Source organism: Rhodopseudomonas sp. BAL398 (assembly GCF_033001325.1).
Lineage (GTDB): Bacteria > Pseudomonadota > Alphaproteobacteria > Rhizobiales > Xanthobacteraceae > JARJEH01.
On the sequence record NZ_CP133111.1, the window covers coordinates 344,872 to 795,563 of the forward strand.

430 protein-coding genes, 7 tRNA genes, 1 other RNA gene, 5 pseudogenes and 1 riboswitch (1 of these 444 running past the window's edge) are annotated in these 450,692 nt (G+C 64.3%); of the genes and pseudogenes, 294 read left to right on the forward strand and 149 right to left on the reverse strand.

Annotation, left to right across the window (positions count from 1 at the left end):
- The first annotated feature begins 45 nt into the window (after positions 1 to 45).
- The 4 genes from RBJ75_RS01525 to torA all read left to right on the forward strand — a co-directional run bounded on the left by RBJ75_RS01525 (position 46) and on the right by torA (position 6,035).
- Positions 46 to 699, forward strand: a complete 654-nt coding sequence (locus RBJ75_RS01525) for a glutathione S-transferase family protein (protein ID WP_044416466.1) — start codon at positions 46 to 48, stop codon at positions 697 to 699.
- Between the two features lie 568 nt (positions 700 to 1,267).
- A complete protein-coding gene (locus RBJ75_RS01530) occupies positions 1,268 to 2,893 on the forward strand; it encodes a c-type cytochrome (protein ID WP_044416464.1) in 1,626 nt (541 codons plus the stop codon).
- The gene (locus RBJ75_RS01535) at positions 2,890 to 3,555 is read left to right on the forward strand and encodes a molecular chaperone (protein ID WP_052629032.1); all 666 of its coding nucleotides are present in this window, start codon (positions 2,890 to 2,892) and stop codon (positions 3,553 to 3,555) included. Before RBJ75_RS01530 ends, RBJ75_RS01535 begins: the two co-directional genes overlap by 4 nt.
- An 11-nt stretch (positions 3,556 to 3,566) precedes the next feature.
- Positions 3,567 to 6,035 (forward strand): trimethylamine-N-oxide reductase TorA, encoded by a 2,469-nt coding sequence (torA, locus tag RBJ75_RS01540; RefSeq protein ID WP_044416470.1) that lies wholly within the window; start codon positions 3,567 to 3,569, stop codon positions 6,033 to 6,035.
- Positions 6,036 to 6,835: 800 nt separating this feature from the next.
- On the opposite strand, the gene RBJ75_RS01545 is transcribed toward torA, so the two are convergent.
- Together RBJ75_RS01545 and RBJ75_RS01550 are read right to left on the reverse strand one after the other, a co-directional pair.
- A complete protein-coding gene (locus RBJ75_RS01545) occupies positions 6,836 to 7,042 on the reverse strand; it encodes a hypothetical protein (protein ID WP_044416462.1) in 207 nt (68 codons plus the stop codon).
- Positions 7,043 to 7,098: 56 nt separating this feature from the next.
- Positions 7,099 to 7,425, reverse strand: coding sequence for a GIY-YIG nuclease family protein (locus RBJ75_RS01550; RefSeq protein ID WP_044416460.1), 327 nt, complete (start codon positions 7,423 to 7,425; stop codon positions 7,099 to 7,101).
- Between the two features lie 128 nt (positions 7,426 to 7,553).
- Between RBJ75_RS01550 and RBJ75_RS01555 the strand changes: the two genes are divergently transcribed.
- The 4 genes from RBJ75_RS01555 (at position 7,554) to RBJ75_RS01570 (ending at position 9,486) form a co-directional block, all read left to right on the forward strand.
- Positions 7,554 to 7,913 carry a hypothetical protein gene (locus RBJ75_RS01555; RefSeq protein ID WP_044416458.1) on the forward strand — a complete coding sequence of 120 codons (360 nt, stop codon included), beginning with the start codon at positions 7,554 to 7,556 and terminating at the stop codon, positions 7,911 to 7,913.
- A 125-nt stretch (positions 7,914 to 8,038) separates the two neighbouring features.
- Positions 8,039 to 8,968, forward strand: coding sequence for an SMP-30/gluconolactonase/LRE family protein (locus RBJ75_RS01560; RefSeq protein ID WP_044416456.1), 930 nt, complete (start codon positions 8,039 to 8,041; stop codon positions 8,966 to 8,968).
- Between the two features lie 32 nt (positions 8,969 to 9,000).
- Positions 9,001 to 9,174 carry a hypothetical protein gene (locus tag RBJ75_RS01565; RefSeq protein WP_160297971.1) on the forward strand — a complete coding sequence of 58 codons (174 nt, stop codon included), beginning with the start codon at positions 9,001 to 9,003 and terminating at the stop codon, positions 9,172 to 9,174.
- A gap of 27 nt (positions 9,175 to 9,201) precedes the next feature.
- Positions 9,202 to 9,486, forward strand: a complete 285-nt coding sequence (locus tag RBJ75_RS01570) for a hypothetical protein (protein WP_044416454.1) — start codon at positions 9,202 to 9,204, stop codon at positions 9,484 to 9,486.
- A 102-nt stretch (positions 9,487 to 9,588) separates the two neighbouring features.
- Here RBJ75_RS01570 and RBJ75_RS01575 read toward each other — a convergent pair whose 3' ends face one another.
- A complete protein-coding gene (locus RBJ75_RS01575) occupies positions 9,589 to 10,152 on the reverse strand; it encodes a TetR/AcrR family transcriptional regulator (RefSeq protein ID WP_044416452.1) in 564 nt (187 codons plus the stop codon).
- 121 nt (positions 10,153 to 10,273) lie between these two features.
- Here RBJ75_RS01575 and RBJ75_RS01580 point away from each other — a divergent pair, with 121 nt between their 5' ends.
- Positions 10,274 to 11,491, forward strand: coding sequence for an MFS transporter (locus RBJ75_RS01580; protein WP_080901206.1), 1,218 nt, complete (start codon positions 10,274 to 10,276; stop codon positions 11,489 to 11,491).
- A gap of 200 nt (positions 11,492 to 11,691) precedes the next feature.
- Here the strand turns inward: RBJ75_RS01580 and RBJ75_RS01585 are convergent, their stop codons facing one another.
- Both RBJ75_RS01585 and RBJ75_RS01590 read right to left on the reverse strand, forming a co-directional pair.
- On the reverse strand, positions 11,692 to 12,534 hold the full coding sequence (locus RBJ75_RS01585) for an AAA family ATPase (protein ID WP_276156956.1): 843 nt from the start codon (positions 12,532 to 12,534) through the stop codon (positions 11,692 to 11,694).
- 108 nt (positions 12,535 to 12,642) lie between these two features.
- Positions 12,643 to 12,897, reverse strand: coding sequence for a GlsB/YeaQ/YmgE family stress response membrane protein (locus RBJ75_RS01590; protein WP_044415857.1), 255 nt, complete (start codon positions 12,895 to 12,897; stop codon positions 12,643 to 12,645).
- Between the two features lie 172 nt (positions 12,898 to 13,069).
- Here RBJ75_RS01590 and RBJ75_RS01595 point away from each other — a divergent pair, with 172 nt between their 5' ends.
- The 3 genes from RBJ75_RS01595 (at position 13,070) to sseA (ending at position 15,847) form a co-directional block, all read left to right on the forward strand.
- The gene (locus RBJ75_RS01595) at positions 13,070 to 14,245 is read left to right on the forward strand and encodes a vWA domain-containing protein (RefSeq protein WP_044415855.1); all 1,176 of its coding nucleotides are present in this window, start codon (positions 13,070 to 13,072) and stop codon (positions 14,243 to 14,245) included.
- Between the two features lie 202 nt (positions 14,246 to 14,447).
- Positions 14,448 to 14,873, forward strand: a complete 426-nt coding sequence (locus RBJ75_RS01600; RefSeq protein ID WP_044415853.1) for a rhodanese-like domain-containing protein — start codon at positions 14,448 to 14,450, stop codon at positions 14,871 to 14,873.
- Positions 14,874 to 14,989: 116 nt separating this feature from the next.
- A complete protein-coding gene (gene sseA, locus RBJ75_RS01605) occupies positions 14,990 to 15,847 on the forward strand; it encodes a 3-mercaptopyruvate sulfurtransferase (RefSeq protein WP_044415852.1) in 858 nt (285 codons plus the stop codon).
- A 7-nt stretch (positions 15,848 to 15,854) separates the two neighbouring features.
- Here the strand turns inward: sseA and RBJ75_RS01610 are convergent, their stop codons facing one another.
- Entirely contained in the window at positions 15,855 to 16,832 is a 978-nt protein-coding gene (locus RBJ75_RS01610; protein WP_160297965.1) for a hypothetical protein, read from the reverse strand.
- Between the two features lie 497 nt (positions 16,833 to 17,329).
- On the opposite strand from RBJ75_RS01610, the gene RBJ75_RS01615 reads away from it, so the two are divergent.
- Complete coding sequence (locus tag RBJ75_RS01615) at positions 17,330 to 18,445, forward strand: L,D-transpeptidase (protein WP_044415848.1); 1,116 nt, start codon at positions 17,330 to 17,332, stop codon at positions 18,443 to 18,445.
- Between the two features lie 188 nt (positions 18,446 to 18,633).
- Here the strand turns inward: RBJ75_RS01615 and RBJ75_RS01620 are convergent, their stop codons facing one another.
- Positions 18,634 to 18,846: a hypothetical protein gene (locus tag RBJ75_RS01620; RefSeq protein ID WP_044415847.1), complete on the reverse strand. Its 213-nt coding sequence runs from the start codon at positions 18,844 to 18,846 to the stop codon at positions 18,634 to 18,636.
- A gap of 229 nt (positions 18,847 to 19,075) precedes the next feature.
- On the opposite strand from RBJ75_RS01620, the gene ettA reads away from it, so the two are divergent.
- Positions 19,076 to 20,725 carry an energy-dependent translational throttle protein EttA gene (ettA, locus tag RBJ75_RS01625; protein WP_044415845.1) on the forward strand — a complete coding sequence of 550 codons (1,650 nt, stop codon included), beginning with the start codon at positions 19,076 to 19,078 and terminating at the stop codon, positions 20,723 to 20,725.
- 10 nt (positions 20,726 to 20,735) lie between these two features.
- Here ettA and RBJ75_RS01630 read toward each other — a convergent pair whose 3' ends face one another.
- From RBJ75_RS01630 to RBJ75_RS01645, 4 genes are all read right to left on the reverse strand, one after another.
- Positions 20,736 to 21,137: a type II toxin-antitoxin system VapC family toxin gene (locus RBJ75_RS01630; protein ID WP_044415843.1), complete on the reverse strand. Its 402-nt coding sequence runs from the start codon at positions 21,135 to 21,137 to the stop codon at positions 20,736 to 20,738.
- Positions 21,134 to 21,391 carry an AbrB/MazE/SpoVT family DNA-binding domain-containing protein gene (locus RBJ75_RS01635; protein WP_044415841.1) on the reverse strand — a complete coding sequence of 86 codons (258 nt, stop codon included), beginning with the start codon at positions 21,389 to 21,391 and terminating at the stop codon, positions 21,134 to 21,136. Before RBJ75_RS01635 ends, RBJ75_RS01630 begins: the two co-directional genes overlap by 4 nt.
- A 76-nt stretch (positions 21,392 to 21,467) precedes the next feature.
- On the reverse strand, positions 21,468 to 21,731 hold the full coding sequence (locus tag RBJ75_RS01640) for a BrnA antitoxin family protein (RefSeq protein WP_044415840.1): 264 nt from the start codon (positions 21,729 to 21,731) through the stop codon (positions 21,468 to 21,470).
- Positions 21,712 to 22,017, reverse strand: coding sequence for a BrnT family toxin (locus RBJ75_RS01645; protein WP_044415838.1), 306 nt, complete (start codon positions 22,015 to 22,017; stop codon positions 21,712 to 21,714). The genes RBJ75_RS01640 and RBJ75_RS01645 overlap by 20 nt, the downstream gene beginning before the upstream one ends.
- Positions 22,018 to 22,221: 204 nt before the next feature.
- Here RBJ75_RS01645 and tam point away from each other — a divergent pair, with 204 nt between their 5' ends.
- The 4 genes from tam (at position 22,222) to RBJ75_RS01665 (ending at position 25,204) form a co-directional block, all read left to right on the forward strand.
- Complete coding sequence (gene tam / locus RBJ75_RS01650; protein ID WP_044415836.1) at positions 22,222 to 22,992, forward strand: trans-aconitate 2-methyltransferase; 771 nt, start codon at positions 22,222 to 22,224, stop codon at positions 22,990 to 22,992.
- A 63-nt stretch (positions 22,993 to 23,055) separates the two neighbouring features.
- A complete protein-coding gene (locus RBJ75_RS01655; RefSeq protein WP_044415834.1) occupies positions 23,056 to 23,256 on the forward strand; it encodes a hypothetical protein in 201 nt (66 codons plus the stop codon).
- A 122-nt stretch (positions 23,257 to 23,378) separates the two neighbouring features.
- Entirely contained in the window at positions 23,379 to 23,966 is a 588-nt protein-coding gene (locus RBJ75_RS01660) for a TIGR00645 family protein (RefSeq protein WP_044415832.1), read from the forward strand.
- Between the two features lie 20 nt (positions 23,967 to 23,986).
- Positions 23,987 to 25,204: a lytic murein transglycosylase gene (locus RBJ75_RS01665; protein ID WP_044415830.1), complete on the forward strand. Its 1,218-nt coding sequence runs from the start codon at positions 23,987 to 23,989 to the stop codon at positions 25,202 to 25,204.
- Positions 25,205 to 25,293: 89 nt separating this feature from the next.
- On the opposite strand, the gene RBJ75_RS01670 is transcribed toward RBJ75_RS01665, so the two are convergent.
- From RBJ75_RS01670 to RBJ75_RS01680, 3 genes are all read right to left on the reverse strand, one after another.
- Positions 25,294 to 25,593 (reverse strand): hypothetical protein, encoded by a 300-nt coding sequence (locus RBJ75_RS01670; RefSeq protein ID WP_044415829.1) that lies wholly within the window; start codon positions 25,591 to 25,593, stop codon positions 25,294 to 25,296.
- Positions 25,594 to 25,770: 177 nt separating this feature from the next.
- The gene (locus RBJ75_RS01675) at positions 25,771 to 26,070 is read right to left on the reverse strand and encodes a hypothetical protein (RefSeq protein WP_276156490.1); all 300 of its coding nucleotides are present in this window, start codon (positions 26,068 to 26,070) and stop codon (positions 25,771 to 25,773) included.
- Positions 26,071 to 26,074: 4 nt separating this feature from the next.
- The gene (locus RBJ75_RS01680; protein WP_152647644.1) at positions 26,075 to 26,314 is read right to left on the reverse strand and encodes a hypothetical protein; all 240 of its coding nucleotides are present in this window, start codon (positions 26,312 to 26,314) and stop codon (positions 26,075 to 26,077) included.
- 82 nt (positions 26,315 to 26,396) lie between these two features.
- On the opposite strand from RBJ75_RS01680, the gene RBJ75_RS01685 reads away from it, so the two are divergent.
- Positions 26,397 to 26,741 carry a bacterioferritin-associated ferredoxin gene (locus RBJ75_RS01685; protein WP_080900935.1) on the forward strand — a complete coding sequence of 115 codons (345 nt, stop codon included), beginning with the start codon at positions 26,397 to 26,399 and terminating at the stop codon, positions 26,739 to 26,741.
- 176 nt (positions 26,742 to 26,917) lie between these two features.
- Complete coding sequence (gene bfr, locus RBJ75_RS01690; RefSeq protein ID WP_044408002.1) at positions 26,918 to 27,400, forward strand: bacterioferritin; 483 nt, start codon at positions 26,918 to 26,920, stop codon at positions 27,398 to 27,400.
- Positions 27,401 to 27,514: 114 nt separating this feature from the next.
- Here bfr and RBJ75_RS01695 read toward each other — a convergent pair whose 3' ends face one another.
- The 5 genes from RBJ75_RS01695 to RBJ75_RS01715 all read right to left on the reverse strand — a co-directional run bounded on the left by RBJ75_RS01695 (position 27,515) and on the right by RBJ75_RS01715 (position 31,653).
- On the reverse strand, positions 27,515 to 29,218 hold the full coding sequence (locus RBJ75_RS01695; protein WP_044408004.1) for a methyl-accepting chemotaxis protein: 1,704 nt from the start codon (positions 29,216 to 29,218) through the stop codon (positions 27,515 to 27,517).
- Positions 29,219 to 29,522: 304 nt separating this feature from the next.
- Positions 29,523 to 30,128: an MSMEG_1061 family FMN-dependent PPOX-type flavoprotein gene (locus RBJ75_RS01700; RefSeq protein WP_044408007.1), complete on the reverse strand. Its 606-nt coding sequence runs from the start codon at positions 30,126 to 30,128 to the stop codon at positions 29,523 to 29,525.
- A gap of 68 nt (positions 30,129 to 30,196) precedes the next feature.
- Complete coding sequence (locus tag RBJ75_RS01705; RefSeq protein ID WP_044408010.1) at positions 30,197 to 30,637, reverse strand: DoxX family protein; 441 nt, start codon at positions 30,635 to 30,637, stop codon at positions 30,197 to 30,199.
- Between the two features lie 15 nt (positions 30,638 to 30,652).
- Positions 30,653 to 30,898, reverse strand: a complete 246-nt coding sequence (locus RBJ75_RS01710; RefSeq protein ID WP_044408016.1) for a DUF2188 domain-containing protein — start codon at positions 30,896 to 30,898, stop codon at positions 30,653 to 30,655.
- Positions 30,899 to 31,023: 125 nt separating this feature from the next.
- Complete coding sequence (locus RBJ75_RS01715; protein WP_276156907.1) at positions 31,024 to 31,653, reverse strand: SOUL family heme-binding protein; 630 nt, start codon at positions 31,651 to 31,653, stop codon at positions 31,024 to 31,026.
- A 229-nt stretch (positions 31,654 to 31,882) separates the two neighbouring features.
- Between RBJ75_RS01715 and RBJ75_RS01720 the strand changes: the two genes are divergently transcribed.
- Entirely contained in the window at positions 31,883 to 32,149 is a 267-nt protein-coding gene (locus tag RBJ75_RS01720) for a DUF2277 domain-containing protein (RefSeq protein ID WP_044414518.1), read from the forward strand.
- Positions 32,150 to 32,171: 22 nt separating this feature from the next.
- On the opposite strand, the gene RBJ75_RS01725 is transcribed toward RBJ75_RS01720, so the two are convergent.
- The 5 genes from RBJ75_RS01725 to RBJ75_RS01745 form a co-directional block, all read right to left on the reverse strand.
- Positions 32,172 to 32,801 (reverse strand): collagen-like protein, encoded by a 630-nt coding sequence (locus RBJ75_RS01725; protein WP_080901128.1) that lies wholly within the window; start codon positions 32,799 to 32,801, stop codon positions 32,172 to 32,174.
- A 90-nt stretch (positions 32,802 to 32,891) separates the two neighbouring features.
- Positions 32,892 to 33,065, reverse strand: coding sequence for a hypothetical protein (locus RBJ75_RS01730; RefSeq protein ID WP_160297950.1), 174 nt, complete (start codon positions 33,063 to 33,065; stop codon positions 32,892 to 32,894).
- A 169-nt stretch (positions 33,066 to 33,234) separates the two neighbouring features.
- Positions 33,235 to 34,218: a hypothetical protein gene (locus RBJ75_RS01735; protein ID WP_411194490.1), complete on the reverse strand. Its 984-nt coding sequence runs from the start codon at positions 34,216 to 34,218 to the stop codon at positions 33,235 to 33,237.
- Between the two features lie 150 nt (positions 34,219 to 34,368).
- On the reverse strand, positions 34,369 to 34,749 hold the full coding sequence (locus RBJ75_RS01740) for a RidA family protein (RefSeq protein ID WP_044414516.1): 381 nt from the start codon (positions 34,747 to 34,749) through the stop codon (positions 34,369 to 34,371).
- 143 nt (positions 34,750 to 34,892) lie between these two features.
- Complete coding sequence (locus tag RBJ75_RS01745) at positions 34,893 to 35,093, reverse strand: hypothetical protein (RefSeq protein ID WP_044414515.1); 201 nt, start codon at positions 35,091 to 35,093, stop codon at positions 34,893 to 34,895.
- A gap of 257 nt (positions 35,094 to 35,350) precedes the next feature.
- Between RBJ75_RS01745 and RBJ75_RS01750 the strand changes: the two genes are divergently transcribed.
- Positions 35,351 to 36,760: a GGDEF domain-containing protein gene (locus tag RBJ75_RS01750; protein WP_044414522.1), complete on the forward strand. Its 1,410-nt coding sequence runs from the start codon at positions 35,351 to 35,353 to the stop codon at positions 36,758 to 36,760.
- A 94-nt stretch (positions 36,761 to 36,854) separates the two neighbouring features.
- Positions 36,855 to 38,147 carry a flavin-dependent oxidoreductase gene (locus tag RBJ75_RS01755; protein ID WP_044414514.1) on the forward strand — a complete coding sequence of 431 codons (1,293 nt, stop codon included), beginning with the start codon at positions 36,855 to 36,857 and terminating at the stop codon, positions 38,145 to 38,147.
- A gap of 136 nt (positions 38,148 to 38,283) precedes the next feature.
- Here RBJ75_RS01755 and RBJ75_RS01760 read toward each other — a convergent pair whose 3' ends face one another.
- The gene (locus RBJ75_RS01760; protein ID WP_052628994.1) at positions 38,284 to 38,772 is read right to left on the reverse strand and encodes a YegJ family protein; all 489 of its coding nucleotides are present in this window, start codon (positions 38,770 to 38,772) and stop codon (positions 38,284 to 38,286) included.
- Between RBJ75_RS01760 and RBJ75_RS01765 the strand changes: the two genes are divergently transcribed.
- Entirely contained in the window at positions 38,759 to 38,989 is a 231-nt protein-coding gene (locus tag RBJ75_RS01765) for a DUF6429 family protein (RefSeq protein WP_044414513.1), read from the forward strand. The two genes, RBJ75_RS01760 and RBJ75_RS01765, sit on opposite strands and share 14 nt — an antisense overlap.
- Before the next feature lie 10 nt (positions 38,990 to 38,999).
- On the opposite strand, the gene RBJ75_RS01770 is transcribed toward RBJ75_RS01765, so the two are convergent.
- Together RBJ75_RS01770 and RBJ75_RS01775 are read right to left on the reverse strand one after the other, a co-directional pair.
- A complete protein-coding gene (locus RBJ75_RS01770) occupies positions 39,000 to 39,428 on the reverse strand; it encodes a cupin domain-containing protein (protein ID WP_044414512.1) in 429 nt (142 codons plus the stop codon).
- A gap of 211 nt (positions 39,429 to 39,639) precedes the next feature.
- Positions 39,640 to 40,230: a hypothetical protein gene (locus tag RBJ75_RS01775; protein ID WP_234707465.1), complete on the reverse strand. Its 591-nt coding sequence runs from the start codon at positions 40,228 to 40,230 to the stop codon at positions 39,640 to 39,642.
- A gap of 197 nt (positions 40,231 to 40,427) precedes the next feature.
- Here RBJ75_RS01775 and RBJ75_RS01780 point away from each other — a divergent pair, with 197 nt between their 5' ends.
- The 3 genes from RBJ75_RS01780 (at position 40,428) to RBJ75_RS01790 (ending at position 42,329) form a co-directional block, all read left to right on the forward strand.
- Positions 40,428 to 40,925: a DUF2380 domain-containing protein gene (locus RBJ75_RS01780; RefSeq protein ID WP_080901127.1), complete on the forward strand. Its 498-nt coding sequence runs from the start codon at positions 40,428 to 40,430 to the stop codon at positions 40,923 to 40,925.
- Between the two features lie 226 nt (positions 40,926 to 41,151).
- Complete coding sequence (locus tag RBJ75_RS01785; protein WP_044414510.1) at positions 41,152 to 41,664, forward strand: hypothetical protein; 513 nt, start codon at positions 41,152 to 41,154, stop codon at positions 41,662 to 41,664.
- A 125-nt stretch (positions 41,665 to 41,789) separates the two neighbouring features.
- Positions 41,790 to 42,329 carry an REP-associated tyrosine transposase gene (locus RBJ75_RS01790; RefSeq protein ID WP_044414509.1) on the forward strand — a complete coding sequence of 180 codons (540 nt, stop codon included), beginning with the start codon at positions 41,790 to 41,792 and terminating at the stop codon, positions 42,327 to 42,329.
- Positions 42,330 to 42,595: 266 nt separating this feature from the next.
- Here RBJ75_RS01790 and RBJ75_RS01795 read toward each other — a convergent pair.
- Positions 42,596 to 42,775, reverse strand: a pseudogene (locus tag RBJ75_RS01795) (phosphomethylpyrimidine synthase ThiC); the annotation flags it as partial.
- A 112-nt stretch (positions 42,776 to 42,887) separates the two neighbouring features.
- Positions 42,888 to 43,466, reverse strand: a complete 579-nt coding sequence (locus tag RBJ75_RS01800; protein ID WP_234707498.1) for a lytic transglycosylase domain-containing protein — start codon at positions 43,464 to 43,466, stop codon at positions 42,888 to 42,890.
- Between the two features lie 19 nt (positions 43,467 to 43,485).
- Between RBJ75_RS01800 and RBJ75_RS01805 the strand changes: the two genes are divergently transcribed.
- On the forward strand, positions 43,486 to 44,319 hold the full coding sequence (locus RBJ75_RS01805; protein ID WP_317529047.1) for a PRC-barrel domain-containing protein: 834 nt from the start codon (positions 43,486 to 43,488) through the stop codon (positions 44,317 to 44,319).
- A gap of 98 nt (positions 44,320 to 44,417) precedes the next feature.
- Here RBJ75_RS01805 and RBJ75_RS01810 read toward each other — a convergent pair whose 3' ends face one another.
- Positions 44,418 to 45,962, reverse strand: a complete 1,545-nt coding sequence (locus RBJ75_RS01810; RefSeq protein WP_044415716.1) for a DUF4403 family protein — start codon at positions 45,960 to 45,962, stop codon at positions 44,418 to 44,420.
- A gap of 193 nt (positions 45,963 to 46,155) precedes the next feature.
- Entirely contained in the window at positions 46,156 to 46,881 is a 726-nt protein-coding gene (locus RBJ75_RS01815; RefSeq protein ID WP_044415715.1) for a L,D-transpeptidase, read from the reverse strand.
- 257 nt (positions 46,882 to 47,138) lie between these two features.
- Here RBJ75_RS01815 and RBJ75_RS01820 point away from each other — a divergent pair, with 257 nt between their 5' ends.
- Entirely contained in the window at positions 47,139 to 48,587 is a 1,449-nt protein-coding gene (locus RBJ75_RS01820; RefSeq protein ID WP_044415713.1) for a tryptophanase, read from the forward strand.
- Between the two features lie 57 nt (positions 48,588 to 48,644).
- Here RBJ75_RS01820 and RBJ75_RS01825 read toward each other — a convergent pair whose 3' ends face one another.
- Both RBJ75_RS01825 and RBJ75_RS01830 read right to left on the reverse strand, forming a co-directional pair.
- Positions 48,645 to 49,451 (reverse strand): arsenite methyltransferase, encoded by an 807-nt coding sequence (locus tag RBJ75_RS01825; RefSeq protein WP_044415711.1) that lies wholly within the window; start codon positions 49,449 to 49,451, stop codon positions 48,645 to 48,647.
- 112 nt (positions 49,452 to 49,563) lie between these two features.
- The gene (locus RBJ75_RS01830; protein ID WP_044415709.1) at positions 49,564 to 49,881 is read right to left on the reverse strand and encodes an ArsR/SmtB family transcription factor; all 318 of its coding nucleotides are present in this window, start codon (positions 49,879 to 49,881) and stop codon (positions 49,564 to 49,566) included.
- 109 nt (positions 49,882 to 49,990) lie between these two features.
- On the opposite strand from RBJ75_RS01830, the gene RBJ75_RS01835 reads away from it, so the two are divergent.
- The 4 genes from RBJ75_RS01835 (at position 49,991) to arsB (ending at position 52,485) form a co-directional block, all read left to right on the forward strand.
- Complete coding sequence (locus tag RBJ75_RS01835; RefSeq protein ID WP_044415707.1) at positions 49,991 to 50,362, forward strand: ArsR/SmtB family transcription factor; 372 nt, start codon at positions 49,991 to 49,993, stop codon at positions 50,360 to 50,362.
- On the forward strand, positions 50,343 to 50,870 hold the full coding sequence (locus RBJ75_RS01840; protein ID WP_044415705.1) for an arsenate reductase ArsC: 528 nt from the start codon (positions 50,343 to 50,345) through the stop codon (positions 50,868 to 50,870). The genes RBJ75_RS01835 and RBJ75_RS01840 overlap by 20 nt, the downstream gene beginning before the upstream one ends.
- 8 nt (positions 50,871 to 50,878) lie before the next feature.
- The gene (gene arsC / locus RBJ75_RS01845) at positions 50,879 to 51,307 is read left to right on the forward strand and encodes an arsenate reductase (glutaredoxin) (protein ID WP_044415703.1); all 429 of its coding nucleotides are present in this window, start codon (positions 50,879 to 50,881) and stop codon (positions 51,305 to 51,307) included.
- A 125-nt stretch (positions 51,308 to 51,432) separates the two neighbouring features.
- Positions 51,433 to 52,485, forward strand: coding sequence for an ACR3 family arsenite efflux transporter (gene arsB / locus RBJ75_RS01850; protein WP_044415730.1), 1,053 nt, complete (start codon positions 51,433 to 51,435; stop codon positions 52,483 to 52,485).
- A 230-nt stretch (positions 52,486 to 52,715) separates the two neighbouring features.
- Here arsB and RBJ75_RS01855 read toward each other — a convergent pair whose 3' ends face one another.
- Positions 52,716 to 53,354, reverse strand: coding sequence for an HAD-IA family hydrolase (locus tag RBJ75_RS01855; protein WP_044415701.1), 639 nt, complete (start codon positions 53,352 to 53,354; stop codon positions 52,716 to 52,718).
- Positions 53,355 to 53,411: 57 nt separating this feature from the next.
- Complete coding sequence (locus RBJ75_RS01860; RefSeq protein ID WP_044415699.1) at positions 53,412 to 53,654, reverse strand: hypothetical protein; 243 nt, start codon at positions 53,652 to 53,654, stop codon at positions 53,412 to 53,414.
- A gap of 443 nt (positions 53,655 to 54,097) precedes the next feature.
- Here RBJ75_RS01860 and RBJ75_RS01865 point away from each other — a divergent pair, with 443 nt between their 5' ends.
- On the forward strand, positions 54,098 to 55,312 hold the full coding sequence (locus RBJ75_RS01865; RefSeq protein WP_044415695.1) for an extensin family protein: 1,215 nt from the start codon (positions 54,098 to 54,100) through the stop codon (positions 55,310 to 55,312).
- On the opposite strand, the gene RBJ75_RS01870 is transcribed toward RBJ75_RS01865, so the two are convergent.
- A complete protein-coding gene (locus RBJ75_RS01870) occupies positions 55,273 to 55,956 on the reverse strand; it encodes a TetR/AcrR family transcriptional regulator (protein WP_044415693.1) in 684 nt (227 codons plus the stop codon). The genes RBJ75_RS01865 and RBJ75_RS01870 overlap by 40 nt on opposite strands.
- A gap of 181 nt (positions 55,957 to 56,137) precedes the next feature.
- Between RBJ75_RS01870 and RBJ75_RS01875 the strand changes: the two genes are divergently transcribed.
- The 3 genes from RBJ75_RS01875 to RBJ75_RS01885 all read left to right on the forward strand — a co-directional run bounded on the left by RBJ75_RS01875 (position 56,138) and on the right by RBJ75_RS01885 (position 61,124).
- Positions 56,138 to 57,382: an HlyD family secretion protein gene (locus tag RBJ75_RS01875; protein WP_044415691.1), complete on the forward strand. Its 1,245-nt coding sequence runs from the start codon at positions 56,138 to 56,140 to the stop codon at positions 57,380 to 57,382.
- Positions 57,382 to 58,989: a DHA2 family efflux MFS transporter permease subunit gene (locus RBJ75_RS01880; RefSeq protein ID WP_080901171.1), complete on the forward strand. Its 1,608-nt coding sequence runs from the start codon at positions 57,382 to 57,384 to the stop codon at positions 58,987 to 58,989. Before RBJ75_RS01875 ends, RBJ75_RS01880 begins: the two co-directional genes overlap by 1 nt.
- 296 nt (positions 58,990 to 59,285) lie before the next feature.
- On the forward strand, positions 59,286 to 61,124 hold the full coding sequence (locus tag RBJ75_RS01885; protein ID WP_044415687.1) for an ABC transporter ATP-binding protein: 1,839 nt from the start codon (positions 59,286 to 59,288) through the stop codon (positions 61,122 to 61,124).
- Positions 61,125 to 61,190: 66 nt separating this feature from the next.
- Here the strand turns inward: RBJ75_RS01885 and rnpB are convergent.
- Positions 61,191 to 61,646: RNase P RNA component class A (rnpB, locus tag RBJ75_RS01890), an RNA gene on the reverse strand.
- 59 nt (positions 61,647 to 61,705) lie between these two features.
- Entirely contained in the window at positions 61,706 to 62,572 is an 867-nt protein-coding gene (locus tag RBJ75_RS01895) for an N-acetylmuramoyl-L-alanine amidase (protein ID WP_080901170.1), read from the reverse strand.
- A gap of 544 nt (positions 62,573 to 63,116) precedes the next feature.
- Between RBJ75_RS01895 and rsmH the strand changes: the two genes are divergently transcribed.
- From rsmH to murG, 9 genes are all read left to right on the forward strand, one after another.
- Positions 63,117 to 64,109 carry a 16S rRNA (cytosine(1402)-N(4))-methyltransferase RsmH gene (gene rsmH, locus RBJ75_RS01900; RefSeq protein WP_044415728.1) on the forward strand — a complete coding sequence of 331 codons (993 nt, stop codon included), beginning with the start codon at positions 63,117 to 63,119 and terminating at the stop codon, positions 64,107 to 64,109.
- A gap of 2 nt (positions 64,110 to 64,111) precedes the next feature.
- On the forward strand, positions 64,112 to 64,492 hold the full coding sequence (locus RBJ75_RS01905) for a hypothetical protein (protein ID WP_044415683.1): 381 nt from the start codon (positions 64,112 to 64,114) through the stop codon (positions 64,490 to 64,492).
- A complete protein-coding gene (locus RBJ75_RS01910) occupies positions 64,489 to 66,243 on the forward strand; it encodes a peptidoglycan D,D-transpeptidase FtsI family protein (protein WP_044415681.1) in 1,755 nt (584 codons plus the stop codon). Before RBJ75_RS01905 ends, RBJ75_RS01910 begins: the two co-directional genes overlap by 4 nt.
- A gap of 100 nt (positions 66,244 to 66,343) precedes the next feature.
- On the forward strand, positions 66,344 to 67,834 hold the full coding sequence (locus tag RBJ75_RS01915) for a UDP-N-acetylmuramoyl-L-alanyl-D-glutamate--2,6-diaminopimelate ligase (protein WP_044415679.1): 1,491 nt from the start codon (positions 66,344 to 66,346) through the stop codon (positions 67,832 to 67,834).
- Positions 67,831 to 69,270, forward strand: coding sequence for a UDP-N-acetylmuramoylalanyl-D-glutamyl-2,6-diaminopimelate--D-alanyl-D-alanine ligase (locus RBJ75_RS01920; protein ID WP_044415726.1), 1,440 nt, complete (start codon positions 67,831 to 67,833; stop codon positions 69,268 to 69,270). The genes RBJ75_RS01915 and RBJ75_RS01920 overlap by 4 nt, the downstream gene beginning before the upstream one ends.
- A gap of 10 nt (positions 69,271 to 69,280) precedes the next feature.
- Positions 69,281 to 70,366, forward strand: a complete 1,086-nt coding sequence (gene mraY / locus RBJ75_RS01925) for a phospho-N-acetylmuramoyl-pentapeptide-transferase (protein WP_044415678.1) — start codon at positions 69,281 to 69,283, stop codon at positions 70,364 to 70,366.
- Between the two features lie 191 nt (positions 70,367 to 70,557).
- Positions 70,558 to 71,958 (forward strand): UDP-N-acetylmuramoyl-L-alanine--D-glutamate ligase, encoded by a 1,401-nt coding sequence (murD, locus tag RBJ75_RS01930; RefSeq protein ID WP_044415675.1) that lies wholly within the window; start codon positions 70,558 to 70,560, stop codon positions 71,956 to 71,958.
- 376 nt (positions 71,959 to 72,334) lie between these two features.
- A complete protein-coding gene (ftsW, locus tag RBJ75_RS01935) occupies positions 72,335 to 73,492 on the forward strand; it encodes a putative lipid II flippase FtsW (protein WP_044415674.1) in 1,158 nt (385 codons plus the stop codon).
- Between the two features lie 4 nt (positions 73,493 to 73,496).
- Positions 73,497 to 74,597 carry an undecaprenyldiphospho-muramoylpentapeptide beta-N-acetylglucosaminyltransferase gene (gene murG, locus RBJ75_RS01940; RefSeq protein ID WP_044415724.1) on the forward strand — a complete coding sequence of 367 codons (1,101 nt, stop codon included), beginning with the start codon at positions 73,497 to 73,499 and terminating at the stop codon, positions 74,595 to 74,597.
- A gap of 40 nt (positions 74,598 to 74,637) precedes the next feature.
- On the opposite strand, the gene RBJ75_RS01945 is transcribed toward murG, so the two are convergent.
- Entirely contained in the window at positions 74,638 to 75,543 is a 906-nt protein-coding gene (locus RBJ75_RS01945; protein ID WP_044415672.1) for a LysR family transcriptional regulator, read from the reverse strand.
- 111 nt (positions 75,544 to 75,654) lie between these two features.
- Between RBJ75_RS01945 and RBJ75_RS01950 the strand changes: the two genes are divergently transcribed.
- The 12 genes and pseudogenes from RBJ75_RS01950 to recN all read left to right on the forward strand — a co-directional run bounded on the left by RBJ75_RS01950 (position 75,655) and on the right by recN (position 90,329).
- On the forward strand, positions 75,655 to 76,827 hold the full coding sequence (locus RBJ75_RS01950; RefSeq protein WP_044415722.1) for an MFS transporter: 1,173 nt from the start codon (positions 75,655 to 75,657) through the stop codon (positions 76,825 to 76,827).
- Positions 76,828 to 77,050: 223 nt separating this feature from the next.
- Positions 77,051 to 77,995, forward strand: a complete 945-nt coding sequence (locus RBJ75_RS01955) for a phosphotransferase (RefSeq protein ID WP_210165465.1) — start codon at positions 77,051 to 77,053, stop codon at positions 77,993 to 77,995.
- A gap of 172 nt (positions 77,996 to 78,167) precedes the next feature.
- The gene (gene murC, locus RBJ75_RS01960) at positions 78,168 to 79,571 is read left to right on the forward strand and encodes a UDP-N-acetylmuramate--L-alanine ligase (RefSeq protein ID WP_276156397.1); all 1,404 of its coding nucleotides are present in this window, start codon (positions 78,168 to 78,170) and stop codon (positions 79,569 to 79,571) included.
- Positions 79,572 to 79,575: 4 nt separating this feature from the next.
- Positions 79,576 to 80,523 (forward strand): UDP-N-acetylmuramate dehydrogenase, encoded by a 948-nt coding sequence (gene murB, locus RBJ75_RS01965; protein WP_044411342.1) that lies wholly within the window; start codon positions 79,576 to 79,578, stop codon positions 80,521 to 80,523.
- A 24-nt stretch (positions 80,524 to 80,547) separates the two neighbouring features.
- Positions 80,548 to 81,537 (forward strand): D-alanine--D-alanine ligase, encoded by a 990-nt coding sequence (locus RBJ75_RS01970; protein WP_044411339.1) that lies wholly within the window; start codon positions 80,548 to 80,550, stop codon positions 81,535 to 81,537.
- Between the two features lie 86 nt (positions 81,538 to 81,623).
- A pseudogene (locus RBJ75_RS01975) lies at positions 81,624 to 81,877 on the forward strand (D-alanine--D-alanine ligase); the annotation flags it as partial.
- Entirely contained in the window at positions 81,844 to 82,836 is a 993-nt protein-coding gene (locus RBJ75_RS01980) for a cell division protein FtsQ/DivIB (protein ID WP_044411338.1), read from the forward strand. The pseudogene RBJ75_RS01975 and the gene RBJ75_RS01980, both read left to right, overlap by 34 nt.
- Entirely contained in the window at positions 82,833 to 84,155 is a 1,323-nt protein-coding gene (gene ftsA, locus RBJ75_RS01985) for a cell division protein FtsA (RefSeq protein WP_044411337.1), read from the forward strand. The genes RBJ75_RS01980 and ftsA overlap by 4 nt, the downstream gene beginning before the upstream one ends.
- 93 nt (positions 84,156 to 84,248) lie before the next feature.
- A complete protein-coding gene (gene ftsZ / locus RBJ75_RS01990; protein ID WP_044411335.1) occupies positions 84,249 to 86,012 on the forward strand; it encodes a cell division protein FtsZ in 1,764 nt (587 codons plus the stop codon).
- Between the two features lie 353 nt (positions 86,013 to 86,365).
- A complete protein-coding gene (lpxC, locus tag RBJ75_RS01995; protein ID WP_044411334.1) occupies positions 86,366 to 87,325 on the forward strand; it encodes a UDP-3-O-acyl-N-acetylglucosamine deacetylase in 960 nt (319 codons plus the stop codon).
- A gap of 244 nt (positions 87,326 to 87,569) precedes the next feature.
- Positions 87,570 to 88,478, forward strand: a complete 909-nt coding sequence (locus tag RBJ75_RS02000; RefSeq protein WP_044411332.1) for an outer membrane protein assembly factor BamD — start codon at positions 87,570 to 87,572, stop codon at positions 88,476 to 88,478.
- Positions 88,479 to 88,643: 165 nt separating this feature from the next.
- Entirely contained in the window at positions 88,644 to 90,329 is a 1,686-nt protein-coding gene (recN, locus tag RBJ75_RS02005; protein WP_044411330.1) for a DNA repair protein RecN, read from the forward strand.
- Between the two features lie 238 nt (positions 90,330 to 90,567).
- On the opposite strand, the gene RBJ75_RS02010 is transcribed toward recN, so the two are convergent.
- Positions 90,568 to 90,855, reverse strand: coding sequence for a GIY-YIG nuclease family protein (locus RBJ75_RS02010; protein ID WP_044405716.1), 288 nt, complete (start codon positions 90,853 to 90,855; stop codon positions 90,568 to 90,570).
- Between the two features lie 82 nt (positions 90,856 to 90,937).
- On the opposite strand from RBJ75_RS02010, the gene ligA reads away from it, so the two are divergent.
- Entirely contained in the window at positions 90,938 to 93,091 is a 2,154-nt protein-coding gene (gene ligA, locus RBJ75_RS02015; RefSeq protein WP_044405714.1) for an NAD-dependent DNA ligase LigA, read from the forward strand.
- Positions 93,092 to 93,251: 160 nt separating this feature from the next.
- On the opposite strand, the gene RBJ75_RS02020 is transcribed toward ligA, so the two are convergent.
- A complete protein-coding gene (locus RBJ75_RS02020) occupies positions 93,252 to 94,532 on the reverse strand; it encodes a multidrug effflux MFS transporter (RefSeq protein WP_044405712.1) in 1,281 nt (426 codons plus the stop codon).
- A 345-nt stretch (positions 94,533 to 94,877) separates the two neighbouring features.
- Entirely contained in the window at positions 94,878 to 96,707 is a 1,830-nt protein-coding gene (locus tag RBJ75_RS02025; protein ID WP_276156854.1) for an aminopeptidase P family protein, read from the reverse strand.
- A gap of 193 nt (positions 96,708 to 96,900) precedes the next feature.
- Here RBJ75_RS02025 and RBJ75_RS02030 point away from each other — a divergent pair, with 193 nt between their 5' ends.
- Entirely contained in the window at positions 96,901 to 97,098 is a 198-nt protein-coding gene (locus RBJ75_RS02030) for a hypothetical protein (RefSeq protein WP_080901215.1), read from the forward strand.
- Positions 97,099 to 97,110: 12 nt separating this feature from the next.
- Here the strand turns inward: RBJ75_RS02030 and RBJ75_RS02035 are convergent, their stop codons facing one another.
- The 3 genes from RBJ75_RS02035 to RBJ75_RS02045 all read right to left on the reverse strand — a co-directional run bounded on the left by RBJ75_RS02035 (position 97,111) and on the right by RBJ75_RS02045 (position 100,317).
- Positions 97,111 to 97,998, reverse strand: coding sequence for a 50S ribosomal protein L11 methyltransferase (locus tag RBJ75_RS02035; RefSeq protein ID WP_317528614.1), 888 nt, complete (start codon positions 97,996 to 97,998; stop codon positions 97,111 to 97,113).
- Between the two features lie 134 nt (positions 97,999 to 98,132).
- Positions 98,133 to 98,288 carry a hypothetical protein gene (locus RBJ75_RS02040; protein ID WP_160297957.1) on the reverse strand — a complete coding sequence of 52 codons (156 nt, stop codon included), beginning with the start codon at positions 98,286 to 98,288 and terminating at the stop codon, positions 98,133 to 98,135.
- Positions 98,289 to 98,706: 418 nt separating this feature from the next.
- Entirely contained in the window at positions 98,707 to 100,317 is a 1,611-nt protein-coding gene (locus RBJ75_RS02045; protein WP_044415254.1) for a phytoene desaturase family protein, read from the reverse strand.
- Between the two features lie 243 nt (positions 100,318 to 100,560).
- Between RBJ75_RS02045 and RBJ75_RS02050 the strand changes: the two genes are divergently transcribed.
- Positions 100,561 to 102,840: a spermidine synthase gene (locus tag RBJ75_RS02050; protein ID WP_044415256.1), complete on the forward strand. Its 2,280-nt coding sequence runs from the start codon at positions 100,561 to 100,563 to the stop codon at positions 102,838 to 102,840.
- Positions 102,841 to 103,052: 212 nt separating this feature from the next.
- Here the strand turns inward: RBJ75_RS02050 and RBJ75_RS02055 are convergent, their stop codons facing one another.
- Positions 103,053 to 103,841, reverse strand: a complete 789-nt coding sequence (locus tag RBJ75_RS02055; protein ID WP_044412931.1) for a L,D-transpeptidase — start codon at positions 103,839 to 103,841, stop codon at positions 103,053 to 103,055.
- Positions 103,842 to 104,084: 243 nt separating this feature from the next.
- Here RBJ75_RS02055 and RBJ75_RS02060 point away from each other — a divergent pair, with 243 nt between their 5' ends.
- Positions 104,085 to 104,423: a hypothetical protein gene (locus RBJ75_RS02060; protein ID WP_044412934.1), complete on the forward strand. Its 339-nt coding sequence runs from the start codon at positions 104,085 to 104,087 to the stop codon at positions 104,421 to 104,423.
- Between the two features lie 107 nt (positions 104,424 to 104,530).
- Here the strand turns inward: RBJ75_RS02060 and RBJ75_RS02065 are convergent, their stop codons facing one another.
- The 4 genes from RBJ75_RS02065 to RBJ75_RS02080 all read right to left on the reverse strand — a co-directional run bounded on the left by RBJ75_RS02065 (position 104,531) and on the right by RBJ75_RS02080 (position 109,702).
- Positions 104,531 to 105,292, reverse strand: a complete 762-nt coding sequence (locus RBJ75_RS02065) for an ABC transporter permease (protein ID WP_044412936.1) — start codon at positions 105,290 to 105,292, stop codon at positions 104,531 to 104,533.
- A complete protein-coding gene (locus RBJ75_RS02070; protein WP_044412939.1) occupies positions 105,289 to 106,215 on the reverse strand; it encodes an ABC transporter ATP-binding protein in 927 nt (308 codons plus the stop codon). The genes RBJ75_RS02065 and RBJ75_RS02070 overlap by 4 nt, the downstream gene beginning before the upstream one ends.
- A gap of 345 nt (positions 106,216 to 106,560) precedes the next feature.
- Complete coding sequence (locus tag RBJ75_RS02075) at positions 106,561 to 106,842, reverse strand: type II toxin-antitoxin system HicB family antitoxin (protein WP_276156924.1); 282 nt, start codon at positions 106,840 to 106,842, stop codon at positions 106,561 to 106,563.
- Between the two features lie 244 nt (positions 106,843 to 107,086).
- Positions 107,087 to 109,702, reverse strand: a complete 2,616-nt coding sequence (locus tag RBJ75_RS02080; protein ID WP_317528618.1) for an ATP-dependent helicase — start codon at positions 109,700 to 109,702, stop codon at positions 107,087 to 107,089.
- A gap of 299 nt (positions 109,703 to 110,001) precedes the next feature.
- On the opposite strand from RBJ75_RS02080, the gene RBJ75_RS02085 reads away from it, so the two are divergent.
- Positions 110,002 to 110,175 (forward strand): DUF1328 domain-containing protein, encoded by a 174-nt coding sequence (locus tag RBJ75_RS02085; RefSeq protein WP_044406121.1) that lies wholly within the window; start codon positions 110,002 to 110,004, stop codon positions 110,173 to 110,175.
- Here RBJ75_RS02085 and RBJ75_RS02090 read toward each other — a convergent pair.
- The gene (locus RBJ75_RS02090; protein ID WP_044406124.1) at positions 110,172 to 110,702 is read right to left on the reverse strand and encodes a thioesterase family protein; all 531 of its coding nucleotides are present in this window, start codon (positions 110,700 to 110,702) and stop codon (positions 110,172 to 110,174) included. The genes RBJ75_RS02085 and RBJ75_RS02090 overlap by 4 nt on opposite strands.
- An 85-nt stretch (positions 110,703 to 110,787) precedes the next feature.
- Between RBJ75_RS02090 and RBJ75_RS02095 the strand changes: the two genes are divergently transcribed.
- Entirely contained in the window at positions 110,788 to 112,206 is a 1,419-nt protein-coding gene (locus RBJ75_RS02095) for an FAD-binding oxidoreductase (RefSeq protein ID WP_044406127.1), read from the forward strand.
- A 136-nt stretch (positions 112,207 to 112,342) separates the two neighbouring features.
- Positions 112,343 to 116,233: an AsmA family protein gene (locus RBJ75_RS02100; RefSeq protein ID WP_044406130.1), complete on the forward strand. Its 3,891-nt coding sequence runs from the start codon at positions 112,343 to 112,345 to the stop codon at positions 116,231 to 116,233.
- Between the two features lie 289 nt (positions 116,234 to 116,522).
- Here RBJ75_RS02100 and RBJ75_RS02105 read toward each other — a convergent pair whose 3' ends face one another.
- The 4 genes from RBJ75_RS02105 to RBJ75_RS02120 are packed head-to-tail and all read right to left on the reverse strand — an operon-like array spanning position 116,523 to position 120,760.
- Positions 116,523 to 117,638: an acetoin dehydrogenase dihydrolipoyllysine-residue acetyltransferase subunit gene (locus RBJ75_RS02105; protein WP_044406133.1), complete on the reverse strand. Its 1,116-nt coding sequence runs from the start codon at positions 117,636 to 117,638 to the stop codon at positions 116,523 to 116,525.
- Between the two features lie 11 nt (positions 117,639 to 117,649).
- Positions 117,650 to 118,669 (reverse strand): alpha-ketoacid dehydrogenase subunit beta, encoded by a 1,020-nt coding sequence (locus RBJ75_RS02110; RefSeq protein ID WP_044406136.1) that lies wholly within the window; start codon positions 118,667 to 118,669, stop codon positions 117,650 to 117,652.
- 29 nt (positions 118,670 to 118,698) lie between these two features.
- On the reverse strand, positions 118,699 to 119,694 hold the full coding sequence (locus RBJ75_RS02115; RefSeq protein ID WP_044406138.1) for a thiamine pyrophosphate-dependent dehydrogenase E1 component subunit alpha: 996 nt from the start codon (positions 119,692 to 119,694) through the stop codon (positions 118,699 to 118,701).
- A gap of 22 nt (positions 119,695 to 119,716) precedes the next feature.
- Positions 119,717 to 120,760, reverse strand: a complete 1,044-nt coding sequence (locus RBJ75_RS02120; protein WP_080900876.1) for an ATP-NAD kinase family protein — start codon at positions 120,758 to 120,760, stop codon at positions 119,717 to 119,719.
- Positions 120,761 to 121,041: 281 nt separating this feature from the next.
- Here RBJ75_RS02120 and RBJ75_RS02125 point away from each other — a divergent pair, with 281 nt between their 5' ends.
- On the forward strand, positions 121,042 to 123,156 hold the full coding sequence (locus tag RBJ75_RS02125; RefSeq protein ID WP_080900877.1) for a sigma-54-dependent Fis family transcriptional regulator: 2,115 nt from the start codon (positions 121,042 to 121,044) through the stop codon (positions 123,154 to 123,156).
- A 279-nt stretch (positions 123,157 to 123,435) separates the two neighbouring features.
- On the opposite strand, the gene RBJ75_RS02130 is transcribed toward RBJ75_RS02125, so the two are convergent.
- The 4 genes from RBJ75_RS02130 to RBJ75_RS02145 form a co-directional block, all read right to left on the reverse strand.
- The gene (locus tag RBJ75_RS02130; protein WP_044406144.1) at positions 123,436 to 123,714 is read right to left on the reverse strand and encodes a ribbon-helix-helix domain-containing protein; all 279 of its coding nucleotides are present in this window, start codon (positions 123,712 to 123,714) and stop codon (positions 123,436 to 123,438) included.
- Complete coding sequence (locus RBJ75_RS02135; protein WP_044406161.1) at positions 123,711 to 123,899, reverse strand: DUF4169 family protein; 189 nt, start codon at positions 123,897 to 123,899, stop codon at positions 123,711 to 123,713. Before RBJ75_RS02135 ends, RBJ75_RS02130 begins: the two co-directional genes overlap by 4 nt.
- Before the next feature lie 264 nt (positions 123,900 to 124,163).
- On the reverse strand, positions 124,164 to 125,582 hold the full coding sequence (gene fumC / locus RBJ75_RS02140) for a class II fumarate hydratase (protein WP_044406147.1): 1,419 nt from the start codon (positions 125,580 to 125,582) through the stop codon (positions 124,164 to 124,166).
- Positions 125,583 to 125,680: 98 nt separating this feature from the next.
- Positions 125,681 to 126,184: an SspB family protein gene (locus RBJ75_RS02145; RefSeq protein WP_044406149.1), complete on the reverse strand. Its 504-nt coding sequence runs from the start codon at positions 126,182 to 126,184 to the stop codon at positions 125,681 to 125,683.
- 267 nt (positions 126,185 to 126,451) lie between these two features.
- Between RBJ75_RS02145 and RBJ75_RS02150 the strand changes: the two genes are divergently transcribed.
- The 12 genes from RBJ75_RS02150 (at position 126,452) to RBJ75_RS02205 (ending at position 136,290) form a co-directional block, all read left to right on the forward strand.
- Positions 126,452 to 127,048: a chromate transporter gene (locus RBJ75_RS02150; protein WP_044406152.1), complete on the forward strand. Its 597-nt coding sequence runs from the start codon at positions 126,452 to 126,454 to the stop codon at positions 127,046 to 127,048.
- Positions 127,045 to 127,578 carry a chromate transporter gene (locus RBJ75_RS02155; RefSeq protein WP_276156205.1) on the forward strand — a complete coding sequence of 178 codons (534 nt, stop codon included), beginning with the start codon at positions 127,045 to 127,047 and terminating at the stop codon, positions 127,576 to 127,578. Before RBJ75_RS02150 ends, RBJ75_RS02155 begins: the two co-directional genes overlap by 4 nt.
- Positions 127,579 to 127,889: 311 nt before the next feature.
- A complete protein-coding gene (locus RBJ75_RS02160) occupies positions 127,890 to 128,867 on the forward strand; it encodes a tripartite tricarboxylate transporter substrate-binding protein (RefSeq protein WP_276156204.1) in 978 nt (325 codons plus the stop codon).
- Between the two features lie 151 nt (positions 128,868 to 129,018).
- Entirely contained in the window at positions 129,019 to 129,813 is a 795-nt protein-coding gene (locus tag RBJ75_RS02165) for a thymidylate synthase (protein WP_044411319.1), read from the forward strand.
- 3 nt (positions 129,814 to 129,816) lie between these two features.
- Complete coding sequence (locus tag RBJ75_RS02170) at positions 129,817 to 130,230, forward strand: hypothetical protein (protein WP_044411318.1); 414 nt, start codon at positions 129,817 to 129,819, stop codon at positions 130,228 to 130,230.
- The gene (locus RBJ75_RS02175) at positions 130,209 to 130,580 is read left to right on the forward strand and encodes a hypothetical protein (protein WP_152647718.1); all 372 of its coding nucleotides are present in this window, start codon (positions 130,209 to 130,211) and stop codon (positions 130,578 to 130,580) included. The genes RBJ75_RS02170 and RBJ75_RS02175 overlap by 22 nt, the downstream gene beginning before the upstream one ends.
- Positions 130,577 to 131,092 carry a dihydrofolate reductase gene (locus RBJ75_RS02180; protein ID WP_044411314.1) on the forward strand — a complete coding sequence of 172 codons (516 nt, stop codon included), beginning with the start codon at positions 130,577 to 130,579 and terminating at the stop codon, positions 131,090 to 131,092. The genes RBJ75_RS02175 and RBJ75_RS02180 overlap by 4 nt, the downstream gene beginning before the upstream one ends.
- Before the next feature lie 154 nt (positions 131,093 to 131,246).
- On the forward strand, positions 131,247 to 132,398 hold the full coding sequence (hflK, locus tag RBJ75_RS02185) for an FtsH protease activity modulator HflK (protein ID WP_044411312.1): 1,152 nt from the start codon (positions 131,247 to 131,249) through the stop codon (positions 132,396 to 132,398).
- A complete protein-coding gene (gene hflC, locus RBJ75_RS02190) occupies positions 132,395 to 133,396 on the forward strand; it encodes a protease modulator HflC (RefSeq protein ID WP_044411311.1) in 1,002 nt (333 codons plus the stop codon). The genes hflK and hflC overlap by 4 nt, the downstream gene beginning before the upstream one ends.
- A gap of 174 nt (positions 133,397 to 133,570) precedes the next feature.
- A complete protein-coding gene (locus RBJ75_RS02195; RefSeq protein ID WP_044411309.1) occupies positions 133,571 to 133,771 on the forward strand; it encodes a DUF2065 domain-containing protein in 201 nt (66 codons plus the stop codon).
- Between the two features lie 369 nt (positions 133,772 to 134,140).
- Positions 134,141 to 135,631, forward strand: a complete 1,491-nt coding sequence (locus RBJ75_RS02200) for a Do family serine endopeptidase (protein ID WP_044411306.1) — start codon at positions 134,141 to 134,143, stop codon at positions 135,629 to 135,631.
- Positions 135,632 to 135,636: 5 nt separating this feature from the next.
- Positions 135,637 to 136,290, forward strand: coding sequence for a class I SAM-dependent methyltransferase (locus RBJ75_RS02205; RefSeq protein WP_044411303.1), 654 nt, complete (start codon positions 135,637 to 135,639; stop codon positions 136,288 to 136,290).
- Here RBJ75_RS02205 and RBJ75_RS02210 read toward each other — a convergent pair.
- Both RBJ75_RS02210 and RBJ75_RS02215 read right to left on the reverse strand, forming a co-directional pair.
- Positions 136,280 to 136,750 carry a GNAT family N-acetyltransferase gene (locus RBJ75_RS02210; RefSeq protein WP_276156202.1) on the reverse strand — a complete coding sequence of 157 codons (471 nt, stop codon included), beginning with the start codon at positions 136,748 to 136,750 and terminating at the stop codon, positions 136,280 to 136,282. The genes RBJ75_RS02205 and RBJ75_RS02210 overlap by 11 nt on opposite strands.
- Before the next feature lie 78 nt (positions 136,751 to 136,828).
- Positions 136,829 to 137,983 carry a bis-aminopropyl spermidine synthase family protein gene (locus RBJ75_RS02215; RefSeq protein WP_044415794.1) on the reverse strand — a complete coding sequence of 385 codons (1,155 nt, stop codon included), beginning with the start codon at positions 137,981 to 137,983 and terminating at the stop codon, positions 136,829 to 136,831.
- A gap of 105 nt (positions 137,984 to 138,088) precedes the next feature.
- On the opposite strand from RBJ75_RS02215, the gene RBJ75_RS02220 reads away from it, so the two are divergent.
- The 13 genes from RBJ75_RS02220 to RBJ75_RS02280 all read left to right on the forward strand — a co-directional run bounded on the left by RBJ75_RS02220 (position 138,089) and on the right by RBJ75_RS02280 (position 152,895).
- Positions 138,089 to 138,439 (forward strand): S-adenosylmethionine decarboxylase, encoded by a 351-nt coding sequence (locus tag RBJ75_RS02220; RefSeq protein WP_044415796.1) that lies wholly within the window; start codon positions 138,089 to 138,091, stop codon positions 138,437 to 138,439.
- Between the two features lie 170 nt (positions 138,440 to 138,609).
- Positions 138,610 to 138,792, forward strand: coding sequence for a hypothetical protein (locus tag RBJ75_RS02225; protein ID WP_044415798.1), 183 nt, complete (start codon positions 138,610 to 138,612; stop codon positions 138,790 to 138,792).
- A 224-nt stretch (positions 138,793 to 139,016) separates the two neighbouring features.
- Entirely contained in the window at positions 139,017 to 139,868 is an 852-nt protein-coding gene (locus RBJ75_RS02230) for a fatty acid desaturase family protein (RefSeq protein ID WP_160297963.1), read from the forward strand.
- Positions 139,869 to 139,909: 41 nt separating this feature from the next.
- On the forward strand, positions 139,910 to 141,664 hold the full coding sequence (gene asnB, locus RBJ75_RS02235) for an asparagine synthase (glutamine-hydrolyzing) (protein ID WP_044415802.1): 1,755 nt from the start codon (positions 139,910 to 139,912) through the stop codon (positions 141,662 to 141,664).
- Positions 141,661 to 142,302, forward strand: a complete 642-nt coding sequence (locus tag RBJ75_RS02240) for an HAD family hydrolase (RefSeq protein ID WP_044415804.1) — start codon at positions 141,661 to 141,663, stop codon at positions 142,300 to 142,302. The genes asnB and RBJ75_RS02240 overlap by 4 nt, the downstream gene beginning before the upstream one ends.
- The gene (locus RBJ75_RS02245; protein WP_080901174.1) at positions 142,299 to 143,366 is read left to right on the forward strand and encodes a Gfo/Idh/MocA family protein; all 1,068 of its coding nucleotides are present in this window, start codon (positions 142,299 to 142,301) and stop codon (positions 143,364 to 143,366) included. Before RBJ75_RS02240 ends, RBJ75_RS02245 begins: the two co-directional genes overlap by 4 nt.
- Positions 143,363 to 144,247 carry an ROK family protein gene (locus RBJ75_RS02250; RefSeq protein WP_044415807.1) on the forward strand — a complete coding sequence of 295 codons (885 nt, stop codon included), beginning with the start codon at positions 143,363 to 143,365 and terminating at the stop codon, positions 144,245 to 144,247. The genes RBJ75_RS02245 and RBJ75_RS02250 overlap by 4 nt, the downstream gene beginning before the upstream one ends.
- A complete protein-coding gene (locus RBJ75_RS02255) occupies positions 144,237 to 145,454 on the forward strand; it encodes a DegT/DnrJ/EryC1/StrS family aminotransferase (RefSeq protein WP_044415809.1) in 1,218 nt (405 codons plus the stop codon). Before RBJ75_RS02250 ends, RBJ75_RS02255 begins: the two co-directional genes overlap by 11 nt.
- On the forward strand, positions 145,451 to 146,809 hold the full coding sequence (locus RBJ75_RS02260) for an AMP-binding protein (RefSeq protein WP_044415811.1): 1,359 nt from the start codon (positions 145,451 to 145,453) through the stop codon (positions 146,807 to 146,809). Before RBJ75_RS02255 ends, RBJ75_RS02260 begins: the two co-directional genes overlap by 4 nt.
- On the forward strand, positions 146,806 to 147,813 hold the full coding sequence (locus tag RBJ75_RS02265) for a PIG-L family deacetylase (protein WP_044415813.1): 1,008 nt from the start codon (positions 146,806 to 146,808) through the stop codon (positions 147,811 to 147,813). The genes RBJ75_RS02260 and RBJ75_RS02265 overlap by 4 nt, the downstream gene beginning before the upstream one ends.
- Complete coding sequence (locus tag RBJ75_RS02270; protein WP_044415815.1) at positions 147,810 to 148,961, forward strand: radical SAM protein; 1,152 nt, start codon at positions 147,810 to 147,812, stop codon at positions 148,959 to 148,961. The genes RBJ75_RS02265 and RBJ75_RS02270 overlap by 4 nt, the downstream gene beginning before the upstream one ends.
- Before the next feature lie 842 nt (positions 148,962 to 149,803).
- The gene (locus RBJ75_RS02275) at positions 149,804 to 150,124 is read left to right on the forward strand and encodes an acyl carrier protein (protein ID WP_160297964.1); all 321 of its coding nucleotides are present in this window, start codon (positions 149,804 to 149,806) and stop codon (positions 150,122 to 150,124) included.
- Positions 150,121 to 152,895, forward strand: coding sequence for a B12-binding domain-containing radical SAM protein (locus tag RBJ75_RS02280; RefSeq protein WP_276156200.1), 2,775 nt, complete (start codon positions 150,121 to 150,123; stop codon positions 152,893 to 152,895). The genes RBJ75_RS02275 and RBJ75_RS02280 overlap by 4 nt, the downstream gene beginning before the upstream one ends.
- On the opposite strand, the gene RBJ75_RS02285 is transcribed toward RBJ75_RS02280, so the two are convergent.
- On the reverse strand, positions 152,881 to 154,281 hold the full coding sequence (locus RBJ75_RS02285) for a pyridoxal phosphate-dependent aminotransferase (RefSeq protein ID WP_160297983.1): 1,401 nt from the start codon (positions 154,279 to 154,281) through the stop codon (positions 152,881 to 152,883). The two genes, RBJ75_RS02280 and RBJ75_RS02285, sit on opposite strands and share 15 nt — an antisense overlap.
- A gap of 113 nt (positions 154,282 to 154,394) precedes the next feature.
- Here RBJ75_RS02285 and RBJ75_RS02290 point away from each other — a divergent pair, with 113 nt between their 5' ends.
- On the forward strand, positions 154,395 to 156,209 hold the full coding sequence (locus RBJ75_RS02290; protein ID WP_276156199.1) for a hypothetical protein: 1,815 nt from the start codon (positions 154,395 to 154,397) through the stop codon (positions 156,207 to 156,209).
- A complete protein-coding gene (locus RBJ75_RS02295) occupies positions 156,206 to 157,453 on the forward strand; it encodes an alanine racemase (RefSeq protein ID WP_044418860.1) in 1,248 nt (415 codons plus the stop codon). Before RBJ75_RS02290 ends, RBJ75_RS02295 begins: the two co-directional genes overlap by 4 nt.
- A 234-nt stretch (positions 157,454 to 157,687) precedes the next feature.
- Here RBJ75_RS02295 and RBJ75_RS02300 read toward each other — a convergent pair whose 3' ends face one another.
- Positions 157,688 to 158,455, reverse strand: coding sequence for a hypothetical protein (locus RBJ75_RS02300; protein WP_152647736.1), 768 nt, complete (start codon positions 158,453 to 158,455; stop codon positions 157,688 to 157,690).
- A gap of 234 nt (positions 158,456 to 158,689) precedes the next feature.
- On the opposite strand from RBJ75_RS02300, the gene RBJ75_RS02305 reads away from it, so the two are divergent.
- The 19 genes from RBJ75_RS02305 to RBJ75_RS02390 all read left to right on the forward strand — a co-directional run bounded on the left by RBJ75_RS02305 (position 158,690) and on the right by RBJ75_RS02390 (position 179,110).
- A complete protein-coding gene (locus RBJ75_RS02305; protein WP_080901049.1) occupies positions 158,690 to 160,678 on the forward strand; it encodes a glycoside hydrolase family 9 protein in 1,989 nt (662 codons plus the stop codon).
- Between the two features lie 275 nt (positions 160,679 to 160,953).
- Entirely contained in the window at positions 160,954 to 164,817 is a 3,864-nt protein-coding gene (locus tag RBJ75_RS02310; RefSeq protein ID WP_152647735.1) for an AAA family ATPase, read from the forward strand.
- 417 nt (positions 164,818 to 165,234) lie between these two features.
- Complete coding sequence (locus RBJ75_RS02315; protein WP_276156448.1) at positions 165,235 to 166,500, forward strand: site-specific integrase; 1,266 nt, start codon at positions 165,235 to 165,237, stop codon at positions 166,498 to 166,500.
- 215 nt (positions 166,501 to 166,715) lie between these two features.
- Positions 166,716 to 166,910: a hypothetical protein gene (locus tag RBJ75_RS02320; protein ID WP_044416122.1), complete on the forward strand. Its 195-nt coding sequence runs from the start codon at positions 166,716 to 166,718 to the stop codon at positions 166,908 to 166,910.
- Positions 166,907 to 167,137 carry a hypothetical protein gene (locus RBJ75_RS02325; RefSeq protein WP_044416120.1) on the forward strand — a complete coding sequence of 77 codons (231 nt, stop codon included), beginning with the start codon at positions 166,907 to 166,909 and terminating at the stop codon, positions 167,135 to 167,137. Before RBJ75_RS02320 ends, RBJ75_RS02325 begins: the two co-directional genes overlap by 4 nt.
- 93 nt (positions 167,138 to 167,230) lie before the next feature.
- Complete coding sequence (locus RBJ75_RS02330) at positions 167,231 to 169,675, forward strand: phage/plasmid primase, P4 family (protein ID WP_052629023.1); 2,445 nt, start codon at positions 167,231 to 167,233, stop codon at positions 169,673 to 169,675.
- On the forward strand, positions 169,672 to 170,031 hold the full coding sequence (locus RBJ75_RS02335) for a hypothetical protein (RefSeq protein ID WP_044416118.1): 360 nt from the start codon (positions 169,672 to 169,674) through the stop codon (positions 170,029 to 170,031). Before RBJ75_RS02330 ends, RBJ75_RS02335 begins: the two co-directional genes overlap by 4 nt.
- A gap of 384 nt (positions 170,032 to 170,415) precedes the next feature.
- Positions 170,416 to 171,057: a hypothetical protein gene (locus tag RBJ75_RS02340; protein ID WP_044416116.1), complete on the forward strand. Its 642-nt coding sequence runs from the start codon at positions 170,416 to 170,418 to the stop codon at positions 171,055 to 171,057.
- Between the two features lie 7 nt (positions 171,058 to 171,064).
- Positions 171,065 to 171,817, forward strand: coding sequence for a terminase large subunit domain-containing protein (locus RBJ75_RS02345; RefSeq protein ID WP_160297969.1), 753 nt, complete (start codon positions 171,065 to 171,067; stop codon positions 171,815 to 171,817).
- A complete protein-coding gene (locus tag RBJ75_RS02350; protein ID WP_044416126.1) occupies positions 171,814 to 172,485 on the forward strand; it encodes a hypothetical protein in 672 nt (223 codons plus the stop codon). Before RBJ75_RS02345 ends, RBJ75_RS02350 begins: the two co-directional genes overlap by 4 nt.
- A gap of 512 nt (positions 172,486 to 172,997) precedes the next feature.
- Positions 172,998 to 173,189, forward strand: a complete 192-nt coding sequence (locus tag RBJ75_RS29455; RefSeq protein WP_080901188.1) for a helix-turn-helix domain-containing protein — start codon at positions 172,998 to 173,000, stop codon at positions 173,187 to 173,189.
- Positions 173,190 to 173,432: 243 nt separating this feature from the next.
- A complete protein-coding gene (locus RBJ75_RS02355; protein ID WP_044416110.1) occupies positions 173,433 to 174,500 on the forward strand; it encodes a hypothetical protein in 1,068 nt (355 codons plus the stop codon).
- Positions 174,501 to 174,515: 15 nt separating this feature from the next.
- Positions 174,516 to 174,680: a hypothetical protein gene (locus RBJ75_RS02360; protein WP_160297968.1), complete on the forward strand. Its 165-nt coding sequence runs from the start codon at positions 174,516 to 174,518 to the stop codon at positions 174,678 to 174,680.
- Positions 174,681 to 174,740: 60 nt separating this feature from the next.
- Positions 174,741 to 175,052 (forward strand): hypothetical protein, encoded by a 312-nt coding sequence (locus RBJ75_RS02365; protein WP_044416108.1) that lies wholly within the window; start codon positions 174,741 to 174,743, stop codon positions 175,050 to 175,052.
- Between the two features lie 26 nt (positions 175,053 to 175,078).
- Positions 175,079 to 177,499 carry a phage tail length tape measure family protein gene (locus tag RBJ75_RS02370; protein ID WP_044416106.1) on the forward strand — a complete coding sequence of 807 codons (2,421 nt, stop codon included), beginning with the start codon at positions 175,079 to 175,081 and terminating at the stop codon, positions 177,497 to 177,499.
- Between the two features lie 42 nt (positions 177,500 to 177,541).
- The gene (locus tag RBJ75_RS02375; RefSeq protein ID WP_152647838.1) at positions 177,542 to 177,778 is read left to right on the forward strand and encodes a hypothetical protein; all 237 of its coding nucleotides are present in this window, start codon (positions 177,542 to 177,544) and stop codon (positions 177,776 to 177,778) included.
- Between the two features lie 10 nt (positions 177,779 to 177,788).
- The gene (locus tag RBJ75_RS02380; protein ID WP_044416102.1) at positions 177,789 to 178,052 is read left to right on the forward strand and encodes a cold-shock protein; all 264 of its coding nucleotides are present in this window, start codon (positions 177,789 to 177,791) and stop codon (positions 178,050 to 178,052) included.
- 37 nt (positions 178,053 to 178,089) lie between these two features.
- Entirely contained in the window at positions 178,090 to 178,293 is a 204-nt protein-coding gene (locus RBJ75_RS02385; RefSeq protein ID WP_152647837.1) for a hypothetical protein, read from the forward strand.
- A gap of 16 nt (positions 178,294 to 178,309) precedes the next feature.
- Positions 178,310 to 179,110, forward strand: a complete 801-nt coding sequence (locus RBJ75_RS02390) for a hypothetical protein (RefSeq protein WP_044416100.1) — start codon at positions 178,310 to 178,312, stop codon at positions 179,108 to 179,110.
- A gap of 154 nt (positions 179,111 to 179,264) precedes the next feature.
- On the opposite strand, the gene RBJ75_RS02395 is transcribed toward RBJ75_RS02390, so the two are convergent.
- Complete coding sequence (locus tag RBJ75_RS02395; RefSeq protein ID WP_044416098.1) at positions 179,265 to 179,546, reverse strand: hypothetical protein; 282 nt, start codon at positions 179,544 to 179,546, stop codon at positions 179,265 to 179,267.
- A gap of 745 nt (positions 179,547 to 180,291) precedes the next feature.
- A pseudogene (locus tag RBJ75_RS02400) lies at positions 180,292 to 180,543 on the reverse strand (hypothetical protein); the annotation flags it as partial.
- 198 nt (positions 180,544 to 180,741) lie between these two features.
- Between RBJ75_RS02400 and RBJ75_RS02405 the strand changes: the two are divergent.
- Complete coding sequence (locus RBJ75_RS02405) at positions 180,742 to 180,900, forward strand: hypothetical protein (protein WP_160297967.1); 159 nt, start codon at positions 180,742 to 180,744, stop codon at positions 180,898 to 180,900.
- A gap of 153 nt (positions 180,901 to 181,053) precedes the next feature.
- Here the strand turns inward: RBJ75_RS02405 and RBJ75_RS02410 are convergent.
- Positions 181,054 to 181,127, reverse strand: a tRNA-Gln gene (locus RBJ75_RS02410).
- A 305-nt stretch (positions 181,128 to 181,432) separates the two neighbouring features.
- Between RBJ75_RS02410 and RBJ75_RS02415 the strand changes: the two genes are divergently transcribed.
- From RBJ75_RS02415 to RBJ75_RS02440, 6 genes are all read left to right on the forward strand, one after another.
- On the forward strand, positions 181,433 to 181,675 hold the full coding sequence (locus tag RBJ75_RS02415; protein ID WP_044419033.1) for a hypothetical protein: 243 nt from the start codon (positions 181,433 to 181,435) through the stop codon (positions 181,673 to 181,675).
- Between the two features lie 251 nt (positions 181,676 to 181,926).
- Complete coding sequence (locus RBJ75_RS02420) at positions 181,927 to 184,296, forward strand: TonB-dependent receptor (RefSeq protein WP_276156671.1); 2,370 nt, start codon at positions 181,927 to 181,929, stop codon at positions 184,294 to 184,296.
- Positions 184,297 to 184,308: 12 nt separating this feature from the next.
- Complete coding sequence (locus tag RBJ75_RS02425; protein WP_044416621.1) at positions 184,309 to 184,998, forward strand: Fe2+-dependent dioxygenase; 690 nt, start codon at positions 184,309 to 184,311, stop codon at positions 184,996 to 184,998.
- Positions 184,995 to 185,873 (forward strand): tonB-system energizer ExbB, encoded by an 879-nt coding sequence (gene exbB / locus RBJ75_RS02430; protein ID WP_044416623.1) that lies wholly within the window; start codon positions 184,995 to 184,997, stop codon positions 185,871 to 185,873. Before RBJ75_RS02425 ends, exbB begins: the two co-directional genes overlap by 4 nt.
- Before the next feature lie 3 nt (positions 185,874 to 185,876).
- Positions 185,877 to 186,332: a TonB system transport protein ExbD gene (gene exbD, locus RBJ75_RS02435; protein WP_044416625.1), complete on the forward strand. Its 456-nt coding sequence runs from the start codon at positions 185,877 to 185,879 to the stop codon at positions 186,330 to 186,332.
- An 84-nt stretch (positions 186,333 to 186,416) separates the two neighbouring features.
- The gene (locus tag RBJ75_RS02440; protein WP_044416631.1) at positions 186,417 to 187,214 is read left to right on the forward strand and encodes a TonB family protein; all 798 of its coding nucleotides are present in this window, start codon (positions 186,417 to 186,419) and stop codon (positions 187,212 to 187,214) included.
- A 70-nt stretch (positions 187,215 to 187,284) separates the two neighbouring features.
- Here the strand turns inward: RBJ75_RS02440 and RBJ75_RS02445 are convergent, their stop codons facing one another.
- The 3 genes from RBJ75_RS02445 to RBJ75_RS02455 form a co-directional block, all read right to left on the reverse strand.
- On the reverse strand, positions 187,285 to 188,031 hold the full coding sequence (locus RBJ75_RS02445; protein WP_044416627.1) for an SDR family NAD(P)-dependent oxidoreductase: 747 nt from the start codon (positions 188,029 to 188,031) through the stop codon (positions 187,285 to 187,287).
- Positions 188,032 to 188,302: 271 nt separating this feature from the next.
- Positions 188,303 to 189,037, reverse strand: coding sequence for an SDR family oxidoreductase (locus RBJ75_RS02450; RefSeq protein ID WP_044416629.1), 735 nt, complete (start codon positions 189,035 to 189,037; stop codon positions 188,303 to 188,305).
- A 197-nt stretch (positions 189,038 to 189,234) separates the two neighbouring features.
- A complete protein-coding gene (locus RBJ75_RS02455; protein WP_044414696.1) occupies positions 189,235 to 191,043 on the reverse strand; it encodes an IlvD/Edd family dehydratase in 1,809 nt (602 codons plus the stop codon).
- A gap of 224 nt (positions 191,044 to 191,267) precedes the next feature.
- Here RBJ75_RS02455 and RBJ75_RS02460 point away from each other — a divergent pair, with 224 nt between their 5' ends.
- The 10 genes from RBJ75_RS02460 to RBJ75_RS02505 all read left to right on the forward strand — a co-directional run bounded on the left by RBJ75_RS02460 (position 191,268) and on the right by RBJ75_RS02505 (position 204,380).
- Complete coding sequence (locus RBJ75_RS02460) at positions 191,268 to 192,332, forward strand: ABC transporter ATP-binding protein (protein ID WP_044414698.1); 1,065 nt, start codon at positions 191,268 to 191,270, stop codon at positions 192,330 to 192,332.
- Positions 192,333 to 192,390: 58 nt separating this feature from the next.
- Entirely contained in the window at positions 192,391 to 193,716 is a 1,326-nt protein-coding gene (locus RBJ75_RS02465; RefSeq protein WP_044414700.1) for an ABC transporter substrate-binding protein, read from the forward strand.
- Between the two features lie 404 nt (positions 193,717 to 194,120).
- Positions 194,121 to 195,077, forward strand: coding sequence for a carbohydrate ABC transporter permease (locus tag RBJ75_RS02470; protein ID WP_044414701.1), 957 nt, complete (start codon positions 194,121 to 194,123; stop codon positions 195,075 to 195,077).
- On the forward strand, positions 195,070 to 195,981 hold the full coding sequence (locus tag RBJ75_RS02475) for a carbohydrate ABC transporter permease (protein WP_044414703.1): 912 nt from the start codon (positions 195,070 to 195,072) through the stop codon (positions 195,979 to 195,981). Before RBJ75_RS02470 ends, RBJ75_RS02475 begins: the two co-directional genes overlap by 8 nt.
- Before the next feature lie 268 nt (positions 195,982 to 196,249).
- Positions 196,250 to 197,236, forward strand: coding sequence for a D-erythronate dehydrogenase (denD, locus tag RBJ75_RS02480; RefSeq protein WP_044414704.1), 987 nt, complete (start codon positions 196,250 to 196,252; stop codon positions 197,234 to 197,236).
- 282 nt (positions 197,237 to 197,518) lie between these two features.
- On the forward strand, positions 197,519 to 198,688 hold the full coding sequence (locus RBJ75_RS02485; protein ID WP_044414706.1) for an acetyl-CoA acetyltransferase: 1,170 nt from the start codon (positions 197,519 to 197,521) through the stop codon (positions 198,686 to 198,688).
- A 161-nt stretch (positions 198,689 to 198,849) separates the two neighbouring features.
- Complete coding sequence (locus RBJ75_RS02490; RefSeq protein WP_044414707.1) at positions 198,850 to 200,379, forward strand: class I adenylate-forming enzyme family protein; 1,530 nt, start codon at positions 198,850 to 198,852, stop codon at positions 200,377 to 200,379.
- Between the two features lie 409 nt (positions 200,380 to 200,788).
- A complete protein-coding gene (locus RBJ75_RS02495; protein WP_044414709.1) occupies positions 200,789 to 201,925 on the forward strand; it encodes a thiolase family protein in 1,137 nt (378 codons plus the stop codon).
- Complete coding sequence (locus tag RBJ75_RS02500) at positions 201,922 to 202,290, forward strand: Zn-ribbon domain-containing OB-fold protein (RefSeq protein WP_044414711.1); 369 nt, start codon at positions 201,922 to 201,924, stop codon at positions 202,288 to 202,290. Before RBJ75_RS02495 ends, RBJ75_RS02500 begins: the two co-directional genes overlap by 4 nt.
- Positions 202,287 to 204,380, forward strand: a complete 2,094-nt coding sequence (locus RBJ75_RS02505) for an acetate--CoA ligase family protein (RefSeq protein WP_044414713.1) — start codon at positions 202,287 to 202,289, stop codon at positions 204,378 to 204,380. The genes RBJ75_RS02500 and RBJ75_RS02505 overlap by 4 nt, the downstream gene beginning before the upstream one ends.
- Positions 204,381 to 205,218: 838 nt before the next feature.
- Here RBJ75_RS02505 and RBJ75_RS02510 read toward each other — a convergent pair.
- A complete protein-coding gene (locus RBJ75_RS02510) occupies positions 205,219 to 205,440 on the reverse strand; it encodes an acetyl-CoA carboxylase biotin carboxyl carrier protein subunit (RefSeq protein ID WP_044415024.1) in 222 nt (73 codons plus the stop codon).
- A gap of 252 nt (positions 205,441 to 205,692) precedes the next feature.
- Here RBJ75_RS02510 and RBJ75_RS02515 point away from each other — a divergent pair, with 252 nt between their 5' ends.
- Positions 205,693 to 206,658, forward strand: coding sequence for an IclR family transcriptional regulator (locus RBJ75_RS02515; protein ID WP_276156296.1), 966 nt, complete (start codon positions 205,693 to 205,695; stop codon positions 206,656 to 206,658).
- Positions 206,588 to 208,144: an acyl-CoA carboxylase subunit beta gene (locus RBJ75_RS02520; RefSeq protein ID WP_044418787.1), complete on the forward strand. Its 1,557-nt coding sequence runs from the start codon at positions 206,588 to 206,590 to the stop codon at positions 208,142 to 208,144. Before RBJ75_RS02515 ends, RBJ75_RS02520 begins: the two co-directional genes overlap by 71 nt.
- A 706-nt stretch (positions 208,145 to 208,850) precedes the next feature.
- Here RBJ75_RS02520 and RBJ75_RS02525 read toward each other — a convergent pair.
- From RBJ75_RS02525 to RBJ75_RS02535, 3 genes are all read right to left on the reverse strand, one after another.
- Complete coding sequence (locus RBJ75_RS02525; protein ID WP_044417238.1) at positions 208,851 to 210,614, reverse strand: phospholipase D-like domain-containing protein; 1,764 nt, start codon at positions 210,612 to 210,614, stop codon at positions 208,851 to 208,853.
- A gap of 277 nt (positions 210,615 to 210,891) precedes the next feature.
- Entirely contained in the window at positions 210,892 to 212,175 is a 1,284-nt protein-coding gene (locus tag RBJ75_RS02530) for an MFS transporter (RefSeq protein WP_044413004.1), read from the reverse strand.
- 243 nt (positions 212,176 to 212,418) lie between these two features.
- Entirely contained in the window at positions 212,419 to 213,189 is a 771-nt protein-coding gene (locus tag RBJ75_RS02535; protein WP_044413007.1) for an enoyl-CoA hydratase, read from the reverse strand.
- A 184-nt stretch (positions 213,190 to 213,373) separates the two neighbouring features.
- On the opposite strand from RBJ75_RS02535, the gene RBJ75_RS02540 reads away from it, so the two are divergent.
- The 8 genes from RBJ75_RS02540 to RBJ75_RS02575 all read left to right on the forward strand — a co-directional run bounded on the left by RBJ75_RS02540 (position 213,374) and on the right by RBJ75_RS02575 (position 221,401).
- Positions 213,374 to 214,036: a TetR/AcrR family transcriptional regulator gene (locus RBJ75_RS02540; RefSeq protein ID WP_044413010.1), complete on the forward strand. Its 663-nt coding sequence runs from the start codon at positions 213,374 to 213,376 to the stop codon at positions 214,034 to 214,036.
- 160 nt (positions 214,037 to 214,196) lie between these two features.
- Entirely contained in the window at positions 214,197 to 215,693 is a 1,497-nt protein-coding gene (locus tag RBJ75_RS02545) for a CoA-acylating methylmalonate-semialdehyde dehydrogenase (RefSeq protein ID WP_044413013.1), read from the forward strand.
- A 37-nt stretch (positions 215,694 to 215,730) separates the two neighbouring features.
- Positions 215,731 to 215,958 (forward strand): hypothetical protein, encoded by a 228-nt coding sequence (locus RBJ75_RS02550; protein WP_044413016.1) that lies wholly within the window; start codon positions 215,731 to 215,733, stop codon positions 215,956 to 215,958.
- Positions 215,955 to 216,383 (forward strand): type II toxin-antitoxin system VapC family toxin, encoded by a 429-nt coding sequence (locus RBJ75_RS02555; RefSeq protein ID WP_044413019.1) that lies wholly within the window; start codon positions 215,955 to 215,957, stop codon positions 216,381 to 216,383. The genes RBJ75_RS02550 and RBJ75_RS02555 overlap by 4 nt, the downstream gene beginning before the upstream one ends.
- Positions 216,380 to 217,528, forward strand: coding sequence for an isobutyryl-CoA dehydrogenase (locus tag RBJ75_RS02560; protein ID WP_044413022.1), 1,149 nt, complete (start codon positions 216,380 to 216,382; stop codon positions 217,526 to 217,528). The genes RBJ75_RS02555 and RBJ75_RS02560 overlap by 4 nt, the downstream gene beginning before the upstream one ends.
- The gene (locus RBJ75_RS02565) at positions 217,525 to 218,598 is read left to right on the forward strand and encodes an enoyl-CoA hydratase/isomerase family protein (RefSeq protein ID WP_276156298.1); all 1,074 of its coding nucleotides are present in this window, start codon (positions 217,525 to 217,527) and stop codon (positions 218,596 to 218,598) included. Before RBJ75_RS02560 ends, RBJ75_RS02565 begins: the two co-directional genes overlap by 4 nt.
- 29 nt (positions 218,599 to 218,627) lie before the next feature.
- Positions 218,628 to 219,521, forward strand: coding sequence for a 3-hydroxyisobutyrate dehydrogenase (mmsB, locus tag RBJ75_RS02570; RefSeq protein ID WP_044406989.1), 894 nt, complete (start codon positions 218,628 to 218,630; stop codon positions 219,519 to 219,521).
- 146 nt (positions 219,522 to 219,667) lie between these two features.
- Positions 219,668 to 221,401 carry an AMP-binding protein gene (locus RBJ75_RS02575; RefSeq protein ID WP_044406986.1) on the forward strand — a complete coding sequence of 578 codons (1,734 nt, stop codon included), beginning with the start codon at positions 219,668 to 219,670 and terminating at the stop codon, positions 221,399 to 221,401.
- A 1,356-nt stretch (positions 221,402 to 222,757) separates the two neighbouring features.
- Here the strand turns inward: RBJ75_RS02575 and RBJ75_RS02580 are convergent.
- From RBJ75_RS02580 to RBJ75_RS02600, 5 genes and pseudogenes are all read right to left on the reverse strand, one after another.
- On the reverse strand, positions 222,758 to 223,333 hold the full coding sequence (locus RBJ75_RS02580) for an Hpt domain-containing protein (protein WP_044418824.1): 576 nt from the start codon (positions 223,331 to 223,333) through the stop codon (positions 222,758 to 222,760).
- 19 nt (positions 223,334 to 223,352) lie between these two features.
- Positions 223,353 to 223,898 carry a response regulator gene (locus RBJ75_RS02585; RefSeq protein ID WP_044418822.1) on the reverse strand — a complete coding sequence of 182 codons (546 nt, stop codon included), beginning with the start codon at positions 223,896 to 223,898 and terminating at the stop codon, positions 223,353 to 223,355.
- A gap of 904 nt (positions 223,899 to 224,802) precedes the next feature.
- Positions 224,803 to 224,937, reverse strand: a pseudogene (locus RBJ75_RS02590) (IS1595 family transposase); the annotation flags it as partial.
- Between the two features lie 608 nt (positions 224,938 to 225,545).
- On the reverse strand, positions 225,546 to 226,325 hold the full coding sequence (locus tag RBJ75_RS02595; protein WP_044414989.1) for an NAD kinase: 780 nt from the start codon (positions 226,323 to 226,325) through the stop codon (positions 225,546 to 225,548).
- 241 nt (positions 226,326 to 226,566) lie between these two features.
- Positions 226,567 to 227,118 carry a tetratricopeptide repeat protein gene (locus RBJ75_RS02600; protein ID WP_276156417.1) on the reverse strand — a complete coding sequence of 184 codons (552 nt, stop codon included), beginning with the start codon at positions 227,116 to 227,118 and terminating at the stop codon, positions 226,567 to 226,569.
- Between the two features lie 11 nt (positions 227,119 to 227,129).
- On the opposite strand from RBJ75_RS02600, the gene RBJ75_RS02605 reads away from it, so the two are divergent.
- From RBJ75_RS02605 to RBJ75_RS02625, 5 genes are all read left to right on the forward strand, one after another.
- Positions 227,130 to 227,327 carry a hypothetical protein gene (locus RBJ75_RS02605; protein ID WP_044410694.1) on the forward strand — a complete coding sequence of 66 codons (198 nt, stop codon included), beginning with the start codon at positions 227,130 to 227,132 and terminating at the stop codon, positions 227,325 to 227,327.
- Between the two features lie 70 nt (positions 227,328 to 227,397).
- The gene (locus RBJ75_RS02610) at positions 227,398 to 227,691 is read left to right on the forward strand and encodes a hypothetical protein (protein ID WP_044410697.1); all 294 of its coding nucleotides are present in this window, start codon (positions 227,398 to 227,400) and stop codon (positions 227,689 to 227,691) included.
- Between the two features lie 183 nt (positions 227,692 to 227,874).
- Positions 227,875 to 228,279 carry a hypothetical protein gene (locus RBJ75_RS02615; protein WP_044410727.1) on the forward strand — a complete coding sequence of 135 codons (405 nt, stop codon included), beginning with the start codon at positions 227,875 to 227,877 and terminating at the stop codon, positions 228,277 to 228,279.
- Between the two features lie 168 nt (positions 228,280 to 228,447).
- Positions 228,448 to 229,164 (forward strand): outer membrane protein, encoded by a 717-nt coding sequence (locus tag RBJ75_RS02620; protein WP_044410700.1) that lies wholly within the window; start codon positions 228,448 to 228,450, stop codon positions 229,162 to 229,164.
- A gap of 349 nt (positions 229,165 to 229,513) precedes the next feature.
- Positions 229,514 to 229,759, forward strand: coding sequence for a DUF2171 domain-containing protein (locus RBJ75_RS02625; RefSeq protein ID WP_044410703.1), 246 nt, complete (start codon positions 229,514 to 229,516; stop codon positions 229,757 to 229,759).
- Positions 229,760 to 229,874: 115 nt separating this feature from the next.
- On the opposite strand, the gene RBJ75_RS02630 is transcribed toward RBJ75_RS02625, so the two are convergent.
- Positions 229,875 to 229,949, reverse strand: a tRNA-Thr gene (locus tag RBJ75_RS02630).
- A gap of 236 nt (positions 229,950 to 230,185) precedes the next feature.
- Here RBJ75_RS02630 and RBJ75_RS02635 point away from each other — a divergent pair.
- Both RBJ75_RS02635 and RBJ75_RS02640 read left to right on the forward strand, forming a co-directional pair.
- Positions 230,186 to 230,665 (forward strand): hypothetical protein, encoded by a 480-nt coding sequence (locus RBJ75_RS02635; RefSeq protein WP_152647706.1) that lies wholly within the window; start codon positions 230,186 to 230,188, stop codon positions 230,663 to 230,665.
- A 33-nt stretch (positions 230,666 to 230,698) separates the two neighbouring features.
- Positions 230,699 to 231,334: a hypothetical protein gene (locus RBJ75_RS02640; protein ID WP_044410709.1), complete on the forward strand. Its 636-nt coding sequence runs from the start codon at positions 230,699 to 230,701 to the stop codon at positions 231,332 to 231,334.
- A 73-nt stretch (positions 231,335 to 231,407) separates the two neighbouring features.
- On the opposite strand, the gene rlmB is transcribed toward RBJ75_RS02640, so the two are convergent.
- Positions 231,408 to 232,226, reverse strand: coding sequence for a 23S rRNA (guanosine(2251)-2'-O)-methyltransferase RlmB (gene rlmB, locus RBJ75_RS02645; protein WP_044410711.1), 819 nt, complete (start codon positions 232,224 to 232,226; stop codon positions 231,408 to 231,410).
- Between the two features lie 206 nt (positions 232,227 to 232,432).
- On the opposite strand from rlmB, the gene RBJ75_RS02650 reads away from it, so the two are divergent.
- Positions 232,433 to 232,518 (forward strand) — tRNA-Tyr (locus RBJ75_RS02650).
- 105 nt (positions 232,519 to 232,623) lie between these two features.
- Here RBJ75_RS02650 and RBJ75_RS02655 read toward each other — a convergent pair.
- Positions 232,624 to 234,540: a sigma 54-interacting transcriptional regulator gene (locus RBJ75_RS02655; protein WP_044410714.1), complete on the reverse strand. Its 1,917-nt coding sequence runs from the start codon at positions 234,538 to 234,540 to the stop codon at positions 232,624 to 232,626.
- A 163-nt stretch (positions 234,541 to 234,703) separates the two neighbouring features.
- Here RBJ75_RS02655 and RBJ75_RS02660 point away from each other — a divergent pair, with 163 nt between their 5' ends.
- The 4 genes from RBJ75_RS02660 to cynS all read left to right on the forward strand — a co-directional run bounded on the left by RBJ75_RS02660 (position 234,704) and on the right by cynS (position 238,430).
- The gene (locus RBJ75_RS02660; RefSeq protein WP_044410717.1) at positions 234,704 to 236,089 is read left to right on the forward strand and encodes a CmpA/NrtA family ABC transporter substrate-binding protein; all 1,386 of its coding nucleotides are present in this window, start codon (positions 234,704 to 234,706) and stop codon (positions 236,087 to 236,089) included.
- Between the two features lie 85 nt (positions 236,090 to 236,174).
- Positions 236,175 to 237,014, forward strand: coding sequence for a nitrate ABC transporter permease (gene ntrB / locus RBJ75_RS02665; RefSeq protein ID WP_044410720.1), 840 nt, complete (start codon positions 236,175 to 236,177; stop codon positions 237,012 to 237,014).
- A 5-nt stretch (positions 237,015 to 237,019) separates the two neighbouring features.
- Entirely contained in the window at positions 237,020 to 237,913 is an 894-nt protein-coding gene (locus tag RBJ75_RS02670; protein ID WP_044410730.1) for an ABC transporter ATP-binding protein, read from the forward strand.
- Between the two features lie 28 nt (positions 237,914 to 237,941).
- On the forward strand, positions 237,942 to 238,430 hold the full coding sequence (cynS, locus tag RBJ75_RS02675; protein ID WP_276156462.1) for a cyanase: 489 nt from the start codon (positions 237,942 to 237,944) through the stop codon (positions 238,428 to 238,430).
- 16 nt (positions 238,431 to 238,446) lie between these two features.
- On the opposite strand, the gene RBJ75_RS02680 is transcribed toward cynS, so the two are convergent.
- On the reverse strand, positions 238,447 to 238,635 hold the full coding sequence (locus RBJ75_RS02680) for a hypothetical protein (RefSeq protein WP_152647769.1): 189 nt from the start codon (positions 238,633 to 238,635) through the stop codon (positions 238,447 to 238,449).
- A gap of 107 nt (positions 238,636 to 238,742) precedes the next feature.
- Here RBJ75_RS02680 and RBJ75_RS02685 point away from each other — a divergent pair, with 107 nt between their 5' ends.
- The 3 genes from RBJ75_RS02685 (at position 238,743) to RBJ75_RS02695 (ending at position 242,476) form a co-directional block, all read left to right on the forward strand.
- Positions 238,743 to 240,770, forward strand: a complete 2,028-nt coding sequence (locus RBJ75_RS02685; RefSeq protein WP_160297947.1) for a VTT domain-containing protein — start codon at positions 238,743 to 238,745, stop codon at positions 240,768 to 240,770.
- 20 nt (positions 240,771 to 240,790) lie between these two features.
- The gene (locus RBJ75_RS02690) at positions 240,791 to 241,471 is read left to right on the forward strand and encodes an endonuclease/exonuclease/phosphatase family protein (RefSeq protein WP_234707448.1); all 681 of its coding nucleotides are present in this window, start codon (positions 240,791 to 240,793) and stop codon (positions 241,469 to 241,471) included.
- A gap of 69 nt (positions 241,472 to 241,540) precedes the next feature.
- Positions 241,541 to 242,476, forward strand: a complete 936-nt coding sequence (locus RBJ75_RS02695; protein ID WP_044414052.1) for a cation diffusion facilitator family transporter — start codon at positions 241,541 to 241,543, stop codon at positions 242,474 to 242,476.
- A 9-nt stretch (positions 242,477 to 242,485) separates the two neighbouring features.
- Here the strand turns inward: RBJ75_RS02695 and RBJ75_RS02700 are convergent, their stop codons facing one another.
- Positions 242,486 to 244,285, reverse strand: a complete 1,800-nt coding sequence (locus RBJ75_RS02700) for an SLC13 family permease (RefSeq protein ID WP_044414051.1) — start codon at positions 244,283 to 244,285, stop codon at positions 242,486 to 242,488.
- Positions 244,286 to 244,760: 475 nt separating this feature from the next.
- Here RBJ75_RS02700 and RBJ75_RS02705 point away from each other — a divergent pair, with 475 nt between their 5' ends.
- From RBJ75_RS02705 to RBJ75_RS02725, 5 genes are all read left to right on the forward strand, one after another.
- Positions 244,761 to 245,297: an iron transporter gene (locus RBJ75_RS02705; RefSeq protein ID WP_044414049.1), complete on the forward strand. Its 537-nt coding sequence runs from the start codon at positions 244,761 to 244,763 to the stop codon at positions 245,295 to 245,297.
- A gap of 130 nt (positions 245,298 to 245,427) precedes the next feature.
- A complete protein-coding gene (locus RBJ75_RS02710) occupies positions 245,428 to 245,772 on the forward strand; it encodes a cupredoxin domain-containing protein (RefSeq protein ID WP_044414047.1) in 345 nt (114 codons plus the stop codon).
- Between the two features lie 16 nt (positions 245,773 to 245,788).
- Positions 245,789 to 246,628 carry an FTR1 family protein gene (locus tag RBJ75_RS02715; protein ID WP_044414044.1) on the forward strand — a complete coding sequence of 280 codons (840 nt, stop codon included), beginning with the start codon at positions 245,789 to 245,791 and terminating at the stop codon, positions 246,626 to 246,628.
- Positions 246,625 to 248,046: a 4Fe-4S binding protein gene (locus RBJ75_RS02720; protein WP_276156463.1), complete on the forward strand. Its 1,422-nt coding sequence runs from the start codon at positions 246,625 to 246,627 to the stop codon at positions 248,044 to 248,046. Before RBJ75_RS02715 ends, RBJ75_RS02720 begins: the two co-directional genes overlap by 4 nt.
- A gap of 462 nt (positions 248,047 to 248,508) precedes the next feature.
- The gene (locus RBJ75_RS02725; protein ID WP_234707397.1) at positions 248,509 to 249,639 is read left to right on the forward strand and encodes a carbohydrate porin; all 1,131 of its coding nucleotides are present in this window, start codon (positions 248,509 to 248,511) and stop codon (positions 249,637 to 249,639) included.
- A 370-nt stretch (positions 249,640 to 250,009) separates the two neighbouring features.
- Here the strand turns inward: RBJ75_RS02725 and RBJ75_RS02730 are convergent, their stop codons facing one another.
- The 5 genes from RBJ75_RS02730 to RBJ75_RS02750 form a co-directional block, all read right to left on the reverse strand.
- Positions 250,010 to 250,858 (reverse strand): transglutaminase-like domain-containing protein, encoded by an 849-nt coding sequence (locus RBJ75_RS02730; protein ID WP_044410593.1) that lies wholly within the window; start codon positions 250,856 to 250,858, stop codon positions 250,010 to 250,012.
- A gap of 135 nt (positions 250,859 to 250,993) precedes the next feature.
- Positions 250,994 to 253,165, reverse strand: a complete 2,172-nt coding sequence (glgX, locus tag RBJ75_RS02735) for a glycogen debranching protein GlgX (RefSeq protein ID WP_080901010.1) — start codon at positions 253,163 to 253,165, stop codon at positions 250,994 to 250,996.
- Positions 253,166 to 253,179: 14 nt separating this feature from the next.
- Positions 253,180 to 255,291, reverse strand: a complete 2,112-nt coding sequence (locus RBJ75_RS02740; RefSeq protein ID WP_044410544.1) for a catalase — start codon at positions 255,289 to 255,291, stop codon at positions 253,180 to 253,182.
- Positions 255,292 to 255,450: 159 nt separating this feature from the next.
- Positions 255,451 to 256,011 (reverse strand): DUF4142 domain-containing protein, encoded by a 561-nt coding sequence (locus tag RBJ75_RS02745; RefSeq protein ID WP_044410547.1) that lies wholly within the window; start codon positions 256,009 to 256,011, stop codon positions 255,451 to 255,453.
- Positions 256,012 to 256,022: 11 nt separating this feature from the next.
- A complete protein-coding gene (locus tag RBJ75_RS02750; protein ID WP_044410550.1) occupies positions 256,023 to 256,532 on the reverse strand; it encodes a ferritin-like domain-containing protein in 510 nt (169 codons plus the stop codon).
- Between the two features lie 279 nt (positions 256,533 to 256,811).
- Between RBJ75_RS02750 and RBJ75_RS02755 the strand changes: the two genes are divergently transcribed.
- The 22 genes from RBJ75_RS02755 to RBJ75_RS02860 all read left to right on the forward strand — a co-directional run bounded on the left by RBJ75_RS02755 (position 256,812) and on the right by RBJ75_RS02860 (position 272,763).
- Positions 256,812 to 256,885: transfer RNA gene (locus tag RBJ75_RS02755), tRNA-Gly, on the forward strand.
- A gap of 347 nt (positions 256,886 to 257,232) precedes the next feature.
- On the forward strand, positions 257,233 to 258,414 hold the full coding sequence (locus RBJ75_RS02760) for a phage portal protein (RefSeq protein ID WP_044410553.1): 1,182 nt from the start codon (positions 257,233 to 257,235) through the stop codon (positions 258,412 to 258,414).
- Positions 258,411 to 259,103: a tail assembly protein gene (locus RBJ75_RS02765; protein ID WP_044410556.1), complete on the forward strand. Its 693-nt coding sequence runs from the start codon at positions 258,411 to 258,413 to the stop codon at positions 259,101 to 259,103. The genes RBJ75_RS02760 and RBJ75_RS02765 overlap by 4 nt, the downstream gene beginning before the upstream one ends.
- Positions 259,100 to 259,432 carry a gene transfer agent family protein gene (locus RBJ75_RS02770; RefSeq protein WP_044410559.1) on the forward strand — a complete coding sequence of 111 codons (333 nt, stop codon included), beginning with the start codon at positions 259,100 to 259,102 and terminating at the stop codon, positions 259,430 to 259,432. Before RBJ75_RS02765 ends, RBJ75_RS02770 begins: the two co-directional genes overlap by 4 nt.
- Positions 259,419 to 259,919, forward strand: coding sequence for an HK97 family phage prohead protease (locus tag RBJ75_RS02775; protein WP_044410562.1), 501 nt, complete (start codon positions 259,419 to 259,421; stop codon positions 259,917 to 259,919). Before RBJ75_RS02770 ends, RBJ75_RS02775 begins: the two co-directional genes overlap by 14 nt.
- Positions 259,919 to 261,070 carry a phage major capsid protein gene (locus RBJ75_RS02780; protein ID WP_044410565.1) on the forward strand — a complete coding sequence of 384 codons (1,152 nt, stop codon included), beginning with the start codon at positions 259,919 to 259,921 and terminating at the stop codon, positions 261,068 to 261,070. Before RBJ75_RS02775 ends, RBJ75_RS02780 begins: the two co-directional genes overlap by 1 nt.
- Before the next feature lie 61 nt (positions 261,071 to 261,131).
- The gene (locus RBJ75_RS02785; protein ID WP_234707398.1) at positions 261,132 to 261,494 is read left to right on the forward strand and encodes a hypothetical protein; all 363 of its coding nucleotides are present in this window, start codon (positions 261,132 to 261,134) and stop codon (positions 261,492 to 261,494) included.
- Between the two features lie 4 nt (positions 261,495 to 261,498).
- The gene (locus RBJ75_RS02790; RefSeq protein ID WP_044410571.1) at positions 261,499 to 262,071 is read left to right on the forward strand and encodes a hypothetical protein; all 573 of its coding nucleotides are present in this window, start codon (positions 261,499 to 261,501) and stop codon (positions 262,069 to 262,071) included.
- A 95-nt stretch (positions 262,072 to 262,166) separates the two neighbouring features.
- Positions 262,167 to 262,850 (forward strand): hypothetical protein, encoded by a 684-nt coding sequence (locus RBJ75_RS02795; RefSeq protein ID WP_160297934.1) that lies wholly within the window; start codon positions 262,167 to 262,169, stop codon positions 262,848 to 262,850.
- Between the two features lie 16 nt (positions 262,851 to 262,866).
- Positions 262,867 to 263,151, forward strand: a complete 285-nt coding sequence (locus tag RBJ75_RS02800) for a head-tail connector protein (protein WP_052628914.1) — start codon at positions 262,867 to 262,869, stop codon at positions 263,149 to 263,151.
- Positions 263,148 to 263,564 carry a DUF3168 domain-containing protein gene (locus RBJ75_RS02805; RefSeq protein ID WP_044410578.1) on the forward strand — a complete coding sequence of 139 codons (417 nt, stop codon included), beginning with the start codon at positions 263,148 to 263,150 and terminating at the stop codon, positions 263,562 to 263,564. The genes RBJ75_RS02800 and RBJ75_RS02805 overlap by 4 nt, the downstream gene beginning before the upstream one ends.
- Positions 263,564 to 263,881: a phage head closure protein gene (locus RBJ75_RS02810; protein ID WP_044410580.1), complete on the forward strand. Its 318-nt coding sequence runs from the start codon at positions 263,564 to 263,566 to the stop codon at positions 263,879 to 263,881. Before RBJ75_RS02805 ends, RBJ75_RS02810 begins: the two co-directional genes overlap by 1 nt.
- A gap of 17 nt (positions 263,882 to 263,898) precedes the next feature.
- The gene (locus RBJ75_RS02815; RefSeq protein WP_276156464.1) at positions 263,899 to 264,279 is read left to right on the forward strand and encodes a phage terminase small subunit P27 family; all 381 of its coding nucleotides are present in this window, start codon (positions 263,899 to 263,901) and stop codon (positions 264,277 to 264,279) included.
- On the forward strand, positions 264,248 to 265,849 hold the full coding sequence (locus tag RBJ75_RS02820; RefSeq protein ID WP_044410585.1) for a terminase large subunit: 1,602 nt from the start codon (positions 264,248 to 264,250) through the stop codon (positions 265,847 to 265,849). Before RBJ75_RS02815 ends, RBJ75_RS02820 begins: the two co-directional genes overlap by 32 nt.
- Positions 265,850 to 265,851: 2 nt before the next feature.
- On the forward strand, positions 265,852 to 266,238 hold the full coding sequence (locus tag RBJ75_RS02825; protein WP_044410588.1) for an HK97-gp10 family putative phage morphogenesis protein: 387 nt from the start codon (positions 265,852 to 265,854) through the stop codon (positions 266,236 to 266,238).
- Entirely contained in the window at positions 266,231 to 266,584 is a 354-nt protein-coding gene (locus tag RBJ75_RS02830) for a GTA-gp10 family protein (protein ID WP_044410591.1), read from the forward strand. Before RBJ75_RS02825 ends, RBJ75_RS02830 begins: the two co-directional genes overlap by 8 nt.
- Positions 266,565 to 268,871, forward strand: a complete 2,307-nt coding sequence (locus tag RBJ75_RS02835) for a hypothetical protein (protein ID WP_276156465.1) — start codon at positions 266,565 to 266,567, stop codon at positions 268,869 to 268,871. Before RBJ75_RS02830 ends, RBJ75_RS02835 begins: the two co-directional genes overlap by 20 nt.
- Before the next feature lie 88 nt (positions 268,872 to 268,959).
- The gene (locus tag RBJ75_RS02840) at positions 268,960 to 269,997 is read left to right on the forward strand and encodes a hypothetical protein (protein WP_044417512.1); all 1,038 of its coding nucleotides are present in this window, start codon (positions 268,960 to 268,962) and stop codon (positions 269,995 to 269,997) included.
- A 133-nt stretch (positions 269,998 to 270,130) separates the two neighbouring features.
- On the forward strand, positions 270,131 to 270,580 hold the full coding sequence (locus RBJ75_RS02845) for a hypothetical protein (protein ID WP_044417510.1): 450 nt from the start codon (positions 270,131 to 270,133) through the stop codon (positions 270,578 to 270,580).
- 161 nt (positions 270,581 to 270,741) lie between these two features.
- On the forward strand, positions 270,742 to 270,906 hold the full coding sequence (locus RBJ75_RS02850; RefSeq protein WP_160297978.1) for a hypothetical protein: 165 nt from the start codon (positions 270,742 to 270,744) through the stop codon (positions 270,904 to 270,906).
- A gap of 91 nt (positions 270,907 to 270,997) precedes the next feature.
- Positions 270,998 to 271,750, forward strand: coding sequence for a hypothetical protein (locus RBJ75_RS02855; protein ID WP_044417508.1), 753 nt, complete (start codon positions 270,998 to 271,000; stop codon positions 271,748 to 271,750).
- Between the two features lie 122 nt (positions 271,751 to 271,872).
- Entirely contained in the window at positions 271,873 to 272,763 is an 891-nt protein-coding gene (locus RBJ75_RS02860; RefSeq protein WP_152647881.1) for a hypothetical protein, read from the forward strand.
- Positions 272,764 to 272,873: 110 nt separating this feature from the next.
- On the opposite strand, the gene RBJ75_RS02865 is transcribed toward RBJ75_RS02860, so the two are convergent.
- Both RBJ75_RS02865 and RBJ75_RS02870 read right to left on the reverse strand, forming a co-directional pair.
- Positions 272,874 to 274,592, reverse strand: coding sequence for a DUF6538 domain-containing protein (locus RBJ75_RS02865; RefSeq protein ID WP_044417506.1), 1,719 nt, complete (start codon positions 274,590 to 274,592; stop codon positions 272,874 to 272,876).
- Positions 274,593 to 274,846: 254 nt separating this feature from the next.
- On the reverse strand, positions 274,847 to 276,631 hold the full coding sequence (locus RBJ75_RS02870) for a chloride channel protein (protein WP_276156466.1): 1,785 nt from the start codon (positions 276,629 to 276,631) through the stop codon (positions 274,847 to 274,849).
- A gap of 262 nt (positions 276,632 to 276,893) precedes the next feature.
- Positions 276,894 to 277,107, forward strand: a riboswitch (cobalamin riboswitch).
- Between the two features lie 138 nt (positions 277,108 to 277,245).
- Here RBJ75_RS02870 and RBJ75_RS02875 point away from each other — a divergent pair.
- Genes RBJ75_RS02875 through RBJ75_RS02895 form a run of 5 tightly spaced genes read left to right on the forward strand, consistent with a single transcriptional unit; the run spans position 277,246 to position 280,775 of the window.
- Positions 277,246 to 278,034, forward strand: coding sequence for a DUF4198 domain-containing protein (locus tag RBJ75_RS02875; RefSeq protein ID WP_044406685.1), 789 nt, complete (start codon positions 277,246 to 277,248; stop codon positions 278,032 to 278,034).
- A gap of 16 nt (positions 278,035 to 278,050) precedes the next feature.
- Positions 278,051 to 278,677 carry a cobalt transporter CbiM gene (cbiM, locus tag RBJ75_RS02880; protein WP_044406682.1) on the forward strand — a complete coding sequence of 209 codons (627 nt, stop codon included), beginning with the start codon at positions 278,051 to 278,053 and terminating at the stop codon, positions 278,675 to 278,677.
- 4 nt (positions 278,678 to 278,681) lie between these two features.
- Positions 278,682 to 279,299, forward strand: a complete 618-nt coding sequence (locus tag RBJ75_RS02885) for a cobalt ABC transporter permease (RefSeq protein ID WP_234707324.1) — start codon at positions 278,682 to 278,684, stop codon at positions 279,297 to 279,299.
- Complete coding sequence (gene cbiQ / locus RBJ75_RS02890; RefSeq protein ID WP_044406679.1) at positions 279,299 to 280,093, forward strand: cobalt ECF transporter T component CbiQ; 795 nt, start codon at positions 279,299 to 279,301, stop codon at positions 280,091 to 280,093. Before RBJ75_RS02885 ends, cbiQ begins: the two co-directional genes overlap by 1 nt.
- A complete protein-coding gene (locus RBJ75_RS02895) occupies positions 280,080 to 280,775 on the forward strand; it encodes an energy-coupling factor ABC transporter ATP-binding protein (RefSeq protein WP_044406676.1) in 696 nt (231 codons plus the stop codon). Before cbiQ ends, RBJ75_RS02895 begins: the two co-directional genes overlap by 14 nt.
- Positions 280,776 to 280,796: 21 nt before the next feature.
- On the opposite strand, the gene RBJ75_RS02900 is transcribed toward RBJ75_RS02895, so the two are convergent.
- Positions 280,797 to 281,462 carry a TetR/AcrR family transcriptional regulator gene (locus RBJ75_RS02900; RefSeq protein WP_044406673.1) on the reverse strand — a complete coding sequence of 222 codons (666 nt, stop codon included), beginning with the start codon at positions 281,460 to 281,462 and terminating at the stop codon, positions 280,797 to 280,799.
- 223 nt (positions 281,463 to 281,685) lie between these two features.
- Here RBJ75_RS02900 and RBJ75_RS02905 point away from each other — a divergent pair, with 223 nt between their 5' ends.
- The 3 genes from RBJ75_RS02905 to RBJ75_RS02915 all read left to right on the forward strand — a co-directional run bounded on the left by RBJ75_RS02905 (position 281,686) and on the right by RBJ75_RS02915 (position 285,141).
- Complete coding sequence (locus tag RBJ75_RS02905) at positions 281,686 to 282,924, forward strand: acyl-CoA dehydrogenase family protein (protein ID WP_044406671.1); 1,239 nt, start codon at positions 281,686 to 281,688, stop codon at positions 282,922 to 282,924.
- Positions 282,925 to 283,085: 161 nt separating this feature from the next.
- Positions 283,086 to 284,144, forward strand: a complete 1,059-nt coding sequence (locus RBJ75_RS02910) for a phosphotransferase family protein (RefSeq protein WP_044406690.1) — start codon at positions 283,086 to 283,088, stop codon at positions 284,142 to 284,144.
- Between the two features lie 79 nt (positions 284,145 to 284,223).
- On the forward strand, positions 284,224 to 285,141 hold the full coding sequence (locus tag RBJ75_RS02915) for a DMT family transporter (RefSeq protein WP_044406668.1): 918 nt from the start codon (positions 284,224 to 284,226) through the stop codon (positions 285,139 to 285,141).
- A 22-nt stretch (positions 285,142 to 285,163) separates the two neighbouring features.
- Here RBJ75_RS02915 and RBJ75_RS02920 read toward each other — a convergent pair whose 3' ends face one another.
- Positions 285,164 to 285,949: an SDR family NAD(P)-dependent oxidoreductase gene (locus RBJ75_RS02920; RefSeq protein ID WP_044406665.1), complete on the reverse strand. Its 786-nt coding sequence runs from the start codon at positions 285,947 to 285,949 to the stop codon at positions 285,164 to 285,166.
- 164 nt (positions 285,950 to 286,113) lie between these two features.
- Between RBJ75_RS02920 and RBJ75_RS02925 the strand changes: the two genes are divergently transcribed.
- The gene (locus RBJ75_RS02925; protein ID WP_044406662.1) at positions 286,114 to 286,869 is read left to right on the forward strand and encodes a histidine phosphatase family protein; all 756 of its coding nucleotides are present in this window, start codon (positions 286,114 to 286,116) and stop codon (positions 286,867 to 286,869) included.
- 51 nt (positions 286,870 to 286,920) lie between these two features.
- Positions 286,921 to 287,688, forward strand: coding sequence for an SDR family NAD(P)-dependent oxidoreductase (locus RBJ75_RS02930; RefSeq protein WP_044406659.1), 768 nt, complete (start codon positions 286,921 to 286,923; stop codon positions 287,686 to 287,688).
- A 139-nt stretch (positions 287,689 to 287,827) separates the two neighbouring features.
- On the opposite strand, the gene RBJ75_RS02935 is transcribed toward RBJ75_RS02930, so the two are convergent.
- On the reverse strand, positions 287,828 to 289,072 hold the full coding sequence (locus tag RBJ75_RS02935; RefSeq protein ID WP_411194491.1) for a serine hydrolase domain-containing protein: 1,245 nt from the start codon (positions 289,070 to 289,072) through the stop codon (positions 287,828 to 287,830).
- A gap of 162 nt (positions 289,073 to 289,234) precedes the next feature.
- Between RBJ75_RS02935 and tuf (RBJ75_RS02940) the strand changes: the two genes are divergently transcribed.
- Complete coding sequence (gene tuf, locus RBJ75_RS02940) at positions 289,235 to 290,425, forward strand: elongation factor Tu (RefSeq protein WP_317528646.1); 1,191 nt, start codon at positions 289,235 to 289,237, stop codon at positions 290,423 to 290,425.
- Complete coding sequence (locus tag RBJ75_RS02945; protein WP_234707540.1) at positions 290,422 to 290,802, forward strand: hypothetical protein; 381 nt, start codon at positions 290,422 to 290,424, stop codon at positions 290,800 to 290,802. The genes tuf (RBJ75_RS02940) and RBJ75_RS02945 overlap by 4 nt, the downstream gene beginning before the upstream one ends.
- Positions 290,803 to 290,849: 47 nt before the next feature.
- Here the strand turns inward: RBJ75_RS02945 and RBJ75_RS02950 are convergent, their stop codons facing one another.
- The gene (locus tag RBJ75_RS02950; RefSeq protein WP_276156766.1) at positions 290,850 to 292,808 is read right to left on the reverse strand and encodes a methyl-accepting chemotaxis protein; all 1,959 of its coding nucleotides are present in this window, start codon (positions 292,806 to 292,808) and stop codon (positions 290,850 to 290,852) included.
- Positions 292,809 to 293,072: 264 nt separating this feature from the next.
- Between RBJ75_RS02950 and RBJ75_RS02955 the strand changes: the two genes are divergently transcribed.
- The 6 genes from RBJ75_RS02955 to RBJ75_RS02980 all read left to right on the forward strand — a co-directional run bounded on the left by RBJ75_RS02955 (position 293,073) and on the right by RBJ75_RS02980 (position 296,695).
- Positions 293,073 to 293,148 (forward strand) — tRNA-Trp (locus RBJ75_RS02955).
- Positions 293,149 to 293,443: 295 nt separating this feature from the next.
- Positions 293,444 to 293,635 carry a preprotein translocase subunit SecE gene (secE, locus tag RBJ75_RS02960; protein WP_044417220.1) on the forward strand — a complete coding sequence of 64 codons (192 nt, stop codon included), beginning with the start codon at positions 293,444 to 293,446 and terminating at the stop codon, positions 293,633 to 293,635.
- 24 nt (positions 293,636 to 293,659) lie between these two features.
- On the forward strand, positions 293,660 to 294,190 hold the full coding sequence (gene nusG, locus RBJ75_RS02965; RefSeq protein ID WP_044417218.1) for a transcription termination/antitermination protein NusG: 531 nt from the start codon (positions 293,660 to 293,662) through the stop codon (positions 294,188 to 294,190).
- Positions 294,191 to 294,386: 196 nt separating this feature from the next.
- Positions 294,387 to 294,815, forward strand: a complete 429-nt coding sequence (gene rplK / locus RBJ75_RS02970; protein ID WP_044417217.1) for a 50S ribosomal protein L11 — start codon at positions 294,387 to 294,389, stop codon at positions 294,813 to 294,815.
- A gap of 5 nt (positions 294,816 to 294,820) precedes the next feature.
- Positions 294,821 to 295,513: a 50S ribosomal protein L1 gene (rplA, locus tag RBJ75_RS02975; protein WP_044417215.1), complete on the forward strand. Its 693-nt coding sequence runs from the start codon at positions 294,821 to 294,823 to the stop codon at positions 295,511 to 295,513.
- 234 nt (positions 295,514 to 295,747) lie between these two features.
- Positions 295,748 to 296,695 (forward strand): 2-hydroxyacid dehydrogenase, encoded by a 948-nt coding sequence (locus RBJ75_RS02980; RefSeq protein ID WP_044417214.1) that lies wholly within the window; start codon positions 295,748 to 295,750, stop codon positions 296,693 to 296,695.
- A 237-nt stretch (positions 296,696 to 296,932) separates the two neighbouring features.
- Here the strand turns inward: RBJ75_RS02980 and RBJ75_RS02985 are convergent, their stop codons facing one another.
- Entirely contained in the window at positions 296,933 to 297,970 is a 1,038-nt protein-coding gene (locus RBJ75_RS02985) for an adenosine deaminase (RefSeq protein ID WP_044413409.1), read from the reverse strand.
- Positions 297,971 to 298,352: 382 nt separating this feature from the next.
- Here RBJ75_RS02985 and RBJ75_RS02990 point away from each other — a divergent pair, with 382 nt between their 5' ends.
- The 5 genes from RBJ75_RS02990 to RBJ75_RS03010 all read left to right on the forward strand — a co-directional run bounded on the left by RBJ75_RS02990 (position 298,353) and on the right by RBJ75_RS03010 (position 302,391).
- Complete coding sequence (locus tag RBJ75_RS02990) at positions 298,353 to 298,817, forward strand: (2Fe-2S)-binding protein (protein WP_044413406.1); 465 nt, start codon at positions 298,353 to 298,355, stop codon at positions 298,815 to 298,817.
- A 3-nt stretch (positions 298,818 to 298,820) separates the two neighbouring features.
- On the forward strand, positions 298,821 to 301,022 hold the full coding sequence (locus RBJ75_RS02995; protein WP_044413404.1) for a xanthine dehydrogenase family protein molybdopterin-binding subunit: 2,202 nt from the start codon (positions 298,821 to 298,823) through the stop codon (positions 301,020 to 301,022).
- Entirely contained in the window at positions 301,019 to 301,666 is a 648-nt protein-coding gene (locus RBJ75_RS03000) for a hypothetical protein (RefSeq protein WP_044413402.1), read from the forward strand. Before RBJ75_RS02995 ends, RBJ75_RS03000 begins: the two co-directional genes overlap by 4 nt.
- 87 nt (positions 301,667 to 301,753) lie before the next feature.
- Positions 301,754 to 302,011, forward strand: coding sequence for a type II toxin-antitoxin system Phd/YefM family antitoxin (locus tag RBJ75_RS03005; RefSeq protein WP_044413399.1), 258 nt, complete (start codon positions 301,754 to 301,756; stop codon positions 302,009 to 302,011).
- The gene (locus tag RBJ75_RS03010; protein ID WP_044413396.1) at positions 302,008 to 302,391 is read left to right on the forward strand and encodes a type II toxin-antitoxin system VapC family toxin; all 384 of its coding nucleotides are present in this window, start codon (positions 302,008 to 302,010) and stop codon (positions 302,389 to 302,391) included. The genes RBJ75_RS03005 and RBJ75_RS03010 overlap by 4 nt, the downstream gene beginning before the upstream one ends.
- A 115-nt stretch (positions 302,392 to 302,506) precedes the next feature.
- On the opposite strand, the gene RBJ75_RS03015 is transcribed toward RBJ75_RS03010, so the two are convergent.
- Both RBJ75_RS03015 and RBJ75_RS03020 read right to left on the reverse strand, forming a co-directional pair.
- Positions 302,507 to 303,412, reverse strand: coding sequence for a hypothetical protein (locus RBJ75_RS03015; protein ID WP_052628966.1), 906 nt, complete (start codon positions 303,410 to 303,412; stop codon positions 302,507 to 302,509).
- A gap of 246 nt (positions 303,413 to 303,658) precedes the next feature.
- Positions 303,659 to 305,110, reverse strand: a complete 1,452-nt coding sequence (locus RBJ75_RS03020) for an ArnT family glycosyltransferase (protein ID WP_044413416.1) — start codon at positions 305,108 to 305,110, stop codon at positions 303,659 to 303,661.
- A 632-nt stretch (positions 305,111 to 305,742) separates the two neighbouring features.
- On the opposite strand from RBJ75_RS03020, the gene rplJ reads away from it, so the two are divergent.
- From rplJ to RBJ75_RS03050, 6 genes and pseudogenes are all read left to right on the forward strand, one after another.
- On the forward strand, positions 305,743 to 306,261 hold the full coding sequence (gene rplJ / locus RBJ75_RS03025) for a 50S ribosomal protein L10 (RefSeq protein ID WP_044413394.1): 519 nt from the start codon (positions 305,743 to 305,745) through the stop codon (positions 306,259 to 306,261).
- A 53-nt stretch (positions 306,262 to 306,314) separates the two neighbouring features.
- The gene (gene rplL / locus RBJ75_RS03030; RefSeq protein ID WP_044413391.1) at positions 306,315 to 306,686 is read left to right on the forward strand and encodes a 50S ribosomal protein L7/L12; all 372 of its coding nucleotides are present in this window, start codon (positions 306,315 to 306,317) and stop codon (positions 306,684 to 306,686) included.
- Positions 306,687 to 307,201: 515 nt separating this feature from the next.
- Complete coding sequence (gene rpoB, locus RBJ75_RS03035; RefSeq protein WP_044413388.1) at positions 307,202 to 311,323, forward strand: DNA-directed RNA polymerase subunit beta; 4,122 nt, start codon at positions 307,202 to 307,204, stop codon at positions 311,321 to 311,323.
- Positions 311,324 to 311,475: 152 nt separating this feature from the next.
- A pseudogene (rpoC, locus tag RBJ75_RS03040) lies at positions 311,476 to 315,672 on the forward strand (DNA-directed RNA polymerase subunit beta'); the annotation flags it as partial.
- 356 nt (positions 315,673 to 316,028) lie between these two features.
- The gene (locus tag RBJ75_RS03045; RefSeq protein ID WP_044413385.1) at positions 316,029 to 318,089 is read left to right on the forward strand and encodes an FAD-dependent oxidoreductase; all 2,061 of its coding nucleotides are present in this window, start codon (positions 316,029 to 316,031) and stop codon (positions 318,087 to 318,089) included.
- A 112-nt stretch (positions 318,090 to 318,201) separates the two neighbouring features.
- The gene (locus RBJ75_RS03050; protein WP_044413382.1) at positions 318,202 to 320,298 is read left to right on the forward strand and encodes an ABC transporter ATP-binding protein; all 2,097 of its coding nucleotides are present in this window, start codon (positions 318,202 to 318,204) and stop codon (positions 320,296 to 320,298) included.
- 12 nt (positions 320,299 to 320,310) lie between these two features.
- Here RBJ75_RS03050 and RBJ75_RS03055 read toward each other — a convergent pair whose 3' ends face one another.
- Positions 320,311 to 321,519: an FAD-dependent oxidoreductase gene (locus tag RBJ75_RS03055; protein ID WP_044413379.1), complete on the reverse strand. Its 1,209-nt coding sequence runs from the start codon at positions 321,517 to 321,519 to the stop codon at positions 320,311 to 320,313.
- A gap of 195 nt (positions 321,520 to 321,714) precedes the next feature.
- Here RBJ75_RS03055 and RBJ75_RS03060 point away from each other — a divergent pair, with 195 nt between their 5' ends.
- The 33 genes from RBJ75_RS03060 (at position 321,715) to RBJ75_RS03220 (ending at position 343,753) form a co-directional block, all read left to right on the forward strand.
- Positions 321,715 to 322,854, forward strand: coding sequence for a GNAT family N-acetyltransferase (locus tag RBJ75_RS03060; protein ID WP_044413376.1), 1,140 nt, complete (start codon positions 321,715 to 321,717; stop codon positions 322,852 to 322,854).
- Between the two features lie 700 nt (positions 322,855 to 323,554).
- Entirely contained in the window at positions 323,555 to 323,926 is a 372-nt protein-coding gene (gene rpsL, locus RBJ75_RS03065; RefSeq protein WP_011441182.1) for a 30S ribosomal protein S12, read from the forward strand.
- Between the two features lie 13 nt (positions 323,927 to 323,939).
- Positions 323,940 to 324,410, forward strand: a complete 471-nt coding sequence (rpsG, locus tag RBJ75_RS03070; protein ID WP_044413373.1) for a 30S ribosomal protein S7 — start codon at positions 323,940 to 323,942, stop codon at positions 324,408 to 324,410.
- Positions 324,411 to 324,440: 30 nt separating this feature from the next.
- The gene (fusA, locus tag RBJ75_RS03075; protein WP_044413371.1) at positions 324,441 to 326,513 is read left to right on the forward strand and encodes an elongation factor G; all 2,073 of its coding nucleotides are present in this window, start codon (positions 324,441 to 324,443) and stop codon (positions 326,511 to 326,513) included.
- A 40-nt stretch (positions 326,514 to 326,553) separates the two neighbouring features.
- Positions 326,554 to 327,744: an elongation factor Tu gene (gene tuf, locus RBJ75_RS03080; RefSeq protein ID WP_317528646.1), complete on the forward strand. Its 1,191-nt coding sequence runs from the start codon at positions 326,554 to 326,556 to the stop codon at positions 327,742 to 327,744.
- Positions 327,745 to 327,823: 79 nt separating this feature from the next.
- Complete coding sequence (rpsJ, locus tag RBJ75_RS03085) at positions 327,824 to 328,132, forward strand: 30S ribosomal protein S10 (RefSeq protein ID WP_013166261.1); 309 nt, start codon at positions 327,824 to 327,826, stop codon at positions 328,130 to 328,132.
- A gap of 52 nt (positions 328,133 to 328,184) precedes the next feature.
- A complete protein-coding gene (rplC, locus tag RBJ75_RS03090; RefSeq protein WP_044411712.1) occupies positions 328,185 to 328,934 on the forward strand; it encodes a 50S ribosomal protein L3 in 750 nt (249 codons plus the stop codon).
- Position 328,935: 1 nt separating this feature from the next.
- Positions 328,936 to 329,556 (forward strand): 50S ribosomal protein L4, encoded by a 621-nt coding sequence (rplD, locus tag RBJ75_RS03095; protein WP_044411709.1) that lies wholly within the window; start codon positions 328,936 to 328,938, stop codon positions 329,554 to 329,556.
- The gene (locus tag RBJ75_RS03100) at positions 329,553 to 329,852 is read left to right on the forward strand and encodes a 50S ribosomal protein L23 (protein ID WP_044411706.1); all 300 of its coding nucleotides are present in this window, start codon (positions 329,553 to 329,555) and stop codon (positions 329,850 to 329,852) included. Before rplD ends, RBJ75_RS03100 begins: the two co-directional genes overlap by 4 nt.
- A 13-nt stretch (positions 329,853 to 329,865) precedes the next feature.
- Positions 329,866 to 330,702 (forward strand): 50S ribosomal protein L2, encoded by an 837-nt coding sequence (gene rplB, locus RBJ75_RS03105; RefSeq protein ID WP_044411702.1) that lies wholly within the window; start codon positions 329,866 to 329,868, stop codon positions 330,700 to 330,702.
- 12 nt (positions 330,703 to 330,714) lie between these two features.
- Positions 330,715 to 330,993, forward strand: coding sequence for a 30S ribosomal protein S19 (gene rpsS / locus RBJ75_RS03110; RefSeq protein WP_044411699.1), 279 nt, complete (start codon positions 330,715 to 330,717; stop codon positions 330,991 to 330,993).
- Between the two features lie 10 nt (positions 330,994 to 331,003).
- Positions 331,004 to 331,390 carry a 50S ribosomal protein L22 gene (rplV, locus tag RBJ75_RS03115; protein ID WP_044411696.1) on the forward strand — a complete coding sequence of 129 codons (387 nt, stop codon included), beginning with the start codon at positions 331,004 to 331,006 and terminating at the stop codon, positions 331,388 to 331,390.
- A gap of 23 nt (positions 331,391 to 331,413) precedes the next feature.
- Positions 331,414 to 332,112 carry a 30S ribosomal protein S3 gene (gene rpsC, locus RBJ75_RS03120; protein WP_044411693.1) on the forward strand — a complete coding sequence of 233 codons (699 nt, stop codon included), beginning with the start codon at positions 331,414 to 331,416 and terminating at the stop codon, positions 332,110 to 332,112.
- An 80-nt stretch (positions 332,113 to 332,192) separates the two neighbouring features.
- Positions 332,193 to 332,606 (forward strand): 50S ribosomal protein L16, encoded by a 414-nt coding sequence (gene rplP / locus RBJ75_RS03125; protein WP_044411690.1) that lies wholly within the window; start codon positions 332,193 to 332,195, stop codon positions 332,604 to 332,606.
- Between the two features lie 10 nt (positions 332,607 to 332,616).
- A complete protein-coding gene (gene rpmC, locus RBJ75_RS03130) occupies positions 332,617 to 332,826 on the forward strand; it encodes a 50S ribosomal protein L29 (RefSeq protein WP_044411722.1) in 210 nt (69 codons plus the stop codon).
- 10 nt (positions 332,827 to 332,836) lie between these two features.
- Positions 332,837 to 333,085 (forward strand): 30S ribosomal protein S17, encoded by a 249-nt coding sequence (rpsQ, locus tag RBJ75_RS03135; RefSeq protein WP_044411687.1) that lies wholly within the window; start codon positions 332,837 to 332,839, stop codon positions 333,083 to 333,085.
- A 62-nt stretch (positions 333,086 to 333,147) separates the two neighbouring features.
- Positions 333,148 to 333,516: a 50S ribosomal protein L14 gene (rplN, locus tag RBJ75_RS03140; RefSeq protein ID WP_011158785.1), complete on the forward strand. Its 369-nt coding sequence runs from the start codon at positions 333,148 to 333,150 to the stop codon at positions 333,514 to 333,516.
- Positions 333,516 to 333,830 carry a 50S ribosomal protein L24 gene (gene rplX / locus RBJ75_RS03145; RefSeq protein ID WP_044411669.1) on the forward strand — a complete coding sequence of 105 codons (315 nt, stop codon included), beginning with the start codon at positions 333,516 to 333,518 and terminating at the stop codon, positions 333,828 to 333,830. The genes rplN and rplX overlap by 1 nt, the downstream gene beginning before the upstream one ends.
- Positions 333,823 to 334,380 (forward strand): 50S ribosomal protein L5, encoded by a 558-nt coding sequence (rplE, locus tag RBJ75_RS03150; RefSeq protein ID WP_044411667.1) that lies wholly within the window; start codon positions 333,823 to 333,825, stop codon positions 334,378 to 334,380. The genes rplX and rplE overlap by 8 nt, the downstream gene beginning before the upstream one ends.
- Before the next feature lie 59 nt (positions 334,381 to 334,439).
- Positions 334,440 to 334,745 (forward strand): 30S ribosomal protein S14, encoded by a 306-nt coding sequence (gene rpsN / locus RBJ75_RS03155; protein ID WP_044411665.1) that lies wholly within the window; start codon positions 334,440 to 334,442, stop codon positions 334,743 to 334,745.
- A gap of 10 nt (positions 334,746 to 334,755) precedes the next feature.
- Positions 334,756 to 335,154 (forward strand): 30S ribosomal protein S8, encoded by a 399-nt coding sequence (rpsH, locus tag RBJ75_RS03160; protein ID WP_044411664.1) that lies wholly within the window; start codon positions 334,756 to 334,758, stop codon positions 335,152 to 335,154.
- Between the two features lie 13 nt (positions 335,155 to 335,167).
- Positions 335,168 to 335,701, forward strand: a complete 534-nt coding sequence (gene rplF, locus RBJ75_RS03165; RefSeq protein ID WP_044411663.1) for a 50S ribosomal protein L6 — start codon at positions 335,168 to 335,170, stop codon at positions 335,699 to 335,701.
- Between the two features lie 11 nt (positions 335,702 to 335,712).
- Complete coding sequence (rplR, locus tag RBJ75_RS03170) at positions 335,713 to 336,075, forward strand: 50S ribosomal protein L18 (protein WP_044411661.1); 363 nt, start codon at positions 335,713 to 335,715, stop codon at positions 336,073 to 336,075.
- A 77-nt stretch (positions 336,076 to 336,152) separates the two neighbouring features.
- Positions 336,153 to 336,725, forward strand: a complete 573-nt coding sequence (gene rpsE / locus RBJ75_RS03175; protein ID WP_044411658.1) for a 30S ribosomal protein S5 — start codon at positions 336,153 to 336,155, stop codon at positions 336,723 to 336,725.
- Between the two features lie 58 nt (positions 336,726 to 336,783).
- Positions 336,784 to 336,978: a 50S ribosomal protein L30 gene (rpmD, locus tag RBJ75_RS03180; RefSeq protein WP_044411655.1), complete on the forward strand. Its 195-nt coding sequence runs from the start codon at positions 336,784 to 336,786 to the stop codon at positions 336,976 to 336,978.
- 12 nt (positions 336,979 to 336,990) lie between these two features.
- Complete coding sequence (rplO, locus tag RBJ75_RS03185) at positions 336,991 to 337,479, forward strand: 50S ribosomal protein L15 (protein WP_044411652.1); 489 nt, start codon at positions 336,991 to 336,993, stop codon at positions 337,477 to 337,479.
- 149 nt (positions 337,480 to 337,628) lie between these two features.
- Positions 337,629 to 338,960, forward strand: coding sequence for a preprotein translocase subunit SecY (secY, locus tag RBJ75_RS03190; RefSeq protein WP_044411649.1), 1,332 nt, complete (start codon positions 337,629 to 337,631; stop codon positions 338,958 to 338,960).
- Complete coding sequence (locus RBJ75_RS03195) at positions 338,957 to 340,009, forward strand: adenylate kinase (protein ID WP_317528656.1); 1,053 nt, start codon at positions 338,957 to 338,959, stop codon at positions 340,007 to 340,009. The genes secY and RBJ75_RS03195 overlap by 4 nt, the downstream gene beginning before the upstream one ends.
- A 183-nt stretch (positions 340,010 to 340,192) precedes the next feature.
- Positions 340,193 to 340,561, forward strand: coding sequence for a 30S ribosomal protein S13 (gene rpsM / locus RBJ75_RS03200; protein WP_044416646.1), 369 nt, complete (start codon positions 340,193 to 340,195; stop codon positions 340,559 to 340,561).
- 132 nt (positions 340,562 to 340,693) lie between these two features.
- Positions 340,694 to 341,083 (forward strand): 30S ribosomal protein S11, encoded by a 390-nt coding sequence (rpsK, locus tag RBJ75_RS03205; RefSeq protein WP_044416648.1) that lies wholly within the window; start codon positions 340,694 to 340,696, stop codon positions 341,081 to 341,083.
- 95 nt (positions 341,084 to 341,178) lie between these two features.
- Complete coding sequence (locus RBJ75_RS03210; protein WP_276156536.1) at positions 341,179 to 342,210, forward strand: DNA-directed RNA polymerase subunit alpha; 1,032 nt, start codon at positions 341,179 to 341,181, stop codon at positions 342,208 to 342,210.
- 197 nt (positions 342,211 to 342,407) lie between these two features.
- Positions 342,408 to 342,821 (forward strand): 50S ribosomal protein L17, encoded by a 414-nt coding sequence (gene rplQ / locus RBJ75_RS03215; RefSeq protein WP_044419013.1) that lies wholly within the window; start codon positions 342,408 to 342,410, stop codon positions 342,819 to 342,821.
- A 137-nt stretch (positions 342,822 to 342,958) separates the two neighbouring features.
- Positions 342,959 to 343,753: an SDR family NAD(P)-dependent oxidoreductase gene (locus RBJ75_RS03220; protein WP_044419015.1), complete on the forward strand. Its 795-nt coding sequence runs from the start codon at positions 342,959 to 342,961 to the stop codon at positions 343,751 to 343,753.
- Between the two features lie 85 nt (positions 343,754 to 343,838).
- Here RBJ75_RS03220 and RBJ75_RS03225 read toward each other — a convergent pair whose 3' ends face one another.
- Positions 343,839 to 344,855, reverse strand: a complete 1,017-nt coding sequence (locus RBJ75_RS03225; protein WP_044419017.1) for a zinc-binding alcohol dehydrogenase family protein — start codon at positions 344,853 to 344,855, stop codon at positions 343,839 to 343,841.
- A 234-nt stretch (positions 344,856 to 345,089) separates the two neighbouring features.
- Between RBJ75_RS03225 and RBJ75_RS03230 the strand changes: the two genes are divergently transcribed.
- The 5 genes from RBJ75_RS03230 to RBJ75_RS03250 all read left to right on the forward strand — a co-directional run bounded on the left by RBJ75_RS03230 (position 345,090) and on the right by RBJ75_RS03250 (position 351,129).
- Positions 345,090 to 346,484 carry a DegQ family serine endoprotease gene (locus tag RBJ75_RS03230; RefSeq protein WP_044419019.1) on the forward strand — a complete coding sequence of 465 codons (1,395 nt, stop codon included), beginning with the start codon at positions 345,090 to 345,092 and terminating at the stop codon, positions 346,482 to 346,484.
- 238 nt (positions 346,485 to 346,722) lie between these two features.
- Positions 346,723 to 348,045: a replication-associated recombination protein A gene (locus RBJ75_RS03235; RefSeq protein WP_044410117.1), complete on the forward strand. Its 1,323-nt coding sequence runs from the start codon at positions 346,723 to 346,725 to the stop codon at positions 348,043 to 348,045.
- 286 nt (positions 348,046 to 348,331) lie between these two features.
- Positions 348,332 to 350,002, forward strand: coding sequence for a hydroxylamine reductase (gene hcp, locus RBJ75_RS03240; protein WP_044410120.1), 1,671 nt, complete (start codon positions 348,332 to 348,334; stop codon positions 350,000 to 350,002).
- A gap of 102 nt (positions 350,003 to 350,104) precedes the next feature.
- Positions 350,105 to 350,704, forward strand: coding sequence for a hypothetical protein (locus RBJ75_RS03245; RefSeq protein WP_234707391.1), 600 nt, complete (start codon positions 350,105 to 350,107; stop codon positions 350,702 to 350,704).
- A gap of 5 nt (positions 350,705 to 350,709) precedes the next feature.
- Positions 350,710 to 351,129, forward strand: a complete 420-nt coding sequence (locus RBJ75_RS03250; protein WP_044410125.1) for a secondary thiamine-phosphate synthase enzyme YjbQ — start codon at positions 350,710 to 350,712, stop codon at positions 351,127 to 351,129.
- A 233-nt stretch (positions 351,130 to 351,362) separates the two neighbouring features.
- On the opposite strand, the gene RBJ75_RS03255 is transcribed toward RBJ75_RS03250, so the two are convergent.
- Positions 351,363 to 351,986 carry a TetR/AcrR family transcriptional regulator gene (locus tag RBJ75_RS03255; RefSeq protein WP_044410127.1) on the reverse strand — a complete coding sequence of 208 codons (624 nt, stop codon included), beginning with the start codon at positions 351,984 to 351,986 and terminating at the stop codon, positions 351,363 to 351,365.
- Positions 351,987 to 352,060: 74 nt separating this feature from the next.
- Here RBJ75_RS03255 and bdcA point away from each other — a divergent pair, with 74 nt between their 5' ends.
- The 11 genes from bdcA (at position 352,061) to RBJ75_RS03310 (ending at position 364,677) form a co-directional block, all read left to right on the forward strand.
- Entirely contained in the window at positions 352,061 to 352,774 is a 714-nt protein-coding gene (gene bdcA, locus RBJ75_RS03260; RefSeq protein ID WP_044410130.1) for an SDR family oxidoreductase, read from the forward strand.
- Between the two features lie 273 nt (positions 352,775 to 353,047).
- Positions 353,048 to 353,656, forward strand: a complete 609-nt coding sequence (locus RBJ75_RS03265; protein WP_044410138.1) for a TetR/AcrR family transcriptional regulator — start codon at positions 353,048 to 353,050, stop codon at positions 353,654 to 353,656.
- Positions 353,657 to 353,726: 70 nt separating this feature from the next.
- Positions 353,727 to 354,587, forward strand: a complete 861-nt coding sequence (locus tag RBJ75_RS03270; RefSeq protein WP_044410133.1) for a DMT family transporter — start codon at positions 353,727 to 353,729, stop codon at positions 354,585 to 354,587.
- A gap of 289 nt (positions 354,588 to 354,876) precedes the next feature.
- Positions 354,877 to 356,013, forward strand: a complete 1,137-nt coding sequence (locus tag RBJ75_RS03275; protein ID WP_044410136.1) for an FkbM family methyltransferase — start codon at positions 354,877 to 354,879, stop codon at positions 356,011 to 356,013.
- 1,668 nt (positions 356,014 to 357,681) lie between these two features.
- Complete coding sequence (locus RBJ75_RS03280; protein WP_152647692.1) at positions 357,682 to 357,879, forward strand: hypothetical protein; 198 nt, start codon at positions 357,682 to 357,684, stop codon at positions 357,877 to 357,879.
- A gap of 748 nt (positions 357,880 to 358,627) precedes the next feature.
- The gene (locus tag RBJ75_RS03285; protein WP_080901222.1) at positions 358,628 to 360,160 is read left to right on the forward strand and encodes an RluA family pseudouridine synthase; all 1,533 of its coding nucleotides are present in this window, start codon (positions 358,628 to 358,630) and stop codon (positions 360,158 to 360,160) included.
- A gap of 232 nt (positions 360,161 to 360,392) precedes the next feature.
- The gene (locus RBJ75_RS03290; RefSeq protein WP_052628809.1) at positions 360,393 to 360,692 is read left to right on the forward strand and encodes a hypothetical protein; all 300 of its coding nucleotides are present in this window, start codon (positions 360,393 to 360,395) and stop codon (positions 360,690 to 360,692) included.
- 31 nt (positions 360,693 to 360,723) lie between these two features.
- Positions 360,724 to 361,509, forward strand: coding sequence for an ATP12 family chaperone protein (locus tag RBJ75_RS03295; RefSeq protein WP_044405702.1), 786 nt, complete (start codon positions 360,724 to 360,726; stop codon positions 361,507 to 361,509).
- 58 nt (positions 361,510 to 361,567) lie between these two features.
- Positions 361,568 to 363,325 (forward strand): flagellar hook-length control protein FliK, encoded by a 1,758-nt coding sequence (locus tag RBJ75_RS03300; protein ID WP_044405704.1) that lies wholly within the window; start codon positions 361,568 to 361,570, stop codon positions 363,323 to 363,325.
- The gene (locus tag RBJ75_RS03305; RefSeq protein ID WP_044405706.1) at positions 363,322 to 363,588 is read left to right on the forward strand and encodes an EscU/YscU/HrcU family type III secretion system export apparatus switch protein; all 267 of its coding nucleotides are present in this window, start codon (positions 363,322 to 363,324) and stop codon (positions 363,586 to 363,588) included. Before RBJ75_RS03300 ends, RBJ75_RS03305 begins: the two co-directional genes overlap by 4 nt.
- 273 nt (positions 363,589 to 363,861) lie before the next feature.
- Complete coding sequence (locus tag RBJ75_RS03310) at positions 363,862 to 364,677, forward strand: penicillin-binding transpeptidase domain-containing protein (RefSeq protein ID WP_276156282.1); 816 nt, start codon at positions 363,862 to 363,864, stop codon at positions 364,675 to 364,677.
- Positions 364,678 to 364,735: 58 nt separating this feature from the next.
- On the opposite strand, the gene RBJ75_RS03315 is transcribed toward RBJ75_RS03310, so the two are convergent.
- Positions 364,736 to 365,149, reverse strand: a complete 414-nt coding sequence (locus RBJ75_RS03315) for a DUF4260 domain-containing protein (RefSeq protein ID WP_044417385.1) — start codon at positions 365,147 to 365,149, stop codon at positions 364,736 to 364,738.
- Between the two features lie 296 nt (positions 365,150 to 365,445).
- Here RBJ75_RS03315 and RBJ75_RS03320 point away from each other — a divergent pair, with 296 nt between their 5' ends.
- Both RBJ75_RS03320 and RBJ75_RS03325 read left to right on the forward strand, forming a co-directional pair.
- A complete protein-coding gene (locus RBJ75_RS03320) occupies positions 365,446 to 366,978 on the forward strand; it encodes an acyl-CoA carboxylase subunit beta (RefSeq protein ID WP_044417387.1) in 1,533 nt (510 codons plus the stop codon).
- A gap of 43 nt (positions 366,979 to 367,021) precedes the next feature.
- A complete protein-coding gene (locus RBJ75_RS03325; RefSeq protein ID WP_080901234.1) occupies positions 367,022 to 367,765 on the forward strand; it encodes a helix-turn-helix domain-containing protein in 744 nt (247 codons plus the stop codon).
- 376 nt (positions 367,766 to 368,141) lie between these two features.
- On the opposite strand, the gene RBJ75_RS03330 is transcribed toward RBJ75_RS03325, so the two are convergent.
- The 5 genes from RBJ75_RS03330 to RBJ75_RS03350 form a co-directional block, all read right to left on the reverse strand.
- Entirely contained in the window at positions 368,142 to 369,176 is a 1,035-nt protein-coding gene (locus tag RBJ75_RS03330; protein ID WP_276156421.1) for an IS110 family transposase, read from the reverse strand.
- A gap of 168 nt (positions 369,177 to 369,344) precedes the next feature.
- A complete protein-coding gene (locus RBJ75_RS03335) occupies positions 369,345 to 369,647 on the reverse strand; it encodes a HigA family addiction module antitoxin (protein WP_044417285.1) in 303 nt (100 codons plus the stop codon).
- Positions 369,648 to 369,665: 18 nt separating this feature from the next.
- Positions 369,666 to 369,950, reverse strand: a complete 285-nt coding sequence (locus RBJ75_RS03340; RefSeq protein ID WP_044417287.1) for a type II toxin-antitoxin system RelE/ParE family toxin — start codon at positions 369,948 to 369,950, stop codon at positions 369,666 to 369,668.
- Between the two features lie 121 nt (positions 369,951 to 370,071).
- Entirely contained in the window at positions 370,072 to 371,304 is a 1,233-nt protein-coding gene (locus tag RBJ75_RS03345) for a glycerophosphodiester phosphodiesterase family protein (RefSeq protein ID WP_044417289.1), read from the reverse strand.
- A 96-nt stretch (positions 371,305 to 371,400) separates the two neighbouring features.
- Complete coding sequence (locus RBJ75_RS03350) at positions 371,401 to 372,261, reverse strand: SDR family NAD(P)-dependent oxidoreductase (RefSeq protein ID WP_201776336.1); 861 nt, start codon at positions 372,259 to 372,261, stop codon at positions 371,401 to 371,403.
- Positions 372,262 to 372,527: 266 nt separating this feature from the next.
- Here RBJ75_RS03350 and RBJ75_RS03355 point away from each other — a divergent pair, with 266 nt between their 5' ends.
- Together RBJ75_RS03355 and RBJ75_RS03360 are read left to right on the forward strand one after the other, a co-directional pair.
- Positions 372,528 to 373,097 carry a hypothetical protein gene (locus tag RBJ75_RS03355; RefSeq protein WP_234707524.1) on the forward strand — a complete coding sequence of 190 codons (570 nt, stop codon included), beginning with the start codon at positions 372,528 to 372,530 and terminating at the stop codon, positions 373,095 to 373,097.
- Positions 373,098 to 373,193: 96 nt separating this feature from the next.
- Positions 373,194 to 374,003 (forward strand): DUF1295 domain-containing protein, encoded by an 810-nt coding sequence (locus RBJ75_RS03360; RefSeq protein WP_276156551.1) that lies wholly within the window; start codon positions 373,194 to 373,196, stop codon positions 374,001 to 374,003.
- A 79-nt stretch (positions 374,004 to 374,082) separates the two neighbouring features.
- Here RBJ75_RS03360 and RBJ75_RS03365 read toward each other — a convergent pair whose 3' ends face one another.
- The gene (locus RBJ75_RS03365; RefSeq protein ID WP_044417447.1) at positions 374,083 to 374,376 is read right to left on the reverse strand and encodes a GCG_CRPN prefix-to-repeats domain-containing protein; all 294 of its coding nucleotides are present in this window, start codon (positions 374,374 to 374,376) and stop codon (positions 374,083 to 374,085) included.
- 340 nt (positions 374,377 to 374,716) lie between these two features.
- Positions 374,717 to 375,136 carry a hypothetical protein gene (locus RBJ75_RS03370; protein WP_052629049.1) on the reverse strand — a complete coding sequence of 140 codons (420 nt, stop codon included), beginning with the start codon at positions 375,134 to 375,136 and terminating at the stop codon, positions 374,717 to 374,719.
- Between the two features lie 294 nt (positions 375,137 to 375,430).
- Between RBJ75_RS03370 and RBJ75_RS03375 the strand changes: the two genes are divergently transcribed.
- From RBJ75_RS03375 to RBJ75_RS03405, 7 genes are all read left to right on the forward strand, one after another.
- Complete coding sequence (locus RBJ75_RS03375; protein WP_044417446.1) at positions 375,431 to 378,919, forward strand: indolepyruvate ferredoxin oxidoreductase family protein; 3,489 nt, start codon at positions 375,431 to 375,433, stop codon at positions 378,917 to 378,919.
- A gap of 244 nt (positions 378,920 to 379,163) precedes the next feature.
- Entirely contained in the window at positions 379,164 to 380,312 is a 1,149-nt protein-coding gene (locus RBJ75_RS03380) for a thiolase domain-containing protein (RefSeq protein WP_044417445.1), read from the forward strand.
- Complete coding sequence (locus tag RBJ75_RS03385; RefSeq protein ID WP_044417444.1) at positions 380,312 to 380,707, forward strand: Zn-ribbon domain-containing OB-fold protein; 396 nt, start codon at positions 380,312 to 380,314, stop codon at positions 380,705 to 380,707. The genes RBJ75_RS03380 and RBJ75_RS03385 overlap by 1 nt, the downstream gene beginning before the upstream one ends.
- Before the next feature lie 174 nt (positions 380,708 to 380,881).
- Positions 380,882 to 381,742 (forward strand): MaoC family dehydratase, encoded by an 861-nt coding sequence (locus tag RBJ75_RS03390; RefSeq protein ID WP_276156552.1) that lies wholly within the window; start codon positions 380,882 to 380,884, stop codon positions 381,740 to 381,742.
- A gap of 161 nt (positions 381,743 to 381,903) precedes the next feature.
- The gene (locus RBJ75_RS03395) at positions 381,904 to 382,782 is read left to right on the forward strand and encodes an SDR family oxidoreductase (protein WP_044410337.1); all 879 of its coding nucleotides are present in this window, start codon (positions 381,904 to 381,906) and stop codon (positions 382,780 to 382,782) included.
- Positions 382,783 to 382,862: 80 nt separating this feature from the next.
- Complete coding sequence (locus RBJ75_RS03400; protein ID WP_044410302.1) at positions 382,863 to 383,813, forward strand: dihydrodipicolinate synthase family protein; 951 nt, start codon at positions 382,863 to 382,865, stop codon at positions 383,811 to 383,813.
- Positions 383,814 to 383,946: 133 nt separating this feature from the next.
- Positions 383,947 to 384,750: an NUDIX hydrolase gene (locus RBJ75_RS03405; protein WP_044410305.1), complete on the forward strand. Its 804-nt coding sequence runs from the start codon at positions 383,947 to 383,949 to the stop codon at positions 384,748 to 384,750.
- An 8-nt stretch (positions 384,751 to 384,758) separates the two neighbouring features.
- Here RBJ75_RS03405 and RBJ75_RS03410 read toward each other — a convergent pair whose 3' ends face one another.
- Complete coding sequence (locus tag RBJ75_RS03410; RefSeq protein WP_044410308.1) at positions 384,759 to 385,220, reverse strand: SRPBCC family protein; 462 nt, start codon at positions 385,218 to 385,220, stop codon at positions 384,759 to 384,761.
- A 260-nt stretch (positions 385,221 to 385,480) separates the two neighbouring features.
- Here RBJ75_RS03410 and RBJ75_RS03415 point away from each other — a divergent pair, with 260 nt between their 5' ends.
- Complete coding sequence (locus tag RBJ75_RS03415) at positions 385,481 to 386,218, forward strand: Spy/CpxP family protein refolding chaperone (RefSeq protein ID WP_044410310.1); 738 nt, start codon at positions 385,481 to 385,483, stop codon at positions 386,216 to 386,218.
- A gap of 58 nt (positions 386,219 to 386,276) precedes the next feature.
- Here RBJ75_RS03415 and RBJ75_RS03420 read toward each other — a convergent pair whose 3' ends face one another.
- Both RBJ75_RS03420 and RBJ75_RS03425 read right to left on the reverse strand, forming a co-directional pair.
- Positions 386,277 to 387,362, reverse strand: coding sequence for an ATP-binding protein (locus RBJ75_RS03420; RefSeq protein WP_044410311.1), 1,086 nt, complete (start codon positions 387,360 to 387,362; stop codon positions 386,277 to 386,279).
- A complete protein-coding gene (locus tag RBJ75_RS03425; RefSeq protein ID WP_044410313.1) occupies positions 387,359 to 388,045 on the reverse strand; it encodes a response regulator in 687 nt (228 codons plus the stop codon). Before RBJ75_RS03425 ends, RBJ75_RS03420 begins: the two co-directional genes overlap by 4 nt.
- Positions 388,046 to 388,252: 207 nt before the next feature.
- On the opposite strand from RBJ75_RS03425, the gene RBJ75_RS03430 reads away from it, so the two are divergent.
- The 3 genes from RBJ75_RS03430 (at position 388,253) to RBJ75_RS03440 (ending at position 390,225) form a co-directional block, all read left to right on the forward strand.
- Positions 388,253 to 388,723 carry a DUF2147 domain-containing protein gene (locus RBJ75_RS03430; protein WP_080901003.1) on the forward strand — a complete coding sequence of 157 codons (471 nt, stop codon included), beginning with the start codon at positions 388,253 to 388,255 and terminating at the stop codon, positions 388,721 to 388,723.
- A 193-nt stretch (positions 388,724 to 388,916) separates the two neighbouring features.
- Positions 388,917 to 389,585 carry an SH3 domain-containing protein gene (locus RBJ75_RS03435; RefSeq protein ID WP_080901004.1) on the forward strand — a complete coding sequence of 223 codons (669 nt, stop codon included), beginning with the start codon at positions 388,917 to 388,919 and terminating at the stop codon, positions 389,583 to 389,585.
- A gap of 142 nt (positions 389,586 to 389,727) precedes the next feature.
- Complete coding sequence (locus tag RBJ75_RS03440; protein WP_044410342.1) at positions 389,728 to 390,225, forward strand: GNAT family N-acetyltransferase; 498 nt, start codon at positions 389,728 to 389,730, stop codon at positions 390,223 to 390,225.
- 108 nt (positions 390,226 to 390,333) lie between these two features.
- On the opposite strand, the gene RBJ75_RS03445 is transcribed toward RBJ75_RS03440, so the two are convergent.
- Positions 390,334 to 390,891 (reverse strand): cytochrome b, encoded by a 558-nt coding sequence (locus RBJ75_RS03445; protein ID WP_044410318.1) that lies wholly within the window; start codon positions 390,889 to 390,891, stop codon positions 390,334 to 390,336.
- A 301-nt stretch (positions 390,892 to 391,192) separates the two neighbouring features.
- Between RBJ75_RS03445 and RBJ75_RS03450 the strand changes: the two genes are divergently transcribed.
- Both RBJ75_RS03450 and RBJ75_RS03455 read left to right on the forward strand, forming a co-directional pair.
- Positions 391,193 to 392,356 carry an efflux RND transporter periplasmic adaptor subunit gene (locus RBJ75_RS03450; RefSeq protein WP_044410321.1) on the forward strand — a complete coding sequence of 388 codons (1,164 nt, stop codon included), beginning with the start codon at positions 391,193 to 391,195 and terminating at the stop codon, positions 392,354 to 392,356.
- A gap of 17 nt (positions 392,357 to 392,373) precedes the next feature.
- Positions 392,374 to 395,505, forward strand: coding sequence for an efflux RND transporter permease subunit (locus RBJ75_RS03455; RefSeq protein WP_044410324.1), 3,132 nt, complete (start codon positions 392,374 to 392,376; stop codon positions 395,503 to 395,505).
- Positions 395,506 to 395,605: 100 nt separating this feature from the next.
- On the opposite strand, the gene RBJ75_RS03460 is transcribed toward RBJ75_RS03455, so the two are convergent.
- The 18 genes from RBJ75_RS03460 to RBJ75_RS03545 all read right to left on the reverse strand — a co-directional run bounded on the left by RBJ75_RS03460 (position 395,606) and on the right by RBJ75_RS03545 (position 408,138).
- Entirely contained in the window at positions 395,606 to 396,103 is a 498-nt protein-coding gene (locus RBJ75_RS03460) for a hypothetical protein (RefSeq protein WP_044410327.1), read from the reverse strand.
- 4 nt (positions 396,104 to 396,107) lie between these two features.
- On the reverse strand, positions 396,108 to 396,782 hold the full coding sequence (locus RBJ75_RS03465; RefSeq protein ID WP_052628907.1) for a TetR/AcrR family transcriptional regulator: 675 nt from the start codon (positions 396,780 to 396,782) through the stop codon (positions 396,108 to 396,110).
- A 286-nt stretch (positions 396,783 to 397,068) separates the two neighbouring features.
- On the reverse strand, positions 397,069 to 397,554 hold the full coding sequence (locus tag RBJ75_RS03470) for a hypothetical protein (RefSeq protein ID WP_044410330.1): 486 nt from the start codon (positions 397,552 to 397,554) through the stop codon (positions 397,069 to 397,071).
- Positions 397,555 to 397,638: 84 nt separating this feature from the next.
- Positions 397,639 to 398,706, reverse strand: coding sequence for a phage portal protein (locus tag RBJ75_RS03475; protein ID WP_044410333.1), 1,068 nt, complete (start codon positions 398,704 to 398,706; stop codon positions 397,639 to 397,641).
- A 2-nt stretch (positions 398,707 to 398,708) separates the two neighbouring features.
- Positions 398,709 to 399,245 (reverse strand): hypothetical protein, encoded by a 537-nt coding sequence (locus RBJ75_RS03480; RefSeq protein ID WP_276156553.1) that lies wholly within the window; start codon positions 399,243 to 399,245, stop codon positions 398,709 to 398,711.
- A 3-nt stretch (positions 399,246 to 399,248) separates the two neighbouring features.
- Entirely contained in the window at positions 399,249 to 399,938 is a 690-nt protein-coding gene (locus tag RBJ75_RS03485; protein ID WP_052629072.1) for an HK97 family phage prohead protease, read from the reverse strand.
- A 1-nt stretch (position 399,939) separates the two neighbouring features.
- The gene (locus RBJ75_RS03490) at positions 399,940 to 401,187 is read right to left on the reverse strand and encodes a phage major capsid protein (RefSeq protein WP_276156554.1); all 1,248 of its coding nucleotides are present in this window, start codon (positions 401,185 to 401,187) and stop codon (positions 399,940 to 399,942) included.
- The gene (locus tag RBJ75_RS03495) at positions 401,177 to 401,521 is read right to left on the reverse strand and encodes an HNH endonuclease (RefSeq protein WP_044419105.1); all 345 of its coding nucleotides are present in this window, start codon (positions 401,519 to 401,521) and stop codon (positions 401,177 to 401,179) included. Before RBJ75_RS03495 ends, RBJ75_RS03490 begins: the two co-directional genes overlap by 11 nt.
- Positions 401,512 to 403,026, reverse strand: a complete 1,515-nt coding sequence (locus RBJ75_RS03500; protein WP_276156555.1) for a terminase large subunit domain-containing protein — start codon at positions 403,024 to 403,026, stop codon at positions 401,512 to 401,514. Before RBJ75_RS03500 ends, RBJ75_RS03495 begins: the two co-directional genes overlap by 10 nt.
- A 136-nt stretch (positions 403,027 to 403,162) precedes the next feature.
- On the reverse strand, positions 403,163 to 403,609 hold the full coding sequence (locus RBJ75_RS03505; RefSeq protein ID WP_152647851.1) for a hypothetical protein: 447 nt from the start codon (positions 403,607 to 403,609) through the stop codon (positions 403,163 to 403,165).
- Positions 403,610 to 403,909: 300 nt separating this feature from the next.
- Entirely contained in the window at positions 403,910 to 405,118 is a 1,209-nt protein-coding gene (locus RBJ75_RS03510) for an AAA family ATPase (RefSeq protein WP_276156556.1), read from the reverse strand.
- On the reverse strand, positions 405,115 to 405,414 hold the full coding sequence (locus RBJ75_RS03515; RefSeq protein ID WP_152647703.1) for a hypothetical protein: 300 nt from the start codon (positions 405,412 to 405,414) through the stop codon (positions 405,115 to 405,117). Before RBJ75_RS03515 ends, RBJ75_RS03510 begins: the two co-directional genes overlap by 4 nt.
- Before the next feature lie 73 nt (positions 405,415 to 405,487).
- Positions 405,488 to 405,772, reverse strand: a complete 285-nt coding sequence (locus tag RBJ75_RS03520; RefSeq protein WP_044410369.1) for a hypothetical protein — start codon at positions 405,770 to 405,772, stop codon at positions 405,488 to 405,490.
- Positions 405,769 to 405,957: a helix-turn-helix transcriptional regulator gene (locus tag RBJ75_RS03525; protein WP_080901005.1), complete on the reverse strand. Its 189-nt coding sequence runs from the start codon at positions 405,955 to 405,957 to the stop codon at positions 405,769 to 405,771. Before RBJ75_RS03525 ends, RBJ75_RS03520 begins: the two co-directional genes overlap by 4 nt.
- A 186-nt stretch (positions 405,958 to 406,143) precedes the next feature.
- A complete protein-coding gene (locus tag RBJ75_RS03530) occupies positions 406,144 to 407,286 on the reverse strand; it encodes a tyrosine-type recombinase/integrase (protein WP_276156557.1) in 1,143 nt (380 codons plus the stop codon).
- Between the two features lie 158 nt (positions 407,287 to 407,444).
- Positions 407,445 to 407,534 (reverse strand) — tRNA-Ser (locus RBJ75_RS03535).
- Between the two features lie 57 nt (positions 407,535 to 407,591).
- A tRNA-Ser gene (locus RBJ75_RS03540) sits at positions 407,592 to 407,685 on the reverse strand.
- Positions 407,647 to 408,138 (reverse strand): hypothetical protein, encoded by a 492-nt coding sequence (locus tag RBJ75_RS03545; protein ID WP_152647868.1) that lies wholly within the window; start codon positions 408,136 to 408,138, stop codon positions 407,647 to 407,649. Before RBJ75_RS03545 ends, RBJ75_RS03540 begins: the two co-directional genes overlap by 39 nt.
- Positions 408,139 to 408,362: 224 nt before the next feature.
- Between RBJ75_RS03545 and RBJ75_RS03550 the strand changes: the two genes are divergently transcribed.
- Complete coding sequence (locus RBJ75_RS03550; RefSeq protein ID WP_317528676.1) at positions 408,363 to 409,790, forward strand: porin; 1,428 nt, start codon at positions 408,363 to 408,365, stop codon at positions 409,788 to 409,790.
- Between the two features lie 565 nt (positions 409,791 to 410,355).
- Entirely contained in the window at positions 410,356 to 411,801 is a 1,446-nt protein-coding gene (locus RBJ75_RS03555) for a porin (RefSeq protein WP_276156559.1), read from the forward strand.
- A gap of 333 nt (positions 411,802 to 412,134) precedes the next feature.
- On the opposite strand, the gene RBJ75_RS03560 is transcribed toward RBJ75_RS03555, so the two are convergent.
- Both RBJ75_RS03560 and RBJ75_RS03565 read right to left on the reverse strand, forming a co-directional pair.
- Positions 412,135 to 414,405: a lytic transglycosylase domain-containing protein gene (locus RBJ75_RS03560; RefSeq protein WP_044416401.1), complete on the reverse strand. Its 2,271-nt coding sequence runs from the start codon at positions 414,403 to 414,405 to the stop codon at positions 412,135 to 412,137.
- A gap of 358 nt (positions 414,406 to 414,763) precedes the next feature.
- Positions 414,764 to 414,970, reverse strand: a complete 207-nt coding sequence (locus RBJ75_RS03565) for a BA14K family protein (RefSeq protein ID WP_317528679.1) — start codon at positions 414,968 to 414,970, stop codon at positions 414,764 to 414,766.
- A 51-nt stretch (positions 414,971 to 415,021) separates the two neighbouring features.
- Between RBJ75_RS03565 and RBJ75_RS03570 the strand changes: the two genes are divergently transcribed.
- Entirely contained in the window at positions 415,022 to 415,405 is a 384-nt protein-coding gene (locus RBJ75_RS03570) for a hypothetical protein (protein WP_317528680.1), read from the forward strand.
- Between the two features lie 144 nt (positions 415,406 to 415,549).
- A complete protein-coding gene (locus tag RBJ75_RS03575; RefSeq protein ID WP_044416405.1) occupies positions 415,550 to 415,957 on the forward strand; it encodes an NADH:ubiquinone oxidoreductase subunit NDUFA12 in 408 nt (135 codons plus the stop codon).
- 63 nt (positions 415,958 to 416,020) lie between these two features.
- On the opposite strand, the gene RBJ75_RS03580 is transcribed toward RBJ75_RS03575, so the two are convergent.
- Entirely contained in the window at positions 416,021 to 416,545 is a 525-nt protein-coding gene (locus tag RBJ75_RS03580) for a cytochrome b (protein ID WP_276156560.1), read from the reverse strand.
- 213 nt (positions 416,546 to 416,758) lie between these two features.
- Between RBJ75_RS03580 and RBJ75_RS03585 the strand changes: the two genes are divergently transcribed.
- On the forward strand, positions 416,759 to 417,175 hold the full coding sequence (locus RBJ75_RS03585) for a BA14K family protein (protein ID WP_044414170.1): 417 nt from the start codon (positions 416,759 to 416,761) through the stop codon (positions 417,173 to 417,175).
- Positions 417,176 to 417,253: 78 nt separating this feature from the next.
- On the opposite strand, the gene RBJ75_RS03590 is transcribed toward RBJ75_RS03585, so the two are convergent.
- Positions 417,254 to 418,201 carry an alpha/beta hydrolase gene (locus RBJ75_RS03590; RefSeq protein ID WP_044414162.1) on the reverse strand — a complete coding sequence of 316 codons (948 nt, stop codon included), beginning with the start codon at positions 418,199 to 418,201 and terminating at the stop codon, positions 417,254 to 417,256.
- Between the two features lie 77 nt (positions 418,202 to 418,278).
- On the reverse strand, positions 418,279 to 419,058 hold the full coding sequence (locus RBJ75_RS03595; RefSeq protein WP_044414159.1) for an SDR family NAD(P)-dependent oxidoreductase: 780 nt from the start codon (positions 419,056 to 419,058) through the stop codon (positions 418,279 to 418,281).
- A gap of 270 nt (positions 419,059 to 419,328) precedes the next feature.
- Between RBJ75_RS03595 and RBJ75_RS03600 the strand changes: the two genes are divergently transcribed.
- Positions 419,329 to 420,225: a DUF2155 domain-containing protein gene (locus RBJ75_RS03600; RefSeq protein WP_044414156.1), complete on the forward strand. Its 897-nt coding sequence runs from the start codon at positions 419,329 to 419,331 to the stop codon at positions 420,223 to 420,225.
- A 74-nt stretch (positions 420,226 to 420,299) separates the two neighbouring features.
- On the opposite strand, the gene aat is transcribed toward RBJ75_RS03600, so the two are convergent.
- Entirely contained in the window at positions 420,300 to 420,980 is a 681-nt protein-coding gene (gene aat, locus RBJ75_RS03605; RefSeq protein ID WP_044414153.1) for a leucyl/phenylalanyl-tRNA--protein transferase, read from the reverse strand.
- Positions 420,981 to 421,273: 293 nt separating this feature from the next.
- On the opposite strand from aat, the gene RBJ75_RS03610 reads away from it, so the two are divergent.
- Genes RBJ75_RS03610 through RBJ75_RS03620 form a run of 3 tightly spaced genes read left to right on the forward strand, consistent with a single transcriptional unit; the run spans position 421,274 to position 424,918 of the window.
- The gene (locus RBJ75_RS03610; RefSeq protein WP_234707452.1) at positions 421,274 to 421,912 is read left to right on the forward strand and encodes a gluconate 2-dehydrogenase subunit 3 family protein; all 639 of its coding nucleotides are present in this window, start codon (positions 421,274 to 421,276) and stop codon (positions 421,910 to 421,912) included.
- Between the two features lie 4 nt (positions 421,913 to 421,916).
- On the forward strand, positions 421,917 to 423,680 hold the full coding sequence (locus tag RBJ75_RS03615; protein ID WP_044414147.1) for a GMC family oxidoreductase: 1,764 nt from the start codon (positions 421,917 to 421,919) through the stop codon (positions 423,678 to 423,680).
- A 5-nt stretch (positions 423,681 to 423,685) separates the two neighbouring features.
- A complete protein-coding gene (locus tag RBJ75_RS03620; protein WP_234707451.1) occupies positions 423,686 to 424,918 on the forward strand; it encodes a c-type cytochrome in 1,233 nt (410 codons plus the stop codon).
- A gap of 153 nt (positions 424,919 to 425,071) precedes the next feature.
- On the opposite strand, the gene RBJ75_RS03625 is transcribed toward RBJ75_RS03620, so the two are convergent.
- The 5 genes from RBJ75_RS03625 to RBJ75_RS03645 form a co-directional block, all read right to left on the reverse strand.
- The gene (locus tag RBJ75_RS03625) at positions 425,072 to 426,391 is read right to left on the reverse strand and encodes a citrate transporter (protein WP_411194492.1); all 1,320 of its coding nucleotides are present in this window, start codon (positions 426,389 to 426,391) and stop codon (positions 425,072 to 425,074) included.
- Between the two features lie 377 nt (positions 426,392 to 426,768).
- On the reverse strand, positions 426,769 to 427,887 hold the full coding sequence (locus RBJ75_RS03630; RefSeq protein WP_044414167.1) for a metallophosphoesterase: 1,119 nt from the start codon (positions 427,885 to 427,887) through the stop codon (positions 426,769 to 426,771).
- A 127-nt stretch (positions 427,888 to 428,014) separates the two neighbouring features.
- The gene (locus RBJ75_RS03635) at positions 428,015 to 429,100 is read right to left on the reverse strand and encodes a sensor histidine kinase (RefSeq protein ID WP_044414138.1); all 1,086 of its coding nucleotides are present in this window, start codon (positions 429,098 to 429,100) and stop codon (positions 428,015 to 428,017) included.
- Positions 429,097 to 429,537, reverse strand: coding sequence for a response regulator (locus RBJ75_RS03640; protein ID WP_044414135.1), 441 nt, complete (start codon positions 429,535 to 429,537; stop codon positions 429,097 to 429,099). Before RBJ75_RS03640 ends, RBJ75_RS03635 begins: the two co-directional genes overlap by 4 nt.
- The gene (locus tag RBJ75_RS03645) at positions 429,534 to 431,063 is read right to left on the reverse strand and encodes a sensor histidine kinase (protein ID WP_044414133.1); all 1,530 of its coding nucleotides are present in this window, start codon (positions 431,061 to 431,063) and stop codon (positions 429,534 to 429,536) included. Before RBJ75_RS03645 ends, RBJ75_RS03640 begins: the two co-directional genes overlap by 4 nt.
- Positions 431,064 to 431,252: 189 nt before the next feature.
- On the opposite strand from RBJ75_RS03645, the gene RBJ75_RS03650 reads away from it, so the two are divergent.
- Genes RBJ75_RS03650 through RBJ75_RS03660 form a run of 3 tightly spaced genes read left to right on the forward strand, consistent with a single transcriptional unit; the run spans position 431,253 to position 433,211 of the window.
- Positions 431,253 to 431,576, forward strand: coding sequence for a hypothetical protein (locus tag RBJ75_RS03650; protein WP_234707450.1), 324 nt, complete (start codon positions 431,253 to 431,255; stop codon positions 431,574 to 431,576).
- Between the two features lie 4 nt (positions 431,577 to 431,580).
- Positions 431,581 to 432,843 carry a ferric reductase-like transmembrane domain-containing protein gene (locus RBJ75_RS03655; protein WP_044414130.1) on the forward strand — a complete coding sequence of 421 codons (1,263 nt, stop codon included), beginning with the start codon at positions 431,581 to 431,583 and terminating at the stop codon, positions 432,841 to 432,843.
- Positions 432,840 to 433,211 carry a cytochrome b5 domain-containing protein gene (locus RBJ75_RS03660; protein WP_044414127.1) on the forward strand — a complete coding sequence of 124 codons (372 nt, stop codon included), beginning with the start codon at positions 432,840 to 432,842 and terminating at the stop codon, positions 433,209 to 433,211. Before RBJ75_RS03655 ends, RBJ75_RS03660 begins: the two co-directional genes overlap by 4 nt.
- On the opposite strand, the gene accC is transcribed toward RBJ75_RS03660, so the two are convergent.
- The 3 genes from accC to aroQ all read right to left on the reverse strand — a co-directional run bounded on the left by accC (position 433,208) and on the right by aroQ (position 435,733).
- Entirely contained in the window at positions 433,208 to 434,563 is a 1,356-nt protein-coding gene (gene accC, locus RBJ75_RS03665; RefSeq protein WP_317528688.1) for an acetyl-CoA carboxylase biotin carboxylase subunit, read from the reverse strand. The two genes, RBJ75_RS03660 and accC, sit on opposite strands and share 4 nt — an antisense overlap.
- 126 nt (positions 434,564 to 434,689) lie before the next feature.
- Positions 434,690 to 435,184, reverse strand: coding sequence for an acetyl-CoA carboxylase biotin carboxyl carrier protein (gene accB, locus RBJ75_RS03670; protein WP_044416250.1), 495 nt, complete (start codon positions 435,182 to 435,184; stop codon positions 434,690 to 434,692).
- A gap of 39 nt (positions 435,185 to 435,223) precedes the next feature.
- Positions 435,224 to 435,733: a type II 3-dehydroquinate dehydratase gene (gene aroQ, locus RBJ75_RS03675; RefSeq protein WP_044416252.1), complete on the reverse strand. Its 510-nt coding sequence runs from the start codon at positions 435,731 to 435,733 to the stop codon at positions 435,224 to 435,226.
- 740 nt (positions 435,734 to 436,473) lie between these two features.
- Between aroQ and RBJ75_RS03680 the strand changes: the two genes are divergently transcribed.
- Entirely contained in the window at positions 436,474 to 436,686 is a 213-nt protein-coding gene (locus RBJ75_RS03680; RefSeq protein WP_044416254.1) for a hypothetical protein, read from the forward strand.
- A 213-nt stretch (positions 436,687 to 436,899) separates the two neighbouring features.
- Here RBJ75_RS03680 and RBJ75_RS03685 read toward each other — a convergent pair whose 3' ends face one another.
- The 4 genes from RBJ75_RS03685 to RBJ75_RS03700 form a co-directional block, all read right to left on the reverse strand.
- Positions 436,900 to 437,667: a DsbA family protein gene (locus RBJ75_RS03685; RefSeq protein ID WP_044416256.1), complete on the reverse strand. Its 768-nt coding sequence runs from the start codon at positions 437,665 to 437,667 to the stop codon at positions 436,900 to 436,902.
- Positions 437,668 to 437,897: 230 nt separating this feature from the next.
- A complete protein-coding gene (locus tag RBJ75_RS03690; RefSeq protein ID WP_044416258.1) occupies positions 437,898 to 438,527 on the reverse strand; it encodes a peroxiredoxin in 630 nt (209 codons plus the stop codon).
- Positions 438,528 to 438,911: 384 nt separating this feature from the next.
- A complete protein-coding gene (locus RBJ75_RS03695) occupies positions 438,912 to 439,313 on the reverse strand; it encodes a BA14K family protein (RefSeq protein WP_044416261.1) in 402 nt (133 codons plus the stop codon).
- A 198-nt stretch (positions 439,314 to 439,511) separates the two neighbouring features.
- A complete protein-coding gene (locus RBJ75_RS03700; RefSeq protein WP_276156960.1) occupies positions 439,512 to 440,948 on the reverse strand; it encodes a M48 family metalloprotease in 1,437 nt (478 codons plus the stop codon).
- Positions 440,949 to 441,055: 107 nt separating this feature from the next.
- Between RBJ75_RS03700 and RBJ75_RS03705 the strand changes: the two genes are divergently transcribed.
- The 3 genes from RBJ75_RS03705 (at position 441,056) to RBJ75_RS03715 (ending at position 444,417) form a co-directional block, all read left to right on the forward strand.
- Positions 441,056 to 442,264, forward strand: a complete 1,209-nt coding sequence (locus tag RBJ75_RS03705) for a pyridoxal phosphate-dependent aminotransferase (RefSeq protein WP_044414399.1) — start codon at positions 441,056 to 441,058, stop codon at positions 442,262 to 442,264.
- Positions 442,265 to 442,415: 151 nt separating this feature from the next.
- Positions 442,416 to 442,976, forward strand: a complete 561-nt coding sequence (locus tag RBJ75_RS03710; RefSeq protein ID WP_044414405.1) for a biotin transporter BioY — start codon at positions 442,416 to 442,418, stop codon at positions 442,974 to 442,976.
- Positions 442,977 to 443,082: 106 nt separating this feature from the next.
- Positions 443,083 to 444,417, forward strand: coding sequence for a dicarboxylate/amino acid:cation symporter (locus tag RBJ75_RS03715; protein ID WP_044414401.1), 1,335 nt, complete (start codon positions 443,083 to 443,085; stop codon positions 444,415 to 444,417).
- 200 nt (positions 444,418 to 444,617) lie between these two features.
- On the opposite strand, the gene RBJ75_RS03720 is transcribed toward RBJ75_RS03715, so the two are convergent.
- Positions 444,618 to 447,839 (reverse strand): ribonuclease E/G, encoded by a 3,222-nt coding sequence (locus RBJ75_RS03720; protein WP_044414403.1) that lies wholly within the window; start codon positions 447,837 to 447,839, stop codon positions 444,618 to 444,620.
- 699 nt (positions 447,840 to 448,538) lie between these two features.
- Between RBJ75_RS03720 and RBJ75_RS03725 the strand changes: the two genes are divergently transcribed.
- Positions 448,539 to 449,834, forward strand: coding sequence for an N-acetylmuramoyl-L-alanine amidase (locus RBJ75_RS03725; protein WP_276156961.1), 1,296 nt, complete (start codon positions 448,539 to 448,541; stop codon positions 449,832 to 449,834).
- Positions 449,835 to 450,039: 205 nt separating this feature from the next.
- Positions 450,040 to 450,692 carry the 5' portion of a penicillin-binding protein 1A gene (locus tag RBJ75_RS03730; RefSeq protein WP_044415823.1) on the forward strand. The gene runs 1,837 nt beyond the window's last position, so 653 of the gene's 2,490 nt are visible here — the first part of the coding sequence; the start codon lies at positions 450,040 to 450,042; the stop codon falls past the right edge of the window.

A 450,692-nucleotide genomic window follows, 5' to 3' on the forward strand; every position in this document is an offset into this window, starting at 1 on the left:
CAGCTTGGCCGGCGACGGCGCGACGGTTGGTGCAGGGAGATGGAAATGGCCAAGGCCACGCTCACGATCAGCAGCAAGAACTACTCGTCATGGTCGATGCGGGGCTGGCTGCTCACCAAATTCTCCGGGCTGGAATTCGACGAGATCGTCACCGCACCGGATGACGTCGCGGCGCGGGCCGAGATCCTGCTGCTGTCGTCGTCGATCCTGGTGCCGTGCCTGCGCCACGATGGCGCGGAGGTCTGGGACACCCTGGCGATCGCCGAATATCTCAACGAAATCATGCCCCATGCCGGGCTGTTGCCGACCGAGCGGATCGCGCGGGCGCATTGCCGGTCGATTTGCGGCGAGGTTCACTCCGGCTTCACCACGTTGCGGGCCTCGCTCCCGGTCAATCTGAAGGGTCATTTCCCGGGCTTCAAGATCTGGTCGCGGGCGCAATCCGACATCGATCGGGTCTGCACGATCTGGCGCGCGTGCCTGAGCAAATCCGGCGGCCCGTTCCTGTTTGGCGCGTGCAGCATGGCGGATGCGATGTATGCGCCGGTGGTGACCCGGTTCAAGACCTATGACGTCAAGCTGGATTCCGAGACCACCGGCTATGCCGACATGATCATGGCGCTGCCCGAGATGCAGGAATGGATCGCGGCCGCGCTCAACGAACCGGCCGAGATCGAGGAGCTCGAGGTCGAATTTTAGGCAGCGGCTGCCGTCAATTCATCCTGCGGTTCTGCCGTTAACCTTTGACGCCCGATTCCGGTCGATGCCGACGCGGGCGTCGACGCATCTTGTGGCCGGCCACCGCGTAATGTCGAGATGTCGGGGGTGAACGGCGAGAACAGCGCGGCTCGGGCGATTCGGGCGCGTTTCGTTCCGGTCGCGTTCGAATCGTTAATATGCGCGCGCAACCCAGTCCCATATCGCGACATCGAGTCACGCAGGCAGCGCGCCGGTCAGATAATCATTGACGTCGACCACAACTACGCCGCTGGTGGACGGAAATGCGTCTCGTGAGAGTCGACGCCGACACCTCGGCGGCCTGCCAGGTTGAATGTTGCAGGTCGACCAACGTAAGCGTGTTAATTCCAGGGCGGCTCGACGGGAGCCGAACAAGCCCTCAGCAAATCCAATCCGCCGCGCGTTCACAGATGGTTGAGGTGGAGGGATTCTTCCGCGCCCCTTGATCGAGAACAACCCACGGGCCTGCGAAACGTCTTAGGGGTCGTCCAAGCAGACGACCCGCACATCTCCGATGGAGTAACTCACCATGACTTTGAAGCGAGGATCCCTCCTCAAATTCGGAGGCGGCCTGATCGTGCTGGCCGGTGTCGGCTTTGTCGTTCTGACATCGCCCTGGACCTGGTCGCTGATTCATCCCAGTCGCGATCTTCCCGCGCTTCAGGGCGCCGATCTCGAAAATGGCCGCAAGGTTTTCGTCGCGTCCGATTGCGCTACCTGTCACGCGACGCCGGGGCAGGACAAGCACACGGTCCTTGGTGGCGGCCGGGCGCTGGACACGCAATTCGGCATTTTTCATATGCCCAATATCTCGCCCGACAAGACGCACGGCATCGGCAACTGGACATTGGCCGAGTTCGATCGCGCGCTGCGCCAGGGCGTCGGCCCGGGCGGGTTGTGGCCGGACGGGCGCAATCTCTATCCGGCGTTTCCCTACACATCCTATCAGCGGCTGAAGGGCACCGATGTTCGCGATCTCTATGCCTATCTTATGTCGCTGCCGCCGCAACAGAATGTGGTGGCCGACCACGATTTGAAATTCCCCTTCAACCTGCGCCGCGGCGTCGGCGTCTGGCGGCTGGCCTTTCTTGACGGCAAGCCGTTCGCGCCCGGACCGGTGCCGAAGAATGTCGATGCCACGGCCTATCATCAGGGTGAGTATCTGGTCGAAGCCGCGGGCCATTGCGCCGAATGCCATTCGCCGCGGACCATCGCCGGAAATGTTCCCGCCAAGATGCGCTATGCGGGTGGGCCGAACACCGATGGCACCGGCTGGTTTCCGAACATCACCCCGGACGAGACTGGAATCGGTTACTGGTCGGCGGCGTCGATCGCCAACTATCTGCATACGGGCGTGAGCCCGATCGGCCGCACCGCGGCCGGTGACATGGAAGAAGTGATCAAGAACACCTCGCAGTTGCCGTTGAAAGACGTGCAGGCGATGGCGCTCTATATCAAGCACCTTCCCGCCGCGGATCATCCCGCGCCCGGCGTTCCCGAGCCGAACCGTACCGACCAATTGGTGATGCTGAAAGATTGGGTGCGGGCCGCGCCGAAATTGCCAGCGCTGGCGCCGGCGGCGATCAAGCAGGGCAATCAGGCGACCGTCGTCGAAACCAAGAATGCATGGCTCGCCGCCGCCGATGTCGGTGGATCGACCGAAGCGCAGGGCAAGTTCCTGGGCGGCGCCGAGGTCACGGTGGTCAAGCGTGACGGCGACAAGACGCAGCTGACGCTGAAGGGCTGGCAGACCGAGGGCGCTACCAGCGTCATCTATCAGGCCAAGGGTCAGCGCGTGATGATGGCGGTGCTGTCCAACGATGCCGCCGCCAAGGTGACCCGCGGGACGCCCGAGAAGGACGCCGACACCGGCCAGACCTGGACGCCTGTCGCACTGACCCTGTGGTCGGATGCGAACGGCTTGAACACCGATCGCGCCGCGGTGTGGGCCTATAGCCACAAGACGTTCCAGACCACCTGTTCGGCCTGTCACGTGCTGCCGCAGCAAGAGCACTTCACCGCCAATCAATGGATCGGGACATTGAAGGCGATGCGCCGCTTCACCTCGTTCAACGACGATCAGTACCGTCTGATCCTGGCTTATCTGCAGAACCACTCGAAGGATCTCAACCCGAGCGAGGCGGCGGCGAAATGAACGCGATTGTCGAGAATGCATCCGGCCCGGCGGACCTCGCGCTGGTGGCCGAGTGGCTGGCGGCGCAGATCCTGACGCCGCCGGACACCGCGATGGTCGAGGCCGCGCGCGCGCGGTCTGCTCAGGACGTGCTGGACGGGTTCGGCGCCTTGCTGGCCCGGCAAGAGGAGATCGACAGGCTGCGTCATCTGATGACGGATGGCGCGGCCACGGAGGTCGCCGCGGCGCTGCAACGCCGGCATACGACGCTGTTCGAGGGGATCTTTCACCAGCGCTGCCTGCCGCCTTATGCCAGCGTGTGGGACGGGACGGGACGCCTCTGCGGGCCGGCCGTCGGACGGATGCAGGCGATTCTGCGCCGGCTTGATGTGCATCTTGTCGATGATTGCTCCGAGATGCCCGATCATCTCGGCATTCAACTTGCCGCCCTCGCCGAGGCGATGCGGCAGGAGCGCGCCGACGTCGTTGAAGACGTGCTGGCCGAATTGCACTGGGTGGGGCGCTTTGCCGACGCGCTGATCAAGGCCGATGGCGACGGCTTCTACGGGACCTTGGCCGCACTCCTGTTGGCATTGCTGGTCGTGGAGTTTCCGGGCGTTGGTCGACAACAGGATATTCGACTGCACGGCCAAGAGTGGGCCGGCATTGCGGTCGGGACATGAAAGGACAGGCCATGACATTTAATAGCAGAACGACACCGGGCGGCCCGTCGCTTTCCAGGCGCAACCTTCTCAAGGGCTCCGCTGCGGCGCTGGGATTGGCCGGGCTGCCGCTGTTGGCCCGGGGCGCGCTGGCCGCGGCCCCGACGCAGGGCATCCTGTCGGGGTGCCATTGGGGCGTGTTCCGCGGCATGGTCGAGGATGGCCGCGCCGTTTCGTTCAAGCCCTGGGAAGACGATCCGCATCCCTCGCCGCAGCTGCCCGGCGTGATGGATTCGCTGTATTCGCAATCGCGTATCCGCTACCCGATGGTGCGCCGCGCCTGGCTTGAGAAAGGCCCCGGCGCCGATCCCGACGGGCGTGGCGCCGGCGATTTCGTCCGGGTGAGCTGGGACAAGGCCATCGAACTCGTCGCCGGCGAGATTACGCGCGTGCGCAAGACCTATGGCGGGCAGGCGGTTTTCGCCGGCTCCTATGGCTGGAAGAGCCCCGGCCGGTTGCACAATTGTCAGACGCTGTTGCGGCGGATGCTGAACGTCACCGGCGGCGGCTACACCAACAGCATCGGCGATTATTCCACTGGCGCGGCGCAAGTGATCCTGCCTTACGTCTCCGGCTCGCTCGAAGTCTACGAGCAGTGCACCACCTGGAGCAATCTTGCCAAGAATTGCGAGTTGATGGTGTTCTGGGGCGCCAACCCGCTGAATAATTCGCAGATCAGCTGGCAGGTCGCCGATCATGGCGCCTGGCCCGGCGTCGCGATGCTGAAGGCGGCGGGCACCAAGGTAATCTGCATCGATCCGGTCCGCACCGAAACCTGCCAGGCCCTGAACGGCGAATGGCTGGCCCCGCGACCGCAGACCGATGTGGCGATGATGCTGGGCATCGCCCACACGCTCTACACCGAGGGGCTGCACGACCAGAAATTCCTCGACCGCTACACCGCCGGCTTCGATAAGTTCCTGCCCTATCTGCTGGGCAAGACCGACGGCACGCCGAAGACGGCCGACTGGGCCGCGCAGATTTGCGGCCTGCCGGCCGACACGCTGCGCGACCTGGCGCGCCGCTTCGCCAAGCAGCGCACCATGCTGGCGCTGGGCTATTCGACGCAACGCCAGCACCATGGCGAGCAGGTGCACTGGATGCTGATCACCCTGGCCGCGATGCTGGGGCAGATCGGCCTGCCGGGCGGCGGCTACGGGCTGAGCTATCACTACTCGTCGGGCGGCGCGCCGACTCACACCACGCCAATCCTCAAATCGGTCGACGATGCCTCGGGCCAGAAGAGCGACGGCGCGGCGTGGCTGGCGAAAAGTGGCGCGGTGTCGATCCCGGTCTCCCGGCTGGTGGAAACGCTGCTCAATCCCGGCAAGACGATGCAGTTCAATGGCAGCGAGATCGTGCTGCCGAAGATCAAGATGGCCTATTGGGCCGGCGGCAACCCGTTCTCGCATCAGCAGGACCGCAACGAGATGCTGCGGGCCTGGCGCGAGCTGGATACGTTCATCGTCCACGACGTCCAGTGGACCGCCTCGGCCCGCCATGCCGACATCGTGCTGCCCGCCACCACGTCCTACGAGCGCAACGACATCGAGCAGGTCGGCGACTATGCGTTGAGCCACATCGTGCCGATGAAGAAGATCGTCGAGCCGGTGTTCGAGGCGCGCAACGATTTCGACATCTTCGCGGCCATCGCCAACAGACTGGGAAAAGGCTACGCCTTCACGCAAGGGCTGACCGAGATCGACTGGATCCGCAACCTCTATGAGGCGGCCAAGATCGAGTCGCGGGCCAAGGGCATGGAAATGCCGGTGTTCGACGTGTTCTGGGAAGGCAACAAGCCGTTGGCGTTCCCGCTCAGCGAGGCGCAGAAGGACTTTGTGCGCCACGCCGACTTCCGCGCCGACCCGCTGCTCAACGCGCTCGGCACCGCTTCGGGCAAGTTCGAGCTGTATTCCAGCGCGATCGCCAAATTCGGCTATGACGACTGCCCGCCGCACGCGACCTGGATGGAGCCGATCGAGCGCATCGGCGGCCCGACGGCCAAATACCCGCTGCATGTCGCGGCCAACCATCCGCAGATGCGGCTGCATTCGCAGCTATGCGGCACGGCCATTCGCGAGGGCTACCAGATCGCCGGGCGCGAGCCGTGCTGGATGAACCCGAAGGATGCGGCGGCGCGCAACCTCAAGGATGGCGATGTCGTCCGGGTCTACAACGACCGCGGCAAGCTGCTGGCTGGGCTCAAGATCACCGATGAGATCATGCCCGGCGCGATCCGCATCAGCGAGGGCGGCTGGTTCGACCCGCAAAATCCGCGCGAGATCGGCAGCCTCTGCGTCTATGGCGACGTCAACACCTTGATGACGGGGATCGCGACCTCAAAGCTCGCGCAGGGCAATTGCGGACACACCGGCATCGCCGAAGTCGAACGCTTCGACGGCCCCTTGCCGCCGGTCACGGTGTTCAGCCAGCCAAGCTGAGGGTCGTTAGCGGCCGGCTCTTTGCCGGCCGCATCGGTTGAAGCGCGCGGCGCGCGCGAGGCTGTGCGACCTCCAGCTGCCGGTCGCGCTGATCCGAATAGTAAACGCGACCGATGAGTTGGCGGGTGAAACTCGCTGCAGCGTCGATGCATCTTGTGTTCGCTCTTGAACTGCTTTCCGAGATGTTGGGGGTGAACGGCCGGAACATGGTGTTTCGGCTGATTCGGGCGCGCTTTGTTCCGGCCGCGTTCCAATCCTTAACGGTTGCCCGCAGCCGCGTTCCATTCCGGGACATCGATCGCGGACAGCGCCCAATCCCCCGCCCATTAACGATTGCCGCCGCCAAAGCGTCGCAGCTACGCGGCAGCGCTGCTGCATGTTGCGCGGCCGCGTCTGGTCCTGGCCGGATGTTGGGGGTGAACGGCCGGAACAGGGAGATTCGGCCGATTCGGACGGGTTTCGTTCCGGGCGCGACATCGCGTCGCAATCCGGGACATCGATCATCCCACGCGCCAGATGATGGTCGGCATGCCAAGCGGGCAGGGCCGATCCGCCCGGTTAAGATTTGCGGCGGGCAAAGATCATTGCGGCGCCCATGGCTGCGCTGCATTTGGTGCGCGGCGACGGAGTTCTGGCCAGATCTGGCGGGTGAACGCGAAGAACATGGCGTCGCGGCCGATTCGGGCGTGGTTCGTTCCGCACGCGTTCCAAACCTTAAAATCGGGGAGGGTTGCTGTCGCAATCCGGGACACCGATCGGCAAGACTGATCGTCAAGACGGAATCTTCGCGACCGGAGCGCTTACCAGCGCGGCAGCCGCCAGCCGACGACTTTGGCTTCGACCCGGCTGCCGGATTCGGCATTGCGCCACTCGCCGTCGATCAGCTGGCAGGGGAAGGGCAGCTGATAGGTGCCGCTATGATCCTCGCACAGCACCTGCACCGCCTGATCCGGCGCGGGATCGCCGTCGCCATTGAATTCGGCCAGCCGTCGTTCACGCGTTGCCATCGGTGACGCTCCAATCCACAAGCGCCGGCAGTCGTTGCCGGCCCGGCCTGGCTCCGTCACCTTGGCGTGACGGATGCCGTGAGTTCAACGCCGGATTGAGGTTTTTGGATGTTGCCCTTCGCCTGCGCGGCCAGCCGCTTGCGCAGCGTCCTGTCGCGCTTGAGGTGCCATTCGCGGCTCATCGCCTGCTGCCGGGTGGTGAAGCGTTCGGAGTGGATCAGCACCCAGCTGCGGCCCCGGGTCGAGCGCGCGCCGGTGCCGGCATTGTGCTGGGCCAGGCGGCGGTCGAGGTCGAGCGTCCAGCCCACATAGGTCAGATAGCGCCTGCCGCTGGCGCAGCCGAGTACATAGACGAAACAGTCTTCGACGAAGCTTTCTTCCATCCGCGGAGTCTTTCACGGATGACGGCGGCCGGCAATCGGCGCCAAGGCGGTTGATGTGCGACTCCTGTTGACAGGCCAAGCCCGAAGCCGCTTGGCTGCGATTGGCAGCTAACCAGCAGGAGCGAGCGATGATCGGCCGGAGCATGGTGGTGGCGGTGTTGTCCGCCGGATTCGCGGGAGGCGCCGCGGCGCAGGACGTGCCGGGCATCGAGATCTGCACCGCCGAGAAGACGATGCAGCGCCGCACGTCGTGCCTGCAGAGCAATGTCGATTTCCTGCAGGCGAGCATCGCCAAGCTGGCGCTCGATCATCAGCACAAGCTCGACGCCGCCAACCGGCAGATCGACGCGCTGACGGCGTCGATCACCGCGCTGCAAAGCACCGTCGGACAGCTGCAGGAGGCGCAGAAAAAGCCCGCGCCGGCATCGACCGCCAAGGATGGATCGAAGGACGCATCGAAGGATGCCGGCAAGAGCGACGCGAAGTAATAAGCGATAGCCCGCGTGGCGGAATTGCTGGCTTGCTTGGCAATGCCAGCGGACATGCGTAACATCGACCGGGCAAGACGTGCGGGTCCGCGCCCGCCAACAACAATAAATCTCCGGGAGGATTCATGTCCAACGTCCGCGTTCTCGCCACCGATCTCGCATTTCCCGAAGGCCCGGTGGTGATGCCGGACGGCTCGGTCATTTTGGTCGAGATCAGGGCGCAGCAATTGACGCGGGTGTGGCCGGACGGGCGCAAGGAAGTCGTGGCGAAAATTCCCGGCGGTCCCAATGGCGCCGCGCTCGGACCCGACGGCAAGATGTACATCTGCAACAATGGCGGCTTCGGCTGGTTTCCGTCTCGCGGCACCATCATGCCCGGCGCGCCGGAGCCGCATGAATATATCGGCGGCTCGATCCAGCGCGTCGATCTGGCCAGCGGCGCGGTCGAGACGCTGTTCGACAAATGCGGCGAGCATCCGTTGAAGGGGCCGAACGATCTGGTGTTCGACAGACAAGGCGGGCTGTGGTTCACCGATCTCGGCAAGCGCCGCGCCCGCGACATGGATGTCGGCGCCGCTTACTACATCAAGCCCGGCATGAGTGCGATCTCCGAACAGGTGTTCGGCACGCTGCCGCTCAATGGCATCGGCCTGTCGCCGGACGAGACCACGATGTACGCCGCCGAAACGCCGACGGCACGGCTGTGGGCGTTCGAATTGACCGCGCCCGGCGAGGTCAAGCCGCGCGACGTGATCTATCGCGGCGAGAAGGGCAAGCCGATCGCCGGGCTCGGCGGTTACCAGATGTTCGACTCGCTCGGCGTCGAGGCCGGTGGCAATGTCTGCGTCGCCACGTTGGTCTCCGGCTGCATCTCGGTGATCGCGCCCGATGGCAGCGTGGTCGAGCAGGTGCCGACCGGCGACCGCGTCACCACCAACATCGCCTTCGGCGGGCCCGATCTGAAGACCGCCTACATCACGTTGTCCGGCAAAGGCGAGCTGATCGCGATGGATTGGCCGCGCGGCGGCCTGCCGCTGAATTTTCTCAATAAGTGAGGCGAGGGCGGTCATCGTCAGACACGGCGACGATGACAGCCTCGTCGTCGGATGGGGTGGGGTGGATCGAATATCAGCGCGACGCTCAGCCCACCCGGAATGTCGCGCCGGGCTTGATCTCGGTCAAGTTTGGCAATATCGAGCGCGGATTCGTTGCGAAAAAAACGCCACGCAGCGGTTCCGACTTGATTTACATCATTTTGTGACTGTGCCCGCGCCTGCAGTATAGCCCCATGCCGTTCTATCGTTTCCATGTGCGTGATCCGATCAACCGCGTCGATGGCCCGGGCCATGACGGCGCGGCGCTGGCCGACGATATCGACGCTACGCTGTTTGCGGCCGGCGTGATTCAGCGGCTGGTGCAGCACCAGCCCTCGGTTCCGCGCGACTGGTCGATCGAGATTATCCGGGATTCCCGCCGGGTCGGCGTGCTGCCATTCGAAAAGGGCTGCCAGGTTATGCTGCGGCCGGAATGGACCTGCGATCAGCCGCTGGACGAACACCAAGGCTGGCGCTGAGCGTCGGCCGGGCGCCGCGCGCGCGCAACTCCGGATTGCGCTCGGTCTGTCATCATTCGATGCCGCGCATGCAGGTCGTCGAGGGCGTTCGTGCGCGGCGGCTCAGCCCGCGCCCGGCAGCGAGCGCAGACGCGCGAGCAAAGCGTGGCTGTAGTCGGGGGTGACGTCGCGATCGTCGAACAGAATGTGATAGATGATCGGCGCGATGACGTGATCGATCACGTCATTGATGTCGAACACTTGTTCGCCGCGCGCCGAAGCCCGCGCCGCGATGATGGCCAGATGATTGCCGGTGAAGCCGGCGCATTGCAGCGGAAAGCTCTGCCCCGACGAGAACACGTCCCGCATCAGGGCACGGCCGACCGGCGACGACATTTCCTCGACATATTGGTCGATGTACAGCCGCAGATCTGACGCCACCGTGCCGGTATCCTCCGGATCGGCGATCGGCCGCAATCGCGCGACCGCGACGTCGGCCAGCAGGGCGCCGAGATCCCCCCAGCGCCGATAGATCGTCGAGGGGGTGACGCCCGCTTCCTGGGCGATCCGCGGCACGGTGAGCTGGTCGCGCGGCGTGGTGGCGCTGAGGTCCTTGACCGCCTGATGCACGGCGGACTGGATCCGCGCGCTGCGCCCGCCAACCCTGACCCGCTCCTTCACCGCCATGACCAACCTCTAGCAACCGAGCCATGCGGTAACGGAACCGCTCGTTAACGCAAAGTATTTGCGTTAAGCGCCGCAACGGCCTATTTAGCTAAGGCAACAACTTAGCTTTAAGGGCCCCGCCATGCAAGCTAGCCGAGAGACCTGCACGATCGCGCCGAAATGCCCGCCCCGGCGCCGCAGCTTGCCGCCGGCCGCGATGACCGCGTTCAGCTTCGCCGCCATCGTTCTGTTGATTGCCGGCAGCAGCGCGCCGACCCCGCTGTATCGGCTGTATCAGCGCTCGATGGATCTGACGCCGCTGATGATCACGGTGGTGTTCGCGGTCTATGCCTTCAGCCTGCTGGCGGCCTTGCTCACCGTCGGCGGCCTGTCCGACTATGTCGGCCGCCGGCCGGTCATCTTCGGCGCGCTGTTGCTGAACGCGGCGGCGATGGTGCTGTTCGCGGGCGCTGGCGATGTGACCCAGCTGATCCTGGCGCGCGCGGTGCAGGGGCCTTGCGTCGGCGCCGCGACCACGGCGCTGGGTGCGGCGATGCTCGACACCAATCGCCAGCATGGGCCGCTGCTCAACAGCGTCAGCCCGTTTCTCGGCATGATGATCGGCGCGCTCGGCTCGGCGGCGCTGGTCAGCCTGGCGCCGGACCCGCTGCATCTGGTCTATGAGGTGCTCCTCGGCCTTACCGTGCTGATGATCGCCCTGGTCTGGCTGATGCCGGAAAGCGTCGACCGCAAGCCGGGCGCCCTGGCGTCGCTGCGGCCACGGGTCAGCGTGCCGGTGCAATCGCGCGCGGTTCTGTTGCGGATCACGCCGGCCAACGTGGCGACCTGGTCGCTCGGTGGTTTCTATCTGTCGTTGATGCCGACGGTGGTGGCGAGCGCGACCGGGGTGACCTCGCCCTGGGTCGGCGGCGCCGTGGTGGCGACGCTGATGTTGATCGCGGCGATCGTAGTCGGGCTATTCCGGCATGTTCCGGCCGAACGGCTGATCGCGCTCGGCACCAGCACGCTGGCGCTCGGCGTCGCGGTCTCGCTGGTCGGCATTGCGCGGCACAGCGTCGGCGTCCTGTTCGCCGGCACCGCGATCGCCGGGGTCGGATTCGGCTCGAGTTTTTCCGGTGTCCTGCGGGCGTTGCTGCCGAGCGCCGAACTGCACCAGCGCGGCGGCCTGCTGGCGGCGTTCTATGTGCAGTCCTACCTGGCCATGAGTCTGCCTGCGATCGCCGCCGGCTTGGCGATGCCGCTGCTCGGACTGGCGACGGTCGCCTATCTCTATGGCGCGGTGATCATCGGCCTCGCGCTGATATCGCTGGCCGCCTCGCTATGGGCGGCGCGGGGCTAGACATTATCAGAGGTCATTCCGGGGCGCGCGCAGCATCGCTGCGCGCGAACCCGGAATCTCGCTTCAACGCACGGCCTTGTCGCAAGGTTCCGGGTTCGCTCGCCCATAGCGCGTCGAAGACGCGCATCAACGCTCTGCGGGCTCGCGCCCCGGAATGACCGCGAGCTCGACGAGGCGGATCAAGTCACAAGATAGCCGCGCTACACTTCCCGTCGGCTCAAAAATGCCAGCCGTTCGAACAGATGCACGTCCTGCTCGTTCTTCAAGAGGGCGCCGTGCAGCGGCGGGATCAGCTTGCGCGGGTCGCGTTCGCGCAGCGTCTCCGGGGTCATTTCCTCGTTGAGCAGCAGCTTCAGCCAGTCCAGCAATTCGGAGGTCGATGGCTTCTTCTTCAGGCCGGGGACCTCGCGGACCTCGAAAAAGATCTTCATCGCTTCGGCGACCAGGCGCTGCTTGATGCCGGGGAAATGCACCTCGACGATCTTCTGCATCGTCTCCTGATCGGGAAACTTGATGTAGTGGAAGAAGCAGCGGCGCAGGAACGCGTCCGGCAATTCCTTCTCGTTGTTCGAGGTGATCATCACGATCGGGCGCTTGTCGGCCTTGATGGTCTCGCCGGTCTCGTAGACGTGGAATTCCATGCGGTCGAGTTCGAGCAACAGATCGTTGGGAAATTCGATGTCGGCCTTGTCGATCTCGTCGATCAGCAGCACCGGGCGGCCCTCATGGCTGAAGGCCTCCCACAATTTGCCGCGCTTGATGTAGTTCTTGATGTCGGAGACCCGCGCGTCGCCGAGCTGGCTGTCACGCAGCCGGCTCACCGCGTCATATTCGTACAGGCCCTGTTGCGCCTTGGTGGTGGATTTGATGTGCCAGGTCAGCAGCGGCGAGCCGAGCGCCTTGGCGACTTCCTCGGCCAGCACGGTCTTGCCGGTGCCGGGCTCGCCCTTCACCAGCAGCGGGCGCTCCAGCACGATCGCGGCGTTGACGGCGATCTTGAGGTCATCGGTCGCGACGTAGTCCTTGGTGCCGGTGAATTTCATCCGAAGTCTGTCCTGTTTCTTTGGGAGCGGTTGCTGCGCGCTTTTGGATTTTTGGATTAGAATTTTGGATCGGCGCGGCCGCCGGGCGGCAGCCGCGCCGGAGCATGTCTAGGCCCGGCGGATCACCGACAGGATGACCAGCACCACGACGGCGCCGATCGCCGAATTGATGATGGCGCGGCCGATGCCGGAGCCGAGATTGACGCCGAGAAACGGCAGCAGCCAGCCCGCCACCACGGCGCCGATAATGCCGATCACGATATTGCCGAGCAGGCCGAAGCCGCCGCCGCGCACGATCAACCCCGCGAGCCAGCCCGCGATCGCGCCGACCAGCAGCCAGACCAGAATCGAATTGATACCCATGAGGTTCCCCAAATTAAGCGCAGTCCGCGCATATCGACGGCAACTCTAGTTGAAAAACCACCCAGGTCTAGGCGGTCGGGGCGGAATTCGCCGCGGCGCGAGATGATCAACTCCGCACTGCGGAATATCTCTGACACTTGACGAATGCGCGCGTCCGGGCAACGTTGAAGCCATGTTCCTGCAATTTTTCACATCGCTGCGCGACGCCCAGGTGCCGGTCACCTTGCGTGAATATCTGACGCTGATGGAGGCGCTCGACGCCGACCTCGCCGGACAGTCGGTCGAGAATTTCTACTATTTGTCGCGCGCCGCCCTGGTCAAGGACGAGCGCAATCTCGACAAGTTCGACCGCGTGTTCGGCACCGTGTTCAAGGGGCTGGAAAGCCTGCTCGAGGGCATGGAGAAGGCGGAGATTCCGGCCGAATGGCTGAAAAAGCTGGCGGAGAAATATCTCACCGAGGAAGAAAAGAAGCAGATCGAGGCGATGGGCTGGGACAAGCTCATGGAGACGCTGCGCGAACGCCTGAAGGAACAGAAGGAACGCCACCAGGGCGGCAATAAATGGATCGGCACCGCCGGCACCTCGCCATTCGGCGCCGAGGGCTACAACCCGGAAGGCGTCCGGATCGGCCAGGACAAGAGCCGGCACCAGCGCGCCGTCAAGGTCTGGGACAAGCGCGAATTCAAGGATCTCGACGGCAATGTCGAGCTCGGCATCCGCAACATCAAGGTGGCGCTGCGGCGCCTGCGCAAATTCGCCCGCACCGGCGCGCCGGACGAACTCGATCTCGACACCACGATCAAGGAGACCGCCAATCACGGCTATCTCGACGTCCACATGCGCCCGGAGCGGCGCAACGCCGTCAAGGTGCTGGTGTTCTTCGATATCGGCGGCTCGATGGATTCCCACGTCGCCCAGGTCGAGGAATTGTTCTCGGCGGCGAAGACCGAATTCAAGCACATGGAATATTTCTACTTCCACAATTGCCTCTATGAGGGCGTGTGGAAGCAGAACCGCCGCCGCTTCACCGATCGGACCCCGACCTGGGACGTGCTGCATAAATTTCCGCACGACTACAAAGTCGTGTTTGTCGGCGACGCCTCGATGAGCCCCTACGAAATCATGGTGCCGGGCGGCTCGGTCGAACACGTCAATGAGGAGGCCGGATCGGTCTGGCTGGAACGGGTGACGCAGACCTATCCGCACGCGGTGTGGCTCAATCCGGTGGCGCAGCGGCACTGGGACTATTCGGAGAGCACCACCTTGATCCGCCGACTGTTCTCCGAGCGCATGTTCCCGCTGACGCTGGAAGGTCTCGAAGGCGCGATGAAGGAATTGGTGCGGTAACTTGCGTGAGAAATGAAAACAGGAAGCGACACGAGTGAAGCCTTCACCTCTCCCTTTGGGAGAGGTCGGCGCGAAGCGCCGGGTGAGGGGTTGCGACCTAACGATAGACCGTAACCCCTCACCCCAACCCTCTCCCAACGGGAGAGGGGGCGCGCTGCCGGTGTGGCCAATTCATCGGGACAAACAAACCAAGGTTCAAACAATGCCCCAGCAAATCACCCGCGGCATCAAGGCGCTGCTCGACGAGGCCAATGCGCAAATCGAGACGCTCAGCGTCAAGGACGCGATCGCGATCCATCAGGCCGGTGCTGACGCAGACGTGGTGATCGTCGACATCCGGGATCCGCGCGAGGTCGAGCGCGACGGGCGGATTCCCGGGGCGTTTTCCTGCACCCGCGGCATGCTGGAATTCTGGATCGATCCGGAAAGTCCCTATGCCAAGCCGGTGTTTCAGGCCGACAAGAAATTCGTGTTCTTCTGCGCCGGCGGCCTGCGCTCGGCGCTGGCGGCGAAGACCGCGCAGGACATGGGGTTGAAGCCGGTGGCGCATATCGAGGGCGGTTTCGCCGCCTGGCGCGACGCCGGCGGCCCGGTCGAGGCCTTTGTGCCGAAACATCCGAAGGGCTAACACACGGCGTCGCCGGCGGGCTTGACCCGCCTGCCGATCATCTTTGAAACAGGATGCGTCGCCGGACTCCTTCCGGCACGACGCCTTTGACCGCGGCAATGCCTAAGGACCTCACCATGACATCGCAAGACGATCCGCTGGTTTCCACCGACTGGCTCGCCGCCCATCTGGATGATCCCAAGGTCAAGATCATCGACGCCTCGTTCAAGATGCCGGGCGTCCTGCCGCTGCCGATCGACGATTATCTGGCCGCGCATATTCCGGGGGCGGCGTTGTTCGACGTCGACGCGGTGTCGGATCATGGCTCGCCATTGCCGCATATGTATCCCGATGCCCGCCAGTTCGCCCGCGATGTCGAAGCGCTGGGCATCTCCTCCGGCGATATTGTGGTGGCCTATGATTCCGGCAGCTGGGTCGCCGCGCCGCGCGCCTGGTGGATGTTCCTGTCGTTCGGCTACGCCAATATCCGGGTGCTGGACGGCGGCTTGAAGAAATGGCGGGCCGAGGGCCGCGCCACCGAATCCGGCAAGGTGTCGCCGACGCCGGGGCGGTTCAGCGCGACACTCGATCCCGGCTTTGTCCGCAGCCAGGCGCAGCTGGTGGCCAATCTGCAGTCGGGGATCGAACAGGTGATCGACGCCCGCGCCGCCAATCGCTTCGAGGGCAGCGTCGCCGAGCCGCGACCGGGGCTGCGCGCCGGCCACATTCCGGGCAGCCGCAACCTGCCTTACAATGAGTTGATCGATCCGGTCAGCGGCGCCATGAAGCCGCTGGACGCATTGCGTCAGGCGTTCGAGGCCGCGGGCCTGGATCTGGCGCGGCCGATCGTCACCAGCTGCGGTTCCGGCGTCTCGGCGGCGGTGCTGACGCTGGCGCTGGTCCGGCTCGGGGTGCGCGGCTCGGCGCTCTATGATGGGTCGTGGTCGGAATGGGGCCTGCTCGACGGCCCGCCGGTGGCAACCGGCCCGGCCTGAGCGCGGATCAGCCTGGCGGTAGGCCGAACGGATTTGAAATTGGCGCCTGCGCGGCGGCGGGACGCACGCTGCGCGTCCGGGTGACGCGACGTCGGGGTTTTGTGGCGCGCCGCGCCCGCTTTGATTTTTTAACGACGGGCTTGATGACCGGCTTGGCCGCGACTGCGGTGCTCGCGGTTTCGCTGCTGGACGCCACCTGGGCTGATGCCGATGGCCGCGCGGAGGGCGCGGCAACCGGCGTCGGAATCGCCGCGGGCGGTTCGATCGGACTGGGCTGCGCGGTCTCGGGGGCGGCAGCGACGGCGGTTGCTGCAGGCGGGGCCGGGGGAACCGATGCCGCCGCATGGTCGGTCTGAATTTGCGGATCGGGCTGCGTCGGCAGCGCGGATTGCGCCGGTTCCGGCGCGGCCGTTTCGGGTTTTGTCGGCCCTGAAGGAGCTGCCGCTTCGATTGCCGGTCCCGGCGATTCGCTGGGCGCGGCTTCGGATTGCACCGGGGCCGGCGGTCCCATCGCGGCCAATTCCGGCGTGTTCGGCGCGGTCGTCACCAGCGCCGAATTGGCTTGTTGCGACGCCTCCGGCTCGGGCGTGACCGCCGCGATGGCGGGTTCGGAGATGGCCGGGCTTGGGGCGTCGGGCGTGACGTCGGCCGGCTGTGCAGCCTGGGAGTCGTGGAGCGCAGCGGAATGCTCTGCGGGTGACGGTTGCGCGGGAGCGGGGAGGCTGGTCGTCTCGGCTGGCGCGACCGGCTCTGGCTGGGCCGCGGCTGGCGGCGTCGGCGCGGTTGATTCCACGGCCGGCGGAGTGTCGACCCGCAGCATGCTCAGCGTCGGCGCAAGGGTCTGGTTCTGCCGGGCGAACAGGGCGGTCGGCGCCGCGCGCATCGCGGGAAGGTTAACGAATTGCTCATGCGCCGCGCGCAGCAGGGCCGCGGCGCCAAGGCCAAACACAAGCATCGAGACCGACAGGACGATGGCAGCGAACAAAAACCGGAATCCGGGAAGCATCGGCAGTATTCCAACTTCGCTGGACATCACGAAGCGTCTTGAGCAACGAAAACGCGGTGACAATACTGAAGCGCACCCAACGGCAGCCGAGACGCAGCAAGGTGCCGCGAATCAGTCAATTCGAGGATAGCGCAACGACTCACGCTCGCTTGCGAAAAATTGCCGCGGGTTTTCGATGAATAACGCGGCAAAGCCTTGCGATCGGCGCGTGGTGTGACGCGAAGCGGTGCGAAAACCTTAGCAACGTGCCAGAATGCCGGATCGCGCCGGCTGACCTGGATGTTTGTAACAGGCGGGCAGGCGGATCGAATCGGGACGGCGGGGTGTGGCCTATTTGGCGCAACCGAAGCGAAACGGGCTCCGCCCGCCGATTTGATCCGATTTTGACGCGATTGCGCCGCGAGCGTCTTGAATGTGCCGCGATCGTCCGGCATCTCGTTAATGATCCGGTGTCGACTTGGGCTTATGATCGAATAATGATGAATTCACGCATTTTAACGCTATTGGCGACCGTCGCGGCTGTGGCCGCAGGGATTTCTGCAGCTGCTGCGCAGGGTTATCCTGCGACGCCTGGCTCATACGCGACCGCGCCCGCGGCCTATCCGCCGGAATATGGTCGCGGCCCCGGCTCGATTCCCGACTTCGATGCGCTGGACGATGCTGACGCCACGCCAGGACGCCCGCAAGGCACGGTGTCACTGTCGCCGCCGGGTCCGGTAATGTCGCCTGACGACCCGCGTTATGGCCGCCCGATGGCGTCGCCGCCGGTTTATTCCGACCGCGCCCCGCAGGGCCCGGTTATGTCGCCCGATGATCCGCGCTATGGCCGCCCGATGGCCGCGCCGTCGGTGATCTATTCGGATCGCGCGCCGGGTGACGATGGTCGTGGTCCGCAACAAGCCCCGGGCTCCCAGCAAAGCACGACCGGGTCGCTGCAGCAGCCAATCGGCAGCGACGGCAGGCCCATGGTGATGTCGGCACTGCCGGCCGACGATCAGCCGGAGGCGGAAAGCAACGCCGATAAATTGGCGCCGAATCTGCGCCGGCAGGAAGTTTCGTTCGTCACCAAGGAGCCGGCCGGCACCATCGTTGTCGATACGGCGAACACCTATCTCTATTACATACTCGGCAATGGCCGGGCGATGCGTTACGGCGTCCGCGTCGGCCGCGACGGCTTTACCTGGAAGGGCGTCGAGAAGATCACCCGCAAGGCCGAATGGCCCGATTGGCACCCGCCGACCGAGATGATCGAGCGTCAGCCCTATCTGCCGCGCTTCATGGCCGGTGGCCCCGGCAATCCGCTCGGCGCCCGCGCGATGTATCTCGGCTCAACGGTGTACCGGATTCACGGCACCAACCAGCCCTCCACGATCGGAAAATTCGTATCCTCGGGCTGCATCGGAATGCTGAACGAGGACGTTTCCGACCTGTTCGAACGGGTCAAGGTCGGAACCCGCGTCGTGGTGTTGCCGGGCACTCCGCCGGCCCAGACCACCACCGCCTCGGTTCAGCAGGTTCAGGGGCAGGGATCGGTTCCCGGCACCCAGCCGACCTCGGTTGCGCCGCTGCCGGCCCCGGTGACGATCCGCTGATCCACCCACAACTTTGATCCACGCGCAAAGACGCCGCCATCCCCAGGATGGCGGCGTCTTTGCGTTAGGCTTTGCCGGAATTGAGGCTAAAGCAATTCCGGTCCTGATCGATCAGAATCGGGGCTCTGGATTGTTGTTTTGACGCGTTTTCTTCACGCGACCCGGTACCCACTTGGCTCGAAAACGCTTTAAGGCTGGCGCTTGCGCTTGCCGACGCCGTCGTGCTTGGCGTGCCACGCCGGACCGGGACCGCGCATGTAATGCTGCTCTGGGCGATAGGGATTGAACGCCGCGACGAAGAAGAGCCGCCAGAACTCGCGAATCTCCTGCGACACGCGCGGCCGCGCCTGCTGCTGCTCGTTGTTGGCGGGGGGATGGGCGGTCGAGGTCGCGGTAGCCATGGCTTCTGCCGATTCCGATAGATGGTTTGGGCCGCGAAGGCTTTGCGGCACTTAATCAGTCTTCAATGAAGTGCTTAAGAACCGGTTTGAATTGCGGCGATCGGGCGCTCTGATGCCGATAGGCTGAACGATTGCTTAACGGTCGTTTGCTCGGGTTGCCCTTTGCCGGCCGCGTCGCTACATCAGCAGCAACCCAATTTCCACACATCCGATGTTTCCAAGGATCACGATGGCTCGCCAGTTCGTCTATTTCATGCAGGATCTGTCCAAGACCTATCCGACCCGTAAAGTGCTGGATAACGTCCATCTGTCGTTCTACCCGGACGCCAAGATCGGCGTGCTCGGCGTCAACGGCTCCGGCAAATCGACGCTGCTCAAGATCATGGCCGGGCTCGACAAGGAATATACTGGCGAGGCCTGGGTCGCTGATGGCGCACGGGTGGGCTATCTGGAGCAGGAGCCGCAGCTCGATCCCGCGCTCACGGTGCGCGAGAACGTGATGCTCGGCGTCGCCAAGCAGAAGGCGATCATGGATCGCTACAACGAACTGGCGATGAATTATTCGGAAGAAACCGCCGACGAGATGACCAAGCTGCAGGACGAGATCGAGGCCCAGGGCCTGTGGGATCTCGACAGCAAGGTCGACCAGGCGATGGACGCGCTGCGCTGCCCGCCCGACGACGCCGATGTAACGAAACTCTCGGGCGGCGAGCGCCGCCGCGTCGCGCTGTGCAAGCTGCTGCTCGACCAGCCCGATCTGTTGCTGCTCGATGAGCCGACCAACCATCTCGACGCCGAAAGCGTGTCGTGGCTGGAAGGCCATCTGCGCAACTATCCGGGCGCGATCCTGATCGTCACCCATGACCGTTACTTCCTCGACAACGTCACCAGCTGGATTCTCGAGCTCGACCGCGGCAAGGGGATTCCCTATGAGGGCAATTACTCGTCCTGGCTGAAGCAGAAGCAGAAGCGGCTGGTGCAGGAGGGCCGCGAGGACGCCGCCCACCAGAAGACGCTGGAGCGCGAGCAGGAATGGATCGCCTCGTCGCCGAAGGCCCGGCAGGCCAAGTCCAAGGCGCGCTACACCCGCTATGAGGAGCTGCTGCAGAAGGCCAGCGACAAGCAGACCCAGACCGCCCAGATCACCATCCCGGTGGCCGAGCGGCTCGGCCAGAACGTGGTCGATTTCGAGGGCCTGACCAAGGGCTTCGGCGATCGCATCCTGATCGACAATCTCACCTTCAAATTGCCGCCCGGCGGCATCGTCGGCGTGATCGGCCCGAACGGCGCCGGCAAGACCACGCTGTTCCGGATGATCACCGGGCAGGAAAAGCCGGACCAGGGCACGATCACCGTCGGTGAGACCGTGCATCTGGGCTATGTCGACCAGTCACGCGACAGCCTCGATGGCAAGAAGAACGTCTGGGAGGAAATCTCCGGCGGCAACGAGCTGATCCTGCTCGGCAAGAAGGAAGTCAATTCGCGCGGCTATTGCTCGTCGTTCAACTTCAAGGGCGGCGACCAGCAGAAGAAGGTCGGCTCACTGTCAGGCGGCGAACGCAACCGCGTGCATCTGGCCAAGATGCTGAAATCCGGCTCCAACGTTCTGCTGCTCGATGAGCCGACCAACGACCTCGACGTCGACACGCTGCGCGCGCTGGAAGAAGCGCTGGAAGACTTCGCCGGCTGCGCCGTGATCATCAGCCATGACCGCTGGTTCCTCGACCGCATCGCCACCCATATCCTGGCCTTCGAAGACGACAGCCATGTCGAATGGTTCGAAGGCAATTTCCAGGACTACGAGAAGGACAAGATGCGCAGGCTCGGCCAGGATTCGGTGATCCCGCACCGGGCGAAGTACAAGAAGCTGACGAGGTAGGCCGAGCGCGCTACCCCGGCGCAATCAGTTCGACGTCGGGAAAGTAGCGCCGGTAGCGACCGGTGTCGCGGGTCAGGATCGGAACTTTCCCCGCGGCTGCGTGTGCTCCGATGAAGAAATCGGCGAGGATGCTGGTCCGAATGCCGCCGGATCGGCGATAGTCGTTGAATGTCTGGCCGGCGATGTAGAGGGCTGACTTGGGAAGCCATTCGAAGTGAAGGTCGAGCAAGTCGATCGCCGCATCGAGTTTCTGCTGGCTCGTATAGCGCGCGGATAGTTCGGCATAGACGATTTCGTTGATCAACAGCAGTCCATGCAGCGACTGCTGTCGCAATGCTGCGGCCGACCACAACTGCCAATTTCGATCTGCCGACAAGATGTCGATCAGAATATTGGTGTCGACCAGCGTCATTTTTCGTAGTCGTCGGCGGGGTCGCCTCGCAATTCGCGCATGATCTCATCCGTCGTTCCACCGCCGATCGGATAGCGTTTTGCGATCGCCTGTAGCCTCTTGAGATACGCTGCCTCGGAGCCGGATTTTCCGATGTAGATTCCGCCCGACGCGGTGTTGCGGACTTCGACCTTGTCGCCCGGCTGGATGCCGGCGGCGTCGCGCACCTTCTTGGGCAGCGTCACCTGACCCTTGGTGGTCACGGTCGTTGTCATCGAATGTCTCCGTATGACGATTTCAAAAAATAATACCGGGGCGTTACACCGTCAATCGGCGTCTTTGGTGGCGTGCCTACCCAACCTTCTCCGCCAGCCAGATCTTGATCAGCGACAGATACGGCACGTCGCGCTTGTTGGCGGCGATCTTGATCTGCTCCAACAGACCGACCGGCAGCCGCAGCGAGATCGCGGTGGTGGACGGCTTGAGGTTGGGGAAGCGGACAGTAACGGCCTTGCTGAGATCGAAATAGTCAGCGGTGTCGTGTGACTCCCAGAAGGCGCGTTCTTCGGCCTCGGTGGCGAATGCTGGGATTGGCTTAAACTTCTTCTTTGCCACAGCGCGCGCGCTCCGTGGCGCTCATCGGTCGCGCGGAAATGATCCGCACCAGGGTATCGTCGTTACGCAAAGTGAAACTGACCTGGAAGAGCCGCCCGCCATGGGTTTTCCCGTAGCCATGATGTCGCGGCTCAATGCGGCTGTGGATCGGGTCGTGCAATAGCAGCAGCGGCTTGTTCATGAAGACCTGCTCCGCTGCCGCTTGGCTGATGCCATGCTTGTCGACGCTCTTGCGGGCACTGCCGGCATCCCAATCGAACCCAACAATTCGATCCAGATCAATCATAGGATGTATAGTGCCAACATATACAATTTGCGTCAACGCGGGCCGTGTCTGGTGCTGGGTGCCGGGGCGCAGCCGCGAGCGCGAGCGGTTTGCCGTTCACCCAACAGTCAGGCGACCTCAGCCACGGTGATTGCGATCTTGCCGCCTTGCGATCCCCAAGGGCTTGGCATAATTGCTTGACCGAGTTGAGGATGGGACGAATTGATGGCCGATTGGAGTGCCGAACAATATCTGATGTTCGAGGACGAGCGCACCCGCCCGGCGCGGGATCTGCTTGCGCAGATTCCGATTCAGGACGCGCGCAAGGTTGCCGATATCGGCTGCGGGCCGGGCAATTCGACGGCGCTGTTGGTGGCGCGCTGGCCGCAGGCCTCGGTGATCGGCGTCGACACCTCCGCCGACATGCTGAAGCAGGCGCGGGAGCGGCTGCCGGAGCATAAATTCATCGAGGCCAATGTGGCGCATTGGGCGCTGCCGGCGGGGACCGACGTGGTCTTCGCCAACGCGGTATTCCAATGGGTTCCGGATCATCTCAAACAGCTCAAGCGGCTGATCGGCGGGCTTGCCGACGGCGGCGTGCTGGCGGTGCAGATGCCCGACAATCTCGACGAGCCGTCGCACATCATGATGCGCGAAGTGGCGTTCCAGGAACCCTGGCGGTCGCAATTGGCCACGGCCGCCGAGCTGCGCGACGCGCTGCCGAAGCCGGGCGTCTATTACGATGCGCTGCGGCCGCTGTGCTCGCGGCTCGAGATCTGGCACACCGTCTATAATCACGCGCTCGACGACGCCAACGCGATCGTCGAATGGGTCAAGGGCACCGGGCTGCGGCCGTTCGTCGAGCCGCTCGATCTGCCCGAGCGCAAGGCCTATCTGGCGGCCTATACGGCGCGGATCGCCGCCGCCTATCCGCCGCAGGCCGACGGCAAGGTGCTGCTGCGGTTTCCGCGGATCTTCATCGTGGCGATCAAGTGAGCGCCGCCGTTTGTTCACAGCGCCGTCCCGCCGTGTTATGTCTTGGCCGAATGCGGTTGGGCCATGCCGGACATCGACAGCATCGTTCTTGAGCAATTGCGCCATATCGGCGGCGCCCTTGATGGCCTGCGTGACGATATGCGTGAGGTCAAGCAGCGGCTCGGCATTCTTGAGAGCCAATATGCCAGCATTTCAAATCGGCTGGACCGCATGGACCTGCGCATCGAACGGATCGAACGCCGCCTGGATCTGACGGACGCATGAGCGCTTTGCGGCAAGCTGCGGTGACAAGCTGCGGTGAAACGCCGCTAGGGCGCAGCTCGACAGAATCGGTCAAACCTCCCAATTGAGGTTCGTCGCGAATCCCCCAACCGGAGCTACCGCGTATGTCGATGACGCCCGAAACACCGCTGCTGCCGAAGGGCTTGCCGTTGCGCCCGATCCCGATGCTGATCTTCGGCTCGCGCTGGCTGCAGCTGCCGCTTTATGTCGGGCTGATCGTCGCCCAGGGCATCTATGTGGTGCTGTTCCTCAAAGAGCTGTGGCACCTGCTGCTGCATTCGTTCGATTTCAGCGAGCAGCAGATCATGCTGGCGGTGCTGGGGCTGATCGACGTGGTGATGATCTCCAACCTGCTGGTGATGGTGATCGTCGGCGGTTATGAGACCTTCGTGTCGCGGCTCAATCTGCAGGGCCATCCGGACGAGCCGGAATGGCTCAGCCACGTCAATGCCAGCGTGCTCAAGATCAAGCTGGCGATGGCGATCATCGGCATTTCCTCGATCCATCTGCTGCGCACCTTCATCGAGGCCGGCGCGCTGGGCTCCGCCACCAGCAACTACAATCAGGCCGGGGTGATGTGGCAGACCATCATCCACACCGTGTTCATCCTGTCGGCGATCGGCATCGCCTATGTGGACCGGCTGTCGACGCTCGCCGTCGAGGAGGCCAAGGCGCAGGCGGGGCACCATTGAGCCGGGCGCGGGCCGCGGCATTGCGGATCGGCGCGGTCGTCGTGCTGGCGCTGCTGTGCGCGCCGGCCGCGCGCGCCGCCGATGCCGGCTTCACCGCCTTCATCGCCTCGCTGTGGCCGCAGGCGCGCGAGGCCGGGGTGCCGCGCGCCACTTTCGACGCGGTGACCAAGGGGCTGACGCCGGACTACAAATTGCCGGATTTGTTATTGCCGGGCCGGCCCGCCACCGGCGCGCCGTCGCAGGCCGAATTCGTCCAGGTGCCGGCGGATTATGTGAAGGAATCCCGCATCACGCGACTCGCCGCCGATGGCCAGCGGCTGCTGCAGAAGCATCGCCGGACGCTGGCGGCGATCGAGCAGCGCTTCGGCGTGCCGGCGACCGTGGTGCTGGCGATCTGGGGCCGCGAGAGCGATTTCGGCCGCTACCGGATGCCCTATGACGCGGTCCGGGTGCTGGCGACCCAGGCCTATGTGGGCCGCCGCAAGGAGCAGTACCGCGGCGAATTCATTCTGGCGCTGAAGATCATCGGCGAGGGCGATGTGGCGCGCAAGGACATGCGCGCGTCCTGGGCCGGCGCCACCGGGCTGACCCAGTTCCTGCCGTCGGAATTCTACAAGCACGGCGTCGATTTCGATGGCGACGGCCACGTCAATATCTGGACCTCGGTGCCGGACGCGCTGGCCTCGGCGGCGCAGCAACTCGCCAACAAGGGCTGGCAGCCGGGCCTGCGCTGGGCCTATGAGGTCCGCGCCCCGGCCAATGCGGATTGCACCCAAGGGGTCCCCGAAATCACCAAGCCGATCGGGCAGTGGCTGCGCGAGGGCTTCGTGCCGGTGCGCGGCGAGCGGCTGAGCGCGGCCGAGCAGGCGCAGCCGGCGTCGCTGCTGCAGCCGGAAGGCAGCTACGGCCCGGCGTTCCTGACCACCAAGAATTACTTCGTGATCAAGCAGTATAATTTTTCCGATCTCTACGTGCTGTTCGTCGGCCATCTCAGCGACCGCATCGCCGATTCGAAGCCGTTCGCGACGCCGTGGTCGGCGTCGAAGCAGATGCGCACCCGCGATGTCGAGACCATGCAGCGCCACCTGACGCGGCTCGGGCTGTACGCCGACAAGGTCGACGGCAAGGCCGGCATGCAGACCCGCGCGGCGCTCGGTGCCTTCCAGAAATCGGCGAAGCTCAAGCTGGATTGCTGGCCGAGCGCAACCGTGCTGCGCGCGATCGAGGCGGCACGCTAAGCCGGCCGGGCCAAAACAAAACCCGGCCGAAGCATCGGCCGGGTTCGTGACAATTCAGTGGGGTCTGTGAGGACCGGCCGAGAGCCTGATCAATCGCAGACTTCGACCGGGCGGCTGCGCCAGACGCCGCGATAATCGTCCCAGAACCGCTGGCGCACGACGCGGCATTCCGGCTCTTCGACATAGACAGGGGCGGGGGCGCCATAGACCGGCGCGCCATAGGCCGGGCGGCTGTTGGCGAGGGCGCCGCCAAGCAGGGCGCCGCCGATCAATCCGCCAGCAACGCCGGCAGCGATACGGCCGCCATCAGCCTTCGCGGCCGGGACGGCAGTCGCCAGCGAAGCGGCGATGGTCGCGATCGCAAGCAGGGCGGAAATTGTCTTCTTCATTAAAGGCACTCCTGAGATGGCGCCACGACCGGCGCGGGTGAAGGCTAGGCGCGAAACAGACTCAATTGCACCAAATGGCTCGCAACCGTCAATTGGTGGTAAATCGCTGCGATTGTGTTGACCGAAAAGATGTTTTTTTCAGGCCGCAACCACCTGAAATCGCCAGATCGGTCGGTTTCAGCCGCAAACCCGGACCCGGCGGATGCGCCAGCCGTAGCCGTCCCAGAACCGCTGCCGCTGCCAGTAACAGCTACCGTAATACCCGTATCCGGGTTCAACCACATAGGCCGGCCGGCGGTAATAGCCGTAGCCGGGGCCGTAATAGCCCGGGCCGGCCAGCGCGCCGCCCAGGATCGCGCCGCCGAGCAAGCCGGCGGCAATGCCGGCGCCGAGGCCGCGCTGGGCGTGGGCCGGCGCTGCCATCGCGGTCACCGCCAGGGTCGCTGCGGCAGCGATTGCCATCAATGACTTTTTCATGGCCTCAACCTTTCGATTTCCGACCGGGATAGATCGCCCGATCAATCATCGTGAATTTCCATAATAGAGTTGAACGATCAATGAACGCGGCCGCCGCGGCGCGGTCACTTTTGCGTCCGCCGGCGGCGTTGCGGCGGATTCGGCGGCCACAGAATCCCCTACAGCGTTCCACCGTGGTCCGGCCGGCAACCCGGCCGACCTTGAGAAAAATCAAACCGGCTTCCGCAGTTTGGAATAGCTTCAATTCGCACCATTTCCTTTTGCAATGCGAATGACTCTCAAATATTGCTGGTGTCAGGGCATCACCTCAAGGGCAGCTTGCTTCCATGATCGTTTGTTCCTGCAATGTGTTGACTGACCATGACGTGCGTAGCGCTGTCTGTTCCGAGGGCGGCAATGCACGGACCGCCGGCGAGGTCTATGGCTGCCTCGGCTGCAGCAAGCGATGCGGGCGCTGCGTTCGTTCGATCAAGCAGATCATGACCGAGGCGCTGCGTGACGCCGGCAGCGCCGAGCCGGCGGACCATGCGCCGGCTCACCTGCATGCGGTGCCCCATGAGCATCCGCACGACCACGGGCATGCCCATGCCCACGACCATTCGCATGGTCACCCCCACGACCATTCGCATGCACCCGAGCATGCCCATCGTGGCGCCGAGCAAGCTGCCTGAGAAGTCCTGAAGCGATTGCTGTTGTCGACGCGCTGTTTGGTCTTCACCGCGGTGGTCGCCGCCGGTTTGACCAGGGCCGGGATTGCGGTTGCGATGGGTTCTGATCTAGAAATGATCTCATCGACATATCAACCGACAGCAGCAAGGCCGCAGCCGGCCGGGCGACAGGAGCTTTTATGAAGGGCGACGCGAAGGTCATCGAATACCTCAACCGGGGACTGCGCAGCGAGTTGACCGCGATCAGCCAGTATTGGCTGCATTATCGTCTGCTCGACAATTGGGGGCTGAAGGAGCTCGCCAAGCAGTGGCGCAAGGAATCGATCGAGGAGATGGAGCACGCTGACAAGTTCACCGATCGCATCATCTTCCTTGACGGCTTCCCCAATATGCAGGTGCTGGACCCGTTGCATATCGGCCAGAACGTCAAGGAAGTCCTGGAGGCCGATCTGCAGGCCGAGATCGGCGCGCGCACGCTGTATCAGGAAGCCGCTACCTACTGCCACGGCGTCAAGGACTATGTGTCGCGGGATCTGTTCGAGCAGTTGATGAAGGACGAGGAGCACCACATCGACTTCCTCGAAACCCAGCTCGACCTGGTCAGCAAGATCGGCATCGAACTGTATCAGGCGTCGCATATCGGCGAACTCGACCACGACTGAGCCGCAAGATTGGCGTCTCGCGGTCCTGTAGTAAGGACCGATCGCGGCGTCGCTTTGGCGCAATGGCTTCCGGCGCTCGATGTGGCGTCGGAAGCCATGATCACCGACCTGGTGTCAGGCGGCGCGCACCGAATCCAGGAATTTGACGACCTCGGTTTTCAGTTTGCTGCTGTCAGTGGACAGCGATTTCGCCGAATTCAACAGCTGCGACGAGGCCGATCCGGTCTCGCTGGCGCCGCGCTCGACGTCGGCGATGTTGGCGCTGACTTGCATGGTTCCTTGCGCGGCCTGCTGCACATTGCGGGAAATTTCCTGGGTCGCGGCACCTTGCTGTTCGACCGCCGAGGCGATCGCCGAGGAAATCTCCGACATCTGTGAAATCGTCGTCCCGATCTCCTTGATGGCGGCAACCGATTCATCGGTGGCCGCTTGCATGCCGGTGATCTGCTGACTGATTTCGTCGGTTGCCTTGGCGGTCTGCTCGGCCAGCGCCTTGACCTCGGAGGCGACCACGGCGAAGCCACGGCCGGCATCGCCGGCGCGGGCGGCCTCGATAGTGGCATTCAGCGCCAGCAGATTGGTCTGGCCGGCGATGGTGTTGATCAATTCCACCACGTCGCCGATCCGGCTGGCCGCGGCGGCGAGCTGGTTGATCCGCCCATTGGTCTTGTCGGCCTGCTGCACGGCGGCGCCGGCGATCCGCGCCGAATCCTGCACCTGACGGCCGATCTCGTGGATCGACGACGCCATCTCCTCGGTGGCGGAGGCCACCGACTGGACGTTGCTGGTGGCTTCCTCGGACGCCCCGGCCACCACCACCGTCAGTTTTTGCGACTGTTCCGCCGTGGCCGCCAGCGTCGCGGCCGAGGCCTCGAGTTCGGCCGACGCCGCCGACACCGCCTCGACGATCTTGCCGACCGCGCCCTCGAAATCATCGGCCAGCCGGTTCATGTCCTCGCGGCGTTGCAGCGCCCGGGCCTGTTCGCGCTCGGCTTTGCTCGCGGCCTCCTCGCGCGCTTTGCGATCGGCATTCTCCCGGATCACGGTCACGGTCTTGGCGATGTCGCCGATCTCGTCGCCGCGTCCGGCGCCCGGAACGTCGACGCTCAGCTCACCCGCCGCCATCTTGCCGAGCGCGCCGTTGAGCTTCATCAGCGGCCGCGAGGTGCCGACGAAATTGAAGATCATCGAGGCGAACAGCGACAGCATCACCGCCATGCCGAGCGCGAAATTCAGCCGGTTGGCCTGGCTCAGTTGCGTCGCGGCCTGGTCCTTGGCGCTGTCGGCGGCCCGCTTGGCGGCGTCCACGGTGGTACGCATCAGCGACAAGGCATTGGACATCAGCGCCAACGCGCGGGCGTCGATCTGATCACGCTTTTTGTGTTCGGCCTGGAGCTGCTCGCCGGTCGCGGTCGATCCCTGCAGCGCCGCCAGCTCGGTCACCTGGCCGATATAGTCGGCGGCCAGCGAGCTGATCGTCGCAAATTGTTGCTTGTCCTGCGAATTCGCCACGTTTGAGACCGCGGTTGCAATGTCCTGCTTCACCAGCGCGTGGGCCTGTTGCAGGTCGCCGATGGCTTTCTCGATGTCCGGTGCCGTGCTGGCCAGCCGGATGTCGCGTCCCGCAAGCTGCATCCGGCGCAGACCGATATTGGCTTCGAGCCCGTGGTCGGCGACTTCCTGCTGGGCGTTGGCGTGCTGATTGGCGACGTTGATCGCCCGCTCCGTGAGCATCTGATTTCCGGCCATGGCGAGCGACAGAACGATGCTGACCAGGCTTGCGAGTCCGAGCTTGATGCCAATGCTATTTAATCTCATGGCGGCTGCTTTCCGGTTTTCCGCTGCTACGAGAATGGACGCGAGCTAATTCGTCGTGGTGAAACGGCGCGTCATGGCCAATCGTATGCAGTGAAGTTGCGTGTCAGAAAGCCGTTACGCCGCGGTCATGAAACGCTTGTTAATTTTCCCCTTGCGTCATACTAAGTAATGAGATTGCTCGCTGTTACTATGCAGCTGAGTACCGATGCACCCGACTATCCGCGCGACATACGCGCGCGGGTTTCGATCAATTCGCTTGGTCAGGAGATGAGGACCGGGCAGGCCGCGCCGGCGCCGTGCGCGGCTAGAGTTGGCTGCGGAAGCGCGCCTCGACGTCAGTCTGGCTCTCGGGTTCGCCGAGACTGGTCTGGTCGTGGATAATCTGGCTGATGCTGGGCAGCACCGCGCGCTCGACCTGAGCGTCGGCGGACCATAGGCGCGAGCGCATCAGCGCCTTGCCGCAATGGAAATACGCCTCGGTGACGGCGATCCGCAGCACCGCGCGCGGCGGCTTGCCGAACTCCTCCATCGCCGCCAGCAGCTCCGGCTCCGCCGAGACGCTGCCTTGGCCCGAGACCCGCAGCGTGTCGTCGATGCCGGGCACGAAGAAGATCAGTTGCAGCAACCCGCTGCCGGAAACCAGATTCTTGAAGCTGTCGATCCGGTTGTTGCCGGGGCGATCGGGCATCAGCAGCTCGTGAGGGCCCTTGACGGTGACGAAGCCCGGATGGCCGCCGCGCGGCGAGGCGTCGACGCTGCCGTCGGCGCCGGATGTCGCCAGCACGCAGAATGGCGACAGGCCGATAAAGCTGGCTGCGTGTCGGTCGATCGAGGGACGGGCTTTGGCGATCACCCGTTCCGTCGGCTCCGGGTAGATCGCGCCAAGGTCGTCAGCGGCAAGCTCTGTCACGTCGATCCCCCGTCATTGTCCACCATCGACTCGAAAGGTACCATGCTGCGGCGCGCTCGCAAGCCGTCTCAGCGGGATTTGTGGCGCCATGGCCAGTCGATCACCCCGGCGGCATAAAGCGTCGCCCAGATGATCAGCGGCTGCGCCGCCAGCCGCGGGCCATGGTACCACCAGCTGTCGGGGATGCCGGCGATCCGGATGCCGTCGAGCGCGTGTTTGAAATTGGCTGGCCAGACGCACAGCGCATAGGCGGCGAGGGCGATGCCGGCCCACCAGCGCAGCGGCCGGGTCACCAGCGCCACCGCGCCGGCGAGTTCGCACAGCCCGGTGATGAAGATCACCGGCGCGGCGAAGGGCACCCATGACGGCGTCATCGCCAGCAATTTGTCCGGCGCAAGCAGATGTGCGATTCCGGCAGCGGCAAAGAAAGCCGCCAGCACCCAGCGCATCACCGCCCGCGCGCGGCCTGACGCCGCTGCGGGCGATGTCGGTTTGGCTGCCGCGGTCATTGTGCCGGCGGCGGCTCAGGTCTTGTCGACGATGTCGGTGGTCGGACGATCATTGCCGCGCACGGTCTCCTCGTGCCACTTGCCGTGCTCGTCCTCATATTGGATCACCTCGGTCCGGCCGGGGACGCGCTGCTCGTCCGCCGCACGCCGCGCCGCTGCGGCCGCCTTGTCGTGGCTGGGATAGGGCTCGGAAAACACCTCGCCGACCTTGTAGGCCCAGCCGCCGTCATGTTCGACGATCTTGTAAACAACATTGGTCATGGCCGACTCGCTTTCGAGATGGGTGACGATCCGCAGTCTGACGCCGCGTACCAGGCCGCGCAACAACGCGCCCGGCCCAGCGATGTTCCGCGCCGGGAACCTGAGGCGCGGCGCCACAGCGGCCGCTATCGCGGCGCCACCGCCACGGCGGCTTCGTTGCGGCGCAGGAACGGGATGGTGAAAGGCGCGTCATAGAACAGGCCGTAGGGCGTTCCGACCGGCTTCCAATGCGAATCCGCCAGCGCCGCGATCAATTGCTGCTGCCGCGGCGCCAGATCGCGGCCGGTGCCGGAAAAGCGCAGCGTGGCCACGGTCTGGGCCGGCACGGTGACGATCTTGACGCGGTCGTCGGTCGGCGTCGGCGCATCGGCGCTGCTGTAGCGCGCCGGCAGGAAGAACCGCATCCGCACGCCGCCGTCCGTGGCGGTTTCGACCGGGGCGGTCATGGCAATTTTGGCCGGCCGCGCGACATCGACCGGCGCGGTCATCGCCACCCGCTCGGGCGCGCCGGCGGCGCCACGATTGGCGCCGGAAATATAGGAAAACAGCAGGCCAAAAGCCTGACCGCGGCCGGCCTGGTCACCCTGGTCGAGATCGACCTCGGCGGCGAGCCGCGGTCCGTAGCTGCGGATCTCGATATTGGCGGCGGGCTGGTCGAGCACCGTATAGGCCGGCTCCTCATAGAGCCGCAGCCCGAACGTGCCGAGGATCGCCTCGGTAACGAGTACCACATAATACCAGAGGTCCGACAGCATCGGCATTTTCCAATTCTCGCCCGGCCAGATGGCGCTGATCGAGAGCTAATGACGAAGCCGGATCAGGCAAGGTTTTCGGCATCGACCAGCGATGCGGGCGCGGCAATGTGTCGGGGCAATGTGTCGGGGCAATGCGGCCGTCAGACCCCGCCAATGTTGGTTTCCGGATCTGCCGGACTACGCTTAAATATGGCTGCCGCCCGTTCCGCGAACCTCACCGGAGCCAATCATGTGCCGCAACATCAAGACGTTGTTCAATTTCGAACCACCGGCGACCGAGGCGGAAATTCACGCTTCGGCGTTGCAGTTCGTCCGCAAATTGTCCGGCTTCAATGCGCCGTCGCAGGCCAATGCGGCCGCGTTCGATCGTGCCGTCGCCGAAGTATCGCAGGTCGCGCGAGACCTTTTGGCGTCGCTGCAGACTCAGGCGCCGCCGCGCGATCGCCAGATCGAGGCGGAGAAGGCGCGCGACCGCTCGCGCGCGCGGTTCGGATAGCGCGCGGCGCGCGGTCTCGCGTCTATTCCTTGTGCTTGTGCTTTTTCTTTTTCTTTTTGCCGTCGTCGTCTGGCTCGGCGTCGATGTCGACACTGGCCTCGGCGTCACGCGCGGCGGCTTCGAGCGCCTCGAGGGCGAGCCGTTGCTCGAGCTCGCGGGCTTCGCGTTCGAGCGCTTCGCGCGCGCGGGTCGCCTTGTAGTCCTCATAGGCGTCGAACAGAAGATGCAGCCACGGCATCACCTGATCGAGCGACGGCAATTGTCCGGCCGGGCCGGCTTCGCCACGTGGGCCGGCTTCGCCACGCGGACCTTGCTCGCCCGGCTTGCCCTGCGGTCCCTGCGGACCGACAGCGCCCTGCGGACCCGGTTTGCCGTCCGGACCAGCTTTGCCATCCGCACCCGGCTTGCCGTCGGGGCCAGGCTTGCCTTGCGGCCCGGGCGCGCCGGGCTTGCCGTTGACGCCGGGCTTGCCTTGGGGGCCTGGATCGCCGCGCTTGCCCTGCGGACCGGCTTTGCCGGGAAGCCCCGGCTTGCCCTGCGGACCTTCGGGGCCGGGCCGGCCGGGATGACCCTGCGGGCCGGGGAGGCCGGCGAGACCGGCGGGTCCGCGCGGGCCGATCGGACCCTGCCTCGGTGTTGTTTGCTTCGCCACGTCTGCCTCCGAACTGATTCTGCACAAGCGTTGTAGCAGCAGGACGGTGACGGCTTCAAATCCGCGGCAGTGACCGGTTCGCCGTGCGCGTCACTCGGTCGGCGCCTGCGACGTGGATTGATCCCGCGTCGCGCGGGCGTTGTCGTCGGGCTGCGCCATCGGACGCTTGCTTCGTCCGGTGACGCGAAACAGCGTATGGACCGTGGTGCCGACCGTGGCGCAGCCGCCGCGCATATTGGGCAGGATCAGAACAGCTTCATTCATCGTCATTCTCCGTTGTTGTCTTGGATGTTGTTCTGGAGAAATCTGCGAAGAATTGTTTGGTTCGCGGTGACGTGCGGTTATGGTTACCGCGGCTTTAATGCGGTCGGACTGCGCGTAGGACCGCGGCCGAGTGGTCCGGCGATGCCGCGCGGTTTTCGTGCGGGCGCGGCTACGCCGCGTCGGTCTTGGGGCTGCCCTGCGCCGCCGCGGCCGGCAGCACCACCAGCGCGTCGTCCTTGCGGCAGATGCCGAAGGTGCCGTTGATGTTGGAGGTCAGCACGCTGGCCGGCTCGCCGCATTTTTCGCAGTGGAACACGCCGGCGGCGTCGAACCGGCCGGCGAGCTTGTCCTGCTTGCTGATCAGCGTGCAGGCGTGGCTGACCGGATCGATCGAGACCTTGGCGCCGCAGGAGAAGCAGAACCGCGCCTCGGAATGCTGCTTGGCCTGATCGATATTGGCCGGGATCTTGCTGGCGCAGACCGGGCACGACACCGACACCGCGCGGGTGAATTGCGAGGCGCCGGGCAGCCGCAGGAAGATGCTGCCGGAGGTCGAGCGATGGGCGTGGAAGCGCTGGCCGCAATGCTCGCAGGTCGGCTTGGCGCTGTCGCCGGGCTGATTGCCGATCTGGAATTCGACGGTCTGCTTGCAGCTCGGGCAGCTGTCGGTCTCGGTGACCAGTCTGCGTTCGGGCGCCGGCTTGCCTTCGGCCAGATGCGCCTCGATCTGCAGCGTATGGCGCGTCGTCATCATCTCGATCACGTCATAGGGCATCGGCCGGCCGGTGATTTCGCCAAGCTCGTGGCTGACGCCGATCAGATTGTCGATGCATTGTTCGAGCTGCGCCAGATAGACCGACGGAGGCAATTGCTCGTCGCGCCCGCTCTTGACCGATTTGTGGATCTGGCTGATCGAGGTTTCGAGCTGGCGCGCCAGCACGTCGATATTCGCCGCCACTCTGGTTTCGGTGGTGCGCATCCGAACCGTCCAGACCACCGCCAGCGTCGCCAGGCTGGCGCCGAACACGGCCGAGACCTGGCCCCAAAACCATACCCATCCGTGTTGGGTGCCGAGCGCCACGCCGAGCACGATCATGAACAGCCCGGTGCAGGCCGCGATGGTCTCGATCGGATGCGCTGAGAACACTCTCATGAAGGCTTTGCGCAGCACCATGCACCTGTCGACGAGGGTTGATTGGGCTAACTTACCGCCGAATCTGTGCGGCTCAAAGCCGAACCTGCGCGGCCGACACAGTTTTACCGGCGAACCTTTCGCAGCTTGGCGCGGCGCGGTGATTCGATATCAGTCTGTGACCAGCGACGCCACGGCCTCGATCTCGATCAGCATCTTCGGGTCGGGCAGCGCCTGCACCACGCAGGTGGTGCGCGCCGGATAGGGCGCCGGGCCAAACGCTTCGGCATAAAGCTTGTTCATCGGCGCGACGTCGGAGGCACGGGTCAGCAGCACATTGACCTTGACCAGATGCCGCATCGTGGCGCCGGCCTGATCGAGCACGAGCTGCAGCCCCTTCACCACAAACGCAAATTGCGCGGCGAAATCATCCGGCAGCTGGCGATTGTCGTCGAAGCCGGGCGTGCCGGAGATGAATAACAGGTCGCCGATTCGCGCGGCCGAGGAGAGCGGCGGCGCACCATGCTTGGCGGGAATGTGCTGGATCGGCATCGGGGCTCCTTGGCGCGGGAATGTGGTGTGAGAATAGCTCGCATCTGCTCAAGCGCAATATGCGGCGGCGTCGCCCAACGCCATCCCGACAGCGACGCCGTCGCGACGGCGTCGCTGCTGCCGGACCATTTTGCCGCCGGCGCTCAGCTCTTCGCCATCGCCTCGCGCTGCGCGAGCAAGCGATCCAGTTCGTCCTGCTGCTCGGCGATGCGATCGGCGGTGCGGGTTTCGTCGGCGGCCCCCGAGGAGCCGGCCGCCTGTTCGGTCAGCTGGCGCAGATTATCACGCAAGATCGCGATGCGGTCGTCGAGCGCGGACAGCGAGAGCGGCGTGTCGTTGGTCATGGTGAGTGTCCTGTTAGGGCGACGCCCCACGATGCGGGTGCGCAATGTCGGCCAGGATAGCCGGGTTCGGCCGCGATATCCATGGCGACAGGCAAGCGCGATCCGCCATCGTGGTGCGTCGCGGATCGCGCCCGTCGGTGATCGACGCTGTTGGCTGCGGGAGTGGCGGGCTTCGCGCGCCTTTGACCGTTGGTCTTAACTTGCCATCAATGGTGAAGGCCTACACCGGCGGAATATTCGTAGGATTGAAGCATCAGATGGTCCCGTTTGAATGGAACGCGCTGTTCGAGACCGGCAATGCCCGGATCGACAGCCAGCATCGCAAGCTTTTCGAACTCACCAACGAACTCGCCGGCGCGGTCCAGAACGGCGAGAAGCTACCGGAAATATCCGCTCTGGTCCTCAAGCTTCGTGACTACGCGGCCACGCATTTCTGCGACGAAGAGCAATTGATGCGGTGCTCGTCGCTGGCGGAGCAGGACAAGACCCGCCATGCCTGCGCCCACCGCTCCTTCATCAAGAAGGTCGAGGAGCTCGCCGCCCGCGACGATCTTTCGAATGTCGAGGCGGTCAGCGGATTTCTCCAGTTTCTCGTCACCTGGCTGGTGACCCACATTCTGAAACTCGATCATCGCATGACCAAGGCCTTGCTCGAGAAGCGGGCCGTCGATAACGACAGGCCAATCCCGATCGAACAGATTCTGATCTCGGCGCTGATGGAGTCCGAGCGCCGGTTTCGGGTGATCTCGGACGAAGCGCCGGCGCTGATCTGGATTTGCGGCCATGACGGCGCGCGCAACTTCGCCAACAAGGCGTGGTTCGATCTCGTCGGCGAGCCGGCAAGCGCGGCCGCCACGATCGATTGGACCAGCTATCTGCATCCGGAGGACAAGGAGCGCTATCTGGCGCTGATCGCCGAGCTGCTGCGCTCCGGGCTGCCGGCCAAGACCGAGTTTCGGATCCGCAGCGCGTCCGGCTGGCGCTGGGTGCTGGAGAAGATCACGCCGCGGATGGACGGTGACCAGCCGATCGGGCTGATCGCCTCGGGCACCGATGTCAGCGATATCAAACTGTCCGAGGGGCTGTTGACCGCGGCCAACCGCCGGGTCGAGCAGGAAGTGGCGGAGCGCACCCGCGAATTCAAGCGCCTCGCCCACGCCGACCCGTTGACGGGAATTGCCAATCGCCGACTGCTGCTCGAACAGCTCGACAGCGAAGTGGCGAGCGCGGCCAGCGGCGGCGGCGCGCTGGCGGTGCTGTTCATCGACATCGATCACTTCAAGAGCATCAACGACAGCTTTGGACACGCCGCCGGGGATTCGGTTCTGGTCCAGATCGCCGCAACCATGAAGGGCCTGGTCCGCCAAAGCGATCTGGTCGGCAGGTTGGGCGGCGAGGAATTCGTGGTGCTGCTGCTGAACACCGAGATCGACGCCGCGCTGCGCGTTGCCGATCATGTACGCAAGGCGATCGCGCGCTGCGCGTTCAAGGACATCACCAGGCCGGTGACGATCAGCGTCGGCGTCGCCGGCTATGAGGCGGCCGATGACGCCGCGAGCCTGCTCGCCCGTGCCGATCACGCGCTGCTGCAGGCCAAGCGTAGCGGGCGGAACCAATGCAAGCTGGGGCGCACCCAGGTCGAGTCCCGCGCGGCTGAACCGGCCTAGCACGGCCCGCGATCCCGGCGGCCGGCTTGCCTCGCCAGCCATTGCTGGTTAGAGCATCCCGCAACCGGAGGTACCGGATGCGGGAGGACGTCTCATGAGCGGCAAAGTGATCATCGCCGGCGGTGGCATCGGCGGGCTTGCCACCGCGCTGACGCTGCATCAGATCGGCGTGCCCTGCGTGGTCTATGAGTCGAGCCGCGAGATGCGCCCGCTCGGCGTCGGCATCAATCTACAGCCCAATGCGGTGCGCGAACTCGGCGATCTCGGCATCACCGAGGCCGCGCTCGACCGCGTCGGCCTGCCGGCCCGCGAATGGGCGCTAGTCGGCCTCAATGGCAACGACATCTATTGCGAGCCGCGCGGCAAGGACGCCGGCTATCGCTGGCCGCAATACGCCGCGCATCGCGGTCGCTTCCACATGCTGCTGCACGACGAAGTGGTGAAGCGGCTCGGCGCCGACGCGATGCGGCTCGGCTGCCGCGTCACCGGCTACGCCAAGACCGCCGACGGCGTCACCGCGACCATCGCCCATGCCGACGGCACGATGTCGGAGGATCACGGGGCGCTGCTGGTCGGCGCCGACGGCATCCATTCGGCCATCCGCGCCCAGATGCATCCCGGGCAGCCGCCGATCCATTGGGGCGGCGCGGTGATGTGGCGCGGCACCACGCAGGGCAAGCCGACCCGCACCGGCGCGTCGTTCATCGGACTCGGCACCCATCGCCAGCGCGTGGTGATCTATCCGATCTCGCAGCCGGATCCTTCGACCGGGCTGTCGATGCTGAACTGGATCGCCGAGGTGACGCTCGACAATGCCGAGGGCTGGAAGCAGCAGGGCTGGTTCCGCCAAGTGCCTACCGCGGACTTTGCGCATCATTTCGACGGCTGGGTGTGGGACTGGCTCGACGTGCCGGCGATGATCCGCGGCTCCGACTGCGCCTTCGAAAATCCGATGATCGACCGCGATCCGGTGTCGACCTGGCGCGACGGCCCGGTGGCGCTGCTCGGCGACGCCGCGCATGCGATGTATCCGACCGGCTCCAACGGCGCCAGCCAGGCCATCATCGACGCCCGCGAGCTCGGCGCCGCGCTGGTCACGCATGGCGCCACCGAGGCCGCGCTCGCCGCCTACGACCACAAACTCTGCGGCCCGGTCTCGCAACTGATCCTGCGCAACCGCGGCGCCGGCCCGTTCGGATTGCTGAACCTGGTCGACGAGCGCTGCGGCGGCACCTTCGATAATATCGACGCGGTGATCCCGCCGGCCGAACGCGCGGCGTTCATGGCCGGCTACAAATCCGCGGCGGGATTTGCGATCGAGACGCTGAACGCGGCCGCGCCGACGATCGCGCCGGGTGCGCGGGTGAAGGAGACGGTGGGGGCGTAGTGGCATCGTAGCCTGCATGGCGCGTCGCTGAATGAGGGATCACGGACGGTGATCGAAGCCCTGATTGCGCTGCGCCGTATCCGGGCTACGCTCACGACGTTTGCCAAGCAAAGACCTTTCCACCATATCCCCATCGTCATTGCTTGCAATCGATCCCATATTTGGCGCGGAACGCGGCGCGTTGCTCCGGCGGCTCTCGTGCGATCAGAACGCAGGTAGTATAATTTCCGACCACCCGTCCATCCTCGGTATAGGACCAATCGGCGATGTCCTTTCGCTTGAAGGCGAGGCGGTCGCCGTATTTCAGATTGGAGACGTTGCGTGGCTCGTTGACGACGCGGCCGATGAAGCCGTCGCCGTCGCGGACGAACGGACGCAGCCATAGTAACTCGCTGTTGGCGCCGAGCGGCACTTTCACCTTGACCGAGAAGTCGCGCTGATTGCCGGCGGGATGGTCGGCGCGGGCGAGAAACGCATCCAGCCCGGCGCGAGCTTTGGCGACCGCCGCAGCCATCTGCGGATCGTCATTCGGTACACGGGCGGTCTCGTCGCCCGCGGCCTTGTCTGCGCGGGCCTTGTCGACGATGATCGCCGCGAACGAGGAGGGACCGATGCAACTCGACACCGACAAGATCGACGATGCCACGCTGGCGCTGCTGTATCTGACGCTGCACGGCGGTTTTCGCGCCTGGAAAGGCCATGACTGGAACGTGCTCGACCGCCTCCACGAACGGGACCTGATCGAGAATCCGGCCAGCAAGGCGAAGTCCGTGATGTTCACCGAGGAGGGGCTGCAGCGCGCCAAGGAATTGTTCGAGGCGATGTTCGTGAAACCGGCGTAGCGCTTCGTTGCTAATTGACCGGCGTGACGTCCTTGAGGCCGGTCGCCCCCATATATACCCCGAGCACGCGCGCCGGCGTGGGGCCGGTATTGATGCCGACATGCGCCACACCCATCGCCTCGATCACGGAATCGCCCTGGCGATAGACCCGTGTGCCGTAGGCGCCGTAATCGACCGTCAATTCGCCTTCCAGAATATAGGCGAACAGCGGCACCTCGTGCTTGTGCAGGATGGTGCGCTCGCCGACCCCCAGCGTGACGATGGCGGCGGTGACATGCGCCTCGCCCGCCGGATAGTGGATCGTCTCGCCCAGGATCGTGGTGCCGGTCGACAGCAGCGGCACCGCCGGGTAGCCGTGCGGCGCGGCCCGCGTGGCGACGGGGGCGTCGGTCGCGCAGGCAAGGACGGCGAGCGCCATCGCGGGATTATTGTGGCGCATCGGCGGTCCTTCCGGTGGAAGCGGGGATCGCTTCATAGCCACTATGCGGGCGGCGTGCTGTCGGGACAATTGCCGGGCGACGAAGCGTCCGTCATGCGACGAAGCATGGTTGAGACGGTGTTAACGGCGATGGCGCATGGCGCTGCGCCGAGCGGCGGCTAGGCCGGCTGCTTTGCACCGCATGGCATTGCGCGCGCCAGCGTGCCGCCTGCTACGTCTCTGGCAACACATCCCTGATCGCGTCGTCGAGCGGCTCGTCGGTGTCGTCTGGCTGGTTGGTCTTGTCGGCCGGCACAGCGATCTGGCAGGCCGCCAGCACGGCCTTGAGCACGGCGTCCTGCGGGTCCCAGCGGAAATAGGCATCGTGCATCTCAAGGACCGAGCGCGACACCCGCACTTTCAGCTTGGTCGCTGTGCCGAGCTCGGTGAGGAACGCCGCCGCCGTGGGCTGATAATCGATCACCACGATGTTGCGGCGCTGGCCGCGGACCAGCACGCGTCCGGTCTGGTCGATGGCGTCGTTGAACCGATACGCCACCGCGATCGGGCCGCTGCGCAGCCCGACGTCGTAGGCGATGCGGATGCGCGGCTTGCCGCGCGCGCAGCCGGCCTCGAGCGCGGCGCGGCGGGGGGCGAGGATGGCGGTCGTCTCGGCGCGGCCGAGCAGGATCGCGACCGGGCGCGACTCGTGCGCCTTGCGCCATTTGCCGTCGAGCGGCGTGTCGAAGGCGGATTGCCGTTGCGAGAGAATAACGCTCTGCTGCTGCGCCGTGACGCAGCCCGCGAGCAGGCTCAGACTCAACCCTGCAACTACCCGATACGCGCGACACATCGGAAGCTCTCCGGCTCGCAAAGCTAATAGATCGCACTGCGGGAGGCAACAAATAGCGTTGCGGTATCGGGGCGCCGTGCCGCGTAGCAGCGCTTGCGGGCGGCGGGCCGGCGGATTAGGCTCGGCCCTAGACGGTCCGGTCAGGGCCGCTTCCCAGGGAGGCGATCATGCGACGACGCCAGGCGATGGCGCTGCTGTGCGGCGCAGTGCTGGCCGCGGCGCGCCCAGGCCATGCGGCCGTCGGCGCGGTCGGCATAGCGGTCGCCGATTTCGACTACACGGATAGTTCAGGCGAAGCCATCGACCAGAGCGCGGCGCATCGCGCACGGATTGCGACCTTCGCAACGCTGTTGCGCCAGAATCTGAGGCAGCGGGACTATCGGGTGATCCGGCCGGATTGCGCGGCGGCCTCCTGCACCGCCAGCGAGATGGCGCCCGCGCAGCTGATCGCCGCAGCGCGGCAGGCCGGGGCGCGCTATTTGCTCTATGGCGGCATCCGCAAGATGAGCACGCTGGTGCAATGGGGCGAGGTGCAATTGCTCGATCTCGACCGCGAGCAGCTGGTGCTGCGCCGCACCGTCACCTTCCGCGGCGACACCGACGAAGCCTTCCGCCGCGCCGCCGATTTCGTCGGCGACACCGTCAACGGCGCCATCGCCAGATAGCACGTGGCACGTAGGTGGGCAAAGCGAAGCGTGCCCACCGATCCTCGGCGTGACGTTGATGTGGGCACGGCGCAACCGCGCCTTTGCGCCCTACGCTTTGCCAGCCTTGGGCGCGGCACTCGCCGCCGCATGGCTTGACCGCGCGCGGTACCGCACTGGATCAGATCAATGCCGCGGCGCGCGGCCCTGCTAGGCTGCGGGCCGCTGTGTCGAATTGGAGGTTGTCATGATCGCGCGTTGTCGTCTTGCGGGTTTGGCTGTCGCACTGCCCGCGCTTCTCGCGGCGGCGCTGGCGCCGCCCTCGCCGGCTCGGGCCGGGGACGGGTTGGAGCCGTACGCGCCGCTGCTGGTCGAGTTGCCGGGCTGGAAAGCCGGCAAGCTCGGCGGCCTGGCGATGCAGGACGGCGGCAGCCGCATCGTGGTGGTGCAGCGCGGCTATGAGCGCGGCGAGGTGCATGTCAGCGTGCAGCTGCTCGCCGGTCAGCCGGCGCAGAGCCGGCTCGCCTCCGCCGGCACCGGCCTCAACACCGAAGCCAGCCACGGCCCGATCCGCAGCGCGACCATCGACGGTTTCAAGGTGACGCAAACGTTCAAGCCGAGCGACAAGTCCGGCACCATCCTCGTCGCGCTCGGCCCCACCGCGGCGCTCTCGCTGGCGTTCAAGGGCCTCGGTGACGACGAGGCGCTGGCGACGGCGAAAACCTTCGACTGGAAGGCGATGCAGGCGGCGGTGAAGTAGCGGGGGCAGCCCGCGTGAGCCAAAAGATATGCGGCTTTTGACGTCACCAGCTACGCTTGTTTCGAGCCATCGTGTAGGATGGGTTGAGCTCTTGCGAAACCCATCGCCGCACAACGAGCCTTTCGATGACGAATTATCGGCGCAACGCCATCGCCGGTGGCCGCTTCTTCTTCACCGTCAATCTCGCGGAGCGCCGGCTGCGGTTGCTGACCGATCACATCGGCCTGTTGCGCGGTGCCTTCCACGAGACGCGGCAGCGCCATCCGTTCGTGATCGACGCGATCGTGGTGTTGCCCGACCACCTTCATGCGGTCTGGACGCTCCCCGATGGCGATCGCGATTTCGCCACGCGCTGGCGGCTAATCAAGGCTGCGTTTTCACGCGGCCTGCCGACGGGCGAACGGATTTCCGAAAGCCGCGCGCGCAAAGCCGAACGCGGCATCTGGCAGCGGCGCTATTGGGAGCATACGCTTCGCGACGACGACGATCTCGCGCGGCATATCGACTACATTCATTTCAACCCGGTGAAACATGGGCTGGTCAGCCGCGTGCAGGATTGGCCGCATTCCTCGTTCCATCGCATGGTCGCGCGCGGGGTCAATCCGATCGATTGGGCCGGCGACATGGACGTCCCAAGCGATGCGTTCGGCGAACGATCGCCGTAGGATGGGTTGAGCCCTTCGCGAAACCCATCATGATGTGCAGCGGTCGGGACGATGGGTTTCGCAAGAGCTCAACCCATCCTACGGGCTGGCGACGGCGAAGGAGTTTGATTGGACCGCGATACGGGCCGCGCTGAAGTAGCAAGTAGCCCGCAAGAGTGCAGCGCGTAGCAGGTAGGGTGGGCAGAGCGAAGCGTGCCCACCACCTTGGCGTTGAAACGCAACGCGTGGGCACGGCGCAAGCGCGCCTTTTCCCACCCTATCGCTTGCTGCTTCGGCGTGACGTAGCACAGCATCGCGCAGCCGAACCAGCCGAACCAGCCGAACCAGCCGAACCAGCCGAACCAGCCGAACCAGCCGATCATCGCCGCACCCATGCCGGAGGTGATGTGGTCGTAGCCCGGCGCAATGTCGGAGGTCAAAGGACCGAGCGTGTAGAACGGCGCCTCGTGCGGTAGCTCAGCTCCTCGTCGGAGCTCCCCTCGGAACAAGCTGTAATGTGGGCCGATCGGCTTGGGCGTCAACGCGCCTTGAGAGAAGGCCGGTCAAGAGAAACGCAGATCAGGGCTTCGGCGAGCCAGGGCTTGAACCGGCGGCCGCCGGCGGCGCGGCGGTCGATGCCGAGGCGATCGCCTCGGTGGCCGGGGGGGCAGCGGCAATGCTGCGGCGCGATTTGGCGACAGCGGCGTGGCGTGTCGCGCGCTGCCGCTTGGCGACATAGTAGTAGCCACCGGCATAATAGGCGACCGCGCGGTCGTGGTCGCCGCGGGCGGCCAGAAAGGCGCCGGCCAGATATTTGACCGCGTAGGTCAGGTTGGTGACCGGGTCGCGCAGCCCTTCGGCGGTGCCGGTATAGCCAAGCGAGCGCGCGGTGCCGAGCTTGATTTGCATCAGGCCGATGGTTCCGCCGCGGCCGATCAGCCCGGCGCGATAGCCGCTTTCGCGCCTGATCACCCGATGGATCAGGGACTCCGGCAGACCGTTGGCCTGGGCATGGGCCGCCACCAGGGCGTCATATTGGCTGTTGTGGGTTTTCTCGGCGAGGGCGGGCTTCTGGGCGAGCGCCGGCTGCGACAGCATCAGCCCGATGGCGGCGCAGAGGGCGACGGCGCAATTCATGACAGCCGTTGGCAGTTTCATATGGTGTCCCCGGTTGACCATGTCTGGCTTAGGTCGGCGGGCGATCCGCCGGAATCAAATTTGCCGCCTTGTCCGACAACATTTTGGCTTTACCAAGAATTATCAGAAACGATCGTCCGCGCGGGAACTTTGCTCCGGCCCATGTTCGCTGTGCGGATCGGGTTCCGTCGATCAGTCGGTTCTGTCGGATGCGGTGGTCCTCGAAGCAATCTCAAGAAAACGACATAGCGGTGGAACGCGTCGCGGTGCAAGCGGTTGGAGAAGCACCATTCACGAACGAGAAGGAATTTCCATGTTCGCAAAAACTTTCACCATTGGCGTTCTTGGTGCCAGCTTGATGGCCACCGCCGCTTTTGCCGAAACCCCCGCCAACAAGATGACCAACACCACCAATGTTGTATCGCCGTCCGCCATGCAGCAGCAGGGCGACTGGCGCGCGTCGAAGCTGATGGGCCTTGATGTCTACAATCAGGCCAATGAGAAGCTCGGCGACATCAACGAATTGCTGATCGACAACAGCGGCAAGATTCAGGGCGTCGTGATCGGCGTCGGCGGATTCCTCGGCGTCGGCGAGCGTGACGTCGCGGTGGCGTTCGACAAGCTGCAGTTTGTCAACCAGCCGGTTTCGTCCAACACGGCGATGAATAAGTCGACCGACAGCAAGATGGCGAACAGCACCACCACGACGACCACGACCACCACTGCGCCGGTTGCCGGCACCACCACCGGTTCCGCGGTGAATACCACCAATGCGAAGTCCGGCGAGCATCGCTGGTATCCGGATCACGCGGTGTATAATGCCACCAAGGACCAGCTGAAGTCGGTTCCCGAGTTCAAATATCAGAACCAGTAAGCGATCAACGCTGATCGACGATAAGTCTGAGACAATCAGATCTGAGACAATCAGAATTGACCGGGTGGCACGCGCCACCCGGTCTTCTTGTCTTGCTGCTATGGTTTCAGCTCAGCCGGCAATTTGGTGATGGTGACCCGGACGATGCCCTCGGCCTGGGTGGTCACCCGGATCTTGTTGGCGTCGAATGCCAGGTCAGCCAGCTTGAGGTTGGAGATCTCCGCGGCGATGCGCAGGCCGTCCTCATTGCGGTTCAAATCGGCGATCATCGTGCCGACGCGGCGCTCGGCATTGATCGCGGCGGGCTTCAGATCGAACACGGCCTTTTCGGCCAGCACTTTTTCCAGATAGGGCACCGCGGCGCGGGCGGCGTTGCCGACCAGGCCGAATGCGGCTTCGGACTCCACCGCCAGTTCGAGATCGGTGAGGCGGAGCTTCTGTTGGGCCTGATCGAGCACCGGTTTTCCCCAGATATGCAGCGTGGCATCGCCGGTAAAACCGAAGAAGCTGCGGCTGTTCTTGGCCTTGACCTTCAGCGAGATCAGCAGCCGATCGCCGCTGGCGGCAACGCTCGCGTCACCGACCGTGACGCTGTCGCTGCCGTCCTCCGGAAAGGTCTTGCCGGCAAACTGGGCTTCCACGATCCGGCCGAGTTCGCTGAACGGAATGTCGACCGGGATCGCAATCTTGACGCCCGCGGCCTCCGGCCCGACGAGGTCGAGCGATGCCGGAAACGGGCATTGCGGCTTGGTCTCTACGTTGGTGATCCGGGTGTCGGCCTCGATGCCGAGCGTCAGCGTCAGCGCTTCGCTGTCGATCCGCGGTTGCGCGGCGATGGCGCGGGTCGGGCGCAATTCGAGCCAGAAGCCCTGCGGCACCGAGGCGCCCTGCAATGGAATCGAGCGGCATAGCTGATCCCATTCGCGGCGGGCATTGCGCTCCAGCGCGGTGTCGTCGCGGAAGCGCTGCTGCAATTTCGCCAGCTGGTCGTTGACCGCCTTGTCGATCGCGGGCTTGACCTGCGCCGGCACGTTGAAGCGGGCCCCCGCGATGGCGACATTGCTGTCGCCGAGCACGACTTGCGCCGACAGATTCGGCTCGACCCGCCAGTTCGGCAGCAGCGTCGGCCGCGCCGTGATCGCGATGCTGCCCTTGATGTCGGCATTGGCGTTGAAGGACTTGATCTTGACGCCGATCTGCTTGGCCAATTTGCCGCCGAGCAATTTGCCGAGCGCATTGTCGACCGCGCCCTGGGTATTGCTGTCGAGCGAGCCCTTGGCGGTGAGCGAGCCATTGATCGGCGCGGCCAGCGCCATTTGCCCTCCGGCGCTGCTGACCTTGATCGGACCGCGGGTCGCGGTCCAGGCGATGTCGGCGTTCTTGATGATCTTGGACAGCGGATTATTGGCCTTGCCGGCGAAGTCGCGTGGCGCGGCGTGTTCGACAACATCGCGGATCGCGGTCAGCGGAATCGACACCGGCACCACGATGGTCGAACTGCGCACCGCGGGCAGCGGTGGCAAGGCGGCCAGGACCGGCGGGTTGACCACGGCGCGCGGCGCCAGCCAGTCCATTACCTTAAGGCTGGCGACAAACGAGACGACGAGAACCGCGCCCCCGAGCAGGATATATCTAAGCCGCATCAATGTTCCGGATGAAATGAGCCGGGACAATACAGAAAGGCCGCGCGCGACGCCAGCGCCTCGGCGCTGGCGGTATCGGCCTCAAATTCGCGGCAATGTCAGTGTTCGGCGACCCAGCGCCGCGTGCAGCGTCAAAAAAGACAATGGCGCAAGTGAGCGCGCCATTGCAACTGGACGATGGTTGGCCGAGCCTTCAGCCGCGCTGACCTTTCGCACTGTCGGCGCGGCGGTTCTGCTGCGGCAGCACGATCACCTTGGCGCCAACATTGACCCGCCGATAGAGGTCGGCGACGTCACTATTGACCAAGCGGATGCAGCCGGACGAGACCCGGGTGCCGATAGTGCCCGGCGCGTTGGTGCCGTGAATGCGGTAGATCGTATTGCCCAGATACATCGCCCGGGCGCCGAGCGGATTGCCGGGGCCGCCGGCCATATGGCGCGGAAGATAGGGCTGGCGCGCGATCATTTCGGCGGGCGGGGTCCAGTCCGGCCACTCGGCTTTCCTGGTGATCGACTGCGTGCCCGACCAGGTGAAGCCGTCGCGGCCGACGCCTATGCCATAGCGCACCGCGCGGCCATGGCCGAGCACATAGTAAAGATAAGTGTTTGGCGTATCGATAATGATCGTGCCGGGGGCTTCGCGGCTGTCATAATTCACCACCTGGCGCCGCAGCCGAGCCGGCAGGTCCGCGCTGGAATCATCGTCGTCGCGTGCGACGGCTTGGCGCTGCGGCATCGGCTGCGCCTCGGGCTGCAATTGCAACGCCGGCTGCATCGCCGTTTGCTGCGGCAGCAGCAGGAACGGCAGGAATGGAAACGGCAGTGGTTGGGCGGCATGGGCCGCGCCGGACAATGCAATGGAGCCGATCATCAGCGCGCCGAAAGCGGCGCCATTTCTGGCGAGCCTGAAATATGACATGGCCTATCCCCTGTTTGAACGCCCTGTTGGAGCGCCGGATTGCCGGCGCCAGCGCCATTCGGCGCGTTGTTGGGACGAGCTTTAACCCGGCAACCGTTTCAGGACATTTGCGTCGGACGGGCAATTTGGTTTCATTCGGGTAGGGAATTGTTTCACCAACCGCCCCGGCCCCGGTTTGATCGGGCGCAATTGAGATTTCCCATCGCATCGATAAGCCATACCACCCGCGGTCGCGCGGGCAGGCGTGGAGAACCGGGATGGCAAGCGTAAAGTTTTACGGCAACGAGGCGGTGCCGCTGGAAATGCACAAGGTGCGGATCGTCCAGAAGCTGAACCTGCCGCCGATCGAACGCCGGCTGGAAAAAATCTCGGCGGCGGGCAACAACACCTTTCTGCTGCAAAACGCCGACGTCTTTCTCGACATGTTGACCGATTCCGGCGTCAATGCCATGAGCGACCAGCAGCAGGCCGCGATGATGGTCGCCGACGATTCCTACGCCGGCAGCGCCACCTATACGAGGCTGGAAGCCAAGCTGCGCGACATCTTCGGGATGCGCTATTTCCTGCCGACCCATCAGGGCCGCGCCTGCGAGCACATCTTGGCCAAGGTGCTGGTGACGCCGGGTTCGGTGGTGCCGATGAATTATCACTTCACCACCACCAAGGCGCATATCACCCTGCAGGGCGGCAGCGTCGAGGAACTGGTGACCGACGCCGGGCTGGAAGTGGTCAGCGCCGAGCCGTTCAAAGGCAATATGGACATCGCCAAATTGCGGGCGCTGATCCGCGCCCGCGGCGCCGACAACATCGCCTTCGTGCGGATGGAATCCGGCACCAATCTGATCGGTGGCCAGCCGATCTCGCTGCAGAACCTCGCCGATGTCAGCGCGGTGTGCCGCGATTCCGGCATCCTGCTGGTGCTCGACGCCAGCCTGCTGGCCGACAATCTGTATTTCAACAAGGTCCGCGAGGACGTCTGCAAGGATCTCAGCATCCGCGAGATCGCCCGCGCCACCGCCGACCTCTGCGACATCGTCTATTTCTCGGCGCGCAAGCTCGGCTGCGCCCGCGGCGGCGGCATCTGCATTCGCGACGAGGCGATCTACCAAAAAATGCGGCCGATGGTGCCGCTCTATGAGGGCTTCCTCACCTATGGGGGGATGTCGGTGCGCGAGATGGAAGCGCTCACGGTCGGCCTCGAAGAGACCATGGACGAGGACATGATCAACCAGGGGCCGCAATTCATCGCCTATATGGTGGATCAGCTGCTGGAGCGCGGCGTGCCGGTGATCACCCCGCCGGGCGGGCTCGGCTGCCACGTCAACGCCAAGGACTTCGTCGACCACATCCCGCAGGACCAGTACCCGGCCGGCGCACTGGCGGCGGCGCTGTACATCGCCAGCGGGATTCGCGGCATGGAGCGCGGCACGCTGTCGGAACAGCGCGAGCCGGATGGGCGCGAAGTGTTCGCCAATATGGAGCTGGTGCGGCTCGCGCTGCCGCGCCGCGTGTTCACGCTGTCGCAGGTCAAATACGCGGTCGACCGCATCGCCTGGCTGTACGACAACCGCGCGCTGATCGGCGGCTTGAAATTCGTCGAGGAGCCCGAGGTGCTGCGCTTCTTCTACGGGCTGCTGACGCCGGTGTCGGACTGGCAGGAGCGGCTGGTGGCGAAATTCCGCGCCGATTTCGGCGACAGCCTGTAACGCCCGTTGAAGGCGGGCGCCGGCACGACCGGCGCCCGACCGAGGCCCGAGCGGCGATCAGCCGGCCGCCGGCTTGGTGCCGCGCACGAAGGCACCCATGAACTTGCCGTCGATCTGCGGGGCGATCGCGTCGACGTCGATGCCCTTGGCGGTGAGGAATTCGCGCGCGTCCTCGACCTGGTAGATCCGGGTCGGCACGATCTCGATGGCGTCGAAGCCGGCCGCGGCGAGCTTGGCGCGATAATCGTCCTCGTCGAGCGCGCCGGCGATGCAGCCGATCCACAACAGCGCGCTGCCGCGGACGTCGGCGGGAATCTCGCCGCGCGTCACCACGTCGGAGACGGCGAAACGGCCGCCGGGCTTCAGCACCCGGAACGCCTCGCGCAGCGTCTTGTCCTTGTCGGCCGACAGGTTGATGACGCAATTCGAGATGATGACGTCGACCGAATTGTCCGGCAGCGGGATCGCCTCGATCTGCCCCTTGAGGAATTCGACATTGTCGGCGCCGGCCTTGCGCTGATTGTCGCGCGCCAGCGCCAGCATCTCGTCGGTCATGTCGAGCCCATAGGCCTTGCCGGTCGGGCCGACCCGGCGCGCCGACAATAGTACATCGATGCCGCCGCCGGAGCCGAGGTCGAGCACGGTCTCGCCGGGCTTCAGTTCAGCCAGCGCGGTCGGGTTGCCGCAGCCCAGCGAGGCCAGCACCGCGGTGTCGGGCAGGGCGTCGGTCTGGACCTGGTCATAAAGGTTCGAGGTGATCGGGCTGACGTTCTCCACGCCGCCGCCGCAACACGAGCCGCCGGCGCGCAGCGCCGCCTCGGCATATTTCTCGCGAACCACTTCGGTCATGTCGGTCTGGGTCATCGGATGCTCCTGTCGGCTGCTTCGTTGGGATGGGTCGAAAACGTCGGCGTGATATTCTGTAAAACCGGAATAATCGAATTAGTGGCCGCGTCTTTGCGCGACTTTGCGGCGGTCATGCCGCGTCGCTGATCTCCTTGTCGTCGGCTTCGTCGGCGCAGCATTCCGCCACCATGAAGTCGACCAGCCCGCGCATCACGTCGTAATTGGCATGGCAATGCAGCGTCGTCGCCGCGCGCTGCTGCCGGATCAACCCGGCCGAAACCAGCGTCTTGAGATGATGCGACAGCGTCGACGGCGCGATCTTCAACTTCTCCTGCAGCCGGCCGACCGGCGTGCCAGCCTCGCCGGCGCGCACCAGCACCCGGTAGATCTTCAGCCTTGTCGGGTTGCCCAGCGCTTCGAGCTTTCTGGCGGCGTCGTCGATTTTCATGATGCCAGCGTGCCACGCGAAGCGTCGGCCGTCAAACCATATTTCGAGTAATACCGAAATAGCGTGATGTCGGCTTGACGGCTGTGGAAATATCTGTAAATCTCGATATATGGAATCAGAGCAGGCCATATTGGCATTAGCGGCGCTAGCGCAATCAACCCGGCTCGAGGTGTTTCGGCTGCTGGCGAAGCACGAGCCGGACGGGCTCGCCGCCGGCGAGATCGCCCGCGTTCTGGCGGTGCCGCAGAACACCATGTCGTCGCATCTGTCGATCCTGACCCGCGCCGGGCTGGTGTCGTCGCGGCGCGCCAGCCGCTCGATCGTCTACCGCGCCGATCTGGCGCGATTTCAGGAGGTGGCGCTGTTCCTGATCAAGGATTGCTGCGGCGGCCGGCCGGAGGTCTGCGCGCCGCTGATCGCCGATTTGACGCCATGTTGTCCGCCGCAGAAAGGAAAATCCAATGCCCACACCCGTGTATAACGTATTATTCCTGTGCACCGGCAATTCGGCGCGCTCGATCATCGCCGAGTCGATCCTGCGCAAGGAAGGCCGCGGCCGGTTCGAAGCGTTCTCGGCCGGAAGCCAGCCCAAGGGGCAGGTCAATCCGATCGCGCTGAAGGTGCTGCGGAGCTTCGACTATCCGACCGAGGGGTTGCGCTCGAAGAGCTGGCAGGAATTCGCGGCGGCCGACGCGCCGGTGATGGATTTCGTGTTCACGGTGTGTGACAGCGCCGCCGGAGAGGCTTGCCCGGTGTGGCCGGGGCAGCCGATGACCGCGCATTGGGGCATCGAGGATCCCGCCGAGGTGACGGGCACGGACTTCGACAAGGAAGCCGCCTTCGTCACCGCGCTGCGCTACCTGAAGAACCGGATTTCGATTTTCACCGCCTTGCCGTTGCGGCAGCTCGACCCGCTGACGCTGGGCACCAAATTGCGCGATATCGGCCGCGGCGAGGGCGCCTCGATGCCACGCCCCAACGTGGCATGAGGCCGGTCATGGACGTCGTCATCTACCACAACCCGCAATGCGGCACCTCGCGCAATACGCTGGCGTTGATCCGCCATGCCGGGATCGAGCCGCATGTGATCGAATATCTCAAGACGCCGCCGTCGCGCGACATGCTGCAGCAACTGGTGGCGCGGATGGGCATTCCGGTGCGTGCGCTGCTGCGCGAGAAGGGCACGCCCTATGCGGAGCTCGGCCTCGGCGCGCCCGGTCTTTCCGACACGCAGCTGCTCGACGCCATGATGGCGCATCCGATCCTGATCAATCGCCCGATCGTGGTCAGCCCGCTAGGCGTGCGGCTGTGCCGGCCGTCCGAGGCGGTGCTGGAGATTCTGCCCGCGGTACCGCTCGGCGAATTCCGCAAGGAAGACGGCGAGCTGGTGCTCGACGCCGACGGCCGCCGCGCCGCGACGGCGTGACGATTGCCCCCACTGTCATTGCGAGGAGCGCAGCGACGAAGCAATCCAGAGCTCAGCATCCAGCCCTCCTGGATTGCTTCGCTGCGCTCGCAATGACGTAATTGGTGTGGTCCTGGGAGGATATGATGTCGACCTTCGAACGCTATCTGACGCTGTGGGTGGGGCTGTGCATCGTCGCCGGGATCGCGCTCGGCCATCTGATGCCCGGGGTGTTTCAGGCGATCGGCGCCGCCGAGATCGCCCGGGTCAACCTGCCGGTGGCGGCGCTGATCTGGCTGATGATCGTGCCGATGCTGATCAAGATCGATTTCGCAGCACTCGGCCGCGTCAAGGAACATTGGCGCGGCATCGGCGTCACGCTGTTCATCAACTGGGCGGTGAAGCCGTTCTCGATGGCAGCGCTGGCCTGGCTGTTCATCGGCTATGTGTTCCGGCCTTATCTGCCCGCGGCGCAGGTCGACAGCTACATCGCCGGGCTGATCATCCTGGCGGCGGCGCCCTGCACCGCGATGGTGTTCGTGTGGTCGAATCTGACCAAGGGCGAGCCGCATTTCACTTTGAGCCAGGTCGCGCTCAACGACGCCATCATGGTGTTCGCCTTTGCGCCGATCGTCGGCCTGCTGCTCGGCCTGTCGTCGATCATCGTGCCGTGGGATACGCTGGTGCTGTCGGTGGCGCTCTATATCGTGGTGCCGGTGATCGTCGCCCAGCTGCTGCGGCGCTGGTTGCTGGCGAGCGGCGGCGAGACGGCGCTGGCGCGTTTGCTCGGCCGGTTGCAGCCATTGTCGCTGCTGGCGCTGCTGGCGACCCTGGTCCTGCTGTTCGGCTTCCAGGGCGAGCAGATCCTGAGCCAGCCTTTGATCATCGCGCTGCTGGCAGTGCCGATCCTGATCCAGGTCTATTTCAACGCCGGCCTTGCCTATCTGCTGAACCGGCTGTTCGGCGAGCAGCATTGCGTCGCCGGCCCGTCGGCGCTGATCGGCGCCTCGAATTTCTTCGAGCTCGCGGTGGCGGCGGCGATCAGCCTGTTCGGCTTCCAGTCCGGCGCGGCACTCGCCACCGTCGTCGGCGTGCTGATCGAGGTGCCGGTGATGCTGACCGTGGTGTGGATCGTCAACCGCTCCAAGGGCTGGTACGAGCGCGACGCGAAAGGGCCGGTCGTCGAACAGGTGCGCTGACGCGGCGCGAATGGCGATTCGGCCTGCGCGTGCGGGAGCTGTCATTCCGGGGCGCACGCAGCGTCAGCTGCGCGCGAACCCGGAATCTCGCTGAGCGCTCTGCGGTGCCGCGAGATTCCGGGTTCGCTCGGCCCATAGCACGTCGAAGACGTGCGTAACGCACTGACGGGCCTCGCGCCCCGGAATGACTCCCAGCACCAAGAGGCGAGATATTTTGCCTGATAGCTGCGCTAGGCCTTGCGCAGGGTCAGTCCCGTCGCGGCTTCGAGTTCGGCGAGCGCCTGCTCGGCGCTCAGTACCTTGATCGTGGTCATGCCCATATCGCGGGCCGGCTTCAAATTGACGCCGAGATCGTCGAGATAGACGCAGTTTTTGGGATCGACGCCCAGCGCTTCGACCATCATCCGGTAGATCTGCGGGTCGGGCTTGCGCAAGCCGATCTTGGCCGACTCGATGACGTGGTCGAACAGCGCCATCACCTCGGCGATGTAGAGCGAACGGCCGGCGGCGCTGCCGATCGCGTTGGCGGGCAGGTTGTTGGTGATGCAGCCGGTCTTGCAGTTGGATTTGACGATCCGCAGCGCCTCGACCATCTCCGGGCGCAATTCGCCCGACAACAGCGGCAACACGTCGCGGCCGCGGACTTCGGCGCCGAGCGCCAGCGATTCGGCGGCGAACAGCTGGTCGAAAGTGTCGAGATCGACCTCGGCGCGCTCGAACCTCGCCCAGGCATTCTCGAAATGGTTCGCCGCATTGGTGCGGCGGATGATGTCGGCGGGCAGGCCGCGTGCGGTCTCGTAGCGGCTAAAAGCCTCGAAGGGCGAAGTCGTCAACACGCCGCCGAAATCCCAGATCACTGCCTCAAGCATGGTTTACCGCCCTGTCATTGTTGTTGCCGGGACGGCTAGCACGGCGATGGGGCGGGCTCAATGCCGGGTTTTGCTGCTGCGCAGGAACGGCCGCCGCGCCGATTCATGTTTCTCGTAGAGTTCGAGCCAGCGGCGGTCCTCGGGACGGCACCATTCGTCGGGAGAGATCTGCGGCAACAGCCCGGTCTTGCCGATCTCATCCTCCAGCCGGAAGAACTCCGCGGTCTCTTCCGCGGACAAGCCGATCAGGACCCGGTTTCCGAGCGGGTCGAGTGCGTAGTTGTCGTCATCATTGATCATGACAGCAGTTGACCGGCTCCAATCGCGGCGTCAACGCCGAGGTGTAGTTAACCTCTGCCCTCAAGCTTACTCTTCGAGGCTTTTTGCGTCATCGGCCTATCGAACTGGTATTACTACGAGGTGATCGGTCGGTCGTGCCGCGCGACCGTCGGCGATCCTGATCGACGGTAATATTGTCCGGCGAGGTCTTGCGATCGTTGCGGCGCGACGGTGCGCGGCGAGCCGCCGACGCCGATGGCGATCCAAAAGCGCGCTTGCAGCAGCCGCGAGCGCGGGCGGTCCTCGATCCGTTTGCTGGATGCGCGCAGCCGCGTCGCCGGTTGACGCGCCGCGTACCGGAAGCGGTGCACACCGTCTGGAGAGCCAGTGGGGTGAGCATGGTTAAGGGAAGATGAATCGCTTCGATTCAATAGTCCTTAATCAACTTGGCGGATTGTGCGCGGATGACGCGTGGAGTTCGTTTGTATCTTGTCGGCTCCCTGGTCCTCGTATCGTTAGCGGGTTGTGGTCGCGGTATGTTTCAAACCGCCGAGCGCGAACCGTGGCGGGCAGAGGCAGAGGTCGCATGTCTGAAATCCGGCGCGGTCAAGGAGACTGCCGAGCTGGTTCGGATCGATCCGATTTCGGGTCCCGGCGTCTGCGGCGCCGAGTTTCCGCTCAAGGTCGCGGCGCTCGGCGAGAGCAATGCCAGTTACGGCTTTGCCGATGAATTGCGGCCGCCGGCCGCGATCGGTCGCAACCAGCCGCGTTGGCCCGGCGCGCAGCCGCCGCTGGCGCGGCCGGTGTCATCCTATCCCCAGACCCAGTACCCTGAGCCTGTCGCCGGCGCCGGCTCTGGTCCGGTGTCGCTGAATGCGCCGGGCGTCGTCGACAATCGCGAAGAGATCGCCTTGCCGGCAGAGGGCCCGGGATCGCTGCCGCGCTCACCTTATGAGTCGGCTTCGCCCTATCCGGCGGACCGCAATGATCAGCCGGCGCGGCAGGCGAGCCCGATGCAATACCCGATGCCGAATGACGGGCGTGCCATGGCCGATCCGGTGCCGCGATTGGGCCCCGCGCAGGGCAATGTCACCAGCGCGGTCGGGCCGGTGGCGCTCAAGCCGGTGGCGACGCTGGCCTGTCCGATCGTCTCGGCGCTGGATCGCTGGCTGGCCGAGGGCGTGCAGCCGGCGGCGATGCGCTGGTTCGGTGTGCGCGTGGTCGAGATCAAGCAGATTTCGGCCTATTCGTGTCGCGGCATGAACGGCAATTCGCGCGCGCATATTTCCGAACACGCCTTCGGCAACGCGCTCGATGTCGCCGGCTTCACGCTGGCCGATGGCCGGCACATCAGCGTCAAGAAAGGCTGGAAGGGGCTGCCGGAAGAGCAGGGCTTCCTGCGCGATGTCCAGGGAACGGCGTGCCAAGTGTTCAACACCGTGCTGGCGCCGGGCTCGAATGTCTATCACTACGATCACATTCACGTCGACCTGATGCGCCGCAAGCGTCGCCGGGTGATCTGCCAGCCGGCGGCGGTCTCCGGCGAGGAGGTCGCGGCGCGAGCCCAGCACAATAATCCCTATGCGGGTGGGTTTTCCGGCGTCACCGGGGCGCTTGGCGCGCGAAAAGCGTTGTCGTATCAAGCGGTCCCGGGCGAGGACGGTTCCGACGACGAATAGGCCGGCTTGCCCGACGCCCGATAGGTCGCCATGAACATCCGCGTGGCGCTGTCGACGACCTCGGCGATGCGGTCGGGGGAGGGGACGTCCGCCACCTGAAATATGTAGGGCAGAAACAGCGTGGCCTGGCATAATTTGGTAAATTGCGACGCGGCGAGGTAGCAATTGTCGATGGCGAGCGTGCCGGCCTGCACTTGCTGCTCGAGATAGCGCGTGAATCGGCCGAGCGAATTGGCGATCACCCGTTCGTAATAGCGCTGGCCAACCTCTGGCATCCGCTCGGCGATTGCCATCACCGTGCGGATCGCCGATGCGTGACGAGGGTCGCACAACAGCTTGGTATAGGCGGCGCCAAACACCTTGAGCGAGGTCTCGACGTCTCGGTCAGGCGGGAAGTCGAAGGTCAGCATGCCTTGCTCGGCGCTCTCCTGCTCGATGATCTCGCAGAACAGCGAATTCTTGTCCGTGAAATAGACGTACAGCGTGCCCTTCGACACGCCGGCCGCACGGGCGATCTCGCCCATGCTGGCGCCGTCGAAGCCGAGATCCATGAACACCGCGCGGGCGCCGCGCAGAATCTGACGGCGCTTGGCGTTGTCGTCGTCGTGATCGGGCAAAGCCGTCGTGGGCGAAATCGAAACCATCGGTTCAGCCTGTCCTCAATAAAGACTCGCGTGAATACGCCCCGAAAGGGGCGGTTCGGTATGATCGTCGCAGGACAGAACTATCTTGACCGAACCGTTCGGTCAATGGTACTTATAGGCCTTGGGGGCGGTCGCATGCGTAGGGCGGCGATGGCTTGCCATGGATCAATCAGGAGGCCCTATGGCCGGACGCGATCAAACCGCCCGCATCCGTCGTCCCGAGCCGGATGTGGACGGGAACGTGGTGGCCGAGGCCGATTCCCTGGCGCATGCCGAATTGCTGCGTGAGCAGCCGCACGACGAACCTGCCGCGCCGCGCGGGCCGGTTGCTCCGGCCGCCGAGCCGGCCGCGCCTGCGGCAGATGAGATTACGGCGCCGACCGCGGCCGCGCCAAAATCCGGCAGGCGCAAATGGATCCTGATCGGGCTCGGCATCGTGGCCGCGCTCGCGGTCGTCGCCTACGGCGTCGACTACATGCTGGTCGGCCGTTTCCTGATCGGCACCGATGACGCCTATGTCCGCGCCAACAACACCACGCTCGGCGCAAGGGTGTCCGGCCATATCGAGGCGATCGGCGTCGGCGACAATGTCGAGGTCCATGCCGGAGACGTCGTGTTCCGGATCGACGATGGCGATTACCGCATTGCGGTCAATTCCGCCCGCGCCAGGATCGCCACCCAGCAGGCGACGATCGAGCGGATCGGTCGCCAGGTCACTGCGCAGCAAAGCGCGGTGGAGCAGGCCAAGGCGCAACTGACCTCGGCCGATGCCGCGGCCAAACGCGCCGGGCTCGATTTCGATCGTCAGCAATCGCTGAGCACCAAGGGCTTCGCCTCGCGCGCCACCTTCGAATTGTCGCAGGCGACCCGGGATCAGAGCGCCGCTGCCGTGGTGGCAGCGCAGGCGGCGTTCGCCGCGGCGCGCGACAATGTCGAGGTCACCAAGGCGCAGCAGGGCGAAGCCCGCGCGCAATTGCTCGAGCTGCAAAGCGCGCTGGCCAAGGCCGAGCGCGACCTGGATTTCACCACTGTCCGCGCGCCGGTCGACGGCGTGTTCTCCAATCGGCTGGTCAATATCGGCGACTTTATCCAGGCCGGCCAAAGGCTCGGCAATGTGGTACCGCTCGATGACGTCTATATCGACGCCAATTTCAAGGAGACCCAGCTGCGCCGCCTGAAGCCCGGCCAGAAAGTTGACATCTCGGTCGACGCCTTCTCCAGCCGCGCCATCGAGGGCACCGTGGAAAGCCTGTCGCCGGCATCCGGCTCGGTGTTCACGCTGCTGCCGCCCGACAACGCCACCGGCAATTTCACCAAGATCGTGCAGCGGGTGCCGGTTCGGATCAGCGTCCCGGCCGCGGTCGCCCGGGAAAACATGCTGCGGGCGGGCATGTCGGTCTACGTCCGCGTCCACACCAAGCCCTGATGGCGACCGCGACCCCCACGACGCCAGGGCGGCACGCGCCGATTCCCGGTGCGCCGGTGATGGCGGTGCCGTCCGAGCACGTCGCGCCGCGGCGGCTGGTCGCGTTCCTGATCATGGTGTTCGGGATGTTCATGTCGATCCTGGACATCCAGATCGTCTCGGCATCGCTGGCGGAAATCCAGGCCGGGCTGTCGGCCAGCGCCAGCGAAGTGTCCTGGGTGCAGACCGCCTATCTGATCGCCGAAGTGATCGCGATCCCGCTGTCCGGATTCCTGTCGCGCGCGCTCGGCACCAGGATGCTGTTCGCGATCTCGGCCTCGGGCTTCACCTTCGCCAGCCTGATGTGCGGCTTCACCTCGTCGATCGAGCAGATGATCCTGTGGCGGGCGATCCAGGGATTTTTGGGCGCCGGCATGATCCCGACGGTGTTCGCCTCGGCCTATACGGTGTTTCCGCGCAGCAAATTCCACATCGTCGGCCCGATCATCGGCCTCGTCGCCACGCTGGCGCCGACCGTCGGCCCCACCGTCGGCGGCTACATCACCGATTTGATGTCGTGGCACTGGCTGTTCTTCATCAATGTGATCCCCGGCATCGCCATCACCGTCGGCGTGCTGGCGCTGGTCGATTTCGACGAACCGCATCTCGAACTGCTGAATCATTTCGATTGGTGGGGGCTGGGCTTCATGGGCGGCTTCCTCGGCTCGCTGGAATATGTGCTCGAGGAAGGCCCGCGTAACGACTGGTTCCACGACGAATATATCGCCGTGTTCGCTGTGGTCTGCGTGGTCTCGGCGGTGCTGTTCTTCTGGCGGGTGCTGACCGCGCGCGAGCCGATCGTCGATATCCGCGCCTTCACCAACCGCAATTTCGCGCTCGGCTGCATGTTTTCATTCTGCGTCGGCATCGGCCTGTACGGCCTGACCTATCTGTATCCGCGCTACCTCGCCGAAGTGCGCGGCTATAGCGCGTTGATGATCGGCGAGACCATGTTCATCTCCGGCATCGCGATGTTCTGCTCGGCGCCGGTCGTCGGCAGGCTGATGGCGAAGTTCGACATGCGCATCTTGATCGCCGTCGGCCTGGTGCTGTTCGCGATCGGCACCTGGCAGATGACCTGGATGACCAAGGACTACGACTTCTACGAATTGCTGTGGCCGCAGATCTTCCGCGGCGTCGGCATGATGATGGCGATGGTCCCGGTCAACAACATCGCGCTCGGCACGCTGCCGCCGCAGCGGGTCAAGAACGCCTCCGGCCTGTTCAATCTGACCCGCAATCTGGGTGGCGCGGTCGGCCTCGCCCTGATCAACACCGCGCTCGACGACCGCACCGATTTTCACATCTCGCGGCTGCACGACAAGGTGACCTGGGGCAACGCCAAGGCGGTGGAGCTGCTGAACCTGTTCACCCAGAAATTCCAGGGCATGGGCGATGCCTCGCGAATGGCGATGAAGCAGCTCAACCAGATCGTGCACCGCCAGGCGGTGGTGATGAGCTTCGCCGATTCATTCTTCCTGCTGACCTTCTTCTATCTCGGCCTCGCCACCCTGGTGCTGCTGCTGGCCAAGCCGGCCAACCCGATGGCGGCGGCCGAGGGGCATTGACGCGCGCGCGATCTTGCTAACGCGCCGCAAGCCGGATAAGATGGCGTCTTGTCACTCGAACCGGGGGAGATTTGCATGATCAAAATGCGTTCGCAGATCGCGCCTCCGCGTCCGATGTCGCGCCCGGATGCCCGCGCCGCCTGCTGAGGGCGATGTCCGCCAGCATTGATCGGGCTTAGGTCCCGGTCGCTCCGACCACAAAAGCCGTTTTCGTGTTTTCAAAGACGTTTGCGTGCGCCCTGACGCCGCTCGTCAACCTTGGAGCTGCCCTGCGTGAGCGCGGGCGGGATAATGTCATGACCACGCAATCCAAGCCGCGACCGACCGCGATGCGCTCGGTGCTGCCCTTCGTGTTTCGGCACTGGCTGAAGCAGCCGGCCCGAGCCCTCGCGGTCGCCTTCGGGCTGCTCGGCGCCACCGTCGCCGACCTGTTCATGCCGCTGTTCTCGGGCCATCTGGTCGACGCCGTCACGGCCGGCGCGACCGATCCGACGGCGCGCCGCGCCGCCTTCATCGCCTTCGGAGCGATCGTCGCGCTCGGGGTGATCTCGGTGGTGATGCGGTTTGCCGGAATGCAGGCGATCGTGCCGTTCACCTTGCGGATCATGTCCGACGTGGCGCGCGAGGCGTTCGCGCGGGTGCAGCGCTTCTCCACCGAGTGGCACGCCAACAGCTTCGCCGGCTCCACCGTGCGCAAGGTGACACGGGGAATGTGGGCGCTCGATCTGCTCAACGACACGCTGCTGATGGCGCTGCTGCCGTCGATCGTCGTGCTGGTCGGATCGATGATCCTGCTAGGCCTGCATTGGCCGTCACTGGGCCTGGTGATCGGGATCGGCTCGCTGGTCTATATCGGGATGACGGTGATGCTGTCGATCCGCGTCATCGCGCCCGCCGCCCGGCTCTCCAATGCGTGGGACACCAGGGTCGGCGGAACGCTGGCGGATGCGCTGACCTGCAATGCGGTGGTGAAGTCGTTCGGGGCGGAGAGCCGCGAGGACGGACGGCTGGCGCGCGTCATCACGCGCTGGCGGTCGCGGGTGCTGCGTACCTGGATGCGCTACAACTACACTTCGACCGCGCAACTGGCGGTGCTGCTCTGCGTCCGCGCCGCGGTGATCGGCGGCGCCTTGCTGTTGTGGATGGCCGGCCGCGCCACGGCGGGCGACGTCACTTTTGTCCTGACCAGCTACTACATCATCCACGCCTATCTGAGCGATGTCGGCATGCACATCAACAATCTGCAGCGCTCGGTCAACGACATGGATGAGCTGGTCGCGATCCACGACGAGGCGACGGGCATCGAGGACGCGCCCGGCGCCGCGCCGATTTCGATCCGGGGTGGCCGCATCGTGTTCGACGACGTCACGTTCCATTATGGCGGCCATCCGACGCCGCTCTATGACGGGTTGTCGGTGGAGATCCGCGCCGGCGAACGGGTCGGGCTGGTTGGCCGCTCGGGGTCCGGCAAGACCACCTTCGTGAAGCTGATTCAGCGGCTCCACGACGTCAGCGGCGGCCGCATCCTGATCGACGGTCAGGATATCGCCAAGGTGACGCAGCAATCGCTGCGCAGCCAGATCGCCATCGTGCAGCAGGATCCGATCCTGTTTCACCGCTCGCTGGCCGAGAACATCGCCTATGGCAGGCCCGGCGCCGGAATGGCGGCGATCCAGCAGGCGGCGGAGCTCGCCAATGCGCATGACTTCATCATGCGGCTGCCGAAGGGCTATGGCACGCTGGTCGGCGAGCGCGGCGTCAAGCTGTCGGGTGGCGAACGGCAGCGCGTCGCGCTGGCGCGGGCGTTTCTGGCGGACGCGCCGGTGCTGATCCTGGACGAGGCGACCTCGAGCCTGGATTCGGAATCCGAGGCGCTGATCCAGCAGGCGATGGAGCGGCTGATGAAGGGCCGCACCGCGATCGTGATCGCGCATCGGCTCTCCACCGTGCGCAGCCTCGATCGGATCCTGGTGTTCGACCACGGCCGGATCGCCGAGCAGGGCACCCACGCCACGCTCGCCGCGCGCGCCGGCGGCATCTATCGCGGGTTGTTCGAGCGCCAGGCTATGCAAGTCGAGCAAGCCTTGCAGGGCGAACAGGCTTTGCTGGGCGAAGGCATTGCGGCTGCGGAATGAGGTCGAAACGGGCGAGGGGTTCGGCGTGGTGGCGCCGAACCCCTCGTTGTCTCGCTTGCGCGAATAAGTATCAGCCGGCCTGTAAGCCGGGTTCTGGAGGGCACCGTACGCTTGCGCGCACGATACGCGACGGCCATTCCTCTGGGACCATGTTTGCACATGGCCTCAAGCAACCTACCCGGACGGTCGAGCTTGACATAGCCCTGCGGAGTTATCGCCCGAAAGCGAACTGTCCGCGGTGCCGTCCCTATTCGGTCTTGCTCCCGGTGGGGTTTACCATGCCGTCTCCGTTGCCGGACACGCGGTGCGCTCTTACCGCACCTTTTCACCCTTACTCGCCCCCACCCTGACCCTCCCCCGCAAGCGGGGGAGGGAAGGGTGGGGGAAGCGGTTCGTTCTCTGTGGCACTTTCCCTGGGGTCGCCCCCGCCGGACGTTATCCGGCACCGTATGTCGATGGAGCCCGGACTTTCCTCCCCCGCAGCCTTTCGACCATAGCGGGAGCGGCCGTCCGGCCGACTGATGCGCAAGCCATGCGGGCTGCGCGCCGCCGCGTCAAGTCGCGCCGCGGCGGACGCCGGATCAGGAGGCCGCGGACAGGGGCCGGCTGGAGGTCGGAAACGTCGTCAGCAGGGTCCGCAGCGTCGCCAGGGTCGAGACATCGGCAATGCCGTCGACCTTGGCCGGGCGGAAATGCCGCTGAAACGCGGTCACGACCTCTACGGTCTGCGCGTCGAACTTGCCGTTCGGCGTAAGGCCGTAGCCATAATCTGCCAGCGCCTGCTGCAGGGCGCGGACGTCATCGCCCGTGGCTCCCAGCCGCAATGTATCGCCGCTGACGATCGGGGCGGGATAGACCCATTGGCCGACGCCGGAATTGGCCAGCGCCTCCCAGGGAAATTTCTCGCCGGGATCCTTCTTGCGCGCCGGCGCCACGTCGGAATGGCCCAGCACGCGGTGGCTCGGCACGCCACGGCGCAGCATGATGCCGCGACACAGCGCGATCACCGCGGCGATCTGCCGAAGCGGATAATCCGGATAGCCCCAATCATGGCCGCGGTTGATGATCTCGATTCCGATCGAACATGAGTTGATGTCGTGCTCACCGGCCCACAATGCCGAGCCGGCATGCCAGGCTCGGCGGGATTCCGGCACGCATTGCAGGATCCGGCCCTCTTCCAGCACGACGTAATGGGCCGAGACCTCAGTTCCGGATTTGCACAGCCGCGCCAACGCGCCCTCGACATCGGGCATCCCGGTATAGTGCAGCACGATCATGTCGGGCAGCCGACCCTTGTTGCGCTCGCCATGGTTCGGCGACGGAATCACGTCGGAGACCACCGAGGAATCAGGGGTGAAGGTCTTCATATCGGTTATGCCCTTCGGCAAAGGGAGGGCACGTCGACGCTTCGACTCAAAACCAGCAGACGCGAACGGACCTAACAGCATCGGACATCTCAAACCGGGCAAGAGCGCGGCGACGGCGCTGATGCGCCGAGCCTCTGCAACGCTGCACTATCCGGGGCTGCTCCGGCCCGTGCAACAATCCCATGACACGGTTTCGCCATTTTCTGTGGACTGTGGGAATGACGCATCACCCCGTTACCATGCCGAAGCCCAGCGGTCGGGACATTGCGGAGAATCCTCCGCTCATCGTCAACGTTTTCTTAAGGCTAAGCGCCGTTACTGAGTGGTGAACGGCCGCACCGAAAGGGGCGGTCAAGGTTCCATTTGACGCTCAAAACCAATGGCGAACCATCCCAATCCACGCCGAAGGCCGGATGTACCAGCTGGTCGCGTGGGTGGGCCGAAGGTTGCTTTGAACGGAACCATCCATCCCGCCTTGCGGCGGCTGCTCGCCGCGAAGGTCCGGGCGATGCGCGGAGATCTGAAGCTAAATGGGCCTGTTCGAATCCACGCCGATCCTGCACCGCGCTGCCCCGGCCGGCGGCTGGCGCAGGGCTGCGGCCGGCGCGCAAGGAGCGCGTGGCTGATGTCGAGCGCGCCCCGCCACATCCCCGTGCTTGGCCGCGAAGCGGTGGACCTGCTCGCGCCGCGCGATGGCGGCGTCTATGTCGACGCCACCTTCGGCGCCGGCGGCTATTCCCGCATGATCCTCGATACAGCCGAGACCCGGGTGATCGGGATTGACCGGGATCGCAGCGCGATCGCCGGCGGGTTCGATCTGGTCGATCGGGCCGACGGGCGCCTGACGCTGGTCGAAGACCGCTTCTCCAATCTGGCCGAAGTCTGCGCCGCCCAGGGCGTCGCTGCGGTCGACGGCGTGGTGATGGATGTGGGGATCTCGTCGATGCAGGTCGACGAGGCCGAACGTGGCTTTTCATTTCGTCTCGACGGCCCGCTCGATATGCGGATGAGCCAGCATGGCCCGAGCGCCGCCGATGTCGTGGCCAGGGCCTCGGAGGCCGATCTCGCCAACATCATCTATATTTTCGGCGAGGAACGCTATTCGCGCCAGATCGCCAAGGCGATCGTCGCGGCGCGCGCCGAAGCGCCGATCACCACCACGCTGGCGCTGGCCGAGATCGTCGGCAAGGTGGTGTGGGCCAAGCCTGGCGAAATCCATCCAGCGACGCGGACGTTTCAGGCGCTGCGGATCTTCGTCAATGAAGAACTCGACGAATTGCATCTGGCGCTGGCGGCGGCGGAGCATGTGCTGAAACCGGGCGGCCGGCTCGCCGTGGTGTCGTTCCACTCGCTGGAAGACCGCATCGTCAAGAATTTCCTGGTCGCGCGCGGCAAGACCGGCGGCGGCTCGCGCCATCTGCCGGAACTGGCGCAGACGGCGCCCAGCTTCGCCATTCTGACCAAACGCCCGGTGATCGCCGGGGCGCAGGAGATCGGCGCCAATCCGCGCGCGCGCTCGGCCAAGCTGCGCGCCGCCGAACGCACCCAGGCGCCGGCGCACGATTTCGACACGCTGCCGGCCTGGCCGAAACTGGCCGACGTGATGAGGGGAGGCTGATCATGCGCATCATCCATTTCCTCGTCATCGGCATGCTGGTGTTCGCGGCCGCCTATGTCTACCGGATCAAGATGGAATCGACGTTCCGCACCGAGCGGGTGCAGCGGCTGCGCGCCGACGTGCGCGTGCAGCGCGAGGCGATCGCCACGCTGCGCGCCGAATGGGCCAAGCTCGATGCGCCGATGCGGCTGCAAGGCCTGGCCGAACGGCATCTGAAGCTCAGGCCGATCGACGCCCGGCAGTTCGATTCGTTGAAGAACCTGCCGGAACGGCCGCCCAGCATCGTCAATCCCGGCGATCCCGATCCGATCGGTGCGATGATCGAGACCATCGACCCCGACATCATCACCGGCTCGCTGCCGGCGCCGGAGGTTGCGCATTGACCGATCAAGTCATCCCGCTTGCGGGTCATCACGTGCCATGGCGGCAGCGGCTGATCCGCAGCCTGCTGTACGGCAAGGACGTCGATCGTCACGTCAAGGCGCGCGTCCGCGTCGGCTTTGCGATAGTCGCATTCGCGGCGATCTACGGCGTAATCGCGTTCCGGCTGGTGACGCTGGCGGTGATCGGCGACGCGCATGGCGCGCGGCGGACCTCCTCGCAGGACGCCATCGCCACGGCGCGACCGGATATCGTCGACCGCAACGGTGAAATTCTCGCCACCGACGTCAAGGTGCCCTCGCTGTTCAGCGAGCCGCGCCGCATCATCGACAAGGACGAGGCGATCGAATTGTTGACCGCGACGCTGCCGGATCTCGACACGCCTGAGGTCCGCGAGCGGCTGTCGTCGAAAAAGGGCTTCGCCTGGCTCAAGCGCGAAATCACGCCCAAGCAGCAGCACGACATTCACAAGCTCGGGATTCCGGGAATCGGCTTTCTGCGCGAGAACAAGCGGGTCTATCCCGCCGGCCGCGCGGCGTCGCATATTGTCGGCCTCGTCAATATCGACAACCAGGGCATCGCCGGCCTGGAACGCTGGCTCGATACCAACGGCCTCGCCGATCTGCACCGCGCCGGCTTTGCCAGCGACCGGCTGCAGAAGCCGGTCGAGCTCGCGGTCGATTTGCGCGTCGAGCACGCGCTGCGCGACGAATTGCTCAAGGCCAAGGAGAAGTACAGCGCCAAGGCGGCGTCCGGTCTGGTCTCCAACGTCAACACCGGCGAGATCGTCGCGATGGTGTCGCTGCCGGATTTCGACCCCAACGATCCGCAACAAGCCAACGACCCCGACCGCATCAACCGGCTGACCACCGGCGTCTACGAGATGGGATCGACCTTCAAGACGCTGACGCTGGCGATGGCGCTGGATTCCGGCAAGGCCACGCTGAACTCGTTATACGACGTCCGCAGCGCCCTGCGGTACGGCCGGTTCACGATTCACGACGATCATCATCTCGGCCGTTCGATCACCTTGTCGGAAGTCTTCACATACTCGTCCAATATCGGCGCGGCGAAGATCGCGCTGGCGCAGGGCGTCGAGGCGCACAAGGCGTTCCTGAAGAAGGTCGGTCAGATGGATCGGCTGCGCACCGAACTGCCGGAGAGCGCCTCGCCGATCGTGCCGAAACACTGGGGCGAACTCAACACCATCACCATCGCTTTCGGTCACGGCATCGCGGTGGCGCCGCTGCAGGCGGTGATGGGCATCAACGCGATGATCAATGGCGGTTATCTGATCCCGCCGACCTTCCTCAAGCGGACCGAGGAGGAAGCGCGGAAGGATGGCAAGATCGTCATCAAGAAGGAGACCAGCGACAAGATCCGCTATCTGATGCGGCTGAATGCCGAGGTCGGCACCGCCCGGCAGGCCGATGCGTTGTGCAAGGGCTATTATATCGGCGGCAAGACCGGCACCGCCGAAAAGGTCATCAACGGCCGCTATTCGAAGAAGAGGGTTTTGAATTCCTTCACCGCGATCCTGCCGGCGGATAATCCCCAGTTCCAGGTGCTGGTGATGCTCGACGAGCCGCAGGCGCTGCCCGAGACCCATGGTTTCATCACCTCGGGCTGGAACGCGGTGCCGACCGGCGGCAAGGTGATCGCGCGCATCGCGCCGCTGTTGGGGATCGAGCCGCGGTTCGATCTGCCGCCGCCCGACCGCCTTATTCTTGCGGCATCGAAGGAATCCCGCTAGGCGACGCCGCGCCGCGCAAGCTGTTGCGTCGACATCGGATTGGGTTAAAAGCCCCGGAATTGTTGTCATTCGTATTGTCCGACAGGTTGGACCACCGACGATGAAGCTCCGCGATCTTTTCAGCGACGAAGTCGGATTCGACGCGCAGGCTGCCGAACTCGGCATTGCCGGATCTGGCCTTGCCGATCTGGCCGTGACCGGGCTTGCCGTCGACAGCCGCGCGGTGCGCCCCGGCGATGTGTTCTTCGCGCTGTCCGGCGCCAAGACCGACGGCGCGCATTTCATCGGTCAGGCGATCGCTTCCGGCGCCGTTGCGGTGGTCGGCGAGCAGCGGCCCGGCGGCGAGCTCGGCGCGCCCTTCGTCACCGTGCCCAATCCGCGCCGCGCGCTGGCGCTGGCGGCGGCGCAAGTCTTCTCCAGACAGCCCGCCACCATCGCGGCGGTCACCGGCACCAGCGGCAAGACCTCGGTCGCCGCTTTCACCCGGCAGATCTGGCAGCGTCTCGGCTACGCTTCGGCCAGCATCGGCACCATCGGCCTGGTGACGCCGACCCGCGACGTCTATGGCTCGCTGACCACGCCCGATCCGATTGCGCTGCATCGCGCGCTCGACGAGATCGCCGGCGAGGGCGTCACCCATCTGGCGCTGGAGGCGTCGTCGCACGGCCTCGATCAGTTCCGCCTCGACGGCGTCCGCGTCGCCGCCGGCGGCTTCACCAATCTGTCGCGCGATCACATGGACTATCATCGCGACGTCGCGCACTACCTCGCCGCCAAGCTGCGGCTGTTCAAGGATCTGGTGGTGGAGGGCGGCGGCGCGGTGATCTCGGCGGATCATGATTGCGCCAAGGCGGTGATCGACGCCGCCACCGCGCGCAAGCTGCGCATCATGATGGTCGGCCGCAACGGCGACGGCGGTGCCGACGGCATCCGCCTGGTCGAGGCGGTGATCGACGGCTTCGCCCAGAAGCTGACGCTCGAACATCGCGGGGAAATGCGCGCGGTGCATCTGCCGCTGGTCGGCGAGTTTCAGATCGAGAATGCGCTGGTCGCCGCCGGCCTGGCGATCGTCACCGGCGGCGATCCCGACCAGGTGTTCGCGGCGCTCGACCATCTCGAGGGCGCCAAGGGGCGGCTCGAACGGGTCGGCGATTGCCGCGGCGCGCCGGTGTTCGTCGACTACGCGCACAAGCCCGACGCGCTGGCCAAGGCGTTGCAGGCGCTGCGGCCTTACGCACAGCGCCGGCTGGTGGTGGTGTTCGGCGCCGGCGGTGACCGCGATTCCGGCAAGCGGCCGCTGATGGGCGCGATCGCCGCCGACAACGCCGATACGGTGATCGTCACCGACGACAATCCGCGCTCTGAAAACCCCGCCGACATCCGCGCCGCGATCCTGGCGGCCGCCCCCGGCGCCCGCGAGATCGGAGACCGCGCCGAGGCGATCCGGGTGGCGATCGCGGGGCTAGTGCCCGGTGACGCGCTGCTGATCGCCGGCAAGGGTCACGAGACCGGCCAGATCGTGGCCGACCGCGTGCTGCCGTTCAGCGATCACGAGGCCGCCGCGGCGGCGCTGTCGGCGTGCGCCGCATGAGCACGCAACCGCTCTGGACCCTGGACGCCATGGCGCAGGCGATGAACGCCACGCGCAACGGCGCGTTGCCGGCCGACATCTTCGGCATTTCGATCGACAGCCGCACCCTGGCGCCGGGCGATGCTTACTTCGCGATCAAGGGCGACATCCACGACGGCCATGATTTCGTCGCCGCAGCATTACAGGCCGGCGCCGCGCTCGCCGTCGTCGCAAAAGCCCAGCGCGACAAATTCGCCGCCGATGCGCGGCTGCTGATCGTCGACGACGTGCTCGCCGCGCTGGTCGATCTGGCGCGCGCCTCGCGGGCGCGGCTCGAGGCGCGCGTGATCGCGGTCACCGGCTCGGTCGGCAAGACCTCGACGAAGGAAGCGCTGCGCGGCGTGCTCGGCAGTCAGGGCGAAACCCACGCCTCGGTGGCGTCGTTCAACAATCATTGGGGCGTGCCGCTGTCGCTGGCGCGCTGCCCGGCCAGCGTCAAATTCGCGGTGTTCGAGATCGGCATGAACCATGCCGGCGAGATCGAACCGCTGGTCAAGCTGGTGCGGCCTCATGTCGCGGTGATCACCACGGTCGAGCCGGTGCATCTGGAATTCTTCGCCGGGATCGAAGCGATCGCCGATGCCAAGGCGGAGATTTTCCAAGGCCTCGAGCCCGGCGGCGTCGCGGTGCTCAACCGCGACAATTCGCAATTCGCCCGGCTGCGCAAAAGCGCCAAAAAGGCCAAGGTCGGCCGCATCGTCTCGTTCGGCGCCAACGCCAAGGCCGATGCCCGGCTGATCGAATTGTCGCTGCATTCGGACCGCTCCGCGATCCATGCCGATATTCTGGGCCACGACGTCACCTACAAGCTCGCCATCCCGGGCCGCCACATCGCCATCAATTCGTTGGCGGCGCTGGCGGCGGCGCAATTGGTGGGTGCCGATCTGGCGCTGGCGGCGCTGGCGCTGTCGCAGGTGCGGCCCGCCGCCGGCCGTGGCGTCCGCCGCGCGCTGGAGTTCGACGATGGCGAGGCCACGCTGATCGACGAGAGCTACAACGCCAATCCGGCCTCGATGGCGGCGGCGCTGGAGGTCCTCGGCCATACGGCGATCGGGCCGCAGGGGCGGCGGATCGCGGTGCTCGGCGACATGCTGGAACTCGGCCCGACCTCGGCCGAATTGCATCGCAGCCTTGCCGAAACGGTGCAGGCCCACGCGGTCGATACGGTATTTTGCTGCGGGCCGATGATGCGCAATTTGTGGGACGCCCTTTCCTCCGGAAAGCGGGGCGGCTATGCAGGGAGTTCAGCCGAACTCGAATCGCAGGTTGTCGCGGCGATCCGCGCCGGCGACGTCATCATGGTCAAGGGCTCGCTCGGCTCGCGGATGAAAACCATTGTTACCGCGCTGGAGAAGCGCTTTCCCGGCAAGTCCGCGCTCGACAACGTCGCGGTGTAAGGCAGATCGAATGCTCTATTGGCTGGTCGACTTTGCCGGCACGGTTCCGGCTCTCAACGTGTTCCGCTACATCACGTTCCGCACCGGCGGCGCGATGGTGACCGGCGCGCTGTTCGTGTTCCTGTTCGGCCCCTGGATCATCGACAATCTGCGGCTGCGCCAGGGCAAGGGCCAGCCGATCCGCTCCGACGGCCCGCAATCGCATCTGATCACCAAGATCGGCACCCCCACCATGGGCGGGCTGATGATCCTGTCGGGGTTGGTGGTCGGCACCGTGCTGTGGGCCAATCCGCTCAACCCCTATGTCTGGATCGTGCTGGCGGTGACGCTGGGCTTCGGCTTTGTCGGCTTCTACGACGACTATTTGAAGGTCACCAAGCAGAGCGATAAAGGTTTCTCCGGGCGCACCCGATTGGCGATCGAGGCGTTGATCGCGGGTGCCGCCTGCTACGCGCTGATCCGGCTCGGCCGCGATCCGCTGTCGAGTTCGCTGGTGATCCCCTTCGTCAAGGACGTGGCGTTCAGTCTCGGCTGGTACTTCATCATCTTCGGCAGCTTCATCGTGGTCGGCGCCGGCAATGCCGTCAATCTCACCGACGGGCTCGACGGGCTGGCGATCGTGCCGGTGATGATCGCCGCGGCCAGCTTCGGGCTGATCTCCTATCTCGCCGGCAACGCGGTGTTCGCCGAATATCTGCAGATCAACTACGTCGCCGGAACCGGCGAATTATCGGTGCTGTGCGGCGCGCTGCTCGGCGCCGGGCTGGGCTTTTTGTGGTTCAACGCGCCGCCGGCGACGATCTTCATGGGCGATACCGGCTCCCTGGCGCTCGGCGGCATGCTCGGTTCGATCGCGGTGGCGGTGAAGCACGAAGTGGTGCTGGCGGTGATCGGCGGCTTGTTCGTGCTGGAGGCGGTCTCGGTGATCGTCCAGGTGGCGTCATTCAAGCTGACCGGCAAGCGCGTGTTCCGGATGGCGCCGATCCATCATCATTTCGAACAGAAGGGCTGGACCGAACCGCAGATCGTGATCCGGTTCTGGATCATCGCCGTGATGCTGGCGCTGGCCGGCCTGTCGACCCTGAAGCTGCGGTGAGGCGTTTCCATGCGGCGAGTCACTGGGCCCAATCGGCCTCATCCTGAGGAACCTGACTCAGAAATCGATCAGCATAATCGGGCCTTCAACGTCGTCATTGCGAGGAGCGGAGCGACGAAGCAATCCAGGGGCCCGGTGCACGGGGCTCTGGATTGCTTCGCTTCGCTCGCAATGACGGAAGTGGTGCTGTCATGATCCCCGTCACCTCCTTTGCCGGCAAGACCGTGGCGGTGTTCGGGCTCGGCGGTTCGGGGCTGGCCAGTTGCCATGCGTTGCGGGCCGGTGGCGCCGAAGTGATCGCCTGCGACGACAATATCGACCGCATGGTCGAGGCCGCGCAGGCCAATTTCATCACCGCGGATCTGCGCGATCTGTCGTGGGCGAATTTCGCTGCCCTGGTGCTGACGCCCGGCGTGCCGCTGACCAATCCGGCGCCGCATTGGACCGTGCTGAAGGCGCGCGAGGCCGGGATCGAGGTGATCGGCGACGTCGAATTGTTCTGCCGCGAACGCAGGCGCCACGCGCCCGACGCGCCGTTCGTCGCCATCACCGGCACCAATGGCAAATCGACCACCACGGCGCTGATCGCGCATCTGATGCAAAGCGCCGGCTACGACACCCAGATGGGCGGCAATATCGGCACCGCGATCCTGTCGCTGGAGCCGCCGCGCACCGGCCGCGTCCACGTCATCGAGATGTCGTCGTACCAGATCGACCTGACGCCGTCGCTCGATCCCAGCGTCGGCATTCTGCTCAACGTCACCGAGGATCACATCGATCGCCACGGCACGATCGCGCATTACGCCGCCGTGAAGGAACGCCTGGTCGCCGGCGTGCAGCCGGAGGGCACCGCGATCGTCGGCGTCGATGACGGCTACGGCCGCGCGGCCGCAGACCGCATCGAGCAGGCCGGCAAGCGCGTGGTGCGGATTTCGGTGAAGCAGCCGCTGGCCGATGGCATCACCGTCGAACACGAGACCATCCTGCGCGCCGATGGCGGAATGCGCAGCGAGATCGCCCGGATCGGCGGCATCGGCTCGTTGCGCGGACTGCACAATGCCCAGAACGCCGCCGCCGCCGCCGCCGCCGTGCTGGCGCTCGGCGTCGACGCCGAGGCGCTGCAAACCGGCCTGCGCAGCTTTCCCGGTCTGGCGCATCGCATGGAGCAGGTCGGGCGTCAGCACGCCACGCTGTTCGTCAACGATTCCAAGGGTACCAATGCGGACGCCACCGCCAAGGCGTTGGCGTCGTTCAACGACATTTTCTGGATTGCCGGCGGCAAGCCGAAGACCGGCGGCATCGCCAGCCTCGAAGAATTCTTTCCACGGATCCGCAAGGCCTATCTGATCGGCGAGGCGGCAAAGGACTTCGCGGCGACGCTCGAGGGCCGGGTGCCCTACGAGATTAGCGAGACGCTCGACGTTGCCGTTTCGGCCGCCGCGCGCGATGCCGCTGTGGCCGGGCCGGGCGAGCCGGTGGTGCTGCTGTCGCCGGCCTGCGCCTCGTTCGACCAGTACCGCAATTTCGAAATCCGCGGCACCAGGTTCCGCGACCTGGTCACCGCGCTGCCGGATGTCGTGCCGGTGGTCTGAGGTCGTGCGGCTGGCGTGGCGCGTGGCTATGGGCGTCATTCGGGACAGATAACTATCGCGGGGCAGAAAATAGCTTGGCGTCGCCACCCCTCATCTAGATAGCGTGGCTTCGCCACTCCCACAGACGTCATCGCCCGCGCAAGCGGGCGACCCAGTATTGCAGAGCGGTCGCGGTCCAATCGCAGCGCTGCGGCGTACTGGATCCCCGCTTTCGCGGGGATGACAGTTGGGGGAAGGACCGCGCTTAGCGTTCGAGGCGCCTGTTGCGAAGTCGTGAAGGACATTCCCCCAACTCGTTCAGAACATTTCTTTTTCGTTAACTGTCTGGCAACCACGATGGCGCACCAATTGGGGGAGCTTTGCGCAAGGACCGCCGATGATCTCCCGTGAACAACGCACGCCATTCAGCGAATGGTGGTGGACCGTGGACCGCGTGCAACTGGGCGCGGTGATCGCCCTGATGCTCAGCGGCGTGATCCTGTCGCTGGCCGCCAGCCCGCCGGTGGCGACCCGGATCGGGCTCGACCCGTTTCACTTCTTCAACCGCCACATTCTGTTCCTGCTGCCGTCCTTCATCGTGCTGATCGGGGTGTCGTTCCTGTCGCCGCGGCAGATCCGGCGTTCGGCGCTGATCGTGTTCGGCGTCTCGGTCGCGCTGATCGTGGCGACGCTGCTGATCGGACCGGAGGTCAAGGGCGCGCGGCGCTGGATCACGCTGCTCGGCGTCAATATCCAGGCCTCGGAATCCGCCAAGCCGGCCTTTGTGGTGCTGGCGGCGTGGCTGTTTTCGGAATCGGCGCGGCGGCCGGAAATGCCCGCCACCACGATGGCGCTGACGCTGCTGATGACGATGGTGTCGCTGTTGGTGCTGGAGCCGGATTTCGGCCAGACCATGCTGATCCTGATGGTGTGGGGCGCGCTGTTCTTCATCGCCGGGATGCGGATCGTATGGGCGATCGGGCTCGCCGGCGCCTCCGCTGGCGGATTGTTCTGCGCCTATCTGATGGTTCCGCACGTCGCCGAGCGGATCAAGCGATTCATGAACCCGGCCTCGGGCGACACCTATCAGGTCGACACCGCGATGGAGGCCTTCGCCAATGGCGGCTGGTTTGGTCTGGGACCGGGCGAGGGCATCGCCAAGCGCGGCCTGCCGGACAGCCATACTGATTTCGTGTTCGCGGTGGCGGCCGAGGAATTCGGCATCATCCTGTGCCTGGCGCTGCTGGCGCTGTTCGCCTTCATCGTGATCCGCACGCTGTCGCGCGCCTACGCCTCCGAGGACATGTTCTCGCGCTTTGCGGCATCGGGCCTGGCGATCCTGTTCGGGGTCCAGGCCGCGATCAACATGTCGGTCAATCTGCAGCTGATTCCCGCCAAGGGCATGACCTTGCCGTTCATCTCCTATGGCGGCTCGTCAATGGTGTCGCTGGCCTATGGGGTCGGCATGATGCTGGCGCTGACGCGGCAGCGGCCGCGCGCCGAGATGGATTCGATCGCCGACGCCGATGCCGACGCGGCCCGAAGCTTCGCCTGATCCGATGAGCAACGCGCCCCTCATTCTGCTCGCGGCCGGCGGCACCGGCGGCCATCTGTTTCCCGCCGAGGCGCTCGGCGTGGTGCTGATGGCGCGCGGCATGCGGGTGCGCCTGGTGACGGATTCGCGGGCGCTGCGCTACAGCGGCCTGTTCTCGCGCGAGATGATCGACGTGGTGCCGAGCGACACCGTGCGCGGCCGCTCGCCCTGGTCGCTGACCCGCACCGGCCTGATGCTAGGCTCCGGGACCGCCGTGGCGCTCAATCTGATGCGCCGCCTGAAGCCGGCCGCGGTGGTCGGCTTCGGCGGCTATCCGACGCTGCCGCCGCTGGTCGCCGCCAGGCTGTTCGGCGTGCCGACCATTATCCACGATTCCAACGCGGTGATGGGCCGGGCCAATCGCCTGCTGTCGCGCCACGTCAGCGCGATCGCCACCTCGCTGCCCGGCGTGCTCGACCGCGATCCGGCGCTGGCGGCGAAGACCACCACCACCGGCACGCCGATGCGGCCGGCGATCCTCGCCGCCGCGGCGGTGCCGTTCGCGCCGCCGGCCCCGGCCGGGCCGCTGCGGCTGCTGGTGATCGGCGGCAGTCAGGGCGCGCGCATCATGTCCGACATCGTGCCCGGCGCGATCGAATTGCTGGAGCCTGCGCTGTGGGGCCGGCTCAATCTGGTGCAGCAGGTGCGCGACGAGGACATGGCGCGGGTCCGCGCCATCTATGACCGGCTTGGCCTTCTGGTCGAATTGGCGCCGTTCTTCTCCGACCTGCCGGCGCGGCTGGCCGCCAGCCATCTGGTGATTTCGCGCTCCGGCGCCGGCACCGTGGCCGAACTGGGCGCAATCGGCCGGCCCTCGATCCTGGTGCCGCTGCCCGGCGCGCTCGATCAGGATCAGTTCGCCAATGCGGGGGTGCTGGCCGATGCCGGCGGCGCCATCCGCATTGCGCAAGCCGAGTTCACGCCCGAGCGTCTGGCCGCCGAGATTGCCGCGCTCGCCGCCGAACCCGCGCGCCTGACCGCCATGGCGACGGGCGCCCGCACCGTCGGCAAGCTCGACGCCGCCCAACGGCTCGCCGATCTGGTGACGAAGGTGGCGGGGATTTAGAGCGGTTCCCCGGTCGGAAACACAATGTTTCGATCCTGTGCTAAGGGCGCACGGTCTCCACCAGATAGTCCAGCAGCGCCCGCACCCGCGCGGGCAACTGCCCGCCATGACCGACAAACACCGCATGGGTCGCTTCGAGGTCGCCGGGATTATAGCTCTCGAGCACGGGGACCAGCCGTCCCGCCTGAATGTCCGGATCGATATGGAGCCGTGACATGCGCGCCAATCCGGCGCCGGCGATCGTCAATTGTCGCAGTGCTTCGCCGTCGCCGACCAGCGCATTGCCGGATGTTGGCACGTTCGTGACGCCGCCACGGCCATCGATAAACGGCCAGTCGGCGACCTGTCTGGAAAATCCAAAGCCGAGCAGATTGTGCTGCGCCAGGTCGGCAGGAGTCTGTGGTGGTTCGTGGGTTGCGAGATAGGCTGGCGCGGCCGCCACCACCATCCGGCTTTCGGCGAGCTTGCGCGCCAGCAGTCGCGATTCCCGCATCGGCCCGACGCGGATCGCCACATCGGCGCGCTCTTCCAACAGGTCGACGACGATGTCTGTGAGCGTCACATCGACCGATATGCCGGGAAAGCGCTGCAAGAAGTCCGGCAATAGCGGCAGCAATCGGTGAAGCCCGAATGGGACGCTGCTGTTAATGCGTAAGACGCCGCTGGGCGTCGCGCCCAATGCCGCCTCGCGCTCGGCGGCGGTGATCTCATCGAGGATGCGCACGGCGCGCTCGTAAAACGCAGTGCCTTCCGGCGTCAGTTGCAGCTTGCGCGTCGAGCGGTTGATCAAGCGGACGCCAAGGCGGGCCTCCAGCCGCGCCACCAGCTTGCTCACTGCGGAGGGGGTCATGCGGAAGGCGCGGGCGGCGATCGAGAAGCCGCCGAGTTGGACCACCCGGATGAAGACCTCCATTTCACCAGAGCGGTTGAGATCGAGTCGCGCCATGTGAATTCAATTCACAAATATTGTTCCTGATGGCGGTCTATCTCACCAATCTAGGACAGTCCAGATTTGAATGCAGGAGCATGCTGCTTCGCAACAAAAATGGAACCCGCTATGCCTCTCGCCCTTTACGCGCTCACCGCCGGCGCCTTCGGAATTGGCGTCACCGAATTCGTCATCATGGGTCTGCTGATCGAGGTTGGCGGCGACCTTGGCGTCTCGATCCCGGCCGCCGGACTGCTGATCTCCGGCTATGCGCTGGGCGTCGTGGTCGGCGCGCCAATCATGACCATCGCCACCGCGAAATGGCCGCGCAAAACGGTGCTGCTGGTACTGATGGGGATCTTCACGCTCGGCAATCTGGCTTGCGCCCTGGCGCCGGATTATTGGAGCCTGATGGCAGCGCGGGTGCTCACGGCCCTGGCGCATGGGACGTTCTTCGGCGTCGGCTCCGTGGTGGCGACAGGCCTGGTGCCAGAAAACAAGAAAGCCTCGGCGATTTCCATCATGTTCGCCGGTCTGACGGTCGCGACGATCCTGGGCGTTCCGTTCGGCACCTGGCTCGGGCAGGCCTTTGGCTGGCGCGCGACCTTCCTTGCGGTGACCCTGGTCGGATTGGGCGCATTGGCGGCCGTTGCGCTTCTCGTGCCGCCGGTCAAGGCGCCGAAAGATCACAGCAGATTGTCGGATGATCTTGCGGTGCTGCGGCGGCCGCAGGTGCTGCTGGCGCTGCTGACGACGATTCTGGGGTGGATCGGGATCTTCGCGCTGTTCACCTATGTCGCGCCGATCCTGACCAAGATCTCCGGCTTTTCAGATGCGGCCGTGTCGCCGATCTTGCTGGTGTTCGGCGGCGGTGCCATCGTCGGCAATCTGCTCGGCGGGCGCTTCGCCGATAGCTGGCCGGCAGGCAGCGTATTCGGCAGTTTGCTGGTTCTGGCGATCGTCCTGGCCCTCTTGAGCTTCGCCGCGCACAGCCAGACTGCGATCGTGGTCGGGATCGCGTTGTTCGGTGCGGCTGCCTTTGCGACGGCGGCACCGCTGCAGATGGCGGTGCTGCGTCGCGCCGAGGGCGCCGGCCAGAGTCTGGCGTCCAGCTTCAACATCGCGGCCTTCAATCTCGGCAACGCCATCGGCGCCTGGCTCGGCGGGGCGGTGATCGCGCATGGCGGCCTGAACGCCGTAGCCTGGGTCGCCGCCCTCGCGCCGCTGGCCGGCGTCGGTGTGGCGAGTTTGGCGATGCGCGCCGGCCGGACGCAGGCGCGCGTTGCGGCCGCGGCGGAGTAGGCGGCCGTCCACAACACGGCGGAAGTCCGGTCGTTGTGCCCGGATTTCTGATTTGTGTCGCGACGACGTCGATGGTCGCATCCATATAGCGGCGGACAGGCGTCGTGCTGTCTGCTACTTGCGGACCATGATCGCAGACATTCTTGATCAATTCCCAAAGCAGCAATGCGAGGCCGCACGCTCTGCGCTCGCCGCCGCCTTGGGCTCGGCGTCGCCTACAGTGATGACGCCATTGTCGGGCGGGGTGTCGGGCGCATCGCTGTTTCTCTGTGAAGTTGCTGGCCGGCGGATCGTGTTGCGGATCGAGGGCGCGGCGTCGCCGCTGCGCAATCCGCACCAATATGTCGCGATGCGGATCGCGGCGGATGCCGGGCTGGCGCCGCGCATTCATGCCATCGATGAGACGGCCGGCGTCGCGGTGATCGATTTCATTGCCGAACAGCCGTTGACGGCGTTTCCAGGCGGGCCCGCGGCGTTGGCGCGGGCGCTGGGCGAGATGGTGCGTCGGCTGCAGGCAACGCCCATATTCCCGCATTTTATCGACTATCCCGACATCGTCTCCCGGATCTGGGCTCATATCTGCCGCAGCGGCCTGTTCGCGCCGGGCGTGCTCGATGCCCATAGCCGACGCCTCGCCGAGATCCGCAGCGTCTATGCCTGGGATCCCGCGAATGCGGTGTCGAGCCACAATGATTTGCTGCCGCGCAACCTGCTGTTCGATGGGCAACGGCTGTGGTTGATCGACTGGGAATCGGCCTGTCGCAGCGATCCTCTGGTCGATATCGCCACCACCCTGGACAATTTCGCGCCGACGCCGGAGTTGGAGGCCGTGGTGCTGCGGGCCTGGCTCGGCCGCGAGCCGGATCGGCAGCTTCGCGAGCGGCTTTCGCTGATCCGCGCGCTGACCCGGCTGTTCTATGCCGGCGTCCAGTTCAGCGCCGTTGCGGCGGGGCCGCGATCGGCGCCCGAGACCGATCTGGCGGCGCCGACGCTGTCCGAATTGCAGCAGGCGTTGCGGGACGGACGGCTCCAGCCCGATGCGCTGGAAACCAGGCATGTGCTGGGAAAGATGTTCCTCGCCGCATTCCTGTTCGGCACGGCGGCGCCCGGATTGCCGCCGCCATTCAGTCAGTTTAAATTGAAGCATGGGCCGATCGCGCCGAAATAAAGCGTTGTGGCGGCCATCCATGCCTAAAACCGGCCCAATCACCCCGACATTCGACGTTTAGCCCTCATGGGCGGGCTTGTCCCGGCCAGCCGTGTCTTGCATGAAGGGGCCACGAATCGGGGGCGTTCGGGCAACGCCCCGGCACCCCAACACAACCCAGACGAGACATCCCATGAGACTGCCGCGCGAGATCGGACCCATTCACTTCGTCGGGATCGGCGGCATCGGCATGAGCGGCATCGCCGAGGTGCTGTGCAATCTCGGTTACACGGTGCAGGGCTCCGACGCCTCCGAGGGCGCCAATGTCAATCGGCTGCGCGACAAGGGCATCGCGATCAGCGTCGGCCACAAGGCCGAGAACATCGCCGGCGCCGACGTGCTGGTGGTCTCCACCGCGATCAGGCGCGACAATCCGGAATTGCTGGCGGCCCGCGCCCAGCGCATTCCGGTGGTGCGCCGCGCCGAAATGCTGGCCGAATTGATGCGGCTGAAAAGCTGCGTCGCGATCGCCGGCACCCACGGCAAAACCACGACGACCTCGATGGTCGCCGCCATGCTCGATGCCGGCGATCTCGATCCCACCGTGATCAATGGCGGCATCATCAACGCCTATGGCACCAACGCCCGCTTGGGTGCCGGCGACTGGATGGTGGTGGAGGCCGACGAGAGCGACGGCACCTTCCTGAAACTGCCCGCCGACGTCGCCATCGTCACCAATGTCGACCCCGAGCATCTCGATCACTTCAAGACCTTCGAGGCGGTGCAGGACGCCTTCCGGCATTTCGTCGAGAACGTGCCGTTTTACGGCTTCGCCGTGATGTGCATCGACCATCCGGTGGTGCAGTCGCTGGTCGGCAAGATCGAGGATCGCCGCATTATTACTTACGGCGAAAATCCGCAGGCCGACGTCCGCCTGATCGAGCTCAATCCGAAGGGCAGCGGCTCCACCTTCAAGGTCGCGTTCCGTGATCGCAAGGCCGGTACCGCCCATGAGATCGCCGACCTGACGCTGCCGATGCCGGGCCGCCACAATGCGCTGAACGCCACCGCGGCGATCGCCGTGGCGCATGAGCTTGGTCTCACCGACGCGATGATCCGCAAGGCGCTGGCCGGGTTCGGCGGGGTGCGGCGGCGCTTCACCAAGACCGGCGAATGGAACGGCGTCAATATCATCGACGATTACGGCCATCACCCGGTGGAAATCGCCGCGGTGCTGAAGGCGGCGCGGGAATCCACCCAGGCCAAGGTGATCGCCGTGGTGCAGCCGCATCGCTTCACCCGGCTGCAATCGCTGTTCGAGGAATTCTGCACCTGCTTCAACGACGCCGACGCGGTGATCGTGGCGGACGTCTATCCGGCCGGCGAGGCGCCGATCGCCGGCATCGACCGCGACCATTTCGTGCTCGGCCTGCGCGCCCACGGCCATCGCGAGGTCGTCGCATTGCCGGGCCCGGCGGCGCTGGCCGGGATCGTCGCGGGCCTGGCGCACAGCGGCGACTACGTGGTCTGCCTCGGCGCCGGCAACATCACCCAATGGGCCTATGCGCTACCCGGCGAGTTGAAGGCACTGGGCTGATGCCGTGAGCTTTCCCGATCTCACGCCCGACTTGCAGGCCGCGATGCCGCAGTTGCGCGGGCGGCTGCTGGCGAATGAATCGCTGGCGCCGTTGACCTGGTTTCGCGTCGGCGGGCCGGCGCAGGCGCTGTTCACGCCGGCCGACGAAGACGACCTGGCTTACTTCCTGTCGCGGCTGGCCGGCGATATCCCGGTGACCTGCATCGGCGTCGGCTCCAATCTGATCGTGCGCGACGGCGGTCTGCCGGGCGTGGTGATCCGGTTGTCGCCGCGCGGCTTCGGCGACACCCGCGCCGACGGCGAGGTGATCCATGCCGGCGCCGCCGCGCGCGACAAGCGCGTCGCCGAGACGGCGGCCGCGTCCGGCCTTGGCGGGCTGGAGTTCTATTACGGCATTCCCGGCACGATCGGCGGCGCGCTGCGGATGAACGCCGGCGCCAATGGCGCCGAGACCAAGGACGTGCTGATCGACGCCAGCGCCATCGGCCGCGATGGCAGCAAACACGTCCTCGACAACGCCGCGATGAAATTCGGCTATCGCCACAACGGCGCCGACCCGTCGCTGATCTTCACCTCGGCGCGGTTGCGCGGCGCGCCGGCGTCGTCCGACGCCATCCGCGCCAAGATGAACGAGGTGCAGGCGCATCGCGAGATGGCTCAGCCGATCCGCGAGAAGACCGGCGGCTCGACCTTCCGCAATCCGCCCGGTCACAGCGCCTGGAAACTGATCGACGCCGCCGGCTGCCGCGGCTTGCGCGTCGGTGGCGCCCAGGTGTCGCAGATGCACTGCAATTTCCTGATCAACACCGGCGAGGCAACGGCGAGCGACATCGAGACGCTCGGCGAGACCGTGCGGGCGCGGGTTAAGGACAGCAGTGGAATTGAGCTACATTGGGAAATCAAGCGGATCGGACTCGATTCGGTCGAAGCCGGGCGCCATGGCTCGGCGTGAAAACGGCGATCGTTGGGATAAAAGATGCTGATCACCATCCTCTTCGGAGGGCTGAACAAGGAGCGCCTGGTGTCGGTCGCCACCGCCCAGGCGCTGCATACCGCGTTGCCCGATGCCGAGCTGTGGTTCTGGGATGCCGACGATACTGTGCATGCCGTCCAGCCGGCGGCGCTGCTGGCGCATTCGCGCCCGTTCGAGGAGCCATTCCGGCCCGGCGATCGCGGCATCGGCAGCATCGAACAGGCGCTCGACCGGGCTGCCGCCGAGCAACGCGTGCTGGTGCTCGGCCTGCATGGCGGCATGGCGGAGAACGGCGAATTGCAGGCGCTGTGCGAAATCCGCGGAATTCCGTTCACCGGCTCCGGCTCGGCATCGTCGCATCTGGCCTTCGACAAGGTGTCGGCCAAGCGCTTCGCCGCGCTGGCGGGGGTGACCTCTCCCCGCGGTGTGGCGCTCCACGAAGCCGAGGCGGCGCTGGCGGAATATGGCCGCCTGATCGCCAAGCCCGCCTGCGACGGCTCGAGTTTCGGGCTGATCTTCGTCAATGCGACCCAGGATATCGTCGCGGTCCGTAACGCCGCCAAGACCGAGGACTATGTGATCGAGCCCTTCGTCGCCGGGATCGAGGCCACTTGCGGCGTGCTCGAGGGCCTCGACGGCTCGTTGCGCGCGCTGCCGCCGATCGAGATCGTCCCAGCGGAGGGCGAGTTCAACTACAGCGCCAAATATCTTGCCAAGACCACCCAGGAGATCTGCCCCGGCCGGTTCGCGCCCGAGATCAGCGCCGAGATCATGGACCGGGCGGTGAGGGCGCACCGGGCGCTGTCATGCAGCGGCTATTCCCGCACCGACTTTATCGTGGCGGGGCAGGACCCGATCTATCTCGAGACCAATACGCTGCCGGGCCTCACCAAGGCCTCGCTCTATCCCAAGGCGCTGGCGGCCGAGGGCATCGGCTTTGTCGATTTCCTGCGCGACCAGATCGAGTTGGCGGTGCGCCGCGCGGCGCGGTAACGCACTGTCGCGGCGGCGCTTTCGCTGGCCCGCGCGGCGCAAGGCATTCTCGGGACGCAGGAAATCGCGCTCTGAGCACGTCTCATTTACGATTTGTTTACCAGGAGGCCCGAAGGTTAACGCTGGCGGCGCATGTGGCGCTCGGCTGCCGGGGCGTAAGCCGTGCGGATTTCCGTCACGACGATCGCATCGAGGGAATTGGTGGCCTCGTCTGTCGCGAGGCCGGCACCCAACCCGGCACAATCGAGACGTCTGTGTGCCAGAGCTCGCAGCATTTGCGGGCGTAACCTTTGACGAGCTCGTGCAATGGATGGTGGAGGACGCCTCGCTAGGTCGCTAAGACTGCTGGGGCTTCGGGCTGAGCTGGTGAAAGCGGCCGCGGTCGGCGCGCTGATTTTGTTGCGCGCGCGTCTGGCGGCCCCGCGTCGCGCCGCCATCGCGGCCCCGGTCAATCGCCCGCAACCGACCGACGGCCTGACTGCTTTCGTCGAAAAATATCTCCCGCGCCGGGTCGGCATCGCGGCGACCGTGCTGATCCTGCTCGGCAGCGCCAGCCTTGGCGTGGTCAAGGGCGGTCACCTCGATGAAGTGACCGAGGCGCTCAGCGACGCCCGCAACGCGGTAGCCAATGTCGCCGGCTTCCGCATCGTCAGCGTCGCGATCACCGGGCGCAAGCAATTGACCCAGGATGAGATCCTGGCGATCGGCGGCGTCAACGGCCGCTCGTCCTTGCTGTTTCTTGATCCCGCCGTGGTGCGCGACAAGCTGCGCGCCAATCCCTGGATCGCCGACGCGACCGTCTTGAAACTCTATCCCGGCCAATTGCAGATCGACATTACCGAGCGCACGGCATTCGCGCGCTGGCAGCTCGACGGCCGCTTGTCGGTGATCGCCGATGACGGCGCGGTGCTGGAACCCTATGTGGCGCGACGCTTCGCGACGCTGCCGCTGGTGGTCGGCAAGGGCGCCGGCAAGCGCGCGAAGGATTTCCTGGCGCTGCTGACGCAATATCCGCAACTGGCCTCGGACACCCGCGCGGTGATTCTGGTCGGCGAGCGACGCTGGAATGTGCGGCTCAAGAACGGCCTCGACATCAAGCTGCCCGAACACGACGCCGGCAATGCGCTGGCGACGCTGATGAAGTTCGACGAGGAAGACCGGTTGCTGTCGCGTGACATTGTGGCGATCGATCTGCGGCTGCCGGACCGGCTGTCGGTGCGGCTGTCGGATGACGCCGCCAAGGCGCGCGAAGAGCAGTTCAAGGACAAGAAATCCAAAAAGAAGGCTGGTGAAGCGTGACCGGTCTCGACCGCAACCAGACCCCGAAGACGCGACCGATGGCGCCGCACCGCACCGCGCTGGTGGCGTCGCTCGACATCGGTACCAGCAAGGTCGCCTGCATGATCGCGCGGCTGAAGCCGTGCCCGCCGAACGACGCGTTGCGCGGACGCAGCCATGCCATCGAACTGGTCGGCTACAGCCAGATCCAGTCACGCGGCGTCAAGGCCGGCGCGGTGGTGGATTTGGCCGAATGCGAGCAGGCGGTTCGTCATGCGGTGGCGCTGGCCGAAAAGATGGCGCGGGTCCGGGTTGAATCGGTGCTGCTGTCGATCTCGGCCGGGCGGCTGCAGGGCCAGCTGATCGAAGCCACGTCCGACATCAAGGGCGGCGGGGTGACCGCCGAGGACGTCGCCCGTGTCACCAGCACCGGGATGAACCACGCCACCGGTCCGGGGCGGACCGTGCTGCACGCGCTGCCGGTCAGCTACACGCTGGACGGCGTCAAGGGCATCCGCGATCCCCGCGGCATGGTGGCGCGCCAGTTCGGCGTCGACATGAATGTCGTCACCGCCGACGCCACGGCGGCCAAGAATCTGATGCTGGTGGTCGAGCGCTGCCACCTCAACGTCGAAGCGATGGCGGCGAGTCCATATGTCGCAGGCCTGTCGGTCCTGACCGACGACGAGGCCGATCTCGGCGCCGCGGTGGTCGAAATGGGCGCTGGTACCACGACAATCGCCACCTATTCGGCCGGCCGTTTCGTCCATGCCAGCGGCTTTGCGGTCGGCGGCCAGCATATCACCATGGATCTGGCGCGCGGTTTGGGTACTTGCATCGCGGATGCCGAGCGAATCAAGACGTTATATGGCACGGTGCTGACCGGTGGTTCCGATGCGCGGGAATTGATGGCGATCCCCACCGCCGGAGACAATGAGCGGGATGAGCCGCAGATTATCTCTCGGGCTACGATCGCCAACATCATCCGGCACCGAGCCGAGGAGATTTTTGAAATGGTCAGGGACCGGCTGGCTGAATCGCCGTTTGCGGCAGAGCCCCGGGCGAGGGTGGTGCTGAGCGGTGGTGCGTCGCAACTCACCGGCATCCCCGAAATGGCCTCCCGGATTCTCGGCCGCCCGGTTCGGATCGGCCGTCCACTCGGTTTCGGCCGGCTGCCCAATGAGGCCAAGAGCGCATCCTTCGCGGTGCCGTCCGGGCTGCTGGTCTATCCGCAATACGCCCATCTGGAACACGTCGAACCGCGGCACGCCCGCCACGCCATGACCGGGCGGCCAGGCTATTTCGGAAAGGTCGGACAATGGCTTCGCGAGGGCTTTTGATGACTCTTTTCCGACCCATTCCACTTCCATCAGCTTCTCCGGCAGCGAGCCGGGGACACCACGAACCAACGCGCGCGTAATCGAGAGGCAACCATGACCATCAATCTGAACGTCCCTGACATTCGCGAGCTGCGGCCCCGGATCACCGTGTTCGGCGTCGGCGGAGCTGGCGGCAACGCCGTCAACAACATGATCACCGCCGGATTGCAGGGGGTGGATTTCGTCGTTGCCAATACCGACGCGCAGGCGTTGACGATGTCGAAAGCCCAGCGCCTGATTCAGATGGGAACCCAGGCCACGCAGGGGCTCGGCGCCGGCTCGCAGCCGGATGTCGGCGCCACCGCGGCGCAGGAAGTGATCGATGAAATCCGCGATCATCTGTCCGGGGCCAATATGGTGTTCGTCACCGCCGGCATGGGCGGCGGCACCGGCACCGGGGCTGCTCCGGTGATCGCCAAGACCGCGCGCGAACTCGGCATCCTCACCGTCGGCGTGGTGACCAAGCCGTTCCACTTCGAAGGCCAGCGCCGGATGCGCACCGCGGAGTCCGGCATCGCCGAGCTGCACAAGGTCGTCGATACGTTGCTGATCATCCCGAACCAGAATCTGTTCCGGGTCGCCAACGAGAAGACCACCTTCGCCGACGCCTTCGCGATGGCCGACCAGGTGCTGTATTCGGGCGTCGCCTGCATCACCGATCTGATGGTCAAGGAAGGCCTGATCAATCTCGACTTCGCCGACGTCCGCGCCGTGATGCGCGAAATGGGCAAGGCGATGATGGGCACCGGCGAAGCCTCCGGCGAGAAGCGCGCGCTGACCGCTGCCGAAGCCGCGATCGCCAATCCGCTGATCGACGATTCGTCGATGAAGGGCGCCCGCGGCCTGTTGATCTCGATCACCGGCGGCCGCGACCTCACTTTGTTCGAGGTCGACGAAGCCGCCACCCGTATCCGCGAGGAAGTCGACCAGGACGCCAACATCATCGTCGGCGCCACTTTCGACGAATCGCTCGAAGGCGTGATCCGGGTCTCGGTTGTCGCCACCGGGATCGAACAGGCGCAGCTCGCGCGCGCCGCGTCGCCGGCCGCTCCGGCCGCGCCGGCGTCGGGGCCGGACAGCCGTCTGGCCGAACTCACCGCCAAGCTGCGCGCCGACAACCAGCGCGCCGCCGAAGCCGCAGCGCGCCCCGCGCAGCAGCCCGCCCAGGGAGCCCGCACGCCCTCCAACAATGTCGAGCGCGCCGCGCTGGCGGCGATCGCCGCCGCGGTCGGATCCGAAGCGCCGATGCCGTCCCACGAAGCCGCGCAACAGCCGGTTCAGCAGGCGTCCTATGGCAATGTGACGGTGCGTCCGATCGCCCAGAAGCCGTCATTATTCCCTGAAGTCGAGCCCGCGCGTTACGCGCCGGAAGAGCCGACGCCTGACACCTTCATTCCGCAGGCCGCCGAACGCGCGCCGCTGCGGGCCCCGCGGATGCCGCGATTCGACGAATTACCGGTGCCGGCGCAAAATGAGATCCGTCAGGCCCGCGGCGATGCCGAAGACGATCATCCGCAGAAGACCCGGATGTCGCTGCTGCAGCGTCTGGCCAATGTCGGCCTCGGCCGTCGTGACGAGGAGGCCGAAGCGCCGATCGCCGCCCGCGCCGCCGGTCCGTCGATGGCGCCCTTGCCCGAGCGCAAGCCGCAGCGCAGCGTCGCCGAGCAGATGACCGCCCATGAGCCGGTCTCCGAATATGCCAGGCGGCCCGCGCCGCAGGGCCTCGATGCCCATGGTCGGCCGGCACCTGTTGCCAATGCGCCACAGGGTGACGACCATCTCGACATCCCGGCGTTCCTGCGCCGGCAAGCCAACTGAGCTGGTGACATAAACCAGCTGCCAAACCGGCCCCGGTGAGTCACACCGGGGCCATTTTTTTGTCATCTAGGGAATTGTTAATCTTTGGTTAAGCTGTTGATTCAACTATAGTATCTGCGAACGGCGAGATCTTGCGGGGCTCCCTGTCGGGGCCCGGCACCGGATCGGCGGCGGAATTCGTTGATGCCGCGGCGGTAATGCGGCGGAGTTAGGGTAACAATCGGTAAAAAACCGTGAGTTGGTGCTCTTTGCGGCAGTGCTATGGTTTTCGTGACTAGGGGACACATCAAAGCCGAGTCGGCAGGAAACCGGATCGGTTCGGACTTTGATCGGGTCAATTTGGGCAGTTACTCATGAAATCAAGCCGTCAAACAACGCTGCGTTCGCAAGCCACCGTGACGGGTGTCGGTGTCCATTCCGGACTCGCCGCCAGTCTGACCATCGGACCCGCAGACATCAATGCGGGTTTTGTTTTTGTGCGAACCGGTGGCGATCGTGCGGACCGCGAAGTGGTCGCGACGGCAAAGTCGGTGATTTCGACCGAATTGGCGACGGTATTGGGCGACAGCAATGGCCCGCTGGTCTCCACCGCCGAGCACGTGCTCGCCGCCCTGCGTGGCATGGGCATCGATAACGCCATCATCGAGGTCGACGGCCCGGAAGTGCCGATCATGGACGGCAGCGCCGCCGCCTTCGTTTCCGCGATCGACCAGGCCGGGATCAAGGAGCAGGCCGCGCCGCGCCGCTTCATCCAGGTCTTGAAGCCGGTGCAGGTTGTGCAGGGCAATTCGGTCGGCGAGTTCCGGCCCCATGCCGCGGGTTTCCGCGTCGAGGTCGAGATCGATTTCGCCAATCCGGACATTGGCCGCCAAGCCTATAATCTCAACGTCGGGGCCGAGAGCTTCCGCCGTGACGTCAGCCGCGCCCGGACATTCGGTTACATGAACGATGTGTCGCGGTTGTGGAGCATGGGTTTCGCGCTCGGCGCCTCGTTCGACAATTCGCTGGTGTTCGACGATTCCGGCCTGCTCAACAAAGAAGGCCTGCGCTACGCCGACGAATGCGCGCGCCACAAGGCGCTCGACGCCGTGGGCGATCTGGCGCTCGCCGGCCTGCCGCTGCTTGGCGCCTATCGCTCGGTGCGCGGCGGTCACAAGCTCAACCATACGGCGCTGACCGCCTTGCTGGCCGATCGCAGCGCCTGGCGGGTGATCGAGGCCGAGCCGGTACGCCGTCCGCGCGGACGCGCCGAACTGGTCGGCGGCATGGTTGGCGGCATGGTCGCGCCGGCCTACGGCCCGGACGTTTCCTGAATTTGGTCCTGAAACGGGCCGGTTCGTCCCGCTTTGCCAAGTTAACCACAGCCGTCTCGATCCCGTTCCGACCGCCTTATTCCGGGCGAAATGCCTGCGTATCCGGTTGGTTAAGAGACCATGTTGGGCTACACAGCCTGCGGTCGCGGTTTCAGCTTCCGGGGGGCGTGCGAATGTTTGATGCCATGACGACGTTCGCGGAATGCCGCGCCGGCACCGTCTCACACTTCGTCAGGTTTAACTCATGTCGGCACAGCCTATGACGTCCGGACTGCGGAGATTGCGGGTCCCCTGCGGCACCGAGAATGTCCGGCGCGGGCTGCGCTTCGGCTTTGCCGCGATCGTGCTGGCGCTACCGCTCAGTGGCTGCGGCACCGGCGCGCTGTGGGACAAATTCGCCGCCAAGGACGAGACCTACACCGACGAGCCGGCGGACAAGCTCTACAATGAGGGCCTCTACCTGATGAATCAGGAAAAGGACCCCAAGGCCGCCTCGAAGAAGTTCGAGGAAGTCGACCGCCAGCATCCTTATTCCGACTGGGCGCGCAAATCGCTGCTGATGTCGGCCTATGCCTTTTATCAGGCCGGCGACTATGACAGCTGCATCGGCTCCGCCACCCGCTATGTGACGCTGCATCCCGGCAGCGAAGATGCCGCCTATGCGCAATATCTGATCGCGGCGTCGCATTACGACCAGATCCCGGATATCTCCCGCGACCAGGGCCGTACCGAAAAGGCGATCGCCGCCCTCGAGGAAGTGATCCGCAAATATCCGACCTCCGAATATGCCAACAACGCCAAGCAGAAACTGCAGGGCGCGCGCGACCAACTGGCCGGCAAGGAAATGAATGTCGGCCGCTATTATATGGAGCGGCGCGACTACAGCGCCGCGATCAATCGCTTCAAGACCGTCGTGACCCGCTATCAGACCACGCGGCATGTCGAGGAGGCGCTGGCGCGCCTGACCGAGGCCTATATGGCGATCGGCATTGTCGGCGAGGCGCAGACCGCCGCCGCCGTGCTCGGCCACAACTTCCCCGACAGTAAGTGGTACAAGGACGCCTATAATCTCGTGAAGTCCGGCGGCGTCGAGCCCAGCGAGAACAAGGGCTCCTATATCAGCCGCGCCTTCAAGAATTTCGGCCTCGGCTAGGTTCCGGCTTGGCACCGCCCGCGCGGTGCCTCGCCACGAGCGTCAAATCCCGCACGACAGCCTCATTGCGGCGATCTAATGTGGGCACCTCTGCACAGGCCTTGACAGATTCGCGCCGGGGCGAAGACAACATCCGGACCATTCCACCAGCAGGACCCCTCACGCATGCTCGCGCGCCTTTCGATCCGTGACATCGTCCTGATCGAGCGGCTCGATATCGAGTTCGCGCGCGGCCTGGCGGTGCTGACCGGCGAGACCGGGGCCGGCAAATCGATCCTGCTCGATGCCTTTGCGCTGGCGCTTGGCGGCCGCGGCGATGCCGCGCTGGTTCGCCACGGCGCCGAGCAGGGCCAGGTCACCGCATCCTTCGACATCCCCAAGAAGCATCCGGCGCGGTCGATTCTCGCCGCCAACGGGCTCGACGACGACGGCGCCGGGGAGGCCAGCGAGATGATCCTGCGCCGGGTGCAATTCGCCGACGGCCGCACCCGCGCCTTCATCAACGATCAGGCGGTCAGCGTGCAGACGCTGAAGGCGGTCGGCGCCGCGCTGGTCGAGATCCACGGCCAGCACGACGAGCGGGCGCTGGTCGATACCGCGACGCATCGCCGGCTGCTCGATGCCTTTGCCGGGCTGGAAAAGGATGTCGCGGCGCTGGAGACGCTGTGGGAGGCGCGCCGCGCCGCCCGCGCCGTGCTCGAGTCGCATCGCGACGAGATGGAGCGCGCCGCCCGCGAGGCCGACTATCTGCGCCACGCCGCCGACGAATTGAAGAAGCTGGCGCCGACCGACGGCGAGGAGACCGCTTTGGCCGAGCGCCGCAGCGCGATGATGCAGGGCGAGAAAATCGCCGGCGATCTGCGCGACGCCCAGGACGCGGTCAGCGGCCATCATTCGCCGGTGGCGGCGCTGGCGGCGGCGGTGCGCCGGCTGGAACGCCGCGCCGGCACCGCTCCGGCGCTGGTGGAGCCCGCCGTCAAGGCGATCGACGCCGCGATCAACGCGTTGGAGGAGGCCGACCAGCATCTGAGCGCGGCGCTGATCGCCGCCGATTTCGATCCGCTGGAACTGGAGCGCATCGAGGAGCGGCTGTTCGCGCTGCGCGCCGCGGCGCGGAAATATTCCACCCCGGTCGATGCGCTCGCCGCCCTGGCTGCCAGATACGCCGCCGACGTCGCCTCGATCGAGGCCGGCGCCGAGCGTCTGCATGGGCTGGAGACCGCCGCGGCCGAAGCCGACGGCCGCTATGGCGCCGCCGCGGCGAAACTGTCGCTGGCGCGCGGCAAATCGGCGGAGAAGCTCAACAAGGCGGTGCAGGGCGAATTGGCGCCGCTGAAGCTCGACCGCGCCAAATTCATCACCCAGGTCGAGAGCGATCCGAGCTCGCCCGGGCCGCAGGGGTTTGATCGCGTCGAATTCTGGGTGCAGACCAATCCGGGCACAAGGCCGGGGCCGCTGATGAAGGTGGCGTCGGGCGGCGAGCTGTCCCGGTTCCTGCTGGCGCTGAAAGTGGTGCTGTCGGATCGCGGCTCGGCGCCGACCTTGGTGTTCGACGAGATCGACACCGGCGTCGGCGGCGCGGTGGCGGACGCAATCGGGGCGCGCCTGGCGCGGCTCGCCAGCCGGGTCCAGGTGATGGCGGTGACCCACGCCCCGCAGGTCGCCGCGCGCGCCGACCAGCATCTGCTGATCTCCAAGGACGCGCTCGACAAGGGCCGTCGCGTTGCCACCCGCGTCAACGCCCTGATCGACGAGCACCGCCGCGAGGAAATCGCCCGCATGCTCGCCGGCGCCGAAATCACCGCCGAAGCCAGGGCCGCCGCCGACCGGCTGATCAAGGCGGCAGGGTAGGGCAGGCTGGTGTCCCTGGCGCGAAGCAGCACGAAGTGCTGCTCCGCTGAACCGGGACCGCGACGAGGGCAGTAGAGGCCGCAACACACGCCGCGAGATTCCGGGTTCGCTCGCCCAAGGGCTCGCGCCCCGGAATGACAAAACAAAACTCTCAGCGCCCGTCATTCCGGGGCGCGAGCAGCGTCAGCTGCGAGCGAACCCGGAATCTTGCTCCGGGTGACGGCGACCTCGCCGCGAACTACCGCGTGATGTCGTCATAGAGATCGCTCCAATCCGGGTTGTCCTTGACGATCAACGCGACTTTCCAGTCCCGCCGCCATTTCTTGATCTCCTTCTCGCGCGCGATCGCCGAGAGCGGATCGTCATAGATTTCGAACCACACCAACTTGGTGATGTGGTATCGCGACGTGAAACCGGGGACGGCCTTGGACCGGTGCTCGTACACACGGCGGACCAGGTCGTTGGTCACGCCAAGATAAAGCGGTCCATCTTTCCTGCCGGCCAGAAGATAGACATAATATGCCATTGCAAACGCCCGCCGCGCAGCGAGATTCCGGGTTCGCTCGCAAGTGCTCGCGCCCCGGAATGACCCGCGTATGATTCATTAGATGACAGCAAAATCCAAGCGCGCCCCCGCCGACATCGCCACCCTCACCAAGGCCAAAGCCAAGGTCGAGCTGAGGCGGCTGGCGCTCGAGCTCGAGGGCCACGACAAGGCTTACTATCAGGACGACGCGCCGAAGATTTCCGACGCCGATTACGACGCGCTGCGCCGTCGCGTGGAAGCGATCGAGGAAAAGTTTCCCGAGCTGGTGAGCGGGGATTCGCCGACCCAGAAGGTTGGCGCTGCGCCGTCGCGGGCCTTTGCCAAGGTGCAGCATGAGGTGCCGATGCTGTCGCTCGGCAATGCGTTCAGCGACGACGAGGTCGCCGAATTCGTCGAGCGCGTGCAGCGCTTCCTCAGGCTCGATCAGGTTCCGGAGCTGGTCGCTGAGCCGAAGATCGACGGGCTGTCGCTGTCGCTGCGTTATGAGCGTGGCGATTTGGTGCGCGCCGCCACCCGCGGCGACGGCTTTGTCGGCGAGGACGTCACCGCCAATGTCCGCACCATCGACGACATTCCGAACAAGCTGGAGGGCAACGCCATCCCCGCCGCCTGCGAATTGCGCGGCGAGGTCTATATGCTCAAGAGCGATTTCCTGGCGCTCAACCAGCGGCAGGAGCAGGCCGGCGATCCGCCCTTCGCCAATCCGCGCAATTCCGCCGCCGGCTCGCTGCGGCAGAAGGATGTCTCGGTCACCGCGTCACGGCCGTTGAAATTCTTCGCCTATGCGTGGGGCGAGATGAGCGACTATCCGATGAAGGAGCCGACCCAGCACGGCATGCTCGACTGGCTCAAGCAAGTGGGCTTCACCGTCAACCCGCTGATCACCTTGTGCCACAGCGTCGACGACGCGCTGGCGTTCTATCGCCGGATCGGCGAGCAGCGCGCGGGGCTCGGCTACGACATCGACGGCGTGGTCTACAAGGTCGACCGCATCGACTGGCAGGCGCGGCTCGGCTTCGTCTCGCGCAGCCCGCGCTGGGCGATCGCGCATAAATTCGCCGCCGAACAGGCGATGACGGTGCTGGAAAAGATCGACATCCAGGTCGGCCGCACCGGCGCGCTGACGCCGGTGGCGCGGCTAGCGCCAGTCACGGTCGGCGGCGTGGTGGTGCAGAACGCCACGCTGCACAATGAGGACTACATCAAGGGCGTCGGCAATGACGGCGTGGCGATCCGCGACGGCGTCGATATCCGCGAAGGCGATACCGTGGTGATCCAGCGCGCCGGCGACGTGATCCCGCAGATCGTCAGCGTTGTGCTCGACAAGCGGCCTAAAGACGCGAAGCCTTACGCGTTTCCGCAGCGATGCCCGGTGTGCGGCAGCCACGCGGTGCGCGAGGACGGCGAGGTGGTGCGGCGCTGCACCGGCGCGCTGATCTGTCCGGCGCAGGCGGTGGAGCGGCTCAAGCATTTCGTGTCGCGGCTGGCCTTCGACATCGACGGGCTCGGCGACAAGCAGATCCAGGAATTCTACGACGACGGGCTGATCATGCATCCGGTCGACATCTTCACGCTGCAGAAACGCGACGCCCGCGCGAGCAAGCAGCTGCGCGATCGCGAGGGCTTCGGCGAGACCTCGGTGCGCAATCTGTTCGCCGCGATCGATGCGCGCCGCCGCATCGAACTGCACCGGCTGATCTTCGCGCTCGGGATTCGCCATGTCGGCGAGGGCAACGCCAAGCTGCTGGCGCGGCATTACGGCACATTCGATGCCTTCCGCGACGCGATGCTGGCGGCGGCCTCCGGCCAAAGCGAAGAGGGCAATTCGTCCGAGGCCTATACCGACCTGAACAATATCGGCGGCGTTGGCGAGATCGTCGCCGACGCGGTGGTCGAGTTCTTCGCCGAGCAACGCAACGTCAAGGCGCTCGGCGAATTGCTCGACGAGATCGAGGTGCTGCCGGCCGAGCAGGTCAAGCGCGATACCGCGATCGCCGGCAAGACCGTGGTGTTCACCGGCTCGCTGACCAAATTCACCCGCGACGAGGCCAAGGCCGCGGCCGAGCGGTTAGGGGCCAAGGTGGCGGGCTCGGTGTCGAAGAAGACCGACTACGTGGTCGCCGGCGAGGATGCCGGCTCGAAGTTGACCAAGGCGAAAGACCTCGGCGTCGCGGTGCTGACCGAGGATGAGTGGCTCAAGCTGATCGAGGGTTAGGGCAAGCGTCGCGCCACCCCACAGCCGTCATTGCCCGGCTTGACCGTGCGACCCAGTATTGCAGAGCGTTTGATAGTTGAACTTTGCCGCTCTGGAATACTGGGTCCCCGCTTTCGCGGGGACGACAGGCTTTGGTGCCGCGCGCCCCACGCCCCACGCCCTACAGCAGCCCAGTCTCTTCCTGATCGGCTTTTTCCAGCAGGTCCTCGGTCGCCACCACGCCGCCACGCGGCACCAGGAAGATCATCGCCGAGGCGCAGGCGACCGTCAGGGCGACGATTGCGATGTTGAGCGGCAGCGGCGTGGTGAAATTGCCGCCCAGCCAGGCGCCGAATTGCGAGCACAGCGAGCCGAAGCCCATCTGCAGAAATCCCATCACCCCGGACGCGGTGCCGGCGGCCTGCGGCCGGATGCTGATGGCGCCGGCGGCCGAATTCGCCATCACGAAGGCATTGCCGACCATGATCACCATATGGGTGCCGAACAGCCAGGATGGCTGCTGATTATAGCCGAGCACGCCCCACAGCAGATTCAGCAGCGAGCCGGTGATCTGCAGCGCCAGGCCGAACCAGATCAGCCGCTCCAGCGTATGGCGCGGCGCGAAGCGCACGCACAGCAGATTGCCGACCAGATAGGCGAAGCCCGAGGTGGCGAACCAGGCGCCATATTCGGCGCTGGAGCGCCCCATCTGCGTCACCACCACATAGGGGCCGCCGCCCGCGAAGGTGAAGATGATCGACGACGCCAGTACCTGGCACAGCACATAGCCGATGAAGGGACGGCTGTTGATCAGGCCCTTGAGGTCGCCGCGAAAGCCGGTGGCGCCGGGTTCGCCGCGGCGGCGGGTTTCCGGCAGCGCGACCGCGATCAGCAGCGCCACCAGGATCGACGCGGCGGTCATGACGTAGAACACGGCGCGCCAGCCGAATGTGGTTTCGATCACGCCGCCGGCCAGCGGGCTCAGCATCTGGGCGATCATCATCACGGCGATCACCAGGCTGATCATGCCGCCGACGCGGTCGCGGCTGTAGAGGTCGCGGATGATGGCGCGGCTGATCACCATGCCGGAGGCGCCGCCCAGCGCCTGCAGGAACCGCGCGACGATCAGTTGCGGCAGGGTCTCGGCGAAGATGCAGCCGACGCTGGCCAGCGCCATCAGCGTCAGCCCGCCGAGCAGCACAGGGCGGCGGCCGAACCGGTCCGACAGCGGCCCCATGATGAGTTGCGAGCAGCCGAGCCCCACCATATAGAGCGACACCGTCATCTGCGCTATCGAGATGTCGCGGCCGAAATCGGTGGCGAGCATCGGCAAAGCCGGCACCAGCATATAAAGCGAGATCGGCGCCACGCCGGTCATCACCACCAGCAGCAGCAGCAGCAGGCGCGCATTCGGCGGCGCTGAGCCGATCAATTTCGCCGCTTTGCCGGTCACGCCGTGCATCGATCCGCCAGTTCTGAATGGATTGCGTCGAACCGACTGTAGCGGCGTTCTGCCCCGCGAGCAGGGGCATTTCGGCATGCGGCTATGCCGTTTTCGGGACTCGCGCGGAATGGCTTGCGGGACCGCACATGACTTCACGTCTGTCATTCCGGGATGCGCGCCGGTCGGCGCAGCCGGCGGGCGCGCAGGCCCGGAATCCATACGCCGCAGCGTCGCGTGTGGGTGCCGACGTCGATTTCATTCAGGCCAGGGGATATGGATTCCGGGCTCGCTCGCAGCTGTCGCTGCTCGCGCCCCGGAATGACAGCCATTGACGTGTTGAGCGTCAGGCCATTGCAGTATGCATCATCGCGTCAGCGGCGCGGTGGCGGCGTCGAGCCAGATTTTTGTGGCCTCGTCGAGATGCGGCCGCACCTCGGCCCGTACCCGGGCATGATACTCATTGAGCCAGGCCAGTTCCTTGATGCTGATCATGGAAAGATCGATCAGCCGGCGGTCGATCGGCGCCAGCGTCAGCGTCTCGAAACCGTTGACCGGCTTTTCAGCGCCGGCGATATCGGCCGCCACCACCAGCTCGAGATTCTCGATCCGGATGCCGAAGGCGTCGGCCTTGTAGTAGCCGGGCTCGTTGGACAGGATCATGCCACGCTGCAGCGGCGTGGTGCCGAGCTTGGAGATCCGCGCCGGGCCTTCATGCACCGACAGATAGGAGCCGACGCCATGGCCGGTGCCGTGCTCGAAATCGAGCCCGGCCTGCCACAGAAATTGCCGCGCCAGCGAATCCAGCTGCGCGCCGGTGGTGCCGTCGGGAAACACCGCCCGCGCAATCGCGATATGGCCGCGCAACACCCGGGTGAAGCGGTCGCGCATCTCGGCCGAAGGCTCGCCGATCGCGATGGTGCGGGTGACGTCGGTGGTGCCGTCTTCATATTGCGCGCCGGAATCGATCAGCAGCAGGTCGCCCGGCGCGATCCGGCGATTGCTTTTGCGGGTGACGCGGTAATGCACGATGGCGCCGTTCGGCCCGGTGCCGGAGATGGTCGGGAACGAAACGTCCTTCAGCGCGCCGGTGTCGCGGCGGAAGGTCTCCAGCGCCTCGACGGCGTCGATCTCGGTCAGCGCGCCTTTCGGCGCCTCGCGATCGATGAAGGCCAGAAACCGCGCCAGCGCCACAGCGTCGCGGCGATGCGCGGTCTTTGTCCCTTCGATCTCGGTGTTGTTCTTCACCGCCTTGAGCAGCGCCACCGGATCATTGCCGCGCACCACCTTGCCGCCGGCGCCGCTGATCAGCCGCGCCAGCGCATCGGCCGCGGTGGCATTGTCGAGCGCGATCGCGGCGCCGCCCTTGGCCAGTGCGCTCAGCGCCGGCGTCAGCGCCTCGGGCTCGGCGACGTCGGCGGTCTGTTCGAGATGATCGCGCGCGCTGTTGGAGAGCTTGCGTCCGTCGATGAAGATGGTCGGCCGGCCGGTCTTCGGCACCAGCGCGTAAGACAGCGGCAGCGGCGTATGGCCGACATCGGCGCCGCGAATGTTGAAGCTCCAGGCCACCGCATGGGAATCCGACAGCACCAGCGCATCGGCCTTGAGCCGGCCGATCTCGTGGCGAATCCGCTCCAGCTTGGCGGCCTCAGATTCGCCGGAAAATTGCAGGCCATGGACGCTGACCGGGCCGAGCGGCGGCGCCGGCCGCCCGACCCACACCGCGTCGATCGGGTTGCTGTCGAGCGGCACCAGCTCGGCACCGACCCTGGCGCAAAGCGCGGCCATTTTCTCGACTGCCGCAGAAGTGTGCAGCCACGGGTCAAAGCCTAGGCAATCTCCGGCCGTCAAATGCTGTTCCAGCCAGGATTCCGGCGGCGGATCGACCAGCGGGGCGACGCGCCAGGCGCTGGCGTCGATTTGTTGGGCCGCCTGGAGGGTGTAGCGGCCATCGACGAACAGCGCCGCCTCGCGGGCCAGCACGATCGCCATTCCGGCCGAACCGGTGAAGCCGGTGAGCCACGCCAGTCGCTCGTCAGACGGCGGCACATATTCGTTTTGTTGCTGATCCGCGCGCGGAACTATGAATCCGCTGAGCTTGCGTCGCAGCAATTCCTCGCGCAAGGCGGCCAGCCGCGCGCTCAGGGCGACGCCGCTTTCGGGTTCGTCGAAGGTCTGGAAGAGGGCTTCGAACATCTGTCCACCATCCTGGAAGCGCCGGTCGGCGCCGGCAATCGGGGGAGATTCTCTACGTAGTGGCACGGGTTATGCTTGAATTATAATGCCTGCAACCCGCAGGGACGAACGATAGACGACCAAGCACGTTAACCTGATGCATCTGGGACAATCCCGGGAGTGTTTCAACTCAGCGACGAGGGGACAACACACCATGCCAGCCTTTACGTTCGAAAAGATTTCACCGCCGCCCCGCCGCGGCTCCCCTCCCACCGATGGCCCTGCGCCGAATCGCGAACCGAAAAAGCCCCGTGGCGTGATTGTCCAGATGCTGGACCGCTTCGTCGAGGCCCGCGTCAAACGCGCGATGCCAGACGGCATGTCGGCCCGGCGCGGCGCCAAGCCGAAATAGCCGCCCGCCGGCTCAGCGCCGTTGCAGCAGCAGGCTGCTCCAGCCCTCGACGATCTGATGCCGGACCAGCACCAGGCCGCGGGCGCGATAGGCGGCGATCACGCCTTGCGCCTGCGGCGGCAACAGGCCGGACAGCACCACCATCGCTGATGGCGCCAGATGTTGCGCCATCGGGCCCGCCAGCTGCCGCAGCGGATTGGCCAGGATATTCGCCAGCACCAGATCGAACGGCGCGCGCGCCGCAAAGGCCGGCGCGCCGAAGCCGATGGCGCAGACGCTCTCGACCAGATTGCCGACTCCATTGAGTCGGGCGTTCTCCCGGCACACCGCGACCGCCTGCGGATCGATGTCGCTGGCCAGCACCCGGCAGCGCAGCGCCTTGGCCGCCGCGATCGCCAGCACGCCGGTCCCGGCGCCGAGATCGAGGATGCGGCGCGGCAGATAGGCGTGCAGCACCTCGTCGAGCAGCAGCAGGCAGCCCCTTGTGGTGCCGTGATGGCCGGTGCCGAACGCCAGCGCGGCTTCGATTTCGATGCCGAGCTGGTTTGGCTGCACCCTGTCGCGGTCATGCTGGCCATGCACCACGAAGCGGCCGGCCCGCACCGGCGCCAGCGCGTCGAGGCTCGACTTGACCCAATCCTGCGGCGCCACGGTCTCGAATGCCACGGCCGCCGCCGCATCGTCGCCCGCCGCCAGCGCCACCAGCTCGCGCACCATCGCCTGGTCCGGCGGGTCGGCGAAATGCAGCGAAATCGCCCAGCGCCCATAGGCGCCCTCGAACGCCGTCACCGCGGCGGCGCCGTCGTCAAAACTCTCATTGAGCCGATCGACCGCGATCCGCGCTGTGGCCTCGTCGCCGATCGCGAATTGCGCGACGCTGGTGGTGGGGGTGAGGGTCATGGGGAATCCAGTTTTGTGATGAGGCGAGGGGCCGAAAGCTCGGCTTGAATGTCAGCCCCGAATGGAAAGCCGCGCGATCGTGTCGGCTGTGATCGAGCGGCTCGATCCGCAGCCGCGCCAGAAATGGCGGTCGATCATTTTTGCGCCGCAACCTCTCTTTGCAGATGCATCAGATCGACCAGCCGATCGGTCGGCGTCGTGGCATCGAGGGCACGAAGAAGGGCGTCGTGGGCGGGCGCCGTCAGCCGGGTTTGCTCATAGTCGCGTAACGTCTCACGACTTCGGCGCATTAGTTCGGTCCTGTCGGGAAATCTGGCAGATTCTCCATGCTCAAAATGGCGCTCTTGGCCATTTCGGCTGTCTGGTCGAGTTCTCGCTTTAACTCCGCGACGCAACTGTCGATTTCGGACGGAAGCTTACAGCGAACCGTAAGCCGCTCAGAGTTCGCAACTAGAGCGACGCCATTTGTAGGATCGGCGTCAATGTCGAACTTTGTCACCATGTAGCTCCTGCTATGCGTGTAGCATAGCATATGAGGGATGGCGGCAAAACCGGCCCAAATTTGTCAATTTTCCAAAACTGAGACACTGCCGGCTTTCCACCATTCACCCACCGCGTCTGCAGCCACTTTTCCGTGGCTTATCCGCAACTTACCCACAAGTTTATCCACAGCTTCTCCACCGCACCATTCAGCGCCCATCCCCAGCCTTATCCACGCCCCGTGAACAGGCTGCGGTGGTCGCTGAGGATCGCCCGGGCCGCGTTGTGGCCCGGGGCGCCGGTGACGCCGCCGCCGGGGTGGGCGCCAGAGCCGCAATGGTACAGGCCCTTCAGCGGGCCGCGGTAATCGGCATAGCCGAGCATCGGGCGGGCCGAGAACAGCTGGTTCAGGCTCAGCGCGCCGTGGAAAATGTCGCCGCCGAGCAGGCCGAAATCGCGTTCGAGGTCGAGCGGCGACAGCGCCTTGCGGCCGATCACGCTGGCTTTGAACCCCGGGGCGTAATTATCCACCGTGGCGATCATCAGATCGGCGACCTCGTCGCGGTGATCGTCCCACGACATCCCATGGGGCAGTTCGGGCGCGACGTGCTGGCAGAACAGGCTGGCGACGTGCTGGCCGGGCGGCGCCAGCGTATCGTCCAGCGTCGAGGGGATCAGCATCTCGACCACCGGGGCGCGGCTCCAGCCGTGCTGCTTGGCGTCGAGCCAGGCGCGGTCCATGTAGTCGAGGCTGGGGGCGATGATGATGCCGGCGGTGAGATGATCGCCGCTGCCGGGCAGCGCGGTGAAGGAGGGCAGGGCGGAGAGCGCCACATTGATCCGGAACGTGCCGGAGCCGTTGCGCCAGCGCCCGATCCGCTCGCGGAATTCGGCCGGCAGCGCGCCCTTCGGCATCAGCCTTGTGTAGAGCAGTTTCGGGTTGAGATTGGAGGCGACATATTTCGCCCTGATGGTTCGGCCGTCATCGAGCGTGACGCCGATGGCGCGGCCGCGCTCGACCAGCACCTCGCGCACGCCGGTCCCGAGCTCGATCTCGGCGCCATGGCCGCGCGCTGCCGCCGCCATCGCCTGGGTGATCGCCCCCATGCCGCCGATAGCGTGACCCCAGACGCCCTTCTTGCCGTTCACCTCGCCGAAGGCGTGGTGCAGCATCACATAGGCGGAGCCGGCGGCGTAGGGGCTGGCATAATTGCCGACGATGGCGTCGAAGCCGAACAGCGCCTTGACCAGATCATGGTCGAAGCGGTCGTCCAGCATCTCGCCGGCCGAGCAGGTGAACAGATCCAGCAGCATGCGCTGCTGCTGCAGCGACAGCGCGCGCAACATGTTGGCGGTGCCGAGCGCATTGATCGCCTCGCGGATGCCGCCGGCGCCAAAGCCCTCGACCAGGTTCGGCGGCGCCCGCAGCACGAATTGCCGCAGCACGTCGGCGATCGCTTCCAGCTCCTGGAAGAAGCCGTCGATCCGGCCGGCATCGCGTTTGCTCAGCTTGGCTACCGAGCGCGCGGTATGTTTGTCGCCGGTGATCAGATATTTGCCGCTTGGCGCCGGCAGGAAATTCTGCACCCGGCGCTCGACGATTTTGAGCCCATGGTCGTGCAGCTTGAGGTCGGCAATGATCTTCGGATTGAGCAGGCTGACCGTATAGGCCGCCACCGAATTGCGAAAGCCGGGGTGGAACTCCTCGGTCACCGCGGCGCCGCCGACCACGGCGCGGCGCTCGACGACTTTGACCCGCAATCCGGCCATCGCCAGATAGGCCGCGCAGGTGAGGCCGTTATGGCCGGCGCCGATGATCAATATGTCGGGATCGGACATCTCGCTCTCGGGTGATGCGGGCGCGGCGACGGCGGTAACGCAAGCCGGCCGGATCGGCGTTTATCGAAGACTTGGAGGGTCCGCGCAAGGCGCTCGTTTGCCGGAACGCGGCGCGCCGCACCAACGACGCATTGCGAGTTGAAAGGCGCGCGCGCTATCGTTGCAACCTTCATTGTGTTGTCGCGTCGTTCCGGTGTTGTTGGTCTGGCCGCGCCGGATTGGCCGGATCGAACTGGAGCTGTCATGACCGAGACCTCGCTGAGGGATCAAAACTCCAAATCCCGCAACCGGCTGATCCTCGTGGTCTACACCGCGGCGATCTTTACCAGCGCGCTGCTGCTGTTCTCGGTGCAGCCGCTGTTCACCAAGATGGTGCTGCCGCGGCTCGGCGGCTCGCCGGCGGTGTGGTCGGTGGCGATGGTGTTCTTCCAGTCGCTGCTGCTCGGCGGCTATGCCTATGCGCATTATCTGACCCAGATCCGCAACCGCATGGTGCCGGTGGCGATCCATCTGGCGCTGCTGGTGGTGGCGCTGCTGGGCCTGCCGCTGTCGATCGCCGGTGGCTGGGGCACGCCGCCCGCCTCTGGCTATGCGTTCTGGCTGCTCGGACTGTTCGCGGTCTCGATCGGGCTGCCGTTCTTTGCGCTCGCCGCCAATAATCCGCTGCTGCAGGCCTGGTTCGTGCGCACCGGCCATCCGCAGGGGCCGGACCCGTATTTCCTCTATGCCTCATCCAATATCGGCAGCTTCCTGGCGCTGTTGTCCTATCCGGTGCTGCTGGAGCCGATGTTTTCGCTGCGCACCCAGAACCTGATCTGGACCGGCGGCTACGGATTGTTGATCCTGCTGATCGCTGGCTGCGGCTGGCTGCTGCTGCGCTCGCCGGTGATGGCGATTCCGCCGCCGCGCGCCGACGATACCGAGGCGCTGCCGCCGTCCTGGGCGACCATGGCGCGCTGGGTGTTTCTCGCCGCGGTGCCCTCCGGCCTGCTGATCGCGGTGACGGCGCATATCTCCACCGACGTCGCCGCCGCGCCGCTGCTGTGGGTGCTGCCGCTGTCGCTGTATCTGCTGACCTGGGTGCTGGTGTTCCAGTCGCGGCCATTGCTGCCGCATAGATGGATGCTGGCGGCGCAGCCGGTGGCGATCGCGGTGGTGGCGGTGCTGCTCGCCCATGCCGGCCCGACCAATCTGCTGGTGATGCTGGGCGGCCATCTGCTGGCGTTCTTCGTGATCGCGATGGCCTGCCATGGCGAATTGGCGCGGACCCGTCCGGCGGCGCGCTATCTCACCGGCTTCTATGTGGCGCTGTCGTTCGGCGGCATGGTCGGCGGTCTGTTCGCCGGGCTGATCGCGCCCTATACGTTCTCCTGGATCGCCGAATATCCGATCCTGCTGGCGCTGGCGGTGCTGTGCCGGCCGACCGGCCGCGACAAGGTCCCGCAATGGAGCCGCTGGTACTGGGCCTTTCTGGCGGCGCTGGCGCTGGCGCTGATTGCGCCGTCATGGGCCGGCGGCAAATTATTCGGCTGGATCGTCGACAACCGGGTGCTGCTGACCGGCGACGTCGCCGTGCTGGCCGCTCTGGCGGCGCTGGTGCTTGGCGCCAATCGCTGGAAGGTGTTTGCGACGGTGGTGCTGGCTCTGGCGCTGGCCCGGATCTATCCGGCGGATGACGGCCGGGTCGATACCGTGCGCAGCTTCTTCGGCGTCCACAAGATCGTGGTGACGCCGAACGGCCAGTATCACGTGCTGATGCACGGCACCACGATCCACGGCGCCGAGAAGATGCGCAACGCCGACGGCTCGCCCGTGACCGGCCGGCCCGAGCTGTTGACCTATTACAACCAGGATGGCGGCATCGGACGCGGCATCGCGGCGATCCGCGAAAGAAAAGGCGGCCCGATCCGCGTCGCCGTGATCGGGCTCGGCTCCGGCACGCTGGCCTGCGCGGCGCAGCCCGGCGAGGACTGGAGATTCTTCGAAATCGACCAGTCGATGGTCGATACCGCGCGCGATCCGAAATATTTCAGCTATATCGCCAAATGCGCGCCGGATCTGCAGCCGGTGATGGGCGACGCGCGGCTGACCTTCGCCAAAGAGCCCGACGGCGTCTACGACCTGATCATCGTCGACGCCTATTCGTCGGATGCCATTCCGATTCATCTGGCGACCAAGGAGGCGATGGCGATCTACACGTCGAAGCTGGCGCCGCACGGCGCGGTGCTGATGCACGTCTCCAACCGGCATCTCGAACTGGCCAGCGTGGTGGTCGGCATCGCCGACGCCAATGATCTGCACAGCTGGGTCTATTCGGAGGATTCCGGCCGCGACGCCGAATATATTTTCCCGACTTCGGCGGTGATCTCGGCGCGCGATCCCGCCGATGTCGGCGCCATCAACTCGGATGAGCTATGGACGCCGACCGAGGCCGAGTCGGAGGCCGATCAGCGGGTCTGGACCGACGATTATTCCAACGTGTTGGGCGCGGTGTGGCGCCGCTTACGCGACGGCGAGGATTGAGGGACGTGGGCTCCCAGCGAGAGCCTTCGTGTCCCGGGCGCGGTGCAGCGCACCCGGGTCCGCGCTTCGCGCGGCCCGAGTGCGCTGCTCCGCAGAACCGGGACCCCGGTCGAAACCGCGCCCGCAGCGGGGCCCCGGTCTAGCAGCGCACCACACCGCAAGCCCGGCGCGTTGCGCGGCATCCGGGGCACGCGGCGTCTCTGGATATACTCTCAGTAATCCGGATAGCTGCCGAACAAGCCACGCTGGCGATAGACCGGGCGCGGCGCGTAGACTTGCGGCGCATAGACTTGCGGTGCGTAGCCGCTGTCGTCGTCGTCGTCATATTGCGGCTGGGCCTGCGCCTCATATTGGCGCCGATAGCCGCGCGGCGCCGGATAGCGCGCCGCCGACGAACTGCCGTCGGCCGGATAGATGTAGCCGTCGTCGGCGACCTGGGGCGGGCGGCGTGTGACGGGCGGCGCGAGTTCGACCGGCGCGCCGACGGCGTCATCGGTCGCCTCGCTGGCCGGGTCGCGGCTCGTCGCGGCGAGCTTCGTGCCCGATCGCGAGATGCGCGCCAGCGCCACCCGCGACGAGCCGGTCAGATTGACGGTGGTGTTGAGCACGCCTTCGCGCTGGACCAGCGCATAGAGCGTCGAGGCATTGGCGCGCGACAGCCGCACGCAGCCATGTGACACCGGCACGCCGAGCTTGCCGGTGGAATCGGTGCCGTGAATGGCGTGGCCGCGCTTGGTGAAGAAAATCGAGTGCGGCATCGGCGCATCGTCGAATTCCTTGGAAAAGTGATCGGCCTCCATCCGGAAGGTCTGGAAGCTGCCGTTCGGTGTCTCGTGGGACGGATTGCCGGTCGAGACCGGCCAGTGATAGCGCGGCACGCCATCGACCGCGACGGTCATCTGCTGGTTGTCCTTGTCGACGGTGATGGCGACCTTGGCCTGCGCCACGCCGGCTGCGCCGAGCATCATCAGGGCGGCGACGGGAACGAGATAGAAACGCATGTAACGCTGGCCTCCTGGCCTCATCGCAAACTGCCCGTCCCCATCGATATAAGCACGGCCACGCGCCTCGGTTCCAGAACGATTGCGTTGCATCGTTAACCACCGACATGGCGCAACCAAGGCTGCAGGCGGGTTGACGGAGACAGTTCGCCCACGGCGATGGAACCCGAACCCTTCGAACGCGTTGACGCACGTAACAATCACGCGGCCGACACCCGGCCATCAGCCGATTAGGACATTCAGATGAAAATCAAGGCCATCACCGCCCCCGCTCGCACCTCGCTGAAGCTCTATCTCGCCATGGCCGCAACCGCGCTGGCGCTGCTGGCAATGCCGGGAATTGGCCATGCCCAGGGCATCGTTCGCGGCGCCCATGAAGGCGCCCGTGAGGGCAACCGCGCGGCGGGTCCGGTCGGTGGCGTGGTGGGCGGCGCGATCGGCGCGGGGGTCGGCGGCGCAGTCGGCGCGGTCAACGGCGTGCTCGGGCTTCCGAATCACGGCATTCGTCGCGGTCGCTATCATCGCGGCTATAAGTGCCGTGGCTATTACGATCGCCGCCATCACTTCCACTGCTATCGCTGAGGCGCGATCGCAGGCGACGAGATCTGAAAGCGCGGCCCGATCGGGCCGCGCTTTTTGCGTCGACGGTCAATGGTGTCGATCGACCATTGCAGCCCGGTTCGCGGCCGTCAGTTCTTGAGCTTGTAGCCGGTCTTGAAGATCCACCACACCATCGTCATGCAGAGCACCAGAAATCCCAGCGTGACGCCGATGCTGGTGCCGATGCTGACGTCGGAAATCTCGTAGAAGCTCCAGCGAAAGCCGCTGATCAGATAGACCACCGGATTGAACAGCGCGACGGTCTGCCAGCCGGGCGGCAACATGCTGATCGAATAGAAGCTGCCGCCGAGGAATGTCAGTGGCGTGATCACCAGCAGCGGGATCACCTGCAGCTTTTCGAAGCCGTCGGCCCAGATCCCGATGATGAAGCCGAACAGGCTGAAGGTGACGGCGGTCAGCACCAGGAACGACAGCATCCAGATCGGATGCAGCACATGCAGCGGCACGAACAGCCCGGCGGTGGCCAGGATGATCAGGCCGAGCACGATCGACTTGGTCGCCGCGGCGCCGACATAGCCCAGCACCACTTCGAAAAACGACACCGGCGCCGACAATAATTCATAGATGGTGCCGGAAAATTTCGGGAAGTAGATCCCGAACGAGGCGTTGGAGACGCTCTGGGTCAGGATCGACAGCATGATCAGCCCGGGCACGATGAAGGTGCCGTAGCTGACGCCGTCGATCTGGGTGATGCGCGAGCCGATCGCGGCGCCGAACACCACGAAATACAGCGAGGTCGACAGCACCGGCGACACCACGCTTTGCAGCAGCGTGCGCATGGTGCGCGCCATTTCGAACAGATAGATCGCGCGGACGGCCCGGTAATTCATGCTGCTGTCCTCACCAGGCTGACGAAAATTTCTTCCAGCGAGCTCTGGCTGGTGTCGAGATCGTGAAACCGGATCCCGGTGGCGCGGACGTCGCTGAGCAGGCTGGTGATGCCGGTGCGCTCGCTCTTGGTGTCATAAGTGTAGACCAGCTGATGGCCGTCTTCGGCGAGCGACAGATCATAGGCGCCAAGCGCTTCCGGAATCGCATCGAGCCGGCCCGACAGATGCAGCTTCAGCCGCTTCTTGCCGAGCTTCTGCATCAGCGCGGTTTTCTCCTCGACCAGCAGGATCTCGCCATGGGTGATGACGCCGATCCGGTCGGCCATTTCCTCGGCCTCTTCGATATAATGCGTGGTCAGGATGATGGTGACGCCGGAGGTCTGCAGCGCCCGCACCACTTCCCACATCCCCTTGCGCAATTCGACGTCGACGCCGGCGGTCGGCTCGTCGAGAAACAGGATCTGCGGCTCGTGGCTGAGCGCCTTGGCGATCATCACCCGGCGCTTCATGCCGCCCGACAACGTGATGATCTTGCTGTCCTTGCGGTCCCACAGCGACAGATCGCGCAGCACCTTTTCGATATGCGCCGGATTCTTCGGCTTGCCGAACAGGCCGCGGCTGAAGGTCACCGTATCCCACACCGATTCGAAGGCGTCGGTGTGCAATTCCTGCGGCACCAGCCCGATCAGCGAGCGCGCCGCGCGATAATCGGTGATGATATCGTGGCCGTCGACCGTGACGGTGCCGCCGCTGGCATTGGCGATGCCGCAGATCACGCTGATCAGCGTGGTCTTGCCGGCGCCGTTCGGCCCCAGCAGCGCGAAGATCTCGCCGCGCTGGATTTCGAGATTGATGCCGTTGAGCGCCTTGCGGCCGGAGCCGTAGGTCTTGGACAGATTAGCGATGGAAATGATGGGAGCCATGCGGAGCCGTTCGAAAGGGGGCAGCTGACGGGATTGCCGAACCACGGGGGCGGGCAGGGCCAAGCCGCGGACGCGGAATGGCTACATAGGAATGCTGCGAGCGATCCGCAACCGCAGCAGGCGCGCGATCGGGGTTAATGGCGAGGCTAATGGCGAGGCTGGAGGTGAAGACCTCATCAGGCGCTCGGTCATTCCGGGGCGCGAGCCCCGCAGCGCGTTCACGTGCGTATTCGACGCGCTATGGGGCGAGCGAACCCGGAATCTTGCGGCAAGGCAGACCTCCGAGCGAGATTCCGGGTTCGCTCGCAGCGAAGCTGCGCGCGCCCCGGAATGACCACTACTGGCCTAATGAATGGCGTCGGCGGCCAGCTCGATCACCACGACGATGGCGTCTTTCGCCGTTTCGACGAATTGCGGGTCGTCATTGAGCTGCTCAAGGCTGCGCGGCGCCGCGAGCGGCTCCGCGCCATCGGGGCCACCCTCGGCCGCGAAGCCGAGCGCATCCTCGGCCTCCTCGATCGCGTCCTCGATGCTGTCGCCGGCGGTGACCAGGCCGGGAATGTCGGGAAACGACACGGTGAAGCACCCCTCGTCGTCCTTGTGGATCAGGGCGATGTAATCAGGCATCGTGCTCTTTCTCTTCGTCGCCGGCTGCGTAGCACACCGTCATGCCACGGACATGACCGAAACAGCAGCCCTTAAATATGAGGCGCGACCTCGTCATTGCGAGCCGAGGCCGGCGCGCAGCGCCGTCCGCAGGCGAAGCAATCCAGGTGTGCCAAGCACAGACTGGATTGCTTCGTCGCAACAGCTCCTCGCAATGACAGCCCCGAAGGCCCCTGATCAGATTGATCGCTCCTGAAGGGGAAAGCTAAACCCGCTCGACGAAACTATCGACCACCTTCTTCTCGCCGGCCTTTTCAAACGCGATGGTGAGTTTGTTGCCGTCGACTTTCACCACATGGCCGTAGCCGAATTTCTGGTGGAAGACCCGGTCCTTCAGGGAAAACTCCGAGGCCGCGCCGGTGGATTTCGCTACCAGCTCGCCTTCGATCGTCGTCGGGTTGCGGCGGGCGAAGCCGGCGTCGCTGCGTGAGCCGCCGAACGGCGATTGGCTTTCGTTGAAGCCGGAGCCGGCCTGGCCGCCATTGTTGCCGCCGCGGCGTTGCGCCTGGGCGCGCTGCCAGCCGGGCGTCGAGTAGCTCGAGCCGAAGGATTCGACATTGTCGAAGCGCGACGGGCCGTAGCCGCTCATGCCTCCCCAGCCGGAGCCGCCCTTGGATTCGGTGATCTCGACATTGTCGGCCGGCAATTCGTCGAGAAAGCGCGACGGCAGCGTCGTATTCCAGGTGCCGTGAATCCGCCGGTTGGTGGCGAAGTACAATTTCGCGCGTTTCCTTGCGCGGGTGATGCCGACATGGGCGAGGCGGCGTTCTTCCTCGAGCCCGGCGCGGCCCTGATCGTCGAGCGCGCGCTGATGCGGAAACAGACCTTCCTCCCAGCCCGGCAGGAACACGCTGTCGAACTCCAGCCCCTTGGCGGAATGCAGCGTCATCACGCTCACCGCGTCCTCGTCGACGCCGCCCTCGCGGTCCATCACCAGCGAGATGTGCTCGAGAAAGCCTTGCAGGTTTTCGAACTCTTCCATCGAGCGGACTAATTCCTTGAGGTTCTCAAGGCGGCCGGCGGCGTCGGCGGAGCGATCCTTCTGCCACATCTCCGTATAGCCGCTCTCGTCGAGCACGATTTCGGCGAGCTCGGTATGCGACTTGACCTCGCGCTGCCCGCGCCAGCGCTCGAAGCTCAGCATCAGATCGCGCAGGCTGCCGCGCGCCTTCGGCTTCAACTCGTCGGTGTCGACGACGGCGCGGGCGGCGTCGGACAGCGGGATCTTGCGCTTGCGGGCGTGGTCGTGCAGCAGCTGCACGGTGGCGTCGCCGAGGCCGCGCTTGGGCACATTGACGATGCGCTCGAAGGCCAGATCGTCGGCCGGCGAATTGATCACGCGTAAGTAAGCCAGCGCGTCGCGGATCTCGGCGCGCTCATAGAAGCGCGGCCCGCCGATCACCCGGTAGGGCAGGCCGAGCGTGACAAAGCGATCCTCGAATTCGCGCATCTGGAACGAGGCGCGGACCAGAATCGCGATGTCGTTGAGCTTGTGGCCGTCGCGCTGCAGCTGCTCGATCTCCTCGCCGATCGCGCGGGCTTCCTCTTCCGAATCCCACGAGCCGGTGACGGTGACCTTCTCGCCGTCGACATCCTCGGTGCGCAGCGTCTTGCCGAGCCGGCTTTCATTATGCGCGATCAGATGCGAGGCGGCGGCGAGGATGTGGCCGGTGGAGCGATAATTGCGCTCCAGCCGGATCACCTTGGCGCCGGGAAAATCATGGTCGAAGCGCAGGATGTTATCGACCTCGGCGCCGCGCCAGCCATAGATCGACTGATCGTCGTCGCCGACGCAGCAGATGTTTTTCGGCGGCGCGGCGGAGGTCGCAGGCGGCGCGGCTTGCGTCACCTCTCCCCGCCGGGGAGAGGTCGCCATGTCGCGCAGCGACGGGGCGGGTGAGGGGCTCTCGGAGTCGGATGTGGAAGGCGCCCCCTCACCCGGATTGCTGCGCAATCCGACCTCTCCCCGGTGGGGAGAGGTGAAGGAGGCGTCTGGCTTGGCGATTGTCGGCGCCTGCGCCAGCAGCCGCAGCCACAGATATTGCGCGACGTTGGTGTCCTGATATTCGTCGACCAGGATGTATTTGAAGCGGTTCTGATATTGCCGCAGCACGTCGGGGTGCTCGCGGAACAGGCGGATGCCTTCGAGCAGCAGATCGCCGAAATCGGCGGCGTTGAGGATCTTCAGCCGCTCCTGATAGGCGGCGTAGAGCTTGCCGCCGCGGCCATTGCCGAACACCGCGGCCTCGCCGGCCGGCACCTGCGCCGGCGTCAGCCCGCGATTCTTCCAGCCGTCGATCAGCCCGGCCAGCATCCGCGCCGGCCAGCGCTTGTCGTCGATGTTGTCGGCGGCGAGCAATTGCTTGAGCAGCCGGATCTGGTCGTCGACATCGAGCACGGTGAAGTTGGATTTCAGCTGCACCAATTCGGCGTGATAGCGCAGGATGCGGCCGCCGATCGAATGAAAGGTGCCGAGCCAGGGCATGCCCTCGACCGCCTGGCCGAGCATCTGGCCGAGCCGCAGCTTCATCTCACGCGCCGCCTTGTTGGTGAAGGTGACGGAGAGGATTTCGCCGGGGCGGGCGCGGCCGGTGGAGAGGATATGGGCGATCCGCGAGGTCAGCACCCGGGTCTTGCCGGTGCCGGCGCCGGCCAGAACCAGCACCGGGCCTTCGAGCGTCTCGACCGCCTCGCGCTGCTCCGGATTGAGCCCCGACAGATATTGCGGCATCGCCTGGGCGCGCGCACGCGCGGCGATCCCGCCGGCGGCGGGCTGATAGAAGGGCAGATCGTTGTCGGTGCGCTTGATCGGGTCAGTCATGCGAATCGTCTTCCGTCCACGATGGCACCGTGGGCCAGCAAAGAGGAGCCTTCTGGCAGGATTATCCAGCCATATAGGGGCTCGGGGGGCAAACTGACAGGTTTATCGGCCCGCCGCGAGCCGAGCTGCGCCGCCAGAACGCGATTTGGTTCCGCGATCCGCACTGCGCTTTGGCGGCAAGGCCGAGCCCGGAACCGGCCGGAACTTTCGTTGCAATGCTGGATTGATTTCACAGACGGCGCGGCATTGCGGTCGCGCCGACGCGAAAATCAAGCTGACGCGAAAACGGAGGTCGGATCATGTTGGGTTGGGTTATCACATTTCTGGTTGTTGCACTGATCGCCGGCATTCTCGGCTTTACCGGCATCGCGGGCGCCTCGATCGAAATCGCCAAGATCATCTTCTTCATCGCGGTGGTGCTGTTCCTGGTTTCCGCCGTGGTCGGATTGGTTCGCGGCAGAAGCCGAGTCTAGGCCAGTTGCGGCGCCCGCTTCGGAGGCATCGCGACGCTTCGTCCGATGCTCTCCGAACGCGGCACCGCGGCGTGCGCCCGCGCCAGCGTTTGAACCCGCTCGGCGATATCCGGCGGAAACGGCGCGGTCTTGCGGGCCGACATATCCATATGGATCGTCATGTTCTCCGATGTGGCCGACAGCCAGCCCTCGGTGGCGTGGCGCAGTTCCTTGAAGGTGTGCAGTCGCTTGTCGTCGGCCGCCACCAGCAGGATCGAGACCTGGGCCGGATCGCCGAGATGGATCTCGCGCAGATAGCGGACGTGGCATTCGGCGGTGAAGGTCGAGCCGCCGCGGGTGTTGAGATATTGCGGACCGATTCCCAGCTGCAGCCACAGCTCGTCGATCGCGCGGTCGAACATCACATTGTAATAGGCCATGTTGAGATGGCCGTTGTAATCGATCCATGCCGGCTCGATCTGCATCACCGACGACAGGAACGGGGCGGGCAGCAGCGTCAGATCGGCGGCGGCCGTGGTCGCAATCATTTGGTCTCCTTCGAAAGTCAAAACATGCCTCCCTTGACCCCTGTGGGTTCCTTTGTCACGGTCGTTTCATACCGGAGGAATTCTCGTGGGTCTGACCATCACCAACATCCCGAAACATGCGGAACCGGAAGCGGTGGCCACCGCCATTGAAGCGCTTGCGGCACGGTTCGGCAACCGCCTGGTCACCTCGCAGGCGGTGCGCGAGCAGCATGGCCACACCACCACCTGGCTGCCGACCCAGCCGCCGGATGCCGTGGTGATGGCGCAGGAGACCGCCGACATCCAGGATGTGGTGCGGATCTGCGCCAAGAATAATGTGCCGGTGATCGCCTTCGGCACCGGGACCTCGCTGGAAGGCCAGGTCAATGCGCCGGCCGGCGGCATCTGCATCGATCTGCGCGACATGAACAAGATTCTCGAAGTTCATGCCGAGGATCTGGATTGCGTGATCCAGCCCGGCGTCACCCGCAAGGCGCTGAACGAAAATCTGCGCGACCAGGGCGTGTTCTTCCCGATCGATCCCGGCGCCGACGCCTCGATCGGCGGCATGGCCTCGACCCGGGCATCGGGCACCAATGCGGTGCGCTACGGCACAATGCGCGACAATGTGCTGGCGCTGAAAGTGGTCCGCGGCGACGGCGAGATCATCACCACCGGCACCAGGGCGAAGAAATCCTCGGCCGGCTACGACCTGACCCATCTGTTCGTCGGTGCCGAAGGCACGCTCGGCATTATCTCCGAACTCACCATCAAGCTGCGCGGCATCCCGGAAACCATCGCGGCGGCGGCGTGCTCGTTCGAGAGCGTGCAGGGCGCCTGCCAGGCCACCATTCTGGCGATCCAGACCGGGATTCCGGTGGCGCGGATCGAGCTGTTGAGCGAAGGCCAGGTTCGCGCGGTCAATGCCTATTCGAAGCTGACGCTGCCGGAGACGCCGCTGCTGCTGCTCGAGTTCCACGGCAGCGAGATCGAGGTCGCCGAGCAGTCGAAGAATTTCCGCGACATCGCTGCCGATTGCGGCGGCGGCGACTTCACCTGGACCACTAGGCCGGAGGATCGCAGCAAGCTTTGGCAGGCGCGGCACGACGCCTATTGGTCGGTGAAAGCGCTGCGCCCCGGCGCCGGCGTGGTCGCCACCGACGTCTGCGTGCCGATCTCGCGGCTGGCCGATTGCGTGGTCGAGACCGAGCAGGATCTGAAGCGGCTCAATCTGTTGGCGCCGATCGTCGGCCATGTCGGTGACGGCAATTTCCATTGCTCGCTGCTGTGCGACGTCAACGACGCCGACGAGATGGCGCGCGGCGAGGAATTCATGCATCGGCTGGTCGAGCGCGCCCAGGCGATGGACGGCACCTGCACCGGCGAGCACGGCATCGGCCAGGGCAAGCAGAAATATCTGGCGGCCGAACTCGGCCTCGAGGCGCTCGCCGCAATGCGCGCGATCAAGCAGGCGCTTGATCCGCAGAACATCTTCAATCCCGGCAAGATCCTGCCGCAAGCCTAGGCGCCGTCATGGTTTATTGACGGCGCGGCGACAGGCCGCAGTTACTGTGACGTCATCATAGTTCCGCTTTATGCATTGAAGCGTCTGCGTTATCTTCGAAACCGAGGGGCGGTTGTGCTGCCCGGGAGGAGACCGCTTGCAGACGACGCTACTCGGCCTGGCGATGGCGCTGATCCTGGCGCTGATCGCCGCCTTGGTGGGTCCGTATTTCATCGACTGGAACCAGTTCCGCACGCAATTCGAGGCGGAGGCGACGCGGCTGGTCGGCGCGCCGGTTCGCGTCAGCGGCGCGCTTGATGCGCGGCTATTGCCAACGCCGAGCCTGCAGCTGCGCTCGGTCACGGTTGGCGGCGCCAATGATCCCGGCCGGCTGCGCGCCGACAAGCTCGACGTCGAATTCAGCCTTGGCGATCTGATGCGCGGGCAGTGGCGCGCCGACCGACTCACCCTCAACGGCTTTGCGCTGGATCTCGGGCTCGATGCCAAGGGCCGGCTCGATTGGCCGGCGTCGGGCCTGTCCAATCTGGCCGGGCTGACGGTGGACCGTCTCGACCTCACCGGGCGGATTGCGCTGCATGACGCCGCCAGCCGCGCGACGCTGGAACTCAACGACATTGCCTTCAGCGGCGAGTTGCGGGCGCTGCTCGGCTCGTTGCGCGGCGACGGCAATTTCCTGATGGCGGGGACGCGGTATCCGTTCCGGCTGTCGCTTGGCCGGGTCGCCGACGGCAATGGCACGCGGCTGCATCTGACGGTCGATCCCGGCGCGCGGGCGCTGTCGGCCGATCTCGACGGGGTGCTGAGCTTCGCGGCGCGCTCGCCGCGTTTCGATGGCGCGGTGACGCTGGCGGCGCCGGCTCCAGCGGCGGGCAAGGATGCACCAAAGGCCGCGGACGCGCCGACGCCGTGGCGGGTCTCGGCGCGGGTCAAGGCCGATGCCGATGCCGCCCGGCTGGCGCAGCTCGAGGCCTCTTACGGCCCTGAGGACAGGGCGCTGAAACTGTCCGGCGCCGGCGAATTGCAATTTGGCGCCCAGCCGCATCTGCAGGCGACGCTGGCGGCGCGCCAGCTCGATGCCGACCGGTTGCTGGCCGATGGCGGCGTCGTCGCGCCGGCGCACTGGCTGCGGCAGCTACGCGGCTTGGCGCAAGCCCTGCCGTCGCCGCCGCTGCCGAGCCGGATCGAGATCAGCGCCGATCAGATCATGCTGGGCGGCCGGCCGGTGCAGAACATCGCCGCGGATCTGCGCTCCGACAGCCAGGCCTGGATGCTGGAGCGACTCAGCCTGCGCGCGCCCGGCGGATCGGAGCTGGCGCTGCGCGGGGCTGCGTCCGACGCCAATGACAGTTTCAAGGGACAATTGAGCGTGGATTCGGCCGATCCGGATCTGCTGGCGGCCTGGCTGCAGGCGCGCGACGACACCCCCGGCCGGGTGCCGAGGCCGTTGCGCGCGCGGGCCGCGGTCAGCGTCGCCCCGGATGGCGTGGTGATCGATGCGCTCAAGGCCGAACTCGATGGCGGCACGCTGCAGGGCCGGATCGCGCTGTCCGGCGCGGCGGGCGCGTCGCGGATCGAGGCCGCGCTGCAGGCGGATCGGATCGATCTCGACGGCGCCGCCAGCCTGCTGCGCTCGCTGGCGGGACCGCAGCCGGATTGGCCCGACGAGGCCAAGCTCTCGTTCGATTTCGCCCGGGCGACGGCGCGCGGGCAGGTCATGCAGCCGCTGGTGGCACGGTTGAATTACGGGCAGCGCATGCTGGCGCTGGAGCAATTGAAGATCGGCACCGCCGGCGGCGCGATGCTCGACGGCGATGGATCATTCGATCGCAGCGACGCCACCGGCCATCTGCAGGTGAGCGCGAGGGCGCCGGCGCTGGGCCAGATCGCCGGCGCGATCGCGCCGCTGGCGCCGGCTGTCGCCGCGCGGCTGCAGGCGATGGGCGACGCAAGGGGAGCGGCACATGCGACGCTGTCGCTCACGGTGGCGCCGAGCAACAACCCGGCGAGCGCCAAGGGCAAAAACAACAAGGCCAAAGCCGGACAGGCCGAGGCCCGCGCCGCGCTCACGATCGACGCGCCGCAGCTCAAGGGCCGTGTCAGCCTCACGGCGCGGCCGTCACTCGCCGAGCTGCGCGGCGCGGATGTCGAGGCGCTGTTGCGCAGCGAGGTGACGGCCGAAACCGATCTGTCCGCCACGCGCGGCGAGGCGCTGCTGGCCTTGCTCCGGCTTGATCGGGCGATCGCCGCGGGCGAGGGCGGCGCGCGGCTGCAGGCCTCGGCGACCGGAGCTTGGCAAGCGCCGCTGCGGCTGAAGGCGCATCTCACCGGCGAAGCGCTTGACGTCGAGGCCGAGGGCAGCGCCAAGCCTTGGGCGAGCGAGCCGACGGCGACGCTGAATCTGAAGGCGCCACGCCTCAATTTGACGCCGCTGCTGCGGCTGGACGCCGCCGATCCGAAATTGGCGACGATCAGTCTGACCTCGCGGCTCGGCGTCGCCGGCAGCAAATGGAGCTTCAACGATATCGACGCCGGAATCGCCGGCGCCAAGCTGCGTGGCCGGATTGCGGTGACGCTCGGCGACGACAAAGACGGCAAAGACAATGCCAATGTGATCGAAGGCGAGGCCGGGATCGATACGCTGCAGCTGGCGCCGCTGTTCCGGCTGGCGGTCGGCGCCGGCGTCGATCAGACCGCCCCGCTGGGAAACGGATGGATGCAGGGCTGGCGCGGCCGGGTGACATTCCAGGCGCTGCGCGGGGTGTTGCCGGGCGGTGCCGAACTGCAACCGGTCAGCGGCGTGATCCGCGGCGACGGCCGCTCGCTGAGCGTCGACTCCAAGGGCAAGATCGGCGGCGGCGAGGCCGAGGTCGATGTTCATGCGCAGCCGTCGGACGCCGGCGTGGCGCTGAATCTGCGGCTGCAACTCGCCGGGGTCGATGGGGCCGCGCTGCATTATCGCGCGCTGGCGATGCCGGCGGCGCGGGTGGCGCTGCAGATGACGCTGGATAGCTCCGGCCGCAGCGCGTCAGCGCTGGCCGGCGCCTTGTCGGGCGGCGGGTCGGTGACGCTGCAATCCGCGCAGATCCCCGGGCTCGATCCGAAGGCCTTCGCGGTCGCGATTCATGCCGGCGAGGCCGGCGGGCCGATCGACGCCGACAATCTGGAACGCCTGATCGCGCCGGTGCTGGCGGCCGGCACCCTGCCGGTGGCCGAGACCCAATTTCCGCTCAGCCTGGCCAATGGCCAGCTCCGTGTCACCGCGACCACGCTGGACTCGCCGGCGGCACGGGCGGTGGTGTCCGGCGGCTACGATATCCCCGCCGACCAGGTCGACATCCGCGCCAGCCTGACGCCGAAATCGACCGCCGCGGCGTTGCGGCCGGACATCACGATCTTCGTGACCGGTCCGCCCGATGCGCTGACCCGCAGCGTCGACGTTGCGGCGCTGTCGTCCTGGCTCGCGGTTCAGCGGATCGACCGCGAAACCAAGAAGCTCGAATTGCTCGAGCGCGATGCCGCGCGGTCGGCGCCGCTGCCGGGCGCGATTGCGCCAAAGGCGGTCGCGCCGTCAAAGCCGAGCCCCGCAAAGCAGAATCCTCCCGCAGCGCCGAGTGCCGCGACGCCGGCTCCTGCACAGCCGTCGGCGGTCGAACGCCCCGCAGAGAGTTCGATCCCGACACCCGCTCAGCCATCATCGCCGACGCCCGACGCGGCGGGCGCCGGCGCGCCGAATCTGCCGTTGAATGTTCCGGTTCCGGGTCGCGATCCGCGCGATGCGACGTCGAGGCAGGGCACGTCGACGGACGGCGCATCGACGGACGGCGCGGCGCAGGAGCCTTCGCCGAAGCCGGAGGTCGAAAGGCCGCGCCGCACGGCGACGCCGCAGCCGTCACGGCCTGCCGCGCGCGAAAAGGCGGCGCCATTGCCGCCGCCGATCGAAATTCGGCCCGCACCCGGCGATGGGCATCAGCCCAGGCGACGCGCGCCTTTGGTAATCACGCCGAATCCGCCACGCGCGCCATTCTGAGCAATCCGGTTCTGATAGGATCAGAACCGGAGCTCTGGATTCTTGTTTTGACGCGTTGTCTTCACGCGAACCGGTATCCACTTCGCTCGAAAACGCTCTAACAGCTCCATCGCTTGCGCTTGCCGCGGTGGTCGATCAGCGCGATGCGCAACGGGCCTCGGCCGGTAGCTCCGCTTGTGCAAAACAGCCGCCAGGGCGGCGCGCCGACCACCGGCATGAGTGGCGAAGCCGTCGATGGTTGCACCGTCAAGCGCGGGCGGCGCTGATTGTTCGGCGACAGGTTGGCGCATCAACCGGTCACGTGGTCGCGAACCAGCTCGTTGACGCGGCTGGCCTTCTCCATCTGGACCATGTGACCGGCGTCGGCGATCACTTCGGTCTTGGCGGTGTCGCCCAGTGCGGTCGCATGGGCCGCGGGAATCACCTGGTCGCTCTCGCCCCAGATCACCAGCACCGGCGTTGCGTTGTCCCGCAGCGCCTCGGCCAGCACCTGGCTCTGCCGCCCGGCCGCGAACAATGCGCCGCCGAGCGCGCGCAACGCCGCGTCGACGCCGTCGATTCGCTTGTACTTCAAAAGGTCGTCCACCAGCTGGCGGGTGACATTGGCCGGATCGTGGAACAGCTGCTCGAGCACCGGCTTCAGCTCGCGGCGTGAGTTCGCCGCGACGAAGCCGTCGGTGTAGCTGGCGTTGATCTCTTCGCCGAGCCCGGCCGAACCGATCAGCGTGATCGAGGCGACGCGGTCGGGCTGGTCGAGCGCGATGCGGGCCGCGACTGCCCCGCCCAGCGAATGGCCGACCAGATGGGCCTGTTCGATGCCGAGCGCCTGCATGAAGCCGAGCAAGGCGGCGGACAGCCCCGCAAGGCTGGGCTCCTGCACGGTCTTGGCCGATTGCCCGTGTCCCGGTAGATCCAGGGCATAGACGGTGCCCGTTTCGGCGAGCGCGTCGATGTTAAACAGCCAATTGTCGAGATCGCCGCCGAAACCGTGGATCAGGATGATGGTGCGATCGTGGTCGCCGCGCTTGGCATAGCGCAGCCGCCCGGCGGGGGTATCGACGAATTGATAGAGCGGGACTGTGGTCTCGCCATCCTCCGTCTCCGCCGCTTCGGCGGCATATCCGGCCACGAAGGCGTCGATCTCGGCATCCGGCACGTCGTCCTCCGCGATCACGCCGATCAGCGACTTCACCGGATAGATGGTGTCCGGAACGCCGAGGAGGCGGCGCAGCGTGCCGGCGTCGCCGGCCTCCACCACGCCGGCGATCTTGTCGGTCTCCACCTCGACGATCTCGTCGCCCACCGCAATTTTGGTGCCGGCCGGCTTCAGCCAGCCGGTCAGCTTGCCCTCCGACATCGACAGTCCCCATTTGGGCATGACGATCGGTTTGATACGCGCGTTCATCGGGGGCTCCTTCACGCAGCCAAGGCTTGGGCGGTGGTCTTGCTCACCGCGGCCGCGATGGCGTCGGCGGACGGGATGTAGAGGTCCTCCAGCGTCGGCGAGAACGGCACCGGCGTGTGAGGCGCGGTCACCATCTGGGGCGCCGCCTTCAGCGCCGTGAAGGCGTTTTGCGCCACATAGGCGGCGACGTCGGAGGCGATCGAGCAGCGCGGATTGGCCTCGTCCACCACCACCAGATGGCCGGTGCTCTCAACGCTCTCGATCACCGTGTCCCAATCAATCGGCGACAGCGTGCGCAGATCGATCACTTCGGCCTGCACGCCGGTCTTGGCGAGTTTCTCCGCCGCCTCCAAAGCGCGGTGCACGGTCAGCCCGTAACTGACGATGGTGACGTCCTTGCCCTCGCGCAGGATATTGGCTTCGCCGAACGGGATGGCGTAGCTCTCCTCGGGAACCGGGCATTCCAGACCGTACAGCGCCTTGTGCTCGCAGAAGATCACCGGGTCGTCGTCGCGGATCGACTGGATCAGCAGCCCCTTGGCGTCATAGGCGTTGGAGGGGCAGACCACCTTCAACCCGGGCACGTGAGCGAACATCGGGGTCAGCATCTGCGAGTGTTGGGCGGCGGCGCGAAATCCGGCGCCCACCATGGCGCGGATCACCACCGGGGTCTTGGCCTTGCCGCCGAACATGTATTTGAACTTGGCGGCCTGGTTCAGGATCTGGTCGAAGCATACGCCCATGAAGTCGAGGAACATCAGTTCCGCCACCGGCCGCATGCCGCAGGCGGCGGCCCCGATGGCGGCGCCGATATAGGCGCTCTCCGACAGCGGGGTGTCCAACAGTCGGCCGGGATATTTGCCGTGCAGCCCCTTGGTGACGCCGAGTACGCCGCCCCAGGCGTCGATCTCGCCCGGCGCACCGGAGCCGCCGACGATGTCCTCGCCCAAAAGGATGACGCTGGGGTCGCGGCGCATCTCCAACTCGAGCGCCTCGTTGATTGCCTGCTTATAGCTGATGTTGCGGGTCATTGGGGTCCCTCCGATGTTGTTCTGACGGATCAGTATGCGACGTAGACGTCGGTCAGTAGTTCGCGCGCGGTCGGCAGCGGCGCGTCCTTGGCACTTTCCACCGCCTGGTCGATGAGGGCGGCGACCTCGCGGTCGATCAATGCGATCTCGGCCTCGCTGATCACGCCGGCCGAGGTCACGCGGCTGGCGAACAGCGTCAGACAATCGCGGTACTCGCGGTTGTAGTCGTTCTCGCCCTTGGCCTTGTAGGTCTGGGCGTCGCCCTCGAAATGGCCGAAGAAGCGGATGGTCTTGCATTCCAGCAGGGCCGGGCCGCCGCCCGTTCGCGCCCGGCGGATGATCTCGCCCGCCGCCTCGTACACGGCGAAAAAGTCGGTGCCGTCCACGGTGACGCCGGGCAGCCCAAAGCCCGAGGCCCGGTCGACATAGGATTCCACCGCGGTGGCATATTCCACCGAAGTCGCTTCCGCGTAGCCGTTGTTCTCCACCACGAAGATCACCGGCAGATTCCAGGCCGCCGCCAGATTCATGCTTTCCAACACGGTGCCCTGGTTGGAGGCGCCATCGCCGAAAAAGGTGATACCAACTCCGCCGTCGCCGCGGAATTTTGCGGCCAGCCCTGCACCGCAGATCAGCGGTGCGCCGGCGCCCAAAATGCCGTTGGCGCCCATCATGCCCTTGGACAGGTCGGCGATATGCATCGAGCCGCCCTTGCCACGGCACGAGCCGGTGGATCGGCCGTAGATCTCCGCCATCATCTCGTTCACGTCCACGCCCTTGGCGATGCAATGGCCGTGACCGCGATGGGTGGAGGCGATGCGGTCAATGTCGGTGAGGTGCATCATGATGCCGGCCGCGCAGGCCTCCTCGCCGGCATAGAGATGCACGAATCCCGGAATGTCGCCCTTGGCGAACTCGACATGCAGCCGCTCTTCGAAATCCCGGATGGTGCGCATGGTGCGATAGGCCGCCAGCAGCTGGTCCTTGGGCAGCGGGAACGGATTGTTGGATGCGGCGTGGGACATGGCGTCGGTTCCTCCGTGCTTGTTAGGGATGTACGTGGGCCAATGGCCGCTCCACGAGCAGGCCGTTGCGGGCGGCAAACTGCATCACCGCCGAGACGTCGACGGTGCGGAAGGCGCGGTCGATCAACACGATCGCGACCTCCTGATGCGGGTCGAAGTACAGCTCGCGCTCGCCATCGAGCGCGATGGATCCGGCGGCCAGGGCCGGGGAGAACACGCGGCCCGCCGGCATTCGCCGCCAGCTGTCGATGCCGATCATCTCCACCAGGCCGGGGGCGATCGGCGCACGCACCCGCAGGTCTGCGGGTGCGGCCGGGGCGAGAGTGAGCGCGAGGCCGCCCGGCTCCTTGCGCGTCACCGGCTCGACGAGGCCGGCGATCGCCGCCATGCCGATCACTTCCGGATCGGCGAAGGTGACAAACAGCTCGCGAAACGTCTCGGTGCGCCACAGCGCGCGGGCGCCGACGCAGCGGTCGGTGACGATCGCCACATCGACCAGCGCAATCTCCGGCGTACCACCATCGAGGCTGACCTCGATCTTCTTGTTGGCCGCAAAGGCGATGTCCGGCGGTACCCGGCCAATCGCGGCGAGGCCGGCGGCGAGCCCGGTGATGGTGGGCTCGCGATGCTCCGGAAAGGCATTGTTGGTGCCGGTGGAAATCCCGGCGATCGGCACCGCACCACATTCGCTGACCACCGCCCGATGGGTGCCGTCGCCGCCCAGCACGATGATGGCGGCTACGTCGCCCGCGGCCGCCATCATCCGGGCGGCGCATCGCGTATCCTCCACCGTGCCGGCCACCTTCATGTCGAGAAAGTCGAGGCGCGGAAACCGGCTTTCGCCCTGGTTCACCGCGCGCGCCATGCCGCGCAGCACATGTCCGGCGATGCCGCCGCGCTCCGGCATCATCACCACGTCCTCGATCCCGGCGGCGGCGAGCGCTGCCAGCGTCCGCAGCACGATATTGGCGCGGTCGGCGATCTGCACACTGTTGGCGCTGGCGACGACGCGGCGGATATCCCGCGCCGAAATCGGATTGGCTATAATGCCGACCTTCGGCGTCATACGATTCCTTCCCCACGGCATCTTGGTGGTGCCTCCGCAAGACACGGGCCAATCTGCGTACTTCGCCAAGTTCTTGATTCTATTGAAATGGTACTTATGCGGCGGGTGCCGACCTGTGGCACGACTGCCGCATCTGTGGCGCGGGCTGCAACAGCTGTGGCGGTCGGGCTGGAGCGAGTGCGGCGGCTACGCTACGCACCGTCGTTGTGCTTGCGGGGGGCGTCGATCGGGGAGATACTCGCGCCAAAATAACAATCAGTTCAGCTCCCGGGAGGGTGCCCATGCGACCTGATCAGGCTGCGCACATCGATGAGCTTGTGCGGGCGGCGAACGGCTATGCGACGCGACGCGACGTCATCATCAAGGACTCCTGGCGGCGCTGTGTCAGCGAACACAATCTTGATCCCGAAGTGCTGCGCGCGCCGTGCATCGTCACGCAGGCCCGGCTGCGCGAGCACCAGGAGGCGATCGAGGAATTTCTCGACACCGCTCGGTTCGGAGCGGAGACGCTGTACCGCCAGATGGCCGGCCTTGGCTACGTGATGCTGCTGACCGATTCAAAGGGCATCACCGTCGATTTCATCGGCGATCCGACCTTCGACAACAATCTGATGCGGGCCGGGTTGTACCTTGGCGCCAATTGGAACGAGCAGTACGCCGGCACCTGTGCGGTCGGTACCTGCATCGCCACTGGCGAGGCGCTGGTGGTTCATCAGACCGATCATTTCGACGCCACCCACATTCCGCTCACCTGCACGGCGGCGCCGGTGTTCGATCCGTTCGGACATCTCGCGGCGGTGCTGGATATCTCAGCGCTGCGCTCGCCGGAGCCGAAGGAGAGTCAATTCCTGGCGCTACATTGCGTGAGATCCTTCGCGCACAAGATCGAGACCGCCCATCTCATCAACCGCTTCCGGCACGAATGGATCATCAAGCTGGCGGCCGCGCCGGAATTCGCCGATGTCGAGCCGGCTCATGTGCTGGCGCTGGACGGGGCCGGCCGCATCCTCGGCTTCAACAGCATGGCGCGGTCTCTGCTGATGCGCGGAGTCGGCGGCGGAGATCTCGACGGCCGTCCGTTGCTCGGGCGGCCGGTGTCGGAGTTTTTCGATCTCACGGTCGACGATTTGCCGCGCTTTAGCCACTGCTACCCGGCGGCGCGGCGCATGGTGCGGTTGACGGTGAGCGGGACGCCGTTTTTCGCCCAGTCGATCGCGCCGCCGGACCGGCGCGGGACGCCGGTCGGCGACGTGGCGAGCGCGGCGTTGCCTGGTCCGCTGCAAGGATTGTTCTGCGACGAGCCGACCATGCATCGGGTGGCTTCCCGCGCAGCCAAGCTGGTCAACGCCCAGATCGGCCTGCTGATCTGTGGCGAGACCGGCAGCGGCAAGGAACATCTCGCCAAGGCGATCCATGCCTCCGGCGGTCGGGCCTCCAAGCCGTTCGTCGCGGTGAATTGCGCCGCGCTGCCCGAGCAACTGATCGAGGGCGAATTGTTCGGCTACGAGCCCGGTGCCTTCACGGGCGCCGCCGCCAAGGGCAAGAAAGGCCTCGTCATCGAGGCCGAGGGTGGCACGCTGTTCCTCGACGAGATCGGCGACATGCCGCTGACCTTGCAGACCCGGCTGCTGCGGATCCTGGCCGAGCGGGAGGTGACGCCGCTGGGGCGGTCGCGGCCGATCCCGGTGAACATCCGCGTCATTGCCGCGACCCATCGCGACCTTGTGGCCGAGGTCAGGGCCGGACATTTCCGCGAGGATCTGTATTTCCGCCTCAGCGGCGCAGTGCTGACCTTGCCACCATTGCGCCAGCGCACCGATCTGCGCTGGCTGGTGGATCGGCTGCTCACCGAGCGGATAGCACCTGGCGAAGCGCGCTTTGAAATCGCTGACGGAGCGATGCAGATGATATGCGCCTATAGCTGGCCCGGAAATGTCCGCGAACTCGCCAATGCGCTGGACTATGCTTGCGCGGTGGCTTGCGATGGCATCATCCGTCCGGAGGACCTGCCCGATATCGTGCGCAGATTGCCGGACAATGGCGCGCCACTTGCGGCCATCCTCCGCCTGCCGCCGGCGGCAGCGTCACCGACAAGCATCCGACCGCCGGCCGGCGGGTGGTGCGAGCGCGACGCCCTCATTGCCGCGCTCGCAACTCGGCAGTGGAATGTCTCCGCCGCGGCGCGGGATCTCGGCGTCGATCGGACCACCATCCACCGCCGCATGCGACGCTTCAGCATCACGCCACCCTGGCGAAGCGCCACGGTCCAGTGGGGCCCATTCGACTCGGCAAGGAGCGACCAGCCGCCCGAGCATTGGACCCGCGGGAGTTCTCGACGGCGGTTCGCGGCCGACGATGTGGCCGGGACCGGACACACCCCAGTGAGGCGCCCTTAAGTCGGAACACAGCGCAGTGTGGCTTGGCCGTGTGGCTTAGGTTTGTGGCTTGGCCGTGTGAACCAGAGCGTCGCCGGCGCCGGTGGGCGTCGTATAGAGCGTTCGCGCGCGGCGCTTGGAATAGCGATCCGGCGGTGGTTGCGGTTCCCCACGTTGAATGCTCAAGCGCGGAGGCGCCCCCGCTGCCGCGCTCGCGCGGTCCCGCGCCCGATGCGGGTCGTCTCACGCCAATCGCCGCGGCTGCGCGGGGCGAGCTTGCGGGCGCGTCCTGCCGGCAGGTTAGTGTCCAGCGGTTCCGTGTGCGGGCTGGGCTTCGGACTTGGTCTCGGTGACCGGCTTCACCGCGCGGGTCCGGAAGTAGTCCAGCACGAACAGGCGAATCGCGGAGGACAGATTGCCCTGCTGCCGATTGCCGTCGATCTCGCCGACCAGCTCGGACAGTGTCATGTCCCGCAGGCTGGAGATTTCCTTCATGCCATTCCAGAACGCCTCTTCGAGGCTGACACTGGTCTTGTGGCCCGCGACCACGATGGAGCGTTTGACGACCGGCGATTTCATGATGCGTCCTCGCCCCCGAGCTTGTGTTGATTGAGTAAATCGTTTGCGCGGCTGTTGCGCTGTTCATCCAGCGCACGCTCGGATTTGGTGCGGCCGAAACGCGCACGGTTCGCATCGGCAAGCAGCGCGGCCTGATCGCGCGCCGCTCGTTTCTTGAATCGCTTCAGATTGACCACGTCCGTCACGCTCGCCCCCATCATCCAATCGATCGGTAACGCGCGACGTTTCCGGTTCGGGCTGAATTGCACGAAACCAACGGCGGCTCGATCATCATCAGAAGCAGTTCATCGTCTTTGCCGAGTTGCCGTCTGGAACCGGGTCCGTCATCGGAGGCCCGAAGACCATGTTGCAACGCCGTGATGTAGTTGAGCAATCTGAACGAGCAAGGGATATGATTTACATCAAATTCCGCGACGGCATTTTGGCGATAGAGGGCAGCAAAGCCCGATTTATCCGGGATGCGTCATTTTGTCCGGGCGGACCAGGCGGTCGAATTCCACCTCGGTGACCAGGCCGAGCCGGACCGCTTCCTGTTTCAGGGTGGTGCCGCGCTGATGGGCGGCCTTGGCGAGTTTGGCGGCGTTGTCATAGCCGATCGTCGGCGCCAGCGCCGTCACCAGCATCAAGGAGCGCTGCATCAGATCGTCGATGCGCGTTTCGTCGGCGCGGATGCCCTCGACGCAATGCGTGGTGAAGGAGCGCGCGACATCGGCGAGCAGCCCGATCGACTGCATCATCGCGTGGGCCATCACCGGCTTGTAGACATTGAGCTCGAAATGGCCCTGGCTGCCGGCCACCGTGATGGCGGTCTGGTTGCCGAACACCTGGCAGCAGACCATCGTCATCGCCTCGCACTGGGTCGGATTGACCTTGCCGGGCATGATCGAGGAACCGGGCTCGTTCTCCGGCAGGATCAATTCGCCCAGGCCGGAGCGCGGCCCGGAGCCGAGCAGCCTGATATCATTGGCGATCTTGAACAGGCCGGTGGCGACCGCATTGATCGCGCCATGGACGAAGACATAGGCGTCGTTGCTGGCGAGCGCCTCGAATTTGTTCGGCGCGGTGGTGAATGGCAGGCCGGTGATTGCCGCCGCGCGCTTGGCGAACAGCTTGGCGAATTTCGGTTTGGTGTTGAGGCCGGTGCCGACCGCGGTGCCGCCCTGGGCCAGCGGATAGAGGTCCTTCAGGGCGGTTTTCAGCCGGGCGATGCCGCTGTCGAGCTGGGCGGCGTAGCCGGAAAACTCCTGGCCCAGCGTCAGCGGGGTGGCATCCTGGGTATGGGTGCGGCCGATCTTGACGATGCCGGCGAAGGCCTTTTCCTTGGCGCGCAGCGCGCCGAGCAAAGTGGTCAGCGCCGGAATCAGATCGGCGGTGATGCCCTGCGCGGCGGCGATGTGCATCGCGGTCGGAAAGGAATCGTTCGACGACTGACTCATATTGACGTGGTCGTTGGGGTGCACCGGCTTCTTGGCGCCGCGTTCGCCACCGAGCAGCTCATTGGCGCGGTTGGCAATCACCTCGTTGAGGTTCATGTTGGTCTGGGTGCCGGAGCCGGTCTGCCACACCACCAGCGGAAAATGCTCGTCGAGCCCGCCGGCGATCACTTCGCGGGCGGCGCGGACGATGGCGCGGCTGCGGCGCTGATCGAGCAGGCCGAGGTCGTGATTGGTTTCGGCGGCGGCGAGTTTGACGATGCCGAGCGCGTGCACGATGCCGATCGGCATGCGGTCGTGGCCGATCTGGAAGTTCCGCCGCGACCGTTCGGTCTGGGCGCCCCAATAACGGTCGGCGGCGACGTCGATGGCGCCGAAACTATCGGTTTCGCTGCGGGTCGCGGCCGGCGCGGGCGGTCGGGGGGAGCGGGCCATGAATGCGGTGTTCCGTGGTGCTGTCCGTCGGGCTGCGGCGCAGATGGCGTGGTCAGGTCGGCCACGCGGTCGACGGCGGATGGGGCGGCTGGCGCCGATTATTTCTTGCGAAAGCGATCGAGCCGCACCACTTCGGCGCCCTCGCTCGGCTTTGCCGGCTGTTCGTCGGCCTCGGCCGGCTCCGGCGTGGCGGCTTCGCTGGCGGCCGGCACATTGGCGGCCGGGGCCTCGGCTTCCAGTGCTGCGTCGGAGGCTTCGAATTGCAGGCCGAACTGGACCGAGGGATCGAAGAAGCTCTTGATCGAGCTGAACGGCACCACCAGCCGCTCGGGAATGCCGCCGAACGACAGGCCGACCTCGAAGCGGTCCTCGGTGACGACCAGATCCCAGAACTGATGCTGAAGAATCACGGTCATTTCTTCGGGATATTGCGCCAGCAGCCGCGGCGACAGCTTCACGCCGGGGGCGGTGGATACAAAGGTAATGAAGAAGTGGTGCTCGCCGGGCAGCCCGTTCGCGGCCGCATCGATCAGGACCTGGCGCAAGACCCCGCGCAGCGCGTCGCGCGCGAGAACGTCGTATCGGATGTGATCGGTCGCCATGATGTTCGTTCCGTGCTCGCAAGGATGTGCTGATGGTCACCGACGTCAGTGGCCCGACTCGTGCCTGCGGTATGCTACCCCGGCAACCGGCCGAGGTCAGCAGGGATCGGCGCCCGCAGCCGCAATTGATTTGCCCAGTGCCGTATTTTCGGGCAGCGGGACCCTGTTCATATGGGGTGCGGGGCGGGGGGCCGTAAGGTCGGCAAGCCGCCCTCATATGCGAAAATACCGATTGGCCGGCCGTGGCCTGCGCTCTAATTCTTGCGGATGGTGCCAGATTCTCCTTCAACGGCCGTGCCTGTGACGGCGGCTGCGACGGCCGAGCCGCAATTGCTGGAATTGTTCGTGGCTTTTGCCAGGATGTCGCTGGCCGGGTTCGGCGGCGTGCTGGTTTGGGCGCGGCGGGCGATCGTCGAGCAACATCGCTGGATGACCGCGGAGGAGTTCAACGAGACCTTCGCGCTCTGTCATTTCCTGCCCGGCCCCAACATCGTCAACCTGTCGGTGGTGTTTGGATCGCGGTTTCGCGGCATCCCCGGTGCCATCGCGGCGTTCGCCGGCCTGCTCGGGCCGCCGCTGCTGATCGTCACGACGATCGCGGCGCTGTATGCCCGCTACGGTGAGCTCGCGGTGTTGCGGCGGGCGCTGGCCGGGGTGTCCTGCGTCGCCATCGGCCTGCTGTTCTCCGTGGTTTTCAAGATGCTGACGCCACTGCTGAAAAAGCGCGATCCGGTGGCGCTGGCGCTGTTCGCCGGGGTGTTCGTCGCGGTCGGGCTGCTGCGCCAGCCGATGCCGGTGGTGCTGATGGTGGCGATCCCGCTCAGCATCGCGGTCAGTTTCGTGGCGCGGGGCAGGCGCGCATGACCGGGGGCGGCAATCCGCTCGGAACGCTGGCCTGGAATTTCGGGCTGATGTCGCTGTTCGCCATTGGGGGCGCCGCCGCGGCGATTCCGGAAATTCACCGCGTTGCGGTGGAGCTGCAGCACTGGATGACCGATCTGCAATTCGCCGATGCGTTCGCCATCGCGCAATTGTCGCCGGGCCCCAATGTGCTGATCGTGACCCTGATCGGCTATCACGTCGCCGGCATCGCCGGCGCGCTGGTGGCGACGCTGGCCATGTGCGGCCCGACCGCGGCGCTGGCCTATGGCGTCAGCCGGCTGCTGACCAGATCCAGCCATTCGCGCTGGCCGGCGATCATTCAGGCGGCGCTGGTGCCGCTGTCGATCGGATTGATGAGCGCCAGCGGACTGATCCTGGCGTTGACCGCGGATCGGACGCTGACCGCGGCGATCATCACTGCGCTGGCCGCGCTGCTGGCCGCGACGACGCGGCTCAATCCGCTGTGGCTGTTGCTGGCGGGCGGGTGTTTGGGTATCGCCGGTTTCATCTGACCATGACGTTTCGGTGCGCGCAGCATTGGCGCCCAGCGTTTAGAAGGTGTCGATGTTGATGCATCTTGACATCAAGGCCGGGACGCTTCGTTATGCTCCGACCTTGAGTATTATACTTAAAGCACCGCCGTTGTTTTCGACATTGCGTTAATGTGGCCGCTTCGACGCTTCCTTGCGTTTCGAGGAATATTCCGCGCCGACATCGTCCCGATTCCCGATCGCAGCTTCCTACCGACTTCCAAGGCCGTGAGCAGCTGCATGATATCGCGGTGTGGTGGCGCACAATGACTTGATGGAGACCCGTTGTGTGGATGGTCGTTCGTATCATGGCAGTCTGCGCCGCCGCTGTTGCCGGCGTGATGGGGACGGTCGTTGCGGCACCGGCGCAGGACTATCCGTCGCGCAGCATCACGATGATCGTGCCGTTCGCCGAGCACGGTCCGACCGATGTGATCTCTCGGATCGTTACCGAACATATGGCGAAAACGCTGGGCCAGAGCATCGTGACCGAGAATGTCGTCGGGGCGGGCGGCACCATCGCCGCCACCCGCGTGGCGCGGGCGCCCAATGACGGCTACACGCTGATCACCGGGCACATGGGAACCCATGCGGCGGCGGTGTCGCTGTATCCCAATCTGCCCTATCGCCCCGACACCGATTTCGAGCCGGTCGCGCTGCTGGCCGGCACGCCGATCCTGATCGTGGCGCGCAAGGACTTTCCGGCCAAGGATCTCAAGGAGTTCATCGCTTACGTCCGGGCCAATACCGGGACGTTGAACACCGCGCATGCCGGCGTCGGTTCGGTTTCACATGTGTCCGGCCAATTGTTCAATCAGATCGTCAATATCAGGCCGACCGGCGTGCCCTTCAATGGCACCGCGCCGGCGCTGAAAGCGCTGGCTGCCGGTCAGATCGACTATCTGTGCGATCAGATCGTCAATGTCGTGCCGGCGATCAAGGCCGGCGCCATCAAGGCCTATGCGGTGGCGACGCCGGAGCGCAATCCGGCGCTGCCCGAGGTTCCGACCACCGCCGAGGCCGGATTGCCGGCATTCCAGGCCCAGGCCTGGAACGCGATCTTTGCGCCCAAGGGAACTCCGGCACCGATCATCGCCAGGCTCAATGCGGCGGCCAGCAAGGCGTTGGACGACCCCGAGGTGCGGCGGCGGCTGCTCGCGCTGGGCAGCGTGATTCCGTCGCCGGCCGAGCGCACGCCGCAGGCATTGGCCCAGCTGGTGAAAGTGGAGATCGACAGATGGAAGCCGGTGCTGATGGCGGTCGCGCCCTGAGCGGTGCCGACAAGACGCGGGAGAGCGGCGATCGGCTGCCGGCCGAGCTCTTGTCGGTTCTGGCCATGACGGGCATGTTGGGGCTATAGGTCCGATCCGCCGCCGAGTCCCAGCAGTCGGGGCCCAGTGCAATTGCGAGTCCGCCCCAGCCATGAATCAATATCACGACCTGCTTGCACGCATCCTCAGCGACGGCGCGGAAAAACACGACCGCACCGGCACCGGCACGCTGTCGGTGTTCGGGCATCAGATGCGGTTCGATCTGGCGGCCGGATTTCCGATGCTGACCACCAAGCGCCTGCCGCTGAAGGCGATCGTGCACGAGCTGCTGTGGTTTCTCAAAGGCGACACCAATATCAAATATCTCAAGGACCATGGCGTCTCGATCTGGGACGAATGGGCCGACGCCAATGGCGACCTCGGTCCGGTCTATGGCTCGCAATGGCGTTCCTGGCCGGCTGCCGACGGCTCCGGCATCGACCAGATCGCCAATGTGGTCGAGATGATCAAGCGCAACCCGGATTCGCGCCGGCTGATCGTGACGGCGTGGAATCCGGCCGAAATCGACCAGATGGCGCTGCCGCCGTGCCACTGCCTGTTCCAATTCTACGTGGCCCGCGGCAGGCTGTCGTGCCAGCTGTATCAGCGCTCTGCCGACGTGTTTCTCGGGGTGCCGTTCAACATCGCGTCCTACGCGCTGCTGACCATGATGGTGGCGCAGGTCACGGGCCTGGCGCCGGGCGATTTCGTCCACAGCCTCGGCGACGCGCATCTGTATTCCAACCATCTGGAGCAGGCGCGGCTGCAATTGACCCGGCCGACCCGCGCGCTGCCGGTGATGACGATCAACCCGGAGGTGACCGATATCTTCGGCTTCAAATACGAGGATTTTTCGCTGCAAGGCTACGACCCGCATCCGCATATCAAGGCCGCGGTCGCGGTGTGAGAGATGGCGGAGATCCAGAAAGATCGTCTGGTCGCGCTTGCAGATGCCAAGTTGCAGGATGCCAAGCGCTTGCTGCAACTAGGCAGTGGCGGGAATGCCTACTATCTCGCCGGTTATGCCGTTGAATTGATGCTCAAAGCGATCTTGTCGGGTCAATTCAAAGCCGATACGTTGCCCGACAAGTCCATGCTGGGCAGGGCTTTTACTCACAACTTCGGCGATCTGGTGAAGCTGTGCCATCTGGAGGAAGATCTTCAAGGCCGTCAAAAGACCGACGCAGAATTCGCTGGCCGCTGGCAAATTGCGTTGAGCTGGAAAGAGGCCAGTCGCTATGGCGAGTTCGGTCAAGATGAAGCTGCCGATCTCATAGAAGCCATCGAGAAAGGAATTCTGCCATGGTTGCGCAGCAAGCTTTAGTCGGTGAGTTCGAGACGGCGCGGCGGTTGCTGGATTTCCTCGAACAGGATGGCTTTTCGGTCGAGACCGCGATCTGGGTCGTCGATGATGAGGGGCGAGGCCGGCTTTATATCGTTCCCAGCGAGCGCGCCGACCGAGCGCTGCGACAGACCATTCGCGTAGCGCAGACAATCGTCGATCACAGCGATGAACTGCCTGGCCGGCACGATTTGTTGTATTCGGTCGTCAAGCCGGACAATCCGATTGTTCAAGCGGTCAGGTCGGTCTCGTCGCCGGATGGCCGTGTTCGTGGGGCGTATAGCAACGGCACCTATGTTGACGAGGCCTACGTCCTGCGTCCCGCCGCATGATCCCCATCACCCTGATTGTCGCGGTTGCCGAGAACGGCGTGATCGGCTCGGCCGGCACGATGCCGTGGCGGCTGAAATCCGACCTGCAGCGGTTCAAGCGGCTGACGCTGAACAAGCCGGTGCTGATGGGGCGCAAGACGTTTCAGTCGATCGGCAGGCCGCTGCCGGGGCGGACCAATATCGTGGTGACGCGCGACCCGGATTTCGCCGCGGCGGGCGTCGCGGTCGCGCATTCATTCGCCGCCGCCGAGGCGATTGCATTGGGCGACGCGCTGCGGCGATTTGCCACCGATATCGCGGTGATCGGCGGCGCCGAGATCTATGCGCATTGGATCGACAGCGCCGAGTGTATCGAATTGACCGAAGTGCATGCGCGGCCGGACGGCGACACCTGGTTTCCCGCGCTCGATCCCCAGCTCTGGGACGAAGTGGCGCGCAGCCGGCATGCCGCGGCGGCCGAGGACAGCGCCGATTTCTCCTATGTGACCTATCGCCGCCGAAGGCTGGGTTGATCGGCCATTTGGCGCTATTTGCATTGACAAAGGCGGGTTCCGGCTTAGGTGGGGCGGGCGACCACCTGCGTTGTGCCAGCCGGGACTGTCCCCTATAACGCCGTGCAGATGTTACAAGCCGGCCCGGTTCTGGGCCGTGCGAAGGAGACTTTGAATGCCGTGGAAGAATCAAGGCGGAGGCCCGTGGGGGTCTGGTCCGAAGGGGCCGTGGGGCTCGGGTCCGCAATCAACGGGGCCAAAACCACCCGATCTTGAGGATCTGCTGCGTCGCGGTCAGGACCGCCTGCAACAGCTGCTGCCGGGCGGCAATTTCAGCAGCATCGGCATCGCCGTGGCGCTGGTCGGCGCGCTGGCGATCTGGGGCCTGTCCGGTTTCTTCCGGGTGCAGTCCGAAGAGCTCGGCGTGGTGCTGCGGTTCGGCAAGCATGTGCGCACGGTGCAGCCGGGCCTGAACTATCATCTGCCCTATCCGATCGAGACCGTGCTGCTGCCGAAGGCGCTGCGCGTCTCGACCATCAGCATCGGCATGACCATCGTCAACGATCCGGCGCGGCGCGGCACGACGACGCGCGACGTTCCGGAAGAAAGCCTGATGCTGACCGGCGACGAGAATATCGTCGACGTCGACTTCACGGTGTTGTGGCGCATCAAGCCGGATGGCGTCGGCAACTATCTGTTCAACATCCAGAACCCCGAAGGCACCGTGAAGGCGGTGGCTGAAAGCGCGATGCGCGAAGTGATCGGCCGCTCCGACATTCAGCCGATCCTGACCGGCGCCCGCACCACGATCGAGGCCGGCGTGCAGGATCTGATGCAGAAGATCCTCGACGGCTACGGCGCCGGCATTCTGGTGCAGCAGGTGCAGATGCAGAAGGTCGATCCGCCGTCGCAGGTGATCGATTCGTTCCGCGACGTGCAGGCGGCCCGCGCCGATCTGGAGCGGCTGCAGAACGAAGCCCAGACCTACGCCAACCGCGTCATTCCCGACGCGAAGGGCCGGGCGGCGCAGATCGTGCAGGTTGCCGAAGGCTACAAGGGGCAGGCGGTCGCCGAGGCCAAGGGCCAGAGCGCGCGCTTCCTCGACGTCTATGACGAATACAAGAAGGCGCCCAACGTGACCCGGGAGCGGATCTATCTCGAGACCATGGAGCGCGTTCTCGGCGGCGCCCAGAAGCTGGTCTATGACGGCGGTGGCGCAGGCTCCCAGAGCGTCGTGCCCTATCTGCCGTTGAACGAACTGACGCCGCAGAGTGCGGCGCCGGCCAAACCGGCGCAGCCGCAGCCGAAGAGCGGAGGTACCCGATGAGGACCGGAATCACAGGGATCGTCGCGCTGATCGTCTTGTTCGTCGCGATCGTCGTCGGCTGGGCTTCGGTGTTCACCGTGTCTCAAACCGAACAGGTGCTGCTGGTGCGGCTCGGCGAGCCGGTTGGCGTCGTCACCGAACCGGGGCTGCATTTCAAGGCGCCGTTCATCGACACCGTGATCAGCATCGACAAGCGGATTCTCGATCTCGAAAATCCGTCGCAGGAAGTGATCGCGTCCGATCAGAAGCGGCTCGTGGTCGATGCCTTCGCGCGCTATCGCATCAAGAACGCGCTGAAGTTCTATCAGAGCATCGGCTCGATCCCGGCCGCCAACATCCAGCTGACGACGCTGCTCAATGCGTCGCTGCGCCGGGTGCTCGGCGAGGTCACCTTCATCGATGTGGTGCGTGATCAGCGCGAAGCCTTGATGAACAAGATCCGCGATCAGCTCGACAAGGAAGCCGGCGGCTACGGCATCCAGGTGGTCGACGTCCGGATCCGGCGCGCCGATCTGCCTGAGCAGAACAGTCAGGCGGTGTATCAGCGGATGCAGACCGAGCGGCAACGCGAAGCCGCCGAGTTCCGCGCCCAGGGCGGACAGAAGGCCCAGGAAATCCGCTCCAAGGCCGACCGTCAGGCTACCGTGATCGTCGCGGAAGCCAATTCGCAGGCCGAGCAGATCAGGGGTACGGGCGACGCCGAGCGCAACCGGCTGTTCGCCGAAGCCTATGGCAAGGACCCGGACTTCTTTGCGTTCTATCGGTCGATGACGGCCTATGAGAACGGACTGAAGAACAACGACACCCGTTTCCTGCTGCGGCCGGATTCGAACTTCTTCAGGTTCTTCGGCAATCCGTCGGGCAGCCAGCCGGGCCAGCCGGCGGCCGCAACGGCCGCTCCGGCCACCCCAGCCGCTTCGTCGGCCGCAAAGGGCGCTTCGGCCACCCCTGTTGCTCCGGCGGTTCCGGCCGAGGCCAGCGCGGCCCCAAGGCCCTGATCGCAAGCGTGTTGCGGTGCGGTGCGGAACGCTGATTTTGCGTTCCGCACCGCTCTGCTTTAGAACCCCCACGAGACATCGCTTCGGCCAGCGAGAGCGGTCGACAGGACCGGTCAAATACAGCCGTTCGATCACGTCGCGGCGGGTCGCTCGCCGTGGAGAGGAATCAATTGCATGAGGTCCTTTGCGTTCGCCGACCTCCTCATCGGCATTGGTATTCTGTTCGTTCTCGAAGGGCTGATGTTCGCGGCACTGCCGTCGTGGATGCGGCGGGCGATGAAAAGCGCGCTGGCCACCCCTGACAATATTCTCCGGCTCTCCGGCATCGGCTCCGCCGTCGCCGGCCTGATCCTGATCTGGGTTGTGCGGCACTGACCGCCGCCGCGCCCTGCGCGGGGCGGCCGAGGTCGTCGGCGCCGAAGCGGGCGGAAGCTCGAACGCCGCCAGCTTCAAACGCCATCGTGAGCGACCGCGTCGGCTTTTTGCCGTAATGATCCGGCGGATGGTGAGGCAGGCGTGAGGACCGGTTCCGCGATGCCGTCCGCCCCTCCCGTCGGCGTCGGAACACTATGAAATCAGTATGGTTTGCTGCTGAATCGGCTTAAAGGATGAGCTCGGCTATTGCCGGTCGTGCCTGCGCCGCGAGGACCACCCGATGCTTGCGCCGATCCCCGGATCGGGCGCAGAGTTTGCTGTCGATCGTTCGCCAAGCGTTTCGTCCCGTTCCCAGGAGAGATTTCCGCCATGTCCGCTGCGACCCCCGCCTTCCGCCGTCACCTGCGTCCGCTGCTGGCGGCGCTCTGCCTTGGCGCCGCCGTGGCGACGATCGCGGCGCCGGCGCGCGCGCGCGGCCCCGAGGGCATCGCCGATGTCGCCGAGAAGGTGATCGACGCGGTGGTCAACATCTCGACCAGTCAGACCATCGAAGCCAAGGTCGCTCCGAGCGAGCGGGGCGCAACGCCGCAGCTGCCGCCCGGTTCGCCCTTCGAAGAGTTTTTCGACGATTTCTTCAAGAACCGCCGCGGCGGCGACAAGTCCGGTCCGCGCAAGACCAGCTCGCTCGGCTCCGGCTTCATCGTCGATACCTCGGGCATCGTGGTGACCAACAATCACGTCATCGCCGATGCCGACGAGATCAACGTCATCATGAACGACGGCACCAAAATCAAGGCGGAGCTGGTCGGCGTCGACAAGAAGACCGATCTGGCCGTGCTGAAGTTCAAGCCGCCGGCCGGCAAGCCGCTGGTGGCGGTGAAGTTCGGCGATTCCGACAAGCTGCGGCTCGGCGAATGGGTGGTGGCGATCGGCAATCCGTTCTCGCTCGGCGGCACCGTCACCGCCGGCATCGTCTCGGCGCGCAACCGCGACATCAACAACGGCCCCTATGACAGCTACATCCAGACCGACGCCGCGATCAATCGCGGCAATTCCGGCGGTCCGTTGTTCAATCTCGACGGCGAGGTGATCGGCGTCAACACCTTGATCATCTCGCCCTCCGGCGGCTCGATCGGGATCGGCTTTGCGGTGCCGTCGAAGACCGTGATCGGCGTGGTCGATTCGCTGCGCAAATATGGCGAGCTGCGCCGCGGCTGGCTCGGGGTGCGGATCCAGCAGGTCACCGACGAAATCGCCGAAAGCCTGAACATCAAGCCGGCGCGCGGCGCGCTGATCGCCGGCGTCGAGGACAAGGGACCGGCCAAGCCGGCCGGGATCGAGCCCGGCGACGTCGTGGTCAAGTTCGACGGCAAGGACATCAAGGAGCCGAAGGATCTGTCGCGCGTGGTCGCCGATACCGCCGTCGGCAAGACGGTCGAGCTGGTGATCATCCGCAAGGGCAAGGAAGAAACCAAGACGGTGACGCTCGGCCGCCTCGATGACGGCGACAAGGCGCAACCGGCCTCGGTCAAGACCCAGCCGGAAGTCGAAAAGCCGGCGACCCAGAAGGCGCTCGGCCTCGATCTTGCCGGGCTTAGCAAGAGCCTGCGCAGCCAGTACAAGATCAAGGACAGCGTCAAGGGCGTGCTGGTGACCGGTGTCGAGGACGGCTCGGATGCCGCCGAGAAGCGGCTCAGCGCCGGCGACGTCATCGTCGAAGTGGCGCAGGAAGCCGTCAGCAACGCCGCCGACATCAAGAAGCGCGTCGAGCTGATCAAGAAGTCCGGCAAGAAGTCGGTGCTGCTGCTGGTCTCCAACGGCAATGGCGAGCTGCGCTTCGTGGCGCTCAGCGTGCAATAGGCGACATGGCCAAGGCGGAGCCGCCCGAACTCGCCGTCGATTTTGTCGGCGGCGCGGTCGGCTACCGGCTGCGCTCCCATGCGGCGCGCAGCCACGCGCTGCTCAAGGCGACCGGCGTCTCCGGCGCCCAGCCGTTGCATGTGATCGACGCCACCGCGGGCCTCGGCCGCGATTCCTTCCTGATGGCGTCGATGGGCGCCACGGTGACGATGATCGAGCGTGCGCCCGGCGTGCATGCGCTGCTCGCCGCAGGCCTGGCGCGCGCGCGCGGCGACAGCGCCGAACTGGCCGCCATCGTCTCCCGCATGACGTTGCTTCACGGTGACGCCAAGGCGCTGCTGCCGGGCCTCACAGCCGACGTGGTGCTGGTCGATCCGATGCACCCCGAGCGCAAGAAGACCGCGCTGGTCAAGCAGGAGATGCGGCTGCTGCGGCAATTGGTCGGCGCCGATCCCGACGTCGCCGATTTGATGCAGGCGGCGCTGGCGTGCCGCTGCAAGCGCGTGGTGCTGAAATGGCCGCTGCGCGCCGAGCCGATGCCGGGTTTGCGCAAGCCGTCCTACCACTTCGCCGGCAAGACGGTGCGCTACGACGTGTTCGTGCTGGCGTCCGCGACGGCCGAACCCGACGACGTCGCGGACGCCTCGCTCAATCCTTGAGGTTCTTTTCCAGATAGATCTGGGTCGGCACGAAGCCGACCCGCGCCAGCACCGCCTTCATCGGCTCGTTGGTCGCGCGGGTGCGGAACACGACGTGATCGAGCTTCTTCTCGCGGCACCAGTCGAACACCGCGTCGGCCAGCCGGTTGGCCAGTCCGCTGCCGCGCTGCGACGGATCGATATAGATGCTGTGATAATCGCCGTAAGCCTGCTTGGTGATGAAGTTGCGGCGGATGCTGACATTGGACCAGCCGACCACCGTGCCGTCGTCCAGTTCGGCGACGAAGGTGGCGGCGTTGTCGTCGTCGATCAGCTTCTCCAGCTTCTTCGCGTAGAAGCCGAGATCGGTGATCGGATCGTCCGGAAACGACACCTTGGCGATCTCGCTTTCGAAAAACGCGATCCGCTCGAAATCGTCGCGTCGCAGCGGCCGCAGCCGGGCCTGTGGTTTCTCACTCATCGATCGACTCCAAGAATTTGAGACACCGGCTTCACCACCTTCGGTGCGCGCCGGCAATTGCGCATTATGCGTAACGACTCATGGCTTTTGCGACTGGCGCCGGAACACGGTGCCGCCGCAGCTGGCGCAGCCCTTTGCCTTCAGCGCCTCGACGGTGTCGGGCGCGCCGTCGCGGCCCAGCACGATCTCGGCGCCGCATTGCGCGCATTGATAGGCGCGCAGCCGCGGATTGACCTGCGCCGTATAGAGCGGCCCGTCCCATGTGGGCAATTCGGCGCCGGACGGGTTGACGGCGATCAGTTCGATCAGCTGGCCGACATTGCCGAGCACGGTGGCGCCGGCATAATGATTGAAGCCGGGCCGCATCGTCTGCACCGCGAGGCCGAGGTCGCAGAACACCTGCTGCAATTGCAGCATCTGCGGCGCCGGCCATTGGGCGAAGGAGAACAGGCATTGGCCGCCGGCGGCCAGCGCCTCGCAACCGCGGGTGAGAAACAGCCGCGCGCCGTCCAGCGTATAGGGCGGGTCGGTCTCGAACACGTCGAAGCCGCGCTTGAGCGCCTCGGGCAGCGGCTGCCGCAGATCGTGCAGCACGGTCTGCAGCGCGATTCCCCCCTGCTCGGCGCTGTGGCGCAGAAACGCCAGCCGCCGCTCGTCGGCGTCGACCACGGTGACGCCGCGGGTGAGGTCGCGGCCGCCTTGCGCCTGGCCGAGCAGGCCGATTGCGAGCGACACCGAATCATCGTCGCCGAGCAGCAGCACCCGGCGGCCTTCCAGCGCGCCATTTTGCAGCATCAGCAGGGCGCGGCGCATCGCGGTGTCGGGCGTGCAGGGCGCCTGATCCAGCGTGACGTCGACCGACGGCGCCTGCGCGACGATCGCCGCCAGCCGCTCCACCAGCGGACGGAATTTGTCCGGGATCACGATGCCATGGCCGGCGCAGGTCGGGCAGGCGAGGTCGATCTTGCTGCCGAGGCCGAGGTCGCGCTCGACGAAGTCGCGGCCCTCCGGGCTCAGCGACAGGCCCTGCTTGCGCTCCAGCAGCCCGGCCTTTTCGAGTTCGCGGCGGATCGCGCTGGCCACCGGCATCGGCAAACGCGCCTCGCGGGCGGCATCCTGCAGCCGCAGTGAGCCGGCGCGATAGACGGCGCGCAGGATCGCTGCTACGCCCTCCGGGCCTTCGCGCAACCGCGTCGCCGTGGCGACCGCCTGCAGGATCGAGGGCTCAGTCATCAACGTGCGTTCTCCACGCGGCTAGGGGCGGCACCAGTTGGCCGGCGGCACCATCCGTGCCAAAGAGCTTCGAATTCGAAAACCACCATTGCGGGATCAGTGCCGATGTTGATGACCCATGCCCTCGCGGAAATGTACGATTGCCTGCCGGTCATCGAGGATGAAGCGGCCTTAGTAGCGGCGGCGCGCGCGGCGGTCCAGTCGGTGGGGGCGACAATCATCGGCGAATATGAAGTTCGCTATGTTCCGCACGGCCTGACCGTGGCGCTGTTTCTCGCCGAGTCCCATATCGTGCTCACCACCTGGCCTGAACACAAGCTGCTGCTGCTCGACGTGCTGTTGTGCAACCCGCAGATGGATTTCCACCGCGTCGTCGCCGAGGTCAAGCAACGGGTCTGCCCCGATGGGGCGATCGCGGTGCACGAAGTCGGCCGCAAGATCGCCGCGCAGCTCTGAGCCTTCGAATCTGACAGCAGGTTTCGACCCAACGACCGCGCCCGCGGCGCGGCGACGGATTGCGTGTGCCTGCCTCACATTGCACTTTTCAATTGCATGTAACTCCTGTATACACGTATAAGTTGCGCATCGGCATTGCACAGCGCGACTCAACTGAACAGGAGAGAGCAATGGTTGGCAGTTCGGAAGGCGATGTTCCGGTCGCACGATCCAAGGAGCACTTGGAGGGTCTGCAGCAATTTCATTCCGCGCTCGAGAAGTTTCACACGGCGGAAGCGGAGCTAGCCAAAGTCCGGGCCGGTCTGGCCGGCAAGGGACTCGATCTCGACGTCCGCGACGAGTTGCACTGGTAGGGCCAGGCTTCGGGGTCGCGAATCCGGAGTTCGTCTTCCGGCAAGGTTGGCGAATTCCGGGTTTCGACGCTCAAACCGGCTGTCTGCCGCGCAAGGGCTGGGCGTGACGGGTTTTGTCATGACCGGCCGCGGCTGGCGTGATCTCCAACATTTGTGAAACGACGCGGTGAGCGAAGGCGGTAAGCGCGATGCCCGTCATGCAAAACATCAGCGGATCTGCTGGCTTGCGATCGACACTCAAGATCGCCGTCTATCTCGGCACCATCCTGGTTCTCCTGATGCTTGTCGCGCGCTTTCCGCAATGGCCGGTCGGCGTCGCCGCGGCGCTGCTGCTCGGCCTGGCCTATGCGCATGGGCTGGAATTGCAGCACGAGGCGCTGCACGCGATCCTGCTGCCGACGCCGCGCGGCAATCGTCTGGTCGGCGCGCTGCTCGGCCTGCCGATGCTGACCACCTACACCGACACCAGGCTGCGGCATCTGCATCATCACCGCTTCGTCGGCACCACGCGCGACATCTATGATCGCAGCTGTCGCGACTTCGCCAGCAGCGGCGCCGTGATCGCCCATGTGCTGAGCGCCGGCCGGCTGCGCGATTTCATCACCACGCTCGGCGCCCTGGCGGCCAACCGCGCCGACCCGATCCTGAAAGGGCGCGCCTACGCATTGGCGCGCAACGAATTTGTCATAACGGCAATCGTGATGGCCGCGCTGCTGGCGTTCGCCGCCGCGATCGATCTCCGGCTCGTGCTGTGGGGCTGGCTGGTGCCGGCGCTTCTGGTCGCGCCCGTGATCCACTTCCTGATGACCTCGCCGGAACATGTCGGGCGCGAACGCGCCTCGCGCGATCCGGCGCGGAATTCCCGAACCTATCCGGCATCGCCGCTGTGGAACTACCTGATCAATTACGACAATTACCACATCGAACATCATCTGCGTCCGACCCTGCCGTTTTGGCAATTGCCGGCCTTGCATGCCGCGCGCTGCCGCGCCGGCGCGCCATCCTGTCCGAACTATGTCCAGGCGATGCGCGAGGTGTTTCGCGGCATCGGTGCTTGTCTGCAATCGCGTGGCTGAGGCGGCCTGACCGTTCTCGGCATTGACCAGCGGAGGCCGCCATGTGTGCGATCGCAGGAATCCTGACGCTGTCCGGCTCCCCGGAGGTCCGCCCGATGCTCGACGCGCTGCGTCACCGCGGGCCCGACCAGATCGGGGTGACGCGGCTTGGCCCCTGCGAGATCGGCGCGGCGCGGCTGGCCATCGTCGATCCCCACAATGGCGCGCAGCCGATGCGCGACCAGCGCGCCAACACCGCCGTCGTGTTCAACGGCGAAATCTACAATGCCGACGAGCTGCGCGACGCGCTGATCGCGCTCGGCCATGTGTTTACCAGCCGCTGCGATACCGAGATGGTGCTGCGCGGCTGGATCGAATGGGGGCTCGATCTGCCGCAGCGCCTGCGCGGCATGTTCGCGATCGCGGTGCTCGAGCCCGATCGGCTCATTTTGCTGCGCGATCCGCTCGGCATCAAACCGCTGCGGTTTACCAGCCGCGGCGGCGAATTCCGCTTTGCCTCGGAGGCGAAAGCCTTGCTGGGTCATCTCGGCGCGACGCCGTCGCTCGACGACACCGCCTTTGCGGATTTCGTCGCACTCGGCTATCCGACCGGCGGCCGCACCTTCTTCGCCGGCATCTCGACGCTGCCGCCGGGGCACTATCTGACGGTGGACTGGGCGAAGGGGCTGCATGTCGGCGAGCCGCGGCCCTATCAGCTGCGCACGCCGCCGCCGCTTCCATCATGTCGCGAGCAGGCCGAGCAGCAATTCACCGAGGCGCTGCTGGCGGCGACCCGCAGCCATCTGCGCGCCGATGTCGAAGTCGCCGCGGTGCTGTCGGGCGGCATCGATTCGGCGATGCTGGCCTTCATGGCGGCCGAACACAGCGCCAAGCCGCTGCGCACCTTCACGGTCGCCGACGCGCCCGATCATCCCGACGCCGTCGCCGCGCAACGCGTCGCCTCGGCGATCGGCGCCGATCACACGCTGTTGACCTTCGACTTCGACGATTATCTCGCGGCGATCCCCGCCACCATCGCGGCGGTCGAAGCGCCCGATCTGCATGCCGGGCCGTTCTTCCATCTGATGTGCCGGCAGATCGGCCGCAGCGCCAAGGCCTGCATCAATGGCGAAGGCGCCGACGAAACCCTTGGCGGCTATTACGATCCCGACGAGACCGTGGCGACGCTGAATGCCGGATTCCGCCGCGCCGAAGCCGCGGGCCTGCAGCCCAGCGGCCGCGCCTTCGCGATCCGCGATGCGCTGATCACCGCCGCCGCGCAAGGCGCGCGGGGGCTGCGTGCGACGCTGGATATTTCCTTGCAAGACTTGCTCGAGCGCGCCCAGCTCGATCCGGTCGACGCGATCGCGATGGCCTCTGGCGTCGAGATGCGGGTGCCCTATCTCGATCCCGAGGTTCAGGCCGTGGTGCGCGGCCTGCCGCCCGATGACATCGTCGATGGCACGCTCGGCATCACCAAGCGGGTGCTGCGTCGCGCGGCGCTGCGCCGCTACGGCACGGCGATCTTCGACAGCGCGATGCGCCCGAAGATGATGATGCCGCATGCGCCGCGCGGCCATGCCAGCCGGTTCGCGCGGCTGTGCGAGCGCGCGGTGCCGCTCGCGGTCGTGCGACGCTCGGCATTCGGCCGCTGCTTTGCCAGCAGCAGCGATTTCGTGCTGTTCGAATTGTTTCGGCGAATCCATCTGTCGGGCGCGAGCCAAGCATTCACGATGACCGATTTGCTCGCCGATCTCGCAAGGGATTCACGCGGCGTGCCCCGCGCGATGGCGCCGGCAGAGGCGGTGGCGCCATGAGTGCGATCCTGTTCGATCTCGACGGCGTGCTGATCGACAGCTGGGAAGCGGTCGAGTCCGCGTTCCTGGCGGCGTCGACCGAGCTCAGCGTCGACGGCGCGGCGCGGCTCGGCGATTTCCGCGCGCGGATGGGCATGCCGCTCGAAGCCATCGTCGATCAGTTCGGCTTTCCGCAGGCATTCCCGGCCTGCTTTCGCCACCATGCCCGCGCCCATGATCACAAGACCCGGGCATTTCCCGGCGTGGCGGCGATGCTGCACGCCATCCGGCAATCGGCCAGGATCGGCGTCGTCACCGGCAAGGACCGGCCGCGCACGCTGATGCTGCTCGAGTCCACCGGACTGGCCCGATATGTCGACGCCGTGGTCAGCGCCAGCGACGCGCCCGGCAAGCCGCGGCCCGAGGGACTTTGGCTGTGCGAGCAGCGGCTCGGCGCCGCGGCGCTGGCCTTCATCGGCGACACCGCGATCGACCTGCTGGCCGCCCACAATGCCGGGCGGACCGCGGTGCTGGCGAGCTGGGGCGGCGGACCGCCGGTGTCCGCGCGGCCCGGTGTGATCGAGATAGCTGCACCCGGCGACGTCGTAGCGTTGCTGCGCGCGCTGGACGGCGAGCCGCAGCGTCAGGCGGCGCCATGATGACCGCGTCGGCGCCTCGATTGGGCCTCGGGATCTGCGGCTGCGGCTGGGTGGTGCGTAGCTGCTATCGGCCGGCGCTGGCGCAATGCGAGGCGCTGTTTGCGGTCGTCGCGGTGTATGATCCACAGCCCGAGGCGTTGCGCTTTGCGGCGCAAGCCTGGCCCGCGGCAAAACTCTGCGCCAGCCGCGACGCACTGCTGGCGCAGCGCCTGGATGCGGTGCTGGTGGCGTCGCCGAATGCGCGGCACCTCGATGATGCGGTGGCGGCGCTCGACGCCGGGATCTCCTGCCTGGTGGAAAAGCCGGTGGTACGCGGTGTTCACGACGCCGCGCGGCTGCGCGCCGCGACGCGGCCGTCGGCCCGGCTGGTCAGCGGCGTCGCCTGCCGGTTCCGCGATGACACACAGCTGTGGCTCGACCATGTCGGGCAGATCGGCGCGCTGCGCGAACTCGATCTGCTGTGGAGCCGCGAGCACGGCGTGCCGGCGGCGAATTGGCATCTCAAACGCGATCACGGCTGGACCGGGGTGTTCGCCGATCTCGGCTATCACCTGCTCGATATCGCCGGCGCCGCTTTGCATTGGCGGCTGGCTCCGCTCGAATTGCTCGAGGCCAGTCGCACGTCGCGGCGCAGCGGCGGCGGCGCCGGCTGGTACAAGCGGCAAGGCGAGGCCGAACTCGTTCAATATGACACCGACGACCATTTTGACGCGACGCTGCGGCTGGGCGATTGCCGGATCCGGTTGCGGGTCAGCTGGATCGACGATCAGCCCGGCGATCTGGTGCGGCTGGCGGCGCGCGGGCCGTCCGGCGAGGCGGTGCTCAGCGGGCTGTTCGGATTCTCCGACAACCGGCGCGACCCCGATCAGCAGGTGATGCTGCGACGCGACGGTGAGCCGTTCCGGCGCGCCGACTTTGCGCCGGGGCCCGGATTGCAGCTGACGGCATTCGAACATCTGCTGGGGCATTTTCATCGCAGCGTGATGGGGCAGATCGCCGACCAGAGCGATGAGCTGCTGTTCGTCGCCACGCTGGCCGGCGCGATGCAGGCGGGGGCGTCATGACCGAAGCGATTTTCGCGGTCGATCTCGGCGCCACCTGGCTGCGCAGCGCGCTGGTCGATCCGGCGCGGCGGCTGGCGATGAAAGCGGTGGCGGCCACGCCGGATCGCGCGGCTGATGCGTGCGCGATCATCGACGCCGCCTGGCGCCGCGCCGGATGCCCGCGCGCCGTGGCGCTGGCGAGCGCGCCGGAATTGACCGCCGATGCAATGGTGCGACGCTGGCCGAACCGGCGCGCTTATGAGGGCGGAAGCCTGCTCAGCACCACGATCCGCGACGCCGCTGTCGTGGCGATGGTAGATGACGCCGCTGCGGCGGCGATCGCCGCGCATCCGTTCGAGCGGCGCGATGCGGGGCCGACGATCTGTATCAGCATCGGCAGCGGCATCGGCGGCGGCGCGGTGATCGATGGCGTGCCGCTGACCGGCGCCAATGGCGCGGCGATGGATCTCGGCCACATGCCGGTGCCGTCCGCCACGGGGCTGCGCTGTTCATGCGGCCGCGTCGGCTGCCTGCAGGCGGCCGCATCGGGCTTCGCCCTGCGAGACCTGGTGGCCGCGTCGCCCGACGCGCTGCTTCAGAGTCCGGATGTGGCGTCCGCGCTGCAACGCGCGAGCGCGGCGCTGGGCGAGGCGATCGTCATCGTGAACGCGGTGTTCGATCCGGCCCGCATTGCGATCGCGGGCGGCCTGGGGCTGTCGCCGCTGTTCGACCAGATCGAAGCCGAATTGATCGCGCGGCACATCACGGTCTCGATCGCACGCCACCGCTGCGGCGACGATGCCGGGCTGGTCGGCGCGGCGATCGGCTTTGGGCTGAACAGGACGGCGCCCGGACGGGTCGGGCACGACAATCAGGAGCGGGTGGTCTCTCATGCAGACTGATTTTTCCAATCGAATTCCATCATGGCCGCGCTTCGACGATGCGGACGCCGATGATCTCAACGCCGTGCTGCAATCGCGCCATTGGTGGCGCGGCAATGGCGGCGTCGGCGACGCCTTCGAGGCGGCGTTCGCCGCCGCGATCGGTGTCGATCACGTCCGCGTCGTGGCCAACGGCACGCTGGCGCTGGAATTGGCGCTCGAGACGCTCGGCGTCGTTCCCGGCGACGAGGTGATCGTGCCGGCATGCACGTTCATTTCGACCGCCTCCGCGGTGCTGCGGCTCGGCGCCTGGCCGATCCCGGTCGATGTCGAGCGCGACACCCTGAATATCGACATCGCCGCCGTCGCCGCGGCGATCACGCCGCGCACGAGCTGCATCATTCCGGTGCATATGGCGGGCCATGCCGTCGATATGCCGGCACTGCTGGCGCTGGCGCGGCCGCGCGGCATTGCGGTGCTGGAAGACGCCGCGCATGGCCATGGCGGGCGCGCCTTCGGCCAGGCGCTCGGCGCGCTCGGCGATGCGGCGATCTTCAGCTTCCAGTCCGGCAAGCTGATGACCTGCGGCGAGGGCGGCGCGGTGGCGACCAGCCGCCCCGACATCGCCGCGCAGACCTTCGCGCGGCATTCCTGCGGGCGGCCGCAGGGCGATACCGAGTATCGGCACCTGATGCCGGCGACCAATATGCGGCTGAGCGAATTCCAATCGGCCTTGCTCAATGGCCAGCTGCGTCGGTTGCCGGCGCAAGCCGCGCAGCGCGAACGGATGGGGCCGTTGTTCGAGGCCCATCTGCGCGATGTCGGCCTCGCGCCGCTGCGACGCCGGGACTATGTCGAGCGCCATGGCCGTTACATGACGATGGCGTGGTTCGATCCGGACGAATTCGGCGGCCGCGATGCCGGCGCGCTGGCGGCGGCGTTGCGGGCGATCGGAATTCCCGCTTATCGCTGTTTTCCGGAAGTGCATCGCACCGGCATGTTCGCCGCGCCGGCCTTGCATCGGCGATCGATCGCACCGATTCCCGATTACGAACGCATCGCGACGCCGGTAGCCGCCGCCGCGGCGCGCGCCGTGCTGTGGTTTCCCCATCCGCTGCTGCTCGGCGACGAGGCATTGCTGGCCGATATCGCGGGCGCGATCGGCGCATTGCGCAGCGCCAGGCGAACCGCCGTCACGGCGCAACAATTCGGGCGCGAAACCGCATGAGCGGGCCGCATCAGCTCGTCGCGGCGATCGCGGCTGGGCGGTTGCTGCTGCCGTCCGGCGATGAGACATCGATTGCCAAAATGTGGGACGACACCGCCGCCGATTCCGGGCCGTGGCGGCCGGGCGACCGCGTGGTGATCGACCAGGCGGGCGGGGCGGCACTGCTCGGCGCGACGCTGGCGCTGTGGCGATCCGGCGCCGTGCCGGTGCTCGGCGCGGGTGCCGAGGTCGGCGACTGGCCGGCCGATGTCGCGGTGTGGCGCTGGTCCGACCGCGCGCAGCTACGTCGCGCGTCGTCGGTCGATCCTTCGCCACCGGCGCTGATCCATGCCTCGTCGGGTTCGACCGGCCCGCCGAAACTGGCGCGGCGGTCGTTCGAAAGCCTGCGCGTCGAGGCGCGGCGCTACGTCGCCTGCTACGGATTCGCCGCCGGCCAGCGCGGCTGCGTGGCGGCGCCGATCGACCATTCCTTCGCGTTCGGCGCGATGCTGGGTCTGCTCGCGGCGGGCGCGTCGGTGGGGCTGCTGCCGAGCCTGCATCCACGCGCATTGGCGCGCGCGCTGCGCGACGACGACACCGACATCGTCATCCTGACGCCCGCGATGGCGCGGCTGGCGATCGAGGCGGCGGGTCGCGACGCGGCTCCCGCCACGCCGACATCGCGTCTGGTGATCGCCGGCGCCGGCGCGGTGCCGGACGCGCTCGACGCTGATTTTCGTAGCGCCTTCGGCTGCGGGTTGGCGCGCAATTACGGCTGTTCGGAAACCGGCGCGACCTTCGGCTCGCGCATGTCGTTGCCGGAATTTTGTCTCGGCTTTGCCTTCGACGGCGTGACCATCGTCTCGCCGCAGTCCGGCACCGGCGAATTGGTGCTCGATCTCGGCCACGCCATCGCGGGGATCGAGGGGCAGCCGCGCGCGCGTGAGCTCCGCAACGGAATCTGGCGCAGCGGCGATTTCGCCTTCCGTACCACCGACGGCAGCGTCGCGCTGCGCGGGCGGATCGACGACCGAGTCAAGATCAACGGCCATCTGATTGATTGCGGCCAACTCGCGGCACGGGCCCGCACCATCGCCGGTGTCGTCGATGCGGTGGCGCTCGCGCAGCCGCGTCCGGGGCGCGCGGAAATCCAGGATCTGATTCTGTTTTGCGAGGCGGCCGACGGCTCCGGACCGCAAATCGCCGCCGCCGTCGCGCCGATCGCCGGCGCGGTTCCTGTCGTGGTGCTGACGCTGCCGGAATTGCCGCGCACGCCGGCGGGCAAGCCGGATCACGACGGCCTTCGGCGGTTGGCGCGTGCGCGGCTGGGTCGCAGGCCCATCGCTGCTCGGCGGTTGCAGGGGCAATCGCCATGACCGACGAGGCGGCTTGCATCGCGGATCGGGCCGGCAACGCGGCGCTGCTGCCGCATTTCGCACCGCATCCGCAAGGTTTGCAAACCGCCGGCGGTCGCGTCGTCGCGCTCGACGACAATGAACGTGAGTTGATCGGTCGTTGCGCTGAAGCGGAGTGCCACGTCGATGCGGTTTCGGACGCCGAGCGGGCGTCGCTGCAACGGCTGGTCGAGGCAGGTTATCTACTGCTGCTGCCGCCACCCGCCGCGGTGCCGACCGCCCCGGTCGATGTGGTGCTGTCGCCGCATATCGACGACGCCGCCTTGTCGCTCGGCGGCGCGATCGCGTTGCGCGGCGGCGTGGCGCGCACACTGGTGCTCAACATCTTCTCGTCGCAATCCTATCAGACCGGCCTGCGGGTGCCGGCCGAGCGGCTCGACGCCATCGCGCTGGCCGAGGACCGGCTGGCCGGGCGCTTGCTGGGCTATCATGGCCATTGCCTCGGCCTGCGCGGCGCCCAGGATCGCCATCGGCTCGGCGTCGCGTCGGTGATGGGCTGGAGCGCCGCCGCCGTGCTGGCGCAATCACAGCTACGCGACGACATCGAACTGGTGACGGGGCAGGCCGCGGCGGCGATCGGCGCCGCGCTGGGTCGTGCGCCGATTGCCGATCTGTTCGCGCCGGCGGCGATCGGCGGGCACCTCGATCATGTCATCGTCGCGCTGGCAGCGCCGCACATCGCCGCGCGGCTCGGCGTGCCGGCCGAGCGCATCGTGCTCTATGAGGACCTGCCTTACGCCGCGGCGGATCTCGGCGGCGGCGTCGCGCTGCATGGCCGCGTCGCTCGCCTCGCCGATATCACCGCCACCGCGGCGATCAAGCGCTCCGCTTTGACGGTGTTCAAAACCCGGCTGCGGGCGCCGCAGATCGCGCTGTGCATGGCACATGCCGGCCGCGCGGCGAAGGCCGGCGCTGCCGAGCGGCGCTTCGTCACGCCGGGGGTTTTCGACATGGAGCAGCCATGAAGTATTTCCTCTATCACGACCTGATCATCGCCGGAAATTGGTGCAATCTGAAATGCAGCTATTGCACCTCGGTCGCCGATGCCGATGATTTCGGCATTGAGACCTCGGCATCGCGGCGCGGCAAGGGCGCCAGTATCGCGGTCGCCGATGTGCTGGCGATGCTGGATGGCCTCGCTACTCATGTCGACGCGCCGGTGATCAAGGTCAGCGGCGGCGAATTATTCCTGCTCGCCAATGCGACCGAGCTGATCGACGAGCTGGCGCGGCGCTACGCCCATGTCCAGGTGCTCACCAATGGCACCGAGCTCGACGCCGCCACCGTGCGCCGCATCGCCGCGCTGGGCAATGTCAGCTTCAATCTGTCGCTCGACGGCCACGCGCCGCAGATGAACGCGATGCGCTGGCGCTCGGCGCGGATCGGCGAGCGGGTGATGGCGGCATTCGCCGCGATGGTGGCGCAGGGCACGGTGCTGGAAATCACCAGCGTGATCAGCGACGCGAATGCGGCCGCGTTTCCGGCCTTTCTCGAATTTCTGCGGAAGCAGCCGTGCCGCATCATCGTGGTGCCGATCCCGGTGCGCGGTGTCCATGCGGCATCGCTGTTCGCGCCGGCGTCGCGCGCGGGCTTTGCCGCCGCGCTGCCCGGCATCGCGCGCGATTATCGCGAGGTGCTGGGGCCGCCGGCCTATTATCACGCGCTGGCCGATTTCCTCGCCGTCGACCAGGGCCGGCGCCGCGCCCGCTGCCATTTGGCGAAGGCCGCGGTGCAAATCTTCGACACCGGCGCGGTGACGCCGTGCCCGGTCGGCTGGACGCTGGAGATCGGCAATCTCAAGCGCGACGGCGTGGTCGCGGTGGCCGGGCAGATCGGCACCCACAAGATGTATGAGCTGTTGACCCGCGATCGCCCGCGCGTGCCGGTGTGCCGGACCTGCTTCAGCCAGGCCGATATTCTCAACCTCTATCTCGACGGCGCGATCGGGCTCGACGACATCGCCATGATGCCGCTGTATCACTCCGCAGCCGCGCGGCGCAGGCTGGTGGCGCTGCGTGGCGCCATCAGCCGGCCGGCGGCGTCGATGGTGTCGCAGCTCGGCAGCAGCGAGATCAGCAGCAGATCGGCCAGAGCAGGCGGATCGTCGAACTGATCGCCGGGCGCGATTCCGGCCTGCACGGCGCAGCGCCGCGCCAGCGCCTCGGCGCCGGACCAGTCCTGCGCAGCGCAGCAGCGCAACGCGTCGGACAGCATCGCGACATGGCCGAGCCAGGCCTCGGCCGCAGCCGCGAGCCGGCGCAGCCGATCGGTGCTGTCCCGAGCGCAAAGCTCGGAGGCCTCCGCCACGGGAGCATTATGGCGCAGCACGGCCGCGGCCGCGGTGCAGGCCACCAGCGCGCGCAGCGTCCTGGTCTTCATCAGATGCTCGGCCAGGAACAGCCTCGTGCGCACCGTTAGTGCTGCTTGCGGGTCGATCGCCGCGGCGATCTGCTTTTGCGTGGCGCCATGCACCACATGGACCGCGAAGGCATCGACCAGCCGGAACGGCAGATAGGCCAGCGCCAGCGCCATGCCGGCCTGTTCGGTGCTCATCGTGCCGGCGGCCTCGCGCATCAGCCGCGCGGCGTCGTCGTCATCGCCCTCGAACCGCAAGATGGCGGCAAAGCGATCGCCGTCGCTTTGCCCGCAGGCGATCGCCCGCGCCGCATCGACCAGCGCGCGCAACTGCCGCAAATCCTCGAGGGCGATCGTGTCGCTGAACATATGCGTCAGCGGCACCAGCTGCTGCTTGGCGGCGAATTCCAGCACCAAGCAGCGCCCCCAGGTCCGCATGCTGCGCCTGTGATGCTGGGCGATCGTCATTGCATGTCCTCCGCATTTCAACTTATACGAGATTTCCAGATTGACGACTATCGTATAAGTTGTAAATTGCGCCGATCACCCTGTGAGCGGCGCACAGCCGTTCAGCACTCGTCAGCGCTGGAGCAGCTTGCGATGGAGCACCCGACAGATCCCGGCACGACTGAGCAAAATGCGGCGTTGACGCGCAGGCTCAGCGCCATCCTGGCGGAGATCATGGCGGTCAAGGGCGGGCTGCCGGAGCCGCTCGATCTGCGGACCAGTTTCACCGCGCTGGATTTCAGCTCGGTCGACTATCTGGAATTCGTCCTCAACGTCGAAGCCGATCTCAATATCGACATTCCCGATGAGGCGCTGCTCGACCCGGCGCTGTGTTCGGTGGCGACCTGGGCGGATTGGCTGGCCGACAATGCCGCCGCCTTACGGACCCCGGCGATCGGAACAAGCAGCGCATGACCGCCGCGCCGCACCGGGTCGCGTTGGTCGGGCCGCGCGAAGCGCCGTTCGCCGGCGACCCCGACATCGAACATCGCGAGACCATGCTGCGCGACTATCAGGAGATCTGCGGCAGCATCGCCACCTTCGGCTCCGACTACACGCTGTCGCGCGAATTCCTCGGCATCGAATATCTGGCGGCCAGCTTGCGCCGTGACGGCTGCGAGGTTCGGCTGATCTGCGCCAGCAATGAGGGCTTGGGCGACGACGCCTTGCTGGCCGAATTGCTCGGCTTCGCGCCGCGCGTGGTCGGCATCTCGGTCCTGTATGATTTGCAGCTGGCCAATGCGATCGTGCTGGCGCGGCGGCTGAAGGCGGCGCGGCCTGATCTGACCATCGTGTTCGGCGGCCCGCTCGCCAGCGCGCTCGCCGACCTGCTGCTGACGAATTTTGCCTTCATCGACTACGTGATCGCCGGCGAGGGCGAGGAGGCGCTGCGCCGATTGGTGCGCGCGGTGGCGGGTCAGGATCTGGCCGCCGTGCCGGCGCTGCTGCGGCGCGGCGAGAGCGGCGTGCTGCGCCATCCGCGCGGCGAACCGCTCGAACTCGATTCGCTGCCGCATCCGTCGCGCGACGTCATCGCCTCGATCAAGGCCCGCGGGCTGCCGGTGCCGAGCGCCTATCTCACCACCTCGCGCGGCTGCAAGGCGTTCTGCACCTTCTGCACCGTGCCCAATACGGTGCGCGGCATGACATCGGGCGTGTACCGGATGCGCGATCCGGTCGACGTCGTCGACGAGATGGCGGCGCTGGTGCGCGACCACGGCGTCAGCCGCTTCTACATGGCCGACGATAATTTCCTCGGCTATGGCGAAGACAGCAATGCGCGGATGCTGGCCTTCGCCGACGAACTGATCCGGCGCAATCTGGGGATTCACTTTCACGCCGAATGCCGGGTCGACTCGCTGGTGCCGGAGACGCTGCTGCGGCTGCGCGCCGCCGGCTTCGACCAGATCCTGTTCGGCCTGGAATCCGGTTCGCCGCGCACGCTGAAGCGCTGGGCCAAGGGCCAGACCGTGGCGCAGAACGAGGCCGCGATCGCGCTGGCGCGGCGGCTGGGGATCGAGATGATGCCGAGCATCATTCTGCTCGATTGGGAATCCGAACTGTCCGAGGTCGAGGAGACGGTCGGCTTTATCGAACGCAACCGGCTTTATGGCGGCGTGCAGCCGCTATGGCTGGTCAACAAGCTCAAAGTCCATTGCGGCACCGCCGCGGCGCGGCGCTATGACAAGGTCCATGGCCGGCCGGTGCTGCCGGCGATCGGTGACGAGGCCGGCATTCATCGCTGGTGCGCGGCCGCGACCTATCAGGGCGTGGCGATCGACAATCCCTATGTGGCGTCGTTCTGGCGCGCGCTCAACGGCGCGGCCAATCGCTGGTCGCTGCTGCTCGACGAAGTGCTGCCGCCGTTCCTGAAGAACGTGCGCGCCATCGCCCGCCATAGCGACAAGTCCCACCATCTCGATCTGGTGCGGCAGCTGGCGCTGTTCCGCCGCGCGATCGGCCCGTCGCTCGCCGAACTGATGCGTCTGCTGATCGATCAGGCGATGGAGCTGGAGCGCGCGCGGGCGCCGCGGCCGGAGCAGCGCGCCGCCGCGCTGGATTTCGTCACGGCCTGCGAGCGACGCTTCTTCCCCGACGGCCTGGCGGAAGCGCTGCGCGACCACGGCCGCCACCGTCGCGCCTCGTCATTGCGAGCGGAGGACGGCGCGCCGCGCCGTCCGATCGGCGAAGCAATCCAGGGGCCCCAAATTCAGACGTCGCGTGACACCCTGGATTGCTTCGTCGCAAGGGCTCCTCGCAATGACGACGTTGAGCGTCAGATCAAGCCCCCGGCGTCGCCCGCGATCTCGGTGATCATTCCGACCTGCAACAAGCCGGAACGGCTGCTGCTGACGCTGCACGCGCTGTTGCGGCAGAGCGCCGGCGGCGGCTTCGAGGTGTTGGTGGTCGCCGATGGCGGCGGCGTCGCGACGCGGGATGCGGTTGGCGCCATCGGCGATAGGCTCCACATCAGTCTGATCGAGACGCCGCGGATCGGGCAGGCGGCGGCGCGCAATCGCGGCGCGGCGCGGGCGCGCGGAGAGGTCATCCTGTTCGTCGATGACGACGTATTGCTGTCGCCCGGTTATCTCGAGACCTGCGCGAAGCTGTACCAAGGCGATGGCGTGGTGGTGCGTGCGCCGGTCTATCAGCTGCGCTATCTCGCCGCGTTCCGCGATCCGGAGCGGGGCCTGCTGTATGACGACGATGGCGCGCGGCGGGCCGGCTCCAGGCTCGGCGACCAGCGCATCAGCCGCGCCATGATCGTCAATGACTGGCCCAGCATTGCGCGCAAATGCCAGCACCGCAATCGCTTCGAGCGGCTGGTATCGCAGACCCTGCAATCCGCCGATCCGCGTTTCCCATGGCTCGGCCTTTCGGGCTCGGGCGTCGCACTGAAGCGCCCGCTCTTTCAACAGAGCGGCGGCTATGACGAGGCGTTCGGGCTGCGCTGGGGCGCGGAATCGATCGAGCTCGGCTACCGGCTGTGGCGGGCCGGTGCGCGCTTCGTCGAGGCCGATTCGATTTACTCCGCGCATATGGACCATCCGCGCGGCGGCTCGCTCGACAGTTTCGAGGCGAGCTTCGAATTGTTTTTCGCCAAGCATCGCGATCCGGCGATCCGCGAGGTGCAGGCCCTGATCCTGGCCGATGATCGCCGCCCGCGCGCCTCAGCGGCCGGGTGACGCGGTGTCGAGGAAGGCGGCCAGTTGCTCGGTGCCGCGGGCGAAGATTGCGGGATCGACCGCGCAAGAGACGCGGACCCAGAAACGATCGCAGGAGGCGTCGTCGTGATCGGCAAACACCGTCTCGGTGTAGAAATCGGTGCCGGCCTGGTCGAAGGCGGCGGCGACGAAGTCCCATTCGGTGAGGCCGGTGTGGAGCCGGACGCAATGATTGAAGCCGGATTGCAGTGCGATCGCCTGCGTCAGATGCGGCCCGATCCGGGCGACGAAATCCTGCCAGTTCGACCGGCAGACGTCGCTCACCGCGCCGAGGTCGGATTGGTAGCTGGCGATCGCGGCGGCCCAGTCGAGGTTGTCGTCGATGAAGCGCCAGATCCCGTCGAAACGCGAGAAATCGTCGCTGAACGGCGCGAACAGCTGCATGTAGTGCCCGGCGCCGCGCACCGCGCGGGCGATGATCGGCCTGGAATCGGCGTCGCCGGCCTGGCGCAGCCGCCGCGCGATCACCCGCAGGATCATGTCGGCGATCAGCGCGGTGGAGCCGGCATTGACCGGCGACCACAGCGAGCGCTCGTTGTAGCTGCGCACGAAACCGACGAGCTCGGGCGCGGCCAGCAGATAGCCGACCCGCAAACCGGCGAGGCTGCGCGATTTCGAATAGCTGCTGATCCAGATCAGCCGCCGCGGAAATTCCGCCAGCGGACCGTCCGGCAGCGGGACGGGGAGGTCGTCGTCGCGCGGGCAGGCCAGCGACGGCACCTCGTCGAACACCAGCCAGCAGCCGGCCGCCTCCGCCGCCGCGACGACGCGGCGCAATTCCGATGCGTCGTAATATTCGCCGGACGGGTTGGTCGGTTGCGACAGCACCACCACCGATGGCCGTTGCGCGGCGATGCGGGCGCAGGCCTCCTCGGCGCTCGGCAACAGCCGGTCGGGCAGTTCGGAGCAGGCGATGGCGTAACGAATGCCGACCTCGTCGCACACCGTCGAGAAGAAGCTGTAATTGAGCCCCAGCACCAGCGCGGTTGTGGCGCCGGCGACATCCGCCAGATAGCGGAACGCGCCGGCCAGCGCCCCGGTGGCGCCGACGGTGAGGCAGATATTCGCCGGCGTGATCGCCGCATGCGCGCCGCGGCCGAGCCGGTCGTGCATCTCGAAGCTGATCGCCGCGCCGACGCCGAGCGCGCCGCCCGGCGAGGTGTAGTTCTCGATCAGCCGGCGCTCGCGCAATTCGCGCCCGGCGAGTTCGAGCAAAACGGAAGGCGCCTTGAGATGATTGACGCCGGACGACAGATAGGACACGCCGCCGTGACGCTTGATCACCGCCAGCCGCCGCTCGGGATCGTAGAAATAGGCATTGGCGCGTTGCAGCGAGCGATAGGTCATTGCGACGATCCGACGGTGGAATTGCCGCGATTGTCGCATCGGTCGCGTATCACGACAAACGGAATCGTTGCGCCACGTATTAATAACTTATCGACGGAGGTCGCGTCACTCGCATGATCATCGCGTCGCATCACACTGCTGCCGGACTGATCGTCGACCGGCAGGGCGCGCCCGTGTGGCCGCTGCAGAACGATACTGATCGCGCGGCGGTCGAGACGATCTGCGCCGGCTTCGGCGAGGATCTGCAATGGGTCAAGGCCGATCGGGGCGCGGCGCAGCCGGGTCGCGATGTGGTGGTGGCGCTGGGCACAGAGGCGGCCGAAGTCGCCGCGCTCTACGCCCATCTGACCGGGCGCCGCATGGTGGTGGCGACGCGCCCCGACGCGGCGGCGCGCATCCGGCGCTGCAAGGCGATCGTCGCACTGCTCGAGCGGATCGATGACGAGCTGATCGAACAGCTCTACGGCGCAGATCGGCGCTGCTATCCGGGCCTGATCACCGCGCCGACGCTGGCGCAGCTGCGCCGTCGCGCGCTGGTCTGCGCGGTGGCGGTGAAGGCCGCGCGGCGCGACCTGCCGCATCGGGTCGAGCTGGTGGCGAATTGGCCGCTCGCCACGGCGGCCGGCGCCAGCCACAGCCTGCTCGGCCGGCAGGCCGCGCCGTTGCAGATCCGGCAGGCGCTGGGGCGCGGCGATTCCGCGGTGCTCATTCACGGCCATGGCGACGGCATCGACGGCGATCTCGGCGGTTTGATCCTGTGTCCGGTGGACGAAGACTGGCAGCGCCGCGCCGCCGTCGATGCGGCGATCTGCAAGACGACCGGCCTGTGCTATCGCAACAGGCTGGCGATCTATTCCGCCGCGCATCGCGAAGCGCGGCTGCATCCGGCGCAGCTGTCGGCGCGGCTGCTGATCTGGAGCACCTGCATCGGGTTTCCGTCGCCGCATGGCTTCATCGATCCGCGCTGGGGCGTCGGCGCGCGGCTCGCCGCCAGCGCCAGCATCGGCGCCTTCGTCACTACCTGGCGGATCACCACCGCGCCGGCGGCGATGCCGCGCCGGCTGCTCGACCGGATGATGGCGGGCGACACGGTGGGCCGCGCGCTGGGCTGGAGTAACAGCAGCGGATCGCGCCGCGGCGGCGCCCGGATGTGCCTGTTTGGCGATGCCGATATCAGCATCGCGCCGCACGCGGCCGGCTCGGGCGCCGCGCGCTCCGGCGCCGCGAAGCCGCCGGCGCCGCGTCGGCGCGCCGAGCCCGCTCTGTCGGCTGGCTCGCGCGAGGCGCGCTTCATCGAGGCCTGCCTGAGCCGGGCCTGCGATCCGCCAGACAACGCCGCGCGCGAGCAGCGGCTGCGCCAGCGTTTGCGCGATGCGTTGGCGCCGTTTCAGTCTGCGGCATCCGCCGCGCCGGACCACGAGCGCCGGCTGCGGCGGGCTTTTGTGGCCTATGCGGCACATCGCGGCGCGCTGCGCGATCTATGGATTCCGCTGGCTTCGCGGATCGAGCAGGTGGGCATTCTGCGCTGCGCCAATTGTGGCGCCACCGCGGTGCGCTCGCACGCCGATCTGTCGCATCTTGGCGTGGCGTCGCGCATTTTGATCAATTGTAATCGCTGCGAGATCACCGCCGATCGCCCGGAGAGCTGGGAGCTCGCCGCCGACGTCGATCACAACGCCATCGCCTTGCGCGGCGCGCTGGCGAAGGGCGGCTGGGGCGGCATGGTGAGTTGCGCCTCGCGCTGGCCGGTCGCGCCGCATTATCGGCGCTGGCCACTCGATCCGCGCGGGCAGCCGGCGCGGAGACTGTCGCTGGCCGGGCGCGACTGGCCGTTTCCCTCGCAGGTCTCGGTCATCATCGCCCGCGGTTTGCAGATCTGCGTGCTGGCGCGGACGCTGCGCGCGCGGATCAAGGAGAAGCCGAGATGAGCGTGGCCGCCGACGAGGCCGTCGATAGCGATGCCGCGGTTTTCGCGCTGGCGCAGCGCCATGGCACGCCGCTGTTTCTCTATGACGCGCCGATGATGCGCGACGCGGCGGCGCGGTTGCGACGCGCGGCGCCGCCCGGTGCGCAACTGTTCTACGCGGTGAAGGCCAATCCGGCGCCCGGCGTGATCCGGCTGTTCGCCGCGCTCGGGCTCGGCGCCGAAGTGGCGTCCGGCGGCGAGCTGCAACTGGCGCTGGACTGTGGCGTCGCGCCCGACGCCATCGTGTTCTCCGGTCCGGCCAAGACCGCGTCTGAACTGGCGGCAGCGGCAGAGGCCGGGATCTATGCGGTGCAGGCGGAATCCTGGGATGAATTGGCGGTGCTGCAGAACGTCTGCGCGCAGCGCGGCCTGACCGCGCGGGTGGCGCTGCGCGTCAATCTCGGCAGCGTCGGCGCGCGGCGCGGCGGCTGGGGCGGGGTGTCGCCGTTCGGCATGGATCAGGCGGCGCTGGACTATGTCGTCGCCCACGCCGCGCGTCTTGATCGGCTGCGGATCATCGGCGTGCATAATCACCAATCGTCGCAGACGCTCGATCCGCACCATCTGGTCGCGCGCTTCGAGGCTTTCGCGCAAGTCGCCGCACGGCTCAATGCGCGGTTCGGATTCGACTTCATCAATTTCGGCGGCGGTTTTGGCGCGCCGTTTTATGCTGACGACGAGCCGATCGATCTCGACCCAGTGCGGGCGTTCTTCGCCGGCCTCAGCGGCGGTCCGCTCGGCGATTGGCGGCCGCGCATCGCGATGGAATCGGGCCGGTTTCTGACCGGCCCGGCCGGCGCCTATGTGGTGCGCGTCGTCGGCGTGAAGCGCTGCTTCGGCGTGCGCTTCGCGCTGCTCGACGGCGGCATTCATCACATGCTGGGCCTGTCCGGCACGATGCGCGCGCTGCGGCGGCCGGTCGCGGTGCGGCGTCTCGGCGGCCGGGCAGGGGAAGCCATGGAGCCGACTGAACTGGCCGGGCCGCTGTGCACCCCGATCGACCGGCTGGCCGGCGCGGCGCCGCTGCCGGCGGATCTCGCCGCCGGCGATCTGCTGCTGTTCGGCAATTGCGGCGCCTATGCCAAACACGCCAGCCCGCTGAATTTCCTCGGCCACGACTGGCCGGCCGAAGTGTTGCGCGACGGCGCACGCAACGAACTATTGGCGCCGCGCCGCTCCTTCGCGGAGGTGATGGCGCAGCGTTAGATCTGCCTGACGGGCCGCTCGATGTCGGCTTGTGCGGGGCCAAAGAGTTCCACCAAAAAGAAACCAGTGAAACCAAACTTGATGTCGTCATTGCGAACCGAGGACGGCGCATCGCGCCGTCCGACAGCGAAGCAAACCAGGGGCGCCAAGCAAGGACTGGATTGCTTCGTCGCAAGAGCTCCTCGCAATGACAACCCTGAAGGCTTGATTCTATCGATCCCTTGAAGTCAGCCGCTAAGGCAGGCTTTCACAGGCCACGGCGCCGCGCGACAATGGCTTGTTGGTGCCGTCGGGGCTGATCAGTATCTCGACGTCATAGGTGACGATGCTGGGATTGTCGGGCGCGGCCTGCATGTCCTTATAGGCGGCGTCGCAGAGCTGCGCCGACGGCGGCTGTTTGGCCATGTCTTTTGGGATCAGGCCCTGCTCGACCAGGCTGGCCCAGCAGCTCGCCGGGTCCTGCATCAGCGAGCAGCCGGCGGTGATGCCGCGCTTGTAGCGCAGGCGAAGCGCATCGTTGTCCAGCGTGGCCTCCTGATAGGTCGGATCGCCATAGGCGGCGTCCTTGAACAGCGTTGCCCCGGTCGCCGCATTGACGACGCCGAAATCGGTGGCGCCATGCGGGTCCATCGCCGAGAACAGCAGATAGGCGCCGATGCGCCCGTCGAGCATCATGTCCTCCAACGCGATCGGCGATGCGCCGGCGGGCGGCGTCAGGTCACAGGGCGGATTCGGGCCGGGCACGATGCTCGGCGGGGTCGCCGACGGCCCGTCGGTGACTTCCCGGACCATGACATCCGGATAGTAGCTGCAGCGCAGGGTCCGCCCGTCATCGCTCGATGTCGGAGGCACCTCGGCGACCCGCAGCGGCTTGTCGAACGCGATCGGGCTTTGCCCATGGGCGGCGACGGCCAGCAACGCGCCGAGCCCGGCCAGCGCCGGCCGCAACACGCGCAGCCCCCATCGATCTGGAATGATCACCACGGCTCCCTGGTGTGACATGTCGGCCCGCCATCGCGGCGGAAAACGCTGCATCATACTTGCCGAATGCGGCTGAAGCTAGAATGAACGGCGCGCCGGTGGCGCCGCGACCAGGCCCGCGTGATGGCGTCCGGGCCGCGGGGCAGGGTGCCGTTGATTAACGTTGATCAGGCTTTGCCGCCGGTTCCGCACAGGCCCGCATTGCGACGCCGCCGCAATCTTGTAGGCTCGCGCCGGATCGGAAAGGCGAAGCGGATGAACGGCAACATATGGTCGCGGCCTGACCCCAGCCGATCGAACCGATCCCAGCCCAGAGCCGGCCTGGGAGCGCTGCGCGGCATCGCCGGGATCGTCGGCTTGGCGGCCGGCATGATGGCGGCCAGTCTCGGCGCCCGGGCCGAGGGCCTCGGCGTGCCCGTGACCAGCCAGATCGTGATCGATCAATTCGGATATCCGCCCGCCGCGCCGAAGGTCGCCGTCATTCGCGATCCGCGGATCGGCTTCGACGCCTCGGAGCATGTCAAGCCGGGCCGCCGCTATGCGCTCGTCGACGCCACGACCGGCGCGCAACTGATCGAGGCCAGACCGCTTGCGTGGCACGGCGGGGCGACCGATCCGTCCTCGGGCGACAAGGCCTCTTGGTTCGACTTCTCCGCCGTGACGCGCCCGGGTCGCTATTACATTCTCGACCTCGATCGCGGCGTCCGCTCGCCGGATTTCCGCATCGGCGACGATGTCTATCGCGAGGTCCTCAAACAGGCGATGCGCACCTTCTTCTACCAGCGCGCCGGATTTGCCAAGACGGCGGACTATGCCGGCGCCGGCTGGGCCGACGGCGCCAGCCATCTCGGGCCGGGGCAGGACCGCAATGCGCGGCTGTATAGCGCGCCGAACGATCCGACGACGGAGCGCGACCTCAGCGGCGGCTGGTACGACGCCGGCGATTTCAACCGCTACACCAGCTGGTCGGCGCGTTATGTGGTTGCCTTGTTGAAGGCCTATCAGGAGAAGCCGGCGGCCTTCACCGACGATTACGGCATTCCGGAATCCGGCAATGGCACGCCGGACATCATCGACGAAGCCAAATGGGGCATGGACTGGCTGGTGCGGATGCAGAATCCGGATGGTTCGGCGCTCAGCGTGCTGGGCGTGGCGCAGGCGAGCCCGCCTTCGGCCGCCACCGGCCCGAGCTATTATGGCAATCCGAGCACGAGCGCGACCCTGGGCGTCGCCGGCGCCTTCGCGTTCGGCGCCCACATCTTCCGCAAGCTCGGCCAGATCGCCTATGCCGACGAGTTGCTGGGGCGCGCCGAGCGGGCCTATCGCTGGGCCGATGACAATCCCGAGGTGCTGTTCAAGAACAATGATCCGGCGTCCGGCACCAAGGACCTCGCCTTCGGCCAACAGGAGGTCGACGACTACGCCCGGCTGTCGAAAAAGATCGAAGCCGCCGTCTATCTGTTCGAGGCGACCGGCAAGGCCAGCTACCGCGATGTCGTCGACGCCAATGTCGGCAGGTTGCATGTGATCAGCAACGGCTACGCCTCGCCCTTCGAGGCCGACGAGCTCGACATGTTGCTGTACTACACGGCCATTCCAGGATCATCGCCCGGCACCGCCGATCGGATCCGGCGCGCCTTTGCGGACGCGATGAATGCGCCCGAGCAACTCGGCGCGGTCAAGGCGGCGACCGATCCCTATCGCGCCTATATCAAGGACTACACATGGGGCAGCAATTCGATCAAGGCGGCGCAGGGCAATCTGTTCTATCAGCTCGTCACCTATGATGTGGCGACAGGCGCCGATGCTGAGCGCGCGACAAACGCGGCGCTGGGCTATCTCAACTATCTGCACGGCGTGAATCCGCTGGGGCTGGTGTATCTGACCAATATGGCGGCGGCCGGCGCCACCAATAGCGTGAAGGAGATGTTTCACGCCTGGTTCGCCGATGGCAGCCCCAGATGGGATCGCGTCGGCGTGTCGGTTGACGGCCCGCCGCCGGGATTTCTGGTCGGCGGCCCGAACCCGACCTACAAGCCCGACAGCTGCTGCCCGGCCGGCTGCGGCGCCCGCAGCGCGGCGAAATGCACCGCGGTGTCGCTGCGCCCGCCGATGGACCAGCCGGCGCAAAAATCCTTCAAGGACTTCAATGCCGGCTGGCCGCTGAATTCCTGGGAAGTCACCGAAAACAGCAATGCCTACCAGACCGCCTATATTCGGCTGTTGTCCAAATTTGTGAAATAGCGGCGGGCCTCGCGGGGGAGGGAGGCGGCGCATCATGCAAGATGATCCGCCTGCGTGAATGCCGGCACGGGAACATCGTGGCCATTATGGGGACGTCGATGATGCCGGGTCGCGTCGGCCCATCGTTCGAAAGCTCAATCCGGCCGATTAAACAAGAGTTGCGTCGAACCCCCTAGAGCTTCTGACATGAATCGAGAATCCCAATTCTAACCTCAAAACAAATTGGAGCTGCATCGAAAAAAAACTATCGTACGGCTTTGGGGCGGGGAATCGCTATGTTATTGTCGGACGCGATCGAGACTTTGCTCTCTGGAGCATCATTGTCGTGGTCAAAGGCGGAAAAGTATAAAGCTGGAAGCATTCAGCTAGGTACGCCGGAGGCTCGTCGGCTATTTCAATTCCTTCTTGCTAGTGACCCATTAGAAGTTGCCGAAGCAAATGAAGGCCTATTTGACGGGCTGCTAGCCGCTTGGCGTGACACTACACTTGATCCCGCCAAGGCCGGGATTGAGAAGGTGGTCACAGCTGGCACCTCGACTTGGAGGTTAGTTAGGCTGGAGGCTTGCGGATTCGGTGGATTAAACTCGCTGGTGGGACCAGAGTTCTCACTTAAAATAAATTCAGAGAATTGGTGTTTAGAGGGCCAGAACGGTTCTGGCAAAACCTCAATTGCAAGCGCAATCATTTGGGCGATGACAGGTTATCGGTGTCGCGACCCAGAGGGTCTAGTCTTAGATGACGGAAGCCGGCAGGCCGTCTTTAACGAAAAGAGCGAGAAGATTGGCGAATGGCCAGCCCTTGTTTCCTACCCCTCAACCGCAGAAAAATTGAAGGGCACAGCAGAGGCTTGGGTACGGCTTACCTTTCAAGATAATACTGGCAATACCGCCATCGCTTATCGAAAACTGAGTGCGCCTCCTTCCGGTAATGCAACAATCGAAGCAAAAATAGATCATGCCCTGCAGGTAGCTCCCCAATTAATCGAGACTGGCTTGCTTATGCCTGCTCGTTTATCGCGCATTGGATTTGGCGAAAAAAGTCAATCAATTTACGAAGCCGTTAAACGGCTCACGGGCTTAGATCAACTTGGATTGATCGGAGATGGTTCAGCGAACTTCACTCATAAGGCCAAACGGTTCTTGAAGTACGCCCAAGACAACGGAATTGGCACTATAGAAGCCACGCTAAAGCTCAATTTAGAAAGGGCGGAGGAGGAAGCAAAAAAGGCCGACTTCAAATACTCCTTCAAGCGAAAGCGCGACGATTCCGCCTACGCGAAAGAATTACAGGAAATTGCGCAAGACGCTTCCAAACAAGCCGGCGAGCATCTGGCGACGCTTAAATCAGATATCGCAGCCGGCCTCGACACCGAAAAGCCAGATGACCGAGCTAAAATAAAATCAGCGGTCACAGCCGCTCGTGGTCTTTTGCAACAGGGCGCCGTCGGTATCAAGGTTTTTGAAGCTTGGACGGCTCTTGCGCAAGCTGCAAAAGACGAGGGCCTTGCTAAGATCCCAGCCGAAGTCGTTAAAGCTAGAGAGCGGCTCGCCTCCGCCATTGCATGGCACCAGCGTCAGACAGATGACTTAAAACTGCGGCTAAAGGCCGTTGCTTCCGAGTTTTTTATTGTACCGGATCACGAGCACACGGATGGTCATTGTCCACTTTGCGAGAACGCATTGAATGATGCAAAGGGCAAGCGGCTTGCCGATGAGCTCGCAGAACTCAAGAAATCTTCGGCCGAGGCTCAGAGAAAATTGAGTGATGTCTGCGCCGAACTGGAGAAAAGACTTCGAGATCAACTTCCAAAGGATTTACTAAATCACTTTGACCTATTGGTTGAGATGAAAATACCGGACGCCTTCGAGAGCGCGGCGCTCGACCGTTTTGTAAACGCTGTTCCTTTCTCGACCGTATTAACCGGCATGGCTGCGTTTGCTCGCGACAAAGCGCAATTCCTCACTAAAACTCTACCCGCGTTTAACCCGCATTCCACTCAAACCGACGTGTCGATCCCCAAAATTGCTAATGATTTGCTAAATTATATTCGCTCGCTTGAGCATCTTATAGAGTTCGTTGATTGGTGGAAAATAAATGGTGCGGAATTTCGTGATGCATGGGCATCTTTGCGGGGCAGCGATGACGGCTCGGGTCAGTTTCTTCCAGAAAGCCTTGAAGGGAAGCTATCTTCGCTGGAGGCCGCTTTAGAAAAGGCCGCTCCACTTGATGATATAGCAAAGGCCCTAAATTCCGCCTCTGGTGAAGCCGGCAAGTGGCACGCAATTTATTTGAAGCAACAAGAAAGAGAAAATATCGCCGCCGCCCTTGATCCGCTTAAGTACCTGAGGACCGTGGTAACGATTGAAACTGCAAATTCAATCTTAGCTCTGTCGGCCCGAATGAAAGCCGTGCTCGATCGCATTCATTTTCGCGAGCGGCTTTCATTTTCAGACGCTGCTTTGGGCAAGAAAGAAGTGCGTATAGCCGGATGTTTTCACGATGGAATATTGATCGACGCAAGCGCTGTCGCAAACACGTCGTGGCTCAGAGCAATCCTTTGGGCGTTTGTCCTTGCCCTCCGTGAAGAGACTTTAGAAAATCTCGAGAGCAATCCGTTTCCGCTTGTTGTACTAGATGACCCCCAAGTGACGTTTGACCCGCGCAACAAAAGGAAATGGGCAGAGGAAATTGCAAAACTCGCGAATGCTGAATGGTCTGATCCGCAGGCTGCGCAGCTCATCCTTACTACTCACGAGAGGCAGTTTTTTCAATTTCTAGTGAATCTAGAAGGTCTTAAAGGACAGCAAGGACTGGTCGTAAGTCTGAACGCTATTTCTAACGTCACGACTGTCGTCAACGGTAGTTCGCTGGCGCAAGGTTTTGGCGAAGCGTCTAAGAATAGCGACGATAAGCGTGGCCATGCATACATTCTGGAGGTCAGGACGTACTGCGAAGATCTTTTGCGGATCATGCTGCGGTCCGAAGGTCCGGACATCAACAATTGTCATCTTGGTGAGCTGGCAACGAAGATGAGATCGCTCGCAACTAGTGGTGTCTCTCCATTCAATCGGCAGCCTTTCGAAAAACTGTTAGGTGTAATTGCAGGTACGAATGAAGTTAAAGCACTTAAGATCATCAATGATGCCCATCATCACTATGACGGCACCGTAGGGCTTGCTGAAGCGAAGGATGTAAAGAAATTTTGGGAAAAGACTCTGCAGGATCAAATACACACTTGCTTCAGAGTCTTTGCTGAGTACGAGGCTTATTGCGGTGAACCACGCGTCTTTCCCTGGATGGATAATGTCGTGGAATTTCCGAAAGGGAACTCTGCTGATGTGAAAAAGATGAGCATTGCGTACACTGGGATCGCCGCCGCCGCTAAAGCTGATGGTCGAGTTGGAGACGGCTTGATTACCTTGGAGGAGTTAGCCAGCGCGGAGAGAATCGTTTTGTATGATCACGACATATTCCAATTGGCGGCTGGTACTCTCGAGCCCATCGCGTCTGTTGGTCATCTCCTAATTGTCTGCAACGGCGCTAAGCTGAATCAGCGGAATTTGGTTGCGGCCACATGTGGCGACCAATTACTGGTCAGGCGGTATAACGAAGCGGATGTTCATCCCCACATTGCAGTGTTGACGGGGCAATCAATTGATCCATACGCCCTGCCGCAGCCGATCATAGTGCCTAAGGAAAAGCTCGTAGCTAAGAAGATTGTTGGGACACTCTTCCCTCGACCCGGCTCTGCTATTCCTCCTAAAATGGAGGGAGTGGAATTCGTTGAGCTTGCGGACATTTCACTTGCAAATGACATTCTCAACAATGCAAGGCTTTTCAAGGTCAGCGGGCGTAGTGCAGAACCAATTGCGCTTGATGGGCAATTTATTATTACTCAACCCGTTGAGTTTCAAAAGCAACAAGCCGTCTCGCGGGACGGAATGTTAGTCATCGCGGTAGATGAAAATGGCGCAAGATATTTCAAGCGCCTCCGAGTTCATGGCGATCTGTTTGTCCTTGAAAGCTTGAATTCGGACGGTACCACGGCGGGTGAAATCTTGAGCTCTAATGGACAAATGGGTTTTCCAAGGCTCACAGGCCTATTGGATGTTGTAGGTGTATTGTTTGAGCATTCTTAACGTCGCGCGAAATGCTTCGATGCCCGTGTTGACGCCTGCTCCAAGCTGACAGCTCATCGTGCTTGGCCACAGCCTGACTTTGCCAAGGCTCAAGCAGTCGATCTCGTCTGCAATCGCTGGACGGCGGTGCTTCGCGAACTCTGCATCAAAGCGAAGCTAAACACTTAGCGTTGGGGGGGCAGCGTTAGGGTGGCCGGACACCCAACCATGAAATTCGCAACAATTTCAATAGGTTGGATGGTTACAGGTGGCTTGGCTGGGGAACTAGGATTCGAACCTAGACAAACAGAGTCAGAGTCTGTTGTGCTACGTTGAAACCTTTGAATAATTTGCCGATCATGTTGCGCCCTTGTTGCGCCTACCGACAATTCCTGTATAATACCCTCGCGCTACTCACTGTTACGCGAGGCTCCCTTCATGTCGGTTCGCAAGCACACGTGGACGACCAAATCTGGCGAGGAACGCTCCGCCTATTTGGTCCAGTACAGCACCGCCGAACTGGACAAGCGCGGCAAGCGCAAACGGCATGTCAAATTCTTTGACAAGAAAAAGGACGCTCAGGCGTACGAGGCACAGGTTCGCGTCGACGTTGGTAAGGGCGAGCATGTGCCCACGTCCAAAAGTATCACGGTCGACAAGGCTGGAGCCCACTGGATTGATTCGTGCGCCGACCTGGAGCGCACCACGCGCGACGGGTACGAGCAGCACCTTCGCGACCACATCAACCCCTATATGGGCGGCTTGAAGTTGTCCGTACTGACTGTCGCGATCGTCCGTGACTGGCAAGATAAACTCCGCAAAGGGGTGCCCGCGCCGGGACAGACCGAAGCGGCGCCGCGTAAGCCCAATATGGTCAAGCGCGTCACCGGGTCTCTGGGCGCTTTGCTGGCCGATGCGCAGGAACGCGGGCACGTCGGCCAGAACGTCGTGCGCAGTCTCCGAGCAAACCGCAAGCGCGGCAAGGAGCGCAAAGCCGAGCGGCGGGCCAAAGGGAAGTTGAGGGTGGGGGTGGACATTCCGACACCCGGCGAGATCGACGCGCTGTTGAGTGCCGCAGAGGGCCGCTGGCGTCCGTTCTTGCTGGTAGCGGTTCGTTGCGGCCTGCGTGCTTCCGAACTGCGCGGTCTTCGGTGGGTGGACATCGATTTCAAGAAAGGTGAGCTGCATGTGCGCCAGCGCGCCGATGCCTATAACGAAATCGGCAACCCCAAATCGGAAGACGGCGAGCGCACAATCCCCGTTCCGCCAACTACGCTAAGCGCCCTTCGCGAGTGGAAATTGGCGTGCCCACGGCGCAAGGATCAACCGGAGCTTTTCGTTTTCCCGAATGGACTGGGCAACGTCGAATCGCACGCGAACATCATCACCCGCGGCTTGATCCCGACGTGGGTTCGCGCTGGTGTAACGGTGCCGGTCTTGGACGATGAGGGCAAGCCGGTGCGAGATGGCAAGGGCAAGCCGATTCTCAGCGCCAAGTACACGGGCCTCCACTCACTACGCCACTATTTCGCCAGTTGGTGTGTCAATCGGCGCACCGATGGCGGGCTTGAGCTACCGCTTAAAATCGTCTCGGAACGCTTGGGCCATTCCAACATCGCGATCACCAGTGACTTGTATTCGCATCTGTTCCCCCGCGCCGACGACTCCGCCGAACTGGCTGCGGGCGAAGGCAAATTTGGTTAGTTAACAGATGCTTAACTACGTAAATGTTCGGCTTCGAGTTGACAGCGGGTAGTCACTCCTGTAAAGTCTGTCTCGCTGAAGGATTCTGATTAAATATCCTTAAGTCGCCACAAAAGGTGCGCACTCGCAAGAGTGGCGCGCCTTTTTTCATGCCTCGCAACGACCCCGACGGGTCGGCGGGGCTTTTTTTGTGCCCCAACCAAGGATTTTCACACATGACCACCGTCAATACTCAGCCTGCCGATATCGTATGGGGAGCGCGCAATATCGGCATCGCGATCGGTCGAACGGAAAAGGCAACGTTTGCAATGTTGGAGACCGGCAAGGTGCCGGGCGCACGTAAAATCGCCGGCCGCTGGGCATTCACTCCTGCGGTGTTCTTCGCGAAATTCAGCGAGGCCACAGCGTGACCGCCGAAGTCGACGCCGCCGTCGAACACGCCTACACGCTCTTTCGTGAACATGTCGAACGGTATCGCCAAGAAATTGTCGTCGAGCCACTGGCATGGCGCAGACGATGCAAGGAGCTTGCGGAGAATTTCGAATGGCTGCTGTTCTGCCAAACCCATCCACTCGCGACGCCACCGCGCCGGCCGCTGCCACCCCATTATCCGCCACCGCCACCGGTTCGACGTTAAACGTGAAAAACCCGCCTGGCTAGGGCGGGTTCTCTATTCTCGACGGCGCCGAACGCCGTTCCTTCGTATATAGTATAGCGGGCACCATACAGTATGACGATCACCATTTCAACCGACTTTGTCGAAGCCGTCCGAAAGAAGGCGCTCGACTACGCGGAGCTGCACGCCCTGAAGCTTTTCGCAATCGATCCAGTGACGGGGAATGGCAGCCTTTACGCGGCGCACAGCAACAGAGCGATTTGGGAGGCAGACTTCGCCGGCGGAAAACTGCTCGGCGTCAGTGCGATCATGTCTGAGTGTTTGCTCTTTGACGTTGACGTACACTCCCTACAAGACCGCGATGAGGCCTGGAGCAACTATGTCGAGTTCTGCCGCCAGATTGGCATCACCGATGCAAACGGCGGCGTGCCGATGCCTTATGCGCAGTCGAAAAGCGGAGGATGGCATTTCGCCTTCCGCGCGCCCGCAGATTTCAAAGACGCCCCGCGCAAGGGCCACCACAAGCTTAAAATATCTCACTTTCGCGCGCTGGAGCCTGGCGAGATTGACAGCGAGCGGATCAGCATTCGATGGCGTGCACTCAACGTATATGCCGGCTCGGTGAAGGGCGGCAGCGCCTACCAGATCATGCCAGACGCCCCGCCGCCGCATCCATACGGTCCCAATACCGCCAAGCTTTTTGCGTGGTATAGCGCCCTTGAACTTGGCCGCAAGGAAGTCACCCACGCGTCGCCGACTGACGAATGCAGGCAGAGCGAGGCTGAATGCGCCAAGCTTGAGCGATTTATCAACGAGCTGTTGGTGAAAGACCCTCACTGGTTCGATGATCGTGACAACCGACTCGGTACGGTATGGGGAATCAAACGCGCCGGTTTTGGCGGGCGCGGCTATGAAATCGCGCAAATCATCTGCGACGCAACGCCGGATAAGAAGGGCGACAGGCTGGCTCGCTACTGGTTCGACGTTGGCGCTCTGGCTGGCACAAAGACGCTCGATTCATTCTGGAAGCGTTGCGCCGCAGTCGGCATCAAGCAAAAACCGGCCGAGATCGCTGAGTGGCGGAGGGACGCCACGATGCAGAGCTTTGCGACCGTTCCTGGCGTCCAAGTATTATCACCATCTCTCGCACCTAGCTTACCGCCTGGGGCAACACCGATGATTGGTGGCGCGACGTGGCAGCAGCAGGCGGCGCCGCCCGAATACTCTGAAATCGAAGTAGCCGACCGGTTCGCGAACATGTATGCGTTGCAAATCCGGTATGTCACCAAGCGAAAGAAGTGGCTGCACTGGAACGGAAAACGATGGCACGATGACGACACCGACTATATAGGCCACCTCGCCAAGCTCCACTGCAAAGACGAAGCTGCGCTATGCTCCATTTCCCCGGGCAACACGAATGCCCAGGCCCGCGCGCTGTGCAGCGACAAGACCATTCGTGCTGTGCTGCGGATCGCAGCCGTAGACCCGCGCATATCGAGCACGGTCGCCGCATGGGATCAAAACGCATGGATTCTTGGGACGCCCGATGGTGTTGTCGAATTGCGCACCGGAGTATTCCGACCGGCGCGCCCGGAAGATCATGTCACGAAATCGACCCGCGTTTCACCGCACGGTGACTGCCCAATCTGGAAAAAGTTTCTTGCGCGTGCGACTGGCGGCGATCTTGAGCTGCAGGAATATCTGCAGCGATTGTGCGGTTACATCCTCACCGGCGACACATCAGAGGAGAGCCTACATTTCAATTATGGTCCAGGCGGCGGCGGCAAGGGCACTTACATGCATGCCATCGAAGGAATTCTTGGTGACTACCACGTTGGCACTTCCATCGCCACGCTCACCGAGTCGAAGCAAGAGCGGCACCTGACCGAGATCGCGTCATTACAAGGTGCACGACTCGTTACTTGCTCCGAGACGGAGCGCGGCAAGCGATGGGCCGAGAGCCGAATCAAGGAATTGACTGGACGGGACACGATCACGGCACGGTTCATGGGGTGCGATCCTTTTAACTTTATTCCGACCTTCAAAATCCAGGTGTCCGGAAACCATAAACCAAGCCTTCGTCCCGACAGTGCCATGCGGCGGCGTTTTCAACTTGTGCCGTTCACGACCTCGATCGCCGAGAGTGAAAAGGACACAAAGCTGGGAGAGAAGCTGAAGGCGGAATGGCCCGGCATTCTTGCCTGGATGATCGCCGGCTGCGTCGCATGGCAACGAGAAGGCCTCGCTCCGCCGGCTATCGTGGTTGATGCGACTGATGCCTACATGAACGAGGAGTCTGAGGACTGCATGTCGGCATGGCTTGCCGAAAGCTGCGACACGGACCCCGCAGCATCGACGCCGAGCGCGGTTCTCTATTCATCGTACAAACACTACGCCGAGCGCTCGGGTGAAAAGCCGATGAGCAATGTTGAATTTGGAAAGGAGATAAGACGCCTTCACTTCAAAGTCGAACGCGGCCGCCGCGGCGCCGTTGTAGATGGATTGAAACTGGCGTTGCCCGCTGTACCGACACCCATGTTTCCAGAGGTGAAGTCATGATGGCCCATGATGCAATCTCCCAGGTGATGGCACGATGTCCTGACCTTACCATCGACGGATTGAATGGTCGCAAGCGGGAGAACTTCGACGAACGGCGCGAAGCGTTGCTGTCCGAAAGCGGCGTGCGGGAATTCGAGATCGCGAGGGTCTGGCTTAGCGAGGTGCCAGCGCGTGCGACCCCGAACAAGGTCTGTGACTCCTATCGGGTGAAACACGTCATCGAGACATGGGCTGGAACTTACGTTGCAAACGGCGCGTGTATCGCAGCGGCTCTTTCGATCGGTATTGCAATCGCGGAGTGCCCTTCAGGCATCAACGCTTGGCTTGGAATAGCCGGGCAGCGGAAATGGCCGTGACAGTGTGACAGTGTGACGGTGAAATCCTATTCACACACCCTATAAAAACATCAGGGTCGTCGGATGCGTAGTGACTGTCACCACTGTCACACTGTCACACATCTTCTCGCCCCTTCTCGCCCCTTCTCGCCCCTTCTCGCCCCTTCTCGCAAAGAGCCGCCGGTTTAGCTCGACCTTCGATCCGCGCCGCTTTTCCCATGCATTTGCATTGAAATCCTTCCAAATGCGGCCGTTGGTTTCGGACGAACGGATTATATATCTGTTAGTCTCCGTATAACTAGCGGTTATTGCGTACAAATCTATAGCGTATCGCGCCCGTATTGCGCCGACTAGCTGGGTGTGGTACATTCCAAATAGGCGCATTCCGCGCCGCGAGTTTGCGAATTGATCAAGGCCAAGTCCGGCCCCGGCAGTTGCCAAGTATGTAATTCCCCTCATCGCCACTCGGTCGACGTTGCGCTCGCTCACGGCCTTGGTCACGACGCGATAGGCAAGCGTTTCGACCTATCGCCGCACAGCGTGCAGCGCCACGCCAAGAACCACCTCAGCCCGCAGATGATGGCAGCGGTACAGCACGCGCTGCATCCGTGTGCGATTGACCTGGACGCCCTGAAGGTGAGCGAAGGCGAGGGGCTGTTGCATAGCCTAGTGCACCAACGCGCTCGGCTTGCCAGCCACATTGAACTTGCCGTGGAGACCGGCGACGCCAGCGCGGCCATCCGCGGTGAGGCGGCCGTGACGAACAACCTGCAACTGGTGTCGAAGCTGCTCGGCGTGTTGGTCAACGTATCGGAGCACCGCCACCAACACCTGTTGACCCATCCTGACTATTTGCGGCTGCGCGAGACGCTGCTGCGCGCCCTGGCGCCCTTTCCTGACGCCCGGCTCGCGGTGGGCCGCGCCCTTGCCGGCATTGAGACGCAAGCTGCGAAGGACATCACGGAGGCCGCGAGCAAGCGCAAGGCGCGCCCTGAGCCGGTCGCGATCGAGCACCAGGCCACGTCACCTGCACCGCCGCCGTATTAATATGGAAATGGCTCGTGACCTCGCGCTGCACTTCGACCCGGCACTGCTCGCCAGCGCGGCCGACATTATCCTCGACGACTGGCAAGCCGATTTCGTCCGGGCAGATGATCCGCAGATCGCGATGCTGATTCCCCGGCAGCACGGCAAGACGGAAGCGGCTGTCATGAAAGCGCTTCCGGTTGCATTGACAGAGCCGCACAGCTTGATCTTGATCGTATCACCCGCGCAGCGCTTGTCCGACGAATTTGTTCGCCGCGCGCGGGTCGCTTACGGCCGGGTGAAGGATGCGCCGTCATTGGTCGGCGATGCCGCACGGCGGATGGAGTTCGATAACGGGAGTCGCATCCTCGCATTACCCGGTGACAACGAAGGCGACACCCTCCGGGGCCTAGCAAACGTCAGGCTGTGTATCATCGACGAAACGTCCCGATGCTCTGATGCACTGATCACGGCAGTTCGCCCCATGCTGGCGACAAGCAAGCGCGGGCAACTGGTATATCTGTCAACCCCGAACGGCAAGCGCGGCGTATTTTACGAAACATGGACATCCGACGATGCTGACTGGCACCGGATACGGGTCGGGCTGGGAGATTGTGACCGCATCACCCCGGAATTCCTGGCACGCGAGCGCAAGAACCTAGGCGAGACGAAGTACCGCGAGGAATACCTCTGTGAATTTATCGATTCCGATACGGCAGCTTTCAACACCAGCATCATTGATGCGGCGTTTTCAACGGAGGTGCGTGCACTGTGGCGATGATCAATACGAGTACCTGGACACAACAATACGTCACCCCGCGTGATGAATGGATCGTCGCTGCCGACATTGGACAAAGCGTCGACCCGACCGCCGTCTGTGCTCTGCAACACATCGTTCGCGGCACGGGACGGATGGTTCCACACGAAGCATCGAAAACACTTCGCCAAGAGCGTGTCGAGACCTTTCACATTCGACATTTGGAACGACTTCCACTCGGCATGGCTTATCCGACGCAAATCCAGCACGTTGCCAACCTGCTGGGTCGTGAGCCGCTTGTCGGAGCAAAACTCGTGATTGACTACACCGGAGTAGGGCGCCCCGTATTCGATATGTTCGACCGCGCAGGACTGCGGCCGCATGGCGTCTTGATCACCGCAGGCAATGAGACCACAAGCAACGGCAATATCTTCCATGTTCCCAAGCAGACACTCATTTCACAACTGGAGGCGCGGCTTCATTCAGGTGAGCTGAAAATCGCTGCTGATATTGCCGATGCACCAGCGCTGCGCGATGAACTCAAGGACTTTGCCCGCGCCGTCTCTGCAGCAGGCCGCGTGAGTTTCAACGCGCGATCGGGGTCTCACGATGATTTGGTGCTGGCGGTGGCAATAGGCCTTTTCCTCGCTCTCGGAATGAACCGATCATCTATATCGGAACTCATTCTTTGACCGGGGGGCAAATGAACCAGGGTAGGGATTTCGATCAGGTCGCGTCCGCGGCAACAAAAGCATTCTGCGGCGCCGCGCTGCGGCGATCGTTTGTGAACGGTGGCCCGACATGCGATCTGGTGACATGGTTGCTGTCTGATACTCAATTTGGCCCTGCGGAGCGCCGAACCCTTGCAGCGTTGCTCTCTGGTCAATTGAACAGGGTCGGCCGTCCACAGACCAGCGCATCAACCCGCCGAATCGATGGTGAATTGATTCGGGATGCCCGCCGCTGGCGGGACGAACTGCGCGCAACAGGCATGAAATCCATTGACGCAGAATTGGAAGCGGCGGACCGCGCAGCGTGCGACCCGCGGGCACGAGGGCGCGCGGCGTCGACAATACTTGGTGAGATGCAACGCCGCCCTATTACTTAATCACCTATAAAAACTATACAACTTTTCATCGGTGATCTTCTGCGGCGTGGTGTGCATAGTTGCATTCAGTAGCAATGCACACCATGGGACTTGAATATGTCCACATCAATCGCAGCGCAGAGCATTGAAGATACCGCTGCCGCAGCGGGCATTAGCCGATCGACACTGTACCGCCTTGTCAAAGAGGGCCGGGGTCCGCGCATGACTCGGATCGGTCATCGGCGAGTAGTCTTGATCAGCGACCGAGATGTGTGGTTGCGCTCGCTTTCGGAGTCGGCGGTTGCCTAAGTCTCCACATCATCAATTCGACCGGCGCGGAAGTACCGCCGATCGACCGCGAGCGGGACGCTGTGTCCCCCTACGTCCCGCTCGCCAACCAATCCACCAAAAGCAGAAATGGAACCGATATGTCGGAAAAGCCCAAAGACGAGCCTAAAGGCGAGACGGCGCCGAAGCCGCGCAACGACGCAGTGCAGCCGGTGAATGGTGCGCGCGGTTTCGGCCGCTCCGGATTCGGACACAGCTAGTCGCATGGCACGAAACAACCTCAACAACGCTCGCCACCTTGTCTCCACCATCGGGACGGGGGATATCACGTTCGGCTCGGTGCCGATCAGCTGGCAAGGCTTCGCCGCGGCCGGGGCGGTCGATGGCGACACCATCCCCTATGAATTGCGCGAAGGTGATGACTGGGAAAACGGCTATCTGACGATCGGTGGTTCGGTCACGACCGGAACCCGCAATGTTGTCGAATCAAGCAACGGTGGCTCACCTTTGTCGCTGACCGGGACGGCGGTGATATCTTGTGTTCCGTTGGCTACCAGCCTGGATGACGACGTGGTGTCGTTCGTGCGCGCGCAGTCGGCCGACAGCACGGCAAAGGGGATCGCGCAAACCAACATCGGCATGACGACGGTTGGCAAGGGACTGGCGACTGCGACGGATGCGGCGGCGGCTCGGTCGACTTTGGGCGTGGACACGGCATCCACGACGAAGACCGGCGCGTACACCATCGTCGCTGCAGACTACGGCGCTATCATTGAGTGCTCTGGCACGTTCACCGTTGGCCTTACCGCAGCTGCAACATTGGGCGACGGCTTCAAGACAACGGTGTTCAACTCTGGCACTGGCATCGTCACTCTTGATCCCGATGCATCCGAGACCATCGGTCTCAAAACCACCATCCCGCTTGGTCCCGGATCGAGTGTAGAGATCAAGTGCGACGGCACCAAGTTCAGCATCATCGGCGGTCCAGTACCGATCTATGGCTCTTGGACCGGGACGGTCGGCGCCGCGGCTGGAGCTGTCGGATCAGCATCGGTATTTGGAAACTATACGTTGACCGGAAATAAGGTCGACTGGTCCGCTGTGGTGAGCATCGCAGCTATTGGGACGGCGTCCGGCTTTATCAGCTTCACGCTCCCACCCGGTCTCGCTCCGAATAGCGCATACTCTGGATACGGTAGAGAAGGAGCGGTTAATGGGCACACCCCGTCTATCCAAGTCGCGCCTTCGGCGTCGTTTTTTCAGAATTATGACGGATCATTTTTTGGCGCCGCCGGCTATTCGGTTTCAATGGGCGGCACCTACTATATCTAAAATGGAGGACTAAAAATGTACGAAAACGTGGTGTTTACCAACGGTAAGTGGCTCGACGCTGAGAAGACGGAATTTCAAATCGAAATGGACGGCATCCTTGTCGTTGCGCTCGCCCGGCGGGGGCTGCTGATTTACGAGTGGATTTTGGCCCACGATATCCCGCTCGCCGACGCTGATTAGCGCCATGCGGCGGACCATAGCCGATCGCCACCCGATTCCCAACAACTAGAGGACTACAGGATGACCGCTACCACTCATGAAATCAAACTCGGTGACAAGGTCATCGCGCTTGAGGTCACCGCCAAGGCGGCGGCGCGCGTTAGTTCGTATTTCGGCGGGTTTGTACCGGCGCACAACGCTGTCCGCGAAATCGACCTGTTCGCGTATCGCCGGATCATCGCGGTCGGCTTGGACCAGCCCCTCACGGACGACGATGGGCTGGAGGCGGCAATCTTCGCCGCTGGTCCGATCGACATTCAAGGGTCTGTGTTGAAGTATCTGGACTTGCTGGTCACTGGCGGGCGCGGAAGCCAGCCTGCCGACCAGAAGTAACGAGCGCGTAGTAGAGGGAAACGCATTTGGCCGATATCGCGACATTAGGTCTCGCTCTAGACTCCCGTCCTATCGTGGTGGGGGTCAAGGCCCTTGATGACCTCACACGCGCAGCCAAACCCGCTACGACCGCCACCACAAATCTAGGTAAAGCCGCGAAGGATGCTGGCGGCGATGTAGTTTCGCTCGGTGGAAAGACCACCACCACCGCCAAGCATGTTGACGACCTCACCCGCGCGGCTATGCCAGCCACGACCGCCGCCACCGCCTTGGGTAAGGCGTCAAAGGACACGACCGCCACCGCCACCGCCTTGGGCAAGGCCACCATGGGTGCCGGTACCAATCTGGACAAGTTCGCCAAGAGCGGCAAAACGGCGAACGACAACATCGTGACGATCGCCAAAAGCGGCAATCTCGCTCAACATGAGATGGTCAACCTGGGGCGTCAGGCGCAAGACGTTGGCACCATGCTGGCGATGGGTGCAAGCCCGATGCAAGTGGTGACTAGTCAGTTCGCGCAGGTTCTAGATATCTTCACTTCGTCAAAAAATGCGACGGTCGGCGGTGCCATTCGGCAAATCGGACGCGGCATCGCAGGCATTATCACGCCAACGCGGCTGGCGGGTCTCGGTCTGGCCGCCGTCGCTACTAGCGGTTTGGTCATGTACTCAAGCTGGAAATCCTCCACGCTTGCGCTTGACGACGCGGCTAGAAGCGCCGACCTGACTACTCGCGAGCTGTCCAAGCTGCAAGCCGTGGCCAGCTTCAAGGGAATCTCAAACGATGACTTTAACAAGGGAATAAGCGGGTTTGCCAGAGGCGTCTATGACGCCAAAAACGGCATGGGCGGACTGGCAGAAGTATTCGCCGTCAATAACAAGCACGCGGCGACGTTTGACGGCTACCTCGGGAAAGCCGCGGACCTGATTAAGAACGCCCGGAGTGACCAGCAGCGCCTAGTCCTGCTGCAACAGATGGGTTTGCCGGCTACAATGGAATGGGTGCGGCTGTTGTCGCAAGGTTCCGAAGGGCTCAACAGGGCGAAAGAAGCCGCCGCTGAGTTTGTGGCCAATGACGACATGATCGCCGCCGCGCGGCGATTTGACGAGACTTGGAACCGTGCTTGGACGAACTTCGGACTCAACGCTCGGTCGGCGTTCCAGACGGCCTTGGACGCGGGCGGTTCGCTACTCGACAGAATAGAACGGCTTGCGCAGAGCGCGGGTAGTTCGTCCATATGGAATAAGCTATTACCATCCGACTATGAGCAGCGTGCAAAGTCGATGGGGATTACGCGAGTATCGCCATTCAATCAGCGTTTTTCCGGTGATAGTCAAAACCCGGTATCTGGAAACTCGGCACTATCTGATGCGCTTCGTGCCGAGGCGGACCGCAGACGGAATCAGCCGACTCTGGACGCGGCTGCGGTTCAACACGACATCCAAATGCAGCAACAGCGGCTCGCTGTGTTGTCGCAAGTTGCGACCGTAAACGAGACCATAAAGCAGTCCGAACTTGCCTTGACTGCAGCCCGGATGCAGCCGGGTAACAAGATCACGAACGCCGATGTTGCGCGTATTCGAGAGTACACAAGAGCGACCGCGTTAGGCATCACAGCTATTCAGGCATCGGCGGACGCCTATAGGATCGATGCGGCCACAACCGGCATGGCTACGGGCGCTGCGGCATCCTATGCGGCGGTGCAGACACGGATTAACGAGGAACATAGGAAGGGCAACGTACTTACCGCATCCAACATCGCAGCGATCAAAGCCGAAGCGACCGCGCTCGGTCAAGCCGCGGCGAATGCTGAGAACATGCGATTCGCCTATGAAAATCTTGTCCGCGGACCAATGCAGACGTTCCAACAGCAGATTGCCAACGGCGCAAGCGGCCTGGACGCGCTGAAAGCATCTGGCGTATCGGCTCTCAACGCAATTTCGTCAAAGCTGATGGACATGGCCGCGCAGAACCTATGGTCGAATGCTTTCGGCGGCGGGGGCTCTGGCGGCGGGTTTCTGAGTAGCATATTCGGCGGTGTTTTTGGCGGCGGTTCCGGAGCGTCTAGTAGCATCATGGTTGGTGGCTACTCTATGCCGAAGTTTGCCAGTGGCACGGATAGCGCCCCTGGCGGTCTTGCTCGCGTCAATGAGCAGGGTGGCGAGATCATGAATCTCCCGAACGGGACGCAGGTTATCCCGCATGATGTCAGCATGGCGATGGTCAATCGCGTTGCGGCGCCGTCTAGTGGTGGGGGTAGCAGTACCCCGCAATCGGTGCACGTCACTGTCGGCGTGTCTGTGGACGATGATGGCAAAATCCAAGCGTATGTGAAAGACGTCGCGCAAGACACTTCACAGCGTGCGATTACCGGGTTCGTCAAAAGCCCCGGCTTCGCGCAGACTATTGCAGTGGCGAATCGTAAGGGTATGGGGATGCGAAACTAAATGGCAACTAATTTTTCATCCCCCACAATGAGCGCTCCAGTGATGGGCGAAACCGAAGCGGCTGACCGGGACGAGCTACACGGTTTGATCGGCACCGCGCTGGCGAACCTAATCGGGGCGCCGGACGAGAAACGCCACCTGACCGACACGCTCGCATTCCTGGCCGATCGGCTAAACCAGATGGCCGTCGTGACGCAGGTTCGCATACTACAGATGCAGATGGACCTAGCCGCAAGCGATCTTGCGACGTTGCAAAAGATCAACCAACCCAACAACTGAGGTAAAGTAGATGCGAGGGACACTCAAACACTGGAATACAAGGGGCTTCGGTTTCATCGCGCGCGATGACGGACACGATGATATCTTTGCTCACGTATCGGAATTTCCTGAGTTTCGCAATCAGTCGCGCGCCCTGCCGATCGCCGGCACCAAGGTCGTGTTCGACATCAAGCCGGCGAGCAACCCGAGTCGACCGCCGGTTGCGACCAACGTCCGTTGCCTTGATACCACGGAAGACGAGTTGCGGGCTGAGGACGTATTCCGCAAACCGTAAGCCCCACTACCATTCATCAAACCTGGACAACCACACCATGGCTACCAAGACCGTCACAATCCCGCCCGTTCCGCTTAGCGAATCCAATGGCTCAATGGGTCAGCACACCGAGTCCCCGCGCATCCGCGGCGTTTCGGACGGCTCGATGGGTCACCAGACCGAAGTCGGCGGCATTCCCGCCACGTCCACCGTCAACGGCGTAAAGCACGTTTTGCCGGTGGCACCGAACGAACCCAAGTAACAAGGACAACCACACCATGGCCAAGACCACACGCGACCTCATTGCGAACAAGCTCACGGCAATCGAGGGCTCGCCAGCGAAGATGGCGAAAAGCATCGCCGGTGCGCTCAACAAGGCGTTGAGGGTGTATGACACCTTACCGACAGTCCGCGCGCCCATCATCGCCCAAGCCGAATCGGAACAGCGAAACGAGGCTTGGCACAAAGCCGCCGTGAACAAGGCGTTCGGCGACAAGCTGGTGGAGCTGGCACGGTTGCGCCATGACGTGGCGCTGTTGCATCGTGCGCATGATGCAAGCAAGCCGACAATCCCGCCGATCGATCGAACCGACTTGCTGAGCGTGATGGAGACCATTTCACTCGCACAGCGCGTCGCCGCTACGCCGCCGGATCAGGTGCACCACCTATCGCGTGACGAGCGTATCGCCGCGCTGCGCGTGCCGGCGACCGCCCGGTTGTCGCCAGAGACGGCGCAATTCTGGCATGACCAGATTGTGCAAAGCGATCAACCGGAACTTTTCGCCGCACACCAAGAGGACGCAGCGGCGCTCCGGGATGCGAACGATGTGCTGTTCATGGTGCAGCGCGGCCTACAAGAGGAAGCGGGGTTCGTCGGCGACAGCGGCGGTCCAACCCACGCATGGTCCGCATTCGAGCGCGAGCACCTGGCGCCGCTTCATGACGAGATTCGCGCCAGCGACGCCGCCACAGCGAATCAACGTCGCGACGCCGCCACGGTCGCCAATGACGCCGCGTTGTCGGACGCCGCGCGTCGACATCGTGACGAGATGGACGATTTTCGCCGACTTTTGAGATGAGCGAAACGCATGGTCAATACCGAGGGCGCCGCCCCTGCGCCGGGCGCGGCTGGAGAGTATATTCCGATGAGCAGGGGCAGAGAGCGATGGTTACGGGTCGAAAATTAAGAGTGGAAATACGATGAAGACTCAGTTCACGATGATCACAGATCGCTTAGCTGTGCCCATCAACGGAAATCAATCCTTCCAGCAGAGTGATTGTTGTGTCTATGACAGCCTTCTCCTTGTCGAGCGGGAGGCCGGTGGTGTCACTGTTTTTCGTACCAGATATCAGGGTCCGTTGCATATCGATGACGACCTGAGCGCCATTTAGCTCATACATTTTCTCGAAAGTTTGGCGCAACGCTAGCCACAGATGGTTCACAACAAGCATTTTTTGAACGTCGTTCAACATGGGCGACGCCATTATCAATTTTTCCGGTTCTTTCTTGCTCATATCATGTTCCCTAGTTCTTCGCCGTCGCGCTTATGAGCGCTAAAAAGCTGGACAGTCCTGACCGCCTCCCGCCCAAGTTAGCACCAAGGCGCGGTACCGGTCTGCCGCAAGGGTATTGCCCGACGTAATTATCAGCATTGATCCTGTGGGCTGCTTCATCGCTTTGACGGTCAGGTAGTAATTTCGAGTGCCGTAATTGATGAGGGAAAGCGACATCTCTCCATACCCAAGGTCGGGATAGAGTTCAGTGTCGACCGCGTAAGAAGCCATGGGGCTTATATTGCCAGCGAAACAACGCTTTGCGGTTGTCGAGACGCGGCGGTATATCTCTTGATAGTTCTCCGTGTAATTCTGAATTGTTGGCGTCGACTTCGATTCAAGGTCCGCTGGCGTTGATGAACAACCACCGCATATCAGTGCCAGCGCTAGTATGATTCGTTTCATGTTGGTAACCCCCACTGAGCGCATCCAAGCGCACCCAGCGTGCGTAAGCAAGCAAGTCGTCAGTTAGATTGAACATACAGTCGGGGCCAGGGTGTGGTCGCGACTGATTAGCTAACACCCTTCATGGCTCGGATCGTCGATCAGGTCGGTGGCGCCACGATTGGACGGACTACATGCCGGGTGCAGATCGCCGGCGCTACCCGACCGCCCCATCGGCGCCGGGCGTCATGCGTTCGACTGTTCTGGTTCATCAGCAATCACCGAATAAGACGCAACGAATTGCCACCGAATTTGCATTGAGCCGGCGGATGACGTCCAGCGCGACGGTCTGGTGGGTGTCGCAGCCGTGGCACCGGACCTCCAGGTAACCGAAACCAGCGTTGAGAGCGTCGCCGATCGTTGGCGATGGCTGCGCAGGGCCGCAGTAGCCCAACATTCGATAATTCCAAGCTTCGCAAGCCAGAACGTCGGCATAGCGTCGTGCGTCCTTGGCGCGCGCCGCTGATGCCCTGATCGTATTGCCAAAAAGCGTCTCGCGCGACTTCGTGCCCATCACCGGAAGCTACGCTGGAATCACGTGGCAATACAGCACATATGGCTGGCGAGGGGGAGCGTCGAAATACGGAGAGTCAACATAAAATGCTTTAGTATCAATATCTTATATAAAACAAATCCTCGCGCAAGACTGGTTCCGATCTTGGTTCCGTGCATGATTAATCCGCGGCCGATTGGGACCGTGATGGAGATCAACATGACAAAGAAGCCCGACCTGGAGTTCGTGCAGCGTTGCTTGATGGGGCTGGTGAACGATGCGGCGGCCGCCGAGACTTACGTCAAGCGTACCCGTGCCACCGTCGCCGCGATTGCAGCGGAGTTTGGCATCCCTGTACCGGAAGCTGAAGAAGCCTAGACGTGTTGCGCATCGTATTGCGCCGAATCGCCGGTAATCACCGGGAACCACTGGAAACGTTGAAGAAATAAACGCAGCAGGCGCAACATGAATTTGCCCGAAAAATCCGGGCTCTCGGCAAAATTAATATAATCTTTTCAACGATTTAACGTTTGGCTGGGGAACTAGGATTCGAACCTAGACAAACAGAGTCAGAGTCTGTTGTGCTACCGTTACACCATTCCCCACCGAATTCCCTAATCCCACCAAGTGGTTAGGGGCGGTGTGCGCGTGCCGGACCGGACATCCGGGGATTCGCGGTGCAGGCGTGCGGACTTCTAACGGGCCAGGCCGGTCCTCGCAAGGGCTTCGTGACCGGCCGGCGCGGGCAACGCGACGATTGTGCCGTGCGGGGGGGGGGGCGTGGGCGGCGTGGACGCGGCGAATGCCCGGCGCAGTTGAGAAGCGTTCCATTTGTCAGCGCCGCCGCTGTCGGCCATAGCACGCAGCGGTCGGCGGCGCGTCCGCCGGGCCAGCATTGACCGGAGTGCGAATGGACGAGTTGAACGGACGGATGATCGCCTGCCAGATCCTGATCGCCGGGCTGATCGCGCGTGTCGCCAACACCTCGCCGGACCCGCTGCGCTTCCTCAGCGAATTCCGCGACGAGATTCGTGCGGTGGTCGGCGGCGTCAACATCGCCGGCCTGGAGGACACCGACCGCATCCGGCACACCGCGATGGCGACCGTCGACGAGTTGTTTGGCCTGATGAAGCCGCCGAGCGTCGACGAATGACGGCGCCGGCGCCGGGCTCCGTCATTGGCTTGGGCTCACAGCTTCCGGTCACGCGCCGCGCGCCAGTTTAGAACCATTGCAAGCTCGGCCTCATCGCTTGCGGGCTCCCAGCTTAGAACGATTTTGATCTTGAACTATTCTAGCACGGGCGCGTCGCGTTGGCGGTGAATCGCGTTGACCCGAAATTTCGCGCTCGATACCAGACCATGTTGCAGTTGATTATCAACAGCGTTTGGAATGGGGCAGCTGGGATGAATGGGGCAAAGGCGCCGCGGTCGTTGCGTTTGGAGGCGACGGTCGGATCGGACAATTATTCCGGTCGCAAGGTTTCGGCGGTCGCCGGCATGATCGCGGTGGCGTCGTTCTCCGGCGCCGAGGCGCAGCAATCGCCGCTGCCGCCGGTGACGGTCGATGCGCCGGTGTCGCGGCCGCGCCCCGCGGCGTCGCGGCCCTCGCCGGATCAATTGCGCGCACGCTCCGCCTTGCGCCGCGCCGCGCGACGCACCCAGCCGGCCCAGGTCGCGCCGGTGCCCTATCCGAACGCCGGCACGCTGGCGCCCGACCGCAATCCCTATGCAGACGCGGCGGCGCCCTACAAGGTCGACCGGCTGTCCGGGACCAAGTTCACCGAGCCGGTGCTGAACACCCCGCGCACCGTGACGGTGCTGAGCAAGGAACTGCTGCAGGACAAGAACGCGACCTCGCTGCGCGACGTCGCCCGCACCACCGCCGGCGTCACGCTCGGCACCGGGGAGGGCGGCAACGCCTTCGGCGACCGCTTCTTCATCCGCGGCTTCGACGCCCGCAACGACGTGTTCATCGACGGCATCCGCGATCCGGCGATCAGCATCCGCGAGAATTTCTTCACCGAGCAGGTCGAGATCCTGCGCGGCCCGGCCTCGACGCTGGCTGGCCGCGGCACCGCCGGCGGCGCGATCAACATCGTCACCAAGCAGGCCAGCACCGAGAAGAGCTTCTACAACGCCGAGACCACATTCGGCACCGATCAGACCAAGCGGCTGACCGTCGACGTCAACCAGAAGATCAGCCCGACCCTGGCGGTGCGGCTCGGCGGCCTGTTCCAGGACGCCGACGTCGCGGGCCGCAACTACGTGTTCGACAATCGCTGGGGCACCATCGCGGCGATCAAATGGACCCCGATCGACGCGGTCAGCGTCACCGCGAATTACGTCCACACCGATCTCGACGGCCTGCCGGATTTCGGCGTGCCCTACAACCGCACGCTGCGCGCGCCGTCGACCGACATCAACGTGCCGCGCGACACCTATTACGGCTTCGTCAATCGCGATTTCCAGAAGGCGAGGCAGGATTTCGGCACGCTCACCGCCGAGGTGAAGGTCACCCCCGACATCACCCTGAGCAACCGCAGCCGGGTGGCACGGTCGATCCTCGACTATATCGGCACGTTGCCGAGCAACCCGACCGACACGACGGTCAACCTGTCGTCGCAGAGCCGCTATCAGGTCACCGACGTGCTGGCCAATCAGAGCGACGCGACCTTCAAGTTCGACACCGGGGCGGTCAAGCACGCGCTGGTGACCGGCGCCGAGGTTTCGCAGGAGAAGGTCAGTCGCGACACCTATGCGGGGCTGACCTCGGAACTGTCCGGCTTCCAGAGCGGGCGTAGCCTGGTGGTGCCGCTGCTGTCGCCGCCGAACCTGTTCGCGTTCAACACCTCGCCGCAACTCGCCGGCAATGTGACCGACATCAAGGTCGACACCAAATCGGTCTACGCGATCGAGACCGCGAATTATCGCGACGTCGTCATCCTCAACGGCGGCATCCGCTACGACGACTACAACATCACCGGCACCAATGCGACCGCCACCACCGGCGTGCAGTCCGGGATGTTCAACTACAATCTCGGCGCGGTGCTGAAGCCGGTGCCCTATGGCAGCCTGTATGCCGCTTATGCGACCTCGTCGAATCCGGTCGGCGCCGAGCTCGATGCCAGCGGCACCGCCTATGGCGGGTTGGTGGTCAACAACACCACGTTCCAGGCGCTGTCTCCCGAGCGCAACAAGGCGATCGAGGTCGGCACCAAATGGGAGCTGTTCGATCGGCATCTGCTGGTGACCGGCGCCCTGTTCCAGACCGATAAAACCAATGCGCGCGAGACCAGCGGCAGCGACATCATCGCCGGCGCGGCCTATCGGGTCCGCGGCGTCGATCTCGGCGCGTCGGGCAAGATCACCGACCGCTGGAGCCTGTATGCGGGCCTGGTGTTGATGGAATCCCGGGTCGAGAAATCGATCGACCCCACCATGGTCGGTGTGCAACTCGCCAACATCGCGCATCAGTCGTTCAATGTGCTGACCAAGTACCGGATCGGCGACCCCTGGGAGGTCGGCGGGCAGGCGACCTACGCCTCGAAGATCTATGGCGGCACGCTCGGCGCCACCAACGGCAACGAGCTGCCGTCGCATTGGCGGTTCGACGGCTTCGTCGAATACAAGGTCGACAGGCACCTGACCGCCAAGCTGTCCGCCAACAACATCTTCAATACCGTGTATTACGACGCGTTCTACCGCAGCAACACGCCGTTCGCGTTCATCGCGCCGGGGCGCTCGGTGTTGCTGTCGCTGCGCGGCAGCCTGTGAGCGGATGCCCTGATGCTGATTTGCGTGTCCGAAGTGTTGAGCAAGCAAGACGTCGCGGCGTTCCGCGGCGTCATGGACCGTGCCGACTGGGAGGACGGACGCTCGACCGCGGGGGCGCAATCGGCGCTGGTCAAGAGCAACGAGCAATTGCCGCCGAACAGCGAGGTGGCGCGCGAGCTCGGGCGCCGCATCGTCTCGGCGCTGACGGGCAATCCGAAATTCGTGTCGGCCGCGGTGCCGCTGCAGATCTTCCCGCCGCTGTTCAACCGCTACAATGCCGCCAACGGCCATCATTTCGGCATCCACGTCGACAATGCGGTGCGCGGCGACCATCTCACCGGCTTGCGGATCCGCACCGACCTGTCGGTGACGCTGTTCCTGTCCGAGCCCGACGAATATGACGGCGGCGAACTGGTGATCGAGGACAATTACGGTTCGCACGAGGTCAAGCTCGCCGCCGGCGACTGCGTGCTGTACCCGGCTTCCAGCCTGCACATGGTGACGCCGGTGACGCGCGGCGCGCGGGTGGCATCGTTCTTCTGGCTGCAGAGCATGATCCGGGACGCCCATGCGCGCAGCATGATCTACGACCTCGACCTCGCGATCCAGGCGCTGGTCGAACGGCTCGGCCGGGACGACCCCGAGACGGTCAGATTGACCGGAATCTACCACAACCTCATTCGCTATTGGGCCGACGTATGAACATCGCATGGTTTCGGATTATCGGCGGCGCGGCGATCGCGCTGACGCTGCTGTCGCAGTCGCCGCTGTCGGCGCAGCCGGCCCCGGCCGCGGCCCAGGCGGTGACGCCGGCCGCGCCGGTCGCCCCGCCGCAATCCGAGGCGACGCAACCGGCGGCCACGTCGTTGAAGCCGGCGGCCACGGCGATGCACGAATTGTCGCCTTGGTCGATGTTCATGTCGGCCGATATCGTCGTCAAGGCGGTGATGGTCGGGCTGGCGCTGGCCTCGCTGCTGACCTGGACGATCTTCCTGGCCAAGAACGTCGAACTGGCCAGCGCCCGCCGCCGGCTGCGCGCGGCGCTTTCGCAGGTTTCGGAGGCGCGATCGCTCGCCGATGCGCAGCTCGCGATCGGCGCCAGGGACACGCCGTTGTCGGCGCTGCTCGCCGCGGCGATGCGCGAAGCGCGGATGTCCGCGGGAATCTCCAGCGACGCCGGCATCAAGGAACGCGTCGCCTCGAGCTTCTCCGAAATCGTCCGCGCCGAGGCGCGGCAGATGCGGCGGGGCATGGGTGCGCTCGCCACGATCGGCGCGACATCGCCCTTCATCGGCCTGTTCGGCACGGTGTGGGGAATCATGAACAGCTTCATCGGCATTTCGAAGTCGCAGACCACCAATCTGGCGGTGGTGGCGCCCGGCATCGCCGAGGCGCTGCTGGCGACCGCCTGCGGCCTGGTCGCGGCGATTCCGGCGGTGATCATCTACAATCACTTCTCCCGGGTGACCAAGGGCTACGTCGAACTGGTCGGGCGCTCCTCGGGCGCTGCCGCGCGGCTGCTGTCGCGCGATCTCGACCGCGCGCATGGTAGCGCGCGCGTGCGCGCGGCGGAGTAGATCATGGGCGCCTCGCTGACGGAACCGGATGACGACGACGACGAGTTCGGGGAAAACCACGAAATCAACGTCACGCCGTTCATCGACGTGATCCTGGTGCTGCTGATCATCTTCATGGTGGCGGCGCCGTTGTCGACCGTGGATCTGCCGATCGATCTGCCGTCGTCGACCGCGACGCCGCAGAAGAAGCCGGACAAGCCGACCTATGTCAGCATCAAGGCGGATCTGGCGCTGGCAATCGGCGAAACCGCCGTGAAGCGCGTCGACCTGGTGCGGACGCTGGATGCCGCCGCCGACGCCAGCAAGGATCGCTTCATCTTCCTGCGCGCCGATCGCGCGGTACCCTATGGCGAGATGATGGACGTGCTGGAACTGCTGCGCGCTGGCGGCTATGCGAAGCTCAAGCTGGTGGCGCTGGAAGGCGTGCCGAAGTCGGCCGCGTCGCCGGCGCAGCCATGACCGTGACCCCGGCAACAGCGCCGGCGTTGCGGGGCGCAGGCAATTGCGCGCGGACCCGGAACCACGCAGGCAAAGTTGGTCGCGATGTCCGATCTCGATAGTTCAGGCGCGCCGTCGCGACGGCTCTGGATCCTGGCGGCGCTCGGCGCCGTCGCGATGCATGCCGCCGGTGCGGCGGTCGCGGTGGCGCATCTGCAGAATGACGAGCTCGACGATTCGCTCGGCGCGCCGGCGATCGAGATCGGCCTCGAAATGACCGCGCCGCGGCTGGAGCCGAGCGAGCTGCCGCCTGGTCCCGACACCGAAGCCTCGACCGCGTCGCCCGCGGTCGCCGAGCAGAAGGCCGAGGTCAAGGAGACCGACCTGCCCAAGGACGTGCCGACCGAAAGCGAGGAGCCGGACCGGGTGGTGACCACCGACGATTCCAACAAGCCGAAGGACGAGCAGCAGGAGAAGGCGGCGGTGCAGCAGGCGGCCTCGACCGAGTCGGTCGCAGCGCAAGCCACCGCGATGCCGAGCGCCGAGGCGGCCAAGCAGGGCGAGCGCTCGGTGGCGCCGGCGCCGGGCACCGGCGAGAGCGCGCGGCGCATCCGCACGACCTGGCAGAAGGAACTGGTGGCGCATCTCGACAAGCACAAACGCTACCCGGCCGGAAAGGCGCAGAAGAGGGTCGAGATCGTGGTCGGCTTCGAGCTCGACCGCCTCGGCCATGTGCTGTCGGTCAGTCTGGTCAAGGGATCCGGCGACGCCGCATTCGATGACGCCGCGCTGGCGATGGTGCGACGCTCCGATCCGGTGCCGGCGCCGCCGCCGCTGGTCGCCGACGAAGGCCTCAGCTTCAGCCTGCCGGTGATCTTCCGGACCAAGGGCAGGGGCCGATAGCGCGAGCCGAAACCCGTCATCGCCCGGCGTGACCAGAGCGCTGCCGGTCGATCACGGGCAGGGCGCTCTTTCAATAGGTCGCGCGGCCGCCGGAGATGTCGAACACCGCGCCGGTGGAGAAGGCGCAATCGGCCGAGGCCAGCCACGCCACCATCGCCGCCAGTTCCTCGACCAGCACGAAGCGGCCCTTGGGGATTTTCGACAGCATGAAGTCGATATGCTGCTGCGTCATCTGGTCGAAGATCGCGGTCTTGGCCGCGGCCGGGGTGACCGCGTTGACGGCGATGTCATGGGCGGCGAGCTCCTTGCCGAGCGATTTGGTCAGCGCGATCAGCCCGGCCTTCGAGGCCGAGTAATGCGCCGCATTGGGGTTGCCTTCCTTGCCGGCGATCGAGGCGATGTTGACGATGCGGCCATATCCGTTGGCGATCATCGACGGCACGATCGCCTTGCAGCAGATGAACGGTCCGTCGAGATTGATCCGCAGCACCTTGCGCCATTCGTCATAATCGGTGTCCCACACCGGCTTGTTGACGCCGGCGATGCCGGCATTGTTGACCAGGATGTCGATCCTGCCGAAACGTTGCAGCGTGGCGTCGCTGGCAGCGTCCACCGCGGCGGGGTCGGAGACGTCGACCTGGAAGGCGGTGACGGCGTCGCCGATCTGCTTGGCGGTCTTTTCCGCAAAGCCGATGTCGTGATCCCAGATCGCCACTTTGGCGCCGGAGGCGACGAAGCGTTCGGTAATGGCGCGGCCAAAGCCCTGGGCGCCGCCGGTGACAACCGCAATGCGGCCGTTGAGATCAATTTGATTCATCCGCGTGGTCCTTTGCCAAATGCTCTGCGCCTGCCGGGCAGATATTCCCCATCTCTACGGGTGAGCTGCACCGTCATTGCGAGCGGAGGACGGCGCCAAGCGCCGCCCGAACGCGAAGCAATCCAGGGCTTGCAGGCCTCGACCAGAACCCTGGATTGCTTCATCGCAAGTGCTCCTCGCAATGACGAATTCGTAGGCTTGACTCGTTTGAACGCATTTTTCAGCGACCTATGGGGGGAGCTACCGGCCTCGGCGTGGCAGCCGCCGCGCCTCACAGCGTCCAGCCGCCATCGATGATGTGGGCGACGCCGGTGGTGAAACTGCTTTCGTCGCTGGCCAGATAGACCGCGAGCGATGCGATCTCGTCGGCGGTGCCGAGCCGGCCCATCGGCTGGCGCGCCACGAATAGCTCGCGACCGTTCGGACCGGCGGCGGCGGCGCGGTCGAGCATCGACGGGGTCTCGATGGTGCCGGGGCAGATCGCGTTGCAGCGGATGCCCTTGGTGATGAAGTCGGCGGCGACGGCGCGGGTCAGCGCCGCGACCGCGGCCTTGGTGGCGCCATAGACGTAGCGGTTCGGCGCCGCCTTGAACACGCCGGCGGCCGAGGAGATGTTGACGATCGAGCCGTGGCCCGCCGCCAGCATGCCGGGCAGGAAGCCCCGGATGGTGCGGTGCATCGACTTGACGTTGAGGTCGAAGGAGAACTCCCAATCGGCGTCGGAGCAGTCCAGCACGGTGCCGTGATGGACGAAGCCGGCGGCGTTGAGCAGGATATCGACGCTGCCGACCTGCCTGGCCATCGCGGCGACCGCGGCGCTGTCGCGGACGTCGAGCCGCGCCACTTCAGCGACGCCGTCGGATTTCAGTGTCGCCAGATCCTTGTCATTGACGTCGGTGGCGATGACATGCGCGCCCTGCCGCGCAAAGGCCACCGCGCAGGCGCGGCCGATCCCCGCCGCCGCCGCGGTCACAAAGGCGCGCTTGCCTTGCAGTCGGTCACTCATGAATCCTCCGGATGTTTTGGCGTGCTCACGGCACTGATTTTGAGTTCGTCATTCCGGGATGCGCCCCGCTTGGGGCGCAGGCCCGGAATCCATAGCCCCTGTGGTGGTTATGGATTCCGGGTTCGCTCGCAGCTCACGCTGCTCGCGCCCCGGAATGACGGCTGTGCTGGTTGAAACGCATCGCCTCTCAATGCAAATCAGTGATTATGCCGCGCGGTGCCGACGGTGCCGGCGATGTCGTGATAGCGGGTCGCGAGCTCAAGGCAGGCGCCGGTGGCCTGCTGGCCGACGGTGGAGCGATACAATTCCTGCCATGGCGTCTGGTGCGCCGGATATTTGAAGCCGCCATCGGCGGTCAGCGCGGCGCGGCGCGCGGCCAGTTCCTCGTCGGTGATCAGGATATTGGCGCTGCCATTGTTGAGGTCGATGCGGACCTTGTCGCCGGTTTTCAGGATCGCCAGCCCGCCATTGGCGGCGGCTTCCGGCGTGGCGTTGAGGATCGAGGGCGAGCCCGAGGTGCCGGATTGCCGTCCGTCGCCGATGCAGGGCAGCGAGTGGATGCCGCGTTTGATCAGCGCCGCCGGCGGCTGCATATTGACCACCTCGGCGCCGCCCGGATAGCCGATCGGTCCGGTGCCGCGCACGAACAGGATGCAGTGCTCGTCGATGTTCAGCGCCGGATCGTCGATCCGCTCGTGATAATCCTCCGGCCCCTCGAACACGATGGCGCGGCCCTCGAAGGCGTTGAGGTCGCCCGGATTCGCCAGATAGCGTTCGCGGAATTCGAGGCTGATCACGCTGGTCTTCATGATCGCCGAATCGAACAGATTGCCGCGCAACACCAGGAAGCCGGCGTCCTGCACCAGCGGCGCCTCATAACTCTTGATCACCTCGCCATCGGGCTTGGCGGCCTCGGCGCAGTTCTGCCCCATGGTGCGGCCGTTCGCCGTGATGGCGTCTTCGTGAATCTTGCCATGCGCCATCAATTCCCGCACCACCGCCGGCACCCCGCCGGCACGGTGATATTCCTCGCCGAGATAGAAGCCTGCGGGCTGCATATTGACCAATAGCGGAATCTTGTGGCCGACCTTCTGCCAGTCGTCGATCGACAGCTCGACGCCGATATGGCGCGCCAGCGCGTTGAGATGGATCGGCGCGTTGGTGGAGCCACCGATCGCCGAATTGACCACGATGGCGTTTTCGAACGCCGCGCGGGTCAGGATGTCGGAGGGCTTGAGATCCTCCCACACCATTTCGACCGCGCGCAGCCCGGTCTCATAGGCGATCTGGCCGCGCTCGCGATAGGGCGCCGGGATCGCCGCGCAGCCCGGCAGCGACATGCCCAGCGCCTCGGCCAGCGAGTTCATCGTCGAGGCGGTGCCCATGGTGTTGCAATGGCCGACCGAGGGCGCCGAGGAGGCGACGATATTCATGAATTCCTCGTAGTCGATCTCGCCGGCGGCGAGCCGCTCGCGGGATTTCCACACCACGGTGCCGGAGCCGGAGCGCTCGCCATTGTGCCAGCCATTGAGCATCGGCCCGCCGGACAGCACGATTGCCGGCAGATTGACGGTCGCCGCCGCCATCATGCAGGCCGGCGTGGTCTTGTCGCAGCCGGTGGTCAGCACCACGCCGTCGAGCGGATAGCTGAACAACAATTCGACCAGGCCCAGATAGGCCAAATTGCGGTCGAGCGCGGCGGTCGGCCGCTTGCCGGTTTCCTGGATCGGGTGCACCGGAAACTCCATCGCGATGCCGCCGGCGGCGCGGATGCCCTCGCGGACCCGGTGCGCCAATTCGAGATGGTGCCGGTTGCACGGTGACAGATCGTTGCCGGTCTGGGCGATGCCGATGATCGGCTTGCCGGATTGCAGCTCGGTGCGGGTCAGCCCGTAATTCAGGTAGCGCTCCAGATAGAGCGCGGTCATCGCCGGGTTATGGGGATCGTTGAACCATTCGCTGGAGCGCAGTTTGCGCCGGGGCGTCCCGGTGGTCGGCTTGTTCATTGTTTCTCCCGCAGCGCACACGCCTTTTCGTGAGGCGTCTGTTGTAACTCATGTCGAGTGCGGCGCGATGTTGGCATGACAAACGCCGCTTCGCAATGACGGGCGCGGCTCCAGGTAATTTTCATGCAGCGACATTCCAAAAATATCTGCTATGCTCACCGCAACAAATCAAAATTCGCCCGACGGCAAAGTCCGCGGGACGGATGATAGCGGGAGGGGACTGGATGGCGTCGGTGCAGATTCACGACGTGCGCAAGTCATTCGGCGGATTTGAAGTGCTTCATGGCGTGTCGGTCCCGATCGAGGACGGCGCCTTCGTGGTCCTGGTCGGGCCCTCCGGCTGCGGCAAGTCGACCCTGCTGCGGATGCTGGCGGGGCTGGAGAAAATCACCTCGGGGACGATCTCGATCGGCGACCGCGTCGTCAACGACGTGCAGCCCAAAGAGCGCGACATCGCCATGGTGTTCCAGAACTACGCGCTGTATCCGCACATGACGGTCGAGCAGAATATGGGCTTTTCGCTCAAGCTGCGCGGCGCCAATGCGGCGGAGATCACCGAGAAGGTCAACCGCGCCGCCGACATTCTCGATTTGCGCAAGCTGCTCGACCGGTTTCCGCGCCAGCTCTCCGGCGGCCAGCGCCAGCGCGTCGCGATGGGCCGCGCCATCGTCCGCGATCCGCAAGTGTTCCTGTTCGACGAGCCGCTGTCCAATCTCGACGCCAAGCTGCGCGTCGCGATGCGTACCGAGATCAAGGAACTGCATCAGCGGCTGCAAACCACCACCGTCTATGTCACCCATGACCAGATCGAGGCCATGACCATGGCGGATAAGATCGTGGTGATGCAGGACGGCATTGTCGAGCAGATGGGCGCGCCGCTCGATCTGTACGACCGCCCGGACAACAAATTCGTCGCCGGCTTCATCGGCTCGCCGGCGATGAATTTTCTCGAGGGCACGATCAAGGTCAATGGCGGCCAACCCTGGGTCGAGACTGCCAATGGCGCCAAGCTGCCGATCACCGCGGTCCCGGCCGGCTCCGATGGCCGCGCGGTGACCTATGGGATTCGCCCCGAGCATCTGGAATTCGCCGATAGTGGCATCCGGGCCGAAGTCGCGGTGGTGGAGCCGACCGGCTCCGAAACCCAGCTGGTGGCGCGGATCGGTACCCAGGAGATCATCGCGATCTTCCGCGACCGCCGCCCGGTGCGGCCCGGCGATATCATCCATCTGCAGCCGCGGCCCAGCGCCGCGCATCTGTTCGATCAGGAGTCCGGTAAGCGTCTATGATGTCCTGAAATAACTAATTGGTCGATCAACGAACCAATAGCCAGGGAGAAGACAGAGCATGACCGATTTCACACCCGACCGCCGCTCGCTGCTCAAGGGCGGCGCGATCACGCTGGCCGCGGCGGCGACGATGTCCGCCGATCAGCTGCTGGGTTACGCCAAGGCTTGGGCCGCGGACTCGCCGTGGAAGCCGGAGCCGGGCGCCAAGATCAATCTGCTGCGCTGGAAGCGTTTCGTCGAAGCCGAAGACGTCGCCTTCATGAAGATCGTCGATGCGTTCCAGAAGGCGACCGGCACCACCATCACCGTCTCCAACGAATCCTATGACGACATCCAGCCCAAGGCCTCGGTCGCCGCCAATACCGGGCAGGGCCTCGACATGGTGTGGGGGCTGTATTCGCTGCCGTTCCTGTTCCCCAGCAAATGCACCGACGTCACCGACGTCGCCGATTATCTCGGCAAGACATGCGGCGGCTGGGCCGATTCCGGCAAGGCCTACGGGATGATGGGAAATAAGTGGATCGGCATTCCGGTGGCCGCCACCGGCGGTCTGGTGAACTACCGCATCAAGGCGATGGAAAAGGCCGGCCACAGCAAATTCCCCGACGACCTCGGCGGCTTCCTCGATCTGATGCAGGGCATGAACAAGAACGGCACGCCCGGCGGCATGGCGCTGGGTCACGCCTCGGGCGACGCAAATGGCTGGCTGCATTGGGCGCTGTGGGCTCATGGCGGCAATCTGGTCGACAAGGACAACAAGGTGGTGATCAATTCGCCGGAGACCGCCAAGTCGCTGGACTATGTCAAGAAGCTCTATGAGAGCTTCGTGCCCGGCACCGCGTCGTGGAACGATTCATCCAACAACAAGGCGTTCCTCGCCGAGCAGCTGCATCTCACCGTCAACGGCATCTCGATCTATGTGGCGGCCAAGAAGAGCGCACCGCAGATCGCCGAGGACATGAACCACGCCCATCTGCCGCCCGGGCTCGACGGCAAGACCCGCGAATTGCATCTCGGCTTCCCGATCCTGATCTTCAACTTCACCAAATACCCGAAGGCCTGCAAGGCCTTCACCGCCTTCCTGCTGGAGCCGCCGCAGTTCAATCCGTGGATCGAAGCGGCGCAGGGTTATCTGTCGCACTTCCTGCTCGCCTACGACAACAATCCGGTGTGGACCGCGGACCCGAAGACGACGCCGTATCGCGACGTCGCCAAGACCGCCTCGACGCCGGCCGGGCTCGGCCAGCTCAATGAAAACGCCGCAGCCGCGATCGCCGATTTCATCGTGGTCGACATGTTCGCCAATTACGCCACCGGCCGCGAGGACGTGAAAGGCGCAATGGCCTCGGCCGAACGCCAGGCCAAGCGGATCTATCGGTCGTGATCGATCCCGGCGCCGGCGCGTGCATTGTTCGCGCCGGCGCCAACCACCGCGTCCCGGGCGCGGCGCGGCGCACTCGGGTCCGCGCTACGCGCGGCCCGAGCACAGGCTCCGCGCCGCTCCGCAGAACCGGGACCCCGGTTGCTGCGCCGGCATCCCACGGCGGCGCGTTGCGCAGCATCCGGGGCACGGTGGCGATGTTGAGGGTTGAGCCGTCATTGCGAGCCGTCGGTCGGTGCGCAGCGCCGGCCGACGGGCGAAGCAATCCAGGGGCGTCACGCTCAGCGCTGAATTGCTTCGTCGCTTCGCTCCTCGCAATGACGCTGGGGATTGCTGCTGCGGCGAAGATGCGATGACGAAAGAGATGCGATGATGGCCGTTTTGATCGAAGCTGGAGAGGCAGAGCGATGACCACCGTCGAGACCTCGCTGCCGCAACGCAAGCCGGCGCCGGCTGCCTCTTCGTGGCAGCGGCTGAGCACCAATCACAGCTGGCTGGCGGCCTGGTTCATGCTGCCGGCCGCCGCCTTCCTGATCCTGTTTCTGGCCTATCCGCTGTTTCTCGGGGTGTGGATGAGCTTCACCGACGAGCGGATCGGCCGCACCGGGGTCTTTATCGGGCTGGAGAACTACCAATGGCTGTGGGACGATTCGGTGTTCTGGCTCAGCGTGTTCAACACGCTGCTCTACACCATCGTGGCCAGCGCCATCAAATTCGCCGTCGGCCTGTATCTGGCGCTGCTGCTCAACCGGCACATGCCGTTCAAGGCGCTGATCCGCGCCGCCGTGCTGGTGCCGTTCATCGTCCCCACGGTGCTGTCGGCGATCGCGTTCTGGTGGATCTATGACGCGCAGTTTTCGATCATCTCGTGGTCGCTGATCAAAATGGGGCTGATCACCGAGAATATCAATTTCCTCGGCGATCCCAACATGGCGCGCGGCAGCGTGATCTTCGCCAATATCTGGCGCGGCGTGCCGTTCGTCGCCATCACGCTGCTGGCCGGGCTGCAGACGGTGTCGCCGTCGCTCTACGAGGCCGCGACGCTGGACGGCGCCACCTCGTGGCAGCGCTTTCGCTACATCACCTATCCGCTGCTGACGCCGATCATCGCCGTGGTGATGACGTTTTCGGTGCTGTTCACCTTCACCGATTTTCAATTGATCTGGGCGCTGACCCGCGGCGGCCCGGTGAACTCGACGCATCTGATGGCGACGCTGAGCTATCAGCGCGGCATTCTGTCGGGCCGGCTCGGGGAGGGCGCGGCGATCGCCACCGCGATGATCCCGTTCCTGTGCGCGGCGATCGCGATTTCCTGGTTCGGCATGCAACGCCGCAAATGGCAGCAAGGCTCAGACAATGACTGACACATTCGCCCCACGAGTCGTCGCCGCGACCACCGCCAAGGACGACGACAGCGACGGCATGAGCTATCTGGAGTCGCTGCCACGACGGCTGGTGACGCTGTATCTGCCGCTGTTCGTCATCCTGGTGGTGCTGCTGTTTCCGTTCTACTGGATGGGCCTGACGGCGATCAAGCCGGACGAGCAGCTGATCGACATGGACAGCTACAACCCGTTCTGGGTGGTGAAGCCGACATTCAAGCACATCTCCAAGCTGCTGTTCGAGACCGACTATCCGCGCTGGCTGTGGAACACGATGTATGTCGCCGCCTGCGCCACCACGCTGTCGATCGTGGCCAGCGTGCTCGCCGCCTATGCGATCGTGCGGCTGCGGTTTCGCGGCGCCCAGACCGTCGGCGCGGTGATCTTCATGGCCTATCTGGTGCCGCCGTCGATCCTGTTCATTCCGCTGGCCTCGGTGATCCAGGCCTATGGGCTGTTCGATTCGCCGCTGGCGCTGATCCTGGTCTATCCGACATTGCTGATCCCGTTTTCGACCTGGCTGCTGATGGGCTATTTCAAGACCATCCCGTTCGAACTCGAGGAATGCGCGCTGATCGACGGCGCCTCGCGTTGGCAGATCCTGACCAAGATCGTGGTGCCGCTGGCGGTGCCGGGGCTGATCTCGGCCTTCATCTTCTCCTTCACGCTGTGCTGGAACGAGTTCATCTACGCGTTGACCTTCCTGCAATCGACCCAGAACAAGACCGTGCCGGTGGCGATCGTCAATGAATTCGTCGACGGCGACATCTACAAATGGGGCTCGCTGATGGCCGGCGCGCTGGTCGGCTCACTGCCGCTGGTGATCCTCTATGCGTTCTTCGTCGAACACTACGTCTCGGCGATGACCGGCGCGGTGAAGGAATAGGTTTGTTCACGGCGGCGTTCCGGGCGATGGGTTCGCAACACGAAAGGCCGTCATGCCGGGGCGTGAGCAGCGCCAGCTGCGAGCGAGCCCGGCATCCATATCCCCTGGCCGAAATGAGATCGACGGCATCGACAATACGCGGCACTGCGGCGTATGGATTCCGGGCCTGCACTGCAGCCGGCTGCGCCGGCTGAAGCGCATCCCGGAATGACGAACGACTAGTCCGAGCCGAAATTGTATTTATAAGAACACGACAAGGAGCCGAAATTTGCACATTCTCATTCTCGGCGCCGCCGGCATGGTCGGGCGCAAACTCACCGAGCGGCTGCTGCGCGACGGCCAACTGGGCCATCGCGAGATCACCCGGATGACGCTGCAGGACGTGGTGGCGCCGACAAAGCCGCTCGATGCCTCGATCGCGATCAGCATCGTCACTAGCGACTTCGCCGATCCGGCGGCCGCCGCGCCGCTCCTGGCGCATCGGCCCGACGTGATCTTTCATCTGGCGGCGATCGTCTCCGGCGAGGCCGAGGCCGAATTCGACAAGGGCTACCGCATCAATCTCGACGGCACCCGGCATCTGATCGACGCCATCCGCCATGCCGGCGGCGGTTACAAGCCACGGTTGGTATTCACCTCGTCGATCGCGGTGTTCGGAGCGCCGTTTCCGCCGCAGATCGGCGATGAGTTCTTTCACACCCCGCTGACCAGCTACGGCACCCAGAAATCGATCTGCGAATTGCTGATCGCCGATTACACCCGCAAGGGGTTCATGGATGGCATCGGCATCCGGCTGCCGACGATCTGCGTGCGGCCAGGCAAGCCCAACAAGGCGGCGTCGGGCTTCTTCTCCAATATCATGCGCGAGCCGCTGGCCGGGCAGGAGGCGGTGCTGCCGGTCGGCGACGATGTGCGGCACTGGCACGCCTCGCCGCGCTCGGCGGTCGGCTTCCTGCTCCATGCCGCCACCATGGACACTGCGGCGTTAGGGCCGCGGCGCAATCTGAGCATGCCCGGCCTGTCGGCGACGGTGGGCGAACAGATCGCGGCGCTGGAGCGCGTCGCCGGCAAGAATGTGGTGGCGCGGATCCGGCGCCAGCCCGATCCGGTGATCACCGGCATCGTCTCCGGCTGGCCGCGCGATTTCGTCACCGACCGCGCGCGGCAACTCGGCTTCACCACCGCCGAGCAGAGTTTTGACGACATCATCCGGATCCATATCGAGGACGAACTCGACGGCCATTTCGTCGCCTGAGCGTCCCACTCTCGTCATTGCGAGGAGCGTAGCGACGAAGCAATCCAGGGGCGTCGTGCACTGAGCCCCTGGATTGCTTCGCCTGCGCGCGGCGCGTTGCGCCGGCCCTGCCTCGCAATGACGGAGTTGTGTCCGGGCGGCTAGGCCCCGAGGCCGCGGCGGCCGCAAGGCTGACCTGCCGAAAAATCCGCACAATCCGCCGCCCGGCGGGGGTGCTTTTTGGCTGTCGGTCATCCTATATTGGACGCCAGACGTGATCACACGCTTTCAGGGAGAATCGCCATGAGTGCCAGCATCGTTGGATGGGCCCATACACCGTTCGGCAAATTCGACGCCGAGACCGTCGAGGGAATGATCGTCAAGGTCGCCAATGAGGCGATCGCCGATGCCGGCATTGCGGCATCCGATGTCGACGAGATCGTGCTCGGGCATTTCAACGCCGGCTTCTCGCCGCAGGATTTCACCGCCGCCTTGGTGCTGCAGGCCGATCCGGCGCTGCGCTTCAAGCCGGCCACCCGGGTCGAGAACGCCTGCGCCACCGGCTCGGCCGCGGTGCATCAGGGCATCCGCGCCATCGAGGCGGGGGCCGCGAAGATCGTGCTGGTGGTCGGCGTCGAGCAGATGACGCGCACGCCGGGGCCGGAGATCGGCAAGAACCTGCTGCGCGCCTCTTACCTCGTCGAGGACGGCGATACGCCGGCCGGCTTCGCCGGGGTGTTCGGCATCATCGCCCAAAAATATTTCCAGAAATATGGCGACCAGTCCGACGCTTTGGCGATGATCGCCGCCAAGAACCATCATAATGGCGTGTCCAACCCCTATGCGCAGATGCGCAAGGATTTCGGCTACGAGTTCTGCCGCGCCGAGGGCGAGAAGAATCCCTTCGTCGCCGGTCCCTTGAAGCGCACCGATTGCTCGCTGGTGTCGGACGGCGCCGCCGCGCTGGTGCTGACCGATGCCGAGACCGCGAAGTCGATGGGCAAGGCGGTGAATATCAAGGCCACCGCCCATGCGCAGGATTTCCTGCCGATGTCGAAGCGCGACATTCTGCAATTCGAAGGCTGCACCGTGGCCTGGCAGCGCGCGCTGGACAAGGCCGGCGTCACGCTGAACGATCTGTCCTTTGTCGAGACCCATGATTGCTTCACCATCGCCGAGCTGATCGAATATGAGGCGATGGGCCTGACCCCGAAGGGGCAGGGCGCCCGCGCCATCAAGGAAGGCTGGACCCAGAAGGACGGCAAGCTGCCGATCAACCCGTCCGGCGGCCTCAAGGCCAAGGGCCATCCGATCGGCGCCACCGGCGTCTCGATGCATGTGCTGAGCGCGATGCAACTGCTGGGACAGGCGCCCGAAGGCATCCAGATCAAGGACGCCAAGCTCGCCGGCATCTTCAACATGGGCGGCGCCGCGGTCGCCAATTATGTCTCGGTGCTCGAGCCCGCGAAGTAAGTCATGGTGATTGCCTCTCCGTCGTCATGCCCGCCTGTGCCGGGCATCCACGTCGTGGGCCCCGTGGACGCCCTCAAGGCGTGGATGGCCGGAACAAGCCCGGCCAAGACGAGCCGTGAGTCAGCGCCAGTGATCCTTGGGACAACTGAGAGACCCCGACGATGAATGTGGCGGACTGGCTGGCGGCGTCCGCGCGGCTGCGACCCGAGGCGCCGGCGCTGCTGAGCGGCACCCGGGTCGAGGCCGACTACGCGACATTCGCGGCCCGCGCGGCCGCCTTCGGCGCGGCGCTGGCGCGCGATTATGCGATCGCGCCGGGCGACCGTGTCGCGCTGTTCATGACCAATTGCACGCAATATCTCGAATGCCTTTACGGCATCTGGTGGGCCGGCGCGGTGGCGATCCCGATCAACGCCAAGCTGCACGGCCGCGAGGCCGCCTGGATCTGCCGCGACGCCGACGCCAGGCTGGCGCTGATTGGCGACGACACCGTCGAGGCCCTGACGGAAGCGGCCGGCGATCTGCCGCCGCTATTGCGCTCGCTGTCGGTCGACGGCGCGGAGTATCGCCGGCTGCGCGACGGCACCGGCGACGCGGCGCCGGTGGCGCGCGCCGACCATGACCTCGCCTGGCTGTTCTACACTTCGGGCACCACCGGGCGGCCCAAGGGCGTGATGCTGAGCCACGGCAATCTGGTGGCGATGTCGCTGTGCTATCTGGCCGATGTCGATCAGGTGTCGTCCGACGACGCCGCGCTCTATGCCGCGCCGCTGTCGCATGGCGCCGGGCTGTATAATTTCATTCACATCCGCTGCGGCGCCCGCCATGTGGTGCCGGAAAGCGGCGGCTTCGATCCCGATGAAGTGCTGGATCTCGGCAAGCAGCTGCGCAACGTCGCGATGTTCGCGGCTCCAACCATGGTGCGGCGGCTGGTCGACGCCGCCAAAAAGCGCGGCGAGAGCGGCGACGGCATCCGCACCATCGTCTATGGCGGCGGCCCGATGTATCTGGCCGATATCCGCGGCGCGATCGCCGTGATGGGCCAGCGCTTCGTGCAGATCTACGGCCAGGGCGAGTCGCCGATGACCATCACCTCGCTGCAACGCGAATGGCACGGCGCCGTCGATCATCCGCGCTATCTCGAACGCCTGGCCTCGGTCGGCACCGCGCAAAGCGCGATCTCGGTGCGGATCACCGATGCCGACGGCAAGCCTTTGCCGGCCGGCGAGACCGGCGAGATCGAGGCCCGGGGCCCGACCGTGATGCTGGGCTATTGGAACAATCCCAGCGCCAATGCCGAGACGCTGAAGGACGGCTGGCTGCGCACCGGCGATGTCGGCCGGCTCGACAATGACGGCTTCCTGACGCTGTCGGATCGCTCCAAGGACGTGATCATTTCCGGCGGCACCAATATCTATCCGCGCGAGGTCGAGGAGGCGCTGCTCACGCACCCCGATATCCGCGAGGTCTCGGCGATCGGCGTTGCCGATCCGGAATGGGGCGAGACCGTGGTGGCCTGCGTCGTGCTCGAAGACGGCGCGGCGCGGAGCGACGCCGCGCTCGACGCCCATTGCCTCAACGCGATCGCCCGCTTCAAGCGACCCAAGCGCTACATCTATCTCGATCAACTGCCGAAGAACAATTATGGCAAAGTGCTGAAAACCGAGCTGCGCAAAATGCTGAAGGAGTAGACGGATTTCATCCCGTGTCCCGGACGCGCCGCAGCGCGAAGCGCTGCCGCGCAGAGCCGGGACCCCGCTTTCCTGCGCTCCCCACACCGCGCCCCTTGCTGCGCGCCCCAAACCCGGGCCCCGGCTTAGCAGCGCACCACGCCGCAAGGGCGGCGCGTTGCGCAGTATCCGGGGCACGTATTGAGAGTTGCGTTGTGTCGCGGCGTCGCGCGCATGGCCGCATACGCCGCCGGCCCTTGATCTTGCCGATCCCATGCCGTTACTAGACCGCAGAATGACGGCGCGCCAACAGCGCCGCGCGATTGCCGGGAGCGAAACCGACCATGGAACCCATGCGCGCCAGCGTCTTTGACCGGCTGAGGCCCGCGCGCCGCGTCGGGCTTTTTGCGTTCCAGCGCATGGCGGCGGCATGAGCTTCATCACCGGCGTCGGCCTCACCGCCTTCGGCAAGCTCGACGGCTGCACCACGCTGTCCTTGATGCGCGACGCGGCCGAACTGGCGATCGCGGATGCCGGCTTGCAGCGCGGCGACATTGACGGGCTGCTCTGCGGCTATTCCACCACGATGCCGCATATCATGCTGGCGACAGTGTTCGCCGAGCATTTCGGCATTCAGCCGGCCTATTGCCACGCCGTGCAGGTCGGCGGCGCCACCGGCATGGCGATGGCGATGCTGGCGCATCAGCTGGTCGAGGCCGGCGCGGCGCGCCATGTGCTGGTGGTCGGCGGCGAAAACCGCCTCAGCGGCCAGAGCCGCGACGCCTCGGTGCAGGCGTTGGCGCAGGTCGGCCACCCGCTCTACGAAGTCCCGCTGGGGCCGACGATCCCGGCCTATTACGGCCTGGTCGCCTCGCGCTACATGCACCAACATGGCGTGACGCAGCAAGACCTCGCCGAACTCGCGGTGCTGATGCGCGCCCATGCGGCGACCCATCCGGGCGCGCAGTTTCGCGATCCGATCAGCGTCGCCGATGTGATGGCGTCGAAGCCGGTCGCGCTGCCGTTGAAGCTGCTGGATTGCTGCCCGGTGTCGGATGGCGGCGCGGCGCTGATCGTCAGCCGCGAGCCGACCAGCGAGCGTCGCGTCAAGGTGCGCGGCTGCGCTCAGGCCCATACCCATCAGCACGTCACCGCGATGCCGGCGGATGGCCCGTCGGGCGCGGAACTCGCTATCGCGCGCGCCAAATCGGCCAGCGGCGTTGCGATCAGCGATGTGAATTATGCGGCGGTCTATGACAGCTTCACCATCACGCTGCTGATGCTGCTGGAAGACCTTGGCCTGGCGCCGCGCGGCGAGGCGGCGGCGCAGGCGCGGGCCGGGCATTTCGGTCAGCACGGCGCGATGCCGCTCAATACCCATGGCGGCCTGCTCAGCTACGGCCATTGCGGCGTCGGCGGCGCGATGGCGCATCTGGTCGAAACCCATCTGCAGATGACCGGCCGCGCCGGCAATCGCCAGGTCCGCGACGCCTCGCTGGCGCTGCTGCATGGCGATGGCGGCGTGTTGTCGTCGCATGTCAGCATGTTTCTGGAGCGGCTGCGATGAGCGACGCCAACGCAACGAAAGACTGGACCGGGGGCGCCGAGGCGATCCTCTATCAGCAATGCAAGGCCTGCGGCGCCAAACAATATTTCCGCCGCGATTTCTGCGCGGCCTGCGGCGGCAATGATCTGGCCTTGCAGCAGGCCAGCGGCGCGGGCGTGGTCCATGCCGCCACTTTGGTCTGTCGCGCCGCGACGCCGGAGGCGCGCGAATATCTGCCGTTCGCGCTTCTGCTGATCGATGCCGCCGAAGGCTTTCGGATGATGGCGCATGGCGCCAATGATCTTGCTATCGGCGACCGGGTGACCGCGCGCTTTGCACGCTTCACCGGCCGCCTCGTTCCCTATTTCGAAAGGACCACCTCATGAGCCGTCTGAAGGCCGCACTCGATCCGCAATCCGTCGCCATCATCGGCGCCTCGGACAATCCCAACAAGGTCGGCGGCCGTCCGGTGCACTATCTCGACAAATTCGGCTTCAAGGGCAAGATCTTCCCGATCAATCCGTCGCGGCCCGAGGTGCAGGGCCACAAATGCTACCCGAGTCTGGCCGATCTGCCCGAGGCCCCCGAGATGGTGATCGTCGCGGTGGCGGGCGACAACGCCATCGGCGCGGTCGAGGATTGCGCCGCCGCCGGCGTCAAGATCGCCGTGGTGATGGCGTCGGGCTTCGGCGAGGTCGACGCCGTCGAAGGCAAGGCCAAGGAACGCCGCATGGTCGAGGTGGCGCACAAAGCCGGGATGCGGATCGTCGGTCCGAATTCGCAGGGCCTCGCCAATTTCGGTACCGGCGCCATCGCCTCGTTCTCCACCATGTTCATGGACATGGATCGCGCCTCCGGCCACGTCGCGATGCTGAGCCAGTCCGGCGCGCTGTCGACCGTGCCGGTCGGCTTCCTGCGGCAGAAGGGCATCGGCGTCCGCCATACCCACGCCACCGGCAATGATTCCGATATCACCGTCGGCGAGCTGGCCTGCGCGGTCGCCGAGGATTCCGAAGTCAAGCTGATGCTGCTCTATCTGGAGAGCATCCCGGACAAGAAATATCTGGAAGAACTCGCCGCCATCGCGCTGGATCGCGACCTGCCGATCGTGGCGCTGAAATCCGGCCGCACCGAGGCCGGCAAGCAGGCCGCGCAGTCGCACACCGGCGCGCTCGCCAATGAGGACCGCGTGGTCGATGCGTTCCTGGCCGATCACGGCATCTGGCGCGCGCAGGATATGCGCGGCCTGGTGGAGGCCACCGAGCTCTATCTGAAGGGCTGGAAGCCGCAGGGGCGCCGGCTGGTGGCGATCAGCAATTCCGGCGCGGTCTGCGTGATGACGGCGGATGCCGCCACCAGTGTCGGAATGCCGATGGCGCAACTGGCGCCGGCCACCGACCAGAAGCTGAAAGCCATTCTGCCGAGCTTTGCCACCACCACCAATCCGATCGATCTCACCGCGGCGCTGTTGTCGAATAGCCGGCTGTTCGGCGACATCCTGCCGGTGATCGCCGAGGACCCCGCGGCCGATGCGTTCCTGATCGGCGTGCCGGTCGCCGGCCCCGGCTATGACGTCGAGGCTTTCGCCCGCGATTCCGCCGCCTTCGCCAGGCAGACCGGCAAGCCGCTGGTGGTGGCGGCGACCCAGCCCAGCGTCGCCAGGCAATTCGCCGCCGAAGGCGCCTCGGTGTTTCCCACCGAGGTCGAGGCGGTGACGGCGCTGCATCAGTTCCTGGCGCATCGCGAATTGATGGCGCGCACCATGGCGCGCCGCGCGAGCCGCGATCCGGCCGATCCGCTGCTGCCGGTTCCGGCCACCACCACGATGCTGAACGAGGCCGATAGTCTGGCGCTGCTGGCGGCGCGCGGCATTGCGGTGGTGGCGCATCGGCTGTGCCGCTCGCGCGCCGAGGCGATCGCCGCCTTCGAGACCATCGGCGGCCCGGTCGTGGTGAAGGGCTGCTCGGCCGACATCGCGCATAAATCCGAACTTGGCCTGGTCAGGCTCGGGATCAAGACAAGGGAGGAGGCCGGCGAGATCTACGCCCAGATGGAGGCCATCATCCGCAAGCAGAATGCGGCATTCGACGGCGTCATCATCGCCGCGATGGCCGGCGGCCGCCGCGAAGTGATGATCGGCGCGCATCGCGACCCGGTGTTCGGCCCGACCGTGGTGGTCGGCGATGGCGGCAAATATGTCGAGATCTTCGCCGATACCAAATTGCTGCTGCCGCCCTTCACCACCAGTGACGTCCGCGACGCGCTGGCGACCTTGCGCATCGCGCCGCTCTTGTCGGGCGTGCGCGGCGAGGAGCCGATGGACATCGACGCGCTGTGCGACGCCGTGGTCCGGATCGGCAATCTGATGCGCGATCCCGAGGCCGGCGTGATGAGCATCGACCTCAACCCGGTGATGCTGAACTCGGCCGGCCAAGGCTGCGTCGTCGTCGACGCCGTGGTGTTCAAGGCCGCCTGACCGGCACGTCATCGCGACGCGGCCGGCGTACGCCGCGTGGCCACCGCGCTCCCAGGAAGAACTACCCGTGTCCCGGGCGCGGTGCAGCGCGTAGCGCTGCTCCGCAGAACCGGGACCCCGGTTCGAGCGTCGCCAAGTTTAGCGGGGCCCCGGCTTGGCAGCGCCCCACGCCGCCAGTGCGGCGCGCTGCGCTGCATCCGGGGCACGTTCGCCGCGTTGAGCGGACGTTTGAGTTGTGCGCGTTATCAGCCGCGCACCCGCCCGGTCAGGTCTCCGCGATTCGTCATTGCGAGCCGAGGCCGGCGCGTAGCGCCGTCCGACAGCGAAGCAATCCAGGGGCGCTAAGCAAGGACTGGCTTGCGTCGTCGCTTCGCTCCTCGCAATGACGAAGTTGAGACCCCAGTTCGATTCCATCTCTCTTCGGGCCGGACACTTAGCGACGACTCGTGTCCCGGGCGCGGTGCAGCGCGTAGCGCTGCTCCGCAGAACCGGGACCCCGGTTCGAGCGTCGCCAAGTTTAGCGGGGCCCCGGCTTAGCAGCGCACCACGCCGCCAGTGCGGCGTGTTGCGCAGCATCCGGGGCACGCTGCGTTATCGCGGAGCAGGAAGAAGATAATTGCCCGTGTCCCGGGCGCGCTGCGGCATTCTTATGCCGCTGCGCAGAACCGGGACCCCGGTTCAACGGTGCAACCCAAGCGGGGCCCCGGCTTAGCAGCGCACCACGCCGCCAGTGCGGCGTGTTGCGCTGCATCCGGGGCACGTTGCATTTTGCGAGTGGGCTTTGGCGATGGCACGCGTTCGCGTTTTTAGGCGGGCACCGCCGTTGTCGCCCCGCGGCTCAGGTCGCGACGATCGCCACCAGCTGGCCTTCGGCGACGACGTCGTCGAGGCTGACATGGAGCGATTTCAGGGTTCCGTCGGCTGGTGCCGCGACCGGGATTTCCATCTTCATGGCTTCGACGAAGACGATGTCGTCGCCTTCGCCGACGCCGTCGCCGACCGCCACGGGCAAGGCGCAGATTCGTCCGGCCACTTCGGTGATGATTTTGATGTCGGGCATTACATTCTCCGGCGTGCGCTGCCGCGCGCCCACAACCGGAGCGGCGGTATCCCAAGAAAATCTTGCGCTGAGTGGTCGAATGGAAGCGAGCGCTCCCGGCGGGTTGGTGTTGTGAGTGCAGATTGCCTGATGTAGCGTGGTCTTCAAGTGGAATTATATTCCGCAATGCGGAATACGCCGCGTGTGCTGGATCGGGCCGATGGGCGGCCCGGTGCAAGCGCAGCGGCTCCTCAAAAAACACGTGGGAAAATCATGGGACGACGCTCCGAACGGCTCAGCAAGCAAGGAATGATCGCCAGCGATCTCGCCGGCGTTGGCGATGTGATTCAGGTGGTGTCGCGCGCGTTCGACGTGCTGCGCTGCTTCGAGGGCCACGAGGCGCGGCTCGGCAATCTGGAAATCTCCAACCGTTGCGGGCTGCCGCGCTCGACGGTGTCGCGGCTCACCCATACGCTGACCCGGATGGGGCAGCTGGTGTATCTGCCGTGCGATCAGAAATATCGCATCGGCCCCAGCGCCGTGGCGATGAGCACCTCGATCGTGCAGGGACTGCAATTGCGCAATCTGATCCGGTCGCGACTGGAGGAGGTCGCCGGGCAGATTCCCGGCACTGTCGGCTTTCTGATCCCGGATCGGTTCCACATGGTCTATCTGGAATATGCCCGCGCGCCGCACGCGCTGGGCCTGCATTCGGTCACCGGCAGCCGGATCGCGATGGCGCGCACCGCCGCCGGCAACGCCTATACGGCGGCGCTCGACGAGGATGTCGCCAGCGGCATGCTGGCCGAAATGCAGCGGGAGAATCCCGGCGACGCCGCGATTCTGCGCGAGCGGATCGACGCCAACCGCGCGATGCTGCGCGAGCGCGGCTACGTCACCACCTGCGGGGTGTGGAGCCCGCATATCAGCGGCATCGCGATGCCGATCTGGTCGCCGCAATATCAGACCTATGTGGTGGTCAATATCGGCCTGCTGTCGGCGATGTATAGCGAGGCGCGGATGTTCGACGAGGTCGCGCCGGCGCTGCTGGAGCTCGGCGGCATCATCGGCGCTCTGGTGCAGAACGGCGAGCCGATCCCAGCCCCCATCGCCCAGGACATTCGCCCGGCTTCGATCCCAAATAAAAATAACAACACGGAGGATACGCATGACCTGGAAGCCGGAACTGGACGAACTCGCCCGGCGCGAATCCTTCGCGCGGCGGATGGGCGGCGCTGACAAGGTCAAGCGCCAGCACGACCAGGGCCGGCTCACCGTCCGTGAGCGGATCGACGGTCTGGTCGATCCAGACAGCTTCCACGAAATCGGCGCGGTCTCCGGCATCGCCGAATACAATGACAATGGCGAACTCACCGAACTGACGCCGGCGAATTGCGTGTTCGGCCGCGGCGCGATCGACGGCCGCACCGTGGTGGTGGTCGGCGACGATTTCACCGTGCGCGGCGGCTCCGCCGACGCCTCGATCTCGGCCAAGCCGCTGATGGCCGAGGAAATGGCGCATGATTTCCGGCTGCCGATCATCCGGGTGATCGAGGGCTCGGGCGGCGGCGGCTCGGTCAAGACCATCGAGACCAAGGGCGCGTCGAATCTGCCGGGCGGCGTCGGCGGCACCCGCTGGTACGCCTACACGACCGCCAACATGGCCCGCGTGCCGGTGGTCGGGCTCGGGCTGGGCTCGGTCGCGGGGCTGGGAGCGGCGCGGCTTGCCGCCAGCCATTATTCGGTGATGACCAAGAGTTCGGCGATGTTCGTCGCCGGCCCGCCGGTGGTGGCGCGGCTCGGACAGGATCTCACCAAACAGGAGCTCGGCGGCGCCGAGATCCAGACCCGCGCCGGCGGTGTCGACCATGCGGTCGACACCGAGGAGGAGGCGTTCGCCTGCGCCCGCCGGTTCCTGTCCTATCTGCCGTCGTCGGTACACGAATTGCCGCCGACGCTGCCCTGCGACGACGATCCGAACCGCGCCGACGACAAGCTGATCAAGGCGGTGCCGCGTAGTCGTCGCCAAGTCTACAAGATGCGCCCGATCATCGACAGCGTGGTCGACAAGGACTCGTTCTTCGAGATGGGCGCCAATTTCGGCCGCTCGGTGATCACCGGCTTTGCCCGGCTGCAGGGCCGGGCGGTGGCGCTGCTGGCCAGCGATCCCTATCATTATGGCGGCTCCTGGACCGCCGAGGCGTGCCAGAAGGTGGTGCGCTTCGTTGACCTCGCCGAGACCTTTCATCTGCCGGTGGTCTATCTGATGGATTGTCCGGGGTTCATGATCGGTTTGGAAGCCGAGAAGGCCGCGACCATCCGCCATGGCGTGCGGGCGATGGCGGCGGTCAATCAGTCGACCGTGCCGTGGTGCACCATCATCGTGCGCAATTGCTTCGGCGTCGCCGGCGTGGTGCATCAGCCCGCCAACCGCTTCTCGATGCGCTATGCCTGGCCCTCGGCCTATTGGGGCTCGCTGCCGCTCGAAGGCGGCATCGAGGCGGCGTATCGCGCCGACATCGCCGAGGCCGCCGATCCCGACGCCAAGCTGAAGGAAATCGAGGCCCGCCTCAACAAGCTGCGCTCGCCGTTCCGCTCCGCCGAACGGTTCTGGGTCGAGGAGATCATCGACCCGCGCAAGACGCGCTCGCTGCTGTGCGAATTCGCCCGGCTAGCCGAACCGCTCCGCACCCCCGGCGAGGCCCGGATGGCGATCCGGCCGTAAGCCACGGCACCCTCATGATGAGGAGGCACGTAGCGCGGCCTGGTTGCTGCCCTCATGGTGAGGCGCCGCGCAGCGCGGTCTGGTTGCTGCCCCTCATGGAGGAGGCGCGCAGCGCCAGCGGCCCGGCTGCTGCCCCTCATGGTGAGGAGGCGCGCAGCGCCGTCTCGAACCATGAGGCCCGTGCCCCGGACGCAGTGCAACGCGCCGCCAGCGGCGTGGTGCGCTGCAGAGCCGGGGCCCCGGTGCTGTGATCGATGCGCCAAGCGGGGTCCCGGCTCTGCGCCGCAGCGCGAAGGGCGCTGCAGCGCGTCCGGGACACGGGTGATGATGGTTCATTTCGCGAGGTCTCCATCTCCCGCGGCTGCCGCTTGAGGATGATCAGTGCCCGGACGATGCACAGCGTGCCGGCGATGAAGAACGCCGGCAAATAGCTCGCCAGCACGTTGCTTCCGTGCCCCGGACGCAGTGCAACGCGCCGCGCAGCGGCGTGGTGCGCTGCAGAGCCGGGGCCCCGGTGCCTGGTATCGATGCGCCAAGCGGGGTCCCGGCTCTGCGCCGCAGCGCGAAGGGCGCTGCAGCGCGTCCGGGACACGGCAGGCATGGTTCTGCCGAAGCCGCCACCACCGAAGCGCGGTCTGCCTACGCTGCCACGCTCGGATGCCGCAGTCCCGCGCAACTCTGCGATCGCTGGTGAAGACGCCTGGTTTCAGCCGCGGCCGAACCAGAAGTCGAGTTCGCGCCGGCGTCGCTGATCGTAGGCCTGGGTGTTCGGGCTGGCGTCGGGGGCGCCGATCTGCCAGCGGTCATTGTCGGCCAGCCCCGCCCATTTGCTTTCCTGCGGCGTCTTGCGCTGCGCGGCGCGCCAGCGATACTGGTTGTAGATCGCCATGATGTTGGTGGCGTATTCGGCGGCCAGCGCGGCGTTGTTTTCGACGATGACGAGATTCTCGTCGTTCACCCCGCTGGCCTTCGGCCCCATATTATGCGAGCCGGTCATCACCACCGGATGCTCGCCGAACGGATCGACCACCACTACTTTGCTGTGCACCATGGCGTGGGCGCGCGGCATTTTCAGCAATTCCTTGGTCCAGTATTTCAATCGCGCGCCGATCGCCGCGGGCAGCACCACGTCGGCATTGGCGTCGATCCGGTCGCCGCGATTGAACAGCGTCACCGGATTTTTGGCGGTGCCGGGATTCTGGTTGACCACACCCTGGATGTAGAGCTGCGGATCGTAATGCGGGCTCGCGGGCGAGGCCAGTTCGATGATGTCGTTGAGCAGGCTGCCGCGGGGGCCGGGGTTGAACATCAGGAACAGGACGCCCTGCTGCGCGCCGGCGATCAGGGCGCCGGCCTGTTCGAGGTCGTTCGGCTCCGCCATCGGGGTGAACCACAGCGTGAACGCCTTGTTGCGGATCGGCTTGCGCGGCGTCGCATTGGCCTGCCGCAGGCTGCCCGGCGTCGCGTCGCCGGCCTTGGCGAGCGCCGTCCACTGCGCCAGATAGGCTGCGGCGACGGCGCCGTTCTCGATCAGCAGCGCGTTGTTGGCCTGGGTGCACAGGCCGGTCCGGGTCCAGTTGGTGCTGCCGGTCCAGACCGCGGCCGGCTTCTTGCCGGCACCGCAGATCACCAGGAATTTGTTGTGCGCCAGCGCGCGCGGCGCCGAGAAGCGGTCGCGGATATCGCAGACCTTCTTCAGCGTGGCGCGGGCCGCCTTGTTCTCGTCGTCGCCCTTTTTCTTGACGCTGCCATTGCCCAGCACCAGATGCGCGCGCTTGCCGAATGCCGCCAGCAACGGCACCAGCTCGGGGTCCTCGAGCTCGAACAGCGCGGCGTAGATGTGACGCTTGTCCTTGTTGGCGCGCTCGAGCAGCGACACCAGCTGGTCGCGCACGTCGCCGGCGAGGAAATTGCGGGTGCGATCGCCGGGCGTGGCGATGATCGTCGTCAGCTTGCGGCCCTTGGCGGTGGTGTCCTTGGTGGGGTCGTCCGGATCGCTCGGCAGCAGCCGCGCCAGCCATTGGCTGGCGACAATGCCGCGGTTGAAATAGCACGAGATATTGCCGTCACTGCGGCCGATGGTGAGCGGCGCGCTCCAGCGCGAGGCCTGCTTGGCGTCTTCGGTCAGCGCGTTCCACGCGCCGAGCATCGGCACCACCCGGTAGCTGACAATGTCGCCGGCATTGACGGTGAAGTCCGACCACAGATATTTCTGGATCGGCCAGATCGTGGTCGGCATGCGCGTCCCGCTGCGGACGTCGGGACCGTCGGCGAAGCCGACCCAGCTGGAGACAATTTCCTCGGCGAAGCCGTCGGCGTCGGCGGCGCGCACAGTGTGGGGGCTGTCGGCGCTGGTGCCGCGCTTGATCCGTCGCTTCAGCGCGAAGCCGCGGCACTCGGGGATGAAATCCGCCGTCCAGGCGATGAACGCATCGTCGGCGCCGGCATGGACCCTGAGCGTGATAGCCATCGAAATCCCCTGCAATTGAGGACAGCGGCAAGTATCAAATATGCTGAGTATGAACCATTCGCGGACCCGATCAATCCAAAAGTGGCGTCGGTTGGTGGTGCCGACGCCGGCAAGTGGCCCACGGTGCCCCCCGTGCCCCGGACGCCGCGTAGCGGCGTGGTGCGCTGCAGAGCCGGGGCCCCGGTGCCTGGTATCGATGCGCGACGCGGGGTCCCGGCTCTGCGCAGCAGCGCGAAGGGCGGCGCGTCCGGGAAACGGACGATGATGATCGATCCCGTTAAGCCGCCGCGACCCTTGGATGCCGCTTGATGGTGAGGATGATCAGCGACGCCACCAGGCACAGCGCGCCGGCGATGAAGAACGCCGGCAGATAGCTCGACAGCACGGTGCGCGACAGGCCGGCGCCGAAGGCGGCGGTGGCGGCGCCGAGCTGATGGCCGGCGAAGATCCAGCCGAACACCAGATTGGCGCGTTCGGGGCCGAATTTCTGCGCCGTCAGCCGCACCGTCGGCGGCACCGTGGCGACCCAGTCGAGGCCATAAAACACTGCGAACAGCGACAGCCCGTAAAACGAGAAATCGGTGAACGGCAGCGCCAGCAGCGACAATCCGCGCAGGCCGTAATACCAGAACAGCAGATAGCGGTTGTCGTAGCGGTCCGACAGCCAGCCCGACAGGATGGTGCCGAAGAAGTCGAAAATTCCCATCGCCGCCAGCAGGCCGGCGGCCTGCACCTGCGGGATGTTGAAATCGGCGCAGAGCGGAATCAGATGGACCTGCACCAGCCCGTTGGTCGAGGCGCCGCAGATGAAGAAGGTGAAGAACAGCACCCAGAACACCCTTGTCCTGGCGGCGTCGCGCAGCGTGCCGAGGGCGGCGGCCATGATCGGCGCGGTGTTGGGCGGCGGCGGCGCGATCGGCTCATGGCTGGTGTCGCCGAACGGCCGCAGCCCGAGGTCGCTCGGCCGGTCGCGCATCAGCAGCAGCACGCCGAGCGCCGCCACCGCCATCATCACGCAGACAAAGGCCAGCGCCGCGCGCCAGCCCATCCGCTCGGTCAGGCTCGCCAGCAGCGGCAGGAACACCAATTGGCCGGTGGCGACGCTGGCGGTCAACATCCCGATCACCAGCCCGCGGCGCTGCGCGAACCAGCGCGTCGCCACCGTGGCGCCGAGCACCAAAGCGGTCATCCCGGTGCCGATCCCGACCACCACGCCCCACAGCAGCATCAGATGCCAGACTTTGGTCATCGCCAGCGAGGCCAGCAGGCTGGAACTGACGATCAGCAGCGCCGCCAGCGTCACATTGCGCAGCCCGTAGCGGTTCATCAGCGCCGCGGCGAACGGCGCCATCAGCCCGAACAGGATGAAGCGGATCGACAGCGCCGAGGAAATCTCCGCGGTGCTCCAGCCGAATTCCGTCTGCAGCGGCACGATGAACACGCCGGGCGCGCCGACCGCGCCGGCCGAGACCAGCGCGGTCAGGAAGGTGATGCCGACCATCACCCAGCCGTAATGGACGTTACGGCGGGCGAGGGCGGCCGACAGCCAGTCTGAAATCATGCGGGGCCTGCTGCGGTTCGGCCGGCGGTCGGTCGCCCGCGCCAGATGAGATGATCGCTATCATATGATGCGGCGCGGAATTTGCAATCGCGTCGGCCGATTTCGTCATTGCGAGCCGAGGCCGGCGCATCGTGCCGTCCGAGCGCGAAGCAATCCCGGACCGAGCAAAACCTGGATTGCTTCGTCGCAAGGGCTCCTCGCCATGACGGCCTTGAGACTCTGAGCATCCGGCGGTCGCCTGTCTCAGCGCTTGCGGTTGACGAAATCGCCCATCAGTTGCTGCGGTTCGCCGCTGAGATAGGATTGGCCGAACACCTTGATGCTGAGATCGACGGATTCCTTAAGCGGCAATTCCTCCCAGGCCTGCAGCAGCGCCTTCTGGGCGCGCAGCGCCTGCGGGGCACATTGCAGCAGGGCTGCGACCTGGGCCTCGACGGCGTCGTCGAGGCCGCCCGGCTGCGCCACCGCGTCGATCAGGCCCCAGGCGAGCGCGGTCGGCGCGTCGATATTGGCGGCGGTCAGCAGCAGATAGCGGGCGCGGCCCCAGCCGATCAGCCGCGGCAACAGTGCGGCGTGGATCACCGAGGGAATCCCGACCCGGACCTCCGGCATGCCGAATTTGGCGTCATGGGCGGCGACGCGGAGATCGCAGGCGGCGGCGAATTCCAGCCCGCCGCCGAGGCACCAGCCCGGCATCCGGGCGATGGTGGGGGCAGGGAACGCGCGCGCCGCCTCGCACAGATCGCGCAGCCCGGTGATGAACGTCTCGGCCGAAGGCTGGTCCAGCGTCGCCATCTCCTTGATGTCGGCGCCGCCGATCATGCTCTTGTCGCCGGTTCCGGCGATCACCAGCACCCGGATCCCGGGCTCGCGCGCCAGCGCCTCCAGCCCCTCGCGCAGCGCGGCGATCACCGTCGAATTCAGGATATTGAGCGGGCCGGCATTGCGGATCGTCAGCCGGACCACGCCGCGCGGGTCGCGCGCCACGGCGCAATGATCATTGAGCGTCTGCATGGATTGCCTCCCATGTTCTGTGAGGCGCGGCCGCGCCCTTGACCTACCAGTTCCGGGTCCGGCGCGGCGTTGTCAAGGGTGCGGGGCGGCGCGGTGCGACCGATTGCGAAATTGCGGGCTTTCGCGGCGGAATTGCGCTATGGATGGGCTCATTATATGACCACGAACATGCCATGGGCCGCCGATGCGCTATTCCAAGGAACACAAGCTCGAAACCCACGACCGGATCGTCCGCAAGGCCTCGGTGCGGCTGCGCGAAAAGGGCGCCCACGGCGTCGGCGTCGCCGACCTGATGAAGGAGGCCGGCCTCACCCATGGCGGCTTCTACGCCCATTTCGATTCCCGCGAGGCGCTGGTGATCGAGGCGTTCGGCTATGCGATGGACCGTTCCACCGCGCGCTGGCGCAAGCTGGTCAGCGAGCTGCCGCCGGCGCAGCGCCTTGCCGCGATCGTCACCGCCTATCTGAGCGCGACCCATCGCGACGACCCCGGCCGCGGCTGCGCGGTGCCGGCGCTGGGCGCGGAGATCGCCCGCGAGAGCCCGAAAACCCGCCGGGCCTTCGCCGGCAAGCTGGAACAGATGATCGAGATGATGAGCGCGCAGATCGCCGATGCGCCGCCCAAGGCGGCGCGCAAGCAGGCGATGGCGGCGCTGTCGACCATGGTCGGGTCCCTGGTGCTGTCGCGCATCGCCGGCAGCGGCGAATTGTCCGACGCCATTCTGGACGCCGGCCGCGACGCCGTGCTGACCCGGCCCGCAACCGCCAAGCCGGCGAAATCGCCGGCCAGGCCGCGCAAGGCCGCCGCCAAGGGGACGGTCAAGGATACGGTCAAGCCGCAAGGCTGAGGCCAGCCGAGACAGGGCCGCGATCGTCGCAAGCCGGCAGCCCGGCGCTGCCGGCCTGCGGGCCCCGGCATTTTCGCCAAGCCGCTGCGCGCCGAGGCCCTTCCCAAACCGGCAAAAAGCCTGTTCAAAGAGTCTGAAATTCAGCCTTCAGGAGGAACGCATGCGCGCAATCGGGCATTTTATCGGCGGCCACGAGGTCAAGGGCACATCCGGACGCACGGCAGACGTGTTCGAGCCGATGACCGGCGAGGTCCAGGCCAAGGTCGCGCTGGCCAGCAAGGCCGAATTGCGCGCCGCGGTCGAAGACGCCAAGGCCGCCCAGCTCGCGTGGGGCGCCACCAACCCGCAGCGCCGCGCCCGCGTGATGATGAAATTCCTCGAACTGGCGCAGCGCGACTACGACAAGCTCGCCGAGCTATTGGCGCGCGAGAACGGCAAGACCGTGCCGGACGCCAAGGGTGACATCCAGCGCGGCCTCGAAGTGGTGGAATTCGCCTGCGGCATTCCGCATCTGATGAAGGGCGAATATACCGAGGGCGCCGGCCCCGGCATCGACATCTATTCGATGCGCCAGCCGCTCGGCGTGGTCGCCGGCATCACCCCGTTCAATTTCCCCGCGATGATCCCGATGTGGCAATTCGCCCCCGCGATCGCCTGCGGCAATGCCTTCGTGCTGAAACCCTCGGAGCGCGATCCCGGGGTGCCGATGGCGCTCGCCGCGCTGATGATCGAGGCGGGGCTGCCGCCGGGCATCCTCAATGTCGTCAATGGCGACAAGGAGGCGGTCGACGCCATTCTGGACGATGCCGATATCAAGGCGGTGGGCTTTGTCGGCTCCTCGCCGATCGCGCAATATATCTATGAGCGCGCCGCCGCCACCGGCAAGCGCGCGCAGTGCTTCGGCGGCGCCAAGAACCACGCCATCATCATGCCGGACGCCGACATGGACCAGACCGTCGACGCGCTGATCGGCGCCGGCTACGGCTCGGCCGGCGAGCGCTGCATGGCGATCTCGGTCGCGGTCCCGGTCGGCAAGACCACCGCCGACCGGCTGATGGAGAAACTGATTCCGCGCGTCGAGGCGCTGAAGATCGGGCCCTCGACCGATCCTTCCGCCGATTTCGGCCCGCTGGTCACCAAGGCGGCGCTGGAGCGCGTGAAGGATTACGTCGCGGTCGGCATCGAGGAGGGCGCTAAGCTGGCGGTCGACGGCCGCGGCTTCAAGATGCAGGGCTATGAGAACGGCTTTTATATGGGCGGCTGCCTGTTCGACAATGTCACCAAGGACATGCGGATCTACAAGGAAGAGATTTTCGGCCCCGTGCTCAGCGTGGTGCGCGCCCATGACTACGCCGAGGCGCTGGCGCTGCCGTCCGACCATGACTACGGCAACGGCGTGGCGATCTTCACCCGCGACGGCGACGCCGCGCGCGACTTCGCCGCCAAGGTCAATGTCGGCATGGTTGGTATCAATGTGCCGATCCCGGTGCCGATCGCCTACTACACCTTCGGCGGCTGGAAAAAATCCGGCTTCGGCGACCTCAACCAGCACGGCCCGGATTCGATCCGCTTCTACACCAAGACCAAGACCGTCACCGCACGCTGGCCGTCCGGCGTCAAGGAGGGCGCGGAATTCTCGATTCCGACGATGAACTAGGGTAGAATTCGGGGCTGGATAGCCCAGGAGCAGAGCGATGGCAGAGGCCGAGATTCACAGCCGCGCCGACGAACTGGAGACTGCATTCGCGCGCCGTGCGCGCGCGAATGGACGGACCTTTGCGCAGGAGGTCGAGTTGCTTTTGGAGCGCAACGAGAAGTTTACCCCCGAAGAACGGGTCGCAGTGTCGCGGTATTTTCGATCGCGGCATCCGGAAATTCAGCCCGCGCTGACCCTTGATGAAATTCGTGAAGGGCTGGAGTGAGTGACTTCGTCGTCGATGCGAGTGTTGCGGTGAAATGGTTCACTGCGGAAGTGGATTCGCTGGTAGCCGACGATTTGTCCGCGAGCGGACACCGGCTGTTCGCACCGCGTTTGATCATGACCGAGGTGGCTAACGCGCTTGGTCGAAAGGTGTTGGCAGGACCGATGTCGATGGCGGAGGCGCTGGACAATCTCCGCTCGCTGCCGAACTATTTCGATGAGATGCTCCCGGTCGATGACTTGGTCGCGCCTGCACTGGAAAATTCCTGCGCGCTGCGTCATCCAATCTACGACCTGATCTATCTAGAGACCGCGCGGCGGCTCGACGCGCAGCTCGTCACCGCGGATCGTCGCTTCGCCACGAAACTCGCCGGCTCTGAGCTGGCGCATCATGTGACCCTGCTTTCCGACTGGCATCCCGAATGACCCACTTTGCCCTCTCCGAAGACCAGATCGCGATCCGCGACATGGCGCGCGATTTCGCCGCCGACAACATAGCGCCGCATGCGCTGAGATGGGACGAGGAGAAAGCCTTCCCGGTCGCGGTGATGCGGCAAGCCGCGGCGCTCGGCATGGGCGGCATCTACATCCGCGACGATGTCGGCGGTTCGGGCATGACCCGGTTCGATGCCGCCTTGATCTTCGAGGCGCTGGCGCAGGGCTGCCCCACCACATCGGCCTTCATCTCGATCCACAACATGGCGAGCTGGATGATCGACGCCTATGGCGACGACGATCAACGCAGCAAATGGCTGCCGCGTCTGTGCACCATGGAGCTGTTGGCGAGCTATTGCCTGACCGAGCCCGGCTCGGGCTCCGACGCCGCGGCCTTGCGCACCCGCGCGGTTCGCGACGGCGATCACTATGTGCTCAACGGCCAGAAGCAATTCATCTCCGGCGCCGGCGAAGCCGGGCTCTATGTGGTGATGGTGCGCACCGGGCAGGACGGCCCCGGCGGGGTCTCGACGCTGGTGGTGGAGAGCGATACGCCCGGCCTGTCATTCGGCGCCGAGGAGCGCAAGATGGGTTGGAACGCGCAGCCGACCCGCGCCGTCATTTTCGAGAATGCGCGCGTGCCGGTCGCAAACCGCTTGGGCGACGAGGGCATCGGCTTCAAGATCGCGATGGCCGGGCTCGACGGCGGCCGCATCAATATCGCGGCCTGTTCGCTCGGCGGCGCGCAATCGGCGCTCGACAAATCGCTGAGCTACATGAAGGAGCGCAAGGCCTTCGGCAAGCGGCTCGACGAATTCCAGGCGCTGCAATTCCGCCTCGCCGACATGGCGACCGAGCTGGAAGCGGCGCGGACCTTCGTCTGGCGCGCCGCGGCGGCGCTCGACCGCAAGGATCCCGACGCCACCATGCTGTGCGCGATGGCCAAGCGCTTCGGCACCGATGTCGGCTTCGAAGTCGCCAACCAGGCGCTGCAGCTGCATGGCGGCTATGGCTATCTCGCCGAATACGGCATCGAGAAGATCGTACGCGACCTGCGGGTCCACCAGATCCTCGAAGGCACCAATGAAATCATGCGGCTGATCGTGGCTCGCAAACTGATTGAGGGCGCGCGATGAATGCACCGATGACCGAACCCGATCTGATCGTGCGGCGCGAAGGCGCGGCCGGGGTGATCCGGCTGAACCGGCCGAAGGCGATCAACGCGATGACGCTCGAGATGGCGCGCGGCATCGAAGCCGCACTCGACCAGTTCGCGGCCGATCCGGACATCGCGCTGGTGCTGGTCGAAGGCGCCGGCGAACGCGGACTATGCGCCGGCGGCGACATCCGCAGCCTGTATGACAGCGCCCGCAGCGGCGGCGACCTCGGCAAAGTGTTCTGGCGCGAGGAATACATCACCAATGCGCGGATCGCCAAATATCCAAAGCCCTATGTGGCGTTCATGGACGGGTTGGTGATGGGCGGCGGCGTCGGCATCGCCGCGCATGGCAGCCACCGCATCGTCACCGAGAAGACCAGGATATCGATGCCGGAAGTCGGCATCGGCTTCTTCCCCGATGTCGGCGGCACCTTTCTGTTGTCGCGCGCGCCCGGCGAGATCGGCACCTATTTCGGCCTGACCGGCGAGACCATGAACGGCGCCGATGCGCTCTATGCGCAATTCGCCGACGCCTATGTGCCGTCGCAGGCGTGGGCCGAACTGCGCGCCGCGCTGACGCAGGTCGCCGCGGACGCCCATGCCGACAATGTCCGCGGCATCATCGCACGCTTCACCGAGACCCCGGAGGCCGGTCCGGCGCAGCGCAACGCCGAGCTGATCGCCGCGCTGTTCGGCGCCGATACGATCGAGGAGATCGTCGCGGCGCTGGCGCATCACGGCTCCGACTTCGCCCAGGTGACGTCGGATACGCTGCACGGCAAATCCCCGACCAGCCTCAAGGTGACGCTGAAACTGCTGCGGATGGCGCGCGAGGCCAGTTCGCTGGAGCAATGCCTGGTCAATGAATACCGCGCGGCGCTGCAGGTGTTCGAAAGCGCCGATTTCGTCGAAGGCATCCGCGCCGCGGTGATCGACAAGGACCGCAATCCGCAATGGCACCCGGCGCGGATCGAGCAGGTCACGCCCGAGATTGTCGCAGCTTATTTTGTCGACCGGGGAGCTGACGAACTGACATTCCCGGGCTAACAATTCAAAAAACCAACAGGGGGAACGACATGACGGATCTCGCATTCATCGGTCTCGGCAATATGGGCGGGCCGATGGCCGCCAATCTGGTCAAGGCCGGGCGCAACGTCGCCGGCTTCGACCTCGCCGAAGCCTCCTGTGCCGCCGCCCGCGCCGATGGCGTGACCATCGCGGCCTCGGCGATCGAGGCGGTGAAGGGCGCCGCGGTGATCGTCACCATGTTGCCGGCCGGCAAACATGTCCGCGCGGTGTGGGCCGAGATCCTGCCGCATCTGGCCAAGGGATCGCTGATCATCGATTGTTCGACCATCGACGTCGAGAGCGCCGTGGAGGCCCATGCGCTGGCCGCCAAGCAGGGCATCGCCTCGGTCGATGCGCCGGTGTCGGGCGGCACCGGCGGCGCCAAGGGCGCGACGCTGACTTTCATGGCCGGCGGCGCCGCCGCCGCCTTCGCGGCGGCCAAGCCGATCCTCGAACTGATGGGCAAGAAGATCGTGCATTGCGGCGGCGCCGGCGCCGGCCAGGCGGCCAAGATCTGCAACAACATGATCCTCGGCATTTCGATGATCGCGGTCTGCGAAGCCTTCACGCTGGCCGAAAAGCTCGGCCTGTCGCATCAGGCGCTGTTCGACGTCGCCTCGACCTCGTCGGGGCAATGCTGGTCGCTGACCAGCTATTGCCCGGTGCCGGGCCCGGTGCCGGCGTCGCCGGCCAATAACAGCTACAGACCGGGCTTTGCCGCCGCGCTGATGCTGAAGGATTTGCGGCTGTCGCAGGAGGCGTCGAAAGCCGCCGGTGCCGCGACGCCGCTCGGCGCCCATGCGGCGGCGATTTACGAAAAATTCGAGGCCGCCGGCCATGGCGGCGCGGATTTCTCCGGCATCATCAATTATCTGCGCGAGCAGGCGGGGACGTCGTCGTAGCAGGCTCGCGTCGTGGTCGTCATTGCGAGCGCAGCGAAGCAATCCAGCAGCCCAAGCACAGGCTGGATTGCTTCATCGCTTCGCTCCTCGCAATGACGGCGTGACATCTCAAGATCATTTCGTAGTCGTTCATTGAGGTTGATAGCATGACCACATTTCAACAAGCCCGTGCCTTCCTGCTCGACCACCGCACCGATTACGACAGAGCGGTGGCGGATTTCCGCTGGCCCGATCCGGTGCCGTTCAACTGGGCGCTGGACTGGTTCGACGCCGATCTCGCCACCAATCCCGACAGCTGCGATTCCACCGCGCTGTGGATCGTCGACGCCGCCAGCGGCACCGAGACCAGGCTCTCCTTCGCGACGCTGTCGAAGCGCTCCAACCAGGTGGCGAATTTCCTGCGCGCGCAGGGGCTGAAGCGCGGCGATCACCTGCTGCTGCTGCTCGGCAATGTGGTGCCGCTATGGGAGACCATGCTGGCGGCGATGAAGCTCGGCGTGGTGACGATCCCCGCGACAACGCTGCTTACCCCCGACGAATTGCGCGACCGCCTCGATCGCGGCCGCGCCAAGATCGTGGTGGCGTCGCAGGACCAGGTGGCGAAATTTTCAGGCCTCGGCGGCGATGATCTGAAGCGCGTCGTGGTCGGCGCCACCGCGCCGCAGGATGGCTGGCTGCCGTTCGAACGGACCGCGGATTTCTCCGAGATTTTTGAGCCGGACGGGCCGACTAAGGCCGACGATCCGATGCTATTGTATTTCACCTCTGGCACCACGGCGAAGCCGAAGCTGGTGCGCCACAGCCAGCGCAGCTATCCGGTCGGCGCGCTGTCGACGATGTTCTGGCTCGGCCTGCAGCCCGGCGATGTGCATCTCAACATCTCGTCGCCGGGCTGGGCCAAGCATGCCTGGAGCTGCCTGTTCGCGCCGTGGAACGCGGGCGCGGCAGTGTTCGTGGTCAACCAGCCGCGCTTCGACGCCAAGAGCCTTCTGGCGACCATCGGCCGCTGCGGCGTCACCACGCTATGCGCGCCGCCGACGGTGTGGCGGCTGTTCATCCAGGAGAAGCTGTCCGACTTCAAGGTCAGCCTGCGCGAGGTCTGCGGCGCCGGCGAGCCGCTCAATCCGGAGGTGATCGATCAGGTCAAGGCGGCCTGGGGCCTGACCATCCGCGACGGCTACGGCCAGACCGAGACCACGGCGCTGGCCGGCAATTCGCCGGGCCAGAAAGTCAAGATCGGCTCGATGGGCCGGCCGCTGCCGGGCTATGTCGTCAAGATCACCGATGCGGACGGCCATCCGGCCACCGAAGGCGAGGTGACGCTGGTGCTCGGCGCGGCGCGGCCCGCCGGGCTGATGCAGGGCTATCAGGGCGAGGGCGGCGCCGTCAGCGGCGCCGACGGCGAGGTCTATCGCAGCGGCGACGTGGTGTTCGCCGATGACGAGGGCTATCTGACCTTTGTCGGCCGCTCCGACGACGTGTTCAAATCCTCGGACTACCGCATCAGCCCGTTCGAATTGGAGAGCATCCTGCTCGAACACGACGCCGTCGCCGAGGCAGCGGTGGTGCCGAGCCCCGATCCCATTCGCCTGGCGATCCCCAAGGCCTATGTGTTGCTGACCGAGGGCCATGACCGCTCGCGCGACACCGCGCTGTCGATCTTCCAGCATCTGCAGCAGCGGCTGGCGCCGTTCAAGCGGATCCGGCTGTTGGAATTCGTCGGCGAATTGCCGAAGACGATCTCCGGCAAAATCCGCCGCGTGCAGCTCCGCCGCCTCGAACACGACAACGACCGCGCCGACCATCTGCGCGGCGTCGAATTCCGCGAAGAGGATTTCCCCGAACTGGCCGCCGCGCGCGAGGCCGCCGCGAAAAGCTGAGCGCGAGGCGTCGGTCACGACACCTCAAGCGCGTTAGTCCGGGGCTTGAGCCGGTCATTCCGGCGCGCGCAACGCGCTCATGCCGACGCCCCCAAGCCCCGTCATTCCGGGGCGCGAGCAGCTTCGCTGCGAGCGAACCCGGAATCTCGCGGCTTGGTATTTCGCGCCACCATCTGCGGCAAGATTCCGGGTTCGCTCGGCCTGCGGCCTCACGCCCCGGAATGACAGACGTGAATGGTGCCGCGTCGTCGGACGCGTTGTCACGCGAACCGGCGCCCCCAAGCCCGGTCATTCCGGGGCGCGGGCAGCTTCGCTGCGAGCGAACCCGGAATCTCGCGGCCGGGTCTTCGCGCTCACCATGCGCGGCAAGATTCCGGGTTCGCCCGGCCTGCGGCCTCACGCCCCGGAATGACAGACGTCAAACGGTGCCGCGTCGCGCGAGGCGGCGGCGAAAAGCTGAGCGCCCCCAGGCCCCGTCATTCCGGGGCGCGAGCAGCTTTGCTGCGAGCGAACCCGGAATCTCGCGGCTTGGTATTTCGCGCTCACCATCTGCGGCGAGATTCCGGGTTCGCTCGGCCTGCGGCCACACGCCCCGGAATGACGGACGCAAACGGTGCCGCGTCGCGCGAGGCGGCGGCGAAAAGCTGAGCCGGGGGGCCAGAAGCTGAGGGGCAGGGAGTGGCCGAGCTGAGCGCGAGGCGTTGCTAACGACGCCTCGAAGCCGTTAGTTCTGCGCGCGCGAGGCCGTGATGCCGGCGCCCCCAAGCCCCGTCATTCCGGGGCGCGAGCAGCGATAGCTGCGAGCGAACCCGGAATCTCGCGGCCCGGATTCGCGCTCGCCATCTGCGGCGAGATTCCGGGTTCGCTCGGCCTGCGGCCTCACGCCCCGGAATGACGGACGTAAACCTTGTCACGTCGCGCGCTAGAGAGCGCTTCATCGATTGATAGAAGCGGATTTGGTCGTTCCCAAGGGTACTGAGTCCTCATCCTGAGAGCCTGACTGAAAAAGAAACCATTGAAATCAGGTTTGATTCGTCATTGCGAGCCGAGGCCGGCGCGCAGCGCCGTCCGAGAGCGAAGCAATCCAGGGGCGCCAAGCAAGGACTGGATTGCTTCGTCGCAAGTGCTCCTCGCAATGACGACCTTGAAGTCTTGATTCTATTGATCGCTTTTTCAGTCAGACTCTGAGGAGCCCGGCGTAGCCCGAAGGGCGAAGCCGGGCGTCTCGAAGGATGAGGAGCCGCATGGTCTGCGGCGCATGGTTCGAGACGGCGCTTCGCGCCTCCTCACCATGAGGCGGTGCCTGTCGTGAGCGCTTCGAAGCGCAGTCCTGATTCCAGCAAAAGCAGAACCGCGCTATTCCGCCGGCGCGATGCCGGGCGCCAGGATCGCCTCGAGGTGCTCGGGCCGGTCGCGGTTGACGGCGGCGAGGTACTCGTCGGCGACCAGCCGCAGCCGCTTGTTCAATTCGCGTTCGATGCCGGCATTGCCGGCGCTGTCGCGGGCGCGGACGATGGCGTGGATCGCCTTGACGTGGTTGGCGATCAGTTCCTCGGGGACGCGGGCGAGGTCGGGGGCGTGCTCGATCACCCGGCACAGGCTTTCGGCGGCGATGGCGGCGTGGGGAAAGCCGAAGGTGGCGGCGTCGCCCTTGATGTCGTGGGCGGCGCGAAACAATTCGTCGCGCGTCGCGTCATTGACGCCGTCTGCGATGATCGCCGCATGCGCGGCGGCGAGCCGCGCGCATTCGTCCGCCATCCAGGCGCCGAATTCGCTGGACAGCTTGGCCAGCGCCCGTTCGGCGCGCGCCACCGGATCGTCGAGATCCTTGTCGGCGACGCGGCGCAGCACCTTGCGCAGCGGGTTGGGCTGCGTGATCAGCTGATAGTCGGCAAACGTCTCGATCTGGACGTCGCGCGGTGTCTTGGCCATGCTCGAAGGCGCCTTGTCGCTAACCCGAGACCCGGGCTTTATCCAGAAGGGACGGGTGCTGGATCACTTCCGCCTCGCCGCCGTGGCGGCGTTCGGGGCCGATATAGCCGCCCGTCGTACTGCGGCGGCGGTCGGGCCCGAAATAATTCTTGGTCTTGATGAACGGCCGCGGGCTGGCGACGACGTTGAGCACGCGCTGATACAGGCTCTTGGCCGAGATCGGCTTGGCGAGAAATTCGGTGACGCCGGCGTCGCGCGCCAAAGTGACGCGGCGCTTCTCCGAATGCCCGGTCAGCATGATGATCGGCGCGTAGGGGTTGCCCTTGGATTCCGGCTGCCGGATCATCTGCGCCAATTCGAGCCCGTCGAAGATCGGCATCGACCAGTCGGTGATGACGATGTCGGGCGTGGTGTTGGTGTACATTTCCAGCGCGGTGGCGCCGTCCTCGGCCTCATAGACCTCGCGCGCGCCGAACGAATGCAGCAGCGTGCGCAGGATCCGGCGCATGTGCGGATTGTCGTCGCAGACCAGAAAGCGCAGCTTGTTGAAATCGATCCGGAACATGGCTCTCCCGCGCACCGATGGCGTCGGTATACGTCGCGTTAACTATAAGCCGGTGGGCGTTAACGAAGGGTTGAGGGGGCGGGGGAGCGACGCGGGGCCGGGCCGGGGCGCGGGGACGCGGGCAGGTCGGCCGGGCGTCCCGATACGGCGGCGGGGCAGGGCGGCGCGAGACGGCGGCGCGGGGCCGGGCGCGCGGCGAACGCCGCCCCCAGCAACCGGTCATTCCGGGGCGCGCGCAGCGCCAGCTGCGCGCGAACCCGGAATCTCGCGGCAATGGCAGCGCGCGACGTCTCCCTCCGCGTCATGGCCGGACTTGTTCCGGGGGTGACGGCAGTGCCTATGGCACCGCGAGATGCCTCTAAGTGAAGACAGGCGGGGCAGCGCGGACAGTCAGGTTTTGGAGGCGATGCCTTCCATACATGCCGTAAGAGATCTGGTGCCTATCCAAGAGGCATCGTCGGCGCAAAAGTTGTGAAATTTGGCACATCCCATGCGCTAAGATTGAGGGTGGCGGGCTCGCGAAGCCACACGAAGAATGAAGGTGGGAAAGAAACCTTCGAAGAAAAGTGCAGCGCCAAAATCCAGAAAAATGCTGGGATGAAAGTCCCTAGAGGTTCACATTCCGCTGTGCAGCGTCAATCGCTACCCGCAACTCCTGAGAAAGATGCTTCGCGTGACGAATCTTCAATTCAATACGGACGTGATCAACCCCATCTGGTAGCCCCACGTCCAAGACGGGTATTGTTACGATTACAAATTCGTCTTGGGCTATTGCTGATGGCAGTTGCTGCTGGGCTGATAGATAAGTTGGCATTTCGGTTGCTCCCCAACTGAAATCTAGAGCTATCCATGTCCTTTACGCCACTGTGAAAAGCGCTTGGCCGCCTGTTTCTTATGGATAACCTTAGTTAGTCGGCCGGTAGGTCAGGCGCTTGCCCTCAATACCCTTGAGAGCCTTCGCCGTCCGTTCCCAATCGCTAACGCCAAGGCCGGAACGATTATTGTACCGGAATTCAAATTCCGTGAAGTAGCGCTGCAAGCAACTGCGGTTCGACTTTGCCACTACCTCGCGCGGCTCGACGCGACGTGAGGCCTGCTTGGCGCTTCGCTCGGCGATGCATCCGGCACCGAGGGCCTCATCCTTCGAGACCCCCGGCGCCGGGCTCCTCGGGATGAGGGTCGGACGCTGCTCCGCTGCCGGCGGGATCGGGCGGGCGGCCCTGGCGCCGCGCAGATGCGACTCGGTCCTGGGAGGCGAGGGGCGCGGTCCCGGCTCGGCGAGCGACTCGCAGCCCCCAGCGCCTCGCCCCCAGCGACTCGCAGCCCGGTACCGCTGTCCCCGACGCAGCGAGTCGGTCGATAGGAATGATGTCCTTTTGGTGCAAATCTTATGGGAATACCGGCGGCGTTTGGGGCCGAAATCTTGTGGCGGGCGCCATGATTTGGCCGCAAGACATTTGCGCCGCGGCGGGGCTGCCGCCGCTTTGCCGCAGCTTGGCCGCAAGACTGCGAGGCAAATTTTCGAGTGGAATCAAGCACAGGACCGCGTGCCGCCGGCGTCGTCACAGGTTTGCCGCAAGCGCCGGAAAAATCCGGCCAAGATATTGATATGTCGATAGAATTTAGCTCGCGGCGAAGCCCCGCGGCTCAGTAGCCGAATTGCTCGCTGAGAATCCGTTCTTCCAGGCTGTGGCCGGGGTCGAACAGCATCCGCATCGAGATGGTCTTGTCCGAAATCACCTCGACCCGGCGCACGTCGCGGGCCTCGTCGTGGTCGGCGACCGCCGCGACCGGGCGCTTGTCGCCCTCCAGCACCTCGATCGCCACGAAGGCGGTGTTGGGCAGCAGCGCGCCGCGCCAGCGCCGCGGCCGAAACGCCGAGATCGGCGTCAGCGCCAGCAGGGCGGCGTTGATCGGCAGGATCGGGCCTTGCGCCGACAGATTGTAGGCGGTCGAGCCCGCCGGCGTCGCCACCATGATTCCGTCGGCGATCAGCTCGCTCATCCGCTCGCGCTCGTCGATGATGATGCGCAGCCGCGCCGCCTGGTGGGTCTGGCGAAACAGCGAGACCTCGTTGATGGCGTGGTGAATATGCACCTCGCCGTGGACATCGGTGGCGCGCATCAGCAGCGGATGGATCACGGTGTCGCGCGCCGCCGCGAGCCGCGCGCGCAAATCGACGGTGCTGTATTCGTTCATCAGAAAGCCGACAGTGCCGCGATGCATGCCGTAGATCGGCTTGTCGGTGCGCATATATTGATGCAGCGTTTGCAGCATCAAGCCGTCGCCGCCGAGTGCCACGATGACATCGGATTCGGCGGGCTCGCAATTGCCGTACAGCTCCACCAGCTGCGTCAGCGCGGTCTGCGCCTCCGCGCTTGTGCTTGCGACAAAGGCGATGCGGACTGGCTTGCTGAGTTTGGTCATGCAGTCTCTGCGGCTCGATCGGCGCGGGGTCGTTGCGATCACGGTCGGTGCGAATAAGCTTGTTGCGCCGCCGTCGTCTATACGACCTTTCTGGCCATTGTCGAGCCGCGGGATTGTTCGCGCGGCTTTCGCCTGTCGCCGGAACGCCATCGCCGATCATCGCATCGGCGATTCCCGACGCGGATCTTCGTGGTGCATCGGCGGGGCCGGGTGGCGCGCCGATGCGATTTGGCATGGCCGATTAGTACACCGGCCCTTGGCCGGGCGGCTTGTCCAGCGCCGCCGCCAGCGATTTATATTCGTCACACTCGGTGCCGCACAGCGCGGCGATGCGGCCCAGATGATACTGCGCCTGATCGCGATTGCCCTGTTCGAGCTGCCACAGGCCGTAATACTGCCAGGTCCGCACATGCGCCGGATCGGCCTTCAAAGCGCGCTCGTACCAGATCGGCGACAGCTTGTAGTCGCCGAGCTTGCGATAGGAATAGCCGATCAGATTGGCGACGTCGGCGCGGTCGTCCTGGCCCAGCGCGGTCAGCTGGGCGATCGCGCCGCTGTAGTCGCCGCGGTCATAGACCGTCGCATAGGCGGCGCGATAGGCCTTGAGAAATGCCGGGTTCTCGAGGCCGGAGCTCTTCTTGCCGGTCTTCTTGCCCTTGGTGGATTTGTCGCCCGAGGCCGGCGGCGTCGGCGTCTCGTCGCTGGCCGCCTTGACCGGGGTCAGCGCCGGCGCGAGCGTCACGGCGATCGCGAACAACGCCAGCAGCGATAGTCTGAACACGGTCCTGCTCATGCATTCCTCCCATGATCGACGAAGCCCGAGCCTACACCAAAACCGCCGGATGGAAACAGCGCTCCATGCCGCGCAAGGCGATCGGCGCGATGATGCCGCCCGCGTCGCATCCGCTGCGCCAAGCTGAGCAACGGTTCATGCGGATGAATACCAGGGCGCGGTTCGATTCAGCTTCGGTTCAGGTTGGCGCCGCTAGCGTGGCGGCATGATCGATAAGCCCGGGAAATCATCCGGCCAACTTCGCGGTCGACCTGCACCCCAACCTTCCTGGAGACGACCATGATCAAGATGATGTCCGCCGCACTGCTCGCCGTGTTGCTGCTCGCCGCCCCGGCGATGGCCGCCGGCACCGTCCGCGACCACAGCGCCACCGCGCTCGACGCCAATGCCAAGATGATGCACGCCAAACCGCATGCCCGGATGCATGTGCGCCACAAGGCGGTGAAGAGCCATGTGCGGATCGTGCGCCCGCACCACAAGCGCCTGCGTCATCACAGCCTCCGCCAGCACCACCAGATCCACGTCTCCAAGGCGATGATCAAGCATGTGACCCGCGGCCCCAAGCGCGGCTGATCGATCGGTCTCGATCGCGCCGCTGCGCGCCGGATCACGCAACATCCCGCCGGCTCGCTTGCCTCGCTTTGGCGATGGCGGCGAGCCGCGTCGGTTTGGCGCGCCGTCGCGCCGGGGTGGATCGGTTGCATTGTCCGATCCAGCCGTTAAACCAGCATCGGGACCAACCGGATGCTGCAATTGATGTTGACGCGCGCAACGACGCTGGCGCTGGTCGCACTGACGCTCGGCGGCTGCGGCGGCGGCTTGATGAGCTCCGCCGATGATCGCGGCGGTTCGGGCCAGCCGTTCCCGAGCCAATACCGCAGCCAGATCGTCGCCTTCCTCCATACTTACCTGACTAATCCGGTCGGCGTGCGCGATGCCACGATGGCCGAACCGGTGCAGCGCAGCGTCGACGGCCGGCAGCTCTATATTTCCTGCCTGCGTTTCACGCCGCGGCGATCCAACGGCAGCTACGGCCCGGCGCGCGAACTGGCGGTCGTCCATGTCGACGCCCGGGTCGACCGGGTGATGGAGGAGGCCGGCGAGGCCTGCGCCGGGCTGACCTATGCGCCGTTTCCCGAGCTGGAAAAAATGTCGCGCTAGCCCCGACCAAAACCGCCGCCGCCACGACTAACTCCAGCCGGCCGGTTCCCTATTGTGGCTGCGAAGCCACAGTTGGGCAGTATCAATGCTTCGCCAAAGCCGTCCGGCAACCAAACTGACGCCACGTTGTTCTGTCCATATAGCACGACGTAGCAAGGGGATATTGCGATGAAAAAGCTTCTGTCCGGCATCGCCGCCGCGGCCGCCATGTTCGCGCTGGCCGGCCCCGCGGCCGCTGCCGATCTTGGCCCGCGTACCTACACCAAGGCCCCGGCCTACACGGCGCCGGAAGTGGTCTACAACTGGACCGGCTTCTATCTGGGCGGCAATCTCGGCGGCGCCTTCGCCGGCAGCGACAATATCGCCAATGACGGCCGCTTCATGGGCGGCGTGCAGGGCGGCGCCGATTTCCAGTTCGCCCATAATTGGGTGGTCGGTATCGAGGCGCAATATAGCTGGCTGCCATCGAGCAATAATGACGGCGTGTTGCTGCCTGGCGGCGCGTTGGTGACGCAGGAGACCAAGGGGCTCGGCTCGGTCACCGGCCGGCTCGGTTACACCTGGGGGCCGGCGCTGCTCTACGCCAAGGGCGGCTACGCCTTCCGCGACAGCAATCTCGATGTCAGCGTGGCCGGCACGCCAGCGGCCTACAGCACCAATGGCAATCGCGACAGCGGCTATACGGTCGGCGCCGGCCTGGAATACATGTTCGCGCCGAACTGGTCGGCCAAGGTCGAGTATCAGTATTACAAGTTCGACGACACCAACTTCACCGGCGGCCCGGCGGGCTTGGCCGGGACCTCGTTCCGCAACGACGAACACACCGTCAAGGCCGGGCTCAATTATCGCTTCGGCTGGGGCGGCCCGGAGGTCGCCAAATACTGACGACGGCGATCGAGCAGCATTGCGCAGGCCGGCATTCATGTGCCGGCCTTTTTCTTGGCGGCGGCGGCAGGCCGGCCGGGAATCGAAGGTTAACGAGTCCTGAATCTCGGGAAAAATATCGGATGGGACTCCGCGGCTAGAATCGCCCGATGCTTTTCAAGCCATGAACCCGACCTTGAAATCCCGGCTCGACGCCCTCCAGATCGGCCTTGCTCTGGTCCTGCTGCTGGCCTGCGCGATCAATCTGGCGGTGCTGTGCCGGCTGCTGTGACGCCCGCCGCCCCATTCGCCGCCGCGGTTGAACCGATCCGGTTCCCGCGCGTTGGGCAAGTCCACAGAGGACATTCAGATGACAGACGTCACACACATCAAAGAGCATATGGAAGTGATCGGCGCGGACGGCGTGCATGTCGGCACCGTCGACAAGGTCGAGGGCGGCCGGATCAAGTTGACCAAGGCCGATAGCGGGCAGGGCCATCACAAGGGTCACCACCATTTCATCGATCTCGGCCTGGTCGCTGAAGTCGAAGGCCAGAAGGTGCGGCTGTCGGCCAATGGCGACGTCGCGGTGACGATGGAAGAAGAAAAGGCCTGAGGGAGCGCTGAAACGCGCCCTGGTCTGATCTGGATCAGCCGCCGCAGACGATGTTTGCGCTCTGCGGCGCGCCAGCTTTGGCGTGGCCCGATGCGAGATGGCCGCTGGAGAAAATTGGTGCCGGTTGAGAGGATTGAACTCCCGACCTTCGGTTTACAAAACCGCTGCTCTACCGCTGAGCTAAACCGGCATTTTCCGGAAAAACAGCTAGCAGCGCCGTTCGGTCCCGACAAGGCCGGTCGGCAAGTTTTGTCGGCTGCCGTCGGGACTGGCGGCGGCAGCCGGTCCGCGTTCCGCCGCCGGATGTCCCGCCAATCCGTCCGAGAGCTGCGCCACGCCGGGTGCGTTAGGCTTACCGCGCAATTTGGCGCCGGCCTTAACCCCTCCATCAGCGTTTTCTGGTAGCTTGGCGTGATGCAGACGGGGATGTCGATGAAGCGTGTGGCGCAGGCGTTGATGCTGTTGACCGTGACCGCAGTGCCGGCTTGGGCCGACAGCGGCGGCATTGTGATGGTGAGGCCCGGTCGCCCCGGCGTGCCGATCATCATCAACGGGGTCGATGCGTCGTACCGGGTGGTGGAAGGCGATTGGGGCCTGCTGCGCGGCACCCATGTGCAGCCGACCGTCTATGGCGGCCGTTATATCGATCCGGTGCCGCGGGTCGGGCATTATTTTCCGCGCTCCACCTCCTTGCCGGGTTACGGCCGGCTCGAGATCGAACCGCCGGCCAACCGGAAGCTGCCGCAACCCGCCGAGAGCTATCATGAATCCTGGTCGGCGCAGTCCGCGCCGCCGACGGCCCAACCGATGGTGCCGTTCGATCCGCCAAATGTGATCGTGGCGCCGCCGGAACGCGGGATGTATGCGCCGGAACGGCGCCCGGATTACAGTCGACCTCGAAACTAGCACCAAGCAAAAAAGCACCGACAGGAGAGAGTAATGCGTCATACGATTTCGGGAGTGATCGCGGCGTTGGCCGTCTTGACCGTGGGCGCCGCGCCCGCGATGGCGTGCGGCGGCGGGTTGTTCGGCGGCGGCTGCGCGCCATGCGGCCATGCCTATGTCAGCCCCTGCGCGCCGCAGGTTTACGATGGCTACGGCTATGGCTACGGCGTCGTCGAGACCTATCAGCGGCTGCCGGATCCGACCCGCTATTATTACGTCGATCAGGGGCCGACCTATACCGGCCCGGGCAATTTCGCGCCGGTGCCGTTCTATCAGGAGCGCGCCGTGTCGGTCTCGGCCGGTTACGGCTATCGCGGCGGCCGCTATGCCAATGCCATCACGCATTATTACGACGGGGCGCCGGCCTGGCGCGGGCCTGCGATCTACAGCTATCGCTCGCGCAGCCATGCCCGGCCGTGGCGCGTCCACAGCCGCCATTACGCCGATATGCGCCGCACCCATCGCGGCGAGGTCTATCGCGGCCACATGCGGCGCGATGGCATGTATCGCGGCTACGGGCATCGCAGCATGCATCAAGGTATGCGTCATGACATGCGCTACGGCGCGCCGCGCTATTCGCACCATGCGCCGCGCCATCATTATCGCGCGCCGCCGCGCCGCTATTACTGATCCGGGCCCGACTGGCCTGTGGCGCCCGTTCGCAGCGATGCGAGCGGGCGTTTGCTGTTGGGTTGAGTGGGCGCTAGCCCATCAGGCCGAGCCGGCTGGCGCCGATATAGAGCGCCAGCACCGCGGCATTGGAGACGTTCAGGCTCTTGATCTCGCCCGGCATGTCGAGCCGCGCCACCACATTGCAGGTCTGCCGGGTCAATTGCCGCAGCCCCTTGCCCTCGGCGCCCAGCACCAGCGCCAGCGGCTGGCGCAGCGCCACGGCGCCGAGATCGTCGCCGCCTTCGCTGTCGAGCCCGACGGTGAGGAAGCCGCGGTCGTTGAGGTCGGTCAGCGCCCGCGCCAGATTCGGCACCAGCACCAGCGGCACCAGTTCCAGCGCGCCGGAGGCGGATTTCGCCAGAACCCCGGTGGCCTCCGGGCTGTGGCGCGCGGTGGTGACGATCGCCTTGACGGCGAACGCCGCCGCCGAGCGCATGATCGCCCCGACATTGTGCGGATCGGTGATCTGGTCGAGCACCAGCACGATGCCGTCCGACGGCAGGTCTGCGATATCGGGCGCGTCGAGCGGTTCGACCTCGGCGAGCAGGCCCTGATGCACCGCATCGGGCCCGAGCCGCTGGTCGATCAGGCTCGGCCGCACCAGCTCCGGCGTGACCCTGGTGTCGATTTTTTCGTCGGCCAGCCGCCGCGCGGCGTTCTCGGTGAGGAACAGCTTGAGGATCTTGCGCCGGGGATTGCCCAGCGCCGCCGCCACGGTGTGCCAGCCATACAGAATCACCGGGCCGTCGGCGGGCTCGCGCGGGCCGGGACGGCGGGCAAAACCGGGCGATTTGCCGCGGTCTTTGCCGTCGCGCCGGGCAAAATGGGGATTTCGATCTCGTGGACTCATGGGTTGCTTGTCCCATGCGGCCGGAACAATGGCAATTTCATTGCTCGTGCGACCAACGGCCCCGGATATTCGTCCGGGATTGGTTGACTTTGGGGTCCGGCTTCGCCCATAACCCCGCTTGATTGGATGCCCGCGTGCGGGCTCGCTTTTGCGCCAACCGACCTTTTCAACATCTTCAGGATGGACAGGGGCTGGCGGCGTCGAGCGGGGGAGTGTCCCGAGTGGCAAAGGGAGCTGACTGTAAATCAGCCGTCTTATGACTTCGAAGGTTCGAGTCCTTCTTCCCCCACCAATCTTCCCCGGCGATCTGATTTCACTAGCTATATGCCCTTCGGGGTCCCGGTTTTTGAGGTCGTTTTCGGCGGTATGACCGAACGGGCGACATCGGCGTGGCGGATCAGTGCGTCGGGCGGGGCGCGGCAATCCCGAGCGCCTTGATCCGCGATGCCAGCGTGGTCGGCTTGATGTCGAGCATCGCCGCAGCTCCGTCGTCGCCGAACACCTTGCCTTTGCACGCGCGCAGCGCCGCCAGGATGTTGGCGCGTTCCAGATCGCGCAGCTCCGACACCGTCATCACCGCGGGCGCGGCGTCGCCCTTGTGACGGTTTGTGCCCGGCGCCGGATGGCCGCCGGGCGTCTCGGGCAGATCGATCCGCAGCCGCCCGTTCTGGGCCAGAATGGTGGCGCGCTCGATGACGTTCTGCAGCTCGCGCACATTGCCGGGCCAGTCGTAGCGCGCCAATCTGCGCGCATCGCCCTGCGACAGCCGCAGCCCGGATTTCAGCTCCTTGTTCTCGCTGGAGAGAAAGTGCTGTGCCAGTAACGGAATGTCCTCGCGGCGCTCGCGTAGCGGCACCGATTCGATCGGAAACACGTTAAGCCGGAAATACAGATCCTCGCGAAACCGCCCGCGGGCGACCTCCTGCTTGAGATTGCGATTGGTGGCGGCGATCAGCCGGACGTCGACCTTGCGGGTGCGTTCCTCGCCGACGCGCTCGAAATTGCCCTCCTGGAGCACCCGCAGCAGCTTGCCCTGCAGCTCCAGCGGGATCTCGCCGACCTCGTCGAGAAACAGCGTGCCGCCGTCGGCGAGCTCAAACCGGCCGATGCGGTCGCGCACCGCCCCGGTGAAGGCGCCGCGGGCGTGGCCGAAAAACTCGCTTTCGAACAATTCACGCGGGATCGCCGCGCAATTGACTCGGATCAGCGGCCGGTCGCGGCGCGCGGAGGCCTCGTGGATGGCGCGGGCGATCAATTCCTTGCCGGTGCCGGATTCGCCGGTGATCATCACTGCCGCGGTGGTCGGCGCCACCAGCGTGACCTGCTGCAGCGTCTTCTGAATCGCCTCGGATTGGCCGATGATGCCGCGCGGGTTGGTCTCGATCCGGATTTCTTCCTGCAGATAGGCGTTCTCCAGTTGCAACCGCTCGCTCAGCCGGTCGACCTCGGCGAGCGCGGCGTGCAGCTTCTCGTCGGCCTCGTGGCGCTGGCTGACGTCGCGAAACACCACCACCGCGCCGACCACGATGCCGCGGTCGCGGATCGGCGTCGAGGTGTACTCGACCCAGGCCGCCGAACCGTCCTTGCGCCAGAACACCTCGCCATCGACATTGTGGATCGCGCCGTCGCGAAACGCCGCATAGATCGGGCAATCCTGGCCCGGATAATGCCGCCCGTCATGGTGGCTGTGATGCACCATGGCGTGCATCTCCTGGCCGACCAGTTCCTCGGCGGACCAGCCCAGGATCCGCTCTGCCGCCGGATTGACGAAGGTGGTCTTGCCCTCGGCGTTGACGCCATAGATGCCTTCGCCGGCGGCGCGCAGGATCAGCTGATTTTCCCGCTCGATATCCTGGAAGACGCGCTCGACCCGCTGCCAGGTGGCGAGTCCGCTGCGCATGTAATCCTCGGCGGCGGCATCGACCAAGCGGCGCCTTCGCTGCTCGAGGTCGCTCATCATCAGCAGCACGAGATCGCGGCCGTCATGCGCCACCATCGAGCCGGCATATTCGACCCTGAGCTTGGTGCCATTGGCGTGGCGCGGCGTCAGCGCATGAGTCCAATAGGCCCGCTTGGCCTGCACCGCCTGGGTGAACACGATCAGCGCCGGGATCTGGCCGTCATGCAGCGCGCTGATCCTGGTCTGGCGCAGCACGGCACGATCGGCGCCCAGAAGGGCGCAGGCGGCGTGATTGGCGTCGACGATCCGGTCGGCGCCCGGATCGAGCAGCAGCGCGGGCTCGACCGCGGCGTCGAACGCCGCCGCGCGCAAGACGGCATCGGCGTCGAGGGCGGCCGGGCCGGACAGATCCATCGTGCGCTCCGAGATTTCGTAATCGGGTTACGAGATTTCGTATATTACGAAATTTCGTAATCAGCAAATTTGCGCCAAGCGCTGCGGCAATTGGCCAAGTTCGCCGCCAGGCTGCTGGCACGGTCCTTGCGTTTTGACGGTATCGCGTCAGGCAGGAGGGATCATGTCCACATTCGATAACCCGTTCGACCCAGATCGACGACTTCACGCATCGGGCTGCAGCTGCGGCCACCATGCCAGCGAGGCCGAGCACCAGGCTTCCACGCAGCTGCAGGCCCAGGCAGCGCTCGAGAGCGAGCAGACACGCTATCAGGGCGTGGTGGCGTCCGCGGTGATGCGGGCGATGTTTCCGCATGATGCCACTCGTCGGGCATTCCTGAAATCCGTTGGGGCCGCGACCGCGCTGGCCGCGGTGTCGCAGTTCTTCCCGTTGAAATCCGCCACCGAAGCCTTTGCCGAAGGCGGGCCACTGGAAAAGAAGGACCTCAAGGTCGGCTTCATCCCGATCACCTGCGCGACGCCGATCATCATGGCGAAGCCGATGGGATTTTATGAGAAATACGGCCTCAACGTTGATGTCATCAAAACCGCGGGCTGGGCGGTGGTGCGCGACAAGACCATCAACAAGGAATATGACGCGGCGCACATGCTGTCGCCGATGCCGATCGCCATCAGCATGGGAGTGGGATCCAATCCGATCCCCTACACCATGCCGGCGGTGGAAAACATCAATGGCCAGGCGATCACGCTGGCGATGAAGCACAAGGACAAGCGCGATCCGAAGGACTGGAAGGGCTTCAAATTCGCGGTGCCGTTCGACTATTCGATGCACAACTATCTGCTGCGCTACTATCTGGCCGAGCACGGCATCGATCCCGACGTCGACGTTCAGATCCGCGCGGTGCCGCCGCCCGAAATGGTCGCCAATCTGCGCGCCGACAACATCGACGGCTATCTCGCGCCCGACCCGATGAACCAGCGTGCGGTCTATGACGGTGTCGGCTTCATCCATATCCTGACCAAGGATATCTGGGATGGCCATCCGTGCTGCGCTTTTGCCGCCTCGCAGGAATTCGTCACCACGATGCCGAACACCTATGGGGCGCTGCTGAAATCGATCATCGAGGCCACGGCCTTTGCCCATAAGCCCGAGAACCGCAAGCAGATCGCCGCGGCCATCGCGCCGGCGAATTATCTGAACCAGCCGCCGATCGTGCTGGAGCAGATCCTCACCGGCACCTTCGCCGACGGGCTCGGCAACATCGTCAAGCAGCCGAACCGGATCGATTTCGATCCGTTCCCGTGGCAGTCCTTCGCGGTCTGGATCATGACCCAGATGAAGCGCTGGGGGCAGGTCAAGGGCGACATCGACTATGCGGGCATCGCCTCTCAGGTCTATCTCGCCACCGACACCGCCAAGCTGATGAAGGAGGCCGGTCTGACGCCGCCGACCGCCACCACCAAGTCGTTTTCGGTGATGGGCAAGTCGTTCGACGGCACCAAGCCGGAGGAATACCTCGCCAGCTTCAAGATCAAGAAGGCATCGTGATCACGACGACGCCGGTCAAGTCCTTCGACCTTCCCCTTCGGGGGTGGTCGAAGGTTGCGAGATCTCGCCTGGGTGGAGACAATTGATGACCAGTTCTCTTCGCGTCCGCGCCGCGGTCGTCTCGATTGCGATCTTCCTCGCCTTCATCGGCGTCTGGCACATCGCGACCCGAGGCACCGGCGCGGTCGCCGAGATGAGTCCGGAATACGCGGCGCTGATGGGCGCGACCGCGACGCAGGGCAAATCGGCGATGCCGGGTCCGCTCGAGGTCGGCGCGAAATTGTGGGAACACCTCAAGAATCCGTTCTACGACAAGGGGCCGAACGACAAGGGCATCGGCATTCAGATCGGCTATTCGATCGCGCGGGTCGCGCTCGGCTATCTGCTGGCGGTCGCGGTGGCGATCCCGCTCGGCTTCCTGATCGGGATGTCGCCGCTGATCAACAAGGCGCTCGATCCGTTCATCCAGGTGCTGAAGCCGATCTCGCCGCTCGCCTGGATGCCGCTGGCGCTCTACACCATCAAGGATTCAAACCAGTCGGCGATCTTCGTGATCTTCATCTGCTCGGTGTGGCCGATGCTGCTCAACACCGCGTTCGGTGTCGCCGCGGTGCGCAAAGAGTGGATCAATGTGGCGCGGACCTTGGAGGTCGGCCATCTGCGCCGCGCCTTCACGGTGATCCTGCCCGCTGCCGCGCCGACCATCCTCACCGGGATGCGGATCTCGATCGGCATCGCCTGGCTGGTGATCGTCGCCGCCGAGATGCTGGTCGGCGGCACCGGCATCGGCTACTTCGTGTGGAATGAATGGAACAATCTCTCGATCACCAATGTGATCATCGCGATCCTGGTGATCGGAGTGGTCGGCATGCTGCTCGACCAGATCCTCGCGCGGTTCACCCGCATGGTGACGTTTCCGGAGTGAGCGCGATGACCGAGAAGTTCATATCGATCGAGGGCATCGCCAAGCGCTACCCCGGCGCCGATGGCGGCGAGATCTCGGTGTTCGAAAATCTGTGGCTGTCGATGCAGCGTGGTGAGTTCGGCTGCGTGATCGGCCATTCGGGCTGCGGCAAGACCACGGTGCTCAATATCCTGGCCGGACTTGATCAGCCGAGCGAGGGCACCGTGATCGTCGACAGCCAGGCGATCGAAGGCACCAGCCTCGACCGCGCGGTGATCTTCCAAAGCCATGCGCTGCTGCCGTGGCGCACCGTGATGGGCAACGTCGCCTATGCGGTGACCTCGAAATGGCGGCACTGGGACAAGGCCAAGGTCAAGGCCCACGCCCAGAGCTTCATCGATCTGGTCGGGCTCACCGGCGCCGAGCACAAGCGGCCGTCGGAACTGAGTGGCGGCATGAAGCAGCGCGTCGGCATTGCGCGGGCGCTGTCGATCACGCCGAAGATGATGCTGATGGACGAGCCGTTCTCGGCGCTCGACGCGCTGACCCGCGGCTCGCTGCAGGACGAGGTCCGGCGCATTTGTCTGGAGACCGGGCAGACCACCTTCATGATTACGCACGACGTCGATGAGGCGATGTATCTGGCCGACAAGATTTTCCTGATGACCAACGGCCCCGGCGCGGTGCTGGCCGAGGTGGTGGAGAATCCGCTGCCGAAGGATCGCGCCCGGATCGACCTGCACCGACACCCGTCCTACTACGCGCTGCGCAACCATATCGTCGATTTCCTGGTGACGCGCAGCAAGACCTTCACCGCCGAGACGCCGGACCACGATCCGCGCCGAGTGCCGGTGGTGCGGCCGCAGCCGGCCGAGCCTGCGCTGGTGCCCGCCGCCGCGCCGGCGACCGCGCGCCGATGATTTTCTGTTCGACCCCCAGGAGCGACCCATGAAGCGAAGCGACCTCACCGAAAAACTGCTCGACATCAAGCGCGACAATGGCTGGAGCTGGAAGCACATCTGCGAGCAGATCGGCGGATTCTCCGATGTCCTGATCGTCGGCGCCTGCCTCGGCCAGATGAAGCTGACCAAGCCGCAGGCCGCCAAGGCAGCCGAGCTGTTCGGGCTGACGAAATCCGAGGCCGCGATGCTCAATGAAGTGCCGATGCGCGGCGAGGGCGTAGCGATGCCGCCGACCGATCCTTTGATCTATCGGCTCTACGAGTTGATCATGGTCAACGGCCCGGCCTGGAAGGCGCTGATCGAGGAGGAATTCGGCGACGGCATCATGTCGGCGATCGATTTCGACATGGCGCTGGAGCGGCTCGCAGATCCCAAGGGCGACCGCGTCAAGATCTCGATGTCGGGCAAATTCCTGCCGTTCAAATATTACGGCGCCACCGGCAACAATCTGGCGCTGGGGTTGAAGGAAGAATAAGCGCGCGTCCCGGGCGCTATGCGGCATCGTTGATGCCGGATAGCGCCCGGCCGGTCGCCACGGCATTGTTTCGTAACCGGGTGGCAGGCTGCGCGAACTGACCCCGACAAACGGCAGAAACCGAATCGCAGCTCACGAATTGACGCTCTGCGGCCACTTTTTTCTGGAGTTCTTCGTCGGCGCGCAGGACGAACCAATCGGCCAATCAGGCGTTTCATGGTTCCGGGGATCGAACCATCGGTAACGTCAGGCGTGTGAATGCGAACTCAGAATTCTCTATGGCGACGGGCCCCAGCCCGACGCGCGGCGCTGTTGATCGACGGCGCCGCCTATTATGGAGCGTTGCGGACATCGCTGCTAGCGGCCGAAAACACGGTGTTTCTGGTCGGTTGGGACCTGCACAGCGCGACCAGGCTGGTCGATTCCAGCGGGCAGGCCGATGACGGCTTTCCGGATAGACTCGGCGAATTCCTTCAGGCCCTGCTGCAGCGCCGGCCGTCCTTGCGGATCCACATTCTGGTCTGGGAGGCGCCGATCATCTATGCGGGCGAGCGCGAATGGTTCCTGGCCCATGGCTTCGGCGCTGGCAATCTGGATCGGCTGATCCTGCGCCGCGACACCTGCCTGCCGCTCGGCTCCGCCCAGCATCAGAAGATCGCCGTGGTCGACGACAGCGTCGCCTTCGTCGGCGGCTGCGATCTCACGATCCGACGCTGGGACACCGATGCGCATGCTTTGGAGAACCATCATCGCGTCGATCCGAACGGGGTCGCCTATCCGCCGTTCCATGACCTGCAGATGGCGGTGGACGGCGACGCCGCCCGCAGCATCGCCGAACTGGCGCGGGAACGCTGGGCCCGCAGCGCGGCCGGAGCAGCGCCGCCGCTCGGCCCTGCGCTGGACCGGTGGCCCGACGGCGTGTCGCCGGACTTCGAGGATGTGGAGATCGGAATTTCGCGCACCGAGCCGGCGCTCGACGCCAGCGCCGAAGTCCGCGAGGTGGAGCAGCTCTATTTCGACATGATCGACGGCGCGGAGCACACGATCTACATCGAAAACCAGTTTCTCAGCGCCGAGGGCATTGCCCGGCGACTGGTGGAGCGGATGCAGGCGCGTCCCGCGCTCGAACTGCTGATGATCGGGCCGAAGACGCATGCGTCCTGGATCGAGGCGCGGGCGATGCGCAACGGGCGGCTGGAATTCATCCGAGCCTTTGCGGCGGCGGGGTTGCTGGACCGGGTGCGGTTGCTCTATCCGCGGGTGCAGGATGGCGGCGCCGAGGCGGCCGTGATGGTCCATGCCAAACTGATGATCGTCGACGATCGCTATTTGCGGGTCGGCTCGGCAAATCTCAATAACCGGTCGATGGGCGCCGATTCGGAATGCGATCTGGTGATCGAGGCCGACGACGCGCCGCAGCGCCGCGCCATCGCGCAGATCCGCAACAGGCTGATCGGCATTCATTGTGGCGTCAGCGCCGAGGATGTCGCCGAAACGTTGTCGCGTGCCCGCTCGCTGTTGGCGGTGACCGAACTGACGGGCAACGGACACAGCCTGGAGGAGGTCGATGACGGCATCCCGGATCCGGCCGAACTCTCCGGCATGATGGAGCCGATTGCCGACCCAAGCCGCCCGCTGGAATTGTCCTCGACCGCCTCGACCACGCTGTCGGCGTCGCTGAAACTGGCCGGTCTGGTGGCGGCGATTGCCGCCCTGGCCCTGGGCTGGCGCTTCACGCCGCTGTACGATTATGTGAATTTCGACTGGCTGTCGCAGACCATCGAATCGCTGCAGGGCAATCCGATCGCGCCGCTGGTGGTGGTGGCGCTGTTTGTCGTCGGCGGTTTTCTATTGTTTCCGGTCACGGTGTTGATTGCGGCGACCAGCGCCGCGCTCGGCCCCTGGATCGGTCTCGGTTCGGCGACCATGGGTGCCTTGTGCAGCGCCTCGATCATTTACTTGATCGGCCGCGCGATGGGCATGGAGCCGGTTCGCTCGCTGATCGGAGACCGGCTCGACCGCTTTACCGGGGCGATCAAGGGCAATGGCATCGTCTCGGTGGTGCTGATCCGGATGGTGCCGGTGGCGCCGTTCTCTTTGGTGAATCTCGCGGCGGGCGCCAGCGGCATCAAGTTTTCGGATTTTCTGTTGGGCACGCTGCTGGGCATGGCGCCCGGCCTGATCGCGATGACGGCGTTCGGATCGCAACTGGTCGATCTGCTGACGCGGCCGAGCTGGATCAATATCGGCATCCTCGCCGCCAGCGCGGCGGCGTGGATCGCAATCTCGTTCGCGGCGCAGTTCGTGGTGACCTGGTTCAGCCGCCGTCGGCGCGCATGACGGCACGCTCGATCAGACTGATGACGTGGAACGTGCACGGCACCTTCACTCTCAATCCCGGCTTCGACCTGCCGGGGGTGATCGCGCTCATTCAAAAATGGTCGCCCGACATCATCGCCATTCAGGAGATCGATTCGCGCAGCCGCGACGAGAACCCGTTCGACCGGCTGCAAAGCGCGCTCGGCGGCAGCAGCATCGGCGCATTGTCGATCGTCACCGCCGATGGCGATTATGGCCAGATGCTGATCAGCCGCTGGCCCTGGGCGCGCACGCCGATCGTCAACGACATCTCCTTCGGCGAGCGTGAGCCGCGCCGCGCCATCAGCGCCGACATCCTGACCCCGCGCGGACCGCTGCGGGTGGTCGCGACCCATCTGGGTCTGAGCATTCGCGAGCGGCGCCAGCAGGCCGGCAGCCTGTTGCGGCTGGCCGAGGCGGCCGATCACCCGGCGGTGGTGATCGGCGATTTGAACGACTGGTTCTGGATCAATTCGGTGCGCGGTGTGCTGGCGCAACGCCTGCGGATTCGCACCCGCAACAGGACCTTTCCATCGCGTTTCCCGCTGCTGAAGCTCGACCGCATCTATGGTTGCGGCATTCGCCTGCTGGCCAGTCGCGTCGATCCGGCGGCGCGCGTACTGTCGGACCATCTGCCGGTGATTGCCGATATCCGCCTCGATCCGCAACCCGCTATTGTTTGAACCGTCTTCGTCGTGCGGCCGGCCCCTCGGGTGTCGGCCTATTGGATTTGATCATTTCAGGAGCCCAAAATGTCGGCGCAAGCGTCCTCTAAAAAAGTGATTTATGCGGCGCTGGTGGGAAACCTGCTGATCGCCATCACCAAATTATTCGCCGCGGCGTGGACCGGCAGTTCGGCGATGCTCAGCGAGGGGGTGCACTCGCTGGTCGATACCGGCAACGAATTGCTGTTGCTGTACGGGCTGCACCGCGCGGCTAAGCCCGCGGATGCCGAACATCCGCTCGGCTATGGCCGCGAGCTTTATTTCTGGAGCTTCATCGTTGCATTGCTGATCTTCTCGATCGGCGCCGGGGTGTCGCTCTATGAAGGCATCGCGCATATCCTGAATCCGGTGGCTATCTCCGATGCCCGGATCAATTACATCGTGCTCGGCATCTCCTTGGTGTTCGAGGGCGGATCCTGGTTCGTCGCCTTTCGGGAGTTTCGCAAGATCGCGCCCAATCTCGGTTACCTCGAGGCCGCGACGCGCAGCAAGGACCCGACCTCCTTTATGGTGCTGTTCGAGGATTCGGCGGCGTTGATCGGCATTCTGATCGCGCTGGCCGGCACTTTCATCGCGGAGCAGTTTGAGGCGCCGGTGTTCGACGGCGTCGCGTCGGTCGGCATCGCGCTGTTGCTGGCCGCGACCGGGGCCTATCTGGCGCGGGAGAGCAAGGGCCTGTTGATGGGCGAGCCCGCCACCAAGGCGACGCGGGAGACGATCCTGCGGATCGCGCGCGAGCATCCCGATATCCTCAGCGCCGACGAATTGCTGACGACCCATCTCGCTCCGCAGCAGATCGTGGTCGCGTTGACGCTGGACTTCGTCGACCACAGTACCGCGGTGGACATCGAGCGGGATTTCGCCGGCCTGGAAGCAAGCATCAAGCGCAGCTGTCCGGACGTGGTGGCATTTTTCATTAAGCCGCGGCTGCAAGCCGCCGGCCCGAGCGGCGACAGCGGGTGAGAGGACAGCTCAGCCCAGCGGATGCAGCGGCCACGTCGCCTGAATCAGGAAGGTGCCGACCACGATCACGGCGATCGACAGCGGCAGGCCGAGCCGCCAGTAGTCGGTGAACCGATAGCCGCCCGGCGCCATCACCAGCAGATTGTTCTGGTGCCCGATCGGGGTGAGGAAGTCGCAGGCGCAGCCGAGCGCCACCGCCATCAGGAACGGGTCCATGTCGTAGTTCAGCGACTTAGCGACGATCGCGGCGACCGGCCCCAGCACCAGCACGGCGGCGGCGTGGTGCAGAAACGGCGTCAGCAGCATCGAGACCGCCAGCATCAGCGCCAGCGCCAGATAGCCGGGCAGGTGACTGCCGGCCACGGCGAGCAGATGGGCGATGACGTCGGTCGCCCCGGTCTCCTTGAGGCCTTCGCCGATCGGGATCAGCGCCGCCAGCATCACGATCAGCGGGCCCTCGATCGACTCATAGGCCTCTTTCAGCGACAATTGCTTGAGCAGCACGATCAGCACCGCGGCGCCGAAAAAGCCGATCGGCACCGAGACCAGATGGGTCGAGATCAGCACCATCGCCGCCAGCAGGATGCCGAGCGAGACCAGGCCCTGCTGGCTTTGGCCGAGCCCCAATCCGCGATCGGCCAGCGGCAGCAGTCCGAGTTCGGTCAGCGTCGCCGGCAGCTCCTTCTGCCAGCCCTGAAGCGCCACCACGTCGCCGACTTCGAAGCGTTGCGTCTGCAGATGCAGGTGACGGTTGTGGCCGGCGCGGCTGATCGCCAGCAGATTGACGTCGAAGGTGCTGCGCAGATTGATCGAGCGCGGCGAATGGTTGATCAGGATCGAATCCGCCGCCACGATGGCCTCGACCACGGCCAGTTCGTCGCGCTTGCCCTCGTTCTTCTCGAGTTCCTTGGCGCCGACGAATTGCAGCTTGCCCTGTTCGGTCAGCAATTTGATCGCGGCCGATTCGGCCTGCACCGTCACGATGTCGTCAGGATAGAGAATCCAGTTGCGGTGCGGCATGTAGTGATTGCCGCCCTCGCGCGTCACGGCTCGGACCAGAGCCTCGATGTCGTTGAACCGCTCGAGCTCGCCGACCCGCTTTCCGGCCAGCGGCGACTCCTTGGGAATGCGCAGATCCGCGGTGTATTTGTCGATCTCGAAGGCGTCCTCGGATCCGGGGGCGGCGGTGCGGTCCTTCGGCAATAATCGCCACCCGACCGAGAGGAAGGCCACCGCCATGCAGGACAGTGGCAGGCCGACCCACATGAAATCGAACAGTCGGAACGGCTCGCGGCCGAGTTCCTGGCGCACCGTCGAAATCAGCAGGTTGGGCGAGGTTCCGATCAGCGTCATGGTTCCGCCGATCAGCGATCCGAACGCCAGCGGCATCAGATAGATCGACGGCGACCGTTTGCTGCGGCGCGCCACCTGGACCGCGATCGGCATGAAGATTCCCAAAGTGCCGACGTTCTTCATGAAAGCCGAGAGAAACGTCACGCAGGCGGTCAGGATGCCGACCTGCAGCGATGGCGATTGGGCGTCTTTCAGGATTCGACGCATCGCGGCGTTGAGAATCCCCGATCGCGAGATCGCCTTGCTGATGATCAACACCGAGGCGATGATGATGATGACCGGATTGGAAAAGCCGTTGAAAGCCTTCTCCGCGGGAACCACGCCGAGCACCGTGGCCGCTAGCAGGCACAGTGTGGCGACCAGATCGTAGCGGAACTTGTCCCAGATGAAGAGCGCCAGCATCGCGATGATGATCGCGAAAGCGGCGAATTGGTGTTCGGATAGGCCGAAAATCATTCTCGCCTCTGTTCAGACAGGTCCGTCAATGCATCCGGCAAGACAGTTCCGCCAAGACGGTTGGGCAGTTACCACGTTGCGCCCGCATTGGACACCATCGCGCGCCGCCGCCATGCTTTGCATCGCCCTGCAGGCTGTTCGCCAACCGCCACAAGGCTTTGATGCACATCGAAGCCGGGGAACACAGCGGGAGCACGGATTCGGGCGGTTGGTCCGGTTCCCAGCCCGATTGGCCGCCTGGACGGCTGCCGTCCGGCGTTGCCGGCTCGGCGTATGGCCGTTGCGACGCGGGGGTATTGCTGCAACGCGCAAAAGGTATTTGACGACCTTCAAAACCTGCCGCTGCAGTACTTTTGAGAGGTTCTAACCTATTGATATTCTAAATAAGATTGATTGACGCAAACGGTTCCCATTGGCACGTTCGCTCGCATCAGGAGTGCTTTCAGGCGCCAGGCAAGCATAGGGATTAAGCGGCATGTTTCGATTTATTGCGGTTGCGTTGTGGGCTGCGGCGGCCCTAGGGGTGTCGGTCGCCAGCGCCAAGGAATATCCGATCGGCAAGCCGCACGAGGTCGAGGCTGCCGGTCTTGAGGTGGCGGCGGTCTATCTGCAGCCGATCGATATGGAACCCGCCGGCATGATGCGCGACGCCAAGGATTCCGACATCCACATCGAGGCCGACATCAAGGCGCTGAAGGACAACAAGAACGGCTACGCCCAGGGCGACTGGGTCGGCTATCTGAAGGTCACCTATGAGCTCACCAAGGAAGGCGCCAAGGATTCCATCAAGGGCGATGCGATGGCGATGGTGGCCAGCGATGGTCCGCATTATGGCGACAACGTCAAGCTCGCCGGGCCGGGCAAGTACACGTTGAAGTTCAACGTGTCGCCGCCCGATGGTCATTTCGGTCGTCACGTCGACAAGGAGACCGGTGTCGCGCCCTGGTTCAAGCCGTTCACCGTCGAATATGAATTCACCTATGCGGGCACCGGCAAGAAGGGCGCCTACTGATCCAGATCAACACGGGTGGATGCGGGAAAGATCGTATCCACCCGTCAATGCTCTGAAACCACGAGGCCGTGAACCACGAGGCTTAAAAACACGCATGATTGGGTTTGACAATGAGGGCCGAACGGCGCGCATGTCGCGTCGTTCGGCATTGCTGTTGCTTGCGATGGCGGCGCCGTTGGCGATCACGGCTGGCGCGCGTGCCGAGGAAGAGGAGCCTGTGTTCCGCATCGAATTCAACGATGGCGTGGTGACGCCGCTGCGCATCGAGGTGCCTGCCAACCGCCGCATCCTGCTGGAGCTGCATAATCTTGGCAAGGAACCGGCCGAGTTCGAGAGCAAGGAGCTGCGCAAGGAGAAGGTGCTGGCGCCCGGCGCCAAATCAACGCTGGTGATCCGCACGCTCGACCCCGGCGAATATGACTTCTTCGATGACTTTCATTTGAATGCACCGCCAGCGGTGCTGGTCGCGAAATAGCGGACGGAGCGGATTCGTGGGCGGGCAACTCGGCAATATTGCATTCGTGATCTGGCGTGAGAGCGTCGAGGCGCTGCTGGTCATCGGCATTCTGAATGCATGGCTGACCCGGCAGCAGGTCGATGCCGCGCGCGGCAGGTTGTATCTGTGGGCCGGCGTCGGCGCCGGCCTGCTGATCTCGGTGGCGTTCGGCCTGGCTCTGGTGCTGTTCGGCGAGGCGCTGCCCGACGACGCGCAGACCGGCTACCAGACCGCCGCGGTGCTGATCGCCGCGGCCTTGATCGTCCAGATGGTGTTCTGGATGCGCCGACACGGCCGCACCCTGAAGCGCGACATCGAGAGCTCGCTGCAGAGCGCCGCCGATCGCTCGAACTGGTGGGGCGTGTTCGCGCTGGCGCTGATCGCGGTCGCGCGCGAGGGCAGCGAGACCGTGGTGTTCTTGTACGGGACGCTGGCGGCGGCGCGCAGCGGCGCGATCGCCGCGCCGGCGGCGGTGGCGCTGGGCGGTTTTCTGCTGGCGATCGGGACCTACTACCTGCTGCAGCTTGGCAGCCGGATCATGTCGTGGAAGCTGTTCTTCAGAATCACCGAGATCATGCTGCTGTTTCTGGCGGCGTCGCTGCTGGTTACCGGGGTCGACAATCTGATCGGTCTTGGCGTGTTGCCGCGGCTGTCGGGCCGGTTGTGGGATTCATCCGCGATCCTGCCGGATTACGGCCCGGTCGGTGGTCTGATCGGCTCGCTGACCGGCTATCGGGCGCGGCCGGATCTGATGCAGGTGCTGGCCTATTTGGCCTATTGGGGCGTGATCTATTGGGCCTTGTTCTGGTCCCGGCCACAGGCGAAAATCGCATGAGAGAGCCCGAAACAGTTCTGGCGCTGCCACATTCCGAAATCGGTTTCGATGCGGTGCTGCGTGAGATCGGCGACTGGCTGATGCGCAACCAGCGCGCTATCCGCGCCACCCAATGGGGCGTGGTGGTGGCCTATCTGACGCTGCTGGTGGTGCCGACGCTGCTGCCATTGCCGACCCGCACGGCGCATATCTGGACCAATCTGACGCTGTTCGCGCAATTCGTGTTCTGGGGGCTGTGGTGGCCGTTCGTGCTGCTCAGCAATGTGCTGGTCGGCCGGATGTGGTGCGGCCTGCTATGCCCGGAAGGCTCGCTGTCGGAGACGGTGAGCAAGCATAGTCGCGGCTGGGCGATTCCGCGCTGGATCCGGTGGAAGGGCTGGCCGTTCGCCGCCTTCGCCGCCACCACGATCTACGGCCAGATGATCAGCGTCTATCAATATCCGAGGCCAGCGCTGGTCATCCTCGGCTTCTCGACCGTGGCGGCAATCGCCACCGCGGCGTTGTGGGGCCGCAACAAGCGGGTGTGGTGCCGCTTCCTGTGTCCAGTGACCGGGGTGTTCGCAGTGCTCGCCAAGCTGGCGCCGCTGCATTTCCGCGTCGATTCGCAGGTCTGGGACAGCTGGGCCAAGCCGCATGGCCGCGGTCCGGCGCAGCTCGTCAATTGCGCGCCGCTGGTGCCGATCCGGACCATGAAGGGCGGCAGCGCCTGCCACATGTGCGGGCGTTGCAGCGGCTATCGCGGCGCGGTGACGCTGGCGCGGCGTTCGCCGAATCAAGAGATCGTCCATGTCGCGGGCCATGATCCGCGGCCGATGGAATCGATGCTGATCCTGTTCGGCCTGCTCGGCGTCGCCGCGGGGGCGTTTCACTGGGGCAGCAGCGGAATCTATATCGACATCAAGCAGACGCTGGCCGAATTCCTGGTCAATCACGGCGTGATGTGGCCGCTCGAAACCGCGGCGCCGTGGTGGGTCCTGACCAATTATCCCGACCTCAACGATGTCATGACGCTGCTCGATGGCGCGGTGCTGATCGGCTATTTGCTGGCGATGGCGGCGGCCATCGGCGGCGCGGTCGCAGCCTGCGCGGCGTTGTCGACCCGGCTGCTCGGGCGCTGGTCGAGCGCGCGCTTCCACCATCTGGTGCAGAGCTTCATTCCGATCGCCGCCTGCGGGGTGTTTCTCGGCCTGTCGATGACCACGGTGTCGCTGCTGCGCAATGATGGCTTGGTGTTCGGCTTTGTGGAGCCGCTGCGCGCGGCGATGTTGATCGGCGCCGGCGCCTGGTCGCTGTGGCTCGGCTGGCAGATCTCCGGCCTGTATGCCGCCCCAGCTCGGCGAATCGCCGCGATGGTCCCGTTGCTCGTCGCCGTCTCGCTCAGTGCTGCGGTGTGGGCCAGGTTGTTCTGGTCGCTGTAATGGCGTTGTGGCGCAGAATCGCGCATTACACCCCCACATCCACGGCCGGTGATTTGGTTTTCTTCTGTTCCGCGGTGCAGAATTACCATTGTGCGACGCGCCCGGCCGGACTCTTGGAACCGCTCTAAAAACGAGTGGAATCAGTGGTTTGTGGCCTTTCGCTTTGTTAACTTCAAGGCAGGAGGATGGGGGACATGATGAGCTTTTGTAGAGATAGCCTTTCGCCTGCCGTTTGTACTGCAGCCTTGTTGGCGACGACGTTGCTGATGGGGCCCGAAACGGCCCGTGCCGAGGAAAAGAGTCTGGCCGAGCGCGACAGGTTGAGCGGGACCTGGAACGGCGCGCACCGAGCTTGAAGCCAAGGGCATCGAGATCGGCATCGCCTATATCGGAGAAATTCTCGGCGTCTCTGGCGGCGTCAAGCCGAAAGGGCCCTATGCCACTTACGAAGGTCGTCTCGACGTGACGATCAATACCGATCTGGAAAAGCTGGTGGGCTGGACCGGCGGCAAAACCCATATCCGCGCCTTCCAGATTCACAGCGTCAACGACCGCAACGCAGCCAGCTATGCCGGCTCGATCGCAGACCCGAGCAATATCGACGCGTATAACACCACAAGGCTGTTCACAGCCTGGTTCCAGCAGGAGTTCGGCACCTTCGCATCGTTGCGGCTCGGCCAGCTCGCCGGCGACGACGAGTTTCTGGTCAGCAATACTGCTGGCGGCTTGATCAACGGCACTTTCGGTTGGGCCGCGATCATGGCGGCGAACCTGCCCAGCGGCGGTCCGGCCTATCCGCTGGCGACGCCCGGCGCGCGGTTGCAGCTCAATCCGACCGAGAATATCGCACTGCTTGGCGCCGTGTTCAGCGGCAATCCGGCCGGGAAGAACTGCAGCAATCCGAATCCGCAGATCTGCAACAAATACGGTACCACCTTCAGCCTCGATGGCGGCGCGCTGTGGCTCGGCGAAGCTCAGTACAATGTCAATCAGGGCAAGGATTCCACCGGCCTTGCGGCGTCCTACAAGATCGGCGCTTGGTATCACACCGGCAAGACCTTTGCGGACCAGTATTGGGGGCTCGATGCGACCGGCGCGGCCGTTCCCATCGCGCTGAAAACGGATAGCCTCAATCACAGCGGCAATTGGGGCTTCTACGGCGTGGCCGACCAGATGGTGTGGCGCGGCGGCGAGGCCAGCACCAGCATCTTCGTGCGCGGCGGCTGGACGCCCTCGGACCGCAATCTGGTGTCGTGGTACATCGATGGCGGCGTCGGCTTCAAGGGCTTCGTGCCCGGCCGCGCCGCCGATACCCTGACGATTGGTGTCGCCCATTCCAAGATCAGTTCCGACGCCACCGCGGCCGATCTGGTTCAGGCCACCTTCAATGGCACATATTTCCCGCAGCGCTCCAGCGAGACGGTGATCGAGGTCAGCTACATGGCTCAGGTGACGCCGTGGTGGAATGTGCAGCCGGATTTTCAATATATCGTCAAACCGGGCGGCAAGGTGCTGCGGGATGCCGCGGATCCCTCACTGGGGACAGTCGAGGATGCCTTCGTGTTCGGCGTGCGCAGCACCATCGTGTTCTGAACCCGACGTTTGATCGCAACACACCAAGGGCGGGCCGGTGGCTCGCCCTTTGCTGTTATGGGCCTGCGCAGGGAGTAGCGGTCGATTGATCCAGATCAAACCGCAGCCGCGGCGCCTCGGCATCCTGACGCGCAATATCAAGCGCAAAGGGAGGTTGCCGTGCCATTCGACTCGATGCTGGTGTCCGTCGCGGTGGTTGTGATGTTTGCTGTGTTTGCCGGCGTACTGTTGTGGGGCGATGCTCAGACAAGAACGCGGCCACACGACCAGGATCGCGCCCATTGACGCGATCAAGGCAGTAACTGCCCTAGACGCCGCGGGATGATCTGGTCATCGCCGCGAGGGATCTTTATGGTCGCTCATTCGATAGTCAGGCGACTTTGGAAAGTTGTGCCGTCGCGGAGGGCGCCTCGTCCTTGACCTCCTCCGTGATCACCTCGAACTTCACCAGCTGGGCGAAGCCGAAGCTGGTGGAGATCGCGACGTCGGCGGCGTCGCGGCCGCGCGCGATCACGATCCGGCCGATCCGCGGATGGTTGTGTCGGGCGTCGAACGTGTACCAGCGACCGTCGAGATAGACTTCGAACCAGGCCGAAAAATCCATCGGCGCGGGATCGATCGGCACGCCGATATCGCCGAGATAGCCGGTGCAATAGCGCGCCGGAATATTCATGCAGCGGCACAGCGTCACCGCCAGATGGGCGAAATCCCGGCACACGCCGATGCCCTCGGCATGGCCCTCCGACGCGGTGCGGTCGGAGCGGGCGAACTGATAGCCGAACTGAATCCGGGTGTGGACATAGTCGCAGATCGCCTGCACGCGCTCCCAGCCCGTCGGGATGCCGCCGAACATCGACCATGCCAGATTCGACAATTTGTCGGTGTCGCAATAGCGGCTGCCGAGCAGATAGATCAGCGCCTCGTCGGGGAGCTCCGCGACCGGCAATTGCCGAGCGCCCGGCGCGGTGTCGTCGGGCAGACCGGAATCCTCGATCAGGAACGCGTTGCTGATGTCGATCCGACCGGGCGGAGCGACGATCCGGGTGCAGACATTGCCGAACATATCCAGAAAGTCACGCGAGGCGACCTCTGGCGAAAAACGAATCTGGTGCTCGCCTACGACATGCTGCATCCGAGAGGGATGAACGCTCAGCAGCAGGTTCATTGGCGTGTCCTGGGAACACTCGTAAGCGATATTGAAACCCGCGCGAATTTTCACCTGACTCTCCGTCATTCCAACGAGTGGATGTGTCAGACATAATCGCGAAGGGGGGCAGCTTGTTCCTGATTTGATGACATTGGCGCTGCACGAATTGTGGCTATTGCTGCAACAATTTCGGGCAGCGCCAGGGGATTACTCCGTGAGGCCGAACAGCAGCGCAGATCTCCCGGTCACCTGATAGATCGTACCACAGTCGAAAGCCGCGCCACCTGCGCCGTCGGGGATGTTGGTGTCGACCAGCAGGGACCAGCTGGAGCCGTGCGGAACTTGCGGCAGCGTGAAGTCGACGACGCCGTCAAAACTGTTCAGCACCAACAGGACGGTGTCGTCCTCGGCATGTTTGCGGATGCCGGTCTTCTGGGCGCGGCCATCGAGCAGCATGCCGAAGCATTTCATGTTGCCGTCGCCCCACTGCTCGTCCTGCATCGGCTCGCCATTGGCGTTGATCCAGATAACGTCGCAGACATCGAGCACCGGGTCGTGGACGCCGTTGAGGAAGCGGCTGCGGCGCAGCGTCGGATAGTTTCGGCGCAGCTCGATTAGCCGCTTGGTGAAGCTCAGCAGGTCCTTGCCGTCGTCGGTCAAGCCCCAGTTGACCCAGGAGATTTCGCTGTCCTGGCAATAGGCGTTGTTGTTGCCGTGCTGGGTGCGGCCGAATTCGTCGCCGGCCAGCAGCATCGGCGTGCCCTGCGACAGCAGCAGCGTCGCCAGCATGTTGCGCTTCTGGCGTTCGCGCAGGGCAAGGATGTCCTTGTCGTCGGTCGGGCCTTCGACGCCGCAATTCCACGACGCGTTGTTGGAGCTGCCGTCGCGATTATCCTCGCCATTGGCCTCGTTGTGCTTGTCGTTGTAGCTCGCCCAGTCGTTCAGGGTGAAGCCGTCATGGGCGGTGACGAAATTGACGCTGGCCCAGGCGCGGCGGCCCTGATGGTTGAACAGATCCGCCGACGCCGACAGCCGCGGCGCCAGCGCCGCCACATCGGCTTCACCGCGCCAGAAATCGCGCAGCGTGTCGCGGTATTTGTCGTTCCACTCGGCCCAACCGGGCGGAAAGCCGCCGACCTGATAGCCGCCGGGGCCGATATCCCAGGGCTCGGCGATCAGCTTGAGCGAGGTCAGCAGCGGGTCCTGGTCGACCGCTTTGAGAAAGCCGCTCTGTTCGTCGAAGCCGTGGACCTCGCGCGCCAGGATGGTGCCGAGATCGAAGCGGAAGCCGTCGATATGCATCTCGCCGGCCCAGTAGCGCAGGCTGTCATTGACCATCTGGATGACGCGGGCATGCGACAGGTTGACGGTGTTGCCGGTGCCGGTGTCGTTGATGTAATGGCGCTTGTTGTCCGGCAGCAGCCGGTAATAGCTGGCATTGTCGATGCCCTTGAACGACAGCGTCGGCCCGAGCTCGTTGCCTTCGGCGGTGTGGTTGTAGACCACGTCGAGAATCACCTCGAGACCGTGGCCGTGCAGCCGCGCCACCATCTCCTTGAATTCGCGCAGGCTGTTGGCGACGTCATGGGCATAGCGCGGGTCCGGCGCGAAAAAGCCGATGGTGTTGTAGCCCCAATAATTGGTCAGCTTCTTGTCGAGCAGGTAGTCGTCATTGACGAAAGTGTGGATCGGCAATAGCTCGACCGAGGTGACGCCGAGCGAAGCGATGTAATCGACCACCGCCTGATGACCGAACCCCGCATAGGTGCCGCGCATCTCCTCCGGCACCTCGGGGTGGCATTTGGTGAAGCCCTTGACGTGGGTTTCGTAGACGATGGTCTGGTCCCACGGCACGTTGGTGCGGCCGGGCTCGCCGTGCCAGTCGTAATTGGGATCGACCACCACGCATTTCGGCATGAACGCCGCGCTGTCGCGAGTGTCGAAACTGGTGTCGTCGCCGCTCTCGACCGTGTAGCCGAACACCGCCGGGTTCCAGGTCAGTTCCCCCGCATGGGCGCGGGCATAGGGGTCGAGCAGCAGCTTGTTCGGGTTGAAGCGGTGGCCGTGTTCGGGCTCGTAGGGGCCGTGGACGCGGTAGCCGTAAAATGCCCCCGGACCGACATCGGGGATGTAGCCATGAAACACCTCGTCGGTATATTCCGGCAGTTCGATCCGCCGCTCGGTGTCCCCGTCGAACAGGCAGACCTCGACCTTGGTGGCATTGGCGGAAAACAACGCAAAATTTGTGCCTTCGCCGTCCCAGCTGGCGCCGAGCGGGAAGGGCAGGCCTTCCCGGACAATGTCGTTGCTCACCGTGTTCGCAGCCTCCGCTATCGCCGGCGCGGATTGCGCGGCGTCGTCGTTCAATGTGTCGCACATCTGCGGCGCCCGTCCTAACGCATCTTGACGACGGGTTCGCGACCCCACACCCGCAGCTTGCCGAGCTCGCCGATGAAGTCCGCGGCGTCCTTGGCGGCGGTCAGCTTGATGCAGCCCTCGTCGAGATCGTCGGCGATCCCGGCCTTGACCAGCAGCGGACGGGCGGCGTCGACATAGCCGATGAACTTGCAATGGGCGAAGGCGTCGGCGACGAAATCGCGGGCGGTGGATTCCTGCACCAGATCGTCGATCTCGTCCGATCCCGGCAGCAGCGCCACCGCGTCGTACAGCACCGAGGGGCCGCCATCGATCATCTGATCGGCCGCGATCATGCTGCCGTCGCTGGCGGTGACGCCGCCGACCCGTGGCGCGATCAGTTCGAAGCTGGCGCCGGCCTTCTTCAGCGCGGCCTGCAAGCTCTTGAGCAAAGCGGCGTCGGTGCCGTCGGTGATCAGGATGCCGAGCTTGCGGCCCTCGAAGCGTTTGGGGCCGTTCTCGACGATGCTGAGCGCCGGGGAGGGCGGCAGATCCTGTCGGGTCGGCATCGCCGCGTCGGCGGGCTTGGGCATGGTCTTGATGCCGAGCCGGTTGGCGACGCTGCTGGCCAACCCCTCATCGATATTGAGCAGATGCGACACCACCCGCTCGCGGATCACCGGGATGTCCACCTTGCTGAGCTCGAAGGTCAGCGCGGCGGCGATATGGTGCTGTTCGCCACGGGTCTGGCTGAGATAGAACTGCCGCGCCTGGCTGTAGTGGTCGGCAAAGCTCTCGGCGCGGAACTTGGCTTTGGCGCCTTCCTCGGCGTCGGGAAATGCGACAAAACCGCGGCTTGTCGATTCGCGCGGGCCTTCGCCATGGGAGTTTGGCTGGTAATTGGCGCGGCCGACCGGATTGCGCATCGCCATATGGCCGTCCTGCTGGAAATGCGCGAACGGGCATTTCGGCGCGTTGATCGGCAGATGGCTGAAATTGGTGCTGCCAAGCCGGCTCAACTGGGTATCGAGATAGGAGAAGTTGCGGCCCTGCAGCAGCGGGTCGTTGGAGAAGTCGATGCCCGGCGGCACGTTCTGGGTCATGAACGCGACCTGTTCGGTCTCGGCGAAGAAGTTGTCGGGCATGCGGTCGAGCACCAGCCGGCCCACCGGAATCGTCGGCAGCACTTCTTCGGGAATGATCTTGGTGGCGTCCAGAACGTCGAACTCAAACTTGTCGGCGAAGGCCTGATCGAACAATTGCACCCGCAATTCCCATTCGGGGAAATTGCCGGTCTGGATCGCGGTCCACAGATCGCGGCGATGGAAGTCCGGATCGGCGCCGTTGATCTTCACCGCCTCGTTCCACAGCACCGACTGCAGGCCGAGCTTCGGTTTCCAGTGAAACTTGACGAAGGTGGATTCGCCCTTGGCGTTGACCAGCCGGAAGGTGTGGACGCCGAATCCTTCCATGAAACGGAACGAGCGCGGGATCGCCCGATCCGACATCACCCACATCACCATGTTCATGGCTTCGGGGGTGAGGCTGATGAAATCCCAGAAATTGGTGTGCGCCGATTGCGCCTGCGGAAAGGCGCGGTCGGGCGCTTCCTTGACCGAATGGATCAGGTCGGGAAACTTGATCGCGTCCTGGATGAAGAACACCGGGATGTTGTTGCCGACCAGATCCCAATTGCCTTCCTTGGTATAGATCTTCACGGCGAAGCCGCGGACGTCGCGGGCCAGGTCGAACGAGCCCTTGTTGCCGGCCACGGTGGAGAACCGCACGAAAGCCGGCGTGCGCTCGCCCTCGCGCTGGAACAGGTCGGCGCGGCTGTATTTCGCCAGCGAATTGGTGGTCTCGAAATAGCCGTGCGCGCCGTAGCCGCGGGCATGCACCACGCGCTCCGGGATCCGCTCATGGTCGAAGTGGAAGATCTTTTCGCGGAAATGGAAATCCTCGATCAGGGTCGGGCCGCGCGGGCCGATCTTCAGCGAGTTCTGGTCGTCGGAAACCGGGCCTCCCTGCGCCGTCGTCATGGTCTCCAGGCCGAGATCCTCGGCGGTCTGATGCAATTCGCCGCCTGCGCCGCGACTCAGTTTCTGGTCGTGGATGGTGGCGGAGTTGGAAGGTTTCGACGATTTGGCCATGTGAGGTGCTTTCCAGGGGTGTCCTGCCAGAGGTGTCCGAGGGCTGTGGCGCCGGCCCAATGCGGCCCGCGCCGCGTTCGTTGCCGACGCGGCGAGGCGAAGAAGATGGATTGAGCGCGGAAGAGCCGTGGCCCGGCGCATGTGCGCCGGGCCATTGGGCTAGCGGTTGGATTGCGAGGTGGTGGTGCTGGAGGCCTTGTCCAGCGACTGCGCCATATCGAGATGGTGTTTCAACGTCGGCAGCGTCTTGCCGGCCCATTGCTTGAGCGCGGAATTGTCGCCGCCATCGGCGTAGCGCTCGAACAGCCCGACCGCGTCCTTGTGGGCCGAGACCTGCATCGAATCGAAGCTGTCGGAGAAATCCTTGCCTTTCAACCCGCGCAGCTTGTCGAGCTTGGACTGATGCGCGCTGTCGAGGCTGGTAGGCAATTGGGCTTTGACCTTGCCGCTGGACACCAGGCCTTTCAGCTGCTCGGTGGTCTTGGTGTGGTCATTGACCATCTGCTTGGCGAAGGTCTTTTCCGCGGCGTTGCCCTTGTCGAGGGCGAGCTTGTTCGACTGGATCTCGAACATGTCGCTGATCGCCACTTCCTTGACGAAATCCTGCGTCGACGGGCTGATCCCGAGGGTGGAGTTGATACCGGTTTTCTCGGTGACCGACTGCGCCAGCACCGGCGTGGCGGCGAGCAGGCATCCGAGCACGATTAGACTACGTTTCATGGTGGTCTCCCTTAGCTTGCTGCTTTGCGATTGACGCCCTTGCGGAGCGCCACGGTGTTGAGCTTGGTGTTGGCGGCCTTCTCCTCGTTCAGATTGGTCGTGAGCAACCGAACGATGTCGTCATGGCCGAGTTCCTCGGCCCATGCGATCAGGGTGCCGTAGCGGGCGATCTCGTAATGCTCGACCGCCTGGGCATTGGCGACGATCGCGGCGTCGAGCACGGCCTTGTCGGCGACCTCGCCGGCAGTCTCATTGGATTCCTTGATCAACCCGTCGATCGCCGGGCAGTCGGTGCCGCTGGGCTTGTGGCCGAGCTTCTTGAACGCCTGGTCGAGCCGCTCGACCTGCTTGTGGGTCTCGTCGAGATGCGCCTTCAGCCCGGCGGTGAGCTCGCGATTGGTGGCCTGCGCGATCATGCTCGGCAGCGCCTTGATGATCTGCTGTTCGGCGTAATAGATGTCCTGCAGCCCGTGCAGCAGCAGGTCGTCCATGCTTTGAATATCTTTGCTGAAAAATCCCATGTCCCGGCTCCGCTGGCTGCGCGATGGCGCTGCTGAGATGCTCCCCCAACCGGGACGAGGCATTTCAGTTCCGCGGGATTTGCGCGGGACGCGGACGTTGGCCGGGGTGGGGCGCGCGCGTGGCTTCAGCCCGCCCGAGCAGCGGCAGCGCACGCTGCCCCGCAACCGATCGGCCGGCTGCCGCTGCCGGGGCGACGGCCGCTGCGGCCATATGGTCGTCGAGGCCTGGCAGCTGGGTGTTGAGGCCTGGCAAAGGGCGTGTTAGGGGAACGGCGGTTCGCGGGTGTAGCTCAATGGTAGAGCAGCAGCCTTCCAAGCTGAATACGAGGGTTCGATTCCCTTCACCCGCTCCATCTCGTTTTATTTTGATATTTCAAATAGTTATGCGTTTGTTCGGATAAGTTTTTGTAGCATGATTGTGCGCAAGGCTTTGTAGCAGCCGCCTTGCTTGAGCTTTCCGGTATCGTGGCAAAATACTCGTGTATCGTTTGTTTACATTAGAACGATATTAAGTAATTGATTTTACTGCGAAAAATGAGTTGCGACTCATTCTCGCCATTATTGAGGCCGATACTTAAGGCGTCGACGGAATCCAGCGCTTAATCAACTGAGCGCCCTGAACCTAAGGCAGCAACAAAGTCGGGGATTTTTCCCCGCCGTTCGCACCTCGCGACGGCACCCCTTTTGTTAGCGAGCCAAATTGTCCGTCACCTCACGATTCCAGAAACTATTCGGCCTTGAGCAGAAGAGCAGCCTAGCCGCGCCTGAGCCTTGGCTGGTCGAACTGTTCGGTTCGCAGCCCGCCTCATCTGGCATCGTTGTGACGCCGCGAGTGGCGATGACGTGCGCCCCGGTGCGCCGCGCTGTTCAGCTCATCAGCGGATCGATCGGTCAGCTTCCCGTTCACGTCTACAAGCGCGACGACGCGGGCAACAAAGAGCGCGACACCGATCATCCCGCATATGCGCTTCTGCATGACCAAGCCAACGACTGGACGCCGGCATCCAAATTTCGTGAGGAATTGACCGCCGATGCGCTTCTGCATCCGCACGGTGGTTTCGCTGAAATCATCCGTGTTGACGACGGCAAGCCGTTTGAACTGATCCGGCTCAACCCGGAAGTCAGCCCCGTCATTGTCAAATATATCGACAGCGAACCGTTCTACAGCGTCGGCGATCGAGAAATCCCGCGCCAAAACATGCTGCACATTCCGAGCCCGTCAATGAGTGGCTTGGGCCTTGTTCACGACGCCCGCGAGACGATCGCACTCGCTATCGCGCTTGAGCGCCACGCCGCGCGGCTCATGGGCAACAGCGCGCGCCCCAGCGGCGTTCTCAGCCTCAAGGGCAAACCCGGACCGGACGACCTGACCAAGGCCGCAGCCGCCTGGAACGCCACGCACGGCGGCAATAAGTCCGGCGGAACCGCTGTGATCCCGATTGAAGCTGTCTGGCAGAGCCTCACATTCACGTCGGTTGATGCGCAGTTCATGGAAATGCGCAAGTTCGCGATTGAAGAGATCGCACGAGTCTTTGGGACGCCCCCGCACATGCTGTTCGAAATGCAGCGGGCCATCCGGGCCAACGCCGAACAAATGGGTTCGGAGTGGATCACCTATTCGCTGCTCTCTTGGATCAAGAAATGGGAAGGCGAAATCCGGCTGAAACTCATCACACCCGAAGAGCGCCGGACATGGTTCGCTGAATTCCTGACTGACGACTTCGCCCGCGCTGATCTGGCTTCGCGCATGGAATCCTACAGCAAGGCAATTGCCGCGAGGATCATCAATCCCAACGAAGCCCGCGCGATGGAAAACCGCCCGCCCTATGTAGGCGGCGACAAGTTCGAAAATCCGAACACAACTGCGGTGCCGCTGCCATGATGCGGACAGTCCACCTTCACGGGAAGCTAAAGAAACAATTCGGCGCGTCGCATCGGTTCGATGTTGCAACAGCGGGCGAGGCTTTGCGCGCGCTCAATTGTGCATTCCCCGGCGACTTTGTCACGGCTCTACAAACCGGCAGCTACCAGCTTGTACGTGGCGCACGTCATACCGGCGCGTCACTTGCCGACTTGAAGCTGATCAATCATCTAAAGCTCGGTGCGGCCGATCTGCACCTGATCCCGGCGGCAAAGGGCGCTGCCAGTAGTAAGGGCACGGCAAAGGTTATTCTTGGCGCAGCGCTTATAGGTGGCGCGATCTTTCTGTCGGGCGGCACGCTCGCGGCTCCGCTCTCACTGCTGTCTGGCCCGGTGCTACCCGGCATCGGTATCACTTGGGGCAATATTGCGATGGTCGGGTTAGGCATCACGCTCGCTGGCGCCTCGACCCTTCTGGCAAAACCAGCAGCGACAGCGACTGACACTGAGGCCGACAAGTCCAAAACCCTGAGCGGTGCTGGCAACAACGGCATTCAAGGCGCCGGAATTCAGCTCATCTACGGCGAGACGATGGTGGTCTCCACCATGATCTCGATGGATGCGGATATCGAAGACACCGGCGTCTATATCGATAGTTCTGGCTCGATTGCCGATCCCTACAATTCCACACCCGTTGGAGGGATCGGATGATGACCGCACCGCACCGCGCGTTCTTCGGCGACGCAGAATATGAGTTTCGAATCACCGCCAGCTTGATCTCCGAACTTGAGCGCAAAACGAACGCCGGGATCGGCACGCTCTGTTCCCGCATCTTTGCACGGCAGTTTACCCAAGCTGACATCAACGAAACGATCCGGCTGGCATTGATCGGCGGTGGCGTTGCACCTGAACGCGCCGCCTCGTTGATCGCAAGCTACGCTGTCGACCGTTCGCTTTCTGAAACATATCCGCTGGCGGTAGCGATCTTGGACGCCCTTTGGTTCGGACAACCGCATGAGGCATCCAATGGACAGACTTGAAATCAAGGCCGCGATCACCGTTGACGACACTGGCACGATCACCGGAAACGCATGGCCGTTCGGTTCTGCCGATAGCAGTAACGACATCATCACCAAGGGCGCGTTTCATTTCGCCGTTGCCGAGCTGCCCATGCTGTTCGGTCACAACCCCGATGACCTGATCGGCACATGGAATGAAGCGACCGAAACCCCTGACGGGCTTGTCACCAAGGGCAAGCTGCACATGGAACAGCCCCGCGCTCGCGCGGTGCATGGACTGATCAAGGGCGGCCTCGTTACCGGGCTTTCGATAGGCTTCAAAGCGAAAGCGTTCACGCGCCAAGGCCGCAACCGCGTCATTTCGGCGTTGGATCTCTTTGAGATCAGCGTCGTCCGCAACCCCATGCACCCGCGCGCTCGCATCCTCAGCGCCAAATCAGAAGACACGGCCCTCGCCATCGCCGAGGCCATCAACCGCGCCACGGCAGCGCTAAGGACGAACCACTGATGAATATTCTTGCTCTCGAATTCAAGGACGCCGGGGATGAACACGATCCCGCGACCGTCGTAACCGAAGCGCTTGCGGCTTTTAAGACCGCAATCGACGGCCGTCTGACCGCCATGGAAACCAAGTCTGACGATACCAAGCTCAAGGCTCGGATCGACAGCATGGAAGCCAAGCTCAATCGCCCTGGCATCGTCGAAGTCAAGTCCGACAACGAGAACGGCGGCATTGAGCGAAAGGCGTTCGCGTCCTTCGTTCGCAGTGGTCGCGAGGCCATGGGCCTCGACGAAGTCAAAAGCCTTGTCGTCGCCAACGACACGCTGGGCGGCTACCTCGCGCCGGCTCAGCTTTCGACCGAAATGATCCGGCTGTTGACGCTGTTCTCGCCAGTCCGGGCGGCCGCATATGTCGGTCAGACCGGTTCGCCGTCAGTCATCTTGCCCAAGCGCACCGGCATCACCAACGCTCTCTGGGAAGGCGAGACCGAAGCCTCCGAAGAATCCGAGCCGGCTTTCGGTCAGCTCGAAATTCCGATCTTTGGAATGAAGACCTACACCGACATTTCGGTGCAGTTGCTTGAGGATTCGGTCCAGAACGTCGAAGCCGAGTTGTCGATGGCGCTGTCTGAAGACTTCGGCAAGAAAGAGGGCTCAGCGTTCATCAACGGCACCGGCAATAAGCAGCCGCGCGGCGTCATGGTGCATCCGGACGTTGCCTATACGGCAAACGGCCACGCGACCGTCCTGAGCGCCGACGCTCTGATCGACCTCTTGCATTCGCTGCCCCCGGCGTACCGCAACAACGGCGCTTGGATGCTCAACTCGACTTCGGTTGCGACCATCCGCAAGCTCAAGAATACCGTCGGCGACTATCTTTGGCGCGATGCGCTCAGCGACGGCAACCCGGCGACCATCCTTGGCCGTCCGGTGATCGAAGCCGTCGACATGCCTGACGTGGCGTCCGGCGCGTTCCCGATCGCATTCGGCGATTTCAACGCCGGGTATCGCATCTATGACCGCGTCTCGCTTGCGGTGCTTCGCGACCCCTACACCATGGCAAAGAACTCGCTCGTTCGCTTCCACGCGCGTCGTCGCGTCGGCGGTGACGTGGTGAGGCCGGAAGCCATCCGTAAACTCAAGATGGCCACGACCTAAAGGAAATCATGTCATGAGAGATTCTTTTCACAACCAGAAGTTCGTCACGGCCATTGCGCCGGTGACGGTCACCGATAACGCGCCGATCGTCGGCGTGATTGTCAGTCATGCCGGTTTCAACTCACTGACCTATGCCATTCAGTCCGGCATCGTTGCCGACACCGACGCATGGTTCGCCGTGTTGCTGGAACATGGCGACGCGCCGGATATGTCCGACGCCGTCGCGGTGCCCGACGACAACCTGCTCGGCACCGAAGCGCTTGCGGGCTTCACCTTCGCAGACGATGCCGCGACGCGAAAGCTCGGCTACGTCGGTGACAAACTCTACACGCGACTGACGATCACCCCGAACGCGAACACCGGCAGCGCGCCGGTTTCCGCAATGGGCGTGCTCAGTCACGCCAACACGCGCCCGGTGGCGTAAGAAAATGCGGCTCGCAGATGATGAAATCACGATCACGCTGGATCAAGAGACGATTTACCTTCGTCCATCGCTGCGCGCTGCGTTTCGTCTGGAACGTCGGCACGATGGTTTCGACAAGATCCTTAAGGGCATTGCCGATGGCAATGTTTCTATTATGGCCGATGTAATCCGCGAGAGCGCTTACGAGCGCTCTTCGCTGCTGGACCTCTTGGAATGCATCACCGTCTTGCCCTTGAGCATTGCGGTCGATCGTATCGCCGAACCGTTGATTGCCCATGTCTTGATACTTGCGGGCATCGATAGTGCAGCGGCCGAACCCCAGCCCGACGCCGAGCGTATCCCGTTCGCCGAATACCACACTCGGCTTTTCAGGCTCGCTACCGGATGGCTAGGCTGGCCGCCAACCGACGCATGGAACGCCACTCCAGCCGAAATCACCGAAGCCTACCAAGGCCGGCGTGAGCTGCTGACTGCCATGTTCGGCAGCGGCAAGACGGATACCGACATCACCAATCCCGATGAAGAGACCCGGCGCGAATTGAACGCGATCGGCAATCTCGATAACTTCAATGTGTAGAAGCGCAATGCCGATGAAACCCCCTCGAATTTGCGTATGCGGCAACAAGGTCGCTGGTGACGCTATCTGTGTGTGTCGGCAACGTAGCAAGGCGGATGCAGATCGACGGCGTCCATCTGCGCAAGCGCGTGGATACGATGGCAAGTGGCAGCGAGAGAGCAAGGCGTTCCTGGCTCTCCCAGCCAACCGCCTATGTTCATGCGGCTGCGGTCGCACCGCCAACATGGTCGATCATATCATTCCGCACCGTGGCGACAAGCGCCTGTTCTGGTCGCGGTCGAATTGGCAACCAATGGCAAGCTCACCTTGCCACAACAGCCGCAAACAGTCCCTCGAACGATCAACTCAAATCAGGAACTAACACCATGCCTAAAGTTCGCTTGCTCACACATCGAGGCCACACCGACACTATTTGCGGCTGGGCAACGCTTAGGGGCCTGAGCCGGCAGACCATTGCTGTTCGGCTACATCGTGGATGGACTCTTGCGGATGCGCTCATGACGCCCAACAGCGCGCGCGGTCCAGCACGAGCGGCACGATTGATTGCGAGGAACAACGCTACCGTCGAACGTGACAGCGTTTGTTTGGTCCAATTCCCTCTGTCCGAAGAGATCAAGCGCGAGCACCTCGCCATGCGCCGTCAGTTCACCAGCACGCTTCGTCAGTTCAATCGCGACATCGAAGCAATCATCAGCCGCTCATTGGACCGGGGGGTGGTCCCCGACATTTTGAAAGCGCCTTCTGACCGGTCATCTCCAGTGACGCGAGAGCGTGTCTAAATAGGGGTTTTGTGAAATGACAGTTTTGCTTGCCGACATGAAGGCTCACTTGCGGGTCACGATCGACGATGACGACCTACTGATCATGGACAAGATCGCCACCGCCACGGAATGGGTGCTGAAATACACCGCCATTTCCAGCGAGGCGACCGTGCCCGGTCCAGTTAACGAAGCAATTCGCCAGATCGCGGCGCACCTCTATGCCAACCGCGAGGCGAGCCTAGTCGGCGTCACGGCGCAATCGCTGCCGTTCGGGACGCTGGATTTGCTCGCGCCATACACACCTTTCGTGTGCGGATGACAGCTTTTGAACCCTCATTGGAGCTTCAAAAGGCGATCTATGATCGTCTATTGGCGAGCGCTGACCTGATGGCCTTGGTGTCCGTTGACGCCGTGCTGGACGCCAACGGGCGCCCTGAGCTTATGCCATGCGTCAATATTGGCGAGGGTCAGACGGTCTACAGGCGGTTCAACTCGACAAGCCACGCCACCTTGCACGTTTGGGTGCAGGAATCGGGCCTGACCGCGTCAAAGCAGATCGTCGGCGCGATCGTTGATGCGCTCAGGGTTGACGCTCAGATCGACGGCGTTCTGCACCTCGAACACTTCACCTGCCATGACCTTGGCGTAACCCAAACCCGGTTCATGCGCGACCCGCACGGCTCCTACAGCCACGGCATCGTCACCCTTGCCGGCATCATGGAGCCGAATTGATGCGTGCCGGCGACCTGGACAGAACAATCCGCATTGAACGCGCGACGACCACGCCCAACGAATTGGGCGTGCCGCATGCCGCTTGGGCCTTGGTCGCCACGATGCGCGCTCAAGTCTTGCAGTTCGCAACCGATGATCGCGAAGGCGAGCGCGGCCACACCACGGACCAGACAATCACCTTCCGGACACGCTGGATTGACGGCGTCGATCTGAGCAATCGCGTCGTCTATCAGGATCAACCGTTCACGATCCGCCAGATCAAGGAAATTGGCCGACGTGTCGGATTGGACATTGTGTGCGAGCGCGTTGGTCCATGAGAGGCCGCAAGCCCGAGATGGCTACCGATCGCAACGCCCTCGATGCCGTGATCAATGCGCCCGCATGGCTGTCGAAGCACGCCAAAGCAGAATGGCGTCGGGTCATGCCTGATCTGACCAAGCGACGCATTCTCACGGCGGCTGATCTCGGGAGTCTGGAAAGCTACTGCATCGCGATCGGTCAGGTCCGCGACATGGAGAGCCTGATCAGCAAGGACGGTCACGTCGTCGAAACGTCGCGGGGCTTGCGGGCGCACCCCGCCGTCAGAATTCAATCGGACGCCATGACGCGCGCTCGACTCCTAGCCGCGGAACTTGGGCTTACGCCCGTGTCGCGTTCCCGTCCGGCGATACGCGATGATGAAAATGAAGACGACTTATCCTTTCTGGATCGATGATGATTCAGAAATCCCCGACACATTCGGCGACGGCGAAAAGGCGATTCGGTTCCTGCGCAATCTCAGGCATCCGAAATCGACGGCGCCCGGTCGCGCGTTTCAACTTGACCGTTGGATGGAACGGATCATCCGGCGCATCTATGGCCCGCGTCATCCGGACGGCACCCGTATCGTCAAAACGGTGTTCGCGATGATCCCGCGCGGTAACCGCAAGACCACTCTAGGGGCGGCTCTGACCCTTCTGCACACCATCGGCCCTGAGAAGGTTCAGGGCGGTCAGGTCATATGCGCCGCTGCGGACCAAAAGCAGGCGCGAATTGCCTTTGAAGAGGCCGTTGGCGTCATCCGCGAAGATCCCCGGCTTGCCCGGCTGGTCAAAATTGAAGACTACCGCAACCGTTTCAGAGACATCAGGTCCGGCTCTTTGGTTGAGGCAATTTCCGCCGATGCCAAAACGCAGCACGGCCGGACGCCGAATTTCACGCTGATGGATGAATTGCACGCCTGGCCGAAACGCGACCTATGGGAAGCGCTCAAGACCGGCCTGCTAAAGGCAAAGGGTTCGCTCAACGTGATCATCACGACGGCGGGACGCGGGCAGGAAAGCATTGCCTATGATCGATATTCCTACGCGCGGAAGGTGGCACTTGGCGAGATCGACGACCCGGCAACATTGCCGATCTTGTTCGAAGCCCCGGCCGATTGTGATTGGCGCGACGAAACGATCTGGCACCGGGTCAATCCGGGCCTGAAGTTCGGGTATCCGGACCTTGAAGGCGTTCGTCAGTTCGCGCGGGAATCTGAGAATAGCCCCGGCGACCGTGAGAGCTTTCGCAAGCTCAATCTAAATATTTGGTTGGACCATTCGACGAACCCCTTCGTCGATATGGCGACCTACGATCACGGCTCCGCACCGATCGATTTCGAAGCGCTACTCGGCAAGCCGTGCTGGGTTGGCGTCGACATGAGCACCACGACGGACTTGACCGCCGTCGTTGCCTGCTTTCGTGACGATGACCGCTTTGTTGTGGTGCCGCATTTCTTCTGCCCGGCCGACAACCTTCGCGCCCGCTCCGAAAGGGACGGCGTTCCTTATGTGCAATGGGGTATGGACCGTTTCATCACCCCAACCGCTGGCAACGTCATTGATTACCGGGCAGTTGAGCTTTGCATCCGCGACCATTGCGAGCGCTATGACGTTCGCGAGATCGCTTTTGACGTAGCCTATGCCCAAGGCGTGATGGCTCCACTTCAAGAGGCCGGCTTGCCCGTCATGACCATGCGTCAGGGCTGGGTGACGCAATCGCCAGCGCTGAACGAACTTGAGCGCGCGATCGTCGGCCGCAATTTCCAGCACGGCGGTCACCCTGTCTTGCGCTGGTGCTTTTCGAACATCGCCATTCACACCGACGGCGCTGGCAACCGGACCATGCACAAGGGCAAGAGCACCGATCGAATCGACGGCGCGTCGGCGACGTGGATGGCCTTGGCGCGGGCCGCCGCTGGCGAGGATCAGCGATCATTCTACAGCAATCCGGCGGTCACCCCTGAAATGTTGATCTGGAACTGATCATGACTGATGACCAAGAGCTTCAAAACTATCTGAGCGGGTTATCGGACAAGATTCGTGCACCGCTAGCCGACGCCATCCGTGAGCAAGCTGAGTTGCTATCGCAGGCGCAACAAGACGCGCTCAAGCAATTGGAGCAGCCACCCGAAGAAACCGGGGATTTGGTCCGGTCTTGCGTTGTCGTTAGCGGGCCTTCGGACCTTGAGCTTTCGGTTCAGGTTGGCGGGGATGCCACCACCAATAACGGATACGATCGGGCGCTTTCGTTTGAATATGGGACTTCGCATCAACCGGCTCGCTCATTCTTCTATTCGACTTATCAAGCACGCCGCGACGACATGCAAGACGCCATCAACGAAGCTCTAAAGGAGGCCCTGAACAATGTCTGACACCAGCAAATGCGCCCGTGAAGTTACATGGGCGAGCGGCACCCACATATTCGATCTGAGCCACCCGTGGGTTCGCAGTGTGCTTTCGATCCGTGGTCTACCCGGCCCGAATGGGGCCTCGCCAGCAGCGTGTCTCGCGCGGTTTCATGGTGGAACCTATTCGATCGACGATTGCGAGCGGGTCATTGAACTTGGACTTATCGGGGGCGGCGCGACACGGGCGGCAGCCGCAACCTTGCTCAAGGAACACGTTCAAGGGCAGCCGTTGGCGCTGAACGCCATGATTGCGATCGACATTCTGGCCGCTCTGTTCGTGGGGGCTCAAAATGTCGATTCCGTCGCTTAATATTCCGATCAAGGTCAATCTTGACGACTTCCGAAAGGGCATGAGTGAGGCCAGCAGCAGCGTCAGCAAAGCATCGGACTTCATCGCCAAGGAATTCATGAAGATGAACATCGGCGCCGCGAAGGTGATCGCACCTCCGGCGTTCTCAGCCATCGGCGCCGCGCTACCGCCGCTGGTGTCGGCGTTTGGCCCGATGATCGCGCGCCTCGCGGCTTTCAAAGCCGGTATTGATCTGGTGACGGTCGCGATCGGGGCTGCGAGGTCGCAGATCACCGAAATGGTCGCAATTGCCGACAAGGCGAGCTTGCTGACCGTCACGCCGGCATTCTTTCAATCGTTTCTGTCCGAATCCCATGGCCTCAAGGTGAGCACCGAAGAGCTTGAAGGCGCGCTGACTCATGCCTTCAATGCGACGAAAGAGAAGTCGCCGATCGACCTTGCCGCATGGGAGACGGGCAAAGACCGCATTACCGTAGTTGAATCCGCGTTGCGCATCTACAACGAGACCCTCGCCAAGTCCGCTGGCACACAACTACAGGGGCTAGTTCTGTTTCGCGACGCGGATAGCCAAGAGAAAAAGGTCAAGGCCGTCCTGCTGGCGATGGTCCAGCTCAAGGATATCGGCCAAGAGACCGCCGCGCTCGACATCGGCGAGAAGATGTTTGGAAGTCAATTTGTCGATCGAATCCGGCAAGGCAAGACATCGGCCGAAAGCATTCTTCTCTCAATGAAGGCCGCTGCGGCCGCCGACGACGGCATATTTTCGAACACGATGGTCATGCGGGCAAAGCAGGTGGATGACCAGCTCAAGCTCTCGCATGATCGATTGACGCGCGGACTCAAGCCGTCGTGGGATGATCTGACGGGAACGCTGCTCACAATCAAGGGCTATTGGGCTGATGTAGTGGATCTGATCGGCAAGGCCGTCGATTTCACGAACCGGCTTGGCCTGACAAGTGAAAAGGTTCGGATCAGAAGCGAGCTGGACAGCGTGAACGAAGCCGTCAAGAACGGTACCGGCTTGTTCGGTCTGCCACAGGTGCCGGAATCTGTAACGAGCGCTCTTGGAATGCAGTCACCTCAAACGCGCCTGAGAGAACGACAGCAGCGTTTGCAGGCTCAGCTTGACGCGATGGACCGTGGCATGGCGGAAGGTCCGGACCTTCCGAAGGCATCGCGCGGTACCGGTGAAGCCCCGAAATTCAAGCCAACCGATTCCACAGCCGCCCGCGACCCGTTCGACATCACCGTCGATGCCGTCAACAAGCGCATTGCGGCACTGAATGCCGAGACCGCGACCATCGGCCAAGGTTCGGATGCGCGCGCCCGAGCCGCAACGGTTGCCCAGCTCGAAGCGGCGGCAAAACGTGCCAACACCGCCGCAGGCTTGGAAAATACTGCCGTTACGGCAAAGCAGCGTGCCGAGATCGACAAGGAAGCCGACGCCATGCTTAGGGCAGCGGCGGCGGCGGAAAAGGCTCAGGTCGGCGACGGCATCAAGTTCGGCCGGAACACGTCGCTGCTTACGTCGGACGACGTTCAGATCGCAACGCAGCTCAGGGGCCTTTACCCGGACGTTGCCACGGCTCTGGACAGCGTTGAGGCGTCGGCCATGCGAACGAACGAAGCCATGAGGGGCATATCTGGCACGCTCTCAAGCGGGCTTGCCGCCGGCCTTACCGATATCGCCACCCACTCGAAGACTGTCGGGCAGAGCTTTTCGGAGATGAGCACCATTGCCATTCGGGCAATAGAGGAAATGATCATCAAGATTGCGATCGTGGCGCCAATCATGCGGGCGTTGCAGGGCGGCTTTGGTGGATTCTCGACCGGCGGGCTTGTGTCAGTGTTGCCCTTGCCCGGCGCTGGCGACTTCATCGGCCCGGTGATGCGAGCCGATGGTGGTGTCATCAATGGGCCTGGCACTGGCACCTCAGATTCGATCCCCGCGCGCCTGAGCGATGGCGAATTCGTCGTGAATGCCCGCGCAACGGCTCAGAACCGCTCGCTTCTAGAACTGATCAACAGCGGACGGATGAAGGGTTTCGCGGCTGGTGGTCTGGCATCCAACCTTCCGAGTACACCTGACAGCTCCGCCATGATCGGTGGTCAGACGGTGCACGTCGCGCCAACCATCAATGTGAGTGTTGCGGGAGGCTCGCGCGGTGCGCAGGCGGACGCCGCAATGGGTGAGCAGATCGCCAAGGCGGTGGAGGACTCCGTAAGGGGCATCGTCGCCAGCGAACTTCGGACCCAAAGCCGACCCGGCGGAGTTCTTCGAAGATAAATCAGAGTCAGCGCATCTCAGCGCTATATTGAACCAGAATGGGGGCAGCCCGGAAAAGCCGCCCCCGTAGTCCAAGGAAGGAAACGCGATGCCGTCGCGCCCCCATGACGATAAGTATAGCACCGAAACGTCCAAAATCGAAAATAATGACGACGCCAACGATGATATTTCTGAGGCGGAATTCGATAGGATCATGCGCGCCGCCGATGACCGGCAACGCTTCGAAGCTAAGCATGGAGCCAGTTTCACCAAAGAAGAGCTTGACCAGCTCATGGCCGCTTTGGACCCGTGCGACGGGGCCGCTGATCCAGTCGCGCCCGATCCCGTTGTTCAGCCTGAGCCTGTTGCAGCGTGGTCGGAAAAGGTCACCAAGCCAGAATCCGAGCGGTCGGAAATAGTCACTGCCCCACCCACGAAACCGCTGTCGAAAAAAGTCACGCGGCGCTTCCGCCAGTCAGACACCAACGACCGAGAAACCATTGATAAGATTCAGGCGTTCGAGGTTCCGATCGAATGGGCGAGTACAGACCCTTTAGTGCACATTTTCACCACCCCTCAATCACCCCCTCATAAGCCCTCAAACGACAACGCCAACAACATCCCCGTGTGGGATCTCACGAAGGACAGGGTAAAGCTCGCGGCGTCAACCTGGGCTCTAGAAACGTCAGGGAAGCACCCCGTCTCGTGGACGCTCAATCTGACACCCAAGCGGATTGCCGAGGCCCAGCGCTACCCCAAGGGCTTCACAGAGTCATTGCTGCGTGATCTCAACCGGGCGTTCAAGCGTGAGCTTGGCTCCACCCCTCTCTACTGGGTCAGCGCCGACGTGACCAAGGACGATCGCCTTCACCTTCACGGCGCTATCGCGGCTGATCCCCAAGAGCTGAACAGGATCGAAAACGTCCTGCGGCGTGTCGGCGGTCATGGTCCGAAGGGCGTCAAGAATGACCGCATGGTCGATCTCAACGTCGTGCGCTGCGATGAAGGCTGGGCAATCTATGCCATCCGGAACGCCCCCAAGGTGCGCCGATTGATCACGGGCAGGACTTCGAGCATCACCGGCCCGCTGCGTTCAGAGGGCAAATGGTTCTATGATACGGTGCGACGGATCATGCGCGCGGCGTGATCGAGCAAATGCGGCCATTGTTTGACACTTCCTATCGAACCTGCGAGTGCAGGCTGCACATGATTGAGTGCATCAACGGACGGGGCTGGAAAATATAACCAACAATTGCCCCGGCGATTCTCTGGGACGCGGAATGAAAAATCTTGTCAGTGTTATCACGATAGTCGCTGCATCTGTCGGTCTAGCGGGTTGCATTTCTACTCAGGAAATGCCGCTAGCCCCAAACATCGTTCGTATCGATACACAGGCCCGAGGGCTCCTCTTCACGGGGCAGACCGTCCCGGCGACAATGCGAGCAGCCGCGAAGGCGACCCTTGATCGCGGCTATACGCATTTTCAATTTGCGGACGCGGGCGTTCAACAAGGTTCCGTTGTAGCCGGTGCAGTTGCTTCGTCCAACACCAACTATAATGGCACGTATGGACGTGGCTCGTTCTCCGGAACTTCAAACAGCCTCGGAACAGCAAGCGTGATCCACGCTCCTACATCCGGTGCAGCCGCAACGGTGATTATGTTCCACGCCAACGAGCCGGGTGCGCAAAATGCATTCGAGGCGCAGCAGGTGCTCAAACAGTACCAGTGAAGGCCGCTTCGCGGATCGCATCAACGCAAGAAGGGCACCACCGTCCTTATGATCATGCGGGCGGCGTGAAATAGTCAATAACTACTTGTTTGACACGATTCATCGAACCTGCGAATCAGGCGGTGCACCTTGAGTGCATTGATCGAACCGGGTTGGAAATCATGACCGCGATTTACGTCGAAACCGAAGCCTATCGTCGCGCTGTTGCTGAACTTGCGGCAATCGACGGCCCGAACACGGATCAGATCAAAATCTGGCTTGGCGAGAACTACAACATCTGGCCGGCATCGATCCGAGCCGACGCAAACCGCCCACTATACGGTTGATCTTCGTCATCGTACTGTGGAATTCTAGTTGCGCGAAGCAATTCGCGGGGTGAATGTAGTGGGAGTTTCCAATTAGCCCCGAGGACGAAAAGTGGAAGATGACTTCAAGAGCGCGCTGGCATTATTAGGTGGCGGTGCCGTCATTTTGGCTGGTTTGTCGGGCTTTGCGTATTGGTTGTTTAAGCTGTTCAGCGAGAAGTGGCTCACCGCTAAATTTAACGAACGGCTGGAAGCCTACAAACATCAACAAATAAAGGAATTGGAGGAATTTCGTTTCAAGATCAGCGGCTTACTTGATCGAACCACGAAGCTTTACCAGCGCGAATTCGAAGTGTTGCCCGAAGCTTGGTCAAAGCTGGTGATCGCCCACGCCACTGTTGAAAGCGTGGTCTCCGCTCTGCAACAGCATCCCGATCTCGCTCAGATGAATCCGAATCAACTCGAAGAGTTCATTCAAAAGTCGTCGCTTAATCAATGGCAAAAGGACGAACTGCGAAGCTCTCCGAGCAAGACAAAATATTACCAGACCGCGAGCAATTGGGTCCGAATGTGGGACGCACAAGAGCTTTGTCGCGATTATTTTGTATATGAACGAAGGAATGGAATCTTCATAAGAAACGAAATCAAAGATGCCTTCAATGCGATTTCCAGGCTGATGAATGACGCACTCTTGGAATACAAATTCGAACTTCAATTCGGCGATACAGACTACCGGAACACGCTGGAGCGCTGGGCTGAGCGTCGGAAATTCTCGAAGCAAAGCAAGCAACTCTTAGACGACGTCGAAAAGATCGTTCAGCAAAGGCTTTGGGATTCGCAAGATGCGTTTGCTCCCTCGCCATAACTCGTTCGCTCGGAAAGGCTTGTGAAGCAATCCAAATCGCTCTTGGCAATCTGGCATCATGATTGACCAATGACCTCTTGCATCAAACGATCCCCCGCGCTTAATAGCGCGGGGAGTTTTCTGTGAAAGCATTGCGGTTTTTTGTTTTGGTGATGGCTGTCGCAGTTCTCTCAAGCGGCGCCACGATACTTTCGTTCAAGTCGGAATTTTTTGCTAACCCAGAATTCAAAGAGCGTTGGATACCGTCAGAAGTTCCGGCTACATCCGCGCCCGCCGCCTTCACCAGCTTAACGGTGCTAGACAACTCTCGGAGAGTCCTCACCTTTGATGAACAAGAATCGCTCTTCAATGGACTCAGCGAAAAGTTGGATGACCCACCGTCCGCTCAGGTCCGCAAACTGGTCCGATCTAAAACCAAAGACTTGATAGTTTGCGGAGAAGTAAACGCGAAGAATGAGCTTGGTGGTTACGTCGGATTTGCACCGTTCTTCGCAGGTGTATTTTCGGGAAAGGCTATGATCGTTATACTAAGCAAAGATTTTGCTCCGCGCATGTCAAGTATGGGCTGTCGTGAGCAAACGGACGAACCGGAAGATGTGAAAGGTGCAACTATTGGCGACGCGGATGTTAAAGCCAGGACAAGAGATGCGTCGCCAGATCACCTTTCGGGGCATGTTACCGTAGCAAACTACAATCAATTTCAAGAGTTCATTGGTCGCAATTCGGGGAACATTGTTGGACTGCAGATTTCGTTTGAGAAACGAGAAGCTCCAGAAGATCTACATACATATGTTCACAATGGCATTTTTCATACTTCACTCAGCGGATCTGGGAATAGTGAGATAAGCGCAGATTCTGGCTACCGTTTTGACAACAACCGATATGTTTTTGGTGGCTATTTTCAGATCATATTCGAGGGAATGGGACAAGGATCAGGATTTTACTCATTGCACTTGATCGACGGCAGAAAGATTCGGTTTGCGAAAGAGCTTCGGCTCATCGAACTAAAGTAGGTCGACGTATCGATCGAATTTTCGTTCTATAGAAAATGCCGCCGGCTCAATCATTTTGACGGGCTCGCTAAGAGTACTTTTGGGTAGAATGCGATAGTTGCCAGTCGTTCCTATTGGGGGAGGGTGAGGCCATCAAACGACAGCCGTTCGATGGCCTCGGCCATGGCGGCGATCGAAATGTCGTGCACATAGACGGCGCCTGCTGAACTGTCCGCGTGGCCGCAGAGGTAGTCGCGCGTTGACTTCACTACTCCGCCAAGCGATAGGCCAGTTTTGAAGGTGTGCCGAAAGGTATGCCAATAGGTTGAGCCGTCCGTCACCCCAACTTGCGGCAGGTATGTTTCATTGAACCGTTTCGGAATGAAGCGCGGAAAGTAGTGGTTCAGGCTGTCGCCGTGTCCGTTTTCGGAGGCCCTTTGCTTGGCTTCCATGCCCTTCCGATACCAGTCGGGAAACAGGTGTGTCTCGCCGGCAAGCTTCAATGCGTGAACGTATTTCAGTAGCCCGTGATTTAGAAGCTTACGGTGAACGGGAACCATGCGCTTCGATCCAGCATTCTTGGTCTGCTCTTCAATATTGAAGATCAGAACGTCACGTTCGCTTCGGATGCTGGCTAGCTGCATTTGAGCAAGCTCGCTGGCTCGCATACCGCCGTAGAGGGAGATCAGCATTGCCCATTCGAACTCACCCATCGGCCTTCTGAACATTTCTACCGGAAATATCTGCCGGAGATTGTCGCTGGAAAAATACTTGCGTTTAGAATTGCTCGGCTTGATCGAATCAACCTTGACGCCAACGGCGGGGTTGTCCGGAATGAGATCGCCTCTAGCGCACCAGTTCAGGATCGAATGGATTCGGGACAGATATTTATTGTTGATCGTTCGCGCGGTGAGGGGAGAGAATGGCGTCTTACGTTTCTTGTTCGCGGCTATCGCCTGGGGAAGCGTCATGCCTGGAAAGCGCTTCGTATAATTCGATGGCGTGTCGGCAAGAGCGCGTTTTAATCCTAGGAGGTCTGCACGGACGATTCTGTAGAGCGGCTTTTTGTCTTCCAAGAATTCTTCAAACATTCGTATCGCGACTTCGCATTCCTTATTGGTCGCGGGCATGGCGCTGCGCTCTTTGCAGTATTCCGGGAAGACCTCGCCCAGCGATTTGGCGCTGTCGGCATCCAACATGCGGACCAGCAGCGGATCAGATGCCAACGGCTTTGCGGGGATGAGCAGGGGATGGGTAGGAGTGCCATTGAAATCCCCATCATCACGTTCTTTGTTTCGCTTGATGACCTCAAGCTGGATACCTGCCAGATCGCGGGCGCGTTCCCGCCATTCCGCTGTTCCGGTCTTGACGTCGGTATATCCATCCTGCCGCATCGAATCGATGATCCAGCCGACGCCCGCCGCGATTTCGTCATTGCCGACCTTGCCGCCAGCAATTTTCCGTAGCCGTGCTTCATACGCCGGACCGAAGTTAGACATGTCGGCAGGGGGCTCGTCCGCGCTTCCGTGCATGGCTCTCTCATGGTCGTCCTCGGCAAGTTCGCTGGCGTAATGGGCGCCAGCCATTTGCCGAACCGTGAGTGGCTTGCCCGGCTTAGGCTGAACCTTGGGCTTGAAGGTCGTTCTAACTTGTTGCCGTGCGGCATCGATCTGCACCTGCATGTCCGCGACTGCAGCGGAAAGACGCCTGCGCGCTTCCCGGCGGTCGGCTCCCAAGGGGGCGGTCAATTCCCACTTGTCTGCGAACAGCGAGCGGAGGGCTGTCGGGATGACAATGCGGGCGTAATGGCGGCCGTTGCGGGTGAGCAGGTGAGGGATTTTGGCTGCCAATTTTGCCTCTGTTACAAAAATTTCTGTGAAACAGTTTGTAACATGAAGGTGTGAAAGTTATGCCGATAAAATAAGGGGAATATGTATATTGCTACAAAAAATACGTGAGGAGCGGGTTCCCTTCACCCGCTCCAATGATTTCAAGGCGTTAGCCTGTCTGGTGGATCCCGATCTGACCGGGCTGCCGATTCCCTCAGACCGACAGCCATTCCTCGCCCGGCGCCGATCGGCGCCTCCCGGGCTGACCGTCCGGGTCAGCTGCCGAGAACCCCGCGCGTCGCCTTGTCGAGTTCTTCGACGTAGCGCCGCCGCGCGAATGACTCGCTGAGAAAGCCGATCACCTTGCGGTTGTCCTCGGATTGGATCACGGCGAGCAGTTCGGCTTCGGCGTCGTCGAAGATTTTCATGGCAGTCTTGATGTTCATCTCCGGCCGCAGCGCCACATCGATATATTTGGCGAGCTCGACCACCTGGATCTCGTCGGCGATCGAATCGAGATCGCCGGAAAACAGTTCCGGCAGCATCACCACCCCGCAATATTCGTCGGCCTTGTTGACCACCACGATGGCCCGACAGGAGCCCAGCGCGAATTGAGCGCGGCAGGCGGCGATCGTCGCGGTCGAGGGCACCTGGCCGATATCGGTTCGCATCGTGCGTTCGACCGTAAGATTGCGCAGCCAGCCGACATCATTGGCGCTGCGGATGGTTTCGCCGCTGAGATGAAGTCGCCAGGTCGAGAACGAGTGACCGAACAGGAAGCGGACGCCGATGCTGGTCACGATGCAGGCGGCCAGAACCACCGCCGTCACGTCGACATTTCGTGTCATTTCCAGGACCAGAAACGCCATGGTGAGCGGTCCGCCGACGATGGCGACGCCAAGCGTCGCCATGCCGGTCAGCATGCTGACCTGGGGATCGACGGCGATGGTGGGCAGCCATAGCAGCAGCACCGCCGCGTAGAATTTGCCGATCAGGCTGCCGACAAACAGCGAGGCGAAGAACAACCCGCCACGAAATCCGGACCCCAGGGAAATCATGCAGGCCGTCATCTTCAGGGCAATCACCACCGCGATCACCCCGATCGCCATCTCCCGATGCAGATCGAGCAGCATCGCCCCGTGGCCCGCCGCCAACACCTGCGGGGTCACGATTGCCAGACAGCCGACCAACAGCCCGCCGACCGCGGGTCTGATCCAGACCGGCATCCCGGTTCGGGTAAAGATCTTTTCGAAGACCGGCGAACTGCGCATCACCGCGATGCCGACCGCGCCGGTGATCAGCGCCAGCGCGATCAGCGCCAGATATTGCTCGACCCCCACCGCGCTGACCCGGAGCAGCTCGAGCGAATAGGGGGCGCCGCCGAGCCAATGCGCGGTGATCGCGCCGGCCAGGGAGGCCGCGAGAATCGGCGCGGCGCTGGCCACCGAATAGACCCCGACAATCAGCTCGCAGGCATAGAACGCGCCGGTGATCGGCGCGCCGAACGCCGCCGCAATCGCCGCGGCCGAGCCGCAACCGACGATCAGGCGCTGGTCGTTTCGCCGCAGATTGAGGAATTGCCCGAGCAACGAGGCGGCTGCGGATCCGATCTGGGTATAGCCCGCCTCGAGTCCGACCGACGCCCCGCAACCGTTGGAGATCAGCGTCTGACCGCTGACCACCGCGCTGTCGCGAAACGACAACAGCCCACCGCGCAGCGCATTGGCCTCGATCGGGTCGACCGCATGGGCGATCTTCCAGCGCCGTCGGCTCCACTCCATGATGCCGAGCACAAGGCCGCCGATGGCCGGGGCCATCAGCGCCACATGCGGTGTGACATAGGCATTGGCGCTCAGCCGCACATCGACCGCGATGCCATAGATCAGAACGTGGGCGATCTGGGCGATTTCGCTCATGAGGGTGACGACGGCGCCGACGCCCACGCCGATCAGCAAGGCGAGCGGGACGAGGTAGAACTCGTTGCTGCGCAGCAGCAGCCGCATTCGCATCAAGATCAGATTCAGGCCCAGGCGATCATTGCGGTGTTGAACCTGATCCATCTCCGCCAACTCGATTCCACCAATCTCAGCGTTTCGTTCAGCCGGGCCGCTCGGCGCGGTCCCCAGGCGATCGCCGTCCTTCTAGCCATAAGGAGATGGCGCTGTATATCTCGATTCATCCGTAGCTCGGGAGAGCCGGCGGCCGCGCTGCCGGGCGGCGCCAGCCTACGGCGACTCGGCCGCCGGGGGGCAGATCTGCCGCGAGCGCTACGAACAGGCTCGCAAGGCCCGCCGTTGGGACCATTTACAGACGTTGTCATGCTTGATAGGCATCAGGCGTAGTTCTCGTTCGGCGGTGCCGGACGAGATAATAGGGAACACGGTGCGCCGCGTCCGCGCGGTTATTCCGAGGCTGCCCCCGCAACTGTAAGCGGCGAATCTCGCCGAGAGAACACCACTGGTCCGCAAGGGCTGGGAAGGTTCGGCGAGATGATGACCCGTGAGCCAGGAGACCTGCCACAACCGTTCGCAGCCGCGGACGGCTCGTTCGTCTGACGCCGGGGTGTGCGTCGTGCAACATCACGGCGCGACTGCGCCGGTGTGAGCACGGGTCCTCGCGCGTCTCCTTATGGGAATCGCGGCCGCAATCCGGCCGCGTGTTGGGAGACACGTTCATGAAACTCTTCAATTCAGTTCTGGCCGCTGCTGTGCTGGCCTGGGTGGCGCCGGCCGAAGCCCACTTCCAGCTGATCTATACCCCCAAGGTGAACCTGGAGAAGCGGACCGAGATCCCGTTGTTGCTGGTGTTCTGGCATCCGTTCGCGAATGGCCACGCCATGGACATGGGTAGGCCGGAGCAATTCTTCGTCATCAACAAGCACAAGAAGACCGATCTGCTCGGCACGCTGGCGCCGGTGACCTTCAAGGGCGCGGAGAATTCCGCCGCCGCCTTCGAGACCAAATTCACCCCCAAGGGACTTGGCGATTACGTCTTCGGCCTGGTGCCCGCGCCCTATCTGGAGACCTCCGAGGACAAGTACATCCAGCAGATCACCAAATCCTTCGTGAATCTGGGCGGCGCGCCGACCGACTGGGACAAGCCGCTTGGCCTGCCGACCGAGATCGTGCCGCTCAACAAGCCGACCGCGATCGTCGCCGGATCGACCTTCTCCGGTCGGGTTCTGTCCGAAGGCGAGCCGGTCGCCGACGCTGAAGTCGAGATCGAATATATCGCCGCCGAACCGGACCTCGCCACGCGCAGCGCCGGCAAGCCGAGCGTCACGCCACCGCCCGGCGGCACGCTGATCGCCAAGACCGACGCCAATGGCATTTTCACCTTCGGCATTCCCAAAGCGGGGTTCTGGGGTTTCGCCGCGCTCGGCGTCGGCCCGGCGAAGAAATTCGAGGGCAAGGATCTGTCGCAAGACGCGGTGATCTGGGTCCGCGCCAACGATCTCAAGTGACGCCAGGAGAGCCGCCATGCATATCGTCGACGGAGCGCTTTCCCTGCCGGTCCTCGTCACCGGCTCCGCGATCGCCGTCGCGGGCATCGGCATTGGCCTGCGACAGATGCCGATCGACAAGATTCCGGCCGCCGGGGTCCTGAGCGCGACCTTCTTCGTCGCCTCCCTGGTCCATGTTCCGATCGGTCCCTCGAGCGTTCACCTCATCGTCAATGGCCTGGCCGGGCTGGTGCTCGGCTGGGCGGCCTTTCCGGCGCTGTTCGTGGCTTTGTTGTTGCAGGCGGTGTTCTTCGGCTTCGGCGGCCTGACCGTGCTGGGCGTCAACACGGTCGATATCGCGCTGCCGGCGCTGATCGTCAGCTATGTCTGCCGGCCCGGCATCGTCCACGCCTCGCCGGCGGTGGCGGCGATTTGGGGCGGGGTTGGCGGCGCGCTGGCGATCGCGCTGACGGCGATCTGCGTCGGCGTGGCGCTCGGCTTCTCCGGCAGCGAATTCATCCCCGCCGCGAAGCTGGTCTTCATCGCCCATATTCCGGTGATGGTCATCGAGGCCGTTCTCACCGCCGCGGCGGTCTATCTCGTGCGCCGGGTCAAGCCGGAATTGTTTGACGCCTTCGCCGCGCCGGCGCCCCAGGGAGCATGATGCCATGATCAAGACCGCGATGACTAAGACCATTGCCTCGGTGCTGCTCGCGCTGCTCATCGCCTGCGGAGCCTGCGTCCCGGCGCTGGCTCACAAGGTCGTCGCCGGCGCCTATGCCAGCGGCGACCGCATCGAGGGTGAAATCGGCTTCTCCGACGGTTCGATGGCCAAGAACGCTCTGGTCGAAGTTCTGGCGGAGGATGGCGGCAAACTCGGCGAGACCCATACTGCCGAGGACGGCACCTTCGTCTTCACGCCGACCAAGCGGGTGGTCCATATTTTCCATGCCGATCTCGGTGGCGGCCACGTCGCCAATATCCGCCTGGAAGTCTCGGACCTGCCTGCGACGCTCAAAGCGTCAGGTACCGACAAGGCCCCGGCCGCCGCCGTGACCAGCGCCGCGAAGACGGCCGAAGCTGCCGCGGGCGGGATCAGCGATGCGCAACGTGCGGCTCTCGTCGAGGCGGTGCGCAACGAGGTCAAGCCGCTGCGGCGGGAGATCATCGCGCTGAAGGAGAAGAACGACCTGCAATCGATCCTCGGCGGCATCGGCTATATCGGCGGCCTGTTCGGCCTGTGGTTCTTCCTGGCCGCGCGACGCCAGCAAAAGCGGGCCGCCTGATGGGCCACGTCATCGGCGGCGAAGTGGTTGGCGTTCTGGAGACGGCGGTCACGCGGCGCAGCCCGCTCGCAGGGCTCGACGGACGGGTCCGCATCATCGTCACCGCCGTCTTTGCCGTCACCGTCGTATCGCTGAGCCATTTCGGGCCGCTGCTCGCGGCCTTGGCCGGCGCCGTCGCCATCATGCTGCTGGCGCGGCTGCCGATCGCCCGCACGCTTCGCCGCGTCGTCGCGATGGATGCCTTTATCGTGTTCATGATCGCGACGCTGCCCTTCACGGTGCCGGGCGAGCCGCTGTTCAGCCTGTTCGGTTTTCCGGCGAGCCGGGAAGGGATGGTGGAGGCACTGACGATCGCGCTCAAGGCCAATACGGCGGTGCTGGCGGCGATGGCGCTGCTGTCGTCGTTCGATCCGGTGGCGTTCGGGCGGGCGCTGGCCCGGCTCGGCATGCCCGAACCGCTGGTCCATCTCATCCTGTTCAATGTCCGCTATATCGACGTGCTCGACCGCGAGTATCAACGGCTGCGCGTGGCGATGCGGGCGCGCGGCTTTCGGCCGTCGAATTCGCGTCACACCTATGTCAGCTTCGGCTATCTGATCGGGATGCTGCTGATCCGCGCGCTGGAGCGTTCGGAGCGCATCTTGCAGGCGATGAAATGCCGGGGCTTCTCCGGGCGGCTGTTCCTTGACGCCGACGAGCGCATCGGACAGATGGATGTCGTGTTCGCTGCCGTCTGCGGCGCCTTTGTCGGCGGTCTCGTCCTGTGGGAGATGATCATCCGTGCCACTGTTTGACGTTCGCGGCATCGTCTTTGCCTATCCCGGGCAGCCCAATGTGCTCGACGGCGTCGATCTGGCGCTTCATCCCAGCGAACGTCTGTGCGTCGTCGGCCCCAACGGCGCCGGCAAGAGCACGCTGCTGCAAATTCTGGTCGGCCTGCTGCTGCCGCGCGCCGGAACGGTGACGGCGTTCGGCAGCGTCCGCCGGGTCGAGCGCGATTTCCACGACGTCCGCCGCCGCGCCGGCTTCGTGTTCCAGGACCCCGACGATCAATTGTTCTGCCCGACCGTCGCCGAGGACGTCGCGTTCGGCCCGCGCAATCTCGGCAAGACTCGCCAGGAGGCCGCAATGATCGTCGATGCGACGCTCGAGCAACTGGAGCTTTCGCATTTGCGCGATCGCGTCACCCACAAGCTCTCCGGCGGTGAGAAGCGGCTGGTGACGCTGGCTGCGGTGCTGGCGATGCAGCCCGAGGTTCTGCTGCTCGACGAGCCGACCAACGCGCTGGACGAGCGCATCTATGGCCGTCTGATCGATATCCTGACCGGCCTGCCGCAGGCGATGATCGTGGTCTCGCACGACCCGCATTTTCGCCGCGCGATCGGCACCCGCAGCGTCGGTCTCGGCGATGGGCGGTTATCCGCGCTGGACGAGACGTCGCGTGTCGATGCCCGGATCATGCCGCGCTCGCGATAGCGGGATTAAGCGCTGCGACGCTCAGCGTCCGCGTCGCGCCGGCTTGGCCTCGCCCGGACTCCTGACCGTCCCGCCCAGCGCCAGCACCGCCACGCCGACAATCCGTTCAATTACCGCGCCGACGTCGTCGAGGTCGCACTGATCGTCGGAGAGGCGCAGCAGCCGTTCGCTGTCGCGGATGGTCTGGTGCGCCATCGCCAGGGCGAAATGCAGGCCCCAATAGATTTCGACGTCGGGCACGCCGGGCAGCGAACGCCGCATCGCCGCGGCGAATCTGCGCAGATGGTCGATCTCGCGATTCTTGATCTTGCGGATCGGCGCCACCGATTCGATCGAGGCCCGGATCATGAAACGCGCGGCGTCCGAGCGTTGCTTGTCCGGGCCGAGGCAGCCGCGCAGCGTCGGCCCGACCAGCGCGCGCAGCACCGCGTCGATGGCCGCGCGCCCGCCGCCGGCGAGCTCCGCCGCCTTCAATTCGTTGAGCCGCTCGCGATTGGTGGCGAGGCTGCGGCTGACGAACAATTCGGCGATCAACTCGTCCTTGGAGCCGAAATGATAGTTCACCGCGGCGAGATTGACCCCGGCCTCTGCGACGATGTCACGTAGCGTCACCTCGCCGAAGCCGCGCTCGGCATAGAGCCGTTCGGCCGCGCTCAGGATCGAGGTCCGTGTGGAATCCGTGGACATGCCGCGCCGTGGAATAAGGGGAAACTTGCATTTCAAACACTTGTATGAAACTATCGTTTTATCGCCCTGGATGTCAATGCGCCTGCCGCGTCGACGCTTCAGGCGAACCGCCGTTGCAACCGCAGCCGCGCCCCGCGCCGCTACCAGAATTGTCTTGCGGGGGACGGTGGCCGGGGAGACAGTGCCGCCAAAGATTTTCGGAAACAGAAGCGAGGAACGCCCTATGGATTTCAACATGTCTGATCGCCAGCGCGAGTGGCTCGACCGCGTCTCGTCGTTCATGGACACCCACGTCCGCCCCGCCGTGCCGGTCTACAAGCAGCAGGACGAAGAGGGCGAGCGCTGGAAGGTGATTCCGGTGGTCGAGGAATTGAAGAAGAAGGCGCGCGCCGAAGGCCTTTGGAACATGTTCATGCCGCCGTCGTCGCATGAGGACGACGAGTTTCGCGGCGCCGGCCTGACCAATCTGGAATATGCGCTGCTGGCCGAACAGATGGGCCATATCAGCTGGGCTTCGGAAGTGTTCAACTGCTCGGCGCCCGACACCGGCAATATGGAAGTGTTCATGCGCTACGGCTCCAAGGAGCTGAAGCGCAAATATCTGCGACCGCTGATGGATGGCGAGATCCGCTCCGCCTTCCTGATGACCGAGCCGGCCGTTGCCTCCTCGGACGCCACCAATATCGAGACCTCGATCGTGCGCGACGGTGACGAATACGTCATCAACGGCCGCAAATGGTGGTCGTCCGGCATGGGCGATCCGCGCTGCAAGGTGATGATCGTGATGGGCAAGACCGATCCGTCGGCGCCCAAGCATCAGGCCCAGTCGCAGATCGTGGTGCCGGCCGACGCCAAGGGCGTCAAGGTCGAGAAGATGCTGCCGGTGTTCGGCTATGACGACGCCCCGCATGGCCACGCCCAGGTGCTGCTCGACAATGTCCGCGTGCCGGTCGGCAACATCCTGCTCGGCGAAGGCCGCGGCTTCGAGATCGCGCAGGGCCGTCTCGGCCCGGGCCGTATCCATCACTGCATGCGCACCATCGGCAAGGCCGAGGAGGCGCTGGCGAAGATGGTGCAGCGGCTGTCGTCGCGCACCGCCTTCGGCAGGAAGATCATCGAATATTCGATCTGGGAGCAGCGCATCGCCGAGGCCCGCACCGATATCGAGATGAACCGGCTGCTGTGCCTGAAGGCCGCCGACATGATGGACAAGGTCGGCAACAAGACCGCCCAGCTCGAAATCGCGATGATCAAGGTCTCCGGCCCGAACATGGCGCTGAAGATCATCGACAACGCGATCCAGGCCTATGGCGCCGCCGGCGTCTCCGACGATGCGGGTCTCGCCCGTGACTATGCCTCGATGCGCACCATGCGTCTGGCCGACGGTCCGGACGAGGTTCACAACCGGGCCATCGCGCGGCTGGAACTGCGCAAATACGCCAACGCGCCGGCCAAGCACTGACGCCCAGTGACCGTGCCATCATCGCCGGACTTGATCCGGCGATGAATCTGCTGGAATGATGCATGCCCGGGCCGCGCCCGGGCATTGTCATGTGGGTTGCGCTGCAATCGAACGAGCTTGCGCGACAGGCTCGCGACAACAACAAAACAGGGAGCGCCAAGTTGGTCGGCTACAGGAAAGACGAAGACTATACCGGCACCAAGCCGGTCGAGGAGCGCCATCGCGTCGACGAGGCCAAGCTCGCGGCCTGGATGCAGGATCACGTCGAGGGCTATCAGGGTCCGCTCGAGGTTGCGCAGTTCAAGGGCGGCCAGTCCAATCCGACCTACCGGCTGACCACGCCGGGCCGCTCCTATGTGATGCGGCGCAAGCCGTTCGGCAAATTGCTGCCGTCGGCCCATGCGGTCGACCGCGAATTCAAGGTGATCGCCGCGCTGAGCAAGCAGGGCTTCCCGGTCGCCCGGGCCTATGCGCTATGCATGGACGACGCCGTCATTGGCGCGGCATTCTACGTGATGTCGATGGAAGAGGGCCGGGTGTTCTGGGACCCGACGCTGCCGAGCCAGACGCCGGATGCGCGCTGGGCGATCTTCACCAGCAAGATCGAAACCCTGGCCAAGCTGCACAGCTATGACCCGGAGGCGATCGGGCTTGGCGATTTCGGCAAGCCGGGGAACTACTTCGGCCGCCAGGTCGATCGCTGGACCAAGCAGTACAAGGCCTCCGAAACCCAGTCGATTCCCGAAATGGACAGGCTGATGGAATGGCTGCCGAGCACGCTGCCGGCGCAGCAGCGGGTCTCGGTGGTGCATGGCGACTACCGGCTCGACAACATGATCTTCCATGCCACCGAGCCGCGGGTGCAGGCGGTGCTGGATTGGGAGCTGTCCACGCTCGGCGATCCGATGGCCGACTTCACCTATCTGCTGATGCAATGGACCATGCCGGGCCTCGACGACGCCGATTTCAAGGCGCTGAACATTCCCACCATGGAGCAGGCGGCGGCGATCTACTGCAAGGCCACCGGGCTCGACACCGTGCCGGATCTCAATTGGTACTTCGCCTACAACACCTTCCGGCTCGCCGGCATCACCCAGGGCATTGCCGGACGCGTCCGCGACGGCACCGCCGCCTCCGACAAGGCCAAGGAATCCGCCGCCCGCACCGTGCCGCTGGCGCAGGCCTCCTGGGCTTACGCGCAGAAGGCGGGGGCGAAGTAGCGACGGCGTTACGGCGCGATCCGCTCGGGTCGCGCCGATCCCTCCGCACACGCGCGCGTGTCAGATCCGGACATTACCCTTGCCCCTGTCGCCCAACCTTCGCGGTGGCCTGTTCATGGTCGCTGCGGCGGCCGGGTTCACGATGAACGACGCGATCACCAAGACGGTGGCGTCGGAGATGAACTTCGGTCAGATCATTCTGGTGCGCGGGCTGTTCGCCATGGTGATGGTCGGCGCGCTGGCCTATTACCGGCGCGCGTTGCGCTCGCCGCGAACGCTGCTGGTGCTGCCGGTGGCGTTGCGGGTGTTCGGCGAGGTCGGCGGCACGATCTGCTTTCTCACCGCGATCGTGCATTTGCCGCTGGCCAATGTCTCGGCGATCTTTCAGGCGCTGCCGCTGGCGATCACGCTCGGCGCCGTGCTGGTGTTGCGCGAGCATGTCGGCTGGCGGCGCTGGCTGGCGATCGTGGTCGGATTCAGCGGCGTGCTGATCGTGGTGCGGCCGGGCATGGCCGGCTTCAGCGGGTTCTCGCTGTTCGCGCTGCTGTCGGTGGCATTCAGCGCGGTGCGCGATCTGGCGACGCGGCGGATCCCTGCGGAAATTCCCACGCTGTTCATCACGCTGCTGACCACAATGACGGTGACCACGGCGGGTGCAGCGGTGCTGTTTCCGCTCGGCGGCTGGCGGCCGATGTCGGCGCCGTCGGTGGGTCTGCTTGCGCTCGCCGCGCTGCTGGTGATGATCGGCTATCAATGCGTCATCATCGCGATGCGCACCGGCGACATCTCGGCGGTGGCGCCGTTCCGCTACACCGCGCTCTTATGGGCGATGCTGCTCGGCTATCTGGTGTTCGGCGATGTCCCGGACGCGCTGATGATCACCGGCGCTTCGATCATTGTCGTCTCCGGCCTCTACACCTTCTACCGGGAGCACCAGCTCGGCCGCAAACGGCCGGTCGCCGCCACCAGTTCGGGGCCGCCGCCGGACGGGCTGTAACCGCGTCCGGCGGCTGCCGACTTCAGATCGGCTTGCCCGCATAGGGCATCGACGCGGTCAGGCCGCCGTCGACCGGGATCGCCTGACCGTTGACATAGGACGCCTCGTCACTGGCGAGGAACAGGCCCATCGCCGCCAATTCGTGTGGCTGGCCGGCGCGCTTCAGCGGATTGAGCTGGCCGATCTTGTGATCGGTGCCGCGCTGCTTGGCATTGTCGAACACCGGCTTGGTCATGCCGGTCTCGATCAGGCCGGGGCACACCGCGTTGATCCGGACGCCGGTGCCCGACAGCGAGTAGGCGGTGGTCTGCACCAGGCTGATGACGCCGGCCTTGCTGGCCGCATAGGGGTGGCCCGAGGCGCCGGATTTCAGCCCGGCCACCGAGGCGGTGCAGACGATCGCGCCGTATTTCTGTTCGATCATATGCGGCATCGCATATTTGATCGCCAGGAACGGCCCGATCAGATTGATCCGCAGCACTTCCTGCCATTGCTCGACGGTCTGCTCCTGCAGCGGCACCAGCCCGCCGCTCACGCCGGCATTGGCCCAGATCGCGTCGAGCCTGCCATAGGCCGACACCGCCTTGGCGATGAATGCCTTGACGTCCGCCTCGGAGCCGGCATCCGCCATCACCGCCTCGGCGGTGCCGCCGGCCTTGCGCACCAGTTCGACGGTCTCGTTGACGGCGTCGCTGCGATCGACTGCAATGAGTTTCGCCCCTTCCTGCGTGAACAGCAGCGAAGCGGCGCGGCCAATGCCGCTGCCGGCGCCGGTGATGATAACGGATTTGCCTGCGAGGCGACCCATGCGTTGCTCCCTGATTGATTGTTCCGCGGCGGCGTTTGCCGTCTTGCGGAATTCCAGATGTGCTGGAAAATGCTTGCGAAGATGGACTTGTCAGCCACAAGTGACTTGAGGCCATCACCGCTCTGACGTACAGCGACTTGAAACAGGATTGAAGGGTTTTCTGCATGTCCAATGCCGCGCCGCCCGCAGCCGACAAACCGTTCGTCGCACAGCATTCCGTTCCCGCCGGCGTAGTCGCGACAAGATGGTGGTGGGTGCGCCACGCGCCGGTGCGCAATGATGGCGGCAATATCTACGGCCAGAAGGACATGGATTGCGATTGCAGCGACCGCGTGGTGTTCGACGCCGTCGGCAAGGTGCTGCCGCGTAACGCGGCGTGGTTTTCCAGCAATCTGAAACGCACGCATCAGACCGCCGCCGCGATCTGGGCCGCGGGATTTCCGCAGCCGAACGAGATGCGGCACGAGCCCGATCTGGCCGAGCAGCATCTCGGCGACTGGCAGGGCCTCAACCGCGCGGCGTTCTTTGCCAGCCGTCCGATCGCGGTCGGCAGCTACTGGTTCGCGCCGATCGACGAGCCGTCGCCGAACGGCGAAAGCTTCTTGGATCTGTACAACCGCGTCCGCCGCGCGATCGAGCGCATCAATATCAGCCATGCCGGTCAGGACGTCATCGCGGTGGCGCATGGCGGCACCATCAAGGCGGCGATCGGCCTCGCGCTGAACGATCAACCTGATCGGGGGCTGGCCTTCACCATCGACAATTGCTCGATCACAAGGCTCGACCATCTTGCCAGCGACGGCCATGCCGGCTGGCGGATTCCGATGGTCAACCAGCAGCCCTGGATCGCCGACGCCTCGCACGCGGCGATGCATCAGCCGGCCGGCCCTGAGCTGGCGACGCCGACCAAACTCGCCTGAATTACACCTGCAACCGGCATAGTGCCGCAAAAATACTTGAGGGAGAAACGCATGACCTTGTTCGACATGACCGGAAAAGTGGCGGTGATTACCGGCTCGTCGCGCGGCATCGGCCGCGCCATCGCCGAGCGGATGGCCGAGCATGGCGCCAAGGTGGTGATCTCGTCGCGCAAGCAGGATGTCTGCGATGCCGTGGCGAAGGAGATCAATGACAAATACGGGGCCGGCAAGGCGGTGGCGATCGCCGCCAATATTTCCAGCAAGGAGAATCTGCAGAACCTGATCGACGAAAGCAACCGCGCCTACGGCAAGATCGACGTGCTGGTCTGCAACGCCGCGTCGAATCCCTATTACGGCCCGCTCGGCGGGATTTCCGATGATCAGTTCCGCAAGATCCTCGACAACAACATCGTCGCCAACAACTGGATTATCAGCATGGTGGCGCCGCAGATGATCGAACGCAAGGACGGCTCGATCATCATCGTGTCGTCGATCGGCGGCTTGAAGGGCTCGACCATTCTGGGCGCCTACGCGATCTCCAAGGCGGCCGACATGCAGATGGCGCGCAACCTCGCTTGCGAATACGGCCCGCACAATGTCCGGGTCAATTGCATCGCGCCCGGCCTGATCAAGACCGATTTCGCCAAGGCGCTGTGGGACAATCCGGAAAACTTGAAGGCCTCGACCGCGCGCTCGCCGCTGCTGCGGATCGGTACGCCCGACGAGATCGCCGGCGCCGCGGTGTTCCTCGGCTCCGCCGCCGGTGACTTCATGACCGGCCAGTCGATGGTGATCGACGGCGGCGCCACGATCAGCTGAGATCGTGTCCCGGACGCGGTGCAGCGCGGTGCGCTGCTCCGCAGAGCCGGGACCCCGCTTCTTAACCGGGGCCCCGGATCAGCTGCGCACCACGCTGCAAGAGCAGCGCGTTGCGCAGCATCCGGGGCACGGGAGCTTGCTACTCCACCGCCGCATAGACCATGCCGCGCAGCAGATTGCGGAAATATTCGCGCTGGCCCGGGCCTTGCGACATGAACACCGCGAACATCTCCTCGGCCGGATCGATCCAGAAGAAGGTGCCGGCGATCCCGCTCCAGAAATACTGCCCGGTCGAGCCGGCGAATGGCGCGATGCCCGGTTCGGTGCGCACCGCGAAGCCGAGGCCGAAGCCATGGCCTGGCGGCAGGATGTAGTTGTCGGGCGGGATGTGGCTTTCCAGATGGTTGGCCGCCATCAGCTCCAGCGTCTTGCGGCCGATGATCCTGGTGCCGTCCAGCGTGCCGCCATTGAGCAGCATCTGGCAGAACCGCGCATAGTCCATCGTGGTCGAGACCAGGCCGCCGCCGCCGGAGTGGATCGCCGGCTGTTCCAGCATGTCGAACAGCTTCACCTTGTCGCCGGTCCACGGATCGGTCGCAAACGGCTGGGCGAGGCGGCCGGCGTTGGCGGCGTCGGCGTGGAACGCGGTCTCGGCCATCTGCAGCGGCGCCAGCACGCGCGCGGTCAGCAGCGCGCCGAGGCTCTGGCCGGTGATCACTTCGAGCACGCGGCCCAGAATGTCGGTGGAGCGGCTGTAGTTCCACGCCGCGCCGGGCTGGCACAGCAGCGGCAGACCGGCGACCAATTTGGCGTGCTCGGCGCTGCTGATCTTGCGGCTGCCGAGCCGGGCCTTCTGATACATCTGATGGATCGGGCCGTTGCCGGTGTGCTCATAGGTGATGCCGGAAGTGTGGCGCAGCAGATCCTGGATCGTGATCGGTCGCTCCAGCGCGACCAGCTCCAGCTTGCCGCCCTTGTCGACGCCGACCTTGGTGTCGGCGAATTCCGGAATGTATTTCGCCAGCGGGGCGTCGAGCAGCAACTCGCCGTCCTCAACCAGCTGCAGGGTCGCGATCGAGACGATCGGCTTGGTCATCGAAAAGATCCGGAACAGGCTGTCTTGCGCCATCGGCGCGTCGACGGCCGGGTCCTGCTTGCCCAGCGCCTCGAACCAGCCGATCTGGCCGCGCCGCGCCACCAGCATGGTGACGCCGGGCGTGGTGCCCTTGTCGATCTCGCGTTTGAGGGCATCGGACATCTTCTGCAACCGCGTGGACGACAGGCCCAGGCTTTCCGGCTTGGCGTGCGGCAGCGCCGGCGTTTGCGGCGCGGCGGATTGGGCGGCGGCTTTGGCGGTCACTTGAGCAGACGCTTGAGCTGACATGGGGGGCTCCCGTTGATCTTGTTGTTTGCAGGTCCGGATCGGTGTCATCGGCCTGTTACATGCAGATTGGCCCATAACTTCCGGCTTGAACAGGGTGGCTTTCCGCAGTAACCAGCCGCGGGTTTGGCCGCGCAAAATGCGGGCCGCGAAGGATGGAAATCGATGGCCAAAGCAAAGTTTGAACGAAACAAGCCGCATTGCAACATCGGGACGATTGGTCACGTTGACCACGGCAAGACGTCGCTGACGGCGGCGATCACCAAGGTGTTGGCGGAAACGGGCGGTGCGACGTTCACGGCCTATGACCAGATCGACAAGGCGCCCGAGGAAAAAGCTCGCGGCATCACGATTTCGACCGCGCACGTCGAATACGAAACCGCGAACCGGCATTACGCCCACGTCGATTGCCCCGGCCACGCCGATTATGTGAAGAACATGATCACCGGTGCGGCGCAGATGGATGGCGGCATTCTGGTGGTGTCCGCCGCCGACGGCCCGATGCCGCAGACCCGCGAGCACATCCTGCTTGCGCGCCAGGTCGGCGTGCCGGCGCTGGTCGTGTTCCTCAACAAGTGCGACATGGTCGACGATCCGGAACTGCTCGAACTGGTCGAGATGGAAGTCCGCGAACTTCTGTCGAAGTACGACTTCCCGGGCGACGACATTCCGATCATCAAGGGCTCGGCGCTGGCCGCGCTCGAGAACAAGGATCCGAAGCTCGGTCACGACGCCATCCTCGAATTGATGAAGGCGGTCGACTCCTACATTCCGCAGCCGGAACGTCCGATCGACCAGCCGTTCTTGATGCCGGTCGAAGACGTGTTCTCGATCTCGGGCCGTGGCACCGTGGTCACCGGCCGCGTCGAGCGCGGCATCATCAAGGTCGGCGAGGAAATCGAGATCGTCGGTCTGCGTGACACCGTCAAGACCATCGTCACCGGCGTCGAAATGTTCCGCAAGCTGTTGGATCAGGGCCAGGCCGGCGACAATATCGGCGCGCTGCTGCGCGGCACCAAGCGCGAGGAAGTCGAGCGCGGTCAGGTGCTGTGCAAGCCCGGTTCGGTCAAGCCGCACACCAAGTTCAAGGCCGAGGCCTATATTCTGACCAAGGAAGAGGGCGGTCGTCACACCCCGTTCTTCACCAATTATCGGCCGCAGTTCTACTTCCGCACCACCGACGTCACCGGCGTCGTGCATCTGCCGGAAGGCACCGAGATGGTGATGCCGGGCGACAACATCGCCATGGAAGTGCACCTGATCGTGCCGATCGCGATGGAAGAAAAGCTGCGCTTCGCGATCCGCGAAGGCGGCCGTACCGTCGGCGCCGGCGTCGTGGCCAGCATCATCGAGTGATCGACGCGACGCTTCGCAAGCTGCAAGCGATTGACGACGGCGCAAGTGCGGTACGCCGCACTTGCGCCCGGTGTGCCGGCGCTGACTATCGGATGATGGCCCGGCGCTGGCTATTAGTCATTCTTGGTTCGATCTTGCTGACCGCGGGGGCGATTGCCGACGGCTCGGCCGCTTGTCCGGATCGCCCGCCCCGCAAGGGTTGCGGCTGCAAGGGCGGCCCGGGCTATCGTGCTCCGGACGGTCATTGCGTCGGCTTCAGAGAGCTCAACAAGGTCTGCGGCCAGCCGCCCACGGCATGCGTGTTCGAGAATGCGCCCGGAGCAGGGGCCAATCGCGAATGTGCGTTGAAACGACGTTCGAAGCCAGCGGCGAAATAGCCTGCCCGCCGCGGCTTTGAAGCGTCGGTCCCGTCGATCTTTTACACTCAGGCGGCGCGGACCTCGCGCAGGAACGCTTCGACCTGGGTCCGCAGCGTATCGCCGTTGCGCGACAGTTCGGTAGAGGAGTCGACCACCCGGCCGGCGGCTTCGCCGGTCAGATGGGCGGCCCTGGTGACGCCGACGATGGTCTGCGAGACCTCGCTGGTGCTGCGCGCCGCCTCGCTGACATTCTGGGCGATCTCGCGGGTGGCGGCGCTTTGCTCTTCGACCGCCGAGGCGATCGCGGAGGCGATTTCGCTGACCCGGCTGATCGTCGAGGTGATGCCGCCGATCGATTCGACCGAGACCTGCGTGGCGCTCTGGATCGCCGTCACCTGGGCGGAAATCTCATCGGTGGCCTTCGACGTCTGGGTCGCCAGCGCCTTGACCTCGGCGGCCACGACGGCAAATCCGCGCCCGGATTCGCCGGCGCGCGCGGCTTCGATGGTGGCGTTGAGGGCGAGCAGATTGGTCTGCGCGGCGATCTCGCTGATCAGCTTGACCACATCGCCGATGCGTTGCGCCGCTTCCGCCAGGTGGTTGATCTGGGCGTTGGTATCGTTGGCCTGGTCGAGCGCCGAGCCCGACACCTTGGCGGATTCATTGACCCGTTGGGCGATCTCGTTGACCGAGGCGTTGAGCTCTTCGATTGCCGCGGCCACCGCCTGGGCATTCTGCGTCGCGACTTCCGAGGCCGCGGCGACGGCGGTGGTCTGGCCGACCGATTCGGTCGCGGTGTCGGCCATCGACTGCGCGGTGCTGCGCAGTTCGACCGCGGCGGTTCCGACCGCGGCGACGACGCTGCCGACGCCGTCTTCGAACCGGGTCGCCAGCCCCTGCAGGGTCTTGCGCCGATCAGCCTCGGCCTGGCTGCGCTGCTGTTCCTGGGCGGCGCGCAGGCCGGAGGTCTCGGCGAGGCCGTCCTTGAACACCTCGACGGCACGGGCCATCGAACCGATCTCGTCGCTGCGCTGCGCGCCGGGGACGACGACATTGAGGGTGCCGGCCGAAATCTGGTTCATCGCCTCTTCCAGCTTGCGGATCGGCTGACCCAGGCTGCGGCCAAGCCAGGCTGCGATCAAAGCGGCGATCAGCACGGCGATCGCGGTGACGGCCGCGAACCAGACCATGGTCTGGTGGGCCAGGGCCAGGTAACCGCTGGTATCACGGACGATTTCCACCACCGCGACGGGCCGGCCGGAGAAGTCCTTGATCGGCCCATAGCTGCGGGCGAGGGGGCGTCCCTGCGGATCGCTGGTCTGGATAATGGTTTCGGTCAGGGCGCGCTGGAGCAGAGCTTCGGACGGCCCCGGTCCCGTCAAGGTGGTCGCCAAGGTCTTGCTCGTGCCGCCGGTCAGCTGGTGGATGGCGATATCGATGCCGAAGCGCGACTTCATAGTTTCGACGAACGTCTTGCCGAACGGGGCGCCGATATCGACAGTTCCCAGCATCGTCGCGCCGTCCATGATCGGCGCGGTGCCGAACACGTTCAAGGCGTCGCGGCCGGCTTCCACGCCGCCGATCGCCGTCTTGGTCGCGAAGGCCTGCACGATCATCTTGCGGCGGCTCGTCACATTGTCCCCGAAGACCTTGGGATTGTGGACGCGCGCCAGTGTCACGCCCGGCGGGATCTGGATGGTGATCAATTCGAGCCCGAGCGGCTTCATGTCGCGCAGCGTCTCATCGAACAGCTTGAGCACGCCATTGCGGTCGCCGGCACGCACCAGATCGCGCAGCTGCGGCATGGTTGCCAGCGCGTTGCTGACCACCAGCGCCTTGCGGGTCTCGCCTTCCAGTCCCGCCAGCATATTGTCGTAATCAGACTGCAATTCGCGCTCGAGCGCGAGGTTGACGGCGACCTGCTGACGCCAAATGCCGAAGCCGGCCAGTGCTGCGCAGGAGACTGCCCCCACCAGGGAAATCGCCACCATGATGCGAACCGAGATCGACTTGATGTTGAGCACTGGAAGCCTCCGCGAGGTAACTGTTTGTTAATATTGGCTGTATTTTACCTTCGAGGTGTCAACTTTCACTTAAACTGAGCTATTGGCGAACTGAGCTATGGGTGCCGCGCCGCTTCCCATGAGCCAATTCGGCATTGTCGCTACGCCAGGTCGGCTCTGGCGGGTCGCGACCCGAGCCGGAGCTCGGCGTCCCCAAAATCCGGCATTTTGCCCAAAAGGGGGACGTGACGGCGGCGAAACGGTTCGCTATAGAGTGCGGCCAATAGGGGTGTAGCTCAGTTGGTAGAGCACCGGTCTCCAAAACCGGTTGTCGTAGGTTCGAGCCCTACCGCCCCTGCCAGCTCCTTGATTCGGCTTCCATTTTGATTCGCGCCCGGGCCGGCCCGGAGCCCCCGCGACGGACGCCTGGCGATGCCGGCGACCTTGACCTTTGCCCCAACTCGCCCTAGAAAGCGGCACTCGCTGTCGGCCCGCTTTGACGGATCTCCGACGCGGCTTTGATTTCCCGAAACAAAAGAGCCCGCTTGTCGGCTCATCCTTGGCGAAGGGGTTCCTTGGCAAAGGGTTGGGCGCAAGAGGGCTGTTTGGATTCCTTGAAACCGACAATCGTCTGACGACGGACGCGGATCATCACGATGGCATTCAGCCCGTTCAAATTCCTGCAGGAAGTGCGGAGCGAGACCGCCAAGGTGACATGGCCATCGCGGCGCGAGACCATGATCACCACCATCATGGTGTTCGTGATGGTGGCGCTGGCTTCCATTTTCTTCTTTTTTGCCGATCAGATCATCCGGGTCCTGATCACCTTTTTGCTGGGCATCCACTAATGACAAGCGCACGGAACTGACATCATGAGCATGCGCTGGTATATCGTCCACGCCTATTCGAACTTCGAAAAGAAGGTCGCCGAATCGATTCGCGAGCAGGCCAAGCAGCGCGGGCTCGAGGATCTGTTCGAGTTGGTGCTGGTGCCGACCGAGAAGGTCACCGAGATCCGCCGCGGTCGCAAGATCGACGCCGAACGCAAATTCTTCCCGGGCTATGTGCTGGTGAAGATGAAGCTGACCGACGAGGCGTTTCATCTGATCAAGAACACCCCGAAGGTCACCGGTTTCCTCGGCGCCGAAAACCGCCCGATGCCGATCTCCGAGGACGAGGCGATGCGCATTCTGCATCAGGTGCAGGAAGGCGTGGAACGTCCGAAGGCGTCGGTGTCGTTCGAAATCGGCGAGAACGTCCGCGTCGCCGATGGGCCGTTCGCGTCGTTCTCCGGCGTGGTCGAGGAAATCGACGAGGCCCGTTCGCGCGTCAAGGTCGCGGTGTCGATCTTCGGCCGCGCAACGCCGGTCGAACTGGAATTCGGTCAGGTCGAAAAGGTCTGATCTAACGCTGTCATGCCTGGCCCGGTGCCAGGGGTGACTGTCATTGCCAGGCTTGACCCGGCAATGACGGCAGAGAGCAGGGCGAACGCCTTGCCCAAATGCCGTGGGAGGTTTTGGATGATCGCCAGTCATCCACAAACCCCACCACGGTCCCAGTGAAGCTCCGGAATCATCCGGACCAACATGAGGAGTGACGATGGCAAAGAAAGTGACCGGATACCTGAAATTGCAGGTGCCGGCCGGTGCGGCGAATCCTTCGCCCCCGATCGGTCCCGCGCTTGGTCAGCGCGGTCTCAACATCATGGAGTTCTGCAAGGCGTTCAACGCGCAGACCCAGAAAACGGAAAAGAACACCCCGATTCCGGTGGTGATCACGATCTACGCCGATCGCTCCTTCACCTTTGAACTCAAGACTCCGCCGATGTCGTTCTTCATCAAGAAGGCGGCCGGGCTGACCTCGGGCTCCAAGCTGCCGGGCCGCGACAAGGCCGGCGCGGTGACCTCGGCGCAGGTGCGCGAGATCGCCGAAGCGAAGATCAAGGATCTGAATTGCGACACCATTGAAGCGGCCATGAAGATGGTCGAGGGCTCCGCCCGTTCGATGGGCGTCGAGGTCGCGGGGTAACGGTCATGGCAATCGGAAAACGTTTGAAGAAGGCCCGCGAAGGTATCGATCGCGAGAAGCTTTACCCGATCGCGGACGCGATCAAGATGATCAAGGAACGCGCCACGTCGAAGTTCGACGAGACGATCGAAGTCGCCATCAATCTCGGCGTCGACCCGCGTCACGCCGATCAGATGGTGCGCGGCGTGGTGACGCTGCCGAACGGCACCGGCCGCACCTTGCGCGTCGGCGTGTTCGCGCGCGGCGCCAAGGCTGAAGAGGCCCTCGCCGCAGGCGCCGACGTCGTCGGTGCCGAAGATCTGGTCGAGCAGGTCCAAGGCGGCAACATCAACTTCGATCGCTGCATCGCGACCCCCGACATGATGCCGTTGGTCGGTCGCCTCGGTAAGGTGCTCGGCCCGCGCGGCATGATGCCGAACCCGAAGATCGGCACCGTGACGATGGACGTCGCCGGTGCGGTCAAGGGCGCCAAGGGCGGCTCGGTCGAGTTCCGCGTCGAGAAGGCCGGCATCGTGCAGGCCGGCATCGGCAAGGCCTCGTTCGGCGAGGACAAGCTGGTCGAGAACATCAAGGCGCTCGCCGACGCGGTGTCGAAGGCGAAGCCGGCCGGTGCCAAGGGCACCTATATCCAGCGCGTCGCGGTGTCGTCCTCGATGGGCCCCGGCGTCAAGGTCGAGCCGGGCACCATTCTGGCCTGAGCTTTGCTGCAACACTAAATGATCAGGGGCGGGATCGGGCAACCGGTTCCGCCCCTTCTCGTTTTGCTTGTCGGTACGGATCACTGATAGGACAGACGTTCCAACACCGTCATGGCCGGGCTCTTGTCCCGGCCATCCACGCCTTCCTCGCGGCCAAGACGTGGATGCCCGGCACGAAGACCGGGCATGACGAACCAGAAGCGGCCGTTGCCTCACTCCCGCCGAAAGCCCCGAATGTCCGACAAGGTTCTGATCTATTCCCGATTTCCGAAGTCGATGATGACCCGGGTCGCGCAGCGCTTCGAGCTGATCGACGCCGCCGGCAAGCCGCCGGCCGAGATCTTCGATGCGGCCGAGCTCGCCGAGGTTCGCGCCTTGATCACCGCGGGCGGCCAGCCATTGGGACGCGACGTGCTCGACACGCTGCCGTCGCTCGGCGCCATCATCTGCTACGGCACCGGCTATGACGGCGTCGACCTCAAGACGATGGCCGAGCGCAACATCGTGCTCGGCAACAGCCCGGCGGCGAACGCCTCGGCGGTCGCCGACCTGGCGATGACGCTGCTGCTGGCGCTGACGCGGCGGTTGCTGCCCGCCGACGCCTATCTGCGCGCCGGCGGCTGGGCGCAGGCCAAGCCGTCGCCATTGCTGCGGCCGCCGCGCGGCTTGTCGGGTCGCCGGATCGGCGTCTATGGCATGGGCGAGATCGGGCGCAAGATCGCGCTGCGCGCCGCCGCATTCGAGACCGAAGTCGGGTATCACAGCCGCAGCCGGCATGACGTGCCCTATGCCTATCATGCCAGCCTGGAAGCGCTGGTCGAGTGGTGCGACGTGCTGGTGATCGCGGTGCGGGCAGGGCCCGATACAAAGCACATCATCGATGCGGCGATGCTGAAGCGCCTCGGCGCCGAAGGCTCCGTCATCAACATCTCGCGCGGCTCGGTGATCGACCAGGCCGCCCTGGTGGCGGCGCTGTCCGACAACACCATCGCGGGCGCCGGGCTCGACGTGTTCGAGGTCGAGCCGCAGGCGCCGGACGCGCTGACCGCCTTGCCCAATGTGGTGCTGACCCCGCATATCGGCGGCCATACCGCGGAGGCCCATATCGCGATGCAGGACTGCGTGATCGAGAATCTGACGGCATTCTTTGCGGGGCGGGCGCTGCGTTATCCGGTGGGATAGGGGCGATGTTGAGAGCGTTTTCGAGCGAAGTGGAAACCGGTTCGCGTGAAGAAAACGCGTCAAAACAAGAATCTAGAGCTCCGGTTCTGATTCTATCAGAACCGGGATAGCTCTAGTTGAGCCGACCTGCGGGCGGTCGGTTTGCAAGATTCAATCCGCTCTCAAGAGCGGCCCAATGAGCAGGGCAACCAAAGCCACGCGGTGGGCCAAAACCGACCGATTAGCGTTGCGGCGAAATTAGACCTGTGACGTTGATGCGGCGGCATGCCGCGCGAGGTAGGTGTCCAACTGGCCGAGCAGGATTTGGCGCTCCTGCTTCGTCACGAAGGCCGCCTCCAGCCCGTTGCGGACGAGGAGGACGATGTCATCCACCGACAGGCCGAGAGCGTCGCGGCAGGCCAACAGATTCTCGGTCACGTAGCCGCCGAAGTAAGCCGGGTCGTCGGAATTGACGGTGACGTGCAGGCCCTGCGCCATCATGGTCTTCAGCGTGTGCCGCGCCATGTCTGTCACGACCTGCAGCCGCAGATTCGAAAGCGGGCAGACCGTCAGCGGGATATGTCGCATCGCCAGTTCCCGTACGAGACCGGGATCGGCAAGGCAGGCGTTGCCGTGGTCGATGCGGTCGACCTGCAGCAATTCCAGCGCCTCACGCACATAGGCGGCGGGGCCTTCCTCTCCGGCATGGACCGTGGTGCGAAAGCCGCGGTCGCGGGCAGCCGCGAAGAAGCGGGCGAATTTCGCGGGCGGGTTGCCGACCTCGGCACCGCCCATGGCTATGGCGATGATCTGGTCTTTCCAGGGCATGATCTGATCCAGGACGACCATCGCGTCCGCCTCCGTGCGGTGGCGGTGGACGCTGATCATCAGGCCGACGCTTATGCCGTGCACGCAGCGCGCCTCCTCCATGGCGCCGAGCACGCCGGACATCAGCGCCTCGATCGCAGTGCCACGTTCAATGAAGCTCTGCGGGCCGATGAAGAGTTCGGCGCGGATCACGCCGTCTTCGTGGGCCCGGCGCAGGTAGGCTCGGGTCACGTCGTGGAAGTCGGCTTCGCTGACCAGGACCTTGCAGCCCTCGAAGTAAAGGTCGAGGAAGGACTTCAGGTTCGTGAAATGATACGCCGCCCGCAGCGCCTCGGCCGTGTCCCAGCGGAGCTTCATGCCATTGCGGGCGGCGAGGTTCAGCATGAGCTGTGGCTCGATGCTGCCCTCAATGTGCATGTGCAGGTCTGTCTTGGGCAGGCCGCGGATGAAGGATTCGATGTCGGTCATGTCGTGATGTCTTCCAGAAGGTCGAGCGCTGGTGCAAGAAACAAGAGCTTCGCACGAACGATATCGCGATCAGCCGACGATGGATGTACGACCCAGTCGGTAATGGGTCGGTCGCGTCGCTGCGGTCCCGCACCACTGCTTTGGTCAAGCCTGATATGCGGGCATAGTTTTCGCGCGTCAAATTCCAGCGGACCGATACGTGATTTTGCGCGTCATTTTTCGCAGTATCGCTGCTGATTTGTTTGCTTGCCGGCCGCTTGCAGGTCCTGCGTCGGGACAGCCGCTCGCCATTTCGTTCCCCACCGCCCCATGCAAATTGTTGTGAGTTGCGGATTAGAAGCATTCGCATCTACTTTACCGGGCTCGCTGCGGGAGAACGGCAATGACGGCCTATACGCTGAACATCAACGGACAGACTCACGCCATCGACGTCGATCCGGGCACGCCTTTGCTCTGGGCGATCCGCGACGGCGCCGGACTAACCGGCACCAAATATGGCTGCGGCGTAGCGCAATGCGGCGCCTGCACGGTCTATCTCGACGGCGAGCCGGTGCGCTCCTGTTCGCTGCCGGTCTCGGCGGTCGGCTCCGGCGAGATCACCACGATCGAAGGCATTGCGAGCAAGGAAGCCGCCGCGGTGCAGAAGGCCTGGGTCGTGCTCGACGTGCCGCAATGCGGCTATTGCCAGTCCGGCCAGGTGATGAGCGCTGCCGCATTGCTCACCCGCAATCCCAAACCGAACGACCGCGATATCGATCTGGCGATGTCCGGCAACATCTGCCGCTGCGCCACCTATGTGCGGATCCGCGCCGCGATTCACGACGCCGCCAAATCGCTGGAGGGCTGAGCCATGACGATCCATGACAGAACCATTCTCGGCGATGGCGCGCAGGCCGCGACACTATCGCGCCGGTCGCTGCTGAAGGCCGGCGCCGGCCTCGCCATCGGCGTCTACATCGCCAGCCGCGGCGGACCGGCGGTCGCCCAGAACCAGCCGGCGCCGCCCAGCGTCAACATCGCGCCCAACACGTTTCTCATCATCGGCCGCGACAACACCGTGACGGTGCTGAGCAAGCACATCGAATTCGGGCAGGGGCCCTTCACCGGCATGGCGACGCTGGTGGCCGAGGAGCTCGACGCCGATTGGTCGCAGATGCGCGCCGAGCACGCGCCGTCGAATCCGGCGCTGTACAAGAATTTACTGTTCGGCGTGCAGGGCACCGGCGGCTCCAGCGCAATCGCCAATTCCTATGAGCAGATGCGCAAGGTCGGCGCCGCGGCGCGCGAGATGCTGGTCGCTGCGGCGGCCGAGAGCTGGCAGGTGCCGGCGTCGGAGATCAAGGTTGAGAATGGCGTGATCAGCCATGGCTCCGGCAAGCAGGGCCGGTTCGGTGAATTCGCCGACAAGGCCATGCAGCTGCCGGTGCCGGAGGATCCGCAGCTGAAGGATCCGGCGAACTTCAAGCTGATCGGCAAGGAGGGCGCGGTGAAGCGCCTCGACAGCGCGGCGAAGTCGAACGGCTCGGCGGTGTTCACCCTCGACATCAACGAGCCCGGCATGCTGACCGTGCTGGTGGCGCGGTCGCCGAAATTCGGCGGCAAGGTGGCGTCCTTCGATGCCGGCGCGGCCAAGGCCATTGCGGGCGTCGTCGACGTCAAGCAGGTGCCGACCGGCGTAGCCGTCTATGCCAATGGATTTTGGCCGGCGAAGACCGCGCGTGACGCGCTGAAGATCGTCTGGGACGACAGCGAGGCCGAACAGCGCGGCACCGCGGATCTGCTGCGCGAATTCCGCGCGCTGTCGAAGACGCCGGGCAAGCTCGTCAAACAGCATGGCGACGTCGAAGCGGAAATTGCTCAGGGCGGCCAGGTGATCGAGGCCGAATTCGCGTTTCCCTATCTGGCGCACGCGCCGATGGAGCCGCTCAACGCCTTCATGAAGTGGGACGGCGAGACGGCGTCGGCGCGCTATGGCAGCCAGTTTCCCACCCCCGATCACGCCACCATCGCCCAGGTGCTGGGGCTACCCATCGACAAGGTCAGCCTGCAGACCATCCTGGCCGGCGGCAGCTTTGGCCGCCGCGCGCAACAGACCGTGCATGTCGCGGCCGAGCTCGCCGAAGTCGCCAAGGCGATCGGTCCCGGCAAGCCGGTCAAGCTGGTGTGGACCCGCGAGGACGACATGCGCGGTGGTTACTACCGGCCGTTCGGCGTGCATCGCATGCGCGGCATGGTACGCGACGGACAGATCGTGGCCTGGAGCGACACCATCGTCGGCCAGTCGATCATGCAAGGCTCGCCGTTCGAGGCGATGGCGATGAAGAACGGCCTCGATTCCACCGCCTATGAGGGCTCCAACGAGATCCCCTATGAGGTCGCCAATTTCCGCTGCGATCTGCATCAGGTCCGGGTTGGCGTGCCAGTGCTGTGGTGGCGCTCGGTCGGCCACACCCACACCGGCTACGCCGTCGAAGCCTTTATCGATCAATTGCTGGAAGCCGCCGGGCAGGACCCGGTCGAGGGGCGGCTTGCCTTGATGAAGGACAAGCCGCGCCACGCCGGCGTGCTCAAGGCGGTCGCCGAATTGGCCAATTGGAAGGATGCCAAACTCGCGCCGGGCCGTGCCCGCGGCGTCGCGGTAGTGGAAAGCTTCAAGACCTTCGTCGCCCAGGTGGTCGAATTGTCGGTCGGCGAGGAGGGGCCGAAAGTCCACAAGGTCTGGTGCGCGGTTGATTGCGGCGTCGCCGTCAACCCCGACATCATCCGCGCCCAGATGGAAGGCGGCATCGGCTTTGCGCTCGGCCACATCCTCTATGCCGCGCAGACCATCGAGGGCGGCGTTCCGGTCGCCGGCAATTTCGACAAATATCGCTCACTGCGGATCCATGAGATGCCGCAGATCGAGGTGACGATCGTGAATTCGCAGGAGAAGCCGACCGGGGTCGGCGAACCCGGCGTGCCGCCGCTCGGGCCGGCGGTGGCCAATGCCATGGCCAAGCTGGGCCTGCCGCGGCCGCGGCAATTGCCGATCGTGTCGGGAGCCTCCGCATGAGCCTGTTCAAGCAATCGATGATGGCGCTGGCCGCCGGGGGCCTGGCGGCCGGTTTTCTGGTGATGGCGGAGCCCGGATTTCGCGGGGTCGCCGACGCCGAGCCGGCGACCAATCCGGCCAAGCTGCAGCCGGTCAAGGCGTTCGCCAGGATCAAGGACAAGAACCAGCGCGCGGTGGCATTGTTTCAGGAGGCCGGCAAGGTGATCGCGTCGCCGCGCTGCATGAACTGTCATCCGGCGGGCGACCGGCCGACCCAGACCGACCGGATGACGCCGCACCAGCCGCTGGTGGTGCGCGGCCCGAGCGGCACCGGCGCGCTCGGCGGCATGGCCTGCGCCACCTGCCATCACGACGCCAATTTCGATGCGGCCGGCGTTCCGGGCAATCCGAAATGGGCTGTGGCGCCGATCGAGATGGCCTGGCAGGGCAAGACGCTCGGCCAGATCTGCACCCAGATCAAGGACCGAACCCGCAATGGCAGCAAGGACATGGCGGCGTTGATTCATCATATGGCGGATGATGAGCTGGTCGGCTGGGGCTGGCATCCCGGCGCCGGGCGCACGCCGGCCCCCGGCACCCAGAAACAGTTCGGCGAGCTGATCAAGGCCTGGGCCGACGCCGGAGCGGCCTGCCCGAAGGGGTGACGGGGTGGTGCGGTGGGGCCGCTGAATGCTGCGGTTGAATTGGACCATAAAGCGGTCCAAATTAATCCACCAGGTGAGGAGGTCAGCATGCAGATTTCCGTGACCGAGGCGAAGCGGCAATTGATCGAACTGGTCCGCCGCGCCGAGGCGGGGGACGAGGTGATCCTGACCCGTCACGGTCATGCCGCCGTGCGTCTGGTGCCGCTCAAGGCGGCGCAAGACGCAACATCACGTCGGGCGCTGCTGGAAGCCGTGCGTGCCGCGGGGGCGGCCAAGGCCACGGCCGGACCGAGCGCTGCGCGTAGTCAGGACTTCCTCTATGCCGACGATGGCTTGCCAGCGTGATAGCAGTGGATACGTCGGCGCTGATGGCGATTGTGCTCAATGAAGCGGACGCTGAGGCTTGCATCAGCGTGCTTGAGGCTGAGAACGAGCTTTTGATTTCCGCAGGCACGGTGGCCGAGGCCCTTATCGTCGCTGCCAGGCGGAATGTTGCGGAGGAGATGGCGCGCTTGATCGACGGCGTTGGCTTTGAAATCGTAACCGTTACGCCTGCCGCGGCCCGACGGGTCGCCGACGCCTACGCGAAGTGGGGCAAGGGCATTCATCCCGCTGCGCTGAATTTCGGCGACTGCTTTGCCTACGAAGTCGCGAAGGAACATGCCTGTCGGCTGCTTTATATAGGCGATGATTTTGCAAGGACCGACATCGAGAATGTGCTGTAGCAGCTTCCGGCGTTTGCTCGCTGAGGGGCTTTCCCCGTAACGGTCCCGGATTTGCGGAGCGGTTCGATGCGCCGCCCCTCGTCCGGAACACGTTACTGATGTGCTTGATGTTACCTCAGAACGCCTTGTTGATTGAGATTGCGACCGTCTGGGTGGTGATGTGGCCGGACCAATTGCCGCTCAGGATGCCGGTGTCGGTGTAGCCATCGGTGGCGCTGGCGAACGGGCCCGAAAAGTCGGACGTCTTGTTCTGGGTCACGCCGAAACTGTAGTTGACGTCGATGAACCAGCTGCGGTCGATGTAGTATGTCCCGCCGATCGTGGCGACGCCGCCCCACACCCATTGGGTGCTTGAGAAATTGCTCGGCGTTCCGGTGATGTTGAGATGCTGGCCGTCGATCGCGGCAAAGCCGACCACATTGTTCAAGCTGGACTTGACCTGCGACAGCGACGGGCCGACGCCGGCATATACCATGCTGCGCTCGAAGGAATGGCCGAGGAAGGGAATAAAATTGATCTGATGGGTGATGCCGCTCTGGTACGACCCGATGATCACATTGCCGGTGAAGGTGTTCGGTGTGGCGCTGCTGAACGAGCCGACCTGCGGGTCGCGGACACGGTTGTCGGTCGAATGGGCATTCAGATAGGTGTAGGTGATCTTGCCGCCCCACAGCCAGTCGCTGCCGGCGAAGTGCTGGAAATAGCCGGCCTGGGCCATCGGCGCCAGGATGGATCGATTGTCGAGATAGGGCGTGGTCGGGCCGCCGGCCGAGCCATAGGCGACCTGAACGCCGTTCTGATAGATGTTGGAAACGCCCTCGGCATAGATATTCTGATTGCCATAGCTGAGGGAATTGAAGCTGCCGCCGAGGCCGACGAAATACGCCGCGTTGGGCACATAGGACACAGGCGGTGCAAGCGGCTGCATCCGCGCTTTCGAAACGCGCGATTGCGCGAAGCCGTCACCGGCAAAGCCGAGCGAGGTCGCGGCCACGGCCACGGCCAGAATAGTGCTTTTCATGGAGCTTGTTCCCTGAGGTTCATCTTGACGCTGGTCAACACTAGCGTCCCGAATTTCAGGGGCTGACCCGAAATCAAGGTGGGCCTCAGCCACAAAGCACGCGCAAACTTGGTTGCACGCTCCATGTTGAGCCTGGCCCAGCAAGCCACAAAGGGTTGAGTCGCGCAAGCGACACAACTGATGGAACCTGCGGCTACCGTCGCGCGTCGACGCCGGCCGGGCCACGCGCTTTCGCCGTGCAGGCGATCAGGGCAGGGGGCGCACCTGCACGAAGGATTGCGTCCCGCCCGGGAGTGTTCCCCAGACCGTAACCTGACGTTGCGACAGAAGATCCGTCAGCCGCGCCACGTCTGCAGATCGGATCAAGGCCAGAAAGGGCGGCTTCACCGACTGCAGATCGGCGAGCGTCACTTCGTGGATCGGGCCATCGACATGGGCCAGGACGTTGCTGTTGACGGCATGGCGGGTCGTATAGAGCACACCGGGCAGGGTCTGCTGGGCGAAATTGATGGTTCGCCCTTGGAGCCGACTGGATTGAAACAGGTCCGGCGCCAGCGGCATCACCAGCTGCCCAAGGATGATCGGATAGCTCGCGACGGCGACCACCAGCACCAGCGTCGCCGCCAGCCAGGCCGGGCGCGCGGCTTTCCATTGGTCGAACATCAGTCCGGCCATGGTCGTCAGCCCCAAGGTCGCCGGCATCGCGTAGCGCGCCTTGGCGTCCGGCCAGAATGCCAGGACCGCGGTGCAGGCGGTCGCATAGAGGATCGAGGCGAGCAGCAGATCGGCCTTGGGGTCAGCTTTGGGACTGCGCTCGGTGCGGCTGAGCCGGTAGACCGCAAAGGGAAGCATCAGCGACAGCGGCAGCCATTCGGCCAGGATGCTGAGATCGAATTGATAGAATGGATCGCCGCGATGGCCGCCGAGCCGGGAATGGGTGAGCCATTGTGTGAAGTCGCCGGGCTCGAACACGGCCAGGTACCAGGCCAGGCAGAGGGTCGCGCCGATCGCATTGGCGATCAGGAACGGCGTCAGCTGGCGCCATTGCCGGCGCCACAGCAGATAGGCACCGACCCCGAGCGGGAAATAGGCCATCGGCTGAATCCCCTTGGTCAAGGCGGCGGCGCCCAGCACGGCGCCGATGACGAGGCTGCGCCGCAGCGAGACCCCGCCGGCCACCGTTCCATTCCACCACAGCACGAAGGCCGCGAACAACAGCACCGAGAGCATCACATCCGGCTCGGCGGTGACGACCTTGGTGGCGATCATCGGGCTGCCGAAAAAGCATAATGCGGCGAACAGCGCGGCGCTGTCGCTGGCCTGGGAGCGGACCAGCCGCCACACCAGCAGGGCGCCGGCCAGCAGGAACAGGACATGCGGAATCCGGATGTGCCAAAGCGTGACCTCGCCGGTCAGGCTGCCGAGCGCCGCGGCGATCCAGGACAGCAGCACCGGCCGCTCGATGAATCGAAAGCCATAATGATGCGGCGCCAGCCACCAGCCGTCCTGGGCCGCGCCACGCGCCAGCGCCAGCACGGTGCCCTCTTCGAAATGCGCCGAGCGCAGGCTGATCGCCGGAATCACGGTCAGCGCCCACAGCAACACGATCCACAGCCAGCCCGGCAGCCGCAGGCTTTGCAGCATGGTGAAAGCATCAAGGATGCGGCGGCTTTGCAGGCCTCGCCAGTTCGGATTCACGCTCCCACCTTCCGTCGGGCCGTCCGGCTGGGCAGCGCGATGCTTGCCCGCGCACCGCACGGTGGCCGGCCTGGCAACTTTCATGAAACTTGCCTCTTGGCAAGGCGCGACAGACTCGTTAAACATTCCGTTCCGGGCGCGCTGGCGGTTGCTAGTGCGTCCGTGCTCGTTTTCTTAAAACCCGAATCGATAGGAGACCAGTCCGTCAAGAGGTCCGTCTGGATTGCTTGGGGGAAGGGGTTCAATCGTCGCGGAGGAAGGCGGGCAGGGGGTCTTCGGCGGGTCGGTTAATGGCCTGGTGTGGGATCTCCGAATCCTGTCCGAGACTGCAGGCGCCGACGTTGAAACATCTTGTTTCCTCAAAGGCTTAATTCGTTGCCTGCATAGACGGGTGAAGACCGGATTTTGCGTCTCGTCGCGTCAAGCGGCGGGGAGTGGATTGGGTTCGAACCTCGACACCCCGGTAAGGTGGTGGCTTCGGCCATCTCTGATCGGGAGGGCAGGCTTTTCAATATCGTCCCGCCCGACGTGTCTGAAGACCGTGTGTCTTGAGGTCAGGTTCTGGCAGGACGATGGGTGCAACCCGGCGGTCCTGCCTGCGTGCAGAGGCCGCCAACCGGAGAGAGCTTGCTGTGGAAAGAGCGGCAAAAAAGGACGCGGTCGAAGCGCTGAACGGGGTCTTCAAGACCACCAGCGTTGCGGTCGTGGCCCATTATTCCGGCCTCACCGTGGCCCAGATGCAGAAACTGCGTGCGCAGATGAAGCTGGCGGGCGCCTCGGTCAAGGTCTCGAAAAACCGTCTCGCCAAAATTGCTCTTGAAGGCACCGACGTCGTTGCCATCGGCTCCCTGTTGAAGGGGCCGACCGTGATCGCGACTTCCAACGATCCGGTAGCGGCGCCGAAGGTGGCCGTCGAATTCGCCAAGACGAACGAAAACTTCGTCATTCTCGGCGGCTCGATGGGCACCACCGTCCTGAACGTCGACAGCGTCAAGGCCCTGGCCGCGCTGCCCTCGCTCGACGAACTGCGCGCCAAGATCCTCGGCCTCCTTGTGGCGCCGGCGACCAAGATCGCTCAGCTCTCGACTGCGCCCGCGTCCAAGCTCGCGCGCGTTGTTCAGGCTTATGCCTCTAAGAGCGAAGCGGCCTGACGCCCTTCGCATTCAACCCTGGTTCGAACTGATACGCTTAAGGAAATAGATCAATGGCTGACCTGAACAAGATTGTTGAAGACCTCTCGAGCCTCACCGTGCTCGAAGCTGCCGACCTCGCCAAGATGCTCGAAGAAAAGTGGGGCGTCTCCGCCGCTGCCGCCGTCGCGGTGGCCGGCCCGGCCGCTTCCGCTGCTGCTCCGGCTGAAGAGAAGACCGAGTTCAACGTGATGCTGCTCGCCGCCGGCGAGAAGAAGATCGAAGTCATCAAGGAAGTCCGCGCCATCACCGGCCTCGGCCTCAAGGAAGCCAAGGACCTGGTCGAAGGCGCGCCGAAGGCCGTCAAGGAAGGCGTCAACAAGGAAGAAGCCGACAAGATCAAGGCTCAGCTCGAGAAGGCTGGCGCCAAGGTCGAGCTCAAGTAACCATCGGTTACTGGAACGACACTCCCGGGCCGGCGCGGCTTTGCCGCAGCGCGGTCCGGGGATCGCTACGACGACCGTCAGACCGGGCTCAAGCCCGGTCGGGCGGACTAAAGCGGCGCCGACGGGGCAACCCGGCGCGCCGGATCTGGACAGGCCATACACAGGATTGTGTGGGGATTGGCGGGAACACCCCTCGAATCTCCACATTTGCCGTACCATATTGGGATGGCAGCACGAAAGCGCGGTGGCGTGGGAGATGGTGACGTCTCCATGCACCCGTTGGGAGATCAACAATTTCGGGCTTTTTCGGTCTGTAACGAGATGGTTTTGACGGGCGGGTGCAGTCAGGCGCCCCGCACGTCGTTTTGCGTTCGAGGTTTCTGACGTTCGGATTTAGGATTATGTTCCTGACATCGGACTGCTGAGTTTCGGATGTTTCGGTAATTCAACCCGGGGGCGATGCCAATCGCGCTTCGGAAGGTTCGCCCCCACGGGCGACGAAATGAGAGGCCACGATGGCGCAGCAGACGTTCACCGGTCGCAAACGCGTTCGCAAGTTCTTCGGACATATTCGGGAAGTCGCCGAGATGCCGAACCTGATCGAGGTTCAGAAGGCATCCTACGACCAGTTCCTGATGATTGCCGAACCTCCGGGCGGGCGTCTCGACGAGGGCCTTCAGGCCGTGTTCCGCTCGGTGTTCCCGATCTCGGACTTCTCCAATACCTCGATGCTGGAATTCGTGCGCTACGAATTCGAGCCGCCGAAATATGACGTCGATGAGTGCCGTCAGCGCGGCATGACCTATGCGGCGCCGCTGAAGGTGACGCTGCGCCTGATCGTGTTCGATATCGACGAGGAAACCGGCGCGCGTTCGGTCAAGGACATCAAGGAGCAGGACGTCTACATGGGCGATATCCCGCTCATGACCATGAACGGCACCTTCGTCGTCAACGGCACCGAGCGCGTCATCGTCTCGCAGATGCATCGTTCGCCCGGCGTGTTCTTCGACCACGACAAGGGCAAGACCCATTCGTCCGGCAAACTGCTGTTCGCCGCCCGGGTGATTCCGTATCGCGGCTCCTGGCTCGACATCGAGTTCGACGCCAAGGACATCGTGTTCGCGCGCATCGATCGCCGCCGCAAGATTCCGGTGACGTCGCTGATGTTCGCGCTCGGCCTCGACGGCGAGGAAATCCTCAGCACGTTCTACAACAAGATCCAGTACAAGAAGATCAAGGAAGGCTGGCGCGTTCCGTTCGATGCGAGCCGCTTCCGCGGTTACTCGACCATCAACGATCTGATCGACGCCGATACCGGCAAGGTCGTGCTCGAGGCCGGCAAGAAGCTGACCGTGCGCGCCGCCCGGCTGCTGCAGGAGAAGGGCCTCAAGGCGCTGCGGCTGACCGACGAGGAACTGATCGGTAACTATCTGGCCGAGGATCTGGTCAATCCGAAGACCGGCGAAATCTACGCCGAAGCCGGCGAGGAGATCACCGAGAAGTCGCTGAAGGGGCTGCACGAGCAGGGCTACAAGGAACTGCCGCTGCTCGACATCGACCATATCAATATCGGCGCCTATATCCGCAACACGCTGGCGGCCGACAAGAACATGACCCGCGAAGACGCGCTGTTCGACATCTACCGGGTGATGCGTCCCGGTGAGCCGCCGACCATCGATTCGGCGCAGAACATGTTCCAGTCGCTGTTCTTCGACTCCGAGCGCTACGACCTGTCCGCGGTCGGCCGCGTCAAGATGAACATGCGCCTCGAACTCGACGCGCCCGACACCCACCGCACGCTGCGCAAGGAAGACATCCTGGCGGTGATCAAGACCCTGGTGGGTCTGCGCGACGGCCGTGGCGAGATCGACGACATCGACCATCTCGGCAACCGCCGGGTGCGCTCGGTCGGCGAGCTGATGGAAAATCAGTATCGCGTCGGACTGCTGCGCATGGAGCGCGCCATCAAGGAGCGGATGAGCTCGGTCGATATCGACACCGTGATGCCGCAGGACCTGATCAACGCCAAGCCGGCGGCCGCCGCGGTGCGCGAATTCTTCGGCTCCTCGCAGCTGTCGCAGTTCATGGATCAGACCAATCCGCTGTCGGAAATCACCCATAAGCGCCGTCTGTCGGCGTTGGGCCCGGGCGGTCTAACCCGCGAGCGCGCCGGCTTCGAAGTCCGCGACGTGCATCCGACCCATTACGGCCGGATCTGCCCGATCGAGACGCCGGAAGGCCCGAATATCGGCCTGATCAATTCGCTCGCGACCTTCGCGCGCGTCAACAAATACGGCTTCGTCGAGACGCCCTATCGCAAGTGCAAGGATGGCCACGTCACCGACGAGGTGGTGTATCTGTCGGCGATGGAAGAGGGGCGCTATTCGGTCGCGCAGGCCAATGTGGCGCTCGACGCCAAGGGCCGCTTCACCGAGGACCTGATCGTCTGTCGTGACGGCAGCACCCGCGACGTGCTGCTGATCCCGGCCGACAAGGTCGACTTCATGGACGTGTCGCCGAAGCAGCTGGTGTCGGTCGCCGCGGCGTTGATTCCGTTCCTCGAGAACGATGACGCCAACCGCGCGCTGATGGGCTCCAACATGCAGCGTCAGGCCGTGCCGTTGGTGCGTGCCGAGGCGCCGTTCGTCGGCACCGGCATGGAAGCCGTGGTGGCCCGCGATTCGGGTGCGGCGATCGCCGCGCGCCGGACCGGCGTGATCGACCAGATCGACGCCACCCGCGTCGTGATCCGCGCCACCGACGATCTCGACCCCACCAAGTCGGGCGTCGATATCTACCGGCTGATGAAGTACCAGCGCTCCAACCAGTCGACCTGCATCAACCAGCGTCCGCTGGTGAAGGTCGGCGACAAGGTGGCCAAGGGCGACATCATCGCCGACGGCCCGTCGACCGATCTCGGCGAGCTGGCGCTGGGCCGCAACGTGCTGGTCGCGTTCATGCCGTGGAATGGCTACAACTTCGAAGATTCGATCCTGCTGTCGGAGCGCATCGTCAAGGAAGACGTCTTCACCTCGATCCACATCGAGGAATTCGAGGTGATGGCCCGCGACACCAAGCTCGGGCCTGAGGAAATCACCCGCGACATTCCGAACGTTTCGGAAGAAGCGCTGAAGAACCTCGACGAAGCCGGCATCGTCTATATCGGCGCCGAAGTCCGCGCCGGCGACATTCTGGTCGGCAAGATCACGCCCAAGGGCGAAAGCCCGATGACGCCGGAAGAAAAGCTGTTGCGCGCCATCTTCGGCGAAAAGGCTTCCGACGTCCGCGACACCTCGCTGCGGGTGCCGCCCGGCGTGCAGGGCACCATCGTCGAAGTCCGCGTCTTCAACCGGCACGGCGTCGACAAGGACGAGCGCGCCCTGGCGATCGAACGCGAAGAGATCGAACGCCTCGCCAAGGACCGCGACGACGAGCAGGCCATTCTCGACCGTAACGTCTACGGCCGCTTGGCGGAGCTGTTGGATGGCCGCCAGGGCATCGCCGGGCCGAAGGGCTTCAAGAAGGACACCAAGATCACCCGTCCGGTGCTCGAGGAATATCCGAAGTCGCAGTGGTGGTTGTTCGCGTCGCCGAACGACAAGCTGATGGCTGAGATCGAAGCGATGCGGAAGCAGTACGACGAATCGAAGAAGGGCCTTGAACAGCGCTTCCTCGACAAGGTCGAAAAGCTGCAGCGTGGCGATGAATTGCCGCCCGGCGTGATGAAGATGGTCAAGGTCTTCGTCGCGGTGAAGCGCAAGATCCAGCCCGGCGACAAGATGGCCGGCCGCCATGGCAACAAGGGCGTGGTCTCCAAGATCGTCGCGATCGAGGACATGCCGTTCCTCGAGGACGGCACCCATGCGGACATCGTGCTCAATCCGCTCGGCGTGCCGAGCCGGATGAACGTCGGTCAGATTCTGGAGACGCATCTGGGCTGGGCCTGCGCCGGCCTCGGCAAGCGCATCGGCCAGACCATCGACGCCTATTATCAGAAGCAGGATCTCAAGCCGATGCGCGAGACCCTGAAGAAGATCTACGGCGACGACGAGACCATCAAGTCGCTCGACGATACCGAGCTGCTCGAACTCGCGCGTAACCTGAAGCCCGGCGTGCCGATCGCGACGCCGGTGTTCGACGGCGCCAAGGAAGCCGATATCGAAGAGATGCTGAAGCTGGCGGGGCTCGACGCCTCCGGACAATCGACCGTCTATGACGGCCGAACCGGCGACGAGTTCGACCGCAAGGTGACGGTTGGGTACATCTACATGCTCAAGCTGCACCATCTTGTGGACGACAAGATCCACGCCCGTTCGATCGGTCCGTACTCGCTCGTTACCCAGCAGCCGCTGGGCGGCAAGGCGCAGTTCGGCGGACAGCGGTTCGGCGAAATGGAAGTGTGGGCGCTCGAGGCTTACGGCGCCGCCTACACGCTTCAGGAAATGCTGACCGTGAAGTCGGACGACGTCGCCGGCCGTACCAAGGTGTACGAGGCGATCGTGCGCGGCGACGACACCTTCGAGGCCGGCATCCCGGAATCGTTCAACGTGCTGGTCAAGGAAATGCGCTCGCTCGGCCTCAACGTCGATCTGCACAATTCCAAGGCGGGCGGCACGACGTCCGAGGCGGCCGAGTAACAACAAGCGTCATGCCCGACCGACCCGCGCGAAATCAGACTCGCGCGGGTCGGTCGGGCATTCGCACCGTGCTCGGACGTTGAGCGCGGCGCGGGTCGACCAGGGAATTTCGGATTTGCTGCCGGTGACGATCGGCACGCGAGGAGAAGACGATGAACCAAGAAATTATGAATCTGTTCAATCCGACGACGCCGGCGCAGGTGTTCGACCAGATCCGGATCTCGATCGCGTCGCCGGAAAAGATTCTGTCGTGGTCCTACGGCGAAATCAAGAAGCCGGAAACCATCAATTACCGCACCTTCAAGCCCGAGCGCGACGGCCTGTTCTGCGCCCGCATCTTCGGGCCGATCAAGGATTACGAGTGCCTGTGCGGCAAGTACAAGCGGATGAAGTACAAGGGCATCATCTGCGAAAAGTGCTCGGTCGAAGTGACGCTCTCCCGCGTCCGGCGCGAGCGCATGGGCCATATCGAGCTCGCAGCCCCCGTGGCGCATATCTGGTTCCTGAAGTCGTTGCCCTCGCGCATCGGGCAGTTGCTCGACATGACGCTGAAGGACCTCGAGCGGATCCTGTATTTCGAATATTACGTCGTGCTCGAGCCGGGTCTGACCGCGCTGAAGGACCGCCAGCTCTTGAGCGAGGAGGAGTTCCTCCGCGCCCAGGACGAGTATGGCCAGGATTCCTTCACCGCCATGATCGGCGCCGAGGCGATCCGCGAATTGTTGAAGGGTCTTGAGCTGGAAAAGCTCGATGCGCAGCTGCGCATCGACATGCAGGAGACCGAATCCGAGATCAAGCACAAGAAGCTCGCCAAGCGGCTGAAGATCGTCGAGGCGTTCCGCTATTCCGGCAACAAGCCGGAATGGATGATCCTGACCGTGGTGCCGGTGATTCCGCCGGACCTGCGGCCGCTGGTGCCGCTCGATGGCGGCCGCTTTGCGACCTCGGATCTCAACGATCTGTATCGCCGCGTCATCAACCGTAACAACCGCTTGAAGCGGCTGATGGAGCTGCGCGCGCCGGACATCATCATCCGCAACGAAAAGCGCATGCTGCAGGAGGCCGTCGACGCGCTGTTCGACAACGGCCGCCGCGGCCGCGTCATCACCGGCGCCAACAAGCGCCCGCTGAAGTCCCTGGCCGACATGCTCAAGGGCAAGCAGGGTCGGTTCCGTCAGAACCTGCTCGGCAAGCGCGTCGACTATTCGGGCCGTTCGGTGATCGTCGTCGGTCCGGAACTGAAGCTGCACCAGTGCGGCCTGCCGAAGAAGATGGCGCTCGAGCTGTTCAAGCCGTTCATCTATTCGCGGCTCGACGCCAAGGGTCTGTCGACCACGGTGAAGCAGGCCAAGAAGCTGGTCGAGAAGGAGCGTCCCGAGGTCTGGGACATCCTCGACGAGGTGATCCGCGAGCATCCGGTGCTGCTGAACCGCGCGCCGACGCTGCATCGTCTCGGCATTCAGGCGTTCGAGCCGGTGCTGATCGAGGGCAAGGCGATCCAGCTGCATCCGCTGGTTTGCGCCGCGTTCAACGCCGACTTCGACGGCGACCAGATGGCCGTGCACGTTCCGCTGTCGCTTGAGGCGCAGCTGGAAGCCCGTGTCCTGATGATGTCGACCAACAACATCCTGCATCCGGCGAACGGCCAGCCGATCATCGTGCCGTCGCAGGATATCGTGCTCGGCCTGTACTACCTGTCGATCCTGCGCGAGGGATTGCCGGGCGCCGGCAAGCTCTATGGCGAGATGGCCGAGATCGAGCACGCGCTGCACGCCAAGGTCATCCATCTGCACACCAAGATCAAATATCGGTGGCAGGGCCTGGACGAGAACGGCAAGCAGGTCAGCCGCTGGTACGACACCACGGCCGGCCGCGCCATGCTGGGCCAGGTGTTGCCGAAGTCGGTGAAGATGCCGTTCGACGTCATCAACAAGCTGATGACCAAGAAGGAAATCTCCGGCGTCATCGATCAGGTCTATCGTCACTGCGGTCAGAAGGAGACGGTGATCTTCTGCGACCGCATCATGGCGCTGGGCTTCTACAACGCGTTCAAGGCCGGCATTTCGTTCGGCAAGGACGACATGGTGGTGCCGGCGTCGAAGTGGAAGATCGTCGATACCACCCGCACGCTGGCGAAGGATTTCGAGCAGCAGTACAATGACGGTCTGATCACCCACGGCGAGAAGTACAACAAGGTCGTCGACGCTTGGTCGAAGGCGACCGAGGGCATCGCCAAGGAGATGATGAAAGAAATCTCCTCGGTGAAGACGAACGCCAAGGGCGAAGAAACCCAGATCAACTCCATCTACATGATGGCGCATTCGGGCGCGCGCGGTTCGCCGGCGCAGATGCGTCAGCTCGCCGGCATGCGCGGCCTGATGGCCAAGCCGTCGGGCGAGATCATCGAGACGCCGATCATCTCGAACTTCAAAGAGGGCCTGTCGGTTCTCGAATACTTCAACTCGACCCATGGCGCCCGTAAGGGTCTGGCCGACACGGCGTTGAAGACGGCGAACTCCGGCTACCTGACGCGGCGTCTGGTCGACGTCGCGCAGGACTGCATCATCACCCAGGATGATTGCGGCACCAAGCTCGGCATCAAGATGCGCGCCATCATCGATTCCGGCACCGTGGTGGCCTCGCTGGCGTCGCGCATTCTCGGCCGTACCAACGGCGAGGATCTGCGCGATCCGGTGACCAACAAGATCGTGGTCAAGCGCGGCACGCTGATGGAGGAGACCCACGTCGACGCCATCCAGCAGGCCGGCATCCAGGAAGTGAAGATCCGCTCGGCGCTGACCTGCGAACTGGTCAACGGCATCTGCGGCAAGTGCTACGGGCGCGATCTCGCCCGCGGCACCCCGGTCAATCACGGCGAGGCGGTCGGCGTGATCGCGGCGCAGTCGATCGGCGAGCCGGGCACCCAGCTGACGATGCGCACGTTCCACATCGGCGGCGCGGCGCAGATCAACGAGCAGTCGGTGATCGAATCCAACTTCGACGGCAAGATCACCATCAAGAACATGGCGATCGCCAAGAACGGCGAAGGCCACCGCGTTGCGATGGTCCGCAACATGGTGATCGCCATCAGCGACGCCGACGGCACCGAACGGGCGACCCACCGCATTCAATACGGCGCGCGCGTGCACGTCGACGAAGGCGACATGGTCAAGCGCGGCCAGCGCATCGCCGAATGGGATCCGTACTCACGGCCGATCCTGACCGAGGTCGAGGGCACCATCGATTTCGAGGATCTGATCGAGGATCAGTCGATTTCGGAAACGCTCGACGAATCGACCGGCATCGCCAAGCGTATCGTCATCGACTGGCGCTCGACGCGCGGCGGCGCCGATCTGCGTCCGGCGATCGTCATCAAGGGTAAGGACGGCAAGATCCTCAAGCTCGCCCGCGGCGGCGAGGCCCGCTACATGCTGTCGGTCGACGCGATTTTGTCGGTCGACGTCGGTGCCAAGGTGAAGACCGGCGACATTCTCGCCCGTATCTCCACCGAAAGCGCCAAGACCCGCGACATCACCGGCGGTCTGCCGCGGGTGGCGGAATTGTTCGAGGCCCGCAAGCCGAAGGACGCCGCCATCATCGCGGAAATCGCCGGCACCATCCGGTTCGGACGCGACTACAAGAACAAGCGCCGGATCTCGATCGAGCCGCTCGACAAGAATGAGGAGACTCGCGAATACCTCATTCCGAAGGGCAAGCACATCCATCTGCAGGATGGCGACATCGTCGAAAAGGGTGACTTCATCGTCGAAGGCAACCCGGCGCCGCACGACATTCTGGCGATCAAGGGCATCGAGGAACTCGCCGCCTATCTGGTCAACGAAATCCAGGAGGTCTACCGGCTGCAGGGCGTGTTGATCAACGACAAGCACATCGAGGTGATCGTTCGCCAGATGCTGCAGAAGGTCGAGATCACCGACCAGGGCGAGACAGACATGATCTCGGGCGAACAGATCGACAAGATCGAGTTCGACCAGCTCAATGCGCGGGCGAAGGAAGAGGGCAAGAAGATCGCCACGGGGACGCCGGTTCTGCTCGGCATCACCAAGGCGAGCTTGCAGACCCGCTCGTTCTTCTCGGCGGCGTCGTTCCAGGAGACTACCCGCGTGCTGACCGAAGCCGCCGTCAACGGCAAGGTCGACCCGCTGGAAGGCCTCAAGGAAAACGTCATTGTCGGCCGGCTGATCCCGGCGGGCACCGGCGCCTCGATGGCGAAGATCCGCGAAGTCGCGGTGAAGCGCGACAAGATGATTCTCGACGAGCGCGAGAAGCAGGCGGCGATCGTGCCGACGGCTCCGGAGGAGGAACCGCTGGCGCTGCCGACGCCCGAATCGGCGCAGCAATCGGAGCCGGTTCAGGATCCGAGCGCGGAATCAGAGTCGACGCCGACGGCCGAATAGGCCGATACTGCGATGCAATACCGAAAAGGCCGGCGCAAGCCGGCCTTTTTCTGTGCTGGTGCGGGATTTTTCCGTCGATTACATTCCGTTCATGTTCCCTTCAGGTGAAAAGCGCTTTTGCTGTGATGCCCTGAAGGAATCCGGACCGATGGGCTCCGCTCGGCCACCGATGGTGGCGGTGTCGCGAAGCGTCGGTCCGTCCCCATGGAATGATATTTCTGGAAAGCTGATAGGCTGGAGATGCGGCGTTGCCATCGCAACCCGTTTGGACGTGTGAAAGAACAAGCATGTTTGACCTTGCAATCGTTGGTGGTGGCCCGGGCGGCCTGATGAGCGCCTGGTATCTGAAGAAAAAGCTCGGGGAATTGTGCCGGGTGACGATTTTCGAGGCCTCCGACCGGATCGGCGGCAAGATCGTCACGCAGAAATTCGACAGCGCGCCGGCGATGTACGAGGCCGGGGTCGCCGAGCTCTACGACTACTCGATGACCGGACCGGACCCGTTGCGGGAATTGGTGCAGCATTTCGGCCTGCAGACCATTCCGATGGACGCCGAGCAGGTGCAGCTCGATGGCGAGCTGCTGGCCGACGTGCCGGGGATGCGCAAGAAATACGGTGACAAGACCGCCGATGCGATCGAGGCGTTCCGCAAGCTGTGCGCCACCAAGGTCTCGCCGCAGGAATATTACGAGGGCGTCGGCGCCCACGACAATGAACATCCCTGGGCCTGGGTGAATTGCGAGGAATTGCTCGACAAGGAGATCCAGGACCCGGTCGCCAAGCGCTTCTTCAAGGTGATGGCGCGTTCCGACATCGCCACCGAAAGCCACAACACCAACGGGCTGAACGCGCTGAAGAACTTCGTGATGGATATCGACGGCTATATCGGCCTGTATTCGATCCAAAACGGCAATGAACAGCTGGTGTCCTGCCTGCATTCCGAGGTCGACGCCAAGGTCAAGCTGAACCACCGCGTGCTGAAGGTCGGCAAGACCGAGGCCGGCCGCTATCAGCTCAACATGATGAACGGCAAGGGGCCGGAGACCGCGGATTTCGATCTGGTGCTGATGTGCCTGCCGCATAATTGGCTGGCGACGATCGGCTGGGGCGACGAGCAGCTGCGCCGTGCGATGGTCAAGCATGTCGCCTATTTCGATCGCCCGGCGCATTACCTGCGGATCTCGGTGCTGTTCGATTCGCCGTTCTGGGGCGACAAGATCCCGGGCTCCTGGTTCATGTCGGAAGCGTTCGGCGGCTGCTGCGTCTACAATGAGGGCTCGCGCCACGACGTCGGCAAATATGGCGTGTTGAACTGGCTGATCGCCGGCTCCGATGCGCTGGCCTATTCCAACCTCACCGACAAGGAGCTGATCGACCAGGCGCTGAAGACGCTGCCGGCGTCGCTCGGCAACGCCCGCGACCATTTCATGGAGGGCAAGACCCATCGCTGGCTGTCCTCGGTCAATGCGATTCCCGGCGGCTTGCCGGTGCGCGACGTCATGACCAATCACCGGCCGGAGCCGAAGAATCATCCCCGGCTGGTGGTGGTCGGCGACTATCTGTTCGATTCGACGCTGAACGGGCTGTTCGATTCCGCCGACGCCGCCACCGACATCATCGTCACCGAGACCATCAAGCTGCGCCGTAGCCGGGCGCGGCTGGAAGCCGGCAAGTCGGCTTCCGACAAGATCGATCGCGACTATTTCGAGAACTATCGCGGCCTCGGGCCATATCCAGAGGCCTGGAAGCAGTTCAACGCGCCTGACTACCTGATGGATCAGGTCAAGACCGTGTGGGAGAAAGCCGGCGGCTACAAATTGCTGATCGCCGGATCGGCGAGCGGCGAGCTGGTCGGTGCGCTGCGCGAACGCGGCGTCGATGCCTGGGGCGTCGAGAACAACCGCTTCATCCATGCCAAGACGCCCGCGGCGTTGAAGCCGTTCAACCTGCTCGGATCGATCGTCGATCTGCCGTTCGCCGACGAAGAGTTCGACTTCGTGTTCGAGACCAGCCTGTGTCACGTCGCGGAGAACCGGGTGGTGAAGGCCATTCGCGAGCTCAATCGCGTGGTCAAGACCGGCGTGCTGTTCGGCTCTGTGACCAGCGACATGGAACCCCATGTGATCGATCGTTACGACCTGTTGCGCGGGGTCAAAAAGCTCGGCACCTGGTGGGAATGGTCGGAACTGTTCTTCAATAACGGGTTCGACCTGTCGATGAACCGCAATGATTGCTCCGAGGAGCTGTGGGAAGTCGCGCTGAAGGCCGGCAAGGGGCCGGATCACTGGTACGCCGACGCGGAAAGCCTGCGCTATTCCTTCTACGACAAGGTCGCTGACGACGACTGAGCGCGGCCGCCTGGCCGCGCGGGTCCTGATCGCGTAAGGTCGTTGCCGTGGCGGGCCTCGCCACGGCGCTGTAGATTGCGGTCATGTTGGCCGAGCACCAACGGTTCATCTCATGGCGCCAAAGCCCCCCAAAAAGCCCCCAGCGCCAACCGACAAGGACAAGCCCGCGGCAGTCGATGCCGTGGCGTCGCCGCTTGACGGGAAGTTCGCGCTCCCGGTCGGCCCCGCCGCGGTGAAGGTGCCCAGTCTGAAACCACCCACCCTCGCCAAGAAGCCCGTGGTGGTTCCGGCGCCGGTGGCAACGACCGCCGCCACCGCCAAAGCCGCCGCCGCCAAAGTCGCCGAAGATGAAGACGACGACGAGGAGGACGAGGACGACGAACTCGACGACGATGACGATGACGAGGAACTCGTCGTCTTCACCGCGCGGGAGGCGGCCGGCGCGCTCGCCACCAATTACAATTTCGTCCGGCCCTTCCTGAAGAATTCCAGGAAGATGCTGGCCTTCGTGGTGTTCGGCGTCGTGGTCGAGACGCTGTTCAACGTCATCATGCCGCTCAGCCTGAAATTCCTGATCGACGACGCGCTCGGCGAAGAGGATTTCGACGCGCTGATCAAGATTCTATCGGTGCTGGCGGTGGCCGGGATCATCACCTCGATGGTGGCGATCTGGTATGAAAGATGGGACGCGCGGTTTGTCTCCGCAATCCTGTCGGATGTCCGCGCCCGGTTGTTCGACCATGTCCAGCGGCTGCCGGCGTCCTATTTCGGTCGCACCAAGCGCGGCGAGATCCTGTCGCGGTTCTCGATCGACATGTCGGCGTTCGAAGGCGCGGTCGAATCCTTCGCCAATACCGGATTGCTGCCGCTGCTCGAATTGATCGCCGGCATGGCCTTGATGCTGTTTTTGAACTGGCAGCTCGCAGTGGTGGCGCTGCTGATCTTTCCGATCACCCTGATCGGGCCGCGGCTGCTGACGCCGAAGGCGGTGCTGGCCAATTACGAGCAGAAGGTCCAGGAATCCGCGCTGCTCGGCGTGGTGCAGGAAAACGTCGCGGCGCAGGCGGTGGTCAAGGCCTTCGGCCTGCAGCGCAAGATGTTCGGCTTCTTCCGGCTGCGCAATGACGACGCCCGGCGCAAGATCGCCTCGGCGACCTTCCTGTCGACCATGGTGGAGCGCTCGGTCACGATCTCGGTGCTGCTGCTGCATCTCGTGGTGCTGGCGCTCGGCGCCTATCTGGCCACCAAGGGCCAGATCACCGTCGGCACCTTTGTCACCTTCGAAAGCGCGTTCTGGGAAGTCTCCTACAACATCGCGCATGTGATGCATTTCATCCCGCTGTCGATTCAGTCGGCGGCGGCGGTGCGCCACATGGAGGAACTGCTCGATGAGCCCACCCCCGGCACCGATCGCCCCGGCGCGCCGGATATGCCGCGGATTGCCAACGATATCTCGTTCGAGCGGGTCACCTTCAAATATGAAGGCGCCGAGACCTCGGTGCTCGACAATCTCAGCCTGAAGCTCGATGTCGGCAAGACCATCGCCATCGTCGGCCCCAGCGGCTCCGGCAAGAGCACCTTGCTGAACCTGATTTTGCGGCTGTATCAGCCGGACGATGGCCGCATCACCATCGACGGCGTCGATGTCCGCAAGGTCACCATGGACTCGCTGCGCGCCAGCATGGCGGTCGTGTTCCAGGACAACATGCTGTTCAACATGTCGATCCGCGAGAACATCCGGCTCGGCAAGGAAGGCGCCACCGATCAGGAGGTCGAGCAGGCGGCGAAGAAGGCCGAGATCCACCGCTACATCATGAGCCTGCCGAAGAAATACGACACCGTGGTCGGCGAGCGCGGCGACACGCTGTCGGGCGGCCAGCGCCAGCGCCTGGCGATCGCGCGCGCGATCGTGCGCGATCCCGCGGTTCTGCTGCTCGACGAGGCGACCTCGGCGCTGGATCAAAGCACTGAGGCCGCGATCAACAAGACGCTGATGAAGCTCGCCAAGGGCCGCACCATGATCTTCTCGACCCATCGGCTGACCTCGGTGGTCGATATGGACGAGATCATCGTGATCAATAATGGTCAGGCGGTCGAGCGCGGCTCGCACAAACAGCTGCTGGCCGCGGGCGGCGTCTATCGCAAGCTGTGGGACGACCAGAGCCACCACGTCGATGACGATGACGACGACGAGGATGACGACGACTGAGCCGACGCCTCCTCAGGCCAGCCGGCCGTGATCGGCGCGCGGCGGCTGCGTTGCGAGGTCCGGCGCGGCGCCAGCGCCGCCGACCCCATGGCGCGCTCGCCGCAAGGCGCCCCGGCTGGCCCGCGCGATGAAACGCGCCCAGCGCCGCGCCCGCCAGATCGGGCCAAGGTCGGTGGACAGCGCCCGCAGGTGAAACGCCTTGTCGGTCGACCAGGCATCCACCGCGGTCTTGACCGGGTCGTCGTAGAATGCCGCGATCTTCTCCACGCCCATGCCCGGCGTCGCCAGCCAGGCCGGAATGTGGACATTGCACAGCCGTTCGACGTCGGTGAACACCTTGTCGGTGCCGGTGCCGCCGGCGGGGCAGGAGGTGCAGAACGCATCGCCGACCAGCACCACGCCCGGCTGGCGGTGGCCTTCGGCCACATAGAGGTCGGCCGGACGGATATGGACCGGCCCGGCCACTTTGAAGTCGCCGGTGATGTGCGTCAGTCGCGGCATCAGGCCGCGCAAGGCCGCTTCCGGGCTCTCGCGCATCTGCCCGAACCAGGGATCGTCGAGCCGGCGATATAGCATCAGATTGGCGCGCATCGCCTGGCCGACCGGGAACAGCGTCAGATAGGCCATCCGGTCGCTGGCGCGCTCCGGGTAATAGGTCAGAGCCGGGAAGGCGAAGCCGGCGCGGCCGACCGGCACCAGATCGAAGCCGAGCGAGACCGAGTGGCACTCGCTGATCACCCGGTTCTCGATCCCGATCGTGCGGCGCAGGCCCTTATTGAGACCGTTCGCCATCACCACCAGCCGCGCCGAGATGGTCTCGCCGTCCGACAGGGTGATGCGCTGGCGATCGCGGCTGGTCGCGATCGCGGTGGCCTTGGCGTGGATGCGGACGACCTCCGGCGGAATTTCCGCGCGCAGCGTGGCGACCAGATCGTCGTACAGGATGCCGTATTGATCGCTGGGCTTCTTGTCGATCAGCCGGCCGAATCGCGCGATCCAGACCGCGCCGTCATGGGTGGTGGCGCGCAGCACCGGCTCGGCCAGCCCGGTCCTGCGCAGGATCGCGATCTGGTCGCCGCCGAGCTTTTCGCAGCGGAAATCCGGCGGATAGACCTTGTGTGGATCGATGACGATGGTCGCAACGCCGGCGCGGCCGAGGGCGGCCGCGGCGGTGGAGCCGGCAAGACCGCCGCCGATGATCGCGATATCGGTATAGCGCATGGCGGGCGTCTCTGTTCGGCGCATCTTTGTCCGGAAAACACCAACAAACCTTGAAGGCCGGCGCCGGGCCGCTAACCCTTTCATTTAACCGGATCGCAATTTCGCCGGTCCAAGCTGTTCCGGCGCAGCCCAAGGATGCAGTCAAGGATGCAGTCAAGGATGCAGCCAGGGATGCGGTCAAGGATCCGACACGCGATGATTTCGGTCAGCATTTGTTCACCAGATTTCGACCTTGGCGCCAATTGGGACGATCTGGTCGGGCGCGCTTCGCCCAACGCCTTCATGAACCCGGCGGCGCTGAAGGCTGCGCACGACACCGGATTCGCCCGGATCCACCTGTTATTGGCCTGGGACGATGGCGTCACCCCCCGGCGACTGGCCGGATTGTGGGCCCTGCAGGCCCGCAGGCCATTCGCATTGTGGCCGATGCTGCTCGAGGCGCTGCCGCACGCTTACGCATTCCTGTCCAGCCCGGTGCTCGACCCGGCCTATGCCGACCGGGTGATGCCGGCATTTCTGGCGGCGATCGCAGCCGATCCGGCGCTGCCGAATGTGGTCAGCCTGCGCTCGTTCAATGCTGAATCCCCTGCCTGCGCAGCCTTGCACAAGCTATTGACCGAAAACGGCAACCCGAATCTGACGCTGGATCAACAGGCGCGCCCAATCGTCACCAGGGAGGCCGGCGTCAAGCGCTCCGGTTCCACCCGCAAGAAGCTGCGTCAGGACTGGAATCGGCTGGCCGCGCTGGGATCGGTCGAACTCGTCAATGACCGCACCCAAGCCGGGGTTTCTCAGGCGCTGGAGAGCTTTCTCGCCCTCGAGGCGGCGAGCTGGAAGGGCGCGCGCGGCACTGCGATCCTGTGCGACCGTCACGACACCGCCTTCGTCCGGCGGCTGGTCGGCGAGCTGGCGGCGCGCGGCGACGCCAGCGTGGCGCTGCTGTGCGTCGATGGCCGCGCCATTGCCGCCCAGGTGCTGATGTATTGCGGCACCGCGGCCTATACCTGGAAGATCGGCTTCGACGCCGAATTCGCCAAATATTCCCCCGGCGCGCTGCTGGTCGACAAGCTCACCGAGGAGCTGTTTGCTGGCCCGGACATCATGGCGATCGATTCCTGCTCGGTGCAAGCCAGCTTCATGGCCCAGCTCTGGACCGGACGGCGGCAGATGGTCGACCTGTTGATCGCCGCCGGGCCGGACCAGACGATCTGCTTTGCGCTCGAGGCGGGGCGTCAACGCGGATATTATTGGTTGCGTGGCCTGCGCAATCGTTTGCGGGCTTGGCGCAACAAGACCCAGCCGGTCAGGGCCGCCGCGGCGTCGCCCGCATCCTGAGTCGGCCCAAGATATTGCCCGGGTAATATTAAGGGCGCTGGCGGGCACCGGATCGCCGGGCGATTCGCCAATATTCAGCACGGCTTGGGCTGATTTCCTGATTCGTTAGGGAAGGGTGCGCTCGATTCGGGCTCTGGGCGGTTTTCGTCGCCAAATCCCGCGCTCCGGGCCACAAACGACCGTCGCAGAACCGGCCGCACCGCAGCAAATTACACGCGGATTGCAACGTTTGCGCGACAATTTGCGGTCAATTCAAGAAGTGCTTCTGCCACGGCGGTTTTGCTTGACTTGGCTAGGCCCCGCCGATAAAACGCGCCTACTTCAAGACAGGCGGTGAGCTTCGCCAGTGTCGGAACGGATCACCCAGTAACTCCTTCGGGACGAATGGGCACCAACCTCGACCTAAGTCGCTCAGACGCTGTCTAAATAAGCCAGGCAATGCCAGGACGTTACTCGTTCTCTTGAGTATGTCTCTCGAGAACGGTTTTGGATGCATGACCTCGGTCGGGGCAGGCCAGCGCAAGCTGGGCGGTCTAAACTGCGGTCCTCTGTGGCGTGCAAGCGCTTTCCGCTCAGTGATGAGTGGTTGGCGCGATTTCGCTTTGCGTGGATGAGCGCGAGTGACCGATGGGGCGGGTGGCTCCGAACGAATTTTGCGAAGCCGGTTTAAGGTTTCGCGCGAACAAGGGTGAAGGCGAAGATGCCGACGATCAACCAGCTGATCGCACGTCCGCGCGTCGTACAGAAGTCGCGCAAGAAGGTTCCGGCGCTGCAGCAGTCGCCGCAGAAGCGCGGTGTCTGTACGCGCGTCTACACCACGACCCCGAAGAAGCCGAACTCGGCGCTTCGTAAGGTCGCAAAGGTTCGTCTGACCAATGGCTTCGAGGTCATTGGCTACATTCCGGGTGAAGGCCATAACTTGCAAGAGCACTCCGTGGTCATGATCCGCGGCGGCCGCGTCAAGGATTTGCCGGGCGTGCGTTACCATATTCTCCGCGGCGTACTGGATACCCAGGGCGTCAAGAACCGTAAGCAGCGTCGTTCCAAGTACGGCGCGAAGCGTCCGAAGTAATCGGAGATCATCGATGTCTCGTCGCCATTCTGCTGAAAAGCGTGAAGTTAACCCGGATCCGAAGTTCGGGAACATCATCATCACCAAGTTCATGAACTCGGTGATGTACGACGGCAAAAAGTCCGCCGCCGAAAGCATCGTCTATGGCGCACTCGAAATCATCGAGGCCAAGACCAAGCAGGGACCGTTGCCGGTGTTCGAGCAGGCTCTGGAAAACGTGATGCCGACCATCGAGGTGCGTTCGCGCCGCGTTGGTGGTGCCACCTACCAGGTGCCGGTCGAAGTCCGCAGCGTTCGGCGCCAGGCGCTGGGCATTCGCTGGCTGATCACGGCGGCGCGTGGCCGCAACGAGAAGACCATGACGGAGCGGCTCTCAGCCGAGTTGCTCGATGCGTCGAATGGCCGTGGCAATGCCGTGAAGAAGCGCGAAGACGTGCATCGGATGGCGGAAGCCAACCGCGCCTTCTCGCACTATCGCTGGTAACGGCGAAACAACGGATTTAAGGACGAGCCCATGCCCCGCGTACATGCCATCGAGGATTACCGAAATTTCGGTATCATGGCGCATATCGATGCCGGCAAGACCACGACCACCGAGCGCATCCTGTACTACACCGGCAAGAGCCACAAAATCGGCGAAGTGCACGAAGGTGCCGCGACGATGGACTGGATGGCGCAGGAGCAGGAGCGCGGCATCACGATCACGTCCGCAGCAACCACTGCGTTCTGGAGCGGCAAGCGCCTGAACATCATCGACACTCCCGGCCACGTCGACTTCACCATCGAAGTCGAGCGTTCGCTGCGCGTGCTCGACGGCGCGGTTGTGGTGCTCGACGGCAATCAGGGCGTTGAGCCGCAGACCGAGACCGTCTGGCGTCAGGGCGACAAATATCGCGTTCCGCGCATCGTCTTCGCCAACAAGATGGATAAGACCGGCGCCGACTTCTACAAGTGCCTGCAGGACATCATCGACCGTCTCGGCGCCAAGCCGATTGCGATCCAGCTGCCGATCGGCGAGGAGAGCAATTTCAAGGGCCTGGTCGATCTGGTTCGCATGAAGGGTGTCATCTGGGAAGACGAAGCCCTGGGTGCAAACTTCAAGGACATCGATATCCCCGCGGACATGGTCGAAAAGGCCAAGGAATATCGCGAGAAGATGGTTGAAGCCGCCGTCGAGCTCGACGACGACGTTCTGGCCAAGTTCCTTGATGGTGTTGAGCCCGATGAGGCCACCCTCAAGCGCTTGATCCGCAAGGCCGTGCTGACCAGTGCCTTCTATCCCGTGCTGTGCGGTTCTGCCTTCAAGAACAAGGGCGTGCAGCCCTTGCTTGACGCGGTGGTTGATTATCTGCCGTCGCCGGTCGACGTGCCCGCCATCATGGGTGTGGACGAGGACGGCAACGAAGTTACGCGCCTGCCGAATGATAGCGAGCCGCTCGCGCTGCTGGCCTTCAAGATCATGGACGATCCGTTCGTCGGCACCATCACGTTCTGCCGCATCTATTCCGGCACGCTGATTTCCGGCAGCGGCGTCGTCAATTCGACGCGCGACCGCAAGGAGCGTATCGGCCGCATGCTGCTGATGCATGCGAACAACCGCGAAGACATCAAGGAAGCCTATGCGGGCGACATCGTCGCGCTGGCTGGCCTCAAGGAAGCCCGCACCGGCGACACGCTGTGCGATGCCTCCAAGCAGGTTATCCTCGAGAAGATGGAATTCCCCGAGCCGGTGATCGAGATCGCGATCGAGCCGAAGACCAAGGCCGACCAGGAAAAGCTGGGCGTCGCTCTGGCCAAGCTCGCTGCGGAGGATCCGTCCTTCCGCGTGTCGACCGATCTGGAATCCGGCCAGACCATTCTGAAGGGGATGGGCGAGCTCCATCTCGACATCAAGGTCGACATTCTTCGTCGGACCTACAAGGTCGATGCCAATATCGGCGCGCCGCAGGTGGCGTTTCGTGAGCGCGTCACCAAGAAGGCCGAAGTCGATTATACCCACAAGAAGCAGACCGGTGGTACCGGCCAGTTCGCGCGGGTCAAGTTCATCGTCGAGCCGAACGAGCCGGGCAAGGGATTTGAGTTCGAATCCAAGGTTGTCGGCGGCGCGGTGCCGAAGGAATACATCCCCGGCGTCGAAAAGGGTCTCGCCAGTGTGCTGACCTCGGGCGTGGTCGCCGGCTTCCCGGTGGTTGACGTCAAGGTGACGCTGATCGACGGCGCCTATCACGACGTCGACTCCTCGGCACTGGCTTTCGAAATTGCATCGCGCGCGGCGTTCCGCGAAGCGCTGCAAAAGGGCAAGTCGGTTCTGCTCGAGCCGATCATGAAGGTCGAATGCGTCACTCCGGAAGACTACACCGGTTCGGTGATCGGCGATCTGAATTCGCGGCGCGGCCAGATCCAGGGCCAGGACATGCGCGGCAACGCCAACGTTATCAACGCGATGGTGCCGCTCATGAATATGTTCGGTTACGTGAACAACCTGCGCTCGATGAGCCAGGGCCGCGCGACCTTTACGATGCAGTTCGATCACTACGCGGAAGCGCCGGCCAATGTGTCGGCGGAAGTCCAGAAAAAGTTTGCCTGATTGACGCTGACGATAGTCGGCGACTGAACGGAGAAGTGTCATGGCCAAAGCAAAGTTTGAACGAAACAAGCCGCATTGCAACATCGGGACGATTGGTCACGTTGACCACGGCAAGACGTCGCTGACGGCGGCGATCACCAAGGTGTTGGCGGAAACGGGCGGTGCGACGTTCACGGCCTATGACCAGATCGACAAGGCGCCCGAGGAAAAAGCGCGCGGCATCACGATCTCGACGGCTCATGTCGAATACGAGACCGCGAACCGGCATTACGCCCACGTCGATTGCCCCGGCCACGCCGATTATGTGAAGAACATGATCACCGGTGCGGCGCAGATGGATGGCGGCATTCTTGTCGTGTCCGCCGCCGACGGCCCGATGCCGCAGACCCGCGAGCACATCCTGCTGGCGCGCCAGGTCGGCGTGCCGGCGCTGGTCGTGTTCCTCAACAAGTGCGACATGGTCGACGATCCGGAACTGCTCGAACTGGTCGAGATGGAAGTGCGTGAGCTTCTGTCGAAGTACGACTTCCCGGGCGATGACATTCCGATCATCAAGGGCTCGGCGCTGGCCGCGCTCGAGAACAAGGATCCGAAGCTCGGTCACGACGCCATCCTCGAACTGATGAAGGCGGTCGACTCCTACATTCCGCAGCCGGAACGTCCGATCGATCAGCCGTTCCTGATGCCGGTCGAAGACGTGTTCTCGATCTCTGGTCGTGGCACCGTGGTCACCGGCCGCGTCGAGCGCGGCATCATCAAGGTCGGCGAGGAAATCGAAATCGTCGGCCTGCGTGACACGGTGAAGACCATCGTCACTGGCGTCGAAATGTTCCGCAAGCTGTTGGATCAGGGCCAGGCCGGCGACAATATCGGCGCGCTGCTGCGCGGCACCAAGCGCGAGGAAGTCGAGCGCGGTCAGGTGTTGTGCAAGCCCGGTTCGGTCAAGCCGCACACCAAGTTCAAGGCCGAGGCCTATATCCTGACCAAGGAAGAGGGCGGTCGTCACACCCCGTTCTTCACCAACTATCGGCCGCAGTTCTACTTCCGCACCACCGACGTCACCGGCGTCGTGCATCTGCCGGAAGGCACCGAGATGGTGATGCCGGGCGATAACATCGCCATGGAAGTGCACCTGATCGTGCCGATCGCGATGGAAGAAAAGCTGCGCTTCGCGATCCGCGAAGGTGGCCGTACCGTCGGCGCCGGCGTCGTGGCCAGCATCATCGAGTAAGCAGAGCGAGCAGCAGGTGGCGAATGATCCGATCATTCGCCACTCGCCATCTCACCGACGACAAAGAAAGACAGCGGCAATGAACGGCCAGAATATTCGCATTCGCCTCAAGGCGTTCGATCATCGGATCCTCGATGCGTCGACGCGTGAGATCGTCAGCACGGCGAAGCGTACCGGGGCTCAGGTGCGCGGACCGATCCCGCTGCCGACCCGGATCGAGAAATTCACCGTCAACCGTTCGCCTCACGTCGACAAGAAGAGCCGCGAGCAGTTTGAGATGCGCACTCACAAGCGTCTTCTCGATATCGTCGATCCGACACCGCAGACAGTCGATGCTTTGATGAAGCTCGATCTGGCCGCCGGCGTCGACGTCGAAATCAAGCTCTGAGATTTTAGGACCCGTCCGAGTTTAACGGACAGAAAGAACAGGAAGCACGCCGATGCGCTCCGGAGTGATCGCACAAAAGGTCGGGATGACGCGGGTCTTTACAGAGACCGGCGAACATATCCCCGTGACCGTGCTCAAGCTGGGCAATTGCCAGGTGTTAGGCCACCGGACCAGCGAGAAAAACGGATACGTCGCACTGCAGCTCGGTTCGGGCGTGCGCAAGACCGTTTATTTGCCGAAGGCTGAACGCGGCCAGTTCGCAGTCGCCAAGGTTGAACCCAAGCGCAAGGTCGCCGAGTTCCGCGTGTCTGAAGACGCGCTGATCCCGGTCGGCGCCGAGATCCAGGCGGACCATTTCGTGGTCGGTCAGTTTGTCGACGTCACCGGCACCTCGGTCGGCAAGGGCTTTGCGGGTGGTATCAAGCGCTGGAACTTCGGTGGCCTTCGCGCCACCCACGGCGTCTCGGTATCGCATCGTTCGATCGGTTCGACCGGTGGCCGTCAGGACCCGGGCAAGACCTTCAAGAACAAGAAGATGCCCGGTCACATGGGCGTCGATCGCATCACCACGCTGAACCTTCGGGTTGTGCAGCTGGATGTCGAGCGCGGTTTGATCCTGGTCGAGGGCGCCGTTCCCGGCTCCAAGGGCGGCTGGATCGCGGTGCGCGACGCGGTGAAAAAGGCGTTGCCGAAGGAAGCTCCGCAGCCCGGCAAGTTCCGGCTGGTGGATGGCGGCGGCGAAGCGGCCAGTGGTTCGGAAACCACTGCCGAGGCGCCTGCCACCGAGCAGGAGGGCGTGTGAGATGGAATTGAAAATCACTACGCTTGAAGGCAAGGAAGCCGGTTCGGTCCAGCTGTCGGACGAGATCTTCGGTCTCGACCCGCGCAAGGACATCATCCAGCGCTGCGTCAATTGGCAGCTCGCCAAGCGTCAGGCCGGCACCCACAAGACCAAGGGGCGCGCCGAGATCTGGCGCACCGGCAAGAAGATGTACAAGCAGAAGGGCACCGGCGGCGCCCGTCACGGTTCGCAGCGCGTGCCGCAGTTCCGCGGTGGTGGCCGTGCATTCGGTCCGGTCGTGCGCTCGCATGCGTTCGATCTGCCGAAGAAGGTTCGGGCCCTGGCGCTGCGCCATGCACTGTCGGCCAAGGCCAAGGACGGCGGCTTGATCGTGATCGATTCCGCGACGCTGGAATCGGCCAAGACCAAGGCTCTGATCGGGCACTTCTCGGGTCTCGGCCTGACCAATGCGCTGATCGTCGACGGCGCGGAGCTGCATAACGGTTTCGCCGTCGCGGCCCGCAACATTCCGAACATCGACGTGCTGCCGATCCAGGGCATCAACGTCTACGACATTCTGCGTCGCCAGAAGTTGGTGTTGACCAAGGCGGCTGTCGATGCGTTGGAGGCGCGCTTCAAATGAAAAACATCGACCCGCGCCACTACGACATCATCGTCTCGCCGGTGGTGACAGAAAAGGCCACGATGGCCTCGGAGCACAACAAGGTCGTGTTCCGGGTGGCCAGCAAGGCGACCAAGCCGCAGATCAAGGAAGCGGTCGAGAAATTGTTCGACGTCAAGGTGAAGAGCGTGAACACGCTGGTGCGGAAGGGCAAGTCCAAGGTCTTCCGCGGCCGGTTCGGTTCGCAGTCGGACGTCAAGCGTGCGATCGTGACCCTCGAAGAGGGCCACCGCATCGACGTGACCACCGGGCTATAAGGCGGATACGACGATGGCATTGAAAAAATATAATCCCACGACGCCAGGCCAGCGCCAGCTGGTGTTGGTCGATCGCTCGGCGCTCTATAAGGGCAAGCCGCTCAAGTCGCTGACCGAGGGCAAGCATTCCGCGGGCGGTCGCAACAACACCGGTCGCATCGTGGTGCGGTTTCGCGGCGGTGGTCACAAACAGACCTACCGTGTCGTCGATTTCAAGCGCACCAAGGTCGACATGCCGGCCACGGTCGAGCGGCTGGAATACGATCCGAACCGAACCGCCTTCATCGCGTTGGTGAAGTACACCGACGGCACCCAGTCCTATATCCTGGCGCCGCAGCGGCTCGCGGTTGGCGACCAGGTGATCGCCGGCAACTATGTCGACGTGAAGCCCGGCAATGTGATGCCGCTCGGCAACATGCCGATCGGCACCATCATCCACAATGTGGAATTGAAGATCGGGAAGGGCGGCCAGATCGCCCGTTCGGCCGGGACCTACGCCCAGCTGGTCGGTCGCGACCATGATTACGTCATCGTCCGGCTCAATTCGGGCGAGCAGCGCCTGGTTCACGGCCGCTGCACGGCGACGATCGGTGCGGTGTCGAACCCGGACCATATGAACATTTCGATCGGCAAGGCCGGTCGTAATCGCTGGCTCGGTCACAAGCCGCATAACCGCGGCGTGTCGATGAACCCGGTCGACCATCCGCACGGCGGCGGCGAAGGCCGTTCTTCGGGCGGACGGCATCCGGTGACGCCTTGGGGCAAGCCGACCAAGGGCAAGAAGACACGTTCGAACAAGTCGACCAACAAATTCATTCTCATCAGCCGCCACAAGCGGAAGAAGAAGTAAGGAACGCCGGACATGGTTCGCTCAGTCTGGAAAGGCCCTTTCGTCGAAGGCTCCCTGCTCAAGAAGGCAGATGTCGCGCGCGCCTCGGGTCGTCATGACGTCATCAAGATCTGGAGCCGTCGCTCGACCATCCTGCCGCAATTCGTCGGTCTGGTGTTCGGGGTATACAACGGTCAGAAACACGTGCCGGTGTCGGTCAACGAGGAAATGGTGGGTCACAAGTTCGGCGAGTTCTCGCCGACCCGGACCTTCCACGGCCATTCGGGCGACAAGAAAGCCAAGAAGGGTTGAGGACTAAGCTATGAGCAAACCAAAGCGCGAACGCAGCCTCCCCGATAATGAGGCAAAGGCGATTGCAAAGATGCTGCGGGTCAGCCCGCAGAAGCTTAATCTCGTCGCTCAGCTGATTCGCGGCAGGAAGGCTGCTGCCGCGCTCGCGGATCTGCAGTTTTCGCGCAAGCGGATCGCGGTCGACGTGAAGAAGTGTCTGGAGTCCGCGATCGCCAACGCGGAGAACAACCACGATCTCGACGTCGACGCCTTGATCGTGTCCGAGGCCCATGTCGGCAAGGGCATCGTGATGAAGCGTTTCTCCCCGCGCGGCCGTGGCCGTTCGGGACGTATTCTTAAACCATTCGCGCAGCTGACGATTGTCGTTCGTCAGGTCGAAGCCGAAGCAAGCGCTTAAAGCCAGGGCGCGGGAGACTTTCGATGGGTCAGAAGATCAATCCAATCGGGCTGCGTCTGGGCATTAACCGGACCTGGGATTCCCGTTGGTATGCCGGGAAGAACGAGTACGGCAAGCTGCTGCACGAGGACGTCAAGATCCGCGAAGTCCTGCACAAGGAATTGAAGCAGGCCGCCGTGGCTCGGATCGTGATCGAGCGCCCGCACAAGAAGTGCCGCGTGACGATCCACTCCGCGCGTCCCGGCGTCGTGATCGGCAAGAAGGGCGCCGACATCGATCGGCTGCGCAAGAAGGTCGCCGACATCACCGCGTCGGACGTCGTCATCAACATCGTCGAAATCCGCAAGCCGGAGCTCGACGCCACGTTGGTCGCCGAATCGATCGCCCAGCAGCTCGAGCGCCGCGTCGCGTTCCGCCGCGCCATGAAGCGCGCCGTGCAGTCGGCGATGCGTCTGGGTGCCGAGGGCATTCGTATCAATTGTTCGGGCCGTCTCGGCGGCGCCGAAATCGCGCGGATGGAGTGGTATCGCGAAGGTCGCGTGCCGTTGCATACGCTGCGCGCCGACATCGACTATGGTGTCGCCACCGCATTCACCACGTTCGGCACCTGCGGCGTCAAGGTCTGGATCTTCAAGGGCGAAATCCTCGAACACGATCCGATGGCCCAAGACAAGCGCCAGGCCGAGGGTGACAATTCCCGGCCGCGTCGCGACGCCGCTTGATCGACAGCATGATCCCGAAAAGTGGGCACCGGTTTTCGGGCCAGATCATGCGCAAGACAGAAGGTTTGAGGGCGTAAGCCATGATGCAACCAAAGAAGACCAAGTTCCGCAAGGCGCATAAGGGCCGTATCCACGGCGTTGCGACCTCGGGCGCGACCTTGTCGTTCGGCCAGTTCGGGCTGAAGGCGATGGCGCCGGAGCGTATCACCGCCCGTCAGATCGAAGCCGCCCGTCGCGCGCTGACCCGTCACATGAAGCGCGCCGGCCGGGTCTGGATCCGGATCTTCCCGGACGTGCCGGTGTCGAAGAAGCCCGCCGAAGTTCGAATGGGCTCCGGCAAGGGCACCCCGGAATTGTGGGTTGCCCGCGTCAAGCCTGGCCGGGTGATCTTCGAGATCGACGGCGTCACCCCGCAAGTCGCCAAGGAAGCGTTCACGCTGGCTGCCGCCAAACTGCCGATCAAGACGCGTTTCGTCACGCGTATCGCGGAATAGGATGACGATCATGGCCGATTTGAAAACCGCCGATATCCGCGCGATGAGCCCCGATCAGATGGACGACGCCGTCCTCAATCTGAAGAAGGAGCGCTTCAACCTGCGGTTCCAGCGCGCCACCGGGCAGCTCGAGAACACCTCGCGTCTGCGCGAAGCCCGCCGCGACATCGCCCGCATCAAGACCGTCGCCGCGCAGAAGCGCGACGCGAAGACGAAGTAAGGGACCCGACATGCCGAAACGTACGCTGCAAGGCTTGGTCGTGAGTGACAAGCAAGCCAAGACTGTCGTGGTGCGGGTTGACCGCCGCTTCACCCATCCGATCTACAAGAAGACCATTCGACGCTCCAAGAACTACCATGCCCACGACGAGAACAACGAGTTCAAGCCGGGGGACATCGTGTGGATCGAGGAGAGCAAGCCGATCTCGAGGTTGAAGCGCTGGACCGTGGTCCGGGGCGAACAGAAGAAGACCGCCTAAAGCGCGACTTGCGCACCAGTTAAGCGCGACTTTGCGCATCAGAAAGAGGACGAGGTGCATCAATGATTCAGATGCAGACCAACCTCGACGTGGCCGATAATTCAGGCGCACGCCGTGTCATGTGCATTAAGGTGATTGGGGGATCCAAGCGCCGGTATGCCACCGTTGGCGATGTCATTGTCGTGTCGATCAAGGAAGCCATCCCGCGAGGGAAGGTGAAAAAGGGCGACGTGATGAAGGCCGTGGTTGTGCGGGTCCGCAAGGACATCCGCCGGGCAGATGGCTCCGTCATCCGCTTCGACCGCAATGCCGCCGTGCTGATCAACAATCAGTCCGAGCCGATCGGCACCCGTATCTTCGGGCCGGTGCCGCGCGAGCTGCGCGCCAAGAACCACATGAAGATCATTTCGCTCGCGCCGGAGGTGCTGTGATGGCTGCCAAGATCCGGAAGGGTGACAAGGTTATCGTGCTGAACGGCCGCGACAAGGGTCGCACCGGCGAAGTCTTCGAGGTGCGTCCCACCGACGAGAAGGCGCTGGTCCGTGGGATCAACATGGTGAAACGTCACCAGAAGCAGACCCAGGCTCAGGAAGGCGGCATCATCGCCAAAGAGGCGCCGATCCACCTGTCCAACATCGCGATCGTCGGCAAAGACGGCAAGCCGACGCGCGTCGGTTTCAAGATTCTGGCTGACGGCAAGAAAGTCCGCATCGCCAAGAGCTCGGGAGCAGAGATCGATGGCTGAGACCGCTTACGTTCCGCGCCTGCGCGAACAATTCGACCGGGAAATTCGCGGCAAGCTGACCGAACAGTTCGGCTATGCCAACGTCATGCAGGTGCCGCGGCTCGACAAGGTCGTGCTGAACATGGGTATCGGCGAGGCCGTCAATGACCGCAAGAAGGCCGATACGGCAGCCGCCGATCTCAGCCTGATCGCTGGTCAGAAGGCGATCATCACGTTCTCGCGGGCCGCGATCGCGACCTTCAAGCTGCGTGAAAATCAGCCGATCGGCGCCAAGGTGACGCTGCGGAAGGCCAAGATGTACGAGTTCATCGACCGCCTGATCAACGTCGCGCTGCCGCGCGTGCGGGATTTCCGTGGCCTGAACGCGAAGAGCTTCGACGGCCGCGGCAATTACTCGCTCGGCATCAAGGAGCATATCATTTTCCCCGAAATCGATTTCGACAAGATGGGGGAAACTTGGGGCATGGACATCACGGTGTGCACCACCGCGACGACCGACGACGAGGCCCGCGCCCTGTTGACCGCATTCAATTTCCCGTTCCGGCAGTGAGAAGCTGACTAGCCTTTGAGCTGATCTGCCTCTCAAACGCGGAAACCCAGGAGCCAAGCATGGCAAAGAAGAGTTCGATCGAGAAGAACAACCGTCGGAAGACAATGACCAAGAACGCAGCGCCCAAGCGCGCGCGTTTGAAGGCCATCATCTCCGACAAGACGCTGCCGATGGAAGAGCGGTTCGCGGCGACGCTGAAGCTCGCCGAGATGCCGCGCAATTCGTCGGCGACGCGGATTCGCAACCGTTGCGAGATCACCGGACGGGCCCGCTCGGTCTACCGGCTCAACAAGCTCAGCCGTATCGCGATCCGCGATCTCGGGTCCAGAGGCCTGGTTCCGGGCCTCGTGAAGTCCAGCTGGTAAGGGGGCGGGCATGTCAACGCACGATCCGATCAGCGATCTCATCACCCGTATCCGCAACGCCCAGATGCGCGCCAAGTCCAAGGTGTCGACGCCTGGCTCGAAGATGCGCGCCAACGTTCTCGAAGTCCTCAAGAGCGAGGGCTACATCCGCGGCTACGCCAGCGTCGAGCACGCGTCCGGCCGCAGCGAGCTCGAGATCGAGCTGAAATATTTCGACGGCGAGCCCGTGATCCGCGAGATCGAACGGGTTTCCAAGCCAGGACGGCGTGTCTACGCATCGGTCAAGAACCTGCCGCGCGTGAACAACGGCCTCGGCATTTCGGTATTATCGACGCCTAAGGGAATCATGGCCGACCACGAAGCGCGAGACGCGAATGTGGGCGGTGAAGTTCTCTTCACGGTGTTCTGAGGAAGGATCGACCATGTCACGCGTTGGCAAGAAGCCCGTCCCGGTCCCGTCGGGTGTGACCGCGACCGTCGCGGGCCAGACCGTCCAGATGAAGGGGCCGAAAGGTCAGCTTCAGTTCATCGTCCACGACGATGTCGACGTGAAATACGAAGGCGGATCGGTGACGGTCGCGCCGCGGTTCGAGACCAAGCGTTCGCAGGCGCTGTACGGTACCGCGCGCGCCCAGATCGCCAATCTGCTGGTGGGTGTCACCAAGGGCTTCGAGAAGAAGCTCGACATCACCGGCGTCGGCTATCGCGCTGCGTTGCAGGGCAAGAAGCTGCAGCTGGCGCTGGGCTACAGCCACGACGTCGTCTACGACATTCCGGAAGGCATCACCATTACGGTGCCGAAGCCGACCGAGATCTTCATTTCGGGCAACGATTCGCAGCGTGTCGGTCAGGTTGCCGCGGAGATCCGCAGCTATCGGCCGCCGGAGCCCTATAAGGGCAAGGGCGTACGCTATTCCGACGAATTTATCTTCCGCAAGGAAGGCAAGAAGAAGTAACGGAGCCGGTCATGTCGAAACTCAAGATCACGAATGCCCGGCGCAAGAATCGCGTGAGGGCCTCGCTGCGCCGGATTGCCAACGGTCGTCCTCGGCTGTCGGTGTTCCGCTCGTCGAAGCACATTTACGCGCAGGTCATCGACGACCTGAAAGGCGAGACGTTGGCTTCGGCATCCTCTCTGGAGAAGTCGATGCGCGACACCGGCAATACCGGTGCCGACATCGACGCCGCCAAGGCCGTCGGCAAGCTGCTGGCCGAACGCGCGGTGAAGAACGGTGTCACCGAGGTCGTTTTCGATCGCGGCGGCTATCTTTATCACGGACGCGTCAAGGCGCTGGCCGATGCGGCCCGCGAAAGCGGTCTCAGCTTCTAAGCTTTTGGAATTGAACGGACACCAGGATAGGGGCGCACGTCTTTCAGAGACAGGCCTCGCAAGGATTGGAAAACACCATGGCAGGTGAACGCGAACGCGGTGGAGGCCACAGGGGTGGTCGGGAAGAGCGCGACAGTGAATTCGTCGACAAGCTCGTCCATATCAACCGGGTGGCAAAGGTGGTCAAGGGCGGCAAGCGCTTCGGCTTTGCCGCGCTGGTCGTGATCGGTGATCAGAAGGGCCGGGTCGGTTTCGGCCATGGCAAGGCGCGCGAAGTGCCCGAGGCGATCCGCAAGGCCACCGAATCGGCGAAGCGCAACCTGACGCGCGTCGCGCTGCGCGAGGGTCGCACCTTGCATCACGACATTGCCGGTCGTCATGGCGCGGGCAGGGTGTATCTGCGCTCGGCGCCGGCGGGTACCGGCATCATCGCCGGCGGCCCGATGCGTGCGGTGTTCGAAACGCTCGGCATCCAGGACGTGGTGGCCAAGTCGATCGGTTCGTCGAACCCCTACAACATGGTTCGCGCCACCTTCGATGCGTTGAAGCACCAGGATTCGCCGCGTTCGGTCGCGGCGCGCCGCAACATCAAGGTCTCGACCTTGCAGTCGCGCCGGGTCGGCGGCGACGCCGAGGTGGTTGCCGAATAGGCGGCGTGATCGATTGATCAGGCCGGAATAGACAAGACGCGATCTGGAGTTATCGACGATGGCAAACGCCGCAAATATGATCAAGGTCGAGCAGACCGGCAGCGCGATCCGCCGCCATCACTCGCAGCGCGAGACGCTGATCGGCCTCAAGCTAAACAAGATCGGTCGCGTCACCGAGCTGCCGGATACTCCTGCGGTTCGCGGCATGATCGCCAAGGTTCAACACCTCGTCCGCGTCGTCGACGAGAAATAAGGAGACAGGGCGATGAAGCTCAGCGATATCGCCGACAATGCCGGCTCGCGCAAGAAGCGTATGCGCGTTGGCCGAGGCATCGGATCCGGCAAGGGCAAGACCGCGGGCCGTGGCGGCAAGGGCCAGACCGCGCGTTCGGGCGTGGCCATCAAGGGCTTCGAAGGCGGCCAGATGCCGTTGCATCGGCGCCTGCCGAAGCGTGGCTTCACCAACATCTTCCGGTTGGAATTCACCGAGATCAATCTCGACCGGCTGCAGGAAGCGATCGACGCCAAGACCATCGACGGCGCCGCCACCATCAATGCCGAGGCATTGGTGAAGGCCGGCGTGATCCGTCGGGTCAAGGACGGCGTGCGGCTTCTGGGCCGTGGCGCGGTGACGTCGAAGCTGACCATCGAGGTCCACGGCGCATCGAAAACCGCGATCGCCGCGGTCGAGAAGGCCGGCGGCACCGTGACGGTTCTCGCGCCGCCGAAGAAAGACGCCGGCGAGGCTGCGTAACATCCGCGTCATCGCCTGTAAAAACAGGCGCCGGCGTGGCCGGGACGGTGGATTTTTCGCCAGCCGCATACCAAATTGAAGTCCGGCGTTGACCGGATGACCCGCTGTCCGGGGCATCGCGGTGCGAGCGGCGCAGGAGAAAGCCGATTATGGTCTCTGCAGCAGAACAACTAGCGGCAAACCTCAATTTTTCGGCGCTCGGTAAAGCCGATGAGCTGAAGAAGCGCATTTGGTTCACCCTCGGCGCGCTGCTGGTGTACCGGCTCGGGACCTACATTCCGCTTCCCGGCATCGATCCCAATATCTGGGAGCAGGTGTTCAAGTCGCAGGCGGGCGGCATTCTGGGCATGTTCAACATGTTCGCCGGCGGCGGCATTCACCGCATGGCGATCTTTGCGCTGAACATCATGCCGTATATCTCGGCCTCGATCATCGTGCAGCTGCTGACGACGGTGTCGCCGCAGCTCGAAGCGCTGAAGAAAGAGGGCGAGTCGGGCCGCAAGACCCTCAACCAATATACCCGCTATCTGACGGTGCTGTTGGCCGCATTCCAGTCCTACGGCATCGCCGTGGGCCTCGAAGGCGCCGGCAATGTCGTCTCCGATCCCGGCCTGTTCTTCCGGCTGTCGACCGCGATCACGCTGACCGGCGGCACCATGTTCCTGATGTGGCTGGGCGAGCAGATCACCTCGCGCGGCATCGGCAACGGCATCTCGCTGATCATTCTGGCGGGCATCGTCGCCGAATTGCCGTCAGCCCTGGCCAATATGCTCGAACTCGGGCGTCAGGGCGCGCTGTCCACCGGCTTGATCCTGGTGGTGCTGGTGATGGCCGTGGTTGTGATCGCCTTCATCGTGTTCATGGAGCGGGCGCAGCGCCGGCTGGTGATCCAGTATCCGAAGCGCCAGGTCGGCAACAAGATGTTCGAGGGCCAGTCCTCGCATCTGCCGCTGAAGCTCAACACCTCGGGCGTGATCCCGCCGATCTTCGCCTCGTCCTTGCTGCTGCTGCCGACCACGGTGGCGAATTTCAATGCCGGCAAGGGCCCGGAATGGTTTCAGTGGATCACCACTCAGCTCGGCCACGGCCGTCCGCTGTTCCTGATCATGTATCTGTCGTTGATCGTGTTCTTTGCCTTCTTCTATACGGCGATCGTGTTCAATCCGACCGAGACCGCCGACAATCTGAAGAAGCATGGTGGCTTCGTCCCGGGCATCCGGCCCGGTGAGCGCACCGCCGAATATATCGATTATGTGTTGACCCGGATTACGGTGCTGGGCGCGGGCTATCTGGCGATCGTCTGTCTGATCCCCGAGATCCTGATTTCCTACGCCTCCGTTCCGTTCTATTTCGGCGGCACTTCGCTTCTGATCGTCGTCAGCGTGACGATGGATACTGTGGCTCAGGTCCAGGGCTATCTGTTGGCGCACCAATATGAAGGGTTGATCAGGAAGTCGAAGCTAAGGGGCCGCAAGAAATGAGATTGATCCTTCTCGGGCCGCCGGGGGCGGGCAAGGGAACGCAGGCATTACGACTCGTAGAGCGTTACGGCATCGTTCAACTCTCCACCGGGGAGATGCTGCGGGCCGCTGTCGCGGCCGCAACGCCGATCGGGCTGAAGGCCAAGGACGTCATGGCTGGCGGCGGGTTGGTGCCCGACGACGTCGTGGTCGGCATCATTTCGGATCGGCTCGATCAGCCCGATGCGGCCAAGGGATTCATCCTGGACGGCTTCCCGCGCACCGTGCCGCAGGCCGAGGCGCTCGATGCGCTGCTGAAGAACAAGCACATCAAGCTCGACGCCGTGGTCGAGTTGCGCGTCAATGAGAGCGCGCTGCTGCAGCGGGTCGAGACCCGGGTCGCCGAGATGAAGGCGCGTGGCGAGGCCGTTCGCGCCGACGACACCCCAGAAGTGCTGTCGAAGCGGCTGGCCAGCTATCGCAGCCAGACCGAGCCGCTGATCCATTATTATTCCGAGCAGCGCAAGCTGCTCACCGTCGACGGCATGATGACCATCGAGCGCGTCACCGAGGAGATCGATCGGATCCTGTCGGCGATCGCCGCCACGGACGCTGCCAAGAAGGCCGCCGGCAAGACCCTGGCCGCCCGACGCACCTCGTCGGTCGTGAAGCGCGGCAAGCGACCGGGCGCCAAGCCGGCCAGTGCCGAATCGAAAGCGGCCAAGTCCAAGGTTGCCAAGAAAGCCGCGCCGAAAGCCGCCAAGGCAGCAAAAGCCAAGGTGGCCAAATCCAAGGTGGCCAAATCCAAGGGTGCCAAGCCCAAGGTGGCCAAGACCAAGACGGCCGAGTCGGCAGCCAAAAAGCCGGCGAAACCTGGCGTCGGGGCCAAGAAGCCTGCGAAAACCGCCAAAACTGCCCGAAAACCCGCAAAATCGGCGGCCAAACCGGCGAAGAAGCCGGTTGGCAAGGCGGCGGCCCGCCAGGCCGGTACAGCGACCAAGACCTCGAAGACGGCCGGCAAGGCTGCAAAGAGCGCCAAAAAGGTCACGAAAAAGCGAGCTAAGGCCTAGAGTCGGTTGACGAAACGAGTTGGAATCCGTTAATAGGGCCGGTATCCCGTCGGATAGTTTTTGACGATGCCGGGCCCCATATAACCAAGGGGAAGGGCGTCGTGTTCGCGTTTGCGGACATGGGCGCCCCGAAAATTGCGACAAACAGCCGGCCGCAAAGGTTCGGCGACAGGAGAGAAGTCTGTGGCCCGTATAGCCGGTGTGAACATTCCGACCAACAAGCGCGTGCTGATCGCGCTGCAGTACATTCATGGCATCGGCCAGAAGAACGCGGCCGAGATCGTCGAAAAGGTGAAGATCCCCGTCGAGCGGCGCGTCAATCAGCTGAGCGACCAGGAAGTGTTGCAGATCCGTGAAGTGATCGACCGCGACTATATGGTCGAGGGCGATCTGCGGCGCGAGACCGGCATGAACATCAAGCGTCTGATGGATCTCGGCTGCTATCGCGGCCTGCGTCATCGTCGCGGTCTGCCGGTCCACGGTCAGCGTACCCATACCAATGCGCGTACGCGCAAGGGTCCGGCCAAGTCGATCGCCGGTAAGAAGAAGTAATTTAGCTGGCGCATGGCGAATGGTGTTTGGCGGGTAGGGGTAACTCTATTCGCCACGCACTTTTTGCCACTCGCCATTTTGGTGTAGCCGCTGGCATTACGGCGGCGTTGAGATCACAGGAAAGGTTTTGAGATGGCCAAGGAAGCCGCCCGCATCCGTCGCCGCGAACGCAAGAACATCGCGTCCGGCATTGCGCATGTGAATTCGTCGTTCAACAACACGACCATCACCATCACCGACGCGCAGGGCAATGCCATTGCGTGGTCGTCGGCCGGCACGATGGGTTTCAAGGGTTCGCGCAAATCGACCCCCTATGCGGCGCAGGTTGCCGCCGAAGACGTCTCCAAGAAGGCGCAAGAGCACGGCATGCGCACCCTGGAAGTCGAAGTCGCCGGTCCGGGTTCGGGCCGCGAATCGGCGCTGCGCGCTCTGCAGGCTTCGGGCTTCACGGTGACCTCGATTCGCGATGTCACCACGATCCCGCATAATGGCTGCCGCCCGCGCAAGCGTCGGCGCGTCTGATATTTGGCCCGCTGGCAGCCCGGCTGCCGGCGGCTTTTTTCGATGTTATCGCGCGGACTGCTCCGCGATCTCCAAAGCCAGAGATTTTGATTGGCATGGGTGAAACAGTGACGATCCAGAAGAATTGGCAAGAGCTCATTCGACCGAACAAGCTTGTGGTGACGCCGGGTAGCGATCCGACCCGCTTTGCGACCCTGGTCGCCGAGCCGCTCGAACGCGGCTTCGGACAGACGCTCGGCAACGCGCTGCGGCGCGTGCTGCTGTCGTCGCTGCAGGGGGCTGCGGTGCAGTCGGTGCAGATCGACGGCGTGCTGCACGAGTTCTCCTCGATCGCCGGCGTGCGCGAAGACGTCACCGACATCGTGCTGAACATCAAGGACATCTCGATCAAGATGCAGGGCGAAGGCCCCAAGCGCATGGTCGTGAAGAAGTCCGGTCCGGGCGCCGTCACCGCCGGTGACATCCAGACCGTCGGCGATGTCGTGGTGCTCAATCCCGACCTGCAGCTCTGCACGCTCGACGAGGGCGCCGAGATCCGCATGGAATTCACCGTCGCGTCCGGCAAGGGCTATGTCGCCGCCGACCGCAACCGTCCCGAGGACGCGCCGATCGGGCTGATCCCGGTCGACAGCCTGTTCTCCCCGGTTCGCAAGGTCTCCTACAAGGTCGAGAACACCCGCGAGGGTCAGATCCTCGATTACGACAAGCTGACCATGGCGATCGAGACCAATGGCGGCATCACGCCGGACGACGCGGTCGCCTATGCGGCGCGCATCCTGCAGGATCAGCTCAACGTCTTCGTCAACTTCGAAGAGCCGCGCAAGGAAGTCACCCAGGAGATCATTCCGGATCTCGCCTTCAACCCCGCCTTCCTCAAGAAGGTCGACGAGTTGGAGCTGTCGGTGCGTTCGGCGAACTGCCTGAAGAACGACAACATCGTCTATATCGGCGATCTGGTGCAGAAGTCGGAAGCCGAAATGCTGCGGACCCCGAATTTCGGCCGCAAGTCGCTCAACGAGATCAAGGAAGTGCTGGCCCAGATGGGTCTGCATCTCGGCATGGAAGTGCCGGGCTGGCCGCCGGAAAACATCGACGAGCTCGCCAAGCGCTTCGAGGATCACTACTAAGCGAGGCTCTTCACCTCTCCCCTGCGGGGAGAGGTCGGCCGCGCAGCGGTCGGGTGAGGGGGCTCTTCCTGCTTGCATGAAGAGACCCAAACCTTCTCCCCAGAGGAGAGGGAATAAGCAACGATTGGGCGAACGCAGGCAGCCCACCTGAAACATGTCCGACGAACCGTCGGGACCAACTGAAGCGAGACAATATCATGCGTCACGGCAAGGTTCATCGGAAACTCAACCGCACCGCCGAGCATCGCAAGGCGATGTTTGCCAATATGTGCGCGTCGCTGATCAAGCACGAGCAGATCGTCACCACGCTGCCGAAGGCCAAGGAGCTCCGCCCGATCGTGGAGAAGCTGGTCACGCTCGGCAAGAAGGGCGGGCTGCATCTGCGCCGCCAGGCGATCAGCGAAATGAAGGATCAGGATCAGGTCCGCAAACTGTTCGACGTCATCGCCAAGCGCTATGCCGATCGCCAGGGCGGCTACACCCGCATCATCAAGGCCGGCTTCCGCTACGGCGACAACGCCCCGATGGCGGTGATCGAATTCGTCGACCGCGACGTCGACGCCAAGGGCCTCGATTCCGGCCCGGCCCAGGGCAGCGCCGCGACGGCCTAAGCCTTCGGCGATCGAATTTTCCGAAAAAGCGGCGCCCCAAGCGCCGCTTTTTTATTGGGCGCGCGGGAAAGCCTGTGGCGGGATTGCGATGCGCCAAAGGCGCACGATATCTGCTCCATCCGCATTGGAGATCGCCCATGAAAATCGACCTGTCTGGAAAGACCGCGCTGGTTACCGGATCCACCTCCGGGATCGGCCACGCCATTGCGCTCGGGCTCGCCGGCGCCGGCGCCGATATCGTCGTCAATGGCCGCAGCCAGGACCGGGTTGATCACGCCGTCGCGGCGATCGCCAAATCGGCGCCCGGCCGCAAGATCATCGGCGTGGCCGCCGACGTCTCCACCGCCGACGGCTGCGACGCCGTGGTCACGGCATTTCCCGACGTCGATATCCTGATCAACAACACCGGCATTTTCGAACCCAAGCCGTTTTTCGACATCCCGGACGAGGACTGGACCCGGTTCTTCGACGTCAATGTGATGAGCGGCATCCGGCTGTCGCGGGCCTTCATGCCGGCGATGCTGGCGCGCAATTGGGGCCGCATCGTTTTCATCGCCTCGGAATCCGCGATCATGATTCCAAAGGAAATGATCCATTACGGCATGACCAAAACCGCGCAGCTGGCGGTGTCGCGCGGCCTGGCAGAAATGACCCGCGGCACCGCGGTGACGGTGAATGCCGTGCTGCCGGGCCCGACGATGTCGGAGGGCGTCGAGACTTTCGTGGCCGATCTGGCCAAGCAGAACGGCCAGTCCGAACAGGAGGCCGCGGCGAATTTTATCAAGCAGCACCGGCCGGGCTCGCTGATCCAGCGCTTCGCCAGCGTCGAGGAGGTCGCCAATATGGTGGTCTATGTCAGCTCGAAAGAGGCCTCCGCCACCAACGGCGCCGCGCTGCGCGTCGAGGGCGGGCTGATCCAGACGATTGCGTAGTCCACTCACCGTCCGCGGCGCCCCCATCCCTCCCTCGCAAGCGGGGGAGAGCGGGGGTGGGGGAAGCGGCGGCCAGGACGCTCGTTCAGTCCCAGCCTTCCAGCACGATCTTGCCGACCGACTTTCCGCTCTCCAGCAGCGCGTGGGCTTTCTTCAGGTTCGCCGCGTTGATGGTGCCGAAAGTCTGCTCCAGCGTGGTGCGCAAGACGCCCTTGTCGATCAGATCGGCGACGTCGTTCAACAGATGATGCTGCGCGATCATGTCGGCGGTCTCGTAGGAGCTGCGGGCGAACATCGCCTCCCAGTGCAGCGACGCCGACTTCGCCTTCAGGGGCATCGCATTCAGCGTGGAGGGATCATCGATCAGCGCGATCTTGCCCTGCGGCGCCAGAATCTCCACCAGCGCCGGAAAATGCTGCTCGGTGCCGGTGAGGCTGGCGACCAGCGCCACCGGCGGCAGCTTCAGCGCCTCGATCTGCGGCTGCATCGGCTGGCTGTGATCGATCACCGCATGGGCGCCGAGCTCGAGGCACCATTTGGTGGTCTGCGGCCGCGACGCGGTGGCGACGATGCTGAGCCCGGTCAGCCGGCGTGCCAGCTGGATCAGGATCGAGCCGACACCGCCGGCGCCGCCGACGATCAGCAGCGTGCGCGGATCGAAACTCTTGCCGGGCGCGACGCCGAGCCGGTCGAACAGCAGTTCCCAGGCGGTGATCGAGGTCAGCGGCAGCGCGGCGGCCTGGGCGAAGGACAGCGTCTCAGGCTTGCGTCCGACGATGCGCTCATCAACCAGATGAAACTCCGAATTGGTGCCCTGGCGCAGCACCGAGCCGGCGTAGAACACCTCGTCGCCGGGCCGGAATAGCGTCACTTCGGACCCCACCGCCTCGACGATGCCGGCGGCGTCGTAGCCGAGAATCTTGGTCTGGCCCGCGGGCGGCGCGGCGCGGTTGCGGACCTTGAAATCCACCGGATTGACCGACACCGCCTTGACGGCGACGCGCAGATCGCGCGGCTTCGGCTCCGGCTTGGGGGCATCGACATCGATCAATGCATCGGGGGCGTCGATCGGAAGCGATTTCTGGTAGCCAACGGCCTTCATGCGCGCAGTTCTCCTCATTGGTCCGGCAATCCGCCGGCGTTCCGTCCTAGCTGACAGCTCAGGCCCGAATTGCAAGCGTTGCAGCGCGCGGAATGGCGCGACCACGCAGGATTGATCCGCTGGCGCCGGGCTTGGTTGGCCCCGCGGAGGCGATCCGGCGGCCGCCGCGACTTCTATTTGCGCGGCGAGGGGCCTATATATCGGGTCAAATCAACCCAGCGGAATCATCGCCTCATGTCAGCTGCTCGCATCGTTTCGGCCGTCCTGCTCTCGCTGGCGATCTCGGTTCCCGCGCTGGCGCAGGAGCGCCGGGTGCCGGCGTCGCAGGCCGAGCTGCGGCTGTCCTATGCGCCGATCGTGCAGCGGGTGCAGCCGGCGGTGGTCAATGTCTACGCCGCCAAGATCATCCAGAACCGCAATCCGCTGCTCGAGGATCCGATCTTCCGCCGCTTCTTCGGCGTACCGGGGCAGCAGCCGGAACAGATGCAGCGCTCGCTCGGCTCCGGCGTGATGGTCGATGCCTCGGGCCTCGTCGTCACCAACAACCACGTCATCGAGGGCGCCGACCAGGTCAAGGTGTCGCTGTCGGACAAGCGCGAATTCGAGGCCGAGATCGTGCTCAAGGACAGCCGCACCGATCTGGCGATCCTGCGGCTGAAGGACACCAAGGAGAAATTCCCGACGCTGGATTTCGCCAATTCCGACGACCTCTTGGTCGGCGATGTGGTGCTGGCGATCGGCAATCCGTTCGGCGTCGGCCAGACCGTGACCCACGGCATCATCTCGGCGCTGGCGCGCACCCAGGTCGGCATCACCGACTATCAGTTCTTCATCCAGACTGACGCTGCGATCAATCCGGGCAATTCCGGCGGCGCGCTGGTCGACATGAACGGCAAGCTGGTCGGCATCAACACCGCGATTTTCTCGCGCTCCGGCGGCTCGCAGGGCATCGGCTTTGCGATCCCCGCCAACATGGTGCGCGTCGTGGTGGCCTCGGCCAAGAATGGCGGCAAGGCGGTGAAGCGGCCATGGCTCGGCGCGCGGCTGCAGGCGGTGACGCCGGAGATCGCCGAGACGCTGGGGCTGAAACGGCCGAGCGGCGCGCTGGTCGCCAGCGTCAGTGCCGGCAGCCCGTCGGCCCGCGCCGGGCTGAAATTGAGCGACCTCATCGTGTCGATCGACGGCTTTGCGGTCGATGATCCCAATGCCTTCGACTATCGCTTTGTCACCAGGCCGATCGGCAGCACCGCCGAGGTCGAAGTGATGCGCGCCGGCCGGCCGCTCAAGCTCAAGATCCCGCTGGAGATCGCACCGGACACCGATCGCGACGAGATCGTGATCACCGAGCGCTCGCCGTTCCAGGGTGCCCGGGTCGCCAATATCTCGCCGGCGCTGGCCGACGAATTGCGGCTCGATCCCAGCGTCGAGGGCGTGGTCGTCACCGAGCTCGCCGATGACGCCGCCGCCGCCAGCGTCGGTTTCCAGAAGGGCGATATCATCCTGGCGGTCAACAACACCAAGATCGCCAAGACCAGCGATCTGGCCCGCATCGCCAGCCGGCCGCAGCGGCTCTGGCGGATTACCCTGGTCCGCCACGGCCAGCAGATCAACGTCACGCTCGGCGGATGACGGCCAACGCATTGCAGGCGCCGCCGCTCTTCTCCCTCCCCCTTGCGGGGAGGGTGGCCCGGCGAAGCGTAGCGAAGCCGGGTCGGGTGGGGGGAGCCACGCCCGCAGTGCTCGCGTCACCCCCACCCGGCCGGCCTGCGGCCGTCCACCCTCCCCACAAGGGGGAGGGATGGGACAGGCGGCCGGTGCAGTTGCTTGATCGCGATCGCTCGGTCGTCGGAAAGGCGAGTGCACGCACATGAGCCCGAAGACCCCATCCGCCAACCTGTTCGCCGCCGCCGGCCTCGAGCGCGAGGCGCCGCATCCGCTGCCGGACCGGCTGCGGCCGCGCGCGCTCAGCGACGTGGTTGGCCAGGATCACATCCTCGGCCCCGACGGCGCGTTGAGCCGGATGCTGGCGACCCGCACGCTGGGCTCGCTGGTGTTCTGGGGGCCGCCCGGCACCGGCAAGACCACGGTCGCGCGGCTGCTGGCCGACGCCACCGAACTGCATTTCGAGCAGATCTCCGCGGTGTTTTCCGGCGTCGCCGATCTGAAGAAAGTGTTCGAGGCCGCCCGCGCCCGCCGCGAGCTCGGCAAGGGCACGCTGCTATTCGTCGACGAGGTGCATCGCTTCAACCGCGCGCAACAGGATTCCTTTCTGCCGGTGATGGAAGACGGCACCGTGGTGCTGGTCGGCGCCACCACCGAGAACCCGTCGTTCGAACTCAACGCGGCGCTGCTGTCTCGCGCGCGCGTGCTGGTGTTTCACTCGCTCGATGCCGCCGCGGTGGAAAAACTATTCGCCAATGCCGAGGCCGTGGAGGGCAGGGCGCTGCCGCTCGATGCCGAGGCCCGCGCCGTGCTGGTGCGGATGGCGGATGGCGACGGCCGCGCCGCGCTGACGCTGGCCGAGGAAGTCTGGCGCGCCGCGCGCGAGGACGAAGTGTTCGACGCCGCGCAGCTGCAGGAGATTTTGCAGCGCCGCGCCCCGATCTACGACAAATCCGCCGACGGCCATTACAATCTGATCTCGGCGCTGCATAAATCGGTGCGCGGCTCCGATCCCGACGCGGCTCTGTACTATCTGTGCCGGATGCTGGACGCCGGCGAGGACCCGCTGTTCCTGGCGCGGCGCGTGGTGCGGATGGCGGTCGAGGATATTGGCCTCGCCGATCCGCAGGCGCTGGTGATCTGCAACGCCGCGAAGGACGCCTATGATTTTCTGGGCAGTCCCGAAGGCGAATTGGCGATCGCCCAGGCGGTCGTCTATCTCGCCACCGCGCCGAAATCCAACGCGGTCTACACCGCCTATAAGGCTGCGATGCGCGCCGCCAAGGAGGGCGGCTCGCTGCTGCCGCCCAAGCATATTCTCAATTCGCCGACCAGCCTGATGAAATCCGAAGGCTATGGCGGCGGCTATCAATATGACCACGACACTCCGGAAGGCTTTTCCGGCCAGGACTACTTCCCCGACGCGCTCGGCCGCCAGACTTTTTACGACCCGCCGGACCGCGGCTTCGAACGCGAGATCCGCAAGCGGCTCGATTACTGGGCCAAGCTGCGCGCCGCCAAAAGCTAGGCCGCGCCGAGAGCTGAGTCTCGCGGCCTCTGTCAAATGACGGTCGCTGCCAATTGCCTGCGTCATTCCGGGGCGTGCGCAGCACCGCTGCGCGCGAACCCGGAATCTCGCCGCAAGGGCCGTCGCCGCGGCGGACTCCGTGCATTGAGCTTGCTCCAGCACAAAGAGCGGCGCTGCCGGCATCGTTAAGCCCGATGCCGCGACCCAACGCGCATCAGACATGGCCGCGCGCGCCCTGCGGCGCCACTGCTGGTCTGTCGCCATCATCCCATGACTGGAATGCCCGATGTTCTGTATCCAATGTGAACAAACGCTTCGCTCATCGTCGGCGCGCGGCAATGGCTGCTTTGCCCGCGGCATGTGCGGCAAGACCGCCGAAATCTCCGATCTGCAGGACATGCTGGTGCGGCTGCTGCAGTCGGTTTCGATCTACGCCAAGGCGGCGCGCAGCGTCGGCATTGTCGATGCCGAGATCGACGCCTATGTACCGCAGGGCTTTTTCGCCACGCTGACCAATGTCAATTTCGATGCCGCGCGCATCATCGATTTCAGCAATCGCGCCGAAGCCTTTCGCGATCAGTTGAAGACGCGCTATCTCGCCGCCTGTGCCGAGCGGGAGCTGGTGCCGCTGACGCTGCCCAAGGCCGCGGAGTATCACTTGCCGCAGGATCGCGCGGCGCTGCTGGCGCAGGCCGGCAGCATGGCGCTGAACGCCGACAAGGCTTCGATCGGCGAGGACGCGCTGGGGCTGCGGCTGCTCTGCCTCTATGGCCTCAAGGGCGCCGCCGCCTATCTGGAGCACGCCCGCGTGCTCGGCCAGACCGATGTCGAGGTCTATGCGCGCTTCCATGACTTGATGGCGTTCCTCGGCGAGGACCCCGGCGATATCGACGCGTTGTTCACCTGCGCGATGGATATCGGCCATCTCAACTACCGTATCATGGCGATGCTCGACGAGGGCGGCACGCAGACCTTCGGCCATCCCGAACCGACCTGCGTCAATATGCGCCCGGTCAAGGGCAAGGCCATTCTGGTGTCCGGCCACGACATGCACGATCTCGAACTGATCCTGCAGCAGACCCAGGGCCGCGGCATCAACGTCTATACCAATGGCGAGATGCTGCCCGCCCATGCCTATCCGGCGCTGAAGGCCTATCCGCATCTGGTCGGCAATTACGGCACCGCCTGGCAGAATCAGCAGAGCGAATTCGCGGCGTTTCCCGGCCCGATCGTGATGACCTCGAACTGCCTGATCGATCCCACGATCGGCCATTATGCCGGGCGCATCTACACCCGCTCGATCGTCGGCTGGCCCGGCGTCGCGCATCTCGAAGGCAGCGATTTTGCCGTGGTGATCGAGCAGGCGCTGGCGATGCCCGGCTTCGCGGCGGACGAGCCGCCGCTGTTCACCAACACCGGCTTTGCCCGCAACGCGCTGATGCAGGCGGCGCCGGCGGTGATCGAGCAGGTCAAGGCCGGCAACATCAAGCACTTCTTCCTGATCGGAGGCTGCGACGGCGATAAGGCCGAGCGCTCCTACTACACCGAGCTGGCGCAGTCGGTGCCGCAGGACAGCGTGATCCTGACGCTGGCCTGCGGCAAGTTCCGCTTCAACGCGTTGGAATTCGGCGACATCAATGGCATCCCGCGGCTGCTCGATGTCGGCCAGTGCAACGACGCCTATTCGGCGATCCAGCTGGCGCTGGCGCTGGCGCTGGCCGAGGCGTTCGGCTGCGGCGTCAACGAGCTGCCGCTGTCGCTGGTGCTGTCCTGGTTCGAGCAGAAGGCCATCGTCATCCTGCTGACTCTGCTGGCGCTCGGCATCAAGGACATCCGCGTCGGCCCCACCGCGCCCGGGTTCCTGACGCCGAACCTGGTTGGCATTCTCAACCAGCAATTCGGCCTCAAGCTGATCACCTCGCCGGAACGCGATCTCAGTGACATGCTGGCGGCGTAAGCTGCTCAATGCGTTCTGCCGCCGCGGGCCGGCGGCCCGCGGCGCTGGAATTTGCGGGCTTCAGGTTGTATGATCCGGCGAAATGTTCTGACGGGTTTTCGCATGATCTTCGCAACCAAGACCGCTGTCGCCATCGCGCTGATGGCGCTGGCCGGACCGGCCGGCGCGATGCAGCTCGAGCCGGTGCGCTACTGGGTTCCGGGCGGGCCGTTCGGCTTCGGCGGCGGCGCGACCGAAACCGTTGCCGACAGCTACAGCAACGTTCCGGGATTCGAGGCCGGTAGCGCCGGCGATTGGCGCGACAATTTCCGCACCGGCCTGTTCGTGCGCAACCGCGCCGGCGCGATCGATCTGAACGGCTTCGGCCAGACCGGCGCCTATGGCGGTTTCGGCTCGCTATCCTATCAGGGCGGGCTGGTCGGCTATAATTACAAGGGCGCCGGCGATCTGCCGATGACCTTCTATACCGGCTTCGACAAACTGACCTACGACCCCGGGACCATCGGCGCGCTGACGCCGTTCAGTTCCGATTCCGGCATCCCGGCCGGCTACAATGCCCGCGCCGGCGTGGTGATTCAGCCGGCGCCCAATGTCAGCCTGTCATTCGAGGCCGGGATCACGCAGTACCAATCCGGCCGCATCGACAGCGACATCCATTCGCCGCTGCTGCCCGGCCAGTCGACCCTGTTCCTCGGCCGCTGAGTGCGATGAAGTCGTTGCGCAAGGAGCTGTGGTTCGAGACCCCGGGCCGCCGCGCCTTCATCAACATTACAAGCGAGGTCGAAGCCGCGCTGCGCGACAGCGGGGTGCGCGAAGGCCTGGTGCTGGTCAACGCCATGCACATCACCGCGTCGGTGTTCATCAATGACGACGAAAGCGGCCTGCACGCCGACTACGACTTGTGGCTGGAAAAACTCGCGCCGCACGAACCCGTCGCGTCCTATCGCCACAACCGCACCGGCGAGGACAATGCCGACGCCCATATGAAGCGCCAGGTCATGGGCCGCGAGGTCGTCGTCGCCATCACCGAAGGCCGGCTCGATTTCGGCCCCTGGGAGCAGATCTTCTACGGCGAATTCGACGGCGGCCGCCGCAAGCGCGTGCTGATCAAGATCATCGGCGAGTAGGGCAAGTGTAGCAAGCGTAGCCCGCAAGAGCGCAGCGATATGCGGGACATCGCCACGCCCCATCCCCGCATATCGCTGCGCTCATGCGGGCTTCTGTCATTCCGGGGCGGGCGCTACGAAGCCGCGCGCGAACCCGGAATCTTGCCGCGACGGCGCAGCGTAGAGCCGCAACACGGCATCGCGATGAAAAGAACTGCCCGGCGCAAGCGCGCCTTTGTCCACGCTACGCCTGCTCAGCCAGTTCGATCCGACGGCTGATCGGTTGCGCTTTGCTCGGGCAGGGCCTGGGCCAGTGCCAGGCCGGCGAGGCGGGCCGTGGCCAGCAGTTGCTCCTGATCGTGCCCGCTGCGGGCCATGGCGGACATCCCGCACATCGTGGTGCTGACGAAGTTCGTCACACGCTCTGCATCGTCCGGATGGCGGCAGGCGACGTAGTGACGGATCACAGCCTCCGCGGCGAGGCTGCAGGCGAGGGCCGCGTCGCGCGCCTCGCCATCGTTGCAACGGGTGCCTTCCAGCACCAGGCAGCCGGCGGTGGCGGGATCGGCCGCGTAGCGGCGCGCGGCCTCCTCCAGCAGGGCTGCGAGGGATACGGCCACCGGACGGTCAGGCCGCAGGATGTCGGCGAGCGGAATCGCCCCGGTGTCGGCCCAGCGGGTGAGAACGCGGCTGTAGAGACCGGCCTTGTTGCCGAAGGCAGCGTAGAAGCTGGGCGGGTTGATGCCGAGCGCCGCGGTGACGTCCGCGACGCTGACGGCGTCGTAGCCGCGCGCGTGGAACAGCTTCTGGGCGGTGGCGACCGCCTGTTCGGGATCGAAGCCCCGCGGCCGTCCGCGCGGACGAGATTCTGTAGCCATCGTTACATAAATCCTTGACGTCGTCGTTCGGGTAATTGTATAGCGTGCACTACATTAAACGCAAGGAGGGCCGGATGGCCGCTTTTCAAGGAAAATCCGTTCTGGTGCTCGGCGGCAGCCGCGGCATCGGGGCGGCGATCGTGCGTCGCTTCGCGGCGGAGGGTGCGGCGGTGACTTTCACCTATGCGGGATCGCGCGAGGCGGCGGAGCGGCTGGCGGCCGAATCCGGCAGCACCGCGGTCCAGACCGACAGTGCCGACCGCGATGCGGTGATCGCCCGGGTGCGCGACAGCGGGCCGCTCGACGTGCTGGTGGTGAATTCCGGCTTCGCCATCTTCGGCGATGCGCTGGAGCAGGACCCGGACGCGATCGACCGGCTGTTTCGGGTCAATGTCCACGCCCCCTATCACGCCTCGGTCGAGGCGGCGCGGCGGATGCCGCAGGGCGGGCGGATCATCGTGATCGGTTCGGTCAATGGCGACCGGATGCCGGTCCCCGGCATGGCGTCCTATGCGTTGAGCAAATCCGCCCTCCAGGGACTGGCGCGAGGGCTGGCGCGGGACTTCGGACCGCGCGGCATCACCATCAACATCGTGCAGCCGGGGCCGATCGATACCGACGCCAACCCCGAGGATGGGCCGATGAAGGATCTGCAGCACGGTTTCATGGCGATCAAGCGCCATGGCCGGCCCGAGGAGGTCGCCGGCATGGTGGCCTGGCTGGCGGGGCCGGAGGCCGGCTTCGTCACCGGGGCCATGCACACCATCGACGGTGGTTTCGGCGCCTGAGCGAGCTATCATGCCGATCGGCAGTGAGCGCCAGCGAGGGCGGCAGATCCGCAATGAGAGCGGGTCGCCCGCGAGCCCGCAATCGAGCCGCGCCGGTGCAGCGCAGGGCGGGCAAAGCGAAGCGTGCCCACCGCCCTGGCGTTGAATTAACTGATGCGCAGCGCGTGGGCACGGCGCTAATGCGCCTTTGCCCACGCTGGCGTGCTGAAATCATCGAAAACGACCCATAGCAGCATCTTGCAGTTCAAGACCGAACGGTCCATATATATCGCTATGGTACATCAAACCCCAATGCCGCGTGGCCGACCACGTAGTTTCGACACGGAAGCCGCTGTTGAGCGTGCCATGGGTGTGTTCTGGTCGCGCGGCTATCACGGCACCGCTCTACCGGATCTTCTTCGTGCGACAAAGCTCTCGCGTGGCAGCCTTTACGCCGCTTTCGATGACAAGCACTCGCTCTTCTTGCGTGCGCTCGATCGCTACATTGCCGATGCCCTGACACGGATGGATAGCGAATTCGGCCCCCGCAAAGATCCGGTCGACGGTCTGCGGGCCTACCTTGCCGGCTATGTTGACCGCACCAGCGGTGCCAACGGCCGGCGCGGATGCCTGCTGGTGGCCACAACCATGGAACTGGCCGGCCAGGATGCTGAAGTTGGTCGTCGCGTCGCGAGCTTCTTCAAAGCCATGGAGGCAAGGCTGGCGGATGGACTTTCCCGTGCGAAGACGGCAGGGAAGTTGGCCGACGGTGTTGAGCCTGCAAGTGCCGCCCGAATTCTCGTCTGCTTCGTCGAAGGGCTACGAGTGGTCGGCAAAACGGCGCCGGCTCGGATCACATCGCAAGCCACCGCTGACGCTCTTCTCGACCGCTTCCTTAAGTAAGCAACCATGGACGCCTCTGCTATTTGCGGCGTGCATATCTAGACCAATCGGTCGTAAAAGGAAGAATGTCATGTCCGCCATCCAGATCGTCTGCGCGGTGGCCGTTCCGTTGTTCTGGGGTTATCAGTTCGTGGCCATCAAGGTGGGGGTCACGGAGTTTCCGCCTCTGTTCTTCCTCGGGCTGCGTTTTCTCGCCATCGCACTGCTGCTTGTTCCGTTCGTCAAAAGACCCGCGCGTCAACAGCTCGGCCCCATCGCAGCTATTTCGGTTTTCCTTGGTGGACTTAATTTCGGGCTCTTCTATGTTGGCCTTGGGCTCGGCTCGGGAAGCATGTCGGCCGTTGCATATCAACTTGCTACGCCCTTCACCGTCCTTCTAGCATGGCCTCTACTCGGGGAGAGACCGTCTCTCGCCGCGTCCGCAGGCGTGCTGCTTGCATTCGTTGGTGTGGTCGTGTTGGCGGCCGGGCGTGAAATGTCGGAAAACACGCTTCCGCTGCTGCTTGTGGTCGGAGCAGCCTTGGCTTTCGCGGTGTCCAACATCTTGACGAAACGCTACGGCCGCTTTGATCCCTTAATGTTGATGGGGTGGTCGTCGCTGCTCACGGTGCCGCAGGTCATGTTGATATCGTTTCTCATTGAACATGGACAATTGGCGAGCCTTGTCACCGCGGATGAACGAGGGTGGCTGGCGCTCGCCTACACAGTTTTCATCGGAGGAATAGTTGGGTTCGGACTTTGGTTCTGGCTGATTGCTCGATGCTCCATGGGCCGCGTCGCCCCCTTTGGTCTGCTGCTTCCCGTGTTCGCGTTGATTTCGAGCGTGTTGTTCCTTGGCGAGCGCGTGACCCCGACGTTGATTGTCGGCGGCCTGCTGGCGATCAGCGGCGTCGCCATTACACAAGTAGGACCGAGAACCCGAGCAATTTGAACTTGAAAGTCGTGTCGTGGGAGATTTCCGCCGCGCCCTACGCTTCCGCGGTGGCAGGGTGTAGGATGGGTTGAGCGTAGCGAAACCCATCATCATGCGCGGTGGCTTCGATGGGTTTCGCAAGGGCTCAACCCATCCTACGGGCTGGCTACGCTTGCTATTGCGATGGGGCGGGCGCCAAGGATCTCTTTGGCGCGCCCGAGCTGGCTTTCCTTATCGGATTGACCTCGGAGGTTGCGTGGCATCTTTTCTTTCCCTAGGGTGATCTCGGAACAGTGGGACTCATCACATGAAGCGGGAAGCTGGAATTCTAGCGGCTCTAGCGGCCGAGCGGCGCAGGGCAGATGAATTCGAACAGTCGCTTTCGTGGCGGATCACGGCGCCTTTGCGCATCCTCAGCAAGGCGATCCGTGGAAGCCGGCCTGTGGCGCCTGCGGTTGATATGGATGCACTGCTGGCCAGGCTGCCTGACACTGAGGTGCTCCCCCCACCAATTCTCGACGACGGCGACGCCATTCGCAGGGCGGAATGGGCCTCAAATCTCCAGACTTACAGCGGTTACGTGCCCGACGACCTGTCTTTGCTGACTAAGTATACCGACGAAACCGTGCTCCCGGAGCCCGGTTTCATCGTCGATTTTGCCGGTGTCAGGACGCGGACCTCTGCGGTTTGGGAAGCAGCGAAAATCTTCGACGGCCATCGGTTGCCATTGCCAATTCCCGGTGATTTTCACGCCGAGACCGTCGAATGGATTGGCCTCTTAAAGGCCGTCGACGCGGCGCGGGATCGGTTCGTGATGATGGAGCTCGGCGCCGGTTTCGGTCCGTGGGTCGTCGCCGGCGGCGTCGCGGCACGCTTCAAGGGCATCAAGAATATCAAGCTCTACGCGGTCGAAGGCGACGCGTTGCACTGTGACCTGATGCGCGAGCATTTTTCCGACAATGGCTTCGACCAGGCCGAGCACTCCATCCTGTGCGCCGCAGTAGGTGTGGAGGACGGCACGGCCTCATGGCCGAAGCCCGGTCACGACGCATCGAACAGCCACTACAATCTCCGCCCTGTGACCGATGGCGCGGATTATATGGGACGCGATTTCGTTGAGATGGTCACGGTCCAGATGCTGGCTTTTGATGGTCTGCTGAAAAATGAGCCGGTTTGGGACCTGATCCATATCGACATTCAGGGGCACGAGGTCGACATCTGTCGCGCGGCTATTGACAGCTTGAATAGTCGCGTTCGGCACATCGTTGTCGGGACACATTCACGGAAGATCGACGGCGATCTGCTCGATCTGATGAAGTCTGCTGGATGGCTATTGTTGAACGAAAAGCCCGCGCGCTTTCACTTCGATGTCGCCGCGCCGACGCTGGAGGCCATGACTTTTCTCGACGGTACGCAGGTTTGGCGAAACCCGCGTCTCAGTTAGTAGTAGGGTAGGCAAAGCGAAGCGTGCCCACCATCGAGCGTTTGCTACGTAGAAATGTAGGGTGGGTAGAGCGCACGCCCTTGCTCGAAGCGCATGGGCGAAAGCGTGCCCACCATCGAGCCACCACGCGACAGGACATCGCGATCGAGACGACGTGGGCACGGCGCAAGCGCGCCTTTGTCCACCCCACGCTTGCTACGTTAATCCGCCCTAGGGGCTACGCTTCTGCGTGCCTTCTGGAAATGCGAACGAATATCAATGGTCTGTTTTGATCTCGAACGGCTTCTGCGGTTCTGTTAGATTCGCGCATTGTGCGGATGTTGCTTCGTATCATCGGGAGTGAACACGATGAAGACTTTCGCGATCGTGGTGGTCCTCGCATTGGTTGCCAGCGCAGCGTCGGCTCAGACTCGCGCAAGGCAGACCGTCCCAGGATATGGACCCAAATGTTTCAAGACATTCAATTATCGAGACTGCGTAAAAGTCTGCAGTTCGGGCGCCTGCAACCCGAATGCGACGCCCAGTTCTTGCTCCACATTCTGCGGCAAGAAATTTCGCAAGTGATAGGCCGCCTGCCGGCCAGATCCAGGCATTGGGCGGGTTAGTAGTGGGGGGGCAAAGCGAAGCGTGCCCACACCCTGGTATTGAATTAACCGATGCGCAGCGCGTGGGCACGGCGCAACCGCGCCTTTGCCCACCAAGCTTGCTAACCGTGCGCTTGCTGGCGTCATCGCACCTGTTGGCAGTATGGCGGTCAATGAAATGTCGGATTGCGATTGCTTCGATCGGCCGCATCATTCGAGGCGCAGAGCTGTCCTGCGCGACGCAATCAATGGCGAGCGACGTTTTCGATGAGAGGATTTTCGGCGATCTGCCTCGCGGTCTTCGTATCTCTGGCGTTCGGGCCGGCGCAAGCGGAGTCATTTTTTCGCACGGCCCGATCCGGTCAACCCACCAAAATGTATATTTACGTTGCGTGGAAGAAAGATTGTTCACCAAATCGGGGCGTAGTGCGGGTGGTAACAAAGCCGCGACACGGGAGGATCAAGCCGAACAATGACATTTCTTTCCGCGTCAAATATAGCCGGTTTCGGACCGGTGTTGCTTGCATCGGACAGTGGATGAAAGGCTTTCAAGTCGAATATACCTCCATCCCAGGATACCGAGGGGTGGACAATTTCGCGCTCCAGATAACGTACGGAAACCTGCGACCGTTCATAGATACGTTTGCGGTTTCCGTTGAATAGCAATCGGCGCGTAGGCGGGTGGCGAAAGCGCACCCCTCCGATCCGCAGGCGCAGGGCCGGTTAGTAGAATTGCCCATCACCTTGACGTTGAAGTAATGTAGGGTGGGCAGAGCGCACGCCCTTGCCCGAAGAGCATTGGCGAAAGCGTGCCCACCATCGAGCCACCACACGACAGTACATCGCGATTGAAAACACGTGGGCACGGCGCAAGCGCGCCTTTGCCCACCCTACGCTTGCTCCGCGCCATCGAACAAAAAATTCGTTCGGCGCCCGTGAACATCGAGACGCGTGACTTTGGAGATCAATTTCGACGCGAACCGTATGAATCGCGTTGAGCACGGAAGCGATGATTGTTTATTTCTCAGATTTTGCGGTTCAATTTGGTCGTCGGTCTCAATCCAGAGATCAACGGAGACGTGAAATGTATGACGAAGCGATTGGAAAACTTACGACAGGTCGCGATATAATTGCCGCGGTTTCACTGAATCTCGTGCTCGACAATCAGATGCGGGCAAACAGATCCGAATGCGCGGATCGGATGGATCTGGCCATTGAGCAACTCGCGAATGTTGCGAACCAATTGCGCCGAAAACCGACTCCGGCATGGCGCCGCATCTAGATTAACGATGATCACAAGGGATGATGTCGGTCTTGACAATATTCCCATAGGACCTTATACCTAATTCCATCCCGTTCACGAGGGGCGTTTCATGAGACGTCTTGAGGCGGAGCGGGGTGCGGCGCCTGCGGGCGGGCGGTGGACGTCGCCGCGCGCACTCGGGACGCTCTGGGTCGCCGTCCGGCCCCACTACGGGGGTCTGCCACTTGCTAGTTGGCTGGACGCGGCACGGGTGAACGGCGGGAAATCCGTCGGGATCGGCGGGTCAAAGGGCTCGCGCCTGTGCCCGGAAGCACGGCCCTGGGGCGCAAAATCGCCGTGGTGGAGCGCCGGCAGGCGTTTCCGTGGCCTCTGCGACGCTGCGGCGCCGGAAGCTGCGGCCACTCGATCAAGGCGCGCCGGTCGGCGCTCCGCCGCCCCTCACGAGGGGCAATATCCCGCACAACTCGGGCGCGATCCGCCGCGAGGCCGGCTTTGCTCGCCCGGATGGGGCGATAAACCGTGACCCTGAGCGGCTTTTGCGCTACGCACACGCTTCCTCCGGAGCCAGATCATGAGCCGTCGCGTCAAAAGACCCCTTGCAAAACGCGGCCCCGGCAGCGATCGCGGCAGGACCGAGCGTCCCAAGCGCGAGCACAACAAGGCCGAGCGTCCCGCCGGCGAGCGCAGCAAGGGCGAGCGCACCAAGGCGGCGCGGCCGTCCTTCGGCGATCGCGCCAAGGCAGGGCGGACCAATAGCGATCGTCCGATGGCGGCGCGGCCGCCGCGCGAGCGCGCCTCCGAACGTTTCGCCGAGCGACCTGAGCGGTCCGAACGCCCGCAGCGTGCCGAACGCCCGGCGCGCTTCGAGCGGTCCGAGCGTCCCGATCGCGGCTTTGGCGATGGTCCGGCGCGGCCGTCCTTCGGCGATCGCGCCAAGGCCGGCCGCACCAATGGCGATCGGCCGATGAGCGCACGTCCGCCGCGCGCCCGCAGTTCCGAACGCCCTGAGCGCGCCGAACGGCCGGAGCGCGCTGAACGGCCGGACCGCGCCGAACGACCGGCGCGTTTCGATCGCGCCGAACGCCCGCAGCGCGCCGAGCGTCCCGAACGTGGCGACCGCGCCGAGCGCGCACCGCGTCCGGAACGCGGTTTCGGCGGCAAGCCGCCGCGCGGCAAGCCGCTGCGTGGCAAGCCCGACGCCGCCGCGCCGCGCGCGCCCCGCCGTGAGCCCAAGCGCGAACGCCCGCCATTCGATCCCGAGACCTTCGTGCCGGAACCCAAAGTGGTCGCCGAGCCGGTGCCGTTGCCCACCAAGGTCGAGACCGTGCTGGTGACGCCGGACGAAGACGGCATGCGGGTCGATCGCTTCCTCGAGGGCCGCTTCCCCGGCCTGTCGTTCTCCCACATCCAGCGCATCGTCCGGAAGGGCGAGCTGCGCGTCAACGGCAAGCGCGCCGATTCCAAGGATCGGCTCGAAGCCGGCCAGAGCGTGCGGATTCCGCCGCTCAAGCTCGATACCCCGAAAGGCGGCGGCGAACTCTCCGAGGCCGCGCAGAAGACGATGGACGCGCTGAAGGCGATGATCATCTTCGAGGACGCCGACGTCATGGTGCTGAACAAGCCGGCTGGCCTTGCCGTGCAGGGCGGTTCCGGCACCACGCGCCATGTCGATCTGATGCTGGAGGTGATGCGCGACGCCAAGGGCCAGAAGCCGCGTCTCGTCCATCGGCTCGACAAGGAGACCGCCGGCTGCCTGCTGATCGCCAAGACCCGCTTCGCCGCGACAAAACTCACCGGCTCGTTCCGCGAGCGCTCGGCGCGAAAAATCTATTGGGCGCTGGTCGCCGGCGTGCCGAAGCCGAAGCAGGGCCGGATCTCGACTTACCTCGCCAAGGAAGAGAGCGAGGACGACACCATCATGCGGATCGCCCAGCATGGCGACGAGGGCGCCAGCCACGCGGTGACCTACTATGCGGTGGTCGAGACCTCGGCCACCAAGCTGGTCTGGGTGTCGCTGAAGCCGGTGACTGGCCGCACCCATCAGCTGCGCGCCCACATGGCCCATATCGGCCACGCCATCGTCGGCGATCCGAAATATTTCAACAAGGAAAACTGGCAGTTGCCCGGCGGTTTGCAGAATCGACTGCATCTCTTGGCGCGCCGCATCGTGATCCCGCATCCGCGCGGCGGCGTGATCGACGCCACCGCGCCGCTGCCGCCGCACATGCTGCAGAGCTGGAACCTGCTCGGCCTCGAAGCCGACCGCTTCGATCCGATCGACAACGCGCCGGAGGAGTAATGCCTTGCGCGGAGCCCGCGCGATGCCGACATGTCTATCGTCATCACGCCGTGTCCCGGGCGCGATGCGGCACGCAGTGCCGCTTCGCAGAACCGGGACCCCGGTTCAACCGGCGCGTCCCAAGCGGGGCCCCGGCTTCGCAGCGCACCACGCCGCCAGCGCGGCGCGTTGCGCCGCATCCGGGGCACGCTGAAACATTGAGGTCGCTGAACGCATGATCATTCGAACCCAAATGCTGCGACGCGTGGCGATCGCGATCGGCCTGTGGCTGGCGCTTTCGGGCATTGCGGTGGCGCAGCTCATTCCGATTCCGCCGCCGCCGGCACCGCCGCCGCCACCCGCGCCGCCGCCGCCGAAGATCGAGGTGCCGGTAGTACCGAAACTCGATGCGCCACCGCAGCAACCGAAGCCACGGCTGCGCCAGCGCAGCTCGTTCGGCGACCGCGTCGTCAGATGCCTGGATGATGCCGCCGCGGCGGGCCTGGATTCCAGCGACCGCGCCACCTATTCGCGCGTCTGCGCCAATCAATGAGCTTTGATTTCAGTGAGTTGCGAGCAAACCTATGCGTGAATTGTTCGATGACGTGACGGGCCGATCGCCGCTCGATCCCGAGGAGACGGTGCGGCGCTCGACCCGCGGTCCGCAGCTCAAGCGGTTCTATGCCGAAGCCGGCGTGGCCGAGACAGCGGAGGGCTTCGCCATCACGCTCGACGGCAAGCAGGTCAAGACGCCGTCGCGCCGCACGCTGGCCGCGCCCGATCGCGCGCTCGCCGAGGCGATCGCGGCGGAATGGCAGGCGCAAAGCGAGCTGATCAATCCGATGACGATGCCGCTGACGCGGCTGGCCAACAGCGTGCTCGACGCGGTGGTCGACCGCGTCGACGCGGTGACCGACGACGTCGCGCAATATTTCGAATCCGATCTGTTGTTCTACCGCGCCAGCCATCCGCAGGCGCTGGTGGCGCGCGAGGCGGAGCATTGGGACCCGGTGCTGTTCTGGGCCGCGCAGACGCTCGGCGCGCATTTCATTCTGGCCGAGGGCATCGTCCATGTCCGCCAGCCCGAGAGCGCGGTCGCAGCAGTTCGCGCGGCGCTGCCGCGCGAGCCGTGGTCGATCGCCGCGTTCCATGTGGTGACCACCATCACCGGCTCGGCATTGCTGACCCTGGCGCTGACCCATGGCGCGCGCGATCCCGATCAGGTCTGGGCCGCGGCCCATGTCGATGAGGACTGGAACATCGGCCAATGGGGCCTCGACGAGGAGGTCGCGGCCCGCCGCGCCGCCAAACATGTCGATTTTGCCGCCGCCGCGCGGGTTCTGGCGATGAGGGCCGCGCCCAGCAGTTAACGACAGGTTTACGAGCGTCGGATAGGCTCGCCAGACCTCACGCGGTGAAGTGCAGCTCATGCCGATCTCGGTCAATCCGAATCTGACGATCACCGCTCCGCAAGGGGGCAGTACCGGCGTGGTGCTGCAGCCGGGATCGGTGGTCCAGGCCAAGGTGCTGGCGCTGCTCGGCAACGACCAGGTGTGGATCGCGGTCGGCGGCCAGTCGATCGAGGTCGCCAGTCAAATCCCGTTGCAGGCCGGCCAGACCTTGCAGCTGGCGGTGTCGCAGGCCCAGGACGGCAATGGCCTTCGTCTGGCGGTGGTCAATCAGCAGGCCAGCGCCGCCGTCAATCCGGCTCTTGCGGGTGCGGTGCGCGACAGCGTTACGCTGGGGCCGCAGGCCATCACCATCACGCAGGCCGCGCCCAGCATTGTGGCCGCCGCCAATGCGCTGACGCCGCAGCAGGCTGCCGCCGTGGTCACCGCGGCGCAGGCCGCCGCCACCCAGCAGACCAGCCTGGCGCCGCTATTTGCCAATCTCGACGTCGCGGCGTCGTTGAGCGGCCTGCCGCCGAAGCTGCAACAGGCGGTTGCGCAATTGCTGGCGCAGCGCCCCAGCCTCGATGGCAATCTCGGCGGCGCCGATATCAAGCGCGCCTTCCAGAATTCCGGCCTGTTCCTGGAGGCGTCGCTGGCCTCTGGAACGGCGCCGGCATCGACCCCCGATCTGAAAGCCGCGCTGGTCGTGCTGCGCCAGATCCTGACCACGTCGCTTGCCACACCGGCGCAGAGCGCCGCGGTGCCGGCGCAAAGCGTCGCTGCGCAAAGCGTCGCGGCGCAATTGGCGAGCGTGCAGGGGCAGGCCGCGCAAGCACTGGCCTCGGCGTCAGCGGCCGAACCCGCGACCGTCGCGTCGCAACTGCCGACCACGGCGTCGCCTACGCTGGTGCCAACGACTGCTGCCGCGACACCGGCGTCGTCGACGCCGGTTCAGGCGGTGTTGACCGCGCTGCAAGAGGTCGGCGTCGCCCCTGCGACAGGTCAGGGCATATCTGCGGCCCCGACCGAGGCCGCCCGCGCCGCGGCCAGCAATGCTGCGCTGAGCCAGTTGCAGGAGGCGATCTTGGCTAATCCGCAGGCGGCCGGCGCGCTGTCGCGGCTGGCGCTCAGCAATCCCTTGATGCTGTCGCTGTTGCCCGGACTGGCCGGCGCCCGGATGGTGAAGAACGACGATACCGAATTTGCCCCTGGCAAATTGCCGCCGCCGCCGATCGCCGGCGCCTTGCCGAGCGCGCAGCCAGTGATGGCGCCGACGCTGGTGGCGCATGCGCCGATCGAGGCGACGCTGCACCGCCTGCTGACCGATACCGAAGGCGCGATCGCGCGGCAGACCCTGCTGCAGGTGGCGTCATTGCCGGATCGCGGCGATGCCGCGCAGCCGCGACCGGACGCGGCGCAACCGCGCTGGAATTTCGAGATTCCGTTCGCGACGCCGCACGGCACCGCGATCGCGCAATTCGAAATCGCCCGCGACAGCGACCAGGGCGGCCCGGACGGCGACGCCGCCAAACAAGTGTGGCGGGCGCGGTTCTCGCTCGATGTCGAGCCGGCCGGCCCGGTTCATGCGCTGGTCTCGCTCCACGGCGACAAGACCTCGGTGCGGATCTGGGCGGAACGCCCCGCCACCACCGCGCAACTGCGCGACGGCGCCGCGCAACTCAGCCAGGCACTCGTCCGCGCCGACTTGCATCCCGGCGATATCGTGATCCGCGATGGCGGCCCGCCGCCGCCACCCCCGGCGCCGGCCGGCCATTTCCTGGATCGTGCGCTATGAGCACCTTCGACAAAAACCAGCTCGCGGTCGCGCTGCATTACGATCATTTCGGCGCGCCGCGCGTGGTGGCGAAGGGCAAGGGTTCGGTCGGCGCCAAGATCATCGAGATCGCCAAGGCGCACGACATTCCGATCGAGGAAAACGAGGTGCTGGCCGGCGCGCTGTCCAATGTCGAGATCGGCGACGAAATTCCCGAGGAGCTGTACAAGGCGGTGGCCGAAGTGCTGGTGTTCGTGCTGCGGCTGTCGGGACGCGCGCGTTAGGTCGTCGTTGCATTGAGTGATGCGCCGAAAGTAGCTCGTCATTCCGGGGCGCGAACAGCGTCAGCTGTGAGCGACCCCGGAATCTCGCGAAAGCGCATGGCCCAGCCGCAAGAACCCAGGTTCGCTCGCCCCATCGCGCGTCGAAGACGCACATAAACGCGCTGCGGGGCTCGCGCCCCGGTCTGACAATGGACTTGATGGGACGAGGCGCCGTCATCGTTTCACCACGATGCCTGGCGACATCCCGATCCCGCAACAACGCATGGTGCCGCCTTGATCACTCGTCGTCATGCTCTGGGCCTTTGCGCCGCCGCCTTGCTGCCGTCCCGCGTCGCGGCCGAGGTGGCGCCGCCGCTCAGCGAGATCCGCGCCGCTCTCGCCAAGTGCTTTGCCGATGAAGGCACCGTCGGCACCTTTGTCGGCTACAAGACCGACGACTATCTGATCATCGCCAGCGACACCGAGCGGTCGGGGCAGGGGTTTCTGCCGGCCTCGACCTTCAAGATTCCGCATTCGCTGATCGCGCTGGAGACCGGCGTGGTCGGCGATCCCGACAAGGACGTTTTCAAGTGGGATGGCGTCAGCCGCAGCATTGAGGCGTGGAATCGCGATCACACCTTGCGCAGCGCGATCGCAGCCTCCGCGGTGCCGGTGTATCAGCAGATCGCGCGCCGGATCGGGCAGGAGCGGATGCAGAAATATGTCGACCTGCTCGACTACGGCAATCACGACATCGGCGGCGGCATCGACCAGTTCTGGCTCACCGGCGCGCTGCGGATCGATCCGATCCAGCAGATCGATTTCCTCGACCGGCTGCGGCGCGGCGTGCTGCCGGTCGGCAAGCGCAGCCAGGAGCTGGTCCGCGATATTCTGCCGGTGACCAAACTCGGTGATTCGATCATCCGCGCCAAATCCGGCCTGCTCGGCGCCGAGATCGGCAAGCCGTCGCTGGGCTGGCTGGTCGGCTGGGCCGAAAAGGGCGCGGCGCGCACCGTGTTCGCGCTCAATCTCGACGTCCGCGAGCCGCGCCATATCGGCCTGCGGGCAAGCCTGGCTCAGCAATGCCTCGCCGATATCGGCGCTGTCTGACGCATGATCCAGAAAAGTGGATTCCGGTTTTCCGACAAGATCATGCGCAACCAAAATGTCAGGTCGCGGCGTCCTTGCCGATGCGGCCGAGATGGGTGAATTTGAAGCCGTCGGCATATTTCAGCCCGAAGCCGAGCACCCGGTCGAAGCCGATATGCGCCAGCCAGATCAGCGCGATCGGGCCGGCGGCCGGCGACAGCAGGATCACGCCGGCGACGGCGAGCAGCAGCGGTCCGATGGTGGAATGCAGCGCATTATAGGCGATCGCGCCGACGCGCGGGCCGGCCAGATAGCCGAGCAGCGCCAGGTCCGGGGCGAAGAACAGCAGCGCGTAGAGCTGCCACGGCGCGTCCGAGATCAGATAGAACAGCGTCGGGCCGAAGAACAGCGCCGCGCCTTCGACGCGCATCAAGGTGCGGATGCCGCCGGTCACCGCGCCATTGCGGGTCGGGATCGTGGGATCGGCGGTCATCACTGGTTCTCCTGCGCGGACCTGCGATATAGGGCGCATCATCGCGCCGCGCCATGGGTCTGGCGCAACCAGGCAATGCAGGCTTGGCGGGAGCCGCCGGGCGCAACGCGCCGCGGTGTTCCGCGACCGCAAGGTGGCGTAATGCTGCGCCGAAATGGCTATCCGGGACCGCCGCAATGCCGTTTCACACCGCAATACCCCGTGTTAGAAGGCCTTGAATGTTGCGGCGAAGCGGGGGCAATACCGTGGCACGCACGCGACGGGCGAAACGACACCATTTAGCGCGGTTGGAGCACATGAAACACATCCTGGAAGCACTCGACGATCGGCGGGCGGCGGCGAAACTCGGCGGCGGCGAGAAGCGCATCGACGCGCAGCATTCGCGGGGGCGGTTGACCGCGCGCGAGCGCATCGACCTGTTGCTCGACAAGCATTCGTTCGAGGAGATGGACATGTTCGTCCAGCACCGCTCGACCGAATTCGGGATGGAGAACACCAAGATCCCCGGCGACGGCGTCGTCACCGGATGGGGCACCGTCAACGGCCGCAAGACGTTCGTCTTCGCCAAGGATTTTACCGTGTTCGGCGGCTCGCTATCCGAAACCCATGCGGCGAAGATCACCAAGATCCAGGACATGGCGCTGAAGGCCCGCGCCCCGATCATCGGCCTGTACGACGCCGGCGGCGCGCGGATCCAGGAGGGCGTCGCGGCGCTCGCCGGCTATTCCTACGTGTTCCGCCGGGTGGTGCAGGCTTCCGGCGTGATCCCGCAGATCAGCGTCATCATGGGCCCCTGCGCCGGCGGCGACGTCTACGCGCCGGCGATGACCGACTTCATCTTCATGGTGAAGAACACCAGCTACATGTTCGTCACCGGCCCCGACGTGGTCAAGACGGTGACCAACGAAGTTGTCACCGCGGAAGAACTCGGCGGCGCCTCGGTCCACGCCACCCGCTCGTCGATCGCCGATGGCGCGTTCGAGAACGACGTCGAGACGCTGCTGCAGATGCGCCGATTACTCGACTTCCTGCCGTCGAATTCCAGCGACGGCGTGCCCGAATGGCCGAGCTTCGACGACATCGAGCGCGAGGATTTCTCGCTCGACACCCTGATCCCGGAAAATCCCAACAAGCCCTACGACATGAAGGAGCTGATCCTCAAAGTCGTCGACGAGGGCGACTTCTTCGAATTGTCGGAAGCCTTCGCCAAGAACATCGTCACCGGCTTCGGACGCATCGCCGGGCGCACCGTCGGCTTCGTCGCCAACCAGCCGATGGTGCTGGCCGGCGTGCTCGATTCCGACGCCTCGCGCAAAGCCGCGCGCTTCGTGCGGTTCTGCGATTCATTCAACATCCCGATCGTCACCTTCGTCGACGTGCCGGGCTTCCTGCCGGGCACCGCGCAGGAATATGGCGGCTTGATCAAGCACGGCGCCAAATTGCTGTTCGCGTTCTCGCAATGCACCGTGCCCCTCGTCACCCTGATCACCCGCAAGGCCTATGGCGGCGCCTTCGACGTGATGGCGTCGAAGGAAATAGGCGCCGACATCAACTACGCCTGGCCGACCGCGCAGATCGCCGTGATGGGCGCCAAGGGCGCGGTGGAAATCATCTTCCGCCAGGACATCGGCGACGAAGAAAAAATCGCCGCCCGCACCAAGGAATACGAGGACCGCTTCCTGTCGCCGTTCATCGCCGCCGAGCGCGGCTATATCGACGACGTCATCATGCCGCACGCCACCCGCCGCCGCATCGCCCGCGCGCTAGCGATGCTGCGCGACAAGCACGTCGAGGTGCCGTTCAAGAAGCACGACAATATGCCGTTGTGAGGGAGAAGATTGATCGGGTGTTTCCATTATTTGGAAGAAGGTGATGCCTAACAAGCTCGGTGATGCGATTAGGAGGTTGCGACTTGCGCAAGGGCTGACATTGGCTGAGTTGGGTGAAAAACTCGGCATGACCGGACCAGGAGTTCGCAACTGGGAGATTGGACAGATCGTTCCAAACAATTCGAAGTTACGTAGGCTTGAGGAGATAGTAGGCCGATTGACCTTAGCCAAGGAAAGCGAAGGATCTGATTTGCCTACGCCGCCCCCGAAAAATGTGTTTGGGGTTTGGTTAAGTCGAGCGCGAAGTGAAGCTGGAATGTCAGTTCCAGAATTGGCAAGAGTTTCTGGCCTTTCAGCAGTTGCCATCTACAACATTGAGTCGGGACGGAGCCAGAATCCTCAAGCCGAGACTAAGTCGAGGCTCGAAAAGGCTCTCAAGACGGCGATCCCGGAGGACGTTAAGACGGAGGTGGCTGAAGAACAAGAGATTGCGGGGTTAGGTGCCTTAACTGATTTCGATCCCCACGATCGAGGTGCACTACCAAAGGTCGCAGGTGTGTACGTTTTCTATGATATCAGTGAGCGGCCCGTTTACATTGGAAAGGCTGCGAATATTGCAGATCGGGTGATAAACCACTCTGACAAATTTTGGTTTAAGTCTCCCATCGTTTTCAATGCGTCCTATATCGCAATTGAAAACGACGATATGCGGCATAAAATTGAGCAAGTTCTGATAAAATTCTTGAAGTCAAATGCTGTCATTAACAAGCAATCTGTCGATCGATAGTGCGACTCGCGAGTCTAGCGAGCGTGCGACAAGCGTAGCTCGGATGGAGCGAAGCGCAATCCGGGTTCGTTTTGGTCAGGGCTGCCGGCGTCATCCCGCATATCGCTGCGCTCATGCGGGCTTCTGTAACGGGCAGTGGTTAGTCAATCCCTTTTTACGTGATCCTCTCGCCGGCGACTTGCTTCTGTCCGGGATCGGCGCGGTGGCCGTCACCTTTAGGGGTGCGTAAGAGGAGCCGGCCGGCCAATCTACGGAAGCGTGGTTGTGAGCCGACTTCCCGCATGGCGGCCTGACCGGATCCATCGTCCCGGCGAAGGGACCTCGCGCGGGGAAGACCTGGTGTCGTGGGCCTCCCCGAACCGATGATTTCTCCCTGTTAAGCTGCCAGCGCCTTGGCGTTGGGGTTGAACGGCTTGGTGTCGGCGAGCATGCGATGCAGGACGACCGCGAGCTTGCGCGCCAGCGCGACCTTGGCCTTGCGCAGGCCGGCGCGCCGGGCGATCCGCATCGCCCAGCTCTTCAGTTCGGTGCAGTTCTTGACCGGCTTGGTCAGCATGACATGAGCCGCCTGATAGAGCGCCTCGCGCACCGAAGCATCGCCGATCTTGGTGATGCGGCCGGTGTAATCGGTCTGTCCCGATTGATACTTCTTCGGCGTCAGGCCGAAATGCGCGCCGGCCGCCTTCGACGAGTTGAAGCGCGCCGGATCGTCGATCGCGCAGGCATAGGTCAGCGCCACGATCGGGCCGACCGACGGCGTCGTCATCAGCAGCCGCGCCTGCGGTTGCGCTCTGGCGAGCTGCACGACTTGTTTGTTCAGGCATTTGAACTCGCGCAGCAGCACCGCATGAACCGCGAGCAGCGCCTTCGCAATCGACGCCAGCGCCGCGTGTCCGGCGACCAATTCTTCGATCCGCGCCGCGAAGCTGCGCTCGGTGGTCCTGCCGACCTTCAGCCCGAAGCCGCGCAACACCCCACGCAGACTGTTCTCGACGTCGAGCAGCTTCGACTGCAGCAGCTTGCGCGCGGTCAACACCGCCCGAACCTCCTGCGCTTCGATCGACTTGCAATGAACCGGCCGGAACCAGCCCAGCCGCATCAATTGCGCGATGGCGCGGGCGTCGTTGCGATCGGTCTTCACCGACATCGCCTTGAAGGCGTCGCGGACATGCCGGGTCTCCAGTAGTTCGACCGCAAGACCGGCACCGCGCAACCCGGCGTATAACCATTGCGACAGCGGTCCCGCCTCAAGGCCGATCCGTTCGAGAGTCCAGCCCTGCGACCCGAACCAGGCAATCAACGCCTCCGGCTCGCTCGCGACCTTGGCCTCGCGCAAAATCTTGCCCGCGCCGTCGACGATGCAAACCGCAGACTGTTCCAAAGACACGTCAATTCCTGCATAGTGGTACATGGTCGTCCCTCGATGATGCTTGGAGCGGGCTTGCCCAACTCCGGTTCATTGACACCATCATTTTGAGGGACGACCGCCTCCCGGGGAAGCCGCACGCGAGCGCGCTCTCAAATCGCGCCGTAGCGAGCGTGCGGCTCCAGCGGCCGGCCCGTTACCCCATCTACACGGTCAGGCTGCGCTTCGCTTCACCGGCTTGATGCCCTTCAGATCCGCGGCCGTGCCGTCCTCGGCGACTTCCAGATCGTATTGCGTTTGCAGATTCATCCAGAATGTTGGCGTCGTGCCGAAGTATTTGGCTAGCCGCAGCGCGGTGTCGGCGGTGACCGGGGTTTCCTCGCGGGCGAGGCGTTCGATCCGGGTGCGCGGCACGGCGCAGGCGCGTGCAACCGCATAGGGCGACAACGCCATCGGCAGCAGGAATTCCTCGCGCAGAATCTCGCCGGGATGAACGGGGGGTAATTTCTTGGCCATGGCGGTCGTCCAATTGTCTCAATGATAATCGACGATATCGACCTCGTCGGGGCCAGCGGGCGTCCAGCGAAAGACGACCCGCCACTGGTCGTTGATCCTGATCGAATGACGCCCTCTTAGGTCACCCTTCAAGGGCTCAAGCCGATTGCCCGGTGGTGCGGCAAGGTCGAGCAGGGCCGCCGCGTTGTTCAACTGCACCAGCTTGCGGCGCGCAACCGAAAGCAGATCGGGCGGGAAACCTTTTGGAGCCCGACGCTCGCTGAGGATGGCCTGCGCGAACTTGCCTCGAAAGCCGACAATCATCGGCGCCTCGGATTATCGTATCGTGGCACGATACCATAACGGGGGCGTAAGGCAAGTCGTTGCCCGCGCTCTTCGCTTTATGGCGGGCTACGGAATGAACCCATCCGCCCCGCGGACGCTGCTACTTCATCCCCATGCAATTGGCATAAAACGTCGTCGTCGCCGGCCAGTCGGAGAACATCGCGCGGATGCCGACCTGGCGGGTGAGGATGTCGAGCACGGTGAGGGTGTCGCCGTCGCGGTCGATCGCGGGTTTGATCGAGGCATGATAGAAGCCGCCGCCTTTCGCGAGCGGGCCGTCGCGTTCCAGCGACCAGCCGATCAGATCGAGGCCGGCGGCCTTGGCGGCGCGGGCGTAAGGCGAGGGCACGATGGCGCCGGTTTCGTCGAGCGTCAGCATCAGGGCGATCGGCGGCGCCAGGATGTTGACGCCCTGCGCCTTCAGCTCGGCCATCGAGGGTTTCCAGCTTTCGGGCTTGTTCGGATCAAGGCCCTTGGTCTCGTAGCGGTCTTCCAGAAAGACCGCCTGCGCGGCGAAGTCCGGCGCGGTCCTGATCCAGTACAGGATGTCGGCGAGGGAAAAGCTCTGCGGAAACACGTCCTGCGGGGGAATCCCGGCGGTCTTGTACTCCGCCAGCATCTGGCTCGCATAGGCCTCTTGCGTATAGTCGCCGTCGAACGGCATCGGCACCTCGGGAGCTTTCAACTCCGGGGTGAATTTTCGGCCGAGACTCTTGATCAGCGCGATGCTCTCGGCATGGGTCATCAGCGTCGCAGAACTCGCATAGAGGTCGGTGCGCCAGCGCGGCGTGGCATTCTGATAGTCGGCGATCGTGGTGGCGTTGGGATTGGATGCATCCATCTTCGCCGTCAGCGTCTTGAATTCCGCCAGCGTGATGTCGCTGGTGCAGCATTTCGCCGAGGCCTTCTTGCCGGTCGCCGGATCGGCCGGGCTGAACGGCTGGCTGCATTTGGCCGCGAGAGCCGGCACCGAGAGGATGTTGGTGGTGGTGTGCAGGTCACATTGCGAATGCCGGCACACCAATTGCCGGTCCTTGGTGAAGGTGACGTCGCATTCGATCACGCCGGCACCCATCCGCGCCGCCGCAGAATAGGATTCGCGGCTGTGCTCGGGAAATTGCAGCGGCGCGCCGCGGTGGCCGATCGAGAACGCGGTGGGATGGAACGGGCCGCGGCATTGGCCGAGCCGGGTCTTCAGCGGACCGTCCTTCATCTTGTCGACGAGATAGAACGGACGCGGACCGACCTCGGCGGTTTGCGCTTGCGCGGTGGCGGACGCGATCAGGCTCAAGGCGAGCAGGGCGCAACATCTGAGCAGCAGGTTGGCGGACATGGTGGGCTCCCGGATCGCGTCGGGCCTATATCATATCGCCGATGACACCCGCATGGCAGCCGGACGTTGGCGGTTGCCCGGCTTGGGGGCGCCGCCTCACGCCTCCGGCATGATATTGCCGCCGCAGACCGGGACGCGGACGCCGGTGATGAAGCCGGCGAGGTCGGAGGCCAGGAAGGCGGTGAGGTTGGCGACGTCCTGGTCGTAGCCGCGGCGCTTGAGCGCGACGCCGCGTTCGTAGTCGGGCTGCACCTCGTCGCGGTCGCGGCGGTCGCGGTCGGTGATCATCCATCCGGGCGCCACCTGATTGACCGTGATGCCGTGCTCGCCGAGTTCGCGCGCCAGCGAGCGCATCATGCCGTCCATCGCGCATTTCGCCGCGGTGTAGGGCGCGCGGTTGATCAGCGCCTGGCTGGTGACTTCGGTGCCGAGCGAAATGATCCGGCCCCAGTTCTGGTCTTTCATCGGCTGCGAAAACACCCTGGCGGTGGCCCAGGCCTGCAGCACCGAGGAGCGGAACACGCGGTCGAACTGATCGGCGTCCTGATCGACGACCGGGCCTTCCGCGAACCAGGTGACGGCATTGTTGACCACGATATCGACCGGGCCCAGATTGGCTTCGATCTGCTCCCGCATCGCTTCGACGGCCTTGATGTCGGCGATATCGCCGAACACCACGCAGGCCTCGGCGCCGGCTGCCCGCAGCTCGTTGCAGAGCGTGAGCGCCGCCTCGCCGGAGCGATAATAATGGATGGCGGTCTTGGCGCCGCAGCCCGCGAGGGTGCGGGTGATGCAGCGGCCGATTTCGCCGGTGGCGCCGGTGACCAGCGCGACCCGCCGCGACAGGTCGATCGACAGCGGCGTGTGCTGCGGGGCTAGCCGGGCCGGATCGTCCGGCATCGGTCCGAGCAGGTTGCGACGGATGCGGCGCGCTACGCCGGCAATGATACGCGTCATGGCGGTCTCACCGAAATGGACGCAAACGACAAATGGGTCGAGATGCGCAGCAAAGGCCAAAGGACGGCGGACAATCCGTTCGAATTGAAGGAGCGTCAACGCATTCGCAATATTAACCTTAGGCATCATGGCTAACGCGCCTGAACCACCGGGTCGTCGGCAGAAGCGTCGCGCCGCCATCACGACAGCGCGCTTTTCTGCCAAATCCGTGCCGTATCGATTGACGGCAGGGGAACGAAGCAATTTAAATCGCCGGATAGTCCGTCATGCCGCGCAAGGCCTCCATGCTCCGTCTGATCCTGCTGTGCCAGCTCGCCAATGTCCTCGTCGCCGCGCCGGCCCACGCCGCGGAACACGAGAAGCTGCTGCTGCGGCCGCCGCAGGGCTTCCAACTGGTTTCCGAGAGCAAGACCGACAACGAGAAGAACACCCTGCTGCTGCCGCGGGGCGAGAGTGTAGACCATTGGACCGAGCGGCTGACCGCGCAGATCTTCTATAAGATGAATGACGTCGCGCCGTCCGCCTTCCGCAACCGGCAGGAGAAGGCCGCGGCCGACACCTGTCCCGGCGCGCGCTTCAAGACCATCAAGACTGGCACCGAGAATCTCTATCCGATCGCAATCTGGAGCCAGACCTGCCCGCACGCCAAGCCGTCCGGCCGGCAAGAAACCAACTGGTTGAAGGCGGTCCGGGGTCGCGACAATTTCTATCTGGTGCAGTTCGCCTACGGCTTCGAACCCAACGCCAAACAGATCAGGACCGCGCGGAAACTCCTCGATGCCACCAAAGTTTGCGATACCAGGGTGCCGGGCCAACGCTGCAAGCTCGGTCGGTAAGTGCGCGACCCCAGCGGATCGGCCTTTGCAAAGCGCTGAAGAAGCGACGATGACTCGGCGTGCGATGGCGCCCCGGTCGACGCAGGCGCGGCCCGGATGACGATCCCGTGGCACATGGTGTTGCTGGCCTTCGCGGTCTGCCTCGTGGTCGCGGCGCCCGGTTTTCGCCGGGTGTATTATTTCGTCAGCCTTTGCTATGCGGGCGCGATCGCGGCGCAGAGCCTGGTGATCGGCCTGGCCTATCGCGACAGCATCGCCGGCTGGGTGCTGATCCAGCTGCTGCTGCTGCTGGCCTACGGGGTGCGGCTCGGCGGCTTTCTGGCCTGGCGCGAACGCGATCCGGTCTACCAGGGCGAATTGGCGGTGGCGGAGCGGCGCACCTCCACGGTCACAATCTTGCAGAAGACGGCGATCTGGCTCGGCGTCAGCGTGCTGTTCACGCTGCTGTTCCTGCCGGCGCTGCTGACCTTGTCGGCGCAGGCGCAGGCACGCGCGTTGCACACGGTGGCGCTCGGCGTCGCGGTGATGCTGATCGGTCTGGTGCTGGAATCCGTCGCCGATGCTCAGAAATATCGCTTCAAGGCCGACAATCCGACACGCTATTGCGATGTCGGACTGTATCGCTGGGTGCGCTGCCCGAACTATCTCGGCGAGATGCTGTTCTGGTTCGGCGTCTGGCTGTCCGGCATCTCGGCCTATGGCGGCACGGCGGCGTGGCTGCTGACGACGCTGGGCGTGGTCTATATCGAGGTGCTGATGGTGGCCGCGGCCGCGGGGCTGGAGCGCAAGCAGGAGGAACGCTACGGCGCGCAGCCAAGCTATCGGGACTATGTCCGCAGCGTGCCGATCCTGCTGCCCTGGCTGCCGCTGTATTCGCTGCGCAGGCTGTTGATCTCGTTTCGATAGGTGTTGATCGCCGGGGGCGTGATCGGCGCAAAGAAAACCCCGCTGGCGCGGGGTTTTCGATGTCGATCGGTTCGGACGCTTAGCGGATGCAACGACCGCGGCGGAACACGAAGCCGCGCGGGCAGATCCGGCCGGGACGAACCACCACCGGGCCGCGACGATAGACCGGGCCATGGCGATAGACCGGGGCGCGACGCGCCATCGGGCGGCAGCGTCCCATCGGGCCGCGCGCCCAGCCGGGTCCGCAACCCTGCGCGACCTGAATCACGCCGGCATGATCGGCGGCGCCGAGCGGCGCCAAAGGCATGGCATTGGCCGCGCCGAAGCCGGCGAGGGTGGCGGCAAAAACGACGGCGGCAAAGATCTTCCTCATAGCATTTCTTCCTTCTTGAGCCACGCGGCTCTGAATAATCGTACGATGGTGACGACCTGTCAGGTGTGGCGAAAACATCGAATTGAACAAACACGGATCAGGATCCGTGTCTCAGTAAATGAACGAGGTGGGCTGAACGCTCGATGAATGCCTGACGCCCGCCAGGCGCTGGCAATGCTCGGCGGAAGAGAAATCTGATGCTGAGACATCAGGTCGCGACCCGATCGCCGCCACACGACGGCAAGGCGCGGTAAGCGCCTCACCATCTGGTGGTCTTTTCCGATCAGCGGACGCCGTGGGGCGTCCGCGGATCGTCGGCGCTGCGGCGCGCCGCCGCAGATTATTGCGGCGCGCGATCGGCCGGCGCGCTGGACGTCGAAGGCTGCGATGGCGCGGCACCCGTCGTGGTGCCGGGCTCCCGGTTATACGGCGTCACGTCGCGAATCGCCGGCGAAGTCGCCGCGGGATTGGTCGGTGAGTTCTGCGCGTCGGTCTGGTTCTGCGGGGCGTTCTGCGACGCCGTCGACGCAGCATCGGGTGTGGTAGTCGCCGCGGTCAGGCCATAGAACACCGCGCCAAGCACCAGCACGATCGCCAGCGCGAAGGCGGCAATGCGGCCGCGGCTGGCCGGTCCTTCCACCAATTCGGGATCCACTTGCGGCGGTTCGCGAAAGCGCGATGTCGAGGACTGATCGATCGGGTCGGGACCGGGTTGATTGGGCACGGGACGATCGTGATTCGGATCGGGATGTTGCGCCATGGGGGCCTCCTTTCGGCTGCCGGTGATAATTCGGAGCCCGAGCAAGCGTTCCCCGCGACCCAGTTCCACGACGATTCGCCGCCCGTAAAAGCGCGGGACATATTATTTGCGCGCAGCACCCTCATCGCATCGCACGCAGCCAGTGTCGGCGCGGTTTTTCGCAACGAAATTGCGCGAGGCAACGCATAGCTTCATCGCGGCATTTTGTGATGTGTTCGGCATGGAAACCGACATAGACTGTTTCCAGATATAAAATGCGGCCGAACGGCCGGGCGAAATACGCATGAGGGTGGAATGGGAATCGACCAGGGTCCGATCAGTCTGGATCAGAAATACACGCAGACCTCGGGGCACATCTTCCTCACCGGGATCCAGGCCTTGGTACGGCTGCCGATGGCCCAGGTCCGGCGCGACCGCGCCAGCGGGCTCAACACCGCGGGCTTCGTGACCGGCTATCGCGGCTCGCCGCTCGGCGGCTACGACCAGCAGCTGATGGCGGCGCGGCATCACCTCGACCAGCTTGGCGTGAAATTCCAGCCCGGCGTCAATGAAGACCTTGCCGCCACCGCGATCTGGGGCACCCAGCAGCTCAATCTGTCGCCCGGCGCCAAATATGATGGCGTCACCGGGATCTGGTACGGCAAGGGGCCGGGCGTCGATCGCTGCGGCGACGTGTTCCGCCACGGCAATGCGGCGGGCTCGGCCAAGAATGGCGGCGTGCTATGCCTGGCCGGCGACGACCACGGCGCCAAATCCTCCACCGTGCCGCATCAATCCGACCACGCCTTCATCGCCGCCCTGATGCCCTATCTGTATCCGTCCTCGATCCACGAGATCATCGAGATGGGCCTTTTGGGCATAGCGATGTCGCGCTATTCCGGCTGCTGGGTCGGCATGAAGGTGATCACCGAGACGGTCGAGACCACCGCCGAGATCAACCTCGCCGACGAAATGACGCCCTTCATCATTCCGAGCGATTTCGAGTTGCCGCCGGGCGGACTCAATCTGCGCTGGCCGGACGACCGCTACGATCAGGACCGCCGGCTGCAGGACTATAAGGGCTTTGCGGCGATCGCCTTCGCGCGCGCCAACAAGGTCAACCGCATCACCATGGATTCGCCGAATGCGCGGTTCGGCATCATGGCCTCGGGCAAGAGCTACGAGGATGTCCGCCAGGCGTTGCGCGAACTCGGCATCACCGAGCAGGTCGCCGCCAGGATCGGCCTGCGGCTGTACAAGATCGGCATGCCGTGGCCGCTGGAGCCGCAGGGCGTTCAGGAGTTCGCCCGCGGGCTCGAGGAGATCTTCGTCATCGAGGAGCGCCGCGAGATCATCGAGAACCAGGTCAAGCAGCAGCTGTTCAACGTCGGCGGCCCGCGCCCGCGTATCATCGGCAAGATGGATGATCACAATCATCGCTTCCTGCCGTTCGCCGACGAGCTGAGTGTCGCCAAGGTCGCGACCTCGCTGGTCGATCGCTTGCTGGCGATGGAGATCGATCCGGAGATCGCCGCGCTTTTGCGCGCCAAGGCCGATTGGTTTCACGGCCGCGACGCCTCGCAGGTGCAGAACGTGGTGCCGATCACCCGGACGCCGTATTTCTGCTCGGGCTGTCCGCACAACACCTCGACCAAGGTGCCGGAAGGCAGCCGCGCGCTGGCCGGGATCGGCTGTCACTTCATGACGCTGTGGATGGACCGCAACACTGAGACCTTTACCCATATGGGCGGCGAGGGCGTGCCCTGGGTCGGCATCGCGCCGTTCACCGAGGAAAAGCACATCTTCGCCAATCTGGGCGACGGCACTTACTTCCATTCCGGCAGTCTGGCGATCCGGCAGTCGATCGCCTCCAAGGCCAATATCACCTACAAGATCCTCTATAACGACGCCGTGGCGATGACCGGTGGCCAACGCCATGACGGCGAATTGTCACCGCAGCAGATCACTTTCCAGCTGCATGCCGAAGGCATCCGCGACCTTTATCTGGTGTCGGAAACGCCTGACGCCTATCCGGCCGGTTCGATCGCGCCGGGCACGCATCTGCGCCATCGCGACGAGCTCGACGCGGTGATGCGCGAATGCCGCGACATCAAGGGCGCGTCGGCGATCGTGTTCGTGCAGACCTGCGCCGCCGAAAAGCGGCGGCGCCGCAAGCGCGGCACGCTGGAGGATCCGCAGCGCCGCGTGCTGATCAATGCCGCCGTCTGCGAAGGCTGCGGCGATTGCTCGGTGCAGTCGAACTGCATCTCGGTGGAGCCGCTGGAGACCGCGCTGGGGCGCAAGCGGGCGATCAATCAGTCGAGCTGCAACAAGGATTATTCCTGTCTCAAGGGTTTCTGCCCGTCCTTCGTCACTATCGATGGCGGCAAGCTGCGCCGCCGCGCGCCGGTGGATTTCGGTGCCATCGACGATCTGCCGGAGCCGGCATCGCGGCCTGGTCTGGAGCGGCCCTATAACATCGCGGTCGGCGGCGTCGGCGGCACCGGCGTGCTGACGATCGGCGCGCTGTTGGGCATGGCGGCGCATATCGAGGGCAAGGCCTCGATGATCCTCGACATGTCGGGGCTGGCGCAAAAGGGCGGCGCGGTGCTGAGCCATGTCCGGCTGTCGGGCGCACCCGAGGACGTCACCTGTTCGCGGATCGTCACCGGCAGCGCCGATCTGCTGATCGTCGCCGACGAGGTGATGGCGATCTCCAAGGAGACGATCTCGCTATGCGAGAGCGGCCGCACCCATGGCGTCGTCAACACCCATCTGATCCCGATCGCGGATTTCATCCGCAACCGCGATTTCGATTTCCAGACCCGCAAGGTCAACAATGTGCTGGAAGCGGCCCTGCGCAAGGAATCGGCGTTCCTCGATTTCACCAAGGCGGCCGAAACGCTGCTCGGCGATTCGATCGCCACCAACATGATGATGATGGGCTTTGCCTATCAGCAGGGCCTGCTGCCGCTGAAGGCGGAATCGATCGCGCGGGCGATTGAGTTGAACGGCGTGGCGATCAAGATGAACTCGCAGGCGTTCCAGCTCGGCCGCTTGGCGGCGGCGGATCCGGCGCGGCTGGCGTCGCTGCTGCAAGGCGCCGATCAGACCGTGGCGGTGAAGACCCAAAGCGAGATGACGCTCGACGAGCTCATCGCCCATCGTAGCGCGATGCTCACCAATTATCAGGGCAAGAAGCTGGCGGCGCGCTATCAGGCGCTGGTGGCCAAGGTCCGCGCCGCCGCCGATGCCGGCGGCTATGACGAGGCGCTGCCGCGCGCGGCGGCGATCAACTACGCCAAGCTGCTGGCTTATAAGGACGAGTACGAGGTGGCGCGGCTGTTGACCGATCCCGGTTTCGAACAGCAGATCCGCGACACGTTCGATGGCGACTACAAGGTCAACTTCAATCTGGCGCCGCCGATCCTGCCCGGAATCGACGCCTCCGGCCGGCCGAAGAAGCGGCAGTTCGGACAGGCGATCCGGCCGCTGTTCCGCACGCTGGCCGCGCTGCGCTTTCTGCGCGGCACGCCGCTCGATCTGTTCGGCCTGCATCCCGAGCGCAAGCTCGAACGCGATCTGATCACCGCCTATGAGACGGACGTGGCCGCGGTGCTCGAACAATTGTCGCCACGCACCATCGACACCGCAGTCGAGATCCTGTCGCTGCCGGACCTCATTCGCGGCTACGGCCCGATCAAGGAAAAATCGGTGCAGGAGACAAAACTCCGTCACGCGGAATTGCATCGCGACCTCGCCCATCCGCGTCCGCCGCTGCCGCGCCAGATCGCGGCGGAATAGGCGGATCTCAAAAGGCGCCGTCATTGCGAGCGGAGGGCGGCGCGTAGCGCCGTCCGGAAGCGAAGCAATCCAGGGGCGGCAAGAAAGGCCTGGATTGCTTCGTCGCAAGGGCTCCTCGCAATGACGAAGTGAAGCCGAATTTTTTGATTCCGGCTCTGTCATGCGGCTCCGAAAGAAACCCCACTTGCCAATCTGGCCGTGACGCGCCAAGACATCTGCAAGGAAAAAACCAGCGGAGACTGTGTTGAGCATCAAAGGCAAGGCCTACCTCGCCGGGATCTACGAACATCCCACCCGCCACGCGCCCGATAAATCCATCGCCCAGCTGCATGCCGAAGTCGCCAAGGGCGCGCTCGAGGATGCCGGGCTGACGCACAAGGATGTCGACGGCTATTTCTGCGCCGGCGACGCGCCCGGCGGATTGTGGCCGATGGTCGATTATCTCGGCATCAAGCCGCGCCATGTCGATTCCACCGAGACCGGCGGCTGTTCCTACATCATCCATCTCGGCCATGCCGCGCAGGCGATCGCCGCCGGCAAATGTTCGATCGCGCTGATCACGCTGGCCGGCAAGCCGCGCACCGGCGCGATGCCGCCGCGCGCGCAGGGCGCCGAGGCCGATTTCGAAACCGCCTATGGGGCGACCACCCACAATGCCTATGGCATGTGCGCGATGCGCCACATGCACGATTACGGCACCACCAGCGAACAGCTGGCCTGGATCAAGGTCGCGGCGTCGCATCACGCGCAGTACAATCCGCATGCGATGCTCAAGGACGTCGTCACGGTCGAGGATGTCATCAATTCGCCGATGATCTCCGACCCGCTGCACCGGATGGATTGCTGCGTCGTCAGCGACGGCGGCGGGGCGCTGATCGTGACCACCGAGGAAATCGCCAAGAGCCTGAAGCGGCCGCTGGTGCGGCTGATCGGCCATGGCGAGGCGATGAAGGGGCCGCGCGGCGGCAAGGATCTCGACCTGACTTATTCGGCCGGCGTGTGGTCCGGGCCGCGCGCCTTCGCCGAAGCGGGCATTACGCCGAAGGATATCAAATACGCCTCGATCTATGACAGCTTCACCATCACGGTGCTGATGCAGCTGGAGGATCTCGGCTTCTGCAAGAAGGGCGACGGCGGCAAATTCGTCGCCGACGGCAATCTGATTTCCGGCGTCGGCAAATTGCCGTTCAACACCGATGGCGGCGGACTGTGCAGCAATCACCCGGTCAACCGCGGCGGCATGACCAAGATTTTGGAAGCCGTGCGCCAGCTGCGCGGCGAAGCCCATCCCAAGGTGCAGGTGCCGAACTGCGATCTCGCCATCGCGCATGGCACCGGCGGCTTGCTCGGCCTGCGCCATGCCGCATCGACCGCCATTCTGGAGCGCGTGTAATGGACAGCACCGTGAAATACCCGACGCCGCAGGGCAATCCCGAGACCAAGCCGTTCTGGGACGCAGCCGCCGAAGGCAAATTCCTGATCAAGCGCTGCACCGCCTGCGGCGAGCCGCATTATTTTCCGCGCAGCATCTGCCCGTTCTGCTTTTCCGACCAGACGGTGTGGGAGCAAAGCGCTGGCGAGGGCGAGATCTACACCTTCAGCCTGATGCGCAAATCCGCCACCGGGCCCTACGCGGTCGGCTATGTCACGCTCAAGGAAGGCCCGTCGCTGCTGACCAATTTCGTCGATTGCGATCTGCACGCGCTGAAGATCGGTCAGAAGGTCAAGGTGGTGTTCAAGCCGACCGATGGCGGCCCGCCGCTGCCGTTCTTCACGCCGGTGGGGTAGCGTCATTGCGGGCCGAGGCCGGCGCGCGCGCCGGCTGACAGCGACGCAATCCAGGGGCCACAAGCAAGGACTGGATTGCTTCGTCGCAAGTGCTCCTCGCAATGACGAACTTTGACGTGTTTGCGATGAAGATGAACAAACAACATCCGGGAATGCCGGGGAGGGAGTGTCGCAATGTCGGCCCGCTACGACGAACTGATGGCGATGAAGAATTTCGGCCAAGCCTATGCCTACACCGATCGCGACGTGATGCTGTACGCCTATGGCATCGGCATGGGCGCCGATCCGATGGCCGAGACCGAGTTAGCCTTCGTCAATGAGGCGACCTATACGGCGCGTCCGCTGAAAGTGGTGCCGACCTTCGCCTCAGTGGCGGCATGGGGCGCGGGGCCGGGCGAGATGAATCTCAACCGCCTGCTGGTGGTCGATGGCGAGCGCGACATCACCTTTCACCGGCCGCTGCCGGTAGCGGCGAAGATCACTGCCGATTCCACCGTGCTCGACGTGTTCGACAAGGGCAAGGACAAGGGCGTGGTGATCCGGCACCAGACGGTGCTGCGCGATGAGACCGGCGCGGAACTGGCGACGCTGCTGGCGTCGCGCTTCGCCCGCGGCGATGGCGGCTTTGGCGGCCCGTCCGCCGGCCAGCCCGAGCCGCATCAGATGCCGTCGCGCGCGCCCGACCGCACGGTCGAGATCACCACGCGGCCGGATCAGGCGCTGATCTACCGGCTGTGCGGCGATCGCAATCCGCTGCATTCCGATCCGGAATTCGCCAAGCGCGCCGGCTTTGCGCGGCCGATCCTGCATGGCATGTGCACCTATGGCATCACCTGCCGCGGCGTGCTGCAGACCTATGCGGATTACGATCCCGCCGCGTTCAAGCGCCATGCGGTGCGGTTCTCCTCGCCGGTCTATCCGGGCGAGACCGTCACCATGGCGATGTGGAAGGACGGCGAGGTGATTTCCTTCGAGGCCAAGGTCAAGGAGCGCGACGTCACCGTGATCAAGAGCGGGCGCACCGTGCTGGGCTGAAACTGTCGTGTGTCATTCCGGGGCGCGAGCAGCGTCAGCTGCGAGCGAACCCGGAATCCATAACCACAGGGAGTATGGATTCCGGGCCTGCGCTCCGGTCGGGCTGACGCCGACCAGAGTGCATCCCGGAATGACGAACCTCGATCAAACGGGAGGCGATGATGGGACTGCTCGATGGCAAAGTCGCGCTGATCACCGGCGCCGGCGGCGGGCTCGGTGAGGCCTACGCCAAATTGTTCGCGCGCGAAGGCGCCGCGGTGGTGGTGAACGATCTCGGCGGACCGCGTGACGGTTCGGGCTCCGACCTGTCGATGGCGCAGCAGGTGGTCGATGCGATCACCGCGGAGGGCGGCCGCGCCGTCGCCAATGGCGCCGACATCTCGACCATGGAGGGCGGCCGATCGGTGTTCGACGACGCCATCCGGCATTTCGGCCGCGCCGACATCCTGGTCAACAATGCCGGCATTCTGCTCGATCAGACCTTTGCCAAGGCGACCGAAGCGGCCTGGGACAAGGTGCTGAAGGTGCATCTGAAGGGCACGTTCTGCGTCACCCAGCCGGTGTTTCGCTGGATGAAGGACAATGGCGGCGGCGTCATCGTCAACACCTCGTCGACCTCCGGCCTGATCGGTAATTTCGGGCAGAGCAATTACGGCGCCGCCAAGGGCGCGATCTTCGGCCTCAGCAATGTGCTGGCGATCGAGGGGCGCAAATACAACATCCGGGTCTGGACCCTGGCGCCCGGCGCGCTGACCCGGATGACCGCCGACCTGCCGCGCTATATCGACAATCCCGGCATGGCGCTGGAGCCCGACGGCATCGCGCCCGCGGTGCTCTACATGGTGTCGAGCCTGTCGGGGAACCAGAGCGGCAAGATCCTTGGCGTCTCCGGCCCGCGCGGCGTCCGCGAGATGCGGATGATGGAAATGGACGGCTGGAAGCCGCCGCATGATGGCTGGAAAGCGCAGGATATCGTCGATCACGCCGACGACATTTTCTTCTCCGAGGCGGATGTCAAGGCGTCGGCGCGGCGGTTTTAGATCGAAATGGGCTTTGTTGCCGTTGCGGAATGCGCTAGTGCGGAAATTCCGAACGACAATGCTGGATTGAGGCGCATTCGATGAAACTGACCCACGAAGCCGCAGGCACCTTCGCCATCGCGCCGACGCCATTTCTCGAGGACGGCAAGATCGACGACGCCTCGATCGATCGCTTGAGCGATTTCTATACCGAGGTCGGCTGCGACGGCATCACCGTATTGGGGATTCTGGGCGAGGCGCCGAAGCTGGAGGGTGCCGAGGCGGTGGCGGTGGCGACGCGCTTCATCAAGCGCGCCGACAAGCTACCGGTCGTCGTCGGGGTCTCTGCGCCGGGCTTCGCGGCGATGCGCGCGCTGGCGCGGGCGTCGATGGATGCGGGTGCCGCAGGCGTGATGATCGCGCCGCCGTCCCATCTGCGCACCGACGCGCAGATCACCGGCTATTTCAAACAGGCGGTGGCGGCGATCGGCGACGATGTTCCCTGGGTGCTGCAGGACTATCCGTTGACGCTGACGGTGGTGATGACTCCGGCGGTGATCCGCCAGATCGTCACCGAAAACCCGTCCTGCGTGATGCTGAAGCATGAGGATTGGCCGGGACTGGAAAAGATCTCGACGCTGCGCGAATTCCAGAAGGACGGCTCGCTGCGGCCGTTGTCGATCCTGACCGGCAATAACGCGCTGTTCCTGGATTTCGAGATGGAGCGCGGCGCCGACGGCGCGATGACCGGCTACGCCTTTCCGGAATTGCTGATCGAGGTGGTCAAGCTGTCGAAGGCCGGGCTGCGCGATCTGGCGCATAATCTGTTCGACGCGCATCTGCCGTTGATCCGCTACGAGCAGCAGCCCGGCGTCGGCCTGGCGGTGCGCAAATATATCATGCAAAAGCGCGGCCTGATTGCGACGAGCGCGCAGCGCCTGCCGGCCGCCGCGATCACCGCCACCGCCAGGGCCGAAGTGGATTATCTGCTGTCGCGGGTGGCAAGGGTCGACGAGCGCGCTGACCTGGCGCCGAAATCCAGCGCGGCGTAGATTGGAAAGACTGCATGGTGAGAGGGCGCGCCGGCCTGGCGCGCATCTCGACCCATGACGATAACCAGACCTCATTTTGGGACGCGGCGAATGCGCCGCTCCTCGGGATGAGGTCAGATCCGGGAGCGAAACGATGTCGACCGAAGCAGCCGCCGTGCGTCCCGCGTCCACCGTATTGTTGCTGCGTGACGCGCCCGCAAATGCCGGCATCGAAGTGTTCATGATGGTGCGGCACTATCAGATCGAATTTGCCTCGGGCGCGCTGGTGTTTCCCGGCGGCAGCGTCGATGCCGGCGATCGCGATATCATCGCCAACCCCGCGCTCTATGCCAATGCCGACGGCTATGGCGAGGCGACGCTGAATTTCCGCATCGCGGCGCTGCGCGAGACGTTCGAGGAAAGCGGCATCCTGCTGGCGCGGCCGCGCGGCGGCAGCGAGCTGATCGCGGCCTCGCGCGCCGCCGAGATCGAGGCCGCGCATCGCACGGCGTTGTGCGAGGGCAAGGTGGCGTTCGCGCAGGTGCTGGCCGACAACGAGCTCGTCTTGGCGCTCGACCTGATGGTGCCCTATGCGCATTGGATCACGCCGGTCGGGCTGCCGAAGCGTTTCGACACCTGGTTCTTTCTGGCGGAGGCGCCGCCGGAGCAGCTCGGCAGGCATGACGGCAAGGAATCCACCGATTCGATCTGGCTGTCGCCACGCGAGGCGCTGGAGGGCGGCGCCAGCGGCCGCTTCACGCTGCCGTTCCCGACCACCCGTAACCTGATCAAGCTCGGCAAGCAGCCCGGCGTGCAGGCGGCGCTCGCCGACGCCCGCGACAGGCCGGTGGTCACGGTGATGCCGATCCTGACCAAGGACGGCGACAAGCGCACGCTGCGCATTCCCGCCGAGGCCGGCTATGACGGCGAGCTGTTCGAAGTGACCGGCGTGGGGTGAGGCGCGAGCTACGGGGTCAGACCTTCGCTTGCCTCCACGATCCTCTTGATGTTCCCCAACCCCAGCATCGCTTCCTCGTCGATCCGCGCCACCATGTCGTCGGTCGGCGGTTTCGGCCGCGCCGGGTTGCGCAGCGTACGGATGAATTTGGTGCCGCCGTCGAGCGGCTCGCAGATGTATTGAACCACGATCGGCCCCATGAAGGGCGTGTGGGTGAGACCGATCCACAGTCGCGGCGCTTCGCAGGCGATCACCAGCCAGTCGAGATTCACCGGGCCTGTGCGGGTCGACCAGTGCTCGTGAAACGTATCGCCGAACCGCATCGGGCGGTCGTCGCACGCGATCTCGTGCGAGGAGGGCAGCCATTGCGGCCATGATTTCGGATTGGTGACGTAGTCGAACACCGCGCCGAGTTCGGCGTTGATCATGATCGAATGGCTGCGCTGGAACGGATGGGTGGCGGCGGTCATTGGGGCTCCCGGATTTGTTTCATTGGCGCGACGGCGCGCGGAACCATTGAGGACGGGGGCGCTGCTTCGGTCAAGCCGGCCCGGTCACGACGACAACGCGGGCAGGGCGGGGCCCTTCGGCGGCGCTATTTGCTTCTCCGCGCAGCCGCGCTCTGCCAGACTTCGCGGCGAATCATCGAAAGCCTTCGGGGCTTTCGATCAGCCGTCCGATCCCGGCCTGCGCCGCTGGCTGGATCTGGACGCCCTTGAGGAGACCCGCGATGCCGAGACCCGCGATGCCGAAGCGCCCTTTGTCCGGCGTGCTTGCCGCCACGCTGCTGGCCCTGCTGGCGATGCCCTCCGCGTTGCGGGCCCAGGGCCTGGTGAAGGGCGTCGAGCAGGGCGCGCGGGCCGGTAACAAGGCGGCGGGGCCGGTCGGCGGCGTGCTGGGCGGCGCGATCGGTGGCGTGGTCGGCGTCGTCGGCGGCGTGATCGGCGGCGTCACCGGCGGCAATACCGCGCGCGGGCCGGTGGACAGTGCGCGGGCGCCGTCGCCGAAGCCGCGCAAGGAGACCAGGGCGGAGCGAACTGCGCGCCAGAAGGCCGAGAAGGCCGAGGCGAAGGCTGCGAAAGACGGCAAGGCGCCCGCGGCACCTGTCGAACTCACCGCCGAGCAGATCGTCGCCAATTCGGACGCCAATATCGAGCGCATCAAGGCAGAATTGAAGCTGACGCCGGAGCAGGAGAAGCATTGGGGCGGCTTCAGCCGCGCGATGCATGAACTCGGCTATCACGGCGCCGACCGGCTGAATCTGCGCATCGCCCGGGCCAAGCGCGACCCCCGCGACGACATCGTCGAGCAGATGCGCAACGAGGCCCAGTTTCTGGTCGACCGCGCCCAGGATCAGCGCGCCGTCGCCGACGCCGCCGAGCCGCTCTATGCCAGCCTCGATGCCAAGCAGAAGGAAACCTTCGTCGCCGAGATGGTGGCGCTGAGCCGCGAACGCGGCCTCGACTGAGCGCGCCTGTTTGACCATGTTGCCGCGACTGACTGATTGAACTGACTGATTGAAGCGATCAGTCGGGCGCCACATGGCACGCGGAGTCGTCGAGCGGAAGCGTGATCTCGAACACGGCGCCACCGCGCGAGGATTTCCGATAGGAGACCTGTCCGCCATGCGCCTCGGCAATCGCCCGAACGACAGATAGTCCCAGCCCCGACCCGCCGAGGCGCCGCGAGCGCGATTGTTCGCTGCGCGCGAACGGCTCGAAGGCTCGCTTGGCGAAATCCGGCGACAATGCCGGCCCATCATCCTCGACCCGGATGATTGCCGAATTGCCGGATTTCATGATCGCCAATTCGATGGAGCCGGGTAGCGCATAGCGCTGGGCATTGTCGAGAAGGGCGAGCAGTGCCTGGCGAATACGTACAGCATCGCCGCGGACCACAAGATCGATCAAGGTGACGTCGAGCGAGAAGCCGGCCTTGCGCAGCGACGGCTCGAGCAGGTCGGCGACTCCGCAGATTTCCGCGGCGAGTTCAACCTTCTCCAATCTCAGATCGAGGTGCCCGCCATCGGCCAGCGTGACCGTGCGCAGGTCTTCGACGAGCCGCGACAGCCCGTCGACCTGCAGCAGCAGATTGCGGATCAAAGCCTCGTCTGGGGCGAAAACGCCGTCGGCGATACCCTGCAGGCGGCCCTTCAAGATCGTGAGGGGCGTTCTGAGCTCGTGTGCGATCGCCGCATTCCAGGCAATCATGTCTTCGGCGATATCTTGCAGCCGTTGCGCCATCGCGTTGAAATCGTCGACCAGTTGGGCGGTTTCGCCAAGCGAGCGGTCGCCAGGAGCCGCGCGCGCAGACAGGTCGCCCGCGGCGATCTTGCGCGCGCTTTCCGCCAGCGAATTCAGCGGAGTCAGTATCCGCTTCGCCAACCGCAGCGAGACCAGGATGGCCAGCGCCAATCCGATCAGAAGGAACACCGCCATCAGCACCAAGTCCGACGCTTCGGGCAGAAGCGGAGGCGGTCCGGTCGGCGTGGGAAAATAGGTGAGGTAAATTCCGTAGAAAATGAACGAGCCGACGAAGACGATCAGCATCGCGATCGTCGCCAAGACGCTCATCGAGACGATGATCTGCCGGCTGAGGCGCTGCCGCCTCATATCGCGGCCAATCGATAGCCGATGCCGCGGACACCGGACAGCATGCCGGGCGCGCCGGCCTCGCCGAGTTTCTTGCGAAGATTGCTGATATGGCTGTCCACCGTGCGCTCCAGCGCGTCGCTGCCGGGAAGACAGGCGTCGACGAGCTCGCTACGCGTGAAAGCCTTGCTGGGTGTTCGCGCCATGTGGGCCAACAGGCGGAATTCGGTGAGTGTGAGCGGCAGTGACTGCGCTGTTCCACCCGTCTCGACTCTCACCATGTGGCTTTCAAGATCGATCGCGAGGTTATCGACGCGCAGCACGCCGCCGGCGCTCGACTTGCCGACCCGGCGCAGGACCGCCTTGGTACGCGCCACAACTTCGACCGGATTGAACGGCTTGACGACGTAGTCGTCGGCGCCGAGGCGTAGTCCCTGCAGGCGGTCGATGTCCTGGTCGAGCGCAGTGATCATGATGACGGCCGTATCGCCGCGGCGGCGGACCTCGGCCAGCACCTCCCAGCCGTCAAGCCGCGGCATCGTCACGTCGAGCAGGATGAGGTCCGGCTTCAACGCAAGGTGCAGGTCAAGTGCGGTGCGACCATCGCCGGCGCGGACCGTGCGGAAGCCCTCGCGCGTCAGATAGGCGTCGAGAATTTCGCTGATTTGCGGCTCGTCTTCGGCAATGAGGATGAGGGCGTTCATCGAAACACTTCAAGACTCCATGAGATACGGCCTGATCGCACGGGCGGACGGCCAGCGTCGATCCAATATGGCGCTTCTCCACCAAAACTCCATGCATTCTTCATGGTTGGTGGATCGTCGCCGCCGATGAGGCGGCGTACCGGCATTTGCGGCAGGCTGGTGAAAACGAAGCTGCTCCTCTCGCCGCGACACCCAGGATCTTTACGAATGCGCACCGACCCAGTTCGTACCGCGATGTTTGCCCTGCCGATGGTCTTGGCGGCCACATTGGCTCTCGCACGCGACGCCACATCGGAGCGCGCCAGGCCGATGACCGATCCTTCGGGAACCTGGTTGACCCAGGCCGGCGACGCCAAGGTGGCGGTGAGACCGTGCGGCGCGGCGATCTGCGGCAAGGTGGTGTGGTTGAAGCAGCCGATCGACCAAGCCACCGGCAGGCCTCAGACCGACGACAAGAATCCGGATCCGTCGCGCAAGGCCCGCCGCATCATCGGGCTTCAGTTGTTTCTCGATATGCTACCCGCCACTGCAACCGCCTGGTCGGGGCGGGTCTACAATGCCGACGACGGCCGCAGCTATGCCAGCACCGTCACCCTGCTCGACGCGGGACGGCTGGAAGTGCGCGGGTGCTCCGGACCGCTATGCGGAAGCGAAATATGGACGCGGGTCGCGCGCTAAGCCCGGCCTCGCCGAGCGGTGGCCATCAGTGCAGCTGGATCGCGATGAGGTGCTCTCCTCGAGATCTTCACGCAGCCTCGACGGGGCGCCAATCATTGCGAGGCAATGCAAGGCGCAAGGCGGGGCGTTCACCGCATCCTACCCGGCGCGTCGGCGTGATGCCCATCATGCGATGCCCATAATCGGATAAACCATGACAAAACACCTCGCGATCTGTGCAACGACTTTCGCTCTTCTCGTCGGATTTTCCGCCGACGGACAGGCTCGCACTCTGCAGGGATATTCCACCGCGAATGTCAACGTCCGCTCCGGCCCGAGTGTTCGATTTCCCGCGGTCCGAACGGTGTCTGCCGGCTCGTCCCTGACCATTCACGGTTGTCTGGTCGCCTACAAATGGTGCGACGTGAGCGCACCCGGCGTTCGCGGCTGGGTGTCGGGAGCTTATATTCAGTTTGTTCACGCGGCGCGGCGGGTTTACGTCCCGGCCTACGCGGCGCGGGTGGGCATCCCGATCGTGACCTTCAACCTCGGCAGTTACTGGCAAGACAATTATCGCGACTATGATTTCTACGGGCAACGCGACCACTGGAGTGAACATCACTGGGAGGACGACGGCGATCCGCCCGGCTGGCGCGACAATTGGGACGACGACCATGGCGGCCCCGGGCCCGAAGATAGCGGCCCCGGACCCGAGCATGGCGGCCCCGGTCCCGAGCCTGGCGGGCCCGGCGATGGCGGCGGACCCGACCATGGCGGCGGCCCTGATCATGATGGCGGTCCCGACCATGCCGGTCCCGGCGATGGCGGCGGTCCCGGACCTGGGATGAATTCCGAAGACGGCCCGCCGCCGGATCGCGACTAGGGAGCGCCCGGCGTCCGGTGTGTGACAGTTTGCCGACCGGTCACGCGCCCGGTCGGCATTGTCGCGTGCCGGTGGTCAATCGACCGCCGGCTATCACCGGCGCGCAGCCAATCCCGTCATTGTTTCAATGAAAGGCCAGTCGATGAGCGATCTTCTCGTCCGTCTCTATGATCTTCCCGACATTCGCACCCAGGAGGAGATCGCTGCGCGCGGCATCATTGTCCGTCGCGCGATGGCGGCGGAAGCCTATGTCGTGCTGCCCTGGATCGAAAAGAACTTCTACGGTCCCTGGGTCAGCGAGGCGACGCGGGCTTTCACGCGCTCTCCGGCGATGATCTGGATCGCCGTGCGGCAGAACGAGTTGCTGGGCTTCGCCTGCGCCGACTGTTCGATGCGCGGTTTCTTCGGCCCGACTGGCGTGGCCAAGACCGCGCGCGGGCAGGGCATCGGCGAGGCGCTGTTGTTCGCCACGCTGCGCGGCATGCGTGAAGCCGAATATGCCTATGCGATCATCGGTGGCGTTGGGCCGGTCGCCTTCTATCGCAAGCATCTCGACGCGATCGACATCCCCGGCTCAGAACAAAGCATCTACGGGCCGATGCTGCACGACGACAAAGAGATGGATTTCGACGATCTGTAGAGCGTGCACCGGCGCGCCGTCGGCCGATGCGCCGGGCGATCACGAGCAAAGACGCTGCGAGTTCGCATGAAACAGGAAGGCAGGAGCTCGGCGTCAAGGCGGCCCCGCTCACATCATGCGCGGCAGAACGTCGGTGCGCGGATCCTGATCGAAAAAGCGGTGCTTGAGCGCGCCGACGATATGCAGGGTGACCAGACCCAGCAAGGTGTAGGCGAGCGTCTTGTGCAAGAGCTGGAACAGTTTGAACCTTTCGTGATCCTTCGGCAGCAGCTCGGGAATGTGGATGCCGAAGAAGAACACCCCTGAGCTCTCGGCGTAAGAGCTGGACATTGCATAGCCCATCAGCGGCACGATCAGCACCAGCGCATAGATGGCGATGTGCACGGCATGCGACAGGATTCGCTCGTGCGCGGGGAGCGGCGCCGATCCCGGCAATTGCGATGTCGCGCGGATCGCAAGCTGCGCGACGACGATCAGGAACACCAGCACGCCGAAGGATTTGTGCCAGGGGTAGAGAAAATCAAACTTCGAGGCGGTGGTGTCGCTCGCCCCGGTCATGGCCCAGCCGGCGGCGATCAGCCCGATGATCAACACGGCGCGAACCCAATGCAGGATCCGCAGCGATGCCGGATATTTTTCGATCGTCGGTTGAGCGTCATGGATCATGCTTTGAATTCCTTGGCCAGATGCCTATCGAACAACACGCATCCGCCCGTTAGCGGCTGTGCAGATCCTTAGTGTCGATTGTTGGACCGCGCGACAAGCAGCCGGACGATCAAATCTGCGCGCGCCGCGGCATCGCGCAGCTGCGCCGTGGTTTGCATCACTGATACGAAACCGGTCGCGTTTCAATCATCGTAAGACGCATCCATCAAATCTCCACACGATGTCGATGGTGCACCAACCCCCCGCTGCAATCGACGACGGGGCAGTGCGTTGGTCGCGCCGCCTCGATGTGGGTTCGTGAATGTTCTATCGATTTGGTGCTGTCCGCATTTTGCTCGCTGTTGTGGCGGCGCTTGGTCTGGCGGGCTGCGGCCAGAAGCAAGCCGACGGAGCGAGCGCGCAGGCTGCGGCGCCGCCGGCCCGCGTCACGGTGCTGTCGGTCAAGCCCGAAACGGTGATCCTTGTCGACGAATTGCCGGGGCGGGTCGCGGCGTTCCGGACCGCTGAGATCAGGCCCCAGGTCGGGGGTATCCTTGAAAAGCGGCTGTTCGAGCAGGGCGCCGAGGTCAAGGCCGGCCAGGCGATGTTTCAAATCAATTCCGATGTCTTCAAAGCGGAGGTCGCCAGCGCGGCCGCGGTGCTCGAGCGGGTCGAGGCCGGGCTGGTGCGCGCGCAAGGCAAGTTCGACCGCGCCAAGCAGTTGGTGCCGACCAATGCCATCAGTCGCGAGGCCTTTGACGGCACCGTCGCGGATCTGGCCCAGGCGAAAGCAAATGTCGCAGAAGCCCGGGCGACGCTCCAGCGCAAGAATCTCGATCTTGCGTTTGCAACGGTGCGGGCGCCGATCGCGGGGCGAACCGGGCAGGCGCTCGCCAGCGAAGGCGCGCTCGCATCGGTGGCCTCGACAAGCCCGCTGGCGATCATCCAGCAGATCGATCGGGTCTATGTCGATGTGCGCCAGCCGGCGACCCAGATTGACGTGATCCGGGAGGCCGCCCGATCGGGCCAGCTCGACGACGCCTCGAAAGTGCCGGTGGCGATTCTCGCCGCCAGCGGCAAGGCCTATCCGGTGACGGGGCGCGCCTTGTTCTCCGATATCAGCGTCGATCCCGGCACCGGCAACGTCACGGTCCGGGTCGAGGTGCAAAACCCGGATCGGCTTCTGCTTCCGGGCATGTATGTCCGCGCCCGAATGCCGCGCGGCGTCAAACACAATGCGTTGCTGGTGCCGCAGGAGGCGGTGCTGCGAGATCCGGCCGGAACGCCGCAGCTGGTGATCGTCGACGATCACAAGCGGGCGAGCCGGCGCGTGGTCGGTCTCGGCGAGATTGTGGAGCGTCGCTATATCGTGACCGCCGGCCTGAAAGCAGGCGAGACCGTGGTGGTGAAAGGCCAGGACCGCGTGAAGACCGACGCGGTCGTCGAGACCGTGCCGTTCGCCGCGCCCGCGCCTGCGACTGACTGAGAGTACGCCACAGCATCATGTCTCAGTTCTTCATCGATCGTCCCGTCTTCGCCTGGGTCATCGCGATCTTCATCGCGCTGGTCGGCGCCATCGCCATCACCCAGCTTCCGGTGTCGCGCTTTCCGACCATCGCGCCCCCCAGCGTGAGTATCTATGCGACCTATACGGGCGCCACGCCGCAGACGATCAATGACAGCGTCGTCACCCTGATCGAAAGGGAGCTGTCCAGCGTCAAGAACCTGCTGTATTTCGAATCGACCGTCGATACCTCCGGCAGCGCCAGTATCACCGCGACGTTCAAGCCGGGGACCGCGGCCGATCTGGCGCAGGTTGACGTTCAGAACCGTCTCAAGGCGATTGAAGCGCGGCTTCCAGAGGCGGTGCGGCGCATGGGCGTCACCGTCGAATCGGCGGCCTCCGACTTTCTGATGATCGTTACGCTCAACTCGCCCAATGGCAGCTATGACGAGCTGGCGCTCGGCGATTATATGACGCGCAACATCGTGCAGGAGTTGAAGCGCGTCGACGGCGTCGGCAGGGTCCAGACCTTCGGTTCTGAAAAGGCGATGCGGATCTGGGTCGATCCGGCCAAGCTGGTGTCCTATTCGCTGTCGCTGGCGCAAATCACGGCTGCGATCCAGGCGCAGAACGCCCAGATCGCGCCGGGCAGGGTGGGCGCCGAGCCGACCGTGTCCGGACAACGCGTGAGTATTCCGCTCACCGTGCAGGGGCAGTTGCAGACCCCCGAGGAATTCAGCGCGATTGTTCTGCGCGCCAAGCCCGATGGGTCGAAGCTGGTGCTGGGCGATGTCGCCCGCGTCGAAATCGGCGCGCAGAGCATGGGCTTTGCCACGCTCGAAGATGGAAAGCCGGCCACTGCCGCAGGCGTTCAGCTGGCGCCGGGTGCCAATGCGGTGCGCGCCGCCGCGGCCGTCTATGCGCGCCTTGCCGAACTCGCGCCGGCCATGCCGGAGGGGATGTCCTATGCCATCGCCTTCGACACCGCGCCTTTCGTGAAGATCTCGATCGAGAAGGTTCTGCACACGCTGATCGAGGCGATGGCGCTGGTGTTCCTGGTGATGCTGCTGTTCCTGCAGAACATCCGATACACGCTGATCCCGGCCATCGTCGCGCCGATTGCGCTGCTCGGAACCTTCTCGGTGATGTGGGTGGCGGGCTATTCGATCAACGTGCTGACGATGTTCGGCATGGTTCTGGCGATCGGCATCATCGTCGACGACGCGATCGTGGTGGTCGAGAATGTCGAACGGATCATGGCCGCCGAGGGCCTGCCGCCCAGGCAAGCCACCCAGAAGGCCATGAAGGAGATCACCGGCGCGATCATCGGGATTACCCTTGTTCTGTCCGCGGTGTTCATTCCGATGGGCCTGGCGGGCGGCTCGGTCGGCGCGATCTATCGGCAGTTCACGCTATCGATGGCGGTGTCGATCCTGTTCTCGGCGTTCCTGGCGCTGACGCTGACGCCCGCGCTGTGCGCCACGCTGCTCAAGCCGGTCGGCCCCGGCCACCACGAGAAGAAGGGCTTCTTCGGTTGGTTCAATCGCAGTTTCACCCGGCTGACGGAAGGCTATGCCGGCTGGGTCGCGGCGTTGCTGCGCAGGACGGGGCGGATGATGATCCTCTATGCTGTGATCGTCGGCGCGCTGGCTTTTTGCTACATGCGATTGCCGTCCTCGTTCGTCCCGGCGGAGGATCAGGGCAACTTCATGACGAGCTTTACGCTGCCGGCCGATGCGACGGCCGAGCGCACCCGCGATGTCGTCAAGCTATACGATGCCTATGTGGCGACGCGGCCGGCCGTGGCGAGCAACACCTCCATCATCGGCTTTGGTTTTTCCGGATCCGGATCGAACGCGGCGATGTCGTTCACCAGCCTCAAGGACTGGAGCGAGCGGGACACCACCGCGGGCGACGAGGTTGCCGCCGCCACCGCGGCGATGGCCCAGATTCCAGAGGGCACCGTGATGAGCATGAAACCGCCGGCGATCGAGGCGCTGGGCACCACCAGCGGCTTCGCGCTGCGGCTCGAAGACCGCGCCAATCGCGACCATGCGGCCTTGATGGCGGCCCAGGTCGAATTGCTGCGGCTTGCCGCGCAGAGCAAGGTCGTCAGCGGCGTCTATCCCGAGGGGTTGCCGAACGGACCCAGCGTGAAGCTGAAGATCGACCGCCAGAAGGCCGAGGCCCTCGGCGTGCCTTTCACCATGATCAGCGACACGCTGACCGCGGCGATGGGGTCGACCTATGTCAACGACTTTCCGAATGCCGGCCGGCTGCAGCAGGTGATCGTGCAGGCGGACGCGCCGAACCGCATGCAGATCGACGATGTGCTGAAGCTCTACGTCCGCAACAATGCCGGGGCCATGGTGTCGTTGTCGGAGGTGGTCACGCCACAATGGGGCGAGGAGCCGCTGCAGCTCGTGCGTTACAATGGCTATCCGGCGGCGCGCATCGCCGGAAATGCCGCGCCCGGTGTGTCCAGTGGCGCCGCCATGGCGGAGATGGAGCGGCTCGCCGCGCAGCTTCCGTCCGGCTTCGTGGTTGAATGGACCGGACAGTCGCTGCAGGAGAAGGGCTCCGCCTCGCAGGCGCCGATCCTGCTCGCGCTGTCGATGCTGGTGGTGTTTCTGGTGCTGGCGGCGCTGTATGAGAGCTGGTCGATTCCGCTGTCGGTCATGCTGGTCGTGCCGCTGGGCATGCTCGGCGCCGTCCTCGCGGTTCAGATTCGCGGGCTCGAGAACGATGTGTTCTTCAAGGTCGGGCTGATCACCATTATTGGGCTCTCGGCCAAGAACGCGATCCTGATCGTCGAATTCGCCAGGAGCTTGCGGGCCGAGGGGCGGGACTTCGGCGACGCCGTCGTCGAGGCCGCCCGGCTGCGCTTGCGACCGATCCTGATGACGTCGTTTGCCTTCGCCCTCGGCGTCGTCCCGCTGATGCTGGCGCGGGGAGCCAGCGCCGAGACCCAGCATGCGATCGGAACCGGCGTGTTCGGCGGCATGCTCTCCGCCACCGTTCTTGCGGTGCTGTTCGTGCCGGTGTTCTACGTCGCGGTGATGAAACGGTTCGGCGCGCGCCAACCGAAGGCCCCGCCCGCCGCGACCAGGTCGAACGCCGGGCCGGTCTGAGGCCGGGCGGGTCTGACGCCGGTTGCGCGTCAGCACATCGTCGGGCGACGCCAACGCGACTGGTCGTGGTTGGATATGGTCGCAGTCTGCAAGGAGATGGCTAAACGCCCATCGCGGATTTAGTCGCAAAGGCGACGATGATTAGCGCCAGCAGGCCGAGGCCAACCATGACGGGTCTGGGCCATGACGGCGTGGCCGAGGGTGCCGCGTTTGCCGTGGCGCGCCTGGGCAGAAGGAGCGAGGCGGTGGCAAGGGCCAGGCCCAGCGCCGTGCCGATCCATTCCAACGTTGCCAACAGCGTCGACATCGGGTTTGGCGGCACCGGGAAAATACCCCCGAGATCGAGCAGGTAGACGGCAATGAAGGCGACACCGGCAAGCGCCGACCAGCGATATCCTTTGCCTGCCTTGATGACGACGTAGGCGAGCATGATGCTGCCCAGGCCAAGGACCGTCAAAAACACATTGAATGCGCCCAGAACGAGGAAGGGGTAGGCGCTGAAATCCCTTGTTTCAACGAAACCCCCGGGAACCATGAGCGCCAAATTCAGGGCGGACGCGACCAACAGCGCGGCGACGACGACGCGGGTTTTCTGCATTCGACTAATCCTTGTCTGATGGCGATAATTGCGACCATGCGCCGGCGTCATTGCCTGGCGCGAGCATCGCGGTGAACAGGCCGAACACGCGGTGATTCAGAGTGAGCGCTTCCTGCGGACCGAGGCTTTGCGCGTTCAGCGCAAACCAGCGGTCGGCTTCGCGCGCGGCCGCAAAGGCGATGTCCGTCAGCAGGACGAGGGGAAGGTCCGAGCGGATGGCGCCGATCGCCTGTCCGGCTTCGATCAGCCGCGCAAATTGGGTGTGAAGAGCGTCGAGCAGATCCGCGATGGCGGCCTGTGCGGTCGCCTCCCGATAGATGCCGCGTCCCAATTCAGCGAGGCGGTGGTTCTGCCCGAGGACCATCGTCACATTGCCAAAGAGCGCGGCGGTCTGGCGCCAGTAGTCGGCAATGGACACAGGCTGAACCGGCTTTGCGTCGATCAAATCGGCAAGCTCGGTGATCGCCCGCTCCATGACGGCACGATAGAGTTCGCTCTTGTCGGCGAAATAATAATAGGCCTGTCCCTTGCTGATCGCGGCGCGCGTCAGAATTCGGTTCAGTGACGCGCTCTCAAATCCGAACGCCCTGAATTCCTCTTCTGCAATATCGAGCCAGGCGCTGCGCTGCCGATCGGGAAGCAGCCGCAATCGCGCACGCGCCTGAAGTCGCTGGTCCATCGGATGATCCGCAAAAACTGATCGCAATCGCGCGGCAGCTTTAGACCGGTGGTCTAAGGATGTCCAGCCTCACTGATCGGGCCAGCGCACGTTGCCGCTTGCCCCGGAATTTGGCCCTGAGGGATCGCTCCAGAACACTGGCCGGTCATGATGAACGCGCAGGAATTGCCAGCAATCGCGGCGCCGCGGCATGCAATATCGCTGGATGCGTAGAATCGGCGGGGCTGGCGGAAGGGGTGTCCGTCAAGGTCTGTTGATACTATTACGGAATTTCCGATTTCTAACATCAACCCACGAGATAACCCACGCCAGACCAAGAGGTGCGTAGGATTTCCAAGATTTCGTCTTGAGCCATCGAACCGCGTTTGCAAAGGAGTCGCGCAAGTCGGTCAAGTCCATCTTGTTGGTGCCGCAAAATGTGCGCTGCCCATTCCCGACAATTTTCTCGAACATGGAGGCGGTCCCGATCGTCTAGAATGAAGGCAAGCAATTCTTCTATTTGAAAATTGTCGGTTTTGATGTTGCGCGAGATAACTCTACCGAAAACCTGCATCTCCGCGATTTGGCCACCGAAGAGTATGGTTACGTTGTCCGGCACGATTGGCAGAATTTTTTCTGCAACCAACGGAAGCGAATGCTCGGCATCCCTGATTGTGAATCCGCCACCAGAGTCGTCTATTTGGACTGAGGTAGTCACGCGCCCGAGGGCATGCGCAACGACGGCATGACCGGCCTCATGTACCGCTGCGGCCCATCTCTGGTCTTCTGTCATGGAATGAGATTAGCGAAAAAACACGGACGGGTCCATTTGTGACCTGCCCGAGAGTGCCGCCCCCTGCGGTGGTCCGGCTGATCTCTATTCCGGCTTCGACCAATCCAGCATGGCCAGCGCAGCCTTTGCGTCCACACCCGCATCCTTTGCGGCTGCCAGCCCGGCAATGAGCATCTGGAATGAACGCGACGCCGCGCCAGTGTCGAAAGCCTGCGTGCCGGTCATCACGTCAATGGCGACCGCGCCGCCAAGCTTCTCGGTAGCTTCCTCAGCGATCAGGTTGGCGAGCGGCTGGAGTGACCATTGCGCAAGGTGCTGTTGCGCCTGCTTGACCAACTGGCCCGTGGTCGCGGCGCTGAACAAGGACGGCAGCACGCCGTAAGCCATGGCCACCGATTCCCGCGCCGCGGCGAGCGCCTCAATCGCCAAGGACCTTTCGAGGTCCGGCGAGACCGAATTGCTTTTCCAATCGACCTGCGGCGCCGGACCGCCCGCTGCGCTGACGCTGACGCTTTCCCGCAGCAACACGCGGCCACGCTGACCGCGGAACGACCGCCCCATGGCGGCGTTGTCCACTTCCGGGTTTTCCGGCATCGGGACAATCTGGCTCCCTAGCGGGGCATTTTCGTAAACCTCGCCGAGCGCCGTTTCGAGCGAGTGCATCATCCCGGCCGACAAGCTGGCGGTGCGCAGCGGCGACACGCCGAGCCAAGGTGCCGCGGGGTCGGCATTGATGACGACGTGCAACACCTCGCCAGCCAGCGCCGTTTCGGTACGGCCGCCGCCAGCCTCGGGGATGGAAAGCCGATACGCGACCGGCTTGGAGTTGCGCGTGCGAACGTCCCAATCAGACGCCGGCACGAGAGTATCGCCGTCGATCAGCGCAACGAATTCGCCGCGAACCGCCAGCGCGCGCCCGATCATCGCCATCGTGCGGCGATCGAGCATGTCGGTTCCGGACACTTCGCCGATGGCCAGTCCGTTTTGCCAGAGCGACACGCAACTGGACACGGTGCCGGTCAGATCGCCAAGGCCGGTACGCCCGCTGATGTAGGACTCGCGGAAACGCATCACCTCACTGGTGAACCCGGAGCCGGCCGATCGCTTTTCCACGGTCGGTGCCGAGCGGCGAAACAAGTCGAGAATGCCCATTGTCAAACCTTCCGGTATGGGCGCAGCAGATCAGCCGCGCCGGAATTGATCATCGCGTTAGCCAGCCAGGTGGCGCTACGCGAATGCGAAATGGAGATTGAACCGGCGTCGATTGACTCGGACGTTGCGCCAGGTTTGCCAGGCTTCGCGGCCATGTATTCGCAGAGCCGGCGATACGCCTCGCTGACGGTGGCAGGCACCTCGCCGGGTCCGACCGTGCCGGTGAAGCGGAACGGACCAGTTGCGGACAGCCAATAGCCGCCAAGCGGTGAAGCGTTCGGGGTGCAAACCTCCCATTCGTCAGCCCTGGTCCAGACTTCCACCGTGTCGATCGTGGCGGGTGCCAGCGGTGGCGACCATTCGCCAGGGCCTTCAACGATCCACTCAACGTCGCGCTCTGCCCAGCGATGGGCAACGTAGCTTTCGATCCGTTCCCAGATGACCGCCGCGGGGATTGCCGCGGCAGCAGTCGACAGACCATCCGGCGCGTCGGGATACGTCACCGGTTCGGATTCAGTCTGTTTGATCACTACAGCCATCGATTATCTCCAGCGCAGCGCGGCGGGCATCGCGCGCGTGATTGTGAGCGGCGGCGGCACAAGGATGCCGGCCGCGTTCATTGTCCAGCCAGCCGCGATTTTTTCCTCGTCCGTCATGTCTTCCGGATCGATCACGACTGAGGCTTCTTTGTAAGCCGGCCGAGTCACCACGCTCAGCTCAAACAAGATCGCGGCAAAGATCGTGCGAATGACGGCGTTGTGCATGCCGCGCGCCGGGTCATGACCTTCATCGGTGAACACTTCCGGCTTGGCCACGGCGCGGGGCGGAGGCAATCTAAATCCGGGACTCAAGCCGACCGAAAGACCGGAATCGATCTGCTTCAGAATGTCGGCGCCGTAGGACGTATCCGCAATTTGCGGCGTGATCTCCGCGTCGAAAATCAACGCTTCGGCGGTGTCGTCAAAGATCAGCGTGCCAGTTTTCTTGCTGGCCAGCGGCATATCAAAGCTGTGTCCAACTAACAGATTTTGATCCATCGCAGCGTCATTGATCGAATACGAAAACGCGCCGGGCGCGAATTCCTCTTTCTGCGGACGGCCACCCTTGCGACCGCCATCGCTCAGCACGGCGCGTTTGCGATATGGAAAGCGACCACGGAGCTTGCGCCCCCCGCCACGACGGCGAGAGGCGCGAACTTCGATTTCGCCAAGTAGTGTGGCGAATTCATTCATGTTACTGAATCCCGGTCAGGATTTGCAGTTGCTGGGAACGGCTGGCGGTGACATCCATCGTCGCCAGCGCGGTCAGACGAAGACCGCCCGAAGCCGCGTCGCTGTAAACGTCGCGGATCAGATCGATGGCGCCCCAGGTGCCAACGAAGATCGGCGCAACGCCGCCGACGGTGGTGGTCAGCAGCGCCTTCGATGCGAGCGGCGAACCAGCCGGCGCGGCGAGCGCGTTGGACGACATCACGACGCCCGGAATGTTCTTGATCAGTCGGTCCCACTCCGAAACAGCGGTGTTCGTGATCAGGTCATCGTCCATCGCGTCCCAGATTTCCGGACGCAACAGCAGGTTGACGTCGGCGGGCGAATTGGCCGCATTCGCCAGCATGAATCGCTTGACCGCGCCGCGGAAAGCAGCCCACGAAGCCGCCGCGGAAACCGCAGTGCTCGTGATGCCGTAGGACCCAACCAAGAGGCCGGAGGGCTGGCCATCGGCACCAGTTCCGAGAAACACGGCCTTGTCCATGCCTTCGGCGAGACAGCCGTTCATGTCACGGCGCACGGCCTGCTCCAGCGCGTCGCCGGACTGCTTGAGCGCCTTGCGCGTCACCTTCATCTGGATGCCGAACGTGTAGTCCGGGACCAGCGAGCGGTTGGCGGTGCTGTACACGGTAGGGCCTGCAACGCTGCCAGTTTCCGACGCGGCCCAACCACCGGCAACAGCCGACGACGTAATCGGGTAATCGTTGGTCCCTTGGGCAATCGAGATGAACTGCGCACCCATCTTGCTGGCGACGGAGCCGGCGAAAATGCGATCGATGATCGGCGCGGTGCTGACCGGCGACGGCGTGCCGGACGCGACGGTTTCACCGCTGCGGATTTCCAGCGCAGCATAGGGAATCGGGACGCCACGATACCCACCTTGGCTGCGCAGTTCTTCGATGACTTCTGCGGTGGCGCCGTCGATCTTCGCGCCTTCATCAAGGTGCAACGCGACCTGACGGAGTTCGAAACGATCGACCAGCGAGGCGAAATCGCGATCGGAGCGAGTCTCAAGTTCGCCCTTGGCTTCGCGACGCTCGGTGTCTTCGACGATCAGCGAGGCGCGGTACTTCGCCTCGTTGCCCTGATACTCGCTGTCGAGTGTGGAAAGCGAGCGGGTTTCATCCTCGCTCAGGTTGTCTTTGCCGACCAGTGCCGCAAGGCTCTGGCGGATTTCGCTCTGTCGCTTCTGGATACGGACGCTATTCAACATAATGTAGCAACTCCTTTTGAGGTTGAGATTTCGCCATCGTGGCGAGTAAGTCGCGCCACGCGGCACGATCCGGGGGGAGTTCGTTTCCGAACCCGCATTCGATTCTGGTCACGCGGCCATGGCAGCGCACGCAGAGCGTTTTTAGATTTTCCAGGACGTAAGCGAGCAACGGAAAATACTTCACTCGCTTGATGTGATGCACTTCGAGTCGGCCACGCGCGCCGCATTCCACGCATTTGAAATCGTCGCGCTTCTTTGCGAGGTAGCGAACCGCTTTCCATCGCGGATCGCGATAGATCGCAGCGTCGGCGCGGTCGTACTTTTTCAGACCCATTGCGCTACCCGTGCTTTCTTCGCCGGGACAGCGAGCATGCGAGCGCCTTGCGCGACGGCCAGCACCGATGCGGACGCGGCGTCGATACGGCCAAGGGATCGGGCTTTCGCCAATTTGATGTTGTTCGCCGGGTCGCGAAGACAGACCGTTTCGGCGAATGCCGAGCGCAGCAACAGCGACGGCGCGACCTTGACCAGACCATCGAAGCACGATCTTCGGAACCTATCGCAGTCCTCATTTCCATCTTTGAAGCCGAAGCCCCGCCAAACCAACGGAGCGCGAACGCCAGCGGCATCGATGGCTTGACCAAGCTCGGCTTGCTTGTAGCGATCCATGCACAGTGCGGCGACGCGCTCGCCTTCAACATGCCGCATCACTTCCGACAGCCACGCCGCAACAGGCACGGTCGCGTGACCAAGAGTGGACAGTTCACCGCGGCTGGCCATCTCGCCATAACGTGCGCCGATGCCATCCGACGCGCCACGATCGGCGAGGTTAGGCTGCGACGGAAACCAGCCGAGACATTCCAGCCGGCCGGTCTCTGGCCAATAGAACGCGGCGGCGGTCATGCTGGCGCTGCCGCCAAGGTCGATGCCGATGACCACCTGACCGGCGCGCGGCGGCAGTTCGGCCACCTCACACGACAACCACTCATCCACTGTTAGAAGTAGATCGCGGGTCTCGCCGCTCACCCGCTCATTTCGGTTATAAAGCCGGAACGTCGTGAGGCTCGAACCGCCCCGCGCGATGGCACGGCGCGCTTGCGCCTGTAGCCATTCGACCGACGAACCGATGCCGGCGACCGCGCCAGGATTTGCGATTAGCAGGCTTTCCAGATCGTCAGCCGGAAGGCCCGGCAACGGCCGATGCTCCTGCACATAGACGCCTTCTTGCGGCTCGTCCAACCACTTGGAAAAGGCGTGATTATCATCGGGGGCGGACGTCGAAATGATAAGGGCGCGACCGCCACGTTTGCCAAGGCCGGACAGCAGAGCGTGTTCCAGCTCGTCGCCCTTGTCCTTTGCCCAATGTCCACGCTCGTCCATGATGGCAAGCGTCGGGGCGCCCCCCAAAGCAGACTTGCCGTCGGCAGCGAGACAGCGCAGCAGGTGCGTCCCGTTCTCGTCCGTGTATTCAATTTCGAGGCGTGGCGCGCGGCGGAAGGTCAGTCGCTTCTGCACGTCCTCCGGCAAATAGCGGGCGTAACCCGCCACAAAATTCCAGACCAACCGGGCTTGATCGCGCGTGCGGGCGCCTACCGGAATCTCACGGTTCGGCTGGGTGTCGCCAAGCTCCCCGAGCAATTCACCAAGGGCAAGGCCGGATGACAGGGCCGTCTTCGCGTTGCCGCGGCCGATGCTCAGGCAAGCGACGCTGATGTTCTTGGCCAGGGCGCCAGTGACGAACTTTTTCTGGAATGGAGCCAGCCGCAGCGGTTTGCCAGCCGCCGGACCCTCGGGGACTTTTAGGGATTGCAAAAACTTGATCGCCTTTTTGGCGTTCAATTTTGCCCCCGGTTGCGCGAGAGAAAGGAAATGCCCACCCCTACGTAGCTCCCCCTACCCACAAAGCCCACGGGTCCCATACCCATCGGGCAGGGCGGGCCGCTCAAGCGATGGCGCGGACGGCGCGCACCCATGGTCACGTCCGGCATTGAAGCACCCAGGCCGTCCCAGCCGGGTCTCGCTGGATCGCAATAATCCCGTAGGTTGAGCCGCTGATGGTCAGGGTGTTCGCCGTGGTCGGCACGACGGCGAGCGTCGAGCACAGCACGTAGACCTTCCGATCGTTGACTTGAACGGACGAGTCGACGTGGTCGATCTGCGCATAGTTGTCGACCCAACCAAGACAGTCATACGGAACATCCGTATAGGTCGGGTCCCACTCTGGTCCGCTCAGCTCTTGCACCGTGAGCACGGCGCTTTGCGGGATGTCCGCGGCAATCAATGCGTCGGTGAGCTGGTCTGCGAGGTCGCCGTCGAGAATGGAAATGTGCGCATGTCCTCGAAACGAGAAAAATCCCGCTTCGACTCTTCGCAGAGTCTTGGCGGGTTGACGCCGCAATGATGGCACCACTTCCTTAATCAATTACTAAGTGACGCAAGGCTCGGGGTGGCGGGCATTCAACACTAAATCGCAAAGCACGCGGGGCGAGCGACCACCCCTTGGATATTGGACCGTTTTCCAATGAAGTGAGCAAGAAAGCGCAGCTACCGGAACAACGGAACAACCATAGGAAAGAACTGTTCTGTTCCACCCTATGCGGGGGCATAAATGCCCCCACCGCAACATGGGACCGGAACATGTACCGGAACACATGTTCTGCCCATTCTATAAGGGTTTCTCTGGTCATCGGAACAGAACGGAACAAGCAGTGTTCCGGCCGCTTTATGGCATCGGTTTTGGCGGCATTTGGGGCAGGATCGAAACAAGGCTGTTCAGGCCATTTGTTCCGGTCGCGCGCTTGTCCAGGCGGTTCAATTCCTTCTCCCCGCGCGCACTTAGCGTCCACTCGCCGCGGTGCTTCCCGATCAGCCCGTCACCTGCAAGCTTCTCCGATGCCCTGCGCACGCGCATACCATAGGGCCGCCCGTCCCGCATTTTCCAATCCAGCACCTTTGCCAGTTCGTTCGATGATGCCCCCGGATTTCCGTCGATCGCCCGCAACACCATGTCCTCATCGGTACGCGCCGCGACCGCCATAGCATCCTTGCCAGCGTCATCCATCGGGGTTGCCATCACGGTCGGCATAGAGCGCCCCCGTCCGTCCTTGAGCCGCTCCGCAGTCACAGTGTCGAGCCGGAACAGGATCGGCGCAAAGTCCATCCCACGAAACTTGCCGGCCCAATGAAGCTCCACGGCTGAATCGCTTTTGCGTGCGCACAGGTTGCCATCGATTTCGGCTATGAACGATCCGCCACCACGGGGCAGCAGGTTGTCGTTGGTAGCGCTTTTCACAGGATGGCACAGGACCAGGACCGTTGGAGCCCCTTTCAACTCAGTCAGGCTGCGCATCCGCTTGGCATGTTGCAGCGAGTCCACGTTGCTGTTTTCGTCCGTGCCCTCGAACGTCGCCGCCGATGTATCGATCACGACCAAGGCCAATTCACCGAGCGCAGTTGCCTCCACTGTAATCTGTTCTGCGATCTCGGATAGCTTGCACGCCCCCGACACGAAATGAACGTCGATGGTGTTGACGTCAAATGCGCAGTGCTCGGCCATCGCAATCCAGCGGGCTTGCACGTCAACGCTGTTCTCAGATGCAAAGTAGAGCACCCGCCCCTTTTCCACTTCGCGATCCCCAAGCTTGCGGCCAAGTCCGACATGGGCGGCGAGCCGCAGCGCAATTGCCGTTTTGCCGGCACCGGTCGCCGCGGTCAGGCTGTAGCAAAAATGCCGCTGGACGATGCCGTCCAGCAGGTAGGACGGGGCAAGGAAATTGGCCACGAACTCGCCGCTGGACTGAATCAGTTTCGGCTGTGGCTTCGGCGTCGCCGGTTCCATCCTGACCACCGTCGGTTGCGTCGGCACAGGATAGACAGGCGCGGGCGGCTGGCTCGCCGCACGAAGCCCCCGGATCGGCTTTAGCTCCTTCATGCCTCACCGCCAAGCCGCTGCTTCTGGAGCCAGCGCTTGGCACCGCTGACGTCGTTCCCGGCCAACACGGGACCGTTCGGCAAAACGATAAATTGGCCAGTGCTTTCGGTGACCGCTTGAATCATGTAGTCGCCGCCCATGTCGCTACGCCCAAAGGGCGTGATCGGGATCGGCGGGGCGTTCGGGTTTGGGCCAATTGCCCAAGCTAGGATCGTGACGCGGTGGAAGTCGAGGAATGAATTTTCGTCATCCATACAAAGGTGCCAGTCGCCAACGGCGGGAACGATCGTTTCCATAGTGTTACTGTCGCTTTCTGCCGCGCTTGCGGCTCGTTGAATCCGGTCGGGACATCCCGCCGGGTATGCGTGATTAGGCGGTTTGCTCGGTCCCGCCGAGCATGGTGAAGGCCTGGTAAGCTGACTCCGCCAGCGCCTTGCGGATTTCCGGATCGATGATTTCGATCAGGCGTTTACCTTCGTCGCGGCCGGTCCCCCGCGGCAATTGCGCCAGCAAAAATCCCCGCGAAACGCGGATGAGCAGACAATTCGTGATCCGCAGTCCGGCATACTCGACGTTGAATTTTGCGATGAGCGTATCGCCGCCGGTTCGCCAGGGTTTGGGATCGGCGATGATTTCGAGCGCGGTGATCTTCATGCCACCACCTCGCTACTTGCGGCTTCACGCGCGGCGAGCCACTCATCATTGGCCGCCTGCGAAATGCGGGTGCAGCGTCCGACCTTGAACGTGCGGGGACCTTCGCCACGCGCTTGCAGTGCATAGAAGAATGACCGTGACAGGCCGTGAGCATTGCACCAGTCGTCAATCGATAGGGATTTCATCGGGGCGATCCTTTAAGACATGAAAAAACCCGCCGCGACGGATGTCGGGCGGGCGATGGCAGATATAAAAAAAGGCGCCGCGCTCAGAGAGCGAAGCACCTTGTGTTGCGCTGTAGCTCCTCGAGTCGGATTTCTACGGCGCGCACAATGTAGCGTAGTGAGCCCCCGTTGTCAACTCTACGCACGTTAGCGGACGTTAACGGAATCTTTAGTGCAGTAATTCGCCCAAGCCGCCATCAACTCGCGACGCTTCGCCAGTGCAGTGCTTCGCCGGTATGCGGCCTCGGTTTCGTCACCGACAACATGCGCCAGCGCCGCTTCGGCGACGTCGCGCGGGAAGGATGTGCAGTCGCCAGCCCAATCGCGAAACGTCGATCGCATACCATGCGTCGTTGCCGGGGTGGCAGTGTGCCGCTTAATACAAGATGAAAGCGACACGTCGCTTACAGGTCGGAACGGCAACTGAGCGATCGCCAGAGGCGTCAGTGGTACGACGTGCGGACGTTCGGCCTTCATGCGAATCGCCGGCACGGTCCACAGGTCGCCGCTCACTTCGGCGCCGTCCATGTCGCGGGCCTCGTTGAAACGGCAGGCGGTCAGAACAATCCAGCGCAACATGCGCGCGGTGTCGGACGTGTCAGTGACCAACGATTTCCAGAATTGAGGCATTTCCGCATAGGGCAAAGCCGGGTGGTGTTTCACATCAGACTTCCGGCGTTTGGCCAATCCGACTTGATCTAGGTGGCCGCGCCACAGTGCCGGGTTTTCGCCAGTGCGCAGTCCTTCGGCCTTGGCGCTGTTCAAGATGGCTTCAATTCGGCCCCTCACGCGCCGGGCTGTCTCTGGCAAGGCCGACCATATCGGCCGAAGCACTTTTAGCACCGCAGCGGTGTCCACCTCCGCGACGGCCAAATGGCCAATGACCGGATAGGCGTAATCGCGAAGGCTGTTGCGCCATTGCTGGCGGTGCTTGTCGTTCCGCCATCCAACCTCACGGCCCGAAATGAACTGCTCGGCATACGCCTTGAAGGTGATCGATCGGGACGCCTCGACCTTTGCCGCCTGCCGCTGTTCCTTGCGATGTTCGATCGGATCAAGGCCCTTGCGGATCAGCGCTCGGGCCTCTTGGGCGGCATCCCGCGCTTGGGCTAGCGATACGTCGCCTGCCGAGCCCAGCCCGGCGTAGCGCTCTTTGCTGGTCACGGGGGAGGTGTACCGGAACACCCAAGCCCGGTTGCCATTCCGATCAACGTCAAGCCGCAGCCCGCCGCCGTCCGTCAGCTTGTCGCCGGGCTTCGCATTCTTAACCTGGAGCGCTGTCAGTGCCATGAAAGTGTCCGCCTAACCCCACGAGGCCACCCCCGTTTAGGACGTGGATGCTAGCGCAGTTCGGCGGACATCTAAAGGCGTCAAGCGAATGAAAGCCCTGCACCGCAGGCGCTTGCATCTCACAGAAGGACGTGGGTGGATACTGAAAGACAGCAGACTGGCGGAAGGGGTGGGATTCGAACCCACGGTACCCTTGCGGGCACGCCGGTTTTCAAGACCGGTGCCTTAAACCACTCGGCCACCCTTCCAGTCCTTGCGGCCGTGCAGAGGTGGCCGCGACCACGGTCCGTGACCAAGCAGGGGGCTGGCGGAGACGGAGGGATTCGAACCCTCGATAGGGCTTTACAACCCTATAACGGTTTAGCAAACCGCCGCCTTCAGCCACTCGGCCACATCTCCAGCACGGCCCGATATGCCTGACCCGGTGCCGAGCCGCAAGCGGCAGATTGCGCTTTTTCCGACATTCATGACATGGGGCGGTCGGCGTCGGCTTTTGTCGGCAAATATGTGGGCGGCACGCCGGTGGGCAGGCAATTCCGGGGCGATCATATCCGAGGCGATCAGAATCAGCCGGCCCTGCGTGACGCCAATGGGCAAAGCGACGCCCTCGTCGCCCGCTCTGTGATCCAGTCGGCCATGTTGCGCGATGATTCTGCCGCGCGATTCAAAACCAGCGAGAGTGTTGCGATGCCGCGACTCGATAGGAGATAAGTATGAATACCAGTTCACGGCGCGGTAACCTGGTAATAGCGCTTGATAACAAGGTCTTATGTCCCGCACCCACGATTCAAAATATCGTGCCTTTTTTGTCACATGATGGGGCGAAAGGGGGTGTGTGACACGGATTTTCATCGCTTCGTCATCCACCAAAGCGGCGGTTGGGGTATGTTCCCCTTGCGACCGAAGGGAAGGGCACTTCCTCGGCCGTATCGCAACAGGGGATCGCCGGAGGCGCGCGCAGCGGGCTTCCATTCAGCGTAGCCCGACTGGGTGATTTTTGAGGGTCAGGGCCAGTCCGAGGACGCGTTGCGTTGTTGGATGCGGATCTCCCCGGTTAGCAAAATTTGGAGGCTACAATGAAACTAGCTAAACGCCTTATCCTCGGCTCGGCGGCCGCTCTGTTCGCCGTCGGCGGGGCTCAGGCAGCGGATCTTCCGCTCAAGGCCAAGGCCGTCGAATATGTGCGCATATGCTCGCTCTACGGCGCGGGCTTCTACTACATCCCCGGCACCGATACCTGCATCAAGCTCGGCGGCTATCTCCGTGCGGAAGTCAACTTTGACGCCGGCGGCAGCCACACCCCGTATTGGAGCGGCACTGGCGGCCTCAATAACCGCCTCCGCAACGACTACACGTTCCGGACCCGTGCGCTGACCTCGATCGACACCCGCACCGCCACTGAATATGGCGTTGTCCGCACCTATGCCGAGCTGGTCAATCAGTGGACCACCGGCTCCGACGGCGTCGCTGGCGGCACCGTCGCATTGTACAATGCCTTCATCCAGTTCGCCGGCTTCACCTTCGGTAAAGCGCAATCGGTGTTCGCAGCGCCGTGGAACACCTATCCGGGCAACCTCGGCAGCTTGCTCGGTGGCGACGACAGCTCCACCGCCCAGAACCAGATCTCCTATACCGCGCAGTTCGGAAACGGTATCTCCGGTACTCTGAGCCTGGAAGACCAGTCCGGTTACCGCACCGCATCGCTCTACAACGTTACGACTGCGACCGGTACGCAGTGGCTGAGCCAGACTCAGACGTCTGCATACGGCGGCACGTCCATTCCCGATATCGTCGGCCGGGTTCGGATCGATCAGGCCTGGGGCCTGTTCCAGGTTGCGGCCGCAGCGCACCAGGTCCGTGCCAGCTACTACAACCCGGCCAGCGAGATCTCCGGTCATCCGGATGATAAATACGGCTTTGCTGTTCAGGCCGCATTGTCGCTGAAGAACCTGCCGACGGGTCCTGGCGACAGCCTCAACGTCAGCGCAATCTATACCGACGGCGCAACCAAATACGTGCTGTTCGCCGGCGGGCCGTTCGTTCACTACAATTCCAGCGACGTCGCCTACCAGGGCCTCGCGTCTCTGTCGAATGCGGACGGCGTGTTCCAAACGGGTGGTGATATCAAGACCGTCACGGCTTGGGGCATGAACGGCGCCTTCAACCACAACTGGAATCCGTACTGGACCACGTCGCTGTTCGGTTCGTACACCAAGGTTGATTTCGGCGACGCTGCCGGCATCTATGCGGCCGCGCTTCGCAGCACGGTTGGTGGCACCGTTACTGGCAGCCCGAACTACAACATCGCCCAGATCGGTACCCGTACCTCCTGGACGCCCGTCAAGAACCTGACCTTCACCGGTGAAGTCACCTACACCAATCTCGATCAGGATTTCCAAGGCGTGACCGGAATAGTCACTCCCGCCGGCAAGCCGGCGGCCAATTACGAGTTCAAGGATCAGCAGATCTGGAGCGGCATCTTCCGCGCCCAGCGCAACTTCTGATCGACATCGTCAAAGCTCGACGACGTATAACTGGAAGGATGCCCCGGCGACTCTGTCGCCGGGGCATTTTTCATTACTGCGGGCTGCGAGCCGTTCCGACGCTCCAGGATATTGCCGAATCCCCGCCATTTTGGCCGTCGATTCGCCGTGGAGTCCGCTCTGTTGCTATTTGGCCGTCCCCGCCGTGCCAAAAACGCGCGCAGCGCCAAACATTCGCGTATTCCAGAAAATTCTCTTTTTAACAGAGGCTTACGCCGGAACCTGAGGGTGCTCTGCGTGCCATTTGTGCAACACCCCCTCGAAAAGGTCCTGCGCTGGGGCGTTGACAGGTGTTCGGATATTGCTTGCCGGCAGGTGTTGAGCAATTGTCACAAGGCGACGGAGGGGGGCATCCCGAGGTCGCCCCGTATTAGGTGGTTCGCTTAAGTCCCTCGCGTTGAGCGGGTGTGTCCGAAGGCGCGAAGCGGCTAAGCGCGGGTTTTAAGGGACAAGGGAACCAACCTTCGGGTGCTTCGCGCATCCTGCGGATCCGGAACCTTCCCTACAGAGCAACTTGGAGGTTTACATGAAGATGGTTAAGAGCCTAATTCTGGGTTCAGCAGCGGCTTTGGTCGCGATCAGCGGCGCTCAGGCGGCCGATCTTCCGTTGAAGGCCAAAGCGGTCGAATATGTGAGGGTCTGCTCGCTTTACGGCGCTGGTTTCTACTACATCCCGGGCACCGACACCTGCATCAAGCTCGGTGGCTATCTGCGCGCCGACGTGACCTTCAATGGTTCGGGCGCCTATGATTCGCCGTCCTGGGCCGGCGCCGCCGGTCAGCGCGTCCGCACCCGCAACGAGTACATCTTCCGGTCTCGTCAGGATCTCAACATCGACACCCGCACCGCCACCGAATACGGCGTTGTCCGCACCTATTTCGATGCGATCTTCAACTGGACCACGGGTGACGGCGTCGCCGCCGGTTCGCTCGGCGTGTACTACGCTTTCATCCAGTTCGCAGGCTTCACCATCGGTAAGGCCGTGTCGCAGTTCGACGCGCCCTGGACCGGCTATCCGGGCAACCAGACCTCGTTCCTGCTCGGCGGCCACGACGACGTGACCGGCATCAACCAGATCGCCTATACCGCCCAGTTCGGCAACGGCGTTTCGGCCTCGCTCTCGCTCGAAGATCCGACCAGCTACAATCAGTCGGCGATCTACAACACCTCCGGCCTGACCGCTGCCGGTTTCGCCGCTGGCGTGAACGGCACCAACTCCTACGCCGGCACCAGCGTTCCCGACATCGTCGGTCAGCTCCGTGTCGATCAGGCCTGGGGTCTGTTCCAATTGTCGGCCGCCGCGCACCAGGTCCGTGCCAGCTACTACGGCGCGCTTGAGACCTCGGGTCACCCGAGCGACAAGTGGGGCTATGCGGTTCAGGCCGCTCTGTCGATCAAGAACCTGCCCACGGGTCCCGGCGACAGCATCAACGTGACGGGTGGCTACTCCAACGGCGCCAGCAGGTATGTTCTGGGCGGCGTGAGCCCGAGCAGCTTCTCGATGTATGGCAGCTCGGGTTCTGCGTTCCAGAGCCTGGCAGTTGGTTCGTCGTCGGACGGCGTGTTCGCCGGCACCAGCAGCGCCACCGGAACCGGTATCGAACTGACCAGCGTGTGGGGCGTGCGCGGTGCGTTCAACCACAACTGGAACCCGTACTGGTCGACCTCGCTGTTCGGTGCTTACACCTCGGTTGATTACAACGGCCGTGCAACCGCGCTCATCTGCGCGACTGCAACTGGCTTCAACTGCAACCCGGACTTCAAGATCTCCCAGATCGGTACCGTCACCCGCTGGACCCCGGTCAAGAATCTGACCTTCTCGGGCGAAGTGATGTACACCTATCTCGATCAGGGCCACAGCGGCACGCTCGGTCCGGCATTCGCTCCGGGCGGTCTCAAGCCCGCCGCCAGCTACGAGCTGAAGGATCAGGGCACCTGGTCCGGTTCGCTCCGCGCCCAGCGCGTGTTCTGATCCAGATAGTCCTCGGACGAACTCGATCGATCTCAGAGACCCCGGCGGGCAACCGCCGGGGTTTTTGCTTGTCTGGATGACGGCGACCGATGATGCCAAGACAGGTCGATGCAGCTCGGATGACCAGCACCGGGAATTGGCCGCGATGAGACCGCGGCCGACGATGGTCGCCAATGACGCGCCCGCCAGTGGGTGGACCGCGAACAAAATCTATTCGGTGCGGCAAGGCGCGGGAGAATCGCGATCGGGGAGGGGCGGCAGCTCGGCCCCGGTCGGCGATCAGACACCGACAACGCGCCAGGTCGCGCGGCATTGCCGCGCGCAGCGCCGGCGTTACTGCGCGCGAGCCTGGGCACCGCGGTGCAGGTCGGCTTCGATCTGCAACCGCGTGCTGCCGCCGAAGCGGGCGCGATAGACTTGCAGGTTTTCCATGATCCGCTGCACGTAGTTCCGGGTCTCCGAGAACGGAATGCTCTCGACCCAATCCACCGCGTCGACCTTGGGATCGCGCGGATCGCCGTAGCGCTCGATCCATTTTCGCACGCTGCCGCGCCCGGCATTATAGGCCGCAAAGGTCATGATGTAGGAGCCGCCATAGTCCTCGATCAGCCCGCCGAGTTCGGCGGCGCCGAGCGCGGCGTTGTAGACCGGATCATTCTTCAGACGCTTGGCGTCGAAACGGGCCCTGTATTTGCGACAGACATATTTTCCCGCGCCCTCGGTCACCTGCATCAGGCCATAGGCCTTTGCGGGCGACACGATGTTGGGATTGAATCCGCTTTCCTGCCGGGCGATCGCGTAGACGATGGCCGGCTCGACCTGCGGTCCGATCGATTTGAATTGCGGGATCCCGTTCATCGGATAGGCGTAATGTTCGAACGGCATGCCGCGATTGAGCGCCGCCTTGCCGAGCAGCAACATGCCGCGGGCATCGCCTTGACGCTTGGCCAGCTCGCCCAGGCCCACCAGCGCGTCGATATCGCCGCTGTCGCCGATGTCTGCGAAAATTGGCAGCGCGAGTTCGTCTTCATTCAGCGCGTAAAGTATCTGCGCAGCCCGCACCACCTCGAGCCGTCCGACGTCGCGGTCGGGACGGACCTGGGGGCCGCGCAACGCGATCTGCGGCAGGCCGAGCCTGGCGCGGGCCAATTGGCCGTAATAGCTGGTGGAATGCGCCGCCGCGCGGGCATAGGCGGCGCGGGCGTCCTGGTGCCGGCCCGCGGCCTCCGCGGCGCGGCCCTGCCAATAACCGGCACGGGCCAGGGCGGTTGGATTATCGGTGTCTTCTCTGATTTGGGCGAAATGTTTGGCGGCGGTCGCCGGATCGTGGAGGAAGCGCAACGCGATCCAGCCGGCGGTGAATTGCTGCTGGGTCTGATAGACGTCGCGCGATGGCAATACCGCGTCACGCGCGATCACATAGGCGGAGCGCGGATCGCCGACATCGAGTAACTTGCGCGCCAGCAGGCGCCGCTCGACCCACCAATCATCGAGATTGTGCAGACGGTCGGGATCGCGAGTCACCGCTTCCATCACCCGCGCCGCCTCGGCGAATTTCTCGTCACGGCGCAGCATCTGGATCTTGCTATACATGTAGCCGGGATCGTGATGCAGCTCGCGCGGCACAGCATCGAGCAGTGCCTTGCCGTTCGAGGACCTGCGGTCCAGCGCGATGCGTGCTTGGGCCAGCGCGACTTCGCCGGGGCCGAGCCGCTTGGCTGCGCGCAAGGCGGCTTCGCGGTCGTTGCCATAGAGCAGCCAATCCATCCGCGCCTTGTGGTCAGCCGGCGTGATCATCGCGCCGAACATCTCCAGCGCCATCTTCTCCAGCGCCTCGGTCATCGATTCGTTGCGCCAGGCGTCGCGGACCAGACGCTCGGCGCTGCGCCGATCGCCCCGCGCCAGCATCGCGCGCGCCAGCACCAGTTTGCCCTTGGCCGATTGCGGGGTTTCGCGCGCGAACCAGGACAGCACCGCGGCGTCGTCGCGATTATCGTCCCACAGCGTCGCCTCGGCGCGCCGCCGCATGAATGTCTGCGACGGCCAGCTCGGATTGGCCTGAATGAATGCGCGATAGCGCTCCATGCTGACGCCGTTGTCATAACTGCGCAGGATGATCCATTCGGCGAGCTTTCGCGCCACCGAATCGGATATCGCCGCCATCGCCTGGGTGGCATCGTCGATTTTGTGCTGCCGGACCAGCGAGATCACATTCGCCACCGCCGCGATGTCGGCCCGCGGTGTCGCGCCCGAATCGGCGACCGCCGATCGCGGGTGGGAGTTGGCCAGCGTACTCGGGCCGGCAGGCGGACGCGGCACCGGAGCGATCACCTGGGCTGGCGGCAGCGTCGCCGCCCGACTGGCGGCGCTGGCCGCAACGCCGGGCGCCGCCGCGGCGGTCGGCCGCGGTGTCGGCAGGACGACGTTCTTATGCAACGCGCCGCGCGAAATCGGGCGCTGCTTCGGCAGCGGGACCTTGCGCGTCTCCGATTGCGCCTCGACCGAAAAGCCGTTCAGTGCGATTCCGAGCGCAAGCGTCGCCGTCGACGCGCGCAACAGAGCGGCGATTGCGGTAGTGTTTCGGTGGGGTCGCTGGTCACGCAATAGCGATGATCCTGCTGATGACGGCAAATAGCCTGGTCCGGGCGGGCTGATCCGGTTTGATGATTCGGCCGATTCTGTCAGCATACGGGTCGCAAGTGAAGGCTTTGAACCAGTCTGACCCGTCGCCGCGCTGATCCATCGCAGTTTTCAGCCGAGCAACGCGGCGAAAACGCGGCGGTTATGTTGCGGTAATGTGAGTTTCGCGGCAGCCATCGGCGCGGGGTTCTTTGTTCCGCTGCTTTCGAAGGGCAGCCGCGGCATCAGCTTCGGGCACTTCTGACGGCGCGCCGCTCGCCTTGGTCAAGGCAACGCGGCGCCCTAACGGGCGCCGCGTTGGGCGATCAATCAGTCGCTCAGCTCACGGGCAGGGGTGGCGCCTGCCATCATAGCCAAGATAGGTGCCGGACGCCGGATCGTAGGATTTGAAGCGCTGCTCGCAATAGGCTTCGGCATCGCCGCCACTCGGCACCACCGCGACCACCGGTCCCTCGTCATAATAGTACGGGTCGGGGTCGTAATAGCCCGGACCATAGTAACCGGAGCCATAGTAATAGGGACTCGCCAATGCGCCGCCGATCACGCCACCAATAACGGCACCCGGAAAGAAGCCGCCCCGATGATGGCCGCGAAAGCCTCCGCCGAAGTGGCGCCCGCCGAACCCTGGGCCGCCGCCAAAGTGGTGCCCCCCGCCAAACCGCGGGCCGCCACCAAAGCGCGGGCCACCGCCGAAGTGGCCACCACCGATATGGCCGCCACCGAAATGTCCACCGCCCATGTGGCCCCCACCGCCACCACCGACATGTCCTCCACCGCTGCCGCCAATTCGGCCTTGGGCAAAACTCTCCGTCGCCATGCCCAGCGGCATCGCGATCGCCAGCGCGGCCACCGCACTCAACACTTTCAAATTGATCATCTTATTAAGCTCCTTACACGGGACATTCTCAACCCGCTCGGAGATCGGACGTTCCCGAACCCCTGGTATCTCGCCGCTGCAGGGTGAGCGCTGGGAACTGTACGCAAAATGAATGAATTGCGGTGAATTCGCGGTGATTGCGCCCGCCGGAGCGGCGTTGTCGTCCGGCTGGACAATTCGCCCCACCAATGGCATCACCACACTGCACAACGTCTCCAATGGGCGCGCCTTATGAAACTGTTTCTGCTCCGTTTTTTCACATGGTGGTCGGGTTACACATTCGGCACCCAGCTCTGGACCTGGCGCTTTGGCGAATTGGTCGGGCAGGACGAGGGCGGCAACCGCTATTTCCGAACCAAGGGCGGCAAGATCGATCCGTCGCTGGGCTTCGAGCGGCGCTGGGTGCTGTATAATGGCTATGCCGAGCCGACGCGGGTGCCGGCATCGTGGCATGGCTGGCTGCATCACACGGTCGATGTTCCGCCGGTCGACGAGGCCTATCAGCCCCGCGAGTGGCAGAAGCCGCATCTGCCGAACCTCACCGGCACCGCTGCGGCCTATCGGCCGGCGGGATCGACGCTGGCTGGTGGTCACCGGCCGAAAGCCACCGGCGACTACCAGCCCTGGACGCCGCAATAAACACCCTGCCGCGACTCAAGCGCGGGGCAGTCGTGCGACATGCCGTGAGGCATGGTGGCGTCATCAGCCCGGCAGCATCCGCTGCAGCACGCGATCGCGATAATAGAAGCGGTGGATCAGCGCCGCGGCGATATGCGCGCCGATCACGATCAGCAGCGTCCATTCGGCGGCCTGGTGCAGGCCGTCGATCGCGCGGTTATAGGCCGGGTTTCCCGACGCCAGCATCGGGAACGGCACCAGGCCGAAATAGCTGATGCTCCAGCCGCGAAACGACGCGAACAGCCAGCCGGTGAGCGTGGTCGCCAGCACCAAGAGATATAGCAGCCCATGCACCGCCTCCGCGCTGCGGCGCTGCCATGGCGGCAGCGAGGGCTCCGGCGCCACCCGATGCGTCAATCGCCACAACAGCCGCAGCGTCATGACCGCCAGGATGGTCAGGCCGAATGAGAGGTGGAACATCATCGCGCTGCCGGGTTGGTCGCCGCGATGAATATCGGGCATCAGCCATCCGATCGGATATTGGATCGCCAGCAATGCCACGATCAGCCAGTGGAAAGTCTTGGCCGGGGTTCCGTATTGCTGGGTCATCGGCGTCCTCGTCGACAGTGGTCGAGCCTGACATCGCAACGATATGGCATGGCAACGATGGCGGGATCATGCATCGTCAAGGCGCCGTCGGCAATCGACTCCCACAACGGTCGGCTTCGTTGCTAGCTCGAGGCGACATTAAAACCCTGTCATTTTTGGAACGCTGCTCCGTTGGACCTGTTGGTCCAGCACTTGAACGAAAAGGAGCACTCAATGCATTTTCCGAAACTGATCACCGCAGCCGCCATGATGGGCGCGATGTCGTTCGCCTCGCTGCAGCCTGCCGCTGCGGCGCCGATGACGCCGCTTCAGGCGGCGACTGCATCCGATGCATCCGGCGCGACGGTGCAGAATGTGCGTTGGCGCGGTCACCGTGGTTGGCGCGGCCATCACGGCTATTACCGCGGCGGCTATCATCACCGTGGCTGGAATCGCGATCGCTACGGCTGGGGACCCGGTGCCGCAATTGGCGGGCTCGCCGCGGGCGCCTTGATTGGCGGCGCGATTGCCAACAGCCGTGCGGAGCAGCAGTCGTCTGACGACGCTTATTGCTCGCAGCGCTTCAAGTCCTACGACCCGTCTTCGGGGACCTATCTGGGCTATGACGGCAATCGTCACGCCTGTCCGTAATCGATAACATCCAACTTGCAGCGAAGCCGCGGAGGCAATTCCGCGGCTTCGTCGCGCCGATCGTTCGCTCCGCCGCGATCATCCCAGCGCCCTGAGCCAGGCGCCGATCTCGCGCACCGCGACACCGGCCTGCGGCAATAGTTTTCCCATGGTGAAGAAGCCGTGGAATTGGCCCGGAAAATGGCGGTGCGTCACCGCCACGCCGGCGTCCGCCAGACGTCCGGCATAGGCGTCACCTTCATCGCGCAGCGGGTCGGCGCCGGCAGTGAGCACGATCGCCGGGGGCAGCCCGGCGAGATTGTCCACCCGCGCCGGGGATGCACGCCAATCGTGAATATCGGCGGCGCCGGTGAGATAGTGATCGCGAAACCATCTGATCACCGAATGAGTCAGCAGCACGCTGGTCTCCGGCTCGCTGTGCGAGGGATGGGTCATGGCGAAATCGGTGGCGGGATAGATCAGGACCTGGCCCGCCAGGGATGGCCCGCCATTGTCGCGCGCGGCGATCGCCACTACTGCGGCCAGATTTCCGCCGGCGCTGTCGCCGCCGACGCTGATCCGCGTGGCGTCGATCCCGAGCTGCGCCGCATGATCCGCGATCCACGCCGTTGCCGCCATCGCATCGTCGATCGCGGCGGGAAATTTGTGCTCCGGCGCCAGCCGGTAGTCGACCGAGATCACGATCAATTGCCCGTCATCGGCGAGCGCGCGGCAGACCACGTCGTGGGTCTCGAGATCGCCGATCACCCAGCCGCCGCCGTGAAAGAACACCAGCGCGGGCGCCACGCCGTCGCTCTGGCGCAGCGTCTTCGGCGTGTAGATGCGGGCAGGGATCTCGCCGGCGGGGCCCGGGATCGAGGTCGATTGCACCGAAGCCAGTTCGGCCGGCTCCGGATTGCTGATCAGGCGCGCGGCCAGATAAAAGTCCCGCGCCTCCTGCGCGGTGAGGTCTTCATAGGCCGGACGGCCGGCTTCCTGAAAGGCCTTGAAAACGGCGGCGGCGTCGGGATCGAGGATCGCGGGCATTGTTGCACCTGTTGTTTGTTGGAGCGTGGCTTGGCGATGAGTTGATTTGGCGACGAAGCTCGTTGTCGACACGGAGGTTAGCTCGCGGTGCGTCCGCCATCGACGGTGTAGGCCGAACCGGTGACATAGCTCGCCTCGTCGGAGGCGAGGAACGCCACCACGGAGGCGACTTCGGCTGCGTGGCCGAGGCGCCGCGCCGGGATCCGCTCGACGATCTTCTCGTTCGGAACCGCTTCACTGCGAGGATTGCGGCCCTGGATGATCGAACTCAGCATGCGGCTGTCGATCAGGCCGGGGCAGACGCAATTGACCCGCACGTCGGTGCCGGTGCATTCCAGCGCCGCGCTTTTGGTCAACCCGATCACCGCGTGCTTGCTGGCGCTGTAGGGCGCAATATCGGCCGAGCCGATCAGTCCGGCGATCGAGGCGGTGTTGATGATGCTGCCGGCGTTCTGCGTCAGCATCACCGGAAGCACATGTTTGAGGCCGAGAAATACCCCGACCACATTGACGTCGAGCACCCGGCGAAACGCCTCCAGCGAGGTGCGGACGATCGGCTTAATGTCGCCCTCGATCCCGGCATTGTTATAGAACACGTCGATCGCGCCGAAGCTTTCCATCGCGGCGCGGACATAGGCTTCGACCTCGGCTTCCTGGGTGACATCGGCGGTCAGCGCCACCGCCTTTGCGGAGGCCGGCAGGTCGGCGACCGCCGCCGCGAGCTGGCGCTGGTCGCGATCCACCGCGACCAGCCGCGCGCCGCGCGCGGCCAGAAGCATCATGGTCGCGGTCCCGATCACCCCGGCCGCGCCAGTGACCAGCGCGACCCTGCCATCGAGCCGAATACGATCGCTCATGCCTGACGTTTCCCCATTTATTCCGGTTCGATCCGGATGATTGCGGCGGTTTCGGACTTGGTCCGCGCCGATGACTTGGTGGATTATTTCAGCTGCGGCGCTGCCTGACCAGTGCCGGACTGACCATGGCCGGCGATGCGGCGCGTCCGATCGCCCTTTCCCCGCCGTATTCGCCGTGTTAACCGGAGGACGAACGCGAGCGGCCTAATTTTGTACAATGTCGCGAGCCTGATTCGTCGATTTGACGCCGCGCGGAATGTTTCGAACCCCATGAGTCGGATTGTTACCTCAACGGCCCTAGCGGCCCTGCTTGCCGCCTCGTTGGTTGCCGTCGCGCCGCCTGCGCGCGCGCAGATCGGGAATATTTTTTCCGATCCGGCGCCGCGTCCGCCGGGCAGTGTTCCGCGCGACGAATATCCGCCCGACGACGAAGAGGAAGTGCCGGATCTGCCGCAGCGCGGTCGGCTGCTGCCGGCGCCGAATCGACTGGCCCCGGGACAGGGCGCCCCGCTGCCGGGTGCCGTGCAATCGCAGCCGTTGCCGCCGCCGCCCGGTACCACCATCATTCCGCAGAATCCGCCGGCCAGCGCCGCCGTCAATCCGCTGCCCGGCCTGCCGCCGGGCCAGCGCCAACCCAAAGGCCAGCCGCAGCCCGCAACACCCGGTGCCGCAACGCCCGACGCCGCACCGCCGACCGCCGCGACGCTGCAACCTGGCGACGAGATCGTCACCGAACCGCCGGCGCAGAAGATCGTCAACAAGAAGGCGAGTTTCTCCGGCCTCGACAAGATCACCGGCCGGATCATCAATTTCGACGCCGACATCGGCGAGACCGTGCAATTCGGCGCGCTGCGGGTGAAGACCGACGCCTGCTATACGCGGCCGGCGACCGAGGCCGCCAACACCGACGCCTTTGTCGAGGTCGACGAGATCACGCTGCAGGGCGAAGTGAAGCGGATCTTCTCCGGCTGGATGTTCGCCGCCAGTCCCGGCCTGCACGGCGTCGAGCACCCGATTTACGATATTTGGCTGACCGACTGCAAAAATCCGGAGAACGCCGTGGCCGCCGCGCAGCCCGATACGCCGGCGCCGGCGCCAGCCCCGAAGCCGCGACCAAGGCAGCGCTCGGCGGCGCCGCCCAATCCGTTCCCGGCATTCCGGCAGTAATTGGTTCGAGACTCCCGATCTGCATGCAGCTCATGCTGCAGGCGCTCGGAAGGACGCCTGATTTTTGATCCAGGTTATTTTTCGTTGCCCGCGATGATCGCCAAGGCGTCGGCGCCACTGACCGGTGCGTCGACCGGCAGCACATCGAATGCCGCCATGCCTTTCAGCGCGGCATCCAGCATCTTGCGATAGCGCTGCCGCGGCACTTCGACAGCGCCGAACGAACGCAGATGTTCGGTGACGAACTGGGTGTCGAGCAGCACATAGCCGCCGGCGATCAGCCGCGCCACCAGATGCACCAGCGCGACTTTTGAGGCGTCGCGGGCGCGATGGAACATGCTCTCGCCGAAAAACGCCCGGCCGAGGCTGACGCCATACAACCCGCCGGCGAGGTCGCCGTCCTGCCAGACCTCGACGCTGTGGCAGTGGCCGATCCGGTGCAGCTCGGTATAGAGCTCGCGGATTCGGCGGTTGATCCAGGTGTCGTCGCGATCCGGCTGCGGCGCCGCGCAGCCATCGATCACCGCCTTGAAATCCCGGTTCACGGTGACGGTGAAGGCGTCCGAGCGCACCGTGCGGGCCAGTCGCGAGGCGATGTGGAAGCCCCGCAGCGGAATGATGCCGCGCAGCTCCGGCTCGACCCAGAACAGGGTCGGATCGTCGACGCTCTCGCTCATCGGAAAAATGCCGCACGCATAGGCGCGTAGCAGCACTTCGGGCGTGATCTCGGACGATGCGGAGTCGCGTGAACTCATCACTCAACCTACCATGCCTGTGCGGTCGCGGCGACAACGCCGCACGCCCGTAGTTTAACGAGCAGGGGTTTTGTTCCCGTCCGGATAAAAAATAGGGTTGGAGACAATTGGTGTGAGATACCCCATAGCTGTCTGCGCCGGCGCGACAAATTGCCGCCGGGCCAATCAAGAGGGTCCTCACGGTGGATCATGCCGCCTTGCCAAGCCTATCTCGCCGTTCGCTGCTCACCTCGACCGCGGCCCTCATGGTCGTCGGCGCGACGCCCGTCTTTGCGCGCACCGTCGGGGGCAGGATGCCCTGGGATCCCGGCAGCGCGACGCCGCCGATCCAGGTGCGTCCGGGGCCCTGGGTGTTCTTCACGGCGCAAGAGGCCGCACTGGTCGAAGCCGTGGTCGATCGCCTGATTCCTCCCGACGACAGGGGTCCCGGCGGCAAGGAGGCCGGTTGCGCCGTCTATATCGATCGGCAATTGGCCGGTCCCTATGGCCATGCCGCGGGCCTCTACACCCAGCCGCCCTTCATGGCCGGCGCCGCGTCCCAGGCGTTTCAAATGCCGGGCTCCCCCGCGGCGCGCTACCGGGCCGGGCTGAAGGCGCTGGCAGACTATGTCGGCATCACATTCGCCGATAAATCATTTCGCGATCTCGCGCCGGCCGATCAGGACAAGGTGCTGAGCGGGCTGGAGTCGGGTTCGATCGTGCTCAAGGGCGTCAAATCCGCCGAATTCTTTGCCCTGCTGCTGCAGAACACCCAGGAAGGCTTCTTTGCCGATCCGGTCTATGGCGGCAATCGCGACATGGCCGGCTGGAAGCTCGTCGGATTTCCGGGCGCGCGCTACGACTATCGCGACTGGGTTGATCATCATAACGAGGCCTACCCGCTGCCGCCGGTGAGCATCATGGGGCGGTCCGACTGGACCGTGCGGGAGTAGGACAATGGCACGCAAACTTCCCCGCAAGGACGTGGTGATCGTCGGGCTCGGCTGGACCGGCTCAATCCTGGCCTATGAGATGGCGAAAGCCGGCCTCGACGTGGTGGCGATCGAACGGGGCCCGTGGCGCGACACCGCGACCGACTTTCCGCCGGCCTATGCGCAGGACGAATTGCGCTACGCGGTGCGGCTCGATCTGTTTCTGCGGCCGCAGCAGGACACGCTGACCTTCCGCAACAATGCCAGCCAATCGGCGCTGCCGATCCGCAGCTTTTCGGGCTTTCTTCCCGGCAATGGCGTCGGCGGCGCCGGCGTCCATTGGAACGGTCAGACCTGGCGCTTCCTGCCGACTGATTTCAAGCTGCGCAGCCATCTCGAGGAACGCTACGGCAAGGATGCGCTGCCCGGCGACATGACGATCCAGGATTGGCCGGTCAGCTATGACGAGCTGGAGCCCTATTACGACCGCTTCGAAAAGCTCTGCGGCACCTCCGGCAAGGCCGGTAACCTCAAGGGCACGGTGCAGCCCGGCGGCAATCCGTTCGAGGGCTGGCGCTCGTCGGACTATCCGAACCCGCCGCTGAAACAGGGGCTCGCCGCCACGCTGTTCGCCGAGGCTGCGCGGAAAACCGGGCACACGCCGTTTCCGCAGCCGGCCTCGAATATGAGCGAGGCCTATACCAATCCGCTCGGTGTCAAGCTCGGGCAGTGCACTTATTGCGGCTTCTGCGAACGCTTCGGCTGCGGCAATTACGCCAAATCCAGCCCGCAGACCTGCGTGCTGCCGGCCTTGATGCGATTCCCCAATTTTTCCGCGCAGACCGACTCCGAAGTCACCAAGATCAATCTGGATTCCACCGGCAAACGCGCCACCGGCGTCACCTATGTGGATACGTCAGGTGTGGAATGGGAGCAGCCCGCTGACATCGTGCTGGTCTGCGCCTTCTCGTTGTTCAATGTCCGGCTGATGCTGTTGTCCGGCATCGGCAAACCCTATGACGGCGCCACCGGGCAGGGCGTGGTCGGGCGCAACTACGCCTATCAGACCACGTCGGGCGTCAGCCTGATCCTGAAGGACAAGATCCTCAATCCGTTCATCGCCACCGGCGCCCACGGCATGATCATCGACGATTACAATGGCGACAATTTCGACCATAGCGGGCTCGGCTTTGTCGGCGGCGGCTATATGGGCGCGGGCCAGACCGGCGCCCGGCCGATCTCGACCCGGCCGGTGCCGGAGGGGACGCCAAAATGGGGCGCGGCCTGGAAGAAGGCGACCGCCGAAACTTATCAGAGCGCCTTCAATCTCTCGACCCACGGCAGCTCCTACAGCTATCAAGACTGCTATCTCGATCTCGATCCGACCTACAAGGACCGGCTTGGCCGGCCATTGATGCGGATGACGTTCGACTTCCACGACAATGAATTGAAGATGTCGGCCTATCTCACCGCGCGCCTTGCCGAGATCGCGCGCGCGATGGATCCGGTCGAGATGAAGGCGAGCCCGCGCAAGGGGCCGTATAACGTCAACATCTATCAGACCACCCACAACACCGGCGGCACGGTGATGGGCGCCGATCCCGCCAACAGCGTGGTCAACCGCTACTGTCAGAGCTGGGACGTCCACAACGTGTTCGTGCCCGGCGGCGCCTCGGTGTTTCCGCAGAACCACGGCTACAACCCGACCGATACGGTCGGCGCGCTGGCCTATTGGACCGCCGACGCGATCAAGAATCGCTACCTCAAAAACCCGGGACCGCTGGTGTGAAGCCGATGATGCGCTCATCTCTCGCCGTCGCCGCGCTGCTGGCGGTCGTCGCAGCTCCCGCCGCCGCGCAGGACAGCCAAAGTTTCGACCGTATCGAACGCGGTCGCGCGCTGGCGGTGCTCGGCGATTGCGGCGGGTGCCATACCGCGCCGGGCGGCAAGCCGTTCGCCGGCGGACTGCCGCTCGCCACGCCGTTCGGCACGATCGTTGCGGCGAACATCACGCCGGATCGGCAGACCGGGATCGGCAACATGACCGATGCCGAATTCCTCTCCGCGCTGCGCGAGGGGCGAGGCCAGGGCGGCAAGCGGCTGTATCCGGCGATGCCCTATCCGGCTTACACCAAGATGACCGACGACGACGTGCTGGCCATCCGCGCCTATCTTGCCACCGTGGAGCCGGTCAGCAACGCCGTGGTCTCCAATCAATTGCCGTTCCCGCTCAATATCCGGCTGGCGATGCTGGGCTGGAATTGGCTGAATTTCACGCCCGGCCACTATCGGCCCGATCCGCACAAATCCGCCGAATGGAATCGCGGCGCCTATATCGTGCAGGGTCCGGCGCATTGCGGCACCTGTCATACGCCGAAGACGCTGCTGGGCGGCGACAAGGCCGCGGCCGCGCTGGCGGGCGGGACGCTGCAGGGGTGGTACGCGCCCAACCTCACCAATGATCCGCGCAGCGGCATCGGCAATTGGACCAAGGACGAGGTGGTCCAGTATCTGAAGACGGGCAGCAACAGCTGGACGCTGGCGTCGGGGCCGATGGCCGAGGCGATCCGGCACTCCACCTCGCACATGCCGGATGCGGATATCGCGGCGATCGCGACGTATTTGAAGGATAGCGGGCTCGGCGCGGTCAAGGCTGCGCCCGTTGCCGTCGCGGCCAGCAACAATGCGATGCGGGCCGGGGCTGCGATCTTCAAGGATTCATGCGCGGTCTGCCACAAGGACGATGGAATCGGCGAGGCCCATCTGTTCCCGCGACTTGCCGGCAGCGCGCTGGTGCAGTCCGAGGATCCGACCACGCTGACGCGGCTGGTGCTGCATGGAAGCCGTGCGGTTGCGACCGCGACCAAGCCGACGGGGCCGGCGATGCCGGCGTTCGACTGGCGGCTCAACGATGCCCAGGTCGCGGCGGTGCTGACCTATATCCGCAACCAATGGGGCAATGCCGCCGCGCCGGTCACGGCCAGCAATGTCGCCAAACAGCGCCGGTCACTGGCGAGCGCGCCTTAGCAGGCTGTTGAAAAAATCGTTCTCGGCACGAACACATCAGACTCACGGCGAGCACTAAGAGCAATCGGATCGAGAGCGTTGTTCTCTTTTCCAACAGCCCGTTAAGGCAGCGCAGATCCAAAGCCCGGGCGGGCTTTGGCCGCATCACCGGAGTTATTTCACCAGCATCGTCAACCGCTCCGGATTCCAGCCGACCAGCACGAGCAGGGCGAAGAAGCCGACGAAATAGGCGATCGGAATGGCCCAGCCGTGGCGCAGCCAACGGAACACCGACTTGCCCTCGGGAAACATGTTGGTCAAGGCCACGCCCGCAGACGAGCCGAACCAGATCATCGACCCGCCGAAGCCCACCGCATAGGCCAGATAGCCCCAATCATAGCCGCCCTGTTTGAGCGCCAGGGCGGTCAGCGGGATATTGTCGAAGCCGGCAGATACAAAGCCGATACCAAGCGCGGTCTGCCAGCTCGCGGTCGGCAATTGTTCGACCGGCATCATCGAGGCCGCGGTGACCAAGGCCAGCAGGAAAACCGTTCCCTTGATAGTCTGGGGCATCAGTTCCCAGTCCGGCCGGCGCAGCGGCGTCGTCAACAGCAGCACGTTCCAGACCGTGAGGCCAAGCACCGGGACGGTGTCGAGCAGCGCCGGAAATTTCAGATTTGCGGTGACATTGGCCAGCAGAGCCGCGATCAGAATAGCCGCGACGATGCCGACACGGATCCACTCGATCCTCAGTCCGCTCGGCGGGTTCTTGATGATCGGCGAATAGCGATGCTGCGTGATCGATGCCGGCACCGCGAACACCATCAGCGCCACCAGCGCGGGAATGTAGGCCTCGACCACGCTGAGCGGGCTGACGCCGCCGATCCACATCATCGTGGTTGTGGTGTCGCCGACCACACTGCCGGCGCCGCCGGCATTGGCAGCCGCCACGATCGCCGCGAGGTAGCCGATATGGACCCGACCCTGAAAGACATGGCGCGCCACCGTGCCGCCGATCAGGGCCGCCGCGATGTTGTCAAGAAAACTTGACATGAAGAACACCATTCCGAGCAGAACGATGCCGCCCTTCCAATCGTCCGGCAGCAGCGCCGGCATTTCCTGGGGGATGTGGCTCTTCTCGAAATGCGCCGAGAGCAGCGCGAATCCGGTCAGCAGCAGGAACAGATTGGCCAGGGTGACCCACTCATGCTCCATGTGATGGGCAAGACCGATCAACCCCACGCCGTATTTGAAACCGGTGAAAATCAGCTTGTAGGCGGTGATGGTGGCCAGGCCCGTGAGCGCAATCGGCAGCGTATAATGGTGAAAGGTCGCGCATCCGATCAGCGTCAGCGTAAACAGGATGAAGTCGACGGGAATGCCCAGCAGCAGAACAGGTTCGATCACGACGGCCTCGGCAATTCCCCAGCGCGCAAGGGCGCCGGCGCGGCCGGCTGGCCGTGGAGAGCACTCATCGCCGGGAGCCCTCGGCATGGTGGCAGGGCATGGTTGTGGATGATGTAGGTCGGGCTCGACGATCGCAGGACGGGCGATACCAATGCAATTATCCCGGGTGAGAATGATTTGCAACTGGCGCGTTCGCTGCAGCCAGCCGGCGCGGCGGAAGCTGCCCGACCGCTGCGTAAATGGCAAGCAGCGCAAACCCGTTTCTAGAGCATGATTCTTAAGAAGGCATCCCGACTTTCGAAAAGTTCTTTCGAGAAGATCGAGGAAGATCAAAAGTTAGTCGGTAGCCCGCAAATGTTCTGCGCCTCGATCAGGTGAGTCGCAACACGAGGTGGAGGCTCGACTGGCCGGGTGCCGCAGATCGTCTGGATGCTCGCATCCGGTGCGGCCGCGCAGCGGTTCAATCAGATTGCTGGGCGCAGCCTGATCCGCGTCAGCTCTGACGGGCGCCCGAGACGCAGCGCGAAACCGGGCCACAGCGCGGTGCCGTTATTGACGTAAAGCGTCATCCCGTCGATCGCGTAGCGACCCGAAATGAATCCGCCATTAGCGCGGGCGGCGAGCCGGTCGAGCCCGAGGATCATCCCGCCATGGGTATGTCCCGATAGTTGCAGCGCCACGCCGCGCGCGGCGGCGCGCGGTGCGTTCTTCGGTTGATGGTCAAGCAAGATGATCGGTGCGTCTTTGGGTGCGCCTAGCAGGGCGGCGGCGAGATCCGGGGCGGGGTGGCGGGTGTGGGCTGCCGACAGGTCGGTGACACCGGCGAGAACCAGCTCGCCGCCGTCACGATCGATCACCGCGTGATCGTTGGCGAGCAGGCGCATGCCCATCGCGGCGAAGTAATCCATCCATGCGGGGTAATCGAAAAAATATTCATGGTTGCCGGGGATCATGTACACGCCATCCGCCGCGCGCAGGTCGGCCAGCGCCGCGACATCTGCGCTGCGCGCCGCGATGGGGCCGTCGATCAGGTCTCCGGTGATCACGATCAGGTTGACGCCAAGGGCGTTCGCCCGCGCGACCATTGCCCGGGTCCATGACGCAGGGAACAGGCGGCTGATGTGCAGATCGGTCAATTGCAGCATGGTGTAGCCGTCGAATTGCGGCGGCAGGCCGGCGATGCCGACTTCGATGTCTTTGACCGGCGGCAGCCGTATCGCCTGATGGACGCCGATCGCCGCCAGGCCGGCGGCGACGGCGGCCATCGCATAACGTACCTCGTCAGGCACGCTCACGCTGCCGCCATGGACCAGCATCGCCAGCAGCGTTGCGCCGTCGAGCACGATCTGCAACAGCGCGAGAAACGCGATGGCGCCGAATGCCCAATTGAAAAGAATCACCGCGGCGCGGGGAAATTCGGGCGCGAACACCGAGCCCGATGAGAGCCGGCTCCATAGATGATATTGCGAGCCCACCAACAGTACGGCCGCCACCACGATTTTGATGGAGAGCGGCAGTTGCAACGGCCAGATGAACCGGGTGGCGACGAGCAGCCAGGGCAGGCTGAAGATGAGGTGAAAAATCACAGCTCTCCGGAATAGGGAAGGTCGATCATTGCTGCGTCGGCTGACCTGCGCCGGGAGCGTACCAGTCGACTGGATGCGCCTGCAAAGCACCGGGCGGCGCGCAATCGCGGTAGGGCGAGCGGTGCTAATTCGCCACCGCCATCGTCGGTGCCGGCGCATTGATCCGGCGAAACCGCAGCACGATTCGCGTGCCGGTATGACCGGGATCGCGCTCGACGCTGGCATCCAGCTTGGTCGCCATCGCGTTGACGATGCGCTGGCCCATGCCGGTGGATTGCGGATTGATCTTGACGTTGAGGCCGACGCCATCATCGGTGATCGCCAGTGCGAGCTCGTCGCCTTGAGCGGACAGTTCGACGTGGATCGGGCCGGCGCCGTCGGGGTAGGCGTATTTCACCGCGTTCATCACCAGCTCGTTGACGATGATGCCGATCGCCACCGCGCGGTCGGGATCGATCTCCACGGCCTCGGCCTTCAGCGTCAGCCGCGACATCCGGTTGCCTTCGGCGGAGCGCCGCAGATCTTCCAGCAGCGCCTCGAGATATTGATTCAGCATCACGCTTTTGAGGTCGTGCGAGGTGTAGAGCCGGCGATGCACCTGCGCCACCGCGGCGACCCGGCCCATGGCGTTGGTCAGCGCCGCCTTGACTTCCTCCTGCTTGCTGGAAGAGGCCTGCAGATGCAGCAGCGAGGCGATGATCTGCAGCGAGTTGCCGACGCGGTGATTGACCTCGCGCAGCAGCATCTCGCGCTCGGCGGCGAGCGCGGCGTAGCGGTCGCGCGAGGCGCGAACCTCGGCCTCAGCCTCGTCGCGGGCTTTGCGGATCTGCGCCTGTTGCAACGCATGGCCGGCCGCAACCTGCAGCAGCGGCACGAAGTCGCCCTGGGTGTCCTTGACCAGATAGTCGGCGGCGCCGGCCTTCAAGGCGGTCACCGCGATCTTGGAATCCTGCGAGGCGGTGACGAACACCACCGGCGGCGGATCCGCAAGGGTCTGGATCTGCTCCAGGGTTTCCAGCCCGTCGAGGCCGGGCATGTATTGGTCGAGACCGACCACGTCGATGCCGCCGTGGCGCAGCCGTTCGATGCCGGCTTCGCCGCTGAGGACGTGTTCGACACTAAACCCATGTCGCTGCAAGCCGCGCGTGACCAGCCGGCCGAGCGCTTCGTCGTCGTCGATATAAAGCAGGGTGGGTTTGGCTGCGGTCATGAGTTGGCGGCTGGGACCTGGATCACGGAGAAGAACAAACCGAGCTGGCGAATCGCGTTGGCGAAGCTTTCGTAATTCACCGGCTTGGTGATGTAGACGTTACACCCCAATTCGTAGCAGCGCTTGATTTCGTGGGCGTCGTCGGTGGTCGTCAGCACCACGACGGGGGTGCATTTGAGGTGGTCGTTGTCTTTCACCCGCCGCAGGATGTCGATCCCGCTGGTATCCGGCAGATTGAGGTCGAGTAAAATCAACAGCGCGCGGTCCTTATGGGCGATGCCGCTGCCATCGGCGCCAAACAGGTAGTCCAGCGCGGCTGTACCGTTGGTGAACGGAATGATCTCGTTGTTGACGCCGGAGCGGCGGATGTTGCGTTCGATCAGCCGGGCGTGGCCCTCGTCGTCCTCGATCATGATGATCGTTACTGGGTTACTCATGCGCGTTTATCCCGTTTGGAGGCCGTCCATTTTGCCGGCAGGGTGATGGTGAAGGTGCTGCCTCGACCAAGTTCCGAGGCCACCGACATGGTGCCCCCGAGTCGGCGCACCAAGGCGCGGACATGGGCCAGGCCGATGCCCTGTCCGGGCTTGTCCTGGGTGCCGGCGCGGCGGAACAGATCGAAGATGCGCTGGTGGTCTTTGGGGTCGATACCGCGGCCATTGTCGGCGACCTCGAAGATCGCAAAGCCCAGCCGCTGATGGCCGCGGATCGAAATATCGCCGGGAACCCCCGGCTTGAGATATTTCAGCGCGTTGTCGATCAGGTTGGAGAAGATCTGTTCCAGGGCGAGGCGGTCGCTGACGATCTCAGGCAACGGCTCGATCCGGATCTCGGCCTCGGCTTCGGCGGCCTGATGCGCCACCGTGGAGGCGATGTTCTCGATCAATTCGCGGGTATCGATCTGCACCGGCTGAAACTCGCGCCGGCCTTCGCGGGTCAGGTTGAGGATGGCGCTGATCAGCCGGTCCATCTTGCCGATCGATGATTTGATGAAGCCGAGCGCCTCGGTGAAATCCTGCGACAGCTGCTTGTCGGCCTCGTCGAGCAGCGGCTGGCCCTGATCGTCCAGGCTGGCGTCGATCGCCTGCGGCGCCGCGGCACGCGCCAGCGTGGCGATCCGCCGGAAGATGTCGCCGCGCAATTCCTCGAGCTCGCTGGTGAAGCCCATGATGTTGACCAGCGGCGAGCGCAGGTCGTGGCTGACGATATAGGCGAAGCGCTGGATCTCCTCATTGGCCTCGCGCAGATCGGAGGTGCGTTCGTCGACCGTGGCTTCGAGGTTGAGGTTGTTGTCACGCAATTGCCCCTCGGCCTCGTCGCGGGCGCGGGCCGAGCGCCGCACCAGAAAGATCGAGACGCCAGCCAGCACCAGCACCAGCCCCGAGCCGGTGGTGGTGACGATCGAGGCCAGCGATTGGCTGCGGTCGGCCGCGTCGGTGCGAACCGTGAACAGCCGCTGCTCTTCGGTGCGCATATCGGCGGTGAGGTCGCGAATCCTGCTCATCGCGTCACGGCCGGTGGCGTCGCGGATGATCGCGTTGGCCTCGGCGATCTTGTTCTCCTTCGCCAGTTGCAGCACTTGCCGAAATTGCGCCAGCCGCTTCTCGGTGAGGTCGACCACTTCGGCAATCAACGGGCGCTGCACGTCGTTGTCTTGAACCAGCCCCCGCAACTGCTGCAGCAGCGGCATGATCTGCTCTGAGGCATCCTGGAATTCATCCATGAACTCGCTCTGCGAGGTCAGGACAAATCCGCGCTCGGCGCTCTCGGCGCGGCGCATCTGCAGCTGGGTCAGGGAAATCTGGTTCTCAACCTCAAGCGTGTGCGCGACCCACGCGCTATCCTCGCGAGCCTGCTCCAGCCAGTAGACCGACCCGATGCTGACCGCGACAAGCACTGCGAAGGCAAGGGCAAGGAGGGCGATCTGGACAAGGCCACGTTCACGCGCGCGATCAACCGTCACCGCGCACCTTCAAAGTCGTCAGCAAAACCAGCCCATCCCAGCAAGATCGTCTGCAAAAATCACCTATCAATAATCTGATCGAACATTGGTTCCGTTGGCCGTAATTTATATCTGAAGCCACAATAGCCGATAGGCGTATGGCGGCAATGCCGTCCTGCGCCGACGGTGCGAGCCGCAAAGGAGTGCCCCGTGGTCGCCACAATCGATATCCGAAACGTTTCGGCCGTGGTCCTGATCGCGACCCTCCTGCTCGGCTCCGCGGACGTCGCGTCTGCCCGGCCGTGGCGGGCCGATGAGGGCAACACCAGGGGCTGGCAATTAATGAGCCCGCAGGAGCGGATCGACCATCAGGCGCGGGTGCGCGGCTTTACGGATTACCGGTCGTGCGAGGTCTACCGCAGACAGCATCATGCCCTGATGGTGATGCGCGCCGTCGAACGCCGCCTCAAGCCCCCGGATTCGCAATGGGATTTTTGCGAGCACCTCAAGCCTTCACCGCCGCAAAGGAATTGAGCTGGTGGCGGGGCTGCGATCCAGGCTGGGCTTTTGGTCGATTCCGCTGCTCACGGTTGCAGTGCCGATCGGGTTCGTGGTCTGGGCCTATCCGGAGGGGCTGGCGCCGATGCGCGCCGCCGGCATCATCGTCGGCTGGCTCGGCACCGGATTGCTGCTGGTGAGCCTGGCCTTGATGCTGCGCGAGCCGCGGCTGGCGCGCTGGCTCGGCGGGCTGGAGCGGATGTATCGCTGGCATCACGGCACCGGGGTGGTTGCCTATGTGCTGTTGCTGCTGCATCCGCTGGCGCTGGCCGCCAATGGGCTGTCGACCTCGCCTGCGATCGCCTGGGCGACGCTGTCGCCATTGACCGAGAGCTGGCCGGTCTGGACCGGCTGGTTGGGGCTGCTGGCGCTGATGCTGGGCTTGGCGCTCAGCTTTGTCCGTCGCATTCCCTATGGTCCGTGGCGCTGGCTGCACGCCATGCTGGCGGTCGGGGTGCTGCTCGGCCTCGGCCATCTGGTCCTGCTCGGCATCGACGAGCCGGTGCTGCCGATCATGGCGGTGGTGGGACTGATCCTGGCCTGGCGGCTGCTGCGCGGCGATCTCGGGCTGGCGGCGCGGCCCTACATTGTTGCCTCGGCACGGCAGATCGCGGCCGGCGTGGTCGAGATCGCGCTGCGTCCGCTGGGCGATCCGATTGAGGTCGGCACCGGTCAATTCGTGCTGGTCGCGCTTCACAACGGCCCGAAATATCGCGGCTGCGGCGAATTCCATCCGTTCACCGTCAGCGCGATCGATGCCGACCAGGTGCTGCATGTCGGCGTCAAGGCGCTGGGCGATTGCACCGGGCGGATGATGTTGGTCGAGCCGGGGGTCGCGGCGCGGGTGATGGGCGGGTTCGGCGGGCTGCTCGGCACCAGCTCGGCGCCGCAGCTCTGGGTGGCGGGCGGGATCGGGGTCACCCCGTTCGTCGCGCTGTTGAACGCCGGTCGGATCGGCGGCCCGACCACCTTGATCTATCTGTGCCGCAACGAGGCCGACGCGGCGTTCCTGCCGGATTTGCGCGCCATCGCTCCGGCCGATCCGAGGCTTTCGCTGCAGGTGGTGGCGACCGGCGACGCCCTGCCGGATCTGGAGCGGCTATTGCCGCCGGCCACGAAACTGTCAGGCGTCGAATGCTATCTGTGCGGACCGCCCGGGCTGATTGCCGCGCTGAAATCCGCGTTGCGGGCGCGCGGCGTCACCGCCCAACACATCCACTACGAAAACTTCGAGTTCAGATGATGCGCAAATTATATCTGGCGACCACGAGCTTGTTTTGGGTGATGGTGCTGGCGTTCTGGGCCGGCGATGTGCTGTCGCCGCATGCCGAACAGCCGGCGGCGATTTCGGCCAGTCGGGACATCACTTCGGCTGAGCTGGCCAAACATGCCACGCCGCAGGATTGCTGGATGGCGATCCGGGGCCAGGTCTATGATCTGTCGGCCTATCTGCCGGATCATCCGTCGCGGCCGCAGATCATCGAGCCCTGGTGCGGCAAGGAAGCCACCCAGGCCTATGACACTAAGACCAAGGGCCGGCCGCATTCAAAGGAGGCCGACGATCTGCTGCCGAAATACCGGGTCGGCCGCTTCGTGCCCGGTGCAGATTAGCCGGTCTTGGAATCGCCGGCGGCCAGATACTGCTCGAGCCAGTGAATGTGGTAGTCGCCGTCGATGATCGAAGGCTCGCGGACCAGGGCGCGGAACAGCGGCAACGTGGTCTCGATGCCATCGACGACCATTTCGTCGAGCGAGCGGCGCAGCCGCATCAGGCATTCGGCGCGGGTCTTGCCGTGCACGATCAGCTTGCCGACCAGCGAGTCGTAATAGGGTGGGATCGTATAGCCCTGATAGACGGCGGAATCGATCCGGACCCCGAGACCGCCGGGCGGGTGATAGCGGGTGATCTTGCCGGGCGAGGGTCGGAACGTCACCGGGCTCTCGGCATTGACGCGGCATTCGATGGCGTGACCGTTGAGCACGATCTCGTCCTGGGTGCAGGGCAGGTCGCCGCCGGCGGCGACGCGGATCTGCTCCAGCACCAGATCGATCCCGGTGATCATCTCGGTCACCGGATGCTCGACCTGGATTCGGGTGTTCATTTCGATGAAGTAGAATTCGCCATCCTCGTAGAGGAATTCGATGGTGCCGACGCCGAGATACTGCATGTCCTGCATCGCCTTGGCGCAGATGCCGCCGATCCGGGCGCGGGCCTCCGCTGTCAGCACCGGGGAGGGGCCTTCCTCCCAGACCTTCTGGTGACGGCGCTGCAGCGAGCAGTCGCGTTCGCCCAGATGGATCGCGCCGCCGCGGCCGTCGCCCAGCACCTGGATCTCGATATGGCGCGGCTTCTGCAGATATTTCTCGAGATAGACCGAGGCGTCGCCGAACGCCGATTTGGCCTCGTTGCCGGCGGTCGACAGCGCCAGCATCAGGTCGTCGGCGGTCTGCGCCACCTTCATGCCGCGGCCGCCGCCGCCCGAGGCGGCCTTGACCAGCACCGGAAAGCCGATCGCCTGGCCGATCGCCATGGCGTCGTCTTCGGGGCCAACCGCGCCTTCGGAACCCGGCACCACCGGAATGCCGAGCCGCTTGGCGGTCCGCTTGGCCTCGATCTTGTCGCCCATCAGCCGGATGTGTTCGGCCTTCGGGCCGATGAAATGCAGATTGTGCTCGGCGAGGATCTCGGCGAAGCGGGCGTTTTCCGACAGGAAGCCGTAACCGGGATGAACCGCGTCGGCGCCGGTGATCTCGCAGGCCGCCAGCAGCGCCGGGACGTTGAGATAGCTGTCCTTCGAGGCCGGCGGACCGATGCAGACGCTTTCATCGGCGAGCCGGACATGCATGGCGTCGGCGTCGGCGGTGGAATGCACCGCCACGGTGGCGATCCCGAGTTCCTTGCAGGCGCGCAGCACCCGGAGCGCGATCTCGCCGCGGTTGGCTATCAGGATCTTGTCGAACATCGTCTCTGCCTTCTCCCGTCGCCCTGAGCTGCGAGCTGTCGCGCGCCTCGAAGGGGACGGTCTGTTGGGATTCATGATGTCGTCCCGAGCCGCCAGCGCCGGCGCTTCGGGACGACGCAGACGTGGTTATTCGATCACGACCAGCGGTTCGCCGAATTCGACCGGCTGGCCGTCCTCGACCAGGATCTGGGTCACGGTGCCGGCGCGCGGCGACGGAATCTGATTCATCGTCTTCATCGCCTCGATGATCAGCAGCGTTTCGCCGGCGGCGACCTTGTTGCCGACCTCGACGAACGGCTTGGCGCCGGGCTCCGAGGCCCAATACACCGTGCCGACCATCGGCGACGGCACCACGCCGGGATGTTTGGAGATGTCGGCGACCGGCGCCGGCACCGCGGCGCTCGCGATCCCGGGGGGCTGATAGCCGGCCGGCATCGCAGCGTTGATGCTGACATTGCGGGCGACCCGGACCCGCAACCCGGCGCGTTCGATCTCGATCTCGGTCAGATTGGTCTCGTCGAGCAGCAACGCGAGATCACGGATCAGCGCGTGGTCGGCAACCGCTTTGGTATCGGTCGCTTTGGGCTTCGCGGCTGGCTTGTCTTCAGGCGGGCGGGCCATATTCTTTAATCCAAACGTTGGTGGGTGAAGGGCGCGGGGTCAGGCTTTGGCGCCGGCGCCGATTTTTGCGGCCAGGCCCGTAATGGCGAGCCGGTAGCCGTCGATGCCGAAGCCGCACAGGCTGGCAAAGGCGGCTTTCGCGATGAAAGAGTGATGACGGAAAGCGTCGCGGGCGTAAACATTGGAGACGTGAACCTCGATGGCCGGGATCTGCACCGCCACCAGGGCGTCGTGCAGCGCGATCGAGGTATGGGTGTAACCGCCGGCATTGAGCACGATGCCGACCGCCTTGCCGGCATGGGCCTCGTGGATCCAGTCGATCAACTCGCCTTCATGGTTGGATTGCCGGCATAGCGCGGTGAGACCGAACCGTTCCGCGGTCTCCGCGCACAATTTGTCGACATCGGCGAGGGTGGCGCGGCCGTAGACCTCCGGCTCCCTGGTCCCGAGCAGATTCAGGTTCGGGCCATTGAGGACATAGACTGTCCTGGGACCGGCTGTCTCGGGACCGACTGTCTGTGGAATTGGATTCGGATTGATGTTGGGCATCCCGCCTTCCGGCAATGTCTGCAATGGGTTCGCGGCGGAAGCGCCGCCTGGGCCAATCCAAATGCCGATGGATGCTCGGATTCGGACGAGATCGCCTAGCTGCGGGGTTTATAGGTAACCTCGCGGCGAAGGGGAAGCCTCAAGACGTTCAGACAGCGGTTGAATCGGCTCACGCGATGCGCCCGCTGGACAGGCCAAGGCACGGATAAGGCGCGGAATTTGCGCGTCACCCCGCTTGGCCGCGAGGCCTCGGCGCCGCGGGGCGTCCTCGTCAGTTGGTCTAACCACGCCGGCTTCGGCCAAACCGAGTGGCTGGCCGAGCTCGGGGCGCTGCTGCTGCACGCGGCCCACCTGCGGTCATCAGTGGACCCGCGCGCCGCGAACCGGAGGCGTCGTCGCGCTGGGCCCTCATGGCGCGGCTGCGGGCCTGGGCGGTGGGGCCGGAACCGCGGCCGGTTTCGCGGGCAATGGCCGGGCGCCGCGGGACTCAAGGGACTATTGAAATCGCCTGGCGATAAGTTCCCTGTTCCATTCGCTCGCGATCACCAATGATTATTGCGTTGCGTCGGGCCTGTCGCGCGCATCGCGCCGGACTGGAGCTTGCGGCGCTTGCGAAGCCATCGGCGAGCTCGTTGAACGGCAAGAATAATCACGACTTCAGCGACTGGTTCGTCTAGGTTATTGTCAAGGACGACCTATGTATGAGAGCAACGAATGGTGTAACACCCGGGAGAAGCGTCATGGCTCGCTACGTGGTGCGGTTTATGAAGGACATTCTCGGAGAGAATGGAAGGCAGGCCGAGATCTGCCAGAGCCTGCTCGAGATCGAGGCTGCTAATAGCGGAGACGCGACCGAGCTGGCCAAGAAGAAGTTCTGCGAAAAGCAGCGGGTCAAGGAGTGGTCGCTCCATGCCGACCGGGTCCAAGTTGCCGAGACCGAGTTTCCGTCGTAGCGCGCGCCCCGATTGATCGCTCGACCGTGAAGGTCGCGATCAACCCTCCTGTCCTGCCCCGCAAGCCGGCCACATTGCTGCTTCGCCGGCGAGGTGAGGCCGATCGTTCTAGTTCCCCCCGCGTTTGATAGACCGATCCGGGCGGCCCGTGCGGCCTGCGCCCAAACGGGCGCAGACGTTGCGTGGCATATCCGACTTTGCGAGACCTGATGCTCAGCAGGCCGCCTTGCCGCAGCGGGCCATGCCGACCTTTTCCTTCAGCGTGTCGAGGCCGACCGCGCCGACCACGACCTGCTTGCCGATCACATAGCTCGGCGTGCCGTTCATGCCCATCGCTTCGGCGAGCTTGAAATTCTCCTCGATGGTGGCGCGCACTTCGGGGCTGGAGAAATCCTTTTCCAGCTTCGCCATGTCGAGTCCGGCCTCCTTGGCGGCGGCCATCGCATGGGCCTTGTCGGCCTGGCCGCGACCGCCGAGCAGTTTCTGATGGAAGGCGAGATATTTCTCACCCGTGGGATCCTGCATCCGCACCGCGACCGCGACCTGCGCGGCCTCGACCGAGCCGGGCCCGAGCACCGGGAATTCCTTCAGCACGACCTTCAGCTTGGGATCGGACTTCATCAGCGTCAGCATGTCGTTCATCGCGCGCTTGCAGTAGCCGCAATTGTAATCGAAGAACTCGACCAGGGTGACGTCGCCATTTTTGTTGCCGATGGTGACGCCGCGCGGCGAGTCGAAGATGGTCTTGGCATTCTCGCTGATCGCGGATTGATGCTTTTCGGCCTCGGCGGCGGCCTGGCGCTTGCTCAATTCGGCCGACACTTCCTCCAGAATCTCCGGATGGGTCAGCAGGTAGTTCTTGACGATGCTTTCGATCTGGCCGCGCTGACCGTCGGTAAATTGTTGCGCCGAGGCGGCCTGTGGCGCGCCGACGGCGGCGAGCGCGAACAGGGCGGCGGCGAGCAGGCGAAGCGAAGGCATGGGCGATTCCCTTGGGGCAGGTGGGTTTGCTGAAACGAACGCGGTTCGGAACCTGCATAGCGGTTCTGCCGACGGAATACGTGTAATTTATGAACACGATTCGGTCAGCCGAAATGGCCCGGCGATCGATGTTGCAGCGCATCAGGCATTGCGGCTTCGAGGCCTAAGGCATCGAAGCCGCAATCGGCGGCATCAAACCGGCTGGCCAACAGGTGGCCAGGCGTGGAGCGCTACTTGACGCTGGTCAGGCGCAGATAGGGGCGCGGCTCGTCCCAGCCTTGCGGGAAGGCCTTGACCGCGGCGTCGCCGGTGATCGACAGCGGAATGATCACCTTGTCGCCGGGACGCCAGTCCGCCGGCATGGCCACCTTCTCGCGGTCGGCCAGCTGCAGCGCGTCGATGACGCGCAGGATCTCATCGAAATTGCGCCCGACATTCATCGGATAGGTCATGGTCAGGCGGATCTTGTGCTTCGGATCGATGATGAATACCGAGCGCACCGCGGCGGTATCGCTCTGGCTCGGGTGGATCATGTCATAGAGCTTGGCGACCTTGAGCTCCTTGTCGGCGACGATCGGAAATTGCAGGTCGGTCTTCTGGGTATCGTTGACGTCGTCGATCCACTTCAGGTGCTCCGCCACCGTATCGGTCGACAGGCCGAGCGGCTTGGTGTTGCGCGCGGCGAATTGCTGCGCGAGCTTGGCGGTTCTGCCCATTTCGGTGGTGCAGACCGGCGTGAAATCGGCCGGGTGGCTGAAGAAGAACACCCAGGAATCCGCGGCCCAGGCGTGGAACGAGATCTCACCCTTGGTGGTGGGAACGGTAAAGTCGGGCGCGGTGTCGCCGATATGAAGGGACATAGGTAATCTACTCCTGATGGTTCGATGGAAGCCGCACCAGATCGCGGGGTGCAAGCCTCAAACTGGCTGGGAAAGCGCAGCATGATCTGGAGTCGTGGAGGGTGTCTTGACCGGGGTCAAGCGAGATGTCGGTCCTGACAGCCATGCGCAGCAATCTTGCGGCGGGGGCCTATGCGGGCCTGCGTACGAGCGGTTAGCCCGTCATCTCGGCAACGGTAAATGCGCCCAATCAACCGTCATCATCAGTCTTCGCCGCGCGACCGGAATCGTGGTTCGATTCCGCCGCGCGGCTTGCAATTATGCCGAATCTTTCACAGTCGGAACACGGCGTAAGGCGCCTTCACGGTTTCGAGTGGATCGCTCGATCGCTCGAAGCCGATCTTGTTATGGGCACGGGTGACGGTTGCCGTCATAGCCCAGATAGGTGCCGCTTCGCGGATCGTAGGATTTGTAACGCTGCAGGCAATACTCCACTGCGTTGTTCCGCTCGGCTTGACCAGCCGCGATCGCGCCGCCGACCATCGCCGCGCCGAGCCCGAGGCCGATCGCCGCGCCGACGCCCGGGCCGCCCCAGCCGCGTCCGCGACCCCGACCACCCCAGCCGCGTCCACGGCCGCGCCCACCCCAACCGCGTCCACGCTGGGCATGCGCTGCGGTGACGCCGGCAGTCATGACGGCGCCGGTCGTGGCGATCAAGCTGAGTCCGTAGACTGCCAGCAGCACGCCGCTCGCCAGCACGCGGGTAATTGCCTTGCGAATCGAACCCTTTGATTTTTCAACTGCCATATTGCGCCTTTCCAATTCATTGTTGCCGATGACCCAGCAAAACCTATGCAGTCATCAATTTCAAACAAGAACATGACGATCCAGAATGAACCGTGACTTGGATCACCTTATAATTCTCAGGTGAACGCGGCGCTTTCAAGGAAAAGCCGCTTTTGCGACCCAATTTTTGAATGTCGTGACACTTCTGCGGTGCAGCGATTAATTTTTCCCCGGCGGCTTGGCTGCGACAATGTCGTCGGCCTTGACCCAGCCCGGCGAGCCGATCGCGAATCGAGTCTTGGCGCGGGCGGCCAGCTCGCGCGCGGTCTTGTTGTCGCCGCGCAGGAACGCCGCTTGCGCCGACGCCAGATCGGCCTCGGCATAGTCGCCTTTGCGGCCATAGGCCATCGCCAGTTGTGCATAGCCAAGCGGCGCCTCGGTCTCGCGCGCCAGCGCGGCACGCAGAATCCGGATCGCCTCGTCGCTGTTGGCCTTGTTGTTGGTGGCGACCAGCGCTTGACCCAACAGCATCTCGATCAGCGGCGCACCGTGCGACAGCGTCACCGCCTTGCGCAGCGGCGCGATCGCCTCCGCGGGCTTGCCGCCTTCGAGCAGCGCCTGGCCGCGCAACTCGTAGAAATAGGGATTGTTCGGTTCGCTCCGGATCAATGAATCGATCTGCCCGATCGCGGCGCGCGGATCGCCATGCAGATAGCTGGCGATCGCGCGCGCATAGCGGGCGGGTAGCGAGGTGTCGGAGGGCGGATAGCGCCGGTACACGGTTTCGGGCCGCTCCATGAAGCCGGAGGTCTTGGCGCGCATCATGTCGTGGCGCAGCTGCAGCGCCGGATCGTCCATCTTGTCCCAAAAGCGGCTGGAGCGGGCGATGCCCTCGAGCGCGGCGACGCGTTCGGCCGGCATCGGATGCGACTGCACGTAGGGGTCGGCGCCGCGCGCGGAGAACAGGCTTTCATCGGTGAAGCGCTTGAAGGTCTCGTACATGCCCTTGGCGGATTGCCCGGTGGCGGTGAGGAAGCGGACACCGGCGCGGTCGGCGTTTTCTTCCTGCTGGCGCTGATAGGACAACAGCGTGCGGCGGATCGCTTCCTGCGGCGCGGCGATCGCGGCGGCGCCGGCTTCGCCGAGGCCGCTATTGGAGCCGCTCCTGGAACCGGCCACCATGGCGCCGACGCCCAGCAGCATCGCCACGATCATCTGGGTCTGCGCCCGCGCCAATTGCAGCCGCAGCTTCGACAGATGGCCGCCGGCGAGATGGCCGGTCTCGTGCGCCAGCACGCCGATCAGCTGATTGGGGGTCTGTGATTGCAGCAGCGCGCCGTAATTGACGAAAATCCGGTGGCCGTCGGCGACGAAGGCGTTGAACGCGCTGTTGTTGATGATCGCCACCTGGATGTTCTGCTTTTCGAGGCCGGCAGCGCGCAGGATCGGTCGCGTGTAATCGCGCAGCAATTGCTCGATTTCGGTGTCGCGCAGCAGCGACGGTCCGCTGGCCTGCTGAGCCAGCGCGGGAACCGGCGCGATGATCAGCGCCGCGGCGACCACCAGCGCGGTCAGTTGCGACAGCTTCTGCGATAGCTTCGCGCGTAGCGTTTTGCGCAGCCGGTGACGGGAGTGTTCAAAGAGGGCTTTAAGCATTGGCCATCGGTGCAAGAGGGCGTATCCCTGCTCGGAATGACGATAGCGGCATCGGTGCGGCGTCCGCCGCATCTTTGCCGGTGCAAAGCCGGGGATAGCAGATTTCGATGCTCGATGCGACACTGACCAAGCGCGCGCGCGACCTGATGGCGGCGTCGGCGCGCAGCGATGTTCCGGCCTTCATGGTGATGGACGTGATGGCGGCGGCGGAAAAAATCGAAGCCGCCGGCGGCCATGTCATTCACATGGAAGTCGGCCAGCCGGCGGCGCCGGCGCCGCGCACCGCGATCGCCGCCACCCATGCGGCGCTCGATGGCGGCCGGATCGATTACACCTCGGCGCTGGGATTGCCGTCGCTGCGGGCGCGAATCGCTCGGCATTATCGCGAGGCCTATGGCTGCGCGGTCGATCCGGCGAGGATCGTCGTCACCACGGGATCATCGGGGGCCTTCATCCTCGGCTTCCTGTCGCTGTTCGAACCCGGCGACCGGGTCGCGGTCACGGTGCCGGGCTATCCGCCGTATCGCCATATCCTGACCGCGCTGGGCTGCGAGCCGGTGCTGATCGAGACCCATGGCGAAACCCGCCACGCCCTGACCGGCGAGGCGCTGCTGGCGGCGCATCGCAAGACGCCGCTGAAGGGCGTGCTGATCGCCAGCCCCGCCAACCCGACCGGCACGATGATGACACGGCCGGCGTTGACCGAGCTGATCGCGATCGCCGAGCGCGAAGGCATCCGCTTCATCTCCGACGAAATCTATCACGGGCTCGACTACGCATTTCCGGCGGTGACCGCGGCGGAATTGTCGCCGAACGCGGTGGTGATCAATTCGTTCTCGAAATATTTCTGCATGACCGGCTGGCGGGTCGGATGGATGATCGTCCCCGAAGCGCTGGCACGTCCGATCGAACGGCTGCAGCAAAATCTGTCGATCTCGGTGCCGACGCTGTCGCAGATCGCCGCCGAAGCGGCATTTGATGGCCGCGACGAGATGGAGGCGGTCAAGCACGGTTATGAGGCCAACCGCCGGATTTTGATCGAGGGCCTGCCGCAGGCCGGGCTCGGTGATTTCCTGCCCGCCGACGGCGCGTTCTATCTCTACGCCGACGTCTCGAAATTCACCGACGACAGTTTTGAATTCACCAAGCGGATGTTGCAGGAGGCGCATGTCGCCGCCACTCCGGGAGTCGACTTCGATCCGGTTCGTGGCCGCGCCTATGTGCGGTTCTCCTATGCCCGCTCGGCGCAGGACATGCGCGACGCGGTGGACCGCATCACCCGCTGGCTCGGAAAGGGCGGCATGTCACATCGCTGATCTGCCCAGTATGCGGGCTTGCGCGGGGGTCTTGTTCGCCGCTATAGGCTGGCACAACCACCGGGCGATCGCCTTCAGGAGACATCCCGTGTCGACACTACCCTCCGCGACGCCTTTCGTCGGCGGTCCGCACCGTTCGCTCGGCGCCCTCGTGTGGCCCGCGGGTGTCGGCGTGTTGTCGCAAGCTTTGCGCGCTGTCGTTCTGGTGGCGCTGGGAACCGCGCTGCTGACGCTGTCCGCTAAGGTCAAGCTGCCGCTGCCTTTGGTGCCGATGACGCTTCAGACGCTGGTCGTGTTGATCATCGGCGCGGCCTATGGGGCGCGGCTGGGCACGGCGACGTTGCTGGCCTATCTCGCCGAAGGCGCGATCGGATTGCCGGTTTTCGCCGGGCCGGTCGGTGGGCTGGCGCCATTGCTGGGACCGACTGCCGGCTATCTCGCGGGCTTCGTGGTCGCGGCGTTCCTCGTCGGTGCGCTGGCGGAACTTGGCTGGGACGGCTCGGTGCTGCTTCTGTTCCTGGCGATGGCCGTGGGTCACCTCGCCATTCTGGGGCTCGGTTTCGGCTGGCTTGCCTTTGGTCTGCGTCTCGGCGCGGAAAAGGCGTGGCTAATCGGGGTCGCGCCGTTCATCGCGGCTGCGCTCGTCAAAAATGCACTGGGCGCAGCCCTGCTTCCCGCAACAAGGCATCTGCTCGACCGCCGTGGCTGCTGATCGCGGACGGCTCACCCATCATATTGAACACGTGCGTCCGATCGGCCTGCCTGCGCTCGGGCGTCTCTCTGCAATCCGTACAGGCACTTGATCTGGAGTAGTTTGAATGACGGCGGTAGTGGTCGATAACGGGGGGACGGTGCGCGCGACCTCGTCGAATCCCTGGTACAGGGTTCTCTATCTCCAGGTCATCATCGCGATCATGTTCGGCGTGCTGGTGGGCTGGCTGTGGCCCAATATCGCCACCAATGAATGGGTCAAGGCGCTCGGCGACGGCTTCGTCAAGTTGATCAAGATGGTGATCGCGCCGATCATCTTCTGCACGGTGGTCTCCGGCATCGCCCATATCCAGGATGCCCGGAAGGTCGGCCGCGTCGGCGTCAAGGCGCTGGTGTATTTCGAGATCGTCTCGTCATTTGCCTTGATCCTCGGGCTGCTGGTCGGAAACGTGCTTAAGATGGGCGAAGGCCTCGGCGTCCATCCGGATGCGGCGGCGGTCGCCAAATACGTCAAGCAGGCGCAGGCGCAAAAATCGATCGACTTCGTGCTCAACATCATCCCCGACAGCGTGGTCGGCGCGTTCGCGCGCGGCGACATCCTGCAGGTGTTGCTGTTTGCGATCCTGTTCGGCTTCGCGCTGCTGACGCTCGGCGCGCGCGGTCACCGCGTCCGTGACGTGATCGACGACACCGCGCATGCGATGTTCGGCGTGATCTCCATCATCATGAAGGCGGCCCCGATCGGAGCCTTCGGCGCCATGGCCTTCACCATCGGCAAATTTGGTCCGGCGGCGCTTGGCAATCTGGTCGGGCTGATCGCGGTGTTCTATCTCACCGCGGCGCTGTTCGTGGTGATCGTGCTCGGCATCATCGCCAAGATCGTCGGCTTCAACATCTTCAAGTTCCTGCGCTACATCAAGGACGAATTGCTGATCGTGCTCGGCACCAGTTCGTCGGAGAGCGCGCTGCCGCAGCTGATGGAGAAGCTGGAGCGGCTGGGTTGTTCGAAATCGGTGGTCGGCCTCGTGGTGCCGACCGGCTATTCCTTCAACCTCGACGGCACCAACATCTACATGACGCTGGCGACGCTCTTCATCGCCCAGGCGCTCGGCGTCGACCTGACCTGGACCGAGCAGCTGACCATCCTGCTGGTGGCGATGCTGACCTCGAAGGGCGCCAGCGGCGTTTCCGGCGCCGGCTTCATCACGCTGGCGGCGACGTTGTCGGCGGTCAACCCGGCGCTGGTCCCGGGCATGGCGATCGTGTTCTCGGTCGACAAGTTCATGAGCGAGGTGAGGGCGCTGACCAACATCACCGGCAACGGCGTTGCGACCGTGTTTGTATCGTGGTGGGAAAACGAGCTCGACCACGACAAGCTCCACGCCAGTCTGAACCGGACCATTGATCCGTCTAATGTCGAGACCGCCGTCACCACCGGCTGACCGCCGTCAGTACCGAACCTAATGAAGCCGTCCGGTCGTGCCGGGCGGCTTTTCGCTGGCGCTCGGTCGGGCGATCTGGATTGGCCATCCGCTTGATCGACTGGATCCGCAGCCCCCGTCTGCCACGCCAATCGCGTGCCATTAAAAAAGCCGCCCGGTTTTGCCGGGCGGCTTTTCTGATTCAGACGCTGAACCTGTTGTCAGTCGTTGCCGAGGACGCGCGACCACCAGCCGGCCTTGCGGGGCTGGGCCTCGGTGGCGGCTTCCGGGGCGGCAGGCGCGGCTTCCGGAGCGACAGGCTCGGCAGCCGGTGCAGGCTCAGCAACCGGCTGTGGCTCTGCTGCGACCTGCTGCGGTTCGGCCGAGGCGAAGTTCACCTTTTCGCGGACGGTGGAGCGCCGACGCGCCTTTTCCTTTTCCGCGTCGCGGGCGCCGTCATCCTGAGCCGGCTTGGGTTCTTCCCGGACCGGCTGCGCTGGTGCGACGGCGAGCGGCTGCTCGCTGACGACATCCTGCTTGGGTTCGCTGGCGGTCACCGGCTCGCTTGCCGAGTCGCTCGCGATCTCGCGCGGCATTTCGGTTGGCCGCGGAGCCTCGTCCTGCGGCGTATCGAAGGGCTGCGGTTCCGGCGCCATGCCGTCCATATCGGCCACCGCATAGGTGGATTCCGGAGCGGTGGTCGGTCCGAGTTCGTCACCGATCGAGCCGGAGAGGCCGTCTTCCGGGCCGCCACGACGGCGCCGTCCGCCACGGCGACCGCGGCGACGCGGCCGGCGCTCGCCATCGGCCGTCTGGTCGGCGGAGCGAGGTTCACCGTCCTGATCGTCCGGACCTTCGGATCCATCATCCGCGCCATCGTCGCCCTCGGCGACGGCGTCGCCCTCCGGCGCGTCGGCTGCCCGCGGCGCGTCATCGCCATCGTCGCGCGCCGAACTGCCCTCACGGGGCTCGCCGGTGCGGCTGCGTCGGCGACGACGCCGCTTGCGTTTGCGCCCGTCGGCGTCGGTTTCGCTGTCGCCCGAGGCCTCGCTCGAGGCCTGATCGGATGACGCGTCGTCGCTCAGGCCGACGGTCTCGTCGGTTTCGATTTCGGCCTCGAATTCGAACTGCTCGTCGTCGTCATAGGGTTCGTCGAGCGCCGGCGGGAATGCCGCGACCTGCGCCGCCAGCACCGCCTTGGCGGCCTCCAGCGTGTGGATCTGCTCGCCGCGATCGATCACGAAGGACTGCTGCGCGGTGACGGTCGCGTCGGCGATCACCGCCAGCGAGACCTTGAAGCTGTTTTCGAGGTCGCGCAGATGGCCGCGCTTGTGGTTGAGCACATAGAGCGCAACGTCGGTGCGGGTGCGCACGATCAGGTTGTGGGTCGCGCCCTTCATCAGGATCTCTTCAAGTCCGCGCAGCAATTGCAGCGCCACCGAGGAGACCGAACGGACGTGACCGGAGCCGCCGCATTGCGGGCAGGGCTCGGTCGAGCTCTCCAACACGCTGGCGCGGATCCGCTGTCGCGACATTTCCAACAGGCCGAAATGCGAGATCCGCCCGACCTGGATGCGGGCGCGATCCTGCCGCAGGCAATCGCTCATCTTGCGTTCGACCGAGCGGTTGTTGCGCTTCTCATCCATGTCGATGAAATCGATCACGATCAGGCCGGCGAGGTCACGCAGCCGCAGCTGTCGCGCCACTTCTTCCGCGGCCTCCAGATTGGTCTTGAGCGCGGTATCCTCGATGTGGTGCTCGCGGGTGGAGCGCCCCGAATTGACATCGATCGAGACCAGTGCCTCGGTCTGGTTGATGACGATGTAGCCGCCGGAGCGCAGTTGCACGGTCGGCGAGAACATCGCGTCGAGCTGGCTCTCGACCCCCATCCGCGAGAACAGCGGCTGGCCGTCGCGATACAGCTTCACCGCCCGGACGTTGGACGGCATCAGCATATGCATGAAGTCGCGCGCTTCCTGGTAACCGGCTTCGCCGGCGACCTGGATCTCGTCGATTTCCTTGTTGTAGAGGTCGCGCAGCGAGCGCTTGATCAGCGAGCCTTCCTCGTAAACGAGGGTCGGGGCCTGCGACTTCAGCGTCATGTCGCGGACGGTTTCCCACATCCGGATCAGATATTCGAAGTCGCGCTTGATTTCCGGCTTGGTGCGCGAGGCGCCCGCGGTGCGCAGGATGATGCCCATGCCCTCCGGCACGTCGAGGTCCGACACCACATCCTTGAGGCGCGAGCGATCCTGCGCCGAGGTGATCTTGCGGCTGATGCCGCCGCCGCGCGCGGTGTTGGGCATCAAGACGGCATAACGGCCAGCCAGCGACAGATAGGTGGTCAGCGCCGCGCCCTTGTTGCCGCGCTCTTCCTTGACCACCTGCACCAGCATCACCTGGCGACGCTTGATGACTTCCTGAATCTTGTACTGCCGACGCGGCCGGAAGGCACGCTCCGGCACTTCCTCGAGCACGTCGTCGCCGCCGACCGACTCGACCATGTCTTCCTCGGCATCGGCTTCATCATCTTCGTCTTCGTCGTCTTCGTCCTCATCATCGGCGTCGTGGGCGTCGGCATGATGGTCGCCGTCGTGATGATCCGCCTCGTGGTGATCGTCGTCGCCATGCGCGTCGTCGTCATGAGCTTCGCTGTCGCGTGCTTCAATGTCGCGTGCGTCGCTGTCGTCGGCTTCGGTCGCGCTGACCGGCGCGGTCTCGGCGCCGCCGGCCGGCTGCTGACCGGCGTCGAATTCGTTCGGCACGATCGGTGCGACGGCGGTGGCCAGGATTGGTGTTGCGTCGGCTGGCGTCTCGGCCGGCGATTCGGCGGCAGGCGCCGCGTCGGCGCTGGTTTCGTCACCCGATGAGGCGTCGGCAGCGGTCGGCTGCGCGGGCGTTGCATCGTGGCGCGGCTCGGCATCATGAGCGCCGACCGTCCCTGGCTCGGCCTGTTCGTGCTCGGCATGCTGATGACCAAGCAAAGCCTGCTCGGCATGATCCTCATGCGGCTGTTCGGCCTGCGACGGATCCAGGCTGGCGCCTTCGACGATGTCGCTCTGCACCCGCTCGCCACTGCCGCGGCGGCGCTGACTGCGGTGCCGCGGACGGCGGCGATTGGAGCGGTTTTCGGTCTCTTCTTCGGCTTCGCGGTGGGCGCGTTCGTCGGCCTCGATCAGCGCCAGACGGTCGGCGACCGGGATCTGGTAATAATCCGGATGAATTTCGCTGAAAGCGAGAAAGCCGTGGCGATTGCCGCCATATTCGATGAACGCGGCCTGCAGCGACGGCTCGACCCGGGTGACCTTGGCGAGATAGATATTGCCACGCAGTTGTTTGCGCTGGGCGGTCTCGAAATCAAACTCTTCGACGCGATTGCCACGGACCACAACCACCCGGGTCTCTTCCGGGTGGGTGGCGTCGATCAACATTTTGTTGGGCATTTTTGAACTCTTGGCGGCGGAATGCGCGCATGACGACACGCGCAAATCGCGCGGTCGGAGGATGCGAGCGTCCACCTGATTCGGGGGTGAGGGGAAGGCCGAAACGCAACCCGGGGCGCCGCGCCGACACTGAACCCGGGCCATTGCGACGAGCGAAGCTTTCGCTTCGCATCGGCGCGGCCGTTGCTTGGGTCTTGGTCGGCATCACACTGTGGCGCATCAAGCGTCGGCCCGTCTGAACAGATTGGCGGCAAATCGTCCGCCGTGTCTTCTTGCTGAAGGACCGGCGCCGCGCCGAAGCGCTCGCCAGCTGTGGAAATCTCCGACCAAGAGGCCGAAAATGATCGGTCATGAAGTGTCTGAACCGCCCCTGGAGCAAAAATGACCTGGGACCAGACGCCGCTCGGGCTGCACCGCCGCTCCTGCTCAGCCGCGCGCTGCGCTGGCTGGGGAGCGGACGGAAAAACGCTAAATCCCGTTAGCATTGTGGGAGGGATTCGGCGCTGCACCGGGAGGCTGAACGCGACACAACCGGGAGTTTAGACCGTCAGCCCTCGATTCATACGTGGAATGGATCGCGCTTGCAAGGGAAGCGTAGCCCGCTGGCAACACCCGGTCTCAATCGCCTTCCGACCTTTAAGCTTCGGTTAACCGTACGGTTCTATTGCGGTAAAACAGCAGTCGGAGGGACGGGATTCGTTGTCGGGCCGCACAAATCATTTTGTTTTGTTGGGCGCAATTTTTGCGTGCGCCGCAGCATTGCTGTGTGGTTCCGCGATCGGGGCCACCGCGGCCGATCCCGATTCGACCGGCTCGGTGAGCGCCGGTAATTTTCCTCTGGCCTCCGACGTGCGCCTGGCCGGCGACGACAAGCAAACCCGTTTCATTGTCGACCTCGATCAGAAATTCCCGGTGCGCGCCTTCACGCTTGCCGATCCCTACCGCGTGGTGCTGGATCTGCCGCAGATCAACTTCCGGTTGCCGGCCGGCGCTGGCGCCACTGGTCGCGGGCTGGTCAAGGCCTTCCGTTATGGCCTGGTGATGCCCGGCGGGTCGCGGATCGTGCTGGATCTCACCGGGCCGGCGAAGATCGCCAAATCCTATGTTCTGGACGCGGCCAACGGCCAGCCGCCGCGCTTGGTGGTCGAGCTTGAATCGGTCGATAGCGAGACCTTCACGCAATCGCTGGCTGCGGAGAGCCGCCCCAAATTGCGCCCGGCTGTCGGCGTCGTCGAAGCCTCGGTGGTGCTGCCAGTGCCGCCAACCGACGCCGCCGAGGCTGATCCGCGGCCGGTGGTGGTGATCGACCCCGGCCATGGCGGGATCGACAATGGCACACAGGCCGCCGGCAACGGCATCGTCGAGAAGAATCTGGTGCTGGATTTCGCGTTGGCGCTGCGCGAGCGAATCCGCGCCGCCGGCAAATACCGGGTGGTGATGACCCGGACCGACGACACTTTCATTCCGCTCGCCGAGCGGGTGAATATCGCCCGGGCGAACGCGGCATCGCTGTTCGTGTCGATCCATGCCGATTCATTGCCGCGCAGCGAGGGCGACGCGCAGGGCGCCACGATCTATACATTGTCGGACAGGGCGTCGGATGCCGAGGCCGAGCGGCTGGCGGAGGCGGAGAACAAGGCCGACGCCATCGGCGGGGTCAATCTGACCGAGGAGCCGACTGACGTCGCCGATATCCTGATCGACCTCGCCCAGCGCGAGACCCGGACCTTTTCCAATCGCTTTGCCCGGCAGTTGATGGGCGAGATGAAAACCGCCACAAGGCTGCACAAACACCCGCTGAAATCCGCCGGCTTCAAGGTGCTGAAAGCACCCGACGTGCCCTCGGTGCTGCTCGAATTGGGCTACGTCTCCAACAAGGGCGATCTGAAGCACCTGATTTCGGACAGCTGGCGGGCCAAGACGGTGGCGTCGGTGGCCAAGGCGATCGATTCCTTTCTGGCCAAGCGCGTGGTGGCGGCCGGCGGGCGGAACTGAAAAACCCTCGATAGCGCGGCGGCGGAGCCCTAGTTTGGCCACAGCGGGCGTTCTATAAACCCGCAAACGCTCCGCGTGCGGTTTGCATAATCGGTTAAAACTGCGTTGGCTGCGACTGGACGAATCGCCGCGCGTCGCAGATCTGGGGCGCCGATGGGCTCCTGGGCGCCAGACCCGGCACTTGAACTGAAACGGATATTTTCGAATGCGCTTGCTGCTGCGGTTTATGGGGTTTCTGTTTGCCGCCGGGACCATCGTGTTTCTGGTCGGCGTGGCCGCCGCCGCCGGGCTGATCTGGCATTACTCCAAGGACTTGCCGGACTATTCGCAGCTGCAGGATTATGAGCCGCCGGTGATGACGCGGGTCCACGCCGCGGACGGCGCGCTGCTCGGCGAATATTCCAAGGAACGCCGACTCTATCTGCCGATCCAGGCGGTGCCGAAGCTGGTGATCAACGCTTTCCTGGCCGCCGAGGACAAGAATTTCTACGAGCACGGTGGCATCGACTATGTCGGCATGGCGCGGGCCGCGCTGCTTTATGCGCAGAACTACGGCTCTGGCCGTCGGCCGCAGGGCGCGTCCACCATCACCCAGCAGGTCGCCAAGAACTTCCTGCTGACCAACGAGGTGTCGTTCACCCGCAAGATCAAGGAAGCCTTGCTGGCGATGCGGATCGAGCGCGCCTATTCCAAAGACAAGATCCTCGAATTGTATCTGAACGAGATCTATCTCGGTCTCGGCGCTTATGGTGTCGCCGCGGCATCGCTGGTGTATTTCGACAAATCCGTCAACGAACTCACCGTCGCCGAAGCCGCCTATCTGGCGGCGCTGCCGAAGGCGCCCGCGGCGCTGCACCC

Bases quoted from the DNA above. Each gene is read 5' to 3' on its own strand.
- RBJ75_RS02390 (WP_044416100.1), top strand. From the start codon at position 178,310: ATGGCCAAGACCACACGCGACCTCATTGCGAACAAGCTCACGGCAATC.
- RBJ75_RS02540 (WP_044413010.1), top strand. From the start codon at position 213,374: ATGCGCTATTCCAAGGAACACAAGCTCGAAACCCACGACCGGATCGTC.
- RBJ75_RS02795 (WP_160297934.1), top strand. From the start codon at position 262,167: ATGCAGATCGACGGCGTCCATCTGCGCAAGCGCGTGGATACGATGGCA.
- RBJ75_RS02405 (WP_160297967.1), top strand. From the start codon at position 180,742: ATGACAAAGAAGCCCGACCTGGAGTTCGTGCAGCGTTGCTTGATGGGG.
- RBJ75_RS01755 (WP_044414514.1), top strand. From the start codon at position 36,855: ATGAGCGGCAAAGTGATCATCGCCGGCGGTGGCATCGGCGGGCTTGCC.
- aroQ (WP_044416252.1), bottom strand. From the start codon at position 435,733: ATGCCCAACATCAATCCGAATCCAATTCCACAGACAGTCGGTCCCGAG.
- RBJ75_RS01750 (WP_044414522.1), top strand. From the start codon at position 35,351: ATGGTCCCGTTTGAATGGAACGCGCTGTTCGAGACCGGCAATGCCCGG.
- rplK (WP_044417217.1), top strand. From the start codon at position 294,387: ATGGCAAAGAAAGTGACCGGATACCTGAAATTGCAGGTGCCGGCCGGT.
- RBJ75_RS03620 (WP_234707451.1), top strand. From the start codon at position 423,686: ATGATGCGCTCATCTCTCGCCGTCGCCGCGCTGCTGGCGGTCGTCGCA.
- RBJ75_RS02425 (WP_044416621.1), top strand. From the start codon at position 184,309: ATGCTGATTTGCGTGTCCGAAGTGTTGAGCAAGCAAGACGTCGCGGCG.
- RBJ75_RS02695 (WP_044414052.1), top strand. From the start codon at position 241,541: ATGTCGGCGCAAGCGTCCTCTAAAAAAGTGATTTATGCGGCGCTGGTG.
- RBJ75_RS03555 (WP_276156559.1), top strand. From the start codon at position 410,356: ATGAAGATGGTTAAGAGCCTAATTCTGGGTTCAGCAGCGGCTTTGGTC.
- fumC (WP_044406147.1), bottom strand. From the start codon at position 125,582: ATGGCCCGCTCCCCCCGACCGCCCGCGCCGGCCGCGACCCGCAGCGAA.
- hcp (WP_044410120.1), top strand. From the start codon at position 348,332: ATGTTCTGTATCCAATGTGAACAAACGCTTCGCTCATCGTCGGCGCGC.
- RBJ75_RS02845 (WP_044417510.1), top strand. From the start codon at position 270,131: ATGAAAAATCTTGTCAGTGTTATCACGATAGTCGCTGCATCTGTCGGT.
- RBJ75_RS03290 (WP_052628809.1), top strand. From the start codon at position 360,393: ATGCTGCGACGCGTGGCGATCGCGATCGGCCTGTGGCTGGCGCTTTCG.
- RBJ75_RS02835 (WP_276156465.1), top strand. From the start codon at position 266,565: ATGTCGATTCCGTCGCTTAATATTCCGATCAAGGTCAATCTTGACGAC.
- secE (WP_044417220.1), top strand. From the start codon at position 293,444: ATGGCATTCAGCCCGTTCAAATTCCTGCAGGAAGTGCGGAGCGAGACC.
- RBJ75_RS02255 (WP_044415809.1), top strand. From the start codon at position 144,237: ATGCAGACTGATTTTTCCAATCGAATTCCATCATGGCCGCGCTTCGAC.
- RBJ75_RS03420 (WP_044410311.1), bottom strand. From the start codon at position 387,362: ATGAGGCGGCAGCGCCTCAGCCGGCAGATCATCGTCTCGATGAGCGTC.
- RBJ75_RS02935 (WP_411194491.1), bottom strand. From the start codon at position 289,072: ATGTCAGCTCAAGCGTCTGCTCAAGTGACCGCCAAAGCCGCCGCCCAA.
- RBJ75_RS01735 (WP_411194490.1), bottom strand. From the start codon at position 34,218: ATGAGAGTGTTCTCAGCGCATCCGATCGAGACCATCGCGGCCTGCACC.
- RBJ75_RS01710 (WP_044408016.1), bottom strand. From the start codon at position 30,898: ATGACCAATGTTGTTTACAAGATCGTCGAACATGACGGCGGCTGGGCC.
- RBJ75_RS02925 (WP_044406662.1), top strand. From the start codon at position 286,114: ATGTCCAATGCCGCGCCGCCCGCAGCCGACAAACCGTTCGTCGCACAG.
- RBJ75_RS02720 (WP_276156463.1), top strand. From the start codon at position 246,625: ATGAGAGAGCCCGAAACAGTTCTGGCGCTGCCACATTCCGAAATCGGT.
- RBJ75_RS03490 (WP_276156554.1), bottom strand. From the start codon at position 401,187: ATGTTGAATAGCGTCCGTATCCAGAAGCGACAGAGCGAAATCCGCCAG.
- RBJ75_RS03390 (WP_276156552.1), top strand. From the start codon at position 380,882: ATGTCGGCCCGCTACGACGAACTGATGGCGATGAAGAATTTCGGCCAA.
- RBJ75_RS03365 (WP_044417447.1), bottom strand. From the start codon at position 374,376: ATGAGGAAGATCTTTGCCGCCGTCGTTTTTGCCGCCACCCTCGCCGGC.
- RBJ75_RS02500 (WP_044414711.1), top strand. From the start codon at position 201,922: ATGAGCGACGCCAACGCAACGAAAGACTGGACCGGGGGCGCCGAGGCG.
- RBJ75_RS03060 (WP_044413376.1), top strand. From the start codon at position 321,715: ATGATTTCGGTCAGCATTTGTTCACCAGATTTCGACCTTGGCGCCAAT.
- RBJ75_RS01830 (WP_044415709.1), bottom strand. From the start codon at position 49,881: ATGAAAATCGACGACGCCGCCAGAAAGCTCGAAGCGCTGGGCAACCCG.
- RBJ75_RS02270 (WP_044415815.1), top strand. From the start codon at position 147,810: ATGAAGTATTTCCTCTATCACGACCTGATCATCGCCGGAAATTGGTGC.
- rpsN (WP_044411665.1), top strand. From the start codon at position 334,440: ATGGCAAAGAAGAGTTCGATCGAGAAGAACAACCGTCGGAAGACAATG.
- RBJ75_RS02315 (WP_276156448.1), top strand. From the start codon at position 165,235: ATGTCGGTTCGCAAGCACACGTGGACGACCAAATCTGGCGAGGAACGC.
- RBJ75_RS02330 (WP_052629023.1), top strand. From the start codon at position 167,231: ATGACGATCACCATTTCAACCGACTTTGTCGAAGCCGTCCGAAAGAAG.
- RBJ75_RS03400 (WP_044410302.1), top strand. From the start codon at position 382,863: ATGAAACTGACCCACGAAGCCGCAGGCACCTTCGCCATCGCGCCGACG.
- RBJ75_RS02800 (WP_052628914.1), top strand. From the start codon at position 262,867: ATGACAGTTTTGCTTGCCGACATGAAGGCTCACTTGCGGGTCACGATC.
- RBJ75_RS03340 (WP_044417287.1), bottom strand. From the start codon at position 369,950: ATGATTGTCGGCTTTCGAGGCAAGTTCGCGCAGGCCATCCTCAGCGAG.
- RBJ75_RS02770 (WP_044410559.1), top strand. From the start codon at position 259,100: ATGATGACCGCACCGCACCGCGCGTTCTTCGGCGACGCAGAATATGAG.
- RBJ75_RS03690 (WP_044416258.1), bottom strand. From the start codon at position 438,527: ATGTCCCTTCATATCGGCGACACCGCGCCCGACTTTACCGTTCCCACC.
- RBJ75_RS01970 (WP_044411339.1), top strand. From the start codon at position 80,548: ATGCTGATCACCATCCTCTTCGGAGGGCTGAACAAGGAGCGCCTGGTG.
- RBJ75_RS02780 (WP_044410565.1), top strand. From the start codon at position 259,919: ATGAATATTCTTGCTCTCGAATTCAAGGACGCCGGGGATGAACACGAT.
- exbD (WP_044416625.1), top strand. From the start codon at position 185,877: ATGGGCGCCTCGCTGACGGAACCGGATGACGACGACGACGAGTTCGGG.
- RBJ75_RS29455 (WP_080901188.1), top strand. From the start codon at position 172,998: ATGTCCACATCAATCGCAGCGCAGAGCATTGAAGATACCGCTGCCGCA.
- RBJ75_RS02215 (WP_044415794.1), bottom strand. From the start codon at position 137,983: ATGACTGAGCCCTCGATCCTGCAGGCGGTCGCCACGGCGACGCGGTTG.
- RBJ75_RS02205 (WP_044411303.1), top strand. From the start codon at position 135,637: ATGGCCAAGGCGGAGCCGCCCGAACTCGCCGTCGATTTTGTCGGCGGC.
- accC (WP_317528688.1), bottom strand. From the start codon at position 434,563: ATGTTCGACAAGATCCTGATAGCCAACCGCGGCGAGATCGCGCTCCGG.
- RBJ75_RS02350 (WP_044416126.1), top strand. From the start codon at position 171,814: ATGATCAATACGAGTACCTGGACACAACAATACGTCACCCCGCGTGAT.
- RBJ75_RS02640 (WP_044410709.1), top strand. From the start codon at position 230,699: ATGCGTCATACGATTTCGGGAGTGATCGCGGCGTTGGCCGTCTTGACC.
- RBJ75_RS03335 (WP_044417285.1), bottom strand. From the start codon at position 369,647: ATGGCCAAGAAATTACCCCCCGTTCATCCCGGCGAGATTCTGCGCGAG.
- RBJ75_RS02000 (WP_044411332.1), top strand. From the start codon at position 87,570: ATGTCGGCACAGCCTATGACGTCCGGACTGCGGAGATTGCGGGTCCCC.
- rplN (WP_011158785.1), top strand. From the start codon at position 333,148: ATGATTCAGATGCAGACCAACCTCGACGTGGCCGATAATTCAGGCGCA.
- RBJ75_RS02805 (WP_044410578.1), top strand. From the start codon at position 263,148: ATGACAGCTTTTGAACCCTCATTGGAGCTTCAAAAGGCGATCTATGAT.
- fusA (WP_044413371.1), top strand. From the start codon at position 324,441: ATGCCCCGCGTACATGCCATCGAGGATTACCGAAATTTCGGTATCATG.
- RBJ75_RS02520 (WP_044418787.1), top strand. From the start codon at position 206,588: ATGACCTGGAAGCCGGAACTGGACGAACTCGCCCGGCGCGAATCCTTC.
- RBJ75_RS03055 (WP_044413379.1), bottom strand. From the start codon at position 321,519: ATGCGCTATACCGATATCGCGATCATCGGCGGCGGTCTTGCCGGCTCC.
- ftsW (WP_044415674.1), top strand. From the start codon at position 72,335: ATGATCTCCCGTGAACAACGCACGCCATTCAGCGAATGGTGGTGGACC.
- RBJ75_RS02115 (WP_044406138.1), bottom strand. From the start codon at position 119,694: ATGTCCCACGCCGCATCCAACAATCCGTTCCCGCTGCCCAAGGACCAG.
- RBJ75_RS02415 (WP_044419033.1), top strand. From the start codon at position 181,433: ATGGACGAGTTGAACGGACGGATGATCGCCTGCCAGATCCTGATCGCC.
- RBJ75_RS02085 (WP_044406121.1), top strand. From the start codon at position 110,002: ATGTTGGGTTGGGTTATCACATTTCTGGTTGTTGCACTGATCGCCGGC.
- RBJ75_RS03640 (WP_044414135.1), bottom strand. From the start codon at position 429,537: ATGAGTAACCCAGTAACGATCATCATGATCGAGGACGACGAGGGCCAC.
- RBJ75_RS03230 (WP_044419019.1), top strand. From the start codon at position 345,090: ATGTCAGCTGCTCGCATCGTTTCGGCCGTCCTGCTCTCGCTGGCGATC.
- RBJ75_RS02840 (WP_044417512.1), top strand. From the start codon at position 268,960: ATGCCGTCGCGCCCCCATGACGATAAGTATAGCACCGAAACGTCCAAA.
- RBJ75_RS01945 (WP_044415672.1), bottom strand. From the start codon at position 75,543: ATGGCGCGACTCGATCTCAACCGCTCTGGTGAAATGGAGGTCTTCATC.
- rpsC (WP_044411693.1), top strand. From the start codon at position 331,414: ATGGGTCAGAAGATCAATCCAATCGGGCTGCGTCTGGGCATTAACCGG.
- RBJ75_RS01875 (WP_044415691.1), top strand. From the start codon at position 56,138: ATGGCCGGACGCGATCAAACCGCCCGCATCCGTCGTCCCGAGCCGGAT.
- rpsS (WP_044411699.1), top strand. From the start codon at position 330,715: ATGGTTCGCTCAGTCTGGAAAGGCCCTTTCGTCGAAGGCTCCCTGCTC.
- cbiQ (WP_044406679.1), top strand. From the start codon at position 279,299: ATGGGCCACGTCATCGGCGGCGAAGTGGTTGGCGTTCTGGAGACGGCG.
- RBJ75_RS02750 (WP_044410550.1), bottom strand. From the start codon at position 256,532: ATGGGATTTTTCAGCAAAGATATTCAAAGCATGGACGACCTGCTGCTG.
- RBJ75_RS02670 (WP_044410730.1), top strand. From the start codon at position 237,020: ATGACCGAGAAGTTCATATCGATCGAGGGCATCGCCAAGCGCTACCCC.
- RBJ75_RS01595 (WP_044415855.1), top strand. From the start codon at position 13,070: ATGTTCCTGCAATTTTTCACATCGCTGCGCGACGCCCAGGTGCCGGTC.
- RBJ75_RS03695 (WP_044416261.1), bottom strand. From the start codon at position 439,313: ATGGCAGTTGAAAAATCAAAGGGTTCGATTCGCAAGGCAATTACCCGC.
- RBJ75_RS03610 (WP_234707452.1), top strand. From the start codon at position 421,274: ATGCCCTGGGATCCCGGCAGCGCGACGCCGCCGATCCAGGTGCGTCCG.
- RBJ75_RS03320 (WP_044417387.1), top strand. From the start codon at position 365,446: ATGAAACACATCCTGGAAGCACTCGACGATCGGCGGGCGGCGGCGAAA.
- RBJ75_RS01805 (WP_317529047.1), top strand. From the start codon at position 43,486: ATGTCTGGCTTAGGTCGGCGGGCGATCCGCCGGAATCAAATTTGCCGC.
- RBJ75_RS02825 (WP_044410588.1), top strand. From the start codon at position 265,852: ATGACTGATGACCAAGAGCTTCAAAACTATCTGAGCGGGTTATCGGAC.
- RBJ75_RS01575 (WP_044416452.1), bottom strand. From the start codon at position 10,152: ATGGCGGTGAAGGAGCGGGTCAGGGTTGGCGGGCGCAGCGCGCGGATC.
- RBJ75_RS02810 (WP_044410580.1), top strand. From the start codon at position 263,564: ATGCGTGCCGGCGACCTGGACAGAACAATCCGCATTGAACGCGCGACG.
- RBJ75_RS02345 (WP_160297969.1), top strand. From the start codon at position 171,065: ATGGCTCGTGACCTCGCGCTGCACTTCGACCCGGCACTGCTCGCCAGC.
- RBJ75_RS02740 (WP_044410544.1), bottom strand. From the start codon at position 255,291: ATGGCCAAATCGTCGAAACCTTCCAACTCCGCCACCATCCACGACCAG.
- RBJ75_RS02120 (WP_080900876.1), bottom strand. From the start codon at position 120,760: ATGACGCCGAAGGTCGGCATTATAGCCAATCCGATTTCGGCGCGGGAT.
- rplC (WP_044411712.1), top strand. From the start codon at position 328,185: ATGCGCTCCGGAGTGATCGCACAAAAGGTCGGGATGACGCGGGTCTTT.
- RBJ75_RS02885 (WP_234707324.1), top strand. From the start codon at position 278,682: ATGATCAAGACCGCGATGACTAAGACCATTGCCTCGGTGCTGCTCGCG.
- RBJ75_RS02460 (WP_044414698.1), top strand. From the start codon at position 191,268: ATGGCGTCGGTGCAGATTCACGACGTGCGCAAGTCATTCGGCGGATTT.
- RBJ75_RS02995 (WP_044413404.1), top strand. From the start codon at position 298,821: ATGACGATCCATGACAGAACCATTCTCGGCGATGGCGCGCAGGCCGCG.
- RBJ75_RS02510 (WP_044415024.1), bottom strand. From the start codon at position 205,440: ATGCCCGACATCAAAATCATCACCGAAGTGGCCGGACGAATCTGCGCC.
- RBJ75_RS02485 (WP_044414706.1), top strand. From the start codon at position 197,519: ATGAGTGCCAGCATCGTTGGATGGGCCCATACACCGTTCGGCAAATTC.
- RBJ75_RS02505 (WP_044414713.1), top strand. From the start codon at position 202,287: ATGAGCCGTCTGAAGGCCGCACTCGATCCGCAATCCGTCGCCATCATC.
- RBJ75_RS02705 (WP_044414049.1), top strand. From the start codon at position 244,761: ATGTTTCGATTTATTGCGGTTGCGTTGTGGGCTGCGGCGGCCCTAGGG.
- RBJ75_RS02820 (WP_044410585.1), top strand. From the start codon at position 264,248: ATGAAGACGACTTATCCTTTCTGGATCGATGATGATTCAGAAATCCCC.
- RBJ75_RS03590 (WP_044414162.1), bottom strand. From the start codon at position 418,201: ATGCCCGCGATCCTCGATCCCGACGCCGCCGCCGTTTTCAAGGCCTTT.
- rpoB (WP_044413388.1), top strand. From the start codon at position 307,202: ATGGCGCAGCAGACGTTCACCGGTCGCAAACGCGTTCGCAAGTTCTTC.
- RBJ75_RS02870 (WP_276156466.1), bottom strand. From the start codon at position 276,631: ATGGATCAGGTTCAACACCGCAATGATCGCCTGGGCCTGAATCTGATC.
- RBJ75_RS02010 (WP_044405716.1), bottom strand. From the start codon at position 90,855: ATGGCATATTATGTCTATCTTCTGGCCGGCAGGAAAGATGGACCGCTT.
- RBJ75_RS02930 (WP_044406659.1), top strand. From the start codon at position 286,921: ATGACCTTGTTCGACATGACCGGAAAAGTGGCGGTGATTACCGGCTCG.
- RBJ75_RS03355 (WP_234707524.1), top strand. From the start codon at position 372,528: ATGCCGCGCAAGGCCTCCATGCTCCGTCTGATCCTGCTGTGCCAGCTC.
- RBJ75_RS02530 (WP_044413004.1), bottom strand. From the start codon at position 212,175: ATGATTTCAGACTGGCTGTCGGCCGCCCTCGCCCGCCGTAACGTCCAT.
- RBJ75_RS01560 (WP_044416456.1), top strand. From the start codon at position 8,039: ATGTCCAACGTCCGCGTTCTCGCCACCGATCTCGCATTTCCCGAAGGC.
- RBJ75_RS03575 (WP_044416405.1), top strand. From the start codon at position 415,550: ATGAAACTGTTTCTGCTCCGTTTTTTCACATGGTGGTCGGGTTACACA.
- rpsQ (WP_044411687.1), top strand. From the start codon at position 332,837: ATGCCGAAACGTACGCTGCAAGGCTTGGTCGTGAGTGACAAGCAAGCC.
- rplV (WP_044411696.1), top strand. From the start codon at position 331,004: ATGAGCAAACCAAAGCGCGAACGCAGCCTCCCCGATAATGAGGCAAAG.
- RBJ75_RS02710 (WP_044414047.1), top strand. From the start codon at position 245,428: ATGTCGCGTCGTTCGGCATTGCTGTTGCTTGCGATGGCGGCGCCGTTG.
- RBJ75_RS02470 (WP_044414701.1), top strand. From the start codon at position 194,121: ATGACCACCGTCGAGACCTCGCTGCCGCAACGCAAGCCGGCGCCGGCT.
- RBJ75_RS03545 (WP_152647868.1), bottom strand. From the start codon at position 408,138: ATGAAAATCCGTGTCACACACCCCCTTTCGCCCCATCATGTGACAAAA.
- RBJ75_RS01670 (WP_044415829.1), bottom strand. From the start codon at position 25,593: ATGAAGAAGACAATTTCCGCCCTGCTTGCGATCGCGACCATCGCCGCT.
- glgX (WP_080901010.1), bottom strand. From the start codon at position 253,165: ATGTGCGACACATTGAACGACGACGCCGCGCAATCCGCGCCGGCGATA.
- secY (WP_044411649.1), top strand. From the start codon at position 337,629: ATGGTCTCTGCAGCAGAACAACTAGCGGCAAACCTCAATTTTTCGGCG.
- RBJ75_RS03715 (WP_044414401.1), top strand. From the start codon at position 443,083: ATGACGGCGGTAGTGGTCGATAACGGGGGGACGGTGCGCGCGACCTCG.
- RBJ75_RS03525 (WP_080901005.1), bottom strand. From the start codon at position 405,957: ATGAAATCCCTATCGATTGACGACTGGTGCAATGCTCACGGCCTGTCA.
- RBJ75_RS02105 (WP_044406133.1), bottom strand. From the start codon at position 117,638: ATGAACGCGCGTATCAAACCGATCGTCATGCCCAAATGGGGACTGTCG.
- RBJ75_RS01840 (WP_044415705.1), top strand. From the start codon at position 50,343: ATGCCCACACCCGTGTATAACGTATTATTCCTGTGCACCGGCAATTCG.
- recN (WP_044411330.1), top strand. From the start codon at position 88,644: ATGCTCGCGCGCCTTTCGATCCGTGACATCGTCCTGATCGAGCGGCTC.
- murC (WP_276156397.1), top strand. From the start codon at position 78,168: ATGAGACTGCCGCGCGAGATCGGACCCATTCACTTCGTCGGGATCGGC.
- RBJ75_RS03415 (WP_044410310.1), top strand. From the start codon at position 385,481: ATGCCGAGACCCGCGATGCCGAAGCGCCCTTTGTCCGGCGTGCTTGCC.
- RBJ75_RS03705 (WP_044414399.1), top strand. From the start codon at position 441,056: ATGCTCGATGCGACACTGACCAAGCGCGCGCGCGACCTGATGGCGGCG.
- lpxC (WP_044411334.1), top strand. From the start codon at position 86,366: ATGAAATCAAGCCGTCAAACAACGCTGCGTTCGCAAGCCACCGTGACG.
- RBJ75_RS02700 (WP_044414051.1), bottom strand. From the start codon at position 244,285: ATGATTTTCGGCCTATCCGAACACCAATTCGCCGCTTTCGCGATCATC.
- RBJ75_RS02605 (WP_044410694.1), top strand. From the start codon at position 227,130: ATGATCGACGAAGCCCGAGCCTACACCAAAACCGCCGGATGGAAACAG.
- RBJ75_RS02110 (WP_044406136.1), bottom strand. From the start codon at position 118,669: ATGACCCGCAACATCAGCTATAAGCAGGCAATCAACGAGGCGCTCGAG.
- RBJ75_RS02175 (WP_152647718.1), top strand. From the start codon at position 130,209: ATGGTTGCGCAGCAAGCTTTAGTCGGTGAGTTCGAGACGGCGCGGCGG.
- RBJ75_RS01600 (WP_044415853.1), top strand. From the start codon at position 14,448: ATGCCCCAGCAAATCACCCGCGGCATCAAGGCGCTGCTCGACGAGGCC.
- RBJ75_RS02990 (WP_044413406.1), top strand. From the start codon at position 298,353: ATGACGGCCTATACGCTGAACATCAACGGACAGACTCACGCCATCGAC.
- RBJ75_RS03050 (WP_044413382.1), top strand. From the start codon at position 318,202: ATGGCGCCAAAGCCCCCCAAAAAGCCCCCAGCGCCAACCGACAAGGAC.
- RBJ75_RS02445 (WP_044416627.1), bottom strand. From the start codon at position 188,031: ATGAATCAAATTGATCTCAACGGCCGCATTGCGGTTGTCACCGGCGGC.
- RBJ75_RS02980 (WP_044417214.1), top strand. From the start codon at position 295,748: ATGTCCGACAAGGTTCTGATCTATTCCCGATTTCCGAAGTCGATGATG.
- RBJ75_RS01570 (WP_044416454.1), top strand. From the start codon at position 9,202: ATGCCGTTCTATCGTTTCCATGTGCGTGATCCGATCAACCGCGTCGAT.
- RBJ75_RS03625 (WP_411194492.1), bottom strand. From the start codon at position 426,391: ATGCCGAGGGCTCCCGGCGATGAGTGCTCTCCACGGCCAGCCGGCCGC.
- RBJ75_RS03425 (WP_044410313.1), bottom strand. From the start codon at position 388,045: ATGAACGCCCTCATCCTCATTGCCGAAGACGAGCCGCAAATCAGCGAA.
- RBJ75_RS03550 (WP_317528676.1), top strand. From the start codon at position 408,363: ATGAAACTAGCTAAACGCCTTATCCTCGGCTCGGCGGCCGCTCTGTTC.
- RBJ75_RS03530 (WP_276156557.1), bottom strand. From the start codon at position 407,286: ATGGCACTGACAGCGCTCCAGGTTAAGAATGCGAAGCCCGGCGACAAG.
- hflC (WP_044411311.1), top strand. From the start codon at position 132,395: ATGAGGACCGGAATCACAGGGATCGTCGCGCTGATCGTCTTGTTCGTC.
- RBJ75_RS03585 (WP_044414170.1), top strand. From the start codon at position 416,759: ATGCATTTTCCGAAACTGATCACCGCAGCCGCCATGATGGGCGCGATG.
- RBJ75_RS02180 (WP_044411314.1), top strand. From the start codon at position 130,577: ATGATCCCCATCACCCTGATTGTCGCGGTTGCCGAGAACGGCGTGATC.
- RBJ75_RS01535 (WP_052629032.1), top strand. From the start codon at position 2,890: ATGAACGCGATTGTCGAGAATGCATCCGGCCCGGCGGACCTCGCGCTG.
- rplB (WP_044411702.1), top strand. From the start codon at position 329,866: ATGGCATTGAAAAAATATAATCCCACGACGCCAGGCCAGCGCCAGCTG.
- rpsL (WP_011441182.1), top strand. From the start codon at position 323,555: ATGCCGACGATCAACCAGCTGATCGCACGTCCGCGCGTCGTACAGAAG.
- RBJ75_RS03600 (WP_044414156.1), top strand. From the start codon at position 419,329: ATGAGTCGGATTGTTACCTCAACGGCCCTAGCGGCCCTGCTTGCCGCC.
- RBJ75_RS02395 (WP_044416098.1), bottom strand. From the start codon at position 179,546: ATGAGCAAGAAAGAACCGGAAAAATTGATAATGGCGTCGCCCATGTTG.
- RBJ75_RS01695 (WP_044408004.1), bottom strand. From the start codon at position 29,218: ATGAGATTAAATAGCATTGGCATCAAGCTCGGACTCGCAAGCCTGGTC.
- RBJ75_RS01785 (WP_044414510.1), top strand. From the start codon at position 41,152: ATGATCGCGCGTTGTCGTCTTGCGGGTTTGGCTGTCGCACTGCCCGCG.
- RBJ75_RS02455 (WP_044414696.1), bottom strand. From the start codon at position 191,043: ATGAACAAGCCGACCACCGGGACGCCCCGGCGCAAACTGCGCTCCAGC.
- RBJ75_RS01810 (WP_044415716.1), bottom strand. From the start codon at position 45,962: ATGCGGCTTAGATATATCCTGCTCGGGGGCGCGGTTCTCGTCGTCTCG.
- rpsE (WP_044411658.1), top strand. From the start codon at position 336,153: ATGGCAGGTGAACGCGAACGCGGTGGAGGCCACAGGGGTGGTCGGGAA.
- RBJ75_RS01630 (WP_044415843.1), bottom strand. From the start codon at position 21,137: ATGACGCTGGTCGACACCAATATTCTGATCGACATCTTGTCGGCAGAT.
- RBJ75_RS02080 (WP_317528618.1), bottom strand. From the start codon at position 109,702: ATGACTGACCCGATCAAGCGCACCGACAACGATCTGCCCTTCTATCAG.
- RBJ75_RS02055 (WP_044412931.1), bottom strand. From the start codon at position 103,841: ATGCGTTTCTATCTCGTTCCCGTCGCCGCCCTGATGATGCTCGGCGCA.
- RBJ75_RS02045 (WP_044415254.1), bottom strand. From the start codon at position 100,317: ATGTCCGATCCCGACATATTGATCATCGGCGCCGGCCATAACGGCCTC.
- RBJ75_RS02075 (WP_276156924.1), bottom strand. From the start codon at position 106,842: ATGCCTGATTACATCGCCCTGATCCACAAGGACGACGAGGGGTGCTTC.
- RBJ75_RS02380 (WP_044416102.1), top strand. From the start codon at position 177,789: ATGCGAGGGACACTCAAACACTGGAATACAAGGGGCTTCGGTTTCATC.
- RBJ75_RS03220 (WP_044419015.1), top strand. From the start codon at position 342,959: ATGAAAATCGACCTGTCTGGAAAGACCGCGCTGGTTACCGGATCCACC.
- nusG (WP_044417218.1), top strand. From the start codon at position 293,660: ATGAGCATGCGCTGGTATATCGTCCACGCCTATTCGAACTTCGAAAAG.
- RBJ75_RS02065 (WP_044412936.1), bottom strand. From the start codon at position 105,292: ATGAATTACCGGGCCGTCCGCGCGATCTATCTGTTCGAAATGGCGCGC.
- RBJ75_RS02535 (WP_044413007.1), bottom strand. From the start codon at position 213,189: ATGCAGACGCTCAATGATCATTGCGCCGTGGCGCGCGACCCGCGCGGC.
- RBJ75_RS03680 (WP_044416254.1), top strand. From the start codon at position 436,474: ATGGCTCGCTACGTGGTGCGGTTTATGAAGGACATTCTCGGAGAGAAT.
- cbiM (WP_044406682.1), top strand. From the start codon at position 278,051: ATGCATATCGTCGACGGAGCGCTTTCCCTGCCGGTCCTCGTCACCGGC.
- RBJ75_RS03360 (WP_276156551.1), top strand. From the start codon at position 373,194: ATGACGATCCCGTGGCACATGGTGTTGCTGGCCTTCGCGGTCTGCCTC.
- torA (WP_044416470.1), top strand. From the start codon at position 3,567: ATGACATTTAATAGCAGAACGACACCGGGCGGCCCGTCGCTTTCCAGG.
- RBJ75_RS02920 (WP_044406665.1), bottom strand. From the start codon at position 285,949: ATGGGTCGCCTCGCAGGCAAATCCGTTATCATCACCGGCGCCGGCAGC.
- RBJ75_RS03195 (WP_317528656.1), top strand. From the start codon at position 338,957: ATGAGATTGATCCTTCTCGGGCCGCCGGGGGCGGGCAAGGGAACGCAG.
- RBJ75_RS01765 (WP_044414513.1), top strand. From the start codon at position 38,759: ATGCAACTCGACACCGACAAGATCGACGATGCCACGCTGGCGCTGCTG.
- RBJ75_RS01715 (WP_276156907.1), bottom strand. From the start codon at position 31,653: ATGCTGTCGGACCTCTGGTATTATGTGGTACTCGTTACCGAGGCGATC.
- RBJ75_RS01525 (WP_044416466.1), top strand. From the start codon at position 46: ATGGCCAAGGCCACGCTCACGATCAGCAGCAAGAACTACTCGTCATGG.
- RBJ75_RS01865 (WP_044415695.1), top strand. From the start codon at position 54,098: ATGACGCGTGGAGTTCGTTTGTATCTTGTCGGCTCCCTGGTCCTCGTA.
- RBJ75_RS03005 (WP_044413399.1), top strand. From the start codon at position 301,754: ATGCAGATTTCCGTGACCGAGGCGAAGCGGCAATTGATCGAACTGGTC.
- RBJ75_RS02900 (WP_044406673.1), bottom strand. From the start codon at position 281,462: ATGTCCACGGATTCCACACGGACCTCGATCCTGAGCGCGGCCGAACGG.
- RBJ75_RS03485 (WP_052629072.1), bottom strand. From the start codon at position 399,938: ATGAATGAATTCGCCACACTACTTGGCGAAATCGAAGTTCGCGCCTCT.
- RBJ75_RS01880 (WP_080901171.1), top strand. From the start codon at position 57,382: ATGGCGACCGCGACCCCCACGACGCCAGGGCGGCACGCGCCGATTCCC.
- RBJ75_RS01685 (WP_080900935.1), top strand. From the start codon at position 26,397: ATGATCGTTTGTTCCTGCAATGTGTTGACTGACCATGACGTGCGTAGC.
- RBJ75_RS01585 (WP_276156956.1), bottom strand. From the start codon at position 12,534: ATGAAATTCACCGGCACCAAGGACTACGTCGCGACCGATGACCTCAAG.
- RBJ75_RS01635 (WP_044415841.1), bottom strand. From the start codon at position 21,391: ATGACAACGACCGTGACCACCAAGGGTCAGGTGACGCTGCCCAAGAAG.
- RBJ75_RS03235 (WP_044410117.1), top strand. From the start codon at position 346,723: ATGAGCCCGAAGACCCCATCCGCCAACCTGTTCGCCGCCGCCGGCCTC.
- RBJ75_RS01565 (WP_160297971.1), top strand. From the start codon at position 9,001: ATGACAGCCTCGTCGTCGGATGGGGTGGGGTGGATCGAATATCAGCGC.
- RBJ75_RS02260 (WP_044415811.1), top strand. From the start codon at position 145,451: ATGAGCGGGCCGCATCAGCTCGTCGCGGCGATCGCGGCTGGGCGGTTG.
- RBJ75_RS03210 (WP_276156536.1), top strand. From the start codon at position 341,179: ATGGGTGAAACAGTGACGATCCAGAAGAATTGGCAAGAGCTCATTCGA.
- RBJ75_RS02030 (WP_080901215.1), top strand. From the start codon at position 96,901: ATGCCAGCCTTTACGTTCGAAAAGATTTCACCGCCGCCCCGCCGCGGC.
- RBJ75_RS02130 (WP_044406144.1), bottom strand. From the start codon at position 123,714: ATGAAATCGCCGGTCGTCAAACGCTCCATCGTGGTCGCGGGCCACAAG.
- rplA (WP_044417215.1), top strand. From the start codon at position 294,821: ATGGCAATCGGAAAACGTTTGAAGAAGGCCCGCGAAGGTATCGATCGC.
- RBJ75_RS02070 (WP_044412939.1), bottom strand. From the start codon at position 106,215: ATGGCTCCCATCATTTCCATCGCTAATCTGTCCAAGACCTACGGCTCC.
- tuf (WP_317528646.1), top strand. From the start codon at position 326,554: ATGGCCAAAGCAAAGTTTGAACGAAACAAGCCGCATTGCAACATCGGG.
- cynS (WP_276156462.1), top strand. From the start codon at position 237,942: ATGAAGCGAAGCGACCTCACCGAAAAACTGCTCGACATCAAGCGCGAC.
- RBJ75_RS03370 (WP_052629049.1), bottom strand. From the start codon at position 375,136: ATGGCGCAACATCCCGATCCGAATCACGATCGTCCCGTGCCCAATCAA.
- RBJ75_RS03325 (WP_080901234.1), top strand. From the start codon at position 367,022: ATGCCTAACAAGCTCGGTGATGCGATTAGGAGGTTGCGACTTGCGCAA.
- bfr (WP_044408002.1), top strand. From the start codon at position 26,918: ATGAAGGGCGACGCGAAGGTCATCGAATACCTCAACCGGGGACTGCGC.
- RBJ75_RS03285 (WP_080901222.1), top strand. From the start codon at position 358,628: ATGGCGGCGCGGCCGCCGCGCGAGCGCGCCTCCGAACGTTTCGCCGAG.
- asnB (WP_044415802.1), top strand. From the start codon at position 139,910: ATGTGTGCGATCGCAGGAATCCTGACGCTGTCCGGCTCCCCGGAGGTC.
- RBJ75_RS02690 (WP_234707448.1), top strand. From the start codon at position 240,791: ATGACGTGGAACGTGCACGGCACCTTCACTCTCAATCCCGGCTTCGAC.
- RBJ75_RS03280 (WP_152647692.1), top strand. From the start codon at position 357,682: ATGTATGACGAAGCGATTGGAAAACTTACGACAGGTCGCGATATAATT.
- RBJ75_RS02020 (WP_044405712.1), bottom strand. From the start codon at position 94,532: ATGCACGGCGTGACCGGCAAAGCGGCGAAATTGATCGGCTCAGCGCCG.
- RBJ75_RS03495 (WP_044419105.1), bottom strand. From the start codon at position 401,521: ATGGGTCTGAAAAAGTACGACCGCGCCGACGCTGCGATCTATCGCGAT.
- RBJ75_RS01530 (WP_044416464.1), top strand. From the start codon at position 1,268: ATGACTTTGAAGCGAGGATCCCTCCTCAAATTCGGAGGCGGCCTGATC.
- rsmH (WP_044415728.1), top strand. From the start codon at position 63,117: ATGTCGAGCGCGCCCCGCCACATCCCCGTGCTTGGCCGCGAAGCGGTG.
- RBJ75_RS03045 (WP_044413385.1), top strand. From the start codon at position 316,029: ATGTTTGACCTTGCAATCGTTGGTGGTGGCCCGGGCGGCCTGATGAGC.
- RBJ75_RS01855 (WP_044415701.1), bottom strand. From the start codon at position 53,354: ATGCTTGAGGCAGTGATCTGGGATTTCGGCGGCGTGTTGACGACTTCG.
- RBJ75_RS03450 (WP_044410321.1), top strand. From the start codon at position 391,193: ATGTTCTATCGATTTGGTGCTGTCCGCATTTTGCTCGCTGTTGTGGCG.
- RBJ75_RS02635 (WP_152647706.1), top strand. From the start codon at position 230,186: ATGTCGATGAAGCGTGTGGCGCAGGCGTTGATGCTGTTGACCGTGACC.
- RBJ75_RS02280 (WP_276156200.1), top strand. From the start codon at position 150,121: ATGACCGCCGCGCCGCACCGGGTCGCGTTGGTCGGGCCGCGCGAAGCG.
- sseA (WP_044415852.1), top strand. From the start codon at position 14,990: ATGACATCGCAAGACGATCCGCTGGTTTCCACCGACTGGCTCGCCGCC.
- RBJ75_RS03015 (WP_052628966.1), bottom strand. From the start codon at position 303,412: ATGAAAAGCACTATTCTGGCCGTGGCCGTGGCCGCGACCTCGCTCGGC.
- RBJ75_RS02155 (WP_276156205.1), top strand. From the start codon at position 127,045: ATGACCGGGGGCGGCAATCCGCTCGGAACGCTGGCCTGGAATTTCGGG.
- RBJ75_RS02580 (WP_044418824.1), bottom strand. From the start codon at position 223,333: ATGGCCAAGACACCGCGCGACGTCCAGATCGAGACGTTTGCCGACTAT.
- RBJ75_RS01860 (WP_044415699.1), bottom strand. From the start codon at position 53,654: ATGATCAATGATGACGACAACTACGCACTCGACCCGCTCGGAAACCGG.
- RBJ75_RS02420 (WP_276156671.1), top strand. From the start codon at position 181,927: ATGAATGGGGCAAAGGCGCCGCGGTCGTTGCGTTTGGAGGCGACGGTC.
- RBJ75_RS02355 (WP_044416110.1), top strand. From the start codon at position 173,433: ATGGCACGAAACAACCTCAACAACGCTCGCCACCTTGTCTCCACCATC.
- RBJ75_RS03250 (WP_044410125.1), top strand. From the start codon at position 350,710: ATGAAGTCGTTGCGCAAGGAGCTGTGGTTCGAGACCCCGGGCCGCCGC.
- rpsJ (WP_013166261.1), top strand. From the start codon at position 327,824: ATGAACGGCCAGAATATTCGCATTCGCCTCAAGGCGTTCGATCATCGG.
- RBJ75_RS02790 (WP_044410571.1), top strand. From the start codon at position 261,499: ATGCGGCTCGCAGATGATGAAATCACGATCACGCTGGATCAAGAGACG.
- RBJ75_RS03615 (WP_044414147.1), top strand. From the start codon at position 421,917: ATGGCACGCAAACTTCCCCGCAAGGACGTGGTGATCGTCGGGCTCGGC.
- RBJ75_RS03445 (WP_044410318.1), bottom strand. From the start codon at position 390,891: ATGATCCATGACGCTCAACCGACGATCGAAAAATATCCGGCATCGCTG.
- RBJ75_RS01885 (WP_044415687.1), top strand. From the start codon at position 59,286: ATGACCACGCAATCCAAGCCGCGACCGACCGCGATGCGCTCGGTGCTG.
- RBJ75_RS02035 (WP_317528614.1), bottom strand. From the start codon at position 97,998: ATGACCCTCACCCCCACCACCAGCGTCGCGCAATTCGCGATCGGCGAC.
- RBJ75_RS02545 (WP_044413013.1), top strand. From the start codon at position 214,197: ATGCGCGCAATCGGGCATTTTATCGGCGGCCACGAGGTCAAGGGCACA.
- accB (WP_044416250.1), bottom strand. From the start codon at position 435,184: ATGGCCCGCCCGCCTGAAGACAAGCCAGCCGCGAAGCCCAAAGCGACC.
- rplO (WP_044411652.1), top strand. From the start codon at position 336,991: ATGAAGCTCAGCGATATCGCCGACAATGCCGGCTCGCGCAAGAAGCGT.
- aat (WP_044414153.1), bottom strand. From the start codon at position 420,980: ATGAGTTCACGCGACTCCGCATCGTCCGAGATCACGCCCGAAGTGCTG.
- RBJ75_RS01980 (WP_044411338.1), top strand. From the start codon at position 81,844: ATGGATGGTGGAGGACGCCTCGCTAGGTCGCTAAGACTGCTGGGGCTT.
- RBJ75_RS01955 (WP_210165465.1), top strand. From the start codon at position 77,051: ATGACGCCATTGTCGGGCGGGGTGTCGGGCGCATCGCTGTTTCTCTGT.
- RBJ75_RS01920 (WP_044415726.1), top strand. From the start codon at position 67,831: ATGAGCACGCAACCGCTCTGGACCCTGGACGCCATGGCGCAGGCGATG.
- RBJ75_RS02195 (WP_044411309.1), top strand. From the start codon at position 133,571: ATGAGGTCCTTTGCGTTCGCCGACCTCCTCATCGGCATTGGTATTCTG.
- ligA (WP_044405714.1), top strand. From the start codon at position 90,938: ATGACAGCAAAATCCAAGCGCGCCCCCGCCGACATCGCCACCCTCACC.
- RBJ75_RS03660 (WP_044414127.1), top strand. From the start codon at position 432,840: ATGATGCGCAAATTATATCTGGCGACCACGAGCTTGTTTTGGGTGATG.
- RBJ75_RS01675 (WP_276156490.1), bottom strand. From the start codon at position 26,070: ATGAAAAAGTCATTGATGGCAATCGCTGCCGCAGCGACCCTGGCGGTG.
- RBJ75_RS03720 (WP_044414403.1), bottom strand. From the start codon at position 447,839: ATGCCCAACAAAATGTTGATCGACGCCACCCACCCGGAAGAGACCCGG.
- RBJ75_RS01590 (WP_044415857.1), bottom strand. From the start codon at position 12,897: ATGGGTATCAATTCGATTCTGGTCTGGCTGCTGGTCGGCGCGATCGCG.
- mmsB (WP_044406989.1), top strand. From the start codon at position 218,628: ATGACGGATCTCGCATTCATCGGTCTCGGCAATATGGGCGGGCCGATG.
- RBJ75_RS03435 (WP_080901004.1), top strand. From the start codon at position 388,917: ATGACAAAACACCTCGCGATCTGTGCAACGACTTTCGCTCTTCTCGTC.
- RBJ75_RS03700 (WP_276156960.1), bottom strand. From the start codon at position 440,948: ATGCTTAAAGCCCTCTTTGAACACTCCCGTCACCGGCTGCGCAAAACG.
- RBJ75_RS02450 (WP_044416629.1), bottom strand. From the start codon at position 189,037: ATGAGTGACCGACTGCAAGGCAAGCGCGCCTTTGTGACCGCGGCGGCG.
- RBJ75_RS02585 (WP_044418822.1), bottom strand. From the start codon at position 223,898: ATGTTCCGGATCGATTTCAACAAGCTGCGCTTTCTGGTCTGCGACGAC.
- RBJ75_RS01815 (WP_044415715.1), bottom strand. From the start codon at position 46,881: ATGTCATATTTCAGGCTCGCCAGAAATGGCGCCGCTTTCGGCGCGCTG.
- RBJ75_RS03635 (WP_044414138.1), bottom strand. From the start codon at position 429,100: ATGACCGCAGCCAAACCCACCCTGCTTTATATCGACGACGACGAAGCG.
- RBJ75_RS01730 (WP_160297950.1), bottom strand. From the start codon at position 33,065: ATGAATGAAGCTGTTCTGATCCTGCCCAATATGCGCGGCGGCTGCGCC.
- RBJ75_RS02150 (WP_044406152.1), top strand. From the start codon at position 126,452: ATGGTGCCAGATTCTCCTTCAACGGCCGTGCCTGTGACGGCGGCTGCG.
- RBJ75_RS01740 (WP_044414516.1), bottom strand. From the start codon at position 34,749: ATGCCGATCCAGCACATTCCCGCCAAGCATGGTGCGCCGCCGCTCTCC.
- RBJ75_RS03595 (WP_044414159.1), bottom strand. From the start codon at position 419,058: ATGAGCGATCGTATTCGGCTCGATGGCAGGGTCGCGCTGGTCACTGGC.
- ntrB (WP_044410720.1), top strand. From the start codon at position 236,175: ATGACCAGTTCTCTTCGCGTCCGCGCCGCGGTCGTCTCGATTGCGATC.
- RBJ75_RS01800 (WP_234707498.1), bottom strand. From the start codon at position 43,466: ATGAAACTGCCAACGGCTGTCATGAATTGCGCCGTCGCCCTCTGCGCC.
- RBJ75_RS03410 (WP_044410308.1), bottom strand. From the start codon at position 385,220: ATGACCGCCGCCACCCATCCGTTCCAGCGCAGCCATTCGATCATGATC.
- arsC (WP_044415703.1), top strand. From the start codon at position 50,879: ATGGACGTCGTCATCTACCACAACCCGCAATGCGGCACCTCGCGCAAT.
- rplL (WP_044413391.1), top strand. From the start codon at position 306,315: ATGGCTGACCTGAACAAGATTGTTGAAGACCTCTCGAGCCTCACCGTG.
- RBJ75_RS02040 (WP_160297957.1), bottom strand. From the start codon at position 98,288: ATGCGCCGAAGTCGTGAGACGTTACGCGACTATGAGCAAACCCGGCTG.
- RBJ75_RS02300 (WP_152647736.1), bottom strand. From the start codon at position 158,455: ATGTCACACCAGGGAGCCGTGGTGATCATTCCAGATCGATGGGGGCTG.
- RBJ75_RS02595 (WP_044414989.1), bottom strand. From the start codon at position 226,325: ATGACCAAACTCAGCAAGCCAGTCCGCATCGCCTTTGTCGCAAGCACA.
- rlmB (WP_044410711.1), bottom strand. From the start codon at position 232,226: ATGAGTCCACGAGATCGAAATCCCCATTTTGCCCGGCGCGACGGCAAA.
- RBJ75_RS03315 (WP_044417385.1), bottom strand. From the start codon at position 365,149: ATGACCGCCGATCCCACGATCCCGACCCGCAATGGCGCGGTGACCGGC.
- RBJ75_RS01745 (WP_044414515.1), bottom strand. From the start codon at position 35,093: ATGACCAACGACACGCCGCTCTCGCTGTCCGCGCTCGACGACCGCATC.
- RBJ75_RS02310 (WP_152647735.1), top strand. From the start codon at position 160,954: ATGTTATTGTCGGACGCGATCGAGACTTTGCTCTCTGGAGCATCATTG.
- rpsH (WP_044411664.1), top strand. From the start codon at position 334,756: ATGTCAACGCACGATCCGATCAGCGATCTCATCACCCGTATCCGCAAC.
- RBJ75_RS02245 (WP_080901174.1), top strand. From the start codon at position 142,299: ATGATGACCGCGTCGGCGCCTCGATTGGGCCTCGGGATCTGCGGCTGC.
- RBJ75_RS01555 (WP_044416458.1), top strand. From the start codon at position 7,554: ATGATCGGCCGGAGCATGGTGGTGGCGGTGTTGTCCGCCGGATTCGCG.
- RBJ75_RS03460 (WP_044410327.1), bottom strand. From the start codon at position 396,103: ATGCAGAAAACCCGCGTCGTCGTCGCCGCGCTGTTGGTCGCGTCCGCC.
- RBJ75_RS03330 (WP_276156421.1), bottom strand. From the start codon at position 369,176: ATGTACCACTATGCAGGAATTGACGTGTCTTTGGAACAGTCTGCGGTT.
- RBJ75_RS02320 (WP_044416122.1), top strand. From the start codon at position 166,716: ATGACCACCGTCAATACTCAGCCTGCCGATATCGTATGGGGAGCGCGC.
- RBJ75_RS01915 (WP_044415679.1), top strand. From the start codon at position 66,344: ATGAAGCTCCGCGATCTTTTCAGCGACGAAGTCGGATTCGACGCGCAG.
- RBJ75_RS03385 (WP_044417444.1), top strand. From the start codon at position 380,312: ATGGACAGCACCGTGAAATACCCGACGCCGCAGGGCAATCCCGAGACC.
- RBJ75_RS02125 (WP_080900877.1), top strand. From the start codon at position 121,042: ATGCGACCTGATCAGGCTGCGCACATCGATGAGCTTGTGCGGGCGGCG.
- RBJ75_RS02745 (WP_044410547.1), bottom strand. From the start codon at position 256,011: ATGAAACGTAGTCTAATCGTGCTCGGATGCCTGCTCGCCGCCACGCCG.
- RBJ75_RS01580 (WP_080901206.1), top strand. From the start codon at position 10,274: ATGCAAGCTAGCCGAGAGACCTGCACGATCGCGCCGAAATGCCCGCCC.
- RBJ75_RS02905 (WP_044406671.1), top strand. From the start codon at position 281,686: ATGGATTTCAACATGTCTGATCGCCAGCGCGAGTGGCTCGACCGCGTC.
- rpsK (WP_044416648.1), top strand. From the start codon at position 340,694: ATGGCCAAGGAAGCCGCCCGCATCCGTCGCCGCGAACGCAAGAACATC.
- RBJ75_RS02160 (WP_276156204.1), top strand. From the start codon at position 127,890: ATGGTCGTTCGTATCATGGCAGTCTGCGCCGCCGCTGTTGCCGGCGTG.
- RBJ75_RS02655 (WP_044410714.1), bottom strand. From the start codon at position 234,540: ATGGATCTGTCCGGCCCGGCCGCCCTCGACGCCGATGCCGTCTTGCGC.
- RBJ75_RS03375 (WP_044417446.1), top strand. From the start codon at position 375,431: ATGGGAATCGACCAGGGTCCGATCAGTCTGGATCAGAAATACACGCAG.
- RBJ75_RS01545 (WP_044416462.1), bottom strand. From the start codon at position 7,042: ATGGCAACGCGTGAACGACGGCTGGCCGAATTCAATGGCGACGGCGAT.
- RBJ75_RS03270 (WP_044410133.1), top strand. From the start codon at position 353,727: ATGTCCGCCATCCAGATCGTCTGCGCGGTGGCCGTTCCGTTGTTCTGG.
- murG (WP_044415724.1), top strand. From the start codon at position 73,497: ATGAGCAACGCGCCCCTCATTCTGCTCGCGGCCGGCGGCACCGGCGGC.
- RBJ75_RS03515 (WP_152647703.1), bottom strand. From the start codon at position 405,414: ATGGAAACGATCGTTCCCGCCGTTGGCGACTGGCACCTTTGTATGGAT.
- RBJ75_RS02385 (WP_152647837.1), top strand. From the start codon at position 178,090: ATGGCTACCAAGACCGTCACAATCCCGCCCGTTCCGCTTAGCGAATCC.
- RBJ75_RS03395 (WP_044410337.1), top strand. From the start codon at position 381,904: ATGGGACTGCTCGATGGCAAAGTCGCGCTGATCACCGGCGCCGGCGGC.
- RBJ75_RS03300 (WP_044405704.1), top strand. From the start codon at position 361,568: ATGCCGATCTCGGTCAATCCGAATCTGACGATCACCGCTCCGCAAGGG.
- RBJ75_RS02830 (WP_044410591.1), top strand. From the start codon at position 266,231: ATGTCTGACACCAGCAAATGCGCCCGTGAAGTTACATGGGCGAGCGGC.
- RBJ75_RS03570 (WP_317528680.1), top strand. From the start codon at position 415,022: ATGATGGCCGCGAAAGCCTCCGCCGAAGTGGCGCCCGCCGAACCCTGG.
- RBJ75_RS03275 (WP_044410136.1), top strand. From the start codon at position 354,877: ATGAAGCGGGAAGCTGGAATTCTAGCGGCTCTAGCGGCCGAGCGGCGC.
- RBJ75_RS02515 (WP_276156296.1), top strand. From the start codon at position 205,693: ATGGGACGACGCTCCGAACGGCTCAGCAAGCAAGGAATGATCGCCAGC.
- RBJ75_RS03440 (WP_044410342.1), top strand. From the start codon at position 389,728: ATGAGCGATCTTCTCGTCCGTCTCTATGATCTTCCCGACATTCGCACC.
- RBJ75_RS03405 (WP_044410305.1), top strand. From the start codon at position 383,947: ATGTCGACCGAAGCAGCCGCCGTGCGTCCCGCGTCCACCGTATTGTTG.
- RBJ75_RS01550 (WP_044416460.1), bottom strand. From the start codon at position 7,425: ATGGAAGAAAGCTTCGTCGAAGACTGTTTCGTCTATGTACTCGGCTGC.
- RBJ75_RS02025 (WP_276156854.1), bottom strand. From the start codon at position 96,707: ATGTTCGAAGCCCTCTTCCAGACCTTCGACGAACCCGAAAGCGGCGTC.
- RBJ75_RS03345 (WP_044417289.1), bottom strand. From the start codon at position 371,304: ATGTCCGCCAACCTGCTGCTCAGATGTTGCGCCCTGCTCGCCTTGAGC.
- RBJ75_RS02815 (WP_276156464.1), top strand. From the start codon at position 263,899: ATGGCTACCGATCGCAACGCCCTCGATGCCGTGATCAATGCGCCCGCA.
- RBJ75_RS02765 (WP_044410556.1), top strand. From the start codon at position 258,411: ATGATGCGGACAGTCCACCTTCACGGGAAGCTAAAGAAACAATTCGGC.
- RBJ75_RS01655 (WP_044415834.1), top strand. From the start codon at position 23,056: ATGCCGGACATCGACAGCATCGTTCTTGAGCAATTGCGCCATATCGGC.
- RBJ75_RS01905 (WP_044415683.1), top strand. From the start codon at position 64,112: ATGCGCATCATCCATTTCCTCGTCATCGGCATGCTGGTGTTCGCGGCC.
- RBJ75_RS03225 (WP_044419017.1), bottom strand. From the start codon at position 344,855: ATGAAGGCCGTTGGCTACCAGAAATCGCTTCCGATCGACGCCCCCGAT.
- RBJ75_RS02050 (WP_044415256.1), top strand. From the start codon at position 100,561: ATGACCGAGACCTCGCTGAGGGATCAAAACTCCAAATCCCGCAACCGG.
- RBJ75_RS02375 (WP_152647838.1), top strand. From the start codon at position 177,542: ATGGGCGAAACCGAAGCGGCTGACCGGGACGAGCTACACGGTTTGATC.
- RBJ75_RS02985 (WP_044413409.1), bottom strand. From the start codon at position 297,970: ATGACCGACATCGAATCCTTCATCCGCGGCCTGCCCAAGACAGACCTG.
- RBJ75_RS01870 (WP_044415693.1), bottom strand. From the start codon at position 55,956: ATGGTTTCGATTTCGCCCACGACGGCTTTGCCCGATCACGACGACGAC.
- RBJ75_RS03305 (WP_044405706.1), top strand. From the start codon at position 363,322: ATGAGCACCTTCGACAAAAACCAGCTCGCGGTCGCGCTGCATTACGAT.
- RBJ75_RS03255 (WP_044410127.1), bottom strand. From the start codon at position 351,986: ATGGCTACAGAATCTCGTCCGCGCGGACGGCCGCGGGGCTTCGATCCC.
- rplP (WP_044411690.1), top strand. From the start codon at position 332,193: ATGATGCAACCAAAGAAGACCAAGTTCCGCAAGGCGCATAAGGGCCGT.
- RBJ75_RS02265 (WP_044415813.1), top strand. From the start codon at position 146,806: ATGACCGACGAGGCGGCTTGCATCGCGGATCGGGCCGGCAACGCGGCG.
- RBJ75_RS02575 (WP_044406986.1), top strand. From the start codon at position 219,668: ATGACCACATTTCAACAAGCCCGTGCCTTCCTGCTCGACCACCGCACC.
- RBJ75_RS02285 (WP_160297983.1), bottom strand. From the start codon at position 154,281: ATGACCTATCGCTCGCTGCAACGCGCCAATGCCTATTTCTACGATCCC.
- RBJ75_RS03265 (WP_044410138.1), top strand. From the start codon at position 353,048: ATGGTACATCAAACCCCAATGCCGCGTGGCCGACCACGTAGTTTCGAC.
- RBJ75_RS02240 (WP_044415804.1), top strand. From the start codon at position 141,661: ATGAGTGCGATCCTGTTCGATCTCGACGGCGTGCTGATCGACAGCTGG.
- RBJ75_RS02550 (WP_044413016.1), top strand. From the start codon at position 215,731: ATGGCAGAGGCCGAGATTCACAGCCGCGCCGACGAACTGGAGACTGCA.
- RBJ75_RS02275 (WP_160297964.1), top strand. From the start codon at position 149,804: ATGGAGCACCCGACAGATCCCGGCACGACTGAGCAAAATGCGGCGTTG.
- RBJ75_RS02850 (WP_160297978.1), top strand. From the start codon at position 270,742: ATGACCGCGATTTACGTCGAAACCGAAGCCTATCGTCGCGCTGTTGCT.
- RBJ75_RS02360 (WP_160297968.1), top strand. From the start codon at position 174,516: ATGTACGAAAACGTGGTGTTTACCAACGGTAAGTGGCTCGACGCTGAG.
- rplQ (WP_044419013.1), top strand. From the start codon at position 342,408: ATGCGTCACGGCAAGGTTCATCGGAAACTCAACCGCACCGCCGAGCAT.
- murD (WP_044415675.1), top strand. From the start codon at position 70,558: ATGATCCCCGTCACCTCCTTTGCCGGCAAGACCGTGGCGGTGTTCGGG.
- RBJ75_RS02465 (WP_044414700.1), top strand. From the start codon at position 192,391: ATGACCGATTTCACACCCGACCGCCGCTCGCTGCTCAAGGGCGGCGCG.
- RBJ75_RS02295 (WP_044418860.1), top strand. From the start codon at position 156,206: ATGAGCGTGGCCGCCGACGAGGCCGTCGATAGCGATGCCGCGGTTTTC.
- tam (WP_044415836.1), top strand. From the start codon at position 22,222: ATGGCCGATTGGAGTGCCGAACAATATCTGATGTTCGAGGACGAGCGC.
- RBJ75_RS02615 (WP_044410727.1), top strand. From the start codon at position 227,875: ATGTTGACGCGCGCAACGACGCTGGCGCTGGTCGCACTGACGCTCGGC.
- RBJ75_RS01820 (WP_044415713.1), top strand. From the start codon at position 47,139: ATGGCAAGCGTAAAGTTTTACGGCAACGAGGCGGTGCCGCTGGAAATG.
- RBJ75_RS01950 (WP_044415722.1), top strand. From the start codon at position 75,655: ATGCCTCTCGCCCTTTACGCGCTCACCGCCGGCGCCTTCGGAATTGGC.
- RBJ75_RS03455 (WP_044410324.1), top strand. From the start codon at position 392,374: ATGTCTCAGTTCTTCATCGATCGTCCCGTCTTCGCCTGGGTCATCGCG.
- RBJ75_RS02305 (WP_080901049.1), top strand. From the start codon at position 158,690: ATGAACGGCAACATATGGTCGCGGCCTGACCCCAGCCGATCGAACCGA.
- RBJ75_RS02225 (WP_044415798.1), top strand. From the start codon at position 138,610: ATGGTTGGCAGTTCGGAAGGCGATGTTCCGGTCGCACGATCCAAGGAG.
- bdcA (WP_044410130.1), top strand. From the start codon at position 352,061: ATGGCCGCTTTTCAAGGAAAATCCGTTCTGGTGCTCGGCGGCAGCCGC.
- mraY (WP_044415678.1), top strand. From the start codon at position 69,281: ATGCTCTATTGGCTGGTCGACTTTGCCGGCACGGTTCCGGCTCTCAAC.
- RBJ75_RS03475 (WP_044410333.1), bottom strand. From the start codon at position 398,706: ATGGGCATTCTCGACTTGTTTCGCCGCTCGGCACCGACCGTGGAAAAG.
- rplX (WP_044411669.1), top strand. From the start codon at position 333,516: ATGGCTGCCAAGATCCGGAAGGGTGACAAGGTTATCGTGCTGAACGGC.
- RBJ75_RS02610 (WP_044410697.1), top strand. From the start codon at position 227,398: ATGATCAAGATGATGTCCGCCGCACTGCTCGCCGTGTTGCTGCTCGCC.
- RBJ75_RS03510 (WP_276156556.1), bottom strand. From the start codon at position 405,118: ATGAAGGAGCTAAAGCCGATCCGGGGGCTTCGTGCGGCGAGCCAGCCG.
- RBJ75_RS03520 (WP_044410369.1), bottom strand. From the start codon at position 405,772: ATGAAGATCACCGCGCTCGAAATCATCGCCGATCCCAAACCCTGGCGA.
- RBJ75_RS01615 (WP_044415848.1), top strand. From the start codon at position 17,330: ATGATGAATTCACGCATTTTAACGCTATTGGCGACCGTCGCGGCTGTG.
- RBJ75_RS01770 (WP_044414512.1), bottom strand. From the start codon at position 39,428: ATGCGCCACAATAATCCCGCGATGGCGCTCGCCGTCCTTGCCTGCGCG.
- RBJ75_RS01620 (WP_044415847.1), bottom strand. From the start codon at position 18,846: ATGGCTACCGCGACCTCGACCGCCCATCCCCCCGCCAACAACGAGCAG.
- rpmD (WP_044411655.1), top strand. From the start codon at position 336,784: ATGGCAAACGCCGCAAATATGATCAAGGTCGAGCAGACCGGCAGCGCG.
- RBJ75_RS01660 (WP_044415832.1), top strand. From the start codon at position 23,379: ATGTCGATGACGCCCGAAACACCGCTGCTGCCGAAGGGCTTGCCGTTG.
- RBJ75_RS02250 (WP_044415807.1), top strand. From the start codon at position 143,363: ATGACCGAAGCGATTTTCGCGGTCGATCTCGGCGCCACCTGGCTGCGC.
- RBJ75_RS01790 (WP_044414509.1), top strand. From the start codon at position 41,790: ATGACGAATTATCGGCGCAACGCCATCGCCGGTGGCCGCTTCTTCTTC.
- RBJ75_RS01720 (WP_044414518.1), top strand. From the start codon at position 31,883: ATGTGCCGCAACATCAAGACGTTGTTCAATTTCGAACCACCGGCGACC.
- RBJ75_RS01705 (WP_044408010.1), bottom strand. From the start codon at position 30,637: ATGACCGCGGCAGCCAAACCGACATCGCCCGCAGCGGCGTCAGGCCGC.
- RBJ75_RS03580 (WP_276156560.1), bottom strand. From the start codon at position 416,545: ATGACCCAGCAATACGGAACCCCGGCCAAGACTTTCCACTGGCTGATC.
- RBJ75_RS02495 (WP_044414709.1), top strand. From the start codon at position 200,789: ATGAGCTTCATCACCGGCGTCGGCCTCACCGCCTTCGGCAAGCTCGAC.
- RBJ75_RS03100 (WP_044411706.1), top strand. From the start codon at position 329,553: ATGAAAAACATCGACCCGCGCCACTACGACATCATCGTCTCGCCGGTG.
- rpmC (WP_044411722.1), top strand. From the start codon at position 332,617: ATGGCCGATTTGAAAACCGCCGATATCCGCGCGATGAGCCCCGATCAG.
- RBJ75_RS02170 (WP_044411318.1), top strand. From the start codon at position 129,817: ATGGCGGAGATCCAGAAAGATCGTCTGGTCGCGCTTGCAGATGCCAAG.
- RBJ75_RS02145 (WP_044406149.1), bottom strand. From the start codon at position 126,184: ATGGCGACCGATCACATCCGATACGACGTTCTCGCGCGCGACGCGCTG.
- RBJ75_RS01780 (WP_080901127.1), top strand. From the start codon at position 40,428: ATGCGACGACGCCAGGCGATGGCGCTGCTGTGCGGCGCAGTGCTGGCC.
- rpsG (WP_044413373.1), top strand. From the start codon at position 323,940: ATGTCTCGTCGCCATTCTGCTGAAAAGCGTGAAGTTAACCCGGATCCG.
- rplR (WP_044411661.1), top strand. From the start codon at position 335,713: ATGTCGAAACTCAAGATCACGAATGCCCGGCGCAAGAATCGCGTGAGG.
- rplD (WP_044411709.1), top strand. From the start codon at position 328,936: ATGGAATTGAAAATCACTACGCTTGAAGGCAAGGAAGCCGGTTCGGTC.
- RBJ75_RS02440 (WP_044416631.1), top strand. From the start codon at position 186,417: ATGTCCGATCTCGATAGTTCAGGCGCGCCGTCGCGACGGCTCTGGATC.
- RBJ75_RS03350 (WP_201776336.1), bottom strand. From the start codon at position 372,261: ATGACGCGTATCATTGCCGGCGTAGCGCGCCGCATCCGTCGCAACCTG.
- RBJ75_RS03430 (WP_080901003.1), top strand. From the start codon at position 388,253: ATGCGCACCGACCCAGTTCGTACCGCGATGTTTGCCCTGCCGATGGTC.
- RBJ75_RS02210 (WP_276156202.1), bottom strand. From the start codon at position 136,750: ATGAGTGAGAAACCACAGGCCCGGCTGCGGCCGCTGCGACGCGACGAT.
- RBJ75_RS01645 (WP_044415838.1), bottom strand. From the start codon at position 22,017: ATGATTGATCTGGATCGAATTGTTGGGTTCGATTGGGATGCCGGCAGT.
- RBJ75_RS01835 (WP_044415707.1), top strand. From the start codon at position 49,991: ATGGAATCAGAGCAGGCCATATTGGCATTAGCGGCGCTAGCGCAATCA.
- ftsZ (WP_044411335.1), top strand. From the start codon at position 84,249: ATGACCATCAATCTGAACGTCCCTGACATTCGCGAGCTGCGGCCCCGG.
- RBJ75_RS02620 (WP_044410700.1), top strand. From the start codon at position 228,448: ATGAAAAAGCTTCTGTCCGGCATCGCCGCCGCGGCCGCCATGTTCGCG.
- RBJ75_RS02165 (WP_044411319.1), top strand. From the start codon at position 129,019: ATGAATCAATATCACGACCTGCTTGCACGCATCCTCAGCGACGGCGCG.
- ettA (WP_044415845.1), top strand. From the start codon at position 19,076: ATGGCTCGCCAGTTCGTCTATTTCATGCAGGATCTGTCCAAGACCTAT.
- rplF (WP_044411663.1), top strand. From the start codon at position 335,168: ATGTCACGCGTTGGCAAGAAGCCCGTCCCGGTCCCGTCGGGTGTGACC.
- RBJ75_RS03465 (WP_052628907.1), bottom strand. From the start codon at position 396,782: ATGGACCAGCGACTTCAGGCGCGTGCGCGATTGCGGCTGCTTCCCGAT.
- RBJ75_RS01895 (WP_080901170.1), bottom strand. From the start codon at position 62,572: ATGCTGTTAGGTCCGTTCGCGTCTGCTGGTTTTGAGTCGAAGCGTCGA.
- RBJ75_RS03000 (WP_044413402.1), top strand. From the start codon at position 301,019: ATGAGCCTGTTCAAGCAATCGATGATGGCGCTGGCCGCCGGGGGCCTG.
- RBJ75_RS02875 (WP_044406685.1), top strand. From the start codon at position 277,246: ATGAAACTCTTCAATTCAGTTCTGGCCGCTGCTGTGCTGGCCTGGGTG.
- RBJ75_RS02660 (WP_044410717.1), top strand. From the start codon at position 234,704: ATGTCCACATTCGATAACCCGTTCGACCCAGATCGACGACTTCACGCA.
- rplE (WP_044411667.1), top strand. From the start codon at position 333,823: ATGGCTGAGACCGCTTACGTTCCGCGCCTGCGCGAACAATTCGACCGG.
- RBJ75_RS02565 (WP_276156298.1), top strand. From the start codon at position 217,525: ATGAATGCACCGATGACCGAACCCGATCTGATCGTGCGGCGCGAAGGC.
- RBJ75_RS01825 (WP_044415711.1), bottom strand. From the start codon at position 49,451: ATGACCCAGACCGACATGACCGAAGTGGTTCGCGAGAAATATGCCGAG.
- RBJ75_RS02200 (WP_044411306.1), top strand. From the start codon at position 134,141: ATGTCCGCTGCGACCCCCGCCTTCCGCCGTCACCTGCGTCCGCTGCTG.
- RBJ75_RS02775 (WP_044410562.1), top strand. From the start codon at position 259,419: ATGGACAGACTTGAAATCAAGGCCGCGATCACCGTTGACGACACTGGC.
- RBJ75_RS02335 (WP_044416118.1), top strand. From the start codon at position 169,672: ATGATGGCCCATGATGCAATCTCCCAGGTGATGGCACGATGTCCTGAC.
- arsB (WP_044415730.1), top strand. From the start codon at position 51,433: ATGTCGACCTTCGAACGCTATCTGACGCTGTGGGTGGGGCTGTGCATC.
- RBJ75_RS03245 (WP_234707391.1), top strand. From the start codon at position 350,105: ATGATCTTCGCAACCAAGACCGCTGTCGCCATCGCGCTGATGGCGCTG.
- tuf (WP_317528646.1), top strand. From the start codon at position 289,235: ATGGCCAAAGCAAAGTTTGAACGAAACAAGCCGCATTGCAACATCGGG.
- RBJ75_RS03480 (WP_276156553.1), bottom strand. From the start codon at position 399,245: ATGGCTGTAGTGATCAAACAGACTGAATCCGAACCGGTGACGTATCCC.
- RBJ75_RS02625 (WP_044410703.1), top strand. From the start codon at position 229,514: ATGACAGACGTCACACACATCAAAGAGCATATGGAAGTGATCGGCGCG.
- RBJ75_RS03685 (WP_044416256.1), bottom strand. From the start codon at position 437,667: ATGCCTTCGCTTCGCCTGCTCGCCGCCGCCCTGTTCGCGCTCGCCGCC.
- exbB (WP_044416623.1), top strand. From the start codon at position 184,995: ATGAACATCGCATGGTTTCGGATTATCGGCGGCGCGGCGATCGCGCTG.
- RBJ75_RS02090 (WP_044406124.1), bottom strand. From the start codon at position 110,702: ATGATTGCGACCACGGCCGCCGCCGATCTGACGCTGCTGCCCGCCCCG.
- RBJ75_RS02600 (WP_276156417.1), bottom strand. From the start codon at position 227,118: ATGAGCAGGACCGTGTTCAGACTATCGCTGCTGGCGTTGTTCGCGATC.
- RBJ75_RS03470 (WP_044410330.1), bottom strand. From the start codon at position 397,554: ATGACAGAAGACCAGAGATGGGCCGCAGCGGTACATGAGGCCGGTCAT.
- RBJ75_RS02490 (WP_044414707.1), top strand. From the start codon at position 198,850: ATGAATGTGGCGGACTGGCTGGCGGCGTCCGCGCGGCTGCGACCCGAG.
- RBJ75_RS02220 (WP_044415796.1), top strand. From the start codon at position 138,089: ATGTTGATGACCCATGCCCTCGCGGAAATGTACGATTGCCTGCCGGTC.
- RBJ75_RS02525 (WP_044417238.1), bottom strand. From the start codon at position 210,614: ATGGCTATCACGCTCAGGGTCCATGCCGGCGCCGACGATGCGTTCATC.
- RBJ75_RS02475 (WP_044414703.1), top strand. From the start codon at position 195,070: ATGACTGACACATTCGCCCCACGAGTCGTCGCCGCGACCACCGCCAAG.
- RBJ75_RS02290 (WP_276156199.1), top strand. From the start codon at position 154,395: ATGATCATCGCGTCGCATCACACTGCTGCCGGACTGATCGTCGACCGG.
- hflK (WP_044411312.1), top strand. From the start codon at position 131,247: ATGCCGTGGAAGAATCAAGGCGGAGGCCCGTGGGGGTCTGGTCCGAAG.
- RBJ75_RS02365 (WP_044416108.1), top strand. From the start codon at position 174,741: ATGACCGCTACCACTCATGAAATCAAACTCGGTGACAAGGTCATCGCG.
- RBJ75_RS02560 (WP_044413022.1), top strand. From the start codon at position 216,380: ATGACCCACTTTGCCCTCTCCGAAGACCAGATCGCGATCCGCGACATG.
- RBJ75_RS03295 (WP_044405702.1), top strand. From the start codon at position 360,724: ATGCGTGAATTGTTCGATGACGTGACGGGCCGATCGCCGCTCGATCCC.
- RBJ75_RS02060 (WP_044412934.1), top strand. From the start codon at position 104,085: ATGAAAATCAAGGCCATCACCGCCCCCGCTCGCACCTCGCTGAAGCTC.